General features: G+C 59.5%; 434 protein-coding genes, 8 tRNA genes and 6 pseudogenes (1 of these 448 running past the window's edge). 249 read left to right on the forward strand and 199 right to left on the reverse strand.

Going from position 1 to position 449348, the window contains the following annotated elements; genetic code table 11:
- The first annotated feature begins 217 nt into the window (after positions 1-217).
- The 8 genes and pseudogenes from Q1A34_RS22005 (at position 218) to Q1A34_RS00035 (ending at position 6010) form a co-directional block, all read left to right on the forward strand.
- Positions 218-469, forward strand: coding sequence for an MFS transporter (locus Q1A34_RS22005; RefSeq protein WP_366942792.1), 252 nt, complete (start codon positions 218-220; stop codon positions 467-469).
- The gene (locus Q1A34_RS22010; protein ID WP_366942793.1) at positions 466-669 is read left to right on the forward strand and encodes a hypothetical protein; all 204 of its coding nucleotides are present in this window, start codon (positions 466-468) and stop codon (positions 667-669) included. Before Q1A34_RS22005 ends, Q1A34_RS22010 begins: the two co-directional genes overlap by 4 nt.
- Before the next feature lie 72 nt (positions 670-741).
- Entirely contained in the window at positions 742-1119 is a 378-nt protein-coding gene (locus Q1A34_RS00010) for a hypothetical protein (protein ID WP_300029002.1), read from the forward strand.
- 30 nt (positions 1120-1149) lie between these two features.
- Positions 1150-2278 (forward strand): annotated as a pseudogene (locus tag Q1A34_RS00015) (IS3 family transposase).
- Positions 2279-2483: 205 nt separating this feature from the next.
- Positions 2484-3506: a tRNA dihydrouridine(20/20a) synthase DusA gene (dusA, locus tag Q1A34_RS00020; protein ID WP_300029005.1), complete on the forward strand. Its 1023-nt coding sequence runs from the start codon at positions 2484-2486 to the stop codon at positions 3504-3506.
- A gap of 22 nt (positions 3507-3528) precedes the next feature.
- Positions 3529-4353, forward strand: coding sequence for a sulfite exporter TauE/SafE family protein (locus Q1A34_RS00025; protein WP_300032285.1), 825 nt, complete (start codon positions 3529-3531; stop codon positions 4351-4353).
- Positions 4353-5138 carry a hypothetical protein gene (locus Q1A34_RS00030; protein WP_300032286.1) on the forward strand — a complete coding sequence of 262 codons (786 nt, stop codon included), beginning with the start codon at positions 4353-4355 and terminating at the stop codon, positions 5136-5138. Before Q1A34_RS00025 ends, Q1A34_RS00030 begins: the two co-directional genes overlap by 1 nt.
- An 86-nt stretch (positions 5139-5224) precedes the next feature.
- Complete coding sequence (locus Q1A34_RS00035; RefSeq protein WP_300029008.1) at positions 5225-6010, forward strand: inositol monophosphatase family protein; 786 nt, start codon at positions 5225-5227, stop codon at positions 6008-6010.
- A 6-nt stretch (positions 6011-6016) separates the two neighbouring features.
- On the opposite strand, the gene Q1A34_RS00040 is transcribed toward Q1A34_RS00035, so the two are convergent.
- The 3 genes from Q1A34_RS00040 to putA form a co-directional block, all read right to left on the reverse strand.
- The gene (locus Q1A34_RS00040; RefSeq protein ID WP_300029011.1) at positions 6017-6388 is read right to left on the reverse strand and encodes a GFA family protein; all 372 of its coding nucleotides are present in this window, start codon (positions 6386-6388) and stop codon (positions 6017-6019) included.
- Positions 6385-7128 (reverse strand): rhomboid family intramembrane serine protease, encoded by a 744-nt coding sequence (locus Q1A34_RS00045; RefSeq protein ID WP_300029014.1) that lies wholly within the window; start codon positions 7126-7128, stop codon positions 6385-6387. Before Q1A34_RS00045 ends, Q1A34_RS00040 begins: the two co-directional genes overlap by 4 nt.
- A 69-nt stretch (positions 7129-7197) precedes the next feature.
- On the reverse strand, positions 7198-10620 hold the full coding sequence (gene putA / locus Q1A34_RS00050; protein ID WP_300029017.1) for a bifunctional proline dehydrogenase/L-glutamate gamma-semialdehyde dehydrogenase PutA: 3423 nt from the start codon (positions 10618-10620) through the stop codon (positions 7198-7200).
- 88 nt (positions 10621-10708) lie between these two features.
- On the opposite strand from putA, the gene Q1A34_RS00055 reads away from it, so the two are divergent.
- From Q1A34_RS00055 to Q1A34_RS00070, 4 genes are all read left to right on the forward strand, one after another.
- Entirely contained in the window at positions 10709-11206 is a 498-nt protein-coding gene (locus Q1A34_RS00055; protein WP_300029020.1) for an Lrp/AsnC ligand binding domain-containing protein, read from the forward strand.
- Between the two features lie 32 nt (positions 11207-11238).
- Entirely contained in the window at positions 11239-11793 is a 555-nt protein-coding gene (locus tag Q1A34_RS00060) for a tetratricopeptide repeat protein (protein ID WP_300029023.1), read from the forward strand.
- 41 nt (positions 11794-11834) lie between these two features.
- Positions 11835-11920: transfer RNA gene (locus Q1A34_RS00065), tRNA-Leu, on the forward strand.
- 177 nt (positions 11921-12097) lie between these two features.
- The gene (locus Q1A34_RS00070) at positions 12098-14689 is read left to right on the forward strand and encodes a methyl-accepting chemotaxis protein (RefSeq protein ID WP_300029026.1); all 2592 of its coding nucleotides are present in this window, start codon (positions 12098-12100) and stop codon (positions 14687-14689) included.
- Positions 14690-14801: 112 nt separating this feature from the next.
- Here the strand turns inward: Q1A34_RS00070 and metG are convergent, their stop codons facing one another.
- The 4 genes from metG to Q1A34_RS00090 all read right to left on the reverse strand — a co-directional run bounded on the left by metG (position 14802) and on the right by Q1A34_RS00090 (position 19215).
- Positions 14802-16520, reverse strand: coding sequence for a methionine--tRNA ligase (metG, locus tag Q1A34_RS00075; RefSeq protein WP_300029029.1), 1719 nt, complete (start codon positions 16518-16520; stop codon positions 14802-14804).
- A 68-nt stretch (positions 16521-16588) separates the two neighbouring features.
- Positions 16589-17845, reverse strand: coding sequence for an MFS transporter (locus Q1A34_RS00080; protein WP_300029032.1), 1257 nt, complete (start codon positions 17843-17845; stop codon positions 16589-16591).
- Positions 17846-17910: 65 nt separating this feature from the next.
- The gene (locus Q1A34_RS00085; protein WP_300029034.1) at positions 17911-18504 is read right to left on the reverse strand and encodes a YceI family protein; all 594 of its coding nucleotides are present in this window, start codon (positions 18502-18504) and stop codon (positions 17911-17913) included.
- 60 nt (positions 18505-18564) lie between these two features.
- Positions 18565-19215, reverse strand: coding sequence for a hypothetical protein (locus Q1A34_RS00090; protein ID WP_366942794.1), 651 nt, complete (start codon positions 19213-19215; stop codon positions 18565-18567).
- A 122-nt stretch (positions 19216-19337) separates the two neighbouring features.
- On the opposite strand from Q1A34_RS00090, the gene Q1A34_RS00095 reads away from it, so the two are divergent.
- Positions 19338-20381, forward strand: a complete 1044-nt coding sequence (locus tag Q1A34_RS00095) for an aldo/keto reductase (protein ID WP_300029037.1) — start codon at positions 19338-19340, stop codon at positions 20379-20381.
- Positions 20382-20384: 3 nt separating this feature from the next.
- Here Q1A34_RS00095 and Q1A34_RS00100 read toward each other — a convergent pair whose 3' ends face one another.
- Positions 20385-21341: a helix-turn-helix domain-containing protein gene (locus Q1A34_RS00100; RefSeq protein WP_300029040.1), complete on the reverse strand. Its 957-nt coding sequence runs from the start codon at positions 21339-21341 to the stop codon at positions 20385-20387.
- Between the two features lie 77 nt (positions 21342-21418).
- Between Q1A34_RS00100 and Q1A34_RS00105 the strand changes: the two genes are divergently transcribed.
- The 5 genes from Q1A34_RS00105 to Q1A34_RS00125 are packed head-to-tail and all read left to right on the forward strand — an operon-like array spanning position 21419 to position 26092.
- Positions 21419-22333: a 3-keto-5-aminohexanoate cleavage protein gene (locus Q1A34_RS00105; RefSeq protein WP_300029043.1), complete on the forward strand. Its 915-nt coding sequence runs from the start codon at positions 21419-21421 to the stop codon at positions 22331-22333.
- Entirely contained in the window at positions 22330-22917 is a 588-nt protein-coding gene (locus Q1A34_RS00110; RefSeq protein ID WP_300029045.1) for a lipocalin family protein, read from the forward strand. The genes Q1A34_RS00105 and Q1A34_RS00110 overlap by 4 nt, the downstream gene beginning before the upstream one ends.
- Positions 22914-24389 (forward strand): carnitine 3-dehydrogenase, encoded by a 1476-nt coding sequence (locus Q1A34_RS00115; RefSeq protein ID WP_300029047.1) that lies wholly within the window; start codon positions 22914-22916, stop codon positions 24387-24389. The genes Q1A34_RS00110 and Q1A34_RS00115 overlap by 4 nt, the downstream gene beginning before the upstream one ends.
- On the forward strand, positions 24386-25132 hold the full coding sequence (locus Q1A34_RS00120) for an SDR family oxidoreductase (RefSeq protein WP_300029049.1): 747 nt from the start codon (positions 24386-24388) through the stop codon (positions 25130-25132). Before Q1A34_RS00115 ends, Q1A34_RS00120 begins: the two co-directional genes overlap by 4 nt.
- Before the next feature lie 42 nt (positions 25133-25174).
- Positions 25175-26092 carry a DMT family transporter gene (locus tag Q1A34_RS00125; protein WP_300029052.1) on the forward strand — a complete coding sequence of 306 codons (918 nt, stop codon included), beginning with the start codon at positions 25175-25177 and terminating at the stop codon, positions 26090-26092.
- Positions 26093-26096: 4 nt separating this feature from the next.
- Here the strand turns inward: Q1A34_RS00125 and Q1A34_RS00130 are convergent, their stop codons facing one another.
- Positions 26097-26804, reverse strand: coding sequence for an NUDIX hydrolase (locus Q1A34_RS00130; protein ID WP_300029055.1), 708 nt, complete (start codon positions 26802-26804; stop codon positions 26097-26099).
- 31 nt (positions 26805-26835) lie between these two features.
- Positions 26836-27177 carry a DUF983 domain-containing protein gene (locus tag Q1A34_RS00135; protein ID WP_300032289.1) on the reverse strand — a complete coding sequence of 114 codons (342 nt, stop codon included), beginning with the start codon at positions 27175-27177 and terminating at the stop codon, positions 26836-26838.
- Between the two features lie 285 nt (positions 27178-27462).
- Here Q1A34_RS00135 and Q1A34_RS00140 point away from each other — a divergent pair, with 285 nt between their 5' ends.
- The 4 genes from Q1A34_RS00140 to Q1A34_RS00155 all read left to right on the forward strand — a co-directional run bounded on the left by Q1A34_RS00140 (position 27463) and on the right by Q1A34_RS00155 (position 29431).
- A complete protein-coding gene (locus Q1A34_RS00140; RefSeq protein WP_300029058.1) occupies positions 27463-27921 on the forward strand; it encodes a calcium-binding protein in 459 nt (152 codons plus the stop codon).
- Positions 27922-27987: 66 nt separating this feature from the next.
- Positions 27988-28578 (forward strand): RNA polymerase sigma factor, encoded by a 591-nt coding sequence (locus Q1A34_RS00145; protein ID WP_300029061.1) that lies wholly within the window; start codon positions 27988-27990, stop codon positions 28576-28578.
- Positions 28565-28933 carry a hypothetical protein gene (locus Q1A34_RS00150; RefSeq protein ID WP_300029064.1) on the forward strand — a complete coding sequence of 123 codons (369 nt, stop codon included), beginning with the start codon at positions 28565-28567 and terminating at the stop codon, positions 28931-28933. Before Q1A34_RS00145 ends, Q1A34_RS00150 begins: the two co-directional genes overlap by 14 nt.
- A gap of 3 nt (positions 28934-28936) precedes the next feature.
- Positions 28937-29431, forward strand: coding sequence for a periplasmic heavy metal sensor (locus Q1A34_RS00155; RefSeq protein ID WP_300029066.1), 495 nt, complete (start codon positions 28937-28939; stop codon positions 29429-29431).
- Between the two features lie 4 nt (positions 29432-29435).
- Here Q1A34_RS00155 and Q1A34_RS00160 read toward each other — a convergent pair whose 3' ends face one another.
- Positions 29436-30839 (reverse strand): diguanylate cyclase, encoded by a 1404-nt coding sequence (locus tag Q1A34_RS00160; protein WP_300029069.1) that lies wholly within the window; start codon positions 30837-30839, stop codon positions 29436-29438.
- Positions 30840-30937: 98 nt separating this feature from the next.
- Between Q1A34_RS00160 and Q1A34_RS00165 the strand changes: the two genes are divergently transcribed.
- The 5 genes from Q1A34_RS00165 to Q1A34_RS00185 all read left to right on the forward strand — a co-directional run bounded on the left by Q1A34_RS00165 (position 30938) and on the right by Q1A34_RS00185 (position 35281).
- Positions 30938-31222: a DUF3572 domain-containing protein gene (locus Q1A34_RS00165; protein WP_300029071.1), complete on the forward strand. Its 285-nt coding sequence runs from the start codon at positions 30938-30940 to the stop codon at positions 31220-31222.
- Complete coding sequence (locus Q1A34_RS00170) at positions 31219-31914, forward strand: HAD family hydrolase (RefSeq protein ID WP_300029074.1); 696 nt, start codon at positions 31219-31221, stop codon at positions 31912-31914. The genes Q1A34_RS00165 and Q1A34_RS00170 overlap by 4 nt, the downstream gene beginning before the upstream one ends.
- A gap of 111 nt (positions 31915-32025) precedes the next feature.
- Positions 32026-33588: a trimethylamine methyltransferase family protein gene (locus Q1A34_RS00175; protein WP_300029077.1), complete on the forward strand. Its 1563-nt coding sequence runs from the start codon at positions 32026-32028 to the stop codon at positions 33586-33588.
- A 92-nt stretch (positions 33589-33680) separates the two neighbouring features.
- On the forward strand, positions 33681-34268 hold the full coding sequence (locus Q1A34_RS00180) for a heme NO-binding domain-containing protein (protein WP_300029080.1): 588 nt from the start codon (positions 33681-33683) through the stop codon (positions 34266-34268).
- On the forward strand, positions 34265-35281 hold the full coding sequence (locus Q1A34_RS00185) for a diguanylate cyclase (RefSeq protein ID WP_300029083.1): 1017 nt from the start codon (positions 34265-34267) through the stop codon (positions 35279-35281). The genes Q1A34_RS00180 and Q1A34_RS00185 overlap by 4 nt, the downstream gene beginning before the upstream one ends.
- A 997-nt stretch (positions 35282-36278) precedes the next feature.
- Here Q1A34_RS00185 and Q1A34_RS00190 read toward each other — a convergent pair.
- From Q1A34_RS00190 to Q1A34_RS00200, 3 genes are all read right to left on the reverse strand, one after another.
- Positions 36279-36878, reverse strand: coding sequence for a TetR/AcrR family transcriptional regulator (locus Q1A34_RS00190; protein WP_300029087.1), 600 nt, complete (start codon positions 36876-36878; stop codon positions 36279-36281).
- A gap of 4 nt (positions 36879-36882) precedes the next feature.
- On the reverse strand, positions 36883-37527 hold the full coding sequence (locus Q1A34_RS00195; RefSeq protein WP_300029090.1) for a DsbA family oxidoreductase: 645 nt from the start codon (positions 37525-37527) through the stop codon (positions 36883-36885).
- Between the two features lie 252 nt (positions 37528-37779).
- Positions 37780-38349: a carboxymuconolactone decarboxylase family protein gene (locus tag Q1A34_RS00200; protein WP_300029095.1), complete on the reverse strand. Its 570-nt coding sequence runs from the start codon at positions 38347-38349 to the stop codon at positions 37780-37782.
- Between the two features lie 588 nt (positions 38350-38937).
- Here Q1A34_RS00200 and Q1A34_RS00205 point away from each other — a divergent pair.
- Together Q1A34_RS00205 and Q1A34_RS00210 are read left to right on the forward strand one after the other, a co-directional pair.
- Positions 38938-40290 (forward strand): VPLPA-CTERM sorting domain-containing protein, encoded by a 1353-nt coding sequence (locus Q1A34_RS00205; protein ID WP_300029098.1) that lies wholly within the window; start codon positions 38938-38940, stop codon positions 40288-40290.
- Entirely contained in the window at positions 40287-40856 is a 570-nt protein-coding gene (locus Q1A34_RS00210; protein ID WP_300029101.1) for a peptidoglycan-binding domain-containing protein, read from the forward strand. Before Q1A34_RS00205 ends, Q1A34_RS00210 begins: the two co-directional genes overlap by 4 nt.
- 123 nt (positions 40857-40979) lie before the next feature.
- On the opposite strand, the gene Q1A34_RS00215 is transcribed toward Q1A34_RS00210, so the two are convergent.
- The 6 genes from Q1A34_RS00215 to Q1A34_RS00240 all read right to left on the reverse strand — a co-directional run bounded on the left by Q1A34_RS00215 (position 40980) and on the right by Q1A34_RS00240 (position 46611).
- Positions 40980-41450: a GNAT family N-acetyltransferase gene (locus Q1A34_RS00215; RefSeq protein WP_300029104.1), complete on the reverse strand. Its 471-nt coding sequence runs from the start codon at positions 41448-41450 to the stop codon at positions 40980-40982.
- 541 nt (positions 41451-41991) lie between these two features.
- Positions 41992-42066: transfer RNA gene (locus Q1A34_RS00220), tRNA-Glu, on the reverse strand.
- A gap of 93 nt (positions 42067-42159) precedes the next feature.
- Positions 42160-43899: a single-stranded-DNA-specific exonuclease RecJ gene (gene recJ / locus Q1A34_RS00225; protein WP_300029106.1), complete on the reverse strand. Its 1740-nt coding sequence runs from the start codon at positions 43897-43899 to the stop codon at positions 42160-42162.
- Between the two features lie 25 nt (positions 43900-43924).
- A complete protein-coding gene (gene glpX / locus Q1A34_RS00230; protein WP_300029109.1) occupies positions 43925-44884 on the reverse strand; it encodes a class II fructose-bisphosphatase in 960 nt (319 codons plus the stop codon).
- A 71-nt stretch (positions 44885-44955) separates the two neighbouring features.
- On the reverse strand, positions 44956-46242 hold the full coding sequence (locus Q1A34_RS00235; protein ID WP_300029112.1) for a homoserine dehydrogenase: 1287 nt from the start codon (positions 46240-46242) through the stop codon (positions 44956-44958).
- An 87-nt stretch (positions 46243-46329) separates the two neighbouring features.
- Positions 46330-46611 carry a hypothetical protein gene (locus tag Q1A34_RS00240; protein WP_300029114.1) on the reverse strand — a complete coding sequence of 94 codons (282 nt, stop codon included), beginning with the start codon at positions 46609-46611 and terminating at the stop codon, positions 46330-46332.
- 93 nt (positions 46612-46704) lie between these two features.
- On the opposite strand from Q1A34_RS00240, the gene Q1A34_RS00245 reads away from it, so the two are divergent.
- A complete protein-coding gene (locus Q1A34_RS00245; protein ID WP_300029117.1) occupies positions 46705-47298 on the forward strand; it encodes a TetR/AcrR family transcriptional regulator in 594 nt (197 codons plus the stop codon).
- On the opposite strand, the gene Q1A34_RS00250 is transcribed toward Q1A34_RS00245, so the two are convergent.
- Positions 47292-48203: a pirin family protein gene (locus Q1A34_RS00250; protein WP_300029120.1), complete on the reverse strand. Its 912-nt coding sequence runs from the start codon at positions 48201-48203 to the stop codon at positions 47292-47294. The genes Q1A34_RS00245 and Q1A34_RS00250 overlap by 7 nt on opposite strands.
- A 172-nt stretch (positions 48204-48375) precedes the next feature.
- On the opposite strand from Q1A34_RS00250, the gene Q1A34_RS00255 reads away from it, so the two are divergent.
- Positions 48376-49023: a hypothetical protein gene (locus tag Q1A34_RS00255; protein ID WP_300029123.1), complete on the forward strand. Its 648-nt coding sequence runs from the start codon at positions 48376-48378 to the stop codon at positions 49021-49023.
- Positions 49024-49126: 103 nt separating this feature from the next.
- On the opposite strand, the gene Q1A34_RS00260 is transcribed toward Q1A34_RS00255, so the two are convergent.
- Complete coding sequence (locus Q1A34_RS00260) at positions 49127-50296, reverse strand: reductive dehalogenase domain-containing protein (RefSeq protein ID WP_300029126.1); 1170 nt, start codon at positions 50294-50296, stop codon at positions 49127-49129.
- 111 nt (positions 50297-50407) lie between these two features.
- Here Q1A34_RS00260 and Q1A34_RS00265 point away from each other — a divergent pair, with 111 nt between their 5' ends.
- On the forward strand, positions 50408-51352 hold the full coding sequence (locus Q1A34_RS00265) for an NAD(P)-dependent oxidoreductase (protein WP_300029129.1): 945 nt from the start codon (positions 50408-50410) through the stop codon (positions 51350-51352).
- A 3-nt stretch (positions 51353-51355) separates the two neighbouring features.
- On the opposite strand, the gene serS is transcribed toward Q1A34_RS00265, so the two are convergent.
- Positions 51356-52648, reverse strand: coding sequence for a serine--tRNA ligase (gene serS / locus Q1A34_RS00270; RefSeq protein ID WP_300029132.1), 1293 nt, complete (start codon positions 52646-52648; stop codon positions 51356-51358).
- A gap of 80 nt (positions 52649-52728) precedes the next feature.
- On the reverse strand, positions 52729-53496 hold the full coding sequence (locus Q1A34_RS00275; protein ID WP_300029135.1) for a trypsin-like peptidase domain-containing protein: 768 nt from the start codon (positions 53494-53496) through the stop codon (positions 52729-52731).
- Between the two features lie 182 nt (positions 53497-53678).
- Here Q1A34_RS00275 and yajC point away from each other — a divergent pair, with 182 nt between their 5' ends.
- Genes yajC through Q1A34_RS00325 form a run of 10 tightly spaced genes read left to right on the forward strand, consistent with a single transcriptional unit; the run spans position 53679 to position 60565 of the window.
- Entirely contained in the window at positions 53679-53957 is a 279-nt protein-coding gene (gene yajC / locus Q1A34_RS00280; RefSeq protein ID WP_300029138.1) for a preprotein translocase subunit YajC, read from the forward strand.
- Between the two features lie 32 nt (positions 53958-53989).
- Positions 53990-55651: a protein translocase subunit SecD gene (gene secD, locus Q1A34_RS00285; protein ID WP_300029141.1), complete on the forward strand. Its 1662-nt coding sequence runs from the start codon at positions 53990-53992 to the stop codon at positions 55649-55651.
- Position 55652: 1 nt separating this feature from the next.
- A complete protein-coding gene (gene secF, locus Q1A34_RS00290) occupies positions 55653-56621 on the forward strand; it encodes a protein translocase subunit SecF (protein WP_300029144.1) in 969 nt (322 codons plus the stop codon).
- A complete protein-coding gene (locus Q1A34_RS00295; RefSeq protein WP_300029147.1) occupies positions 56614-57366 on the forward strand; it encodes a sulfite exporter TauE/SafE family protein in 753 nt (250 codons plus the stop codon). The genes secF and Q1A34_RS00295 overlap by 8 nt, the downstream gene beginning before the upstream one ends.
- A 13-nt stretch (positions 57367-57379) precedes the next feature.
- Entirely contained in the window at positions 57380-57733 is a 354-nt protein-coding gene (locus Q1A34_RS00300; RefSeq protein WP_300029150.1) for an Mth938-like domain-containing protein, read from the forward strand.
- A gap of 54 nt (positions 57734-57787) precedes the next feature.
- Positions 57788-58405 carry a heme ABC exporter ATP-binding protein CcmA gene (gene ccmA, locus Q1A34_RS00305; RefSeq protein ID WP_300029153.1) on the forward strand — a complete coding sequence of 206 codons (618 nt, stop codon included), beginning with the start codon at positions 57788-57790 and terminating at the stop codon, positions 58403-58405.
- Positions 58402-59058 carry a heme exporter protein CcmB gene (gene ccmB / locus Q1A34_RS00310; protein ID WP_300029156.1) on the forward strand — a complete coding sequence of 219 codons (657 nt, stop codon included), beginning with the start codon at positions 58402-58404 and terminating at the stop codon, positions 59056-59058. Before ccmA ends, ccmB begins: the two co-directional genes overlap by 4 nt.
- A 52-nt stretch (positions 59059-59110) precedes the next feature.
- Positions 59111-59878, forward strand: coding sequence for a heme ABC transporter permease (locus Q1A34_RS00315; protein WP_300029159.1), 768 nt, complete (start codon positions 59111-59113; stop codon positions 59876-59878).
- Positions 59875-60033 carry a heme exporter protein CcmD gene (gene ccmD / locus Q1A34_RS00320; RefSeq protein ID WP_300029162.1) on the forward strand — a complete coding sequence of 53 codons (159 nt, stop codon included), beginning with the start codon at positions 59875-59877 and terminating at the stop codon, positions 60031-60033. The genes Q1A34_RS00315 and ccmD overlap by 4 nt, the downstream gene beginning before the upstream one ends.
- Complete coding sequence (locus tag Q1A34_RS00325) at positions 60026-60565, forward strand: DsbE family thiol:disulfide interchange protein (protein WP_300029165.1); 540 nt, start codon at positions 60026-60028, stop codon at positions 60563-60565. Before ccmD ends, Q1A34_RS00325 begins: the two co-directional genes overlap by 8 nt.
- 48 nt (positions 60566-60613) lie before the next feature.
- Here Q1A34_RS00325 and Q1A34_RS00330 read toward each other — a convergent pair whose 3' ends face one another.
- Together Q1A34_RS00330 and acnA are read right to left on the reverse strand one after the other, a co-directional pair.
- Positions 60614-61297, reverse strand: a complete 684-nt coding sequence (locus Q1A34_RS00330) for a VPLPA-CTERM sorting domain-containing protein (RefSeq protein WP_300029168.1) — start codon at positions 61295-61297, stop codon at positions 60614-60616.
- Between the two features lie 247 nt (positions 61298-61544).
- A complete protein-coding gene (gene acnA, locus Q1A34_RS00335; RefSeq protein ID WP_300029171.1) occupies positions 61545-64232 on the reverse strand; it encodes an aconitate hydratase AcnA in 2688 nt (895 codons plus the stop codon).
- Positions 64233-64459: 227 nt separating this feature from the next.
- Here acnA and Q1A34_RS00340 point away from each other — a divergent pair, with 227 nt between their 5' ends.
- Positions 64460-65158 (forward strand): thioredoxin family protein, encoded by a 699-nt coding sequence (locus Q1A34_RS00340; RefSeq protein WP_300029174.1) that lies wholly within the window; start codon positions 64460-64462, stop codon positions 65156-65158.
- Here Q1A34_RS00340 and Q1A34_RS00345 read toward each other — a convergent pair whose 3' ends face one another.
- The 5 genes from Q1A34_RS00345 to purB all read right to left on the reverse strand — a co-directional run bounded on the left by Q1A34_RS00345 (position 65159) and on the right by purB (position 69572).
- Positions 65159-66043, reverse strand: a complete 885-nt coding sequence (locus tag Q1A34_RS00345) for a lysophospholipid acyltransferase family protein (RefSeq protein ID WP_300029178.1) — start codon at positions 66041-66043, stop codon at positions 65159-65161. It abuts the gene before it with no gap.
- A 205-nt stretch (positions 66044-66248) separates the two neighbouring features.
- Positions 66249-67310, reverse strand: a complete 1062-nt coding sequence (locus tag Q1A34_RS00350) for a FliG C-terminal domain-containing protein (protein ID WP_300032290.1) — start codon at positions 67308-67310, stop codon at positions 66249-66251.
- A 70-nt stretch (positions 67311-67380) separates the two neighbouring features.
- Complete coding sequence (locus tag Q1A34_RS00355; protein ID WP_300029181.1) at positions 67381-67902, reverse strand: hypothetical protein; 522 nt, start codon at positions 67900-67902, stop codon at positions 67381-67383.
- Between the two features lie 102 nt (positions 67903-68004).
- Positions 68005-68166, reverse strand: a complete 162-nt coding sequence (locus tag Q1A34_RS00360; protein ID WP_300029184.1) for a hypothetical protein — start codon at positions 68164-68166, stop codon at positions 68005-68007.
- A 101-nt stretch (positions 68167-68267) separates the two neighbouring features.
- Positions 68268-69572, reverse strand: a complete 1305-nt coding sequence (purB, locus tag Q1A34_RS00365) for an adenylosuccinate lyase (RefSeq protein ID WP_300029187.1) — start codon at positions 69570-69572, stop codon at positions 68268-68270.
- 86 nt (positions 69573-69658) lie between these two features.
- On the opposite strand from purB, the gene Q1A34_RS00370 reads away from it, so the two are divergent.
- The 3 genes from Q1A34_RS00370 to Q1A34_RS00380 all read left to right on the forward strand — a co-directional run bounded on the left by Q1A34_RS00370 (position 69659) and on the right by Q1A34_RS00380 (position 71071).
- Complete coding sequence (locus Q1A34_RS00370) at positions 69659-69994, forward strand: hypothetical protein (RefSeq protein WP_300029190.1); 336 nt, start codon at positions 69659-69661, stop codon at positions 69992-69994.
- Complete coding sequence (locus Q1A34_RS00375; RefSeq protein ID WP_300029193.1) at positions 69984-70391, forward strand: DUF6314 family protein; 408 nt, start codon at positions 69984-69986, stop codon at positions 70389-70391. The genes Q1A34_RS00370 and Q1A34_RS00375 overlap by 11 nt, the downstream gene beginning before the upstream one ends.
- A gap of 74 nt (positions 70392-70465) precedes the next feature.
- Positions 70466-71071, forward strand: coding sequence for a biotin transporter BioY (locus Q1A34_RS00380; RefSeq protein WP_300029196.1), 606 nt, complete (start codon positions 70466-70468; stop codon positions 71069-71071).
- A 98-nt stretch (positions 71072-71169) separates the two neighbouring features.
- Here the strand turns inward: Q1A34_RS00380 and Q1A34_RS00385 are convergent, their stop codons facing one another.
- Positions 71170-72384: a bifunctional alpha/beta hydrolase/OsmC family protein gene (locus Q1A34_RS00385; RefSeq protein ID WP_300029199.1), complete on the reverse strand. Its 1215-nt coding sequence runs from the start codon at positions 72382-72384 to the stop codon at positions 71170-71172.
- Positions 72385-72646: 262 nt separating this feature from the next.
- On the opposite strand from Q1A34_RS00385, the gene Q1A34_RS00390 reads away from it, so the two are divergent.
- Positions 72647-73552: an SGNH/GDSL hydrolase family protein gene (locus tag Q1A34_RS00390; RefSeq protein ID WP_300029202.1), complete on the forward strand. Its 906-nt coding sequence runs from the start codon at positions 72647-72649 to the stop codon at positions 73550-73552.
- A 7-nt stretch (positions 73553-73559) separates the two neighbouring features.
- Here the strand turns inward: Q1A34_RS00390 and Q1A34_RS00395 are convergent, their stop codons facing one another.
- Positions 73560-74450 carry a DMT family transporter gene (locus Q1A34_RS00395; protein WP_300029205.1) on the reverse strand — a complete coding sequence of 297 codons (891 nt, stop codon included), beginning with the start codon at positions 74448-74450 and terminating at the stop codon, positions 73560-73562.
- A gap of 475 nt (positions 74451-74925) precedes the next feature.
- Here Q1A34_RS00395 and Q1A34_RS00400 point away from each other — a divergent pair, with 475 nt between their 5' ends.
- Both Q1A34_RS00400 and Q1A34_RS00405 read left to right on the forward strand, forming a co-directional pair.
- Positions 74926-76146: a PQQ-dependent sugar dehydrogenase gene (locus Q1A34_RS00400; RefSeq protein WP_300032291.1), complete on the forward strand. Its 1221-nt coding sequence runs from the start codon at positions 74926-74928 to the stop codon at positions 76144-76146.
- Complete coding sequence (locus Q1A34_RS00405) at positions 76143-76727, forward strand: c-type cytochrome (protein WP_300029207.1); 585 nt, start codon at positions 76143-76145, stop codon at positions 76725-76727. Before Q1A34_RS00400 ends, Q1A34_RS00405 begins: the two co-directional genes overlap by 4 nt.
- Before the next feature lie 96 nt (positions 76728-76823).
- On the opposite strand, the gene Q1A34_RS00410 is transcribed toward Q1A34_RS00405, so the two are convergent.
- The 4 genes from Q1A34_RS00410 to dddP form a co-directional block, all read right to left on the reverse strand.
- Entirely contained in the window at positions 76824-78248 is a 1425-nt protein-coding gene (locus Q1A34_RS00410; protein ID WP_300029210.1) for a diguanylate cyclase, read from the reverse strand.
- Positions 78249-78875: 627 nt separating this feature from the next.
- Positions 78876-79805 carry a hypothetical protein gene (locus tag Q1A34_RS00415; RefSeq protein WP_300029213.1) on the reverse strand — a complete coding sequence of 310 codons (930 nt, stop codon included), beginning with the start codon at positions 79803-79805 and terminating at the stop codon, positions 78876-78878.
- 8 nt (positions 79806-79813) lie between these two features.
- The gene (locus Q1A34_RS00420; RefSeq protein WP_300029216.1) at positions 79814-80818 is read right to left on the reverse strand and encodes a DGQHR domain-containing protein; all 1005 of its coding nucleotides are present in this window, start codon (positions 80816-80818) and stop codon (positions 79814-79816) included.
- A gap of 271 nt (positions 80819-81089) precedes the next feature.
- Positions 81090-82430, reverse strand: coding sequence for a dimethylsulfonioproprionate lyase DddP (gene dddP / locus Q1A34_RS00425; RefSeq protein WP_300029218.1), 1341 nt, complete (start codon positions 82428-82430; stop codon positions 81090-81092).
- Between dddP and Q1A34_RS00430 the strand changes: the two genes are divergently transcribed.
- On the forward strand, positions 82429-83280 hold the full coding sequence (locus Q1A34_RS00430; RefSeq protein ID WP_366942795.1) for a DUF3445 domain-containing protein: 852 nt from the start codon (positions 82429-82431) through the stop codon (positions 83278-83280). The genes dddP and Q1A34_RS00430 overlap by 2 nt on opposite strands.
- A gap of 58 nt (positions 83281-83338) precedes the next feature.
- On the opposite strand, the gene Q1A34_RS00435 is transcribed toward Q1A34_RS00430, so the two are convergent.
- A complete protein-coding gene (locus Q1A34_RS00435) occupies positions 83339-83686 on the reverse strand; it encodes a YigZ family protein (protein ID WP_300029221.1) in 348 nt (115 codons plus the stop codon).
- Between the two features lie 296 nt (positions 83687-83982).
- Between Q1A34_RS00435 and Q1A34_RS00440 the strand changes: the two genes are divergently transcribed.
- Together Q1A34_RS00440 and Q1A34_RS00445 are read left to right on the forward strand one after the other, a co-directional pair.
- A complete protein-coding gene (locus Q1A34_RS00440; RefSeq protein ID WP_300029224.1) occupies positions 83983-84657 on the forward strand; it encodes a VPLPA-CTERM sorting domain-containing protein in 675 nt (224 codons plus the stop codon).
- A gap of 473 nt (positions 84658-85130) precedes the next feature.
- Entirely contained in the window at positions 85131-85805 is a 675-nt protein-coding gene (locus Q1A34_RS00445) for a VPLPA-CTERM sorting domain-containing protein (RefSeq protein WP_300029227.1), read from the forward strand.
- 78 nt (positions 85806-85883) lie between these two features.
- On the opposite strand, the gene Q1A34_RS00450 is transcribed toward Q1A34_RS00445, so the two are convergent.
- From Q1A34_RS00450 to Q1A34_RS00460, 3 genes are all read right to left on the reverse strand, one after another.
- A complete protein-coding gene (locus tag Q1A34_RS00450; RefSeq protein ID WP_300029230.1) occupies positions 85884-86801 on the reverse strand; it encodes an alpha/beta fold hydrolase in 918 nt (305 codons plus the stop codon).
- Between the two features lie 169 nt (positions 86802-86970).
- Entirely contained in the window at positions 86971-88374 is a 1404-nt protein-coding gene (gene glnA / locus Q1A34_RS00455; protein ID WP_300029232.1) for a type I glutamate--ammonia ligase, read from the reverse strand.
- A gap of 47 nt (positions 88375-88421) precedes the next feature.
- A complete protein-coding gene (locus Q1A34_RS00460; protein ID WP_300029235.1) occupies positions 88422-88760 on the reverse strand; it encodes a P-II family nitrogen regulator in 339 nt (112 codons plus the stop codon).
- 183 nt (positions 88761-88943) lie between these two features.
- Between Q1A34_RS00460 and Q1A34_RS00465 the strand changes: the two genes are divergently transcribed.
- On the forward strand, positions 88944-90608 hold the full coding sequence (locus Q1A34_RS00465; RefSeq protein ID WP_300029238.1) for an NAD(P)H-hydrate dehydratase: 1665 nt from the start codon (positions 88944-88946) through the stop codon (positions 90606-90608).
- Here the strand turns inward: Q1A34_RS00465 and Q1A34_RS00470 are convergent.
- The gene (locus tag Q1A34_RS00470) at positions 90605-91123 is read right to left on the reverse strand and encodes a Hint domain-containing protein (protein ID WP_300029240.1); all 519 of its coding nucleotides are present in this window, start codon (positions 91121-91123) and stop codon (positions 90605-90607) included. The two genes, Q1A34_RS00465 and Q1A34_RS00470, sit on opposite strands and share 4 nt — an antisense overlap.
- 138 nt (positions 91124-91261) lie before the next feature.
- On the opposite strand from Q1A34_RS00470, the gene Q1A34_RS00475 reads away from it, so the two are divergent.
- A tRNA-Leu gene (locus Q1A34_RS00475) sits at positions 91262-91345 on the forward strand.
- 541 nt (positions 91346-91886) lie between these two features.
- Here Q1A34_RS00475 and Q1A34_RS00480 read toward each other — a convergent pair.
- The 4 genes and pseudogenes from Q1A34_RS00480 to Q1A34_RS00495 all read right to left on the reverse strand — a co-directional run.
- Positions 91887-92879, reverse strand: a pseudogene (locus tag Q1A34_RS00480) (recombinase family protein); the annotation flags it as partial.
- The gene (locus Q1A34_RS00485) at positions 92855-93217 is read right to left on the reverse strand and encodes a hypothetical protein (protein ID WP_300029244.1); all 363 of its coding nucleotides are present in this window, start codon (positions 93215-93217) and stop codon (positions 92855-92857) included. The gene Q1A34_RS00485 and the pseudogene Q1A34_RS00480, both read right to left, overlap by 25 nt.
- Positions 93218-93294: 77 nt before the next feature.
- Positions 93295-93756, reverse strand: coding sequence for a hypothetical protein (locus Q1A34_RS00490; RefSeq protein WP_300029247.1), 462 nt, complete (start codon positions 93754-93756; stop codon positions 93295-93297).
- Positions 93757-93830: 74 nt separating this feature from the next.
- On the reverse strand, positions 93831-94349 hold the full coding sequence (locus tag Q1A34_RS00495; protein WP_300029250.1) for a hypothetical protein: 519 nt from the start codon (positions 94347-94349) through the stop codon (positions 93831-93833).
- Between Q1A34_RS00495 and Q1A34_RS00500 the strand changes: the two genes are divergently transcribed.
- Positions 94348-94638 carry a hypothetical protein gene (locus Q1A34_RS00500; RefSeq protein ID WP_300029253.1) on the forward strand — a complete coding sequence of 97 codons (291 nt, stop codon included), beginning with the start codon at positions 94348-94350 and terminating at the stop codon, positions 94636-94638. The two genes, Q1A34_RS00495 and Q1A34_RS00500, sit on opposite strands and share 2 nt — an antisense overlap.
- Before the next feature lie 44 nt (positions 94639-94682).
- Here the strand turns inward: Q1A34_RS00500 and Q1A34_RS00505 are convergent, their stop codons facing one another.
- The 5 genes from Q1A34_RS00505 to Q1A34_RS00525 all read right to left on the reverse strand — a co-directional run bounded on the left by Q1A34_RS00505 (position 94683) and on the right by Q1A34_RS00525 (position 98740).
- A complete protein-coding gene (locus Q1A34_RS00505; RefSeq protein ID WP_300029256.1) occupies positions 94683-96320 on the reverse strand; it encodes a type IV secretory system conjugative DNA transfer family protein in 1638 nt (545 codons plus the stop codon).
- A 4-nt stretch (positions 96321-96324) separates the two neighbouring features.
- Positions 96325-96621 (reverse strand): hypothetical protein, encoded by a 297-nt coding sequence (locus Q1A34_RS00510; RefSeq protein ID WP_300029259.1) that lies wholly within the window; start codon positions 96619-96621, stop codon positions 96325-96327.
- Complete coding sequence (locus tag Q1A34_RS00515; protein ID WP_300029262.1) at positions 96618-96992, reverse strand: hypothetical protein; 375 nt, start codon at positions 96990-96992, stop codon at positions 96618-96620. Before Q1A34_RS00515 ends, Q1A34_RS00510 begins: the two co-directional genes overlap by 4 nt.
- Entirely contained in the window at positions 96989-97531 is a 543-nt protein-coding gene (locus tag Q1A34_RS00520) for a hypothetical protein (RefSeq protein WP_300029265.1), read from the reverse strand. Before Q1A34_RS00520 ends, Q1A34_RS00515 begins: the two co-directional genes overlap by 4 nt.
- Before the next feature lie 108 nt (positions 97532-97639).
- The gene (locus Q1A34_RS00525; protein ID WP_300029267.1) at positions 97640-98740 is read right to left on the reverse strand and encodes a hypothetical protein; all 1101 of its coding nucleotides are present in this window, start codon (positions 98738-98740) and stop codon (positions 97640-97642) included.
- 166 nt (positions 98741-98906) lie between these two features.
- Between Q1A34_RS00525 and Q1A34_RS00530 the strand changes: the two genes are divergently transcribed.
- Positions 98907-99500, forward strand: coding sequence for a YgjV family protein (locus tag Q1A34_RS00530; protein ID WP_300029269.1), 594 nt, complete (start codon positions 98907-98909; stop codon positions 99498-99500).
- A 216-nt stretch (positions 99501-99716) separates the two neighbouring features.
- The gene (cutA, locus tag Q1A34_RS00535; protein ID WP_300029271.1) at positions 99717-100025 is read left to right on the forward strand and encodes a divalent-cation tolerance protein CutA; all 309 of its coding nucleotides are present in this window, start codon (positions 99717-99719) and stop codon (positions 100023-100025) included.
- Between the two features lie 80 nt (positions 100026-100105).
- On the opposite strand, the gene Q1A34_RS00540 is transcribed toward cutA, so the two are convergent.
- Together Q1A34_RS00540 and Q1A34_RS00545 are read right to left on the reverse strand one after the other, a co-directional pair.
- Positions 100106-100855 (reverse strand): hypothetical protein, encoded by a 750-nt coding sequence (locus Q1A34_RS00540; protein ID WP_300029274.1) that lies wholly within the window; start codon positions 100853-100855, stop codon positions 100106-100108.
- Positions 100852-101142: a hypothetical protein gene (locus Q1A34_RS00545; RefSeq protein WP_300029277.1), complete on the reverse strand. Its 291-nt coding sequence runs from the start codon at positions 101140-101142 to the stop codon at positions 100852-100854. Before Q1A34_RS00545 ends, Q1A34_RS00540 begins: the two co-directional genes overlap by 4 nt.
- A gap of 242 nt (positions 101143-101384) precedes the next feature.
- On the opposite strand from Q1A34_RS00545, the gene Q1A34_RS00550 reads away from it, so the two are divergent.
- Complete coding sequence (locus tag Q1A34_RS00550) at positions 101385-101939, forward strand: recombinase family protein (RefSeq protein WP_300029280.1); 555 nt, start codon at positions 101385-101387, stop codon at positions 101937-101939.
- 191 nt (positions 101940-102130) lie between these two features.
- Here Q1A34_RS00550 and Q1A34_RS00555 read toward each other — a convergent pair whose 3' ends face one another.
- A complete protein-coding gene (locus Q1A34_RS00555) occupies positions 102131-102694 on the reverse strand; it encodes a hypothetical protein (protein WP_300029283.1) in 564 nt (187 codons plus the stop codon).
- A gap of 232 nt (positions 102695-102926) precedes the next feature.
- Here Q1A34_RS00555 and Q1A34_RS00560 point away from each other — a divergent pair, with 232 nt between their 5' ends.
- The 5 genes from Q1A34_RS00560 to Q1A34_RS00580 all read left to right on the forward strand — a co-directional run bounded on the left by Q1A34_RS00560 (position 102927) and on the right by Q1A34_RS00580 (position 108034).
- Positions 102927-103349 (forward strand): hypothetical protein, encoded by a 423-nt coding sequence (locus Q1A34_RS00560; RefSeq protein ID WP_300029285.1) that lies wholly within the window; start codon positions 102927-102929, stop codon positions 103347-103349.
- A gap of 70 nt (positions 103350-103419) precedes the next feature.
- Complete coding sequence (locus Q1A34_RS00565) at positions 103420-106527, forward strand: ankyrin repeat domain-containing protein (protein ID WP_300029287.1); 3108 nt, start codon at positions 103420-103422, stop codon at positions 106525-106527.
- A gap of 144 nt (positions 106528-106671) precedes the next feature.
- Positions 106672-106890, forward strand: coding sequence for a transposase (locus tag Q1A34_RS00570; RefSeq protein ID WP_300029290.1), 219 nt, complete (start codon positions 106672-106674; stop codon positions 106888-106890).
- Positions 106857-107087: a transposase gene (locus Q1A34_RS00575; RefSeq protein WP_300029293.1), complete on the forward strand. Its 231-nt coding sequence runs from the start codon at positions 106857-106859 to the stop codon at positions 107085-107087. Before Q1A34_RS00570 ends, Q1A34_RS00575 begins: the two co-directional genes overlap by 34 nt.
- A 605-nt stretch (positions 107088-107692) precedes the next feature.
- The gene (locus Q1A34_RS00580) at positions 107693-108034 is read left to right on the forward strand and encodes an H-NS histone family protein (protein ID WP_300029295.1); all 342 of its coding nucleotides are present in this window, start codon (positions 107693-107695) and stop codon (positions 108032-108034) included.
- 172 nt (positions 108035-108206) lie between these two features.
- Here Q1A34_RS00580 and Q1A34_RS00585 read toward each other — a convergent pair.
- Positions 108207-108392, reverse strand: a pseudogene (locus Q1A34_RS00585) (hypothetical protein); the annotation flags it as partial.
- A gap of 222 nt (positions 108393-108614) precedes the next feature.
- Positions 108615-108866 (reverse strand): hypothetical protein, encoded by a 252-nt coding sequence (locus Q1A34_RS00590; protein WP_300029298.1) that lies wholly within the window; start codon positions 108864-108866, stop codon positions 108615-108617.
- A gap of 377 nt (positions 108867-109243) precedes the next feature.
- On the opposite strand from Q1A34_RS00590, the gene Q1A34_RS00595 reads away from it, so the two are divergent.
- The gene (locus Q1A34_RS00595; RefSeq protein WP_300029301.1) at positions 109244-110242 is read left to right on the forward strand and encodes a hypothetical protein; all 999 of its coding nucleotides are present in this window, start codon (positions 109244-109246) and stop codon (positions 110240-110242) included.
- On the opposite strand, the gene Q1A34_RS00600 is transcribed toward Q1A34_RS00595, so the two are convergent.
- Complete coding sequence (locus tag Q1A34_RS00600) at positions 110208-110462, reverse strand: hypothetical protein (protein WP_300029303.1); 255 nt, start codon at positions 110460-110462, stop codon at positions 110208-110210. The genes Q1A34_RS00595 and Q1A34_RS00600 overlap by 35 nt on opposite strands.
- A gap of 522 nt (positions 110463-110984) precedes the next feature.
- Complete coding sequence (locus Q1A34_RS00605) at positions 110985-112034, reverse strand: hypothetical protein (RefSeq protein ID WP_300029305.1); 1050 nt, start codon at positions 112032-112034, stop codon at positions 110985-110987.
- Positions 112035-112428: 394 nt separating this feature from the next.
- Between Q1A34_RS00605 and Q1A34_RS00610 the strand changes: the two genes are divergently transcribed.
- The 4 genes from Q1A34_RS00610 to Q1A34_RS00625 are packed head-to-tail and all read left to right on the forward strand — an operon-like array spanning position 112429 to position 117475.
- Positions 112429-113727 (forward strand): hypothetical protein, encoded by a 1299-nt coding sequence (locus tag Q1A34_RS00610; protein WP_300029308.1) that lies wholly within the window; start codon positions 112429-112431, stop codon positions 113725-113727.
- Positions 113720-115801: a sensor histidine kinase gene (locus Q1A34_RS00615; protein ID WP_300029310.1), complete on the forward strand. Its 2082-nt coding sequence runs from the start codon at positions 113720-113722 to the stop codon at positions 115799-115801. The genes Q1A34_RS00610 and Q1A34_RS00615 overlap by 8 nt, the downstream gene beginning before the upstream one ends.
- Entirely contained in the window at positions 115801-116484 is a 684-nt protein-coding gene (locus Q1A34_RS00620; RefSeq protein WP_300029313.1) for a hypothetical protein, read from the forward strand. The genes Q1A34_RS00615 and Q1A34_RS00620 overlap by 1 nt, the downstream gene beginning before the upstream one ends.
- Positions 116468-117475: an MBL fold metallo-hydrolase gene (locus Q1A34_RS00625; RefSeq protein WP_300029315.1), complete on the forward strand. Its 1008-nt coding sequence runs from the start codon at positions 116468-116470 to the stop codon at positions 117473-117475. Before Q1A34_RS00620 ends, Q1A34_RS00625 begins: the two co-directional genes overlap by 17 nt.
- A 542-nt stretch (positions 117476-118017) precedes the next feature.
- On the opposite strand, the gene Q1A34_RS00630 is transcribed toward Q1A34_RS00625, so the two are convergent.
- The 3 genes and pseudogenes from Q1A34_RS00630 to Q1A34_RS00640 form a co-directional block, all read right to left on the reverse strand.
- Positions 118018-118287: a hypothetical protein gene (locus tag Q1A34_RS00630; protein WP_300029318.1), complete on the reverse strand. Its 270-nt coding sequence runs from the start codon at positions 118285-118287 to the stop codon at positions 118018-118020.
- Positions 118284-118439: pseudogene (locus Q1A34_RS00635) on the reverse strand (transposase domain-containing protein); the annotation flags it as partial. The pseudogene Q1A34_RS00635 and the gene Q1A34_RS00630, both read right to left, overlap by 4 nt.
- Complete coding sequence (locus tag Q1A34_RS00640) at positions 118430-118804, reverse strand: transposase (RefSeq protein WP_300029321.1); 375 nt, start codon at positions 118802-118804, stop codon at positions 118430-118432. The pseudogene Q1A34_RS00635 and the gene Q1A34_RS00640, both read right to left, overlap by 10 nt.
- Positions 118805-119359: 555 nt before the next feature.
- Here Q1A34_RS00640 and Q1A34_RS00645 point away from each other — a divergent pair.
- From Q1A34_RS00645 to Q1A34_RS00665, 5 genes are all read left to right on the forward strand, one after another.
- On the forward strand, positions 119360-119863 hold the full coding sequence (locus Q1A34_RS00645) for an antirestriction protein ArdA (protein ID WP_300029324.1): 504 nt from the start codon (positions 119360-119362) through the stop codon (positions 119861-119863).
- Positions 119864-119951: 88 nt separating this feature from the next.
- Positions 119952-121643: a ParB/RepB/Spo0J family partition protein gene (locus Q1A34_RS00650; RefSeq protein WP_300029327.1), complete on the forward strand. Its 1692-nt coding sequence runs from the start codon at positions 119952-119954 to the stop codon at positions 121641-121643.
- A gap of 206 nt (positions 121644-121849) precedes the next feature.
- Complete coding sequence (locus Q1A34_RS00655) at positions 121850-123019, forward strand: hypothetical protein (RefSeq protein WP_300029330.1); 1170 nt, start codon at positions 121850-121852, stop codon at positions 123017-123019.
- A 782-nt stretch (positions 123020-123801) separates the two neighbouring features.
- Positions 123802-124251, forward strand: a complete 450-nt coding sequence (locus tag Q1A34_RS00660) for an ankyrin repeat domain-containing protein (protein ID WP_300029332.1) — start codon at positions 123802-123804, stop codon at positions 124249-124251.
- Between the two features lie 17 nt (positions 124252-124268).
- The gene (locus Q1A34_RS00665; protein WP_300029334.1) at positions 124269-130244 is read left to right on the forward strand and encodes a calcium-binding protein; all 5976 of its coding nucleotides are present in this window, start codon (positions 124269-124271) and stop codon (positions 130242-130244) included.
- Between the two features lie 329 nt (positions 130245-130573).
- On the opposite strand, the gene Q1A34_RS00670 is transcribed toward Q1A34_RS00665, so the two are convergent.
- Positions 130574-131830, reverse strand: coding sequence for a relaxase (locus Q1A34_RS00670; RefSeq protein WP_300029337.1), 1257 nt, complete (start codon positions 131828-131830; stop codon positions 130574-130576).
- Positions 131827-132267 (reverse strand): hypothetical protein, encoded by a 441-nt coding sequence (locus Q1A34_RS00675; RefSeq protein WP_300029340.1) that lies wholly within the window; start codon positions 132265-132267, stop codon positions 131827-131829. The genes Q1A34_RS00670 and Q1A34_RS00675 overlap by 4 nt, the downstream gene beginning before the upstream one ends.
- A 399-nt stretch (positions 132268-132666) precedes the next feature.
- On the opposite strand from Q1A34_RS00675, the gene Q1A34_RS00680 reads away from it, so the two are divergent.
- The 3 genes from Q1A34_RS00680 (at position 132667) to tig (ending at position 136816) form a co-directional block, all read left to right on the forward strand.
- Positions 132667-134445, forward strand: a complete 1779-nt coding sequence (locus Q1A34_RS00680) for a CHASE domain-containing protein (protein WP_300029343.1) — start codon at positions 132667-132669, stop codon at positions 134443-134445.
- A 10-nt stretch (positions 134446-134455) separates the two neighbouring features.
- Positions 134456-134872, forward strand: a complete 417-nt coding sequence (locus Q1A34_RS00685) for a response regulator (RefSeq protein ID WP_300029346.1) — start codon at positions 134456-134458, stop codon at positions 134870-134872.
- A 612-nt stretch (positions 134873-135484) separates the two neighbouring features.
- Positions 135485-136816: a trigger factor gene (gene tig / locus Q1A34_RS00690; RefSeq protein ID WP_300029349.1), complete on the forward strand. Its 1332-nt coding sequence runs from the start codon at positions 135485-135487 to the stop codon at positions 136814-136816.
- A 196-nt stretch (positions 136817-137012) separates the two neighbouring features.
- On the opposite strand, the gene Q1A34_RS00695 is transcribed toward tig, so the two are convergent.
- The 4 genes from Q1A34_RS00695 to rpsF form a co-directional block, all read right to left on the reverse strand.
- On the reverse strand, positions 137013-138338 hold the full coding sequence (locus Q1A34_RS00695) for a hypothetical protein (protein ID WP_300029352.1): 1326 nt from the start codon (positions 138336-138338) through the stop codon (positions 137013-137015).
- 176 nt (positions 138339-138514) lie between these two features.
- Positions 138515-139174: a 50S ribosomal protein L9 gene (rplI, locus tag Q1A34_RS00700; protein ID WP_300029355.1), complete on the reverse strand. Its 660-nt coding sequence runs from the start codon at positions 139172-139174 to the stop codon at positions 138515-138517.
- A 10-nt stretch (positions 139175-139184) separates the two neighbouring features.
- Complete coding sequence (rpsR, locus tag Q1A34_RS00705; protein ID WP_005982441.1) at positions 139185-139412, reverse strand: 30S ribosomal protein S18; 228 nt, start codon at positions 139410-139412, stop codon at positions 139185-139187.
- Between the two features lie 26 nt (positions 139413-139438).
- Positions 139439-139801 (reverse strand): 30S ribosomal protein S6, encoded by a 363-nt coding sequence (rpsF, locus tag Q1A34_RS00710; protein ID WP_300029358.1) that lies wholly within the window; start codon positions 139799-139801, stop codon positions 139439-139441.
- A gap of 267 nt (positions 139802-140068) precedes the next feature.
- On the opposite strand from rpsF, the gene Q1A34_RS00715 reads away from it, so the two are divergent.
- Positions 140069-140557 (forward strand): hypothetical protein, encoded by a 489-nt coding sequence (locus Q1A34_RS00715; RefSeq protein ID WP_300029361.1) that lies wholly within the window; start codon positions 140069-140071, stop codon positions 140555-140557.
- Positions 140558-140673: 116 nt separating this feature from the next.
- Entirely contained in the window at positions 140674-141243 is a 570-nt protein-coding gene (locus tag Q1A34_RS00720; RefSeq protein ID WP_300029364.1) for a YceI family protein, read from the forward strand.
- 102 nt (positions 141244-141345) lie between these two features.
- Here Q1A34_RS00720 and Q1A34_RS00725 read toward each other — a convergent pair whose 3' ends face one another.
- The gene (locus Q1A34_RS00725) at positions 141346-142545 is read right to left on the reverse strand and encodes a cytochrome b/b6 domain-containing protein (RefSeq protein WP_300029367.1); all 1200 of its coding nucleotides are present in this window, start codon (positions 142543-142545) and stop codon (positions 141346-141348) included.
- A gap of 176 nt (positions 142546-142721) precedes the next feature.
- Here Q1A34_RS00725 and fabD point away from each other — a divergent pair, with 176 nt between their 5' ends.
- The 26 genes from fabD (at position 142722) to Q1A34_RS00855 (ending at position 164532) form a co-directional block, all read left to right on the forward strand.
- Positions 142722-143654 (forward strand): ACP S-malonyltransferase, encoded by a 933-nt coding sequence (fabD, locus tag Q1A34_RS00730; RefSeq protein ID WP_300029369.1) that lies wholly within the window; start codon positions 142722-142724, stop codon positions 143652-143654.
- 14 nt (positions 143655-143668) lie between these two features.
- Positions 143669-144406 (forward strand): 3-oxoacyl-ACP reductase FabG, encoded by a 738-nt coding sequence (gene fabG / locus Q1A34_RS00735; protein WP_300029372.1) that lies wholly within the window; start codon positions 143669-143671, stop codon positions 144404-144406.
- 253 nt (positions 144407-144659) lie between these two features.
- A complete protein-coding gene (locus Q1A34_RS00740) occupies positions 144660-144893 on the forward strand; it encodes an acyl carrier protein (protein ID WP_066009325.1) in 234 nt (77 codons plus the stop codon).
- 170 nt (positions 144894-145063) lie between these two features.
- Positions 145064-145597 carry a GNAT family N-acetyltransferase gene (locus Q1A34_RS00745; RefSeq protein WP_300029374.1) on the forward strand — a complete coding sequence of 178 codons (534 nt, stop codon included), beginning with the start codon at positions 145064-145066 and terminating at the stop codon, positions 145595-145597.
- Between the two features lie 89 nt (positions 145598-145686).
- Complete coding sequence (fabF, locus tag Q1A34_RS00750; protein ID WP_300029377.1) at positions 145687-146946, forward strand: beta-ketoacyl-ACP synthase II; 1260 nt, start codon at positions 145687-145689, stop codon at positions 146944-146946.
- Complete coding sequence (gene mltG, locus Q1A34_RS00755) at positions 146946-148112, forward strand: endolytic transglycosylase MltG (RefSeq protein ID WP_300029380.1); 1167 nt, start codon at positions 146946-146948, stop codon at positions 148110-148112. Before fabF ends, mltG begins: the two co-directional genes overlap by 1 nt.
- 271 nt (positions 148113-148383) lie before the next feature.
- Positions 148384-148728: a hypothetical protein gene (locus Q1A34_RS00760; RefSeq protein WP_300029382.1), complete on the forward strand. Its 345-nt coding sequence runs from the start codon at positions 148384-148386 to the stop codon at positions 148726-148728.
- A gap of 52 nt (positions 148729-148780) precedes the next feature.
- On the forward strand, positions 148781-150007 hold the full coding sequence (locus Q1A34_RS00765; protein WP_300032296.1) for a terminase family protein: 1227 nt from the start codon (positions 148781-148783) through the stop codon (positions 150005-150007).
- 113 nt (positions 150008-150120) lie between these two features.
- A complete protein-coding gene (locus tag Q1A34_RS00770; RefSeq protein WP_300029385.1) occupies positions 150121-151299 on the forward strand; it encodes a phage portal protein in 1179 nt (392 codons plus the stop codon).
- Between the two features lie 6 nt (positions 151300-151305).
- Complete coding sequence (locus Q1A34_RS00775) at positions 151306-151512, forward strand: hypothetical protein (protein WP_300029387.1); 207 nt, start codon at positions 151306-151308, stop codon at positions 151510-151512.
- Between the two features lie 45 nt (positions 151513-151557).
- Entirely contained in the window at positions 151558-152115 is a 558-nt protein-coding gene (locus Q1A34_RS00780; protein ID WP_300029390.1) for an HK97 family phage prohead protease, read from the forward strand.
- Between the two features lie 65 nt (positions 152116-152180).
- On the forward strand, positions 152181-153359 hold the full coding sequence (locus Q1A34_RS00785) for a phage major capsid protein (protein WP_300029393.1): 1179 nt from the start codon (positions 152181-152183) through the stop codon (positions 153357-153359).
- Positions 153360-153522: 163 nt separating this feature from the next.
- Positions 153523-154122, forward strand: a complete 600-nt coding sequence (locus Q1A34_RS00790) for a head-tail connector protein (protein WP_300029395.1) — start codon at positions 153523-153525, stop codon at positions 154120-154122.
- Complete coding sequence (locus Q1A34_RS00795; protein ID WP_300029398.1) at positions 154119-154457, forward strand: head-tail adaptor protein; 339 nt, start codon at positions 154119-154121, stop codon at positions 154455-154457. The genes Q1A34_RS00790 and Q1A34_RS00795 overlap by 4 nt, the downstream gene beginning before the upstream one ends.
- On the forward strand, positions 154454-154864 hold the full coding sequence (locus tag Q1A34_RS00800; protein ID WP_300029401.1) for a DUF3168 domain-containing protein: 411 nt from the start codon (positions 154454-154456) through the stop codon (positions 154862-154864). Before Q1A34_RS00795 ends, Q1A34_RS00800 begins: the two co-directional genes overlap by 4 nt.
- Positions 154865-154892: 28 nt before the next feature.
- A complete protein-coding gene (locus Q1A34_RS00805) occupies positions 154893-155306 on the forward strand; it encodes a phage major tail protein, TP901-1 family (RefSeq protein ID WP_300029404.1) in 414 nt (137 codons plus the stop codon).
- A 2-nt stretch (positions 155307-155308) separates the two neighbouring features.
- Positions 155309-155626 carry a gene transfer agent family protein gene (locus Q1A34_RS00810; RefSeq protein ID WP_300029407.1) on the forward strand — a complete coding sequence of 106 codons (318 nt, stop codon included), beginning with the start codon at positions 155309-155311 and terminating at the stop codon, positions 155624-155626.
- Positions 155623-155835 carry a rcc01693 family protein gene (locus Q1A34_RS00815; protein WP_300029409.1) on the forward strand — a complete coding sequence of 71 codons (213 nt, stop codon included), beginning with the start codon at positions 155623-155625 and terminating at the stop codon, positions 155833-155835. Before Q1A34_RS00810 ends, Q1A34_RS00815 begins: the two co-directional genes overlap by 4 nt.
- Entirely contained in the window at positions 155825-156487 is a 663-nt protein-coding gene (locus Q1A34_RS00820; RefSeq protein WP_300029412.1) for a phage tail tape measure protein, read from the forward strand. The genes Q1A34_RS00815 and Q1A34_RS00820 overlap by 11 nt, the downstream gene beginning before the upstream one ends.
- A gap of 21 nt (positions 156488-156508) precedes the next feature.
- A complete protein-coding gene (locus Q1A34_RS00825) occupies positions 156509-157144 on the forward strand; it encodes a DUF2460 domain-containing protein (RefSeq protein ID WP_300029414.1) in 636 nt (211 codons plus the stop codon).
- A complete protein-coding gene (locus tag Q1A34_RS00830) occupies positions 157141-158028 on the forward strand; it encodes a DUF2163 domain-containing protein (RefSeq protein WP_300029416.1) in 888 nt (295 codons plus the stop codon). Before Q1A34_RS00825 ends, Q1A34_RS00830 begins: the two co-directional genes overlap by 4 nt.
- A complete protein-coding gene (locus tag Q1A34_RS00835; RefSeq protein ID WP_300029418.1) occupies positions 158025-158471 on the forward strand; it encodes a peptidase in 447 nt (148 codons plus the stop codon). Before Q1A34_RS00830 ends, Q1A34_RS00835 begins: the two co-directional genes overlap by 4 nt.
- Positions 158471-162418 carry a glycoside hydrolase TIM-barrel-like domain-containing protein gene (locus tag Q1A34_RS00840; RefSeq protein WP_300029421.1) on the forward strand — a complete coding sequence of 1316 codons (3948 nt, stop codon included), beginning with the start codon at positions 158471-158473 and terminating at the stop codon, positions 162416-162418. The genes Q1A34_RS00835 and Q1A34_RS00840 overlap by 1 nt, the downstream gene beginning before the upstream one ends.
- Positions 162418-162738 carry a hypothetical protein gene (locus tag Q1A34_RS00845; protein WP_300029424.1) on the forward strand — a complete coding sequence of 107 codons (321 nt, stop codon included), beginning with the start codon at positions 162418-162420 and terminating at the stop codon, positions 162736-162738. The genes Q1A34_RS00840 and Q1A34_RS00845 overlap by 1 nt, the downstream gene beginning before the upstream one ends.
- Before the next feature lie 75 nt (positions 162739-162813).
- Entirely contained in the window at positions 162814-163623 is an 810-nt protein-coding gene (gene cysE, locus Q1A34_RS00850; protein WP_300029428.1) for a serine O-acetyltransferase, read from the forward strand.
- 132 nt (positions 163624-163755) lie between these two features.
- Entirely contained in the window at positions 163756-164532 is a 777-nt protein-coding gene (locus Q1A34_RS00855) for a hypothetical protein (RefSeq protein WP_300029430.1), read from the forward strand.
- A gap of 62 nt (positions 164533-164594) precedes the next feature.
- On the opposite strand, the gene Q1A34_RS00860 is transcribed toward Q1A34_RS00855, so the two are convergent.
- The 5 genes from Q1A34_RS00860 to Q1A34_RS00880 form a co-directional block, all read right to left on the reverse strand.
- Positions 164595-165890, reverse strand: a complete 1296-nt coding sequence (locus tag Q1A34_RS00860) for a pyruvate dehydrogenase complex dihydrolipoamide acetyltransferase (RefSeq protein WP_300029433.1) — start codon at positions 165888-165890, stop codon at positions 164595-164597.
- A 12-nt stretch (positions 165891-165902) separates the two neighbouring features.
- Positions 165903-167285 (reverse strand): pyruvate dehydrogenase complex E1 component subunit beta, encoded by a 1383-nt coding sequence (locus Q1A34_RS00865; protein WP_300029436.1) that lies wholly within the window; start codon positions 167283-167285, stop codon positions 165903-165905.
- Between the two features lie 3 nt (positions 167286-167288).
- The gene (gene pdhA, locus Q1A34_RS00870; protein ID WP_300029439.1) at positions 167289-168299 is read right to left on the reverse strand and encodes a pyruvate dehydrogenase (acetyl-transferring) E1 component subunit alpha; all 1011 of its coding nucleotides are present in this window, start codon (positions 168297-168299) and stop codon (positions 167289-167291) included.
- Between the two features lie 141 nt (positions 168300-168440).
- Positions 168441-168740, reverse strand: a complete 300-nt coding sequence (locus tag Q1A34_RS00875) for a septum formation initiator family protein (RefSeq protein WP_300029442.1) — start codon at positions 168738-168740, stop codon at positions 168441-168443.
- Between the two features lie 120 nt (positions 168741-168860).
- Entirely contained in the window at positions 168861-170051 is a 1191-nt protein-coding gene (locus Q1A34_RS00880) for a phosphoglycerate kinase (protein WP_300029445.1), read from the reverse strand.
- 126 nt (positions 170052-170177) lie between these two features.
- Here Q1A34_RS00880 and Q1A34_RS00885 point away from each other — a divergent pair, with 126 nt between their 5' ends.
- From Q1A34_RS00885 to Q1A34_RS00895, 3 genes are all read left to right on the forward strand, one after another.
- Positions 170178-170684, forward strand: a complete 507-nt coding sequence (locus Q1A34_RS00885) for a peptidylprolyl isomerase (protein ID WP_300029448.1) — start codon at positions 170178-170180, stop codon at positions 170682-170684.
- Positions 170677-171225: a peptidylprolyl isomerase gene (locus tag Q1A34_RS00890; protein ID WP_300029450.1), complete on the forward strand. Its 549-nt coding sequence runs from the start codon at positions 170677-170679 to the stop codon at positions 171223-171225. Before Q1A34_RS00885 ends, Q1A34_RS00890 begins: the two co-directional genes overlap by 8 nt.
- Positions 171226-171339: 114 nt before the next feature.
- Positions 171340-172203 (forward strand): haloalkane dehalogenase, encoded by an 864-nt coding sequence (locus tag Q1A34_RS00895; RefSeq protein ID WP_300029452.1) that lies wholly within the window; start codon positions 171340-171342, stop codon positions 172201-172203.
- A 329-nt stretch (positions 172204-172532) separates the two neighbouring features.
- On the opposite strand, the gene Q1A34_RS00900 is transcribed toward Q1A34_RS00895, so the two are convergent.
- From Q1A34_RS00900 to Q1A34_RS00915, 4 genes are all read right to left on the reverse strand, one after another.
- Positions 172533-173030 carry a polymer-forming cytoskeletal protein gene (locus tag Q1A34_RS00900; RefSeq protein ID WP_300029454.1) on the reverse strand — a complete coding sequence of 166 codons (498 nt, stop codon included), beginning with the start codon at positions 173028-173030 and terminating at the stop codon, positions 172533-172535.
- Complete coding sequence (locus Q1A34_RS00905) at positions 173020-174351, reverse strand: M23 family metallopeptidase (RefSeq protein WP_300029456.1); 1332 nt, start codon at positions 174349-174351, stop codon at positions 173020-173022. Before Q1A34_RS00905 ends, Q1A34_RS00900 begins: the two co-directional genes overlap by 11 nt.
- A 180-nt stretch (positions 174352-174531) precedes the next feature.
- Positions 174532-175341 carry a ferritin-like domain-containing protein gene (locus tag Q1A34_RS00910; protein ID WP_300029458.1) on the reverse strand — a complete coding sequence of 270 codons (810 nt, stop codon included), beginning with the start codon at positions 175339-175341 and terminating at the stop codon, positions 174532-174534.
- Positions 175338-175799, reverse strand: a complete 462-nt coding sequence (locus tag Q1A34_RS00915; protein ID WP_300029460.1) for a peroxiredoxin — start codon at positions 175797-175799, stop codon at positions 175338-175340. The genes Q1A34_RS00910 and Q1A34_RS00915 overlap by 4 nt, the downstream gene beginning before the upstream one ends.
- A 94-nt stretch (positions 175800-175893) precedes the next feature.
- Here Q1A34_RS00915 and Q1A34_RS00920 point away from each other — a divergent pair, with 94 nt between their 5' ends.
- The 5 genes from Q1A34_RS00920 (at position 175894) to lpdA (ending at position 184128) form a co-directional block, all read left to right on the forward strand.
- Complete coding sequence (locus Q1A34_RS00920; protein ID WP_300029462.1) at positions 175894-179286, forward strand: DUF3971 domain-containing protein; 3393 nt, start codon at positions 175894-175896, stop codon at positions 179284-179286.
- Between the two features lie 221 nt (positions 179287-179507).
- Positions 179508-180563, forward strand: coding sequence for a tRNA preQ1(34) S-adenosylmethionine ribosyltransferase-isomerase QueA (queA, locus tag Q1A34_RS00925; RefSeq protein WP_300029464.1), 1056 nt, complete (start codon positions 179508-179510; stop codon positions 180561-180563).
- A gap of 103 nt (positions 180564-180666) precedes the next feature.
- Positions 180667-181932, forward strand: a complete 1266-nt coding sequence (locus Q1A34_RS00930; RefSeq protein ID WP_300029466.1) for an MFS transporter — start codon at positions 180667-180669, stop codon at positions 181930-181932.
- Between the two features lie 90 nt (positions 181933-182022).
- The gene (locus Q1A34_RS00935) at positions 182023-182610 is read left to right on the forward strand and encodes a DUF924 family protein (protein ID WP_300029468.1); all 588 of its coding nucleotides are present in this window, start codon (positions 182023-182025) and stop codon (positions 182608-182610) included.
- Between the two features lie 123 nt (positions 182611-182733).
- A complete protein-coding gene (lpdA, locus tag Q1A34_RS00940) occupies positions 182734-184128 on the forward strand; it encodes a dihydrolipoyl dehydrogenase (RefSeq protein ID WP_300029470.1) in 1395 nt (464 codons plus the stop codon).
- Positions 184129-184212: 84 nt separating this feature from the next.
- Here lpdA and Q1A34_RS00945 read toward each other — a convergent pair whose 3' ends face one another.
- On the reverse strand, positions 184213-184848 hold the full coding sequence (locus Q1A34_RS00945; protein WP_300029473.1) for a VPLPA-CTERM sorting domain-containing protein: 636 nt from the start codon (positions 184846-184848) through the stop codon (positions 184213-184215).
- A gap of 241 nt (positions 184849-185089) precedes the next feature.
- Here Q1A34_RS00945 and Q1A34_RS00950 point away from each other — a divergent pair, with 241 nt between their 5' ends.
- Together Q1A34_RS00950 and uvrA are read left to right on the forward strand one after the other, a co-directional pair.
- On the forward strand, positions 185090-186247 hold the full coding sequence (locus tag Q1A34_RS00950) for an MFS transporter (protein WP_300029475.1): 1158 nt from the start codon (positions 185090-185092) through the stop codon (positions 186245-186247).
- 81 nt (positions 186248-186328) lie between these two features.
- Positions 186329-189211 carry an excinuclease ABC subunit UvrA gene (gene uvrA, locus Q1A34_RS00955; RefSeq protein ID WP_300029477.1) on the forward strand — a complete coding sequence of 961 codons (2883 nt, stop codon included), beginning with the start codon at positions 186329-186331 and terminating at the stop codon, positions 189209-189211.
- 35 nt (positions 189212-189246) lie between these two features.
- On the opposite strand, the gene Q1A34_RS00960 is transcribed toward uvrA, so the two are convergent.
- From Q1A34_RS00960 to Q1A34_RS22020, 4 genes and pseudogenes are all read right to left on the reverse strand, one after another.
- Entirely contained in the window at positions 189247-189573 is a 327-nt protein-coding gene (locus Q1A34_RS00960; protein WP_300029479.1) for an excinuclease ABC subunit A, read from the reverse strand.
- Positions 189574-189634: 61 nt separating this feature from the next.
- Positions 189635-190975: an MmgE/PrpD family protein gene (locus Q1A34_RS00965; RefSeq protein ID WP_300029480.1), complete on the reverse strand. Its 1341-nt coding sequence runs from the start codon at positions 190973-190975 to the stop codon at positions 189635-189637.
- A gap of 57 nt (positions 190976-191032) precedes the next feature.
- The gene (mmsB, locus tag Q1A34_RS22015; RefSeq protein ID WP_366942813.1) at positions 191033-191917 is read right to left on the reverse strand and encodes a 3-hydroxyisobutyrate dehydrogenase; all 885 of its coding nucleotides are present in this window, start codon (positions 191915-191917) and stop codon (positions 191033-191035) included.
- A gap of 30 nt (positions 191918-191947) precedes the next feature.
- Positions 191948-192958 (reverse strand): annotated as a pseudogene (locus Q1A34_RS22020) (enoyl-CoA hydratase/isomerase family protein); the annotation flags it as partial.
- A 378-nt stretch (positions 192959-193336) separates the two neighbouring features.
- On the opposite strand from Q1A34_RS22020, the gene Q1A34_RS00975 reads away from it, so the two are divergent.
- Positions 193337-194134 carry a VPLPA-CTERM sorting domain-containing protein gene (locus Q1A34_RS00975; protein WP_300029484.1) on the forward strand — a complete coding sequence of 266 codons (798 nt, stop codon included), beginning with the start codon at positions 193337-193339 and terminating at the stop codon, positions 194132-194134.
- Between the two features lie 322 nt (positions 194135-194456).
- Positions 194457-195026 carry a VPLPA-CTERM sorting domain-containing protein gene (locus Q1A34_RS00980; RefSeq protein WP_300029487.1) on the forward strand — a complete coding sequence of 190 codons (570 nt, stop codon included), beginning with the start codon at positions 194457-194459 and terminating at the stop codon, positions 195024-195026.
- Positions 195027-195122: 96 nt separating this feature from the next.
- Here Q1A34_RS00980 and Q1A34_RS00985 read toward each other — a convergent pair whose 3' ends face one another.
- Positions 195123-196622, reverse strand: coding sequence for a CoA-acylating methylmalonate-semialdehyde dehydrogenase (locus Q1A34_RS00985; RefSeq protein ID WP_300029490.1), 1500 nt, complete (start codon positions 196620-196622; stop codon positions 195123-195125).
- Positions 196623-196754: 132 nt separating this feature from the next.
- Here Q1A34_RS00985 and Q1A34_RS00990 point away from each other — a divergent pair, with 132 nt between their 5' ends.
- The 3 genes from Q1A34_RS00990 (at position 196755) to coaD (ending at position 198748) form a co-directional block, all read left to right on the forward strand.
- Positions 196755-197651: a LysR family transcriptional regulator gene (locus Q1A34_RS00990; RefSeq protein WP_300029493.1), complete on the forward strand. Its 897-nt coding sequence runs from the start codon at positions 196755-196757 to the stop codon at positions 197649-197651.
- Positions 197652-197712: 61 nt separating this feature from the next.
- Positions 197713-198147, forward strand: a complete 435-nt coding sequence (locus Q1A34_RS00995) for a CBS domain-containing protein (RefSeq protein WP_300029496.1) — start codon at positions 197713-197715, stop codon at positions 198145-198147.
- A 103-nt stretch (positions 198148-198250) separates the two neighbouring features.
- Positions 198251-198748, forward strand: coding sequence for a pantetheine-phosphate adenylyltransferase (coaD, locus tag Q1A34_RS01000; protein WP_300029499.1), 498 nt, complete (start codon positions 198251-198253; stop codon positions 198746-198748).
- Between the two features lie 6 nt (positions 198749-198754).
- Here the strand turns inward: coaD and gap (Q1A34_RS01005) are convergent, their stop codons facing one another.
- From gap (Q1A34_RS01005) to gap (Q1A34_RS01015), 3 genes are all read right to left on the reverse strand, one after another.
- Entirely contained in the window at positions 198755-199756 is a 1002-nt protein-coding gene (gene gap, locus Q1A34_RS01005) for a type I glyceraldehyde-3-phosphate dehydrogenase (RefSeq protein WP_300029502.1), read from the reverse strand.
- Positions 199757-199798: 42 nt separating this feature from the next.
- Positions 199799-199942, reverse strand: coding sequence for a hypothetical protein (locus Q1A34_RS01010; RefSeq protein WP_300029505.1), 144 nt, complete (start codon positions 199940-199942; stop codon positions 199799-199801).
- An 85-nt stretch (positions 199943-200027) separates the two neighbouring features.
- A complete protein-coding gene (gap, locus tag Q1A34_RS01015) occupies positions 200028-201029 on the reverse strand; it encodes a type I glyceraldehyde-3-phosphate dehydrogenase (protein ID WP_300029508.1) in 1002 nt (333 codons plus the stop codon).
- A gap of 248 nt (positions 201030-201277) precedes the next feature.
- Here gap (Q1A34_RS01015) and Q1A34_RS01020 point away from each other — a divergent pair, with 248 nt between their 5' ends.
- Positions 201278-202249, forward strand: a complete 972-nt coding sequence (locus Q1A34_RS01020) for a DUF808 domain-containing protein (RefSeq protein ID WP_300029511.1) — start codon at positions 201278-201280, stop codon at positions 202247-202249.
- 47 nt (positions 202250-202296) lie between these two features.
- Here Q1A34_RS01020 and tkt read toward each other — a convergent pair whose 3' ends face one another.
- Positions 202297-204342, reverse strand: a complete 2046-nt coding sequence (tkt, locus tag Q1A34_RS01025) for a transketolase (RefSeq protein WP_300029514.1) — start codon at positions 204340-204342, stop codon at positions 202297-202299.
- A gap of 271 nt (positions 204343-204613) precedes the next feature.
- Here tkt and Q1A34_RS01030 point away from each other — a divergent pair, with 271 nt between their 5' ends.
- From Q1A34_RS01030 to Q1A34_RS01040, 3 genes are read left to right on the forward strand one after another with little or no spacing between them, the layout of a single operon-like run.
- Complete coding sequence (locus tag Q1A34_RS01030; RefSeq protein WP_300029517.1) at positions 204614-205096, forward strand: hypothetical protein; 483 nt, start codon at positions 204614-204616, stop codon at positions 205094-205096.
- Positions 205096-205488 carry a cell division protein ZapA gene (locus Q1A34_RS01035; protein WP_300029520.1) on the forward strand — a complete coding sequence of 131 codons (393 nt, stop codon included), beginning with the start codon at positions 205096-205098 and terminating at the stop codon, positions 205486-205488. The genes Q1A34_RS01030 and Q1A34_RS01035 overlap by 1 nt, the downstream gene beginning before the upstream one ends.
- Positions 205488-205799, forward strand: a complete 312-nt coding sequence (locus tag Q1A34_RS01040; RefSeq protein ID WP_300029522.1) for an MliC family protein — start codon at positions 205488-205490, stop codon at positions 205797-205799. Before Q1A34_RS01035 ends, Q1A34_RS01040 begins: the two co-directional genes overlap by 1 nt.
- An 18-nt stretch (positions 205800-205817) precedes the next feature.
- On the opposite strand, the gene grxD is transcribed toward Q1A34_RS01040, so the two are convergent.
- Genes grxD through Q1A34_RS01055 form a run of 3 tightly spaced genes read right to left on the reverse strand, consistent with a single transcriptional unit; the run spans position 205818 to position 206732 of the window.
- Entirely contained in the window at positions 205818-206180 is a 363-nt protein-coding gene (grxD, locus tag Q1A34_RS01045; protein ID WP_300032298.1) for a Grx4 family monothiol glutaredoxin, read from the reverse strand.
- A 2-nt stretch (positions 206181-206182) separates the two neighbouring features.
- Complete coding sequence (locus Q1A34_RS01050; RefSeq protein ID WP_300029525.1) at positions 206183-206509, reverse strand: hypothetical protein; 327 nt, start codon at positions 206507-206509, stop codon at positions 206183-206185.
- Positions 206496-206732 (reverse strand): BolA/IbaG family iron-sulfur metabolism protein, encoded by a 237-nt coding sequence (locus tag Q1A34_RS01055; RefSeq protein WP_300029528.1) that lies wholly within the window; start codon positions 206730-206732, stop codon positions 206496-206498. The genes Q1A34_RS01050 and Q1A34_RS01055 overlap by 14 nt, the downstream gene beginning before the upstream one ends.
- A 159-nt stretch (positions 206733-206891) precedes the next feature.
- On the opposite strand from Q1A34_RS01055, the gene Q1A34_RS01060 reads away from it, so the two are divergent.
- From Q1A34_RS01060 to Q1A34_RS01095, 8 genes are all read left to right on the forward strand, one after another.
- Entirely contained in the window at positions 206892-207860 is a 969-nt protein-coding gene (locus Q1A34_RS01060) for an XdhC family protein (protein WP_300029531.1), read from the forward strand.
- A complete protein-coding gene (locus tag Q1A34_RS01065; protein WP_300029534.1) occupies positions 207857-208861 on the forward strand; it encodes a molybdopterin-binding protein in 1005 nt (334 codons plus the stop codon). The genes Q1A34_RS01060 and Q1A34_RS01065 overlap by 4 nt, the downstream gene beginning before the upstream one ends.
- A 119-nt stretch (positions 208862-208980) precedes the next feature.
- Complete coding sequence (locus Q1A34_RS01070) at positions 208981-209466, forward strand: (2Fe-2S)-binding protein (RefSeq protein WP_300029537.1); 486 nt, start codon at positions 208981-208983, stop codon at positions 209464-209466.
- A gap of 92 nt (positions 209467-209558) precedes the next feature.
- Positions 209559-211922: a xanthine dehydrogenase family protein molybdopterin-binding subunit gene (locus Q1A34_RS01075; protein WP_300029540.1), complete on the forward strand. Its 2364-nt coding sequence runs from the start codon at positions 209559-209561 to the stop codon at positions 211920-211922.
- Positions 211923-212092: 170 nt separating this feature from the next.
- Positions 212093-212884, forward strand: coding sequence for a xanthine dehydrogenase family protein subunit M (locus Q1A34_RS01080; protein ID WP_300029543.1), 792 nt, complete (start codon positions 212093-212095; stop codon positions 212882-212884).
- A gap of 100 nt (positions 212885-212984) precedes the next feature.
- A complete protein-coding gene (locus tag Q1A34_RS01085; protein WP_300029546.1) occupies positions 212985-213548 on the forward strand; it encodes a pyridoxamine 5'-phosphate oxidase family protein in 564 nt (187 codons plus the stop codon).
- A 353-nt stretch (positions 213549-213901) separates the two neighbouring features.
- A complete protein-coding gene (locus Q1A34_RS01090; protein WP_300029548.1) occupies positions 213902-215302 on the forward strand; it encodes a selenium-binding protein SBP56-related protein in 1401 nt (466 codons plus the stop codon).
- Positions 215303-215974, forward strand: a complete 672-nt coding sequence (locus Q1A34_RS01095) for a hypothetical protein (RefSeq protein ID WP_300029551.1) — start codon at positions 215303-215305, stop codon at positions 215972-215974.
- A gap of 77 nt (positions 215975-216051) precedes the next feature.
- On the opposite strand, the gene infC is transcribed toward Q1A34_RS01095, so the two are convergent.
- Positions 216052-216597: a translation initiation factor IF-3 gene (gene infC, locus Q1A34_RS01100; RefSeq protein ID WP_366942814.1), complete on the reverse strand. Its 546-nt coding sequence runs from the start codon at positions 216595-216597 to the stop codon at positions 216052-216054.
- 204 nt (positions 216598-216801) lie between these two features.
- Between infC and Q1A34_RS01105 the strand changes: the two genes are divergently transcribed.
- A complete protein-coding gene (locus tag Q1A34_RS01105) occupies positions 216802-217626 on the forward strand; it encodes a translation initiation factor 3 (RefSeq protein WP_300029555.1) in 825 nt (274 codons plus the stop codon).
- Positions 217627-217699: 73 nt separating this feature from the next.
- Here the strand turns inward: Q1A34_RS01105 and Q1A34_RS01110 are convergent, their stop codons facing one another.
- The 6 genes from Q1A34_RS01110 to cysG form a co-directional block, all read right to left on the reverse strand.
- Complete coding sequence (locus Q1A34_RS01110; RefSeq protein WP_300029558.1) at positions 217700-218548, reverse strand: ferredoxin--NADP reductase; 849 nt, start codon at positions 218546-218548, stop codon at positions 217700-217702.
- A gap of 72 nt (positions 218549-218620) precedes the next feature.
- Positions 218621-219049, reverse strand: coding sequence for a DUF934 domain-containing protein (locus tag Q1A34_RS01115; protein WP_300029561.1), 429 nt, complete (start codon positions 219047-219049; stop codon positions 218621-218623).
- Positions 219046-219816: a phosphoadenylyl-sulfate reductase gene (locus Q1A34_RS01120; protein WP_300029564.1), complete on the reverse strand. Its 771-nt coding sequence runs from the start codon at positions 219814-219816 to the stop codon at positions 219046-219048. Before Q1A34_RS01120 ends, Q1A34_RS01115 begins: the two co-directional genes overlap by 4 nt.
- On the reverse strand, positions 219806-221470 hold the full coding sequence (locus Q1A34_RS01125) for a nitrite/sulfite reductase (RefSeq protein WP_300029566.1): 1665 nt from the start codon (positions 221468-221470) through the stop codon (positions 219806-219808). The genes Q1A34_RS01120 and Q1A34_RS01125 overlap by 11 nt, the downstream gene beginning before the upstream one ends.
- On the reverse strand, positions 221463-221768 hold the full coding sequence (locus Q1A34_RS01130; RefSeq protein ID WP_300029569.1) for a DUF2849 domain-containing protein: 306 nt from the start codon (positions 221766-221768) through the stop codon (positions 221463-221465). The genes Q1A34_RS01125 and Q1A34_RS01130 overlap by 8 nt, the downstream gene beginning before the upstream one ends.
- 1 nt (position 221769) lies before the next feature.
- Positions 221770-223191 carry a siroheme synthase CysG gene (cysG, locus tag Q1A34_RS01135; RefSeq protein WP_300029572.1) on the reverse strand — a complete coding sequence of 474 codons (1422 nt, stop codon included), beginning with the start codon at positions 223189-223191 and terminating at the stop codon, positions 221770-221772.
- 140 nt (positions 223192-223331) lie between these two features.
- Between cysG and Q1A34_RS01140 the strand changes: the two genes are divergently transcribed.
- Positions 223332-223799, forward strand: a complete 468-nt coding sequence (locus tag Q1A34_RS01140) for an Lrp/AsnC family transcriptional regulator (RefSeq protein WP_300029575.1) — start codon at positions 223332-223334, stop codon at positions 223797-223799.
- 67 nt (positions 223800-223866) lie between these two features.
- Here the strand turns inward: Q1A34_RS01140 and Q1A34_RS01145 are convergent, their stop codons facing one another.
- Complete coding sequence (locus Q1A34_RS01145) at positions 223867-225048, reverse strand: cytochrome P450 (RefSeq protein ID WP_300029578.1); 1182 nt, start codon at positions 225046-225048, stop codon at positions 223867-223869.
- 59 nt (positions 225049-225107) lie between these two features.
- On the opposite strand from Q1A34_RS01145, the gene Q1A34_RS01150 reads away from it, so the two are divergent.
- The 5 genes from Q1A34_RS01150 to Q1A34_RS01170 all read left to right on the forward strand — a co-directional run bounded on the left by Q1A34_RS01150 (position 225108) and on the right by Q1A34_RS01170 (position 231462).
- Positions 225108-226856 carry an ATP-binding protein gene (locus tag Q1A34_RS01150; RefSeq protein WP_300029581.1) on the forward strand — a complete coding sequence of 583 codons (1749 nt, stop codon included), beginning with the start codon at positions 225108-225110 and terminating at the stop codon, positions 226854-226856.
- Positions 226853-228082, forward strand: coding sequence for a sigma-54 dependent transcriptional regulator (locus tag Q1A34_RS01155; RefSeq protein WP_300029585.1), 1230 nt, complete (start codon positions 226853-226855; stop codon positions 228080-228082). Before Q1A34_RS01150 ends, Q1A34_RS01155 begins: the two co-directional genes overlap by 4 nt.
- Before the next feature lie 246 nt (positions 228083-228328).
- Entirely contained in the window at positions 228329-229330 is a 1002-nt protein-coding gene (locus Q1A34_RS01160) for a DctP family TRAP transporter solute-binding subunit (protein ID WP_300029588.1), read from the forward strand.
- A gap of 68 nt (positions 229331-229398) precedes the next feature.
- Positions 229399-230079 (forward strand): TRAP transporter small permease, encoded by a 681-nt coding sequence (locus Q1A34_RS01165; RefSeq protein ID WP_300029591.1) that lies wholly within the window; start codon positions 229399-229401, stop codon positions 230077-230079.
- A gap of 3 nt (positions 230080-230082) precedes the next feature.
- Complete coding sequence (locus tag Q1A34_RS01170) at positions 230083-231462, forward strand: TRAP transporter large permease (RefSeq protein WP_300029594.1); 1380 nt, start codon at positions 230083-230085, stop codon at positions 231460-231462.
- A 73-nt stretch (positions 231463-231535) separates the two neighbouring features.
- Here Q1A34_RS01170 and tpiA read toward each other — a convergent pair whose 3' ends face one another.
- Positions 231536-232282, reverse strand: a complete 747-nt coding sequence (tpiA, locus tag Q1A34_RS01175) for a triose-phosphate isomerase (RefSeq protein ID WP_300029597.1) — start codon at positions 232280-232282, stop codon at positions 231536-231538.
- A gap of 64 nt (positions 232283-232346) precedes the next feature.
- On the opposite strand from tpiA, the gene Q1A34_RS01180 reads away from it, so the two are divergent.
- A complete protein-coding gene (locus tag Q1A34_RS01180) occupies positions 232347-233309 on the forward strand; it encodes a 2-oxoglutarate and iron-dependent oxygenase domain-containing protein (RefSeq protein ID WP_300029600.1) in 963 nt (320 codons plus the stop codon).
- A gap of 23 nt (positions 233310-233332) precedes the next feature.
- Here the strand turns inward: Q1A34_RS01180 and Q1A34_RS01185 are convergent, their stop codons facing one another.
- Together Q1A34_RS01185 and Q1A34_RS01190 are read right to left on the reverse strand one after the other, a co-directional pair.
- A complete protein-coding gene (locus Q1A34_RS01185; RefSeq protein ID WP_300029604.1) occupies positions 233333-233677 on the reverse strand; it encodes an iron-sulfur cluster assembly accessory protein in 345 nt (114 codons plus the stop codon).
- 129 nt (positions 233678-233806) lie between these two features.
- Complete coding sequence (locus tag Q1A34_RS01190; protein ID WP_300029607.1) at positions 233807-234169, reverse strand: SUF system Fe-S cluster assembly protein; 363 nt, start codon at positions 234167-234169, stop codon at positions 233807-233809.
- 357 nt (positions 234170-234526) lie between these two features.
- On the opposite strand from Q1A34_RS01190, the gene Q1A34_RS01195 reads away from it, so the two are divergent.
- The 4 genes from Q1A34_RS01195 (at position 234527) to ppk2 (Q1A34_RS01210) (ending at position 237666) form a co-directional block, all read left to right on the forward strand.
- The gene (locus Q1A34_RS01195) at positions 234527-235525 is read left to right on the forward strand and encodes an HWE histidine kinase domain-containing protein (protein WP_300029610.1); all 999 of its coding nucleotides are present in this window, start codon (positions 234527-234529) and stop codon (positions 235523-235525) included.
- Between the two features lie 113 nt (positions 235526-235638).
- On the forward strand, positions 235639-235902 hold the full coding sequence (locus tag Q1A34_RS01200; protein ID WP_300029613.1) for a hypothetical protein: 264 nt from the start codon (positions 235639-235641) through the stop codon (positions 235900-235902).
- Positions 235903-236474: 572 nt separating this feature from the next.
- A complete protein-coding gene (locus tag Q1A34_RS01205) occupies positions 236475-236675 on the forward strand; it encodes a hypothetical protein (protein ID WP_300029616.1) in 201 nt (66 codons plus the stop codon).
- A 103-nt stretch (positions 236676-236778) separates the two neighbouring features.
- Complete coding sequence (ppk2, locus tag Q1A34_RS01210) at positions 236779-237666, forward strand: polyphosphate kinase 2 (protein ID WP_300029619.1); 888 nt, start codon at positions 236779-236781, stop codon at positions 237664-237666.
- Between the two features lie 15 nt (positions 237667-237681).
- Here ppk2 (Q1A34_RS01210) and rimK read toward each other — a convergent pair whose 3' ends face one another.
- The 3 genes from rimK to Q1A34_RS01225 all read right to left on the reverse strand — a co-directional run bounded on the left by rimK (position 237682) and on the right by Q1A34_RS01225 (position 240386).
- Positions 237682-239061: a 30S ribosomal protein S6--L-glutamate ligase gene (rimK, locus tag Q1A34_RS01215; RefSeq protein ID WP_300029622.1), complete on the reverse strand. Its 1380-nt coding sequence runs from the start codon at positions 239059-239061 to the stop codon at positions 237682-237684.
- 150 nt (positions 239062-239211) lie between these two features.
- Positions 239212-239493: a hypothetical protein gene (locus Q1A34_RS01220; RefSeq protein ID WP_300029624.1), complete on the reverse strand. Its 282-nt coding sequence runs from the start codon at positions 239491-239493 to the stop codon at positions 239212-239214.
- On the reverse strand, positions 239490-240386 hold the full coding sequence (locus Q1A34_RS01225) for an SPFH domain-containing protein (protein WP_300029628.1): 897 nt from the start codon (positions 240384-240386) through the stop codon (positions 239490-239492). The genes Q1A34_RS01220 and Q1A34_RS01225 overlap by 4 nt, the downstream gene beginning before the upstream one ends.
- A 160-nt stretch (positions 240387-240546) precedes the next feature.
- Here Q1A34_RS01225 and tgt point away from each other — a divergent pair, with 160 nt between their 5' ends.
- From tgt to Q1A34_RS01275, 10 genes are all read left to right on the forward strand, one after another.
- A complete protein-coding gene (gene tgt, locus Q1A34_RS01230; protein WP_300029632.1) occupies positions 240547-241674 on the forward strand; it encodes a tRNA guanosine(34) transglycosylase Tgt in 1128 nt (375 codons plus the stop codon).
- A 101-nt stretch (positions 241675-241775) separates the two neighbouring features.
- Positions 241776-242465 carry a methyl-accepting chemotaxis protein gene (locus tag Q1A34_RS01235; protein ID WP_300029635.1) on the forward strand — a complete coding sequence of 230 codons (690 nt, stop codon included), beginning with the start codon at positions 241776-241778 and terminating at the stop codon, positions 242463-242465.
- A gap of 196 nt (positions 242466-242661) precedes the next feature.
- On the forward strand, positions 242662-245070 hold the full coding sequence (lon, locus tag Q1A34_RS01240) for an endopeptidase La (RefSeq protein WP_300029637.1): 2409 nt from the start codon (positions 242662-242664) through the stop codon (positions 245068-245070).
- 175 nt (positions 245071-245245) lie between these two features.
- Positions 245246-245320, forward strand: a tRNA-Val gene (locus tag Q1A34_RS01245).
- A gap of 113 nt (positions 245321-245433) precedes the next feature.
- Positions 245434-246018: a histidine phosphatase family protein gene (locus tag Q1A34_RS01250; RefSeq protein WP_300029639.1), complete on the forward strand. Its 585-nt coding sequence runs from the start codon at positions 245434-245436 to the stop codon at positions 246016-246018.
- A gap of 34 nt (positions 246019-246052) precedes the next feature.
- Positions 246053-246128, forward strand: a tRNA-Val gene (locus Q1A34_RS01255).
- 136 nt (positions 246129-246264) lie between these two features.
- Positions 246265-246567 (forward strand): hypothetical protein, encoded by a 303-nt coding sequence (locus Q1A34_RS01260; protein WP_300029641.1) that lies wholly within the window; start codon positions 246265-246267, stop codon positions 246565-246567.
- A gap of 258 nt (positions 246568-246825) precedes the next feature.
- A complete protein-coding gene (locus Q1A34_RS01265; RefSeq protein WP_300029643.1) occupies positions 246826-247101 on the forward strand; it encodes a hypothetical protein in 276 nt (91 codons plus the stop codon).
- Positions 247102-247169: 68 nt separating this feature from the next.
- Entirely contained in the window at positions 247170-248105 is a 936-nt protein-coding gene (locus Q1A34_RS01270; RefSeq protein WP_300029645.1) for a pirin family protein, read from the forward strand.
- A 118-nt stretch (positions 248106-248223) separates the two neighbouring features.
- Positions 248224-248300 (forward strand) — tRNA-Asp (locus tag Q1A34_RS01275).
- Between the two features lie 314 nt (positions 248301-248614).
- On the opposite strand, the gene Q1A34_RS01280 is transcribed toward Q1A34_RS01275, so the two are convergent.
- Entirely contained in the window at positions 248615-249493 is an 879-nt protein-coding gene (locus Q1A34_RS01280) for an alpha/beta hydrolase (protein WP_300029647.1), read from the reverse strand.
- Between the two features lie 6 nt (positions 249494-249499).
- Positions 249500-250870 carry a M20/M25/M40 family metallo-hydrolase gene (locus Q1A34_RS01285; protein ID WP_300032300.1) on the reverse strand — a complete coding sequence of 457 codons (1371 nt, stop codon included), beginning with the start codon at positions 250868-250870 and terminating at the stop codon, positions 249500-249502.
- 193 nt (positions 250871-251063) lie between these two features.
- On the opposite strand from Q1A34_RS01285, the gene hemA reads away from it, so the two are divergent.
- From hemA to ispG, 3 genes are all read left to right on the forward strand, one after another.
- Complete coding sequence (gene hemA / locus Q1A34_RS01290; RefSeq protein ID WP_300029650.1) at positions 251064-252287, forward strand: 5-aminolevulinate synthase; 1224 nt, start codon at positions 251064-251066, stop codon at positions 252285-252287.
- A 129-nt stretch (positions 252288-252416) separates the two neighbouring features.
- A complete protein-coding gene (locus Q1A34_RS01295) occupies positions 252417-253649 on the forward strand; it encodes a helix-turn-helix domain-containing protein (RefSeq protein WP_300029652.1) in 1233 nt (410 codons plus the stop codon).
- An 86-nt stretch (positions 253650-253735) separates the two neighbouring features.
- On the forward strand, positions 253736-254863 hold the full coding sequence (gene ispG, locus Q1A34_RS01300) for a flavodoxin-dependent (E)-4-hydroxy-3-methylbut-2-enyl-diphosphate synthase (protein WP_300029654.1): 1128 nt from the start codon (positions 253736-253738) through the stop codon (positions 254861-254863).
- An 8-nt stretch (positions 254864-254871) separates the two neighbouring features.
- Here ispG and Q1A34_RS01305 read toward each other — a convergent pair whose 3' ends face one another.
- Entirely contained in the window at positions 254872-255621 is a 750-nt protein-coding gene (locus Q1A34_RS01305) for a DsbA family protein (RefSeq protein ID WP_300029656.1), read from the reverse strand.
- A gap of 4 nt (positions 255622-255625) precedes the next feature.
- Entirely contained in the window at positions 255626-256957 is a 1332-nt protein-coding gene (locus Q1A34_RS01310; protein WP_300029659.1) for a M48 family metalloprotease, read from the reverse strand.
- A 22-nt stretch (positions 256958-256979) separates the two neighbouring features.
- Here Q1A34_RS01310 and Q1A34_RS01315 point away from each other — a divergent pair, with 22 nt between their 5' ends.
- The 6 genes from Q1A34_RS01315 (at position 256980) to Q1A34_RS01340 (ending at position 265501) form a co-directional block, all read left to right on the forward strand.
- Positions 256980-258122, forward strand: a complete 1143-nt coding sequence (locus tag Q1A34_RS01315) for an aminotransferase class I/II-fold pyridoxal phosphate-dependent enzyme (protein ID WP_300029662.1) — start codon at positions 256980-256982, stop codon at positions 258120-258122.
- Positions 258123-258180: 58 nt separating this feature from the next.
- Positions 258181-259389: an N-acetylmuramoyl-L-alanine amidase gene (locus Q1A34_RS01320; protein ID WP_300029665.1), complete on the forward strand. Its 1209-nt coding sequence runs from the start codon at positions 258181-258183 to the stop codon at positions 259387-259389.
- 96 nt (positions 259390-259485) lie between these two features.
- Positions 259486-262044: a penicillin-binding protein 1A gene (locus Q1A34_RS01325; RefSeq protein WP_300029668.1), complete on the forward strand. Its 2559-nt coding sequence runs from the start codon at positions 259486-259488 to the stop codon at positions 262042-262044.
- 77 nt (positions 262045-262121) lie between these two features.
- On the forward strand, positions 262122-263246 hold the full coding sequence (prfB, locus tag Q1A34_RS01330; RefSeq protein ID WP_300029671.1) for a peptide chain release factor 2: 1125 nt from the start codon (positions 262122-262124) through the stop codon (positions 263244-263246).
- Positions 263247-263267: 21 nt separating this feature from the next.
- Positions 263268-264683 carry an amidase gene (locus Q1A34_RS01335; RefSeq protein ID WP_300029674.1) on the forward strand — a complete coding sequence of 472 codons (1416 nt, stop codon included), beginning with the start codon at positions 263268-263270 and terminating at the stop codon, positions 264681-264683.
- A gap of 32 nt (positions 264684-264715) precedes the next feature.
- The gene (locus tag Q1A34_RS01340) at positions 264716-265501 is read left to right on the forward strand and encodes a DUF2189 domain-containing protein (protein ID WP_300029677.1); all 786 of its coding nucleotides are present in this window, start codon (positions 264716-264718) and stop codon (positions 265499-265501) included.
- On the opposite strand, the gene Q1A34_RS01345 is transcribed toward Q1A34_RS01340, so the two are convergent.
- The 3 genes from Q1A34_RS01345 to Q1A34_RS01355 form a co-directional block, all read right to left on the reverse strand.
- A complete protein-coding gene (locus Q1A34_RS01345) occupies positions 265480-265716 on the reverse strand; it encodes a hypothetical protein (protein WP_300029680.1) in 237 nt (78 codons plus the stop codon). The two genes, Q1A34_RS01340 and Q1A34_RS01345, sit on opposite strands and share 22 nt — an antisense overlap.
- A complete protein-coding gene (locus Q1A34_RS01350) occupies positions 265713-266873 on the reverse strand; it encodes an aromatic ring-hydroxylating dioxygenase subunit alpha (RefSeq protein WP_300029682.1) in 1161 nt (386 codons plus the stop codon). Before Q1A34_RS01350 ends, Q1A34_RS01345 begins: the two co-directional genes overlap by 4 nt.
- Positions 266874-266974: 101 nt before the next feature.
- Entirely contained in the window at positions 266975-267733 is a 759-nt protein-coding gene (locus Q1A34_RS01355; protein WP_300029685.1) for a helix-turn-helix transcriptional regulator, read from the reverse strand.
- Between the two features lie 261 nt (positions 267734-267994).
- Here Q1A34_RS01355 and Q1A34_RS01360 point away from each other — a divergent pair, with 261 nt between their 5' ends.
- Positions 267995-268336 carry a hypothetical protein gene (locus Q1A34_RS01360; protein WP_300029688.1) on the forward strand — a complete coding sequence of 114 codons (342 nt, stop codon included), beginning with the start codon at positions 267995-267997 and terminating at the stop codon, positions 268334-268336.
- Between the two features lie 20 nt (positions 268337-268356).
- Here Q1A34_RS01360 and ilvN read toward each other — a convergent pair whose 3' ends face one another.
- The 5 genes from ilvN to Q1A34_RS01385 form a co-directional block, all read right to left on the reverse strand.
- On the reverse strand, positions 268357-268917 hold the full coding sequence (gene ilvN, locus Q1A34_RS01365) for an acetolactate synthase small subunit (protein ID WP_300029691.1): 561 nt from the start codon (positions 268915-268917) through the stop codon (positions 268357-268359).
- 68 nt (positions 268918-268985) lie between these two features.
- Positions 268986-270737 carry an acetolactate synthase 3 large subunit gene (locus tag Q1A34_RS01370; RefSeq protein WP_300029693.1) on the reverse strand — a complete coding sequence of 584 codons (1752 nt, stop codon included), beginning with the start codon at positions 270735-270737 and terminating at the stop codon, positions 268986-268988.
- A 323-nt stretch (positions 270738-271060) separates the two neighbouring features.
- Positions 271061-271777, reverse strand: coding sequence for a methyl-accepting chemotaxis protein (locus Q1A34_RS01375; RefSeq protein ID WP_300029695.1), 717 nt, complete (start codon positions 271775-271777; stop codon positions 271061-271063).
- Between the two features lie 64 nt (positions 271778-271841).
- Entirely contained in the window at positions 271842-272492 is a 651-nt protein-coding gene (locus Q1A34_RS01380) for a response regulator transcription factor (protein WP_300029697.1), read from the reverse strand.
- A complete protein-coding gene (locus Q1A34_RS01385; RefSeq protein ID WP_300029700.1) occupies positions 272489-273919 on the reverse strand; it encodes a cache domain-containing protein in 1431 nt (476 codons plus the stop codon). The genes Q1A34_RS01380 and Q1A34_RS01385 overlap by 4 nt, the downstream gene beginning before the upstream one ends.
- A 252-nt stretch (positions 273920-274171) precedes the next feature.
- Between Q1A34_RS01385 and Q1A34_RS01390 the strand changes: the two genes are divergently transcribed.
- From Q1A34_RS01390 to Q1A34_RS01410, 5 genes are all read left to right on the forward strand, one after another.
- Positions 274172-275260 (forward strand): TRAP transporter substrate-binding protein, encoded by a 1089-nt coding sequence (locus Q1A34_RS01390; protein WP_300029703.1) that lies wholly within the window; start codon positions 274172-274174, stop codon positions 275258-275260.
- Positions 275261-275380: 120 nt separating this feature from the next.
- Positions 275381-276313 (forward strand): C4-dicarboxylate ABC transporter permease, encoded by a 933-nt coding sequence (locus Q1A34_RS01395; RefSeq protein WP_300029705.1) that lies wholly within the window; start codon positions 275381-275383, stop codon positions 276311-276313.
- Between the two features lie 42 nt (positions 276314-276355).
- On the forward strand, positions 276356-278710 hold the full coding sequence (locus tag Q1A34_RS01400; protein ID WP_300029708.1) for a TRAP transporter large permease subunit: 2355 nt from the start codon (positions 276356-276358) through the stop codon (positions 278708-278710).
- 200 nt (positions 278711-278910) lie between these two features.
- Positions 278911-279759 carry a response regulator gene (locus tag Q1A34_RS01405; RefSeq protein ID WP_300029711.1) on the forward strand — a complete coding sequence of 283 codons (849 nt, stop codon included), beginning with the start codon at positions 278911-278913 and terminating at the stop codon, positions 279757-279759.
- 276 nt (positions 279760-280035) lie between these two features.
- Positions 280036-280539 carry a VPLPA-CTERM sorting domain-containing protein gene (locus Q1A34_RS01410; RefSeq protein ID WP_300029714.1) on the forward strand — a complete coding sequence of 168 codons (504 nt, stop codon included), beginning with the start codon at positions 280036-280038 and terminating at the stop codon, positions 280537-280539.
- Positions 280540-280633: 94 nt separating this feature from the next.
- On the opposite strand, the gene Q1A34_RS01415 is transcribed toward Q1A34_RS01410, so the two are convergent.
- From Q1A34_RS01415 to Q1A34_RS01425, 3 genes are all read right to left on the reverse strand, one after another.
- Positions 280634-281452: an arginyltransferase gene (locus Q1A34_RS01415; protein WP_300029716.1), complete on the reverse strand. Its 819-nt coding sequence runs from the start codon at positions 281450-281452 to the stop codon at positions 280634-280636.
- Positions 281453-281523: 71 nt separating this feature from the next.
- Positions 281524-281964, reverse strand: coding sequence for an RDD family protein (locus Q1A34_RS01420; RefSeq protein WP_300029718.1), 441 nt, complete (start codon positions 281962-281964; stop codon positions 281524-281526).
- A 58-nt stretch (positions 281965-282022) separates the two neighbouring features.
- Entirely contained in the window at positions 282023-282442 is a 420-nt protein-coding gene (locus Q1A34_RS01425) for a DUF2852 domain-containing protein (RefSeq protein ID WP_300029721.1), read from the reverse strand.
- Positions 282443-282686: 244 nt separating this feature from the next.
- Here Q1A34_RS01425 and Q1A34_RS01430 point away from each other — a divergent pair, with 244 nt between their 5' ends.
- From Q1A34_RS01430 to Q1A34_RS01445, 4 genes are all read left to right on the forward strand, one after another.
- Positions 282687-285473, forward strand: coding sequence for a glutamine-synthetase adenylyltransferase (locus Q1A34_RS01430; RefSeq protein ID WP_300029724.1), 2787 nt, complete (start codon positions 282687-282689; stop codon positions 285471-285473).
- Positions 285470-285742, forward strand: coding sequence for a hypothetical protein (locus Q1A34_RS01435; RefSeq protein WP_300029727.1), 273 nt, complete (start codon positions 285470-285472; stop codon positions 285740-285742). The genes Q1A34_RS01430 and Q1A34_RS01435 overlap by 4 nt, the downstream gene beginning before the upstream one ends.
- A gap of 292 nt (positions 285743-286034) precedes the next feature.
- Positions 286035-287258: an RSP_2647 family RNA methyltransferase gene (locus Q1A34_RS01440; protein WP_300029729.1), complete on the forward strand. Its 1224-nt coding sequence runs from the start codon at positions 286035-286037 to the stop codon at positions 287256-287258.
- Positions 287259-287261: 3 nt separating this feature from the next.
- On the forward strand, positions 287262-287801 hold the full coding sequence (locus Q1A34_RS01445) for an RSP_2648 family PIN domain-containing protein (protein ID WP_300029732.1): 540 nt from the start codon (positions 287262-287264) through the stop codon (positions 287799-287801).
- A 7-nt stretch (positions 287802-287808) separates the two neighbouring features.
- Here Q1A34_RS01445 and Q1A34_RS01450 read toward each other — a convergent pair whose 3' ends face one another.
- The 6 genes from Q1A34_RS01450 to Q1A34_RS01475 form a co-directional block, all read right to left on the reverse strand.
- On the reverse strand, positions 287809-288501 hold the full coding sequence (locus tag Q1A34_RS01450) for a M48 family metalloprotease (RefSeq protein WP_300029735.1): 693 nt from the start codon (positions 288499-288501) through the stop codon (positions 287809-287811).
- Positions 288502-288551: 50 nt separating this feature from the next.
- Positions 288552-289739, reverse strand: coding sequence for a VWA domain-containing protein (locus tag Q1A34_RS01455; protein ID WP_300029738.1), 1188 nt, complete (start codon positions 289737-289739; stop codon positions 288552-288554).
- Positions 289740-289748: 9 nt separating this feature from the next.
- Positions 289749-289916 carry an apolipoprotein acyltransferase gene (locus Q1A34_RS01460; protein WP_300029741.1) on the reverse strand — a complete coding sequence of 56 codons (168 nt, stop codon included), beginning with the start codon at positions 289914-289916 and terminating at the stop codon, positions 289749-289751.
- Positions 289917-289963: 47 nt separating this feature from the next.
- Positions 289964-291331 (reverse strand): DUF2927 domain-containing protein, encoded by a 1368-nt coding sequence (locus tag Q1A34_RS01465; protein ID WP_300029744.1) that lies wholly within the window; start codon positions 291329-291331, stop codon positions 289964-289966.
- On the reverse strand, positions 291328-291783 hold the full coding sequence (locus tag Q1A34_RS01470) for a GNAT family N-acetyltransferase (protein WP_300029747.1): 456 nt from the start codon (positions 291781-291783) through the stop codon (positions 291328-291330). The genes Q1A34_RS01465 and Q1A34_RS01470 overlap by 4 nt, the downstream gene beginning before the upstream one ends.
- A gap of 103 nt (positions 291784-291886) precedes the next feature.
- Positions 291887-292726: a MoxR family ATPase gene (locus tag Q1A34_RS01475; RefSeq protein ID WP_300029749.1), complete on the reverse strand. Its 840-nt coding sequence runs from the start codon at positions 292724-292726 to the stop codon at positions 291887-291889.
- Between the two features lie 166 nt (positions 292727-292892).
- Here Q1A34_RS01475 and dksA point away from each other — a divergent pair, with 166 nt between their 5' ends.
- Both dksA and Q1A34_RS01485 read left to right on the forward strand, forming a co-directional pair.
- Complete coding sequence (dksA, locus tag Q1A34_RS01480; protein WP_159976436.1) at positions 292893-293315, forward strand: RNA polymerase-binding protein DksA; 423 nt, start codon at positions 292893-292895, stop codon at positions 293313-293315.
- A 67-nt stretch (positions 293316-293382) separates the two neighbouring features.
- Positions 293383-294555: an FAD-dependent monooxygenase gene (locus Q1A34_RS01485; RefSeq protein WP_300029752.1), complete on the forward strand. Its 1173-nt coding sequence runs from the start codon at positions 293383-293385 to the stop codon at positions 294553-294555.
- 75 nt (positions 294556-294630) lie between these two features.
- On the opposite strand, the gene Q1A34_RS01490 is transcribed toward Q1A34_RS01485, so the two are convergent.
- Complete coding sequence (locus Q1A34_RS01490; protein WP_300029755.1) at positions 294631-295683, reverse strand: ornithine cyclodeaminase; 1053 nt, start codon at positions 295681-295683, stop codon at positions 294631-294633.
- Between the two features lie 14 nt (positions 295684-295697).
- Positions 295698-296618 (reverse strand): arginase, encoded by a 921-nt coding sequence (gene rocF, locus Q1A34_RS01495; protein WP_300029758.1) that lies wholly within the window; start codon positions 296616-296618, stop codon positions 295698-295700.
- 107 nt (positions 296619-296725) lie between these two features.
- On the opposite strand from rocF, the gene Q1A34_RS01500 reads away from it, so the two are divergent.
- Positions 296726-297151: an Lrp/AsnC family transcriptional regulator gene (locus tag Q1A34_RS01500; protein WP_300029761.1), complete on the forward strand. Its 426-nt coding sequence runs from the start codon at positions 296726-296728 to the stop codon at positions 297149-297151.
- On the opposite strand, the gene Q1A34_RS01505 is transcribed toward Q1A34_RS01500, so the two are convergent.
- Positions 297148-297606: a disulfide bond formation protein B gene (locus tag Q1A34_RS01505; RefSeq protein ID WP_300029764.1), complete on the reverse strand. Its 459-nt coding sequence runs from the start codon at positions 297604-297606 to the stop codon at positions 297148-297150. The two genes, Q1A34_RS01500 and Q1A34_RS01505, sit on opposite strands and share 4 nt — an antisense overlap.
- Positions 297603-298181, reverse strand: coding sequence for a YqaA family protein (locus Q1A34_RS01510; RefSeq protein WP_300029766.1), 579 nt, complete (start codon positions 298179-298181; stop codon positions 297603-297605). Before Q1A34_RS01510 ends, Q1A34_RS01505 begins: the two co-directional genes overlap by 4 nt.
- 125 nt (positions 298182-298306) lie before the next feature.
- Between Q1A34_RS01510 and Q1A34_RS01515 the strand changes: the two genes are divergently transcribed.
- Positions 298307-298390: transfer RNA gene (locus tag Q1A34_RS01515), tRNA-Leu, on the forward strand.
- Between the two features lie 195 nt (positions 298391-298585).
- On the opposite strand, the gene Q1A34_RS01520 is transcribed toward Q1A34_RS01515, so the two are convergent.
- The 3 genes from Q1A34_RS01520 to Q1A34_RS01530 all read right to left on the reverse strand — a co-directional run bounded on the left by Q1A34_RS01520 (position 298586) and on the right by Q1A34_RS01530 (position 302114).
- Positions 298586-299212 (reverse strand): nucleotidyltransferase family protein, encoded by a 627-nt coding sequence (locus tag Q1A34_RS01520; protein WP_300029768.1) that lies wholly within the window; start codon positions 299210-299212, stop codon positions 298586-298588.
- 55 nt (positions 299213-299267) lie between these two features.
- Positions 299268-301685 (reverse strand): FAD-dependent oxidoreductase, encoded by a 2418-nt coding sequence (locus Q1A34_RS01525; RefSeq protein WP_300029771.1) that lies wholly within the window; start codon positions 301683-301685, stop codon positions 299268-299270.
- 81 nt (positions 301686-301766) lie between these two features.
- Positions 301767-302114 (reverse strand): DUF1330 domain-containing protein, encoded by a 348-nt coding sequence (locus Q1A34_RS01530; protein WP_300029774.1) that lies wholly within the window; start codon positions 302112-302114, stop codon positions 301767-301769.
- A 200-nt stretch (positions 302115-302314) separates the two neighbouring features.
- Here Q1A34_RS01530 and Q1A34_RS01535 point away from each other — a divergent pair, with 200 nt between their 5' ends.
- Complete coding sequence (locus Q1A34_RS01535) at positions 302315-304735, forward strand: FAD-dependent oxidoreductase (RefSeq protein ID WP_300029776.1); 2421 nt, start codon at positions 302315-302317, stop codon at positions 304733-304735.
- Between the two features lie 67 nt (positions 304736-304802).
- Here Q1A34_RS01535 and Q1A34_RS01540 read toward each other — a convergent pair whose 3' ends face one another.
- From Q1A34_RS01540 to Q1A34_RS01550, 3 genes are all read right to left on the reverse strand, one after another.
- Entirely contained in the window at positions 304803-305459 is a 657-nt protein-coding gene (locus Q1A34_RS01540) for a VPLPA-CTERM sorting domain-containing protein (protein WP_300029779.1), read from the reverse strand.
- Between the two features lie 290 nt (positions 305460-305749).
- Positions 305750-306007, reverse strand: a complete 258-nt coding sequence (locus Q1A34_RS01545) for a hypothetical protein (protein ID WP_300029782.1) — start codon at positions 306005-306007, stop codon at positions 305750-305752.
- A 118-nt stretch (positions 306008-306125) separates the two neighbouring features.
- Positions 306126-307433, reverse strand: coding sequence for an HlyC/CorC family transporter (locus Q1A34_RS01550; protein WP_300029785.1), 1308 nt, complete (start codon positions 307431-307433; stop codon positions 306126-306128).
- Between the two features lie 76 nt (positions 307434-307509).
- Here Q1A34_RS01550 and Q1A34_RS01555 point away from each other — a divergent pair, with 76 nt between their 5' ends.
- Positions 307510-308325, forward strand: coding sequence for a metallophosphoesterase family protein (locus Q1A34_RS01555; protein ID WP_300029788.1), 816 nt, complete (start codon positions 307510-307512; stop codon positions 308323-308325).
- Here the strand turns inward: Q1A34_RS01555 and Q1A34_RS01560 are convergent.
- Genes Q1A34_RS01560 through Q1A34_RS01570 form a run of 3 tightly spaced genes read right to left on the reverse strand, consistent with a single transcriptional unit; the run spans position 308262 to position 310877 of the window.
- Positions 308262-309230: a site-specific tyrosine recombinase XerD gene (locus Q1A34_RS01560; RefSeq protein ID WP_300029791.1), complete on the reverse strand. Its 969-nt coding sequence runs from the start codon at positions 309228-309230 to the stop codon at positions 308262-308264. The genes Q1A34_RS01555 and Q1A34_RS01560 overlap by 64 nt on opposite strands.
- Positions 309227-310738, reverse strand: coding sequence for a hypothetical protein (locus Q1A34_RS01565; RefSeq protein ID WP_300029794.1), 1512 nt, complete (start codon positions 310736-310738; stop codon positions 309227-309229). The genes Q1A34_RS01560 and Q1A34_RS01565 overlap by 4 nt, the downstream gene beginning before the upstream one ends.
- A complete protein-coding gene (locus Q1A34_RS01570; protein WP_300029797.1) occupies positions 310728-310877 on the reverse strand; it encodes a hypothetical protein in 150 nt (49 codons plus the stop codon). The genes Q1A34_RS01565 and Q1A34_RS01570 overlap by 11 nt, the downstream gene beginning before the upstream one ends.
- Positions 310878-310962: 85 nt before the next feature.
- On the opposite strand from Q1A34_RS01570, the gene Q1A34_RS01575 reads away from it, so the two are divergent.
- Both Q1A34_RS01575 and aroB read left to right on the forward strand, forming a co-directional pair.
- Entirely contained in the window at positions 310963-311556 is a 594-nt protein-coding gene (locus tag Q1A34_RS01575; RefSeq protein WP_300029800.1) for a shikimate kinase, read from the forward strand.
- Positions 311549-312664: a 3-dehydroquinate synthase gene (gene aroB / locus Q1A34_RS01580; protein ID WP_300029802.1), complete on the forward strand. Its 1116-nt coding sequence runs from the start codon at positions 311549-311551 to the stop codon at positions 312662-312664. Before Q1A34_RS01575 ends, aroB begins: the two co-directional genes overlap by 8 nt.
- Positions 312665-312674: 10 nt before the next feature.
- Here the strand turns inward: aroB and Q1A34_RS01585 are convergent, their stop codons facing one another.
- The gene (locus Q1A34_RS01585; protein WP_300029805.1) at positions 312675-313112 is read right to left on the reverse strand and encodes an N-acetyltransferase; all 438 of its coding nucleotides are present in this window, start codon (positions 313110-313112) and stop codon (positions 312675-312677) included.
- Positions 313112-313615: a single-stranded DNA-binding protein gene (gene ssb, locus Q1A34_RS01590; protein WP_300029810.1), complete on the reverse strand. Its 504-nt coding sequence runs from the start codon at positions 313613-313615 to the stop codon at positions 313112-313114. The genes Q1A34_RS01585 and ssb overlap by 1 nt, the downstream gene beginning before the upstream one ends.
- 223 nt (positions 313616-313838) lie before the next feature.
- On the opposite strand from ssb, the gene Q1A34_RS01595 reads away from it, so the two are divergent.
- Together Q1A34_RS01595 and Q1A34_RS01600 are read left to right on the forward strand one after the other, a co-directional pair.
- The gene (locus tag Q1A34_RS01595; RefSeq protein ID WP_300029813.1) at positions 313839-314429 is read left to right on the forward strand and encodes a lytic transglycosylase domain-containing protein; all 591 of its coding nucleotides are present in this window, start codon (positions 313839-313841) and stop codon (positions 314427-314429) included.
- A gap of 111 nt (positions 314430-314540) precedes the next feature.
- A complete protein-coding gene (locus Q1A34_RS01600) occupies positions 314541-314954 on the forward strand; it encodes a hypothetical protein (protein ID WP_300029816.1) in 414 nt (137 codons plus the stop codon).
- Positions 314955-315024: 70 nt separating this feature from the next.
- On the opposite strand, the gene Q1A34_RS01605 is transcribed toward Q1A34_RS01600, so the two are convergent.
- From Q1A34_RS01605 to miaA, 5 genes are all read right to left on the reverse strand, one after another.
- Complete coding sequence (locus Q1A34_RS01605) at positions 315025-317115, reverse strand: ABC transporter ATP-binding protein (RefSeq protein ID WP_300029819.1); 2091 nt, start codon at positions 317113-317115, stop codon at positions 315025-315027.
- Positions 317116-317199: 84 nt separating this feature from the next.
- Positions 317200-318417 (reverse strand): ABC transporter permease, encoded by a 1218-nt coding sequence (locus tag Q1A34_RS01610; protein ID WP_300029821.1) that lies wholly within the window; start codon positions 318415-318417, stop codon positions 317200-317202.
- Positions 318418-318429: 12 nt separating this feature from the next.
- Complete coding sequence (locus tag Q1A34_RS01615) at positions 318430-319479, reverse strand: ABC transporter permease (RefSeq protein ID WP_300029824.1); 1050 nt, start codon at positions 319477-319479, stop codon at positions 318430-318432.
- Positions 319480-319687: 208 nt separating this feature from the next.
- Positions 319688-320494, reverse strand: a complete 807-nt coding sequence (locus Q1A34_RS01620) for an AraC family transcriptional regulator (protein WP_300029827.1) — start codon at positions 320492-320494, stop codon at positions 319688-319690.
- Between the two features lie 89 nt (positions 320495-320583).
- Positions 320584-321483, reverse strand: coding sequence for a tRNA (adenosine(37)-N6)-dimethylallyltransferase MiaA (miaA, locus tag Q1A34_RS01625; RefSeq protein WP_300029830.1), 900 nt, complete (start codon positions 321481-321483; stop codon positions 320584-320586).
- A gap of 90 nt (positions 321484-321573) precedes the next feature.
- Between miaA and pyrH the strand changes: the two genes are divergently transcribed.
- The 13 genes from pyrH to lpxB all read left to right on the forward strand — a co-directional run bounded on the left by pyrH (position 321574) and on the right by lpxB (position 333781).
- Positions 321574-322302, forward strand: coding sequence for a UMP kinase (gene pyrH, locus Q1A34_RS01630; protein WP_300029833.1), 729 nt, complete (start codon positions 321574-321576; stop codon positions 322300-322302).
- A 106-nt stretch (positions 322303-322408) separates the two neighbouring features.
- Complete coding sequence (gene frr, locus Q1A34_RS01635; protein WP_300029836.1) at positions 322409-322972, forward strand: ribosome recycling factor; 564 nt, start codon at positions 322409-322411, stop codon at positions 322970-322972.
- A 148-nt stretch (positions 322973-323120) separates the two neighbouring features.
- Positions 323121-323861, forward strand: a complete 741-nt coding sequence (gene uppS / locus Q1A34_RS01640; protein ID WP_300029839.1) for a polyprenyl diphosphate synthase — start codon at positions 323121-323123, stop codon at positions 323859-323861.
- A gap of 7 nt (positions 323862-323868) precedes the next feature.
- Positions 323869-324660, forward strand: a complete 792-nt coding sequence (locus tag Q1A34_RS01645) for a phosphatidate cytidylyltransferase (protein WP_300029841.1) — start codon at positions 323869-323871, stop codon at positions 324658-324660.
- A 4-nt stretch (positions 324661-324664) separates the two neighbouring features.
- On the forward strand, positions 324665-325837 hold the full coding sequence (dxr, locus tag Q1A34_RS01650; protein ID WP_300029843.1) for a 1-deoxy-D-xylulose-5-phosphate reductoisomerase: 1173 nt from the start codon (positions 324665-324667) through the stop codon (positions 325835-325837).
- A gap of 4 nt (positions 325838-325841) precedes the next feature.
- Positions 325842-327194, forward strand: a complete 1353-nt coding sequence (gene rseP, locus Q1A34_RS01655) for an RIP metalloprotease RseP (protein ID WP_300029846.1) — start codon at positions 325842-325844, stop codon at positions 327192-327194.
- A gap of 101 nt (positions 327195-327295) precedes the next feature.
- On the forward strand, positions 327296-327427 hold the full coding sequence (locus tag Q1A34_RS01660) for a hypothetical protein (RefSeq protein WP_300029848.1): 132 nt from the start codon (positions 327296-327298) through the stop codon (positions 327425-327427).
- A gap of 152 nt (positions 327428-327579) precedes the next feature.
- Entirely contained in the window at positions 327580-329937 is a 2358-nt protein-coding gene (bamA, locus tag Q1A34_RS01665) for an outer membrane protein assembly factor BamA (protein ID WP_300029851.1), read from the forward strand.
- A 4-nt stretch (positions 329938-329941) separates the two neighbouring features.
- Complete coding sequence (locus tag Q1A34_RS01670) at positions 329942-330508, forward strand: OmpH family outer membrane protein (protein WP_300029853.1); 567 nt, start codon at positions 329942-329944, stop codon at positions 330506-330508.
- An 82-nt stretch (positions 330509-330590) separates the two neighbouring features.
- Positions 330591-331046: a 3-hydroxyacyl-ACP dehydratase FabZ gene (gene fabZ, locus Q1A34_RS01675; protein ID WP_300029856.1), complete on the forward strand. Its 456-nt coding sequence runs from the start codon at positions 330591-330593 to the stop codon at positions 331044-331046.
- Positions 331047-331050: 4 nt separating this feature from the next.
- Positions 331051-331833, forward strand: a complete 783-nt coding sequence (lpxA, locus tag Q1A34_RS01680; protein ID WP_300029859.1) for an acyl-ACP--UDP-N-acetylglucosamine O-acyltransferase — start codon at positions 331051-331053, stop codon at positions 331831-331833.
- Complete coding sequence (gene lpxI / locus Q1A34_RS01685; protein WP_300029862.1) at positions 331833-332624, forward strand: UDP-2,3-diacylglucosamine diphosphatase LpxI; 792 nt, start codon at positions 331833-331835, stop codon at positions 332622-332624. Before lpxA ends, lpxI begins: the two co-directional genes overlap by 1 nt.
- Complete coding sequence (gene lpxB / locus Q1A34_RS01690; RefSeq protein ID WP_300029865.1) at positions 332624-333781, forward strand: lipid-A-disaccharide synthase; 1158 nt, start codon at positions 332624-332626, stop codon at positions 333779-333781. Before lpxI ends, lpxB begins: the two co-directional genes overlap by 1 nt.
- A gap of 56 nt (positions 333782-333837) precedes the next feature.
- On the opposite strand, the gene mnmA is transcribed toward lpxB, so the two are convergent.
- A complete protein-coding gene (gene mnmA / locus Q1A34_RS01695; protein ID WP_300029868.1) occupies positions 333838-334980 on the reverse strand; it encodes a tRNA 2-thiouridine(34) synthase MnmA in 1143 nt (380 codons plus the stop codon).
- 122 nt (positions 334981-335102) lie between these two features.
- Here mnmA and Q1A34_RS01700 point away from each other — a divergent pair, with 122 nt between their 5' ends.
- The 5 genes from Q1A34_RS01700 (at position 335103) to Q1A34_RS01720 (ending at position 340764) form a co-directional block, all read left to right on the forward strand.
- Entirely contained in the window at positions 335103-335381 is a 279-nt protein-coding gene (locus Q1A34_RS01700; RefSeq protein ID WP_300029870.1) for a DUF1153 domain-containing protein, read from the forward strand.
- Between the two features lie 99 nt (positions 335382-335480).
- Positions 335481-336200, forward strand: a complete 720-nt coding sequence (gene ctrA / locus Q1A34_RS01705; protein ID WP_300029872.1) for a response regulator transcription factor CtrA — start codon at positions 335481-335483, stop codon at positions 336198-336200.
- A 145-nt stretch (positions 336201-336345) separates the two neighbouring features.
- On the forward strand, positions 336346-338463 hold the full coding sequence (ligA, locus tag Q1A34_RS01710) for an NAD-dependent DNA ligase LigA (protein ID WP_300029875.1): 2118 nt from the start codon (positions 336346-336348) through the stop codon (positions 338461-338463).
- Positions 338460-340550, forward strand: a complete 2091-nt coding sequence (recG, locus tag Q1A34_RS01715) for an ATP-dependent DNA helicase RecG (RefSeq protein WP_300029878.1) — start codon at positions 338460-338462, stop codon at positions 340548-340550. The genes ligA and recG overlap by 4 nt, the downstream gene beginning before the upstream one ends.
- Positions 340551-340635: 85 nt before the next feature.
- The gene (locus Q1A34_RS01720) at positions 340636-340764 is read left to right on the forward strand and encodes a hypothetical protein (RefSeq protein WP_300029881.1); all 129 of its coding nucleotides are present in this window, start codon (positions 340636-340638) and stop codon (positions 340762-340764) included.
- Between the two features lie 162 nt (positions 340765-340926).
- Here the strand turns inward: Q1A34_RS01720 and Q1A34_RS01725 are convergent, their stop codons facing one another.
- Both Q1A34_RS01725 and Q1A34_RS01730 read right to left on the reverse strand, forming a co-directional pair.
- Entirely contained in the window at positions 340927-342321 is a 1395-nt protein-coding gene (locus Q1A34_RS01725; protein WP_300029884.1) for a methyl-accepting chemotaxis protein, read from the reverse strand.
- Between the two features lie 64 nt (positions 342322-342385).
- Positions 342386-342838, reverse strand: coding sequence for an iron-sulfur cluster assembly scaffold protein (locus Q1A34_RS01730; protein ID WP_300029887.1), 453 nt, complete (start codon positions 342836-342838; stop codon positions 342386-342388).
- A gap of 77 nt (positions 342839-342915) precedes the next feature.
- Between Q1A34_RS01730 and hisI the strand changes: the two genes are divergently transcribed.
- Positions 342916-343296, forward strand: a complete 381-nt coding sequence (hisI, locus tag Q1A34_RS01735) for a phosphoribosyl-AMP cyclohydrolase (RefSeq protein WP_300029889.1) — start codon at positions 342916-342918, stop codon at positions 343294-343296.
- Between the two features lie 6 nt (positions 343297-343302).
- On the opposite strand, the gene gluQRS is transcribed toward hisI, so the two are convergent.
- The 3 genes from gluQRS to trmFO are packed head-to-tail and all read right to left on the reverse strand — an operon-like array spanning position 343303 to position 346179.
- Complete coding sequence (gene gluQRS / locus Q1A34_RS01740; RefSeq protein WP_300029893.1) at positions 343303-344166, reverse strand: tRNA glutamyl-Q(34) synthetase GluQRS; 864 nt, start codon at positions 344164-344166, stop codon at positions 343303-343305.
- Positions 344163-344777, reverse strand: coding sequence for a methyltransferase domain-containing protein (locus Q1A34_RS01745; RefSeq protein ID WP_300029896.1), 615 nt, complete (start codon positions 344775-344777; stop codon positions 344163-344165). Before Q1A34_RS01745 ends, gluQRS begins: the two co-directional genes overlap by 4 nt.
- Positions 344778-344826: 49 nt before the next feature.
- A complete protein-coding gene (trmFO, locus tag Q1A34_RS01750; protein ID WP_300029898.1) occupies positions 344827-346179 on the reverse strand; it encodes a methylenetetrahydrofolate--tRNA-(uracil(54)-C(5))-methyltransferase (FADH(2)-oxidizing) TrmFO in 1353 nt (450 codons plus the stop codon).
- A gap of 340 nt (positions 346180-346519) precedes the next feature.
- Between trmFO and Q1A34_RS01755 the strand changes: the two genes are divergently transcribed.
- Positions 346520-346939 (forward strand): PaaI family thioesterase, encoded by a 420-nt coding sequence (locus Q1A34_RS01755; RefSeq protein WP_300029900.1) that lies wholly within the window; start codon positions 346520-346522, stop codon positions 346937-346939.
- Positions 346940-347015: 76 nt separating this feature from the next.
- Here the strand turns inward: Q1A34_RS01755 and Q1A34_RS01760 are convergent, their stop codons facing one another.
- Complete coding sequence (locus Q1A34_RS01760; protein ID WP_300029902.1) at positions 347016-347249, reverse strand: DUF1127 domain-containing protein; 234 nt, start codon at positions 347247-347249, stop codon at positions 347016-347018.
- Positions 347250-347342: 93 nt separating this feature from the next.
- Between Q1A34_RS01760 and Q1A34_RS01765 the strand changes: the two genes are divergently transcribed.
- The 6 genes from Q1A34_RS01765 to Q1A34_RS01790 all read left to right on the forward strand — a co-directional run bounded on the left by Q1A34_RS01765 (position 347343) and on the right by Q1A34_RS01790 (position 352773).
- Positions 347343-348758 (forward strand): PLP-dependent aminotransferase family protein, encoded by a 1416-nt coding sequence (locus tag Q1A34_RS01765; RefSeq protein WP_300029904.1) that lies wholly within the window; start codon positions 347343-347345, stop codon positions 348756-348758.
- 203 nt (positions 348759-348961) lie between these two features.
- Entirely contained in the window at positions 348962-349423 is a 462-nt protein-coding gene (gene rplM, locus Q1A34_RS01770; protein ID WP_300029906.1) for a 50S ribosomal protein L13, read from the forward strand.
- Between the two features lie 2 nt (positions 349424-349425).
- Positions 349426-349917 (forward strand): 30S ribosomal protein S9, encoded by a 492-nt coding sequence (gene rpsI / locus Q1A34_RS01775; protein WP_300029908.1) that lies wholly within the window; start codon positions 349426-349428, stop codon positions 349915-349917.
- Between the two features lie 133 nt (positions 349918-350050).
- Positions 350051-350416 (forward strand): group 1 truncated hemoglobin, encoded by a 366-nt coding sequence (locus Q1A34_RS01780; RefSeq protein WP_300029910.1) that lies wholly within the window; start codon positions 350051-350053, stop codon positions 350414-350416.
- A complete protein-coding gene (locus tag Q1A34_RS01785) occupies positions 350413-351468 on the forward strand; it encodes an adenylate/guanylate cyclase domain-containing protein (protein WP_300029913.1) in 1056 nt (351 codons plus the stop codon). Before Q1A34_RS01780 ends, Q1A34_RS01785 begins: the two co-directional genes overlap by 4 nt.
- Before the next feature lie 72 nt (positions 351469-351540).
- Positions 351541-352773: an MFS transporter gene (locus Q1A34_RS01790; RefSeq protein WP_300029916.1), complete on the forward strand. Its 1233-nt coding sequence runs from the start codon at positions 351541-351543 to the stop codon at positions 352771-352773.
- Between the two features lie 5 nt (positions 352774-352778).
- Here Q1A34_RS01790 and Q1A34_RS01795 read toward each other — a convergent pair whose 3' ends face one another.
- The 10 genes from Q1A34_RS01795 to Q1A34_RS01840 all read right to left on the reverse strand — a co-directional run bounded on the left by Q1A34_RS01795 (position 352779) and on the right by Q1A34_RS01840 (position 362891).
- Positions 352779-353396 carry a TetR/AcrR family transcriptional regulator gene (locus Q1A34_RS01795; protein ID WP_300029919.1) on the reverse strand — a complete coding sequence of 206 codons (618 nt, stop codon included), beginning with the start codon at positions 353394-353396 and terminating at the stop codon, positions 352779-352781.
- On the reverse strand, positions 353389-354258 hold the full coding sequence (gene ppk2, locus Q1A34_RS01800; RefSeq protein WP_300029922.1) for a polyphosphate kinase 2: 870 nt from the start codon (positions 354256-354258) through the stop codon (positions 353389-353391). The genes Q1A34_RS01795 and ppk2 (Q1A34_RS01800) overlap by 8 nt, the downstream gene beginning before the upstream one ends.
- Before the next feature lie 49 nt (positions 354259-354307).
- A complete protein-coding gene (locus tag Q1A34_RS01805) occupies positions 354308-355288 on the reverse strand; it encodes an alpha/beta hydrolase (protein ID WP_300029925.1) in 981 nt (326 codons plus the stop codon).
- Positions 355272-356189, reverse strand: coding sequence for a homoserine O-succinyltransferase (metA, locus tag Q1A34_RS01810; RefSeq protein WP_300029928.1), 918 nt, complete (start codon positions 356187-356189; stop codon positions 355272-355274). Before metA ends, Q1A34_RS01805 begins: the two co-directional genes overlap by 17 nt.
- A 91-nt stretch (positions 356190-356280) precedes the next feature.
- Entirely contained in the window at positions 356281-357129 is an 849-nt protein-coding gene (locus tag Q1A34_RS01815) for an ATPase (protein WP_300029931.1), read from the reverse strand.
- 61 nt (positions 357130-357190) lie between these two features.
- Positions 357191-358111, reverse strand: a complete 921-nt coding sequence (locus tag Q1A34_RS01820) for a DMT family transporter (protein ID WP_300029934.1) — start codon at positions 358109-358111, stop codon at positions 357191-357193.
- Between the two features lie 115 nt (positions 358112-358226).
- Entirely contained in the window at positions 358227-359345 is a 1119-nt protein-coding gene (locus tag Q1A34_RS01825) for an outer membrane protein transport protein (protein ID WP_300029937.1), read from the reverse strand.
- 137 nt (positions 359346-359482) lie between these two features.
- On the reverse strand, positions 359483-360346 hold the full coding sequence (locus Q1A34_RS01830; protein WP_300029940.1) for a DMT family transporter: 864 nt from the start codon (positions 360344-360346) through the stop codon (positions 359483-359485).
- A gap of 22 nt (positions 360347-360368) precedes the next feature.
- Complete coding sequence (gene guaA / locus Q1A34_RS01835) at positions 360369-361943, reverse strand: glutamine-hydrolyzing GMP synthase (protein WP_300029944.1); 1575 nt, start codon at positions 361941-361943, stop codon at positions 360369-360371.
- A 150-nt stretch (positions 361944-362093) separates the two neighbouring features.
- On the reverse strand, positions 362094-362891 hold the full coding sequence (locus Q1A34_RS01840; RefSeq protein ID WP_300029947.1) for an alpha/beta fold hydrolase: 798 nt from the start codon (positions 362889-362891) through the stop codon (positions 362094-362096).
- 222 nt (positions 362892-363113) lie between these two features.
- On the opposite strand from Q1A34_RS01840, the gene Q1A34_RS01845 reads away from it, so the two are divergent.
- The gene (locus tag Q1A34_RS01845; protein ID WP_300029949.1) at positions 363114-364655 is read left to right on the forward strand and encodes a trimethylamine methyltransferase family protein; all 1542 of its coding nucleotides are present in this window, start codon (positions 363114-363116) and stop codon (positions 364653-364655) included.
- Positions 364656-364657: 2 nt separating this feature from the next.
- Here Q1A34_RS01845 and Q1A34_RS01850 read toward each other — a convergent pair whose 3' ends face one another.
- Positions 364658-364948 carry a DUF6477 family protein gene (locus Q1A34_RS01850; RefSeq protein ID WP_300029951.1) on the reverse strand — a complete coding sequence of 97 codons (291 nt, stop codon included), beginning with the start codon at positions 364946-364948 and terminating at the stop codon, positions 364658-364660.
- A gap of 334 nt (positions 364949-365282) precedes the next feature.
- Between Q1A34_RS01850 and Q1A34_RS01855 the strand changes: the two genes are divergently transcribed.
- Positions 365283-366446 (forward strand): DUF6456 domain-containing protein, encoded by a 1164-nt coding sequence (locus tag Q1A34_RS01855; RefSeq protein WP_300029955.1) that lies wholly within the window; start codon positions 365283-365285, stop codon positions 366444-366446.
- Positions 366447-366557: 111 nt separating this feature from the next.
- Positions 366558-367517, forward strand: coding sequence for a lipoyl synthase (gene lipA, locus Q1A34_RS01860; protein WP_300029958.1), 960 nt, complete (start codon positions 366558-366560; stop codon positions 367515-367517).
- Positions 367518-367520: 3 nt separating this feature from the next.
- Here the strand turns inward: lipA and Q1A34_RS01865 are convergent, their stop codons facing one another.
- From Q1A34_RS01865 to hpt, 3 genes are all read right to left on the reverse strand, one after another.
- Positions 367521-368399: a cytochrome c gene (locus Q1A34_RS01865; RefSeq protein WP_366942796.1), complete on the reverse strand. Its 879-nt coding sequence runs from the start codon at positions 368397-368399 to the stop codon at positions 367521-367523.
- Between the two features lie 23 nt (positions 368400-368422).
- Positions 368423-368905, reverse strand: coding sequence for a cytochrome c (locus Q1A34_RS01870; protein ID WP_300029961.1), 483 nt, complete (start codon positions 368903-368905; stop codon positions 368423-368425).
- Positions 368906-369144: 239 nt separating this feature from the next.
- Positions 369145-369687 carry a hypoxanthine phosphoribosyltransferase gene (gene hpt / locus Q1A34_RS01875; RefSeq protein ID WP_300029964.1) on the reverse strand — a complete coding sequence of 181 codons (543 nt, stop codon included), beginning with the start codon at positions 369685-369687 and terminating at the stop codon, positions 369145-369147.
- Positions 369688-369756: 69 nt separating this feature from the next.
- On the opposite strand from hpt, the gene Q1A34_RS01880 reads away from it, so the two are divergent.
- Positions 369757-370206: a type II toxin-antitoxin system RatA family toxin gene (locus Q1A34_RS01880; RefSeq protein WP_300029967.1), complete on the forward strand. Its 450-nt coding sequence runs from the start codon at positions 369757-369759 to the stop codon at positions 370204-370206.
- A complete protein-coding gene (locus tag Q1A34_RS01885; protein ID WP_300029969.1) occupies positions 370203-371486 on the forward strand; it encodes an MmgE/PrpD family protein in 1284 nt (427 codons plus the stop codon). The genes Q1A34_RS01880 and Q1A34_RS01885 overlap by 4 nt, the downstream gene beginning before the upstream one ends.
- Here Q1A34_RS01885 and Q1A34_RS01890 read toward each other — a convergent pair.
- Genes Q1A34_RS01890 through ispD form a run of 4 tightly spaced genes read right to left on the reverse strand, consistent with a single transcriptional unit; the run spans position 371483 to position 373592 of the window.
- Positions 371483-371980, reverse strand: a complete 498-nt coding sequence (locus tag Q1A34_RS01890; RefSeq protein ID WP_300029972.1) for a CinA family protein — start codon at positions 371978-371980, stop codon at positions 371483-371485. The genes Q1A34_RS01885 and Q1A34_RS01890 overlap by 4 nt on opposite strands.
- Entirely contained in the window at positions 371967-372461 is a 495-nt protein-coding gene (locus Q1A34_RS01895; RefSeq protein WP_300029975.1) for a phosphatidylglycerophosphatase A, read from the reverse strand. The genes Q1A34_RS01890 and Q1A34_RS01895 overlap by 14 nt, the downstream gene beginning before the upstream one ends.
- Positions 372458-372937 (reverse strand): 2-C-methyl-D-erythritol 2,4-cyclodiphosphate synthase, encoded by a 480-nt coding sequence (ispF, locus tag Q1A34_RS01900; protein WP_300029978.1) that lies wholly within the window; start codon positions 372935-372937, stop codon positions 372458-372460. Before ispF ends, Q1A34_RS01895 begins: the two co-directional genes overlap by 4 nt.
- Positions 372918-373592, reverse strand: coding sequence for a 2-C-methyl-D-erythritol 4-phosphate cytidylyltransferase (gene ispD / locus Q1A34_RS01905; protein ID WP_300029981.1), 675 nt, complete (start codon positions 373590-373592; stop codon positions 372918-372920). Before ispD ends, ispF begins: the two co-directional genes overlap by 20 nt.
- Before the next feature lie 180 nt (positions 373593-373772).
- On the opposite strand from ispD, the gene dusB reads away from it, so the two are divergent.
- From dusB to Q1A34_RS01930, 5 genes are all read left to right on the forward strand, one after another.
- Positions 373773-374753, forward strand: coding sequence for a tRNA dihydrouridine synthase DusB (gene dusB / locus Q1A34_RS01910; protein WP_300029984.1), 981 nt, complete (start codon positions 373773-373775; stop codon positions 374751-374753).
- Positions 374750-375838, forward strand: coding sequence for an ATP-binding protein (locus Q1A34_RS01915; protein WP_300029987.1), 1089 nt, complete (start codon positions 374750-374752; stop codon positions 375836-375838). The genes dusB and Q1A34_RS01915 overlap by 4 nt, the downstream gene beginning before the upstream one ends.
- Positions 375839-375841: 3 nt before the next feature.
- On the forward strand, positions 375842-377206 hold the full coding sequence (locus Q1A34_RS01920; RefSeq protein ID WP_300029990.1) for a response regulator: 1365 nt from the start codon (positions 375842-375844) through the stop codon (positions 377204-377206).
- Positions 377207-377338: 132 nt separating this feature from the next.
- On the forward strand, positions 377339-379570 hold the full coding sequence (locus Q1A34_RS01925) for a PAS domain-containing sensor histidine kinase (protein WP_300032304.1): 2232 nt from the start codon (positions 377339-377341) through the stop codon (positions 379568-379570).
- On the forward strand, positions 379563-380975 hold the full coding sequence (locus Q1A34_RS01930; RefSeq protein ID WP_300029992.1) for a sigma-54 dependent transcriptional regulator: 1413 nt from the start codon (positions 379563-379565) through the stop codon (positions 380973-380975). Before Q1A34_RS01925 ends, Q1A34_RS01930 begins: the two co-directional genes overlap by 8 nt.
- Positions 380976-380980: 5 nt before the next feature.
- Here the strand turns inward: Q1A34_RS01930 and Q1A34_RS01935 are convergent, their stop codons facing one another.
- The gene (locus Q1A34_RS01935) at positions 380981-382009 is read right to left on the reverse strand and encodes an ester cyclase (protein ID WP_300029995.1); all 1029 of its coding nucleotides are present in this window, start codon (positions 382007-382009) and stop codon (positions 380981-380983) included.
- Between the two features lie 52 nt (positions 382010-382061).
- Positions 382062-382547: a hypothetical protein gene (locus Q1A34_RS01940; protein WP_300029998.1), complete on the reverse strand. Its 486-nt coding sequence runs from the start codon at positions 382545-382547 to the stop codon at positions 382062-382064.
- Positions 382548-382649: 102 nt separating this feature from the next.
- On the opposite strand from Q1A34_RS01940, the gene trkA reads away from it, so the two are divergent.
- The 4 genes from trkA to hflX all read left to right on the forward strand — a co-directional run bounded on the left by trkA (position 382650) and on the right by hflX (position 387249).
- Entirely contained in the window at positions 382650-384026 is a 1377-nt protein-coding gene (gene trkA / locus Q1A34_RS01945) for a Trk system potassium transporter TrkA (protein ID WP_300030001.1), read from the forward strand.
- Positions 384027-384029: 3 nt separating this feature from the next.
- On the forward strand, positions 384030-385583 hold the full coding sequence (locus tag Q1A34_RS01950; protein ID WP_300030003.1) for a potassium transporter TrkG: 1554 nt from the start codon (positions 384030-384032) through the stop codon (positions 385581-385583).
- A gap of 131 nt (positions 385584-385714) precedes the next feature.
- Positions 385715-385954, forward strand: a complete 240-nt coding sequence (gene hfq, locus Q1A34_RS01955; RefSeq protein ID WP_007119530.1) for an RNA chaperone Hfq — start codon at positions 385715-385717, stop codon at positions 385952-385954.
- Positions 385951-387249: a GTPase HflX gene (gene hflX, locus Q1A34_RS01960; RefSeq protein ID WP_300030006.1), complete on the forward strand. Its 1299-nt coding sequence runs from the start codon at positions 385951-385953 to the stop codon at positions 387247-387249. The genes hfq and hflX overlap by 4 nt, the downstream gene beginning before the upstream one ends.
- Here hflX and Q1A34_RS01965 read toward each other — a convergent pair.
- Together Q1A34_RS01965 and Q1A34_RS01970 are read right to left on the reverse strand one after the other, a co-directional pair.
- The gene (locus Q1A34_RS01965) at positions 387246-387809 is read right to left on the reverse strand and encodes a pseudouridine synthase (RefSeq protein ID WP_300030008.1); all 564 of its coding nucleotides are present in this window, start codon (positions 387807-387809) and stop codon (positions 387246-387248) included. The genes hflX and Q1A34_RS01965 overlap by 4 nt on opposite strands.
- The gene (locus Q1A34_RS01970) at positions 387810-390278 is read right to left on the reverse strand and encodes a penicillin acylase family protein (protein WP_300030010.1); all 2469 of its coding nucleotides are present in this window, start codon (positions 390276-390278) and stop codon (positions 387810-387812) included.
- Between the two features lie 80 nt (positions 390279-390358).
- On the opposite strand from Q1A34_RS01970, the pseudogene Q1A34_RS01975 reads away from it, so the two are divergent.
- Positions 390359-391249 (forward strand): annotated as a pseudogene (locus Q1A34_RS01975) (NAD(P)-dependent oxidoreductase); the annotation flags it as partial.
- Between the two features lie 126 nt (positions 391250-391375).
- Here Q1A34_RS01975 and Q1A34_RS01980 read toward each other — a convergent pair.
- Positions 391376-392092, reverse strand: a complete 717-nt coding sequence (locus Q1A34_RS01980; RefSeq protein WP_300030013.1) for a transporter substrate-binding domain-containing protein — start codon at positions 392090-392092, stop codon at positions 391376-391378.
- 224 nt (positions 392093-392316) lie between these two features.
- Here Q1A34_RS01980 and Q1A34_RS01985 point away from each other — a divergent pair, with 224 nt between their 5' ends.
- Complete coding sequence (locus Q1A34_RS01985) at positions 392317-394599, forward strand: bifunctional diguanylate cyclase/phosphodiesterase (RefSeq protein WP_300030016.1); 2283 nt, start codon at positions 392317-392319, stop codon at positions 394597-394599.
- Between the two features lie 205 nt (positions 394600-394804).
- Here Q1A34_RS01985 and Q1A34_RS01990 read toward each other — a convergent pair whose 3' ends face one another.
- Positions 394805-395371 (reverse strand): YSC84-related protein, encoded by a 567-nt coding sequence (locus Q1A34_RS01990; protein ID WP_300030019.1) that lies wholly within the window; start codon positions 395369-395371, stop codon positions 394805-394807.
- Positions 395372-395476: 105 nt separating this feature from the next.
- Positions 395477-396481, reverse strand: coding sequence for a porphobilinogen synthase (gene hemB, locus Q1A34_RS01995; RefSeq protein WP_300030022.1), 1005 nt, complete (start codon positions 396479-396481; stop codon positions 395477-395479).
- Positions 396482-396603: 122 nt separating this feature from the next.
- On the opposite strand from hemB, the gene Q1A34_RS02000 reads away from it, so the two are divergent.
- Positions 396604-397131: a component of SufBCD complex gene (locus Q1A34_RS02000; RefSeq protein ID WP_300030025.1), complete on the forward strand. Its 528-nt coding sequence runs from the start codon at positions 396604-396606 to the stop codon at positions 397129-397131.
- A gap of 33 nt (positions 397132-397164) precedes the next feature.
- Positions 397165-400665: a transcription-repair coupling factor gene (gene mfd, locus Q1A34_RS02005; RefSeq protein WP_300030028.1), complete on the forward strand. Its 3501-nt coding sequence runs from the start codon at positions 397165-397167 to the stop codon at positions 400663-400665.
- Positions 400666-400668: 3 nt separating this feature from the next.
- On the opposite strand, the gene Q1A34_RS02010 is transcribed toward mfd, so the two are convergent.
- From Q1A34_RS02010 to Q1A34_RS02020, 3 genes are all read right to left on the reverse strand, one after another.
- Positions 400669-401862, reverse strand: coding sequence for an MFS transporter (locus tag Q1A34_RS02010; RefSeq protein ID WP_300032306.1), 1194 nt, complete (start codon positions 401860-401862; stop codon positions 400669-400671).
- A gap of 150 nt (positions 401863-402012) precedes the next feature.
- The gene (locus tag Q1A34_RS02015; protein WP_300030032.1) at positions 402013-402654 is read right to left on the reverse strand and encodes a DsbA family oxidoreductase; all 642 of its coding nucleotides are present in this window, start codon (positions 402652-402654) and stop codon (positions 402013-402015) included.
- The gene (locus tag Q1A34_RS02020; protein ID WP_300030034.1) at positions 402651-404165 is read right to left on the reverse strand and encodes a class I adenylate-forming enzyme family protein; all 1515 of its coding nucleotides are present in this window, start codon (positions 404163-404165) and stop codon (positions 402651-402653) included. Before Q1A34_RS02020 ends, Q1A34_RS02015 begins: the two co-directional genes overlap by 4 nt.
- 66 nt (positions 404166-404231) lie before the next feature.
- Between Q1A34_RS02020 and Q1A34_RS02025 the strand changes: the two genes are divergently transcribed.
- Positions 404232-404855 (forward strand): XRE family transcriptional regulator, encoded by a 624-nt coding sequence (locus Q1A34_RS02025; protein ID WP_300030037.1) that lies wholly within the window; start codon positions 404232-404234, stop codon positions 404853-404855.
- Here the strand turns inward: Q1A34_RS02025 and Q1A34_RS02030 are convergent.
- Positions 404844-406565 carry an extracellular solute-binding protein gene (locus Q1A34_RS02030; protein WP_300032308.1) on the reverse strand — a complete coding sequence of 574 codons (1722 nt, stop codon included), beginning with the start codon at positions 406563-406565 and terminating at the stop codon, positions 404844-404846. The two genes, Q1A34_RS02025 and Q1A34_RS02030, sit on opposite strands and share 12 nt — an antisense overlap.
- 428 nt (positions 406566-406993) lie before the next feature.
- Here Q1A34_RS02030 and Q1A34_RS02035 point away from each other — a divergent pair, with 428 nt between their 5' ends.
- A complete protein-coding gene (locus tag Q1A34_RS02035; protein WP_300030040.1) occupies positions 406994-407779 on the forward strand; it encodes a 3-hydroxybutyrate dehydrogenase in 786 nt (261 codons plus the stop codon).
- 58 nt (positions 407780-407837) lie between these two features.
- Positions 407838-408875, forward strand: a complete 1038-nt coding sequence (locus Q1A34_RS02040; RefSeq protein ID WP_300030043.1) for a patatin-like phospholipase family protein — start codon at positions 407838-407840, stop codon at positions 408873-408875.
- On the opposite strand, the gene Q1A34_RS02045 is transcribed toward Q1A34_RS02040, so the two are convergent.
- From Q1A34_RS02045 to Q1A34_RS02060, 4 genes are all read right to left on the reverse strand, one after another.
- Positions 408876-409595, reverse strand: a complete 720-nt coding sequence (locus Q1A34_RS02045; protein ID WP_300030046.1) for a DUF502 domain-containing protein — start codon at positions 409593-409595, stop codon at positions 408876-408878.
- Positions 409596-409682: 87 nt separating this feature from the next.
- Entirely contained in the window at positions 409683-410606 is a 924-nt protein-coding gene (locus tag Q1A34_RS02050; RefSeq protein ID WP_300030049.1) for a pseudouridine-5'-phosphate glycosidase, read from the reverse strand.
- Positions 410603-411496: a PfkB family carbohydrate kinase gene (locus tag Q1A34_RS02055; RefSeq protein WP_300030052.1), complete on the reverse strand. Its 894-nt coding sequence runs from the start codon at positions 411494-411496 to the stop codon at positions 410603-410605. The genes Q1A34_RS02050 and Q1A34_RS02055 overlap by 4 nt, the downstream gene beginning before the upstream one ends.
- Before the next feature lie 49 nt (positions 411497-411545).
- Positions 411546-412355, reverse strand: a complete 810-nt coding sequence (locus tag Q1A34_RS02060; protein WP_300030055.1) for a DUF4198 domain-containing protein — start codon at positions 412353-412355, stop codon at positions 411546-411548.
- Here Q1A34_RS02060 and Q1A34_RS02065 point away from each other — a divergent pair.
- Positions 412354-413544: a HupE/UreJ family protein gene (locus Q1A34_RS02065; protein ID WP_300030058.1), complete on the forward strand. Its 1191-nt coding sequence runs from the start codon at positions 412354-412356 to the stop codon at positions 413542-413544. The genes Q1A34_RS02060 and Q1A34_RS02065 overlap by 2 nt on opposite strands.
- Positions 413545-413548: 4 nt before the next feature.
- On the opposite strand, the gene Q1A34_RS02070 is transcribed toward Q1A34_RS02065, so the two are convergent.
- Positions 413549-414172, reverse strand: a complete 624-nt coding sequence (locus Q1A34_RS02070; protein WP_300030061.1) for a thiamine phosphate synthase — start codon at positions 414170-414172, stop codon at positions 413549-413551.
- Between the two features lie 135 nt (positions 414173-414307).
- Here Q1A34_RS02070 and Q1A34_RS02075 point away from each other — a divergent pair, with 135 nt between their 5' ends.
- The 3 genes from Q1A34_RS02075 (at position 414308) to Q1A34_RS02085 (ending at position 417755) form a co-directional block, all read left to right on the forward strand.
- Positions 414308-415066, forward strand: a complete 759-nt coding sequence (locus tag Q1A34_RS02075) for an RNA methyltransferase (protein ID WP_300030064.1) — start codon at positions 414308-414310, stop codon at positions 415064-415066.
- A gap of 62 nt (positions 415067-415128) precedes the next feature.
- Positions 415129-416280 carry a heme A synthase gene (gene ctaA, locus Q1A34_RS02080; protein ID WP_300030067.1) on the forward strand — a complete coding sequence of 384 codons (1152 nt, stop codon included), beginning with the start codon at positions 415129-415131 and terminating at the stop codon, positions 416278-416280.
- A complete protein-coding gene (locus tag Q1A34_RS02085; RefSeq protein ID WP_300030070.1) occupies positions 416280-417755 on the forward strand; it encodes a carboxypeptidase M32 in 1476 nt (491 codons plus the stop codon). The genes ctaA and Q1A34_RS02085 overlap by 1 nt, the downstream gene beginning before the upstream one ends.
- 4 nt (positions 417756-417759) lie before the next feature.
- Here Q1A34_RS02085 and Q1A34_RS02090 read toward each other — a convergent pair whose 3' ends face one another.
- The 3 genes from Q1A34_RS02090 to gyrA form a co-directional block, all read right to left on the reverse strand.
- On the reverse strand, positions 417760-418110 hold the full coding sequence (locus Q1A34_RS02090; RefSeq protein ID WP_300030072.1) for a DUF6614 family protein: 351 nt from the start codon (positions 418108-418110) through the stop codon (positions 417760-417762).
- Between the two features lie 56 nt (positions 418111-418166).
- Positions 418167-418700: a hypothetical protein gene (locus Q1A34_RS02095; protein ID WP_300030075.1), complete on the reverse strand. Its 534-nt coding sequence runs from the start codon at positions 418698-418700 to the stop codon at positions 418167-418169.
- 87 nt (positions 418701-418787) lie between these two features.
- A complete protein-coding gene (gene gyrA / locus Q1A34_RS02100; protein WP_300030078.1) occupies positions 418788-421538 on the reverse strand; it encodes a DNA gyrase subunit A in 2751 nt (916 codons plus the stop codon).
- 192 nt (positions 421539-421730) lie between these two features.
- Here gyrA and Q1A34_RS02105 point away from each other — a divergent pair, with 192 nt between their 5' ends.
- Complete coding sequence (locus tag Q1A34_RS02105; protein ID WP_300030081.1) at positions 421731-422000, forward strand: usg protein; 270 nt, start codon at positions 421731-421733, stop codon at positions 421998-422000.
- 20 nt (positions 422001-422020) lie between these two features.
- On the opposite strand, the gene Q1A34_RS02110 is transcribed toward Q1A34_RS02105, so the two are convergent.
- The gene (locus Q1A34_RS02110) at positions 422021-422968 is read right to left on the reverse strand and encodes a radical SAM protein (protein WP_300030084.1); all 948 of its coding nucleotides are present in this window, start codon (positions 422966-422968) and stop codon (positions 422021-422023) included.
- 172 nt (positions 422969-423140) lie between these two features.
- Between Q1A34_RS02110 and zwf the strand changes: the two genes are divergently transcribed.
- Genes zwf through pgi form a run of 3 tightly spaced genes read left to right on the forward strand, consistent with a single transcriptional unit; the run spans position 423141 to position 426867 of the window.
- The gene (gene zwf / locus Q1A34_RS02115) at positions 423141-424610 is read left to right on the forward strand and encodes a glucose-6-phosphate dehydrogenase (RefSeq protein WP_300030087.1); all 1470 of its coding nucleotides are present in this window, start codon (positions 423141-423143) and stop codon (positions 424608-424610) included.
- Positions 424607-425278, forward strand: coding sequence for a 6-phosphogluconolactonase (gene pgl / locus Q1A34_RS02120; RefSeq protein ID WP_300030089.1), 672 nt, complete (start codon positions 424607-424609; stop codon positions 425276-425278). The genes zwf and pgl overlap by 4 nt, the downstream gene beginning before the upstream one ends.
- Positions 425275-426867: a glucose-6-phosphate isomerase gene (gene pgi, locus Q1A34_RS02125; RefSeq protein WP_300032310.1), complete on the forward strand. Its 1593-nt coding sequence runs from the start codon at positions 425275-425277 to the stop codon at positions 426865-426867. The genes pgl and pgi overlap by 4 nt, the downstream gene beginning before the upstream one ends.
- Positions 426868-426869: 2 nt before the next feature.
- Here pgi and Q1A34_RS02130 read toward each other — a convergent pair whose 3' ends face one another.
- Positions 426870-427352 (reverse strand): thioesterase family protein, encoded by a 483-nt coding sequence (locus tag Q1A34_RS02130; RefSeq protein ID WP_300030092.1) that lies wholly within the window; start codon positions 427350-427352, stop codon positions 426870-426872.
- A 96-nt stretch (positions 427353-427448) separates the two neighbouring features.
- Between Q1A34_RS02130 and Q1A34_RS02135 the strand changes: the two genes are divergently transcribed.
- The 3 genes from Q1A34_RS02135 (at position 427449) to Q1A34_RS02145 (ending at position 430613) form a co-directional block, all read left to right on the forward strand.
- Positions 427449-429068 carry a long-chain-fatty-acid--CoA ligase gene (locus Q1A34_RS02135; RefSeq protein WP_300030094.1) on the forward strand — a complete coding sequence of 540 codons (1620 nt, stop codon included), beginning with the start codon at positions 427449-427451 and terminating at the stop codon, positions 429066-429068.
- Positions 429069-429146: 78 nt separating this feature from the next.
- Positions 429147-429587, forward strand: a complete 441-nt coding sequence (locus Q1A34_RS02140) for a hypothetical protein (RefSeq protein ID WP_300030097.1) — start codon at positions 429147-429149, stop codon at positions 429585-429587.
- A 156-nt stretch (positions 429588-429743) separates the two neighbouring features.
- Positions 429744-430613: an alpha/beta hydrolase gene (locus tag Q1A34_RS02145; RefSeq protein ID WP_300030100.1), complete on the forward strand. Its 870-nt coding sequence runs from the start codon at positions 429744-429746 to the stop codon at positions 430611-430613.
- 71 nt (positions 430614-430684) lie between these two features.
- Here Q1A34_RS02145 and Q1A34_RS02150 read toward each other — a convergent pair whose 3' ends face one another.
- The 5 genes from Q1A34_RS02150 to speB all read right to left on the reverse strand — a co-directional run bounded on the left by Q1A34_RS02150 (position 430685) and on the right by speB (position 435379).
- Entirely contained in the window at positions 430685-431077 is a 393-nt protein-coding gene (locus Q1A34_RS02150; RefSeq protein ID WP_300030104.1) for a GFA family protein, read from the reverse strand.
- A gap of 167 nt (positions 431078-431244) precedes the next feature.
- Positions 431245-431318: transfer RNA gene (locus Q1A34_RS02155), tRNA-Gly, on the reverse strand.
- A 55-nt stretch (positions 431319-431373) separates the two neighbouring features.
- Positions 431374-432216 (reverse strand): class I SAM-dependent methyltransferase, encoded by an 843-nt coding sequence (locus Q1A34_RS02160; RefSeq protein ID WP_300030107.1) that lies wholly within the window; start codon positions 432214-432216, stop codon positions 431374-431376.
- Complete coding sequence (locus tag Q1A34_RS02165) at positions 432213-434255, reverse strand: ASKHA domain-containing protein (RefSeq protein WP_300030110.1); 2043 nt, start codon at positions 434253-434255, stop codon at positions 432213-432215. Before Q1A34_RS02165 ends, Q1A34_RS02160 begins: the two co-directional genes overlap by 4 nt.
- Positions 434256-434395: 140 nt before the next feature.
- Positions 434396-435379 carry an agmatinase gene (gene speB, locus Q1A34_RS02170; protein ID WP_300030113.1) on the reverse strand — a complete coding sequence of 328 codons (984 nt, stop codon included), beginning with the start codon at positions 435377-435379 and terminating at the stop codon, positions 434396-434398.
- Positions 435380-435539: 160 nt separating this feature from the next.
- Between speB and guaB the strand changes: the two genes are divergently transcribed.
- The 7 genes from guaB (at position 435540) to Q1A34_RS02205 (ending at position 445186) form a co-directional block, all read left to right on the forward strand.
- Positions 435540-436988 carry an IMP dehydrogenase gene (gene guaB / locus Q1A34_RS02175; protein WP_300030116.1) on the forward strand — a complete coding sequence of 483 codons (1449 nt, stop codon included), beginning with the start codon at positions 435540-435542 and terminating at the stop codon, positions 436986-436988.
- Positions 436989-437010: 22 nt separating this feature from the next.
- Positions 437011-438168, forward strand: a complete 1158-nt coding sequence (locus tag Q1A34_RS02180) for an RsmB/NOP family class I SAM-dependent RNA methyltransferase (RefSeq protein WP_300030119.1) — start codon at positions 437011-437013, stop codon at positions 438166-438168.
- A 200-nt stretch (positions 438169-438368) separates the two neighbouring features.
- Positions 438369-440576: an ATP-binding protein gene (locus Q1A34_RS02185; RefSeq protein ID WP_300032312.1), complete on the forward strand. Its 2208-nt coding sequence runs from the start codon at positions 438369-438371 to the stop codon at positions 440574-440576.
- Between the two features lie 174 nt (positions 440577-440750).
- On the forward strand, positions 440751-440882 hold the full coding sequence (locus tag Q1A34_RS02190) for a hypothetical protein (protein ID WP_300030122.1): 132 nt from the start codon (positions 440751-440753) through the stop codon (positions 440880-440882).
- 127 nt (positions 440883-441009) lie between these two features.
- Positions 441010-442089 (forward strand): recombinase RecA, encoded by a 1080-nt coding sequence (gene recA / locus Q1A34_RS02195; RefSeq protein WP_300030124.1) that lies wholly within the window; start codon positions 441010-441012, stop codon positions 442087-442089.
- Positions 442090-442232: 143 nt separating this feature from the next.
- Positions 442233-444899, forward strand: coding sequence for an alanine--tRNA ligase (alaS, locus tag Q1A34_RS02200; RefSeq protein ID WP_300030127.1), 2667 nt, complete (start codon positions 442233-442235; stop codon positions 444897-444899).
- On the forward strand, positions 444899-445186 hold the full coding sequence (locus Q1A34_RS02205; protein WP_298835918.1) for a DUF1330 domain-containing protein: 288 nt from the start codon (positions 444899-444901) through the stop codon (positions 445184-445186). Before alaS ends, Q1A34_RS02205 begins: the two co-directional genes overlap by 1 nt.
- Before the next feature lie 103 nt (positions 445187-445289).
- On the opposite strand, the gene typA is transcribed toward Q1A34_RS02205, so the two are convergent.
- Together typA and Q1A34_RS02215 are read right to left on the reverse strand one after the other, a co-directional pair.
- Positions 445290-447107, reverse strand: coding sequence for a translational GTPase TypA (gene typA / locus Q1A34_RS02210; RefSeq protein WP_300030130.1), 1818 nt, complete (start codon positions 447105-447107; stop codon positions 445290-445292).
- Positions 447108-447225: 118 nt separating this feature from the next.
- Positions 447226-447684, reverse strand: coding sequence for an Lrp/AsnC family transcriptional regulator (locus Q1A34_RS02215; RefSeq protein ID WP_300030132.1), 459 nt, complete (start codon positions 447682-447684; stop codon positions 447226-447228).
- Between the two features lie 111 nt (positions 447685-447795).
- On the opposite strand from Q1A34_RS02215, the gene Q1A34_RS02220 reads away from it, so the two are divergent.
- Entirely contained in the window at positions 447796-448002 is a 207-nt protein-coding gene (locus Q1A34_RS02220) for a DUF6356 family protein (protein WP_300030135.1), read from the forward strand.
- Positions 448003-448116: 114 nt separating this feature from the next.
- Positions 448117-448650, forward strand: coding sequence for a hypothetical protein (locus Q1A34_RS02225; protein WP_300030138.1), 534 nt, complete (start codon positions 448117-448119; stop codon positions 448648-448650).
- Between the two features lie 47 nt (positions 448651-448697).
- Here Q1A34_RS02225 and Q1A34_RS02230 read toward each other — a convergent pair whose 3' ends face one another.
- Positions 448698-449348, reverse strand: partial view of an NADP-dependent isocitrate dehydrogenase gene (locus Q1A34_RS02230; protein WP_300030141.1) — the 3' portion only. 564 nt of this gene lie beyond the right edge of the window; the window shows 651 of its 1215 coding nt (coding positions 565-1215); its start codon lies beyond the right edge, outside the window — the gene reads right to left on this strand; it ends in the stop codon at positions 448698-448700.

The following is a 449348-nucleotide window of genomic DNA, read 5'->3' on the forward strand; positions in this document are numbered from 1 at the left end:
ATGATCTGTTCGTCACTAAATCTACGTTTCATGGTCCATCCTTAGCTTGGGCGGATCAACAGCACCTAAGTGGCCTGGTTTGAGGGGATTGGATCACCTCCAAAGACTCATCTTTGAGAGAGCGTGTCATGAAACTTTGGAGGCTGTCGGCCAGCACCTAGAGAAAGCTACCTGTTTTGCTGGCCCTTATCTGGCAATCACAGCCGTTATCCAACTCATGATCGGTCCCATGTCAGACCGCATCGGACGGCGGCTTGTACTGCTGGTTGCTTTGCTCGTTTTCGCTATCGCATCTGTCGGCTGCACCTTTGCGCCGAACGTTCATGTTTTTCTGGTTTGCCGAATGCTCCAGGGCGGGATCAATGGCGGCTATGTGCTTTCGCTGGCAATCGTGCGCGACATCCGGACTGAGCGCGAAGCGGTGAGCCTGATTGGCATATCGGGATGGCGATGGCAATCGCCCCAATGATCGGTCCCATGCTGGGGGGCGTACTGGACGCCTTCTTTGGCTGTCGATCTGTCTTTGGTCTCTATGCCGTCGCGGGGTTCGGGTTGCTCCTCCTGTGTTGGTTCGACCTTGGAGAGACAAAACTGCGAAGGGCAACAGATGCTGCTACGCCGGTACCCTGCACAACGACGCCGATCCGTGAGCTGCTGTTCTGGGCTTAAGCGCTCTGCGGTACGCTGTCTGTAGGTGCATTCTACATCTTTTTGACAGGCGCGCCCCTTGTCGCTCAGTCCATGTTCAATGTCACAACCGCCGAACTCGGCTTCTACATCGGAACCATTACCGTTGGCTTCATGATCGGTGGCTTTCTAGCCGGTCGAGTTGAAAAGAACTTCGAACCCACGACCATGATGATCGTTGGAAGAGTTGTGGCCTGTGTAGGTCTTGCCAGTGGATTGGCGCACCTCACTTCAGGGATAACGTTAGCAGAGTTGTATATTGCAAATACGATTTTCGTAGGACTAGGAAATGGAATTACCATGCCTGGAAGCCATGCGGGTGCCATGTCGGTTCGGCCCGACCTCGCGGGTAGCGCTGCCGGACTGAGCGGCGCGCTTATCGTTGCAGGAGGTGCCGTTTGGACGTGTCGCGGTTTGATGCCGCTCTTTTGATAGCATTTATTGCACCAAAGGAGATGAACTATGGGACTGAAACGGACGGACGAATTTCGTGCTGACGCGGTGCGGATCGCGCTGACGAGTGGACTGACGAGGAAGCAAGTTGCGTCAGATTTGGGTGTCGGGTTGTCGACACTGAACAAGTGGGTGACTGCGCATCGCGACACCGAAGTGGTGTCTGACAAAGACCTCGATCTTGCCCGTGAGAACGAACGACTTCGACGAGAGAACCGTATTCTCAAGGAGGAGAGGGAAATCCTAAAAAAGGCAACGCAGTTCTTCGCGGGCCAAAAGCAATGAGGTTCCGGTTCATCGAAGAAACACTAATACATTCCGCGCCAAGCGGATGTGCAATGTACTGGATGTCAGCGAACGTGGCTTGCGTGCCTATCGCAGCCGACCTGCCAGCCAAAGGCAGCGAACCGACATGGTCGTTCTGGCACACATCAAGGAACAATCGCGTCTCAGCTTGGGCAGCTACGGCCGTCCGAGAATGACGGAAGAACTAAAAGAGCTGGGTTTGAACATTGGCCACCGCCGCGTCGGCAGGCTCATGCGTGAGAACGGCATCCGGGTTGAAAGATCAAAGAAATACAAGGTCACAACAGATAGCAATCACGCTTTCAATATCGCGCCGAACCTGCTGAACCGAGACTTCCATGCCAATCAACCGAACCAGAATTGGGCAGGTGATATCAGCTATGTCTGGACACAAGAAGGATGGCTCTACCTGGCTGTCATACTTGATCTACATTCTCGTCGGGTGATCGGCTGGGCCGTTAGCAATCGCATGAAGCGCGACCTGACGATCCGTGCGCTGAAGATGGCCGTGGCGCTGCGCCAGCCACCCAAAGGCTGCATTCATCACGCCGATCGCGGGTCGCAATACTGCTCACATGACTACCAGAAACTGCTGCGCCAGCATGGGTTCAAGGTATCCATGAGAGGCAAGGGCAATTGTTATGACAACTCCGCCGTCGAGACCTTCTTCAAAACGATCAAGGCAGAACTGATTTGGCGAAGGTCATGGCCAACACGCCGATAAGCCGAATTGGCAATCTTCCAATACGTCAATGGCTTCTACAATCCGCGAAGGCGGTACTCAGCATTGGGCTGGAAAAGCCCAGTCGCCTTCGATCGGAAAGTGGCCTAAACGAACACTTGGGGCGGCACTAATACGGGACAGGTCCAATCTGGGCAAGCCAAGCGGCAGAGCCATCTTTGCGCTTTCGCTTGATGATGGTACCCATGGGGTTACAACATTTGGCCAAAGTTACAACATTTGTTGTAAATCATGCCAAAAATAGGGGAGAATTACAACATATGAGGCAGTAACGAGGCGGATAGATGAGCGGTAAATGGCTGATAAAAAAATAAAATCTAACGTTCTCAATGCGTCGCGCTTATCCGTTGCGCCCATGATGGACTGGACCGACCGGCATTGCCGTTTTCTTCACCGGCAGCTCAGCCGCGAGGTTCTGCTGTATACCGAGATGGTGACATCGGCTGCGCTGGTACGCGGCGGGGCTGAGCACCTTTTGGAGTTTTCGCCAGAGGAACAGCCTGTGGCGCTGCAGCTTGGCGGATCTGATCCGGCCGAGCTTGCCGAAGCGGCGCGGATGGGAGAGGCGCGGGGATATACTGAGATTAACCTGAATGTCGGCTGCCCGTCGGACCGGGTGCAGTCGGGTTGTTTTGGCGCCGTGCTGATGGAGCGTCACGCACTGGTGGCCGGGTGTGTTTCGGCTATGCGCCGGGCTGTGGACGTGGATGTGACGGTTAAATGCCGTATCGGCGTTGATGATCAGGACCCCGAGGAGGTGCTGCCAGAATTCCTCGCACGGATCGTGGGGGCAGGGTGCGAGCGTGTGGCCATACACGCCCGCAAAGCCTGGTTGCAGGGGCTGAGCCCAAAGGAAAACCGCGATATTCCGCCGCTGAACTATGATCTGGTGCACCGGATGAAAGGGCTGTTCCCAAATCTGCATATTTCGGTGAATGGTGGCATTACCACGCTGGAGCAGGCTGAGATGTTCCTTGATGGCGGACTGGATGGCGTGATGATCGGGCGCGAGGCTTATCACAATCCCGTTGCCGTGCTGGGCGCGGCGGACCCTGTCATCTTTGGCCGGGGCACCGTGCGCACGGCAGAAGAAGCCGTTACGGCCATGCTGCCCTATATCGACGCGCATATTGAGGCAGGCGGGCGGCTCGGTCAGATCACCCGCCATATGCTTGGTCTGTTTAATGGCAGGCCTGGCGCACGGGCCTGGCGGCGGATGCTGTCGGAAGGGGCGCACAGGCCCGGTGCCGGACGCGCGCTGGTCGAGGAAGCTCTGTCCCTGATCGCCCCGGCCGATCCTGTCGCCCGCGCCGGCTGAAATTTCCATGACCCCGGAGCTGATGCCTGATCCCGTTCTGCTGATGCAGATGACCGCCCTGCTGGCCGTCATCGGTGCTTTTGCCGGCGTTCTGGCCGGATTGCTGGGTGTCGGGGGCGGGATTGTTCTGGTGCCAGCCTACTTCTACGCCTTTTCTGTGCTGGGATATGGCGGTGATCAGCTGATGCAGGTCAGCGTGGCCACCTCGCTGGCAACGATCATTGTGACCTCTCTGCGCTCTGTGCTGAGCCACAATAAAACGGGCGCTGTGATCTGGCCGGTTCTGCGGGGCTGGGCACCGGGTATCATGGTGGGGGCGGTGGCCGGTATGCTGGTGGTGGCACAGTTGCGCAGCACCACATTGCAGCTGCTGTTCGGAGTGCTGGCCGTGACCGTGGGGCTCTACATGGCGCTTGGGCGCAGTCACTGGCGATTGGGGTCAGAGATGCCGGCAGGCCCCGCGCGTCTGTCGATGTCGCCTGTCGTCGGGTTTCTGTCCGTTCTCATGGGCGTGGGGGGCGGCAGTTTTGGTGTGCCGCTGATGACGCTCTATGGGACGCCCGTGCACCGTGCAGTGGCAACCGCGGCGGGGTTTGGGCTGCTGATCGCCGCACCGGCCGTGCTCGGGTTTCTGCTCAGCCCGGTCGCGGCAGAGGCGAGGCCCCCTTGGACGGTCGGGTCGGTGAATGTGGCGGCGTTTCTTCTGACCATTGGCATGACGCTGATCACGACCCCGCTGGGGGTACGGCTGGCGCACAGTCTTGATGCGCTGCCGTTGCGCCGCGTGTTTGCTGTTTTTCTGCTGCTTGTGGCCGCGAATATGATCCGCAAGGCGCTGGCCGGGTGATGCCTTTTGAGCAGACCGGCTGGCGCGTTTTTGCACCGGAAACACCGACCCTGACCTGGACGGAGCACGCCGCGCGCGATGCAGAAAGAGCTCTGAAGGACCCTGCACTGGCGCATCTTTATCAATGCGAAGGGACCTGGTTTGTGGGCCTCGACGCGCTTGACAACGATGCATTGGGCCGCGTGGCCGGCTCAGAACCTCTCAGCGGGGCAGCCGTGGAGTTTCTGCGCGCGCGCGTGGGATGCTGGCCCGCGCTGCACCGTGCGCAGCTGTCGGTGACGTTTCCGGGCTATCCGCGGCCGCGTGCGGGAGAAAACGCGGCGGCTTTTCGTTACAGGCGGAACCGGGACGCGGCCCATGTGGACGGGCTGATCGGTATCGGGGCGCCAAAACGCCGGTTTGTCCGGGAATCGCACGCCTTTATTCTTGGTATTCCGCTGAACACCGCTGACCCGGCCGCAGCCCCGCTTGTTGTCTGGGAGGGTAGTCATCTTATTCTGCGCAGGGCTTTCGCAGAGGCTTTTCAGGGCCTGCCCGCAGACAGCCTGCCGGATCTTGATGTAACCGACGTCTACCAGCGCGCACGGCGGGAGGTGTTTGAAACCTGTCGCCGTGTACCTGTCACCGCGCCACGTGGCGGAGCGATCATCATCCACCGGCTGGCACTGCACGGAGTTGCCCCCTGGCAAGAGGGCGCGCGCGCCGGGGGCGACCGACGGATGATTGCCTATTTCCGGCCCGAAATGCCTGGCGGTGTCGCGGCCTGGGTTGCGCCGGATGCATGACCGCTTGCCGCGCAGGTTGCCCCCCCTTGGCAAGGGCGCATACCTCGCCTATACGCGCAGCCTGTAGTTCACATGAGGTCCCGGATATGGCTGGCAGCGCAAATCTCAACATTATGATCAAAGCCGCCCGCAAAGCGGGGCGGTCGCTGGTCAAGGACTTCCGCGAGGTTGAGAACCTGCAGGTGTCAATGAAGGGGGCGGGCGATTTTGTGTCCCGTGCCGATCTGAACGCCGAAAAGATCATCAAAGAGGACCTGATGGGCGCGCGCCCGACATATGGCTGGGTGGGCGAGGAATCTAACGAGGAAGAGGGCCAGGACCCGACCCGCCGCTGGATTGTTGACCCGCTGGATGGCACCACCAACTATCTGCACGGTCTGCCGCACTGGGCTGTATCCATTGCGCTGGAGCACAAGGGCCAGGTTGTGGCTGGTGTCGTCTTTGACCCGGCCAAGGATGAGATGTTCTGGGCAGAAAAAGGTGCGGGCGCATGGATGAACGAAAGCCGTCTGCGCGTATCAGGCCGCAGCCGAATGATCGAAAGCGTCTTCGCCACCGGTCTGCCCTTTGGCGGTCGCGGTGATCTGCCTGACACGCTGCGGGAACTGGGCCGCGTTCTGCCGGGTTGTGCCGGTGTGCGCCGCTGGGGTGCTGCGGCGCTCGATCTCGCCTATGTGGCTGCCGGTCGCTATGACGGCTACTGGGAACGCCGTCTGAATGCCTGGGACATCGCTGCAGGTTTGATTATCCTGCGTGAAGCGGGTGGACTGGCGGAACCCATCGATCCGGCAGGTGATATCATTGCGGATGGCACGATTATCTGCGCCAACGAGGCGCTTTTTGCACCACTGGCAAAACTTATCCGCGACTGATCCGTGTCAGGTGTCCGCAGGGTGGTTCACGCCATCGTGCCAGATCATCGGTTCGTAATCCGTCGGGTCCTGCCCGTCGATGCAGCCGATGTTCACACCGATTTCTGAAGGATCCGAGCGGCGCCGGTGATGCGTGTAAATCCCGCAGTCGCCACAGAAATAATGCTCGGCGGTTTTCGTCCCGAACTGATAGCAACGCAGCTGTTCCGCGCCGGACAGGATTTTCAGAGAACTGTATGCGCAGCTGACATTGCCGGCCTGACGGCGGCGGCAGAAGGAACAGGTGCATCTGGCAGGGGACATGCCACGCCCTTTCAGTTCCGCTGTAATCACCACCGAGCCGCAGTGGCAGCGTGCTGTAATCAGTGTCCCGGTCACCTGCGCCGCACTTTCGGAATGCGGCTTCGCGACACGACGTATTGCGCTTCGGGGTGCGGAGGATGGCCATGGGTGCGCTGCCAGAAAGCCGGGCCACCACGCGCCAGCCAGGCCGGCACAATGAGCACCAGCCCCGCCACAAACCCGCCTGCGTGCGCCCAGTAGGCAACACCACCGGCCTGCGGATCAGACCCGATACCGCCCAGAAACTGCATCGCGAACCAGACGGCCAGCATGATCCAGGCCGGTATGGGAAAAACGCGGAAAAAAACGATCAGAATAAGCAGGATATCGACCCTGGCGCGGGGAAAGAGCAGCAGGTAGCCCCCCATAACCCCGGCGATGGCCCCCGAAGCCCCGACCGTCGGAATGCCCGAGCCAGGATCAATCACGACCTGAGTAACCGCCGCAAGCACGCCGGAGGCGAGATAGAACCCCAGATAGGTTACATGGCCAAGAGCGTCCTCGATATTGTCGCCGAAAATCCACAGAAACAGCATGTTACCCAGCAGGTGCATGATGCCCCCGTGCAGAAACATCGAACTGAACAGGGTGTAGTATCCGCCGCCATCAGAGATGCGGGCCGGTATCATCGCCCAGTCGTACCACAGGGCATTCATCACCCGGACGTTCTGCATGTCGCCCCAGTAGCTGAGGAAAACCAGAACGTTTACTGTCATCAGGCCCCAGGTGACCCAGGGCGTGCGGCCGGACGGATTATGATCACGGATCGGAAACATGCCAGCACGCTCGGTGATTGCGCGCCGGGGGTCAAGGACCGCCGTGAACTGACCGGCGGCCCATTGGAATTATGTCGCAGCCCCGAGCAATGCAGCGTTGCCCCCCGAAGCTGTCGTGTCGACACAGACGTGCCGTTCAGCGCGGACCCGCGCATCATCGGGGCGACCGGGGATCAGCGGAATGATCGGGCCTGTGCGCTCTGACAGAGCACGTTCTGTTGCGCGGCCGGTCTCTTCATCGCCCCACCACAGAACACCGCCCCAGGCGGGGCCGTCGGTCAGCATTGCCGGGTCTGTTGCGCCTGTCGTTTCAACGGCGACGCCTCCCAGCGCGCGCACAGCGCGGGCCTGGGCTGCGGCGGCATCCGGTCCGGGGCCCATGCACAGGAGTGGCGCGCGGGGCAGGGTGCTGAGCCGGTTGGATTCGCCCGTCGGACCCGGCAGGCTTTGCGTGCTCAGGGCCAATGCAGGGGCCTCGGGGGCTTCTGGCAGACGGTCTGCTGTGCTGTTCCAGCTGTCTTGCGTGGTTTCTCTGTCCGGGGCACCGAAACGGGGCAGATAGTTCGGACCGCCTGCTTTTGGTCCCGTGCCTGACAGGCCCTCGCCGCCGAAAGGCTGACTGCCGACAATGGCACCGATCTGGTTACGGTTGATATAGACGTTTCCGGCTTCGATGCGTTCCGACACATGCTGGACCCGGTCGTCAATCCGGGTGTGCAGGCCAAAGGTCAGCCCATAGCCGGTGTTGTTGATGTCAGCGATGACCTGGTCCAGCTCGTGCGAGCGGAAGGTGGCCAGATGCAGCACCGGCCCGAAAATCTCCCGTTCCAGATCACCGATCCCTTTTACGCCGATCAGGGTCGGGGCGATAAAGGTCCCGCCTGGTGGTGTGTCCAGTTCTTTGATGACGCGTCCTTCCGCGCGCGCGGTGGCGATGTGATCGGCAATGCCCCTGCGCGCGGTTTCGTCGATGACAGGGCCGAGATCTGTCGACAGCGCCCAGGGGTCGCCCGCCTGCAGCGCGAGCATCGCGCCTGTCAGCATCCTGGTGAAGTCCTCTGCAATGTCTTTCTGGACATACAGACAGCGCAGCGCCGAGCACCGCTGACCTGCGGACTGAAAGGCGCTCTCGATGATGGACTGAACTGCCTGTTCGGGCAGGGCTGTGCTGTCAACAATCATAGCGTTCAGGCCACCGGTTTCCGCGATGAGCGGTGTACCCGGCATGCAGTGCTGCGCCATGTTTTTGCGGATGCGCTGTGCGGTGGCTGTCGATCCGGTAAAGGCCACGCCATTCACGCGCGCATCACCTGTGAGCAGGGCACCCACATCCCCCCCGCCTGGCAGCAGCTGCAGTGCGTCGCGCGGGACGCCAGCCTCATGCAGGAGGGAGACGGCCAGGTGCGCAATCAGCGGCGTCTGTTCGGCTGGTTTTGCCAGCACCGCATTGCCCGCGGCCAGTGCGGCCGAGATCTGACCGCAGAAAATGGCCAGGGGGAAGTTCCAGGGCGAAATGCAGGTAAAAATGCCCGCGGGCGGCGCATCGGTGGCCTGCGTCGCATAGTACCGCAGAAAATCAACGGCCTCCCTGAGCTCGGCGACACAGTCCGGCAGGGTTTTGCCAGCCTCGCGTGCCAGCAGCGCAAAGAGCTGGCCGTGGTTTTCCTCCAGCAGGTCACTGGCCCGGACCAGCACAGCCTGCCGCGTTGCCAGCGGGGCGCTCCAGGGGCGGGCGGCGTCAAAGGCTGTTGCAACATCCGCTGCAGTGGCGTTCTGAACGATGCCCGGGCTGTCATCGGGGTTGAACGGGTTTTGTACCGGGACGACGTCGGCCTCTGCGGCAGCGCCTGCCAGCAGGGGCGCTGCTGACCATGTGGCGTTCCGCCAGGGCGCTCGGGCGGCTTCAATCGCGTCCAGGGTTTGCGTGTGGGTCAGGTCAAACCCTCGGGCATTCCGGCGCACGGGCTGATAGAGGTCGGGGCCGGTCTGGATAATATGCGTATCCGGTGTTTCCAGTGCCGCAAACGGGTCTGCGGCCACAACCTCCGGCGGAACGTTCTCATCCACGATCTGGTTTACAAAGCTCGAGTTCGCACCGTTTTCCAGCAGGCGGCGCACGAGGTAGGCCAGCAGATCACGGTGCGCACCGACGGGCGCATAGATGCGGCAGCGTGTGCCGTTCTGTTTCATAACCAGACGGTGCAGGGTTTCGCCCATGCCGTGCAGACGCTGGAATTCATAGCTCTGCGGATCGTCCGCCATGTGCAGGATGGCTGCGACCGTATGGGCGTTATGCGTGGCGAATTGCGGGTAGATCCGGTCGGTTTTGCCCAGCAACCGGCGGGCATTGCTGATATAGGAGACATCGGTCGCGGCCTTGCGGGTAAAGACGGGAAAGCCGTCAATGCCCTCGACCTGCGCGCGTTTGATCTCTGTATCCCAGTAGGCGCCTTTCACCAGCCGTACCATGATGCGCCGGTCATGGCGCCCGGCCATGTCATAAAGCGCATCGATGACCGTACCGGCCCGGGGGCCGTAGGCCTGCACCACAATGCCGAACCCGTCCCAGCCCGACAGGGCGGGCTCACCCATGACGCGGTCAATCACCTCCAGTGACAGGGCCAGCCGGTCTGCTTCTTCGGCATCGACGTTCAGCCCCATACCGGCCGACTTTGCCAGCAGTGCCAGGGCCCGCAGACGCGGGACAAGATTGGTCATGACCGCCTCTGACTGTGCCACCTCATACCGTGGATGCAACGCTGACAGTTTGACCGAGATACCGGGGTTTTTGCGGATATCTTCATCGGTGCAGGCCGTCGCAATGGCAGAAATGGCGCGTGAGTAGCTCAGGTGATAGCGCTTTGCATCGGCTTCTGTGCGCGCGGCTTCCCCCAGCATGTCATAAGAGTAGGTAAATCCGCTTTTCTCCATGTTCGCAGCGCGTTCCATTGCGGCGTTAATGTCTTCGCCCAGAACAAACTGGCGCCCCATTTCTTTCATGGCGCGGCTGACGGCGGTGCGGATGACCGGCTCGCCCAGTCGTTTGATCGCAGCGCGCAGGTGGCGCACCGGTCCGGGCTGCTCGTCATCCAGGACCCGGCCTGTCAGCATCAGCGCCCAGGTAGAAGCGTTCACCAGGCTGGACGTGGAGTGCCCAAGATGACGCCCCCAGTCAGATGGGGCGATCTTATCCTCGATCAGGGCATCAATGGTGTCTGCGTCGGGCACGCGCAGCAGCGCCTCGGCCAGACACATCAGTGCGACGCCTTCATCCGTGGACAGGCCGTATTCGGCCAGAAAAACCTCCATCAGACCCGGGGCGGTGCTGCTGCGGATATCGCGCACCAGTGCCGCGGCATCTGTGCTGATCTGCTGCCGGTCCGCAGGGCTGAGGGCTGCGGTCTGTGTCAGGTCTTTCAGTACCGTCGCCTGGTCGGCCCACGTTCCGGCATCGATCAGGTGGCGCAGCGTGGCAGGTGTATCGCGGGGCATGGCAGGTCTCCAATCATGCATTTTCTCTAGTGTACCGCGTTCCACGAAGTCATAATGACTTAATATCGGGATTCCAAAGGGACAGAGTATGAAATTTATCGAGGATGGCGATAAAAGTGAAAAGATGACGCTCGATCGCTTTGACCGGTCGATTCTTTCCGTATTGGCCGAGGATGGACGGATCAGCATTACGGATCTGGCGAAACGCATCGGATTGTCCAAATCTCCCACACAGGCGAGACTGCGGCGGCTCGAGGAAGCCGGTGTCATCATCGGATACCGTGCGCTTCTGGACCCGATCCAGCTGGGGCTTGACCATGTGGCCTTTGTTGAAGTCCGCCTGACAGATACGCGTCAGGCCGCGCTCACCGCTTTTAACCAGGCCGTTGCGCGTGTTCCCGAGATTGAACAGGCCCATATGATTGCAGGCAATTTCGACTACCTGCTCAAGGTGCGCACCCGCGATATGACCGCCTATCGGCGGTTCCTGGGCGACACGATCTCAGGGTTGCCGCATGTCGCTAACACGTCGACCTATGTAGCGATGGAAGCGGTGAAAGAAACGATGCTGTCGGACACCACTTGACCGGTGGCAGAGATGTGCCACCATAATGGGCTATGAAAACACTCTGTGTGATACTTTTCCTGGCCGCCGGGGGCGCAGGTGCAACCTGTCCTGCGCCACAGGATACGTCAGAAGAAATTGGTGCGCTCTTTGAAGAGGCGCGTGCCGCAGAAAACGATCAGGCAGGCCAGCAGATCGCAGCAAAGATGTGGCAGGTCTGGCTGCGCGCGCCGAACGAGACGGCGCAGGAGGTTCTGGACCGGGGCATGCGGTACCGGTCGGGTTTTGACTTTGCATCTGCGCTGCGGGAGTTTGACCGCCTGGCAGAGTATTGCCCGCTCTATGCAGAAGGCTTCAATCAGCGGGCTTTTGTGCATTTTCTGCGCGAAGACTATGAAAGTGCACTGGTAGATCTGGACGCAGCCCTGGCTTTGTCACCGGATCATGTGGGCGCGCGATCAGGCAAAGCACTGACGCTGATGAATATGGGGCGCATCCCCGAAGCCCGGGCCGAGCTGATACTGGCGCTGGAAAACAACCCCTGGCTGTCCGAGCGATTTCTGCTGAATAACGGTGGTCCGCTGGCGCTGCCAGGAAAGGATATCTGACCCGTTTACACCCCGGCAATGCGCGCTATTGTGCACCGCAGGCCCGCGTGGTGGAATGGTAGACACAGGGGACTTAAAATCCCCAGGCAGGAATGCCGTGCCGGTTCGAGTCCGGCCGCGGGTACCACGACGGCCGAGCCGTTTTCCCAAATTCGACGCTTTTTTTATCGTGGTTTTCCGCGGTGGAACGGTAGCATTAAGCCGACCGTAAGAAGTTGTGAGTAACGCTCTGGCATATTCGTGTGCGCCGCCATTCAGCAGGATGGGAGGGTGCCGCCGACTTTGCCCGCAGAGGAACTGACAGATGTCGCCAACAACCCGATCTGAAAAAAAGCGCAACCCGCTGAACAGTCTTTTCGTCAAATGTACTGTGATGGTGCTGGTCTGCGTCGTAGCCGTTGTTGCGACGATTGTGATGATCGAAAACCGGTCCAAAGCGGAACTTACGGGCAACGCCCTGAGCGAGCGGGCGGCCGAGGTCACTTATCTTCTGTCGATCCAGCTTGGCGGCGCGATTAAATTTGGGAATGCACCGGTCATTGAACAGACCGTTGACAACGTTATGACGACGGCCAAGCCGGACGCCATCGGTGCGCTGGTGATGCGCTCTTCCGGCGAGGTAATTTTTCAGTCCGGCGATGAGGGTTTCAACACGGAAACAGCAACAGCCCTTGCGGCGCAGGCTCTGGAAACGGGCGAGCCTGCCTTTTCTGCCGATGGTCTTGCGGCCGCTTTCCCCGCGATCTTTGGTGATGGCGATATCTCCGGTGTGGTCGTATCGGTCTGGAGCGCTGAAAACCAGAAAGCGCTGTTGCAATCGATGCTGACGAAGGCCCTCTCGCTCGGTGCAGGGGTTATGATCGCCGCTCTTGCGGCCGCGGGGCTCTTCCTGCGCAATCAGATGTCCAGGCCGCTGATGCGCATAGAAGAAGCAATGGGCCGGATTTCAGAAGCTGAATATGATCTGGCTGTACCCTACACCAGCCGCGGTGACGAGCTTGGCCAGATGGCACGCCGCCTTGATGGATTCCGGGAGGAACTGAGTGCGGCACAGGTAACCGCGCGCGAGAGCGCCTTTAAGGGCGCTGCTTTCTCCGGGTCAACGGCGCCGATGATGATGGTGGATGACAAGCTGAAGGTCATTTTTGTGAACCCGACATGCCAGTCTCTGCTGCAAAACCTCTCGGGCGCACTTTCCGAATACTGGCCTGGGTTCAGCGCTGAAAAAATCATTGGCGAGGATCTGTCGCAGTTCAAACCGCTGAAATCTCATGCGCAGAAAATTCTTTCGGGCGCCGATGACGCATTTCCCTGCAAACTGACTGTGAAAGTCGGCGAGGCGCTGGTTGAACTCAGTCTCAACGGCGCGACCGACAATGAAGGCGCCGGCATCGGCGCAGTTGTCGAGTGGAATGATCGGACGGAGGATGCGCGTAACGCGGCGCTGCTCGGTGCAATTGACGAAAACCAGCTCAGGGTCGAGTTTTCGGCCGACGGCGTCCTTGTTGGCCTGAATGAAAACGCGGCCAGACTGCGTGGAAGCGACATCAGCAGCAATGGCGAGCCCTTTGCGCGGGTGTTTGCGGGGTCGGCAAATGGATCGAAAACAGCGGAAAGTATCTTTTCTTCGGTGCTCAGGGGCGAGCCGGTATCGGGCCGCTTTGACATGGTGTCGGGCGCGGCTTCCCAGCCGATCGTCGAGGGGAGTTTTGCGGTGGTGACTACACCGGAGGGCGTGACTGAGCGGATTATTTTCATCGGCTCTGACGTGACCGAGGCTGCAGAAACCATGAAAAAGTCGGAAGCAGAGGCCGCACGTATTGCTGAAGAGCAGGCAATGGTCGTCGAACAGCTTGGCGTCGGCCTGCAGACCCTTGCTTCGGGTGACCTCTCCTGCGACATAGAAACCAGCTTTCCCCCCGAGTACGAAAAGCTCCGCGCTGATTTCAATGCGGCTACCACGGCGCTGCGAGACGCTATTCAGGCCGTCATGAAGAATGCCATGTCAATCCGGAGCGAAGCCGGAGAAATCACATCTGCAGCGGATGATCTGTCTCGCAGGACGGAAAAACAGGCGGCCACGCTTGAAGAAACGGCCGCCGCGATGGATGAGCTGACGAGTTCGGTACGTTCGGCAGCAGAGGGTGCAGATGAGGCCTCGGCAATGTCGGCAGAAGCGCAGAACAATGCCGAGAGCGGTGGCGAGATCGCAAGAAATGCAGTTGGTGCGATGGACGCAATCAAAACGTCCTCTGAACAGATTTCCAAAATCACATCGGTCATCGATGATATTGCCTTTCAGACAAACCTGCTTGCCCTCAATGCCGGTGTTGAAGCTGCACGCGCGGGAGAGGCAGGCCGGGGCTTTGCCGTCGTCGCAACGGAAGTACGTGCTCTGGCGCAGCGGTCATCGGACGCGGCAAGCGAGATTAACGCGCTGATCTCCAGTTCGGGCGAGCAGGTCCGGCAGGGGGTTGATCTGGTTGATAAAACCGGTGAAGCGCTTGCCTCGATCGTCACCTCTGTGTCGGAAATATCGAAACGCGTGGCCACCATTGCGGCCTCCGCCCGCGAACAATCAAGCGGGCTAAATGAGATCAATACAGCCGTGAATGAACTGGATCATTTCACCCAGCAGAACGCCGCGATGTTCGAAGAAACGACAGCTGCAAGTCACGCGCTGACGTCCGAAGCCGATGCACTGGCATCCGCCGTTGCAAGGTTCCGGCTGGGCGAAGGTCAGGCAGAAATTCAGAGGCCGTCCCGCTCGAAAACGCCCTCTGCACCGACAGCGCAGGCTGCAACCGTCAGAAGCAGCCCCGGATCAGTGCAGGGGAACACAGCCCTGAAGTCCGAGCCGGAGGAAAGCTACGATGCAGGATGGGAAGAGTTCTGAACCGGACAACACGCGCTGCAGAGCCAGAAAAATGGCAACCCGGCCCGCCGACCGGCGACGACCACCCGCTGTTACAGCCAGATTAACCAGGTGGCCGCTGCAAACCCGCGTCTCAGACCCGGGTGCCGCCAAATCTGCTTTGCCACTCTTCAGACTGTTCGTCTGAGATCTTGGCAAAAAGCACGTCCGGGACATCGAAATCATGCCCTGGCCGCAGCGCGCTCAGGAACTCTGCCATACCATCAGGCCAGGCGTTATCCTCAGACCTGAGTGCGGTCAGGATTTTCTCGGACGCATCCGGCACAAAGGGCGCCGACAGGACGGCGAAGAGGCGCGCCAGGTTCAGGCCAAGTCTCGTCTGAGCCGCCGCCTGTTCGGGGTCTGTTTTGAATTCGGTCCAGGGTGCAACCGACTGAAGGTATTCGTTGCCGCGTGCCCAGATCGCACGAAGTTCCGCCGCCGATTTCCGCACTTCCATGCTTTCCATCGCCTGTTCATAGCGCTTCAGCATTTCGGACAGATCGCTGATCAGCGCTTCCTCGTCCGCGCCAAATGTGCCTCCGGCGGGAACTTCCTGTCCGAATTTCGACCGGCAGAATTTGGTAATCCGGCTGACAAAATTGCCGAGCACATCGGCGAGATCCTTGTTCACCGACTGCTGGAAGTTTTCCCAGGTGAACTCTGAATCGCTGTTTTCGGGCGCGTGGCTCAGCAACCACCAGCGCCAGTAGTCTGCCGGCAGGATTTCCAGAGCCTGATCCATAAAAATGCCGCGGCCCTGCGATGTCGAGAACTGACCGCCATCATAGTTCAGATAGTTGAAAGACTTCAGGTGATCGACCAGCTTCCAGGGCTCGCCGGAGCCCAGAACAGTCGCGGGAAAGCTGAGCGTATGAAAGGGCACATTGTCTTTACCCATGAATTGCGTGTACCGCACGTCGCCGGCGCCTTTGTCTGTACGCCACCAGCGTTCCCAGTCTGCATCGTCCAGGCCGTTTGCCGCGGCCCATTCACCGGCGCAGGCAATGTATTCGATCGGTGCGTCGAACCAGACATAGAACACTTTTCCTTCCATGCCGGGCCAGTCCGCATCCCCCCGGCGGACCGGGATGCCCCAGTTCAGATCGCGTGTGATGCCACGGTCCTGCAGGCCATCCCCGTCATGCAGCCACTTTTTTGCAATCGAGGTTGTCAGCACAGGCCAGTCAGATTTGCTGTCAATCCACGCGTCCAGCTCGTCTTTCATCTGTGACTGGCACAGGAAAAGGTGCCTGGTTTCGCGCACTTCAAGATCTGTGGAGCCGGATACAGCTGAGCGCGGTTCGATCAGGTCGGTTGGATCGAGCTGCTTAGTGCAGTTTTCGCACTGATCACCCCGCGCGCGGTCATATCCGCAGTTGGGACAGGTGCCTTCAATATAGCGGTCCGGCAGAAACCGCCCGTCTGCGTTGGAATAGACCTGTTTTTCGCTGACTTCGCGGATCAGCCCTGCATCGGCCAGGCGACCGGCAAAGTGCTGGGTCAGCGCGTGGTTCTGCGGGCTGGAGGACCGTCCGAAGTGATCGAAAGACAGACGGAAACCGTCTGCGATTTCGGCCTGGACTGCATGCATTTCGGCACAGTAGTCGGCGACCGGTTTGCCCGCCTTGGCTGCGGCCAGCTCCGCAGGTGTGCCATGTTCATCCGTCGCACAGAGAAAAAGAACCTCGTGTCCGCGCGCGCGCAGGTAGCGTGCGTAAAGATCAGCGGGCAGCTGGCTGCCCACCAGGTTGCCGAGGTGTTTGATCCCGTTGATGTAGGGAATGGCGGAGGTGATGAGATGTCTGGCCATGGCAATGCGCGCCCCGTACTTCTGGATGTTCCGCCACCCTCTACACCGGCTTGGGCCTGCGCGCCACGCTAATTCTGTGTCTTGTCCCCGGGCTTATCGGCCGTGCCGGCCGCCCGGCTGCGCAGGTTCAGGCGCCCGAGGGTGAAAGAGGTGCGCGGTGTCCAGGAAAAGCCTGTCCGCTCGGTTGGCGCGGGCCGCGCGCGCATCCGGGCGATGCCGAACAGTACCAGCAGAACGTGACCGGCGGCCACCATGACAAAAAGCGCCTGCGGTCCATACCGGTCGATAAACAATGACGCCGTCCAGGGGGCGGCAATGGCCCCGAGCGCAAACCAGAACATCAGCGCGGCAGACAGCTCCACCCGTTCATCGTCGGCGGCGAAATCATGGGCATGAGCGGCGGCAACCGAATAGATCGGGAAGGTGGTTAGACCAAAGAGACCTGCTGTCAGCATGATACCGGTTGTGCCCAGTCCTGCAGAGAACACTGTGATGGCCGAACTGGCGATTGCGGCCACGGACAGCCAGACCAGCACGGTGCGCCTGTCATATTTGTCAGCCAGCCAGCCCACCGGGTATTGCGCCAGCGCGCCCCCCAGCACGAATGCCGCAAGAAACCAGGCGATCTGGCTGGTGCTCAGCCCGACCTCGGTGCCGTAGAGCGGGCCGACCATGCGGAAAGAGGCGCTGGAGAGCGCGGCAACCAGCACCCCTGCGGCTGCGAGCGGCGAGCGCTGGTAGGCCAGACCGGGGCGCAGGCGCGGCGAGGCAGGGGTCTCGGGCTGGCTGACACGGGTCAGCGTGAGCGGCAGCAGTGCGGCACAGCACACAATCGCCAGCAGGTTATAGGAGACGTAGGATGCAGGCGCCAGAACGCTGATGATCATCTGTGCTGCCATCGACCCGGTCATATCGACCACACGGTAGACGGCCATTGTCCGGCCACGCGTCTCATTGGTCACTTTGGCCTGCAGCCAGGCTTCGATCACGGTGTAGCAGCCTGCCACGCACATCCCCGATGCGATCCGCATCACGGCCCAGGCCAGCGGGTCCACAACAAGCATATGGCTCATCAGCCCGATGGCGCCCGCCGCCGTAAAGGCCGCAAAAGCACGAGAATGCCCGACGGTGCCCATCAGCCGGGGGGCCCACCAGCACCCGATGAAAAACCCCAGAAAATGCGCCGATCCCAGAAGACCGATCTCCTGGCGCGAAAAGTTCAGGGCGATCCCGGAGAGGGCGTCAAGGGGTCCGACACCCCCTGACGAAAGCTGCAGAAGGATGGCAGAGAGAAACAGGGCGGCAAAGGAGATGAGCAGTCGCATGATACCGGCACCATCTGCCTCTTGCGCGGCGGTGCCTTGTGGTTATTCGACAAAGGGCGTCGTTTTCAGGCGCGGGCCCGGATTTCTGCGTGAATGTCGATCCGGACCTCATCGTCAACGAGATCCGGATAACCGTTCGCCCCCCAGTTGGTGCGTGCAAGGCTGCCTGTGAGATCGATATAGAGCTCTCTGAGATCATCCGGCGCGGATCCGGCAGGGCGGCTGAGTACCGCGTCCAGACGGATCGGGGCGGTGGTGCCGCGCAGGGTCAGATCACCGTCAATCCGGGCGCCCTCGGAGATGCGGCCGCGCGCGCCCAGGGTGATACCGGTTGAGGAGAAGAGGACCGTGGGATGGGTTTTGGCATCCAGCACGGACGGGCTCAGCAGGGCCTGCGTGACGGGCGCAAAACCGGTGCGCGCGCGGCGGACATCTGCTGTAACCCGTGCCGTAGAGCGGGCAAGGTTGCGCAGATCGACCCGGATGTCAGCCGTGCTGAGCGGTACACGGCCTGTCTGGGCGGTGCCGCTGATCAGAAAAGTAAAGGTCACGGACGAGCGGTCTGTCAGCAGGTCATAGGGTTGCGGTGCTGCAAATGCTGCGGTGGCCAGGCTGGCCAGCCCGCCTGCGGTGACTGCACGTCTGGTCAGTTTTATCATTTGCGGCCCTGCCTTTCGCGCTCACCATGACAGCAGAACAGGTGCAGCGTCGAGTGGGGGTCACGCCGTTTTGATACCGGGTCTGATGCGGGGCGCTTTGTTTTCACCGCCGCGGACGATCTGCCAGCTGCGGCGGGGGGCTGTCCGCGCGCGCAGCCGGTCCAGGCACCAGCCTTCGGGCCCGTCGGCATGGGACGGGGCAAGGTGCCATCGTGTTTCCACCCCTGCGGCCCCGCCCTGGCCCGGGGTCAGCAGCAGGCCTGTGGGGGCATGCATGCCTTCGCGCGCGCCGGTTTCAGCGGCCAGGTGCATCCGGCGCACCTGTGTCAGGCCCGGCAGTCCGGGCAGGTCGGCCACCGCCAGGGGCACCGCGCCGGCGCGCAGCACTTCCTCCATGGTCCACAGCACATCCTCTGCCCGGCGCGGGTGCACAAAAATCAGCCGCGCGGGGTCGATCCAGTCGCGCAGGCCATCGGCATTGAGCTGGTCCTGTGTCCAGGAGGGTGCGACCCAGATCAGCGGGCCGGTGGTCTGTGCGGCCAGCCAGACAGCCAGCGTCCGCCGGGCCGGGCCGCAGGCCTCGTGCACGCGGGCCTTTGCCAGGCAAAGATCGGGCGCATCGTCCAGCAGCGGCAGGGCAGCGGCCGGACGGGAGGGGCGGCGCGAAAGAAGAGGGTCGGACACAGGCATGTCAGCAGTATACTCGTTCACTTTTTGTTCTCAATATTTATTTATGGCCGGTGCGGGCAGGGCTGTGGGGCACGGGCAAAACAGGCTTGCCCGCAGAGCCCTGCGCAGTACAGTCGCCGGAAGCGAGAACAAGGAATACCTGGATGAAGATGAACGAGCTGGGCCGCACCGGAATATCGGTTTCCGAATTTTGCTTGGGATCCATGACCTGGGGCACTCAGAACGTTGCCGCGGAAGCACATGACCAGATCGACCACGCGCTCGATGCGGGCATCAACTTTATCGACACCGCGGAAATGTACCCGGTCAATCCGATCAGGGCGGAAACCATCGGGCGCACAGAGCGCATTATCGGGCTCTGGTTCGAAAAATCAGAGCGCCGCGAAGAGGTGATCCTGGCGACCAAACACTCCGGCGAGGGGATGGCGGCGGTGCGCGACGGGGCGCCGATATCCTCAAAAACCATTGCCGAGACGGTCGAGGGATCGCTGCGGCGTCTCAAGACAGATTACATTGATCTTTATCAGTTTCACTGGCCCAACAGGGGCAGCTACATGTTCCGCAAGAACTGGACATATGACCCGTCGGGACAGCAGTTGCTGGACACAGTGGCCCATATGGAAGACGCGATCGAGGCCCTGCAGAAAGAAGTGAAGCGCGGCACGATCCGCGCCTTTGGTCTGAGCAACGAAAGCGCCTGGGGCACCACCCGCTGGATCGATGTGGCCGAGCGTATGGGCGGGCCGCGGGTGGCTTCTGTGCAGAACGAATACTCGCTGCTCTGCCGGCTCTATGACACCGATATGGCCGAGATGAGCATTCAGGAAGACGTGTCACTGCTGGCCTTTTCGCCGCTTGCCACGGGGCTGCTGACCGGCAAGTACCAGGGCGGGGCCGTGCCGGACAAATCGCGCATGTCTCTGAACCCGGACCTTGGGGGGCGGAAAACAGAGCGCGCGTTTGAGGCCGTTGCTGCCTATCAGGAGATCGCAACACGCCACGGGCTGGACCTGACGCAGATGGCGCTGGCCTGGTGCCGGACGCGGCCGTTTATGGGCTCGATTATTTTCGGGGCGACCACAATGGATCAGCTGGAGACCTGCCTCGGGGCGGTCGATATGGTGCTGAGCGACGAGGTCATGAGTGAGATTGACGCGGCGCACCGGCAGCATCCGATGCCGTACTGATCCTTATCGGGCAGGCAGGGCCCCTTGCCGTAACTGCCGTGCACTGGTGCCGAACCGGACGGCAAAGGCACGCGCAAAGGCCGCCTGGGAGGCAAAACCTGTTGCCAGCGCAATGTCCTGCACGGGCATCTCCGTGTCCCGCACCAGGCGCTCTGCCTCGCCCAGTCGCAGCGACAGGTAATGCGCCTGCGGTGTGGTCTGCAGTTCCCGTCTGAAACGCATCTGCAGCGCCCGCAGGCTGAGCCCGGCGTGACGGGCGATCCGGGGCAGCGGCAGGGGTTCTTCGATCTGCGCTTCCATCAGAGCATGCACGCGCGCCGTTACCGCCGAAACACCTGCAGGCAGACCCGCACGCTGCTGTGGTCGGGCAGGGGCCGGACCCGCGTCATAGATAAAACTGCCCGCGACCCGGGCGGACAGGGCGGGGCTGTGATCGGTTGCGATCACATGCAGCATCATCTCGATCGCCGGGGCGGCGCCGCCGCTGGTCAGCCATTTGCCACTGGCCACAAAACGGGCATTGCCGGCCACCACCTCCGGAAACCGGCGCGCAAACTGTTCGAGGTCCTCCCAGTGGGTTGTGGCGCGGGCCCCGTTCAGCAGCCCGGCCTGGGCCAGGATCCAGGGGCCGCCGTCAATCCCGGCGACACGTTCTGCCCGCCCCGCAAGCCTGCGCAACTGCGCGCTGAGGAGAGGTGTGGCCTGGGCCTCCAGATCAAATCCGGCGACAACGATCAGAAAATCAACGGTTTTTTCCAGATCCAGAGGGCGTGCAGCAATGCTCAGCCCACTGGTCAGATGCACAGGTGCATCGCCCGGCGTCAGAAACCGCCAGTCATACAGGAGCCGCCCGGCCTGCCGGTTTGCAGCGCGCAGCGGATCCACGGCAGCGGCCAGTGACAGTGTGTTGGCCTCGTTCAGAACCAGGACACCGACACGGGTGATTTCTGCGGAATTCATCAAATCAGCTTCGTATTATGTAAAACAACCTCGCGTTTTTTGCGCCATCCTTTCCGTCAGCACAAGGGAGTATCCACATGCCGCTGACCATGAACAAAGACGTTTTCATCACCTGCGCCGTGACCGGTTCGGGCGGTACACAGGATCGCAGCCCCCATGTACCGCGTTCGCCCAAAGAAATTGCTGACAGTGCGATCGCTGCGGCAAAGGCGGGGGCGGCCATCGTGCACTGCCATGTGCGCGACCCCGACACCGGTGCGCCGAGCAGACGCCTTGACTATTACCGCGAGGTCACAGACCGGGTGCGCGACGCGGATATTGATGTGGTGCTCAACCTGACCGCGGGCATGGGCGGGGATATGGTGTTTGGTGATCCGGAAAACCCGCTGCCGCTGCGCGGGGACGGCACCGATATGATCGGGGCCACCGCCCGGGTGGCGCATGTGGCCGAATGCCTGCCGGAGATCTGCACGCTGGACTGTGGCACCATGAATTTTGCCGAGGCCGATTACGTGATGACCAATACGCCCGGCATGCTGACGGCCATGGGGCGCATGATGACCGACCTGGGGGTAAAGCCCGAGATCGAGGCCTTTGACACCGGGCATTTATGGTATGCAAAACAACTGGTTAAGGACGGTGTGCTGGAGGCGCCCGCGCTGGTGCAGCTGTGCATGGGCGTGCCCTGGGGCGCGCCGGATGACCTGAATACCTTTATGGCTATGGTCAATAATGTACCAGACGACTGGACCTTTTCCGCCTTTGCGCTGGGTCGCAACCAGATGGCCTATGTGGCCGCTGCGGTGCTGGCGGGCGGCAATGTGCGCGTCGGGCTGGAGGACAATCTCTGGCTCGAAAAAGGCGTTCTGGCTGAAAACTGGCAGCTGGTCGAGCGCGCCGGAACGATCATCGAAAACACGGGTGCGCGGGTCATCGGTGCGGCCGAAGTGCGCGCAAAACTGGGGCTGGTCAAACGGGCCCCGTCCTCATGAAAAACAGCGTCGGTGGGGCTGTCGGTATCACGTCGGTAAAACGTCGGTATTACGTCGGTGCGCGGCGCGCGGTGGGTTTGGGGGCTCTTTACCTCTGTGCCGCGCTGCTGGCGGGTTGTGCGACAGCACCCGCGCCCGGATTTCGCGACGCAGGCGTGCCCATCACGGCGACCACGCGTTTTACTCCGGTGGCGTTTTCGGGCCGCTGGCATGTGATCGAAGCCTATCCCAGCGCGCTCTTTCCCGGCTGTGCCGGTCAGACCTGGGAAGCGGCCACGGCGGAGGCCCCCGCACGGCTGACGGTGCGCTGTGGTGCGGCTGTGGCGCTGGACGTGCCGCTGGCGGTCAATCCGCGCGGGGTGCTGCAGGCGGGCAGCTCTGATCTGAACAGGGCAGACCGGGCGCTGTGGGTCATGTGGATGGATGAGGATGCGCGCACGGCGGTGATCGGCACGCCGGGCGGCGAGATGGGCTGGATCGTGAACCGCACGCCGGACCTGCGCGGCGACAGGCTGGCCGCGGCGCGCGAGATCATGGATTTCAACGGATACAATCTGGCGGCACTGCCACGGGGGGCACAATGACCAAAACGGCGGCAATCATCGGCGGGGGCGTGATCGGCGGCGGCTGGGCCGCGCGCTTCCTGCTCAATGGCTGGGACGTGCGGGTCTGTGACCCTGACCCGGAGGCAGAGCGCAAAATCAGCGAAGTCCTGGGCAATGCGCGACGGTCGCTGCCGGGGCTTTGCGATGCAGCACTGCCACCCGAGGGGCGTCTGAGCTTTGTGCCGCACATCGGGGAAGCTGTGGAGGGCGCCGACTGGGTGCAGGAGAGCGTACCCGAACGGCTGCAGATCAAGCTGGACGTCTATGCGCGCATCCAGGCGGTAACGGGCGGTGAGGTGATCATCGGCTCGTCGACATCCGGGTTCAGGCCGTCGCAGCTGGCCGAAGGGGCAGCACACCCCGGTGCTATCATGGTCTGCCATCCGTTCAACCCGGTGTATCTGCTGCCCCTGGTCGAGTTGGTGCCGACCCCGGCGTCCAGCGACGCACAAGTCGCCACCGCGCGCGAAACCATCACGGGTCTGGGCATGTATCCGCTGCATCTGCGCAAGGAAATCGACGCCCATGTGGCCGACCGTTTTCTGGAAGCGGTCTGGCGCGAGGCGCTGTGGCTGGTCAAGGACGGGATCGCCACCACCGAGGAGATCGACAACGCGATCCGCTATGGGTTTGGCATCCGCTGGGCGCAGATGGGCCTTTTCGAGACCTACCGCGTGGCGGGGGGCGAGGCGGGGATGAAGCATTTCATGGCCCAGTTCGGGCCTGCGCTGAAATGGCCCTGGACGCGGCTGATGGATGTGCCGGAATTCACCGACGAACTGGTGGATCTGATTGCCGGGCAGTCGGATGCACAGTCGGGCGCGCACAGCATCCGCGACCTGGAACGTATCCGCGACAACAACCTGGTGGCCATGATGCGCGCGCTCAAGGCGCAGGACCAGGGGGCCGGTGCGCTGATCAACGCGCATGAGGCGCGGCTGCGCACTGGCACGGTGCTGGCCGCCCGGTCTGCCGAGATCGACGACCCGTCGCAGCCGGTGATGACCATTCACCGCGCCGTGCCGATCGACTGGACCGATTACAACGGGCATATGAACGAGGCGCGGTATCTGGATGCCTTTGGCATGGCCACGGACCGGTTTATGGAGCTGATCGGCTGTGATGCCGGCTATATCGCGGCGGGTGGCAGCTATTTCACCGCCGAGACGCATATCCGCCATATCGATGAGGTGCATGCCGGTGCCCGGATCACCGTGCAGACACGTGTGCTGGCGGGGGGCGGTAAAAAGATGCACCTGTGGCACGAGATGTATGAGGGTGACCGGCTGCTGGCTACCGGAGAACATTTTCTGCTGCATGTGGATCTCGCGACGCGCCGCTCGGCCCCGGCGGGTGCGGCGGTCGATGCAGCCCTGCGCCGCTTTGCCGAGGCCCAGGCCGGTCTGCCACGCCCCGAAGGGGCCGGTGCGGCCATCGGGGGCGGGCGGTGAGGCATGTGCTGATCACCGCCGGGGCCTCGGGCATCGGGCGGGCCATGGGCGAGGCCTTTGCCGCGGCAGGCTATGCTGTGGCTGTCACCGATGTGGACAAGGCCGCCCTGCGCGCCTGCCCGGACAGCTGGGCCTGTTACCAGGCGGATGCCACGGATGAGGCCGCGATGCGCGGGATCATCGGGGGCATGGGCGCGCTTGATGTGCTTTGCGCCAATGCAGGGATTGCGGGGCCAACGGCACTGGTTGAGGATATCGATGTAACTGACTGGCAAAGATGTATTTCTGTCAATCTGGAGGGCGCGTTTCTGGCCGCGAAACATGCCATTCCCGCGATGAAGCACGCAGGCCGGGGCGCGATTGTGCTGACCTCGTCCACGGCGGGGCTGTACGGCTATCCCAACCGCGCGCCCTATGCGGCGGCGAAATGGGCGGTGATCGGTCTGATGAAAACCCTGGCGATGGAGCTGGGCCCCTTTGGCATCCGCGCCAATGCCATCTGTCCCGGCGCGGTCGAGGGGCCGCGCATGGAGGGCGTGCTGGCGCGCGAGGCTGCCGCCAAAGGCATGACGCGCGATGCGGTCTATGCGGGCTATGCGGCGGGCACATCGATGAAACGTTTTGTCACCCGCGAGGAGATCGCCGGGATGGCGGTGTTTCTGGGCTCGGAGGCGGCGCGCAGCGTGTCGGGCCAGGTGATTGCAGTGGACGGCCATACGGAAAACCCTGACCCCAAACCGTGATGCGCTCTGGCGCAGGGCGGGAAATTGCGCCATGACGCGCCCATGCAGGCGTTTTTTTCAGATCTCTGGGTGATCGCGGCGATTGCGGCGGCGGGGTTTCAGACCCTGCGGTTCATGCTGCAGAAAGTGCTGTCCACGGCGCTCCTGAGCCCCACGGGGGCGACATTCGCGCGGTTTTTCTACTCCGCACCGCTGATCGCGCTGGGGATCGCCTGTTATCTGGTGGCGACGGGCCAGCCGCTGCCGGCGCAGAACGCCACCTTCTGGGCCTTTGTGCTGGCGGGCGGTGTGGCGCAGATCACGGCCACCGTTTTTGTAGTCACCCTGTTCAAATCGCGCAGTTTTGCCGTTGGTGTCACGCTGATGAAGACCGAGGTGATCCTGTCGGTGATCATCGGGCTGGTGCTGCTGGGCGAGGGGGTCAGCCTGCCGGCCTTTGGCGCGATTGCGCTGGGGCTGGTGGGGGTGCTGCTGCTGTCGACCCCGCCGCAGGTGCGCGGGCTGGGTCTGGCGGAAATGCTCAACAGGGGCGTGGCACTTGGGCTGGGCTCGGGCGTGCTTTTTGCGGTGTCCGCGGTCTCTTATCGGGGGGCCTCGCTGGAGCTGGATGCTGCCGATCCGGTGGTGCGCGCAGGCGTGACGCTGGCGGCCGTGACGGGATCGCAGATGCTGGGCATGGCGCTCTGGCTCTGGGTGCGCGACCGGCCCCAGATCGGGGCGGTCTGGCGCGCGCGGCGGGTCGCGGCCTGGATCGGCATCATGTCGATGGGCGGCTCTTTCGGGTGGTTTCTGGCCTTTACCCTGCAGACGGCCGCCTATGTCAAAGCAGTGGGTCAGGTGGAGCTGATTTTCAGCCTGCTGGCCTCTGTGCTGTTTTTCGGCGAGCGCAGCACCGCGCGCGAACTGGCGGGTATGGCGGTGCTGGTGGTGTCGATCCTGACGCTGGTGCTGGTGATCTGACGGTTCAGTCCGGCATTGGTCTGCCGTGCAGACGCAGAAACAGGCTTTCTTCATCGTTATTGCGGAAATAGGGCACAGAAGCGGGCGGGGTCCGGTCGGTCACCCGTGCTTCGGTCTCTGCCAGGACCACCTCTGTGATAAAGGGCATGTCAAAGCCGCGCGCCGCGTCCAGCGGGATCCACTGCAGATGCGTCAGCTCGTCCGAGGCGGCGGAGAAATCATCGGGATCATTGGCAATCGCCCCGGCATCCACCAGGAAAAACCGCGCGTCAAAACGGCGTGGGCGCCCCGGCGGGGTCAGGGCGCGGAAAACAAACTGCAGGGATGACGCATCCGGCAGATGCCCGGTGGCGGCAAACCCCGACCAGTCGTCCGGCGCGTGCCCGGGCCAGGCACCGGGGGTGCCCAGCACCAGCCCGGTTTCTTCCCAGAGCTCGCGTATGGCGGCCACGGTCAGGGCATGGCTGATGTCTGCTGCACTGTGATCCGTCAGCCGCTCTGCACAGGGTGCGGGCAGGGGGGCGGCCAGCGGAATTGCGGCATCTGCGGCGTCCACGGCCCCGCCCGGAAAGACGAATTTGTTGGGCATAAAGGCCGCTTTGGCCCCGCGCTGTCCCATCAGGATGCGCGGACGCGTGTCGCGGTCGCGCAGCACGATCACCGTTGCCGCGTTGCGTACAGCCGTTTTGTCAGGTGGTGCTGCTGTGGTCATCTGCCCTGCCTTTTGCGCCGGGCCGCGCGGTTCAGGCAGGCGCGCCGAAACCGCCCATGCCCCGTGCCCACTGATAGCCGACAATCGCGCCTTTCAGTCTGGGCAGAAGATAGAGCGACAGGGCAACACAGCCAATGGCAAAAATCGTGAACAGCACCAGCGGCTCGGGCCGCCACCACACAAAGGCGAGATGCAGCAGGGGGGCCATCAGATGGCCGACAAAAAGGATGGTCAGATAGGCCGGTCCGTCATCTGCGCGGTGATGATGCAGCTCTTCGCGGCACACCGGGCAGCTGTCATTGACCTTGAGGTAGGATTTCAGCAGCGGTCCGTTGCCACAGTGCGGGCATTTGCGCCGCCAGCCCCGCAGCATGGACTGTCTGGTGCTGCGCTGTTGCGTCGTTCCGGCACTGGTGTGCGGTGCGCGTGTCAGGTCGTCGTGGGGTGTGGCTGAGTCGGACATCGGATGTTTCCTGCAAGATTGCGCCCTGTCTGCGCCATTCCGTCCGGCGTGAAAAGGTGGCGACCGGTCGCTGCGGCGGGATGTCGCGAAGAAAAACCTCAACTTTCTGCGACGGAAAGTGCCCGACCCAGCGTTTTACCTCATGTCCGGCCCGAAAAAGGGGCCGGTCAAAACAGATTAATGAGGAGACGACCCATGAAATATACAGCCTTTATCGCGATCATCCTGGCCGGAGCCGTATCCGTTACCACAGGCGTTGCCATGGCACGTGACGGCGGCGACCGCGAAGCTGCAGATTTTGAAACGCTGGACACCGATGGCGATGGCCAGATCACCCGGGCAGAAGCGGATGCCCTGCGGATCGCGCATATGTCTGAGGCAGATACAGACGGTGACGGGTTCCTGTCGCAGGCCGAGATCGAGGCGCGTGGTGCTGAGCGGATGCGTGACCGGTCTGCCCGGATGATCGAGCGTCTGGATGCGGATAAGGACGGGAAACTGTCGATGGAGGAACTGACCTCGTCCGAACGTGCGGACCGCCGGTTTGAGCGTGCTGACAAAAACGGTGACGGTGTTGTTTCCAAAGAGGAATTTGAGGAAGCCCGCGCGAATTTCCGCGGCAGGCACAAGGGCAAGGGCCGCAACGGCAACTGACGCCGGCTGATGTCGGGGCGTGGCGCGGCTTGAATGCCGCGCCGGGTCCTTTTAACCCTGACGGGAATGAGTATGCCGCGGGACGCCCTTACGACAGTGTCGGACGATGCTTTGCTGCTGCTGTATGCGCGGGGCGACGGTGCGGCGGCGCGCGAGCTGACCGGGCGGCTGCTGCCGCGGGTCTGGAACCAGGCGCGGCGCATGCTGGGCGATCAGACAGAGGCAGAGGATGTGGCACAGGAAGCGATGATGCGATTGTGGCGGATGGCGCCGGACTGGGAACAGGGGCGCGCGCAGGTCAGCACCTGGATTTTCCGGGTGACGGCAAATCTGTGTACGGACCGTCTGCGCAAACGGCGTGTATCGGCACTGGACGAGGTCGACGAGCCGCGCGATCCCGCACCGGGCGCCGAGGCGCGGCTGCAGATGCAGGCGCGTTCTGATGCGTTGCAGGCCGCCCTGGACAGTCTGCCCGAACGCCAGCGCCAGGCCGTGGTGCTGCGCCACATAGAGGGGCTGGCCAATCCTGAGATTGCTGAGATCATGGAGATCAGCACCGAGGCGGTCGAGAGCCTGACCGCGCGGGGCAAACGAACGCTGGCCGCGGCACTGGCCGACAGGCGTGCGGCACTGGGGGTTATGAATGATGACGGATGACGACAAAGCCATGGCTGTGCTGGATGATCTGTTGCGCGATGCTGCCGAAAAACCACCTGCACCGCCCGCCGGGCTGACGGCGCGCGTTCTGGCGGATGCCGACCGGGTTCAGCCGCAAGCCGCCCGGCCCGAACGCCGTTTGGGCGCGCGGGGCGGGTCTGCCCGCTGGCTGCCGGGGGGCTGGCAGGGGCTGGGCGGTCTGGTGGCCGCGACCTGTGCGGGGTTCTGGATCGGGATCAGCCCGCCGGAAGTGCTGCCGGACACAGGGGCTGTGCTTTTTGGATATGAGACAGTGGACAGCAGCGGTTTTGCCACCGGTGCTGATGGATTTGGCTGGGATGCGGAAGAGGGTTAGGCGATGACTGAGGAACGCGACACTGCAGCTGCAAAGCGCCCGGGCCGGTGGCTGAAACCTGCGCTTTTTGTGTCTGTGGGCATCAACCTGGCCTTTGCGGGCATGATGGCGGGGGCGTTTATGCGTCACGGTCCGGACCGGCGTGCGGGCCCGGGGCCCGACAGTTATGCCCGGCCCTATATGAGCGCGTTGCCCCAGGAGGCGCGGCGCGAGATGTTCCGCAGCCTGCGTGATGCGCGCGGCAAGGGGTTTCCCGACCGCCAGGCCCGGCGCGCGCTGTATGGCGATGTGCTGGAGGCCCTGCGGGCAGAGCCCTTTGACGCGGCAGCCCTGGAGCAGGCCGCGCAAAGGCAGGCCGGCAGCGGTGTAAAGGTGCTGGAAACAACCCAGGCTGCCTGGATCGGGATCGTCTCAGGCATGTCGGCGGCAGAACGCGTCGCTTATGCCGCCCGCATTGAGGAGGCGCTGAAACGCCGCCCGGGTAAGAAAAAGCAGTAACCGCTCAGGCGGCGGGGCGGGCCAGATTGATCTGGTTGCGGCCCTGGATCTTGGCCTCGTAGAGCGCTTTGTCTGCGGTATCGAGCAGATAGTTTGCATCGCGGTCCATGGCCGGAAGCTGTTTGCCCTGCAGACCGCCCATGGTCACACCGATGGAGACCGTGACGCTGATTGGTTCGGAAGCGCCGGGGATTACAAAACTGGTCCCCCCGATTTTCCGGCAGAGCCGCCGTGCTGTGGCACGGGCCTCGGGCAGCGGGGTGGCGGGCATGACGATCAGGAATTCCTCGCCACCGATACGGGCCACCAGATCGACGCCGCGCAGGTTTTCGCGCAGACGCCGGGCGGCCTCGACCAGCACGGCATCGCCCGAGGCGTGGCCATAGAGGTCATTGATCCGCTTGAAATGGTCCAGATCGGCGACCATGACTGCAAAGCTGCGGCCCGTGGCGGCAGAATGCTCGGCCACACGCGCCAGATGCGGCATCGCATAGCGGCGGTTGTGCAGCCCGGTGAGCGGGTCGGAGACCGCCGCCTTGAGGCCTGTGCGCACGGTGGCGCGCAGCTGATCGGCAATGCGCTTGCGGCGCATCATTGCTTTGACCCGCAGGGACATTTCCTTTTTGTCGAAACCGTCCGTCATCAGATCGTCGGCCCCCAGATCGAGCGCATAGGCCCCCAGACCTGGATCAGGCCGCGGCTGCATCACCAGAATACCGGCATGGCGGGTAATGGCGGTGGCACGGATGGCGGCCAGCAGGCGCAGAACCTCGCCGCTGTGACTGTCGTCCTCCTCGAGGATCAGAATAAAGACATCGGGCACTTTGCCGGGGGTCAGATCCCGCAGGGCCGTTTCGGGCGCAGACCAGCTCAGGCTGGTGCGCAGTGCCGGGCGCAGCTGGTCCATGATGTGGCCGATGGGCGCGCTTTCGGCACCGACGATGACCGCCTGTCCGGGCGGGCCGAAATCTGCCGGATCCTCGGCAAACCCCAGCGCGCGCGAGGTGTCGTCGCGCATGCGCCATTCGGCGGCGGTGTTGTGCGCACGGATGAGGCTGCGCACACGCGCCAGCAGCAGCGTGTCGTCAATGGGTTTGAGCATGACATCCTGCACGCCCGCCTCGAGCGCCTGCAGCCGCGTGTCCGCGTGAGGGCGACAGCCGATGACCATCATCGGAATCGCCCGTGTCTGCGGGTTCTGCTGCAGCTTGCGGCACAGATGGGCTGCGTCGCAGTCCGGAAGGGCCATGGCTGAGATCACAAGGTCAGGGTCATGGCGGAGCGCCGCCACACAGGCTTCATCTGCTGTAGAGGCCTGTATTACCTCGTAAAATGCCGAGGCGAGTTTGACTTTAAGGACGATGCGGTTTGTTGAGATTGCATCAACGATGAGGATTTTGCCCTGCACGCGCTCTGGTATCCTTGTACTGGTAACTTTCGTTGTTCGACAATGCCGCGATATTGGTTAACAATTGGTTTCCAGTTTTCTTAAAACGGTTCGTACTGATGGTCTATACGCAGGATTCTGCCGAGACGCTGGCGCTTCAGGTTCTGGGCTGGCTAGCCGGCAATGATGAGCTCCTGCCGGTCTTTCTGGGATCAAGCGGGGCCTCGCGCGAGGATCTGCGCGCGGGCGCAGGTGATCCGGCCTTTCTGGGTTCGGTTCTCGACTTTGTGATGATGGATGATGCCTGGGTGATTGCCGCCTGTGACGCGCTGACGCTGCGCTATGACAGTCTGATGCAGGCGCGGATGGCACTGCCGGGCGGGGAACAGGTGAACTGGACATGAGTACCGTCAGAGGGGTTATTTTCGACAAGGACGGCACGCTGTTTGATTTTGCCCGCACCTGGGAGGCCTGGGCGCAGGCGCTGCTGCAGCGTCTTGCCGGACCGGAGGGCGATGCAGCCGCACTGGGTGCCTGCATCGGGTTTGACACTGCAACGGCGCGGTTTGCGCCCGACAGTCTGGTGATTGCGGGCACCCCGGACGAAATCGCCGAAGCGCTGGCGGCGGCTCTGCCTCACATGAACAGGGTGCAGATCGTGGCGCTGCTGAATGAGGAGGCAGCACAGGCCCCCCAGGCCGAGGCCGTTCCGCTGGTGCCCTTTCTGTCCGGTCTGCGGGCAGGGGGGCTGATGCTGGGGGTCGCCACGAATGATGCGGAAACGCCCGCACGGGCGCACCTGCAGACTGCCGGTGCGCTTGATCTGTTTGACTTTGTCGTCGGGTCGGACAGCGGGCACGGGGCCAAACCCGGACCGGGTCAGCTGCTGGCGTTTTGTCAGACGACAGGGCTGGAGCCCGGCGAGGTGCTGATGGTCGGCGACAGCACCCACGACCTGCTGGCAGGGCGTGCTGCGGGCATGCGCGGTATCGGTGTGCTGACCGGTATGGCCACGGCGGACACGCTGGCACCACATGCGGTGGCTGTGTTTGACAACATCGGTCATCTGCCCGCCTGGATCGCCGCACAGGGCTGATTTCGCGGCGGCAACTGCCGAAAACGACCCGTTGCGTCGCGTTTGAGACGGCTGGCGCGCGTGGGACGGTGCCTTCTGAACCCCCGGACCGGCAACAGAAGGCGCAGAGTTATGGCAGACGCACCCGCAAAACGGCGTGGCAGAACAGGTGGACGGGCCGGGGCTGCAACCCGGCGCGGGACGGCCGTGATCGAACAGATGCCCTGGAACCCGCCGGTGAACACTGACAAGCCGGTTGAGCCGCTCAGCCCCGAGGGCGTGGCGGCGGTGCACGACGGGGCCATGCGCATCCTCGAGGAAATCGGTGTCGAGTTCCTGAACCCCGAAGCGGTTGAAATACTGCGCAAAGCAGGTGCGGATGTGAACGGCGAGAACGTGCGCATGGGGCGCGATTTCGTCATGGAATGGGTGGGCAGGGCACCTGCGGCGTTTACGCTGACCCCGCGCAACCCTGACCGCACGATCACCGTGGGGGGGAACAATCTGCTCTTTGGCAATGTGTCCTCGCCGCCGAACTACTGGGATATGGCGCTGGGAACCAAGGTGCCGGGCACGCGCGAAATGTGCGCGAACCTGCTGAAGCTTACACAGTATTTCAACTGTATCCACTTTGCCGGGGGCTATCCGGTAGAGCCGGTGGACATCCATGCCAGCGTGCGCCACCTCGATGTGGTCTATGACAAGCTGACGCTGACGGACAAGGTGATGCACGCCTACAGCCTGGGCAAGGAGCGGGTCGAGGATGTGATGGAAATGGTCCGTATCGCGGGCGGTCTGTCACATGAGGAGTTTGACGCAAGCCCCCGGATGTACACGAATATCAACTCAACCTCGCCGCTGAAACATGACTATCCGATGCTCGATGGCTGGATGCGTCTGGCGCGGCGCGGCCAGGGCCTCGTGGTCACACCCTTTACGCTGGCGGGGGCGATGGCACCGGTGACGATGGCCGGTGCGGTGGCCCAGTCGCTGGCCGAAGGGCTTTGTGCAATTGTGCTGGCGCAGATCATCCGCCCGGGCTGCCCCTGTGCGATTGGCACCTTTACCTCCAACGTCGATATGAAATCCGGGGCCCCCGCTTTTGGTACGCCGGAATACATGCGCGCGACACAGATGACAGGACAGCTGGCGCGGTTTTACGGTCTGCCGATGCGGTCATCGGGCGTCTGTGCGGCGAATGTGCCGGACGGTCAGGCGATGTGGGAGACTTCAAACAGTCTGTGGGCGGCGGTGCAGTCGGGCACCAATATGGTCTATCACGCGGCCGGATGGCTGGAGGGGGGGCTGATCGCCAGCCCGGAGAAATTCATCATGGATTGCGAGATTCTGCAGCAGATACAACGCTATATGGACCCGGCGATCACCGCCACAGGCCCCGATGAGATTGCGCTGGATGCAATTAAATCGGTGGGGAACGCCGGGCACTTCTTTGGCATTCAGCACACCCAGGACCGCTACACCACGGCGTTTTACCAGCCATTCCTCAGCGATTGGAAAAACTACGAAGGATGGGAGGCCGCGGGCGGCGTCTGGACGCCGGAACGGGCGCATGTGATGTTCCAGGAGATCATCGGCAGCTTTGAGGCACCGCCCATGGATGTCGCAATCCGTGACGAGCTGCGCGACTTTGTGGCGCGCCGCAAATCGGAAGGGGGCGCCCCCACCGATTTCTGACCCCGGGGCCATTTGATTAGAATTGCCGGTGTTTGGTGAATGTTAAGAGCTTTCGCCCATGGTATGCGCTGTAAAAAGGGTATGAGGGTGTCATGCACGGACTCGTGAACCGCGCGATCCAGCGCTTTGTGACGGACTGTTACGGTGAAGCTCAGTGGCGTGCTGCCATCAAACGCGCGGATGTGGGCGTTACCGAGTTTGAGGCCATGCTCACCTATGAAGAAGAGCTGACGACGCAGGTGCTGACTGCGGTCAGTGATGTTCTCGACCGCCCCTATGAGGAACTGATGGAGGACATCGGAACCTACCTGGTGTCGCATCCGAATGTCGAGGCGCTGCGCCGCCTGTTGCGGTTTTCCGGCGTAGATTTCACCGATTTTCTGCATTCTCTGGACGATCTGCCGGACCGGGCACGCCTGGCGGTATCCGATCTGGAACTGCCCCGCATCACGCTGAAAGAGCAGGGGACGGGCTATTACCGTCTGAGCGTGCAGAGCCGTATTCCCGGGGCAGGTCATCTGTTTACCGGTGTGCTGCGCGCGATGGCGGATGACTATGGCGCGCTGGTTTTCCTGGAACATCAGGGGTCGGAGAACGGCGCGGAAATCGTCGGTGTCTCGCTGCTGGAAACCGAATTTTCCGAAGGCCGTGGTTTCCACCTGGGGGCACGCGCCGGATGACGCAAAGCCCTGTTTTCCAACAGATGCTGGACGTGCTCTGTCCGATGCATCTGGTCCTCGACTGCGAGGGGCAGATCGTTGGGGCCGGCCCGACGATGCGCAAGCTCTTTGACGAAGCTATGCTGTCAGGTGCTGCGTTCTTTGACATCTTCACCATCCGGCGCCCTCGCGAAATCACGGATATGCAGGGGCTTTGCGCAACTGCAGGCACCCGGATTTACGTCATGTACCGCACCGATCCGCCCCGTGAGCTAAAGGGCATTCTGGTGCCGGGCCCGGAAAAGGGGCAGGTGACGCTGAACCTGTCGTTTGGTATTTCCGTGGTCGAGGCCGTTCAGGAATACGAACTCACGGCGCGCGACTTTGCCGTCACCGATCTGACAGTTGAGATGCTCTATCTGGTCGAGGCCAAATCGGCGGCCATGGAAGCATCCCGTCAGCTGAACGAACGCCTGCAGGATGCGCGCGAAGAGGCCGAGGAGCAGGCCGTTACCGATGTGCTGACCGGTCTGAAAAACCGCCGGGCGATGGATATTGATCTGGAACGTGCATTGTCCTCTCTGGAGGACGTGGCGCTGATGCATATTGATCTCGACTACTTCAAGGATGTGAATGACACCTTCGGCCACGCTGCCGGTGATTTTGTGCTGCAGGAAGTTGCCCGTGTGATGAAAGAGGAAACCCGCAGCACAGACACAGTGGCGCGGGTTGGCGGCGATGAATTCGTCGTTCTGATGCGCAATGTCCGTGAAAACACTGTGCCGGTCCGGGTGGCAGAGCGCATCATCAAAAGGCTGGATGCGCCCATCACATTCGAGGGGCATCCCTGCCAGATTTCTGCCAGCATCGGCACGGTTCTGAGCGCGGATTATACCGCGCCGGATGCAGACCACATGCTGCGCGATGCGGATGAGGCGCTGTACCATTCCAAGCACGAAGGGCGCGGCCGTCAGACCATGCACGCTGATCTGCTGGCGCAGCAGGCCGCAACCGATGCCGGTGGTGCTGCCTGACCTCGCCGTTCTGGCCGCGGGTACGCACCAGGATCTGACTGTTTGAAAGGCGCTGTCACAGGCCGCGCGGTTGCCGGGCGCGTGGTTCGTGATGACTTGGCACGCCAGAACGCCCGGCACTGCTCAGGCCTGCCGGCAGAAGGCGGGAAAAACGCCCGGAGGCTGCCGTGTCCGTCGCTACTGTTTGTTGGAGTGCAATGTTTCATGTGTTGCTGCAGCGGCTTACCGGGTGCAATTGGCGGCGATTGAACAGGACTATGCCGCTGCCCGGCCTGTCCTGAAAGGCCCGGGGAGCAGGGAAGCCTCATAGTCCAATTTTCAATTCCTGATCATTCTTCGATGATGGTAACCGTTTTTCAGTTCATGCCGGGATGTGCACAGGCTTCGCCAGGCTGGGAAACTGATTTCCGAGTGCGGTTCACAGGAAGACTATCGGCAAAGGTTTCCAGCGCGAGGGAGGGTCCGATAAATGATGGATGGCTCATTGTGCGGCAGAGCCAAGGCCAGCCAATACACCTGAACTCTTCAGATAACGCAGCGGATCACGTTGGCACGCGGATCGATGGTGGCTGCTTTCGTCCTCAAAACGACCGGTTTTTCAGATGCTGATCGTCACAGGCCACGCCTGACCGCCCGCGCGGGACGCAGGCTCACGAGGGTTCGTCAGGATTGAGCCAGCAAATGGCCTTCGCGCCGGGTCCGGCCGATGGCACCAGTTGGCACCTGATTTTGCAATCTTGCGCGAACGCAGCGCGATTCGGATGATTTGATGAGGGTGTTCGGACGCAGACTGTGTGTTTTCCTGGCGGGTCACGCTCAACAGAACGGACCTGTCAGGTACAACGGATGTGCCAAAAAGAGTTACCGCCTGAAACCTGTTTGACCATGCCGGCCCGAGGGAGGGTTTCCAAAGGTATCTCAGACGCTGAAATCACATGCCCGGCCCTCTGGAACGGATTGTGCCAGGCATGGTGTTCGCACCGGACAGGCAGGTATCTTAACGCGGCACGCCGGTTTCCAGCGTTTCGCGCGCCATATCCGCCGCCAGCCTGTTGATCACGTCGCGCGGCGTGCCGCGCTGCAGCTCGACGCGCAGCGCTGATATATTGGCCTGGAAACGCCGCGCCAGATGGTGCGGGTCGGCCTCCTGCGGCAGCTCGCCTGCGGCGCGGGCGGCTTCAAACCCGCGGGCGAACTCTGCGCACATCAGGTTCAGATAATCCTGTGAGGCATGGGCAATTTTCGGATCGGTGGATGCCGTATCCACAAAGGTTTTCATCAGCATGCAGGCCCTGCGTGCGGGATCGTCCCGCGCCAGGTCAGCATAGTTCTGAAACTGTGCCGCCAGACCCGCCATGGGCGTTTCCGCCTCTTCCATCGCGGCGCGGAAGTTTTTGCGGGACGCCTGAAAATAGCGTTCTATCGCCAGCAGATAGAGGTTTTCCTTGCTTTCAAAAGCCGCATAGATGCTGCCCGGCTTCATATCCAGCGCAGATTCCAGATCCTTGAGAGAGGTCGCGTGATAGCCTTTGCGCCAGAAGACGGCCATGGCCGCGTCCAGCGCGGCATCCCGGTCGTAATTTGCGGCACGGGCCATGTCTTCAGCCTTTCATAGCAGCCAGCTGGGCAAGGATGTTGGTATAGTTCTCCACGCCCTGAGCCCCGGTGACAAGGTGTTTGCGGTCAAACACCACCGCAGGCACCCCGGTAATGCCCTGTTGTTGCCAGAACATTTCCTCCTCGCGCACATCCTTTGCATAGCGCTGGTCGGCCAGCACCTGCAAAGCCTCGTCACGGTCCAGCCCGGTTTCAGCGGCGATATCGGCCAGCACGGCATGATCGGACAGGTTGCGCTGATCGGTGAAATGAGCGGCAAAAAGCGCTTGTTTGAGATCGTGTTTGCGCCCGGTTGTTCCCGCCCAGTGCAGCAGCTGATGGGTGTCAAATGTGTTGTGCATCCAGGAATCTTCCGACCAGGCGAATTCAAATCCCAGATCCCGGCCCAGTGCCGCCATCTGCCGGCGCGACTGTTCGGACTGCTCGGGCGTGCTGCCGTATTTCTCCTGGATGTGCTCGCGGGTGTTCTGGCCCTCCGCTGGCATCTGCGGGTTCAGCTCGAACGGATGCCAGGTGATCTCACAGGCGGTACCGGTGGCTTCAAGCGCCTGGGAAAGCTGGCGGTAACCGATGACGCACCAGGGGCACATCACGTCGGACACAATGTCAATCTGCAGGGGTTCGGTCATTTCAGGGCCCTCCGTTCGTGGCGTAATACAGGATCGTCGCCGGGTTGCCAAAAACACAGTACTGTGAGCCGGACCGCCGGTGGACAGGGTTATTCGGGCGCGCGGCGCTGTGCAGCCCCGGTGTGGGTATTTCAGGCCCCGCCCGTGAAAGCGGCGCCTGAATGGAGTTGTATTGCGGCGGGCAGCAGGGCCATGACCGCCAGCGGAGCGAGCGGTGCGTGTGCCAAAGAAGGCATCCGCGCCAGCGCTGCGTTATTCCGCGGCGGTGGCCGGTTTTCTTTCCCAGGCGAATTTCTGGAAAATCTGGTCCACCGGGGTTTTTGCAAAGTGGTTTGTGTAGTTCGACATCAGTTTTTGTGCCGCGCCCAGAATGATCTCCAGAATGTTGGTCTCGGAATAACCCGCATCCAGAAAGGCCTGAGTTTCCGCATCAGACACAAACCCGCGGTCCCGGATCAGCGCCAGTGTAAATCTGCGCAGCGCTTCGAGCTTTGCTGTCGGCAGCGGTGTTTCATTGCGCAGCGCGTCTGTGACTGCGTCGTCAACCTTCATCATCTTTGCGATGCCGGTGTGGGCGGGCACACAGTAATGACAGTCGCTCTCGACGTTGATGGTTTGCCAGACCACGGTTTTTTCCTCGTCCGTGAAAGAGGTGGCGAGGAATTGCTGGTGTGCAAAGTTGTAGGCGGCGAGCAGCGGCGGCGCGTCTGCCATTGTGCCGTGCAGGCCTGGAATGCGGCCGTTGTTTTTCAGGGATGTTTCCAGAAGCGGCCTGGCGGCTTCGGGTGCGGTTTCGATGGCGTGAATAGGGAAGGTGGCCATGATCTGTCCTTTTCTGAGAGGGGTAGGTCTTGTCTGTGGGCATGAGATAGGGAGATTTGAGTGAATGCTCAAGAATATTATTGAACGATCACTCAAATGTGAGATCGCCCGCACAGGCTGCCGGTATGACCCGAAGGGCAGCAGGACCGCGTTGGGACTTCCGGGCGGGCGCATCACTGTTTTGGCGGGGGAGCGTATCAGAGCCGGGGCGCGCGGGTTTGGGAGCTGATGCCCATCGAAAGCCGAGAGGAACGGGACGTGTCACCAGTGGAAGAAAGGGCCTGTCAGCCGCCGGCAGAAGCCCGAAGTCTTTGACAGACTGTCCTGCAGAGCCTGGTCCAAGCCATTAAAAACACTGTTTCCACGATCCCGAAACAATGACACCAAACCGCCACAATTCCTTTTTTACAGGCCTTTGGAAAACCTGGTTTCCCGTTCCGGGCGAACTTCGTAAGTGGTTAACAAACAGCAAAAAATTTAATCGTTGTCTGCAGGTTTTTGGGCCGGTACACGGGTGGGCACAAAAAGATTGAACCAGGGATACATGAAGTGAACAGAAAGATTTTTGCGAGCGGCCTGACCGCATTATTGAGTACAACAGTTATCGGAACGCAGCTGCAGGCTGAAACGGTGTCATCACCGGATATTTTCCAGATCGGGGTCTCCGGCCTTGCGATCCAGCAGGATATCCTCGTAACCGGCGTTGGTGCGCCCTGGTATCAGGATCCGGAAACCGGCGATTTCATCTTTTTTGACGAATACAGCCGCATCCTTAACGAGGAAGCCAACGTCTTTGACCCCGACCAGATTCCGACCAGCCCGATTGGCGCGGATTCGGTTGTTTCCAGCACGGCCTCGCTGACCGGGGCGTGGACTTTTGATGCCAGTGTTCTGGCGCAGGACCTCACGGTGTTCACCGATCAGGACGGCACAGAGCTGGGCACATCCGACCAGGTATCGACGTTCCGCGTGACACGTGACGGCGAAACGGTGGGCGGTGGCACCACGGGTTCAACGTCTGTGTTTGTGGCAAACAACGTAGTTGTGGGCACGCGCGGCGAAACACTCGACCTGATCGCAATCGTCGCCGGGCGCTCGCCCGGGTTTGATTTCGATTCCGGCATGCCCGGCTCCAGCGGTGTGCAGCTTGTCCTGAGCGGTGGCCCGGACTGGTTCGAGGATGCAGCCGGGGCGATTCCCGATTTCAGTGAAGTCATCATCGGTGCCGCGGACTATGAGGAATATGTCTTTGGCGAATTCACTGATGACGAAGGGGTGCGTCAGTCGGTTCCGCTCTACGAAGAACGTATCGTTGGCGCCATTACGTCGGGTGATCAGATCTTTATCAATCAGTTCGGCGCCGCAGACGGATCGTCCGAAACATCGCCGCTGCTGCCCACGGGTTCGGCAACGGTCACGGATGGTGATGATGGTGAGCCGCTGAGCAACCCGGTTTTCGGCTTTGACGTGGCAGGGGCAACAGCTGTGGATGTGGATGGGGTGGACATTGTGTTTGTCGACCCGCTGATTGCTGTCGGCTATACCTATGAGCTGACAGGTGCCGGCGAAATCCTTGGCATTCTGGCACCGACACTGGCTGCTGTGGGTGATGCGGACGGCTATCTCGTAACGGCAAACGGTGTTACTTTTCGCATCGAGCCCGGCGAATACTATGCCTTTGCAGACAATGGCGTTTTGGGCGCAGTCACATCGCTGCTGCTGTCGGACATTGATCCGTCTCTGATGATTGATCCGGCAGATGCCACGACATTTGTCGCGGGTTTTGCTTTTGCGGGTGAGGATTCGACAACCGGCTTTACGCAACAGGCGACTGTGGTGGACACGGATGTGGCACCGGTGCCGCTGCCTGCCGGCATGTCGCTGATGCTGGGTGCGATGGCGCTGCTGGGCGGTGCAAAGCTGCGTCGCCGCCAGGCATGATCCGCAGTATACTCTGTGCAACACTGCTGAGCGCGGGCGTTTTTTCGCCCGCGTTTGCCGCCGGGACGGACGGATCCTATGCTGTTGAAGGCCCGGGCAGTCTGACCTGTGACCGGGTGACGGCCCTGACGGCTGGCAGCAGCGACCAGCGCGATCTGGCGCTGTGGCTGTCGGGTTACATCACCGCACACAACCGTCTTTTGCCCGAGACTTTTGACCTGACACCCTGGCAGACGCCGTCGACGCTGCTGGCGCTGATGATCCAGTATTGTACCGCCAATCCCGGGGCCACCGCCGAGGTCGCCTCGCAGGAACTGATTGCTTACCTGATGCCGGACCGCCTGGCAGAGACATCACAGACGGTCATGCAGCGGACGGATGAAAAAGTCACCGTGCTTTATGAGCAGGTCCTGGAACGGGCCATTGCTGCCCTCACGGCAGCGGGGACGCCTGTGGACCCGCAGACCGGCGATTTCGCAGCCGCGGTGCGGCGTTTTCAGAAACAGTCCGGCCTGCCAGAGACGGGTGCCTTTGACCAGGCCACGCTGGCGCTGTTGCTGCAATAAGCGAGACCTCTGTCCGGTTGAAATCGGGCGGTTACGGGCATGTTGTGTGGTTCTCGAGCGGGCAGGGGCCTTGCTGGGGTCACCCCAAACGGTGAGCGGATCACAGCCCTGCCGACCAGGCGCTCAGACCGTTTCCAGCCGGTACTTGAGGAAAGCCGCACCGTCATAGGTCACCTCTCCCACAAACACCGCGCCCAGCCTGCCAAGCGCGCTTAGGTTCCGGCGCGAAGGCGGCAGCAGAAAGGTCACAAAAGGAATACGCGCATCCGCAATGGCAAAGTCGATCGCCTTTTTCGAAATGCGCGCGCCAAGTCCAAAAGCGTCCGGTCGGAGAACGAGGCCGTAGTCCCACTCATCTGCTTCCTTCTGAAAACCGCCCCAACCGATGTATTTTGTGTCTGACAGGATGGCCCAGTGGCCGAGACCGTCACGGTCCCAGCAGGCCTCCTTGGTGTTCACGAAGTCCCGTGCTTTTGCAGTATCCCATTCAAAGTCCAACAAAGGCATATGCGCAGCTACACGCGGGTCGGACATATGCGCGACGATGTCCGCCGGATCTGTCTGGGTCAGCCTGGTAAAGCGGATCTGGGGCATTGGTCAGCTGTTCCTGTGTGTTTGTCGTCCGCTTAGATACATCTGTGCTTCCTTCCGGACAATGGCGGATGGGGTGGGAGCGTTTCGCCAATCATCCACGCAGTCATTCGGCTGGTATATACTGCTGAATTTCGGCACCAGTCGCAGCGCTATCGCCTCATAACTTCCCCAGCAACCCATACTGATCAGGACCGCAGGGACTTTGTGGACGCCTGCGCAGTTACCGGAGCCCTTCCCCGGCGGGAAAACGGCAAGATATCTTTGATCAAAACCTTTTTTGAATGACAGCCAGAAAAGATCTCCCCCTTTGTACGACAGGGACGTGCCATAATACCCGTCATCAAAGAACTTCAGCAATTCCTATATATCGGGGAGCTGGCCGCAAGACCTTGGTATCAACGCCCATCAGCACACCCTCCCGACACCGGAACGACCCGATTCCGCGCCCAAAAGTGTGGACACAACGGATGCTAACCCATTGCGCCGTATACCGACCCATGGGCGCGTGTGGACATAAAAGGTGTAGTGAAAACAATAGTTTTGGCAGCCCGTAGGGGAATCGAACCCCTCTTTCCAGGTTGAAAACCTGGCGTCCTAACCGATAGACGAACGGGCCACTGGTGCTGTGAGCGGTTGATTAGGCAATCCGGCGCGGGGGCGCAAGCGGAAATTTCATCACCGTGCAAGAAACTTTAACACATCTGCGGTGTCAGGCGGGGGCGGCATCGTCCAGGCGCAGCTGAACGCTCTGACGCCCGCGCCAGGTGTTCACATCCAGCTTTCCTGCGAGGTGAAAACGCGCGCCGCCGTGCTCTAGCAGAGCCGGGCCGAGCGGGCCGTCAAATGCGCCAAAGGCGATGGCATCCATGGTCGGCCCGGTGCTGTCGCCAAAGCTGATCTTGAGATGTGTGTCGCCCACCCGGCGGGCAAACCGGATGGCCATATCCGCAAATGCAAAGCGTGGCGCGGGGGCACCGGCGCCATAAGGTCCCGCGGCCTCCAGCTGCTCGGTCAGCTCGACCGTCGCGGCAGCGGGCATCAAAAGCCCGTCGAGCCGCAGATCAGCCGGGCCCGCAAGGTGCGCGCCCTGCTTTTCCAAAAGCTCGCACAGACGTTCCATCGCGGCTTCGATCCTGTCTTCTGCCACGGTCAGACCGGCAGCCATCCTGTGCCCGCCGCCTTTGACGAGCAGTCCCTCGGCCGCAAGACGCTGGATCGGCTGGCCCAGATCAACGCCCGAGACCGACCGGCCCGATCCTTTGCCGATACCGTCCTCCAGCCCGATCACGATGCTGGGCCGGTTGGAGAATTCCTTGAGCCGTGCGGCGACAATGCCCACCACGCCGGGGTGCCAGCCCGGACCAGCAGCCCATACCAGGCCACGATCCAGCCCGCGCGCCTCGGCCTGCTCCAGCGCTGCGGCGCGCACCGAGACCTCGATGTCGCGCCGTTCGGTGTTCAGCCCGTCGAGCCGTTCGGCCAGGGCTGCGGCTTCGTGCGGATCATCAGTTGCCAGCAGACGCGCGCCCAGATCCGCAGCACCAATACGGCCGCCGGCATTCACACGCGGCCCCATCAGATAACCCAGATGATAGGCCGCGGGACGGGTATCCATGCGGGCCACATCCGCCAGTGCGGCGAGGCCCACGCGCCCGCGACCGGCCATGACACGCAGCCCCTGCCGGACAAAGGCGCGGTTCACACCGATAAGGGGGGCCACATCTGCAACCGTTGCCAGGGCCACCAGATCCAGCATATCCATCAGATCAGGGCCCCGGGCGCCGCGCGCGCGCAGCTGACGCCCCAGTTCCACCAGCATCAGGAAAACGACTGCGGCGGCACAGAGATGAGCGAGATCGCTGCTTTCATCCTGTCGGTTCGGGTTCACGACAGCCAGAGCCTCGGGCAGGGTCTCTCCGCCCAGGTGGTGGTCGAGAATGATCACATCCGCCCCGCGCGCGGCGGCAACCGGACCGTGCGAGAGAGTGCCGCAGTCCACGCAGACGATCAGATCATGCTGTGCCGCGAGCTCGGCCATGGCGGTGTCGTTGGGCCCGTAGCCTTCGTCGATCCGGTCAGGGACATAGAGCGTGGCCGTCAGGCCCATGGCCCGCAGCCAGACGATCAGCAGTGCCGCAGAGCTGCCACCGTCCACGTCATAGTCCGCAAAAACGGCGATCCTTTCGCGGCGGTCCACAGCTGCAAGAAACCGCGTGGCGGCCTTTTCCATGTCGCGCAGGCTGCGCGGGTCGGGCAGCAGATCACGCAGGGCAGGGGCGAGAAAGGCCGTGGTCTCCTCTGCTGCGACACCCCGGCGGGCCAGGACATGGCACAAAGGGCCGGGCAGGCCGGTCTGCTGGGTCAGTGCTTCGGCCGCACGGGCGTGCTCGGGCGCGGGGCCCACCCAGCGCCGTCCGGTCAGCGAGGTCCCGACGTTCAGAAAGCTCACTGATGCCCCCGCGCGGTCACCCGGTTCAGACGGGCGTGCGGTAATTGATGCGCCGTACCGACCCGGTCTTGGAGCGCATGATCAGCGTTTCTGTAGTGAACCAGCCGGGTTCGCGTTTCACACCGGGCAGGATGTTGCCACCGGTCACGCCGGTCGCAGCAAAAATCACGTCCTCGGTCACCATCTCGTCGCGGGTGTAGATGCGGTCGAGATCGGTCACGCCGGCTTTGGCCGCGCGGCCCTTTTCGTCGTCATTGCGAAAGAGCAGGCGCGCATACATCTGACCGCCCATGCATTTCAGCGCCGCTGCCGCCAGAACGCCCTCGGGCGCGCCACCGGCCCCCATGTACATATCGATCCCTGTCGAGGCATCGGCACAGTGCATGACACCGGCCACGTCACCATCGGTGATCAGACGGATAGAGGCACCCGTTGCACGGACCTCGGCGATCATGTCTTCGTGGCGGGGACGTTCGAGAATGCAGACCGTAATGTCCGATGCGTCGCAGCCCCGTGCCGCAGCCAGTGCCTTGACCCGTTCGCCCGGCGTCATGTCGAGGGTGACCACATCGGTCTCATAGCCCGGGCCGATGGCCAGTTTGTCCATATAGACGTCAGGCGCGTGCAGCATCGAGCCGCGCGGCCCCATGGCAATCACGGTCAGCGCGTTTGGCATGTCCTTGGCTGTCAGGGTCGTGCCCTCGAGCGGATCGAGCGCGATGTCCACGCCCGGGCCGTTGCCGGTGCCGACCTCTTCGCCGATATAGAGCATAGGGGCTTCGTCCCGCTCCCCTTCACCGATCACCACCACGCCTGCGATATCGAGCATATTCAGCTGTTCGCGCATGGCGTTGACGGCGGCCTGATCGGCGGCTTTCTCATCGCCCTGGCCGACCAGACGGGCAGAGGCGAGGGCGGCGGCCTCTGAGACGCGGGCAAGACCCAGTGAGAGCATCCGGTCCTGAAATTCGGCGTGGGCGGGCATGGGATCTTCCTTTGTTTTATGGTCGGCGTGGTATCTGTTTAGCTGTCAGCACGCGGGGGTACAACCGCGGCTCAGACCTCTTCGATGCGCAAAGCGACGGGCTCAGAGGCCAGAACACCGGTGCCGGACATGGCATCCAGCGCCTGGTGGAGCGCGTTGGCACCTGTTTTATGCGTCACGATCAGCACCGGGGCAGAGGTCTCTTCATGTCCGTACTGGCGCATGCGGTCGATGGAGACACCGGCCTCTCCCAGAACGGCGGCAATCCGGGCCAGAGCGCCGGGTTTGTCCTGCAGCGACATGCGCAGATAATAGGGCGCGGGCAGATCAGAGCTGGCCGGTACAGAGCGGGACAGGGTTGTGGCCGGCACACCGAACACAGGGCCGGTCAGTCCGCGCGCAATGTCACAGACATCCGCCATCACCGCACTGGCGGTGGGGCCTTCTCCGGCGCCGGGGCCGCGCAGAACAATCTGCCCCACGGCGTCGCCTTCGAGCACCACCATATTGGTGCCGCCGTCCAGCTGACCCAGCGGCGAGGTGTCGGGCACAAGGCAGGGCTGCATGCGCTGCTCCAGGCCCCTGCCTGTTTTCTGCGCCACGCCCAGCAGTTTGATTTTATAGCCCATATCGGCGGCGGCATGGATGTCATCGATGCTGACGCGTTCGATCCCTTCGAGCGCGATCCCGTCAAAATTGACCTGGGTGCCAAAGGCCAGAGAGGACAGGATGGCCAACTTGTGGGCCGCGTCTATGCCGCCCACGTCCAGTTGCGGATCAGCCTCCAGATACCCCAGGCCGTCGGCCTCGGCAAAGACCTCTTCATAGCTGAGACCGGCGGACTCCATGCGGGTCAGGATGTAGTTGCACGAGCCGTTCATCACGCCCATCACCCGCGTTACATCATTGCCTGCGAGCCCTTCGGTGAGCGACTTGATCACCGGGATACCCCCGGCGACGGCGGCCTCGTACCGCAGGGCGCGCCCGGCGGCTTCGGCGCGTTCCGCAAGGGCCTGACCGTGAATGGCCAGCAGCGCTTTGTTGGCGGTGACCACGTCCTTGCCCGCATCAAGAGCTGCCTCAACCGCTTCTTTGGCTTTGCCTTCGTGTCCGCCGATCAGTTCAACAAAGACGTCCACATCGTCGCGCACGGCCAGGGCTGCCGCATCGGTCTCCCAGGCATAGTCGCTCAGGGAGACGCCCCGGTCTTTGCTGCTGTCGCGTGCGCAAACGGCGCTGATCGTGACCTCGCGCCCTGTACGCGCCGCCAGAAGAGCGCCATGTCTGCGGATGATCCGCACCACACCGATGCCCACAGTTCCCAGACCGGCGATTCCAAGACGAAGGGGCTGAGACATGCGAAAATCCTCTGGTGATGTCCGTGCAAGGGGTTCTGTCGCGATGTAGCGGGTTCGGTGCGCGCGCGCAACGGGCTGATCGCCTGCCTATTGCGTCTGTGCCAGACGTGCCCGTTCTGCGTCTGTCATCACGGGGGCCCGCAGCCCGGCAGCCCGCGCCCGCAGACCAGCGGCGCGTGCCTCCAGCTGTTCAGAGGTTTCATCCTCGGCCGCGGCTTTGGCGGCTGTCTCCTGGGCCAGCGGTGTCAGCGGCCCTGGTACCGGGTAGTCGGCCGCGAGGGCCCAGGGCTCGGCGGTTTCCGGCACGTCCGGCAGGTCCGTACAGGCAGCCACAAGGCCAAAGGCAGTTATCATTGCCAGAACGCGCATAAACATCTCCGGTTTCACATCCTGTTTTGCCTGACTGCCGCGCAGGGCGCAAGAAAGCTTTCTAATGAACAGGTGTTCAGTTATCTGGTATCTATGCCCCGTACCGCAGGATCACATTCAGACATCACAGGGCCGCGCATTCAGGCGGCGGCTTTGAAGCTGTTCGCCCGCGAGGGCTATGCCGCTGTCTCGATGCGGCGCATTGCGGCAGAGGTCGGCGTGCAGGCGGGCGCTCTGTACAATTACACGCCGGACAAACAAAGCCTGCTGTTTACGCTGATGCATGATCATATGCAGGCGCTGCTGGCAGCTGTGCCCGGTGATCCAAAGGCTGATCCGCTGGCGCGGCTGGAGACCTTTGTCGCTTTTCACATCCGCTATCACCATGACCGCCCCGATGAGGTGTTCATCTCTTACATGGAGCTGCGCAATCTGACGCCCGAGAACTTTGCGGTCATCGAGGATTTGCGGCGGCGGTATGAGGATGTGCTGGAAAGTATTCTGCGCGATGGGATGGCCGCCGGACGTCTGCACACGCCCGACACCAAGATTGCCACCCTGGCCGTGATTGCGATGCTGACCGGGGTCAGCACCTGGTTTCGTGAAGGCGGGCGGCTGTCACTGGAGGACATCACCGCCCGCTACTGGGATATGGTGCGCGGGGCTGTCGGCGTCCGCGCTCAGTGAGCCGGTCTGATGAAGGTGCCGTTGTTCAGATCGCGCATGGCCTGCATCAGTTCGGCCTGCGTGTTCATCACAATCGGACCATGCCAGGCCACGGGCTCATCAATCGGCGCACCGGAGATCAGCAAAAAACGCACCCCCTCCGGCCCGGCCTGCAATGTCACCTCATCGCCGGTGCCAAACCGGATCAGGGTGCGGTCTCCGGAGAGATCGCGGATGTTCACCTCTTCGCCGGCGACTTCTTTCTCCAGCAGAACGCCCGCCGGTGTGCTGGCGTCGGCAAAGGCGGCTGACCCCTCGAACACATAGGCGAATGCGCGCCTGTATGTGTCTATTTTAAAGGTCTTTTTCACGCCTGCCGGTACCGTGATGTCGAGATACTGCGGGTCTGCCGCGATCCCGTCCACCGGACCGGTCTGGCCCCAGAAGGACCCGGTGATCACCTTGACCCGCGTGCCGTCATCGTCCGTCACAACAGGAATGTCCGCAGCCGTCACGTCCTGATAGCGCGGAGCCGTCATTTTCTGATCCGATGGCAGATTGCCCCAGAGCTGAAAGCCGTGCATCTGGCCGCGCGCGTTTCCTGCGGGCATCTCCTGGTGCAGAATGCCGGATCCGGCCGTCATCCACTGTACATCGCCAGCACCCAGCGTGCCGGTGTTGCCCAGGGAATCCCCATGATCCACCGTGCCCTCAAGCACATAGGTGATGGTTTCGATGCCACGGTGCGGGTGCCAGGGAAACCCTTTCTCAAAGTCCTGGGGCCTGTCATTGCGGAAATCGTCAAAGAGCAGGAAAGGATCAAGCTCTGTAGGGTCCTGAAAGCCAAAGGCCCGGTGCAGTTTTACCCCGGCGCCTTCCATTGTCGGCACCGCTTTGCGGGTCTCAAGTGTTGGTCTGAGAGACATTGTCATTCTCCTCATATCTGGTTGCGGCGAATGTAATTGCTTTGCCGGGCGGTGCCATCACACGTGCGGGCAGGGGTGTTGTGCGGCAATGCACATAATCACGGCGGCATTGTGCGAATGATCTGGTTCGTGCCAGGGTTGAACAATTCAATTCAATGCAAGGAAAGATAAGATGATCCGATTTCTACCCATGGCCATTGCGGCGGCTCTGGTCTCCGGCTGCGTTCCGCTCGAAACCCGGACTGTCGAACTGACGCCTGATTTTTACGATATTCATGTGACCAACGCCTTTCTCGGGACAGGGCCCGCCGCTCCGATCCTGAGCCGCAGCCCGCTGTTGCCGGATGTGGAGCGCGTCTTTTGGGAGGACAGCGGCGGGCTGGAGGACAGGGGCGCTCTGGTCGGGTTTGCGACCGACCTGAACAAAGGCGCGGACCCTTTCCCGCGGGACATCTGGCGGTGGTCGGTTTACCAGGCCAAAATCCTTTTTGATTTTGGAGACCTGCCGGACAATGCGATTGTGCGTGAGGCAATGCTGGATTTTGAGGATGTGTTTCGGCCAAACATACCCATCGACGAATACCCGCAGCGCGAAGGTGTGACAAACGGCTGTGATTTGCGGGTGAGCGAAGCGACCGAGGCGCTGGTGCTGGACCGAACCTCTGGCCTCGGCACCGACGGTTTGCTGCCGTCGCGGGCGGCGCGTCCGGATGCGTTTTACGGGCGGGGAGAGAGGAATCCGCTGGATATCACCGGCACCGTGTTTCAGTGGGTTGAGGGCAACCGCGACAATAACGGGCTGCTGGTCACCCCGGTCTAGGACTTTCTGTTTCAGCAGGACCTGAGCCGTACCTGTGCTTTCTGGATGCAGGCGCCGGTGCTGCGCATCACCTATTCGGTGCCTGAAATGCCGTAAACATCTGTCAGGGTGCGTTTTTCTGCCACCATCCGGCCGGTTTGACGCGCCCGCCACGGTTCCGGTCGAGCCAGAGCGCAAAACGGCGCAACGGGGACAACGCCAGTTTCAGCCAGAGCCGGTGGGGCCATTTTCTGAAGTCCCGGTTAAAGGGGCAGACCCGCATACAGATTGCACAGTCAGACGAAAGCTTTGCCCAGAAGCCAAAACATTTCTCGGCGTCCGATGTCCATTTGCGCACGCCTTGCAGGGCAGAAATGTTCGCACCACCGGTGTCAGGCGGGCCAAATGGCAAGGCTTTGACGGGGCAGGCATCGGCGCATTTTGTGCAGATATCGCAGAAATCGCGCACCCCTGACGGGCGCGGACTGTCATGGGCGAGCGGGAGCGAGGTGAAGATCTTGGAAAACCGCAGACGCGGGCCGAACTCCGGCGTGATGACCATCTGGTTGCGCGCATATTCACCCAGCCCGGCCTGCAGCGCATAGGGAATAACCAGGGCCGTGTCGTTCATCGAGGGCACCGCCTCATAGCCCAGATTGCGGATATAGGCCGCGACCTGCATGACAATCGCGGCCTCGTGGCTGTATTCGCGCCCTGTCGCAGCGCCGCCCAGAGCCGACGGGTAGGTGTCCACCAGGTCCCGGTCCATCTGGTGGCCCAGCACGATCACAGAGGTCAGCCCCGCGGGCAGCTTATTTGGCGCGTCCGACAGATCGCGGGTATCGACACGGGTGGCATAGTGCCAGCGTGGATCGAGCGCCGTTATGCCGCAGAGGTCCGCTTTAAAAAACTGCGCCACCTTTTTGATCTCGCGGGACATTTCCGCTGTATCATCAACCCTGACCTGATCTGGCGCGATGGGTGTATCCGCACTGATCGGCGCCTGAAACCCTTCGCGCCGCCCCTGATCGGCAAAGCGGTCGGTCATGATGTCCGAGATCAGCCACGAGGCATTGCGCAGCGCAAAATCGCGCTGGCTGAAGCCGTCCCCGCGCCGCGGGATCGCCTCCATCCGGTAAGAGGCAAAGAATGCATCCGTCTGCTTTGTGCGGACGGACGGGTCCCAGAAGGCACGGGTGAATATGTCATTGCGCTGGTGAAAGGGCGCAAAGGCATCGGTGATATGGATTCCAGCGCGGTCATCGTCAGAGTGCCGGGATTTTTCAGAGCTCATTCGTGGAGCCTGGCCGCGCCGGTGCCGCCGGTCAATCACAAAGGTCGCAAACGGGCGCGACGCGGCCCTGCAGGCCAGGGAGTGTCGGTCAAAACGCGAGGGAGAGCGACAATGAAAGTTGGGTTTATCGGTCTGGGCAATGTGGGGGGCAAACTGTCGGGATCACTGCTGCGCAACGGCACGGATCTGATGGTGCATGATCTGGACGAGGCGCTTGTTGCGGCAAAGGTCGCAGCAGGTGCACAGGACGGGGGATCGCCTGCCGCGATGATGCAGGCCTGCGATGCTGTGATTACCTGTCTGCCCAGCCCGGCGGCTTCTGCGGCAGTCGTTGAAGACATGCTGCCACACATGGGTCCGGGCAAAATCTGGATGGAGATGTCGACGACCGACGCAGATGAAGTGCGCCGCCTGGGAGAAGCCGCCATTGATGCGGGCGCGGCGGCGGTGGACTGCCCTGTTTCGGGCGGGTGTCACCGGGCGGATTCCGGCAACATCTCGATCTATGCGGGCTGCGACAGGGCGACGTTTGACCGCATCCTGCCACTGCTGACCCTGATGGGGCGGCGGGTGCTGCATACGGGTGATCTGGGCACGGCCAGTGTGCTGAAGGTGATGACCAACTATCTGGCCACGGTCAATCTGCTCTCAGTCTGCGAAGCGCTGACGGTGATGAAAGGCGCGGGCATGGACCTGGCGACGACCTTTGAGGCGATCAGCATTTCGTCGGGCACCTCCTTTGTGCACGAGACCGAAAGCCAGCTGATCCTGTCCGGGTCGCGGGATGTGAATTTCACGATGGATCTGGTGCTCAAGGACATTGGCCTCTTTCAGAAGCTCGCAGAAGATAATGATATTCCACTGGAAATCTCTCCGATGATCATCGCCATGATGCAGGACGGGCAGGCAAGGTACGGCAACCGCGCCCAGTCTGACCGCATGATCGAACGTCTCGAAGAAGCGACAGGTCTGGACATCCGCGCGCCCGGATTTCCCGATGAGCTGGTGGATGATGAGCCCGAAGAGCGCGGGTATGAGGTCACACCCGCGCGCTGAGGGTCAGGCCAGGGCACCCTCTGCCGTCAGCGTCGTCCTGCCGCCGAGATAGGGGGCCAGAGCAGCAGGCAGGGTGACCGAGCCGTCCGCCTGCTGGCCGTTCTCCAGCACCGCAATCAGACAGCGCCCGACCGCGAGCCCTGAACCATTGAGCGTGTGCACAAACTGCGGTTTGCCACCATCGGCGGGCCGGAAGCGTGCGTTCATGCGGCGCGCCTGAAAATCACCCGTGGTCGAGACGGAGGAAATCTCGCGGTACGCGTCCTGACCCGGCAGCCAGGCTTCGATGTCATATGTCCGGCGCGCGCCGAAACCCATATCGCCGGTGCACAGAATGACTGTGCGGTAGGGGATGCCCAGACGTTCCAGGATATCCTCGGCACAGCGCAGCATGCGTTTTTGCTCTGCGTCCGACTGATCGGGCAGCGTGACCGAAACCATTTCGACCTTTTCGAACTGATGCTGGCGCAACATGCCCGCGGTGTCCCGCCCGGCGCTGCCGGCCTCTGACCGGAAGCACAGCGTATGGGCGGTCATCCGGCGGGGCAGGTCGGTTTCGTCCAGTATGTCACCGCCAACCGTGTACGTCAGCGGGATCTCTGATGTGGACACCAGCCACCAGCCGTTCGTGGTCTGATAGCTGTCTTCGGCAAACTTGGGCAGTTTGTCCGTGCCATACATCGCCTCATCGCGCACCAGAACGGGGCTGTTGATCTCGGTCAGGCCGTTTTCATCCACATGGGTGTCGATCATGAACTGCGCCAGCGCCCGGTGGATACGCGCCACCGCACCTTTGAGCATGACAAACCGCGCGCCGGATGTTTTGGCCGCGGTTTCAAAATCCATCGACGCGGCCACGCCGCCGATCTGATAGTGTTCTTTGGGCGCAAAGCTGAAAGCGGGCAGATCGCCCCAGCGGTTAACTTCGACGTTGTCCTCCTCGTCCGCGCCATCGGGCACATCCCCGGCGGGGATATTGGCGATCCAGGAGAGTTTTTCGGTGAGCTCGGTATCCAGCTCACGCGCTTCTGCCTGCATCGCGGCAACTTCGGCCTTTTTCTCAGAGACCAGCGCGCGCAGACGTTCGAATTCCGCCTCATCGCCTTTTGCTTTCGCCGCACCGACGAGTTTGGACGCCTTGTTCTGTTCGGCCTGAGCGGTCTCTGCGGCACCGATTTTGGCACGGCGCTCTTCGTCCAGGGCCAGGATTTCTGACGACAGCGGCGCATCTCCACGACGGGCAAGGGCTGCGTCAAAAGCCTCCGGGGCCTGACGGATTGCGCGGATATCATGCATGGAATCGTCCTCTGGTCTGTTTTGGTCTGCGCACAGCTTATGACCTATCTTTTACCAGATCGTAACCATGGTTTTGCGGGTCAGTCCGCGGCTCCGCCCTGTGCCCTGTCCGATGCGCGCTGCCGGGCCGCCGCCAGCTCGCTGCGCACCCAGTCATTGACGGGCACTGCCAGCGCCGTGCCGTCCGCGCCGGCGCGGGCCACCAGAACAGCGCCCAGTTTCCACTCTCCTGCGTCCTGCACCAGAAGCGCGCCACCGGAGTTGCCGCTGACCACTGTGCAGTCCGTCGCGATCATGGTGCCACGGCGCGCGGGCCGGGCGGTGCAGTCAAAGCGGCCATGAAGCTGCCGCTGTGCCATCCTGTGATAGGCCATCAGTGCCACCGGGTTGGTATTCAGCGCCGTATCCGGGGCCAGCGGTACCGGAGTGGCCACATGCGCCGGGATCGGGGCGTCAAGCTGCAGCACGCCGATATCAAAGGGAAACGCCGCAACGCCACTGGCAGCCACGTATGGGGGGTATACCCGCAACCGGGATGCGGTCTGAAAAGTGACATGCGTCAGACCATTCCAGCCGATCACAAAGGCCCGCGCGCTTTGCCCCGCTTTGCGGCCACCGGCGCAATGGGCGGCTGTCAGCACCAGATCAGGCGCAATGAGTGTGCCGGAGCAGCTGGGAATGCCGGCGGGCCCCTCGAAATTTACAACACCGACAGCCTGCCAGCGCACCCGGTCAGAAGGCTCCAGCGGGGGCAGGGGTCCGGATGCCTGACCCGCAGCGGTGGCCGGGATCAGGGCACTGGCCAGAAAAACGCACAGGCCGCACAGGAGTGTTCGAAGTTCACGCATGACGGGTGCACCATGCCCGCATCGCGGCCCCTGGCCAAGGGGCAGATGCCGCAGGCGCAATATCATTCGCTCAGCGGCCACGCGCCGCCTTGCAAAGCGGCGTCGCAGACCATAGGTTCCGCCAGAATTTCGCGCCTGCCCGACGGGCTGCCAGCGACCCTGTTTTAAAGGAACCGATCACCATGGAAGCATTTGCCCAGTTTGTGCCCCTCATCCTGATCTTTGCGATCATGTACTTTCTGCTCATCCGTCCGCAGCAGAAGAAAGTCAAAGAACATCAGGCGATGGTGGCTGCCCTGCGCCGCGGTGACCAGGTGGTGACCCAGGGCGGGCTGGTCGGCAAGGTTGCCAAGGTCAAGGACGACGGTGAGCTTGAGGTCGAGATCGCCGAGGGCGTCAAGGTCCGCGTCATCCAGCACACCATTGCGTCTGTCGTTTCAAAAACCGAACCGGCGAAGTAACCGCGCCCCCTCTCCGCTGAAAAGGCGCCTTCATGCTTCAGATTGATCTCTGGAAACGGATCCTCATCCTGCTGACCTGTGTTGCGGGTCTCTGGTTGGCGGTGCCGAATCTGTTCTACACCTCGGTTGAGCGGCACAACGATGCCGCACAGGCCATCGAACTGGGCGCTGACACGCCGGAAAACCAGGCGGAACTGGCGCTATGGCCGGAGTGGATGCCGTCCGGTCTGGTCAATCTGGGCCTCGACCTGCGGGGCGGTGCGCATCTGCTTGCAGAAGTAAAGGTCCGGGACGTTTATGAAGCGCGGATGCAGGCCTACTGGCCCGAAATACGCGATGCGCTGCGTCCGGAACGTGCAACAATCGGAACGGTGCGCCTGCAGCCATCGCCCGCCGATGAGGTACATATCCGCATCTCTCAGCCCGAGGGCATGAGCCGGGCGCTGGAAGTCGTGCGGGGCCTTGCCACACCGATCCCGACCCTGACCGGTGTCGGCGCCAACGACATAGAAGTCCGTGCCGAAGGTGACGTGATCATCGTGACCCTGTCGGATGCGGAAAAGCTCGCCTCGGACGAGCGGACGGTTCAGCAGAGCCTTGAGATTATCCGCCGCCGTATCGACGAGGTCGGCACCCGCGAGCCCACGATCCAGCGCCAGGGTGCGGACCGTATTCTGATTCAGGTGCCGGGCATTGGTTCGGCTGCTGAGCTCAAAGAGATCATCGGAACCACGGCGCAGCTGACTTTTAATCCGGTTGTCAGTCGCGGCTCTGACGGTGATGCAGTGCCGGGTATCGGCAACATCATTCTGCCGTCAATTGACGAGCCTGGTGCCTTCTACACGCTGGAGGCCGCGCCGGTTGTCACGGGCGAGGAGCTGGTCGACGCGCAACCCGCTTTTGACCAGAACGGACGTCCGGCGGTAAACTTCCGGTTCAATACAACCGGTGCGCGGAAATTCGGCGACTACACGGCGGAAAACATCGGCTCACCCTTTGCGATTGTCCTCGACAGCGAAGTGATCAGCGCCCCAACAATCCAGAGCCATATCCCCGGCGGGTCGGGCATTATTACCGGCCAGTTCACGGTCGAGGAATCCACGAACCTCGCCGTTTTGCTGAGGGCAGGGGCACTGCCCGCCGGTCTGGAGTTTCTCGAAGAACGCACCATTGGCCCGGAACTGGGGCAGGACAGCATTGACGCAGGTAAGGTCGCCACCATCGTGGCCTTTGCCGCTGTGCTGGTCTTTATGTTCCTCAGCTATGGCCTTTTCGGCATTTTTGCCAATGTCGCGCTGATCATCAATATCGGCCTGATCTTTGGCCTGCTGAGCATGATCGGCGGCACGCTGACGCTACCGGGTATAGCAGGGATCGTCCTGACGGTTGGTATGGCGGTGGACGCCAACGTGCTGATTTTTGAGCGCATCCGTGAAGAGCTGAAAACCTCCAAAGGACCCGCGCGCGCGATTGAGCTGGGCTATGAAAAGGCGCTGTCGGCCATTCTGGACGCCAACATCACCACCTTTATTACGGCGGTGATCCTCTTTGCCATGGGGTCCGGCCCGGTGCGGGGCTTTGCGATCACACTGGGTCTGGGCATTCTGACCTCGGTCTTTACTGCAATTTTCGTGACCCGCCTGCTGGTGGTGATCTGGTTCGAGCGTAAGCGCCCGAAAACAATCGAGGTCTGATATGCGTCTGCGTCTGGTCAAACAGAATACGAACTTCGATTTCTTCAGCCGCTGGAAGCTCTGGCTCGGCATCTCGGGTCTGATGATGGTGATCGCATTCGCCTCTTTCATGATCCAGGGTCTCAACTTCGGGATTGATTTCCGGGGCGGCACGACCATCCGGACCGAAAGCGCGCAGCCGGTGGACATCGGCGTGTATCGCCAGGCTATCGATACCCTTGGCCTTGGCGACATTTCGATCACCGAGGTGTTCGATCCGACATTCGGCCCGGACCAGAACGTGGCCATGATCCGTATCCAGGCGCAGGACGGGCAGGAGGCGGTGACGCCCGAAGTGATCCGCAACGTCGAGGCCGCACTGAAAACGGTGCGCGAGGATATCAGATTTGTATCGGTCGAATCGGTGGGGCCCAAGGTGTCCGGTGAACTGATCCAGACGGCGGTGATTGCCGTGGTGCTCGCCATTGGCGCGGTGCTTGTCTACATCTGGCTGCGTTTTGAATGGCAGTTTGCCGTGGGTGCGGTGCTGGCCCTGGTGCACGACGTGATCCTGACCATCGGCGTCTTCTCGGAATTGCAGATCAGGTTTGATCTGGCGATCATCGCGGCACTGCTGACGATTGTCGGGTACTCGCTCAATGACACCGTGGTCGTGTTTGACCGGGTGCGCGAGAACCTGCGAAAATACAAGAAAAAGCCGCTGAACGAGGTGCTCAATATCTCGATCAACGAAACCCTCAGCCGGACATTCATGACCTCTGTCACCACCCTTCTGGCGCTGATCGCACTCTTTGTCCTGGGCGGTGATGTGATCCGCGGGTTTGTTTTTGCCATGATCTGGGGTGTAATCGTGGGTACCTACTCCTCGATCTTTGTCGCCTCTGCGGTGCTGCTCTATCTGGGTGTGAAACGGGACTGGTCCAAGCCGGATGCAAATGCCGGCAACCAATATGCCAACATAGATGCCTGAACTGCTGGGGGGCCTTCTGGAAACCGAAGGTCTCTCCTGGCTGATTGCAGGGGTTATCGCGGCGGGCCTGGTACGCGGTTTCGCAGGATTTGGCAGCGGTATGATCATCATGGCCACCGCGTCGTCGGTTTTGCCTCCGGTTTCCGCCGTGATTTTTATGATGATGGCCGAGTTGATCGGACCGCTGCCTAACCTGCGCGCGGCATGGCGTGAAGGCGCGCCGCGCGACGTGGGCCGGCTGATGATCGGAGCGACGATTATGGTGCCTGTGGGCATCTGGTGTCTGGCAAATATGTCGGCCGAATTCTTTGGCTGGATTGTCTCGTTTCTGGTTCTGCTGCTGCTTGCGATGCTGATGACAGGCTGGCGCTACAAGGGTGAGCTGACACCACGCCTGACGGTCGGAACGGGCGCGCTGGGTGGGTTTATGTCTGGTTTCGCAGGCATCCCCGGCCCACCGGTGATCATGCTTTACATGTCCAGCCGCCTGCCGATCGCCGTGATCCGGGCCAATTTCCTGCTGTATCTGCTGGCCATCGACGTGGTGATGATCGCCGTTTTCTGGGGCAGCGGGCTGTTTGTGTGGGAAATCGCCGTCCTGGGGTTGCTGGCCGGACTGCCCAATCTGGTGGCCAATATGATTGGTGCGCGGCTTTTTGACCCGGAGGCCGAGCGTATTTTTCGTATCGTGGCCTATATCGTGATCGCCGCTTCGGCTATTCTGGGTCTGCCTTTGTGGAACTGAGCGGAGCGCGCGGATGCGGCTGAACGAGATCACATTTACCGATGCCAGACCCGTCGAGGGCTATGGCCCCGGGTTCTTTCGTATCGGGGGCGAGGTGATTAACGGCGCGGTTCTGACAGGCCCTGCGGGCACGGGGGGCTGGGGCGGATACGCCGATGCGGACAGCCTGCTGGCGCTGGCGGGTCAAATCGACGTGCTCTTTGTTGGCACGGGCGCAGACATCGCGCATCTGCCGGAGGCGCTGCAGAACGCGCTGGAAGAAGCGGGGATCGGGGTCGAGGTGATGGCCTCTCCTGCGGCGGCGCGGACCTATAATATCCTGCTGAGCGAGGGCCGCCGCATCGCGCTGGCCATGCTGCCGGTCTGAGCCTGTCCAAAATCACACTTTTTTGCCCGGCGGCAATAGGTTAACGCTTGTGGAATGACACTCGTAATCCGTGATCTTTGTGTGGCCCGGGGCGGGCTGCCGGTACTGATGGGCCTGAATTTTCAGGTGGCGCCAGGCCGGGCGCTGGTTTTGCGCGGGCCGAACGGGTCCGGTAAAACGACCCTGCTGCGCACACTTGCCGGGTTGCAGCCGCCACTCTCCGGAGAGATCGGCGGGGCAGAGGACCGGATCGCCTATGCCGCGCATTCCGACGGGCTCAAGGCGATGCTGAGTGTCGCAGAAAACCTGCGCTTCTGGGCCTCTGTTTTCGGGCAGCGGGACATCGGGCCCGCTCTGCGTTCCTATGCGCTGGAAGACCTGCATGACCGGTTGGCGGGCACCCTGTCTGCCGGGCAAAAACGACGCCTGGGCCTTGCAAGGATGCTGGTGACGGCCCGCCCGGTCTGGGTGCTGGATGAGCCGACGGTCTCGCTTGATGCCGATGCGGTGTTGCTTTTTGCCAGGGCCGTACGCACGCACCTTGAGGCAGGTGGTTCCGCGATTATCGCAACACATATTGATCTGGGGCTCGAGGCCGAGGTACTGGATGTGACCCCCTTCCGAGCAACAGCAGAGACACGTGCGGGCGCCAGTGACGAGGCCTTTCTGTGACCGCGCTGCTTTACCGCGACCTGATGCTGGCTCTGCGCGCTGGCGGTGGCTTTGGCCTTGGTCTCGCGTTTTTCCTGATCGTGACGGTGCTGGTCCCGTTTGGCGTCGGCCCGCAATCTGAGCTGCTGGCCCGGATCGCGCCCGGCATTCTGTGGCTGGGCGCACTGCTGGCCTGTCTGCTGTCGCTGGACCGGCTGCTGGCGCTGGACTGGGAGGACGGCACGCTGGATCTGCTGGCGACCTCGCCGCTGCCGCTGGAAGCAGCGCTCAGCATCAAGGCGCTGGCGCACTGGATCACCACCGGGTTGCCGCTGGTGGTCGCGGCACCGCTCTTTGGTGTGCTGCTGAACCTGCCGGGTCCGGGGTATCTCTGGCTGGTGGTCTCGCTCGCGCTTGGCACACCGGCGCTGTCGGTGATCGGAACATTTGGTGCGGCGCTCACCGTGGGGATCAAACGCGGGGGGCTGCTGATGTCGCTGCTGGTGCTGCCGCTTTATGTACCCACGCTGATTTTCGGGGCAGAGGTTGCCCGCCGCGGTGCCGCCGGTCTGGAGACGACAACACCGCTCCTGATGCTCGCGGGTATTACTGCTGGTGTCATAGCAGTCATGCCCTTTGCCTCAGCCGCCGCCCTGCGGATCAACCTGCGGTGAGCGTGGCGTTTTGCCCATTGAGCGACCGGACCGGGGAGCATAGATAGAAGCCATGTCAGTGACAGACGATAAGCCAGCGATCAAACGTCCTTCGGGCTTCTGGAGCTATGCCAATCCGGTAAAGTTTCTGGGGTTCAGCGAACGTATCCTGCCCGCGCTATGGGTGCTTTCTGCTGCCTGTCTGGCCCTGGGGCTGGTCTGGGGTTTTTTCTTTACCCCCGATGACTTCCGCCAGGGCTCTACGGTCAAGATTATCTACCTGCATGTGCCCTCGGCACTCATGGCGATCAATGCCTGGTTTATGATGCTTGTGGCCTCGCTGATCTGGATTGTCCGGCGGCACCACGTCAGCGCTCTGGCGGCCAGGGCCGCGGCCCCTGTGGGTGTCGTGATGACATTGATTGCGCTGGTGACTGGGGCCATCTGGGGCCAGCCCATGTGGGGCACCTGGTGGGCCTGGGACCCGCGTCTGACCTCCTTTCTGATCCTGTTCCTGTTTTATCTGGGATATATCGCGCTCTGGGAAGCGATCGAAGATCCCGATACAGCGGCCGATCTCACGGCAGTTCTCTGCCTTGTTGGGACGGTCTTTGCCGTGCTGTCCCGATATGCGGTGAACTTCTGGAACCAGGGGCTGCACCAGGGCGCGTCGCTCAGCCTCGACAAAGAAGAGAACGTGGCGGACGTCTTTTACTTTCCGCTGCTGGTTTGCATCGCTGGGTTTGTCCTGCTGTTTTTCGCGCTGGTGCTCTACCGCACGGGCACAGAAATCCGGCTGCGGCGCACCCGCGCGCTGCTGGCCCGTCAGGGGAGGCAATGATGCCTGATCTTGGGAAATATGCAGATGCGGTTTTGTCGGCCTACGGGGCCTCGCTGGTGCTGCTTGCACTGCTGGTGCTGCTGACACTGCGGCGCGGACGGCGGGCGCGTGCGGCCCTGGAGGCTGTGGAAAGCAGGGAGAAAAAGGATGGCTAAGGTCTCTCCCCTGATGATCGCCCCACCGCTGATATTTGCCGGTTTTCTGGCTCTGGCGGGGGTCGGTATGTTTACCACCGATTCAACAGAACTCCGCTCGACACTGATCGGCAAACCGGCTCCTGCCATTACGGAAACGCCCTTGGGTGATTTTCCGCCGGTAACGCCCGGGGCCATGGCGACGGGCGCTGTGACGCTTGTGAACTTCTGGGCCAGCTGGTGTCCGCCCTGTCATGCCGAACATCCGCGACTGCTGGAAATGGCGGGGCAGGGTATGCCCATCATCGGGGTGAATTTCAAGGACGCAGAAGGTCCGGCCTCAGGATATCTCAAAGAAGATGGCAACCCCTTTGGTGCGGTGGCCTTTGACCCGCAGGGCCGTACCGCTATTGACTGGGGGGTCACGGCACCGCCGGAAACCTTCATTCTGGATGCCGAAGGAACGGTTTTGTTTCGCTTTGCCGGTCCACTGATCGGCAGCGATTATGAACAGCGGTTTCTGCCCGAACTGAACAAGGCCCTGGGCCAATAAAAAAAGCGCCCCGGAAACCGGAGCGCTTTAAAATCGTCTGGGTCTGGATCAGGCCTTTTTGCGGCGCTTCATCCAGGCAAAGGCACCCATGCCACCCAGCAGAAGCGGGAGACCGGCAGGAACCGGCACTGCGGAAATCTCGATCTGGCCGATCGCGCCAGAGTCTTCGAAATCCACGACCAGGGTGTCACCAGTGGCGCCACCGAAATCGAGCAGTGTGAATTTGTTGTTTGTGGCGCTTTGACCGGTGTCGGAATCGTTGTCGTCCGTGAGCGTGAAGCTGGCAACGATGTTGCCGTCAGCGAGCAGAGTGGCCACTGTACCTGCGGCAGAGTCGAGCAGGAACAGCTCGTCCAGGAAGATGTCGCTCAGGAACGAGAACGTCAGCACACCGCCGGAAGCCAGATCGTCCGGTCCGCCTGTTGCATTCTCCTGAACGATCAGCGCGTTGCCAAAGTCACGTACGTCGCCTGCGTCTTCGATGTTGGTGAAGTCCGATGTCAGGTCAGGGTCGTTGCCTGTGCTTGTGGTGCCGGATGCTGTGTCGAAAACAACCGCCTGTGCAACGCCGCCAACAGCGGAGATATCGGCGACAACGCCGCCGCCGAGCACGGTGCCTGCGCCCAGGACATCGCCTTCGTTGAATTCAGAAAAATCTACTGTTGCTGCGTGGCTCATGCCTGCCGCTGTAATGGCGGCTGCTGCGACTGCTGCAATTCTCAAAGTCTTCATTACTGTGTACTCCCGTGACACTGTTAAGAACATTTATGGACCGGGGCATAACTTTAATGAAACGTTAAGCCAATGCAAAAAACGGTGTACTAAACTGATGGTTGCGCTGTTCCGCAGCGTCACCTGCTCACTACATGTCTGGATTGAGTATCTGCACAGTTTTTGAGCACATTTCAGACACAATTGGCCAGAAAAAACCCCCGGCGCTTTGAGGCACCGGGGGCTGGTTCATCCGCTAAGCTACTGATCAGGCAGCCTGGGCAAGGTTCCGCAGCACGTAATGCAGCACGCCACCGTGTTCGATGTATTCGATCTCAATTGCGGTATCGATGCGGCATTTCAAAGTGATTTCCTTTGTGCTGCCGTCAGCCATTGTGATCGTGCAGGGCACTTCCTGCAGTGGCTGGATCGTATCCAGACCGCTGATCGAGACGCTCTCCTCGCCGGTCAGTCCAAGCGATTTGCGCGTGTCGCCACCAGTGAACTCAAACGGGATCACGCCCATGCCCACGAGGTTCGAGCGGTGGATGCGCTCAAAGCTTTCGGCGATGACTGCCTTGACGCCCAGGAGCGCTGTGCCCTTGGCGGCCCAGTCACGGCTGGAGCCGGCGCCATACTGCTCACCACCAAAGATCACCAGTGGCGTGCCAGCGTCCTGATAGGCCATGGCCGCGTCATAGATGGACGACTGGTTGCCATCGGGCCCTTTGGTATAGCCGCCCTCAACACCATCCAGCATCTCGTTCTTGATACGGATGTTGGCAAAGGTGCCGCGCATCATCACCTCGTGGTTGCCCCGGCGCGAACCGTAAGAGTTGAACTCACGCTGCGGCACCTGGCGTTCGATCAGGTACTGACCCGCCGGCGTGGTGTCCTTGAAGGAACCCGCGGGGCTGATGTGGTCGGTGGTGATCATGTCGCCCAGGATCGCCAGCACCCGTGCGTTGTCGATGTTGGAAATGGTGCCCGGCTCTTTGCCCATGCCCTGGAAATAGGGCGGGTTCTGAACATAGGTGGAGCTGACCGGCCAGTCATAGACTTTGCTGTCGGTGGTGCTGACGCCCTGCCATTTGTCGTCGCCTTTGAAGACGTCGGCATATTTGGTCAGGAAGGCTTCGCGTGTCACGGTCTCTTCGACCAGTTCTGCGACTTCCTGGCTGGAGGGCCAGATGTCTTTCAGGAAGACGTCATTGCCGTCCCTGTCCTGGCCCAGCGGCTCGGTTGTCAGGTCGATGTCGAGCGTTCCGGCCAGCGCATAGGCCACGACCAGCGGCGGAGAGGCCAGATAGTTGGCGCGCACGTCCGGGCTGATCCGGCCCTCAAAGTTCCGGTTGCCGGACAGGACGGATGTCGCGACCAGATCGCCCTCGGCAATTGCCTCGGAAAGTTCTTTCTGGATCGGGCCAGAGTTGCCGATGCAGGTGGTGCAGCCGTAGCCTACAAGGTTAAAGCCGATGGCATCCAGATCGTCCTGCAGACCCGCAGCTTCCAGATAGGCGGAGACCACCTGGCTGCCCGGGGCCAGCGACGTTTTCACCCATGGCTTGCGGTTGAGGCCCAGGGCGGCTGCTTTGCGCGCCACGAGGCCGGCACCGATCATCACATAAGGGTTCGACGTGTTTGTGCAGGATGTGATCGATGCGATCACGACCTTGCCCGATTCCATCGTGTAGTCCTCGCCCGCGACGGCAACCTCTTTGCCCATCGGGCGCTTGAAGCTCTCTGCCATTTCGCGCGTAAAGGCGGCTTTGGCATTGTCGAGGGCAACGTAATCCTGCGGGCGCTTTGGTCCGGAAATGGCCGGCACAATGGTGTTCATGTTGAGGTGCAGCGTGTCTGTGTAGACCGGTGCATAGCCCGCATCACGCCAGAAGCCGTTTTCCCTGGCATAGGCTTCAACCAGGGCGACGCGGTCTTCGTCACGGCCGGTGTTGCGCAGGTAGCGCAGCGTTTCGGCATCGATTGGGAAGAAGCCGCAGGTCGCGCCATATTCCGGTGCCATATTGGCGATGGTGGCACGGTCGGCCAGCGGCAGACGGTCGAGGCCCTCGCCGTAGAATTCGACGAATTTGCCAACCACGCCCTTGGCGCGCAGCATTTCGACGACCTTGAGCACCAGATCTGTGCCGGTCGTGCCTTCCATCATGGTGCCTGTCAGCTCAAAGCCGATGACCTCAGGGATCAGCATGGAGATCGGCTGGCCCAGCATCGCAGCTTCGGCCTCGATCCCGCCCACGCCCCAGCCCAGAACGGCGGCGCCGTTGACCATGGTGGTGTGGCTGTCGGTGCCGACCAGCGTATCGGGATATGCGACCTCTTTGCCGTTCTGGTCGGTATCGGTCCAGACGGTTTGTGAGAGGTATTCCAGGTTCACCTGGTGGCAGATGCCTGTGCCGGGGGGCACAACGCGGAAGTTGTTGAACGCTTTCTGGCCCCACTTGAGGAAAGTGTAGCGCTCCATGTTGCGCTCGTATTCGCGGTCCACGTTCATCTGAAAAGCGCGCGGGTTGCCAAACTCGTCGATCATCACCGAGTGGTCAATGACCAGGTCAACCGGGTTCAGCGGGTTGATCTTTTCCGCGTCACCGCCAAGGCTGATGATCGCATCGCGCATCGCCGCCAGGTCCACAACGGCCGGAACGCCGGTGAAATCCTGCAGCAGCACGCGGGCAGGGCGGTAGGCGATCTCGCGCGGGTTCTTACCCCCGTTGGCACCCCATTCCGCAAAGGCTTTGATGTCATCGGTTGTGACGGTCTTGCCGTCCTCAAACCGCAGCATGTTTTCCAGCACCACTTTCAGTGCTGCAGGCAGGTTCGAGAAATCACCCAGCCCGGCCGCGCTGGCCGCGGGTATGGAGTAATAGTCAACGCTCTGCGCGCCGACCGTCAGGGTTTTACGTGTCGATGAACTGTCGTGGCCGACTGTAATGGGCATGAAATGCTTCCTCTGGCTTGAATTGGATCATCACTGGATTGGCTGCTGAATGCCCCAAGGACCGGGTCAGATCAACTGAATTCAGCGTGCCCGCGTCAAAATGTATACCGTTGTGTACCAAAAATCGAAAGGATTCCTTCACCAGTCTCAAGAAACCTTGATTGGCGTTTCACCGATGCTGCCCATATGTCTTGGTCAGAGGCGGGGACAGTGCATCGGGGAATCACATGAAACGACTTTTTCAGGCTGTTGTCACATCATTGCTTCTGGCCGGACCGGTCTGGGCGCAGAACAGCCCGGTGGTGGTTGAACTTTATACGTCACAGGGCTGTTCTTCCTGCCCGCCTGCGGACGAGCTGTTTCATCAGATCGCGGATCGCGATGACGTGATCGCCCTGGCGCTGCACGTTGACTACTGGGATTACATTGGCTGGAAGGACGAGTTTGCAGATCCGCGCAACGCAGATCGCCAGCGCGCCTATGCCACGGTGGGGGGCCGGCGGTCCATCTATACACCCGAGATGATTGTGAACGGCACCACGGATATTGTCGGTGCCAAGGCGATGCAGCTGTCCGACGCCATCAACATGCACGGCGCGACGCCGTCACCTGTGCAGGTCACTCTGATCCGAGACGGCGACAGTGTGCGGATCAGTGCCAGCCCGCGTGCGGGCAGCTCTGTCGGCCGGTCGGTGGTGCACTTTCTGCGCTACATGCCGCGCAGAGAGGCGCGGATCACCCGTGGAGAGAACGCAGGGCGTACAATCGATTACGCCAATGTGACGCAGGACTGGAAAGTACTGGGCGAATGGGACGGTCGCGCGCCGATCACCCTGAGCGCGGACGCGGCGGGTGATCTGCCCGTGGTGGTTCTGGTGCAGGCGGGCGATATGGGCCCGATCCTGGGCGCTGCGCAGCTGCGTTGATCAGTCGGCGCGCCAGCGGCGGTGCACCCAGAACCACTGGCCCGGATCCGCCTCGACGCGGCGCGCCAGACTGTCGTTCAGATGCCGCGTCATTGTCAGCGGGTCTGTATGTGCTACGGGCGCTTCGAGGACCGTTTCAAAGCTAAGGCCGTCAGGTTTCCGGATACCGTAAAACGGGATCAGCAATGCGTCATAGCGCAGGCTGAGCTCTGCGGCGGAAAGTGCTGTCTGGGCGGGCTGACCCAGGAAATCGACGGCCGGTGCGTCGAAAACATGCTGATCAAAGAGCAGCACCAGTTGCCCGCCGTCGCGCAGATGCCGCACAAACCCCGCCGTGCCGCGCCGCCCCTGGGGGAAAACGGGGCCACCGAAAGCCTCCATCGTGCGGACGTAATGCGCGTTGAAATAGGGGTTTGCCATGTTGCGGTAGAGGCCGCCGATATTGTAGCCGCGCGCCACGAGAGCCGCGCGAACCGCCTCGTAGTTGCCATAGTGGCCGGTGACCAGAATGACGGGCCTGCCAGCGGCGCGGGCGTCTTCCAGCGCTGCGGCCCCCGGACCTTCGAGGGTATTGTCTGCAAGTCTTGTGGGGAAATCGCGGCTTGAATAGTTCTCGATAAAGGTGCGGCCCACGTTGTTGAGGCAGCGCGCGGCGATCCGGCGGTGCTCGTCCTGCCGGCGGTCGGGCCAGATGAGCGCGAGATTGTCCAGCGCCCTTGTCCGGTACCCGGCGACCGGCCCGACCACATGCTGCATGATCCATCCCACAAACCGGACCCGCACCGTATAGGGCAGCGCTAGGGCCACGCGTATCAGACCAACAATCGCGAGATTGCTGAGGTAGTGCCCTGCGCGTCTGGTGAATGGTGACTCTTGTGTGGACATGCCGGTGTCCGGACCCTCTCCCGTCTCCCGCTGACGTGCCTGGCGAAAAGGATCTGTCAACAGGGTCAGACATAAGGGGGGGCGCGGACAATCACAAGCCGGGCATGCGGTTTCGGGCCCCGTGCTCCCGGGGCAAGGGCCGAACCGCGTTCCCGTTTGTCAGGTATCAGCTGTCAGCAGTGCCGGAAAAGCGGGCGAGGGCGGTTCAGTCCCCGTCGTCCTCATCCACGATCATCAGCAGCTCACCCGCTGTCTCCATCTCACGGATGGCCTGGACGATCGCGGTCGTGGCCTCCTCCATTTCAGAGGCTTTGACCTTTTCACGCTCTTCGACGGATTCGCGCAGCTGATCCGCCATGCGCCCGGACATGTTTTCCAGAATAAAGGTCGCCGCGTCCTGGAAACCGGCCGCTTCGGCACCGGCCAGGGCGGTGACCAGAACATCCTGGTCGATCCCGCGAACAACCCGGGGGATATCGCGTGCAGCGATACGCTGGGGGATATTGCCAAAGGTAAAGATCGCCTTGCGCACCAGGTCGGCAAAACCGGCGTCGGATTCGTCCAGCCCCTCCAGCACGTCATCGCGGGTAACGGATGTGGTCGAGTTGAGGATGGCGCCCACACGCTCTACCGGGCCGCTGTCGAAGGCCTTGAGCGGTTCAGCATCGAGTTGTGAGGCCAGCGACAGGCCGATACGGTCCACGGCATCCGGCGTCACGGCGCTGGTCAGCGAAACGGCATAGGTAATGCGGCGCGCTTCAGGGCCGGGCAGGCGGCCCAGCAGATCGGCGGCATGTTTCACGTCAATCTTGGAGAGCATGACTGCGGCCACTTCGGTGCTCTCATTCTGCAGCACGGGCAGCAGTTTATCGGGCCCGAGCTGGCGCAGACGCTCCCAGGGGTCGCCATATTCGCGCACGCCTGCCTCTTTGCGCAGCCGCGCGGCGGTCTGCTTGGAGATCTTTCCCTCCAGCGCGTTCAGCGCACCGGCGATCCCGCCGCTGAAGGACAACCCCACGCTTTCAAGCTCATCAGAGAATTCGGCGACAACGCTGGACAGTGTGTCCCGGTCCACCAGGCGCATCGCGCCCATCTGCTGGGTCAGTTCTGCCTGCAGATCTTCTGGCAGATCCTCGAGCGGGATATCCGCGCCCTCGTTGATCAGCAACCGCACGACGATTGCTGCTTTTGCCTTGCGGCTTAACCGTGCCGGTGTTGCGCTGCCTGTTCCGCCCGGAAGGGTCGGGAACTGCGCCATGGGAACCATCTGAGTCATCTTTGCCCGCCTCTGTCTGTCTCGGAGACTATGGCGGGCAAAGGTAAATATATGACTGAAATCAGTAGCTGTATGTGGTCCCGGTCGCGATGGCGTTGCGCAGCGAGGTTTCGGACCACGTTCCGGCACCGCCATGGGCACGGATCGCTTTGAGCTGGGCAACCGCTTCCTGCACACGGCCTTCGGCGACAAATCCCTGACCCATATAGGAGCGCGCGAGAATATTGGCCGGGTCGGCGGCGATGGCCTGTTCATAGAACATGTTGGCCAGGGTCAGATTGCCCATCTTACGATGCGTGAAACCCATATAAGTCAGGCGTCCGGGGTCTGCCGGGTCCATCGTGTCCAGGACCTGCTGTGCGTCGTGGTAACGGCCCGCATAGGCCAGCTGGCGCACGGTCTGATAGCGTTCATCACGCTCCAGGCTGCTTTCCTGTGGCTGCACACATTTTTTCTTGTCCTCGTCATAGACCTTGGACCCGGTGCAGAAAACGGTGGTGGGCTTGGGGGGCTCGTCGCTGCCGCCACCGGCAGCAAAGGCGATGGTCGGGACGGACAGGGCCGCGGCTAACAGTAATCTCATTAAAATTCTCCTCATTAACAGTAACGGTGATCTTAGGGCACATGGTTAATGAGTAAAGGCGCACCGCAGCGGCGCGCCTTCACAATTTCGCGTGGCAGCTGATCAGCTGTTGATGCTGGTGGCCACACAGGTGCCGGAAGCTGCGTCATACACCGTACCATCCGCACAGGACATGGCCTGCGTGTCATAGTTGCACCCTTCTGCAAAGGCGAGTGCGGGTGTCAGGGCAAGAGCCAGCGCGGCGGCCAGGGTTCTGATCGTCATTGCGGGTCTCCTTTTACGAACATGAATAAACTTATGGTAGCATTGATCCACCACCGGTCAACAAAAACAGACCCAAGGGCCGGCGACAGCACGGGTCGTGCTCAGTCTTTGAACACCCGCGCAAAGATCGTGTCGACATGTTTGGTGTGATAGCCAAGGTCGAATTTCTCTTCGATCTCCGCAGGGCTGAGGGCTGCTGTCACATCCGCATCCGCGAGCAGCTCTTCTTTGAAATCCGTGCGGTGTTCCCAGACTTTGAGCGCGTTGCGCTGCACATAAGTATAGGCGTCCTCGCGGCTCACCCCTGCCTGTGTCAGGGCCAGAAGCACGCGCTGGCTCATCACCAGACCGGGGAATTTGTTCATGTTGTCGAGCATATTTTCAGGGAAGATCAGCATCTTGTCGACGACCGAGGTCAGACGCGCCAGGGCAAAGTCCAGCGTGATCGTGGCATCCGGCCCGATCATGCGCTCAACAGAAGAATGCGAGATGTCACGCTCGTGCCAGAGGGCGACGTTCTCCATCGCGGGGATCACGGCAGAGCGCACCATGCGCGCCAGACCGGTAAGGTTTTCGGTCAGAACCGGGTTTTTCTTGTGCGGCATCGCCGAGGAGCCTTTCTGGCCCATTGAGAAGAACTCCGCCCCCTCCAGCACCTCGGTGCGCTGCATATGACGGATCTCGGTGGCGATGTTTTCGATGCTGCTGGCGACAACGCCCAGTATGGCAAAAAACGCGGCATGACGGTCGCGTGGAATCACCTGGGTGCTGATCGGCTCGGGCGAGAGGCCCAGTTTCGCACAGACATGGTCCTCGACCGCCGGGTCGATATTAGCAAAGGTGCCAACGGCACCAGAGATAGCCCCGGTGGCAATCTCCTCGCGTGCGGTCTGCAGCCGTGTGAGATTGCGGTCCATTTCCGCGTAAAACCGCGCAAAGGTCAGGCCCATGGTGGTGGGCTCGGCATGAATGCCGTGGCTGCGCCCGATGCGGACCGTGTCCTTGTGCTCCAGCGCGCGGCGCTTCAGCGCGGCGAGCAGACCCTTCATGTCCTCAATCAGAATGTCCGCAGCGCGCGTCAGCTGGACGTTGAAACAGGTATCCAGCACATCAGACGACGTCATGCCCTGGTGCACAAAGCGCGCCTCGTCGCTGCCCACATGCTCGGCCAGGTGCGTCAGAAAGGCGATCACATCGTGTTTGGTCACGGCCTCGATCTCGTCAATGCGCGCGACGTCAAACTCCACGTCTCTGGCCTTCCAGACCGCTTCGGCGTTTTCCCGCGGGATCACCCCCAGATCGGCCATTGCGTCACAGGCATGTGCCTCGATCTCGTACCAGATGCGGAATTTTGTCTGAGGGCTCCAGAGGGCGACCATATCGGGGCGGGAATAGCGGGGGATCATGGGGAGAGTCCTTCATTTGCGATTGCGTCCGGGTTGAGGCGGCTCATAAACTGGCGCGGGATGCATCACAAGGCTGGAGCGGTGAAATGCATAAGGTATGGGCGGCACTGCTGTGCTTTGCCGCAGGGGGTGCCGCACTGGCAGAGGGCTGGACCCCGATGAGCGGGGAGGATATCGGCGTGGCCCTGACGGACCGCAAACTGCAATACACCAGCGCCTGGCAGGAATTCCGCGCTTCGGGCCGCACACTTTATAATGCAGGCGCGGACAGCTGGGGGTACTGGCGGGTCCAGGGCGATCAGTACCGCAGCCAGTGGCCGCCCTCTGATCTCTGGGCCTGCTACGACATGCAGCGCAGCGGTGACCGGTTGCGATTTGTGGGCCAGGGCGATGACATTACCGAGGCCGTCTATGCCGACTGAGGCGCGGGTTCTGGCGGATTTTCTGGGCCGCTGGTCGCTGAAAAAGACGATCCGTCAGGGCGACGGGCAAATGGCGGCCTTTGAGGGCACCGCCGTCTGGGTGCCGGAAGCAGACGGGGCGCTTTACACCGAGCACGGGACGCTGACGCTGGCGGGAACAGCGCCGCTGAGCGCGGAACGGCGATACCGCTGGAGCGCTGATCTGGACATATACTTTGACGACGGGCGGTTTTTCCACAGCGTGCCGCCGCAGGGCGGGCAGGCGGCGCACTGGTGCGACCCGGATCAGTATGACGTTGCCTGGGACTTTGCCGACTGGCCCGCTTTTTCTGCCCGCTGGACAGTCAAAGGGCCCCGTAAAGACTATGAAATGCACTGTTTTTACCGGCCCGGCTGACACAAGAGCCCTTGCACTGCCTGGGCTGGTGCGGCATTCAGACAGAAAGATTGTGCAACAGGAGACTGACATCCATGCAACTCACCGCCTCTCATTCCGTTCTGGCAGAGCTTTTCGGGCCCCGCGCGGGCGCTGCGCGCCTCGCTAAACAGGCCGTTCTGGTCGTCCTGGGGATCACGCTTCTGGCGGTTGCCGCCAAGATCAAAGTGCCGATGTGGCCGTCGCCTGTGCCAATCACCATGGGCACCTTTGCGGTGCTGACCATCGGTGCGGCCTATGGCGCGCGTCTGGGTCTGGCGACGATCATCGGCTATATGCTGATCGGCGCACTGGGTTATGACGTCTTTGCGGGCTCCTCGGCGGAGGCTGCAGGCCTGACCTATATGATGGGAGGCACGGGTGGCTATCTGCTGGGCTATGTGCTGGCCACGGTGACGCTGGGCGTTCTGGCCGCACGGGGCTGGGACCGCTCGGTGATGCTGATGGCGCTGGCCATGCTGATCGGCAGCGCGATGATCTATGTGCCGGGTCTGCTGTGGCTGGGTCAGCTTTACGGCTGGGACAAGCCGATCCTGGCATGGGGTCTGACACCCTTCCTGATCGGTGACGCGCTCAAGCTGGTGCTGGCTGCGCTGATCCTGCCCGCTGTCTGGAAACTGGTGGGCGACGCGCGCCGCTGAGCCGGCGCACAAACTGTTAAATTGCGAGGCGCGCCCCTGACGGGACGCGCCTCATTTCTTTTCCGGGCGGCGGCTGGGATGTGAGCCCCGGCGGCCCGTCAGTCTGCCAGTTCGGTGATCACGGTCGAGCTGCGTTCAAGCGTGCGGTGCACGGGGCATTTGTCCGCGATCTCCAGCAGCCGCGCACGCTGTTCGGGGCTCAGCGGTCCGGTCAAGGTGATGCGGCGCCGCCAGGTGTCGATCTTGTCGCCGACGGCGGTGCGCGCGTCCTGCGCGTGCACCTTGTCATGGGTCACATCCACCGAGATCCGCTCCACCGGCCAGCCTTTCTGGCGGGCGTACATGCGCAGGGTCATGGTGGTGCAGGCCCCGAGACCCGAGGACACCAGACCATAAGGCGAGAGCCCTTTGTTGCTGCCGCCATAGGCCAGCGGTTCGTCTGCCAGCAGGTGGTGGCCATCGCCGGAGGTGATGTCGGCCAGAAACCCGTCCGGGTCCGCTTCGGTCACGCGCAGCACGCCCTCGGGCGCGCCGGGGGGCGGGGCGGGGCGGCGCAGGTCCAGATAGCGCCCGGCCCAGGTGGCGATCAGATCGGCGGCGTATTCCGCGTCCTCGGCCCGGCTGACCAGGTGGTCGGCGGTATCGAGGGTGACAAAGCTCTTGGGGTGTTTTGCCTCAAGAAAAATGCGGCTGGCGTTGTCGATCCCGACAATGCTGTCGCCCGGCGCGTGCAGCACCAGCAGCGCGGCGTTCAGCCGGGGCAGAACCTGGGACAGCTCGGCGCTGGCCACATCCTCCAGAAACCCTTTTCCGATGCGGAAGGGCCGTCCGCCCAGCGAAACCTCGGCTGATCCTTTTACCTCGATCTCTGGCAGGGCGGTTTCGAAGTTATGCGTGACATGGCCTGGATCGGCAGGGGCGCCGATGGTGGCCACCGCGCGGATGGTGTCGAGCGCTGCTGCCGCCTTGAGCACCGCAGCACCGCCCAGCGAATGGCCGATGATCAGCGACGGCGTCATGCCGCGCCCGGTCAGAAAGGTGCTGGCCGCGATCAGATCCTGGACGTTGGAGGTAAAGGAGGTATTGGCAAACTCCCCCTCTGAGTGCCCCAGACCGGTGAAATCGAACCGCAGCACCGCAATGCCGATGGCTGCGAGCCGCGCGGCAATCCGGCGGGCTGCGGGGATGTCCTTGCCACAGGTAAAACAGTGGGCAAAAAGGGCGGTCGCAACGTGGGGTCCGTCCGGCAGGTCAAGCCGTGCGGCGAGGGCCGATCCATCGTGGCCGGTAAAGGTAATGCGTTCGGTGGGCATCTGGAAGCTCCTGTCTGTCCGTCCAGAGTGGGCTTCCCGCTGGCCGGTGACAAGGCCTGTGACAGCATTCTCACGCGGTCGTGCGCCAGGGCAGCGGTGCGGGCTGCAAACCTGTGTCCCGGCGGGGACAGTCATATTGCTAAAACCTCAAAGCGGATCACAGGCGCGTGTGGGGGCTTGTGCCCGCCGCCGCTGTGAACAGAATGCAGATAAGCGGATGTTTGCCGCCCGGAAAATGGCACGATACGGCGAAGGGGCCCCGATGAAGACAGAGCGCATGACACGACCGCGCAGATGGGCAGGCCCCTTGCTGGCGGCGGCACTGGCAGCGGGCGGCGTACCGGCCACGGCGGAACAATTCAGATCGCCCGATGTGCTGATCCTGGGCGACAGCCAGATTTCCTTTGGTGCGGGCTTTGCTTTTCTGGAGTTTTTCTCGGACATCATGGCCAGCTGCGCGCCGGACCGCCGCGAAAAGAAGGCGCTGAAAAAACTCGGGGATATGCGCGTGGGCGTGATCGGCGTGCGCTCGACATCGATCCATTCCTGGGTGGCGCGCAGCGGGGCGGCCAAAGGGGCCATCTGTGACGTGGACAAGAAATGGAAGGTGAACGCTGGCAGCTACGGCGTTCTGAACACAACGAAAAACCAGTTTGTGCAGATGGGGCAGGGGCGGAACTACCAGGTCTGCGAGCCGGGGCAGTCCGCCTTTGAGACGATGTTCGCGCCGGGGTACTATGATCCCAGCCTGCTGATCCTGACCTTTCTGGGCAATTCGGCCAAACGCTGGGCGGAAAACCCGGACCTGGCGCTGGCGGATGTGCGCGCGCTGGAACAGCATCTGCCGCGGGATCTGCCCTGTGTCTTTATGACAACCGCACCCGCACATACCCGCAAGGTGGAAAAGCAGCGCCTGGCGGCCCAGGCCAATATCAAACGCGCCTTTGTGCAGACCGGGAGCCGCTGTACCTTTGTCGAAGGGTCGACACCGGCGACGCTCAGGGCCAATCAGAGCACGAAGAGCTTTTTCCGCCAGCACAAGGACGGGCGGGTCAAAGACCCTTATCACCCCAACAAAAAGGGCGCGCGCAATACGCTGAAGCTGGAAATGGATAATATCTGCGAGGCGATTTTCACGGCCCTGGAGCCCAGACGCCCGCCGTCCTGAACCAGGCTCAGGCGGCGCGCTGCCCGCCGCGCCACATGATAAAGAGGCCCGCCAGCACAATGAGCGCCGAGCCCGTCAGCATATCGGGGCTGAGGCTTTCGCCAAAGACCGCCACGCCGAGCACAATGCCAAAGAGCAGGCGGGTGTAGCGGAACGGGGTGACGGCGGAAACCTCGCCCGTGCGCATTGCCTTCATTAGCGCGGTGTAGGCCAGCACACCACAAAGCACCGCAGCGCCCAGCAACAGACCGGTTGTGACATCAACGGGCACGGGTGCACGCATTTCCCACAGCGCATAGAGCAGGCCCGCGACGACGATCGCGAGGAACCCGTAGACGCCCAGAATATCAGTGCTCAGCGTCGCGGGGGCGGCCCGGCTGGCCAGATCGCGCCCGGCAAACCCGATCATGCCCAGCACCGCCAGCAGCGACAGGGGCGTGAAGCTTTCCGCCCCCGGCCGGATGATCACCAGCACCCCCGCGAGGCCCAGAAAAATGGCGCTCCAGCGCCGCCAGCCGACGGTCTCGCCAAAGAACAGCGCGGCACCGGCCACAACGACAAGCGGTGTGGCCTGCAGGATCACCGTGGCCGACGACAGCGGCGTAAGCACAATCGCCAGCACGTAAAAGAGCCGCCCGAACACTTCAAAAAAGGCACGGACACGCATGGGCGGGCCGAGCACATCCGGATGCCACAGCGCGATACCGCGCAGGCGCGCGAGACCCGCAAAAACCAGCGCGCCCCCGGCGCCGAAAAGCACCAGCACCTGGGCCAGCGGCAGGGTGGCAGCGGCCCCTTTCAGCAGCGCGTCCTCGGCGGCAAAGGCGGCCATGGCCCCCACCATCCAGAGGCTGCCGGTCAGGTTGGCGCGGCGCAGGGAAACAGAAGACTGGGACAAGGGGCATAATCCGGACAGCAGGCGCACATGGGCTCTGGCACCGGTCCTAAAGGTTCCGGCAGGGGCGCGCCACCGGCAACCGCCCGGGCATGAAAGAGGCGCAGATACCGACGTTGGGCAGGGTTGGCGCTCAGCGTCATGAAACGCCATAAAAACAAGGGAAAAGGGCTGTCGGTATCACGTCGGTAAAACGTCGGTATTACGTCGGTGCGCGGCGCGCGCCGGTCCAGGGGTCCGGTAAGGAAAAACCGGGGCGTGACAGCGCCGGGACCGGCGCGGAAAAGCGGGTGGCAGGGGGCCGCACCGGCGGGCCGGCAGTCCTGTCCGGGACTACGACCCAAGGATTATTGACACCTCTGGTTGCAACACGCGAAGCTGGACCCCTGTGGAGGGAGGCCCAGGTCTTTTTTCGCTGAGGTAATGGGAGGACTATATGACTGCTAAAAGAACTCTGGCCGGGCTGCTGCTCGGGACAATGATTGCCGGGCCCGTGATGGCTCAGGACAATATGGACAAACTGTCCAACATGCAGAAAACGGATGCGACCTTTACATTCGTGGATCAGGGCGGGGACCGCGCGGCGTCTCTTTCCGCAATCGTGGATCACATCAAGGTGCCCGACGGGTTTGAGGTGAGCCTCTATGCGGTGGTGCCGGATGCCCGGTCGATGGCCATGGCGCCGCAGGGCACTGTGCTTTTCGCGGGAACGCGCAAGGACAAGATGTGGTCTATCGTGGACCGCGACCGCGACCGCGTGGCCGATGAGGTCAAGGATTTTGCGCCTTCGATCACCTTTGATATTCCGAACGGTCCGTGCTTCTCGCCGGACGGGTTCCTCTATATCGCCGAGCGCAACCGGGTGCTTGTCTTCCCGGCGGCCGAGTTCTTCTTTGAAGGGCCCGACCCGGCGGTGGGCGTTGTCGTGCCGAAAGGCGGGCTGGTGCCGGTTGAGGAAGAGAGCTTTAACCACACCGCGCGGGTCTGCGACATCGGGCCGGACGGCAAGCTCTATATCTCACTGGGACAGCCGCACAACGTGCAGCCGCTCGACAAGCTGGCGATGTATGACGAGATCGGCATCGGCGGGATTGTCCGCATGAACACCGACGGCAGCGACCGCGAGGTCTATACGCGCGGCGTGCGCAATTCGGTCGGGCAGGATTTCAACCCTGCCACGGGCGAGCTGTGGTGGACGGACAACCAGGTCGACGGCATGGGGGACGATATCCCGCCGGGCGAGCTGAACCGTCAGACAGCGAAGGGCCAGCACTTTGGCTTTCCCTGGACCAACAGCCGCGTCGAAATCCCCGCTTACAAGGATGTGCCCCGGCCTGAGGGTGTTTCCTTTGTCGAGCCACAGCTGGAGCTGACAGCCCATGCCGCCGATCTGGGCATGCGGTTCTATCACGACGACAGCTTTCCGGCGGAATACCACGGTGGCATCTTCTGGGCCCAGCACGGTTCCTGGAACCGGACGACGCCTGTGGGCGCGCGTGTGATGTTCACCGCGCTGGATGAGGACGGCAATGCCGCCGGTGCGCAGGTCTTTGCGGATGGCTGGCTGAACGAGGACACCGGTGAGTACCGGGGCCGTCCGATGGACATCGAATTCCTGCCGGATGGCTCGATGCTGGTGTCGGACGACTTTGCAGGGGCGATCTGGCGTATTGCCTACAACCCTGCGGCCTCTGAATGAGGCGTGTCTTTGCACTTGTTCTCGGCGGGCTCATGCTCGCCGGGGGCAGCGCGCAGACCGAAACCGCCGGTGATCCGGCGGCGGGGCGCAAGGTTGCCGGGATGTGCGGCACCTGTCACGGGCGCGACGGCTATGCGACGATCCCGATTGCCCCGCATATCGGCGGAGAGCCAGAGGCCTATCTGGCCGCACAGCTGACCGCGTTCAAAAACGGCACGCGGGAACATGAGATGATGACGGTGGTGGCAGCCGGCCTGTCTGCGCAGCAGATTGCGGATGTGTCGGCCTGGTATGCCGCCCACAGTGCCACAGCGACCCTGCCCGAGGGCGTGAGTGCCGATGCAGCACCTGATGCCTGTGTGGCCTGTCACGGCGCGGATGGCATTTCGCTGGTGCCGGACGCGCCGAACCTGGCCGGCGAGGTGAATATCTACATCGACACCCAGCTCAAAGCCTTTCGCATCGGCAAGCGTCAACACGAGATCATGTCAGAGGTGGCCGCTGATCTGACAGACCAGCAGATCCGCGCGATTGCGGACTGGTATTCGGCGATCGGGCTCGAGATCACGATGAAAGAATAAGCGCCTTGTGCCCTGCGGGTTGGTATTCAGCGGTTGCGTGCCGCCCGGTGTTTCGCGCCCGGGCCAGGCCGTGCGATGCGGCACGTTGATGATCTGTCACGTGACGCCATCGGCCGGGCGTGTGGCGCTGCCCTGCGGCTCGGTGTCAGAGGCGCGCCGCCGCATGTTCACATCCATCGGTTTGGTAAAGAGCACCGGATAATCCGCATTCTGCTGTTTTGCCCGGTACATGGCCGCGTCTGCCTGTGCCAGAACCGCTTCGAGGGTTGCTCCGGGCCGGGACACTGCGAGGCCCACGGAGGGGGCGACCGTTATGGTGGTGCCTTTAAAGGGCACCGGTTCGCGGGCGAGCGTCAGCACGCGTTCAGCGATCCGGCGCGCGGCATCCTCCGGGGCCGGGCCGGTCGTAACACAGACGAATTCATCGCCCCCCAGCCGGGCCACGATATCCGATGGTGCAGCTGCCGACTGCAGCCGCTGCGCCGTGATCCGCAGGGCAAGATCACCGGCGTCGTGGCCCAGCGTGTCGTTGAGGGCCTTGAGCCCGTTGAGATCCAGATAGATTGCTGCCAGCTGTCCCTGTTTCAGGCTGCGCTGCAGGCTGTTGCTGTTGATCTCTTCCACAAGGCCTGCGCGGTTCAGGGCACCGGTCAGCTGGTCCGTTGCGGCGATGCGCCTGGCCTCTCCCAGCGCGATGTACTGCAGGTGAAAATACCGGGCCGCGATGCCGCAGATGCCGATCAGGCTGGCGGCGATCAGCAGAAAACCGGGCAGGAGCCGCTCTCTGAGGCGCAGTCCCAGTGATCTGATCTCCCATGAAATGAGGGCGACGGGCGCACCGTCCTGGCCGTTCACCATCAGACTGTCGCGGTTGACCGGCGCCTCGCGCTGGCCCGGGTAGGGGGCGAAGGTCATCGATGTAATACCGGCGCTTTCGATCAGCGCGTCAAAGTCCGCAACACCCAGGTGCACAACACCGTAGAGCACTGCGGGTTCGAGATCGGGCATCTCTTCGATGGCGTCCGGTGTGATCCAGGCGGCGGTCACGGCTGACAGCTTCCCGTTCAGGTTCACAAAGGCCGAAACAGAGAGGTAGTCCGCCGGATCGGTCTGGTTCAGGGCGGCCTGTACCGGCGCCAGCGCACCCTGGTCATAGAGCCTGTGGCCCGCCGCGCCGAGGGTTTCGTCAAAGGCGTAGGCCAGGGTGCCGTCGGGGGCCAGAATGAAGAGCTGGTCAAAGAGCGGGCTGTCAAAAGCACCGGAGCCCATATGCTCGGAGACGGCGGCATCGTCGCGGTCGCGGACGATCTGGTGGGCCAGTGTCCAGTAGGCGTAATCCTCGACCGCGAGGGTCAGCGCATCCGAGGCCTCGGTGAGTTTCAGCCGGATCAGCGCACGGGTCTTATCGTGCTCTGTCTGCTCGAGCTGCGCTGTCATCCAGAACAGCAGTCCCAGAATGACACAGGCCGAAAAGAGCCCCATGAAAAACAGGAGGATAAAGATCTGTCGCCGCGAAGCCATAAAAAATATGCCGTTTCAAAATCTGCACCCAGTGTCCGGGCGCAAAGCTTAATAATCGGTTAACCGCGGTGCCTGCAAGGCGGATCATGTTGAAAAAATTAAGAAAAACTACCTGTGGTTGAAGTATTGGCGGTATTCCGCAGGCCGTCCGGCTGCGTATGGTTTCCGGCTGGCGGGCGCGGTGGCCTCTGGTCAGCGGGCTGGCCGGTCCGGGGCCGCGCGGGGCAGGGCACGACGGTCTGACGGGGCGGGAGCCCTGTGTGTGACGCGCGCCAGCGTGCGATCCCGGGCGGGGCGGGTGCGGTCTGTGGGGGCCGCCGGGGTGCAGTGCCCTGAGGGGCTGCGCGCGGGATTGCCCGGGGGCGGCGGCGCGTGCGCGGGGCCCCGTGGCGGCCCGTGACGGGCAGAGAACCAGTGTGGGGAAAGGGGAAACACCGACGTTGCGGGGGATGTCGGCTGAGGGCGGTTGCGGGCCATAAAAACAAGGGAAACAGGCGGTCGGTATCACGTCGGTAAAACGTCGGTATTACGTCGGTGCGTATCGCGCGGTGGTGCAGGGGGTTGGTAAGGGGTTGTTCAGGACCTGGTGTGGGGGTGATGTGCGCAGAAAGCAGACTTCGCAAATTTTCAAGCAGCAAGGAGGAGTTTTAGTCTGCTCCAACGCCTTGCGACAGGCGAATTACCACCATGAGAATTAACGTAGTATTCTACTATTTCGGAACACAGGCTTGAAAAACAGCGCGACACCAGCAAAAAACGCTCCAAATCCCCGGTCACACTGTCCAGTTTGCCCAAAGCTTCCGACGACTCGTATATTGGTTCAAACGACAGATCTCTGCATTTTGATGCGCGAGTATTTGGGAGCCAACAATCGTAAAGGTGCTGATAGTTTATTTCGTTTCTCGTGTTTGATAACCAAACACCTCGACGAGACGTATCTCGAACCATAGTCTGAATCTTATCAACTTCGCCCAAAATTTCTCCCGGATTTGGCCCTCCGTGGTCCACGTAGGCATCAAGAAGATCAGAAAGGTGGTTACATAAGCGCCTCCAAAACCCATCATGTACACCCTGTCCACCTGCCCCTTGTAAAATCAGCAAGCCAGTTTTTGGACCCGCATCGACCACCTTGTAAGTAAAGCTTCCGGAAACAATTTTTGGAACTGGAACCTTAGTCAACGCCGCGAAATCCACCATATTTTGAACCAGTGCGGCATTTAGGTATAGCTCTCCTAATCCAACGGAGTTCAGAATTGCATGAGCACCAAAAAACCCTGAGTAATAACTTTTGAGTAGAGGCCAAGAGGTAGCAGGTGAAGATGCGCGCTCCATCCGCGAAAGCTCCATGCTTTCATAGCTCGAACATGCAAACCGTTGGAAATCATAGGAAATAGCAGAGACCAACTCATCAAAGCTGTAGGCTTCCAAAAACAAGCCTCCGTCCATTTCAGAAATGGTGTTATATCTGTTTTCCGAAATCCATTCTCTTACAGAGGTGTAACTCTGTCTTGCGTTTCCGATGTTCGGGAGCGCGTGAAACTGGATTAAACGTTTCACTTGCGCCCCTAAAGTGTCAGCTTTGCGCCAAGGCGATCGACGAGATAGTCGCGAAGTGCAGCCGAACTTGTTCCTGGGCGTTCCAATCTTGCTATTCTCATGTTTTGAAAAACTGGGGAGACAACAGAAGTGAAATTTTCTGTACTGTATTCGCTGCCATGTCGATCTACCAGTCTTTGTGCGACCGACCGAAAGAAGCCCATGAACGCACGAAAGACTACAGGCTTGGACAACAAAAACTCATCTGTTTTCGTTTCCAACTCAGCGGCCAATGCCCAAAGAAAAGCATTCAATATCTCATACACTTCCTCTGTCTCACGTTCCGAGAACAGAGGCAAAATAGGTTTTACGGCTTGATTAAACGTTACTCTATTGAGCTTGTTTCGAGATGCCTCGGACGGAGAAGTGCGGTTCTTTAATACGCTATCCCGTCGGTTGTGAAACAGATCAAAAACGTCGCGGAGAAACTGTTCTGTGTCCGTTTCGATGTCTGCAAGATTCTTAATATCCAGTAGTAGCTGGCTAGGCACCGGCTTCTGTTTCGTATTGATATCTATGAAAAGTCTCGTTTCATCTCTTCGCGAAAGACCATTGTAAATCACCACTGGCACGCGAAGGCTGGTCTGAGCTTTCGAAAATCCAAAGACCCGGTGCTGCCCGTCAAGAATTAGAAAAGCACCCGGTGTATCGTTAAACTCAAGCGTCTTGCCTCGGCCAACCACTTTCAATTCAGCATCTTCTTGGGCCGAAAGAACCACCGAACTGGGGATCGTTCCTTGCTCGTTGTCGATGTAGTTGGCAATATCTTTTGCGCGCTTCTCGTCCAGTTCCCTCTGAAAACCTGCTGCGGGGTCTTCATTGCGGGTTGAGACTTTGCACGTACGAGCCAGCACTTCGCTGGGCATAGTAAGTGTGTAGAATTGGGACTTACCTTGTTTTACAAGGCTCACACTGAATCGGATGCGCTTAGGGTCATCGACTTCAGCCGCCGCAGCTTCTACTTCCTGTGTCATTTGAGTTTCCTTCCACTTCGCCATTACTAAACAATAGCGCTGCGAGAACCACAACGCTCAAACTGGGTTTGATGTCTCTCTCGGGGTTGGAAGCAACTTTGAAATGACAGACATCGGCGACGTCAATTTGAAGGTCAGCTTCAATCCATTCGCAGTATAATGTCGTACTTGCTGCGAACTCTGTTTTCTACCGAAGGTGCTAGACCATCATGTCCGCTTCGGGCTGACTGCAGTCATAAACGCTGCTGCGGCGCGTTCCGACCCCGCGCCCCTACCGCCCCATCAGCGCGTCATCAAAGGGATAGGTGGTCAGGCGCTCATAGCCGGTTTCGGTGATGATCACCTGATCCTCCAGTTTGATGGAGAAATCGCCGCCCTCTTCGCCCACGAGCGCCTCGACGCACAGGCACATGCCGGGCTCGAGCGGGTAGTCATAGGCGCCCTGGACCGCGTGGTCGGGATAGGCCACGAGCGGCCATTCATCGCAGAGCCCCACACCGTGCATCAGGCAGCCGTATTTGAGTTTCTGATACTGCGGGTCGAGCACGTGGGTATTGGCCGAAAGCTCGGGGATCATCACGCCGGGTTTCAGCATTTCCATATTGGTCATGATGTGTTCGACACTGTGCTGCATGGCATAGATCATATCGGGGCGCGGGGTGCCGGGGCCGATCCACCAGCTGCGCGAGATGTCGGTGCAGATGCCGTAGGCGCCCACCAGGTCGGTGTCGAAGGAGATGATCTCGTTGGGCTGGCAGATGCGCGGCCCGCATTCCTGAAACCAGGGGTTGGTGCGCGGGCCCGAGGCGAGCAGGCGGGTTTCGATCCATTCGCCGCCGCGCCGGATGTTTTCGGCGTGCATGACCGCCCAGATGTCGTCCTCGCAGGTGACGCCGTCGCCGACATGCGTCCGTGCAAAGTCCTCCATCAGGCGCACGGCGGTCTCGCAGGCGTGGCTGGAGCAGCGCATGGCGCGGATCTCGTCGCGGCCTTTGACGGAGCGGGATTTTTCGGTGACCTCCTCGCCGTCCATGATCTCGAACCCCTGGGCCTCGAGGGCGCGCAGCCCGTGCAGCATGATCTTGTCACAGGCGAGACGTTTCAGGCCGGGCGCATGGTCGGCCAGCAGCACGCGGATTTCATTGGAGAGCACATCGGCGGCCACATCCACCTTGTCGCCCCGGTCAAAGTAGAACAGATCCGCGCCCGAGCGCTGTTCGCGCACCAGCGGGTTGAATTCGCTGAGGAAAGGCGAGTTTTTATAGTCCCACATCACCATATAGCCGTCGGCACAGAGCAGCACGGCGCGAAAGGGGTTATGGGTGTTCCACAGCTGCATATTGGTGCTGTCGGTGGCGTAGCGGATGTTGAGCGGGTCGGTCATCAGCAGCCCGGCATAGCCGCGCGCAACGATGTGATCGGTCAGCCGGCGGTGGCGGAAGGCACGCATCCGCTCGAGGTTCGGCAGCGCGAGCCCCGCCGTTTCCCATTCGCGGAACGCCAGCTGTGTGGGCCCGATCTCGACCCGGTCCATGTCGTTGGGGCTGCCATCGCCGAGGGTGGCGCCCCGGTTGGGATCAATTTTGCGGCGGTCGCGGTAGTGGGTGTTCATGGCGGGCTCCTCCGGCTTCAGTCTGAAAGAAATCAAAGCCGCCCGTTTTTCCGTTTCCGACGCCCTGGCGTGTCGTTTTCTGCAGACATCTGCGGGCGTGCGGGGCAGGGTGGCGGCCATGAAACCGGTTCTGAACAGATCACTGCCGCCTGAGTGCGCCCCGGACCGTGCCCTGCCCGGGGTGGCCCCGCTGGCGGCGGATGACTGGCTGCGGGTGGATGAGGCCTATGCCGGGCAGATGGCCGAAAAGCGCGCGCGCCTGGCCGGGCAGCGCGCTGATGCGCTCTTTGAGGGGGCAGGATCACAGGCGGCGGCGGATGAGCTGCTGACAGAGGTGCTGGCGCTGCTGCCGGGCCTGGGGTTTGAGGTGCGCGGCACGCAGGTCACGGGCCCGGACGGGCATGTGACGGACACCGCCGCGGACACACCGCTGGCCGTTCTGGGACAGCTGGTGCAGGAGGATCTGTGCATTCTGCAAAAACAGGGCGCGGAACATGTGCTGACAGCGGCGGTGCTGTGTTTTCCGGCCGGGTGGACGCTGGCGGAAAAGGCCGGGCGGCCGCTGGGGGCGATCCATACACCGGTCAACAGCTATGACGCCGGGATGGCCCGGCGGGTGCAGCGGCTTTTTGACGGGGTGCGCGCGGGCAGGCCGCTCTGGCGCAACAACTGGCTGGCCTATGACGTGCCGGATCTGTGGCAGCCGCATTCCGAGACCGACCCGCCCCGCGCCCCGGTGGATGCCGCCAGCGCCCCCTGGCTGCGGGTGGAGCGGCAGTGTATCCTGCGTCTGCCGGTCAGCAGCGCGGTGGTCTTTACCATCCATACCTATGTGGTGGCGGCCGGCTGATCGTCTGCAGCGGGTCCTGTGGCCCCGGGGTGGTCCGTGAGAGGGGCCGCCTGCGCTCTCAGAGCTGGTCGAGATAAATCCGCACCGCGTCCTGTACGTGGCGGAACCGGTCGCCGCCCAGATGTTTACCGCCATACCAGCGGGTGACCACGATCAGATGATTGTGCAGATCCTCGCGCTCCAGCATGCGCAGAATGACCATGCCTGCGCCTGCCTCGCCGTTGTCGTTTTTCAGCGGGCCGTCATCAGTCAGCAGCGCCCAGGTGTGATGGGTCGCTTTGGCGAATTTCTTTTTACGGCAAAGCTCCCGGATCAGCGCGCGGGCAGAGGCCTCGTCCCGGCAGGGCGCGCCCGAGACCGCATATCTGGAGCCGCGGTCGCTGATGATATTGGTCAGAGTGATCATAGGGGCCTGATACGCGGCCCGGGCATGCCGGGGCAAGAACCGGCTGCGGGGACTGGTGCGGTTTCGGGCAGTGGGGTGCGCGCGCGCGGGTCCGGCCCGGCGATGGGGGCAGCGCGCCGCGCAGGCGCACCTGTGGGTCTTTGGGCCAGATGCAGAACACCCGCTAAACCGTTAACCAGGTTAGCAGAAATTTCACAAAACCTGCGGTAGAAACCGGCGCATAAGCTATTGTGCCGCCCAAGGCCGTGATCGGTTGCGGCCCTGTGATCTGTCACCAAAGTACGGGGAATGCCTGCGTGTTTACGAGGAAGCTTTTTTCTGTCATCGCCGTCAGCCTTGCGCTGGCCGCACCTGCCTCTGCGGCAACATTCAACGCAGAATTCTGGGATGTGGATGTCGGGCGGGGCAATCCTGAAAAGAATGTCATCGACAGCCTGGCCGATGTTCTGTCCATCGTGGAGGGGGATCATCAGCGCGTAGCGGATGCCACGTTTTTCTCGACCGGCATCGATTATCCGAACGGTGCGAAAGGCCCGGGCCGGACGCGCCAGACGCTGGCCTCCTGGCTGGGCCGGGATGCCGCCACGTTGACCGGGCTGGGCAGCACCAGGATGCTGGGTTCGATCTTTCGCTTTACCGGGGCCATTTTTGTCGATGCAGGCATCAACAATTTCACCGTGGGCGCGGATGACGGGTTCCGTCTGACCATTGATGGCAGTGAGGTTGCCTCCTTTGCCGGGACCAAAGCCTTTACCAACCATGACGCCACATACGACAACGTGGCGGCGGCGGGACTCAAGAGCTTTGAGTTGATTTTCTATGAGGACAACCGCGTGCAGGTTGGTGTCGATTTCCGGGTTGATGGCGCGGTCGTTCAGCCCGCTCAGGTGCCTTTGCCAGCGCCTGCGCTGATGCTGCTGGCGGCGGTCGGTGGCTTTGGTATTCTGGCGCGCCGCCGCAAGACCGCCTGAACCCGCAAGGCCCTGGACGTCTGGGCATGGCCGCCTCCTTTCGGGGGGCGGTTTTTTCGTGCGTGGCCGGGCGATTTGCTGACCGTTTGATCGTGGCGTTTGTCAGGCGTCCGGAGCCGTCTGAGGCCGGCACAGAGGGGGCCGGCGCGGGCCATGTGACGGATTTTCCGGGGCAGGCAGCAGCGTTCCTTGCCGGGGACGGTGGGGTAGCGACACGGGCCGGTCAGGGCCCCGCAGTTTGGCGGCGTTCCGGGGCGGGCACCGCCAGCGTGGGGTTGCGTCACGCCATGTCAGAAAAAGTTAACGTGGCCGCGGGGTTTTTCTAGCAGGGCGAGTATCGACAGCCCTTTTCCTGCACAATTGTTAACAAAAGAGGGTAAATCCCGCGTTTTTGGCCACAATCGTTTCGGAAAACAGCCGGTTGTGTTAACCTTTGTGCACGCAATTTATGCGGACACAAAGAGGATACACACGTGTTTACAAAAAAACTGATTTCAGTCATCGCAGTCAGCCTCGCGCTGGCGGCACCTGCTTCGGCAGCGACATTCCAGGGGGAATTCTGGGATGTGGATACCGGCGCAGTGGGAGATCCCTCCAACAATGTCATCGACAACCTGGCCGATGCGCTTTCCATCGTGGAAGGGGCCGACCAGCGCGCAGCCGACGCGACATTCCAGTCGTCGGGCATCGACTATCCCACCGGCCCCCTGGGCCCGGGATCCACAGGTCAGACGCTGGCGTCCTGGCTGGGTGCGGATGCAGCATCGCTGAGCGGTCTGGGCGGTACATCCATGCTGGGCTCGATCTTCCGCTTTACCGGGTCGATCTATGTCGGCGCGGGCACAAACAACTTTACCGTGGGTGCGGATGACGGGTTCCGTCTGACCATCGACGGCAATGAGGTTGCCTCCTTTGGTGGCACAGCGCCCTTCACCAGCTATGACGCCTCCTATGACAACGTGGGCGCTGCGGGCATCAAGAGCTTTGAACTGATCTTCTATGAAGACAACCGGGTTGCTGTTGGCGTTGATTTCCGCGTGGACGGCGAAGTGGTCAACCCGGTGCCGCTGCCGGCCTCTGCCTTTATGCTGCTTGCAGCTCTGGGCGGTGTTGGCGCAGTTGCACGGCGTCGCCGCAAAGCTGCCTGATCCGGTCACCTGAGCCTGATCCGGCCCGAGGCCGCTCCCGTACCCGGGGGCGGCCTTTCTGATGCCGCCGGGCCCGCGTTACCCTTTGAGGGTGAAGTCGGATCCCGGCCCGGGCGTGCGGGTGCTGATGCTGCCGGTGGCCGTGCCTGCAAAGCTTTTCGCCAGATCGCGGTAAAAGGTGCCGTTGTCGAACCACCAGCGGTGCGAGCGGGCCTTGCTGCGGCTGCCGGGGCGCACATCTTTGAGGTACTGATCGGTGCTGTTCACATCCACATGGCGTTTTTCGATGAGCCGGGGCAGGCCGTCGCGTCCCGCGCGCTTTCTGAACCCGTCCTGCAGCACCGAGATCGGCAGCACCCCGTCCTTTTCGCTGTAGTAATTGGTAAAGCGTTTGCTGCGGTGCGCCAGCAGCAGAGCCGCCCAGGCCCCTTTGCTGAGCCAGCTGCGATCCACATCCGCCGAGGCAAAGGCGATCTCGTTGACCTTCCAGGCGCCGGGGCCTGCCGCGTCGCCAAAGACCGAAAAGCCCCGCAGCACCGCATAGGCCCCCATGGAATGGGCGATCAGGTTGATTTTCAGTCCCGGCGACCGGCGCAGGAGCGGCAGAATGCCATCGCTGACCAGAAAATGCGCGGTTTCCTTGACCCGGTTGCGGTCATGATCATAGGAGAACACCCCGCCGTCACTGGGCCAGTCAAAAGCCACAACCGCCCCGCGATAGCCATTGGCGCGCAGCCCCTTTCTGATTTTGGCAAGACGTTTGAGGACCTCGGACTGGTCGTTGTTAAAGCCATGCACAAAGATCGTGACCTCATTGGTACGGGCCTCGCGCTGTACCGCGCGCAGCCAGTCGTCCTGGCTGATGATGCCGCCGCTCCAGCGCCCCCGGCTGTCCGGGCCGCTGGTGATCTGCACAAACCGTGTGAGGGCGGCGGTGTTGTTGGTGAATTTCGACGTGGAGGCGTTATAGGTGCGGCGGGTGAAAAAGAGCGTCATATGCGGGCCCCTGAAATAAGATGTTCAAATGCCGCGATGATGCACCCTGGCTGTGGGGTCTGGCAACCCTGGGGCAGCCCATGCAAAAAGGGCGCCCCCCAGGGGAGCGCCCTTTCTTCTGAACCGGGAAGGCGGGCAGGGCCGCCTGTTTCCCGACTGCTGAGGGGACTCAGCAGCTGTAGTACATGGCGAACTCAACCGGGTGCGGCGTGTGTTCGTACTGTTCGATCTCTTCCATTTTCAGGCCGATGTAGCCTTCGATCTGGTCTTTGGTGAAGACGTCACCGGCCAGCAGGAAGTCCATGTCTTTTTCCAGCTCTTCCATGGCTTCACGCAGGCTGCCACAGACGGTCGGGATACCTGCAAGCTCTTCTGCGGGCAGATCATAGAGGTTCTTGTCCATCGCCTCGCCCGGGTCGATCTTGTTCTTGATGCCGTCAAGACCGGCCATCAGGAGTGCCGCAAAACACAGGTAGGGGTTTGCGGACGGATCGGGGAAGCGGGCCTCGACGCGCTTGGCCTTGGGGCTTTCTGTCCATGGGATCCGGACACAGCCCGACCGGTTACGCGCAGAATAGGCGCGCAGCACGGGGGCCTCAAAGCCCGGGATCAGGCGTTTGTAGCTGTTGGTGCCCGGGTTGGTGAAGGCGTTCAGCGCTTTGGCGTGCTTGAGGATACCACCGATGTAGTAGAGCGCTTCCTGGCTCAGATCGGCGTATTTGTCGCCTGCAAATACGGGCTTGCCGTCTTTCCAGATCGACATGTTCACGTGCATGCCGGTGCCGTTGTCGCCTGCAATGGGTTTCGGCATGAAGGTCGCCGATTTGCCATAGGCGTGGGCCACGTTGTGGATCACGTATTTGTACTTCTGCAGCTCGTCGGCCTGTTTGGTCAGGCTGTCAAAGATCAGACCCAGTTCGTGCTGACAGGAGGCCACCTCGTGGTGGTGCTTGTCCACTTTCATGCCCAGACGCTTCATGGTCGAGAGCATCTCGGAGCGCAGGTCCTGGCTCTCGTCGATGGGGTTGACCGGGAAGTAGCCGCCCTTGACGCCCGGACGGTGCCCCATGTTGCCCATTTCATATTCGGCGTCTGTGTTCCAGGAGGCGTCAACCGCGTCTACCTCATAGGAGACTTTGTTGATGCTGTTGGAATAGCGCACGTTGTCAAAGAGGAAGAATTCCGCCTCGGGGCCCATAAAGGCCACATCACCGATGCCGGTGGATTTCAGATATTCTTCAGCCTTCTGGGCGGTCCCGCGCGGGTCACGCTCATAGGCTTCGCCCGTGTCGGGCTCGACCACGGAGCAGTGCAGGCAGACGGTTTTCTCCGCGTAGAAAGGATCGATATAGGCGCTGGCCGTGTCGGGCATCAGCTTCATGTCAGAGGCTTCGATGGACTTCCAGCCTTCGATGGAGGAGCCGTCGAACATAAAGCCTTCCTCGAGGAAGTCCTCATCGACCTGATCGGACATGACAGTCACGTGCTGCAGTTTGCCGCGCGGGTCGGTAAAGCGGATGTCGACATATTCGATGTCTTCATCAGCGATCATCTTGAGTAGTTCTTTGCTCATTCTCGGATATCCCTCTTGGTTGGAATGATAGTGGTCGCAGCGCAGGCTCAGAGCGCGTCGGAGCCTGTTTCGCCGGTGCGGATACGGATTGTCTGCTCAACGGCTGTGACAAAGATTTTGCCGTCCCCGATTTTTTCGGTCTTGGCGGCAGAGACAATGGCGTCGATTGCGGCATCGACCAGATCGTCATCCAGTACGATCTCGATCTTGACCTTGGGCAGGAAGTCGACGACGTATTCCGCACCGCGATAGAGCTCGGTATGGCCTTTCTGGCGGCCAAATCCCTTGACCTCAATCACGGAGAGCCCCTGGATACCGACCTCCTGCAGGGCCTCTTTTACTTCGTCGAGTTTGAATGGTTTGATCACCGCTTCGATTTTTTTCATCGTCGCCTCCCTTGCCGCATTTCACGACGGAGAGATCATTTAGCACTGGCAGGGTCCATTCACTGGCGTATCATAGCGCCACGCGGGCTGGCATTTGCCGCAAGTGAGCGCGTTTTTTGTGCGTGTTGCCTGTTTTTTAATCACAAATGAATCACCGGGGTGGGAATGACGGAAATGCAGGGCATGGATCAGCTGCCGGAACTGCTCACCGCAGGTGAGATGCGGCGTCTGGAGCAGAGGGCTGTGTCTGCGGGGCATGTCACCGGGTCTGATCTGATGGCGCGCGCAGGCGCGGGGGTGGTGGACGCCATCACAGAGGCCTGGCCCCTCTGGCAGGCGGGTTCGGGGGCCAGCCCCCACCGTCCTGCGGACGGCCCCCCGGGATATTTGACGCCAGAAGAAGTACCGGGCCGTGTGCTGGTGTTGTGTGGGCCTGGCAATAATGGCGGGGACGGGTTTGTGATTGCGCGGCTGCTGGCGGCGCGGGGTTGGGCGGTTGATCTGCGTCTTTTCGGGGCGCGGGACCGCTTGCCTGCTGATGCGGCCGCGCATGCCGCCCTTTGGGAAAAGGTGGGGGAGACCCGGGCCTGGGATGCTGGTGCGATAAAGGCCGGTGCGCGCCCGGATGTGATTGTGGATGCGGTTTTTGGCATCGGGCTGACGCGGGGGGTGCCTGCTGCAGTGGCAGAAGTGTTTGCAGTGTGCCGGGCGGGCTGGCCGGACGGCGGCAGGCCGCGCGTTGTGGCGGTGGACTGTCCTTCGGGGCTGGATCTCGATACCGGGCGGGTGCCGGGGGCCCCGGAGCCGGTCTGCGCCGCTGATCTGACGGTGACGTTTCACAGCCCCAGGCCCGGTCACTTTCTGGCGCGGGGGCCGGAGGTCTGCGGGCATCTGCGGGTGGTGGATATCGGGCTGTCGGATACGGATACAGCGGGCCGGATGCGGCTGCTGGACCCGGGTTTTGGGGGCACTGCACAGGCTGTGCCACGCTGGCCCCTGACGGTGATCGGCAAGGCGCGGCGGGGCGGGCACAAATATGAGCACGGGCATGTTGTGGTTTTTGCCGGGGGTGTCGGGCGCGGCGGGGCCGGGCGTCTGGCGGCGCGGGCGGCGTTGCGGGTTGGTGCGGGGCTGGTCACGCTGGTCTGTCCGCCCGCCGAACTGCAGGAAAATGCGGCGCGGCTGGATGCGGTGATGGTGCGGTCGCTGCGGAAGGATCAGCGCGTTGGTGATATTGCCGATGACAGGGTCAGTGCCTTTTGTCTGGGCCCGGGGCTGGGGGTCGGCGCGCGCACCCGGGCGCTGGTGCTGGAGGTGCTGGGGCGCCGGGGGGCTGAGCCGGGGCAGAACGCGCCCGCCGTGGTGCTGGATGCGGATGCGCTGAGCAGTTTTTCCAATGACCCGGAGGTGTTGTTTGCTGCGCTGCACGACCGGGCCGTTCTGACGCCGCATGGGGGCGAGTTTGCCCGGCTCTTTCCCGATCTGGCGCGCCGGTGGCAGGATGGCGGATCCAAGGCGGATGCGGCGCAGGCAGCAGCGCGGCGGGCGGGCTGTACGGTGCTGCTCAAAGGGGCGGACACGGTGATTGCGTCGCCGGACGGTGCCATTTGCCTGCATGCAGCGGCGTTTGAGCGGGCGGTGCCCTGGCTGGCCACCGCAGGGGCGGGTGATGTTCTGGCGGGGATGATTGCGGGGATTGCGGCGCCGTCAGATGCCGGTGATCCGGTCGGGGCGGCGCAGGCGGCGGCCTGGCTGCATGTGGAATGCGCGCGTGTCTTTGGGCCCGGACTTATTGCAGAGGATCTGGCCGATATGGTGCCCCGCGTTCTGGCAGGGCTGGCGCGCTAACGTGCACCGGCGGAGACGGGCAGGGCGGCGACCTCGGCGCTGCCAAGTTCCATGCCGTCGGCGCAGATCACCCGCGGGCCATCGCAGATCACACGGTAGAGCGTCATGGGGGCAAGGCCGATATCGCGGACAAATTCGCCGTCGACCAGATCAATGGCGGGCAACCATGCGAGCCGGCGCCCGGTCAGGGCCGCTGCGCGCCAGTCCCGGATCAGCACGGGCTGACCCGCGGCCAGCAGTGTGTCGGTGCTGCGGCGGGTGTGCCCCAGAGAGCCTGCGATGACATAGATGCCACGTGTGATCACGCTGGAGACTTCGATCCTGTTCACCTCGGCCATCACAGCGCCCGGGCTGACCAGCCTGTCGCCGGGGACCAGCGCCTGTACCGGCATTTCGCCGCGCAGCGTCAGCACGCGGGCGCCATGCACGAGCCCGGGGGAGAGATTTTCCGGTGGCAGGGATACCTGCCGTGTGGCGCAGGCGGCGGCCTGCCCGGGGGACCCTTGTGCTGTCATCTCTGCTCCTCGCCGTTAACCACGTCCACTGTGTAGCGGGACTGGATAACAACTGTTTAACAACGGCAGATTTTTTTGCTCTCGCCTCCGGCCATCCGGTTTGCTAGGAACCGGGCAGGGCAGCGCGCTGCCCTGCGTGCGGGTGTGGCGGAATTGGTAGACGCACCAGATTTAGGTTCTGGCGCCTATGGCGTGGGGGTTCGAGTCCCTTCACCCGCACCATATTTGATTTCCCGACACGATTATCCGTTAAAGCATTGAATGGAAAAGATATTTCCGGTGTTCGAGGCCCCTCATTTCGGTGGTAGTGAAGGGGCGCTGTCAGGACCAGTTTGAGGATGGCGCGACGGAGGTCGAAGGACCCCTTTTCCCAAGCTTTCCAAGGGTTTGCGAGGAATTTTAGGGTGTGTTCGAGCGCCTCCTCGAATGGTAGCCGTGGTTGCCCCTGATTTTGCAGTTTTTCCTCCAGCGCGGCCTTGTTCAGTTCCAGTTCGTTGAATCGCTTTTCAAGGCTGGCGGCGAGACGTTCATTGGTAGTGGCAACAATCTTGTCAAGAATCTCCTCTGACTTGTAGGCTGTGGCCTTAATCTGCTTTTGCAATTCTTTGCGGCTTCGCTCAGCACCTGCGACCTGCTGGTCCCAGGCCTTGCGGAACATCTTGCGTACAAGCGCAAAGACGGGCTTCCCCGGTGTGATATTCTGCAGCAATTCTTCAAACTCACCTTCCAGCTTATCGCGGGCAATCGACTTGCCATAGCTGTCGCAGGTTTTGGTCTGGCAAACGTAGTAAGCGTACTTCTTGCGCTTGCCCTGCGACCAGGCCGAGCGATAGGGCACACCGCAATCGCCGCAGCAGACAGCGCCGCGCAGAACGAAGTCTCGGTTGATGTCCGCGCGCATGGGCACTTTTGCCACCGCTGTCCGGCGCTCCTGAATGCGCTGGAAGGTAGACGCACTGATCAGACCCTCATGATGCCCCTGCCGCAGCGTAATGCCCCAGGGCGCATGTTCAATCATACCGGCATAGATTGGGCGGGAGAGCAGATTGGTCACGCGCTGTGGATGCACTGCGCCGTTGCGGCCTTTCGGAAAGACCGGCTGATCTTGCAAAAAGCGTTGGACTTCGGCTTGAGTGCCGAAGCGCCCTCCCGCGTAGCCATTGAGCGCTTCTTCAATAACACTCGCCAATGGCTCGTCACGGACCAGCAGTTTGCCGTGTGAGCCGTCCTTTTCATATTTGTAGCCCATCGGGGCCGGGAATACCCAATAACCGCGTTTCACGCGTTCCTTCATCTTTTGCAGCGTCTGGCGCCCGTTCTGTTCACGTTCCAGCTCGCCTTGCGCGGCGATAATGGTCTCGATGAACTTGCCCTCGGGCGTGTCCTCGAAACGAAAGTTCAGACATTCGACTTTTGCGCCGCGCATGGCAAAGGCTTTGCGGAGCTTAATGTGGAATTCGGTGTCGCGTGCGAAGCGCTTGAGATCATCGAAGATCACAACATAGGACTTGCCCTTTTGCGCATCGAGATAGCTGAGCAGCGCCATCATACCGGGCCGCTTCATAAAGTCGCCGCCACCGGAGACATCATCGGGGAACACCGCCTCGACAACGTAGCCCGTCTGCGCGGCATAGTCACGGCAGCGGGATTCCTGACTTTCAAGCCCATGGCCCTGGGTGGCTTGTTTGGTGCCGGAGACCCGGCAATAGATCAGAGCGGCCTGTTCCGGCTCTATTTGTCTCTTGGGGTTCTGCATGGGTGCGCCTCATCGTTATTGGTGGAACGGGGTGCAACTGTTTCATGCGCTGTATCTTCTTCGGTAAGATAGGATAGCACATCAACGCGCAGCGCGCGAAGATTTTCTGGCGCGTTATCAACAGCCTCGGCGCTTGTCGGTGCGACCCGGAAACCGAGTTCAGCGAAGATGGTCACGATGGTCCAGAAGGTCATGAGGAACGCGCTCGCCTCCTCTTTATCCAAATCACTGCAACTCGGATCGTTCCCAAATTCTTCCAGAAGCTCGTCTTCCAATGTCTTTTGCGCGGGCGTCTCAGACGGGCCGTCCGCATCGTTTGTTTTGTCCGTATCTGTCATGGATAGGTCCTTTCGTAAAAAAGGCGCCGCCTCAGAAGAAGAGCGCGGCGCCTGTTCAGGGTTACTGCGGGCACACTTCAGCGTTCCATGCGCGGCTCAGAGCGGTTCTGAAACCGATCTGGCGTACCGCCACCGCGACGATCAGAGTTGCGTTCCTGGCTTTGCTGCTGCTTGCGCTCGAGGCTATGTTCCCGCTTCAAATGCAGGGCATGCGTACGGGCTTCCTTGCCAAGTTCTGTGACGCGCAACACTTCGGTATCGGAGAATGAGCTGGTTTCCTGAAGCTTGCCGTTTCGATCCTCATAGACCTTGGCGAGGTTCACCGTGTAATAGGTGTCGCCTTCACGATTTTCGTTTTGCCACAGGGTAGCTTTGAGTTTGCCATCCCTGTATGTGGCGAGGGGTTTGTTGGGCGTAGGTGTAGTGTCCATGGAAAGTCCTTTCTGTTCCTTGGTTGGGGTTAAGTGGTTTGGAAATGTTTCGCTCAGTTGCTCCAGCGGCGGTTGCACGCGGCACGCAAAAGAACGAACAGTGAACATATCACACTTGCACCTCCTATTTCAACTAATAATTGATTGAAATCATGAGATTGGGTGAATTTCGGGCGGTTTCTCTATCGTACCCGCCTGAACGCGGCGCTGATATCCGGGGCCTGATCTCGACTCTTGTGCTTGTCGAGGTCAATGATTGGTTTTTCAGTCGACCGGTCTTGCGATTTCAAAACATCCGTAACAGCTTTATCCATCGCCGCGAGGTGTTGATCTGCGATATCAGCGCGCCTGTTATGAAGAACGATGGCTTCCTCCGAAGTCGTGAATTGCCGCTTGAGCTGGTTGACACGATCTTCATAGCTTGCCGGAGTGCCGCCCAGATCAAGCGTCAACGTATGATCTGGTTTGAGGCGTTCATCGACATAGCCACTTTCTGCGAGGAAATACTCCTGATCGATTTTTCTGAGATCACCCCGTGCCGCAATCAAAGCCAGTTCTAGCTCCCTTCGGACGTCTTCATCGCGGATCAGCGAAATACGGAAATCCAGCTTGTCCCGGTCTGAAATTTGCGTCGCGGAATCGAATTTTGGTACGATTGATCTGGGATCATCCCCACCACCACTAGAAGAAAAGGAACTCATGCTAACACTCCCTGAGAAAACAAAACTGATCACCGCATTTGCAGATGAATTCGAAGCACTCGTGAACAAAATACTGGATGCGGGCACTGAGCATCACGTGCTGAACTACATGCTTGTTCGTCTAACTAACGAAACGGCGATGAAGGGCGGACCTCAGGCCTATTTCGATCATTGTCTCTGGACGCAAGCCGAAGGAAAAAGGCTGCTGAGCGAATTTGAAGCCCGCTATGGCGACAAGCTCGAAATGAATGAACTTGCCAAGGGCATTCTTGTTGCCAAGAGCGGATAATACGCTCTCAGCGATTTCATTTACTTGCAATACTGATGCACGCATCACGCATATCCTTCTATGAACGAATACAGACGGTTACGATATTGCGGGTAATCGGCAAATTCCTTGGGCACATTCCGGGCGACGACCTTGCGGGGGCGCTGTCCCCATCGGGTCTGCACACGCACATGTGACACAGGGGGATGGTAGGGATTAGGATGGTAACGCCCTGCCATGAACCGCTGCAGCCAGTATGGTTGACGCTCGGCATAGATAGGCCCCGAGAGCCCATCCATAAAGACATACATGCGATCCTGAGGTGTGGTCAGAACCTCGTCTGGATTGCGCAAGTATCGGCGCTGCAGGCTTAGATGGCGGGCCTCATAGCTCTTCTGACGAATGTTCTGGATCATCTGAAACGGATCGCCGCCTGCCAGCAGAGATTTTATCAACTGATGAGTCTCCAAGGCGGCCCGACCTTGCTGGACCGGATCATCATAATCCATCGTGGCAGTGCCCAGCATCTTTGAGAGCATTTCGGCTGAGAGCAAATCCCGCACCGAAAAATACATTTGCAATCCGGCACTCGACAGGATGATATCCCGGGCCTTTTTCCCGAGATTTTCCATTTGAGATGCCGTCTGGAAAACAGCCAGCGGACGGCACCCTATACCAGCGCCATAGCTGAACAGGCGCGGTACCAGATCATAGTTGGTCAGCTGGCCGCACTCATCCAGGATAAGGTTGATGGTGGGGGCCTCCGGTTGGCGTGATTTTTGAATCATGACGCCTGTGAAAATGGCCTTGATGACAGCGGCCCATGCTTCAACGGTTTCCACGCCGCACATTACGTAGAGGTGCATAAACTTTTCTTTGCTACACAGATCGCTCAGGGCTAAGTTGTAAGGCGGGGAGACGGACTCCATCAGTACTGGATCGCTCAGACAAGATATCGACTTGAAAAGCTCGCCCAGTATTCCTTTTGAGCCACCACTGGTGTCACTGCGTGAGGCATGAATTTCTTCCTCAACACGCAGACAAAACGCGATCTCAGAAAAACGCATGTCGCGTGCAAATTCTTTCCACGCCGTATTGTTGAGTGGGATCAAATTGATGGTGTCATAGAGATCCGGCAAGGTCAGAACGCCCTTTGACTTCACAAGTGTGAGACAAATCGCTTCGAGATACTCGCGCCCCCGCAACTCGAAATACTCGCTGTTAGCGCTTCCGGATTTTGGGATCAGGTTTTCGGCAAACACTTTGACGTCCGCAAAAAGCGTTGGGTTGGACCACGTGAGATAATCAACCGGATTGAGCCGATCCTGAGGCATGCCATTCAGTCCATTTGGGTTCCAGTAGCGGCAGTGTTTCTTATCAGCGGTTTGGTTTTGGCTGACAGATGACAACTCGCCCTTTAGATCCAGAATGACTGCTGAAGCTTTACTGGCAATACCCGCGCACAGGTTCTGGGCAAGAATGGTCGTCAGCTTGCCCGACCTGGCCCCACCGATCAAAACCGCCCCGCCATTACCATTATAAAACAGAGGCTTACCGTCAAGAAGACCGCAATAGATGCCGGTTTCTGTTTGATGAAATACACCCTTCTTTCTCAGTTCATCTGATTTGACAAAATTCGCGCCGCCAAACATGGTCGTGCGACGGTCATCAGAATTCTTCTTCAGCCCAAATGGGAAGCTCATGGAATTAGTCCTTTTTGAAGAGGGAAAGAATGCGCAGGGAAATTGAGAGCCCAACGACAGAAAAGATCAGCCCCAGCGCGCTGCGCACGACGGCAAAGATCAGGAAAGCAAGTAGCCCTTGCCAAAGCGGCAGTACCCAATTCAGGTACTCAGCGCCAAAGCCGTCGACGATGTGAGGGATGACCCATGGTTTGCTCGCCGCATTGGCAGCCGGAAACCAGACAAAGGCAGCAATGAGCGCGGCGACTGTACTCAAAAGTTCAATCGCACGCGCAAAGCCAGATGAGACCCCGCCGCTCATTTGGGTGTTTCCGGCTCTTGGGTTTGCATCGCCCACGAAATCTCGCGCCGCACCTTATTGAGGTGCCCGTAGGTACCCCAGATCATGCCAGACAGCTCAGATCCACGCAGGTCGCGGCTGAGAAGCTGTATTTGCCCAGTCAACAGGCCGATCAGCGGTGCGATCAGAACAAAGCACGATATAGCCGCAATCTCTTCAGGATGGAGAAGATCGACAAACGACCAGCCAAATCCCAACCCACCGACTGAAAAGAGCATGCTGCCCGCCAAAAACGGGCGGCGCACTGACACAACGCTAAGTTGAGACAGCATGTAGCTGTCCCGATGCGTTTGTACCGCGCGGCCCGTGATTTTCACTTTCCCGAAGATCATTGGACCGCCTCCGCAAGACTTGCGCAATGCGGTTTGACGAGCATCTGACGTAGCTCTGCATCAATCCCTGTTACGCTGGCAAGGGACACCTGACGGGCGGTGCCCGCATAAAGACCAAGCTGCCACCAGTTGTCTTGCAAATATGTGCTGGAGGCGCAGTCACAGCGCGATTCTGCATGTCTGGCGATTTTGGCGCGCCGCTGTTCTGCCAGCACTTTTTTCCTATCGTAGGCCTCCTTTTCCAGTTTAGCGGTCTGTCCATTCAGATCGGGATTGCCAAAGATGTGGCAAAGCTCTTTCGCCTCGACCCCAAGAATACTCACCGTATCATCGCAGTGCATGGTGGGGGTCTTGCGCTCAAACTTATCCGGCACCGGGGCCTCGGCCTTGAGGATCGCGGGGCAGAGCTGTGGCCAATCGGCCTTTTCAATCATGCGCGCGCCCATGATCTGCCCGGCTACGATGCTGGCGAGGGCGAACGCGCCAATCGCCAGAAGGGCATTACCGCTGATCGGCATGCTGTTTGTGTCAATTGCCATGAGGGTTCTCCTGATTGCATGGTTTCGGTTCCCGAAACCTGCACGCAAAAAAGCGCCCGCATGGGAGGATTGCGGGCGCTTTAGCTGGCTTGGAATATGAAGGTTGGACTAGTCGTCGACGCGTTTCACACGCTGGCGGTAGGCGAACAGAGTGTAAAAAAATAATACACTCGGGAACACCAATTCCACGACCAGTATTATCAGCGCCAAGGGAAGGAAGTGAAAGATATACCCGAATGTGTCAGATACGCCTGCCTTTGCCGGAAAGCTCGGTGGGGTACCAGCTTGCGTCTCAGCTGAGTTTATCACCGCTGAGAGTGTCCGAGCATGCCCACGCATAATGTCCGTCATTTTTTGAGAGGCTTCCTCATTGCGTGGGACAAGCGCCCCCTCACGCAGGTCTTCTGCATAGGCCGAAATCAAAGCTGTGGGCACCGCCTGTTGCAAACGGCTGATTGTTTGTCCGATCTCGTTTGTGATTTCCTGCAACTGGCGGCGACGCTCCGCCGGGCCAAGATCCTCTTTGCCGATGATGCCATTGAATTCGGACTGCAGACCCGCAAGACGCCCCTCAGCCGCATTTCGGGTCTGCTTCAGTTCCAAAACGGCCTGTGCCACAGAAGCAACCTGCTGCTGTTTGCTGCCAATCGTTCTGGATGTTGGACCTTCACCGCTAACGCCTGCGTTGCTGATGCAGCCCGCCTTGATCTCGCATGCGTATTTTGCGGATAAGTCCGATTGGATCGCTCCTAAAATGGGCGCTACCTGAGCTGAGGTTTGCGCGGCTCTGACGCTGTCATCGGCATAAACGCGCAATTCTTCTCCATACTGCTCATACTGGAGAGTATCGGTTTCATCTTTGACCAGGCCGCCAAAGGTGGCTGCGAAGAGGCCGATCCCGACAACCGCGATTGAGCCAATGCTGACAGCGCCTGCCAAAGGGGTTCCAATTGCTGTTTGCAATGCGCCGCGTTCAATCGCGAGGCGGTTGATACCATAGGCAATGCCTGCGGCGGAAAGTGCGATCATGCTGGATTTGAGATGCCCCAAAAATCCCTCGGCCCCGATCAGGTCAGGGATCGCCAGTCCCGCCAGAATACCTGAAATTGCGGGTCCAGCCACGAGCAAGACATCCGTGTAGGGTGGTTTGTCCTTTTTACGAATAGCGATCAGATCGCCGTCATCGTTGTTCGAAGTTTTACGTGCCATTGTGTTTGCTCCTTTGAAGTGGAACTTCAAAGTGGACGTTGCGCCACTGGTTAACGGGCGTTCTCCGGGCGCTTTGGCGAAAGAAGATGGCCGCATTCTCAGCAGCTTCCATCGACAGGCCTGTAACGACGGCGGTTACTTCTTCCTTTTCATGAAATGACGTTTGATGTTGGAAGATGCCGCGCCACCCAAGGTAAATTCTGTGGATTTCTCAACTAGCGCCCTGGCATTTAACACCTTTGAGGACTTCGGTCGGTTGTTGCTCTCACAGCTATTCTCGCTGTGTGCATTTGCGCTTGGCATATGGGCAATCAACACTCTCCCGAGAAACATTATGCTGCGCCGATGGTCCTACTCAGCCATGGCGAATGCCGTTCATCTATTGCTGTTGTCAGAACCAGTTGGCGCGGGCGCTGCATTGATTACGTCGATGCGGTTTTTTGCGGCATCTCTTCTCTCTGAAAAGTCTTTTTGGAGCGTCCTGGGACCCTCATTCTTTATCGGGATCGGCATTTCCTCTGCTTGGTTGACACAAACGTTGGACAGTTCGCTGTTGTCGAAGCTTGCCTTTCTGACAGGAACCATTGGGAACTTTTTCCAAGATGTCCTCATGGTCCGCTGCTTTATGGTGGTCACAACCGCGCTTTGGTTGACCTACAATGTACTGATTGTTAGCCCGGCGGGGATGATGTCTGAGGCCTGTTTCCTGATTTATCATCTTTTCAAGATTAGGCAGATTATCTCCGGCAACACATCATAAAAATCCTGGCAGGCCCCAAGCGTTTAACCGCAGAACATTCAAGCTAACTTACTCTGATTCCAGCCGCTGCTGATTTCCCAGCAAATTTCAACACTCGCTTTGTGGCGGCGGGCGAATTGCGGTCAGTTTAGGTCTTCCCAATTCTGAGAAACTCAACCATCTTGCAGAAGCTCTTTTGTGTAAATCCCGAGCACGTCCGGCGCAGGAGATTTTGCAGTGATTATACTCCATACCAACTGCCCCGATTTGGAGACAGCGCGCACAATTGCGGCAGCGCTCGTCGAGGCAAGATTGATCGCCGCAGCGAATATCTATCCGGAGATTGAGAGCCAATATATCTGGAAAAATGAGCGCGTCCAACGAACTGAAATTCCGCTCATTCTAAAATCACGCGCTGCACTCATACCTGCAATTGAAGCCAAGCTGGCAGAGTTGCACCCCTATGAAACGCCGGCAGTTCTTGTTCAAAAGATGGATTATGTCAGCGCCGACTATGCGGCTTGGGTGGAAGAACACACGACATGAGTTTTGATGTGCATTCCCTTACAATTGATGAACGGAAATCTGGCGAGCGCGTCGTCAACCATTCCGATTGATCATCGGGCTTACTTACCCTGTGTCATGCCTGTGAGATCAAATCCTGTCGGATCAAATGAGTTTGACATGTTCTGACCGCCGATGTCTGGGTTCGCACGATAGGCCGGATCGGACGCTGGCAGACGGGACCGCACGGCATCCGGCACATTGCTTGTCATCAGATCATCAAGCTCGGCAAAGTCATCATCGCTGAGCCCTCCCTGATCAATCAATGTCTGCGCCTGATCAAGTTTGGTTTGGTACTCAATGAGATCGTCGCGCTCTTTGTTCAAAGCCTGTTTTTCTTCCCATGTGGCTTCCCAGACCTCCAGACTTGGCCGATAATCCTCAATCGAATTGGGGTCTAGTTCGCTGGCGGGAACAATCGCGCCGAATTCATCTTCAACGCGGACACCATCTTCTGATTTGAAGACGCGGCGGCCATCCGGCAAGACGTAAGCATCTGACAGCAAGCGGTCGATGCGAAGCTGAACTGCATCCAGCCGCTCCTGATTTTCCAGCAAAGCTTCAATTGTCAAGCTGTGGTGGAGGCTGACCCGATCATTCAGCTCCTTGAGCCGAACGGCGTATTTGGTGTCTCCACCAGCCAAAATGGCAGTAAGCAGTTTTGATGTCTCTGCCAGCTCTTCTTTGGTTTCATCCTCGCGCTTGTCGATCCGTTCATTCTGACGGCGAAATCCCTCTTCTCGCAACTTGTCCGCTGCATCCGATTGCGAATGCCGTGCAAGTTCCAGTGCTGTTTCAAAATCTGCCATCATGCATCGCACCTCCTGCGGATCAGCGCATCCACAATCGCTCCCGGCGCGCGATCCTGAAATTTCGCGAACGCTGCAAGGATGTTGTCGTAGGATTTCTCTTCTTCGTAGAACCAATGGTAGATGCAGCCTGTTGTTTGTGTTTCGCTGCCATCAATGCGCGCCCGTGTTTGCGCAATGCCTTCGACAATGCCGGAGATAAACGGAAAGCGGGCATCCGGCTCCATTTCAAGTGCCACGTATCCGGCGGTCAGATCGGCGGCGTGCGCAGGTGTTGTTGCGCCGACCATCAAGCCAAGCAGCACTCCTGCTGACCCGCGCTTCAAACAATCTTTCGAAAACCACATAAACGACGGTTTTTGTTGAGAAATTTGTACTACGCTATTAATTAAGGTATGATGAAGTTACAGCCGGAAAACTTGAAGAATTCGCTGCAAGGGGCAGAGCGAAAATCGGATTCCGGCGGGACACTTAAGGGGTCCCTATGGTTGCGTTCACATGCACCTGCATGCGATGCGCAAAAGCTCAAACGATGAAAACGCTCGGCTATCTTCGCATCAGCACTCAGGACCAAACCGTGGATCGTCAATATGATGCGCTAGCTGATCTGTGCGATGAAGTTTTTGTTGAATGCGCATCCGCAGCGACGTTGAAGCGTCCGGTTTTCGAGCGGGTGTTGAGCGAACTTACAAAAAGCGACACGCTTGTGGTCCTTGATTTGGATCGCGCGTTTCGGTCGGTCATTGATGCGTTGCAGACAGTCGAGGATTTGCACAAACGTGGTGTTGCACTCAAGATCGTAAATTTACAAATGGATACCACAACCCCAGCTGGTATGCTGTTGTTTACAGTTCTCTCCAGCTTTGCCGCGTTCGAAAGGCAGATAAATTCTCAGCGCACCCGTGAGGGCATGGCTGCAGCTAGGAAACGCGGCAAGCCTATCGGCAGACCGCCTAAATTGACTCCAAAAGATCTAGCAGATGCGCAACATCGAATTCAGTCCGGCAGGACCATCAAACAAGTCGCTGCCAAATACAATATGGCCCCATGGTCGCTTACGCGGGCGATCCGACGCCTGAACTCCTGACAATGCACCAGTGCTTGGCAAACAAACGACTCCCAGCTCATAGCCTTGCTCTCTATCTATTGTGTGCGATTACTGCCTCGACACTGAACTTCCGGGTCTGCAGCTGCTAAATACGCAGGAAAAAGATCTAACCTAAAGACTACCATTCGACGAAAGGGTCCCCTCAGCAAGCGAGCTGAGGGGGCGCTTATTTAATCTCCGTCGCGCTCTGGTATTTGCCTTCGCGCCCCGACATGAATTTCGACTGCGAAGTCAATAAACATAATCCTTGGCACGACATGCTGATCAAGACGCCGCGCTGGGGCCTCGTCAGCGCAAAGCAAGAACTTGTTCATTGTACCCTTAACGTCTTCGCCAAAAAGATCGCGCATCTCGAAACTGATCTCCCCCCAATCATAGGACGGAAAATTCTTTTGACGCCACGTATTGAGCGAAACTGACGTTGAGAGGAATCTAAAGCCCCAAAACTGATACGGACGAAGTGCATCAGGGTTCAGCCATTCGTCCTTCACGTTGAACAGGTCACCACTGTGGTTTTGGTAGATTTGCTCTACGATCCAATCGTAAGCGGCTTCCCCCGTTAGTCCTTGAGCACGCAGGTACCATGCGAGTGCTTGTCTGTGCTCCCGTAGATGAAGACAGCGATCCGACTTGGCAAAGAGGTTGCCTGTGTAGCTCAGGATCTCTTCGGTTTCGTTGGAAATTGCGTTGATTTGTTGCATTGCCAGTTCGGTAATGATTTTTGCGATTGTCATTTCAGATTCCCTAGAAATCCAAAACGACGGGCCCGTCGCCAGCACTTCAGACTGGAGGCGAACCCTCAAATCCCAGTGCTGGAATTCATTGAACAGGTCTGGGTGGGGGAAGTCTTCCGCTCAGTTCAGCGGAACACAGGCGGAAGGCGGCGGAATCGGTGGAATTTGCGTAACTATATGTAAAGTATAATAAAAAAGTTGTAATTGTGAGGCAGCTTTGATACATTGAACTGTGAGCAACGAGGAAGTTAGAAATAGATCAGACGTATCGGCGGAACAGGTTTTTGTCACAAAGACCTATGTGCGAACCAATGGATTCATATACAAAGAGACAACCCTGAACGGCTCGTTGCATGCCGGGCCGCTGGATGAGCCGTCAATGGCAACTTTTGATCCAGAAGGTAACCCAATACGGCATATGTGGCATGCGTTCGGAGAGGAACATCGGAGCGATGGCCCATCTTGCGTTGTTTTCTTTTCTGGGTCCGAAAACCGGCGAATTGAAGAGTTCAAAATCAACGGCGAGCCAAGACCTGAGGCGGATGGACCCTTCCGCATAAGGTACTCGCCCGATGGTGAGGTCATGAAGAACGAATATTCAGAAAAAAGCAATGACCCTTTCACACCAGACATTGGACTTGACCTTGAGCAATAGAACTTGAACTTTGTAAGCGATGGATAGTCACTTCATGGTCACATAGGTATAAATTCCAATGCCATTTCGGGTGAATTTTGAGCTGGATGAGTTTGCAAAAATAGTTTCCCTTCTGTTGGACGACAAAACTGACGAAGAAGCTTATCAGAGAGAAGCTGGCCGAGTCGCCAAGAAAGCACGAGATAAGTTCTTCAAAGGCATAAGACCCGCAAAAAAGAGAGCAGAGCTTTTCCCGGGCTGGCTGGATGATGTCAGCCGACTTGAGTTCTTAGGAAGTTATTCTCGGGACCTGTATGAACGTGCCCGGGACAAATTCAATCATAATATGATTGGCACTCTTTCAGACAATAAAGCCAACGCATTGCATTGCGCATTACTGTTGCATTTCCGTCTGCATTTGTTTGTTTCGCCAGAAGATCGAGAATTTGCCGATGACTTAGATCGTCAGGTGTTTGGTGGTCAAACTTTCGAGGACTTCGTTGGCAAGCCGGTCTTTAAGTTTAACCCTGACACATACTTTGAGCCTCCCGCAATGGCGGCACCTATGTCCCATCCGCCATACATAAGCGCGAAAGAAGTGGAATATCTTCTGAACAAAGATATCAACCATGGTGTTTGGCTGAATCCGCACAATCACTTCAGCATCCCGCTTGAAGGACGCGACAATGAGCAAAAGCGCTTAACACAGTTCATGCTCCATGATGCTGCGTTCCGGGTTCAGCCGGTTATCGCTCCTTCAGGAGCCGGAAAAACAAGACTTATTTCCGAATGGATGAAGCCGTATTCACCGAGATTCAATCATCAGACCAGTTGGGAGGCCGGATTTCTTGTCTCTGATGGCAATGACTTGGCACGTAGCCCAGAGCCATGGAAGAAGTGGGATATCAGCAAAAATACACTTATTGTTATCGATTACACCCATGCTTTCGACGAGGTTGTGAAAGCAATTGCGAGGCGCGCGATCCGGCGAACGGACGGAACCGATCATAAAATCCGCCTGATCGTTGTCGATCACGTCATGCCAGTACTGTTGGCAGATGATTTCTTTTGGCGGCAGTTTTCTGGCGGACATCGTGCAACGATGGACAGTTTTGAAGCGCGCTATCTCGAACAAACATTAGTGCTACAAAGTGAAAAAGATCAATCAGACCTATTGCGCAATATCATCGCCGCAAGTGCAAGCATTGGCAATGAAATAGTTTCCAGAAATGATCCGGTTGTGTCCGATGCGCTGCACCATCTCGACCGAATTGGGCATGAGCAAGGCAACCGGGACGCTGTTCGACACCCACTCTTTGCCGCACTTATGGGGCGGGCCATCCGAAAGGCCAGTGGTGCGCCGGATTATTCAACTTGGTCGAGACGGGATCTGGTAGATCAGTATTTTGAAAGCAAAGACCGGTTACCTTGGAGTAGAGAAATGTCTTCCGACGTGCCTAGCGTATCTAGCCGCAATAGCACAGGTCTTTATGCAGGGGCGGTGGTGTCGGCGGCCACATTGCGGCGCGGGATCAGCCGTCTGACGATAAAAAAGTACTTACCGGTCAACGATGAAGCAATAATTCAAATCGCCCAGCGGGTAATTTCGTCAGACAAGATCCATGAAATTGGCCCGTTTCTTCCTGATATCCTTGGTGAAACTTTTCTGTTGAAGTTTCTTGCTGCAACAGAGGAGCGGCCCGAAGTTTTTGCAGTTTTTCTGTCTTTGCTAGCGAACTCATCGGTCAACGCGCAGGAAATAAGTCGAAACTTCAGAGAAACAATTGATCGACTAGCCCGCAATTTGGCAGCCGACGACCCTGACAACCCCGATGTTCTTGAGAGTTGGCAGCAGCTTTTGAAACTGCTCGATCCCAATATCTTCGAGGCGGACAAACCCCTCCGCACTTATGTGTCCTACGTGATAGCGGACGTGATCACGCACTTGGACGGAGTCGTGAAACGCATGCCAAACAGAGAAAAAAACGGCGTCGTATTGTACGCTGAGTACTTAGCCCTGAAATCACAATTAGTACAGCTGGTAGATTCGGAAGAGCTGTGTTCCAAACCTTCGCAGGATAACTTGCTAAATTGGGTTAGGACGGTTTTCAAATTTTTTGAGTGTATCGAGTTTGAGGATTCCGAAAAATATGTTCAACAGATCGCGGTCGTCGCGCGGGTCTTTGCACAGCGAAATTCTAAAAACTGGACTGCAAGCATACTTGCAGCGTCTGAAGGACATCTTCGAATCTTGAAATTTCTACTTTCGCACACTGGTGAGGATGTTAATCACGTTGATACTTCTGGAGTCAGCGCCGTGGTGGTTGCATGTGCTAACGGCCATTTTGAAGTTCTGCGCCATCTGCATATGGAAGCAGGAGCAGATGTCCATTTAGCTACAAACTTTCGCTCTACAGCGGCAATGCGGGCTGCTCAGAATGGTCATCTGGAGGTCTTACGGTATTTGCATGTTGAAGCCGGCGCCGACCTTGATATGCGAAGTCTTTTGGGACATACAGCAATGGTTCTGGCTGTTCGAAACGCAAACTTGCAAGTCTTGCGCTATCTTCATAACGAAGGCGAAATCAATATATATGCAGTCGATTGTTACGGCTACAATGCAGCGATGATTGCGAGCCTTAGAGGGCATTTAAACATTTTGCAATACTTGCATATCGAAGCGAATTTTGATCTTGAGGCGGTAAATTATTCTGGCACAACAGCAGCAATGATGGCGGCAGGAGATGGCCATTTGGAAGTCTTACGTTATCTTCACGAAGAAGCGAAGGTCAATCTAAGCGCTGTGGACAATATCGGTAGAACGGTTGCAATGCGTGCTTGTATGACAGGTCATTTTGATGTTGTGCGCTATCTTCATAAAGAAGCAAATGTCGATTTTTGCGCCAAAGATTACTCTGGCCGTACAACGGTGATGGAGGCATGCGTCTTTGGTCATTTAGAAATATTGAAATATTTGAGTAAGGAAGTTGAAGTTGACTTCGATGCGGCAGATGATGACGGGATGACGGCGGGGTTGATTGCAATTCGATATGGCCATGTAAAAGTATTGCGAAAATTCTTTAATAACAAGATAAGCCTTGACGTGGAGACACATCAGGGTGAGACCGCCATGAGCATAGCAAAAGAAAATGGGCATCGCCATGTTGTAGAATTTCTTATTGAGCAGGGTATTAATTGAGCAGGCGATTTAATATCACTTTCTGGAGCAAACCCTCTGACTTCCAGCGGCCTCGCTTTGGCGTGGATCAAAGCGCATATTTCCTTACCGTCAGAAAAATGAACCATAGCCGGGTCGAACGCTCATTTTCCCGAGGCCAAGGACATGCAATACGACACCTGCAGCCGCTGTGTTTTTAATTACCGTTATCACATCGTCTGGTCGACCAAGTTTCGCTTCGAGGTGCTTCACGGAGACGTCCGACCGCGAGTCCGCCACATCTGCCGCAAGGACTGCCGTGAACAGGGCGTCGACATCATCCGCGAGTGCTCTCTGCTGACCATATCCACATGTTCATGCCCGTGCCGCGCAAACTGGCGGTGAGTTACTTCGTGCGGCTGATGAAAGGCCGGTCCTGCCACAAAGTGCAGTGCGAATTTCCCCTGCTCCGCAAGCGCCGCTGGGGAAGACGCTTTTGGGGCCGGGCATACTTCTCAACGACCAACGGCGCCATTACCGAAGATATCGTACTTGAGTACGTGAAGCAGTATATCGACGACCTTACCGCCGCCAGCTACTAGTGGTTTTCAGTTGATTGTCTAAACCAAGGGGTGTGATCTGCTCCTCCAAACCTAGGTCCTTTTCAAGCGCTTCCTAGGCTACTCTATCCTTCTATTGACCCGTTGGCCGGAAGGTGATGCTGACAGACATCACCGAAAGGGGCTTTTTTGATCTCGTTCCTCTGCCAACAGACCACGGTTGACCTTGTCGGCTGTACTTAGGCGTAGCCACAGAGGTAGCAATGGAGCGGCTACGTTGCAAATTGCCTCGTTTATGAATGATCAGCACAGGCTGCAAGGTGTGTACGGGTAGTACCCGCACCCCTTGGCAAGGGAGCCCGCTGCGCGCTCCCGTTGCATCCCTCCGGCTAGAATTCACATAGAGTTTTAGGCTTGCTTGTGCTGAAAGTGTCGATACGAATAGTTCCGAATAAATATGGCAGCCACAATTTCAGTCATTTCGGTGCTTACATCAATTGCTCACTATGCAATCAGCGGTGCTATCGACAAAACGGAAACTACGTTGCCATTGAAAGACTATGGAGAAAAGTAGGTTTCGATGTTGGGGAGTTTCTTCCCGCCGTAGTCTGTGATTTAACAAGATCGAAAACATGAGGACAGCAACGATGAAATTCGATCTCAAAAACTTGACGCGAAAGCAACTCGAGAAACTCCGTTCCGATATTGACATCGCTCTTGAAAAATTAGCGGAAAGAGACCGTAAGGCCGCACTTATTGCCGTCGAAAAAGCAGCGAAGGCTCATGGTTTCACTCTTGCCGAGATTGCAGCGGATACAAAGCCTTCCAAAACCAAGCGCAAGGTTTCATCGAAAGCCAAGCCGGTGTCGACCCCGAAGTATGCCAACCCTGAAAACAAATCTCAGACTTGGAGCGGGAAAGGGCGCCAGCCGGAATGGTTCAAGACAGCGCTCGCATCGGGGACAAAAGCCAATCAACTGTTGATCTGAGGATCACGTCCCTCACCAGGCATTCGCTTGACTATCCTGGTGCTGCGGACCGTCAAAGCCGCCCATCGCTGCAACTGCGAAACAAAATGTGATGCAATCTGGTTGTGGTCTGTGGGCAACGCGGACATTGTAAACACGTAGCAAGACTTCGTTTGTACATGCGCGCGCTACTGCACAGCTCTGCATTGCTTTCTTCGCCACGCATTCCATCCAGTACGATCCGAATCTTCTCTTCGCTGGAAAACTGCTTGCACATGGAGCGCCAGAAGTCTTTTTCCACCTTCCCGCCGGGGCTCTTCGTTATTTTTCTCGTCGTCCACTCCGTGATCGTGATGATGAGCAACAAACTCTCGACCATTGAGTCGTCCTATTTTGTTCCAGAGGTACCGACATCAGCCAAATATGGATTCACGAGAGCCCTGTGCGCTAAGGAATGCAAAAAAAAGAGCCGCATCACTGAGGACACGGCTCTAATTCGAAACTTCGTATTTTTTAGGTCTCTGTGCACCGCTCATACCAGATCAGGTTCCGCTTTTTGTTGTCGTTTTTGGGTTTGCGGAACTTGTCTTTCTCCACGTCTTCAAGTTGGCGGGCTAACACTTCGAGTTCTCTCGGCTCCTCTCGCTTGCGGGGAAGTCCCAGCAGGCAAGCTCCGATAAATGGGGATTGAATTGGCATCGTTCTTCTCCTTCAATGATTCTTTCAATTGCGCTTTGAAATCCTCCGACGAACCGTCTTCGTTATTGGACAGAGGCTTCTTTGGCAGCAGAAACGACCACAGCGTTTCCGTTGCATCTCGGAGGTTCTGGTTCTCCACAGTAGTTTTTGCCATTGGGTCTCCTTTCCTTAGTGTTGAACCCGACCTAAACATACCGCGAATCATCCACACTTCCGAAACTTGACTTTGGAAAATTGCTTTGAATCAGTCAGTTAAACGATCAGATTTCTTGCATGATCTGTGGATAAAATGTGGAGAACTTAACTCTGCTCTCTCGGTCAAAACTCCACTAACAGGATTTCTGGTCACGCCTGGGTGATTGCTCCCACAACTGCGCATGTAGCTAGGAAATCATGATGTGGGAGCTAACGACGCTCACGTTGTTTTAGAAAACTCCAGCGATTTTTCGGAAAAGACGGAGTTTTCCGAAATTTCCTTGAAAGACCGCGGGTTTTCGGCCAACCTTCCGAAGAGGAAGGATTATGTTACGAGTGACTGAGGGAAAAGACAGCACAATCGCAGTCAGCACGATTGCTGACGCACTGGGGTTGACTCAAGAAGTCACCGTGGACAAAATGCTTGCCTTCAATGCATCTAAGCAACTCGAAATTCTTCCAGAAAAGCCACTGAACGAAAAGACGATCAGGAACGCACAGCGCGATGGCGTAAAACTTAGGCAGGAAGGCACGCGAGAATGGTTGCGCGCGTTTATGAGCTGGGTGATCGGTCAAACCACACATGGTAACAAGGATATCCGCGCAATTAGGGAAATACTTGCCGGACTGGAGGCGCTCAAAAAACCTGTAAAGGCCAAGGCGAAGAAGTTGAAACGTACAACAACAACTGAGTTGGATGCTTTCGCACGAGACATCGTCGATCACCAGAAGAAGTTCCCAGGACTTCAGGAAGATCGTTTTCGCCTTGCTGGGTACTACCGTCTCATTCGGAAGACTTCACAAAATGGACTGGTACACTACTACGAAGAACCCTTGTTTGTGGGCACGGAAGATCAGCGTTCTTGGCTGGCCTCTGCACGGCAAGGTGCGGCGTGGGGCTTTACCACCGTAACTTCTGGTATCTTGGTGTTGGTACTAAACCACAAAGACGCACGCACTAACTTTGGTTTCCGTGTGATAAAAATGGATTTTGCTAGAGGTAACCCTAACAGCGGCTACCCAGCGATCATGCTCCGAATTTCAGACAACTCTTCCGTACCTGCGGTCTCTAGGGTCGTGCTGACGAGAGTTGATGACGCAGATCCAGATATTGAGCGTTGGAACTCAACGATAACCGATGACGACAGAGCTTTCGACAATCACGAAATCGGGAGTATGGTTGATCGTATCGACGGAGATCATCCCATGCACTCGGCTTATGAACAGCTTGCCATCGGAGAGCACCTGACAATTGCGGAACCTGTCGAATGGGAAACTGCAGAAGCAGTCCTCAAGTCCATCAATGGGGAAAGAGCGTCTCGTCAAGATCGTTAAACGGGAACTCCAGTTCATCTCCCTGTGGGTCGCGTATAACGAAGCTGTAACCCTTTCTGGCCATAGCCATGAATGACGCTTGAAGCATTATAGCTTCGTTCAACGCATCGTTCGCAGAGTTGTGCCCTCTGCGCAGTGTGACCTGCAGCAACGCATTTGCCGCCGATTCATCAAAACTGGCCTCGATATCAAGAGTTTCCTCGTCTTGGGTGCTGCTCATGCTTAATCACCTAGTTTTTCTTTTGAGCGTAACATCTGCTAGTAGTTGCGTCTATATATAGTTGCATAGTCCGTGGGGTTATCGACATATTGCGTCGTACTCTATGGGTTTCCTCGTTTTTCTTCGTCTGGTTTCTTCGGAAATTTATCCGGACGTTTCAGAATTTGGCCTGCCTAATCACTACCGCACTAGGCTGACTCAGCAAAACTGGGTTTTGTCTGATGTGCGAATGCCAATTAATCTCAAGATTCGCATCGGACAACAGGCGGGTCGAAGTCGAAGGAATAACGTCGTTAAACGCCTTTGCGACGGCCAACACGTGGCCGTCCGAGAAACCTGCATCGTTACGGTAATCAGATCAAGCGCAGCATAGGGACGTGTCCGTTAGCGATGCTGCTTCAAGAACGGCCCAAACCGGACCTTGCCCTGAATTCAGCAACTGTAGTGTAGCTTCCTCAAAGCGGTCATTCATTGCGATCACCGACGCGGCAGCCCATGCTCAAAGAAGACAAACGAAAAAGGCTACTTGATATCGTAATCCTCCGACGCAATCCAAGAAATGCGCTCTTCAACGTAGTTCACAACTGAGCGGTAGCCCAAACCATAGCTTGATGAACCCCAATCCAAATCACTCTTCGCTTCGTTGGAGTGACAGAAGGCTTCCAGAGCAGCTACCAGCTCGTCGGGAGAAGGAGTTCGAGAATATGTTAGCAGCAATAGCCGCATTGCATACGCAATTGCCAAAAGAGCTCGCGCCAAAACTGGACGACCTTCGAAGTCAAACCCGTGAAAAAGGTTCGCAGCCTCCGCGAGGTCCTTTTGGAAGCCTTCATTCTCCCGATACAAAGCCTCGAACTCACCGTAGTTCATTGGGCGTTGAGCGTCTCGTTCATCAACAATGAGAGCATCGATCAACCGATCCAAATGCCCAATTACCAATCCTTGCCGGCAATACATGCCCGGATTCTGCTGAACTTTTTCTTTCCAATCTGGTACGTTTGGCGAGTAAGTAAGGTTGGGTTCGAGCGCCGCAAAAACGAAGTCATCTGTCAATGCATAGTAGGAAATTTTCAGCAGAAAGTACCGTGTCCGGATGTTCTCATCCAACTCGATATCAACAAACGTAGCAGATCTCTGTAGTAAGCGAAAAATGGCGATTGGCAGAAAAAGTCGGTAAATTGTTGATCGCAGGTAGTAACCGTCTCTAGCGAGCCAACTTCCTCCTTCCGGACCGAGGTGACCTTGTCGATGAGTGCGCACCAAGCTGCCTACGCGATAGTAACTCCCTTCAGCGGCCTCAAATAATTGAAATATCAGTGGTTCAACTTCACTATATAGGCGTTTTTTCGCCTCAAACTCATATGATCGCCGCGCGTCATCAATTGCGGCTTCCTTCGCAAGGTCGGCCTTAATGTGTTCGACGTCGGCAGTCAGTTCTGCCTTGAGCTTTTCCAACCGAGCTGAAGCGAAGGGATTCACAAATGCCACTAGTATAGCGATAAGTGCGCTGACCACCGCTGAAATTATTGTCACTTGGGCTGCAGGCGGCAGTACAAGAAACCATTTGATCATGCTGTCCATGTTTAAACTTAACATAACCTGTGCCTTTGCACAGATGCATGAATAATGAAACTGAACCTGCCCAACGGCCCTTTGCGGTCATTGCCAACGATGTCGCACGCGGCAGCGCGGCTTCCCTGAAGCGGACATTGAAAGCATACGCAGTATTTTGAGGGCATAGCCTGTGCCAACAACAAAAGTGCTGCTCAACACGCATTTAGAAGTTCCAATGAAGCTCTTCGACGGTGTCTTGGTCGTCCGGTTCTAGCAGGTGATTTGGCAATGGCTTCTTGGTTCCATATTTGCCAATTTTCGAGAGCCGGACGGCACAATCCTGAAACATGTGGTGTTGAAGCCCTTGCGCTGCTAGAAACTGGGCTAAAGTGAGTCAATCGGGCGCCGCAAGTTGTTGATCGAAAACAAAAATAAGAATAACGGAGAGAAGGCCCAGATATCCCTCAGGCAGTCTTCAACCTTCGGCGTTCCCACTGCCACCGGCGTAGACCTTTCAAATGTTTTGAACGGTGCACCATATGAACAGTTCAGAAAAGAAGTAGCTCTCGATATTCGACGCTCGCGCGGGACCTTTTTCACCGCACCCTTGTTGGCCGAACGCACTGCGCGGGAATTGATATCAAGAACAGGTATAACTTCGAAGGTAGTCGACCCGTGTGTTGGCATGGGCGACCTGTTGCTCGCCTATGCCCGGCACTTGCCCATCAGATCAAAAATTGAGGACACCTTAGCCGATTGGGGAGAAGTTCTGCACGGGATGGACGTTTGTGCAGACCTCGCGCTCACCGCTAGACTGCGACTGAAGGCTCTCGCTTTGTATCGGCATGGTCTGAGGCACAACAAGCTTAGGATCTTGGGAGAATTCCCCAACATCAAGGTTGGAGACTTCTTCGATAACGTTGAAACGCTAGCTGAATACCCAGCCATATTCATTAACCCACCGTTCCAGCAAGCACGAACCAAAGAACGATTGAGTTGGTCATCTGGGCAAGTGAGTATGGCCGCTGTGTTTCTAAGCAAACTGTTGGAGCACGTAAGTTCTTCGACTTCAGTTATGGCAATTCTACCTGAGGTTTTAAGGTGTGGGTCAAGGTACACCAAGTTTAGAGAGCACATTGCTTCGCTGGGGTTCGGTGGAAACTACACATCTCACGGTAGGTTTGATCAGCATGCAGACGTTGATGTTTTTTCAACTCTGCTGTCTCGCGATGAGTTTAGTGGAGTCTGGGCACCGGCAACTAGAAACCATGAACAACGCGTCATCTCTGACAAATTTGAAGTTCGTATCGGTACAGTCGTTCCGCACAGAGCCAAGAATAAAGGTGCATGGAGAAAGTACATTTGTGCAAAATCGGTCCCATTAGCAGCGGAAAGCTTTGAACCTCAAAGCTCCATACGGTTTACAGGAACCGTTTTTGACGCGCCTTTCATAGTACTTAGAAGAACCTCAGGGCCTTCTGACAAGCGGAGGTCAAAGCCCACAACAATTTTTTCTGACGGACCAGTAGCTGTCGAAAATCATTTGGTAGTACTACTGCCAAAAGATCGAGAAAACGGGCTATCGAATTGTCATGCTGCGTGTAGGGTATTGAGAAACGATAGAACTCAGAATTATTTGAATGCTCAAATGAGATGCCGACACCTAACCAAAGCGGTTGTTGAGAACATCCCTTGGAGCCACAATGACTGATCATCTTCGTTTCTCCCCTGATATACTTCAAAGACTAGGTGAAGAGCTAGTTCCTGACGTCGATCAAGGTATCATTGAGCTGGTTAAGAACGCCTACGACGCTGACGCGACCGAATGTGTCGTCTCTATTCTGTCTGAATCGGACATGCATAGTGAAGTTATTGTCACTGATAACGGTCACGGCATGACAAAAGAGAACATCCGCGAAGGGTGGTTGGTAATCGGCAAGTCATCTAAGTCCGAAACTGAGGTTACGACAAAGTTTCGCCGCGTGCCAGTGGGAGACAAAGGGCTGGGTCGCCTTGCTGCATTGCGCCTGGGACGAAGAGTGGAACTGACAACTGAAACTGGAGATCAAGCAAGCAAGCGATTCAAACTTCTCATGGATTGGGATGAATTCAGCTCCGCTGATGTCGTGGAGGAAGTCGACCTTGATATCCAAGAAGTCAGATCGACCGGTAGCGCCGGTACGGAAATCAGAATTTCAAGAATACCTAAAAAGCTTGCAAGAGGAGTGGTGACTAAACTCGCACGTAACTTGTTGCTACTGTCAGACCCATTTCGTTCAATCGGTGAGGAAACGTCGAGTGCAGACGCTCAAAACGGATTGCGAGACCCAGGTTTCAAAGCGTCGTTGGCCACTGACGAGTTCAAAGATCTCGAGCAAAAGGTCTCTCAGGCTTACTTTTCTGAGGCCGAGTACAGAATTCAGTGTCAACACAATGAAGATGGTACAGTATTTTTCCGCTTGCTTGACTGGAAGGGGTCAACTCTTAGTGAGAAACAGTCCGAGACCCGATACTCTGCGTTTCCTTTTTTGTTTGATCTTTGGGTCTTTGTGCTCGACCGGCGATCGTTCTCGAACCGAACAGCTTCATTTGGTGAGGTTCGTGAGTGGTTGAGCCATGTCGGCGGGGTGCATATCTATGAGGACGGAATTCGGGTGCCACCCTATGGATCTCCGGGCGATGACTGGCTGGAGTTAAACCTCAAGCGAGCACGCAGCCCAGAGCAGAGACCTTCAACAAATACCGCCATTGGGCGAGTTCACTTTAGCAATGTCGAACGGAGGATGACACAGAAGACTGACAGAGTAGGCTACATTGAAAATGAAGCTTTTCTCGAAATGAAGCGGTGTTGCAGCGATGCACTGGATTGGGCCGCAACTTATCTGGTTCGACAGCGCGACGAACGAAAGCAGGCCGAGCAAGCCGAACTTGAATTAAAAACAGAAAAAGCTGACACCAAGCTGAACAAAGTCCTAGCTGAATCTGTAAGTGTTGTTGATCGCGGTAAGGTCGAGAAGGCGATTGATCTTGTACTGAAAGAGCGCGGCGCAGAAGCTAAAGCGATAAGAGAGGACCTGCAGTTGTACCGATCTCTGGCTACGGCGGGCATGACTGCAACGGTTGTTGCGCATGAAATCGGACGCCCTCTAAATCTGATCGATCGTACATTGAAGGCTTTGATGCGACTTATTCCTGCAGAAAAGCACAAGGACGCCGAAAAAAGAGTTAACAGAATCGGAACAGCGACGCATCGGGTACAGAGTTTTGTGAAAATACCGATGTCCCTCCTGTCAAAAAGAAAACGCCGTACAGAGCGAGTTTCGGTAAATGATACCATTGACGGTTTTGCAAGGCTGTTGCTTCCAGTGTTAGAAGACTACAAGATCAAGCCGATCGTAGAGACGAAAGCGAGCTACTCTGACATTCGCGGAAGCGCATCACTAGTGGAAGGAGTGCTTCTCAATCTAACTCTAAACTCTATCAGCGCTTTCAATCGCGGCATTGAAGACGTGGATCAGCGACGCATATCAATTTCTACAAGTTACTCTGGCGAGAGCATTGAAGTTGTTTTTCAAGACAATGCCGGCGGTATCCAAGGAATAGATTTGCCGGATATTTGGCTTCCTGGCACTACGACAGATCCAAACGGCACTGGTTTTGGTCTGACCATCGTCAGAGATAGTATCAAGGATCTAGGTGGTACGGTGGCTGCTATCGAACGTACCGATTTCGGTGGCGCGAAATTCATAGCGACGCTGCCACCTCTTAGGGAGCTAGACACGTAATGCTCGATCTTTCTGCATTAACAACCGTGACCGTAGTTGACGACGATGCAGAGGATCGCAACGCATTGGTCGAAGACCTGGCGGACTTTGGCTTTGAAACAAGGGTTATTGAAGGAAAGTACGCTTCCAACATGGATCGGCTAGTAGCTGACATACACCAACTCCAGAGTGATTTTGTGATTTGTGATCATAAGCTGCAACCTCATCAGCTTGCATCATTCACAGGAGCAGAGCTGGTGGCTCGTTTATTTCAAGATAGGGTGCCATCAATGCTTTTGACGATGTTCAAATCACCTGCACGGGTCGACATACTCAAACACCGCGAGAGAATACCCGTAGTCGTCGGTCGAGATGAGTTTGATCAAGCGCATCTTCAAAAGTACTTGAATCTGTGTCGGTCCGAGTTTGATGGAAACCCGGTCCCAACCCGTAAACCACATCGGGTAATTGTTAGGGTTGAAGAGAAAAGACCGTTCGGAAAGTCCGACTTTGTTTGCGATGTGGTTATACCCTCATGGCGTCCCGGACATGCAATCACTGTACCTAAGGAGTGCTTCGCGAAGTACTTCTGGGGCTCGATCGCTCAGGGCGATAGGTTTCTTGGCAATGTGAATATTGAAGCTCCGGACGAAGACGAATTGTTCATTTCAGAACTGGAAGAACGCATTGACATCAACGACTGAGGCCGCATCGGTATATATCCTAGATGTTGGACACGGAAATAGCTCTATTGTCCGCAGCTCTGGAGAATGTGCTGTGGTCGATTCACCGCTTGGATCCTCTCTGAAGGACAGCCTAGACGAGCTTCAGATAACAAGACTAAAGGCGCTGATCGTCTCTCATTCCGATCGCGATCACATTGCCGGAATCTTGGCTGTACTGACGGATCCAAATATCTGTGTCGAACGGATTTACATAAATCCTGACAGCCCAAAACGTACCAAGATTTGGGGTGACTTGCTCGCTGCTCTGCGCGTTGCCGAACGTGAGGATAAGACCGAGATTGTGAACAGTCTGTCGGTTTCTACGCCGGGTAACATCTCCGTCGGAGACGTCAATTTGAAGGTCGTGGGCCCTGTTGCAAGTCTGGCCGTTGCTGGTGTTGGAGGACGAGACGAAAAGAACCGGCGCATAACATCAAATTCTTTGTCGTCAGTAATCAGGGTGGAAGGACCAAATGGTGCCACCGTATTGCTGGCTGGAGACGTTGATGCGACTGGCTTAGAGCCAATCCTTCATAATCCTAGCGCCTTATCCGCCGATGTCCTCGTTTATCCTCATCATGGCGGTTTTGCCGGGCCGGCCACAGCAGAGGATGCTTTCGTCAGCACTCTATTGAATGCATCCAAACCCAAGAGAGTAGTTTTCTCCAACGGTTTTGGAGTGCATGACAATCCGCGGCCACATGTGGTTGCCTCCGTAGTAAATTTTGGCTGTGCCGTTGCTTGCACACAGCTGTCAAATAGATGCTTCAATAAACCCCAAGGTCTGCCGGATGATCATTTGCTGACATCACTCTCTAAGGGGAGCTCTCGGGGAGTCAGTTGTGCTGGTACTATGTTGTTTGAGGTTGGGTCGGCGGTGACTGCGACGCAAGGCAACTCAGAGGGTCATGACGCATTTGTTTCTGATTTAGTACCAACCCCAATGTGCCGCATCGCAACAAACGGCTAGTATTTCACCTGATCGCTCACGGGTCGGAGCTGCTTTGCTCAACCACACTTCCTTGGGGCACCTAAGTCTGTCCTTTTAAACGTCTGCTCTGACCTGCTTATGTGACCGGAGTTTGCCCTTGCGGCGAAGGTCGGATCCCGCCCACCCCACTGAAAAACAATGCGTTTCTGGCGCAATTTGCTGGGGTGGAATGTGGGCTTGGTACATGGTCACGCCTTAGTCGGTTGGATCACGGCTTAGGCCAAATTGATTTTGACGGAGGTGCTAGAGCGCTTCGCCCCTTGGACCGTTGTACTGACTGTCCTCAGCGTTCCATTAAAAGTCAGCCCCTGCCATGTGCTTCTGGTGCGACCCGCTTTGCCGATGACTGGGATGTAGGAAGCGATCTACGGGCTGCATCAGCCCATCCGACATCGGACCCGAACCGCAGGCAATTGACGACAATTCTTTTGCGAGGAACGCGGATTATGCTCTGGTTGTTCATGGCTTTGTGTCTGTAAGTATTTGTTTAAGGTAAGCGTCCGGCGAACCTGTGTTTCGGTTCAGTTTTTGAAGTCGTCGTGCCACAGCCACCGCCATGCCGCCCAAACGGCGGCTGATAAGCAGGCAGCAAGCATCGTGTATTTTGCAACGAAGTGCGCCCAGTATGTTGCAGGTGTAACTGGTATCCAGTTCGTTCGATCTTCACGAAGCAGAAGGTAGTTTTGACCTGCTTCATTTTTAGTCTCGACGACAACTCCGCCGATCCAGAGATGCAAGACGATAGATGCGCCAAACAGAAGCCAATATCCGATTGCCAGGTTTCGGCTCATATCTTTTGCCTGTCGCTAGCTTTGGCATGCCAGATCCAAAGCATCAGTTCATCAATGCGGTTGATCTTATGGTCTGGCAGACGCTCCAGAACCCAGGTGAGCCAGGCTTCGGGATCAACGTCGTGCATCTTAGCCGTTTCGATCAGGGTGTAACAACCGCCATCAGTGACGTGGAGCCTTCAATCAGAATGCGACGCCCGTCCGAAAGTGTAATGTCCACCCGCGTGGCAGAAAGTTCGCAATTGGGAATTGCCGTGCAGGTGGTGGGCGCAGCAGGGAAATTAGGCGCAGTCACAGAAACTTCGAAAAATTCCGGAACCTCAATGTCATCCTCGGGCTCCGTCTCAGAGGACGCAAACCGTGGATCACGCAGCCATTTGTGGATCAGATTGGCATTCATCGAATACCGGCGGGCAACCTGCGCAACCGAAACACCGGGAGCCCGCGCCTGATTGCAAATCGAACGCTTCTCATTATCCGACCAGAACCGCTTCTTCTGGCCCTTCTTGCCCGCCACGGAGTGCCCCAAGATGTCCACTATCAATGGTGGACACTATCAGCGGATTCTCTGAAGCGTCAGAGCGGGCAAACCGGACGGATACTGTTTAAGTTATTCTTTTTGAGGTAGACTTCGAGGACGCCCCCTGTCGGGTCGGGCCCTTGTGAACCGAACCCGCGACAGAGCGCGGTTTCGGCCATGCGGCGACGGTCCCTGGCGCGAAGATCAGGTGCAGCGGCGCTGCCGCTGTTTCTTTTGGCAGCGCGTGCGGGGCGCACGCTTGGAACCTGACTTTCAGCTTACATCAAATACGGCGACGTCTCCGACTGTGGCGCAACAATTTTTACCCGTAAGATGTTTGTCCCAAAACGCTGGCGGTTTTGGAAACATCTAAACGGTCCCCCACAAAAATTTTTGCCCCATCCCCGCATGTTGATCGAGCCGTCCTGAGACGGACGCGCCCTTGGCGCGGCTCTTATCGTTGGTTTTTCAGGACGCTCGCCGCTGGGCAGAGGTTCAGGCGCGCCGTTTTGAAGACGGGGCGGAGAACCCGAAACAGAAAGCGACACCGACATGCCAAAATTATTTGCCCAACCTTATGATCTCTCAGCCACAGGCTTTTACTTTGACAGCACAGACAGCTTTGACGCGAGAGCCAACGCCCTGCGCAATGATCACGGTCAGCGCGTCGAAGAGTTTGAGATTCAGTTCATCGACGGCGATGAATTGGATTGCGCCCTCGCGGCGGCAATCGGTCTCAACCAAGCCAACTTTCCCCGCTATTTCGAATGTTGTGCAGCTTGGGAAGACTGGCAAAAAACCCATGTCATCATTTCTGTCGGGGAATGCGGCTATGCCTTCGATCCCGAGCGCGATCCAAGCGATTATGACATTGATATCTACCACGTGGACAGCCTGCGCGCCTTGGCCGAGCAGATGGTCGATGAGGGCATTCTCGGAGATATCCCAGACAACATACGCCCGTATTTCGACTATGACGCCTTCGCCCGTGATCTGAGCGTTGAATATTCCGAAATCACCATCGCGGGTGACCGCATGGTGTACCGCGCCTCCTGAGCAGGAGCGCGCCCCCAAATCGCTGTCATGGCGGCGGTTTAGGAGTGCGCTTTTGCACTGAACCACTTTCAACCACAGGAGACCTCCCATGGAATTACAACATATCAAACTGTCCGATCTGACCCCCGCATCCCTGAATGTGCGCAAACGCGGCGGCAAGAACATTGCTGACCTTTTGCCCAGCTTGCGTGCCCACGGGCTTTTGCAACCGCTTCTGGTGCGCTCGAAAGACGAAGGCTTTGAAATCGTCGCAGGGCAGCGCCGTTATCACGCGCTCTGCGCTCTGGCGGAAGAGCAGGACAACGCCGAAGACGTGCCCTGTCTGGTGATGGCACAGGGAGATGATGCAAAAGCCATTGAAGCCTCTCTTGCGGAGAATGTTGCCCGTCTGCCGATGGATGAGATCGACCAGTACAGAGCCTTTGCTGCACTGGTCAGACAGGGGCAGATGCCTGCCGAAATTGCCAGCCAGTTCGGTGTCACCGAACGGCTGGTGACCCAGCGGCTGGCTATCGCCAATATTCTCAGCCCCATCCTGACTGCCTATCGTGAGGACAAAATACACCCTGAAACCCTGCGCATTCTGACGATGGCAACCAAAAAACAGCAACGCGCATGGTTGAAACTTCTCAAGAGCAAAGACGACCATGCGCCCGAAGGACACCGCCTGAAAGCATGGCTGTTTGGCGGAGCAGGCATCGCCACGACCAACGCCCTGTTTGATCTGGCAGACTACAAAGGCGCGATTGTCTCTGACCTCTTTGGCGAGGACAGCTACTTTGGAGACAGTGAGGCTTTCTGGGCGATGCAGAACACAGCGATTGCGGCGGCGAAAGAGGCCTGCCTTGCCGATGGCTGGTCGGATGTCATTGTGCTGGAGGTAGGCGAATACTTCCCCTCATGGGACTATGTCGATGCTGCCAAAGAGGATGGCGGCAAGGTCTATGTGGAGATCGCGCAATGCGGCGAAGTAACGTTCCACGAAGGGCACCTGTCACGCAAGGAGATCAACGCGCGTGACAGCAAGAGCGGAGATGTGCCCAAAATCGCCAAACCCGAGGTGACACAGGCGATGCAGACCTATCTCGGGCTGCACAAACACGCCGCTGTGCGCCAGAGTCTGACCGCGCATCAGGGCATTGCCCTGCGTCTTGCCACTGCCCAGATCATCGCAGGCTCAGCCCTCTGGCAGTGCCATGCCGATCCGCAAAAGGCGGCAAGGGAAGGCATTGCCGAAAGCCTGTCACAAAACCCCGCGCAAGTCAGTTTCGCCGAGCAACGGGCGGAGATTGCGGCGCTGCTTGGCCTCTCACTGGCCGCAGATCAGACGCTTGTGCCGCGCAAACACGATTACGGGGCACGTCGCGATCTTGAGGGTCTGATGAAAACCCTGCGCGACCTGTCAGACGAGGACGTAATGCGCATCCTGACATTTGTCGTGGCAGAAACCTTGCCCGCGCAGTCCGTGATGGTTGAAACCCTTGGCGCGGAAATGGAGACCGATATGACCTCCGTCTGGTCACCTGACCCAACCTTCTTTGATCTGATGCGTGACAAAACCGCCCTCAATGCCATGGTCGCTGAAGTGGCAGGTGAAGAGGTTGCCGCCGCCCACATCACTTCGACCGCCAGGGTGCAGAAATCTGTCATTCAGGCCTGCCTTGATGGCACCCGCCAGGCAAAGGTCAAAGACTGGTCACCGCGCTATATGCAGTTTCCGATGCAAAGCTATAAACGCAATGACGTCGAAGAAACCAAAACTCGCATGGCCGCAGAATGACATCAACAGATCATGCGCCCGTTATGCCGGGCGCATGATACTCCGCAGCGTCAGAAAAATCGCGCGCGGGCACCCCAGCCGGGGATGCCCGCGCGCTCTTATGCGTGGAAGTTGTTGCAGGGACTTTCGCGGCGAACACAAAACCGTATGGGCATAAAGATCAACTCCGCGTTGCCCGACAGCACCGATCCGTCTACTAAAACACAATGACAAAAACAGCTTTTTTTGTGACTGAACTTGGTGGTGGCCTCGGCCATTTTTCTCGCCTGAACGCGATGGCGTCGATTGCTCGGGAAATGGGTTTTCGAACAGTGCTGGTGTATTGCTCAAGGGATTTACCTGACCATCTTGTGTCAGGCTGGAGTTTTGACAGTGTGTTGCGGGGACCCGATTTTCCACGTCTTGTTAAATCACCGGATATGCTGAACGTGGGTGGCCTTGCGGGCAATCTGGCCCGTGTGGGTTTGGTTGATAGCGAAACAATCACATCGGTGGTGTCTGGTTGGCACACACTGTTCAGAGAGGAAAATCCTTCTGTCGTTGTAGGTGATTTTTCACCTTACGCTCGGATATCCTCTTTGGGACGATTGCCTTTTGTTATGGTCGGCAGTGGGTACACGTTGCCCACATCCAATGGCCTGCTTCCATTCGAATTGCAGCCCAAAAAACGAGACCCGAAACAGGTCGTAGAACGAATAGTCAGTCAAGTGAACGACGCTCTTCGGAATATGGGTTCTGGGGATATCGAAAACGCTGGTCAGTGTCTTCGTGGCGATCAAAATCTTGTTGCCTGTCTGCCCTTTCTTGATCCAGCAGCGAACCGAGATGTGTCGGAATATGTTGGGCCTATGGAAGCGCTTCCTAAAGGGACCGGTACTTCGACGGATGGGTTAAATATCTATGGCTATTTTCACAATTTGACGCCGCTTGACCAGGCGGTTCTTCGAAACCTTTTGAGCCTGGGTTGTAAAGTCGACCTTTTTTGCGATGCGGACAGAACATCGGGGGCGGAAGGAGTAACGGTTCTGGATAGTCCACAAACGCCAACAGAGATCATTCAGAATTATCAAATGGTGACTCATCAGGCTGGGCTTGGTCTTTCCACAATGGCGCTCTTAGCTGGCATTCCACAGCTTTTATCACCTAAGCATACCGAGGGTCATATGACGGCATTGCGCCTGCAGGAAAAAGGAGTTGGTTATGTCGTCAGTGACGAAGTGACCGCCAGTCGGCCAGGCATTGGTGCTCACATCAAAGCGCTGAATACGCCTAAGACGATAAAAAACATAAGGGAAACGGCTATCTCCGCACGGGGTTGGGTGGCTGCCATAGACTGCAGAGGCAGGGTTTTCAGCGCACTGAATGAGTTGAGTTGAGCCGATTCGCGTCGTCGTCGGTTTTTAATATGTACAAAATGTCAGCCGCAACGTCGGGAAAGCTGTAAAAGCGTATTTCGGATCGGTGCTCTCCGACGCTGCAAGAAATCATATTGGCGTGGATCGCACAACTTCCGGCTGCAATGTAACTACATGCAAAACGCTTGGTTCGGGCATTAAACCCGTTGAAACCTCCAAGATATAGAAAGGCGTTGAGTTCTGTGTCGGGTATCCGTATTTGGTATTCAGGACGGCACCGCAGCAACAAGTGGTACCATGTGCCATATTTGAGGTAGCGGTCTCAAAAGCGCCAGCATCTGCCCTGATTGAACGCCGCGTCGAAAACTTTGCCTCTACCAGCGAACTTTCTTTGACAAAGAAGCAACAAGCGCGAGAGGAACGTTAACCAAATTTGCACAAACGGCTGTTCCCTTGGTCGAATAGTGTCTAACCAGAGAGTATGCCTAAAGGTTTATTAAAATGTGCAAGTTTGCCTTCCGAAAGACTTTTTCGTGTTGACGTTGGCTTGGATAGTTATAACCTCCGGTAGAAATCGGCAAACATTTGGGGCCAATTCGCTCCAACACAGGCGAGTACAATCACCTTATTGGCGTACATGACGTTAATTGAACTTGGTGTCCACGACGATGTCTGGTTAAGGCCTTTGCGCCATGATCGCTATTCTTGCGGCTCTGGCTGGCTTCGTGGTTTGGTAAGGTTTTTTGCCAAAATTGACCCAAGGCAATCCTTCCTTCCGACAATTTAACAAGGAGATGTTTTGAATGACGCTGCGGTTAACTCTGATACTTATGGCCCTTGCTACTAGTTCTTGTCGTGCCGATGGCCTTCATTTAGCAGAGGCATTTGCAACGAAATCGAGTTTAGAATTGAGCCAGTTCCTAAAAGACTATTCTCGATCTGAAATTTCTAGGTATAGATATGGAAACAATCAAAACGTTGTGCATGCTGCTACTGTAAATCGTGAAAATACGGATGCTGTTAAACAGGCGGTGCTATATGGTGCCGACGTAAACCATCAGGACGAAGAAGGTCGCACTCCATTGCATTACGCGATTGATCTGGATGATCTCGCAAAGGCGAAATCTCTGATGGAGCTTGGAGCAGCGACGACTATTGAAAACGCATCGGGTTTTTCAGCAATTTCATTTTGTGCGGTAGTACTGCGAGATCAACCTCGTCACAAAACCTGCAGTTTCGTAGTTGTGAATTAAACAGGAGTATTTGAGACATGGCTGCCTTCAACCTAAATAATTTGCCTTCCGAAAAAATTGTTGAACTCTCAGCGTTGGCTAGAGCTTCATATGGAAACGAGTTGCCGCCTCCTGGTTGGACAACCCTTACGGGTAGCGCGTTAGGGTTCGTTGAGGGTTCCAATACTGGAACATATGCGGGGGATACCTTTCAGGGAAGCTCGAATTGGGCTGGTGCGCCTGCCGCTCGAGTCTACAAGAAGGGCACTGAAATCACAATTTCATTCCGTGGTACAGACAGTATAGCTGACTATTCACAGTATCCCGATATTCTGAGCAACAACTACATCAACGCTTTCACTTCGTTTTTGGATTCCGTGGCAGAGTATATGGCGAATGAAGTAAATGGCATAAGTAAAGTGAATGTGGTTGGGCATAGTTTGGGCGCAGCTGCTGCGAACATCTTGAGAAACTTATCCGCAACCCAGAATGATGGGGCGTTTGATAATGCAACTTATCTGACTATCGCAACGCCGAAGGTCTCGACCAATCCTGATATTCTAAATATTGGTTTTGAAAACGACTGGGTATTCAAAGCAATCCCAAGAAATTCACCCTTTTCTCCAGATATTTTTTCGTCAACTACTGACAACATCATTTATTACGATGATGAATATGCCGCTTCAAATTGGCCTGGTAGTTTGTTTGATTTTACTGACGTTTCGGCACACGGTCGAGGCCTTTATGTTGAATCGATAGGGCGAATTACTAGTTCCGTATTTTACGAGGAAATGGATCGAGATAGTACAATTATTGTCGTTGCTACGGATGCTCAAGTTTCGAACAAAGATACGTCAACTTCCGATCATTTTGGAAGCGATGCATTCTTTGTGGGGCGCGACGCGGACGACGATATCTTGGGTGGCAATGGCATAGACAAAATCGACGCTGCTGGTGGAAATGACATACTGCGCGGTGCAGCTGGAGACGACATACTTCGCGGCGGAAACGGCGACGACGAATTGTACGATGAGGCAGGGTTCGATCTGCTGTTCGGCGGTGATGACGATGATGTTGTTTACACTCTGAGAGACCTTGGTCCCGACAGTCAGAGTTACGATTACGACAGCGAGCCCCCCGAAACCGGATTCCTGACGGATGTCTATGATGGTGGAAAGGGTGAGGACACTCTTGAGATTGTTGAGTTCAATGAGGTTCGCGCAGGACTTGTTGATGGGGAACTGGCATTCGCACTCGGAAGCGCTGAGATTGGTGCGGTAGATCTTGCATTTAATTTCGAAGTTCTGAACAACGCTGAGATTATTGACTTTACGGCATTGGATGGTGGCTTCACTTACGACGGGGTCCAGTCAACGGTCTCCGCGGCAGGAAGTACGGTTAAGCTGAATAACCACGGCAGTATCACTGGCAGCGAAGACACAGATATCTTCAATTTGGGAAGTAACCCGGTCACGATTAACGGAGGCGGTGGTGACGACACCTTCATAGGCGGCGACGGTTCAGTTCTGCGGGGTGGAAACGGTGCCGACACCTTTTTCGGTGGTTTGGGCGCTGTAATAGACGGTGGTTCCGGCAACGACGTAATCACAAGCGGAGGCGGTGGGTCAACGCTCTCCGGGGGAACAGGAGCTGACACGATTTCAGCTCTGTCCGGAGATGCCCTGTCTGGCGACGCAGAAGACACGCTGACCTTGGAAGGTATTCAGATTTCCGGTGATGATGTGATGTTCGGAATGGACGGGTCCTATCGACTGAATTCTGGCGGCGACAACTCACCAGATGTCGATGCTCTGCTCAGCAAATCCTTTGCCATTATGGTGCGCCCGGCGGCATTCCAGTTTGGTTTTGACGGAACCCAGGCGAGTATCATCTGGGAAGGGTTTGTAATTCTGAATCCTGATCTGAATGTGCACTTCAGCCAAGGTGGATATTTCCAAGAAAACACTGCAGACGCGACCATTGTCTTTAAGATGGGAGACTTCGGGATAAACGGCGGCGGGCTCGTGAGCGACCGCAACCTTGACACGTTCCAGTTTACCTCTGGTGACCAGACCGTCGTTTCAGGCAGTTTGCCGGTGGGCACGATAACCGGTACTGTTTTTGACGACACCGAGGAAGAGTTTAACGGAACTTTTGAACAATATGCCGGCTTCGAAAGCAGCGAACTTGCAAGTTACTACGAACAAAGAAGTCAGATTTCAGCACCATCTCAAGGTAACCTGGATCTTTCTTCAGCTTCCGGCGCGACAACCATAAGCAACTTTGATTTTGAAACCACATCAGTTTCACTCGACGGCACACCTCTCGACATCAACAACCTTCCGACTCCGGTTTCCGCATCTCAGCAGGGTGCAGACGTCCAGATTGCCTTCGGTTCTGGCAGTTTTGCCACTTTTGTAAATACTGATCTGGCCGCCTGGCAATCGGCTGCAACCGACGATGTTTTCGGAACAGACGGGTCGGACGTTCTATCAGCAGGAGACGGTGACAACCTGATCAGTTCTGGCTCTGGTAACGACACGGTTGATGCCGGTGCCGGGAATGACAGCATCATCTACACAGCAGGGAATGACAGCCTCTCCAGTGGTAACACCGGAAACGACATTCTTGATCTGACGCAGTTTCAGGATGATGATGTCAGTTTTCGGGTCTCCGGGAGCGACGTGATTATTGCCACGCCTGCCGGAGAAATCACACTGGTCGATCAGGTGGCTGACCCGTTGGGTTCGGTAAATTCAAACATTGAGACGGTCTTTTTCAGCAACGCGTCGCTGGATGAAGCGGCGATCAGGCAGCGATCTCTGCGTGATCAGACCACTGCCGGAGATGACGTTGTGGACGGCACGGCCTATGACGATCAGATCGTGGGAACTGGCGGGAACGATACGATTTTTGCCGGGGACGGCAATGATCTCATTTCTTACCTGTCCGGCGACGATGTGATCAGCGAGATGAACGCAGGATCGGATACACTGGACCTTAGCCAGTTTGTAGCTGAGCAGGTTATCTTCCGCGAGGTCGGTGACGACGTGCTGATTGAAACGCCGGTTGGAACGATAAGACTTGAAAACCAGTTACTGCATGCCGTTGGCAGCCCTCTTTCGAACATTGAAACGGTGTTGTTTGATGGATCAACGTTGGACGAGACAGGCATCAGAGACAAAATTGCAACTGACCTGCTTCTGGAAACAGATCTCGTTCTTAATGGTGACGAGAATGACAACTTACTGTCGGGGGCTGCCGGGGATGATGTTCTGAACGGTGGCGCCGGTAATGACGAGCTGAATGGCGGAAATGGTGATGACATACTGAACGGTGGTTCAGGTGCAGACACCATAGACGGTGGCTCCGGTTCTGACACGGCAAGCTATGAAGGTGCGACCAGCGCCATAACCGTGAGCCTTGCGACCGGATCGGGCACGTTGGGAGATGCGCTCGGAGACACACTGACCGGCGTCGAAAACCTCATCGGCAGCGCGTTTGCAGACAATCTGAGCGGTAATTCTGGTGCCAATTCTCTTGCGGGAGCTGGGGGCGACGACACTCTGAACGGGGGCGATGGCGCTGATACGCTTGAAGGCGGGCTTGGAAACGACGCACTGAACGGGGGCGAAGACAGCGACACCTATGTCTACAGATCTGGCGACGGTAGTGACACGATCTTTGACAGGGCCAACAGCAATCAATCCGCAGTGGATGTGTTTCGTTTCGCTGATCTCAACGCGGATCAGGTGAGCTTCTCTCACGTTCGGGATGACATGCGAAACCTGATAATGACCACGGATGCCGGTGATGCGATTACCTGGGAATACCACTTCCTCGATCACCAGAAGAACGCGGTTGAGCAGATCATTTTCGCGGACGGAACAACACTGAATCAGCAGCAAATCCGGGACAAAAGTGTTCAGGATATGAAAGTGGCGACAGCCTATGCAGTCGGCACGGATCTGGCCGAGAACTATGTGCATACGGCAGGTGACGGCAGCTATCGGATCTACGACCGTGACGACTACTTCGCTACGGCAACGGACACGTTCACGTTCGCTGATCTCAACATTGATCAGGTCACATTTGCGCACAACAGAAATGACAAAGAAAAGCTGGTAATGACCACGGATGCCGGCGAAGTCATCACATGGGAGTGGCATTTCCTCGATCACCAGAAGAATGCGGCTGAGCAGATTGTTTTCGCAGACGGCACAACACTGAATCAGCAGCAAATCCGGGACAAAAGTGTTCAGGATATGAAAGTGGGGACAGCCTATGCAGTCGGCACGGATCTGGCCGAGAACTATGTGCACACAACGGGCGATGGCAGCTATCGGGTCTACGACCGTGACGACTACTTCGCTACGGCAACGGACACGTTCACGTTCGCTGATCTCAACATTGATCAGGTCACATTTGCGCACAACAGAAATGACAAAGAAAAGCTGGTAATGACCACGGATGCCGGCGAAGTCATCACATGGGAGTGGCATTTCCTCGATCACCAGAAGAATGCGGCTGAGCAGATTGTTTTCGCAGACGGCACAACACTGAATCAGCAGCAAATCCGGGACAAAAGTGTTCAGGATATGAAAGTGGCGGCGGCCTATGCAGTCGGCACGGACCTGGCCGAGAACTATGTGCATACGGCAGGTGACGGCAGCTATCGGATCTACGACCGTGACGACTACTTCGCGTCATCCACAGATACCTTTAACTTTGCGGACCTCAACTCGGATCAGGTCTGGTTTTCGAATGCAGGCGGCGACGACAATAACCTCGTAATGAAAACCTCTTCAGGCGAAACGATCACCTGGCAGTACCACTTCTTGGATCATGAGAAGAACGCGGTCGAGCAAATCATGTTTGCAGACGGAGTTTCGCTGAACCTGAATACGATTAAGGCCAAGGCTCTCATAGGCAGCAATACCTCAGATCGCCTTATCGGTTTTGACACCAACGACACGATGTCCGGAAATGATGGCGACGACTATGTCTTCGGCAGCAGCGGAAACGACGTTATTTTGGGTGGCGCTGGCAACGATGAATTACGCGGTGGTACAGGAGATGACATTCATCACGGTGGCGAAGGTGATGATGAGATCATCGCATGGACAGGCAATGACGTATTAAACGGGGACGCCGGAGACGATTATCTGGACGGTGGCGAAGGCAACGACGACAGTTATGGCGGGGCCGGAAACGACTACATTCTCGGAACCGCTGGCGACGACTACTTTGATGGCGGCTCCGGCACAGATACGTTGGATTTCACTTATACAGGGACAGGAGTCACTTACGATCTTTCTTTGGGAACCATTACATTCGCGCATGGTTTCGTTGAGTACTTCACCGGCTTTGAAAACATACTGACAGGTTCAGGAAACTCTACGGTTTATGGAGATGCCGCCAACAATGAATTCACCGGTGGCGCCGGGAATGACATACTCCATGGTGGTGACGGCAACGACATTCTCAATGGTCTTGGCGGCAATGACATGCAGTATGGTGGGGCCGGCGACGACTTGTTGATCGCTAACTTCGGAGCGGATTTCTTCGATGGTGGTACCGGCTTTGATACACTTGATTTCCGGTTCTACCAATTCAGCGCAACTTTCGATCTCGCGAACGAAGTAGTGAATCTCGAAAGTGGGAACACTGAAACTGTCGCCAGCATTGAAAATGTCATTGCCAGCATTGGCAATGACACGCTTCTCGGTACAGATGTCTCTAATATCCTGACCGGTGGGCAGGGTAATGACATCCTGACTGGTGGCGCTGACGCTGACACCTTCGTGTTCATGACCGGTGACGGCAACGACACGATCACGGACTTTGTAACCGGCGTGGACTTAATACATTTCGAAGGCACGGGTCTTGGCTTCGCTGAACTCACCATTACTGAAAACCAGGGAGACGCTGTGGTTGACTATGGTGGAGATCAAATTGTCCTGACTGGCATCACGGGCTCTTCTCTGACTTCTGATAGTTTCACTTTCGTCTAAACTGCCAGCGCACGCCCTTACCGGGCGTGCCTGTCTCTTTTTTGACCGGGCTGCAGGAATGGCAGATGTGACCTAAACCAAACACTCCTCCCGGAAGCACAATATCATTTGGTGCCCCACGTGGATGACGAGCGTTCAAATTGACCTGTTAACTTGCGTGCTGCGCGTCCGCGATACGTGTGACCTTTCTTCCTGATCTCATCCCAATGATCCGCTCGTGACTTAATCTGCGTTTTACAGCCCATCTTTTTTCGTTGCGTGGATTACTGACACCTCAATGACGTGGTTTCAGAGGCTGGACTTTAACCCAAACTTCGAAATTCGCGTAGTTAACGCGCAAGGCTCGGTTCGCCTTGCGAGTAATTTCTTCGACCCAAGCGCAGTTCATCAAATCTGTCGCGGTCTTTCGCCAGTTCACTTCGCTGACCTTCAAGCAATGATCGTTCGATGTCATGTTGACGTTTCACCCTGCGGCGATCTTCGAGATGTCGAAAGACCAGATCATCCATTTGCGACTGATCCCGCAGATGCGCTTGCCAGGCTTCGCGCTCATTCTCCTGCCGGATACGATTGTGCGCCCCCCGCAATCGATCCCAAAGTCCGTTGAGGCCGCGCCGAAACCGAGCGTGGCGCTCTTTGGCATCGGCTTTGCGACGTTGTTCCTGTTGCTCCCGGACTTGCTTGCGGTCCGCCTGCTGCTGTGCTTTGAGACGCGCCTTCTTCTGAGCCTGTTGTCTGGCCAAGTCCTGATGTTGTTTGGCCAGTTCGACCTCCCAAGTGGAGAGGGCAGGCTGCATCTGCTCAGCGATCCACACTTGCGTATCCTGTACGGAGCGGTACGTTTTCGGACTGCCCAGTTTTTCACGGACGTCTTTGGTTTTAACCCCCGCCCATTTCGGCACCGCATAGACCTCCCCCTCGGCATCAAGGGCGACATAACCGCGCCGATCCCCGCGCGCCAGAAAGTAGCCTTTGTCTTCCAGCGCATGGGCAAATGCGCTGGCATTGTCCGAGACCTGCCACGCTTCCTGAAACATCCTCTTGATGGCCCGCGCATCCTTTCCCGCCCGTTTGGCTTGCTGCCATTCTGAGAGGCTGAAGTTGGTCGGGTTGCGGTTCTTGCGGTCCCGCAGGCCTTCCGGCAAGCGCCAGCCATGCTGCAGGAACAAATCCTTTGATAATTCCGTCAACCGGTTGTGGTAGAAGGGCAGATTGATCGCCTTCATGTCCTGCACATCAATCCGCGACCAGACCGCATGGGCGTGACGCCGCCCGTTCTTCTCGTGAAACACGATGGCGCGGGGCTGATCGCTCAGGCCGAGGCGCTTCTCAATATCTGCAACTGCGGCCTCAAACACTCCGACGGGAACCTGTTCGGTTTCTGGCGGGCTGAGGCTAAGAGAAAACAGGAACTGTTTGCACTGTGTGCCTTTGGCAATGGCATCGGCCTCCTGCAGCGCGCCGCGCAGAGTTTCGGATGAAAACCCGCGCAATTCGTGCAGGGTAACATGATCATTCTCCACCATGTTTGTCAGATGCGCTGCCAGTTTGAGACCACCGCCCCGTTGATTGCCATTCAGGATCATGGCGCCTCGACATCGTCATATCCCAACGCGCTCATCACCTCTGCCTTTACGGCCAGAACAGCAGCGCAGGCATTCAACAGCTCCTCTTCGGTCTCAGGCGTCACGGGCAGGGAACCTGATTTGGCAGCCTCTGCCAGATCCCGGAAACTGCCCGCTACCTGCATGGCTCCGAGCATCCCGAGAACCTGTGCCAGGGCGACATGGTCCCGCACAGGCAGCGCCCGGGCGGAGGGCTTTGGCTTGCCCTTTGCGTCAAATATCCGGCCCTTGATATAACGGCTCAGCGACATGCCGTCCGCTGCCTGTTCTAAAGCCGCCCGCTCCGCTGCATTCAGCCGAAGTGACAGCGGCGCGGGGCGTTTGTTTTTGCGGGCCTCTGTCTTCGTGGCGGCGTTGAATTCACCAGAGGCTTTGCGCTGTTTGGACACAGTACTCATGCGCCCGGTTCCGGCGTTCTCGGCGTTGCCCTTGATTGGTCAACGTCCGGTTTCGTACGGGCGTCCGGCGCACGGTTTATGTCAATTTCAAAACCTTTGAGTTGCTCTTCCCAATCTGATAAAGTCTCAATAATGGTGTTCGAGTTTTCTCCCCATAGGGGCACCAACAGCACAGAGCGCAGGATCAGTTTTCAGAACAGTGCAGCAAAGCCTGTGCGGCGTAAGGTGCGGGTTCCACGGGCATTTCATGGTGCGGCCGTTTCTGATGGCTCTGTTGTCGGGCATAAGCTGGCGGACGGGCTTGTGTTTACCACAAATGGCTTCTGCGGCAGGGGGCTGTTCACACCTCCTTATTGTTTATGCCCGATGATGTGGTCACAGGATAAACAGTGGGAAACGATGCGCGCGATTTCATTTGCTATTGGCCGGATATCTACGCTGCACATCGTCGTCGTTGTGCTGTCGCTGATCATGACCTTCAGCGCCTGGCAGTTTTCCAAAGCACAGTCGGAAAAACGCATCGAGCAGCGGTTCAATGCCGCAAGCGAACAGATTGTCGGGCTGATTGAGGCGCGTCTGCAAAAATACGAGGACGCGCTCTGGGGCGGGGTCTCCACGATCGAATCGCACGGGGGCGATGTGACGCTCTCCCAATGGCGCGCCTTTGCCAGAAACCTGCGGATTGATGAAAAGTATCCCGGGATCAACGGGATTGGTGTCATCCATTTTCTGACCGACGCAACGATGGACGGCTATATGCAGGCGCGCCGGGCCGAACGGCCCGGGTATGCCGTTTTTCCGGAGCACAGCGAGCCGGTCTATATGCCGATCTCATTTATCGAGCCGGAGGCGGCGAATGCCGCAGCCGTGGGGCTGGATGTGGCGCATGAGCTGAACCGGCGCACCGCGGCGCTGGCCAGCCGCGATACAGGCCAGGCGCAGATCACCGGGCCGATTGTTCTGGTGCAGGACGCGGCCTCGACCCCGGGGTTTTTGTTCTATGTACCGTTTTACCGGAACGGGCCGGAGGCAGATGCGACTACGCGTCAGACAGAGTTCCGGGGTCTGGTGTATGCCCCCTTTGTGGTGCGCAATCTGATGGACGGGCTTTTGTCCAAGGACCTGCGCCAGGTCAGCGTCAGTATTTCGGATGCGGGCCAGACGATCTATGATGAACATACCAGTGCCGAGGTCCTGCATGACCCGGATCCCATGTTCACGGAAACCGTTACGATGGATATCTACGGGCGTACCTGGTCGCTGGATGTAAGGTCCAACCTGGCGTTTCGCGCGCAAAACACCTATGCGCAGCCGACCATGATCCTGATCGGCGGGCTGCTGATCGAAGGGCTGATCGTGCTGCTGCTGGTTCTGATGGCGCGGGCCAACAAACACGCGGTTGCCTACGCCGACCAGGTGACAGAGGACCTGCGGCTGGAAAAGCAGAAACTGATGCGCACCAACGAGGAACTGGAGCAGTTTGCCTATGCCGCCTCGCATGACCTCAAGACCCCGATCCGGGGCATCGGCGGCCTGACCGAGATGATGAAAGAGGATCTGGAGGAATATCTGTCCTCGCCGGGGGCCAATCCGGAGGTATCTCTCAGCCTCGATCTGATCCTCGACCGGGTGGAACGTATGAACGAGCTGACGACGGCGATCATCGAATTCTCACGCACAGGGCGACCGCTGGCGGACAGCGAACCGCTGAGGCTCGGCGCGCTGGCGGATGCGCTGACCTCTGATTTCGAGCTGCAGCCCGGGCAGGTCCTTCTGGACAGCGCGGTGGAAGTCATTGGCGTGGATCCGGTCGGGCTGCGGCGTGTGCTGGAGAACCTTGTCGGCAACGCGGTCAAATATCACGAAAAGACCGGGGATCTTCGGGTGGTGATTTCCTGTGCAGAGGACGGGGACAATTTTGAATTTTCGGTATCGGACAACGGTCCGGGGATTGATCCGAAATTCCACACCCGCGTTTTCGAGATGTTCCAGACGCTGCGCGAAGGGGATGCGCCGGAAAGCAGTGGTATCGGCCTCGCGATCGTCAAGAAAGCAGTCGGAATTCATGGCGGAGAGGTCAGGCTCGACTCTGCCTGTGGCCAGGGAACGACATTCCATTTCCCCTGGCCGAAAACCCCGGGGTCAGTCACGCCTGCCCGTTCTGAGGCAGCAGCATGAGGAGATGCAGATGAACATTCTGCTTGTTGAGGACAACGACGTTGACGCAATGATGTTTGACCGCGCACTGAGAGATGCGCGCAGTGACAACACAGTGGTGCGGGCGCGCGACGGTGTTGAAGCGCTTGAAGTCCTGAACCAGCAGGATCCTCCCTTTGCTGCCGGTGCTCCCTTTGTGGTGCTGCTGGACATCAATATGCCGCGCATGAACGGGCATGAATTTCTGCAGGAGCTGCGGGCCGACGACAGGATATCACTGGTGACCGTGGTCGTTGTGACCACATCCAGCGACCAGGGTGACATAGAACGCGCCTATGAGCGCCATGCCAGCGGATACCTTGTCAAACCGTCGCGAAAATCAGAGATGACCAGAGTAATCGACTGTCTGACCGACTACTGGGACCGGTGCGAGCGCCCCCTTCACTGAGGTGGCATACACAGCCTCGGTTGGTTTTGTCGGGCTGCGGAACGGCAGGGGTGTCCTTGCCTGCGCGTTGTGGGACATCCGCGTGACGGCGATGACATGGTTCAGCCTCTGGCAGGCATACTGCCCGGGCCCGGGTTGACTGGAAACTCCTTTTGCCTTGCCGGTAACACCGGTCTGGCCGGTGACGGGCTGCATGCCGCCGGACTGCATTGTCGTGAAACGCCTGGTCGCCCCGCGGCGAGCTCCAGGGCCCTTGCCGCATGCTGTCGGGGAAATTCTGCTGACTGTTCGCAGCTCCTTTTCATGGCCGGTGCAGGGTGCACAGCTCCCAGCATCGCACGCCCGAAGCGAATGCCGGGGCACAGTGGTCGCAGTTCCGCCTGGGGGCGCGATCCGGTTGTGGTCTGCCGGGGTCCGGAAACCCGGCCGTGATCCGTGTGACAGTCGCGGGTTGCATTTCTCGGGGCCCTCTGACCGGGCCTGCGCGGTATGCGGCAGAGCGCATATTGCACCGGGGTGAAAAGGGCCTCTTGCACCTTGAGCCCGACCCAAATAGAAGGGCGGAAATCTATGCACGCGCCGCCCGGCGCGCCTTATTCATATGGAGCAAACATGCAGGTCACTGAGACGCTGAACGAAGGTCTGAAACGCGGCTATGCCATCAAGGTCACGGCCGCCGAGCTTGAGGCCAGGGTCAACGAGAAACTGGCCGAGGCGCAGCCCGAGGTCGAAATGAAGGGCTTTCGCAAGGGCAAAGTCCCGATGGCGCTTTTGAAAAAGCAGTTTGGCCAGCGTGTGATGGGCGAAGCGATGCAGGAGAGCATCGACGGCGCGATGAACGAACACTTTGATAAATCAGGCGACCGCCCCGCGATGCAGCCCGAGGTCAAGATGACCAATGAGGACTGGAAAGAGGGCGACGACGTCGAGGTAGAGATGTCCTATGAGGCGCTGCCGGCCATTCCGGAAGTTGATTTCTCCGCGATCAAACTGGAGAAAATGGTTGTGAAGGCCGAAGATGAGGCCGTGAACGAAGCGCTGGCGAACCTTGCCGAGACGGCTCAGGATTTCAAGGCACGCAAAAAGGGCTCCAAGGCGAAAGACGGCGACCAGGTGGTCATGGATTTCGTGGGCAAGGTCGATGGTGAGGCCTTTGACGGTGGCTCCGCCGAGGATTACCCGCTGACGCTGGGCTCCAACTCCTTTATTCCGGGCTTTGAAGAGCAGCTGGTTGGTGTGAAAGCGGGCGAGGAAAAGGTTGTGACCGTATCCTTCCCCGAAGACTATCAGGCGGAGAACCTGGCTGGCAAAGAAGCCCAGTTCGACTGCACCATCAAAGAGGTCAAAGGCCCGGTCGCCGCGGAGATCAACGACGAGCTGGCCACAAAGTTCGGTGCAGAGGATCTGGAAGGTCTGAAGGCCCAGATCTCTGAGCGTCTGGAAGCAGAATACGCTGGGGCGGCCCGCGCGGTAATGAAACGCGGCCTGCTGGATGCACTGGACGATATGGTGGATTTCGATCTGCCGCCGGCGCTGGTCGATGCGGAAGCCGGTCAGATTGCACACCAGCTCTGGCACGAGGATAACCCGGATGTGGAAGGCCACGACCACCCCGATATCGAAGCCACAGACGAGCACAAAAAGCTGGCATCGCGCCGCGTGCGTCTGGGCCTGCTGCTGGCCGAGATCGGCCAGAAGGCCGAGGTTCAGGTCTCTGATGCAGAGATGACCCAGGCGATCATGGCGCAGGCGCGTCAGTACCCGGGCCAGGAGCGTCAGTTCTTTGAGTTCGTGCAGCAGAACCAGCAGATGCAGCAGCAGCTGCGCGCGCCTCTGTTCGAGGACAAGGTCGTCGATCACATCTTTGAGGGCGCTGAAGTGTCCGAAAAGGAAGTATCCAAGGACGATCTGCAAAAGGCCGTCGAGGCGCTCGACGACGCCTGATCTGATCAGACCTGTTTTTCGGAAGGCCGGTGTTCAGATGGACGCCGGCCTTTTTTGTTGCGGTTTGCAGGGTACAGCGAATGCATTCTGCGGGACGGGCGCCGCGGGTGACTGTCAGCTGTGGCTTTGCAACAGGGGCAGGGTGGCAGGCGTTCAGCACCCGCCAGGCCCGCTGGTGGTCGCCTCAGGTGAAACGTCAGGAAACCCGCCTGCGCGCGGGGCCCGCCCGGACGGGGGAACTGCCCGGCAGGGCCGCTGTGCGACTTGCCGTGACGCTCGCCTCATCAGGCAGTACCGGACCAAAGTGCTGCGCCTCGGGCGGGCAATGCGCCTCCAGCATGCCTTCAAAGGCGGCAAAGAGCTTTTGCATATGGGCTTCTTTGTAGGGAAAGGTGGTTTTGCAATCCATGTCATGCACGATCAGCGCGTTGTCCACTTCGAAAACCACCAGATTGCCCTCTGCATCTTCGGTACAGTCCAGGCCGAAATAGTCGAGCCCCAGCCTCTCTGCCATGGCGTCAAAGGCGGCCGCATGACGCGCGCCGAACGCCTCGGGGAAACTCTGCATGAACTGCGCTTCTTCACGGCGCTTGTCTTCGGAAGCGCTCATGTCCGAGTTCAGATACCAGACGTCCCACTGATCGGCGATGGCCATGTGGCAGGCAAAGGCCTGCCCGCCGATAACAACGACGCGGAATTTGCGGAACCGTCCGTCCGACCGGGTGGCGTAGTCGATGAATTCCGACACGTAGAATTCGGCCTCATCGCGCCGGTTCAGGTAGGCCTGGAAATCTGCGGGTGTGTCGATCTTCTCCAGCCCCAGACCCGCGTGCGAGCCCACGGGGCGGCAGACAAAGGGATAGGTGCCGATGGCCGCGTCCAGAAGCCCGGAGCCGGTGCCATCCCGGAGCATAGCGCACAGGGTGTCCCGCCCCAGGCGCAGTGTTCTGGGCACATGCACGCCGGGCACATCCTGCAACAGATCGGGCAGGGTGTCCCGCTCGGGTTTGATCAGCGTTTCCGGCAGATTAAGGACCTGCACGCCGCTGTTCCTGCTCATAAAACGCACGGTTTCCCAGGCCGCTTCGGCGTTTTCGGCATCCGCAGGCATGGCGCAGAAGGCCACGTCATGCGGCGGCAGGCGATATGCGTCGCGGGCCGGTGTTTCCGAGCCCAGATAATAGGTCACAATGTCAAAAGTATCGCCGGGCAGCAGAAATTCGATCGGAGTATTGCCGCCCATATGAATCGGGGCGGCATAGACCAGTACCCTGCGCCGGGCGGGGCCTGTCCGGTGCGTGCGGTAGACCCGGCAGGCGTCAAGGGCCAGAGACTGCCAGTACAGGCCCTGTTCTGCGTGTCCCAACAGCTGTGTGATGACCGAAAGATCCATGAGAGTGCTGGCGGAGGCTGTTCCACCGGCGTATTGCGCTGCCAGTTCGCTTTCCAGCAGGTGCAGATCTGCGCCGCTGTAAGCAAGGCGCGTCAGGGCCGCGAGGCCAAGTCTGGGCTGAGGTTCCATTCTGGTTCCCGTATGTTTGCTGCCGGGACCCTGACACAGGCGTCTTAAGTTTCTGTATATTTGCGCAGGACAGGGTTTCACGTTCTGGTGAAACCCGGCGCTGCTGCTTTGACCCGGCGCGCATAAAAAAAGCCGGGCGCAGGGCCCGGCTTTCATTCTGTTTTCTGCGTGGAAGATCAGGCCTTGCCGGCTGTGTCTTCCTGATCGCCGGATGCGGCTTCGTCGCTTGCGGTGTCGTCGGAGGCAACACCGGCAGCTTCGGCCAGGTCTTCGTCGTCGGATGCGGCTGCACCGATATCGTCAAAGAGTTCCTGGATTTCGAATTCCGCTGCGGCTTCTTCTTCGGCGGCAAGCTCCTGAATGGATTTGCCGGATGCCTGAAGCTCGGCCTCTTCGGGGGAACGGGCGACGTTCAGCTCGATGGTGGCTTCAACTTCGGGGTGCAGCACGATCTGTACCGCGTGCAGACCCAGCTCTTTGATCGGGCTGAGCGCAACCTGCTTGCGGTCGACAGAGAAACCGGCCTCGGTTGCGGCATCGGCGGCGTCACGGGTGGTGACAGAGCCATACAGCGCGCCGGAATCGGAAGCGGAGCGAATCACGATGAACTGCTGACCGTTCAGCTTTTCAGCCAGGGATTCAGCTTCTTTCTTCGTTTCAAGGTTGCGGGCCTCAAGCTGTGCCTTCTGCTGCTCAAAGGCTTCGATGTTGGCTTTGGAAGCCGACAGCGCCTTGCCCTGAGGCAGCAGGAAGTTACGGGCATAGCCCGGCTTGACGTCCACCACTTCGCCCATCTGGCCAAGTTTGGCAACGCGTTCGAGAAGGATAACCTGCATGATGTTCTCCTTACTTCACAGCGTAGGGCAGCAGGGCCAGGAAACGGGCGCGTTTGATGGCACGGGCCAGCTCGCGCTGCTTCTTGGCAGAGACTGCGGTGATACGGGACGGCACGATTTTGCCACGCTCAGAGATGTAGCGCTGCAGCAGACGTGTGTCTTTGTAGTCAATTTTCGGCGCGTTGTCGCCCGAGAAGGGGCAGACCTTGCGGCGGCGGAAAAATGGTTTTGCGGCCATGGTTTATGTCCTTTTCCTAAGGCTGATCAACGGCGTTCGCGGCGGTCGCCACGGTCACCACGCTCATCGCGTTTCTGCATCTGAACGGATGGCAGCTCCGCGTGCTCATCGACCTTGATGGTCAGAACGCGCATGACGTCATCATGCAGACGCATCAGGCGCTCCATCTCCTGAACGGCCGGTGCCGGGGCATCCGAGCGCAGGAAGGCATAGTGGCCCTTGCGGTTTTTGTTGATCTTGTAGGCCATCGTTTTGACGCCCCAGTACTCGTGATCCACGAGCGACCCACCGTTGTCGGACAGGACAGCACCAAAATGTTCGATCAGCCCTTCGGCCTGCGTGTTGGAAAGATCCTGACGCGCGATCATGACATGCTCATAGAGTGGCATGCGTACTCCTCATTTATATCAGGGCGCATTTCAAAGGCAGGGCCATTCACCTTTTGCGGCCCGGCCACGAGAGACTGCGCGGTTCAGAAAGTCTGCAAAAGGAAGTGCTGCGTATACACGGTCTGCGGCACAGTGCAAGCCCTGCCGCAGGGCCGGTCCGGGGCAGGCACATCTGCCGGGAAATTGCCCCGGGCCAGCCCGCTTGCGGTCTTATTTCCGTCTCTTTTGCTGCGTTAACTCTTTGTTAACCAGGAGAGGATGTTGACCATGACCAGTGCCGCAGACCCCACCGCTTTTAAAGCGATTGCCCCGCAGCCTGCCCGCACGCTTGATGGTGGCCGCATGCTGCTGCGCGGTGCGCTTGGCGTGATCGGTGCGGCCCTTGTGCTGACGGCCGTTGGCCTCTGGGTGGCACCGGGGGCAGACCGGAGCCAGGACCTGATGCTGATCAAGCTGCTGGTTTCAGTGATTGGCGGCATGGCGGGCATCGCCTTTCTGCAAAGTGCCGTACGTCCCCGGGCGCCGCGTGTCGAAATTGATACGATCCGTCACGAGGTCCGCCTGGTGCGGGTCACCGGTCGCGACCGCTGGGTTCTGGAGCGCTGCAGCTTTGCGGACCTGACACGGGTCGAGAACTGTGGCGCGCATGTGCAGCTGTGGGGGGCCAATGACACCCTGCTGGCGGAAGTGGCCGCGTCAGACCGTGTGGCGCACCGTGCGCTGGTCACAGCGCTGCGGGTTGCCGGCAAACTATGACGGCCCCGCGCACCGGCTGTTCACCAGCGCGCACCTTCTGTTGATTTCTGACTGATTGTCTTTGTGCCTGCGGGAACCATGTTACTGGCATGATTCACCCAACATGGAGACACAACATGAAATCCCTGATCCTCGCCGCCGCGCTGGCTGCCACCGCCTCTGTTGCAACCGCTGCCGAGAAATACGTCCTCGACGCGAGCCACAGCCAGGTGGTCTTCAGCTATAACCACCTTGGTTTTTCAACAACCTATGGCATGTTCTCGGGCTTTGAGGGGGAGATCATGTTTGATCAGGAAAACCCCGCAGCATCTTCTGTGACTGTGGCCATGCCGGTGATGAGCATGTTCACCGGCTGGGAAAAGCGCGAAGGTCATTTCATGTCGGGTGACTTTTTCGGCGCTGAAGAAGGTGACATGATCACCTTTTCCTCGACCGCCATTGAAGTGACAGGCGACAACACCGCCACGATCACCGGTGATCTGACGATGAACGATGTCACGAAGTCTGTTGTTCTGGACGCAAAGCTGAACCAGACAGGTGACCATCCGCAGGCGGGCAAACCCTGGGCAGGATTTGATGCGACGGCCACCGTGCTGCGGTCGGATTTTGGTCTGGGTGCCTTTGCGCCTTATGTCAGCGATGAAGTGGAGATTGTGATTTCGATCGAGGCCATGAAGGCCGGCTGATCTGTCACAGGTCTGAATTGACAAAGCCGCGCCCCGGACCCGGAGCGCGGCTATTTTCCTTTTGTGGGATCTGAGTATTTTAAGAAGGGTGAAGGAGCGGTGTTACGATGCCTCTGACGCGGTCAGAGTGATGCTCACGGTGACGGAAAACCCGAGACTTGCTTCGTCTTTCTGAGCATCTCCGATGGCAAAATCCCGCCGGTCGAGGGTGGTTTCCGCCTGCATGGCGGCAGTGCCCTCTGCGATGTCCAGAGTGAAGGGGAAGCTGACGGGCACGGACATGTCTTTGATGGTCATCGTCCCAACGGCTGAGTATCCGTCGTCTGTGCGGATCAGATCGGCGGTATAGGTCGCCGTGGGGAAGTTTTCAGCATTGAAGAAGTCCGGGCCGAGGGCCTGTGAGGTGACGGACCCCAGCGTAAGCGATCCGATGGAAATGGTCACCCCGACCGATCCTGCGGGTCCTTCGGTGATGCTTTCATCAAAACTGATGGCGGCGGTCCAGTCCGAAAAGCTGCCTGTGACGTCAGAGCCGAGCTGTTTCACGCTGATGGACAGGGTGCCGTCCTGAACGACCCAGTCGGACTGCACATCCTCCAGGGCTGCGGCCTGAACTGTCTCCCCGTGATGGGCATAGACGCCCAGGGCCGAACCGATCCCCAGCGCGCCCGCCCAGATCACAAGAGCTGCGACAACCGGCAGAGCGACACGGTGGTGCGCCTGCACGTCCGGCACCGCAGGGCGCCCGGGCAGCATGCGGCGCAGGGTGCTGTCGCGGTCGATGACGTGGTGTTTCAGCGCGCCTGCGACATGCAGCAGGATGCAGGCTGCCAGCACACGCTCGAAGACGATATGCAGCCCGACGGTGGTCGCGGCCAGGCTTTCGGATTTCGGCACCATTGGCAGGTTCTGACCCAGGGGCCACCAGATCGGCGCGAAGCCTTCGGTGGAGGCATGGTGAACCCAGCCCGACAGTGGCACGAGCAGCAGCGAGCCGTAGAGCAGCCAGTGCACGGTTTCAGCGGCAAAGCTTTCCAGTTTGCGGTCCGCATGCAGCAATCCGGGCTTTGGCTGGCTCAGCGCCCAGAGGATGCGGGCCAGCGCCACAAAGAAGACGGTGATGCCGAGGGTTTTGTGCAGCGAGAAAAACCAGGCCTTTTGTGCCAGGGCCCCGGAAGTGTCATAGGGCAGACCGTTGGCATAGATGCCCAGTGGGATCAGCGTGATGATCAGCAGGGCGGTCAGCCAGTGAAAGGCCTTGGTCACGCCACCGTAGTGGGTCGTGGAGTTTGTCATGGGCATGGCGGCGCTCCTCTCGGGTATTGGTTGGACAATAGGGTAAGCCATCCGGATGTCACCACAATCCGTTCCAGCGCACAGGTCATGCGCGTTATGGTGGGATTTCACAGGCGGGTGCCGTTGCCCTTGACGCGCGGGCAGGCTAATCCATGCACAGAAGGTATAAAGGGGCGGTACAGATGAGCATTGCATTCGTTTTTCCCGGACAGGGCGCGCAGACAATCGGCATGGGCCGGGCGCTGGCAGAGGCCTGGCCTGCGGCACGCGCCGTTTTCGACGAGGTGGACGCGGCACTGGGGGAAAACCTCAGCGATCTGATCTGGGAGGGCGATATTGAAACGCTGACCCTGACAGAGAATGCGCAGCCGGCGCTGATGGCGACCTCTGTGGCGGCGCTGCGGGCGCTGGAGGCCGAGGGGCTGGGCATGGACCGTGTGAGCCATGTGGCGGGTCATTCGCTGGGCGAATATTCGGCGCTGGCAGCGGCGGGCACCTTTTCTGTGGCGGATGCTGCCCGGCTGCTGCGCACGCGGGGTCTGGCGATGCAGCAGGCTGTGCCGGTGGGCGAGGGTGCCATGGCGGCCGTGCTGGGGCTGGATTTCGATACGGTCACAAAAGTTGCCGCCGATGCCGCCGAAGGTCAGGTCTGTCAGGTGGCAAACCAGAATGATCCCGCGCAGAATGTCGTTTCAGGCAATAAAGCCGCTGTGGAACGCGCCTGTGCGCTGGCCAAAGAGGCCGGTGCGAAACGCGCGCTGATGCTGCCGGTTTCCGCACCGTTTCATTGTGAACTGATGGCCCCGGCTGCCGAAAAGATGGCTGAGGCGCTCCAAACCGTTGAGATGAATGCGCCCTCTGTGCCGCTGGTGGCCAACGTGACGGCGGAGGCGGTGACGGACCCGGCGGACATCAGAAAACTGCTGATCGCGCAGGTCACAGGCCAGGTGCGCTGGAGTTCGTCGGTGGAATGGATGGCGGCGAACGGTGTCACGGAGTTCTGGGAAATCGGTGCGGGCAAAGCGCTGAGCGGCATGATCCGCCGCATCGCAAAAGAAGCCGGGACCCGGAGCATCGGGACGCCGGACGATATCAAAGCGGCCCTCGGGGCCTGAGCAGGAGAGACGATATGTTTGATCTGACAGGGAAAAACGCACTGGTCACCGGTGCATCAGGGGGCATCGGCGCGGGGATTGCGCGCAGCCTGCATGCGGCGGGGGCCACGGTGGGTCTGTCGGGCACACGCACCGGCCCGCTGGAGGCGCTGGCGGCTGAGCTGGGCGGGCGGGCGCATGTGCTGCCCTGTAACCTCAGCGATATGGAGGCTGTGGACGCGCTGCCGAAAGAGGCAGGGGCCGCAATGGGATCGGTGGATATTCTGATCAACAACGCCGGGATCACCCGCGACAACCTCTTTATGCGCATGTCAGACGATGAATGGCAGTCGGTCCTGGATGTGAACCTGACGGCGACCTTCCGCCTGTGCAAGGGTGTGATGCGCGGTATGATGAAAGCGCGCTGGGGGCGGATTGTGAACATCACCTCGGTTGTGGGATCAACCGGCAATCCGGGCCAGGCCAATTATGCCGCCTCCAAGGCTGGAGTGCTGGGCATGACAAAGAGCCTGGCCTATGAGGTGGCCAGCCGCGGGATTACCGTAAATGCCGTGGCGCCGGGCTTTATCGAGACGGCAATGACCGACAAACTGAACGATGATCAGAAAGCCGCCATTCTGGGGCAGGTCCCGGCCGGGCGCATGGGAACACCGGCGGAAATCGCCTCCTCTGTTCTCTATCTTGCGAGCCCGGAGGCAGGGTATGTTACTGGAACGACCTTGCATGTAAACGGCGGTATGGCCATGTTGTAAGCGGTGGAGGTTCCCGTAAAACGGGTCTTCACAATCTGTTTGCCATCCCTTCAGCTTATGCTAGAGGGGGCGCAGAACGGAATCGGCGGCTGAGAAATCAGACACGCCACCGCCCCGGAGTTGTGACAGGTTTCGCAGCAGACCGGGCAAGAGCCGCCCCTTTTGGGGCAAACGCGGCCTCACCCCCGGCAAGCCGGGGCAGCCGCAACCAAAGGGGGCCCTGAATATGGCCCGAAAAGAATGAGGGATTACTATGAGCGACATCGCAGATCGCGTTAAGAAAATCGTTGTTGAGCACCTTGGTGTTGAAGAAGACAAAGTAACCGAGAATGCGTCGTTCATCGACGATCTGGGTGCTGACAGTCTCGACACGGTTGAGCTGGTGATGGCATTCGAGGAAGAATTCGGCATCGAAATCCCCGATGACGCAGCCGAAACCATTCAGACATTCGGCGATGCGGTGAAGTTTATCACAGAAGCATCCTGAGCCCGGGCCGGGTCGGCCCGGTCTGTGAGCAAGAAACGGCGTCTTTCCATGCGGAGAGACGCCTTTTTTGTGCGCTGCGGGTGCCAGGGGCTTGAACTGCCCCCGCGTCCTGCGCATCATTGATCCCAACAGAGGGCGCAAAGCCCCGCATTTGGTTTGAGGCCGGACACATGTCGCGCACGATCCCGACAATCAATACGCAGCGACTGACCCTGCGCGGCATGCGCGCCGAGGATTTCAGCCGCTTTGCCGAAATCTGGTCGATGCCCGGGGTCGTTGAGTATATCGACGGCGCGCCGTGGCCCCGCAGCAAAGCCTGGGCGGCGTTTCTGCGCAATGCGGGCCACTGGCAGATCACCGGCTTTGGCCAGTGGGCCATTCACCGCCACCGTGCGCCCGAGATGTCCGGACAGGCGGGATTTTTCTATGCCAAACGGGATCTGGGCGATGATTTTGACAGTTTTCCCGAGGCCGGCTGGGTGCTGGCACCGGATGCGCACGGGCAGGGGTTTGGCATTGAGGCTGTGCGCGCGGCGCATGACTGGTTTGACCGGGTCATTACCGGGCAGCTGGTGTGCATGATCGCACCCGAAAACACACCGTCGTTTCGGATTGCGGAGGCCATGGGCTACCAGCATTTGCGCGACACAGAGCTTGAGGGCGATCCGGTCACGCTGATGGTTCGCAAAGGGCCGCCGCAATAGCGGTGTCGCTGCGCGGCAGCGTGCGCAGGCCCTTGCACAGATGAGGCACCTCGCTATATGGGGATCACCGAAATGAAGGGGGCAGCAAAATGCGCAGAGTAGTCATCACCGGTCTTGGCCTGGTCACACCTTTGGCTGACGGCGTCGAGGAAAGCTGGTCACGCATTCTGGACGGACAGTCCGGCGCGGGCCCCATCACAGGATTTGACCCGAGCAAACTGGTCACGCAGTACGCCTGCGAAGTACCCCTGGGCGATGGCAGCGACGGCACCTTTGATGCCGGCAAATACATGGAGCCCAAAGAGCAGCGCAAGGTGGATACCTTTATTCTCTTTGGTCTGGCGGCCGCCCAGCAGGCCGTTGAGGACGCGGGCTGGACCCCTGAGGATAAAGAAAGCCTGGAGCGTACAGGCGTGCTGATCGGCTCGGGGATCGGTGGGCTGAACTCTATCGCGAACACAGCCGTGATGATGGCCGAAAAGGGCCCGCGCCGCGTGTCGCCCTTCTTTGTGCCGGGCGCGCTGATCAACCTGATCTCGGGTCAGGTGTCGATCCGCTATGGCTTCAAAGGGCCGAACCACTCGGTTGTGACGGCCTGTTCGACCGGGGCCCATGCCATTGGCGATGCTTCGCGTCTGATCCAGCACGGCGATGCGGATGTGATGGTTGCAGGTGGGGCCGAAGCGGCGATCTGCGAGATCGGCATTGCCGGGTTCAACGCCTGTAAGGCTCTGAGCACAAAACGCGGGGATGACCCGCAGAAAGCCAGCCGCCCCTATGATGCGGACCGCGACGGATTCGTGATGGGCGAGGGCGCAGGCATTGTGGTGCTGGAAGAATACGAGCACGCCAAAGCGCGCGGCGCGAAAATCTATGCCGAAGTGCTGGGTTATGGCCTGTCCGGCGATGCCTATCACATCACAGCGCCGTCCGAGGATGGTGAGGGCGGCGAGCGTTCCATGCGCAATGCGCTGCGCAATGCCGGTGTTGAGCCCTCTGAAGTGGATTACATCAACGCACACGGCACCTCGACCATGGCCGACACCATCGAGCTGGGCGCTGTGGAGCGTCTGATGGGTGAGCACGCGGGCAAGGTAACGATGTCCTCGACCAAATCCGCCACCGGCCACCTGCTGGGTGCTGCGGGTGCGATTGAGGCGATCTTCTCGATCCTCGCGATCCGCGACCAGGTAGCACCGCCCACGATCAACCTGGACAACCCGGCGGTTGAGACACCGATTGATCTGGCGCCCAACGCCAAACGCGAACGCGAGATCAATGTGGCGCTGTCCAATTCCTTTGGCTTTGGCGGCACCAATGCGAGCGTTGTCTTTGGGAAAGTCAGCTGATGTGGCGACATATCGCTTCCAATGCGGTGACAGCGCTGATTGTGCTGCTTTTTCTCATGGGGGGCGTGATCCTCTGGGGGCAGCGGCAGTACCAGGGGCCGGGACCTCTGGCAGAGGCGGCCTGTGTTCAGGTGGACCGGGGCAGCACCATGCGCCGTGTCAGCGAACAGCTTGAGGCACAGGGGGCTGTCAGTTCGGCCCCGCTCTTTCGCATCGGTGCCGACTATGCGGACAAATCCGGCGATCTGAAAGCGGGCAGTTATCTTGTGGGGCCCGGGGCCTCCATGGCCGAGATCGTCGATGCGGTGACCCGGGGCGGTGCCAGCACCTGCGGGACTGAAGTGGTGTACCGTGTCGGTGTGAACCGCGTGAACGTGCAGCTGCGCGAGCTTGACCCGGTGTCGGGCCGGTTTGAGGAGAAAGCCGCCTTTAACCCGGCGGAAGATGACGCGCCGGAGATCTATCTGGACCGTAAGGAAAGTGCCGGAACGCGGTTCCGTGTGGCCCTGGCAGAAGGCGTCACGAGTTGGCAGGTGGTGGAAAGCCTGAAAGCGATGGATGTGCTGGAGGGCGAGGTAGCTGAGCTGCCGCCTGAGGGGGCGCTGGCACCGGACAGCTATGAAGTCCGGCCCGGCGATACCCGCGCTGAGGTCATTGAGCGCATGACCGAACAGCAGCTTGAGCGGGTCGCCGAGGTCTGGGCAGCGCGGGACGAAAACCTGCCCGTTGAGACGCCGGAAGAACTGCTGGTGCTGGCCTCGATCATCGAGAAGGAAACCGGCGTGGCCGAAGAGCGCGGCCAGGTGGCCAGTGTTTTTGTTAACCGCCTGAACCGTGGCATGCGCCTGCAGACAGACCCCACAGTGATCTATGGTGTGACCGAAGGGCGGGGCGTACTGGGCCGCGGGCTGCGCCAGAGCGAACTGCGCGCAGCGACCCCCTGGAACACCTATGTGATCGAGGGGCTGCCACCGACGCCGATTGCCAACCCGGGGCTCGCCAGCCTGGAGGCTGCGGCGCGGCCCGAAGAGACGCCCTATATCTTCTTTGTGGCGGACGGCACGGGTGGTCACGCCTTTGCGGAAACGCTGGACGAGCACAACCGCAACGTGGCCGAATGGCGCAAAATCGAGGCGGAACGCCAGCAGCAGTCCACTGGTAACTGACCTTTGGTCAACCTGAACCGCACGCAGCCCGGAAGGCCTTTAAACACAGGGGATTGCTGCTTTCCGGGGTCTTTGCTTTAGCAATTCGTTAATGGCACCGTACGGTCAAGCATTTGACCTTGCATGGTTTTTTCTTGACTCTGCGTACGGTCTTGCGTATAACTTGTGACATGCTGGAAGAAATGGGCAAACGACCCCGGGAGTGATCCCGACGGGTCGTTTTTTCGTTTTTCTCGTGCGGAGACCTACGCGCATGAGAGGTAGAACCTGAATGACTACTATGACCCCGGAGCACGTAGCGTCGCAATCTGAAGATCTTCTGAACTCCGTTATCGGATCCATCAGAGATCTGCGCAAAGAACTTGAAGACCTCAAAGAGAAGGTCCGCGCAGGTGAGGAATTTCAGACGACGCAGGGCAGCAAATCAGTGGCATCGGCGACGTCGCTGCTGAGAACCTGCCAGGAAGTGGAGAACCGCCTTGTCGAATGCCGAAGCAAAACCGCCGGTATTGCCCGCGGGGGCTATGCCCTCGACCTTGAAAAAGCACGGGCTGATATCGGGTGCAAGCTGGATCGGCTCCGCTGCACACGACGTGCAGCAGACCTTCCTGAATGAACTTGATGAGGGAGAGCTTCTGGCTCTCCCTTACCTTTTTGAGTTCTGGGCCATGCCGCACCAGCTGCCGCCCGAAGGGGACTGGCGATCCTGGGTGATCATGGGCGGACGGGGTGCGGGTAAAACGCGCGCCGGTGCTGAATGGGTCCGGTCACAGGTGGAGGGCTCAAAACCTCTCGATGAGGGGCGTGCGCGGCGCGTGGCCCTGGTGGGGGAGACCATTGATCAGGTACGCGAAGTGATGATTTTCGGCGACAGTGGCATTCTGGCCTGTTCGCCGCCCGACAGAACACCCGTCTGGGAGGCTGGCCGCAAACGGCTGGTCTGGCCGAACGGTGCCATTGCCACCGTCCATTCCGCGTTCGATCCCGAAGGATTGCGCGGACCACAGTTTGATGCGGCCTGGGTGGATGAGCTGGCCAAGTGGAAAAAGGCCGAGGACACCTGGGATATGCTGCAGTTTTCGCTGCGTCTGGGAGATCGTCCGCAGGTCTGTGTGACAACAACCCCGCGCAACGTGGGGGTTCTGAAAGAGCTGCTCAAGTCGCCCTCGACGGTTGTGACCCATGCCGCAACAGAGGCGAACGCCGCAAATCTCGCGGCCTCTTTTCTGGATGAGGTGCGGGCACGTTACGCAGGCACACGGCTGGGCCGTCAGGAACTGGACGGCGTGCTGCTGGAGGATGCCGAAGGCGCGCTCTGGACCACCGCAGGGATCGAGGCCGCCCGTGTCCGGGAGGCCCATGCGTTGGACAGGATTGTGGTGGCGCTGGATCCGTCCGTGACCGGGGGAAAAGCTTCGGACGAATGCGGGATCATTGTAGCAGGTGTTACGATGCAGGGGCCGCCGCAGAACTGGCGCGCGGTGGTTCTGGCCGATTGCACGGTGGCAGGTGCGAGCCCGGTGGGCTGGGCCAATGCCGCAATCGAGGCGATGGAGCAATACGGCGCAGACCGTCTGGTGGCCGAGGTTAACCAGGGCGGCCAGATGGTGGAGGAAGTGCTGCGCCAGGTGGATCCGCTGGTGCCTTACACGGCCGTGCATGCCAGCCGGGGCAAATCCGCCCGGGCCGAACCCATCGCGGCGCTGTATGAACAGGGGCGTGTGCGGCACATGCCCGGGCTCGGAGAGCTTGAGGATCAGATGTGCCGGATGACGGTCAAGGGATACGAGGGGCGCGGATCGCCTGACCGGGTGGATGCCCTGGTCTGGGCGCTGCACGCGCTGATGATTGAGCCGGTGGCCAAATGGCGGGCACCAAGGGTGCGTTCTCTGTAAAACCGGCGACACGAGATTTTCTGAACATCGATGCAGTGGCGGCCCGTGTGAGCGGGCTGTGAAGTCGTGCGCGCTGTCCGCGCTGCACGGGAACACTTTTGAGGAGCGACACAATGGTTTTTGACTTTCTGAAGCGAACCGGACAGGCGGAGGTGCCCGAGCAGAAGGCCAGCGCCACGGGTCCGGTTGTGGCCTGGCAGAGTTCGGGCCGCGTTGCCTGGAGCCCGCGCGATGCGGTGTCGCTGACACGGACCGGCTTTTCCGGCAACCCGGTGGGGTTCCGATCGGTCAAGCTGATTGCGGAGGCAGCGGCTGCCCTGCCGCTGGTGCTGCAGGACGCGGATCAGCGCTATGAGACACACCCGCTGATGACGCTGGTATCCCAGCCCAACCCCATGCAGGGCCGTGCCGAACTGCTTGAGGCGCTCTATGCCCAGTTGCTGCTGACCGGGAACGGTTATGTAGAGGCGGTGGCCGGCGATGCGGGCGCGCCGGTGGAGCTGCATATTCTGCGCTCTGACCGGATGAGCGTGGTGCCGGGTGCCGATGGCTGGCCTGTGGCCTATGAATATGCCGTGGGCGGGCGCAAACACCGGTTTGATGCCTCGGGAGATGTGCAGCCCGTCTGTCATATCCGCAGCTTTCATCCGCAGGATGATCACTATGGGTTCAGCCCGATGCAGGCGGCGGCCATGGCGGTGGACGTGCACAATTCTGCCAGCCGCTGGTCTAAGGCGCTGCTCGACAATGCTGCGCGCCCGTCGGGTGCGATTGTTTACAAGGGCGCCGAGGGGCAGGGCGCGATGGGAAATGACCAGTATGAACGGCTGGTCTCGGAGATGGAGAGCCATCATCAGGGCGCGCGCAATGCGGGCCGCCCGATGCTGCTGGAAGGCGGGCTCGACTGGAAACCGATGGGGTTCTCGCCCTCGGACATGGAATTCCAGAAGACAAAGGAATCCGCAGCACGCGAAATCGCGCTGGCCTTTGGAGTGCCGCCGATGCTGCTGGGGATACAGGGGGATGCCACCTATGCCAATTACCAGGAAGCGCACCGTGCATTCTATCGCCTGACGGTTCTGCCGCTGGCGACCCGGGTGACGGCCACGCTGGCACACTGGATCGCGGGCTATACCGGCGAGCCGCTGATCCTCAAACCCGATCTGGACCAGGTGCCTGCGCTGGCCGCTGAGCGGGATGCTCAGTGGAGCCGTGTCGCGGGGGCAGATTTTCTGACCCAGGCCGAAAAACGCGCATTGCTGGGTCTGCCTGCCATCAGCGCAGAGGAGTGATCCGTTATGGACAAATTTGAGTGCGCACCCGGGCTGCGCCTGCAGGCGCATGAGCGCGTGTCGGAGATCCAGCACGCGAACCTGGCCCGCCGCCTGGACCGGATCGAAGAAATGATGGAGCGGCTGGAAAAGCGGCTCTGGCTGACCGTTTACGGGATTGTGGCGATGATTCTGGGGCAGGGACTGCAATCGCTGCTGGCCGCTGCACCCTGATGGTGCCTGCGGTGAAATCTCATCTGACATTCAAGGAGACAGGTCATGGAATATGACACAGGGCTCGAACACAAGTTTGCGCGGTTCGGCGATGCCGTCGCGGTGCAGGACGGCCATATTATCAGCGGTTATGCCAGCCTTTTCGGCGCAGTGGATCAGGGCAATGACGTGGTCGCACCCGGGGCCTACAAGGCGTCGCTGGCCACGCTGTCCGCAGGGGGGCGCACGGTCAAAATGCTCTGGCAGCATGATCCCGCGCAGCCCATTGGTATCTGGGACGAGGTCCGCGAGGACGCAAAGGGCCTTTGGGTCAGCGGACGGCTGCTGGACAGCGTCGAGAAGGGGCGCGAGGCCCGCGCGCTGATCGAAGCAGGCGCCATCGATGGTCTGTCCATCGGGTACCGCACCCGCAAAGCCACAAAGAATTCCGGAGGCCAGCGCCTCCTGACCGAACTGGAGCTGTGGGAGGTGTCGCTTGTGACCTTCCCGATGCTGCCCAGTGCGCGCGTTGCCGCCAAATCGGATGAGACCGGTCTGGACGCATCGTTGCGTGACATGGCCGCCGCCTTTGAAGGTGCGCGCGCTGATCTGGCGCGCCGCTGACGCGCACCTGTTGTAAGGGCCACGCCCCGTGCGTGGCCGCAAACACCACATTGAGGAAACTGCGAATGAGCAAGACCGAAGCAAAGGCGGCGGGTGGGACGGGTTTGTCCCCCGCTGAGGACGTCAGACAGGCCGTAACCGGCTTTGTGACTGATTTCAAGACCTTCCAAGACGAAATTGAATCCAAACTTCAACAAACAGAAGAGCGATTGATCATGCTGGACCGTAAAACACACACTCCCCAACGCACACCTCTCGGAGGTGCTGTTGATGCCGGCGCGCCGCATCAGAAGGCCTTTAACGACTACCTGCGCTCAGGTGATGACGATGGGCTGCGGGGCCTGGAGATGGATGTGAAATCCATGTCTACAGCCCTCAATTCGGATGGCGGTTTCCTGGTGGATCCGCAGACCTCCGAGACGGTGAAATCGGTGCTGAAATCCAACGCATCCATCCGTTCCGTGGCCTCGGTCGTCAATGTCGAGGCGACCTCTTATGACGTGCTGGTCGATCATACCGACCTTGGCGCGGGCTGGGCGACAGAGACCGCGGACACCACGGAAACTGGTACGCCGCAGTTTGATCGCGTGGTCATTCCGCTGCATGAGCTGAGCGCGCTGCCCAAAGCGTCCCAGCGCCTGCTGGATGACGTTGCCTTCGACATCGAAAGCTGGCTGGCCGAGCGCATTGCGGATAAGTTCGCCCGCGCTGAGGCAGCGGCTTTTGTAAATGGTGACGGTGTCGACAAGCCGCGTGGCTTTCTGAACCACACCAGTGTGGACAACGATATCTGGACCTGGGGCAACATCGGTTATGTGCCAACGGGCGCAGATGCCAGTGTCACCGCCGATGCGATCATTGATCTGGTCTATGCGCTGGGCGCCCGGTACCGGGCCAATGCGACCTTTGTGATGAACTCCAAGACGGCAGGTCTGATCCGCAAACTCAAGGACAATGATGGTCGTTTCCTCTGGGCGGACGGGCTGTCTGCCAGTGAGCCTGCACGCCTGCTGGGCTATCCCGTTCTGATCGCCGAGGACATGCCGGATGCTGCAACGGGTGCGGATGCCATCGCCTTTGGTGACTTTTCCGCCGGATACACCATCGCCGAACGTCCTGATCTGCGGGTTCTGCGCGATCCCTTCAGTGCAAAACCCAATGTTCTCTTTTACGCCACGAAACGCGTGGGCGGCGATGTGAGCGACTTTGCCGCGATCAAGCTGCTGAAATTCGCCACCTCCTGAACAGTTGAGTGACGATACCGGCGCGCGGACTTTGGTCCGGGCACCGGGCCGGGTGCGTACCGGCAGGTCCCGTGTTGTCTAGCTGCTCCCCTCCGACCGAGCAACACGGATTGGTATGCACCCGGTTTCTGAGGCGGGGGAGCAGGAAATTTGGAGAATTTCGATGATGTTGATCGAAGAGACGACAGTGCCTGATGGCACACTGCCGGTCGAAGACTTCAAGGCGCATCTGCGACTGGGTACGGGCTTCGGTCAGGACACCGCGCAGGACGAGGTGCTGGCCGGTTTCCTGCGGGCTGCAATCGGAGCGGTTGAGGCACGGACCGGCAAGGTTCTTATCACCCGCAGTTTTGGCTGGAGCCTGTCTTCGTGGCGGAACCATGATGCGCAGGGCCTGCCACTGGCACCGGTAATGGCCATTAACGGCGTGACAATTGTAGCCAGAGACGGGAGCGAGACAATTGCACCGTCCGAGACCTATTGGCTTGAGCGCGACAGCCAGCGCCCCCGGTTGCGGGCCACAGGCAGCTCGCTGCCTGCGATCCCGGAGAACGGCTCGGTGACGATCCGGTTTGAAGCGGGTTTCGGCCCGGTCTGGGAGGTCGTGCCGCCGGATCTGCGTCAGGCCGTCATGCTGCTGGCGGCGCACTACTATGAATACCGCAACGAAACATCGCTCAGCGACGGTTGCATGCCCTTTGGTGTGACAAGTCTGATTGAGCGTTACCGCATCATGCGGATCGGTGCCGGAGGTCTGCGATGAGCACGCCGCGACTGAACCGACGCCTTGAGCTTGATGAGCCTCTGCGCGTGCCCGACGGGGCGGGCGGCTATGTAACCCAGTGGCAGGTGCTGGGCACACTCTGGGCTCAGGTCACCGCCCGCACGGGGCGGGAAACGGCCCAGTCCGGCGCGCCGATTTCGGCCATGAGTTACCGGATCATTGTGCGCGGTGCGCCGTTCGGGACGCCGGAACGTCCACGCCCGGAACAGCGGTTTCGGGATGGCCAGCGCCTTTTCGTCATCCAGGCGGTGGCCGAGGAAGACCCGGATGGCCGTTACATCACCTGCTTTGCAACCGAGGAGACAGCGGTATGAGCTACGCCATGTCGGGCGCGCTGCAGGCCGCCATTTACGACGCGCTCACAACTGACGCGGCTCTTGCCGCGCTGGTGGGTTCGGACATTTATGATGCGGTGCCTGCAGGCAACGTGCCGGAAACCTGGGTCAGCCTGGGGCGCGAGCGTGTTCGCGACGCATCCGACCAGACCGGAGCCGGCGCGCTGCATACGGTCGAGATTTCCATCATAACAACGCAGCCGGGATTTGCCGGCGCAAAAGCTGTCGCCGGTGCTGTGTCAGATGTGCTGCATGACGCGGATCTGACCCTGTCACGCGGCCATCTTGTTTTCCTGCGGTTTGAGCGCGCGCAGGCGCGGAAAATCGACAACAACGCCGGGCGCGAGATTTTGCTGCGGTTCCGCGCACGCGTCGCGGACGCATAACCTTTCAAAACATACGAGGAGAGAACCCATGGGGGCTCAGAACGGAAAAGACCTGCTTATCAAGGTCGACATGGACAATGCAGGTCTGTTTACCACGCTGGCGGGACTGCGCGCGACACGCGTGAGTTTCAATGCGGAAACCATTGACGTCACAAGCCTGGAAAGTCAGGGCGGCTGGCGGGAGCTTTTGTCGGGCGCAGGTGTGCGGTCGGTCTCCATCAGCGGCTCCGGTGTCTTTCGCGACGCTGCGACAGACGAACGTGCACGCCAGTTGTTTTTTGATGGTGAAGCCCCCGCGTTTCAGGTGGTTATTCCGGATTTTGGCATCGTTGAGGGGCCGTTTCAGGTTACGTCGATCGAATACGGCGGCAGCCACAACGGTGAAGCGACATATGAGTTGTCGCTGGCCAGTGCCGGCACACTCTCCTTTACGACAATCTGATCATGGCAAATCCCTGGAGGGGTGATGTGGCCCTGATGATCAACGGCCAGCCACAGACCATGCGGTTGACCCTGGGTGCGCTCGCGGAGCTGGAAGACAACCTTGAAGCGGGTTCGCTTGTTGAGCTCGTACAGCGGTTTGAGAGCAGTCAGTTCACCAGTCGGGATGTTCTGGCTTTGCTGGCCGCCGGGCTGGCAGGTGGCCGGTGTGATCTGCCTGCGGATGAATTGGAGCACGCGCAGATCGAAGGCGGACCGATGGCCGCTGCGCGCGCGGCAGCAGAGTTGCTGGCGCGGGCTTTTGTGGTGCCCGGCGCATGAGCCAAGGGCTCGACTGGCCCGCACTGTTGCGTGCAGGCGTGCGCGGGCTTGGCCTGAGACCAGAGGAATTCTGGCAGCTGACACCGGCAGAGCTGCAACTGCTGCTGGGCGATCCCGGATCTTCCGGCCCGTTGCTGAGCAGTGGGCTTGAGGCACTGATGGATGCCTGGCCGGACGAACAGAAAAAGGACGTGAACGATGACGGATGAACGTGGCTTTGATGATCTGGAAGCCCGCGCGGACGGATTGAACGAAACGCTGGGTCAGACCAGTTCGCTGATGTACGGCTTTGATGCAGAGCTGCAGCGCATGAAAGCTTCGCTGCAGGCAACGGGACGGGATGTTGCCATCCTCGAACGCAGCCTGAGCCGGGGTCTGAAAAGTGCCTTTGATGGTGTGATTTTCGACGGCATGAACCTGTCGGATGCGCTGAACACGGTTGCAAACAGCATGATCAATGCGACCTACAACGCGGCGATCAAGCCGGTCACAAATCAACTGGGAGGCCTGCTGGCCAGCGGCGTTGGCGGCCTGGTGGACAATATTCTGCCTTTCGCTGACGGTGCGCCGTTCAGTCAGGGACGTGTCATGCCCTTTGCCACAGGGGGTATCGTCAGTGGCGCAACACCCTTTGGGATGCGTGGTGGCATGGGGGTGATGGGCGAGGCCGGCCCGGAGGCCATCATGCCGCTTGCGCGGGGGCCTGACGGCAAGCTGGGTGTGCGGGGCGCTGCCGGGGGCGGTGGCAACACCATCGTTATGAACATCAGCACACCGGATGTGCAGGGTTTTCAGCGCAGCCAGGGGCAGATCGCTGCCCAGATGACCCGCGCGCTCAGCCGTGGGCAACGCAACCGATAATTCAAAGAGGGGAGCAGACCCATGCAGTTTCATGAAGTCAGATTTCCGGTCACGCTTAGCTTTGGTTCCGTCGGTGGTCCGGAGCGGCGTACCGACGTGGTCACCATCAGCAACGGGTTCGAGGAGCGCAACGCGCCCTGGGCACATTCGCGCAGGCGCTACGATGCGGGTGTGGGAATGCGGTCGCTTGATGATGTCGAGACCATGATTGCCTTTTTCGAGGCGCGTTTCGGACAGCTCTACGGGTTTCGCTGGAAAGACTGGTCCGATTACCGGTCCCGCAAACCGTCTGAGACTATCACGGCGATGGATCAGGAGATTGGCACGGGCGATGGTGCGGCAACTGATTTTGCTCTCGCAAAAACATACCGTTCCGGCGCGCACAGCTACACGCGGCCCATCGTGAAACCGGTTGCCGGAACAGTCAGAGTGGCGGTCGCGGGCGTCGGGCTCACCGAAGGAACAGATTTTACGGTTGATGCAACAACAGGAACGGTCACCTGCACCACGGCACCGGCGGTTGGAGATACGGTGACTGCAGGGTTTGAATTTGATGTGCCTGTCCGTTTTGACACGGACAGCATTCTGACAAGTGTGGCGAGTTTTCAGGCCGGAGAAGTGCCCAACGTACCCATTGTGGAGGTACGGATCCGATGAGCGCTGTGGATGCAGGACTTCTGACCCATCTGAAAACCGGGCTGACGACCATTGCTCATGCCTGGGCGATTACACGCACAGACGGCGTGGTGATGGGCTTTACAGATCATGACCGCGCGTTGTCTTTTGACGGAATTACGTTTCGGGCCGACACCGGCATGAGCGCGATGACGCTTGCTCAGTCCACGGGCCTGTCTGTGGACAACACGGAGGCATTGGGCGCGCTGAGCGATCTGTCCATTCGTGAAGATGAGATCGAACAGGGACGGTTCGATGATGCATCCGTGCAGGCGTGGATTGTGAACTGGCAGGACGTCAGTCAGCGCTGGATGCAGTTTCGCGGAACGATCGGCGAGTTCCGGCGCGCAGACGGTGGGTTTCAGGCCGAGTTGCGCGGGCTGACAGAAACGCTCAACCGTCCTTTTGGGCGGGTCTACCAGAAACCCTGTTCGGCGGTGCTGGGCGATCCCGCCTGCGGCTTTGATCTGAGCAGTCCCGGTTTCTCGCTCGACATTCCGCTGGACGTCGTCAGTGGTTCCCGGGTGTTCCGCTGGCAGGATCTGGATGCTTTTTCAGATGGCTGGTTTGCCCGAGGGCGTTTTGAGGTGCTGGAGGGGCCTGCGGCTGGTCTGAAAGGTCAGATCAAACAGGACCGGACAGAGGACGGCACGCGCACTGTAGAATTGTGGGAACCCGTGCGGGCCACGCTGACGCCCGGCACAATGGTCCGGCTGACGGCCGGTTGCGACAAGCGCAGCGAGACCTGCCGTCTGAAGTTCCTCAACCTTGCGAATTTCCAGGGGTTTCCCGATGTGCCGGGCGAGGACTGGGTTCTCGCTGTGCCAAAATCCACAGGTGCCAATACAGGAGGGAGCCTGCGATGAGCGGATTCCGAGATCAGATACTCTCTGAGGCACGCAGCTGGATTGGAACGCCCTATGTGCATCAGTCATCGGTGAAGGGTGCAGGTACAGATTGTCTGGGGCTGCTGCGCGGTGTCTGGCGGGCGCATTACGGTGAAGAGCCGGAAAAGGTTCCCCCCTATACGCTGGACTGGTCGGAAGTGCGTCAGGATGAGCAGCTCTGGTCTGCGGCTCAGCGTCACCTGGTCGCCAAACCGCTCAGATCAGAGGCCCCGGGCGATGTCCTGCTGTTCCGGATGCGTGCCGGCGCTGTCGCAAAACATCTTGGCATCGTAGGGCGTACGGGAAGTGACGCGAGTTTTATACATGCCTATTCCCGCTTCGGGGTGATGGAAAGTGCCCTGAGCCGTCCCTGGCGCAGGCGTGTCGTCGCCCGGTTTGAATTTCCTGAGGAGGCTCGCTGATGGCGACGATTGTACTTTCTGCAGCAGGCTCTGCGCTGGGCGCGTCTCTCGGGGGAACGGTCGCCGGGCTGTCGACGGCGGTGATCGGGCGGGCCGTTGGTGCCACGCTCGGCAGGGTTATTGACCAGAAACTGATCGGGCAGGGCTCTGATGCCATCGAAACAGGGCGCGTGGACCGTTTCCGCCTGTTCAGCGCCAGTGAGGGCGAGCCCCTGAGCCAGGTTTATGGCCGAATGCGGCTGGGTGGCCAGGTTATCTGGGCGTCAGACTTTACAGAGATTGTCAGCGTTTCAGGTGGTGGAGGAGGTGGCAAGGGTGTGGGTGGAACGCCGCCGCAGCCGAAAACCCGCAGCTACAGCTATACGGTCAACCTGGCGGTTGCCATCTGCGAGGGGGAGATCACCCGCGTCGGTCGCATCTGGGCCGACGGTGAAGAAATAGCACCTGATGACCTGAACCTGCGGGTCTATAAGGGCGGCGCAGATCAGTTGCCGGACCCGGTAATGGAAGCCATTGAGGGAACCGGAATGGTGCCGGCCTATCGCGGCACAGCCTATGTTGTGTTTGAGAACCTCAGCCTTGAGCGGTTTGGAAACAGGGTCCCGCAGTTTTCTTTTGAAGTGTCCCGCCCGGAACAGACACAAGAAGCCGATGCTGCCTTTGCGCTGACCCACGGAATACGGTCGGTGGCGCTGATGCCTGGTACAGGCGAGTACGCTCTGGCGACATCTCCGGTCTACATTTCCAATGGTCCGGGCAGCCGGTGGACAGCAAACGTGAATACGCCGGCGGAAAAAGCGGATTTCTGCGTTTCACTGGAGACGCTGACCGAAGAGCTGCCAAACTGTGAGGCGGCTTCACTGATCGTTTCGTGGTTTGGCAATGATCTGCGGTGCGGTGCGTGTTCCATCCGCCCAAAGGTTGAGAAAAAACAGTATGACGGGCAGAATATGCCCTGGAGTGTTGCAGGTCTGAACCGCAGTTCAGCGCAGTCGATGGTTCTGGATGAGGATGGGCGCCCGATTTACGGCGGCACGCCTGCGGACGCCTCTGTGATACAGGCTATTCAGGCGATGCATGCTGCCGGAAAACAGGTGATGTTTTACCCGTTTATCCTGATGGATCAGATCGCCACCAACACACTGTCTGATCCCTACAACCCCGGCGGTTTTCAGCCGCGCCTGCCCTGGCGGGGGCGCATAACGCTTTCAGTGGCGCCGGGCGTTGACGGCTCGCCGGACGGAACGGGTGCGGCTGCAGATGAGGTCAATGCCTTTTTCGGTACAGTACAGGCATCTGATTTTACAGTGTCGGGCGGCAAGGTCACTTATACCGGGCCAGACGAATGGTCGCTGTCGCGCTTTGTGCTGCACTATGCTGCCCTGTGCAAAGCTGCGGGTGGTGTAGAGGCTTTCTGCGTCGGATCAGAGTTGCGGGGTCTGACATGGATCCGCGGGGCCGGAAACGCTTTTGTGGCCGTCGAACGTCTTCGGCAACTGGCAGGACAGGTGCGCGCGATTGTCGGACCGGACACAAAGCTGAGCTATGCCGCAGACTGGTCTGAGTATTTCGGATATCAGCCTCAGGATGGCAGCAACGACCGCTATTTCCATCTCGATCCGCTCTGGGCAGACCCGGAGATCGATTTCATCGGGATCGACAATTACATGCCTCTGTCGGATTGGCGGGAGGGCGAGGACCACCTCGATGCGGGGGCTGGCACAGTCTATGATCTGGACTATCTGCGCGGCAATATCGCAGGTGGCGAGGGCTATGACTGGTTTTATGCCTCCGATGCTGACCGCAGGGACCAGATACGCACTCCCATCGAGGACGGAGCACATGGTGAGCCGTGGATATACCGGTACAAGGATCTGCGTAACTGGTGGGAAAACCAGCACTATGAACGGGTCGGGGGCGTGCGCTCGGCAGTGCCGACGACATGGGCTCCGGGCTCCAAACCGTTCTGGTTTACCGAATACGGCTGCGCTGCCGTAGACAAGGGTACAAACCAGCCCAACAAATTTCTTGATCCGAAATCCTCGGAAAGCAGTCTGCCGCACTATTCAAACGGCGGGCGCGATGACCTGATGCAGATGCAGTATCTGCGCGCGATGATATCGTTCTGGGATGATCCGCTGAACAACCCTTCCGCTGCGGCCTACGCCGGTCGGATGGTCAATATGGACCGGGCATTCGTCTGGGCCTGGGATGCACGGCCCTATCCCTACTTTCCAAATAACCCTGATCAGTGGAGCGATGCGGCCAACTATGCCCGCGGGCACTGGGTCAGCGGGCGGACGTCGGCGCGCGCGCTGGCCTCTGTTGTGGAAGAGGTCTGCACGCGTTCTGGTCTGACAGATTTTGACACAAGCGACCTGCACGGTGCCGTGCGCGGGTACATGGTGAACGAAGTGGGGGATGCCCGGAAGACATTGCAGCCTCTGATGCTGAGATACGGTTTTGATGCCGTGGAGCGTGATGGCCAGTTGGTGTTCCGCATGCGCAATGGCCGGAACGCTGTGCCACTGGACCGTTCCGACGTCGCGGTGAGCACGGAACTGGACGGTGCGGTGGAGCAGACGCGCTCGCCCGAGGCGGAAATGGCGGGTCGTGTGCGTCTGCGTTTTGTTCAGGCAGATGCGGCATTCGAGGTTTTGTCAGAGGAAGCCGTGCTGGAAGATGAAAAGACACACACGGTGTCCACGTCAGAAATCCCCATCGCTCTGACACGCACCGAAGGGCGACAGACTGCCGAGCGCTGGCTGACGGAAGCGCGGGTCGCCAGAGAAGCCATTCGATTTGCTCTGCCACCCTCCTGCCTTGGCCTTGGTGCGGGGGATGTTGTTTCGCTGAGCGGGGTTCAGAACGCGGGTGATGCGCTGTACCGTATTGACCGGGTGGAGCAGGGCGCGCTGCAGATCGCTGAAGCCGTCCGCATAGAACCAGACGTATATCAACCGGCGGAAATGACCGATGAAACAGTGCGCCCGCGATCTTTTGTGCCGCCGGTACCTGTTCTGCCGCTCTTTATGGATCTGCCGTTGATGACAGGCGATGAAGTTCCGCACGCGCCGCACCTGGCCGTTACCGCACAGCCCTGGCCCGGTACAGTTTCTGTGTACCGGTCACCGGGAGACGCGGACTTCCGGCTGGTGGATGTCGTTTCGGCCCGCTCGGTCATCGGCCAGACGGAATCGCCCATGGCCGCCGCAGGATCAGGGCGGTTTGATGATGGCCCGCCGCTGCGCGTGAAACTGACGACCGGTGCGCTGAGCTCGGTACAGGAGGCCGCTTTGCTGAGCGGTGCGAACCTGGCTGCCATTGGTGACGGGACGCCTGGCAACTGGGAGGTTTTTCAGTTCGGCACAGCGCAGCTCTTAGACCAGGATACCTGGGAGCTGGGTCACCGGCTGCGGGGACAGCTGGGTACCGATGGTATTATGCCCGCAGTCTGGCCGGAGCAGTCCTGGTTTGTTCTGCTGAATGGCTTTCCCGCACAGATGGATCTGAGCAGGAACCTGCGGCGCGTGTCGCAGACCTGGCGGATTGGCGCTGCGCGACGCCCGGTGGATGACCCGTCGTATGCAGAGCAGTCGGTGGCCTTTGACGGGATCGGGCTTCGGCCCTATGCGCCCGTGCATCTCACGAAGTCTGCCACTGGCGATGGCGGCATCACTTTCAACTGGATCAGGCGAACACGTCTGGACGGTGACAGCTGGGACAGCCCCGAAGTGCCATTAGCGGAAGAGGCAGAGACCTATCTGGTGCGGGTAATCAAAGATGGAAACCCGGTACGCGAGCAGACGACAACGGCTGCGTCCTGGACCTATGATGCAGCCGCACAGATTTCGGACGGGATCAGTCCTCCCTTCGTTGTCGGGGTGGCACAGGTTTCTGCCGTGTTCGGTCCGGGACCGGCCACCACAACGGCGGTAAACTCCTGATGCGTGATCTTATGCTCTCAGACCTTGTTTCAGCGGCCAGAGTGTTGCGTGCAGCACCCGGACGGGACCGCAATGCCTTGTGCCAGCGGCTTATCACGCAGGCACATTATGCGGATGTCTTTTACAAAAAGCTTGGATATCCGCATCCGCGCTGGGGCAACGGGGCTCTCGGGGCGGCGGCGCGCGGCCATGCAACGCCGCGCGGTCACGATCTGTCCGACCCGGAGTTCTGCGACTGTCTGAGCGTTGTCCTCGCCGGGATCAGCGCCTTCCGCAAAGGGGACTGGTCAGCACAGCAGCGGGACATATCTCGGGTCTGAATGGGTCACATCACGGCTTTGCGTTTGGTTTTCTGCGTCCAGGTGTTTAAATGGATGCACGAAAGGATGAATACCATGGCTGAACTCAAAGCAAAAATTGCCGCAGTCGATCCCGTCTGGGATCAGATCTGCGAAGAAGCGCGGCAGGCCGCGCTGGATGAACCTTTGATGGGCGGGTTTCTGCACGCCTGTATTCTCCATCACAAGAGCATCGAAAAAGCGCTCTCGTACCGCATCGCGGCCAAACTGGCGTCCAACGAGATGTCGATGGTTGTCGTGCGGGAAATGGTCGAGGAGGCATATGCCTCTGACCCCGAGCTTGTGCGGGCGGCGCGGGCTGACCTGGTTGCGATCTACGAGCGCGACCCGGCCTGCCACCGGCTTTTGCAGCCGATACTGTACTTCAAGGGCTATCAGGCGATGCAGGCCTACCGTGTCGGCCACCACCTCTGGAGGCAGGGTAAGCGGGACCTCGCCTATTTTGTACAGATGCGCGTATCCGAGATTTTCGGCGTCGACATCCACCCGGCTGCCCGTATCGGGCGTGGCATTATGATCGACCATGCACATTCCATCGTGATCGGTGAAACAGCTGTCGTTGGGGACAACGTGTCGATGCTGCATTCGGTCACGCTGGGCGGGACGGGCAAAGAAGAAGAGGACCGTCACCCCAAGATCGGTGATGGTGTTCTGATCGGTGCCGGTGCCAAGGTGCTGGGCAATATCAGTGTTGGCAACTGCAGCCGGATTGCAGCGGGTTCTGTTGTACTGGAAGAAGTTCCGCCCTGCAAAACAGTGGCCGGTATCCCCGCACGGATCGTAGGCGAGGCGGGCTGTGACCAGCCGTCGGTGTCCATGAACCACATGCTGGGGCCTGACGCCTGACGCAGACCCCTTTGCAAAAACGTAATTGACGGCCCCGGTTTCCGGGGCCTTTTTTTTGTTTGCGACAAATGCCTCACGACCCGGAACATCCATGTTAAGCTGGGACATCAACGCAGTGGGGGAGAAATCGACATGACATCATCCTGTCGTCTGGCAGCGGCTCTGTCCGGCATGTTTTTGCTGGCCGGGTGCGATCTGATCACAGAGACGCTGAGAAACCTGGAGCCAGAGCGGTTCAGTCTGCAACCCGTGATCGTGGGGATGCAGGTGACACAGCACCGTACCCGATCAGGCACCTGTACGGGTATTGATGAGCAGGGCGGGCTGTCCAGCTCGGAGCGCCTGTGGCGCGATGGCGGTGGCCTTGAGGTGCTGGGCGCTCTGGTGGGATACGAATCCGTGCTGATCAGGGGCCAGGATCCGTTTCCCTGCGATACCTGGATATACAGCGCGTTTCAGGCCAAAGTGTTCTTTGACCTGAGCGGGTTGCCGGAGGGGACGGTGATCGACGATGCGGTCCTGCGGTATACGCGTCGCAACGAGGGCGGTATTGAGGGCGTGTCCCAGACATCGCCCTGCGTTTATGTCACGACGGAAACTTCAGGGCTGTCGACGACGCAGATCGCGCGTGCCAGTGGGCCGGATGCTTTTATCACGGGGCGCACCACGCGGCCCCAGACGCAGATCGGCAGTGGCGTTACCTTTGGGCTGGAGCGCACCGGCCACGCCGTCAGCAGCAGCTTGTCGCGGACGCTGCGCAGTGGCGCGGAAAACACCTGGTTTGTCTTCTCCCCTCAGCCGGGCAGGGCCTTTACCGAACATGACGAGGCGGGCGGTGCCGCCTATTGCACCATTGGTCTGCGCGATATTGTTCTGGAGATTGACGCGCTGGTGCCTGTGAGCGGCTGAGCCCAACGGAAAACGGCCCGGGAAAACCGGGCCGCTTCAGAACTGTGATCGGATGACGGGTGTTACGCCAGCATGGTCATTGGATTTTCCAGATTGTCCTTGATCGCTGTGAGCAGTTGCGCACCAAGCGCACCGTCAATCACACGGTGATCGACCGAGAGCGTGACAGACATGACCGTGGCCACGGCCAGTTCGCCGTCTTTGCCAACGACCGGTTTTTTCACACCGGCGCCCACGGCGAGGATCGCGCCGTGCGGCGGGTTGATCACCGCATCAAAGTTGTCGATGCCGAACATGCCAAGGTTAGAGATGGCAAAACTGCCGCCCTGGTATTCGTGCGGGGCCAGTTTACGGTCGCGGGCGCGGCCTGCGAGGTCTTTCATCTCTGCTGACAGCGCCGACAGGGATTTCATCTCGGCATCTTTCAGCACAGGCGTAAAGAGACCGCCCTCGATCGCCACGGCCACAGCGACATCCGAAGGCGTCAGTTTCAGCATCCGGTCACCGGCCCAGACGGCATTGGCATCCGGCACCGACTGCAGCGCGAGGGCGCAGGCCTTGATGATGAAGTCGTTGACCGAGAGCTTCACGCCTCGCGCTTCGAGCTGTTTGTTCAGATCGCCGCGGAACTTCAGAAGGGCGTCCAGCTCAATGTCCCGGCGCAGGTAGAAATGCGGGATCGACTGTTTGGCCTCTGTCAGGCGGGCTGCAATGGTTTTGCGCATCCCGTTGAGGCTGATTTCCTCGTATTCGCGTCCCTGGTACATGGCCATCACGGCGTCGGCAGCAGGGCCAGCCGCTGGCGCAGCAGCCGGTTCAGGGGTCGCAGCGGGTGCTGCAGCTGCCTGAGGTGCTGCGGAGGCGCTGAGGCCTTCCACGTCCGCCTTGACGATCCGCCCGTGCGGGCCGGAGCCTTTGACAGATGCAAGATCGACGCCCTTGTCTGCGGCGATGCGACGGGCCAGCGGTGAGGCAAAGATACGGTTGCCGTCAGCGCCCTTTGGGGCCGCGGGGGCAGGGGCGGCCTTCTCGGGGCTTCCTGCCGGAGCCGCCTCGGCGGCCGCGTCAGCTGCTGGCGCAGGTGCAGAGGTATCGCCGATATCATCCGCGCTCTCACCCTCTTCGAGCAGGATAGCAATGGCCGTGTTCACTTTCACACCTTCGGTGCCTTCGGCGATCAGGATCTTGCCGATGGTGCCTTCGTCCACGGCTTCGAACTCCATCGTGGCCTTGTCGGTTTCGATCTCGGCCATGATGTCGCCGGAGGAGACGGTATCGCCTTCCTTGACGTGCCATTTGGCGAGCGTGCCTTCTTCCATGGTCGGGCTCAGGGCGGGCATGAGAATTTCTGTAGGCATGATGCGCGCTCCTTACTTGTAGGTGACTTGTTTAACGGCGGCGATAACCTCATCAGTTGTCACCAGCGCGTGTTTTTCAAGGTTTGCGGCATAGGGCATTGGCACATCCTTACCGGTGCAGTTGATCACCGGCGCGTCGAGATAATCGAACGCCTCCTGCATGATCACCGAGCTGATGTAGTTGCCGACGGAGCCCTGTGGCCAGCCTTCTTCGACCGTGACGCAGCGGTTGGTCTTCATCACTGATCTGATGATGCTGGCCGTATCCATCGGGCGCAGCGTGCGCAGGTCGATCACCTCGGCGCTGATGCCGTCCTCTGCCAGCTTTTCTGCAGCTTCCAGAGCATACTGCATGCCGATGCCAAAACTGACGATGGTGACATCGTCGCCTTCACGCCAGATGCGGGCCTTGCCGAAGGGGACGGTATAGTCGTCCATCTCGGGCACATCAAAGCTGCGTCCGTAGAGGATTTCGTTTTCAAGAAAGATCACCGGGTTCGGATCGCGGATCGCGGTTTTCATCAGCCCTTTGTAGTCCGAGGCCGAGTAGGGCATCACGACGCGCAGGCCGGGCACCTGCATATACCACGCGGCATAGTCCTGGCTGTGCTGCGCACCAACGCGGGCAGCGGCACCATTGGGGCCGCGGAAGACCATGGGTGCGCCCATCTGACCACCTGACATATAGAGCGTCTTGGCCGCGGAGTTGATGATGTGGTCAATGGCCTGCATGGCAAAGTTGAAAGTCATGAATTCGACGATAGGACGCAGACCACCAAAGGCGGCACCGGTGGCGATACCGGCAAAGCCATGTTCGGTGATCGGCGTGTCAATCACCCGTTTGGCACCGAATTCGTCGAGCATGCCCTGGCTGATTTTGTAGGCGCCCTGATATTCGGCGACTTCCTCGCCCATCAGGAACACGCTGTCGTCACGACGCATCTCTTCGGACATGCCGTCGCGCAGTGCTTCGCGCACGGTCTGTTGTTTCAGGGTCGTGCCTTCGGGCCAGTCGGGTGTGCTGTCGGTTTGTGGTGCGGCAGGTGCGGTCGCCTCGGCGGCCGCTGGTGCGGACACCTCGTTGCCCGCGTCGGCAGCCGGGGCTGCCTCCGGCGCAGGGGCCGCCACGCTGTCTGCGGCAGAGGCGTCTTCGCCTTCTTCCAGCAGGACGGCAATCGCGGTGTTCACTTTGACGCCTTCGGTACCTTCGGCGATCAGGATCTTGCCGATTACGCCTTCGTCCACGGCTTCGAATTCCATCGTGGCCTTGTCGGTTTCAATCTCGGCCATGATGTCGCCGGAGGAGACAGTGTCACCCTCTTTGACGAGCCATTTGGCCAGTGTGCCCTCTTCCATTGTGGGGCTGAGCGCGGGCATAAGAATTTCTGTTGCCATGGTTCAGGCCTCCTGCGGTACTTCTGTGGCGTAGATATCGGTCCAGAGCTCTTCGAGCGCTGGCTCCGGCGAGGTTTTGGCAAACTCGGCACTGTCGTTCACGACGGCCTTGATCTCCTTGTCGATCGCTTTGAGATCGTCCTCGGTCGCGTGTTTGCCGGTCAGCAGCATCGTGCGCACAGCCTCGATCGGGTCGCGCTCGTCGCGCATCTTCTGTACTTCCTCGCGGGTCCGGTATTTGGCCGGGTCGGACATGGAGTGGCCGCGATACCGGTATGTCTTGATCTCCAGGATGTAGGGGCCATCGCCCGAGCGGCAGTGCGCCACGGCTTTCTCGCCCGCAGCTTTCACCGCCAGCACATCCATGCCGTCCACGGCCTCGCCCGGAATGCCAAAGGACTTGCCACGTTCGTAGATCTCTGCCGAGGATGTCGACCGTTGCTGGGAGGTGCCCATCGCATACTGGTTGTTCTCGATCACAAAGATGCAGGGCAGTTTCCAGAGTGCCGCCATGTTGAAGGCCTCGTACACCTGGCCCTGGTTGGCAGCGCCATCACCAAAATAGGTAAAGGTCACGCGCCCGTTTTCCTGATACTTGTCAGCAAAGGCCAGACCGGCGCCCAGCGGCACCTGGGCTGCGACGATGCCGTGGCCGCCGTAGAAATGCTTCTCCTTGGAGAACATGTGCATGGAGCCGCCTTTGCCTTTGGAATAGCCGCCCTCGCGGCCGGTCAGCTCGGCCATCACGCCGTTGGGGTCCATGCCACAGGCCAGCATGTGGCCGTGATCGCGGTAGGATGTGATCCGCTTGTCGCCTTCTTCCGCTGCGGCCTCAAGCCCGACAACAACCGCTTCCTGCCCGATGTAGAGGTGGCAGAACCCGCCGATAAGACCCATGCCATAAAGCTGGCCTGCTTTTTCCTCGAACCGCCTGATCAGCAGCATATCCTTGTAGTAGGCTTTCAGCTCTTCGGCTGAAACATTGGGCTTTTTGGCAGCTTTGCGGGTTGCCATAGGGCGGTCCTCCGTCATCGCGTCCGGCTTCTCCGGACAGATAGTTTAGCGTTAAACTATCTTTTATCGGATTCGGAGGGGATTTGCGAGTGTCATTCTGACGCGGCGTCAGAGCCCGGGCGAACCGGCCGGATTTACCCTTCAGCGGATGACGATTTCGTCGGCGCGGATGCGTCCCAGAACACGGCGTGCCTGCTCGTCCAGCAGGTCCAGATCAAGGTAATCATCCGACAGGCGCAGGGTCAGGTTTTCCATGCGTGACACCTCGGCCTCCAGGCTGTCCAGCTGCGCGCGCAGCACCTGCGCGTCGGCATTGATCTCGGCCCGGCGGAACAGACCAAAATCACCCTGTACAGCGGCGAAGGTAAAGTAGGTCGCCAGACCCAGTGCGAGTGTGAAGAACACAAAGGGTCCGAAGGCGGGGCGGTTCTGCCGGTTCATCTGCGCGTTGCCTGTATCACTGCCTCTTGTCGGGCATAACAGGTTTATGACACAAAACCGGACTCCTGTGAATCCCCTCAGGTTGGAAATATGCAGAAAAACCGGGGTTTTGCCGCCTTATTATTGATTTTCCAGCGCCGCGACGCCTGGAAGTGTTTTCCCTTCCATCCATTCCAGGAAAGCGCCCCCGGCGGTGGAGATATAGGTGAAGTCACCGGCGGCACCGGCCTGGTTCAGTGCCGCGACGGTATCGCCACCACCGGCAACCGAGATCAGCGTACCGGCTTTGGTCTGGCGCGCTGCATCCGCGGCTGCGGCATTCGTGGCCGTGTCAAAAGGCGGGATTTCAAAGGCACCCATCGGGCCGTTCCAGATCAGTGTTTTCAGATCGTTGAAAGCATCAGAAACGGCTTTGACGCTGTCAGGGCCTGCATCAAGGACCATCTGATCGGCCTCCAGAACCGTGTCCGGCCCCAGGGCCACGACCTTGTGTTCAGCACCGGCTTTGAATTCGCGTGCGACCAGACCGTCCACGGGCAGCAAGATCCGGCAGCCGCTTTTGTCTGCCTGCGCCATGATGGCTTTGGCGGTGCCGATGAAATCCGGCTCCTGCAGCGAGGCGCCGAGCTGTGCCCCCTGGGCGGCGAGAAATGTGTTGGCCATGCCACCGCCGATCACCAGAAGATCGAGGCGGTTTACGAGATTTTCAAGCAGGGCAATTTTGGTGGAGACCTTGGCACCACCGACCACGGCCCCCACAGGGCGTTCCGGTTTCGACAGCGCCGCCTCGAGCGCGGAGAGTTCGGCCTGCATCAGCCGTCCGGCACAGGAGGGCAAAAGATGCGCGACCCCGGTGGTGGAGGCATGGGCGCGGTGTGCCGCTGAAAAAGCATCATTGCAGAACACATCACCAAGCGTGGCGAGAAATTGCGCCATGCCGGGATCGTTGGCTTCTTCACCAGCGGCAAACCGGGTGTTTTCCACCAGCACAACCGATCCGGCGGGCAGGGCCGCCAGTACGGCGGCGTCGGGCCGCTCGACAAAGGTGACCTCCTGGCCCAGAGCGGCCTCCAGCGCGGGCAGGGTCACACGCAGCGACATTTCGGGGACGTATTTTCCTTTGGGCCTGCCAAAGTGTGCCAGCATCACCGGCAAACCACCCGCGGCCAGAATGTCCCGGAGGGTCGGTACAATCCGGTCGATGCGCGTGGTGTCGGTGACTGTGCCATCTTCAACAGGGACGTTGATGTCCACACGCACCAGGACGCGCTTGCCGCTCAGATCCATATCGTCCAGCGTTTTCCAGCCCATCATCGTCTCCTTTATTGCGGTTTGGCTCCTGTTTTGCGCTTATCGGGGCAGAGGTCAATGCACGCGCTTGGCAATCGGAGCGCCACAGCTTAGGTACGTGGCAACAAATTAAACGAGGAGCGCCTTATGGCCGAGATTAAAGACCCCGAAAACACGATCCTAATGGAACTCAAAGGCGGCACAGTCACCATCGAGTTGCTGCCCGATGTCGCCCCGCAGCATGTGGCGCGGATGAAGGAACTGGCCCGGTCCGGTCAGTATGACAACGTGGCTTTTCACCGGGTGATCGAGGGTTTCATGGCCCAGACCGGCGACGTGCAGCACGGCGATATGGAAGACGGGTTCAACCTGCGCATGGCAGGCACCGGCGGGTCCGATCTGCCAAATGTGCCCGCGGAGTTTTCCAAGATCCCGCATGCGCGCGGCTCTATCGGTGCGGCGCGGTCGGCCAATCCTGACAGTGCCAACAGCCAGTTCTTTATCAACTTCAAGGACAATGATTTCCTGAACGGTCAGTACACCGTGTATGGTCAGGTCACTTCCGGCATGGAGCACGTCGACGCCATTACACGCGGCGAGCCGCCTGCGGAGCCGGACCGGATGATCTCTGTTAAGGTGGCAGCAGATGCATAGGCTGCTCACCGCCGCTGTGCTGCTGGCCGCAGGACCTGCGCTGGCAGACGGCATCCAGATCACAGTTGCGGGCGAGGCAAACGGCACGATCACCATCGATCTGCTCGAGGACGTTGCGCCGCAACACGTCGAGCGGATTACGACACTGGCCGCGAGCGGTGCCTATGACGGGGTTGTCTTTCACCGGGTGATCGACGGCTTTATGGCGCAGACGGGCGATGTCGAGCACGGCAAAACCGGGGGCGACATGCGCCGCGCGGGCACAGGCGGATCCGATATGCCGGATCTGCCGGCCGAGTTTTCCGATGTGCCCTATGACCGGGGTGTCGTTGGCATGGCGCGGGCACAGAACCCTGACAGCGCCAACAGCCAGTTTTTTATTATGTTCAACGAAGGCTATTTCCTGAACGGACAATACACTGTTGTCGGTCAGATGGTTGACGGGTTTGAGGTGCTGGACGCAATCAAACGCGGTGACGGCCCCAACGGCGCGGTCATTGGTCAGCCTGATGTGATGCAGACGGTGACAGTCACCGAATAACAACCAGAGCTCTATTGCTTTGCTGCGGCAGGTTCTCCGGGACCTGCCGTTTTTCGTTGCGGGAACGGTCTGACACGGTGTTCAATGATGTCCAGATTGCAGGGGGTGCGCAAAATGGACAAGCAGACCGTATCCGTTATGGGGCATGACATGGCCTGGACCGAGACCGGCAAAGGCAGGCCCATCGTTTTCCTGCACGGCAATCCCACGTCATCCTATCTGTGGCGCGATGTGATCCCCCAGGTCGCGCATCTGGGGCGGTGCATTGCGCCTGATCTCATTGGCATGGGGGACAGTGGCAAAGTGTCAGGAGCAAACGCGGGGACCTATACCTTTGATCTGCACAGCCGGTATCTGGCGGGGTTCATGCAGTCGCTTGTGCTTGACAGCGATGTGGTTCTTGTCGTGCACGACTGGGGATCGGCTCTGGGCTTTGACTGGGCCAACAATAACCGGTCTGCGGTGAGTGGTATCGCCTATATGGAGGGGATCGTTCAGCCGCTGCCCTCCTGGGACGACTTTTCCGAGGCGGCCACACCAGTTTTTCAGGCGCTGCGGTCCCAAGCAGGCGAAGAGATGATCCTGGACAAAAACATTTTTATCGAACGCATCCTGCCCGGCTCTGTGCTGTGCGATCTGACGCCGGGCGAAATGGATGAATACCGCAGGCCGTTTCAGCGACATCTCGACCGCTATCCAATGCTGACCTGGCCGCGTCAGATCCCTATCGCGGGGGAGCCAGCGGAGGTTGTCGCGCGTGTGCAGTCCTATGCAGACTGGCTGAGCGAAAGCGATCTGCCAAAGCTCTTTGTGGATGCCGATCCCGGCGCGATTCTGATCGGCAGGCAACGCGAATTCTGCCGGTCCTGGCCCAACCAGCGCGAGGTTCAGGTGGCGGGGAGCCACTTTATTCAGGAAGACAGCGGGGCAGAGATAGGCAAGGCGATCGCGGCATGGATCAGCGAGACGGGTTTGTGACCGGTTCTGTGTGACGCGCGGGCGGTGAAACTGATATGGAGGCGGGCCGTCTTGCACTTCCGGATTTTTCTGTAAGCGCCGCGACGCGTGTCAGGACCTGCGCCATATGGTGGTCAGGACACCCGCCTTCTGGCATGAAACAGCTGACTTCGGTCGGAGAGTGTCCCGGATGTCGCAGTTGCGGGGCAGAAGCTGGTGATTCCGGCAGGGCGGGGGCAGGCATTCAGCACCAGGACCGGAAGGTACCCGGATACCCGGAGGTCAGAACCCGGAAACGAAAAAGGCGCCGCGGAAACCGCAGCGCCCTGAATGCCGGTGTCGCGTCCTGATCAGGAGGCGGGGTTCGGTTTGGCCGCAGGCGCTGTTTTCGCGCCGGGGTTCAGCGGATCGTCCTGACGCTGCACGGAGCCTTCGAAATGCGCACCGCTTTCAATCGCGATTGTCTTGTGAATGATGTCACCCTCGACGCGGGCGGTCGAAGTCAGGCGCACTTTCAGGCCGCGTACACGGCCCACGATGCGGCCGTTGATCACGACATCATCGGCGACAACTTCGCCCTTGATCGTAGCACTTTCGCCGATGGTCAGCAGATGCGCGCGGATGTCGCCTTCGACGGTGCCCTCAACCTGAATGTCTCCGGTGGTTTTCATATTGCCGGTGACATGCAGATCAGACGACAGAACCGACGCGGGCGGCTTTGGCTTGGGCGCCGCTGCTTTGAAATCGCTGGATTTCGGTGTCGCAGGCGCCGAGGACGCGGCAGGTGCCGGTGCATCTGCTTCACCCTGTTTGGGGCCTGGTTCGTTGATTTTGCTCTTAGAAAACATCTTTTGCAGCCTTGATATAGATCATTGGGTTGATTGCTTCACCGTCGACGCGGACTTCGTAGTGAAGGTGCACGCCGGTCACCCGTCCGGATGCTCCCATATCACCAATATGGTCGCCACGCGAGACCTTTTGCCCAACTTTGACGCGAATTTTCGACAGATGTGCGTATCGCGTCTCGATCCCAAAGCTGTGGCGGATTTTGATCAGACGCCCATAGCCCGAAGCCCATCCGGCTTCGGTCACAACACCGTCTGCTGTGGCAAAGAGATCGGTGCCTGCAGGGGCCGCGAAATCGACGCCTTTGTGCATACGCCTGCCGCCCGTTTTCGGGTCGCGGCGAAAGCCGTAGTTGCTGGTAAACCGGAACGCCCGCTTGACCGGCATGGCAAAAGGCACCTTCTCGGCGGCGATGCGGTACATGTTAAGCCGGTCCATCTGGTTCAGCAGTCGGTTGGCGCGGATCATATCCGCAGTGGGCTCGGACCCGCTGCTGGTAAAGGCCAGCGGCATCAGGGGGCCGCCCTGACCGGAATAGCCGCGCCGCACCTGGTTCATGATCCGCTCGGTCGGCAGGCCCGCCCGGCTGAACATTTTGTCCAGCGGCTCGACGGAAATCGTCATGGCCTCTTCGAGCTGGCGGAAGATCTGATCGTTGTTTTCTTTCATCAGCGCGATTTCATGCACCAGGTCATCGGCATGGCGCAGCGCCTCCTGGGCATCCGCAACCACCTGGTCACGTTCCTGGGCGGTCCGCGCAAGAGCATCCGCAAGAAAGTCCACAGGTGCGCCATCAACGGCGGAAGCCACTGCGGTTTCTCCGCCACCTTCCTGCAGATCGTCCGTCAGGGCGGCGAGGGCCGTGCGCGCGTCCTCACGCTCGCGCATGGTTTCACGCAGGGCGGTCTGAATAACTTCGATGCCGGTTTCCAGCTCGTGGCGGCGCGTCTCGGACGCCAGCAGTTCGGATTGCATCACGGATATCTGCCGCAGCGCTGCATTAAAGCGTTCCTGCGCGGCCAGTGCCTCGGCGGCCCGGCTGTCGCGCTGACCGGACAGATCATTGAGACGCGCGAGATAAGTCGTCTGGTCCCGCTTTGCCTGGTCGCGGAAATTACCCGAACCGATGCTGTCCATGAGAATAATTGCTGTCGCCGTGATCGCCCAGGCCACCAGCAGGGCGCCGCCGGCAAAGGCCATCAGCTGCGTGCCCGGACGCAGGCGCACAAAACGGGTGTCGGCATCGGATTTCAGAAATACCCTGCGTTCCGGAAAAATCCGCTCGAGCAGTGCATGTGTTCTGATTGCCAGCCTTGTGCGCACAAGCCGTTCCTTATTCTGTTTCTGCTCAGGACAAGCCTTCTGCGGGCTGGACCTGTATCCCCGCAAAGTGATTAACCAGCAGGGAAGGCGCGGGCAAGCAGCATTAACAGTTGTGCATCAACCTGACGTTGAATGTTGCAAAATTGGCAAAAACCCGCCGAAAACGGCGGATTTTCAGGGTCATACATCCTCGGTCAGCGGCCAGTAGAAATCGGGCGGGATACCGGCCTCGGCGCGTTTTTCCTCGTTAAAGGGCGGTTTGAGGGGCCCGTGGAAATATTGCCTGACCAGGGTGTGAAACCGTTCCTTGGGGTCATGTTCGTGCCGGCCGCACAAAAAATGAAACCATTTCGATCCATAGGCCACATGGGCAACTTCCTCGGCGTAGATCGTCTCCAGCGCGGCGACAGCGCTGCCTGCTTTCGCCTTTTTGAAGACCTCGATCATGCCGGGGGTGACATCCAGACCGCGCGCTTCCAGCACCATGGGCACGACCGCAAGCCGTCCCATGAAATCCTCTGCCGTATCCTCTGCTGCGCGCCACATCCCAGCATGGGCGGGCAGCGCCCCATAAAAGCTGCCCATCTCCTCCAGACAGTCACACATCAGGTTGAAATGTTTGGATTCCTCGTCCGCCGCTTTGACCCAGTCGTCATAAAACCCCATCGGCATTCGCACGTGACCGAAGCGCGCAATGACGTCCCAGTGCAGATCCACTGCGTTGAGTTCGATATGCGCCACGGCATGCAACAGCGCGATCCGCCCTTCCGGTGTGCCGGGGCGGCGGCGCGGTACGTCGCGCGGGCTCAGCAGCTGTGGTTTTTCAGGCCGCGCGGGATGCATCGGCGGCTCTGCGCTGCCGGTCTCCGGTGTCTCGCCCCGCGCGCGCGCGGCCTGCCATTCGGCGGCATACTGTCTTGAAAGGGCGGTCTTTTCGCGGCCGTCCGCCGTGCGCAGAACAGCTTCTGCCATCTGCGCCAGCGCCATCACAGCGCGCGTACCGCGTCCAGAACGGCTTCTGCGTGACCAGGCACTTTCACCTTGTTCCAGATCTGCGCAATCGTCCCGTCCGCTGCGATCAGATAGGTTGTGCGCTCGATGCCCATGTACTTTTTGCCGTACATGTTCTTTTCCTTCCAGACGCCATAGTCCTCGCAGACAGTGCCGTTTCCGTCGGACAGCAGCGGGACGGAAAGATCGCGCTTGGTGGCGAATTTCTCATGGCTGGCCAGGCTGTCTTTGGAAACCCCGAAGACGGCGGCACCGGCTGCCTCAAAGGCTTCGCGGCTTTCGGAAAAGGCGATGCTCTCCTTGGTGCAGCCCGGCGTGTCATCGCGCGGATAAAAAAACAGCACAACCGGCTGTCCTTTGAGCGCAGAGAGGGTCACCTCGGTGCCCCCCGTTGCGGGCAGGGTAAAGTCTGGTGCGGTCTGTGAAATCTCGGGCATAACAGTCTCTTGGCTTTTCAGGATTGTTGTCAGATGACATAGTAGGTCAGGGCCGGCAAGCGCCAAGCCCTGACCCGCCAGAAACCCGTTTTTCATGTCACGCAAGGCACAGGCCAGCCCAGATTTGACCAGCGCGCCGAGCCCATCCACCGAACGCCCGAAACGCCGCCGGGGCAGGCGCGCGCTGATCTGGTGCGTTCTGTGCCTTGCTGTGGTGGCCGGTGCCGCCGCCTGGGGGGGCTGGTGGATCAAGGGCCGCGACCTGACAGCACCGGACTGGCTGCGCGCGCAGATCGAGACGCGGTTGCAGGATGCGGTGCCCGAAGCCGACATCAGTTTTGGCGATGTGATGCTGCTGGTTGATGACAGCTGGCGGCCGCGCGCGCTGGTGCGGGACGTGCGGGTGACGACGCCGGACGGCACCGCAGTCGCCGGTTTTTCGGAGCTGCGGGCCGGGGCGTCGCTCGAAGCGCTGATGCGGGGACACCTGGAGCCGACATCACTTGATGTCAGCGGCGTCTTTCTGACACTGCGACGGTCGGAAACGGGCAGTATTTCCCTGTCGGGTGCTCAGGGCGCCGCCCCGGTCAGCCGTCAGGCCCCCAATCTCGCGGAACTGGTCGCAGAAATGGATGACTTTCTGCTCCGGCCAGGGTTTTCCGGGTTGAACCGGGTCAGCCTGCAGACGCTGACCCTGCGCTACGAAGATGAGCGCGCCAACAGGGCCTGGACAATCGACGGTGGGCGCGCGCTGCTCACCCGGCAGGGCGACGCGCTGCAGATCACCGTGGATCTTGCCGTTCTGGGCGGCGGCGCGCAGGTGGCGACACTTGCTGCCAGTTACAGCGGGCGGATCGGGGTGCGCGCCTCGGAATTCGGCGTGACGCTCAAGGACCTGCCCGCAGTTGATATTGCAAGCCAGGGGCCCGCATTCGCCTGGCTCGGCGCGCTTCAGGCGCCGATTTCGGGCGCCCTGCGCGGCGGGCTTGGCGAAGATGGCACGATCAGACCGTTGAGTGCGACACTGCAGATCGGTGCAGGCGTCATTCAGCCCACGCCGGAATCGCGCGCGATCCCCATCGACGGCGCCCAAAGCTATTTCACCTATGAGCCAGGCAACCGAACGCTGCGGTTTGACCAGTTGTCGGTCAACAGCCAGTGGGGCCGCGGGCAGCTGGAAGGTCAGGCCGAGATCGGCGTGCCGGTGGACGGTCGGATCGGCGATATGGTGGGACAGTTCCGTCTGAGCAATCTCAGCGTGAACCCCGCCGGGTTTTATCCCGAGCCGGTGTCCGTTGCCGTTGCAGAGATGGATTTTCAGCTGAGTGTGAACCCGTTCCGGCTGACCATCGGGCGTCTTCAGGTGCAGGATGACGGATACGTTGCGACCGGCAACGGCACAATCCGCGCGGATGACCAGGGCTGGGAAATCGCCCTGGACGGGCAGATGGATGGGCTGCGTCCTGCGCGGCTGCTCGAACTCTGGCCGGAAGCCGTCAAACCAAAATCGCGGCGCTGGATAGCCGAGAACATCCGGGCCGGCAGGCTGAGCGATATTTCCGGCGCGATCCGTCTGAAAGATGGCGGCGTGCCGGAAACTTTTGTCAGCTTTGATTTCAGCGACGCCGAGGTGCGGTTTCTGAAAACCATGCCGCATCTGCAAAAGGCGCGCGGCCATGCAACGCTGATCCGGGACCGGTTTGTGGTCGTCGCGGACGAAGGTGTCGTCGATGCCCCGCAGGGTGGTCTGGTGGATGTAACGGGCACGGCGTTCATTATTCCGGATGTAAAGATTAAGGATTTCACGCCCGGTGTCGTCCGACTGCAGGCGCAGGGCGGGGTTCAGGCCGCATTGTCACTGCTCGACCGCGAGCCGCTGGCAGTGATGCGCAAGGCGGGCCGCACGCCGGATATTGCCACAGGACAGGCGCAGGTGGCCGGAACGATTTCGATGCCACTGGAAAAGGGCATTCCGGTCGAGATGGTGGATTTTGATCTGACAGGTGTGATCACCGATGTGCGTTCTGACCAGCTGGTGCCGGACAGGGTGCTCAGTGCGCCGGAACTGGCGCTTGTGGCTTCTGACGAAGGTGTCAGCCTGCAGGGCCAGGGTGACCTGGATGGTGTGCCTTTTGATGCCACCTGGCAACAGGCGCTGGGGGAAGGCCCGCAGCCGCCCGGGCAGGTGACCGGTACTGTGACGCTGAACGCAAACACGCTGGAGACCTTTCGCGTCGCTCTGCCACCGGGCACCGTGGGCGGTGAGGGTGTCGCCAGGGTCAGTATTACGCTTGAAAAGGATACGCCGCCGGTACTGGATCTGTCCTCTGATCTGCGCGGGCTGACCCTGTCGCTGCCGCCACTTGGCTGGGGCAAGGGCGCGGGCACTGCGGGGGCGCTGGATCTGGCGGTGCGCCTGGGGGCCGTACCGGTTGTGGACAGCATCCGGCTGGAAGCGCCGGGGCTGCTGGCCGAAGGCGATGTGGCTCTGAAAGAAGACGGGGCGTTTGACCGTCTGCGCCTGGCGCGCCTGCGTGTCGGTGGCTGGCTCGACGTACCGGCAGAGCTGACAGGGCGCGGCGAGGGGGCCGCTCCGGCGATCAGCATCAATGGCGGACGGATTGATCTGCGTCGCGCGGATTTCGGATCATCGGGTGGCTCAGGTCAGGCAGGCGGGCCGCTGACTGTGGCGTTGGATACACTGCAGGTCAGCGATTCAATTGCCGTTCGGAACCTGCGGGGGGAATTCACAACCGGCGGCGGCGGTCTGCTGGGGAATTTTACCGGGCTGGTCAACGGTCAGGCCCGGGTCACGGGCCAGGTCATTCCCGAAGAAGGCCGCAGCGCAATACGCATTGCTGCCGATGACGCGGGCAGCGTGGTCGCGGCGGCGGGCGTTCTGAAACAGGGGCGTGGCGGGCAGCTGGAGCTGGCGCTGAGGCCGGTTGGCACCGCGGGCGCTTTTGACGGCAAGCTCAGAGTGGCCGACATCAGTGTGGTGGATGCCCCGGCAATAGCAGCACTGCTGAATTCGATCAGCATCGTCGGGCTCGTCAATCAGCTGGGCGGTGACGGCATATACTTTTCAGAAGTGCTGGCTGATTTCCGGCTGACACCTGACCGTATCACGCTGCGCGAGGCCAGTGCTGTGGGGTCTTCGATGGGCTTGTCGATGGACGGTATCTTTGTGCCCGGTACAGGGCAGATTCAGATGCAGGGCGTCATATCACCGGTCTATCTGCTCAATGCGGTCGGGGCCGTGATTTCGCGCCGGGGAGAGGGGCTCTTTGGGTTCAACTATTCCATCCGGGGCACGACCGAAGACCCGGAAGTTTTTGTTAATCCGCTGACCGCGCTTGTCCCCGGTGGGATACGTGATCTTTTCCGCGCGCCCCGGCCCGAGGTCCCGCTGGCAGAAGGCGAAGAACCGCCGCCGCCGGCTCCGGCCCCTGTGCGGCGCAAAAACGTCAGCGGCAGCGACAGATAGCCAGAGCGGACCGGCGCTTGATGCAGCCCACAAGGGGGCAACAGGCCCGCCTGTTTGCCCCCGTCCGCGACCATCGCACCGGTACGGAAACCGCGACACCCGCCAGCGTTTTCATGGCCCCCGGTAATGTGGGTGTTGATGTTTTCTGCGCTTTTGGGCATGTGCGGGTGTCCTGAACCCCAGGCCGTCGACAGAAACTTTCTCCGGGACTGAGCGCATCCGTGAAACTGACAGATTTTGACTTTGACCTGCCCGAAGAGCTGATTGCCACGCGCCCGGCGGTACCGCGTACATCTGCGCGCCTGCTGGTGGCCGAGGGCGCTCGGATCACTGACAGTGTCGTCTCGTCGCTGCCGGACTGGCTGCGGCCCGGTGACAGGCTGGTTCTGAACGACACACGCGTCATTCCTGCGCGGCTCAGCGGTCTGCGGCACCGGACCAGCGCGCAGGGCGACACAACGGCAAAAATCAGCGTGACGCTGCTGGAGCCGCAGGCAGATGGCACCTGGAGCGCACTCATCAAGCCGCTGAAGAAATTGAAACCCGGTGAAGAAGTCGTCTTCAGTGACGCGCTGCGCGCTGTCCTGGAGGGCACATCAGACGGGCAGGGGCTGCTGCGCTTTAATCTTTCGGGCGACGATTTCGACACTGCGCTGAATGCTGCAGGTGCAATGCCGCTGCCGCCCTACATTGAGGCCAAACGCCCCGCCGACGCGCGTGACAATGATGACTATCAGACCGTTTTTGCCCGTAACCGGGGGGCTGTGGCGGCACCGACCGCTTCGTTGCATTTTGACGCAGCATTGCTGGACGAGATTGCGGCACGCGGCGTGAGCTTCAGCCATGTAACCCTGCACGTGGGGGCCGGAACCTTTCTGCCGGTCAAAGTGGACGATGTAACCACCCACAAGATGCATGCAGAATGGGGGCGTGTCAGCGCAGAGGCGGCGCGCGAAATTGCCGAGACGCGAAAAGCCGGAGGGCGGGTGATCCCGGTGGGCACGACGGCCCTGCGCCTGATCGAAACGGCTGCCCGCGATGGCACGATTGCACCCTGGGAAGGCGACACGGATATCTTTATCTACCCGGGGTTTCAGTTTCGGGTCACCGACGCGCTGATGACAAATTTCCATCTGCCGAAATCCACTCTGATGATGCTGGTATCCGCGCTGATGGGCCAGGACAGGGTGCGCGATATTTACGCGCACGCAATCAATCACAAGTATCGTTTTTTCTCCTACGGCGATTCCTCGCTGCTGGTTCCGGAAAAACCCTGAAAGCCCAATGCGACCCATTGCGTCGCGCACGGGCCTGAAATAGGGCAGCGACAACGGCACAATTGAGTGAGTCGTACGCCGCGACAGGCCATGGAGACCGCGCATGTTACAGGTTTTATCGAGCGCCTGGGCCCTTTTGCTTGGCATGTGCCTGCTGATGGTCGGGAACGGGATGCAGGGCACGCTTCTCGGTATCCGCGGTGAGATCGAGGGCTTTTCCACACTGGAAATGTCCATCGTCATGTCTGCGTATTTCGTGGGTTTTCTGGGAGGCTCACGGCTTGCCCCCGGTATGATCCGGCGGGTCGGGCATGTGCGGGTTTTTGCGGCGCTGGCCTCACTGATCTCTGCCGTGATGATCATCTACCCCACACTGACCGAAGTCTGGGTCTGGACGCTGGGGCGCGTGCTGATCGGGTTCTGCTTTTCGGCGGTCTATGTCACGGCTGAAAGCTGGCTGAACAATGCGGCAACGAATGCCAACCGTGGCCAGGCGCTGTCTTTGTATATGATCGTGCAGACAGCGGGCATTGTGGTCAGTCAGGCCCTTCTGCTCGCGGCAGATCCCTCCGGATACGTGCTCTTTGTGATCCCGTCTGTTCTGGTTTCCATCGCCATTACGCCCATTCTTTTGTCGATCAGCCCGACGCCGGCATTTGACACCACCAAACCGATGAGCCTGCGCGAGCTTTATGGATTTTCGCCGCTGGGCTGTGTGGGCATGTTTCTGCTGGGCGGGGTCTTTTCGGCACAGTTCGGCATGGCTTCGGTCTATGGTGCCAAGGCGGGGCTGACGGTTGCCCAGATTTCAACCTTTGTGGCGATGTTTTTTGTCGGCTCGGTCCTGCTGCAATATCCCATTGGCTGGATATCAGACAGGATGGACCGGCGGTATCTGGTGCTGATCGTTGCGGCGATCGGTGTCGGCGGGTCGCTGCTGGGGATGGCGCTGGGGCACTACTTCACACTTTTGCTGGTGTCGGCCTTTGTTGTGGGCGGCATGTCCAACCCGCTTTATTCCCTGCTGATCGCGCATACCAACGATTTCCTGGAACACGAGGATATGGCAGCGGCATCGGGCGGATTGATTTTCATCAACGGACTGGGAGCAATCGCCGGGCCTCTGATCACCGGCTATATGATGGATGTCGCTGGCCCGGGCGGGTTTTATCTCTTTACTGCGGTGCTCTTTGCGATGCTGGTTGCCTATGCCGGATACCGCTCCACCGTGGCACGTGCCGTACCGGTCGACGAGACGGGGACGTATGTTCCTGTAACGCCTTCTTCGACATCACTTGCGGTTGAATATGCACAGGAATACGCCATCGAGACGGAACTTGAGGGTGAAAAGGACGAAGATGCCCCCTGAATATGTCGCAATGACGCAATTTGTGACTAGGTCGGCAGGACATAAAAACGTTAGGATAACCACGGGGATGTGGTGAACGATGGAGTTATTATGATGGATCCTCAGGAGATACTCAGCTTCTGGCTTGACGAGGTGGGACCGGAGGGTTGGTACAATGCGACCGACAGTCTGGACAACGAAATACGCAACCGGTTTGAAAAGACCTGGGAGGGCGCCTGTGAAGGGCGGTTCTCCCTGTGGCTGACGTACCCTTCGGGTGCGCTGGCCTATATCATTCTGACAGACCAGTTTCCGCGCAATATGTTCCGCGGGACAGGGCAGGCCTTTTCGACGGACCGGGTGGCACTTGCCGCCGCCAAATCAGCGATCAACAAAGACTGGGACATGCGCATTGATGAACCTGCGCGTCAGTTCTTTTATCTGCCGCTGATGCATTCGGAAAACCTCTGTGACCAGGACCGCTGTGTGCGTCTGATCTGTGAGCGGATGCCGGTTCACGGGCCGCAGAACCTGCTGCACGCCCGCGCACACCGCGCGGTGATCCGCCAGTTCGGCCGGTTCCCGACACGCAACACAATGCTGAAACGCCCGGATACAGCATCCGAGGCCGATTATGTGGCACAGGGCGGTTACGGCAGCACAGTTCGTGCTTTGCAGGACCAGACCGAAGCCGCCTGAAAAGCGCGGGCGCCCGCCCTGAAAACAGTGCGCTTATGTCGCGGTACGCCGCATGTTGAAGCATGCTGGGATATAGTTTAATGGTAAACTATATTTTGGACACTCAATGTGCGAGGACATCTCATGGCGGCGAAATCCTTTGATCTGATCGTGATTGGTGCGGGGCCGGGGGGCTATGTCGCGGCAATACGCGGCGCGCAGCTGGGCATGTCGGTCGCCATCGTCGAGCGCGAGCACCTGGGCGGTATCTGCCTGAACTGGGGCTGTATTCCGACCAAGGCGATGCTGCGCTCCTCTGAGGTTTTTCACCTGATGCACCGCGCCAGTGAATTTGGCCTCAAAGCAGACAACATCGGCTATGACCTGGACGCGGTGGTCAAACGTTCGCGCAAAGTAGCGGGACAGCTTTCCGGTGGTATCGGCCACCTGATGAAAAAGAACAAAGTCACAGTCTTTATGGGCGAAGCCTCGATACCTGCAAAAGGCAAGGTTTCGGTGAAAGGCGACAAGGGCACTGACGAGCTGACCGCGAAAAACATCGTTGTTGCGACCGGGGCGCGCGCCAGAACCCTGCCGGGTCTCGAAGCCGATGGTGATCTGATCTGGACATACAAACACGCACTGCAGCCCAAACACATGCCCAAAAAGCTGCTGGTCATCGGATCGGGCGCAATCGGCATCGAATTCGCGAGCTTTTACAACACGCTGGGGGCCGATACGACCGTGGTCGAGGTGATGGACCGCGTGCTGCCGGTTGAAGACGCCGAAATCTCTGCCTTTGCAAAGAAAGCGTTTGAAAAGCAGGGCATGAAGATCATGCAAAAGGCTATGGTCAAGCAGCTTGACCGGGCCAAAGGCAAGGTGACAGCCCATATCGAGGTGGGCGGCAAGGTCGAGAAACACGAGTTTGACACGGTGATCTCTGCTGTCGGTATCGTCGGCAACACCGAAGGTCTGGGGCTCGAGGCACTGGGCGTCAAGATTGACCGCACCCACGTTGTCACAGACGAATTCTGCCGGACGGGTGTCGATGGTCTTTATGCCATCGGTGACATCGCCGGCGCGCCCTGGCTGGCACACAAAGCCTCGCACGAAGGCGTCATGGTTGCGGACCTGATCGCGGGCAAACACACGCATCCGGTCAAACCAGAGACCATTGCGGGCTGTACGTATTGTCATCCTCAGGTCGCGAGCGTCGGTTACACCGAGGCAAAGGCAAAGGAACTGGGGTACGACATCAAAGTCGGACGGTTCCCCTTTATTGGCAACGGCAAGGCCATCGCCCTTGGCGAGCCCGAGGGCATGATCAAGACGATCTTTGATGCAAAGACCGGCGAATTGCTGGGTGCGCATATGGTTGGTGCCGAGGTTACAGAGCTGATCCAGGGCTATGTCGTCGGCCGCCAGCTGGAGACTACGGAAGAAGACCTGATGAATACTGTCTTCCCGCATCCGACACTGTCAGAAATGATGCACGAAAGTGTTCTGGACGCATATGACCGTGTGATCCACATGTAATGCTCCCGGAAACGGGGAGACGAACAAAAAAAGCGGAGCCTCAGGCTCCGCTTTTGCTTTTTTCAGACTGTTCCGGTGACCGGATCAGGACTTACGACGTCCGCGCATTGCGCCCAGACCAGCGACACCACCGAGCAGCAGCAATGCCGACGCCGGCAGCGGTACCGCCGCGACCGACGTCACAACAACTGCATCGATGTCAAAGCCGTCAGACGAACGTGTGTCCGAGAAAACGGATTTGGAGATGTCGAGGAAGCCGAGGAACGCATAAGATCCAGCGAAAGAGATCGTGGAGGACGTACCGCGTGTGCCATCATCGATGCCACCCTGGTTGTCCGCGACGCCCAGAATGTCAAAGTTGATGCCATCATTGGATCCAAAGATGCGAACAGCTTCTTTGTGGTTGGACGATGCGCCGCCGTTGGTGATTTCGATCACTGTCGCCGCGCCTGCGATGACAGGGTCAAATTCGACCACAAGTGTGCCGCCAAGACCAAGCGAGAAGAAGTCGTCGTCACCGGAGCCGACACCGTTTTCGAAGAATTCGATGTTACCGGTGTTGTCACGCTCGCCGCCGCCACAGGATACTGTGCCTGCACCGGTCAGCGCTGTGCCAGTTCCGCCGCAATCCGAATCGATCCCGACGACTGCTGCGCCTGCGGTGCCGCCCATCAGCATGGCCGCTGTCAGTGCGCCGTAAAACAATTTGTTAATAGTCATGTTACTCCCATTCTCCGATCCGGGAACAATGCTCCGCGGATACCGGAAACCGATTACCAAAAGATGTCTCGAACTATCAGGTCAGAATGGTGAACAAAAGAACCATTAAACTCTTAGGTAAATTTTTGCGTTCGAATTGAAATTCACACGCGGATCACGTGTGTTTTCCGCACGATAACACTGCTGGCGCGATTGCCAGTCGCCTGGCTATCTGACATCAGGTCTGCAGGGAGGCAGCCGGATGCAGAAAACGCCCTGGGGGCTCGTGCTTGCACTGTGGGGTGCAGGGCTGGGTGCTGCCGCACAATACGGCAAGTTCAGTGCGACCTTTGATCTGTTGCCCGGTATCTATCCGGAAGCGGGCAGGGCGCTGGGGCTGATCGTATCCGGTGTTGGTCTGCTGGGGATCTTTTTTGGCGTGATTGCGGGTCTGCTGGTGGCGCGGGTGCGGTATCGACGCGCTTTGCTCTGGGGGCTCTGGACGGGCGCTGCGATCTCGTTGTTTCAGGCTTTGCTGCCCCCACTGCCCTGGATGCTGGCAAGCCGCGCCCTTGAGGGGTTGTCTCATCTGGCGCTGGTGGTTGCAGCTCCCACACTCATTGCACAGCTTTGCGCGCCGCAGGATCGCGGCCTGGCGCTGACCCTCTGGGGCACATTCTTTGGCGTGGCCTTTACAATTCTCGCCTGGGCCGGGTTGCCGCTGGTGGCGGTTGGAGGCATTCCCGCGCTGCTGACGGCACACGCTCTCTATCTGGCGGTGTTTGCTGTTTATCTGGGGCTGCGCCTGCGTGCGCTCGAAAACGACGCGCCAGCTGTTGCCTTGTCGCCAGGCCGTCTGCTGCGCGAGCATCTTGTGATCTACGCCTCGCCAGCAATATCCGCACCTGCTCTCGGCTGGTTGTTCTATACTTTCTGTTTCGTCTCCATTCTCACGGTGCTTCCTCCCTATATTCCGGCGGATATGCGGGCATTTGTCATGGGGGCGATGCCGCTGACCAGCATCGGGGCGTCGATGACCCTGGGGGTGTTTTTATTGCGTGTCATCCCAGCGGTCGGCGTGGTGCTTACAGGGTTTGCAGGCAGCGCGCTCTGCATGCTCTGGCTCTGGGCTGATCCGGGCGGCACACTGCCCTGTCTGGCGCTTGCTGCATCGATGGGTCTGATCCAGGGCGCCAGTTTTGCGGCGGTGCCACAGCTGAATCATCTGCCGGCCACCCAGGCCCAGGCCAATGGTGCGATGGCCCAGATGGGCAATGTCGGCAACACCCTGGGCACGCCGGTCATGGCGATCACGGCGGGGGCGGTCGGATACGCGGGGCTGCCCTTGCTGGCGGGCGGTGCCTTTGTGCTGGGGGGATGCGTCCATTTGTATCTGGCAGCGCGGCGAAAACGCGCCTGATGTTCCGTCTTCGTTCTCATTTTTTCATTGGCTAACCGGGGCAATGCGCCTATGTCAGACAGGTACACCAGGGGGTGCCGGATGGCTGAACTGAAAAACATTGAGGTGCGCGGCGCGCGCGAGCATAATCTCAAAAGCATCGACGTGGATATTCCGCGCGACCAGCTTGTTGTGATTACAGGGCTTTCCGGTTCTGGCAAGTCCAGCCTGGCCTTTGATACGATCTATGCCGAAGGCCAGCGCCGGTACGTAGAATCACTGTCGGCCTATGCGCGCCAGTTCCTCGATATGATGCAGAAACCGGACGTAGACCATATTTCCGGTCTGAGCCCCGCGATTTCGATTGAGCAGAAAACCACCTCCAAAAACCCGCGCTCGACCGTCGGCACGGTGACGGAAATCTACGACTACATGCGGCTGCTTTTTGCGCGTGTGGGCACGCCCTACTCGCCCGCGACGGGCAAGCCGATTGAGGCCCAGCAGGTCCAGGATATGGTTGACCGGATCATGGCGATGGAGGAGGGCACCCGGGCCTATCTGCTCGCGCCGATCATCCGCGACCGCAAGGGCGAATACCGCAAGGAATTTCTGGAATTGCGTAAGCAGGGGTTCCAGCGGGTGAAGGTGGATGGTCAGTTCTACGAACTGGACGAACCGCCCACGCTCGACAAAAAGTTCCGCCATGACATTGATGTCGTTGTGGACCGCATCGTGATCCGCGAGGGGTTGGAAACCCGCCTGGCCGACAGCCTGCGCACAGCGCTCGACCTGGCGGACGGCATCTCCATTCTGGAGACAGCACCATCTGAGGGCGAGCCGGAACGTACAACATTCTCAGAGAAATTCGCCTGCCCGGTGAGTGGTTTCACCATTCCCGAGATTGAGCCACGGCTTTTTTCTTTCAACGCGCCTTTCGGGGCCTGCCCGGACTGTGACGGCCTGGGGGTCGAGCTCTTTTTTGATGAACGGCTTGTGGTGCCGGATCAGAACCTGAAAATCGCGGATGGCGCGCTGGCCCCATGGCGCAAAGGCAAATCCCCCTATTTTCTCCAGACCATCGAGGCGATAGCGAAGCATTATAAATTCAAGCAGTCGACCAAATGGAAAGACCTGCCCGAAAAGGTAAAGCAGGTGTTTCTCTACGGCTCAGGCAAAGAAGAAATTGCCTTTCGTTATGACGAGGGCGGCCGCGTCTATCAGGTGACCCGTGTGTTCGAAGGGGTGATCCCGAACATGGAGCGGCGTTACCGGGAAACAGACAGCAACTGGATCCGCGAAGAGTTCGAGCGCTATCAGAACAACCGCTCCTGCGGCACCTGTGGCGGTTTCCGCCTGCGCGAAGAAGCGCTTGCGGTGAAAATCGGCCCCTCGGACGATGCGGAAAACCTGTTGCACGTGGGCCAGGTCGTCCAGATGTCGATCCGCGAGGCCTTTGACTGGTGCGAACGCGTGCCGGAGCATCTGACGTCGCAGAAAAACGAGATTGCACGCGCAATTCTCAAGGAAATCCGCGAGCGGCTGGGCTTTCTCAATAACGTGGGCCTTGAATACCTGACGCTGAGCCGGAACGCCGGAACTCTGTCCGGGGGCGAAAGCCAGCGGATCAGACTGGCCAGCCAGATCGGCTCGGGTCTTACCGGGGTTCTCTATGTGCTGGATGAGCCCTCTATCGGGTTGCACCAACGCGATAATGACCGGCTGCTGCAGACGCTGAAAAACCTGCGGGATCAGGGCAATACCGTCATTGTGGTAGAGCATGACGAAGAAGCGATCCGCGAGGCGGATTACGTTTTTGATATCGGCCCTGGCGCCGGTGTGCATGGCGGCCAGGTGGTCAGTCACGGCCCGCCTGCGACCATCGCAGCCGACAAAACCTCGATCACGGGCCAGTACCTGACCGGCACGCGGGAAATCGCCGTTCCGGCGGAGCGGCGCAAGGGCAGCAAAAAGAAGCTGCAGGTGGTCAAAGCCACCGGAAACAACCTGCAGAATGTCACGGTTGACTATCCGCTGGGCCAGTTCGTCTGCGTCACGGGCGTCTCGGGCGGCGGTAAGTCCACGCTGACGATCGAGACCCTGTTCAAAACCGCATCCATGCGTCTGAATGGCGCACGTCAGACGCCAGCGCCCTGTGAGACGATCAAAGGGCTTGAGCATCTGGACAAGGTGATCGACATCGACCAGCGCCCCATCGGGCGGACGCCACGCTCAAACCCCGCCACGTATACCGGGGCCTTTACGCCAATCCGCGACTGGTTTGCCGGGCTGCCCGAATCCAAGGCGCGCGGCTACAAGCCGGGCCGCTTCAGCTTTAACGTCAAGGGCGGGCGCTGCGAGGCCTGTCAGGGCGATGGTGTGATCAAGATCGAGATGCACTTTCTGCCGGACGTTTATGTGGAGTGCGAGACCTGCAAGGGGCAGCGGTACAACCGTGAAACCCTTGAGATCAAATTCAAAGGCAAGAGCATTGCCGATGTGCTTGATATGACGGTTGAGGACGCACAGGCGTTTTTCCAGGCAGTGCCCTCTATTCGTGAAAAGATGGACGCGCTGATGCGGGTGGGGCTGGGCTATATCAAAGTCGGCCAGCAGGCGACGACACTCTCAGGTGGTGAGGCGCAGCGGGTCAAGCTGTCCAAAGAGCTCAGCAAGCGTTCCACGGGCCGCACGCTCTATATCCTTGATGAGCCGACAACGGGTCTGCACTTTGAAGATGTGCGCAAGCTGCTCGAAGTGCTGCATGAACTGGTGGATCAGGGCAATTCGGTGATCGTGATCGAACACAATCTGGATGTGGTCAAGACAGCCGATCATATCATTGATATCGGCCCTGAGGGCGGTGATGGCGGGGGCACGATTGTGGCGACCGGAACGCCCGAGCAAGTGGCGCAGGTGCCCGAAAGTTACACGGGTAAATACCTTGCACCCATGCTGCAACCCAGAGGACAGGTCGCGGCAGAGTAAAGCGGGGCGGCACTCCCAGCCGCTCCCGGGTTCAGTCAGTCAAGCAGCGCCGCTGCTGCGCCGAGGAAGTCCAGCACCTCGCGGGTTTGCTGATCCACGCGGAAGATATATCCACCGCTGTTGTAATATGTGCCCGAACGGTCCAGCCCATAGCGGCCGGGATCGCGTACGACCACGTAGTCGCCGCTGATCACATCTCCGCGGCTCCAGCGCGGGTTGCCCGCTTTCTTTGCCTGACCGGGTGGCACACAGGCCTGTGATTTTTTGGCCAGGCCGGGCGGACAGTGTTTGGGTGCAGCCTCTGCCGACAGGGGCAGGGCGAGCGCAAAGGCGGTCAGCAGGATTGGGATGGATGTTCGCATGGTCGTTCTCCTTCTCTCCCGGACCTAACGCCTGACAGACCCTGCGGTTCCTGACAATGGTTCAGTGCGGCGGTGCTGTCAGGCAAAGTGTGCGCAGCCGGCTGAAATCTGCCGGTGACAGACTGTCAAACTCAGCGCAGAGCGCTTCAATCTCACACGCGCGTCCGGGGCCCAGAACCGGGTCTGCGAACAGGTGAAACTTGTCTGATATCTCAACATCTGACAGGGGCAGATCGGTGTCCCCCCGGGGTGTACAGGGCTCTGCAGTGACCTTGTCACCGTTGGTCAGCATAAGCGAGACCTGCGCCCATCGTTTGCCCTGGCTGATACGGGTAAAGTGTTCGTCGTCAATAAGTTGTGTTGCATTGCTGATGCGCAGGATATCCGGATCGCGCAGTGTGCTCTCTGCCAGTTCTTCAACGCCGATCTGCCTGCGCACGATCATGGTGGCAACCGGAAACGCAATGGAATAGGCGAACTCATCCGGTGTTGCCGGCTGGTGACCTGCCAGCCGCGTGGCATTGTGAAAAGTGCGTATCTCGACCCCGGCCACGGCACTGTGGTGCAACCCATGTGCTGACATCAGCCCGGCTGCGGCATCAATGGCCGGGTGGGCCCAGCGGCAACAGGGGTAGGGTTTGTAATGCGTATCCGTGACCAGCCGCCAGGCACTGCCCAGATCGCCCCAGAGGTCGGGCGCGTCCTCGCAGGTCAGGGCGGGCGCTCCGGTAAATCCGGCAAGGGCAAGCCAGGCCGCGGTCACACCGGAGGGTGCGCCCCATCCGACCCCGTCGCGCAGCATGGTCGGATGATCGATACAGCGCATCATCTGACTGCGAGGGCCGTGGTATTCACCAATACCAGCGGCGTGCCTGATCTGATCCGGATCGGCACCTAGGCCCCGCGCGCAGGCCGCCGCAACGCCCACAGCGGTCCAGGCGCCGGAGGTATGATAGTCTGCGCACTGGGCGTGCTGGGCCAGACCGGTGCGGTAGCTGACCTCATAAGCAATTGCCAGAAGCTCAGCAAAATCAGACCCCTGCAAGCCAGTCTTTACGTCTGCCAGCGCGAGCAGTGCAGGAAAAACAGCAGATCCCGCATGGCCTTTGCAGGGCGAGGTTCCGTCATGTGCGTCGACGCTGTCGATGGTGAAAGCGCCGGACATCGCTGCACCCGCCGGGCTCAGCAGATCACCGCGCATCAGGGCCCGCGCGCCGCCCGCTGAGCCGGCGCCGAAAAGCGCCGTTGCAGCATGGTGAGCGGTGGCGGACATGCGCGTTGTTGACCCGATGGCTGCGACGCCCATCGTATCCAGAAAAGAACGCCGCAGGACTTTCAGCGCAGCGTCCGGAATGTCCTTGACCGACAGGTCCGCCGCAAACGCGTGAAAGGGCAGGGTCATGCCGGTATTCCGGGCGATGCGGGGCCGTGCAGCGCGGTTCGCTGGAGCTCTGCCGCGTTAACTGTCACGGCCACGCGCCGAGAACCGGGGAAGCATCGCCGAGAAATCCTTGCCGCGTCCGTCCTCGAGCTCGACAAAACGCCGGTAGAGTTCAAGAGCCGCAGCGCCCATCGGCGTGTCCGCATCAACCGCCTCTGCGGCCTGTTGCGACAGGCCCAGGTCCTTGAGCATCAGTTCTGCTGCAAACCCGGGCTTGTAGTCATTGTCAGCGGGGCTTTGCGGCCCGACACCGGGGGCGGGGCAATAGGCGTTCATCGACCAACTGTATCCGGAGGACGTGCTGGCCACATCGAACATTTTCTGCCGGTCGAGCCCCAGTTTGTCTGCCAGCGCAAAGGCTTCGCAGGTCGCGATCATCGTTGCACCCAGGATCATGTTGTTGCAGATCTTGGCCGCCTGTCCGGCACCGGCCTCGCCACAGTGCACAGCTTTCTGGCCCATGATGTCGAAAAGCGCCTGCGCCTGTGCAAAGGCCTCCGCGCTGCCGCCGGACATGAATGTCAGGGTCCCCGCGGTCGCACCGCCGATGCCGCCCGAGACAGGCGCATCGACGAACAGGACCGCTGCCCCTGCGGTCTGTTCCGCAACGGCACGGGCGCTGTCTACATCTACGGTTGAACAGTCGACAAAGAGCGTTCCGGGCCGCAGTGAGGGCAGAATCTGTTCTGCGACTGCGCGCAGGATTTTGCCGTCTGGCAGCATGGTAATGACGATATCCGCATCCTGCACAGCCTCCTGTGCGGTGGCTGCGTTTGTGACACCGGCGGCAGTGGTTCCGGCGGTGTCAAACCCGGTCACCCGGTATCCTGCTGCGGCCAGGTTGGCCGCCATTGGCGCGCCCATGTTGCCCAGTCCGATAAAGCCTACAGCCTTTTGTGTCACAGGCGTCTCCTCCAGTTTCAGTGCGTCCGGTCCCAGCGGTCTCAGCATTTTGCTGACGGATGATATGGGCACAGACTGATCCTTATACTGCCACTGCGGATTGCGGTCTTTGTCAATGATGGCCGCACGGATCCCTTCAAGAAGTTCACCATGCTCCATCGCACGGGCGGTAAACCTGTATTCCAGATCGAGCGCCTTGCCGATGCTGATCGAGGGGCCCCGCAGACGGTGCAGCAGTTCGATTGTCACCGCCATCGACAGCGGGCTGTTCCGCTCCATTGCCTTCAGCGCGCTGCGGGCAAAATCGCTGTCTTCGCCACGCAGGCTGTTGAAGATGTCCGACAGCGCCTCGCCGCCGAAATGGCGGTTCACGTCATCTGCAAGCGCTGCAAGGCCGGAGGCAGGCGGTTCCGTCGCCGCCTGTTCCACAACGCCCGGATCACCGGTTTCCTGCAGTCTATGGATCAGCCCGGGCCATTCAGCCTCGGCTATGTAAAGATCGGCAAATCCCGCGTATATCGCATCTGCGGCGGTCATCCGGGTGCCGGTGACGCCCAGGTACTCACCCATCCGTCCGTCTGCCAGTGCAAGCATCAGCGTGGCACCAACGTCAGGGATCAGCCCGATGCCACACTCTGGCATGGCGACCCTTGAGCTTTCACCGACAATCCGGTGGGTGCCGTGACACCCGATGCCGACACCGCCGCCCATCACGAAACCCTGCAAAAAGGAAATGATGGGTTTCGGCCAGGCAAAGATCGCCGCATTCAGCCGGTACTCGTCCGCCCAGAACCGTCGCCCGTAGTCGAAATCACCGTCGCGGCCGGTACGATAGAGCTCGGCAATATCGCCCCCTGCGCAGAATGCCCGTTCGCCCGCGGCATCTATGACCACCACACTGATCTGAGGATCATCGCGCCATGCCTCCAGCGCGTCCCGGATTTCCAGGCACATCTGCCAGGTCATGGCATTCAGCGCGTCGGGGCGGTTGAGAGTGATGCGGCCAGCCTTGCCCGCGCGGCGGATATGGATATCAGTCATAAAGGTTTTCTAGGCCACGAAGAGGGGATCAGCAACCGAATCAGGCGCCTGGTTCCGGCACAAATGGGCGGGTCTCTGCCCCATTGTTTCCCAGACAGAAAACCAGGGGCACGGGACCCGGAAAACGTTAACTACCTTTGGGTGAAAATCTGGCGCATTTTTGCCACGATTTGTCTGATTTACGGGGAAATCTCTGGGAACGACATCACAGTTAACGTGGTAACATACTGAAAATAAACAAAACAGCCCTTTTCTGGCACATGAACGTGATCTGAATTAAATTGCGGCGGAATTATGCTCATGTTAGGTAATGCCCCGTAACCAGTGCGTATGAACCTGAGACGGGCCATACGCGGATTTAACGAGAAGGACATCAATATGATCTTCAGACAAATTGCAGTTGGGGCGACTGCGCTGACACTCCTTGGCAGTGCGGCAACCGGCGCAACCTTCGAAGGTTCGACGTCCGGCCTCTTCCTCGGATATAACTTCTTCGACAGCGACCCGACGGATGCGGACAATGACGCCGCGCCGACCGGCGCAGGCTGTACCCCCGGCGTTGGCTGTACCAGCGTATCCTGGGGACGCATCGCTGACGATGTTCCACAGACCGGCACACGCCCGCGCCCCGCGCCGACCAGCGCAGACAGCGAGCGCAGTGTTCTTTCTTTCCGCCAGACAGACTTCTCTGAAGAGCTGGACAGTGCGAAAGAGACCGTCGATGTTGCATACATCGACTGGTACAACGCCGAGTGGACCAATTTTGACGACCGTTTCGAATTCAACGCCGAGTTTTCTTTCGGCCTTGATGGACCGATTGCACGGAACACTTTCGACCTTTTCTCCTTCGTTATCCAGACGACCGGGAACGACAGCCCGACCAATGATGACCAGGCCGTCATCCGCGGTTTTGAGGATTTCCGCCTGGGCACGCCGCTGGCGCTGACACGCGGGTATCAGCTGACCGGGTTTACGCTGTCCGTGCTGGAAGATGCGGGCGGGTCTGCCTTTGGCTCCGTTGACGGTGATACCTGGAGCACCAACGAAGGGCGTTCAAGCACGCTCGTGATCAGTGCGCAGATTGAAGCGGTTCCGCTGCCTGCAGCGGGCTGGCTGCTGATTGCCGGTGTCGGCGGGCTCGCAGCCATGAAACGGCGCAGCAAAAAAGCGGCCTGATAACACTCCTATTTGCAGCGGAAAGCGGCTCCTTCGGGAGCCGTTTTTTTGTGGAATCATCATCTGACAAACATGGGAATGCAGCCACCTGCAACGGGGGAGATGTCGGGAAAAGCCTGCTGGTGTGCGATTGTCGGGCAAAATCTTCGGGATCATACTACCTCAAATAGAACATTTGCCTGAAATGCCTGTTTCTTCTTGTGACACCCGGGTCATCCCCTCATATTAACTATTATTAACAACGTATGGTGCCCTCCCGGGGACTGATTTAGTCACAGCAATTTCAGGTTCGTTTATGAGGGCTGGGTTTTAGGGGATAAAGATGAGGATTACAGAAGTATTCAAAGCCGTCGTCTTGGGGGCGGCCCTGGTCGCCGGTAGTGCGGTAACGTCAGACGCGGCTTCGATTCAGGCGCTGAGCAAGTCGACACCGGCGACGGCGTCAAATGAGCTGGCACAGGTCATCGCTGAGTTGGACAACGTCGGTGTCGATACGACCGGGTTTAAAGCGCTGGGTCGCGTCGACGGCGACGATATTCGGTTGGGCGGTCTGACGACGTATTCGTCCGAGGCCGGTATTGGTGAAGAACTGGATTTTCAGGTGACTTTCGGAACTGCCGGCGCAAGTGAGCTGCTTTCGGTTGGTGGAGGCATCCTTGATACCGGCTTCAGTCTGGAAGCGGTTCTGATCGTTGACGGTACTCATTCGGCAATCTGGTACGATGGCATGTTCTCAGACATGTTCGTTTTAGACGCTGGCGGCAAACGTAAAGGGATCAGCCATGTTTCGTACTTTGGTACAATGACAGCTGTTCCGCTCCCCGCAGGGGCGGTCCTGTTGCTCAGCGGTCTGGGCGGTCTGACAGTGCTGCGGCGACGCAAACGCGCCTGATCCGTAACGACACCCGAAAACAGAAAAACGCGGCCCCCTCGGAGCCGCGTTTTTTATCAGTCTAAGAGGGCGCTGGCTGGTGAGCGCCCGTCAGAATTACTCCATCACCGGGATGGAGAATTCGCCGCCCTCTTTGATACCGGACGGCCAGCGCGCGGTAACCGTTTTGGTGCGCGTATAGAATTTAAAGGCATCCGGGCCGTGCTGGTTCAGATCACCAAAGACCGATTTTTTCCAGCCGCCAAAAGTATGATAGGCCAGCGGCACCGGGATCGGCACATTGACGCCGACCATGCCCACATTGACCCGGTTGGCAAAATCACGGGCGGCATCACCGTCACGGGTAAAGATTGCGGTACCGTTGCCGTATTCGTGATCCATGGCGAGACCGAGCGCTTCCTCGTAGGACTGGGCGCGGACCGTGGTCAGAACAGGGCCAAAGATCTCCTGGCGGTAAATGTCCATGTCTTTGGTTGCGTGGTCAAAAAGGTGCGGTCCCACAAAGAAGCCGTCCTCATATCCCTGCAGGCTGAAATTACGGCCATCCACAACCAGCCTGGCGCCCTGATCAATACCTGTCTGGACCAGACGTTCAATGTTGGCCTTGGCTGCAGCCGTCACGACGGGGCCATAGTCGACATCGTTTCCGGCAGTGTAGGGGCCGACTTTGAGTTTTTCGATGCGTGGAACCAGCTTTTCAATCAGCCGGTCCGCAGTGTCGTCGCCCACCGGCACGGCGACAGAGATTGCCATGCACCGCTCACCGGCAGCGCCGTAGCCCGCACCGACAAGTGCATCGGCGGCCTGATCCATATCGGCGTCGGGCATGATGATCATATGGTTCTTGGCACCACCAAAGCACTGAACGCGCTTTCCGTTCGCACAGCCGGTGCCATAGATGTATTCGGCGATCGGCGTGGAGCCCACAAAGCCGATCGACTGGATGACGTCATGGTGCAGAATGGCGTCCACGGCCTCTTTGTCGCCGTTCACGACCTGCAGAATACCTTTGGGCAGGCCTGCTTCTTCCATCAGTTCCGCCAGCATCAGCGGGACAGACGGGTCACGCTCGGATGGTTTCAGGATAAAGGCGTTGCCGCAGGCAATCGCGGGCGCAAACATCCACATCGGGATCATGGCAGGGAAGTTGAACGGTGTGATACCCGCGGTCACTCCCAGCGCCTGACGCATGGAATACATATCAATGCCCGGGCCCGCGCTGTCGGTGTATTCGCCTTTGAGCAGATGCGGCGCGCCGATGCAGTATTCCACAACCTCCAGCCCGCGCTGAACGTCGCCCGCAGCGTCTGGCAGTGTTTTGCCGTGTTCCCGGCTGAGTGCCTCGGCCAGCTTGTCCATATCGCGGTTCAGCAGGTCGACAAACTTCATCAGAACGCGCGCCCGGCGCTGTGGGTTGACCGCGGCCCAGGCAGGCTGTGCGGCAGCGGCGTATTCAACGGCCTGTGCGACCTCGGCCGTGGAGGCAAGCGGTACGGTGGACTGAACCTCGCCTGTGGCCGGGTTCATGACGTCAGCAAAACGCCCTGATGTCCCTTTGACATGTGCACCGTTCAGGTAGTGTGTCAGTTCCTGCATGCGTATCTCCCAGAAAATGTCTGTTGCCCCGGTATACACCCGGGGTATTGCCGCGCACCATAGTCTTGCAAAAATCACGGATAAAGAGGAAAGATGTCATGATCATTTTGCAATTTTGCAAAGGATGCGCGGATGCAGACAAACTGGGATGACCTGCGGCTGTTTCTTGCCGTGGCGCGGGAACGCAGCCTGTCGGGCGCGGGCAAAGTGCTGCGGCTGGATCCGGCCACACTGGGGCGGCGCATGCAAAGGCTGGAGCGCGCGCTGCAGGCCACGCTTTTTGTCAAAAGCCAGACCGGATACGCGCTGACCGAAGCGGGCAGCGCTCTGCTGACCCGTGCAGAGACCGCAGAACAGGCAATGCGCGTTGCCGCTGCAGGTCTGCCGGTAGAAGGGGAGCGCCTGCGCGGCCAGATCCGCATCGGGGCGCCGGATGGTTGCGCAAACTATCTTTTGCCCCAGGTCTGCGCGGCCATCTCTGACGACAACCCGGATCTGGACATTCAGATTGTTGCACTACCGCGTGTGTTCAACCTGTCGCGCCGCGAGGCTGACATGGCCATCGCGGTCAGCGCGCCGGAGGCCGGGCGCCTGATGGTGAAAAAGGTGACGGACTACCATCTGCATCTGGCCGCCAGCGAAGCATACCTGGCGCGACATGACCCGATTGAAACACCCGGTGATCTGCAGGGGCATCGCCTTGTCGGTTATATTCAGGACATGATTTTTGACCGTGAACTCGACTATCTTGACAGCATAGGCATGACACGTGTGCCGCTGGCATCAAATTCGGTCTCGGTCCAGGTCAACTGGCTGCGGGCCGGCGGCGGCATCGGCTTTGCGCATGACTTTTCGCTGCCGGCCACACCCGGACTGAAAAGAGTACTGACCGGCGACATCAGCCTGAAACGCAGTTTCTATCTGATCCGCCACGCGGATGACCGTCACAACGCGCGGTTGAGCCGGTTTGCAGGGGCTCTGAGTGCGGGATTGCGTGCAGAAGTGGCCCGGCTGGAAGCGCGTGCTTGACAGAATGCACCTTTGCGGTGACGCTGAGGGGGATCACAGATACGTTACAGCGAGGTGCCTCATGCTTGTCTCCCAGATCCTTAAAACCAAAGCGTTACAGGACGTTGTGACCGTGCCGCCCGACATGCTGGTGTCCGAGGCAGCCAGAATTCTGTCCGAGAAACGGATCGGGACGGTGCTTGTATCGCGCAACGGTACCAATGCGGATGGTATCCTGTCAGAGCGTGATATCGTGCGGGAAATCGGTGCACGGGGAGCGGGATGTCTGGCCCATACGGTTGATACGCTGATGACATCCAAGCTGGTGACTTGCCACGGCGACGACCAGGCCGATGCGGTGCTCAAACAGATGACCGAAGGGCGGTTCCGTCACATGCCGGTCGTTGAGGGAAACGAGCTGCGCGGTCTTATTTCGCTGGGGGATGTGGTCAAAGCACGTCTGATGGAGCTGGCCATGGAAAAAGACGCGCTCGAAGGCATGATCATGGGCCACTGACGGCTCTGATCCGGTAACAGTTTCACAGACTGGAACAGCGGCGCTTGCCTTTCTGCGTCTTTAGTGGTGCTTTACAGCCAGAATACGAAGACAGGAGAGCCTGATGCGTGTTGGCCTATATCCCGGCACATTTGACCCGATAACGCTGGGCCACCTGGACATTATACGCCGGGCTTCTGTGCTTCTTGACCGGCTTGTGATCGGCGTCGCCATCAATCGTGACAAGGGACCGCTTTTCAGCCTTGAGGAACGGGTTGCCATGGTCGAGGCGGAATGCGCCAAGCTTTCCGAGCAGACCGGGATGGAGATTGTCGCGCACCCGTTTGAAAACCTGCTGATCACCTGTGCGCGCGACGTCGGGGCCCAGGTCATTGTTCGCGGCCTGCGTGCTGTGGCCGATTTCGAATATGAGTATCAGATGGTTGGCATGAACCGGCAGCTGGACGATGGGATCGAGACCGTCTTTCTGATGGCCGAGGCGCAGCACCAGGCCATCGCGAGCAAGCTGGTCAAAGAGATCGCGCGTCTTGACGGTGACGTCAGCAAGTTCGTGACACCCCCGGTCCGCGAAAAGCTGCTGAGCAAACTGGGCCGCAGCTGAACCCGATCACCCCTGGGCGGCGACCACCCGGATCATGTCCCGCAGGCGGCAGGAAAATCCCCATTCGTTGTCATACCACGCCAGCACCCGGAGCAGTGATCCGCTCTGCACCCGTGTCTGATCGGTCGCGAACACGGCGCTGTGCGGATCGCGCGCAAAGTCCCGCGATACCAGCTGCCGGTCCGTTATGCCGATGATCCCTTTCATTGGTCCATCTGCCGCTGCGCGCATGGTGTCATTTACTTCCTGCACAGTAACATCGCATGCCAGATCAACCGTGAGATCAATACAGGACACATTGGGGGCAGGGACCCTGATCGCCTGACCTGTGATCAGCCCTTTGAGCTCGGGAATGACCAGCCCCATCGTCTCGGCTGCCCCGGTGGAGGTTGGTATCATGGACAACCCCGCGGCACGCCCGCGGTACAGATCCGCGTGGGGCGCATCATGCACGGGCTGAGAGGTCGTATAGCAGTGCACCGTGGTCATCATGCCGCGTTTGATGCCGAAAGCATCGTGCAATACCCGCGCCACCGGGGCGAGGCAGTTGGTGGTGCAGGACCCGTTGGAGATAAGCCGGTGAGAGCGGGTTATCCTGTCGTGATTGACGCCGAAAACGACGGTCGGTCCTTCGCCCTTTGCCGGGGCAGAGAGCAGCACCCGCCCCGACCCGTTTGAAAAGTGACGCTCCGCATCCGCAATGCGGGTAAAGTGGCCGCTGCACTCAAGTGCGATATCCACGTCGTCCCACGGCAGTTTCGCCGGATCCTGCAGATCGCTCAGGCGCACCGGGCCGCGCCCGAAATCAATACTGCCCTTGTCAAGGATTACAGGGTTCGGGAAGCGCCCGTGTACGGAATCGAATTCCAGCAGGTGCGCGAGCGCTTCCGCCGGTGCAGGATCATTGATCGCGACGACCTCGATATCCTCTGACGGTGATGTGGCCAGAACCCGCAACAGCGTGCGTCCGATGCGGCCGAAACCGTTGATGCCTATTCTGATGCTCACAGCAATTCCCCTGCGCCTTGCCAGACTGTCAGATGCGCGCGATCAGCGCCAGAAGGCAAGCCATTCAATAAGGTCAGACAACCGGCGTCCCAGAAAAAGCAGACCTGCGCCGGACAAAACAAAGAGGTCCAGCAAAGCGAGTGCAACGATGATCACACCGAGCAAAATCGCGATGCGGTTTGTCATGCCCTGTCTGCCCCCGGATCGGGCGGCCCCGGATGGGTCGCCACAGGGCGGGGTATGCCAGCCGGCGCGCCGGCGGGCAAGTGGATCAGCCAAGGCGTCCCATGGTTGCGGCAACATCCGCCATCCGCGCAGAGAAGGCCCATTCGTTGTCATACCAGGCCAGCACCCGAACCGTGCGTCCGCCGACAACCTTTGTCTGTTCGGGCGCCACGATGCAGCTGTGTTCCGTGTGATTGAAATCAACAGATACCTTGGCCTCGGGATCATAGGCCAGAACGCGCGACATATGGCCGTTGGCGGCTTTTTCGAGTGCTGCGTTCACCTCTTCCACGGTCACATCCCGGGGCGCTTCAAAGGTGAGATCCACCGCGGAGACATTTGGTGTGGGAACGCGCATGGCCGTGCCGTCCAGCTTGCCTGCAAGGTTTGGCAGGACTTCGCCCAGGGCTTTGGCGGCACCGGTTGAGGTAGGGATAATCGCCATAGCGGCCGCGCGGGCGCGGTAGAGATCACTGTGGCGGCGGTCCAGCGTCGGCTGGTCGCCGGTATAGGAATGGATTGTCGTCATGATGCCGCGTTCAATCCCGATCGCCTCATCCATGACCTTGGCCAGCGGGGCCAGGCAGTTGGTGGTGCAGGACCCGTTTGAAACGACCGCATCAGATGCAATCAGGTCCCGGTGGTTCACGCCAAAGACAACGGTCCGGTCCACGTTTTTGGCGGGCGCAGAGATCAGCACACGCCCGGCGCCGCGCTCGATGTGTGTCCGCGCTTTGGTGCCGTCGTTGAACTGACCGGTGCATTCAAGAACAACATCGACGCCTTCCCAGTCCAGCTCGTTCAGATCATAGCTGGACATCATCCGGATCGGACCACGCCCCAGATCCATGGTGTTGGCGCCGGTGACAATCTCACCGGGATAGCGGCCATGAACAGAGTCGTATTTCAGCAGGTGCGCGGCAGTTTCCAGCGGGCCCGTTGCGTTTACGGCCACCACGCTGATGTCGTTGCGGCCCGAACTGACGATCTGCGACAGGGTGCAGCGACCGATGCGCCCAAATCCGTTGATACCCACTCTGATGGTCATGATGAACTCTCCACTCTCGTATACCTTCGCATTCCCTGCTGTGCATATAGCCAGCGCGCTGCCGTCGGGGAATGCTTAAAACGCTCTGTTTTCCGTATGTTAGCGTTAAACTTCATGTTAGCGTTAAACCCTGCAGGCCCGATGAACCGCTCTCGTGAACAAAAACGCCATTTGCAGCGTTTGTTTACCTGTGCACATTAATGAACAATAAGCCCCGGACGGCGGCTACAGTTGAAGGAACAGGTATAATGAGTGGTCTTCTGGCGCTTCTTGATGACGTTGCAGCGATTGCCAAGGTGGCGGCAGCCTCAGTGGATGATGTGGTAGGGCAGGCGGCAAAAGCCGGCTCAAAAGTTGCGGGCGTGGTGATCGATGATGCAGCGGTTACCCCGAAATACGTGACCGGGTTCGAGCCGAAGCGCGAGCTTCCCATCATCTGGAAAATCACCCGCGGGTCGCTGTTCAACAAAATGGTCATCCTGCTGCCTGCACTTTTGCTGCTGAACGCTTTTGCCCCCTGGATCATCACACCGCTGCTGATGCTGGGGGGGATGTATCTGTGCTTTGAAGGCGCAGAAAAAGTTTATCACTGGCTCTATCCCCACGGTGACCCTCATGTTGAAAAAGACATGTCCGTGGGCGATCCGCTGCACCTTGAGGAGACGCGGGTCAAAGGCGCGATCAAGACCGATTTCATCCTGTCCGCCGAGATTATGACGATTATCCTGGCCAACATCGAGGCGAACAGCTTCTGGTTCGAGGCCGCCACGCTGGCCTTTGCCGGTATCGCTGTGACGGTTTTTGTCTACGGCACCGTGGCGCTGATCGTAAAGATGGACGACATCGGCGTATGGCTGGCAGCCAACGGTCTGACACGACTGGGCCGGTCACTGGGCGCCGGTCTGGTGCGCGGGATGCCTGTGTTGCTCAAGGTGCTTACGATTGTGGGGACCGCCGCCATGCTCTGGGTGGGCGGCTCCATCATTATCCATGGAATGCAGGTGATGGGGGCCCCATGGCTCTATGACGAAATCCACCACATTGCGCTGGCAGTGGCCGACAGCATCAGCCAGGGATCCGGGTTCGTGGAATGGACCGTGACGGCCCTGCTCGACGGTGTCTTTGGCATCGTTCTGGGGATGCTGCTCATTCCGGTGGTGACGCGGGTCATCGGACCAGTGGTCGAAAAATTAACCGGCGCAGAAAGCGCCGGTCACTGATATTTTGCAATGTTTCAGGGCAGGGGCTGCATAGCCCCGCCTGGCCATCAGGTGCGCGGATCAGGCTGCCACTTGCCGTCCAGCAGATCGCGGACTTTCTCGGCTGCCGCCTCGGCCGTGATGCCAAACTCTTTGTAGAGGGTACCTGCCGGGGCAGATGCGCCGAAGCCGTGCATGCCCACAAAACCTGATTTCTCGCGTTTGCCACGCTCGCCAAAGAGCCAGCGGTCCCAGCCAAAGCGGATACCGGCCTCGATGCCGACACGCACGGGCCCGCCTGGCAGCACACGCCTGCGATAGGCTTCGTCCTGCTCTTCGAAGAGTTCCCAGCAGGGCATGGAAACGACACGCGTGCCGATGCCCTCTGCCTGCAGGATATCCCGCGCGGCCATGGCGATCTCTACTTCGGAGCCCGTCGCCATAAGGATCGCACGGCGTTTGCCCTCGGCGTCGGCCAGAACATAGGCACCCTGTGCTGTCATGTTCTTGTTTTTGTGCTCTGTACGCACGGTCGGCAGGCCCTGACGGGTCAGCGACAGAACCGACGGTGTCTCTTTCTGCGTCAGCGCCAGTTCCCAGCTTTCGGCCGTCTCAATCGTGTCGGCAGGGCGGAACACATAGGTGTTCGGTGTTGCCCGGCTGATCGCCAGATGCTCGACCGGCTGGTGGGTGGGGCCGTCTTCGCCCAGCCCGATGCTGTCGTGCGTCATCACAAAAACCGTGGGGATTCTCATAAGGGCGGCCAGACGCATCGATGGACGGGCATAGTCCGTGAAACACATGAACGTCCCGCCGTAAGGGCGCACGCCCCCATGCAGCGCCATGCCGTTCATAGCCGCGGCCATACCATGCTCGCGGATACCCCAGTAGACATAGCGGCCATCACGACTGCCCACGTCAAAAACGCCCAGATCGCTCGTCTTGGTATTGTTGGAGCCGGTCAGGTCAGCCGAGCCACCAACGGTTTCCGGCATCACCGGGTTAATGACTTCGAGCACTTTTTCCGAGCTGGCGCGCGTGGCAAGCTTGGGAGCCGCCTCGGACATCTGCTTTTTGAACGCTTTGACGGTCGCGCTCAGTTTTTTCGGCGCATCCAGCGCATAAGCCCGGTTAAAGGTTTCGCGTTTGCCACGGGGCATTTTGTCAAAACGCTCTTCCCAGGCGCGCCGCGCGTCTGCACCACGGGAGCCAATTGCCTCCCAGCCAGATTTCACATCTGCGGGCACTTCGAACGGACCGGTTGTCCAGCCCCACGCCGCCTTGGCCTCCGCGTTCTGGTCTGCGTTTGTCAGCGCGCCGTGGCCTTTGGAAGTATCCTGTGCCGCGTGACCCAGAGCAATATGCGTTTTGCACGCAATCATCGTGGGCTGTGCACTTTTCTTTGCTGCCGTCAGGGCCGCATCAATTTCATCCGGGTTGTGTCCGTCGATTTCGATGACTTCCCAGCCTGCGGACCGGAAGCGGCCAACCTGGTCGGTGCGGTCTGACAGGGTAACGGGGCCGTCGATGGTGATGTTGTTGTTGTCCCACAGCACAACCAGTTTGCTCAGCTGGTGGCGACCGGCCAGGGTGATGGCCTCCTGGCTGACACCTTCCATCAGGCAGCCGTCGCCGGCGATGACATAGGTATGGTGATCCACGACCTTTTTGCCATAGGTGGCGCGCTGGATTTCCTCTGCCATGGCAAAGCCGACCGAATTCGCGATGCCCTGACCCAGCGGGCCGGTTGTGGTCTCGATCCCGCCTGCATGGCCGTATTCAGGATGGCCTGCCGTGATCGCGCCCCACTGGCGGAAGTTTTTGACCTGCTCAAGCGTCATGTCCTTGTACCCGGTCAGATGCAGCAGCGCATAGAGCAGCATCGAGCCGTGGCCTGCCGACAGGATGAACCGGTCACGGTCGGGCCATTCCGGGTTGGCGGCGTCAAACTTCAGGTGTTTTTCAAACAGAACGGTTGCCACATCTGCCATGCCGATCGGCATGCCGGAGTGACCGGAATTTGCGGCTGCTACCGCGTCGAGGGCCAGAGCACGGATTGCGGTGGCTTTGGACCAGTGGTCCGGATGCGCGGTGGCGAGAGCTTTAAGATCCACGGGATCAGTCTTCCTTTATCGGCTGTGCAGCCCTGCGGAGGCTGCTTTATGGGTCTGCTTCCCGCGCTGAATATCAGTCAGCCCGCAAAGATCAAGTAGGCCGCACCCGTCGCATCGGCCCCTGACTTGAAGAACTCCGCGCAAGTTGCTGATACTGTTCAAAGGCGTATTTGTTGTGTGGCCCGGATAGGGGTACGGTTAACCATGATTGTGGCGATTCGGGGCCGGTTTTCACGGTATCCGGGCGCTTTGGGAAGGGGCAGAGACAGGCATGAGCGAGATTGACGAGCTGCAGCGACGGATTTTGTCCGCGATGGACAGGGTGGCACAGGGGCTGGACGGGCTGAATGCCGCCGATCCCGCTGAGGCGGATGCTCTGCGGCAGGAACTGGCGGACGAGAAGTCGATCAATGCGGAGCTGAAAGAGCGCATTGATACGCTGAGCGCGCAGCACGAGAAAATCCTGGTGGATGCCGAAAAAAAGGTCGCTGGCAAGATGACCGACCTCGATACCCAGCTGCAGAAACTGCGCCGTATCAACGCCCAGCTGGTCGAGGCCTGCGACGCGCTGCGCAAGGCAAACGCCGAGGGCGTGGGCGATCCGGATCTGATCAATGCGACAATGACGTCCGAACTGGAGGCAATCCGCACGATGCGCGATGCCGAGATGGCGGAGGCAGGAGAGATTATTGCGGCGCTGACGCCTTTGCTGGATGAAGCTGCTGCGGCGGCCGGAAACGGGAGTGCACAATAATGCCCGAGGTGACAATCACAATCGGTGGACGGAGTTTTGAGGTCGCCTGTCAGGAAGGCGAAGAGCACTATCTGCACACGGCCTCAAAGCTGCTGGATGACGAAGCGCAGATCCTTGCGGATCAGGTCGGGCGGATGCCCGAGGCGCGCATGCTGCTGATGGCGGGTCTGATGCTGGCCGACAAAACCGCCAGCGTCGAGGAGCGCGTGTCAGAAGTGCAGGCAAAGCTGAACCAGTGCGAAGCTGAACTGGCGGCTCTGAAAGAAAACCCTGTTGAGCCAGAGCGCATCGAAGTACCTGTTGTGCCCACGGCGGTGATGGAAACGCTTGCGGAACTGGCAGCGCGCGCCGAAGCGATTGCCGAGGCGGTGGAAGAAAAACAGCGCGCGTGATGGTCCGGACCTGCCTCTGGGCTGTGGTCTCTGCGGGCAGTGTCTGGGCGGACACGCCAACCGGATATGCATGCAGTATGGGGCAGTCAGTGACCGTCACACCGGCGGATCAGAACGCGCTGCATCTGGAAATCGGTGACGTCCGTCTCGAAATGTCGCCGGTCCCGGCGGCCTCCGGGGCGAAATATGCCGCAAATGCCGGTGCCCTGACGATTGTCTGGTGGTCCAGGGGAACGGGCGGCGTTCTTTACGCTGAAAACAGTGAAGGCCGGCAGGTTGCCGGCCTTGCAGAAGAGTGTGAAGCCCGCTGATCGCAGGCCGCCGCCGGTTCAGCCGTTGGCTTCGCGGATCTTGTTTGCAGCCTCTTTGTCGAACCCGACGCCATTTTCCTCTAGCAACGTGTCCAACTCGCCCGAAAGCGTCATCTCAGTGATGATATCACAGCCGCCGACAAATTCGCCTTTGACGTAGAGCTGCGGGATGGTCGGCCAGTCGGAAAAATCCTTGATCCCCTGGCGCACCGTTTCGTCGGCCAGAACGTTCACGTCCGAATACTGGACGCCCATATAGTTCAAAACACCTGCGACACGGCTTGAAAACCCGCATTGCGGCATTTCCTTTGTGCCCTTCATGAACAGCACCACGTCGCTGGCGGAAATGGTTTCCTGGATCTGCGTATTCGCATCGGTCATAGTCATTTGCCCTTTTTCTGATTGTAAGCGCGGTGATACCACGCTGCATAAGTCTGATCATCGGCGGGACGTGCCACGGCGGTGTCCGCGTTTTGCGCGAAACTCCCAAAAAGGCCGCTGCGTGTCCCGAAAAATGTGCTGACCCGTTCCAGCGAGGCATTCCGCCGGTTCGCGGCCTGAACGGTTTTCATGTCAATCGCCTCCAGCCCCAGGGGCACGGCAGCATCCTCCGCCCGGCGCGGCTGTCGGTAAGACAGCGGTTTGCGCGGTTCGCGCCGGAAAGGTGCGCTTATGAGAGACCAGATGCGCAATGTCTCAGTCCGGGGCACGCGTTGTCAGGGCAAGCGCGTGCAGCTCTCCCTGAGAGCCGTCCATCTTGCCCTTGAGGGCGGCATAAACTGCGCGCTGCTGCTGGACACGGTTTTTGCCGCGAAAGCTTTCATCGACGACCATTGCAGACATATGCACGCCGTCGTCGCCTTCTACTCGGATTTCTGCTTCCGGAAAGCTCTGGCGCAGCAGGTCTTCAATTTCGCTGGCTTGCATTGGCATGTGCATTCTCCCGTCCCGGCTCTGATCCAGATGTAATTGGCCGGACCGCCGGGGACAAGTGTCAGAATGGCAGTAATAGCCGCCGGGTATGGTGGTGTCCGACGATTTCGTGCAGACATGCCTGCGCAGCTGATCCATACTTTCCGTGGGAGGTTCCGAATGCTTGTATCTGACACCGCGCCAGAGCTGGCGCTGGCATGGCATAAGGCGGGAAAAGGCGCCGTTCTGGCCACAGTGGTGGAAACCTGGGGCTCCGCGCCGCGCCGCACAGGCGCACAGCTGGTCATTGATCGCGAGGGCAATATGGAAGGCTCTGTTTCCGGTGGCTGTGTCGAGGGCGCCGTCGTGCTCGAGGCTATTGATGCCCTGGAAAAGGGAGAGGAACGCCTGCTGGAATACGGGGTCAGCGATGGGGATGCCTTTGCCGTGGGGCTTGCCTGTGGCGGAACCATCCGCATTCTGGTGGAGCCTGTGGGGGCGGTGATGCCGCCGGAACTGCTGCGCGAACTGGTGGCGGCGCGGGCGGCCCATGAGCCGGTGGCCTATGAGGTGACGCCCGGCGATGGCACCCGCAGGCTGGTGACAGAGGGCTACCCCGAACGCTTTGCCATGGACCGCTCTGGTTTTGAGCCGGACGGGCGTGTTTTCGTGGCAATCCATAATCCGCCACTCCGGCTGGTTGTGGTCGGGGCGGTCCATATCGCCCAGGCCCTTGTGCCTATGGCGCGCATCGCCGGATATGACCCGGTTGTGGTCGACCCCCGCGGCGCTTTCGGATCAGAGGCCCGTTTCCCGGACACGAAACTGATCGCAGAATGGCCCGACGAGGCTCTTGAGGAAATCGGGCTGCATGCACGGACAGCTGTTGTGCTGCTCACGCATGACCCCAAGCTGGACGATCCCGCACTGCACCTGGCGCTGCGGTCTGAGTGTTTTTACATCGGGGCTCTGGGCTCGAAACGAACGCATGCATCGCGGGTTGCCAGGCTGGAACAAGCCGGATTTGACGCGGCGGACATCGCCCGTATTCACGGACCCGTGGGGCTGGATATCGGTGCGTCGGGGCCACCGGAAATCGCTGTTTCGGTAATGGCGGAAATGACGCGCGTTCTGAGGCGCGGCGCATGAAGTTCGGCCCGGTGCCCGTGCCGGACGCCGGGGGGGCCATTCTTGCGCATTCGGTTGGTGTGGGCGCGCGCGACCGGCTGCGCAAGGGCCGTGTTCTGGACGTCGATGATATTGCAAAGCTGACGGCAGCAGGCATCGCGGAGGTGATCGTCGCGTGCCCCGAGCCGGGCGACGTGACCGAGGACTCAGCCGCCGCGCGCCTGGCAGCGGCATTGGTGCCGGATACGGACGTTGCAAACCTGCAGCTCACCCGGCCGTTTACGGGGCGTGTCAATCTGCTGGCCGACGGGCCGGGTGTGGCGCTTCTGGATGTGACGGCAATCGAGGCTGCGAACCGTGTGCATCCGATGATCACAGTTGCGACCGTGCCGCCGTTCCGGCAGATGCGGGACAGGGGCATGGTGGCCACGATCAAGATCATTTCCTATGCAGTGCCCGGTGACGCGCTGGAGGAGGCCTGCGCGCTGGCCCACCGGGCCATTCGTCTGGCGCCGCCGGTGCTGAATAAGGTTGCCCTGATTGTCACGGATATCGCGGGTGCGGCCGGCCTCAGGGGGGTAGAGGCCATCGCGGACCGGGTGGCCGCATTCGGTCGTGATCTGCACGAACCTGTTGTGGTGCCGCACACTGTTGATGCTCTCTCGGATGCGCTGCGGGCATCACAGGCAGAGCTCATTCTTATTCTGACGGCATCTGCCACATCGGATCCGGCGGATGTCGCCCCGGCGGCTTTGCGGGCAGCGGGGGGCAGTGTCGCCCGGTTTGGCATGCCGGTCGATCCCGGCAACCTGCTTTTTCTGGGCGAACTGGGGCAGGCGGCTGTGATCGGGCTGCCCGGTTGTGCCCGCGCACCTGCGCTCAACGGGGCAGACTGGGTGCTGTCGCGGGTCATCTGCGGTGTGCCGGTGACGGCTGCGGATATCGCGGGCATGGGGGTCGGCGGGCTGCTCAAGGAAATTCCATCCAGACCACAGCCGAGGTCCGGCAAAAAGCCTGGCTGAGCAGGCCGGACCAGGCTGTATCGTGCATCATACGGAAATTGATTAAAATTTCTGTTCTCAACTTACGCTTGCCGTGCTTAACTCCGCTCAGAAACAAAAAAGCTTTCAGGGAGGAAATCATGGCACAGGTCTCAATGACCGTGAATGGCAAGGCCGCGTCCGGCGAAGTAGAAGGGCGCACGCTGTTGTCTGCGTTCCTGCGGGACACGCTGCAGCTCACGGGGACACATATCGGCTGCGATACAAGTCAGTGCGGCGCCTGCGTGGTGCATGTCAACGGCGAGGCTGTCAAAGCCTGCACGATGCTCGCGGCTGAGGCCGACGGTGCCGAGGTGGCCACCATCGAAGGGCAGGCCAATGCAGACGGCTCTCTCAACGTCATCCAGCAGGCATTCCAGGATCACCACGGTCTGCAGTGCGGTTTCTGCACGCCTGGTATGGTGATGTCTGCGGCAGCGCTGCTGAAAGAGAACCCGACCCCGACAGAAGACGAGGTGCGCGCCTATCTGGAAGGAAACATCTGCCGCTGCACGGGTTATCACAATATCGTCAAGGCGATCATGGCCGCCTCGGGGCAGGACGTAAGCTCAATCGCTGCTGAATAAGTCGAAACACAGGGGCCGGGCCGCGGCTGGAACGCGGCAGACAGGCCCTCTGAGGCGGACAGCGTTCCGTCGAAATTCCAGGGAGGAATGACATGCCTAAAGACAGTGGCATTGGCGCCAGCTCAAAGCGCCGCGAAGACGTCCGGTTTCTGACAGGAGCCGGTAATTACACCGATGACATCAACATTCATGGCCAGGCGCATGTGTTCTTTCTGCGCTCTGATATTGCGCATGGGACGATCAGCAGTGTGGATACATCCGCCGCTGAAGCGATGCCCGGTGTTGTTAAAATCTTTACCGGTGCGGACTTTGAGGCCGTGGGCGGCATGCCCTGCGGCTGGCAGGTAACGGATAAGCACGGCCAGCCGATGCAGGAGCCCAAACACCCGGTGCTGGCGCATGGCAAAGTGCGCCACGTGGGCGAGCCGATTGCAGCCGTTGTGGCTGACACGCTGGAACAGGCACGCGACGCTGCAGAAGCGATTGACGTTGATATCGCCGAACTGCCCGCCGTGGTGGACATGAAGGCGGCTGTCGCAAACAGCGACAACAAAGTACATGATGATCTCACCTCAAACCTTTGTTATGACTGGGGTTTCGTCGAGGAAAACAAGGCCGCGACAGATGAGGCCTTTTCCAACGCGGCGCATGTGACCACGCTGGAGCTGGTGAATAACCGTCTGGTGGCCAACCCGATGGAGCCGCGTGTCGCAGTGGGTGACTATGCCCGCGGAACAGGCGATCATACGCTGTACACGACCTCGCAGAACCCCCATGTGATCCGCCTGCTGATGGGCGCGTTTGTGCTGGGCATTCCCGAGCACAAGCTGCGCGTCGTGGCACCGGATGTTGGCGGCGGTTTCGGCACCAAGATCTTCCATTATCAGGAAGAAGCCTTTTGCACCTTTGCCGCCAAAGCCTGCGGGCGCCCGGTAAAGTGGACATCGAGCCGGTCGGAGGCGTTCATGTCTGACGCCCATGGCCGTGACCACGTCACAAAGATCGAGCTGGCGCTGGACGGTGACAACAACTTTACCGCGCTGCGCACCGAGACCTTTGCGAATATGGGGGCCTATCTCAGCACTTTTGCACCCTCGGTTCCGACCTGGCTGCACGGCACGCTGATGGCGGGCAACTATAAAACGCCGCTGATCTACGTGAATGTCAAAGCGGTGTTTACCAATACGGTGCCGGTCGATGCCTATCGTGGTGCCGGGCGCCCGGAGGCCACGTTCCAGCTGGAGCGTGTCATCGACAAGGCCGCGCGTGAGCTGGGCGTAGACCCGATTGCCCTGCGTCGTCAGAACTTTGTGACCGAGTTCCCTTATGCCACGCCGGTGGCCGTTGAATATGACACCGGGGATTATGTCGCAACGATGGACAAGCTGGAGGCCATGGCGGATCTCAGCGGGTTTGAGGCACGGCGCAAGGCATCCGAGGCCAAAGGCAAACTGCGCGGGCTCGGTGTGAACTGCTATATTGAGGCCTGCGGCATTGCGCCGTCGAACCTGGTGGGTCAGCTTGGTGCACGCGCCGGGCTCTATGAAAGTGCCACAGTGCGGGTAAACGCTACGGGTGGTCTGGTGGTCATGACCGGCAGCCACAGTCACGGGCAGGGGCATGAGACGGCCTTTCCGCAGGTGATCGCGGATATGATCGGCATTGACGAGAGCATGATCGAGGTCGTGCACGGTGATACCGCCAACACACCGATGGGCATGGGCACCTATGGATCGCGCAGTCTTGCGGTGGGCGGTTCGGCCATGGTGCGGGCGACCGAGAAAATCATCGCCAAGGCCAAAAAGATCGCCGGCCACATCCTTGAGGCGTCTGATGCGGATATCGAGCTGAAAGACGGGACGTTCTCTGTCGCCGGTACCGATAAATCGCTGGCCTGGGGGGATGTGACCCTGGCGGCCTATGTCCCGCACAACTATCCGCTCGAGGATCTGGAGCCGGGTCTGGAGGAAACGGCCTTTTATGATCCGTCGAACTTCACCTATCCCGCCGGTGCCTATGCCTGTGAGGTAGAGGTTGATCCGGACACCGGCAAGGTGACAATCGAGGCTTTCACGGCTGTGGATGACTTTGGCAACGTGGTGAACCCGATGATTGTCACCGGGCAGGTGCATGGCGGTCTGGCCCAGGGTATCGGCCAGGCGCTGCTGGAAAACTGTGCCTATGACGAGAACGGTCAGCTGCTGAGTGCGTCCTATATGGATTATGCGATGCCGCGCGCAGATGATGTGCCCTTTTACCAGGTAGATCATTCCTGTCAGACGCCCTGTACGCATAACCCGCTGGGGGTAAAGGGTTGTGGCGAGGCTGGTGCAATCGGCTCGCCACCTTCGGTGGTCAATGCGGTAGTGGATGCGCTGCAGTCCGCGGGCAAGAATGTAACGCATATCGACATGCCGCTGTCACCGGCGCGTGTCTGGGCTGCGATGCAGGGATGAAGCTGAATGGGGGTGCGTGGTCTGAGAGGAATGAACGGGGCGCTGCCCCGCTCGGCCCTCAGACTGTCTTAAGGACAGTCTGCCGCTGACGCGGACCGGACCTCGCCCCCCGGGATATTTCCGGCCAGAAGAAGCCGCGTGCTTGTCTGAGCCCGAAGAAAGGAAAGAAGATGTATAATTTTGATGTGGAACGCCCCGGATCTGTTGCAGATGCGGCAGCTGCCATGGGGCGTGAGGATGCACAGGCGCTTGGAGGGGGGCAGACCCTGATCCCGACGCTGAAACAACGCCTGGCCAGCCCTTCGGTTCTGGTCTCGCTTACGGGTGTGTCAGAGATGCAGGGCGTTTGCAGCACGGATGACGGCCGGGTGGCGATCGGTGGGGCGACGACACATGCCACCGTGGCGCGGGAGGCCGCGTCGCTGTACCCTGGCCTGGCCGCACTGGCGGGCCATATCGGTGATCCGGCGGTGCGTAACCGGGGGACAATCGGAGGATCGCTGGCCAACAATGACCCTTCAGCCTGTTATCCGGCGGCGGCTCTGGGCTCTGGTGCCACGATCATCACAAACAGCCGTGAGATTGCGGCGGATGACTATTTTCAGGGCATGTTCACCACGGCGCTGGAGGAAGGTGAGATCATCACAGAGGTCCGTTTCCCTGTGCCTGAAGTGTCGAACTATCAGAAGTTTGTACAGCCGGCGTCCCGCTTTGCGCTCGTGGGGGTCTTTGTTGCAAAGTTCGCAGATGATGTCCGGGTTGCTGTGACAGGTGCTTCGAATGAAGGTGTGTTCCGGTGGAGTGAAGCAGAGGCGGCACTGTCGTCTGATTTCTCCGCAGGGGCGCTTGGCGGGCTGTCTGTGTCCGGTGACAACATGATCAGCGACCTGCATGGTACGGGTGAGTATCGTGCGCATCTGGTGGGTGTGATGACGGAACGGGCTGTGGCCGCTGCGTCCTGAGCGATGAGAAGACAGTGAAAAGGCCCCGCATGGCGGGGCTTTTTTGTTTTTGCGTCGGCTGACGCCGCGCGTGCAACCGGACGGCACAGGAGGAAGCGCAATGGCCAAACAGTTTGATTGCCTCAGTCAGAGCCATATTGAGTTTATCGGCCGCCAGAAGATTTTCTTTACGGCATCTGCGGCGGCGGGAACCCGGGTCAACATGTCCCCGCGTGAGGGCGGCGCACTGCGGGTCGCCGGCGCGAACGAGGTTGTTTATCTGGACCGGACCGGAAGCGGCAATGAGACGGCAGCACATATGCTGGCCGATGGACGTCTGACGATCATGTTCTGCGCCTTTGAGGGGCCGCCGCTGATCCTGAGGCTTTACGGCCAGGGCACATCACTGGGCTGGGAGAGTGCCGGGTTCAGCCGGATTGTCGAGACACTCTATGACGGCAAATGTCCGTCCGGCGCGCGCCAGATCATGAGATTGACGATCGACCTGGTGCAAACGTCCTGCGGGTACGGGGTGCCGCTTTTCGACTATCAGGGGGAGCGGGCGGCGATTGACAACTGGCATGATAACAAGGGCCCTGACGGGATCCGTGCTTATTGGAAAGACAACAACCAGAGCAGCATGGACGGGCTGCCGACCGGGCTGAAACTGCCAGACGATATCTGACATCAGGCACTGACCTGCGCGGATGCGGTACGTACCCGTTTACCGGGGCACCCGCGTCGACCGCCTGTGATGCCGACCGTTGCGGGAGATTGTTCGCATGGGTGCAGGCTTGTCGGGAAACCGTCGAGTTTTTTCTTGCTTTGTGGTGCAATTATTCCAAAGGTTGAACGCACCCACAGTGATTGAACGTGGGGTTTAACTGTCCGGGGCGATCCGTCGACATTGCCCCCGATCGGGCTGTTCCTGCCTGCAGGGGCGGATTGCCAGGGGAGACCAGCCAGCAAGACCACAAGAGGCCGCAGAGGCCCGGCGACCCGCCCGGAAAGGGCGATTGAATTCAAGGGAGGAAAAACATGAACCTGAGACCAGATCCGACATTTCACGCATCGCCCAAACTGGCGATGCAGGCGCCGGTTGAGAACTATGCCTTTACCGTCATGCTGAGCCCGGATGGCGCGCAGTCTGACGGTATCGCCGTGGTTGACCTGAAACCCGGCTCGGACACCTACGGGCAGATCGTGCACCAGGTGATCGTGCCGAACAAAGGCGACGAGTTTCACCACTTTGGCTGGAACGCCTGTTCATCGTCGCTGTCACCGCTTTCGGGTCACGCCTTCCTCGAGCGCCGTTACCTGATCGTGCCGGGCATCCGGTCGTCGCGCATTTACGTGATCGACGTCAAAGAGCCACTCAAGGCGCATATTCACAAGACAATCGAGCCCGAAGAGCTCTTTGCAAAGACCGGCTATTCGCGTCCGCACACAATCCACTGCGGGCCAGAGGGTATTTATGTCTCCTGCCTCGGCGGGGGTGGTGCAGACGGCACGGACGGCCCGCCCGGTATCTTTATCATGGACTGCGAGACATTCGAGATTATCGGCCAGTACGAAATGGACCGTGGCCCCCAGGACAAACACTATGACTTCTGGTGGAACCTGCCGCAGGACTACATGGTCAGCTCGGAATGGGGGCTGCCGCCGCAGTTCGAGGACGGCATCGTGGCCGAGGATCTGCTCTCGAACAAATACGGCCATTCCATCCACTTCTGGGACCTGCGCGCGCGCAAGAACATCCAGACCATTGATCTGGGTGAAAACCATCAGATGGCGCTGGAGATCCGACCTGCACACGACCCGAAGAAATCCTATGGGTTCTGCGGTGTTGTGGTCGACACCACCAATCTGCAAGGGTCTATTTTCACTTGGTGGCGCGATGACGACGGCAAATGGCAGGCGAAAAAGACCATCACGATCGATCCGCGCCCGGAAAAGGCAGAAAACCTGCCACCGCTGTTGCAGGGTTTTGAAGCGGTGCCACCGCTGGTGACGGACATCGATCTCAGCCTGGATGACAAGTATCTCTATGTCGCCTGCTGGGGACTGGGAGAGATGCACCAGTATGATGTTTCTGATCCGATGAACCCTGTTCTGGCCGGTAAGGTCGAGGTTGGCGGTATTGCCCGCGGCACGGCGCACCCGAACGGCAAGCCGTTTGCCTATGGCCCGCAAATGGTCGAGATCAGCCGTGACGGCAAACGCGTCTACTGGACAAACTCGCTTTATTCGACCTGGGATGACCAGTTCTATCCGGATGACGAGGGTGGACAGATGGTCATGGCGGACGTCGGCGAAAACGGTGGGCTGACACTGAACCCGGATTTCTACATCGATTTCCCGAAAGGCATGCGGTCTCACCAGATCCGGCTTGAAGGCGGCGACTGTTCCACGGACAGCTTTTGCTACCCATCGGTCTGAATGTTCGCTGACATGACATCAATGGCGGCCCTCTGGGGGGCCGTCATTTTTTCGGGCGTGTATCATGGCGTCAATCCGGGCATGGGCTGGCCGCTGGCCGTGTCTGCGGCACTGATGGAACAGAATGCCCGCGCCCTGCCAAAGGCACTGGCGTTGCTGGCCGCCGGTCACTTTCTGGCAATGATCGCGATCCTGCTGCCGTTTTCGGTGATGTTTTTTCTGGTGGAATGGGAAACGCAGATCCGGATCGGGGCAGGGATCCTGGTGATTGGCATGGGGGTCTATCTGCTGATCAATCGCCGGCATCCGAAATTTCTGGCGCGCGTTCATCCCGCCCGGCTGGCGCTGTGGTCTTTTCTGGCGGCGATGGCACATGGCGCGGGTCTGATGCTTGTGCCGATCTATCTGGGGATCTGCGCAATCGGGACGGACGAAACCGGTCATCTGGCGGCTCAGACACTTATGAGCGGCAACATCGGGACCGCCTTTACCGTTGCAGCCGTTCATACCCTTTCGATGACCGTGGCAGGCGGCATCATCGCTGCCGTTATTTATGTCTGGCTGGGGCTCAGGTTTCTGTCAAAAACCTGGCTCAACCTTGATGTGGTCTGGGCGCTCAGCCTGGTGCTGGTGGGGGCCTTTGGTATCTGGTCGGCGGTTCACGGGCACTGAGGGTTTGGATTGTCCACAAAAAAACGCCCCGTCCGGTCCGGTCAGGGCGCTTGTATGTCGAATGAAGGGCTGTCGGTTTACTTGGGCAACGGTCCGATCAGCATCACCATCTGTCGGCCTTCCATCTTGGGAAAGTTCTCGACGCGGCCTGCGTCTTTGGTGTCCTCTGCGACACGCTCCAGAAGTTCCCGGCCCAGGTTCTGGTGGGCCATCTCACGACCGCGGAACCGCAGTGTGATCTTCACCTTGTCGCCGTTTTCAAGAAACTTGAACACGTTGCGCATTTTCACATCGTAGTCATTGGTATCCGTGTTCGGACGGAATTTGACTTCTTTGATCTCGATGATCTTCTGCTTTTTGCGGGCTTCGCTCTCGCGCTTTTGCTGTTCATACTTGAACTTGCCGAAATCCATGATCTTGCAAACCGGCGGATTGGCGTTTGGCGAAATTTCGACCAGGTCGAGCCCTGCTTCGTCAGCCATTTCCATGGCGCGGGCAGGTGAGACAACACCGACATTTTCGCCTTCAGCGCCAATCAGGCGGATTTCGGGAGAACGGATCTTGTCATTGACGCGCGGGCCGGTTTCTCGTTGTGGCGGCGCGTTGTGGGGTCTGCGAGCGATGGTGGTAGTCCTTTGATTGTTCACGTTTGTGCGACGCCAAACTAAACGCGCGGCCCGCGCACTTCAAGCGGCAAAGTGGGCTGTTATGCGCCGAAAGACGCCGTTTTCCCCCTTGTTGCTGGCCCGTCCATCGCTCACCTGTCAGTTCAGGAACAATTGATGCCCGACCGCGTTGGTCCGGCACAGAGACGAGGGAGCAACGATATGAGAAATCTCATCTGGATTATTGTCGCCGCAGCCATCGCTGCCGGCGGATGGTATCTGTACAGCGGTCAGACACCTCAGGACGTCGCTGACACGGCCCAGGACGCCGTGGGCGAGGCCGCAGAAGAAGCGGCACCAGTGGCGGAAGAAGCAACCGATGCGGTAACAGAGGCCGCAGAAACCGCAACAGATGCAGTGGAAAATGCTGCTGAAAGTGTTGCTGACACAGCCTCCGATGCTGTGGATGCCGCCACTGAAGCCGCCACTGAAGCTGCCGGTGACGCGGTCGATGCCGCGACAGATGCTGCGAGCGATGCGGCCGAGGCCGCCACCGAAGCAGCAGGCGATGCGGTTGACGCTGCAACGGAGGCGGCCACAGATGCAGTTGAGGCCGCAGACAGTGCGATAGACAGCGCAGTCGACGCTGCAACAGACGCAGCTGCGGACGCAACAGAGGGTGCAGCAGCGCTGACCGAGCAGGCCGGTGATGCCGCGTCGGATGCGGCAGATGCTGCTGCGGACGCTGTGACCGACGCCACGACGTCCACAACCGAAGAAGCCGTAGCCGACACACAGGACGCTGTTGATAGCCTTGCTGACGACGCGACCGGTGGCACTGAGACAGCTGCGGATGCTGCAAGTGCTGAAAGCAGCCTGCTGACACCGGAGGGGTTCAACCTGGATAAAGTTCAGGAGATGATCGACAATTCTGATCTGGCAACAACGCAGAAAGCACTGCTGGGCAATGCGATCACTCAGGCGCAGGACAATCCTGAGCTGTTGAAGACTGCGCTGGAACAGCTGCGTACCGCACTGGGCATGTAAGCCCGGGCAGGTAAAATAAAAGGGCGCGCTGCGGAGGATCCCGGCGCGCCTTTTTCGTTACACAGTATGGGTTTCAACCAACGAAGGCTTTTTCCACGACATAGTGTTTCGGGTCCGAGTTGGCGCCTTCTTCAAGGCCAAACCCTTCGAGGATTTCCTTGATGTCGTTGTTCAGACCCAGCGAGCCGCAGACCATCGCGCGGTCTGTATCCGACGAAATCCCATCAATACCAAGGTCGGCGAAAACCGTCCCGTCTTTGAGCAGATCGGTGATCCGCCCCATTTTCGGGCTCTCTTCACGTGTCGTGGTCGGATAGTAGGTCAGCTTGGCAAGGTTCTCTTCACCCAGCAGTTCCAGCATCATCTCGTCCTGTCGCAGGTTTTCGATCAGCTGACGGCCATATTCCAGTTCCGCAACATCGCGGCAGGTATGGGTCACGATCACCTGGTCGTAGTCTTCATAGGTCTGCGGGTCGCGCAGCAGCGAGGCAAATGGCGCAAAGCCGGTGCCGGTCGCAAAGAACCACAACCGTTTGCCGGGCAGCAGCGCGTCGTGCACCAGCGTGCCCACGGGTTTGGGGCGCAGGATGATCTCGTCACCGGGCTGGATGTGCTGCAGTTTCGAGGTCAGCGGGCCGTCCTGCACCTTGATGGAATAGAACTCCAGTTCCTCGTCCCACGACGGGGAGGCGATGGAATAGGCGCGCAGCAGTGGTTTCTGCCTGCCCGTTTCGGGATGCGGATCGCCCATCAGGCCGATCATCACAAACTCGCCCGAGCGGAACCGCAATGATGCGGGCCGTGTCACACGGAAAGAAAACAGGCGGTCTGTCCAGTGTTTCACCGATGTTACGGTCTGCGCATCGGGAAGGGTCGGGACTTTTACAGCGGCGGCTTGGGTCACAGGTGTCTGCTCGGTCATGAATGTGTCAACGCAGGCTTACACCTGCGCGCTCCTTTTAGAAAGTTTTTTAAAGTGAGGGAAAGGCGGCATTCAGCCGCGCGGGGCAGGAGCCGATCCTGTGCCGCGCAAACGCGCCTGATAATTGTGCTCCTGCCAGTTGGCGCGGAAAAGCCACTGGTCCTGTGGCTGACGGGCGGCCAATTCGTCAGAAATCTCCACTTCGTCAAAGCCTGACCGGCGGGCCATCGCGTACTGATCCGCCAGCACATGGCCCTTTGCCCGCAGGCGGCCCTGATAGCCGCGCAACCGCAGCGCACGGGCAATGGTAAAGCCGCGCCCATCCGCCGAGGACGGGAAATCCACGCGGATCATCTGCAGGCCGCTGCACAGCGGGATGTCCGCCGGATCAGCGTCCGAGGGCACATCAAGCGCATCCGCGTCATTGGCAGCACCCAGTGCCACAAATCCTTCGTTCCAGTCATCCGCGGTAAACCCGCTGTCCTGAACCAGTGTTGTCATGTTTTCTCTCCTTGGCGCACCGCTTTGCCATTCACAAAGTGGATGCCGCATTCGTCTTTGTCTGAGTTGCGCCAGCGACCGGCGCGCGGGTCCTCGCCCTGTGCCACCGGCGTCGTGCAGGGCGCACAGCCGATGGACGGATAGTTCTGCGCGACCAGCGGATGCTGTGGCAGACGGTTTTCGGTGATGTAGCGCGTGACGTCCTCGCGCGACCAGCGGGCCAGCGGGTTGACCTTGATCCGGTCCGTGCCCGGCTCGACCTCAAAGAAATCCAGCTCGGCGCGCTGCCCGTTCTGAAAGCGCTTGCGGCCCGTGATCCAGCCGTTGCTGCCAGCCAGCGCGTTCTGCAGGGGTTCTGTTTTGCGCAGCGAACAACAGGCATCCGGGTCGCGCTGGTGCAGCTTGCCATCAGGATCACGGTCAGCCGCATCCGCGCTGCGCAGAATGCGCAGGTTGCGCAGACCAAGCGTCGTCGCGATCTCCTGCTGGTAGGCCAGCGTCTCGTCAAACAGCATCTCTGTGTCGATAAAGATCACCGGAATGTCCCGATCTGCCTCTGCCGTCAGATGCAGCAGCGCCACGGATTCCGCGCCAAAGCTGGACACCAGCCGCAGGGGTGTGATCTGGGTCAGTGCCGTTCTGATCACCTCCCGTGCGTCGCGGCCTTCCAGCCGCGCGTTCAGGTCGCGCACCAGACCGGCCAGACCGTCAGAGATCTGTTCGGATGCCTGTGCGTCGCCCGAGGGTGCGTGAAGATCAAGCGGCATTGGCCTGTGTCTCCGGGTAAAGTGCTGCCTTGAACGGTGCCAGTCCCAGTCGGCGGTACGTCTCGAGGAATGTTTCCGCTGGCTCTGATCTCAGATCGAGATATGCAAGCACCAGGCGTTCGATGGCCGGGATGATCTCTTCTGCGGAAAAACCAGGCCCGGCACGTTCGCCAATGCTCGCATCTTCCGAACCGTCGCCGCCCAGGGTGATCTGGTAATTCTCCACACCCGCGCGGTCGAGACCGAGAATACCGATGTGGCCCACATGGTGGTGACCGCAAGCGTTGATGCAGCCCGAGATCTTGATTTTGAGCGGACCAACATCGTGCTCCAGCTTCAGCTCATCAAAACGGGTGGCAATTTCCTGTGCAATCGGGATCGAGCGGGCCGTGGCCAGCGCACAGTAATCCATGCCGGGGCAGGCAATGATGTCCGAGATCAGGCCAATGTTCGCCGTGCCCAGACCAGCCGCTTTCAGCCTTGCATGGATCGCAGGCAGATCAGATTTATGCACATGCGGCAGGATCACGTTCTGCTCGTGGCTGATGCGCAGTTCGTCATGGCCGTATGCGCGGGCCAGTTCGGCCATTTCGCGCATCTGTTCAGAGGTCGCGTCACCGGGTGTGGCGCCATGGGCTTTGAGGCTGATCGACACGATGGCATAGCCGGGCGCGCGGTGATCGCTCACGTTTGTGTCCGCCCAGGAGCGGAACACCGGATCGTTGGTATAGGCGCTCTCGAAAGTGGCGAGTGACTTTTCGCGGAATTTGGGAGCGGCAAAATCACTCTCGATGGCGGCCAGCATCTGCTGATCAACGCCTGTGAACAGGGGCCGGACCAGCGCAAAGCGCTCTTCGACCCGCGCGCGGATGTCCTCCAGGCCGTTTTCGTGCACGGTGATCTTGATGCGCGCCTTGTACTTATTATCACGGCGGCCCAGCACGTTGTACACGCTGACAATGGATTCCAGGTAGGGCAGCAGGTCTTCGCGGGGCAGGAATTCCCGCAGCACCTTGCCGATCATGGGTGTACGGCCCAGACCGCCACCGACGATGACCTCGAACCCGGCCTCGCCGTCGCGTTCGACCATGCGCAGCCCGATGTCGTGGGCTTTGGTCACCGCGCGGTCCGTGGAGGACCCTGTCACCGCCACTTTGAACTTGCGCGGCAGGAACTGGAATTCCGGGTGGTCGGTGGACCACTGGCGAATGAGCTCGGCCACAGGGCGCGGATCAGCGATTCCGTCGGCGGATGCCCCGGCGAAATGGTCCGCCGTTACGTTGCGGATGGTGTTGCCGGATGTCTGGATGGCGTGCATCTGCACCTCTGCCAGCGCGTCCAGCATGTCAGGCACGTCGCGCAGTTCCGGCCAGTTGTACTGGATGTTCTGGCGCGTGGTGAAGTGGCCATAGCCCTTGTCCCAGCGGTCCGCGATATCCGCCAGTTTATGCATCTGGCGGCTGTTCAGCGTGCCATAGGGGATCGCGACCCGCAGCATATAGGCGTGCAGCTGCAGATAGAGCCCGTTCATAAGGCGCAGCGGCTTGAATTCATCCTCGGTCAGCGAGCCGTCGATGCGGCGCTCGACCTGCGAGCGGAACTGGGCGTTGCGTTCCTGGATAAAGGCGGCGTCAAAATCTGTGTAATTATACATGGGCCTGAGCCTCCTGTTTGCCGTGCGCATAGTTCGACGGGCCCGTTGCCCGGAAGTCTTCGCGAAAATGGGTGGGTTTGGGCGTGCCGCCAGAAGCATCAACATCCGCCAGATAGACGCCGACAACGCGGTCGGTCTGCTGGCTGGCATCAATCATACGCAGATCGGCATCAGCTTCGTCTGTCAGCACTTCGGCAAGGGCCAGATTCCGGGTCCAGCCGTCGGCGGTCTGATAGATCACATCGCCTTTAAGCAGATCATTGGCGGTGACAACTTTTGGGGTGAATGCGCGGGCCATGTTACAGCGCCTCCTGCGTTCTGACGGGTTGTTGAAAGGGGGTGTCGACGAGACGGCGGCGTGCCGCAGCGGCCTCGCGCGGGGCGAGACCATAGAAGGTCAGGGCCGGGCCGTCCATTTCCGCAGCTTCAAGAGCGGCGGGCAGGGCATCCAGCGTTGTCCCCAGCACGCGTTGTTCGGGACGCGAGGCGTTTTCGATGATGGTCACCGGCGTGTGCCGGTCGGCACCATGCATGATCAGCCGTCCCTGGATGAAGCGTGCGGATTTTTTGCCCATATAGATCGCTGCAACCTCGCCGGGGCGGGCCAGCGTATTCCAGTCGTGATCGGCAAAACCCCTGGTGTCGTGGCCGGTCAGGAACCGCACGGAGGAATTGCGCCCGCGTCTGGTCAGGCTCTGACCGATCTCGGCCACTGCGGCAGAGGCAGAGGTGATCCCGGGCACGATGTCCCAGCCGATCTGATGCGCATCAACCGCATCAATCTCTTCGTCCAGACGGCCAAAAACAGTGGCATCACCGGATTTCAGGCGTACGACCTGTGCACCGGTTTTGGCATGCTCGACAATCAGGTCGTTGATGTCGTCCTGCTTCATCGAAGGGCCAAAGCCTTCTTTGCCAGCGTCGATCATCACGGCTTCGCGGCGGGCAAGCTCCAGCACCGGCTGGCTGATCAGGCGGTCATAGATCACCACGTCAGCCTCATCCAGCACGCGGCGGGCTTTCATGGTCAGCAGATCCGGATCACCGGGACCCGCGCCGACGAAATGCACATGGCCAGGGCGCGCTTTGCGGTCCAGGTGATCCGCAAGCAGGCTGTCCAGGCGTTTGCGGACCTCGATTTCGCCACCGCTGATCGCGGCGGGGCCCGCGTTGAAATAGTAATCGCGCCAGAAATCGCGGCGTGCGCGGCCAAAGGGCAGGGCGTCGGCCATTTTGCGGAAACCCTTGCCGATACGCGCGAGCGGTCCCAGAGCGGCAGGCAGGCGCTCTTCGAGGTCCGCTTTGATCGCACGTGCCAGCACGGGGGCCGCGCCCTCGGTGCCGATGGCGATGGTGACCGGGTCCCGGTCGACGATGGCGGGGGTGATGAATTCGCTGTCCTGCAGATTGTCTACAACATTGATCAGCGCGCCATCTGCGCGGGCGATCCCGACGGTGCGTGCATCTGCGACTGCGTCCTCGTCAGCGGCGTAAAACAGCGCGGCACAGAGCGTGTCACCCGGTGCCATGGCGCGCGTCACAAGCCGCAGCCTGCCCTCACCGGCCCATTTCACGATCTCGGGTGCAGGATCGGGGCTGAAAACAGTGATATGACCTGTGGACTTCATCAGCAGGCGCAGTTTGGCCAGGGCTGCATCACCGCCACCGGACAGCACAATGCGCCGGCCTTGGACGCGCAGAAAGATGGGGAAATGATCCATGTGGTCGTCTTTCTCTGATTTCTTGCGCTCAATATAGGAAATATTCCCGGTATTGCGCCATAGTTGCCTGTTGAAAAGGACGTTTGTTCTGTTTTAGGTTCATGAGAGAACAAACACCCCAATTCAGTGGAGATGATGGAATGGCAGTTCGGATGGATGAGACAGACCGGAAAATCCTTGCAGAGCTGCAGCGGGATGCCGGCCAGTCACTGGACGAAATCGCGGCCAAAACAGGCTCCTCCAAGACGCCGGTGTGGAACCGGATTCGGAAAATGCGGGACGCGGGGATCATTGGTCAACAGACCTTTGTGCTGGATGCCGAAGCGCTCGGGTATGAGGCCTGCTTTTTTGTTCTGATCCGGACCTCAGAGCATGAGGCCGACTGGCAGGCGCGGTTTCTGAAAGCGCTGCGCGACCGCCCGGAAGTACAGGAAGCGCACCGTCTGGCAGGGGATATCGACTATATTCTGAAAGTAAGAGTGAAGAATGCGCGCGCCTATGATGCGTTCTATCAGGCGCTGATCTCGGAGGTGCGGGTACATAATGTCACAGCGTTGCTGTCGATGGAGGAAATTAAATCCACCACGATGCTGCCATTGGAGGTCTGATCCAAAGGCGCGGCTGCGCCGCACACCATACTGCCGGGACACGCCGGGGCGTGTCTGGGGGTGGCGGCTATGGTGTGACCAGAAGACGTGTCAGGCCGTGGAAGTGGTACATGTCAGCGTAGCAGGGTTGTTCCGCGCGTTTCAGATCAGGGCAGCGTTCAATAAGGTGCCGCAACCCCATCTGAAGTTCGAGCCGCGCAAGCGGCGCGCCCACGCAGAAATGCAGGCCACCCCCGAAGGCCGTATGGGGCTGCACCTGTCGGAATGGATCAAACCGGTCCGGGTCGGGCCACCGGGCCGGATCGCGGCCGGCACTGCCCAGCATCAGCGCAACTTCCTGCCCGGCCCGGAGGATGTGGCCACCCACGTTGATATCCTCATAGGCAAACCGGGTGAACATATGCAGTGGCGGATCAAACCGCAGCACTTCCTCGACCGTTCCGGCGATGTGCGCGGGGCTCAGCGCGCTGGCGTCAGGTTTGATCTCCAGCAGGCATTTCACAGCATTCCCCATGGTGTGAACCGTCGCCTCATGCCCGGCATTTAACAACAGAATGCAGGTGCCGATCATTTCGTCACGGCTGAGCCTGTCGCCGTCTTCCTCGGCGGCGATCAGATGGGTGATCAGATCATCGCGTGGTTCACTGCGCCGCTCATCGATATATCCGGACAGAAAGGCCGAGAATTCGGCGGCGGCGGCATTGGCGGCAACCTCTGTCTGATGCGTACGTCCGGCCTGGTACATGGCGACCATGGTGTTGGACCATCGCAGAAGATCGTCAGACATGCTCTCGGGCACACCAAGCAGGCGCGCGATAATGCGCACGGGCAGGGCGGTGCAGTATGCGGGTATCAGATCAAAGGTGTCTGGCGGAAAGCCGTCGAGCAGATCGGCGCATATCGCGGTAATGTCCGGTGCCAGCGCCCTGATCCGCCGCGAAGTGAACGCGCGCAGGACCAGACCGCGCAGGCGGGTGTGCCGGGGAGGTTCCAGATCCAGCATCGAATGCTGTTCCACGCTGGCAAAGGCCGTCAGGTGATCCGGCACCGTCGTCTCCTGCCCGGCGGGGCGGGCACGGCCCAGGCGGCGGTCCCGCAACAACGCGCTGACCGTTGCCGCATCGAACACAGCCATCATGCCATAGTCTTCCCAGTACCGGACCGGGTCGCCCTGCAGCACACGGGCATAAAGCGCATAGGGATCCTGAACGAATGCGGGATCGAGCGGAGACTGTCTGAGTACTTTCATGTCGCCGATAAAGACCCCGCGCTCTGGTCAAGGCAAGGGGGGCTTTGTAGTCTGCGCGCATGAAACGTCACGTTGTGCAACGCTTTGCCATGATCAGCGTCTTTCTGCTCGCTGTGGCCGCCCTCTCAGCGGGGGTGTGGCGCTACGGGTATCTGCAGGCGCTGGACCAGCTGGCGCGCCAGGGGCGGGGAGATCTTGCCCTGGCCAGCGACCGTCTGGTCGGACAACTGCAGCGCTACAGAGAGCTGGCAGTGCTGCTGGCGGATCATCCGGTGATGGCGCTGCTGGAACAGGGCGACGGCACCGGTGAGGCTTCGGCATTGTTCCTCAGTGTTGCGGACAAAACCGCAGCGCTGGATGTGATGTACGTCGATCAGCAGGGGCGCGTGCTGGCCGCGGCCCACAGCGCTCCGGGCGCAGACCTGAGTGCTGCGCCCTATATCAGACGCGCGCAGCAGGGCGCGCTGGGATGGGGGCATGGCATTGGCACCCCGCTCCCGGCCCGGGCATACTATTACGCGGCGCCGGCTTTTGGTGCCGACGGGCGGGTCACGGGCAGTGTCGTGGTTGCGGTCAGTATCTCGTCGATCGAAGACGCCTGGCGCGGCGGTTTCCGGTCTGTGTTTTTCACGGATGCCGCGGGGGCTGTCTTTGTGAGCAACCGGACGGATCTTGTGGGCTGGACCCGCGCGCCTGATGGACCGGGCCTGCAACCTGATGATGGCAGTGCGCTGCCTTTTGACAGCTATGAAACCGGCGGGCACGAGGTCTGGCAGGTCGGCTGGGGCCCGTATCTGCCCGAAAACGCTCTGCATCTGACAAAAGAGCTGCCGGTGATCGGCCTGACCGGAGAGGTGCTTTTGGATGTATCTCCGGCCCGGCGGCTGGCGGCGCTTCAGGCGGCGGCCCTGGCGGCGCTGTGCCTTGCCTTTGGGGCCTTTCTCTTTCTGGCGACCGAGCGGCGCCGCACTCTGTCGCTTGCCAATACCGCCCTTGAGGAACGGGTGGCACGTCGTACGGCCGCCCTGTCTGATATCAACGCAGCCCTGCGGGCCGAGGCAGCCGAACGGGAAGAAGCGCAGGCCGCTCTGGCGCGCGCGCAGGACGATCTGGCGCGTGCCAGCCGCCTCAGCGCTCTGGGTCAGATGAGCGCCGGGATCAGTCACGAACTGAACCAGCCGCTTATGGCGATCCGGTCTTTTGCGGAAAACGCGGTGCTCTTTATGGAGCGGGGCCAGGCAGAACGCGCGTCAGAAAACCTGACACGTATTTCAGATATGGCGCGCCGGATGGGGCGTATCATCAAAAACCTGCGTGCCTTTTCAAAGCAGCAGACCGAACCGGTCACCCGGGTGGACGTGGTTGCGGCGCTTGAGACGGCGCTGGAAATGACCGGGCCCAGGTTGCGCGATATGCAGGTTGAGGTTGTCTTTGACAGGCCACCCGGGCCGGTCTGGGCCCAGGGTGGCGAGGTACGGCTGGTCCAGGTCTTTGTAAATCTTGTCTCCAACGCCCTGGATGCGATGAAAGAGATACCGGACCGCAGGCTGGAGATTGGCATTACCCCGGGCACAACACTGTGCATCGCTTTGCGTGATTTCGGACCAGGGATTGCCGAACCTGAGAAGGTTTTTGATCCGTTTTACTCGACAAAAGAAGTGGGTGCCTCGGAAGGTATGGGGCTTGGCCTGTCCATTTCTTACGGCATCATCCAGAGTTTTGGCGGTGATATCCGGGTGAGCAACAGCGCGCCGGGTGCCCTTTTTGTGGTCGAGATCAATCCCTGGCAGGAGCAGGAGGCCGCATGAGGCAGGTTCTTGTGGTCGACGATGACGCCCCGGTGCGCGATGCTCTGGCGCAGACGCTGGAGCTGGCGGATCTGCAGCCTGTCACGGCAGGATCCTTTGTGGCTGCACGGGATCACATCACCCGCGATTTCGAAGGGGTCATTCTGTCTGATCTGCGGATGCCCGGGCGCGACGGTTTCCATCTGTTGTCCTATGCGCATGAGCAGGATCCGGAACTGCCTGTGATCCTGCTGACCGGCGAGGGGGACATTCCGACGGCGATGAAGGCTGTCGGGCAGGGCGCGTTCGACTTTCTGGAAAAACCCTGCGCTCCCGCGGATCTGCTGGCTGTACTGGAGCGGGCTCTCAGGACGCGGCAGCTGGTTCTCGACAACCGCCATCTGCGCGCACTTGTGGCCACCGGCGATCCGGCAGCGCGCATGCTCTTTGGCACGTCGCAACTGGCCGAAGGTCTGCGTGCACGTGTGCGCCGGGTGGCTCTGACGGAAACCGAAGTGCTGGTCACAGGCGCACCGGGCGCCGGTATCTCAAAAGTGGCCGAGGTCATTCACCTGTGCTCAGCCCGTTCCAAGGCACCGTTCGTGAAACGCGCGGGCGCCTCGCTGCAGGTAAAGGACCTGCTTGATGCGCTTGAGGCCGCACGCACCGGCAGTCTCTTTGTGGACGAGATCACGCTGATGCCCGCGCAGACACAGCTTGCGCTGATGGAGGCAATGGACACCGGTACGCCGACGCGCGTGATTGCCGGGTCGCACCGGGATCTCGCCGCCAGTGTGGCCGAGGGGCAGTTGCACTCTGATCTCTACTACCGGCTCGACGTGACACCGGTGCGCATTCCCTCGCTGTCCGAGCGTCCGGAAGACATTCCGGTTCTGTTCCGGCACTATGTGGCGCAGGCCTGTGAGCAGGCGGGTCTTGATGCGCCGGATATCACTCCGCAGGTGGTCGCGGGGCTGATGGCGCGGGACTGGCCGGGTAACGCGAGGGCGTTGATGTCCGAGGCGATGCGTTTTGCGCTGGGTCTGGGGGAGGACGATAAACCAGATGCCGCACTCGGGCTTGCCGAGCAGATGGCCCAGGTGGAACAGAGCCTGCTGGAACAGGCCCTGCGGCGTACCGGCGGACAGGCCAGCCGCGCGGCACAGGCGCTGAAACTCCCGCGCAAGACCTTTTACGACAAACTGGCCCGCTACGGGATTCGCCCCGAAGACTACCGACCCGAATAGTGTGTGGAAAAACGCACACATATGGGTGATGCTGTGCGAAACACCGCACAACACTTCGGTGGATGGCCGAAAAAACCCCAGATATATATGTTTTAAACATTTGAAATAAAATAACAAATATCTGAAATTCCCACCCGGCAACGTGGCTCTTGCGGTCCTGCTGTCAAAGCTGTTTGATACTCTCAGCGCACCCTGAACCGGTGCCTTATCAAGTCTGAAACAGACAGATTTCCTGGGAGGAAACCAATGAAAATTTTCACAGCGGCGCTCACCGCGCTGACCCTTTCTGTAAGTGCATCTGCCGTTGCCGCGGCCTGCGATGACGGCGAGGTTGTCATCAAATTCAGCCACGTGACAAACACGGACCGTCACCCCAAAGGCATCGCGGCAACGCTGCTGCAGGACCGGGTAAACGAAGAGATGAACGGTAAAGCCTGTATGGAGGTTTTCCCGAACTCGACACTCTATAACGATGACCAGGTGCTCGAGGCCCTGCTGCAGGGTGATGTTCAGATGGCGGCGCCGTCACTGTCCAAGTTCGAGCAGTTCACCAAGGTGTTCCGCATCTTCGATCTGCCGTTCATGTTCAAGAACATCGATGCAGTTGACGCGTTCCAGAACTCGGAAACCGGTCAGGCGATGAAAGAATCCATGACCCGTCGCGGCCTGATTGGTCTGGCGTTCTGGCACAACGGAATGAAGCAGATGTCTGCCAATGTGCCGCTCAACAGCCCGTCCGACGCGGATGGTCTCAAGTTCCGCGTGCAGAACTCTGACGTGCTCAAGGCACAGATGGCGGCTCTGGGTGGCTCACCCCAGCCGATGGCCTTCTCGGAAGTATACGGCGCGCTTCAAACCGGCGTTGTCGACGGTCAGGAGAACACATGGTCCAATATTTACGGCCAGAAGTTCTTTGAGGTGCAGGACGGCATCACCGAAACCAACCACGGTATCATCGACTATATGCTCGTAACCTCCACCGACTGGTTCGACAGCCTGGATGCAGATGTGCGCGACCAGCTGTCAACGATTGTTGCCGAAGTGACCGCGTCACGGAACGCCGAATCCACAGCTGTGAACAACGAAGCCAAGGCCGCGATCATAGAAGCGGGCGGCGTTGTGCGCCAGCTGGATGATGCGCAGCGGGCAGAGTGGGTCGCGACCATGAAGCCGGTCTGGGAGCAGTTCAAGGACGACGTCGGTCAGGAAAACATCGACGCAGCCCAGGCGATCAACGCAGGCTTCTGAAGCTTTTAAGACAAGACAGTCCGGTCCCGCGTGCTGCGGGGCCGGACATTTTACAGCGGGAGGGGCATATGGCGCATTCCTGGGAGGCGGAAACGCTTTTGGGACGCATGGTCAATGAGATTGAGGAGACCGCCATTGCGCTGATCCTCGGGCTGATGACCATTCTGACATTCATCAATGTGGTGCTGCGGTACGGGTTTAACACCGGGATCATCTGGGGGCTTGAGGCGGTTACATTTCTCTTCGCCTGGCTGGTGCTTTTTGGTGTGAGCTACTGTGTAAAGGTCACAGCGCACCTGGGTGTCGATGCGGTTATCAACCTCTTTTCGCCGCCCATCCGGCGGACTTTGGCCCTCGCTGCTGCTGCCGTTTGCCTTGCCTATGCGGCCCTGGTGTTCAAGGGCGCCTGGGACTACTGGGCCCCCTTTGCCGGCTTTGACGCGACATCCGGGCGCTGGTTCCCGACAGGTTTTGAGAACAGCAGGGATCAGGCCTGGTATGAAGTCATCGATATGCCCATGCCCGAATGGCTGCGGTGGATCGAGCCCATTTTCAACATGGGCGAAGAATACGAAAAAATTCCGCGCTTTATTCCGTATGCGATGCTGCCTTTTGGTATGGGGCTGCTGTTGTTTCGCTTCATTCAGGCGACGGTACGTGTCTGGAACGGCACGCAGACCAGCCTGATCGTCAGCCACGAGGCCGAAGACGAAGTTGAAGCCGTCAAACACATGAACGCAGGGAAGTAAGCCATGGAAGTTGCAATTCTTTTCGCCATGGTCGTTGGTCTGATGCTGATCGGCGTCCCCATCGCTGTCAGCCTTGGCATGTCCTCTATCGTCTTCCTGCTGGTGCTGTCTGACACTTCGCTGGCCTCAATTGCGCAGACGCTTTTCCAGGCGATGGCGGGTCACTATACGCTTTTGGCAATTCCGTTCTTCATTCTGGCGTCCAGCTTTATGTCCACGGGCGGTGTGGCCCGGCGGATCATCCGGTTCTCCATTGCGCTGGTGGGCCATTTGCCAGGCGGCCTCGCGATTGCGGGCGTCTTTGCCTGTATGCTTTTTGCGGCCCTTTCCGGCTCGTCCCCTGCGACGGTTGTGGCAATTGGTTCCATTGTGATCGCAGGTATGCGCCAGGTCGGCTATACCAAGGACTTTGCCGCAGGTGTTATCGCCAACGCAGGCACCCTGGGCATTCTGATCCCACCGTCGATCGTGATGGTTGTCTATGCATCCGCGACAGACGTATCGGTGGGCCGGATGTTCCTGGCGGGCGTCATTCCTGGTCTTATGGCAGGCACGATGCTGATGGTGACCATCTACATCATTGCGAAACTGCGCGACCTGCCCAAAGGAGAATGGCGTGGCTGGGGCGAGGTGTTTGAAAGCGGTCGCGAGGCAGGCTGGGGCCTCTTCCTGATCGTGATCATTCTGGGCGGCATCTATGGCGGTATCTTTACCCCGACAGAGGCGGCAGCTGTTGCTGCTGTTTATGCCTTTTTCATTGCTTCTTTCGTGTACCGCGACATGGGGCCTTTGCACACCGAGGGCGATGAAAATCGGAATCTGTCGCTGATGCAGAAGCCTGTCGCCCTGGTGACCGCCTTCTTTCACCGCGACACAAAAAATACCCTCTTTGAGGCGGGCAAACTGACCGTCACGCTGATGTTTATCATCGCCAACGCGCTGATCCTGAAACATGTGCTGACGGACGAGCAGATCCCGCAGCACATTGCGGCTGCCATGCTGGATGCAGGGTTCGGGCCGGTTGTGTTCCTGATCATTGTGAACGTGATCCTGCTGATCGGGGGGCAGTTTATGGAGCCTTCGGGCCTGCTGGTGATTGTCGCACCCCTGGTGTTCCCGATTGCGATTGAGCTGGGGATTGATCCCATTCACCTCGGCATCATCATGGTTGTGAATATGGAAATCGGTATGATTACGCCGCCCGTCGGTCTCAACCTCTTTGTGACCTCCGGCGTGGCAAACATGCCGATGTGGGCGGTTGTCAAAGCGGCGCTGCCCTTTACGGCGGTGCTCTTTGTCTTCCTGATTATGGTAACCTATATTCCGATCATCAGCACCTGGTTGCCAACCACGGTCATGGGTCCGGAGATTATCATTAAATAGGCTGATGTTGGCGGGGGCTCTGCCCCCGTGCGTGCCGCGCTCCCCCGGGATATTTTCAGCCAGAAGAAAGAGTTCAGCTGGCCGTCAGCGCTGCAATGATGGGGGAGAAATCATCTGCTGTCAGGCTGGCGCCGCCGACGAGCGCACCATCGACATCTTTGGTGCCAAAGATGTCGGCGGCGTTGCCCGGTTTGACAGAGCCGCCATAGAGCAGGCGGATTTTATCCCCTTCCGGACCGAAACGCGCGACGAGGTCGGCCCGCAGGGCGGTGTGAACCTCTGCGATCTGGTCCAGTGTCGGGATTTTGCCGGTGCCGATGGCCCAGATCGGTTCATAGGCGACGACGAGCGTGGCGCCGGTGCTGCCCTCAGGCACGGAGTTTTCGAGTTGTGCCCGGATCACAGGCAGGGCCTCGCCGGCCTCGCGCTGTTCCAGGCTTTCGCCTATGCAGACGATGGGTACCAGTCCGCAGCCCTGCGCTGCGGCTGATTTGTCACGCACAGCAGCATCTGTCTCGCCATAGGTTTCGCGGCGTTCCGAATGTCCGGTGATCACGTAAGCCGCGCCGGTTTCGGCGATCATAGGGGCTGCGATGTCGCCTGTGTGGGCCCCTTTGTCTGATGCGTGGCAGTCCTGGGCACCAACAGCCACGGGACCGGTGCCCGCACGCTTAGCCGCAGACATAAGCAGATGGGCAGGCGGGCAGATAACAATATCGCATCCACTGTCGCTGTGCGCGCTGGCCAGCGCACTGATCATATCGAGACCTGCGACCGAGCCGTTCATTTTCCAGTTTCCCGCTGCCATTTTCCGCCGCATGATGCTCTCCCTTTGATTGCTGACTGCGTTGGTACCAGGAAACACGGGCCTCGGCAAACAGGGTATGGGTTGCACCGGCCTGAGCCCTGTGGCAGGGGCAGAGCAGGTGATTTTCGAGGGTGTCATGGTTCCTGCAATCGATCTGAACAAGCTGAGCGCCGGTGACGGTGATGCGCTGGCCGCGATGCATAAAGCGGCGACGGAAATCGGGTTTGCCATCGTACACAATACGGCCCTGAGCGCGTCACGGGTGGAGGAAGTGATTGCCGTCTACCGCGCATTCTTTCACCTACCGGCTGCGGAAAAAGCTAAGATCGACATGGCCCGGACCGGTGCCAACCGGGGGTGGGGCGCGCCGGGGTCCGAGCAGGTCGATCCGGAGGCGAACCCGGATTACAAGCAGTTCTTTGACAGCGGTTTCAACCTGCCAGCCGGCGATCCACGTGCGGATCTGGCCGTGTATGCACCAAACCACTGGCCGGATACGCCGGCGGAATTTCAGGATGTCATCAGTCGCTACTACAGTGATGCCTGCGATGTGGCCATGCAGGTTTTGCGCGGGTTGGCCGCGTCAATCGGTGCGCCGGGGGACTATTTCGATGGCGCGTTTGATGCGCCTATGGCGCTGCAGCGGGGGAATTTCTATCCGTCGCGCCCCGCATGGGCAACGGAGCGTGATTTTGGGATTGCGACCCACACTGACTATGGCTGTCTGACGTTGCTGGCGACAGATGGCTCTCCGGGGCTCGAGGTGCGCAAACGTGGCGGCGGCTGGATTCCCGTGAGTGCGCCACCGGGCGCTTTTATCATCAACTTTGGCGAGATGATGGAGCTTTGGACACAAGGGAAGGTTCTGGCAACGCCCCACCGCGTCGTTGGCGGCGATAACGAGCGGATATCTGTCCCGCTGTTCTTTAACCCGTCCTCAGATACCGATGTTGCACCGCCAGGTGCTGCTCAGCGTATTCTGGCCGGCGATCACTTGCAGGCGCGCTTCAGCGAAACCTACGTTCATCTCAAAAACTAGCAGATCACAAACTGGCAGGGTGTTCAGCCGAATTTGATCGATTCACCGCAGCCGCAGGCTTCGGTCACATTCGGATTGCGGAACTTGAAACCGGATTCCAGCAGCGTGGTTTCATAGTCGATTTCCGTGCCGAACAGGAACATCTGTGCCATCGGAGCAATCATCACCCGTGCGCCGTCCTGCTCGACAACTTCGTCGTTCGGATCCGTCGCTTCAACGTATTCCATGGTATATTCCATGCCCGCGCAGCCGCCTTTTTTGACGCCGATGCGCAACCCGGCATGGCCTGCCGATTGCATCAGCTTCGATACCTGTGCTGCGGCTTTGGGGGTCAGTGTGACCGCTTGTTTGCCGGGAATACCAAACATGACCTTCTCCTTCATCCTCAATTTAAGAGGTTGTGGTTCCCGCGACAAGCTGTGGCGCCGAAATTCGCGTTATTGTGCGACCGACTTTGCCGCTAGACACTGTTCTTCGGCAGGCAGGCTGACGGTTTTTCACATAAAGCCCAGTTCAAGCCTTGCTTCGTCAGACATCATGTCCATCCCCCAGGGCGGCTCCCAGACGAGTTCGACGTCGACATGCCGGACACCGGGGATCGGCTCCACTGCGTCGGCGATCCAGCCCGGCATCTCACCTGCGACAGGGCAGCCGGGAGCGGTCAGGGACATTTTGATCTGAACGTCGTTTTCGCCACTGATATCAATGGTGTAAATCAACCCCAGTTCATAGATGTTCACTGGAATTTCAGGATCATAGACCGTACGACAGGCGTCTACGATCTGCTCATACAGCGGATGATCCGTACTGGAGGGCGCAATCAGCGGCGCGCCTTCGAGCGGTTCGGGTGCATTCGTCATGGAGGCCTCACTTTGATCCTTAGCGTTTATATAAGGATTGTGAAGCGAGCGGTAAAGAGGTGAAGCAGCCCGGTGACCGCCAGGATCCTCTGTTACGGGTCTGTACCGACGCCCAGCCGGGACAAACGATGTCGCGGGCTGTGGCAGCGATGTGTGGTCAGGTCGGTTCGGTGGCCAGGTCCAGGCGTCAACAAACTGTATTGCGCAGTCGAAAAATGTGGTAGACCGTTGCAGCTCCCGACACTCCATATCCGTCAGCATTTTTGATCCAAAGATTGTGTTTTGAGCAACCGTGTCCGCTTTGATGAACAGGCGCGTGGGCGCGGCAAAAACGGGCTCTGAAAACTGATCGGTGGAATGACTATGACTCTTGACTATCTGGAAATCGAAGACGACCAGCACCGCCGGAATACGGCCGCGCTTGAAGCCGCACAGATAGGTGTTTTTGAATTTGAGCCAAAGTCCTCGCGGGCGTTCTGGGACGACAGAGTCCGTGATCTCTGGGGCGCAGGGCCCGACGAAGAAATCGACTATGCCTACGTGATCTCCCGTGTTCATGAAGAAGACCGCGACTACCACAACCGGGAAACTCAGAAAGCTCTGGATCCCGGTGGCAACGGAAAAATGGACATCGAATACAGGCTGACGGAACGGGAAAACCAGTCAGAACGATGGATCAGGGCGAAAGCACGCACACTTTTTGTGAACGGTGAAGCTGTGCGGCTCGTAGGGACAGTCGAGGACATCACGACCAGAAAGCTGGCGCAGTTACGAAACAAGCTGTTGCTGCGGGAATTGCAGCACCGGCTGAAAAACACTCTGTCAGTTGTCAACGCGGTCGTGCAGACCTCGCATCAACAGCATCAGTCGGCGAGCGATTTCGCAGAATCCCTTAAAGGCCGTATATTCGCGATGTCATACGCGCAGGAACTGCTGCAAAAAAATGACTGGCAGGATGTCTGGCTGTCCGAGATCTGCGAAACAGTCATGTCGCGACTGCTGGGCAGTACCGACCGCATCGATATGCATTGGGAAAACGACCTGCTCATTCCGGAGCAATACGTTCTGACTTCGTCAATTGCGATTCACGAACTGACTACCAACTCGATGAAGTATGGAGCGCTGAGCGATACGGCGGGTTCCGTTACGCTGAGCGGATCCAGAAGCGGTGCCTCAGAGCGTTTTGAGTGGCGGGAGTGCGGCGGCCCGGAGGTGGTTTCCGGACCTTTCCCGGCGAACGGTTTTGGAAGTGTGCTTCTGTGCGAAATCTGGCCGGAAGAACTCAACGGCACGTCGACCTACTTCGGGAATGCGCAGGGCGCCGTTTTTCAGTTGTCACTGGAAGGCGTGCTGTAGTGGGGGGAGGACGCGAAGGTATTCTGATCGTCGAAGATCAGTGGTTACTGGCCAGAGAACTTTCGGCGTCTGTAAATGATGAGGGCCTTCAGACGCTGGGCCCCTGCAAAGATGTGGAATCAGCGCTGAATGTGCTGAAGAGCACGCGGCCACAGGCAGCAATCCTGGACATCAATCTCGGGTCAGGAGGAACCAGCGAACCCATCGCAGAAGAGCTCTCACTGCTCGGTGTCCCCTTTGCATTTCTGACCGCCTACAACGATGACAATCCTGTCGTGCGCAAGTTTCCGCAGGCCCGTTATGCGAGTAAACCCATGAGCCTGTATCAGCTCAGGCAACTCCTGAGCGATTTGACCCGAAAGGACGCGCAGCACTGACCGAAATCAGTTTTGTTCCGTAATCCGTTGTTTTCGCAGGCGACAGCCGCGAAGAGTTTCTGGTTCAGGCACAGTCCGCTGCGGTGAATAATTCCTGGGTGAATGGTCCGCATACCCGGGGCCCATTCAAAGAAGATATCGGAAACACCCAGGAACTGACATAACTGTTCACAGCTGGCGAACTGGTTGGTATTTGCGGGCTCAGAGGATTTACTCCCTGTTTTGAGGGATTTCTGTGCCTCTCTGAGAGAATAGACGCACATGACATCGAGCGTGCATTGCCGTCCCGAAGCCATGCTGGCAACTGAATTCGAAGGACACCGGCGCGCGCGCCGTTCCGGGGTTTTTCTCTGGCCTGAAATCTCTTTGACACGGCGCCCTTTGCGGTCTTCCGGTCAGCGCAACTCTCAGCGTCCTTCGGAAAAAGACAAACGGGCTGAGGCATGGCGTACAGCGGGTGGAAAAATACATGCAGGTATGAATTTCCGTCAATTCGCACGATTCTGTTAAGGTGCTGTTAACCTTAGTGAACGCAAAAAGGTGGCCTGACCAAGACCGAATACGAGACCTGTGTGAATACCGATCCTGATCCTGAGAACATCCAGTGGGTCATCGAAGTTATCGACGAACTCCGCGAATTTGCCCAGGCCAATAACCTGCCAGAATTTGATCGCAAGCTGATACGGCTTGCACAGACGGCGCGACTGGAAAGTAACGGGCAGCTGCCTGTTCCGGGAGCAGCGCGCCAGGGTGTCAGCAAACTGGCCGGATAACGCTTCCTCCTGTAAATTTGTGAAATTGTCGGCATTGACCAGGATCAAAGACGGTATCGGCTGTCCGGTGCATGATCTGTCGTGCGATGACAGGAGCGACAGGATGGATCAGAAGCTGAAAACACAGGCCCTGCCGGAGGACGCAGAGGCCCGGAGCACGGCCCGGGGTAGCGATCAGTCAGCCGCCCGGGCAGGGCGGTTGGGCCGCCGTGAGTATGAGGCTGCCAAGGCTGAGCTGCAGGTTGAGCTTTTGAAAGTGCAGCACTGGGTGCAGGACACCGGCCAGAAATATGTGATGTTGTTTGAGGGGCGCGATGCGGCCGGCAAGGGCGGGACAATCAAGCGTTTCACCGAGCACCTTAATCCGCGCGCAGCCCGGGTTGTCGCGTTGAACAAACCGACGGACGAAGAACGCGGGCAGTGGTTTTTCCAGCGCTATATCAAGCATTTGCCCACCAGAGGGGAAATCGTTCTTTATGACCGGTCCTGGTACAACAGAGCAGGTGTGGAGCGGGTGATGGATTTTTGCAAACCAGAGGAGTATCTGGAATTTATGCGCCAGACACCCGAATTTGAAAGGATGCTGGCGCGCTCTGGCATCCGGCTTTTCAAATACTGGTTTTCAGTGACGCGGGATGAGCAGCGCGCGCGGTTTAAATCGCGTGAAACCGATCCGCTGAAGATGTGGAAACTGTCGCCCATTGATCGGGCCAGCCTCGACAAGTGGGACGATTACACCGAAGCAAAAGAAGCCATGTTTTTCTATACTGACACGGCGGACGCGCCCTGGACTGTGATCCGCTCAGACGACAAAAAGCGGGCACGGATCAATTGTATGCGTCATTTCCTGTCCGGCCTCGATTACCCTGACAAGAACCCGGCGGTGGCGGTGCCGCCCGATCCCGAAATCGTGCACAGCGCCGAAAATGTGGTGCATGCGGCCGATCATATCCTGGCCAGCTCGCTGCATCCCAAAACCCGCAGATCCTGAGCCGGTGACCGCTTGTCAGCTTTTGCGTTTGCGGGCCGGGCGGGGTTTTACCTGAAGCTCGATCTCGTCGTAAAGCTTGCCGACGATATCCTTGCCAGTGGCCTTTTCGATGCCTTCAAAGCCTGGGGAAGAGTTCACTTCCAGCACTTTTGGCCCCGCAGAGGAGCGCAGCAGATCGACACCGGCCTTGCCCAGACCAAAGGCCCGCGCGGCCCGGACGGCTGTTTCACGCTCCTCTTTGGTGATCCGCACTACTTTGGCAGAGCCGCCCCGGTGCAGGTTCGAGCGGAAATCACCCTCGGCACCTGTGCGTTTCATCGCAGCGACCACTTTGCCCGCGACCACCAGACAGCGGATGTCCTCGCCGGCGGCTTCTTTGACAAAATCCTGCACCAGGAAATTCGCCTTGAGGCCCCGGAAGGCGTCGATTACGGATTCGGCCGCTTTTTTTGTTTCGGCCAGAACAACGCCTTTGCCCTGGGTAGATTCCAGAAGCTTCACGATCAGAGGTGCCGTGCCCACAAGTCCCATCAGATTTGACGTATCTTTGGGCGAGGCGGCAAAAGCGGTGGAGGGCATGCCGATTTTCTTGGTGGCCAGCACCTGATGGGCATGCAGTTTGTCCCGGCTGGCTGTGATGCCCGCGCTGCCATTTACACAGTAAGTGCCGATCGCCTCGAACTGGCGGATCACAGCGGTGCCATAGGGCGTAATAGATGCGCCGATCCGCGGAATGACCGCATCATACCGGGGCAGGCGCTTGCCGTCATAATGCACCTCGGGTGCCATAGTATTTATGGCCATATAACAGCGGGTTGTGTCAATTACTTCAACCGTATGGCCGCGCGCCTCGCCGACCTCCACAAGGCGGCGGGTGGAGTAGTTGTCCTCCCGGCTCAGTACTGCAATGCGCAGCGCCCGTTTGGGTGCGCGCTGTTTGAGAGCGGCTGTATGATAGTCATCGTAGCTCAGCTCGGGTTGCAGATGCTTTTCCGTCGGGGAAATCGAAATGTGATCGGCCAGTGCCTGACGCCCCAGGAGCATCCGCGAGGACATCTGCTGGCGGTTGGTCAGGGTAATCTCAATCGGCCATGATTGCCCGCCAACGGTCAGGGATGAGGAAATGACGAACCGCTGCTCTGTCTCGCCGTTGGAGGAGGTAACTTCACGCCGATCAACCAGTGGTGCGGAACAGGTGATGGCCACATCATTTCGGCCCGCGATGGGGTGCACGTTAAAGCGTACTTTGGGCGTTTTTGCAGGCCCGAACACCTCGATGTCATGCGCATGCAGCGCAGAGGTGCGCGCGCCGGTATCAATCTTTGCCTTGATCGCCGGGAGCCCCAGTTCCGGCAGTGATACCCATTCTTCCCAGCCGAATGTCAGCTTTTCCATCTGTTTACCCCTGTCGTTTTGTTTGCACCATGGGGTAACAGCCACGGCTCCAGACCTCAACCGGATGCCGCCGGGACAGATTGTCCGCCCCAGTCGGGCCCGACGTCACATCGCACAGGTTTCGGTAATTATGACTGTATTTACAGTGATTTATAAGTCATCGTTGATGTCGCGGGTGATGACCTTTGCGCCACTGGACTGGCCCCGGAACGCGATGCGCAGACCGATCCACGCCAGCAGGGACACACCGGCAAAGACCGCCAGCAGTGCTGATGCAGATGGGATGTATCCGAAACCAACCAGCCCCGCCGTGATCAGCGCGCCGATGGCAAAGCCCAGAAAGATAAATCCGGGTGCGAATACTTCGATGATCGCGAGGATGATCGCGACGGCCACCCACAGCCACCAGATACCGAGAAACGCGTCGATCATGCGCCTTTCCCCTTGAGCAGACGGAAGGCATCACCAAAAGCTTCGAGAGCCTGGGCGGGAACGATAATGGTCTGTTTGCCGTCACCTGCGCCCAGAGCGTTCAGGGATTCCACCTGTTTCAGGGCGATCTGATACTGAGCGGCCTCGATCCCGTTTTCGTTGATCGCGGTTGCCACCACCTGGGTGGCATAGGCCTCTGCATCTGCAAGGATCCTGCGTGCTTTAGCTGTCTGTTCGGACGCGTAAAGCTCCGCATCAGCGGCCAGCTCAACCGCGCGTTTTGATCCTTCGGCCTCGGTGACCTGAGCCCGGCGGGCGCGTTCGGCATTAAGCTGCTGGAGCATCGCATCGCGCGTCGCCTGGTCGAGATTAACATCCAGTATTTCGGCCCGGGTCACTTCGATCCCCCAGTCATCCACAGCGTCCTCGACCGACCCTTTGATGGTTGAAATCAGCTCGGCGCGGTTGGCCTGGACGTCGTCCAGATCCATTTTACCGATCTCGGCCCGGACGATCCCGGCAACTGTGGTCGCAATAGCTGCGTCCACGTCACGAATTCGGTACACCGTGCGCTCGGGCTCTGTAATGCGGTAGAACACCGAGGTTTCGACCTGCACCAGGACGTTGTCTTTGGTGATGGCATCCTGGCTTGCGTTGGGCAGTTGCCGTTCCAGGATCGAAATCTCATGCGCAACCCGGTCGATGAAGGGTACAATCAGGTTAATCCCGGGCCCAAGGACGGACCGCAGCCGCCCGAAACGCTCGATGACGTATTTTTCGGATTGAGGGACGATTTTGACGCCCTTGACCACAAGTGCCACGAGCAGACCCGCGAGCAGCAGAAACACGACATTTCCTGACAAAAGCTCGATGATTACTGTTTCGATGTCCATAACGGCGTCCTTTTTACCATCCAGCTGAGGATGTGGCCTCTGTCTGATCCGAATGCAAGCACAAGACCGTGCCGCAGGTACCCGGCAGATCAGCAAAGATTGCACTTTTGATGTGGTTTGGATACCGGGCGGGGACAGCCAACACAAATAAGGGGTCCGCATGGCCGGTTTCAGTTTCAGCACATCCGCCGTGGACGGAAAAGCGCGCACAGGAACGATAAGCACCCCCCGGGGTGATATCCGGACACCTGCGTTTATGCCCGTGGGCACAGCGGCGACCGTCAAGGCGATGTTGCCGGGGTCGGTGCGTGACACCGGCGCTGATATCCTGCTGGGCAATACCTACCACCTGATGCTGCGTCCCACGGCGGAACGGATCGACAGGCTGGGCGGTCTGCACGAATTCATGAACTGGGATCGGCCCATTCTCACGGATTCCGGGGGCTTTCAGGTGATGAGCCTCGCGTCACTGCGGAAGCTGACGGAAAAAGGTGTAACTTTCAAAAGCCACATCGACGGCTCGAAACACGAGATCACGCCCGAACGATCGATGGAAATCCAGCGGCTGCTGGGCTCGGACATTGTGATGTGTTTTGACGAGTGCCCCGCCTTGCCGGCGGACCGGCAGCGGATCGCAGAAAGCATGGAGCTGTCCATGCGGTGGGCCGCAAGATCGAAGGAGGCCTTTGGCGAACGCCCCGGGCATGCGCTTTTCGGCATTCAGCAGGGTGGGCTTGAAGAAGATCTGCGGGCACAGAGCGCTGATGCATTGCGCGACATTGGTTTTGACGGCTACGCGGTGGGCGGTCTGGCCGTGGGAGAGGGGCAGGAGGCGATGTTTGACTGCCTTGATTATGCGCCGGAGCAGCTGCCGCAGGACAAACCCCGCTATCTGATGGGCGTGGGCAAACCGGATGACATTGTTGGCGCGGTTGCCCGGGGCATCGATATGATGGACTGTGTTCTGCCCAGCAGATCCGGGCGCACAGGCCAGGTGTTCACGCGGTATGGCGTGCTCAACATTAAGAACGCCCGCCACCAGGACGATCCGCGCCCTCTTGACGAAAACTGCGGTTGCCCGGCCTGCCGCAGCTACAGCCGCGCCTATCTGCACCATGTGTTCCGCAGCCAGGAGATTATTTCCTCGATGCTGCTGACCTGGCATAATCTGCATTATTATCAGGATCTTATGGCAGGAATGCGCGAGGCGATCAGCGGGCAGCGTTTTGACGCCTGGCAAAAGGCCTTTCATGACGGTCGCGCGCGGGGAGATCTCGATCCGCTCTGATTGTCGGTTTTACGGTTAAAACCTGCGACCCTAGGCCACATGTTAACGCCCGTTTAACCCGCATTGGCGTAGAGCTGTGGCGACCACAGCGGAGGTATGGGATGAGCGATATTCAGACAGAAAACACGCACCAGTCGGGGCTCTCTGCCGATCAGACGCTTCACGCCATCCTGAGTGATCTCGCCCCTGCGCGATCTGCCGCAATGCAGGTTCTGGTTTTTCATATGGAACAGGCGGACTCGTCCGAGGACAATGTCACAGCGGACACTCTGATGGAGGCGCGGAATGCTCTGCGCGCCGCCTGCAAGTCCATTCAGACATCGGTACCGCAGCGTCTGAAAGCGCTGAAAGTCGAACTTCCGGAGGCGCTGGAGGAGAAACTTCAAAATCTGACTAAAGCTCTCAGCGATCTGCTGCGGGCAGTGGATGCCTGCAGTATGGGGTCTGACAAGGAAATCAAAGGATTTCGGCCTTCTGGCAATATGTACAACCTGTGTGCAGAACGAGTGGCGCAGGGTTGTGCGGAATTTTCCAACGGGCTGAGCGCGTTCTTTCTGGAGCGGACGGAGCGTGACAAGGCAGAGGCCCTGAAACGCACCAGCACAATAGCGCAGGAAATTGGCAAAATCGGACGTGTGATCAACATGGTCGCCACCAATGCTACTATCGAGGCCGCGCGCGCAGGTGAGGCGGGCAAAGGGTTCACCGTCATCGCCGATGAAGTCAAAGTGCTCTCATCGCGGGTGTCGTCTCTGTCTGTTTCTCTGACGGACCAGCTGAATGTGAACTGACCGGTGCAAAAGCTCCTGGAGGCCCGATTGTCGGCTTGTACTCTGACCCTTCTCTGGACATTCTTGCGATGACCAGATCAAAACAAGGTTGATATCAGTGGGGTGCTGCCCCACCTGTTATCTGTAAATCCGGAGATGGCCGGGCGTTGCTGCATATGCGGGACCAGTGTCATCTTGCCAAAAACAAGGAAAGAGCATGCAAGAGCCTCTTAACGCTTCGTACCCGGTACTGCCGCTGCGCGATATCGTCGTATTCCCGCACATGATTGTGCCGCTTTTCGTCGGGCGCGAAAAATCCGTCCGTGCCCTCGAAGAGGTCATGGCAGATGACAAGCAGATCCTTTTGTCCAGTCAGATTGACCCGGGCGTCGATGATCCTGACAGCGACGGTATCTACAAGGCAGGCGTCCTTGCGAACGTGTTACAGCTGTTGAAGCTGCCTGATGGCACGGTCAAGGTTCTGGTCGAAGGCCAGGCGCGGGTGCGGATCACCGAATATCTGGACAACGACAGTTTTTTTGAAGCACGGGCAGAATATCTGACCGAAATGCCGGGCGATGTTGCCACAACAGAGGCGCTGTTGCGCACAGTGGCGGACGAATTTGAGCGCTATGCCAAGGTAAAGAAAAACGTACCCGAAGAGGCGCTGGCGGCTGTCGGCGAATCCAGCGAGCCTGCAAAGCTTGCCGATCTGGTCGCCGGGCATCTGGGCATAGAGGTAGATCAGAAGCAGGACCTGCTGGAAACCCTGAGCGTGTCCGAGCGTCTGGAGAAGGTTTACGGCCTGATGCAGGGCGAAATGTCTGTCCTGCAGGTCGAGAAAAAGATCAAAACCCGCGTCAAGACCCAGATGGAGCGTACGCAGCGCGAATACTATCTGAATGAGCAGATGAAGGCGATCCAGCAGGAGCTGGGAGACGGCGAGGACGGCAAGAACGAAGTCGCCGAGCTGGAAGCCCGTATTGCCGACACCAAACTGAGCAAGGAAGCCCGCGAAAAGGCGGATGCCGAGATCAAGAAACTGCGCAACATGAGCCCGATGTCGGCCGAGGCGACAGTGGTGCGCAACTATCTGGACTGGATGCTGTCGATCCCCTGGGGCACGAAATCGCGTGTCAAAAAAGATCTGGGCCGCGCACAGAAGGTTCTGGACGACGATCACTATGGGCTTGAGAAGGTCAAAGAGCGCATTGTCGAGTATCTCGCGGTGCAACAGCGATCCGCAAAACTCAAAGGCCCGATCATGTGCCTTGTGGGTCCTCCGGGCGTTGGCAAGACCTCGCTGGGCAAATCGGTTGCGCGTGCGACGGGGCGCGAGTTTATCCGCATCAGCCTCGGCGGCGTGCGTGACGAATCCGAGATCCGCGGTCACCGCCGGACCTACATCGGCTCCATGCCGGGCAAGATCATTCAGGCGCTGAAGAAAGCAAAGACAACGAACCCGCTGATTTTGCTGGATGAAATCGATAAGATGGGCCAGGATTTTCGCGGTGATCCCGCGTCTGCAATGCTGGAAGTTCTCGATCCGGAACAAAACTCGACATTCGTCGACCACTATCTTGAAGTGGAATACGATCTGTCGAACGTAATGTTCCTGACAACATCCAACAGTTACAACATGCCTGGTCCGCTGCTGGACAGGATGGAGATCATCCCGCTCGCCGGCTATACCGAGGACGAAAAACGCGAGATTGCGCTGCAACACCTTGTGCCCAAACAGGTCAAAAACCATGGCCTTCGGAAAAAGGAATTCAGCATTGACGATTCCGCACTCACCGAGATGATCCGGACCTACACGCGCGAAGCTGGCGTGCGGAACCTCGAGCGGGAAATCGCCAAGGTTGCGCGCAAGTCTCTGACAAAAATCATCCGCAAAGAAGCGGAAAGCGTCGCAGTCACTGCAGACAATATCGATGATTTCCTCGGTGTGAAAAAATATCGTTACGGTCTTGCAGAGAAAGAAGACCAGATTGGTGTTGTGACCGGCTTGGCATATACGTCGGTGGGGGGCGAGCTGCTGAGCATCGAGGCGCTGCGCCTGCCCGGTAAAGGCAGGATGAAGACAACCGGTAAACTTGGTGATGTGATGAAGGAGTCGATTGACGCGGCGTCTTCATATGTCAGGTCGATCAGTCCGCAGATCGGTGTCAAACCGCCGCGGTTCGACAAAATCGACATCCACGTGCACGTCCCTGATGGTGCCACGCCCAAGGACGGCCCGAGTGCAGGCCTTGCAATGGTAACCTCCATCGTATCCGTGCTGACCCAGATACCGGTGCGTAAGGACATTGCAATGACGGGCGAAGTCAGCCTGCGCGGGAACGCGATGCCGATCGGCGGGCTCAAGGAAAAACTGCTGGCGGCGCTGCGCGGAGGGATTACCAAAGTGCTGATCCCGCAGGAAAATGCCAAAGACCTGCCTGAGATACCGGACAACGTAAAAGACGGGCTGGAAATTATCCCCGTCAGCCACGTGTCTGAGGTGTTGGAGCACGCGCTGGTCAGCAAGCCGGAAGCGATCGAATGGGATCAGGAAGCCGAAGAAGCAGCAGCAGCGGCCATTGCAGGCTCTTCCGATACCGGGGATGCGGCCACGGCACACTAACGTCGTTCCCGATTATTTGAGGCGCGGATCTGATGTGGATCTGCGCCTTATTCACGTTCTGTGACGGACCTTCAGGCATCCTCTTTAATGCCAGTTGGTGCAAATCCTTCGGCACGGCAGTCCACTCCGAAAAACTCTTGCAGCCTGCGGTTCCATTGAGTATCCCCCGGCGTGCGGGTAATTAGCTCAGTGGTAGAGCGCTTCGTTCACATCGAAGATGTCAGGAGTTCAAATCTCTTATCACCCACCATTTCATATCGCGTCTTATGTTCGAACGGCACGGGCAACGGCGCTTTGCGGGGCTTGAAGCGAGAGAGCGTCGGGCGTATTCGGCCATTGAATGAAAGCATCCGGAACAAAGCTATGGTCGATTTCCCACCGCTCTACATCCTGCGCCATGGGCAAACGCAGTGGAATGCAGAGCATCGGGTCCAGGGCCGCCTTGATTCTCCGCTGACGGATCTGGGCCGGAGCCAGGCGCTTGAGCAGAACCGTATCCTGCGGAGCCTTGATCTGACGGGTTTCCGGTTTCTGTCCAGCCCACAGGGGCGCGCTTTCCAGACGGCCGCGATTGCACTGGAAGGCCTCGCAATGCGGATCGATACCGACCCGCGCCTAGCAGAAATAACCGTCGGTGAGTATGAGGGGCGGCGGCGCTCTGAACTGCCGGGTGGAGCGGCAGCGGCAGAAAGCGAAGAAAGCGCGCTGCATCTCTATAACGCGGCACCCGGTGGGGAGGGCTTTGAGGGCCTGTACCATCGCTGTGACAGCTTTCTGAGCTCTCTGGATGGACCTTCTGTTCTGGTCACCCACGGCATGACATCGCGGATGCTGCGCCTGATCCTGCTGGGTCAGAGCGTCGACAGTATCGGCAGTCTGCCAGGCGGGCAGGGGGTCGTCTATCACCTTGCGGATGGCATTCAGCATCGCCTGACATTAGGGGCTTGAAGACCCGCTGCAGTTTGGCTAAACCCGCGCCATCGGGTCGTTAGCTCAGTTGGTAGAGCGCTTCGTTTACACCGAAGATGTCGGGAGTTCGAGCCTCTCACGACCCACCATATCCTCTGTTCCGACTCGAATATTCTGCTTATGCTGACCGGAGTCTGGTCCGGGTGGGGCCTGGCTCTTTACGCAGACGGTATGCTGGACACTGTGACAGCTGCAGTCTGCTGGTCAGTGTGAAAGGGGCGCGCGTTGTTTTGCGACAAGACTGGGAATGAAAATCCCGACCGGCAGCAGATCGCTGAATTTGATCTTGAGCTGGAAAGAATTCTGAATGATCTCAACGGCCTGCCTGAGCAGGAGCGGGGTGAGCGCGCCGTGATCATGGCGGCGCGTCTGATGGAATACGCAGCGTTCGAACTGGCGGGTCACGTCGATTGCGAACTGGTGGGCGAGATGGTTAACCTGTCTGCACGAATGAGCGGCCGCCGCCGGAAAGAGAGCACAACCCCTGTTTCAGGATCGGTTGTTCCGCTGTTTCCGCAAGCCAGATGATCTGAGTCTCTATCCCCCTCAGGTAGTGTCGTGTGCCGATTGTCGCGCTATGGTTGACAATTGTTACAATCCAGGCAAGTTTTGAGCATATAAATGCTCGGTTTCGCGATATTTTTGAGACCTCTGAAAAACGTGGAGAGAACACCCGCTCAGATCTGTTTGTGACAACCGGATATTTCGTGGTGCAAGGTAACAGGCTTCCGGAAACGGGCAAAGACCCGGGCAACGGACGCCGTGCAGTGTAAAGGCTGACACGATATGACCGAGCCGAAGGCAGAAATCTCCCCAAAGGTTGCGGACCTTCAGGCGTCTCTCAGTGCACTTGACGAAATGCCCGTTCATGAGCGGGTTCAGGTCGCAATGTTACTGGCCTCCTGTTATCTGGAATACGCGGCGTTTGAAATGGCGCTTGATCAGGGCGCCGAGGATGTATCCGAAATCATTCACATGGCCGCGCGTCTTGATATGGCCTCGCGGCGCGTGTCAGATCGCGCCGCTTTCGCCAAGGCCGCACAGAACCTGCGCAAAATGTGACAGAACCAGTCATTGATCACTGTCCCTGACGGTTTATTGTTCATCAGGCAATCAATTCGGAGGCGATGATGAGCTGGAACCCTGCACTCGACCCCGACTGCCCTGTCGGAGACGCTGTGGACTCGATTGAAACGGTGATCGTTCCGCGTGCGCGCGATCTTGGTGGATTTGAGGTGCGCCGTGCCCTGCCAGCCCCAAAGCGCCAGATGGTTGGTCCGTTCATATTCTTTGATCAGATGGGTCCGGCAGAATTTCTGACGGGCAAGGGGATCGACGTTCGGCCACATCCGCACATCGGTCTTGCGACTGTGACGTACCTCTACAAGGGCAAGATTCACCATCGGGACAGCCTCGGGACGGATCAGTGGATCGAACCGGGGGCGGTAAACTGGATGGTGGCCGGGCACGGCATTACCCATTCGGAGCGCACAGACGGAGAGATCCGTAAAAACCCGCACAGTCTTTTCGGCATCCAGACATGGGTGGCGCTGCCTGAGGAGGCAGAGGACAATGCCGCCGCCTTTGAGCATGCGCCAAAAGATACGCTGCCGTTTCTGCAAGGTGAGGGCAAAGAGGTACGTCTGATTCTGGGCACAGCATGGGGTGAGACTGCGCCTGTCAGCACATTCTCGGAGATTTTCTATGCAGACGCTGTACTGGAAGCGGGGGCGAAAATTCCACTTCCCGATAATCACGAAGACCGCGGTGTCTATGTGGTGGGCGGCAGTATCAGCGTGGGGGGCGAGACCTATGATGCCGGACAGATGATGGTCTTTCGCCCCGGGGACAACCTGTCCCTCACAGCAGGTGCGCAGGGTGCGCGGCTGATGATGCTTGGCGGTGCGACGCTGAACGGGCCACGGCACATCTGGTGGAACTTTGTCGCCTCCTCCCGGGATCGTATTGATGCGGCCAAGGAAGCATGGCGTGCCGGGGACTGGGCGCATGGTCGTTTTCAGTTACCGCCGGGGGATGACGACGAGTTTATCCCGCTGCCTGACTGACCGCGCAGGAAAAAACGGGCCATCGGGAGTAAAATTCAAATTTCTTGTGAAAGCCCGCTTGACGAGACCGGGAGGGCGCAATATCAGGACGGAACGCTTCGCAAGGGGCGTGCAGTGGGCGGTTGTAGCTCAGTTGGTTAGAGTACCGGCCTGTCACGCCGGGGGTCGCGGGTTCGAGCCCCGTCAACCGCGCCACCGCTGCATAAAAGGCCTCCGGAGACGGGGGCCTTTTGCGTTTTCATCCGCCGGTTTCGGTTGATCTGGCTGCAGGTCTGGCAAATGCGCGATTACCTTTGGTTTGCGTGCGCTGCTCTGGCAGAAAGTAAGCGTTCTGGACGCTGACGAGTATTTCTTAGCCGCTTCTTTGAGCTGCGTCCCGAAGGCTCAAGCGCCTGGACAAACATCCGAGATATCAAACTGATTTTCCCGCGTCGGATCGAAGAAGGTTCCCGCAAAGACGTGGTATCAACACACATTGAAACGCTTCCTGCACTGCGCATCCTGCGTCGTCAGCAAACGTCCTGCCGCTCCAGAAAACCGAGCAGCTCCTGTGTGGTCTGCTCCGGGTACTGGTCGACAAAAAAGTGTCCACCGGGGACAGCTCGATGGGACATATCGCTCAGTCTGTCCTGCCACGTCGAGGGGATGTCATAGGCTTTTGCCATTGCGCCGTCTGCGCCATAGAGAACGAGCGCAGGGCAATCGACCCGCCGCTCCAGATCTGCGGCATCAAGGTCGAAATCAACCTGCAGAGCCGCGCGGTAGTCGGCACACATGCCGCGAATGGCCTCCGGGTCGCGCCACGCGGCTCTGTATGCTGTCAGGGCTTCCGGATCAAAGTCAGACAAATGCGCTGCCCCCCATCCCAGCAGACAACTTTCAAAATAGGCGTCGGGGTCATGTGCGATCATTGTCTCGGGGAAAGGCGCGGGTTGTGCCAGGAAAAACCAGTGGTAGTAAGCGGCTGCAACCTGCCGCGTTAGCTCATCCAGCAACAGATGCGTGGGCACGATATCCATAACGGTCAGCGTGCGCACAAGCTCCGGCGCGTCCAGCGCCAGACGGTGTGCGACACGTCCACCCCGGTCGTGCCCGACCACATGAACCTCTGTCTCGCCGAAATGCCGCATCAGCGCGCGCTGATCTGCAGCCATATGCCGGAATGAATAGGGGGCTGTTCCGGGCGGTTTGCCGCTCGCGCCATATCCCCGCAGGTCAGGCGCATAAACTGTATGGTTTTTCGCCAGAAAAGGCGCCACCGCATGCCACATGGCATGTGTCTGCGGAAAACCGTGCAGCAACAGCACAGGAGGACCTGCGCCACCGTGCGTTACACGCACCTGCAGCCCGTCGCAGTCGACCATTTCTGTCGTGAAGCCCTCAAACATGGTCACTCACGTCAGGGCGGCGAGGATGCGCGCCCAGCTTCGTGTGCCCTTGTGAAAGCTTTCCAGATCGTATTTTTCATTCGGTGAATGCAACGCATCGTCGTCCTTGCCAAACCCGATCAGCATCGGGGTCGTGCCGAGGATTTCCTGGAAATGCCCTGCGATTGGGATTGAGCCGCCGCAGCCCACATAGGCCGCCGGCACCTGCCACTCATCTGTCAGAGCCTGGCGTGCGGCCTCAAAGGCCGGATCGCTGGTTTCAGTCTGCGACGCGCCGCTGGCACCATGCCCGCCAAAGCTGACCTTGCAGTCGGGGGGCAGCATGTCGCGCACCATAGCGCGGAAGTTTTCGCGGATGGCCAGCGGATCCTGGGTACCAACAAGGCGGAAACTTATCTTGGCATGCGCCTGGGACGGCAGCACGGTTTTAAAACCGTCGCCCGTGTAGCCCCCCCAGATACCGTTGACCTCGCAGGTCGGGCGCGACCAGATCATTTCAAGCGGGGTGCGGTCCTGTTCACCGGCAGGCTCTGACAGGCCGACATCACCCAGAAACGCGGCATGATCAAAGGCCAGGCCCTGCCACTGCGCTTCCAGCTCGTCCGAAAGCTCTGGCACCCCGTCATAGAAACCAGGCACCGTGATCCGCCCGGTATCGTCATGCAGAGCCGCAATGATTTTCGACAAAACCCGGACGGGGTTCATAGCCACGCCCCCATACATGCCAGAGTGCAGATCGAGGTCCGGTCCCGTAATTGTGATCTCCTCTCCCAGAAGACCACGCAGCATTGTCACGATGGCAGGCGTGCGGCTTTCAAACAGACCGGTATCGCAGATCATGGCAAGATCAGATTTCAGCTCGTCCGCGTTTTCCTGCATGAAAGGGACAAGAGACGGCGACCCGCTTTCCTCTTCGCCTTCGAGGAAAAACGTTATGCGGCAGGGCAGGGAGCCTTCTTCTGCGATCCAGGCACGGCAGGCCTCGATAAAGGTCATCAGCTGGCCTTTGTCATCAGAGGAGCCACGTCCCCGGATCACAGTGCCCTTTGGCGTCTCCTCAAGCTGCGGATCAAAAGGGTCATTGTGCCAAAGCTCAATCGGATCAACGGGTTGTACGTCATAATGACCATAAAAAAGCAGATGAGGGCCGGGCCCGTCCACATGCCCTACAACCATCGGATGGCCGGGGGTCGCACGCTTTTCGGTCTTGATGCCTAGGCTGTTCAGCTCGGAAACCAGCCAGTCTGCGGCTTTGTCACAATGTCCGGCATAGGCCGGATCGGTGGAAATCGACGGGATCCTGAGCAGTGCGCGCAGCCGCTCCACCGCCTCTGGCATGTCAGTATCAATACGGGCAAGAACGGTTTCCAGCGACATCATGGGACTCCTGTTTCCGGGTTGCTCAAAGGTATCAGCGTCCGCGTCCGTGTCCAGCACCGCAACCCGGAAACCATCCCCGGACTGCGACATGGTGTGCGCCCGCAGGATATTGATCCCGCGCGCCGCAATCTGTAACTGTTCAGGGAAAGATGCGGGTGAAACACGCCCGAAGGCCAAGGAGACCGCCCTGGTGGACTATAACGACCAACTGGATCAGGCAATTGCCCGTCTGCATGATGAAGGCCGGTACCGGACTTTTATCGATATTGAACGCAGCAACGGACAATTCCCGCATGCGGTCCGTACCCGCCCGGACGGAACACAGCAGAACATCACCGTCTGGTGCGGCAACGACTATCTGGGCATGGGCCAGCATCCTGTTGTTCTGGAAGCCATGCACGAAGCGCTGGACGCCACCGGCGCCGGGTCCGGTGGGACGCGCAATATCTCGGGCACAACGGTTTATCACAAACGTCTTGAGGCCGAACTGGCGGATCTGCACGGCAAAGAAGCGGCATTGCTGTTTACTTCTGCCTACATCGCAAATGACGCGACGCTGTCTACGCTGCCCAGACTTTTTCCGGGGCTGATCATCTATTCTGATGCGCTCAACCACGCGTCGATGATCGAAGGTGTGCGGCGTAACGGCGGTGCCAAGCGGATTTTCAGGCACAATGACGTGGAACATCTGCGCGAACTGATGGCTGCAGATGATCCGGCGGCGCCCAAGGTGATCGCCTTTGAATCCATTTATTCCATGGACGGCGATTTCGGCCCGATTGAAGCGCTCTGTGATCTTGCTGATGAGTTTGGTGCCCTGACCTATATTGATGAAGTGCATGCGGTGGGCATGTATGGTCCGCGCGGCGCGGGCGTGGCGGAACGGGACCGTCTGATGCATCGTCTGGACATCATCAATGGCACGCTTGCCAAGGCCTATGGTGTGATGGGCGGATATATCGCTGCGTCGGAAAAAATGTGCGATGCAATAAGGTCTTACGCGCCGGGCTTCATCTTTACGACCTCCTTGCCGCCAGCGGTTGCCGCGGGTGCTGCGGCGTCTGTTGCCTTTCTGAAACGGTCGCCCGAGCTGCGCGAGGCGCACCAGACACAGGCACGAATTCTCAAGATGCGTCTCAAGGGGCTTGGCCTGCCGATTATCGACAACGGAAGCCACATCGTTCCGGTGATGGTTGGCGATCCCGTGCACACCAAAATGCTCAGCGATATGCTGCTCGACGAGCATGGAATTTACGTACAGCCGATCAATTTCCCCACCGTTCCGCGTGGGACGGAGCGGTTGCGTTTTACGCCGTCTCCTGTACACGGAGCCCCGGAAATGGACGCGCTTGTGCGGGCGATGGACGGACTTTGGTCACATTGTGCGCTAAATCGTGCCGAAGATGCCGGGTAGGCTGGAGCCTGATGTAATTGAATTTGGCTTGTGTTAACTTGGTTTAAATAACAAACCGGATACGAATCATGGGGCGATTCTTAATTCGGCGCAGGCGTCAGGCAGTAACGGGGAAGACGGGGCAGTCTTATGATTGGGCGTAAGCACTCAAAGAGTGTTGAGGAAGTGGTCGAGCGCAAGGCGTTCGATGACTTTGAGTTGCGCCTTGGCGACATCATGCGCGGCGAGCGCGCCACCATGGGCAAATCCCTGCTGGACGTTCAGCGCGAGCTCAGAATCAAAGCATCTTACATCGCTGCAATCGAAGATTGCGATCCGGAGGCGTTTGACACGCCCGGATTTATCGCGGGATATGTGCGCAGTTATGCCCGCTACCTGGGTATGAATGCCGACGAAGTATTTGATACCTTTTGCGAGGAAAGCGGGTTTTCCGTTGCGCATGGCATGTCGGCTGCGGCCTCTGTCGTTCGCAAAGAAACGCGCCAGAACAAAGCGGCACGGGTCTATGACGGCGACATCTTCAGCAAACCGGGGACGCCATTTGTACCGGCTGGAGAAAGCTTTTTGTCCCGGATCGAACCGGGAGCAATCGGCTCCTCTCTGGTTCTTCTGGCACTGATTGGTGGGATTGGCTTTGGTGGCTGGTCGGTATTGCAGGAAGTGCAGCGCGTACAGGTTGCCCCGGTAGATCAAACGCCGGTCGTCCTCTCTGATCTTGATCCGCTTGACGGTGTGCTTACGGCGGGCGCGGAAGGTGCTGGCGAAACGGCTCTGCCAGCGGGAATGGATCAGCCGCGTGCTGATGCGCTTGAGCGTCTTTACCGGCCCCAGACACTGGATGTACCTGTACTGGTGGCACGCGACGCACCGATTTCAACAATTGATCCCCGGTCCATCGGCAACTTCGCTGAACCCGCGCGACCCGAGCAGGTTGAGGATCGCGTTTTTGCCTCCATTGATACGGCAATCACGGACAGCATTGCAGAATTCCCGGTGCCGCAGGTCTCGAAAGATCCTGGCCCCGCGCTGCGCATGATCGCGGTACGGCCCTCCTGGGTCCGGGTCCGGGCCGCTGATGGCAGCGTTATTTTCGAGACGATCATGGAGCCGGGAGATACCTGGGACGCGCCGAAAAGTGAGAACCCGCCGGTGTTGCGCACGGGTGAGAGCGGCGCAATCTATTTTGCCCTGAACGGTGAATATTACGGCCCCGTCGGCGAAACAGGCGTGGTTACGTCCAATCTGGCGCTTGATGTGGACACACTCAAAGCAGCCTACAGCATTGCCGATCTTTCAGCGGATGAGGCTCTGGCGACCACCGTTGTTGAACTTCAGACGCCTGTTGAAGCCGTCGGCGAATAATCCTTTCAGGAAATCAAGACGACCCATTGCGGCCCGGACCCGGCCTGTCTATTTTGTCTGACAGATGCAATTCCCGGGGGCCCCGCATGTCGATCAACCACGTTCGTCCATGGCGTAATATCTATCGCCGCACGTCGCGACAGATCATGGTGGGGAATGTGCCGGTCGGGGGCGACGCACCGATCACCGTTCAGACCATGACCAACACTCTCACAACGGATGTTGCCGCGACGATTGCGCAGATCAATGCCGCAACCGAGGCAGGTGCCGACATTGTCAGGGTGTCAGTCCCGGATGAAGCTTCGTCCAAAGCGCTGCGGGAAATTGTACCCGAAGTTGAGGTGCCGATCGTTGCCGACATCCATTTCCACTACAAACGCGGCATAGAGGCGGCAGAAGCGGGCGCTGCCTGTCTGCGCATCAATCCCGGCAACATCGGCGATGAAAAGCGGGTCAGGGAAGTCATCAAAGCCGCGCGGGATCACAACTGTTCGATCCGCATCGGTGTAAATGCTGGCAGCCTGGAAAAACATCTGCTGGATAAATACGGCGAACCCTGTCCGGACGCGATGGTGGAAAGCGGCCTCGACCATATTAAAATTCTGCAGGATAACGACTTTCACGAGTTCAAAATCAGCTGCAAAGCGTCGGACGTTTTCATGGCGGCGGCGGCGTATCAGCAACTGGCCGAAGCAACGGATGCACCGATCCACCTTGGGATTACGGAGGCAGGTGGCCTGGTGTCTGGCACCATCAAATCCGCCATTGGTCTGAGCAACCTGCTTTGGATGGGCATCGGTGATACAATCCGCGTCAGTCTTTCCGCTGATCCGGTCGAAGAAGTCAAAGTCGGCTATGAGATTCTGAAGTCACTGGGCCTTCGGCATCGCGGTGTGAATATCATCAGCTGCCCCAGTTGCGCCCGTCAGGGATTTGACGTGATCAAAACCGTGGAAACACTGGAAAAGCGCCTGGAACATATCAAGACGCCGATGAGCCTGAGCATCATTGGATGTGTGGTCAACGGACCGGGCGAGGCTCTGATGACGGACGTTGGTTTCACGGGGGGCGGCGCAGGATCAGGCATGGTGTATCTGGCGGGCCAGCAAAGCCACAAGCTGAGCAATGACCAGATGGTGGAGCACATTGTCGAACAGGTCGAGAAAAAGGCGGCCGAGTTGGATGCGGCCGCCCTGGCAGATGCTGCGGAGTAATCCGGCAATCAGCTGCGTTTGTCTTCGATGATATCCTGAAGCTGATCAAACGGCACATAACCGCGTAGCAGTTCGTCCTGCAGAACAAAGGTTGGTGTGCCGGTAATCTGCAGTTGCTGGGCCAGAGCGCGTGTGGCGCGGATCCGGTCGGTGACTTCCTCGTCGTTCATCCGCGCTTCAATCGTGTCAGAATCCAGATCAAAGGTGCCCGCCAGACGGCGCAGACTTGCGAGCGTGATATCGCCGTTGAACGACATCAGTGCATCATGAACTGATTTATAGGCCTCATCACCGCTGACCAGCTGGGTCGCAATCGCGAAACGTGACGCCAGAACGGACTGCTCGCCAAGGATCGGGAACTCCTTGACAACAAAGCGGATATTGTCATCCGCCTGCAGCAGTTTCTCGACTTCGCCGAATGCACGTTTACAATAGCCGCACCGGTAATCCATGAATTCGACCAGGACGATATCCCCTTCGGGATTGCCGCCGACGAACGAAAATCCGTCGTCAAACAAGGCCGCGGCATTGTCCGCTACAAGCGTCAGGTCGGCCTGGGCCTGAGCGTCCGCCTGGCGCGCTTCCAGTGCCCGCACCGCCTCCATGATCACCTCGGGGTTTTCCATCAGAAAGGCGCGGACCTGATCGCCGAATGCCGCGCGTTCGGTGTCGCTCATCTCGTTGAGATCCAGAGCATGCGCAGAGGTGGCCATCAGTGAACCGGCAAACAGGGCCGGAAGAATAAAGGTTTTCAACATCAAACTATCTCCGTTTAGCAGCGCGTTCCGCCGCATTCAGTACATCTTCTGCGCGTTGTCGGGGGCCGGAGCCCGCGGGCAATAACCCGACCGCACGTTTGGCGTGAATTTCGGCATCTTTCAACCGGCCACTCAGAGCATATCGTTCTGCCGTCACCAGAGCTGCCATACCCTGCTGGCCATTGCGGGCATAGGCCACAGACAGATCGCGCAGCATGGAGCCGTCGCGGAAGTCAATTGTCCGGGCTTTCTCCAGTATCCGGCGCGCGCCGCTGATGTCATCCTGTACCAGCAGCGCCCGCCCGTAACCCGACAGGATCAGTGCGTCGTTGGGCGCAAGATTGACGGCTCGGGCATAGGCGGCTGTTGCCGCTTTGAAGTTGCGGGTTTCAAACAGGATCTGCCCGCGCTGTTCGTGCAGAAAGGGGTCGCCGGGGCGTTGTGCAATGGCGCTGTCGATGGCTTTCAGCGCCTGTTTGGTGCGCGATTGTCTGTGCTCGGCCACAGCTTCGCGTAAAAGCCGGACATCCGGATAGGGCGTGTCTTTCAGGCGGCGCAACGTCCATTTGGGCGCGCGTGTATAAGCGCTCAGCTTGCCTTTGACCCGTTCAAACCAATAGGCGGCAGTCGGGTCGTCCTGTTCCCCGGTGCTGTAGGCTGCCACAAATCCTTCAACAGCGCGTAACCTGTCGCGGGACAGCGGGTGGCTGCGCAGATAGGGGTCCTGGCGGCTTTCGGACAGAATTTCCTGACCACTGAAAATCTCCAGCACTTCGGACATGCCCGACGGGCGAATACCTGCTGATCTGAGAAAACGGATGCCTGACTGGTCGGCAGAGGCTTCTTCGGCCCGGGTGTGTTTGAAAAACCGGGCCTGGGCCGAGGCCTGGGTGCCAATCGCAATGCCCCCTGCAGCAGCCCCCCCGCCAGAGGCTGCGGCGACAGCGGCCAGTGCAAGGCCCAGCCCGGTGGCAGTGCGGGCGCTGGCCAGGTTGCCCATGCGGCGGACAAGATGCCCGTTGGCGATATGCGCGGCTTCATGCGCCAGCACAGCCTGCAACATGGGCGCGTTGTTCATGCGGTTGATCAGGCCGTAATGCACAAAGATCGCATCGTTTCCGATCACGAATGCGTTCAGCGAACTGCTGTTTACGACCAGGATTTTCACCCGGTTGGGGTTCAGACCTGCAGCGCTCAGCACCGGTGCGGCCAGCTGTTTCAACCCGTATTCGATATCGGAATCGCGCAACAGACCCTGTGCCACAGCAGGCGCTGCCGACAGCCACAGGGCCATCAGCGGGATTGACGCCAGCCGGAATACGCGTTGAAAGATCATGCACACAGTAAGGAGTGATTACATGCGGGTTTCAAGGCGTTCTTCCGTTAATCCTTTTATTGTGATGGATGTGATGGAGGCTGCCCGCCGGGCAGAAGAAGCAGGTCGGCGGATAATCCACATGGAAGTCGGCCAGCCTGGCACCGGCGCACCGGCTGCGGCCACAGCCGCACTTGGCAAAGCCATGCAGGAAGGCCCTTTGGGCTATACCGTGGCACTCGGCCTGCCTGCGCTGCGCAGCCGGATCGCCCGGATGTATGGAGAGTGGTACGATGTAGATCTCGATCCCGGACGTGTTGTCATAACGCCAGGGTCGTCAGGCGGGTTTTTGCTGGCCTTTACCGCGCTTTTTGACACAGGGGACCGTGTGGGCATCGGCGCGCCGGGATATCCCAGTTATCGCCAGATCCTGCGCGCACTGGATCTGCAACCGGTTGATCTGGAAACAGACCCGGCAAATCGCCTGCAGCCGGTGCCGGGGGATTTTGCGCAGCTCGATCTGGCGGGGCTGATGGTGGCGTCACCGGCAAACCCGACGGGCACGATGCTGGACCGCGCAGCCATGCAGGCTCTGATTTCCGCAACTTCAGAGCAGGGTGCGTCGTTTATTTCGGACGAAATTTATCACGGCACTGAATATGAGGCCAAAGCCGTCACTGCGCTTGAGATCACAGACGAGGCCTATGTGATCAATTCCTTCTCCAAGTATTTCTCTATGACAGGATGGCGTGTTGGCTGGATGGTCGTGCCCGAAGATCATGTCCGCGTCATTGAGCGGATCGCTCAGAACATGTTTATCTGCGCGCCCCATGCCAGCCAGATTGCAGCGCTCGCAGCGATGGACGCAGGTGAAGAACTGGAAGCCAATATGACGGTCTACAGAGCCAACCGTGCGCTGATGCTCGAAGGGCTGCCTGCGGCAGGTTTCACACGGATTGCGCCGCCTGACGGTGCATTCTACGTTTATGCCGACGTATCTGAGCTGACCCGGGACAGCCGGGCATTCGCTGCGGAAATCCTCGATCAGGCCGGGGTCGCCGTTACGCCGGGCCTCGATTTTGATCCGGTGCGCGGCGCACAGACCCTGCGGTTTTCCTATGCCCGCGCCACGGTAGATATCGCCGAAGGGCTGGAGCGACTGAAAACATTTATGCAGAACCGGTGAGGGGATTCCCTCTCCGCTGGCTCTGGGGTAGACTGCGCTTAAAACAGGCAGAGCACAGATGATCCGAGACCTTTTGGCCGCAGCGGCGCTGATCACAGCGCTGTCATTGCCCGCCGGTGCTGAACAACCGGCGATGCTTGTCCAGGCGGACAGTTATGTGCGCGATGGCTCGGGCGGGCGCACGTCGCTGTCGCTGGTCCTCAGCCGCGGGGTCCCTTTTCGTATTTTCACGCTCGATGATCCCGCGCGCCTCGCGATTGATTTTCGCGGACTAAATGCCGAGGGGCAGGTCTTCGCTGAGCTGGCCGGGCAAACAGAGGCATTCAGCGCAGTCCGTTACGGGGCATTTCGCCCGGGCTGGTCCCGAATGGTCGCCGATCTTACCGGACCTCTTCGGCCGGGTGAGACATCCATGAATATCGATGAAAATACCGGGCGCGCCACGCTTTCGATGCAGCTGGCGCCGGTTTCAGCCGAAGCTTTTGCAGCCAAAGCGGGGGCACCTGACAGCGCCCTCTGGCCAAAGCCACGGCAAAGCGCCGCAAACACGCCGATGTCGGATGACCGCTTTGTCGTGATGATTGATCCCGGGCACGGCGGGATCGACCCTGGGGCCGAGCGGGACGGGTTCTCGGAAAAGCAACTGATGCTGGAACTGGCCCGCGAACTGAGTGCTGCACTGCGCGCCAGCGGTATGGCGGAACCGGTTCTGACGCGTGATGCGGACATTTTTGTATCTTTGCAGCGCCGGGTGGCACTGGCCCATCAGGTCGGTGCGGATGTTATGCTGTCGCTGCATGCGGATGCGCTGAGCGAAGGAGGCGCGCGGGGCGCGACGGTCTATACTTTGTCCGAGACAGCGAGTGATAAAGCAACGGCGCTGCTGGCGACCCGCCACAACCGGTCGGATGCTCTTGCCGGTGCCGATCTGACAGGAGCGGATGACACGGTTACGGGTGTTCTGCTCGATCTTGCACGCCGTGAAACAGATCCGCGCAGCGACACACTGGCAGATGCGCTGATACAAGGGATGCGGAGAGCAGGCAGCCCGATGAACAGCCGCCCGCTGCGCGAGGCAGGATTTTCGGTGCTGAAATCAGCTGATGTTCCATCTGTTCTGATCGAGGTTGGATTTCTGTCCAGCCAGCGCGATCTGGACAACCTGCAGCGTCCGGAATGGCGTGCGCAGATTGTCGGCGGTATCGTTGACGGGCTTTTGTCCTGGCGTATCGCAGACGAGGCACGCCGCGACCTTTTGCGTCAGTAACACCTGCGCGTTTCTGCGCCCAGGGGCTTTTGACCATTGCGCGGGCTCCCTTTATAAAGACGCAGGCGCATCAGCCATCAAAAGTGAGTCTTCTCAGTGATCCGGTTTGTTCTGTCTTTTTTTGGCGGTATCTTCACCACAGTGACCATGGCCTTTGGCATGGTCGTGCTGACCGTCGGCGCGATCTTCTGGGTCTATGGCCGGGACCTGCCCAGCCATGAGAGCCTGGCACAGTATTCGCCGCCCACGATCAGCCGTATCTATTCCGGACAGGGGCAGATTATTGATGAGTTCGCAACCGAGCGGCGTTTGTTTGCGCCCGCCGAAACGATCCCGGATCTGGTAAAGCAGGCGTTCATCTCTGCCGAAGACAAGAATTTCTACGAGCACGACGGGTACGACCTGCGCGGCATTGCGGCGGCAGCGGTTGAGGCCGTGCGCTCACGCGGACAGGACGTGCGGGGCGCTTCCACGATCACGCAGCAGGTGATGAAAAACTTCCTGTTGTCCGGGGACCGCCGGGCGGAACGCAAGATCAAGGAAATTATTCTCGCGTCACGTTTAGAGGAAACGCTTTCCAAGGAAAAAATTCTCGAATTGTATCTCAACGAGATTTTCCTGGGTCAGAACTCCTATGGTGTCGCTGCCGCGTCCCAGACGTATTTCAACAAGCCGCTTTCCGATCTTGAGCCGCATGAAGCCGCCTTCCTCGCGTCCCTGCCCAAAGCGCCGAGTGACTATCACCCCGTTCGGCAGAAAGAACGCCTGCTTGCGCGGCGTAACTTTGTGCTGCGGGAAATGATGGAAAACGGGTATATCAGCGTCGCTGTGTACGATCAGGAACGCACGGCCCCGCTGCGGTCTGTTCAGAATGGTGATTTTGAAAGTTTCCGCTCGGTCCTGCCGCCGCGCGACTATTTTACCGACGAAATCCGCCGCCAGCTGAGCGAAGACTTTGGCGAGGGGGAATTTTTCACCGGTGGTCTGACCGTGCGCGCGACTATTGATCAGGAACTGCAGCCCGTCGCCGCAGAATCGCTGCGCCGCCAACTCGAGGAGTATGACCGCAAGCAGGGCATCTGGCGAGAGGCCACTGTCAAAATCGACGCCGGTCTTCTGACATCGGAAGCCGACTGGCGCGAAGCGCTCGGCGCGGCAGAGATTGCGCGGGATATCGAGCTGGACGGGCCCTGGTACCCGGCGGTTGTATTGTCGCTGGAGGGTGGCAATGCGCGGATCGGCATCGAAGGGGTTGAGGAAGATCCAGAAGGTCACTTTATTGCGGCCCGCGACGTCATATGGGCCCGCAAACGCAGCATTTCAGGAGAAACCGGCCCCAAGGCAGACGCAGCAAGCGACCTGGTGGCTGTGGGGGATGTGGTTCATGTCCGGGCGATCGTTTCGGACGAAGATGGCACATTTGTGCGGTGGTCTCTGCGCCAGGTCCCGCTGGTGCAGGGTGCTTTTGTTGCGATGGACGTAAACACCGGGCGCGTAATTTCGATGCAGGGCGGTTTTTCCTACCAGCAAAGCGTGTTCAACCGTGCCACGCAGGCCAAACGGCAGCCCGGCTCCAGCTTTAAACCCTTTGTCTATGCCTCCGCCCTGGACAGTGGGTATTCGCCGGCGACCATCGTGGTCGACGCACCGATTGAAATCGACACCCCCCAGGGTCTCTGGCGTCCGCGCAATGCCTCCAATGAATTCTACGGTCCAACGCCACTGCGCACGGGCATTGAGCGTTCGCGGAACCTGATGACCATTCGTCTGGCCCAGGAGGTCGGTATGAATGTGGTGGCGGATTACGCAGAGCGGTTCGGCGTTTATGACAACATGGGTCAGTTTCTCGCCAATGCGCTGGGATCGGAAGAAACCACGCTGTACCGGATGGTTGCGGCCTATGCGATGTTTGCCAACGGCGGCGAGCGTGTGCGGCCCACCCTGGTTGACCGTGTCCAGGACAGATACGGCAAAACCATTTATCGTCATGACGACCGTTACTGCTTTGACTGCGAGACACCGCAGCTGCAACCGGGCGTAGCACCCAAAGTGATTTCCAACCGCGAACGCGTGATGGACCCTGTGACCGCTTATCAGCTGACATCCATGATGCGCGGCGTGGTCGAACGGGGCACGGCGTCGCGCACCGTCAACCTGTCCGTGCCGACCGCGGGCAAGACGGGCACCACAAATGATGCCAAGGATGTATGGTTTGTTGGCTTTACCAGCAACATCGTGGCGGGGTGCTATATCGGATATGATCAGCCCAGCAGTCTGGGGCGCGGCGCATCCGGTGGCGGCATGTGCGGCCCTGTGTTCCAGCGCTTTATGGAGCAGGCGACACAAAAATATGGGGGTGGTGATTTTGAGATCCCGCCCGGCGGACGTTTCATCAAGATTGACCGTTTCACGGGAGCACGGCTGAACGATGACGCCCAGGGCGAAGCCGTGGTTGCGGAATATTTCCGCGCCGGTGAGGAGCCTGTTTTTGGCATCATGTTTGACGGTGGCTTTGCCATGGGGGCCGATCTGCCACTCTTTGATGAAGTGGGCCAGCGGCAGCAGGCCCAGCAGGTCACCACCTCGACAGGTGAGACAGTCACGGTGGGGCCAAACGCAGGTTTCGGCACACTCAGTTCAGGCGGGCTGTACTGAACCCGTGCAGGCACCGCTTGCCGCCGCCTGGGCGCTGGTCTATCAACAGTCAGAGTTTTCGCTGAGGCAGGATGACCATGCGCGCAGACGCACAGAACACCGTTGAAAAAATTAAGAAATCACTGGACCTTCTGGCCCAGCGGCTCGACGTGGAAACGGCCCCGCACCGGCTGGAGGAATTCAACGCGCGTGTTGAGGATCCGAACCTGTGGGACGACCCGGAAGCGGCACAAAAGCTGATGCGCGACCGCCAGATGCTGGTGGATGCGATGGAAACCTACGAGAGCATTCGACAGGACCTTGACGACAACGTCGAGCTGATTGAGCTGGGCGAAATGGAAGACGACGAGGAAGTTGTCTCTGATGCGGAAAATGCTCTTCAGTCTCTTGCAGAGAAAGCCGCCCAAAAAGAGCTGGAAGCGCTTCTGGATGGTGAAGCGGATGGCAATGATACCTTTCTGGAGATCAACGCGGGCGCCGGCGGCACGGAAAGCTGCGACTGGGCAAATATGCTGGCGCGGATGTATGTCCGCTGGGCCGAAAAGAAGGGCTACAAGGTCGAGCTGCAATCCGAGAGTGCCGGAGAAGAGGCGGGCATTAAATCGGCCACCTACAAAATCAGCGGCGTGAACGCCTATGGCTGGCTGAAATCTGAGAGTGGCGTGCACCGTCTGGTCAGAATTTCACCCTACGATTCCGCCGCGAAACGGCACACGTCTTTCAGTTCGGTCTGGGTCTATCCGGTGGTCGATGACAATATCGATATCGAAGTGAACCCGGCAGATATCCGCATCGACACCTACCGGTCCTCCGGTGCGGGTGGTCAGCACGTGAACACCACGGATTCCGCCGTGCGGATCACCCACCACCCCACAGGGATCGTGGTGACCAGCTCGGAAAAGTCGCAACACCAGAACCGCGATATTGCCATGAAGGCCCTGAAATCCCGGCTCTATCAGCTGGAGCTGGACCGCCGGAATGCCGCGATCAACGAGGCGCATGAGAACAAGGGCGATGCGGGCTGGGGCAACCAGATCCGGTCTTATGTTCTGCAGCCCTATCAGATGGTCAAAGATCTGCGGACCAGTTTCGAGACATCTGACACCAAAGGTGTGCTGGATGGAGACCTGGATGGCCTGATGGCTGCGACGCTGGCGCTGGATGTTTCCGGTAAATCCCGGGCAGAAGCCCAGGGCGGCTGACAGGGCAGGGAGGGCCTGCGCGTGACAAAGGACGTAATTTTCACGTCAGCGCTGGACCTGAGCGCGCAGCTGGCCACGGGCAGGCTCTCCGCGACCGATCTGATGCGGGCAACGCTTGACCGGATTGACCAGGTCAACGGCCAGGTCAATGCGATCGTGTCGTTGCGCGAGCGCGACGCGCTTATGTCTGACGCGCAACTGGCGGATCAGTCCCCGCGCCGGGGCTGGTTGCACGGCATTCCAATTGCCATCAAGGAGCTGGCGCACGCGCGGGGGTTGTCAGCGACCCGGTGTTCGCCGCTGTACAAAAATGAAATCGCTGTCGGGGATGATCTGTTTGTCGCCCGTATCCGGGCGGCCGGGGCGATCATTATCGGCAAAACCAATGCACCGGCATTCGGGCTGGGCAGTCACACCAGCAATCCGGTTTTTGGCGCGACCAGAAACCCCTATAACACCAACCGCTCGTCTGGCGGATCCTCTGGTGGGGCCGCGGCAGCGCTTGCCACGGGGATGCTCAGCGTCGCGGACGGATCTGACATGATGGGATCGCTGCGCAATCCGGCCGGGTGGAACAACGTTTACGGCATGCGGCCCACCTGGGGGCGCGTCCCGGACCCTGCGGATGCTGATGTGTTTTTCAACACATTTGCAACTGATGGCCCGATGGCCCGCACCCCCGGGGATCTGGCCGCTCTGCTGGACACGATGTCCGGGTCTGACCCGCGGGTGCCCGGGGCACGGATAGCAGATCCAACCCTGCCTGGCATCGACTGCCTGGGTGGAAACCCGCGTGTTGGCTGGCTGGGCAACTGGGACGGAGCGCTGCCGATGGCGCCTGGTGTGCTGGAGACATGCGAGGCGGCGCTTGGCGAGATGCAACAGATGGGCTGGACGGTCGAAAACCTCAGCGCGCCCTTTTCTGCCGACAGGATCTGGGACAGCTGGACGCGACTGCGCGCCTGGACTGTCGCAATGCGGTATCAGAACGACTATGAGGATGCCGCGCGTCGGCAACAGCTCAATCCGCAGATGCTGTTTGAAATCGAATCCGGCCTGGGGCAGACGGGCAGGGACATTCACGCAGCAAGTCTCGCCCGGTCTGACTGGTTTCGCTCTGCGATACAGCTTTTTGACCATTTTGACGTTCTGGCCCTGCCAACGGCACAAGTCTGGCCCTTTGATGTGGACCTCGACTGGCCACGCGCCATTGGCGGCACGCAGATGGATACGTATCATCGCTGGATGCAGGTGGTCGTCCCGGCCAGTCTGATTGGTCTGCCCGCTATCAGCGTTCCGGCAGGTTTCGGGGCGGACGGGTTGCCCATGGGGCTACAACTGATTGGCCGACCTGACAGTGATGCGCATCTGTTGCAAATCGCCCAGAGCTGGCATCTGGAAACAGACTGGCCCGGACGCAGACCGGCTATGGTATAACAGAGCACCCGGACAAAACGGAGAAGCGAGAGATGACCGTTTCCGCAGCACAGGAAATGAAAATGGGCGCTCCTGCGCTCAGAACCGCAACCTTTGGTGATATCCGTGCCGCGTTGTCAGCAGGTCTGCGGGATTTTGGCCGGCACCCATTTTATGGGCTCATCTTCGGCGGCTTTTACGTGCTGGCAGGCTGGGCAATGACGCTGATCACCCTGCAAACCGGCCACACATTCTGGCTGGTTCTTGCCGCCATCGGGTTTCCGTTACTGGGCCCTTTTGCTGCCGTCGGGCTTTATGAGATTTCGCGGCGGCTGGAAAAGGAGCTGCCAGTAACACCCGGGTCGGTCTTTGGTGTCATATGGCAGCAGCGCCTGCGGCAGCTTCCCTCGCTCTGCACCATGATGGTTGTGATATTTCTGTTTTGGTTCTTTCTGGGCCACATGATCTTTGCGCTCTTTCTGGGGCTTGCAACGATGACAAACATATCAAGCTCTTACGAGGTGTTTCTTACCCTGAACGGTCTGCTGATGCTGCTGGTGGGCACCGGGGTGGGAGCCGTTTTTGCGATGCTGATTTTTTCGATTGCTGTGATCGGACTGCCCATGCTGCTGGACCGTGAAGTTGATTTCATCACGGCGATGATCAACAGCTTCCAAACCGTCAGCCGCGCGCCCATTGTTATGATCGCCTGGGCCATTGTGATCGCGGGGCTGACGTTCGCGGCTCTGGTCCCGTGGTTTCTGGGGCTGCTCGTCGTGCTGCCCGTGCTGGGGCACGCATCCTGGCATCTCTACCGTCAGCTCTCGTCAGAGGCGTGACGAGGGGTCTCCCGCCCCATTTCCACCAGCCGTCGGCGCAGATCGTCCGCATCCGGGTGACCGGCCTCCAGCGCAAACACATAGGCATGTGTCAGGAAAAATGCGGCAGCATCTGCCGTTTCGGCACTATCCGCCGCTGTTGTGTAGAGTGCAACGAGAGCCTTTTTGTCACCCCGCTCGTGCGCTGCGATCAACCGCGCGTCCAGAGATTTCATTCCGCAGCGTTTGTATGCGCGCGGGATGCCTGCAGCCTGCCAGCGACCCAATCGTGAAACAGGTGGGTCGGGCTGTCCATCACCGGTGAAAACCGCCCGCCGTCAAACGACACAGCGTGACGGCCGCGCTGCATGCCCTCTACGACAAAAACGTCCTCTGCAAAAACGGTTTTCCACAGCTCTGCATTGCTCTGCCGCAGCTTTTCGGAAGTGTCTGCGGTGGCATAATAGAGATGCACATGCTCGAGGGTGCGCTCCGGTCCGTCGGGTTGCAGAATGATCGCAAAGGTGTGGTCCCGGTGGACGCCCAGCAAGACGTTGGGAAAGGCCGTGATGTATTCCGCCGCCGTATCCCATTTACTGCTCAGGCCGTCAAAATCGGGGAAAACCTCTCCGTTCTCACCTTTCAGCTGCCGGTACACCAGAGTGCCCTGACCCGAATATTGCTCTTTTTCTTCAATGTGATAATGATCTTCGAGGCGCGAATAGCTGTTCAGGCCGGGATGTACCCAGGGCAGATGATAGCTTTCGCAATAGTTTTCCACCGCCAGTTTCCAGTTGCAGTTCACCTCGAGGGTGAAACGGCTTTGCGACCCCCCGTGGTGCAGTGGCACATCGAATTCCTGCCAGCGTTCCAGCAGCGCTGCGTTGGCGGTTTCAAAGTCGGGAGCGGTGCCGGACACATTGATCCAGACCACGTCCATCCAGATATGACTGCGGACCTCGATCAAGCCAAGCAGGTCCCGGTCAATACCTTCGTGTGCGTTCTGCCCGGGCCCGCCCACATGCGGTGTACTGATCAGCCTGCCGTCGGTGGCGTAACACCAGCTGTGATAGGGACAGCGGATCGCCCCTTCGATTTTGCGGGGCTCTTCGACGAGGATCATACCGCGGTGACGGCAGATGTTCTGAAAGACACGGACCATTCCCTTGCGGTCCCGGACCAGCAGCAGCGGCATGCCCAGAAACGTGATTGGCACCGCATCGCCTGCGACGGGCACATCGGCGGCCACCGCAAGACCAGACCAGGTGTCAAACAGAAGCGCTTGTTTTTCCTCGGTAAACACGCTGGCATCAGTGTAATGGGCGTTCGGCAGACCATTTGCTTCAGAGATGGGCAGGCGAACGGCCGACAGGTCGGTAACGGTGTGGTCCATGGCAAAAATCCTCAGCGTGATGCGCCGAGGTTAGTGAAGCGTCGCTTTCGCGCCAGCGCCATTGCGACCTGAGTTTTCCGCTGGCGACATTGCGCGAAGGCCTATCGAAAGGGATCTTCCGGCTGGAGCAACCGTTGATGAAACGGAGGCAGGCTCTCAAAGCTGCAAAAACCGGCCGTTCTGGCAACGAGCATCACCTCCGGCCAGTCCACGCCGATATGCTCGTACACCAGGCGGGTCATCCGGTTGCTGGCAGAGTTCTCCCGCACAGTCCGGGCAACATAGCCTACCCAGAAATTATTCTGAAAAGAGGTCACCCGCGTCAGATAGTTAAAAGAGCCGGTCATCCCGTTGCGCCGCGTCACGATAGATCCGACACCATCTTCGAGACGCAGAACAAAGCCGCGGAATTCGCGCGCGCGCGCACTGGCCGGAATGCCCTGCATTGCGAGCGCCATTTTCGGCTCATACCCCCGCAGATAGGTATCGTTTCCAATGCGTTGCACAAAAGTCAGACCGCTGACAAACTCATCAGTCTTTACAAAACTCCGCCGGGAAAAGCGGTAAAATCCGTCGGGAAAGTTATCATCCGGTACGTGCCGGACAGCTTCACCCATGAATTCCTGCAGCCAGTGGCCCGCCGCCGTTGCGCCACTGGCAGAAATTTCTCCGACAGGTTCCAGCAACACGCGTGCGTCAACTCCGAAAAAATCACAAATGCGGGAAAGTACATCCGGGCGCGGAAAGCTCTCGCCGCTGAGGTACCTGTTGAATTGCGTCCGGTTGATACCCAGTTCCCGCGACAGCGCTGATATTGAAGGATACTCTGCCGCAAGTACGCGCAGATTTGCTCCAAACATGTTTCGAAGCTGAGCCGGACTTCTGGGTGTTGCAGACATAGTCGTCCTTCGGGTCGTTTCACTATGCGAAACATACGGTCGGAAAATTCGAACCATTTAACATGTTGACGCTGTTTCGCGTCAATATCTGTTCGTAACTGTGTCAACAGTAATCCAGCACGACACAAATTCCAAGCGTACGGTGCTGTTTTAATGATGGGCCAGAGCGTTAACTTATTGCTACCATAAGTTGGATAAAAAAATCATAGTAGGCGTCTTGATATGCTTGGGGTAGTACTTTGGAGCGATGCAGCGGACGGAAAAGCCGTCATCTGGTGTGAAGATCAGGGTGATCTGGCCTTCCTGAATTCGAAGGATCAGGTCTTGCAGGCGGAGCCGTTTTTCGACGCCGGGGACCTGGTACAGTTTGACATGGAAGTCCGGTCGTCTTTGCGCCGTGCGCACAATCCGCGTCTGGTCGTCGAAAACGCAGGTGCCAGCTTGCCGAACGCTTTGCTCAATTCCTCATCCGCCAGGCGGACGCGGAGCACGGGGCGCGTCATTCCCTTTGTCAATCGCGAGGACGAGACCGCGCGCAGCACGGCCGCTTGCCGGGCGGGCTGACCAGAGCTGCGCTTTTTAGTTTACTCGCCGCGTGACAGGGCCGCGACCCCGGTCCGGGCGACATCCGTCAGGCCCAGCGGACGCATCAGATCAGCAAAGGCGTCGATTTTTTCAGGCGCGCCTGTAATCTCGAAAACGAAACTTTCCAGCGTGCTGTCCACGACATTGGCGCGGAAAATATCCGCCAGGCGCAGGGCTTCGACGCGTTTGTCACCTGTACCGGCCACTTTGAACATGGCCAGTTCGCGCTCGACGCTTGCGCCTTCGACCGTCAGGTCGTGCACGTCATGTACTGTGACGATCCGGCCCAGCTGCGCTTTAATCTGCTCGATCACCTGAGGCGTGCCGGAGGTCACAATCGTGATCCGCGACAAATGCCCGGTGTGGTCCACCTCGGCGACTGTCAGACTGTCGATGTTGTAGCCACGGCCCGAGAAGAGGCCGATGACGCGGGCCAGAACGCCCGGTTCGTTTTCTACCAGCACGGCCAGAGTGTGCCGTTCAACCACATCCGAAAACGTGGGCCGCAGGTTGTAAGCGGAATGGCTGGTAGCGCCTTTTTTGATTTTCAGTGCTGACATTTCTCTGGCCTTTCAATTGGGTAGGATGTGCGCCGGCACAGAAACAGGCCGGCGCGCTGATCCGGCGCTTACACCATCACCGCGCCATCGGCTTTGATCACGCCCTGAGTTTCCGCTTCACCCAGCAGCATCTCGTTGTGTGCTTTACCCGACGGGATCATCGGGAAACAGTTCTCGTGTTTCTCCACCAGGCAGTCAAAAATCACCGGGCCGTCGTGGTTGATCATCTCCATTATGGCATCATCAAGATCATCGGGATCGGAACAGATGATCCCCTTGGCACCAAAAGCTTCAGCCAGTTTCACAAAATCGGGCAGGGCCTCGGACCAGCTTTGTGAGTAACGCTCGCCATGCAGCAGTTCCTGCCACTGGCGCACCATGCCCAGCCGCTCGTTGTTCAGAATAAACTGTTTGACGGGCAGGCGGTATTGTACGGCGGTGCCCATCTCCTGCATATTCATCAGCCATGAGGCCTCGCCCGCGACGTTGATCACCAGCGCATCTTGGTGCGCCATCTGCACGCCGATCGATGCAGGGAACCCGTAGCCCATTGTGCCCAGACCGCCGGACGTCATCCAGCGGTTGGGATCCTCGAACCCCAGATACTGCGCCGCCCACATCTGGTGCTGACCCACTTCGGTACAGATATAGCGGTCGTGATCTTTGGTCAGGGCTTCAAGCCGGGACAGCGCATACTGCGGCTTGATCACTTTCCCCTTCTGAGTGAATTTGAGGCAGTCGACCTTTTTCCACTCCTCGATCTGTTTCCACCATTTCCCGACGGCTTCGGCATTGGTTTTACGGCCGCGCGACTTCCAGACCTTGAGGATGTCCTCAAGCACATGGCCCACGTCGCCGACAATGGGGATGTCCGTTTTGATCACTTTGTTGATGGACGATGGGTCGATATCCACATGCGCCTTGATCGATTTCGGGCTGAACGCATCCAGGCGCCCGGTGATCCGGTCGTCAAAACGCGCACCAATGTTGATCAGCAGGTCACAGTCGTGCATGGCCATATTGGCCTCGTAAAGTCCGTGCATGCCCAGCATGCCGACCCATTTCTCACCAGAGGCCGGGTAAGCACCAAGACCCATCAGGGTCGAAGTGATCGGAAACCCTGTTGCTTTGACCAGTTCACGCAGAAGCTGACTGGCTGCAGGGCCCGAATTGATCACACCGCCGCCGGTGTAGAAAATCGGTTTTTTGGCTTTTTCGATGGCCGCCACCAGTTCGGTGATCTCTTCCATGTCGCCTTTCAGGCGCGGCTGGTAATGAGAAACGGATGGTTTTGGTGGCTGGTACGTGCCCGTGGCAAACTGCACATCCTTTGGAATGTCTACCAGAACAGGACCGGGCCGGCCGCTGGTGCAGACATGAAACGCCTCGTGGATGACACCGGACAGGGCATCGGTCTCTTTCACCAGCCAGTTATGTTTGGTGCAGGGGCGGGTGATGCCCACGGTGTCCGCCTCCTGAAAGGCATCCGAGCCGATCATAAAGGTCGGCACCTGGCCGGTCAGAACGATGATCGGAATGGAATCCATCAGCGCATCGGTCAGGCCGGTCACGGCATTGGTGGCCCCGGGACCGGAGGTGACCAGTACAACGCCGGGTTTGCCCGTTGCGCGTGCATATCCTTCGGCTGCGTGAACCGCGCCTTGTTCGTGGCGGACCAGAATGTGACGGATCGCGTTCTGCTGAAAGACCTCGTCATAAATCGGTAGCACAGCACCTCCGGGATAACCAAAGACCGTGTCCACGCCCTGATCGATGAGGGCCTGCACAATCATTTTCGCTCCGGACATCTGCCGTGTCATATCTCTTCACTCCGTATCGGCCCGCCGGGGGCCTGTTGGCTGTTGCGCATAAAAAAGCCCCCGATCCTGGCGGGGGCGCATGGGTCAGACTATGGTCTGCCGTTACCGGCCCATGCGCTTGTTTCCTACAATGACGACTAGTGCGTTCATGCCAGACGGCTCCTTCATGCTGCGGGGACATTATGGTCGTGCGCAGGGGGCGTCAACACCCAAAGACAAAGAAAATATGTCTCCAGGAGGGAATTTTTGGTTATTTCCTTGCGTCAGGGCGGCCATCAGCGCAATGAACGTAAAATATCATGGCTCTGACAGGCGCTTTGGCCTTACTCCACACCGATTTCTTTGATATCGGTCCGGGCTGTGACGATCAGCTGCTGCACTTCCTCGGCAAGGGTTTTGAATTCATGCGCAATGATTGTCAGACCCTTGCCCGCCTCGCCGGCGCGGGACGCTTCGACAGAAGCATTGATCGACATCGAGCGTACATAGCGTCCAATCCGGTCAAGCCGGTCCAGACTGGCTTCGAGGTTGCGCGCGGAGGTTGCCGCGATGGCGAGCTGACTGGCGCGCCCTTCTTCAATACCCTGCCAGAGTCCGTTTATGATGGCGGTGACGGCCTCAAAAAATTCGCCCTTGCCGTTCTGGATGTATCTGTTGAGCGCCTCTGCAGACACAGGTTCACCCGAGCAGGCCTGCTCGCATAGGGCCTGGGTTTTTTCTGCCATGGTGCTGATTGTCCGCCGCTCTGAACGACTCTGCGCGGACTGGGCCGCGATCCACCCGCTGAGTTCATTCGGCAGATCGGTGAAAACGTCCTGCCCTTCTACCACCCGGGCGGTCTGCTGGATGGTTTCAGAGAGCCTGATCAGCTCCGCTTTCAGACCTTCGTCTTTCGTGCCGTATGTATTCAGCAGAGAAACGTCCAGCGACACGCGGATCACCTGGGCGCGCAGGGTTGCCACGCGGTCAATCGCATCCCGGTAAGGCAGGGTATCGAGAGTTGCGGCGTCGGGGACAGAGGTCATGCTGAGATCTTTCATGCCGGCACATTGCGACGCTTTTCTTAAAAAGCCCTGAACCTAAATAAGGTGACGCAAAAAAAACTCAGATACTGACGCCCGTCCCCTGCAGGACGCCGTGTTCCAGCGCGTAGCGGGTCAGCCCGGCGGTGCTGGAAATGCCAAGTTTTCGTTTGATGTTTTTGCGGTGCGTCTCGACTGTCCGCACAGAGATTTCCAGCGCGTTGGCGACTTCCTTGTTGGACTTTCCCTGTGCCAGCTGCAGCAGAATTGTCTGTTCACGGCCTGTCAGAGCCTCGCGCGTGTCTCCTTCTTTGGGCTGCAGCGATCCGCTCGCCCCGGTGCACAGATAGCGCTCCCCGGCCATGACCGCATCGATTGCCTGTTTGATCTCGTCGGTGGGTACGTCCTTGAGAATATATCCCATGGCGCCGTGGCTCAGAGCCGAAGCGATGTATTCGGGGCTGTCGTGCATGGACAGGACAAGCACCCGCGTTCCCGGGCGTTGCTCCAGCAGAATTTCTGTGGCCGTCAGCCCGCCCATGTCCGGCATGTTCAGATCCATCAGGATCACGTCCGGGCTGGTCTCGTTGACAGTGTCGATGGCGGTACGCGCCGAATTGCAGGTGCCCGCCACATGAATATCGTCATAGCTTTCAAGGATGGACTGGATCCCTTCGGCGACCATCGGGTGATCGTCAACGATCAGGACGCGGATCGGAGCAGGGGAGGTCATGCTGTTACCTTTGTCGGAGTTGTGGTTTCGGAGGTTGGCGGAAGCAGGTGCGTGAGCGGTACGCTGACCTCAATCACTGTGCCAGGCCCGTTTCGCGGCGCATAGATCCGAAAGGTGCCTTCGAGCTGCTCGACCCGTTCCTGCATGTTTCGCAGTCCCAGTCCGCCGCTGACGGGGGTGCCCTTGTGCAGTGTCATGCCGCGTCCGTTATCTTCTATACGCAGCGTCGCGCCGTTCTTGTGTCCGCGCAGGTCAACGCGGACGAAACCGGCGCTGGCATGGCGTTCTACATTTGTCAGTGCTTCCTGGGCAATACGGTAAAGGGCGATTTTAGCCTCCGGATCGAGGCGGTTTCGGAACACGACAGTTTCGAACCCGGTTTTGATTCCCGTGCGTGCGCTGAACTCTTCTGTCAGTGTCTTGATCGCGGGGCCGAGGCCCAGATCATCCAGCACGCCGGGGCGCAGGTCGCGGCTGATGCGGCGCACTTCTGAAATGGCCTCGCCAAGGGTTTCAATGCCCTTGCCCAGCGGTTCAGCGGCCGTGGGATCGCCCCGGTCCAGTTTGCGCCGCGCGGTGTCGAGGGCATAGCGCACCCCGACCAGGATCTGGCTGATCCCGTCATGCAGCTCGCGCGCCACCCGGCCGCGTTCTTCTTCCTGAGCATCCAGGACACGCTGCGTCAGCTTTTTCAGCTTTGCATCGGCAAGGCGGCGTTCGCGTATGTTGAGCACCATGCCTGTGAAGAACACCAGCAGCAGGGCTGCAAGTGCAATGGCCATGATATAGAGAAACGTCTGTTGTACGCGCGCCTCGACCTCCGCCCGGGCGGTGGCCACGGTTGCGAGGACGTCGTCAATGAAAACGCCGGTGCCCACCGCCCACCGCCAGCTGGGGAAGCTGGTGACATAAGTGATCATGCGGGCCTCTTCGCCGGTTGATGGTTTGGGCCACAGGTGGGTCAGATACCCATCGCCCTGGCGCGCAATGTCCAGCAGGCTGGCAACAACGGGCGTTCCCTCACTGTCTGTCTCATCCAGCCAGTTCTGGTTGATGCGATCGGTCTGGCGCGGGCTCACGACGTTGTAGCCATCGTAATCATAGACAAAGAAGAACCCTTCCTCGCCGTAGATCATCGCCGACAGGATCTGCGCCACCTGATCACGCGCCTCCTGGTCGTCGGGTGCTGCATTGCCATAAATGAAATAGAACCCGTTGCGGGCCTGGGTCACGTAATTGCGCAGCTCGACCTTTTTCGCCTCGATCAGCTGTGCTTCCAGCGTTCTGATTTCGCGTTCCGCCAGGGCGCGGGACTGATAAGTTACCAGCACTGCAATCGCCGCCACAGCCGCGATCAGCGGCACCGTCGCGACGAGCGACAGTTTTTGCGCATAGCTGGGGCGCAGAAAGGCGGGCAGGCGGCTCATGATCATTCGTTACGGCGAATTGCGGGCGAATCAAAGACCCGGCGACCCGGACGCGGCCGGATGTTTGCGCAAACGGTGACCGGCATCGGGCGGATCTGGTCAAAAAACATGGCCAATTGCGAAAAAACCCGGTCTCTCTACGCAGTAGTAGGTATTTAAATCGTTAACGATCTCTTTAGTGTGACGCACACTCGAAACGACCCGGGCGCGCTGTTTGCGCCACGGGCGTCATATCTGGGAGGAGTATCTCATATGGATCGTCGTTCATTTCTGAAGACATCTGCACTCGGCGGCTCGGCTGCCGCAGCCACCACACTGGCGGCACCCGCGATTGCCCAGGGCAACCGTACACTGACAATGGTCACATCCTGGCCCCGCGGCTTCGCGGTTCTGGACGATGCGGCAACGTATTTTGAGGAAATGGTCGGCGCGATGTCCGATGGCACGCTGACCATCGACAAAAAAGCACCGGGCGAACTGGTCGGCGCGTTCGAGGTTTTCGACGCTGTTTCTTCCGGCCAGGCGGACCTCTATCACTCCGCTGACTACTACTTCATCGGTCAGCACCCGGGCTATGCCTACTTCACAGCCGTGCCCTTCGGCGGCACTGCGCAGGAAGTGACAAACTGGTACCACCACGGCGGCGGCCACGAGCTGCACACCGAGCTGGGCGAAATCTTCAACCTGAAGTCATTCCTGGCGGGTAACTCCGGATCGCAGTCCGGTGGCTGGTTCCGCAAGGAAATCAACTCTGCCGAAGACTTCAACGGTCTGAAGTTCCGTATGCCTGGCCTCGGCGGCAAGGTGCTGGGCGAGCTGGGCGCATCTGTGCAGAACATCCCGGGCGGTGAACTGTATCAGGCGCTGTCCTCTGGTGCTCTGGATGGTCTGGAATGGGTTGGCCCGTTTGCAGACGAGCGCGCCGGTTTCCAGGAAGTGGCAAAAGTCTACTACACAGCCGGTTTCCACGAGCCGGGCTCCGCTCTGGCCTGCGGTATGAACCTGGATGTCTATAACGATCTCAGCCCGGCGCACCAGGCGATCATCGCCAACGCTGCCATGGCGACAACGCACTACCAGCTGGCCGAAACACTGGCCAACAACGGTGCGGCTCTTGCGCGTCTGCAGGCACAGGGCGTCAAAGCGCTGCAGTTCCCGGATGATGTCTGGGATGCCTTCGGTGCCGCGTCCAAGACCGTCATGGACGAGAACATGAACGACGAACTCTTTGCCAAAATCCGCGCTTCCTTCGAGGACTCGCTGGCACAGAGCTCTGACTGGCTGCTCAAGTCAGACGGTTTCTACGTCGCCCAGCGGAACCGCGTTCTGGCCAACGGCTGATATCGCGTTACAAACAGCAGGGGGCTGCCTGACAGCGGCCCCCTGTTTCGCCGGTCTGCGCCGGCTTTCGACCACTGGCATTCCGGGACCTGCCTGCGCAGCTGACCGGGAGGGGGATTTATGGAAAATGATGCAGCCGCCGGCGGCGGTGTTTTCAGTATAGTCGTGGACTTTCTGATATGGCTCGTCTCGAACATCGGGATGGCCTTTTACAACTTCATTTATGCCTTGTCGCACCCGTCGCTCTGGCTGGACTGGTCTGACAAGCAGGCCATAATGCGCTTTGTCTACTATGGTGGATCGGTCGAATTTTTCTTTGTGGTTTTCACGACGTTCCTCGTGATGTTCGCCATCGGCATCTGGCGTGGATCGATCATGTGGGCCTATGTCCGTGTGCTGGAGGGTTTTGCCAACACAACCGGCCGGTTTTTCGCCTGGGCTGGCCTGCTGATGGTGCTGCAACAGATCATCATCGTATTCATGCAGCGGATTTTCACGCGCCCGGATATCTCTGTCGGTTTCGGCATCCCGCTGCAGTTCGACATCAGCTGGTTCGCTGAGGAACTCAAGCTCTACAACGCGCTCGTGGTCTGTCTGTGTATGGCATACACCTTTGTGCAGGGCGGTCACGTCCGGGTGGACCTGGTCTATTCGGCGGTCCGGTTCCGCACGAAAAAATGCATCGATATGTTCGGTGCACTTTTCTTTATGATGCCGGTGGCTGTGATGATCTGGCTTTATGGCTGGTTCTTCCTGTGGCGTCACCTGATCGTGCCAAATCCATCGGCCTCTGACACGCTGGACCGCCTGATCAACAAATCACGCGCCCTGCGCTGGAACGTCGAGACGATCGGCTTCAGCCCCAACGGCTTTAACGGCTACTTCCTGTTCAAGATCCTGCTGGTTGCCTTTACCGCAATGGTCTTCCTGCAGGCGATGGCGATGTTCTTCCGCTCGTTCCAGGAATGGCGCGAAGGCGAGGAGAGCGAGAACAAATACCTGGACCGCGACACGCTGGGCGAGGGTGAGGAAGCGTACGAGGGTACGCACTGAGAATTCCGCGCGCATCTGCGCTGCGCTGAGAGGACGTAAACCATGTTTTTTGGTCTGGACGGGGTCGAAGTCGGCCTGATTATCGTAGCAATCTGCCTTTTCGGCGGCATTCTGTCGGGTTTCCCGGTGGCCTTTGCCATTGCTGGCGCAGGGGTGATCTCCTTTGGGATCATCGCGGCGCTCGACAGTGCGGGCCTGCTGATACACCAGGCAATTGACACCGGCAGTGCGGTCTACCGCGACCTTGTAAATTCGGGGGTCAAGGCGGATTCGATATCCATTTTCCGATACCCTGACTTACCGCGCATCGAAGAACCGGTGTTCCCCAAGGGCTGGGAAGTCGCCCTCGACCGGAACGTCTCCTTTGTTGTGAACCGCATGAACGAGCGTGTTCTGGCCGGGCAGTCTATCGAGACGCTGCTGGCAGTTCTGATGTTTGTTCTGATGGGTATTACGCTGGAACGCTCGAAAATTGCCAACGACCTGCTGACCACAATGGCGCGCGTCTTTGGCCCGCTGCCCGGCGGTCTGGCGGTTTCCATTGTTGTTGTGGGCGCGTTTCTGGCGGCCTCCACGGGGATTGTTGGTGCGACGGTTGTGACGATGGGTCTGCTGGCTCTGCCGACCATGCTGCGCAACGGCTATTCCCCTGAGCTTTCCACCGGGGTTATCGCGGCCTCGGGCACGCTGGGGCAGATCATTCCGCCCTCCATTGTGATCGTTCTGCTGGGCACACTGGCAGGTGACCTTTATTCCGCCGCACAGGAAAAGCGGGCTGTGGCAGAGGGCTGTACGGACGCGCTGACCTACCTTGGCGAACCTGCGGTGCTGTCTGTGGGCACGCTGTTCCAGGCGGCACTGCTGCCCGGTATCCTGCTGGCGCTGCTTTATGCGCTCTATGCCTTTGGCTACGCGCTGCTCAACCCGGACAAGGCACCTGCGGTGCCGATGGGTTCAACAAATGCCGAACCCGTCACACGCGGTGAGGCTTTCACCTGGTTTCTTGGCGCACCGGTTCTGCTGGTTGTGGGGACGATCCTGCTGGGCAACCTTGGCGTCATCGGCAGCCAGTCCACAGATGTCTCGCGCTATTCCGACATCGGCGAGGGTGCATCGCTGCGCACAAACGTCTCGCCCGAGTGTCAGGCATCGATGATCGAGCTGCATGGTCAGGAAGCCTGGGACGCTGCAGTGTCGCAGCAGACCGCTATTAACGAAGCGGGCGGCGTTCAGGCTTCTGAACGGCTGACCGAAGACGAACTGGCGACCGCACAGGCCGACAAGATCGCCAACGCGGCCCCCATCGGCACAGGCATTGCCGTGCTTCTGGTTCTGACATCACTGTTTCTGACAACCGCGCGCGGTGTGTCGCCCTCTGGTAATCCGCAACCGCTGATCATTGGCGCCGTCGGCACCGTGCTGGTGGTTCTGGTGGATATTCTGCTGGTCAGCGCCAATACCTCTCCCGGTACAATGGTCGTCCTGATGGCGCTGCCCTTTGCCGCTGTCATGTACGGGGTGGTGCACGCCACAAAGATTTGCGCGACCAATGAGCTGATCCGTGTTGTTTTCCCGCCACTCGTGCTGATCGTGGCTGTGCTGGGGTCGATCCTGGGCGGGATCACCAATCCGACGCCTGCAGCGGCACTGGGTGCCGGTGGTGCCATTATGCTGGCCGCCTACCGGAAGCTGCGCGATCAGGACCGCACCCCCAAGGTGATTATCTGGTCCACGCTGGCGATCATCGTGTGCATCCTTGTGGGGATCAACTTTGACCTGCGCATCAACACTGACGATGTGGGTTTTGAAAGCTGGGCGGCCTTCTTTGTGGCTTATGCGGCCTATCTGTATGCACTCTTCGGGCTGCTCTTCTCCTGCTGGATCCTGTTTACCTCCGGCGTGCTGAGCCCGGTGGTGCGCGAGACGGCCAAGGTGACGTCGATGGTCTTTACCATTCTCATCGGCTCGCAGCTGCTGAACCTTGTGGTGATCTCCTTTGGCGGTGAGCATTACATCCAGCAGTTCCTGAAAAGCTTCGACAACGAGTTCACGGTCTTCCTCATTGTGATGCTGGTGCTGTTTGTGCTGGGCTTTGTGCTGGATTTCCTCGAGATCATTTACATCGTGATCCCCATTGTCGGGCCGGTCATCTATGGGGGAACTTTCGATCCGAAGTGGGTGACCATCATGATCGCGGTCAACCTGCAGACGTCCTTTTTGACGCCGCCTTTTGGTTTCGCGCTTTTCTATCTGCGCGGCGTGGCACCCAAAGAGGTGACAACGGGCCATATTTACCGTGGGATCATTCCCTTTGTGCTGATCCAGGTGGCGGGGCTTGCGATCCTGTGGACCTTCCCGGGGATTGTCACAATCGTTCCGGATCTGATCCCGAACTGATCGGTCAGCATCTGTTAAAAGGAGAGGGGGCCGCTGGCCCCCTCATTCGTCTGTGGCCGCCGACACCACCGGGGGTATTGTTCGTGATACGTCGCGATTGCCTAAAAGCTGATGTAACTCGCGCCGGCGGGTTAAGAGATCGTTTACGCCGACCCGCATAACGTCCGTTCCATTGGGGGACAGTTCCGGGGAGGAGTGTTATGCGACAGTCGAACGCCGTACGAAAAGCACCTCACAACGTCATCAGTGCGTTGATTGTGGATGACAATGCCTTTGACCGCAGACGAATTGCCCGGCTTGCCCAGAGCACCGGTCTTGATTTCGTATTGCATGACGTGAGCACGGTAGAGGAATTCCACCACGCGCTGGACCGTGACCGGTTTGACATCATCTTTGTGGATCTGAACCTCGCGGGTGCCAATGGCATGTCGCTGCTGCCCGCGGTCCGGCTGCACAGGTTCAACCGTCACGCTGCCATGATCATGATCTCGGGCAACGACAAGGCCGAAGTGGCGCTTGAAGCCTTGCGCACGGGGTTTGCCGATTACATCGACAAGGACAATCTGAACAGCAATGCGCTGGAGCGCGCGACCCTGAATGCGCTGGAAAAGACGCGGCTGAATTCTGCTGTGAGCCTGGCCAATTCGGAAACACGGTCTGTGGAAACGGTTCTGACTTCTTTTGCCCGTGCCTGCAGCGAAGAAGTCCGCCCGATGCTGCTCCGCATGACCCGGCAGCTGAGCCAGCTGAGAACCGCAACAGACGAGACAACAACCGAAGACAGGCTGGCGGAAATTGAAGAGTCCTGCAGCCGTATGGAAGAGTTCTTCACCGATCTGGAATCTCTGGCACAGGACAGGCAACTCAGCACTGTGGCAATGCAGAGCGAAGGAGTGCGCGACGTACTGGATCGGCCGGTCCCGGTCGTGGCAGAGCTCAGCGCGGCGCTTTCGCCTGTCTGGGCTGACCGGCCCGCGGAAAAGTCTGTCGTTCTGAAGCAGCAACCGGTGAAACCGCCAAAGGCCAGGCTGTTTTCGAAAAAGCCTTAGCATCACGCGAAACGGCGCAGGTCAGGGCCGCACAGGGTGATTCTACCCTTCTGCGCAGACGGCCGTTATTCGGTGACCTGCGGTTGAAAAGGCGGATCCATTATCCACACTCTGGCGACAGGTTTTCAGCAAGTGGAGGATTGTTTCCAACCGGAAGATGAAAATTTTTCTGTTAACCATAAAGCGCTGATTTTTAATCAATAACGCAAGGTTTCAGTAGACAGAAAGGCGCAGGAATTGTTTGTGTCCAAGTGAGTGCAAACCAAGGGTGAGATAATGAATTCTTTTATTAAAGCGACGATGCTTGTGGCCGGTCTGACGGTCGGAGCTGCGGCACAGGCAGCTACAATTGATCCGGCCGCGCCGGACTCCGGAAGTTTTTCATGGGGAGGGTCCACTGAGGTTTTCTTCAATGGTGACGCGACGCTGGATGTTACCGTAGCCGAAAACTCCTTCATCACGTTTACGGCCACAGACGGTTTTATCGTTGGCGATGAATTTTCCCTCGTTGTTGATGGCGAGGACGTGGCCTGGGATACAACAGGCCTGTCTGGCGACCACTTTACCGGCTCGGCGGTTATCGCGCTGATGGCGGGTGTGACCACCAGCATCGACCTCAAGGTATCGGCTTTTGCGCCCGGCTTTACAAGCGGTGGTGCTTTCTGGTCGACTTCGGCTGCAACGCCGGCAGCCACGGTTGTGCCGCTTCCCGCAGGCATGCCGCTGCTGATTGCCGGTCTTGGCGCTCTGGGCGTTATGGGACGCCGCAAGAATACCTGACAGGTTTTCACCACAGAAAAAGAAAACCCGCTCCGAAAGGCGCGGGTTTTTTCGTTTGTACTGTGGGGGCAGACCGTGCCGCAGATCTGTTATTTCAGCGGACGGGTCGGGTATCCGGCAGGTGAATATTTGCCACCTGTTCGGCGATCGGGTCCGTCGACAGCGGATGCATATCCGCATTGAACTTTTCGGGATCGCGCATTTTCTGCCACTGACCGCCCGCATAGACCTCAAGACCGGAAAACCGGGATTTGTAGCCCATTTTCTGGCTGCCGGGCACCCAGTAGCCAAGGTAGACATAGGGCAATCCAGCTTCACGGGCGATGTCGATGTGATCCAGGATCATCCATGTGCCAAGTGACCGGCGCGCCATGTCCGGCGCGTAGAAAGAATATACCATGCTCAGCCCGTCGGTCAGGACATCTGTCAGGCTGACGCCGATCAGGCTTTTCTCATCCGTGTTACTGTATTCAACGACACGGCTGCGGATGGGCGTCTCTTCGATCATGGCGGCAAATTCGAATACATCCATATCGGCCATGCCACCGTCCGCATGGCGGCTGTCCAGATAAGACCTGAAAAGCTCATACTGTTCTTCGGACGCCCAGGGCGATGTTGCGCGGCGTGCAATGTCTGAATTCCGGGCGGCCGTACGGCGCTGACTGCGGGACGGTTTGAAGTCTTCCACGCTGATACGCGCGGACAGACAGGCCGAACATTCAGCACAGGACGGACGATAAAGCACGTTCTGTGACCGCCTGAATCCCTGCTGGGACAGGCTGTCGTTCAGCTTGTCGGCACTTTCGCCCTGCAGTGCTGTAAACAGCTTCCGCTCCATGCGCCCTTCCAGATAGGGGCAGGGCTGCGGGGCCGTCACGTAGAACTGGGGCGCAATAGGCAGCGTGTGGCGCATGGGATTCCGGTATTCTGGTTGCAGCCACGATACCAAGACGCGCGGCTGCCGCCAAGCGCAACTTTAGAGGTTTATGCCCGCAGCGCCCGGCGGTTCAGCATAACGGTTCCCAGCACGTGATCACTCAGGCCCTGACCGCGCTCGGTGCTGGCCATCATTACAACAGAAATCAGCTGAAATACCGGGATAAACCAGCTCAGCGTGTACCCCAGAGTATGGGCAAACGCGCCGCCGGCATCGAGCTGCGTGCCGTCAGGACGTCGCAGCTCGATGGCGAAAAGACGCATACCCCAGGTGGCAGAACCGCCGGCAATTGTGGCCGTGCGGTAGCCAAAGCCCACCAGCAAAAACAACAAGGGAAAGAAAAAGAGGCCCGTGAACGCGGTGAAAGGCAAAATGACGATACAACCGATGAGCGTTACAAGTGCGTCGACCACCCAGGCCATCAGGCGCTTGAGCGGTACATCCGTGTAAAATTCAGGCTGTGTTTGCGGGTCGGGCAGGGCGTTCATATCGGTTCTTTCCGGTGCAGTTGCGGGCGCCCCCGTGACAGGGGCACCCCTAGATGGATCAGGCTTCGGCGCCTTTGTTTCCGGCAGGTTCAGCGCGGTCATTCATGAACTGGTCGAACTCGGCCTTGTCCTTGGCATCGCGCAGACGTTCCAAGAAGGCTTCGAATTTTTCCTGCTCGTCTTCAAGGCGGCGCAGGGTATCTGCCTTGTAGGCGTCAAAGGCAGAGTTGCCGGAGGGGCGCATCGCGCGCATGGAATTGCTCATGTAACGGGCGGGGGTACGGCAGGATTTTGAGAACATGCGTTTGCTCCAGATCATGTATAAGAGAAGGGCGAGGCCAACCGGCCAGAAGAAAATAAAGCCAAGGACCATCGCGGCGATCCATGCGCCTTTGCCCTTGTCATCGAGCCAGTGCTCGGCGCGTGCAAACCAGCCGGGCTGGGACGATACATTTGAGGTTTCGGATAAAGTCGTCATTTCTGTGCCTTTCAGTGCGGGTTGCGGTGTCTCCGGGGTTCCGGATGTGAATGCCTTTCACATTGATAAGATTGTGTCAGTTTGCCGGTTGCGCAAGAGGAAATGTGAATGTTTTTTACATTTTCCGCAATAACCGTTTTTTATCATGTGCTTGAAGGGGTATTTTTTGAACGCTTGCTGCCTGAATAGGGCATAAAACAGCATCCCCATTGACCTCAGTCTTCGTGCAGGCGACATCTGAGGTATGAAACTCACTTCTCAGCTGACGCGCTGCCCGCGCCCCTTTGACCCTGACCGCGGGCGGGAAGCGCTGGTGCATTTTGCCGGTCTGGATAGCCAGGCGGCGGACCTGATCGCCGGTGCGGCGGGGTGCAGCCCGTATATCGCGGGCCTGATTGGTAAAGAGGCGCCCTGGCTGGAAGCGGCGCTGGACGACCCGTCGCTGGCCGTTGCGGATGTGCTGCGCGATGCGGCCGACTGGGAGGCCGGAGACCTCGCGGTCAGGCTCCGCCAGGCCAAACGGCGTATTGCACTGCTGACCGGGCTTGCGGATCTGGGTGGGGCCTGGGCGCTGGACACCGTTACAGGCACGCTGACGGAATTTGCCACAGTCGCATGTGAGGCTGCATTGCGCTCTGGAATTGCCATTCAGATCCGCCGTGGCAAACTGCCGGGAATGACCGCTGATGATGTGCATGACGCTGCAGGCATGTGTGTGCTGGCCATGGGCAAGATGGGGGCGGGGGAGCTCAACTATTCTTCTGACATCGATCTGATCTGCCTGTTTGATGAAACCCGCGTTGATCCGGATGATTTTCATGACGCCCGCGCGGCCTTTGTCCGGGCGACACGGGCGATGTCTGCCACGCTCAGCGAGCTGACAGGCGAGGGCTATGTTTTCCGGACCGACCTGCGTCTGCGGCCTGATCCGGCTGTCACGCCCGTGTGCATGTCGATGGAGGCCGCTGAACGCTATTATGAAAGCCTGGGCCGCACCTGGGAGCGGGCCGCTTATATCAAGGCACATGCGGTGGCAGGCGACAGGGATGCGGGTGCGCGGTTCCTGAAATCCCTGACGCCCTTTGTCTGGCGGCGCCACCTCGATTTTGCAGCCATCCAGGACGCCCACGACATGCGGCTGGCGATCCGCGCGCACAAAGGGCTTGGCGGGCCGATCACGCTGCCGGGCCATAATATGAAACTGGGGCGCGGGGGCATCCGCGAAATCGAATTTTTCACACAGACCCGCCAGTTGATTGCCGGCGGTCGTGACCCGGATCTGCGTGTGCGTGGTACCCGCCCGGGTCTGGCCGTTCTGGCTGAAAAGGGCTGGGTTGATCCGGATACTGCCGATACGCTTGCCGATCACTATGTGGCGCACCGGACGGTAGAGCACCGTCTGCAGATGATAAATGATGCCCAGACCCATGCGTTGCCCGCCACGGACGAAGGATTTGCCCGGCTGGCGGCCATGATGGACCTCGACCCACAGGAGATGCTGTCGGACATACACAACCGGCTGGCGGAAGTGCATGAGCTGACCGAAGGGTTTTTCGCGCCTGCGCGTGAGGACACCGCTGCCTGTGCGCCGGATCTGATCGGGTCAGAAACTGTGACGCGCTGGCTGAGCTATCCTGCGCTGCGAAGCGAACGCAGCCGCGAGATATTTAACCGGCTGCAACCTGATCTCCTGGCAAGGCTCTCAGGCACCGCCCGGCCAGAGGACGCCCTGAATGCGTTTGACGGGTTTCTCGCCGGACTGCCCGCCGGGGTGCAGCTGTTTTCACTGCTGGAAGCCAATCCGCAACTGCTGGATCTGTTGATTGATATAATCGGGACATCCCCGGCGCTGGCACAGTATCTGTCGCGGAATGCCGGTGTTTTTGACGCTGTGATCGGGGGGGGCTTTTTTGCAGACTGGCCCGGTCCCGGCGGGCTTGAAACGTCGCTGAACCAGGTTCTGCAAAACGAGGCCGACTATGAGACAGCGCTGGATGCCACGCGTCGCTGGACGCGGGAATGGCATTTTCGGATCGGGGTGCATCTGCTGCGCGGGCTGATCACAGTCGCAGAGGCCGGGCGCCAGTATGCGGATCTGGCCGGATCCGTGGTCCGGGTAATCTGGCCGCGTGTCGTGGCGCAGTTTTCAAAGCGTCATGGCACACCGCCGGGACGAGGTGCTGTTGTTCTGGGGATGGGGTCTCTTGGGGCGGGGCGGCTGAATGCGGGCTCTGACCTTGATCTGATCGTTATCTATGACCCGCTGGACAGTGAATACTCTGAAGGCACAAAGCCGCTGGCAACACGGCCTTATTATGCCCGTCTGACGCAGGCGCTGATCACGGCACTGACCGCGCCGATGTCGCAGGGGCGGCTTTACGAAGTGGATATGCGCCTGCGGCCCTCCGGCAACCAGGGGCCGGTCGCCACAAGCTGGCAGTCTTTTCGCAGCTACCAGCAGGAAGAGGCCTGGGTCTGGGAGCATCTCGCCCTGACACGCGCGGCTGTCATTGCCGGTCCCGGAGATCTTGCCAGGGATGCGGAGGACTTTCGGCGTTCGCTGCTCGGCCGTGGCCGCGATATTGCAGAAGTCGGACGTGAAGTTGCGGCCATGTGTGACCGCATCAGGGCTGCAAAGCCACCCGCGTCCGTCTGGGATGTCAAAACCGGCCCTGGCCGTCTGCAGGAGATTGAACTCATCATCCAGGCCGGCGCGCTGATCTGCGGAGAGGCGGACAGTTCCGATGGTCTCAGCCATGCGGTGGCGGCCGGGTTGCTGGACGATTCCGGGGCGCAGGTGCTGACCGAAGCGATAACGCTCTACCACGCGCTGACGCTGGCAATGCGGCTTTTGTCGGAAACGGTCACTGATCCGGCGGAACTGGGGCCGTCAGCGCAGGCTTTCCTGCTCAGAACGACACAGGAGGACAGCCTGAAAGGGCTCGAAGAGCGATTGCAGAGCACCATTCGCCAGAGCGAGGCCGTGATGGACACAGCGCTGTCGCGCTGGCGTGCGGAGGACAGGACATGATCAAAGGCGACGAGCACGATCCCAAAGGCCTGATCTTTGAGGCATACCGGATCGAGGATATTTCCAAAGCCGAATGCAGGTCTATTTTCCTCGACTGGGCGCTGAGCCTTCCAATGGAGCGGGATACGGGTGCAACCCTGCGCGTGCTGATCGACCAGTATGGTGGCACGTACCCTGATCACCCTATGACCGAAGTGATGACCGAAGGGCTGACAGGTATGGCGGCCCCCCGCAGGCGGGGCGGATGGCGTTCGCGCCCCCGTAACTGACCACACTGTATCCGGCACAAATGGCTGAAAGCCCGCGATAACTCCGTCTGCTGTCCTGCCTGTCCGGGGAGATGAAACAGAACCAGTGTTCAGCAGGCATGGCACGACACTGTGAAACATCTCAAAACTGGTCTGCTTTTGCGCTGGCCGTTTTCAGACCGGCCGTTGCTGTTGCCAGCGCTGGCACCTGCAGGGTGCGACTGGGTAAAGCGGCACGCTGAAAACTCGCGCAACTGGCCTGCTCTAGGCTTTGAGCTTTTATCATCATCCGGATGCAGGTAGAGGGGGCGCTATGACAACGCCCCTTTCTGATGAACACACATCCCCGAATGATCAGCCCGTTGTACGGCTGCGCCCAAAGGCCAATGCCCGCGCAATCCGTCACGGGTTTCCCTGGGTCTATGCCAACGAACTGGTGACCGACCGGCGGACGAAAAAGCTCGCACCCGGAACTCTGGCGCGGCTGGAGGATGACGCCCGTCGACCACTGGGGCTGGTGGCGGTGAACTCATTGTCGCGGATCATTTGCCGGATGCTTGACCGGGATCCGGAAGCAAAGCTTGACGAGGCCTGGTTTGCAGCCCGCCTGGAGCGGGCTCTGAAGCTGCGCGAACAATGCTTTGATGAGCCATTCTACCGTCTGGTGCATGCAGAGGCGGACGGACTGCCCGGCGTGATCGTTGACCGGTTTGGCGACACCTGCGTCCTGCAGCCCAATGCCGCCTGGGCGGAAAATCTGCTGTCGTCCCTGGTTGCCGCACTGGTGTCTGTAACCGGCTGCAAGACGGTTATCAAAAATGCCGGAGGCCGGACACGATCCCTGGAAGGGCTTGATGATGTTTCTGATGTTCTGACTGGAACGGCACCTGCGGAGCCGATTGCGGTCCATATGAACGGCGCTGTTTACATGGCCGATTTGCTGGGCGGGCAGAAAACAGGTCTCTTTTTTGATCAGCGGCCCAACCATGCTTTTGCGGCCGGTCTGGCAAAGAATGCGCGCGTTCTGGATGTTTTCAGCCATGTGGGCGGGTTCTCTCTGGCAGCGCTCGCAGCCGGGGCAAAAACGGCTCTGGCGGTAGACGCGTCGACACCGGCTCTTGCGCTGGCATCGCAGGGCGCGGAAAAGATGCACATGGCCGGGCGCTTCGAGACGCGGCAGGGTGATGCATTTGAAGTGCTCGCTGCACTCGGTGAAGAGGGCGCACGTTTTGATATGGTCATCTGTGACCCGCCGGCCTTTGCGCCGGCGAAACCGGCGCTCGAGGCCGGTCTGCGCGCTTATGAGCGCATCGCGCGGCTGGCCGCACCGCTTGTCGCTGAAAACGGCATCCTTGGGCTCTGCTCCTGCTCTCATGCGGCAGATCTGCCATCTTTTCGCGCCGCCAGTGTCCGCGGGATTGGCCGGGCAGGGCGCAGGCCCTCCATAATCCACACCGGCTTTGCCGGACCCGACCACCCACAGCTGCCGCAGCTTGCCGAAAGCGGTTACCTAAAGTCGCTCTTTTTTGCACTCTGAGGCATGAAAATTCTGATCGATACCTGCGTGCTTTACCCGACGGTGATGCGGGAGATCGTTCTGAGTGTTGCGCGCAGGGGCGCGTTTGAGCCGGTCTGGTCGCCCCGTATCCTGGAAGAATGGGCACGGGCTGCGGTAAAGCTGGGCCCTGAAGGCGAAGCTCAGGCGCGCAGCGAGATCGCGCTGTTGCGCGCCGCCTGGCCGGGATGCGAAGTGACACCCCCTGAGGCCCTGTTACACCGGCTGTGGTTGCCGGATGCGGATGACATACATGTTTTTGCCGCCGCTGTATCCGCATCAGCAGACGCTATTATGACATTGAATAAAAAAGATTTTCCAAAAGGAACGCTGGCCGAGGAGGGTCTGGACCGTGTGGACCCTGACGGTTTTCTGATGACGGTATGGCTGAGCGATCCGGAGGCCGTGTCTGCGGGCGCAAACGGCGTTTTGCAGACAGCACGCCGCCTGTCCGGTCAGGATTGGGAATTGCGCCCCCTGCTGAAAAAGGCGCGCCTGCCACGGCTGGCGAAAGCCCTGGGCTGAGCGGTCACTATGGCGCTTTGACGGCCCACTTTGCTTCCAGCGCTTCGAGAGCAGCTATTCTGTCAGCGGTTTTGGGGTGGCTCATCATCCAGGCGGGCGCTGCTCCGCCACGCTGTCGGGTCAGGTCCTCAAGCTTGCGAAACAGCGATTTCTGCGCCTCGACACCGATGCCGGATTTGCTCAGAAGAGCCGCTGCATAGGCATCCGCTTCATATTCATCGCTGCGGGACAGACGTGCGGCCAGCAACGACGTCAGTGCTCCCGCGACCATCACGCCGACGCCCGGCAGAAACCGCCCCAGAACCATTGCCAGTGCTGTGCGCAGAGCATTCTGACCGGAAAAATCGATCATGCGCCGCCGGGAATGACCCAGGGCAACGTGACCCAGCTCATGCGCGATGACGCTGGCCATTTCGTCAGCAGACACTTCACCCTGCCGGAATTTGTTGTAGAATCCGCGTGTTATAAAGATACGCCCATCCGGTGCGGCCAGTCCGTTCACCGGTTCAATCTCATAGATGTGAACCTTGATCCGCTCGATCTCCAGCGCGGCCGCCATCCGGTCCATCAACGTGCGCAACATAGGATCTGCCAGCTCGGTCGAGCGCGCGTCGAGCTCCCGCGCCGTGCGCCAGGCAGAGAAGCGGTACATCGCCAGGCCATAGAGTATAGCGAGCAGGATCGGGGTAAACTTGAGCATAGCTGGAATATGGGGGCCAGAGACACCCGCGGCAAGGGTGCGGGCAGCAATCAGCGCGTCAGTGCGCGCATCCCCCGCGACAACCCTTCAAGCGTCATCGGCACCATGGCGTCCGGGCCCATCACTTCCTGTATCATCGCGATGGACTGTGTATAGGCCCAGTACTTTTCCGGCACCGGATTGATCCACAGGACCGACGGCCACTGATCGCGCGCGCGTGCCAGCCAGGTGGCGCCGCTTTCTTCGTTCCAGTGCTCTGAAGCGCCTCCGGGATATGCGACCTCATAGGGAGACATCGAGGCGTCGCCGACGAAAATACATTTGTAATCAGATCCGTAGGTGCGCAGCACTTCGTGTGTTGGGATCTGTTCGTTCCAGCGACGCCGGTTATCGCGCCAGACCCCTTCGTAGAGACAGTTGTGGAAATAGAAGTATTCCATGTGCTTGAACTCGGCCCGCGCGGCGGAAAAAAGCTCTTCCAGCACGCGGATGTGCGGGTCCATTGACCCTCCGACATCCAGAAACAGCAAAACCTTAACGGCATTGCGCCGCTCGGGGCGCGTTTTGACATCGAGATACCCGTGCTCGGCGGTGGCGCGGATGGTGCCATTGAGGTCCAACTCGTCGTTCGCGCCATCACGCGCCCAGCGGCGCAAACGTTTCAGCGCGACCTTGATGTTGCGCGTGCCAAGTTCGACCGTGTCATCGAGATTGCGGAACTCGCGCTTGTCCCAGACCTTGACCGCACTCTGATGCCGGGATGTGTCCTGGCCAATGCGGACCCCTTCGGGGTTGTAGCCATATGCGCCAAAGGGAGAGGCGCCGGCAGTACCAACCCATTTGTTGCCACCCTGGTGGCGGCCCTGTTGCTCTTCGAGACGTTTCCTGAGGGTTTCCATGAGCTTATCAAAGCCCCCAAGGGCTTCAATTTCGGCTTTTTCAGCGTCCGACAGATGCTTTTCGGCCATTTTCTCGAGCCATTCGCGCGGAATATCCACAGCTTCCAGAACCTGATCGGCGGTGATGTTCTCAAGACCGGAAAAAGCAGCGGCAAACGCCCGGTCAAACTTGTCTATGTTGCGTTCGTCTTTGACCAGTATTGCGCGGGCCAGATAGTAAAATCCTTCCATCTCGTAGGTGACCAGACCAGCTTTCATCGCCTCAAGAAAAGCGAGGAATTCCCTGAGAGAGACAGGAACCGTCTGGCGGCGCAGCGCCTCGAAAAACGGAAGAAACACGGTCAGGCCTTAAAAAAGGAACCGGTCCAGAAGAACGGTCAGGATCATCGCGACAATGGAAAAGGCAATTGCATAGCCGGTGGCGTATTGTGCGATATCCATCCGATTACCCTTGCGTCTGGCGGCTGTCATTCCGCCGATCACTGCGCCCAGCAGTGCTCCGATAATCACGATCATGGCCCGTCTCCAGCGGTTTCACCTGATGCCCGCCAAGCCGGCGGTGCTCAGGCTGGTTCGTTGTCGCCCGTCAGGGATGCGATCTCGCGCAGTTTCGCGCGCACCACCCAGTCGGCGCCGAACCCGTATCGCGCCCACCCCAGACTGTCCAGCCTGACTGCCCGCGCCTCTGTGACGCGCCCCTCCTGCAAGAGCGCTTCGGCCCGGAGCAGTTCCAGCGTGGCCAGAAGGGAGGCATTCTGGGACGCGCGGGCGGCGTCCAGATGCGGTGTCACCAGGTCTATCGCCTGTGAAGGGTTGCCTTCTGACAGTGCATAGGCGGCCAGCTGCGTTGCCACATAGGCGCGGTGCAGCCGGGTGCGCGGGGACATGGCGTAAAAACGGTCAGCCTCGGCATATTGCTGCTTGGCCGCGGCCCCGTCGGTGGCCTGCAAGAGACGGGCTCTGGCATAGTGCGAAAAGGCGCGGCGGTTGTCTGTCCAGCCTGCGCGAATGGCAATGCGCAATGCCTGATCCGCGGCACCCTGCCGTTCACGCAGGCCAGCGCCCGGGCCAAGCGCGGTCTGAACCGCATCCCGCCATTCCTGCGGTGTCGGACTGGCCGGGCCTGTGCCGGGGCGGTTTCCGCCTCGGTTCAGACGCCGGAACACAGCGGGCAGGCGGTCTGCAACCTCCTGACGGCTCATACCGTTTTTCAGTTCGGGAGCGTATGTGGCCCGCAACATCAGCATGTCAAAACCAGTCAGAACCGTATGGACATTGTCATCGTTGAAGACGGAGTCCGGCAGCCGGTAAAGATCATTGAGGGGACCCAGGGCCTGGGCCAGCTCCTCATGCAGGCAGTCGCGCACCTCCTGAGGGCTGGAATCGTTTGGAATGAAGATTGCAATTTTTTCGCGTTTGCGCAGCTGCGACCAGTTGGTTTTGGGCGCGCGTCTGGCCGAACGGTATTCGCGGATAGAGGAAACATTGGGGGCGACAAAGCACGCAGCCTGCGGCAGCACCTGCCGGATGGCGCGGCGCGAGACGGCCTGCACCGTGATGTTGGCTTCAACTTCCGTCGTCAGGCTGATGGGGATGTCCGCCTCATTCCGCAGGCGGGCGATCAGGTCGCGCAGATCTGCGCGCAGTGTGGGGGGCGGATCGCCGGTCACGCGCACCGTAACGGGCCCGTCAAAGCGCGTAAAAGTGCTCAGGATACGGCCGCTTTCCATCTGGAAAGTCAGCTGCATGAAATCGCGTACCAGATCCGTGTTGGCGTGCGGTGCCGTTGCGGGCCGGGGCTGCAGCCCAAAGGTTTTCATCGGGGGCAGGGCGGGTTCCTGAACCGCCGCGCGGGAAGGTTGCTGGATATCACCGGCCGGGACACAGGCCGACAGCAGCATGATCAGCGGGAGGACAGCGCGCCGGTTCACGCGCGGCTGTACTTTATGAAAGGTGTTTTGACACCGATCCGGTCATAGAGCCTGCGGGCCTCGGCGTTGAAATCCTGGGTCAGCCAGTAGGCGGATGGAGCCCCCGCGTCGTCGGCAGCCCTGTACACGCCTTCGATCAGCGCGCGTCCGACCCCGAGCCCGCGGACCTGTGGGTCTGCATAGAGATCCTGCAGATAGCAGGTGTTTTCTGCCGACCAGCCGTGCCGGTGAAAAAGGTAGTGGGTCAGGCCCACAAGGCGGCCATCAGCCTCGGCGACCAGCCCGTTGAAATCCTGCGGATCATTCCCCAGCAGACGCTCAAAATAAAGATCGTGGATCTCCTGTGGTCGCGAGGTTTCGTAAAACGCAAGGTATCCGGTCCAGAGAGCGGACCATTGCGCCTTGTCGGTCGCATGCAGTGCACGCACCACGACTGCTGGTTTCTGTGTCATATTCTGCCCATGTGCCTCTGCCCGCGATCTTACGCCACGGGTCAAAAATGCGGCGCTCTGTGTCGCCGTTGAGCAGAGTGTAGCCGTGCAGCAGGCGTTTTGTCTAGCGGCCGCTGCGTGCGAGGAAGGCCAGCCGTTCAAACAGATGCACATCCTGCTCGTTTTTGAGCAGCGCACCGTGCAGTTTCGGCAGCGAATTCGCTCCCCCCGCCTTCAGGTCTTCGGCTGTCATATCTTCTGCGAGAAGCAGTTTCAGCCAGTCCAGAACCTCGGAGGTCGAGGGCTTTTTTCTGAGCCCCTGCTGGTCGCGGATCTCAAAGAACTGTGTCAGCGCAGTGGTCAGCAGCGCGTCCTTGATGCCGGGGTGATGTACTTCGACAATGCGGCGCAGGGTTTCGATATCGGGAAACCGGATATAATGGAAAAAGCACCGCCTGAGAAAGGCATCCGGCAGCTCTTTCTCGTTGTTGGAGGTAATGATCACAATCGGCCGGTGTTTTGCCCGGACCGTCTCGCCGGTCTCGTAGACAAAGAACTCCATCTTATCGAGCTCCTGCAGCAGATCGTTCGGGAATTCGATATCTGCCTTGTCGATCTCATCAATCAGCAGAACAACCTTTTCGTCCGCGTCAAACGCCTGCCAGAGCTTTCCTTTGCGGATGTAATTGGCCACATCATGCACCCGCTCATCCCCCAGCTGGCTGTCACGCAGGCGGCTGACGGCGTCATATTCGTACAGGCCCTGCTGGGCCCGGGTGGTCGATTTGATGTTCCATTCGATCATGGGGGTGCCAAGCGCACCGGCCACCTGGCGGGCCAGTTCCGTCTTGCCTGTGCCGGGTTCGCCTTTAACGAGCAAGGGCCGTTCCAGTGTCACAGCCGCGTTAACCGCGATTGTCAGGTCATCCGTTGCAATATACTCTGCCGTTCCCTGGAATTTCATGCTGTTGTCAACCCTTTAGTAAGCACTTTTCATGACGCTTTTAACCGTGTTTGTACCGGATTGTGTAGTGACAATCCTGCATCGCTGCGCTATCTGCATCCGCAGGGGCACCTGACCCAGGGGACATGTGCAGATGGATAACGTTAGCCACGTTGAGGGGAAGCAGATGAAGCAGGAACTTTTCCTGCCGGATGACTACCGTCCGGCCGAAGATGAACCATTTATGAATGAGCGCCAGGTCGAGTATTTCCGGCGCAAACTTCTGAACTGGCGGGCAGAGTTACTTGCAGGCAGCCGGGACACAATCGAAGGTCTGCAGGACGGCACCCGGAACATTCCCGACGTCGCGGATCGCGCCTCAGAGGAAACCGACCGCGCGCTTGAATTGCGTACCCGCGACCGCCAGCGCAAGCTGGTCAGCAAGATCGACGGTGCGCTGCGCCGGATCGAAGAAGGCGAATTCGGCTATTGCAGCGTGACGGGCGAGCCTATTTCGCTCAAACGCCTGGACGCGCGCCCGATTGCAACGATGAGCCTGGAGGCGCAGGAGCGTCATGAGCGCCGTGAAAAGGTTCACCGCGACGACTGATTCTGGCGGCAAAAGAAACTTCAGGGAAAGCGCCGGCATCTGATGTCCGGCGCTTTTGTTTTGGAAAATGGCACAGAGACTGGCAAAAAATGCTGTTGTAATCGGCGCTGGCATCGGCGGGCTGGCGTGCGCTGCAGCCCTGGCACTGCGCGGTGTTGCCGTCACGCTGGTGGAGCAGGCAGCAGAAATATCCGAAGTGGGAGCAGGTCTGCAGATCAGCCCTAACGGTCTTGTGGTTCTCAAAGCGCTGGGGCTGGGCGATCCGTTGCGGCGGCTCGGGGCTGTTCCCGCCCGGGCTGTTGTCATGGAAGATTTCCGCGAGGGTCGTCAGGTCGCCAGACTTGATCTGGCCCGGCAGAAGAACGGCGAGTATCTGTTTGTACATCGCGCTGATCTGATCCGGCTTCTGGCACGTGCGGCGCGTCATCAAAACGTTTCTGTCGAAATGAACCGCCGGGCCGTGCGCATCACACCCGGCGCGTTGCCAGAGGTAAGTTTTGCAGATGGGTCGGTCATGAGGTCCGAGCTCATTGTCTGCGCAGACGGCATTCATTCAGCAGGACGCCCGGCTGTGTGGAACGCGCCCGAGGCTGCATTTACGGGGCAGGTGGCCTGGCGGGCCCTGGTACCGGCACCCGGTGCGGCAGAAGCTGTGGCACGTGTCACCATGGGCCCGGGAAAACATGTCGTGAGCTACCCGATCCGTGGTGGCGGGATGATGAACCTGGTGGCGGTGCAGGAACGCGCGGCCTGGGCAGATGAAGGCTGGCACCACCCGGACGATCCTGAAAACCTGCGTGCTGCTTTTGCGGAATTCGGCGGCGCAGCGGGTGAACTTTTGTCACAGGTGCAGAACACCAGCCTCTGGGGGCTGTTCCGACATCCTGTCGCGGAAACCTGGGTGCGGGATGGCGTTGCCCTGCTGGGGGATGCTGCGCACCCGACACTTCCATTTCTGGCGCAGGGCGCGAATATGGCACTGGAAGACGCCTGGGTACTGGCGGCCTGCGCTGTGGGAGAGAGCGGCCTTGCCGCATATCAGCCTGCAAGACGTGCCCGCGTTGTGCGTGCGATCAACGAAGCGAATGCCAATGCCCGCCGCTATCATATGGTACCGGGGCCTGCCCGCGCGGCGGCGCATCTCGCCCTGTCGCTGGGCAGCCGTGCCGCACCCGGCCTGATGATGCGCCGGTTTGCCTGGCTCTATGGACATGATGTCACGCAAACCCATCCGCTGTGATCCGGCGGCGCGCGCACCCCTGCGGGCTGCGCGCATACGACGTCCTGGTTCCGGGCAGGCCCGGAACGGCCAGGCTCAGGGCTCTGCGCGCTGGAGCATGCCGAAGAGATCGCGCGGATCATCCGGGTCGGCGAGCATGTCCAGCATGTGGCACAGACCTGCCGTACGGATCTGGTCGCGCACGTACCGAAGAGCGCTGAAGTCTTCGATGGCGAAGCCTACGGAGTCAAAAAGCGTGATCTGACGGTCCGAAACCCGGCCCGGAACCTGGCCTGTGAGAACCTGCCAGATTTCGCTCACCGGGTGGTCATCTGCAAGTTGCTGAATTTCCCCCTCGATGCGGGTCTGTTCCGGGAACTCCACAAAGATATCAGAGCGGTGCAGGATTTCGGGGGCCAGTTCTGTTTTGCCCGGGCAGTCGCCACCGATGGCGTTGATGTGTACGCCTGCACCGATCATATTGTCTGTCAGGATCTTTGCATTCTGTTTGTCGGCCGTGCAGGTAGTGATGATCTGTGCGCCCAGAATGGCGTCTTCGGGCGACTGGCAGATGGTCACCGTCAGACCCTGGCCCTGCAGGTTCGCGGCGCATTTCCGGGTCGCAGCCGGATCCGTATCAAAAAGGCGTACTTCGCTGATCCCGCAGATTGCTTTCATCGCAAGGCTCTGGAATTCGGACTGGGCGCCGTTGCCGATCATTGCCATGGTTGATGCACCCGCAGGGGCCAGCAGCCTTGCCACCAGCGCGGAGGTTGCGGCCGTGCGCAACGCAGTCAGCATGGTCATTTCAGACAGCAGCACCGGGTAGCCGGAGGCCACATCAGCCAGCAGTCCAAAAGCGGTGACAGTCTGCAGCCCCTCGGCGGTGTTTTTCGGGTGACCGTTGACGTATTTGAACCCGTACACCTCGCCGTCGGATGTCGGCATCAGTTCGATGACACCCTCAGCCGAGTGACTGGCCACGCGGGGCGTCTTGTCGAACAGTTGCCAGCGTCGGAAATCGGCCTCGATGTATTCGGCGATGCCGCGCATCATGTCTTCCAACCCGATGTGGTGGATGAGCTGCATCATGTGATCGACAGAAACAAAGGGGACCAGAGCTTTGTCTGAGGGGGCGGGGATTGTCATAGTCTGTCTCCTGATCAGTATGCGCGGGTCGGCCGGTCAAAGACGCGGCGACCCAGAGCCGAGGCGGCCAGATCGACCATGACCTGAGCGGTGCGCCCGCGCTCGTCAAGAAAAGGGTTAAGCTCGACCAGATCGAGCGATGTCATCAGCCCGCTGTCGTGCAGCATTTCCATGACCAGATGTGCTTCCCGGACGGTGGCACCTCCGGGCACGGTTGTGCCGACCGCCGGGGCGACAGAAGGATCAAGGAAGTCCACGTCCAGCGAAACATGCAGCATACCACCGGCGGCGGCCACCCGGTCCAGAAAGCGGCCCAGAGGGCGGGCGATGCCATTTTCGTCAATTTCGCGCATGTCGACACGTTGAATGCGCGTTTCCTGCAGGGCATCGCGCTCCTGGGGATCAACCGACCGCAGACCGATGATGGCGACATTTTCGTGGGGCAGGGCGTTTTCGATAACCGGGAAGCCTTCAAACCCTGGCCGCCCCGTCACATAGCCCAGCGGTGTACCGTGCAGATTGCCGCTGTCTGTGCTGTCGGGCGTGTGAAAATCGCTGTGCGCATCCAGCCACAGGACGAACAGCGGGCGGCCAGATGTCGCGGCGTGCTGCATCGCTCCGGCCACAGTGCCCAGCGACAGCGCATGATCGCCGCCCAGAAAAATCGGCAGACCATCGGGCAGTGCCGCTGCCGCGGCTTCGGCCAGGGCCTCTGTCCAGGCAATGGTCTCTGCGGGCGCATGCAGTTTTGGATGGGATGGCGCGGTGAACGGATTTGGAGACAGGTTCCCACGGTCTTCGACACTGTGGCCGAGGTCTTCCAGAGCTGCGACAAGGCCCGCCGTCCGGTAGGCATCGGGGCCCATCAGGCACCCGGTCCGGCGCTTTCCGCAATCCACAGGCGCGCCAATCAGAATACAGTTTTGAGTGGTCATATCAGTCTCCGGTTTGGGTCTGGCACAGAATAGTGATCGGATTGGATCATCGACAATCCGTCATTTTGAACATAATGATACATCATTGATCAGTATGGGCGACAGATATGGACGAAATGGATAGCAGACTGATTGCTGTGCTCAGATATGATGCGCGTGCGCCGCTGTCAGAACTGGCTTCACGGCTGGGCGTCTCCCGGGCCACGGTACGCAGCAGGCTGGCCCGTCTGCAGGCGGAGGGAGACGTACTGGGTTTCACGGTTGTCCTGAAAAGCGATCAGGTACAGGACCCTGTGCGCGGTCTGATGATGATCGCGATTGAAGGGCGCGGCACGGAGCGGATTATCCGGCAGCTGAAAAGCCGCCCGGAGGTGCGCCATGTCTGGTCCACCAACGGAAGGTGGGATGTCATTACCGAGATCGGGACGGCCACGCTGGAGGATTTTGACCGTCAGCTGACGGCCATCCGGCAGTTGGAAGGCGTCACGGCGAGCGAAACCAGTCTGTTGCTGTCAACGCGGAAAGCGACCTAGGCCCGACGCCAGGCAAGGATCCACAAAAGACCCAGTCCAAGTGATACTACACCATTCCAGCCGGCCATACTGAGGCCGAGAAGCTCCCAGGGGATTTCATCACAGCGCACAATCGGGGCGGCCATGATCTGGTCAAACAACTCATCCGCGGACAGCCCGTCAATTGGGGAGGAGGTGCAGGAGGTGGGACCTTCCCAGAACCCCTGTTCCACACCGGCGTGAAAAAGGCCGATGGCAGAGGTGGTCAGCGCCGCAACGGCCCCGATAAGGCACAGAAAGCGCTGGGATGTGGCCAGCGCAAGTGCGCCGATGGCCACCGCCGCCACATGCGGATAACGTTGCCAGTAGCACATTTTGCAAGGTGGCAATCCGCCCAGATACTGAAAAGCGAGAGCCCCCGCCATGAGGGTGGCAGAGCCAAGGGTTGCGAGCACAAGAGCCTGTTTACCGGTCACAGGAACCTCAGAACGTAAAAGCCACCTGCAAGAAGCAGCACAAACAGGGTGAACATAAGCCCGAGGCGTCTTTCAATGAAGTCCCGGATCGGTGCGCCGTATTTCCACAGCAGCAGAGCAACGAGGAAAAACCGGATGCCACGGGCCAGAATGGACGTGGCGATGAATGTGGCCAGCGGCATACCGGTCCAGCCCGACATGATTGTAATGACCTTGTAGGGAAAGGGGGTCACGCCAGCGGCGAGGACGGCCCAAAAGCCCAGATCATTAAACCGGGTATTGAACTCGGCCATACTGTCAGCTTTGCCCAGACTTTCCAGAATGGGCTGGCCGATGGTCTCAAAGGCGAATGCGCCGATGGCATATCCCGCAATGCCCCCCAGCACAGATGCAACCAGTGCGACACCGGCAATCAGCCAGGCGCGGGAGGGTCGAGCGAGGATCATCGGGATCATCAGAACATCCGGCGGGATCGGAAAGACAGAGCTTTCTATGAAACTCACGAAGGCCAGCACCCAGAGGGCGTGGCGGTGTTCGACCATGCTGAGGGTCCAGTCGTAAAGCCTGCGTAGCATCTGTGTTCCGTCAGATTGTATGCGCTACCGCAGACCAGATGCACGACAGGGGGTCAAGACGCAGGATACAATTTTCGGGGAATATACTTGCCCGGCAGGCAGGGGCGGTGTAATCGGCAGGGGCTGCCCAAGTGGCGGAATGGTAGACGCAGGGGATTCAAAATCCCCCGCCTTCGGGCGTGCCGGTTCGAGTCCGGCCTTGGGTACCACTCTACTGATCGTGCCATTGTATTCATTGGCCTTTTCCTAATTGTGTCCCCCGCCGATATGTACCGGGGGACACATTTGCATTTAAAAGCGCACATGCTTGATGGATTCGAATGCTGATTTCGCGAGGCGTGAACGCGCTGCGGATCCGGTGTTAACCTTGCTGGTGCTGGCTTTGTTGTGCGCCAGAACTGCCATTATCTGGTGCGCGCGGCTTCCCAGTCGGCCCAGTCCTCGGGCGTGTCCAGATCGAGCCTTGCCCGGTTACCCGCCAGTCGAATGTACCGCACGGCGTTTTTTGCCTCTTCACGCCTGCGCAGTTCCCTGGCACCGCCATCGCCGGACAGTGCCAGAAAATCGTCGAAGAGTTCAGATCTGATCACAACAGGGTGTCCGGGCCGGCCGTCGCTCGTCGCCGCACACCACATCGAGATTGTGTCATCCGTTCCGACAGGGGCCAGCACAGAGCGAATATCGGCAGATGTAATATCCGGCAGATCGGGCAGCAGAATCATCGCAGCGCGGGTTCCCGGCGGCAGGGCCTGCATGCCCCGTTTCAGGCTGGCGCTCATCCCGACACGGGCATCCGGCACCGGCACGCCAAGGGCGGCGGACTGCTCAAGGCAGGTATAGCGGCCGTGCGGTTCGGGTGGCAGCATGACGATAACAGCCCCCCGCGTTGCCGCCAGGGCCCGTCCGATCTGGCGCTTCAGTAATGGAACACCGTCCACCTCGCGCAAAAGCTTGTCGTCGCCGCGCATGCGCGACGAAAACCCTGCAGCGGGGATCAGAACAGGAACCTCTGAAAGATGCTCGGTGGTCATGCTCCAGTCTTAACGCAGCCCCTCTGCCTGCGACAGAGCAGAGTGATCCGGGCAATTAGCCCCGGAGCCTTTGCCCATCAGGATCGAACAGCGGCTCCGTGATGACACGGGCCGGGCGCATCTGGCCCAGGATCTCGATCTCGACGTCCGGCGCGTCGGCAACCCTGTCGGCGGGCAGGAACCCCATGGCAATGGATTTGCCTGCGTGGTGTGACCATCCACCGGAGGTGCAGAAACCGACCACCGCGCCTTCCAGCCAGATCGGCTCATAGCCCTGCACATCTGCATCGTCAGCGTCCACATCAAAGACGACCAACCGGCGGGCCGGTCCTGTTTCACGCTCTGCTTCCGCCGCGGTACGACCAATAAAGTTGGTATTTTTTGACCAGTTGATGAACCTGTCGAGACCGGTCTCTGCCGCTGTGTAGTCGGGCGAAAACTCCGACATCCAGCTTCCGAAAAACCGGTCAAGTCGCAGCGACATCATCGCCCGCATGCCAAAGGGTGTTATGTCGTAGGGCTGACCGGCTTCCCACAGGGTATGCCACAGCGCACGCTGGCTCATGGCGTCACAGTAGATCTCGAACCCCAGATCGCCGGTATAGCTGACCCGCTGGACGATGCAGTCTGCCATGCCAATGGTCATACGCCGCACATCCAGAAACCTCATGTCAGCGACATCTGTCAGCGTTGTGGCTGCCAGAACATCGCGCGCATGCGGGCCTGCAATCTGAAAACCGGTCACGGTGTCAGATATATTCTCGACCCGGACATTCGGTGATGGGTATTGTTCGAACCAGCGCATGTGAAATGCCTGTGCACCATAAGAGGCGGTCAGCCGGAAGTCCGCCTCGGACAGGCAGGAAATGGTGAAATCTCCGATCAGCCGCCCGCGTTCAGAGAGCATCGGCGTCAGGCTGAGGCGGCCCGGTGCCGGAACCCGTCCGGCCATGATACGGTCAAGCCAGGCGCGTGCACCAGACCCGGTGATGCGGTATTTGCCAAAGTTCTGAACCTCATTGATTCCAACAGCTTGCCGGACGGCACTGACCTCCCGACCTGTCGCGCCAAACGCATCGGAGCGGCGGAATGACGGGGTTTCAAACCCGGGCTCGTCCCCGCGTGCAAAGTAATTCGGCACCTCAAGCCCGTATTGCTGGCCCCAGACCGCCCCGAGATCGCTGAAAATGTCGTACATCGGCGTGGTGCGGAACGGGCGTGCGGCGGGCAGTTCCTCGTTCGGGTAAGCCACCGAAAAACGTTTCTGATAGTTCTCGATGACTTTTGGCAGCGTATATCCCGGCGTGATCCAGGACCCGAATCGGGCCACATCCATGGCCATCACGTCGCGTTCCGGCTCGCCCTCGATCATCCACTGCGCCAGCGTCAGGCCAACGCCACCGCCCTGACTGAAGCCTGCCATAACTCCACAGGCCGACCAGTAGTTGCGCATGCCCGGCACAGGGCCGACCAGCGGGTTGCCATCGGGCGCAAAGGTGAAGGGCCCGTGGATGACGTTTTTCACCCCGGCACGTTCCAGATCCGGGAAACGTCGGTAGGCAAAGGCGATACTGTCCTCGATCTTGTCGAAATCATCGGGCAGAAGATCCTGACCGAATTCCCACGAGGTTCCGCCAACAGCCCAGGGACGGCAGGTCTGTTCGTAAAACCCGATGCACAACCCGCGCCCTTCCTGTCGCAGATAGCTTTCGCCCGCCGGGTCCATCACATGCGGGTGCTCGATCCCGTCGGCCATCATTTCGGTGATCAGCGGCACATCGTCGGTCACCAGGTACTGGTGTTCCATCGGGTGGAGCGGAAAATAGACGCCTGCCATAGCGCCAACTTCCCGCGCCCAGAGACCGCCCGCATTGACCACATGTTCAGCGTGAATGGTGCCCTTGTCGGTCACGACATCCCAGGTGCCGTCGGAGCGCTGGTTGGTTTCGCGCACCATACAGTGGGTTTCGATCGTGGCACCCCCCATGCGCGCGGCCTTTGCATAGGCATGTGTGGTGCCCGATGGATCAAGGTGCCCGTCCAGCGGATCATAAAGCGCACCAATAATGCCATCTGTATTGGTAACCGGTGCGATCCTGCGGATCTCTTCCGGCCCGACGATTTCCGTGTCGAGACCCATAAACCGGTGCTTTGCACGTTCCGCCAGCAGCATGTCAAACCGGTCCTGGTTGTCGGCCAGTGTGACCCCGCCCACGTGGTGCAGCCCACAGGACATGCCTGTGATCTCTTCCAGTTCTTTATAAAGACGGATGGTATAGCCCTGAAGTGCGGCCATGTTCGTGTCGCCGTTCAGCGTGTGAAACCCGCCTGCTGCATGCCATGTCGAACCGGAAGTCAGCTCAGAACGCTCCAGCAACATCACGTCTGACCAGCCCAGTTTGGTCAGGTGATACAGAACAGAGGCTCCGACAACGCCTCCGCCGATGATGGCAACACGGGTAGTGGTCTGCATGTGGTCTCCGATCCGCTCCTGACGCCAGGATGGATGCAGGGTGGATAAGCCGCAGGTTTGAAAGCGACAGTTTTTGCCGCTTCAGTGCGAGTCGTCGTTTTGCTGGCGGGCCGATGCGCTGACCTCGACTGGTGCATCATTCTGCAGAACTGTGATCTGGTAAAAGGGAAAGGCCCGGTCCCGGTTTTCTTTGACGGCGGCGTATTCCGGGCTTTGAAAGACTGAATCCACCGCTCTCTGATCCGGGTAGTCCACGATAACCACCGACCGTGCCGGCTGGTTGCCCACAACGACACTGTTCACCCGGAACCGCTGTCGGATGACCGCGCCTGCACGTTTGAGCAGCGGGCTGGTGGCGCGCATGTAGATCGCAAGGTCTTCCTGCGCATCCTCGTCGACGCTCAGCAACGCCATCAATGTAACTGTCATCTGAAGCACTCCCTGCGCGCGAATTTACTCTCATCGCGCCAAAAGCCAAGAAAAATGCACAAAAATTGCGCGTATTTGTTCGAATATGCGCCCTTTGGGTAAGACCTTGTACGCCTGCGACGGAATGTGTCGCTTCCTCGCAATCTGCAGATCGCGGGCCCGGTCAGTATCGGGTGCAGGACAAAACACAGGAACAAACCATGCGAACTCATGCTCAGGCCGTTGTGATAGGCGGTGGCGTTATCGGCTGCTCAATTCTGTACCACCTGACTAAAATGGGCTGGACGGATGTTGTTCTGCTGGAGCGCGATGAGCTCACGTCAGGCTCTACCTGGCATGCGGCGGCGAATATCCACGGGCTGCATGACAGCACCAACATCAGCCGCATTCAGCACTATACCATGAACCTCTATAACAGTCTCGAGGCCGAGACGGGACAGAGCTGTGGTGTGTTTCAACCCGGATCGCTCTACCTGGCGCAGACCGAAGCCCGGGAACATCAATTGCGATTGCAGGCCGCCAAAGCCAAGCTCTATGGCATGAATTTTCACGAAGTCAGCAGGGATGAGGCCGAACGCCTGCACCCACTTGTGAATTTTGATGGTATCCGTTGCATCATGTGGGAACCCGACGGTGGCAACGTGGATCCGTCGGGGGTGACAAATGCCTATGCCAGCGGCGCGCGTCAGAATGGTGCTGAAATCATCCGGTTTTGCCCGGTTACCGCCACCGAACAGCAGCCCGATGGAACCTGGATTGTGCGCACGCCGAAAGGGGATATCGCGACCGGATGGGTCGTGAATGCCGCCGGTCTCTGGGGCAGGGAAGTTGCTGCTCTTGCGGGGCTCGAGCTGCCACTTCAGCCCACAGAGCACCAGTATTTCGTGACTGAGACAATAGCAGAGATAGACGCGCTGGACCGGCGTCTGCCATCGGTCGCGGACAGGGACGGTGAGTACTATCTCAGGCAGGAGGGCAAAGGCCTGCTTGTCGGTGCCTATGAAAAGGATCTGCGCTTCTGGGCAGAAGAGGGCACGCCGCAGGGATTTGGTCACGAACTTTTTGCCGACGACCTGGAGCGTATCGAGGACAACATGATGCGCGCGATCGAGCGTGTCCCTGCCGTGGGTGAGGCGGGTATCAAGCGTGTGATCAACGGCCCGATGATCTGGTCACCCGACAGTAATGTGCTGTTCGGCCCGGTGCCGGAACTGTCGAATTACTTCTGCTGCAACGGCATTATTCCGGGCTTTTCGCAATCGGGCGGTATGGGTCTGCTGGCGGCTGACTGGATCGTGACGGGGGAGACCCGGTATGACATGTTCGCCTGGGACATGGCACGTTTTGGCGACTGGGCCGACAGGAAATTCACAAAGGCACGGGTGGGTGATCAGTATGCCAACAGGTTCAAAATCCACTTTCCGAACGAGGAACGCAGTGCCGGTCGCCCTGTCCGCAAACGCTCCGCCTATGAGATCCAGAAGGATCTGGGCGCCGTCTTTGGCCTGAACTATGGGTGGGAGCATCCGCTGTGGTATGCGGATACGCCGGGCGCTGTCGATACAGATGGCTTCACACGCCAGAACTGGTGGGAACCTGTAGGTCGTGAATGCCGTATGCTGCGGGATAACGCCGGCATTATCGATATCTCGAACTTTGCCAAATACCGCTGCACAGGACCGGGGGCAGAGGATTGGCTGAACAGCGTTTTTGCCAACGATATTCCCCGTTTGGTGGGCCGGTCCTGTCTGACACCGCTGATCGGCAAACGCGGCGGCATTGCCGGGGATTTCACCGTCACGCGCCTTGCTGAAAACGAATTCTGGATCATTGGTTCGGGCATGGCCGAACGCTATCATCAGCGGTTCTTTAAAGAAGTCCCGTTACCCGAAGGCACAGAATTCAAAAGCATGACCGAGGCCTGGTGCGGGTTTAACGTGGCGGGGCCGAAGTCCAGAGAGATGCTGCAGCGGCTGACCAATACCTCGCTGGCGACGGCAGACTTTCCGTTCATGCGGTCCCGGTGGATCGATCTGAGCGGTATTCACGTGCTGGCGTTGCGGGTGAGCTTTACCGGTGATCTGGGGTGGGAGCTGCATTGCCCGGCGGCTGATCAGGCGCGGCTCCTGGAAATTCTGCTGGCTGCAGGGCGAGAGGTCGGCGCCGGACCGGTTGGCAGCCGCGCGCTGATGTCATTGCGGGTGGAAAAGGGCTATGGCTCCTGGTCGCGTGAGTACAGCCCGGAATACTGGCCGCAGGAAGTGGGGCTGGACCGTCTGTGCAAGATGGACAAGACTTTCCTGAACAAAGATGCTGTCGTTGAGACACTGGCGAAACCGCCGCGCGAGCAACTGGTGCTGCTGGAACTGGATGCTGACGCCACCGACGCGTCCAACGCGGATGCCACCGGCGGTGAGCCGATTTTCCGGGACGGGCAGGGGATCGGTCGGGTTACGTCGGGCGCTTATGGATACAGCGTCGGGATGAGCCTTGCACTCGGTTATGTTCAGGGCGCTCAGCCCGGGGATCGTGTCGATGTGATGGTTCTGGGCCGTCCGCACGGCGCGACGATCCTGAATGAGCCGCCTTTTGATCCGGATGGATCGCGTCTGCGGGCATGATGCATCGCTAAACAAAAAAAAGGCCACGCAATCAAGCGTGGCCTTTGTCGTCAGATACCTGAAAAAATCAGGAAGCTTTTTTACGGCTGCGCATGACGCCCAGACCGCCCAGACCGGCAAGCAGCATCAGGCCTGCTGCAGGAACCGGAACAGCTGTTACGAGCTCGATGTTGTCGATGCCCCAGCCGATGTTACGCGCTCCATCCGGTGTTGTACCGACGATGGAGATTTCGTCGAACAGACCGGCAAAGGAGATGCTCGCGATTGTGCCGTCGCCAGCCACATCAAGAGCGGAAACAGTCACAGTATCAACAACCAGGCCGCCTTTCAGCGCTGTGAAGACGAATTCTTCATCATCACCTGTGGACGTACCCACTTCGTCACCGTCGATGTCAGCGATCTCAAAGGAGATCTCTTCGATCAGGTAACCGCCGAATGTCAGCGTCATGTCGGTGTCGCCGTCGAAATCACCCGTCAGGAAGATGTCGCCGAAGTCGCCGCCGATGGGCATGTCGTCAGGAACGAACCCGCTTGTTGGTGCGCCGACGCCGACCAGTTGCATGTTCTCAGTCGAAGAAAAATCGATGATGCCATTGGAATATGATGTGCCGACGTCAGTCGGATCAGATCCGAGCGGCGCCTCGTTTTCAAAATCGACCGTGGCCGCAAAGCCTGTGGTCGCAGTCAGTGCAAATGCACCTGTCAGTATACTCAGCTTGTTCATAAAAGCCTCCTGCTGGAAAGAGGCACCTAAAATAGGCACCGTTTACTTCGATAACAAAGTATTAACACAATTTTGCCATGTCTACATTTATTAACCGGTTTCTGCGGTGCGGAATTTCCTGCTCAACGGCTTGATTTCAAGAGATTCTACTGGTGGTTGAAGTTCTGAAATTCGGCGTCCAGTGCTAACCCCCTGTATTTTAATGGTTTGAGCGGAAATCCGCCGGAATTGCCCCTTTGTAATGCCGTTGAACTGCTTCGGACCACCCGTGCATAAAAAATTTTGACCGATCAGAAACTGATAAAAAAAGTGGCATTAATTGGAAACAATGCCGCGCATAATCTGATCATTCTGGCCGGAATGTTGATAAAATGGGCATATTGCTGCGTTTTCATCATTCGGAACCTCAGCTGCGAATCAATGAATCGAGCGAAAATATGGCGAATAATGCGGCGCAATATGCTGTTGTGGGTGCCTGAAATGCCAGGCGCAGGCTTGCCGCCGCGGCGTGTTTCAGCAGCAGATCGCGGGCAGAAATCCGCTGACATCCGTGATCTCTGACGGTATTCCAGCGGGTTTCGCAAGCAAATGGAGGCCAGCGCTGTTCGTCTGCTGCACTGCCGCATCCGAGCCCCCAAGACCCCTGCGGCAGAAGTTAACAAGCGGTTAAAGAGGGCGGATTTTGAGCTCTGTAATCCGGTTTCCATCGCGCGCGCAAACCTCGAACCGGAACCCGTGAAAGGAGAAGACCTGACCGGCGGTGGGGATCATCTGGGCTTCATGGATGACCAGACCGGCGACGGTATTGGCCTCTTCATCCGGCAGGTTCCAGTCGGTCGCGCGGTTCAGATCACGGATGGTCATCGCGCCATCCACAACGTACTGGCCATCCTCGGATGTCTGCACCGGGTGGTCGGCCTGGGGATCGAACTCATCGGTAATTTCACCAACGATCTCTTCCAGAATATCCTCCAGGGTGATCAGCCCCTGCAGGGAGCCGTATTCATCAACGACCAGTGCAAAATGCGTCCGGCGGCGCAGGAACTGGCGCATCTGCTCATCAAGCGTGGAGGTTTCGGGCACGAAATAGGGCTTCATCGCAACGTCAGTGATTTGGAACCCACGCAGTTTGGTGGCGTCACCATCGGGTCCGCCGATGATCTTGTACATTGCCCGCAGCAGGTCTTTGGCATGGATCACGCCGATAATGTTTTCCTGATCGTCCTGGAACACCGGCAGACGGGTGTAGTTTGACTGCAGACACTGGTCCAGAATGTCCTCGGGCGCGTCGTTCGCATTGATCATCTCGATGCCCGAACGATGCAGCATGATCTCTTCTACCGCGCGTTCGTTCAGATCAAGCGCGCCGAGAATACGGTCCCGGTGCTCTTTTTCCACGACACCTTCAGAATGCCCGAGCGTCAGTGCCCCTTCAATCTCCGCATGCACGTCCAGGATGTTGCTGTCCGGGTCAATCCGGACACCAAAGAGCCACAAAACCCCTCGGACCAGAAAACGAACAGCCGCCACGACCGGCGAAAAGACAGTCACAACCACCGAGATGGGCCGGGAGACCAGAGCTGCTGCTTTTTCGGAATTGGTGATTGCATAGGTCTTGGGCAGAACTTCTGCAAAGATCAGCACCAGAAGGGTCATCACCAGCGTTGCCAGCGCCACGCCGCTTTCACCGAATGCCCGCGTAAAGATTGATGTGGCCAGCGAGGCGGCTAGGATGTTGACCAGGTTGTTGCCCAGCAGGACCGAGCCGATCAGGCGTTCATTGTCCTCTGTGATCCGCAAAGCGCGTTCTGCGCCTTTGGAGCCCTTGTCTGCCTGGTTGCGGAGTTTGCCGCGTGAGGCTGCGGTCAGCGCCGTTTCGGAACCGGAGAAGAATCCCGATATCACGAGCAGAAAGAGAATAACGCCACTTGTGATCCAGAAAGCTGCATCAAGCGTTGCGGGGACAGGGTCCATTTGGGATGATACCTTTGAAATCTATGCCCTTTGGTTATGGGGGCGCGATCCGCTGCAATCAAGAGAGGAGCCAGCCATGCTGCAGGATTTGGGGGTGATTGATGACCCCGTCATGCTGTTCGGCGGCCCCTGTTCCAACGCAGACGCCACACGGGCGCTTTTTGATGAGGCCAGCGCGCGCGGCATAAAGCCTGCTCATATGATCTGTACGGGGGATGTTGTCGCCTATTGCGGGGCACCTGACGAAACACTGGCGCTGATCCGCGGGGCAGGCATCCCGGTTGTTGCGGGCAACTGCGAAAAGCAGCTCGCCTCAGGTGCGGGAGACTGTGGCTGTGGATTTGAGGAAGGCTCGGTTTGCGATCTGCTGAGTGCGGGCTGGTACAGCTATGCCAATGCCCGGGTCAGTGCGCAGGACCGCGCCTGGATGGCGCAGTGCCCGGACGCCATTGTGTTCACCCATCAGGGCGCGCGCTACGCTGTGATCCATGGCGGCGTCACCGATATTGCGCGGTTTGTATGGCCAGACAGTCCGGACGCAGTTTTCGAACAGGAATGGCGCGCATTGGAAGCTGTGGCCGGGGCGGTCGATCATGTAATCGCCGGTCACTGCGGCATCCCTTTTATTCGTGAGACTGACCGGGGGCGCTGGATCAATGCGGGCATCATCGGGGTGCCGCCACATGACGGACGCCAGCAAACACGCTGCGCCATTCTGGATGGAGGGGACGTTTTGTTCCACCATCTCAGCTATGATGCGTCCCGTGCAGCGGAGCGGATGATAAAAGCGGGCCTGGTGCAGGGGTATGAGCGTGCGCTGCTCAGCGGTTACTGGCCTTCGGAGGATGTCTTGCCCGTATCTTTACGCGTGCCGTCCCTGGCCAGCGGGTGACGGGTCAGCACCAGTTCCTGAAGCCGTGCTTCCAGAACATGTGTGTAAATCTCTGTTGTTGCCACGTCCGCATGGCCCAGAAGCGTCTGGATTGACCGCAGATCGGCACCGTTGGCCAGCAGATGCGTCGCAAAGGCGTGCCGCAATGTGTGTGGCGTGACCTTGCCCGGGCTGACGCCCCCGGCGACGGCTAGTTCCTTGATCAGCGCGTAGAAGCGATGCCGGGTCAGGTGTCCGGATTTCCCACGGGATGCAAAAAGAAAACGGGACGCCTGCTCACCTTTCTGGCGGCGTTCCGCTTCGGTTGCATCGCGCACTTCCAGCCAGGCGCTCAGAGCTGTGCGGGCCGGTGGTGACAGCGGGACCATCCGTTCCTTGCCGCCCTTGCCGGATATCAGCAGCATGCGCGGGTCGCCGCGCGTGGCGCTGACCGGCAGGCTGACCAGTTCCGTGACCCGCATGCCTGTCGCATACAACAGCTCCATCAGGCAGGTGTTGCGCAGGCGGTCCGGACCGGCGCGTCCGGCCGTGCGCGCGGCCTGCAGCAACCGGTCGACTTCCTCCTCGCTCAGGGTTTTGGGCAGCCGTTTGTCCCGCCCGGGCCCACTGACCTGGATGGCCGGGTTGTCGCTGCGCCAGCCTTCCTCAAAAGCGAACCGGTAAAGCTGTTTGATGGCCGAAAGACGTCTGGCCCTTGTCGCGCGGGACAGCCCTTCACCGTCACACCGGATCAGATAGGCCTCGACATCGTCCCGGGTCACCTGGGTAAAGTCTTTGCTGTCAGCCTGCAGCCAGGTGTCAAAGGCCTGAAGATCGCGGCCATAGGCCAGCAGGGTGTTTCGCGCGGCCCCCAATTCGGCGGACTGCGCCTCCAGAAAAGCCGATATCCAGTGGTCATTGCTCACAGGTTGTACCGTTCAAGCAACAGGACCTGCAGGGCAGCCCGGCGCGCTGTGTCCTCCAGCCCCAGACCGCGTAAAACGCTCAGTGCTTTTCCCAGTGCGACCGGATCACCCGAGGCACCGCTTTCCAGTTCGGCCAGTGCCATCAGAATACGCTCTCCCATCTGCGTGGCGGGTATTCCGGTAACCTGCGGCATTCCGGAAAACGCTCCGGCGATCTCTGCGTTGCGCGCAGTCCCCGCGACAAGGGGCAGCGGAACGCCCGTGGCAATCGCGGTCGCCAGATCCTGGGGATCTGCCGGAACGTCGCCGAATGCGGGAGACAGCAAAATCATTTCGCGGGCAATCCTGCCAGCTTCACCGTCCAGCCCCAGAGCCGTAAGTTGTTCGGCGAATATACCGGCAAAGGCGACCTCCAGCCGGGCGGCCTTCATGGTCTTCCAGGCAGATGGGAGAACCTCTGCCACATCCGAGGCCGAACGCCGGCTCAGAGCCTGATCCAGCTTTCTGACACCGGCAGCACGGTCCCAGACGCCGCCGGACGCCGCTGGTTTTCGCGCCGTATAAAGGCCCAGCAACTGATTGTCCGGCAGACTTCCGGCGCGTGCCAGACGCTCAGCCGCTTCCAGCTGAGCTTTCCAGCCTGTTACATCACGCAGGTCTGCCACCGCATAGGCACGGGGCAGAAAACGCGTTGGCAGGGGTTCGCCAATAGCCTCGTGTAACCGAAAAAGCAGCGGCGTGATGCTGGCAGGCGGTGCCAGGGCAGGATCACCCTCAAAAAGTTCCGGATCAAGAAACCGTTCCAGCAGGTTCAGCTGTGGGGTCGGAATTGTCCCCAGCACACGGCCTGCATCGTAAAGAACCGCAGCCGTGGCCCAGTCACCGCTCCGCATCCGGCAGAATACGCTGTGCCCGGCTGTTGGCGCAAGCTCAGGGCGGGCATTCTGCAGATCGCAGGCGGGATCCTCATTACCGGTCAGCAGAGCCAGGTCCATATAGGCCGCAAAATGATTGCGGTCGCGCTTCGGACCGGCTTGCTCGATCAGCGCGAGCGCAGGCTCCAGCGCGCCGTAATCCCGCAGCAACCGGGCCCGGTCCAGCGTGAAGCCGTCTGCGTTCTCTGCATCATCGCCAGGGCCTGCCGCTTCGCTGAGCAGCAGACGGTAGAGCAGGGACTGTGCGGCAGGCAGACGCAGATCAGGCAGGTCGGCCATAAGCGCACCGAGCCGCTTTGGATCGCTGTCGCTCCAAAGGTCGGGGGGCAGGCCGCTCACAGCCGGAGGCACCAGCCCGATGCGCCGTTGTGTTTGTTCTGTCAGGGGGGAGACTGCCACATCCGGGGGCAGACGCTCGGTTCCGGTCCCGGGCAGTGGCGTGGCCACAACCGGTGACTGAACTTCGGGCTGCCGGTCAATCCAGTCAATGGCGGACAGCGGTTTGTCCCCGGCACCTGCAGGCAGCGCCCAGAAGAGTGTCGCTGCGCAGTATGAAGCGGGTTTACTCAGCATCCAGGGTGACGGGCACGCGCATTTCGCCCTGCGGCGCGCTGAAATCTGCTCCGAAATACGGACCGACATAGGCATAGCCTGTCAGCCCGATAAATCCGACGACAAGAAGGAAGATCAGAAGTTTGAATAAGCGTCCCATGGTGCTGCCCCGTTTTTTGCCTGCCTGCCGTTTTTACGCAACTTATATATGGCCTTTTCATCAATATCACGTCATTCAAGCGATTATGAGCGATTTTCAGCAATCCCTGACCGATAACGCCGGAACACGCAGATATGTGTTGAAAAAGACGATTGTAATGGTCGGAATGATGGGTGCCGGGAAAACGGCTGTTGGTCGCGGGCTGGCGGGTTTGCTGGGGGTGTCATTCCTCGATTCGGATCACGAGATTGAGCTGGCCGCAGCGATGAGTGTGCCGGAAATATTTGCCCGTGACGGTGAGCCGTTTTTCCGGGCGCGCGAAACCGAGGTGATAGAGCGTCTGTTGCAGGGTGAGCCTTGTGTTTTGTCCACTGGTGGCGGTGCGTTCCTGTCCGAGGTGAACCGGGCCAAAATCGCACAGCACGGCGTCGCGGTCTGGCTGGACGCAGATATCGATCTGCTCTGGAACCGCGTGAAACACCGCGACACCCGCCCGCTGCTGCGCACTGACAACCCGCGCGCAACGCTCGAAGCCCTTTTTGAAGCGCGGGTTCCCGACTACAGCAAAGCCGATCTTCGGGTGCCCTGCGCGCCGCCGGTGTCTATCGAGGCGATGGCGCTGCGGGTTGCGGATGTCCTGCAGACCCGGCCGGACGTACTGGAGCGCCGGAATGCCTGAAACCGTTCGTGTTAATCTGCCGGGCCGTGAATACGACGTGCGCATCGGCCCGGGGCTGATTGCCGCTGCCGGAGACCATATCGCGCCCTTTCTGAAACGTTCGCGTGTAGCTGTGATCAGCGACGAAACCGTTGCCGCACTGCATCTAGACAGCCTGCGTGACGGGCTGGCGGAGCAGGGCATCGCAATGCAGTCGCTCACGTTGCCCGCAGGCGAGGCGACCAAGTCCTGGGGCCCGCTGGAGCAGTCTGTCGAATGGCTGCTGGATCAGAAGGTCGAGCGCGGTGACATGGTCGTGGCTTTTGGGGGCGGTGTGATCGGCGATCTGGCAGGCTTTGCAGCTGCCGTACTGCGCCGGGGCGTGCGCTTTGTTCAGATCCCCACCTCTTTGCTGGCTCAGGTGGACAGTTCGGTGGGGGGCAAGACGGGCATCAATGCACCCCAGGGCAAGAACCTGATCGGCGCCTTCCATCAGCCCGCACTGGTGCTGGCGGATACCTCTGTTCTGGGCACTCTGACGCCACGCGATTTTCTCGCAGGGTATGGCGAGGTTGTGAAATACGGTCTGCTCGGTGATTCAGATTTTTTCGAATGGCTGGAAGAGAACGGCCCGGCGCTGGCTGCGGGCGACATGGACGCGCGGGTCGAGGCCGTGCGCTGGTCGGTGCAGATGAAAGCGGATATCGTCGAGCGGGACGAGACGGAGCAGGGCGACAGGGCGCTGCTGAACCTGGGTCACACCTTTGGTCACGCCCTGGAAGCGGCAACCGGCTACTCGGACCGTCTGCTGCACGGTGAGGGTGTGGCGATCGGCTGCGCGATGGCCTATGAGCTATCGGCCAGACTGGGCCTGTGCAGTCAGGAAAGCCCGAGCCGCGTGCGCGCGCATCTGCGTACCATGGGCATGAAAACGGATCTCAAAGACATCGAGGGCGATCTGCCCGGGGCCACCGACCTTCTGGACCTGATGGGCCAGGACAAAAAGGTGGTGCAGGGCCAGTTGCGTTTCATTCTGGCACGCGGGATCGGAGAGGCCTTTGTGACAGCAGATGTCCCGTCAGAGGCGGTGCTTGGTGTGCTGCAGGATGCGCTGCGCGACAAAGGCTAGGGTCAGGGCCTTACGGACGGCGCGCGACCATGGCGTGTTTGTCTTCGGCTGAAAATCCGACGCTTTCGTAAAATCCACGCGCGCCACGTTTCTGACCGGTCAGCAGCATGACCTTGTAGGCATCTGCATCCCATGCGGCTTCAAGCGCCGCCTGCATGACACGGCGCCCGAAACCGCGCCGCTGCTGGTCGCCACGCGTGACAACGTTTTCGATCAGCGCATAGGGACGGGCAGACCAGGTGACATTGGGCAGCAAATGCAGCGTCAGCATCGCGACCAGCCCTGTATCGGTAAATGCGCCCAGAACGGCTGTGCCGGGATGATCCAGCACGGACAAAAAGGCCGCCGGATCAGATACCGGCGGCCCAAAGGTCAGCTCATTGTAGAGCGCGAGTGCTGCATCACTGTCCGCTGCTGCCAGCGGCCTGACGCGGCAGTCCTCAGACATCAGAACGGGATTTCATCATCCAGATCGCGTGAGGGGGCCGGGCTGGAACTGCCACCGCCACCACCGCCGCCATAGCTGTCGCCGCCACGATCATCATAGCCCATCTGGCCGCCGCCACCGCCGCCGCCAAAGTTACCGCCGCCGCCACCGTCCCGGCCGTCCAGCATTGTCAGTTCGGATTTATAGGGGCGCAGAACCACCTCGGTAGAATACCTGTCCTGTCCGCTCTGGTCCTGCCATTTGCGCGTTTCCAGCTGGCCTTCGATATAGACCTTTGAGCCTTTGCGCAGATACTGTTCGGCTACGCGCGCCAGAGGCTCCGAGAAGATCGCGACCGAATGCCATTCAGTGCGTTCTTTGCGTTCACCGCTGTTGCGGTCTTTCCAGGTCTCAGACGTCGCAATCCGCAGGTTGCAGACTTTGCCGCCGTTCTGGAATGTGCGCACTTCCGGATCGCGCCCGAGATTGCCGATGAGAATTACTTTGTTTACTGAGCCGGCCATCACGCCCCCCCCTCTGTCATCAGTGTCCTGCCAGAGCCGGTGGTCCGCAGGAGGGCCGAATCCGCACAGGCAGCATTTGTGTAAAACTATACTGACCGGCACAGGTTTGAAACCGGATAACCGGATCGGCAACAGCCTTTTCCACCATAGCGGGCAAGGCTGGTGTCGCAGCCATAACTGGCTATAGTGCCGGCAGGAACCCGGTCTCAGGGAGGTGTCCGACATGAATACTCGTATTGGCATCGCCGGTGCCCTGATGCTGTCATTGCTGGCCACTGCCGCTGCGTCCGAGACGCTGTCCACCAAGAACCGGACCAAGCTTTTCAAATCCCAGACCAGCGTTCTCGATAACCGTGCCTCCAGCCAGTACAACAATTCGGTCCGGCTCAAACCGCCGACCGTTTACACCCCCAGTATCTGGGGGGACGGCAGTTATTCGGGAAAATATGACGGCCCGTTTCTGGCAGTCGCACGTCGCGCGGCGCGCAAACATCGTGTGCCCGAGGATCTTTTTCTGCGACTTGTACAACAGGAATCCGGCTGGAACCCGCGTGCAAAGTCCCACAAAGGGGCTCTGGGTCTGGCGCAGCTGATGCCCGCAACGGCAAGAGCGCTCGGGGTTGATCCGCTTGATCCTGAGGAAAACCTTGAAGGCGGTGCGCGGTACCTGGCAAAGCAGTACCGCGAATTCCGATCCTGGCCGCTGGCGCTGGCGGCCTACAATGCGGGGCCGGGTGCCGTTAAGAAATACGGCGGTATCCCGCCTTACCGTGAAACGCGCAATTACGTGCGCATTATCACCGGCCGGAACTGAACGGCCCGTCACAGCAAAAGCCTGAACCTTTCACAACAGGTCCCGATCCGGGCCACAGTGCTGCCTGAATTCTACGTCAGATAGAACCTGTACTGACGAGGGAGCCGCATTATGGCAAATGACATCTTTTACGCGCGGCTTGAGCGCATCCGACAATCCCAGCAACTGGCCACGCCGACACGGGCTGTGCCGATCCGCGAACTGAGCTCAACAATGCCCGGTGCGACTCCTGCAGGCATGGCAAATCAGCAGCGGCATCCGGCCTTTGCCCATCTCAGGGCGCTGTTTTTTGGCACAGTTCTGGGCATTGTGGCCGCAGTGGCGCTGATTGGTCTGTCGTGGGAGGGCTCTCCCTGGACTGCCGGCACCGAGTATTACAACTATGTTTTCTGGCCCGCTATGGGGGGCCTGGCCATGGGCGGCATTCTGATCCTTGCGTCCATGATGGTCGCCGCGCGAAAACCCGGATTTGCGTTGTTTTCGCTGGGGTATCTGAGTGGTCTGATCGTCTGCCTGATGGTCTGAAAATAGCACAAACCACAGCAAAAAAGGCCCGCGTCTGTTCCCGCGGGCCTTTTTGATTTCCGGTCCCGGCTTATTCTGCGGCGACACCCACCTCAATCACCGGCTCCATCCTGGCCAGGATGTCATCGCTCAGGTGACATTTGACCTGATGGTCGCCTTCCAGGCGTCGGACGGGCGGTACTTCCTTTTCGCACAGGCCGCCCGGCACTTCTGATTTCCAGCGGCAGCGCGTCTGGAACGGGCATCCGGTCGGCGGGTTCATTGCCGATGGAATGTCGCCTTCGAGGACAATGTGCTTTTTCTTCACGCTGGTGTCCGCAATCGGCACAGCCGAAAGCAGCGCCTCGGTATAAGGATGATAAGGCGGGGAGAAGACCTGGTCCGTCGTGCCCAGTTCCACAACATGCCCCAGATACATCACCATCACCCGGTCACTGAGATAGCGCACAATACTCAGGTCGTGGCTGATAAAGAGCAGGGTGGTTTTCTGCTCGCGCTGAATTTCCATCAGCAGATCCGTCACCGCCGCCTGCACCGAAACATCAAGCGCCGAGACCGGCTCGTCTGCCACCACAATCCGCGCGTCACCCGCAAAGGCACGCGCGATGCCCACGCGCTGCTTCTGTCCGCCAGACAGCTGGCGCGGCATGCGTCCTGCAAATTCGCGCGGCAGTTTCACCAGATCCAGCAGCTTGAGCATGCGCTGTGTGCGGTCTTTTTCATTCTCGCCGATCCCGAAGATCTCCAGAGCCCGGATGATCTGGCGTCCGACGGTCATGGACGGGTTCAGCGTGTCAAAGGGGTTCTGAAACACCATCTGCACCTCAGAGACGGTTTTGGTATCCCGCGCCTCAATGGGTGTGTTTCCGATTGAGCGGTTGTCGAGCAGGATCTCGCCCTCGGTTGCTGTCTCCAGCCCCATCAGCACCTTGGCAAATGTGGATTTTCCGCAACCGGATTCGCCCACAATCGCCAGTGTCTCGGATTCGCGGGCCTCAAAACTCAGCGTTTCATTGGCTTTGACAACTTTCTTGTCGCCCCCACCAAAGATCGCGTTGGCCGTCACCTCGTAGTACTTCTTGAGGTTATCCATTTTCAGGACGACATCCCCGATTTCGCCTTTGGTTTTCACCTCGGCAAGCTCCAGCGGCGCGTCCCAGTCGATTTCCTCAAACCGCAGACAGCGCGTCCCGTGCCGGTCATTGCCGGCGACATCCGCCATGGCGATGACACCCTGATCACAGCGACCCGGCTCAAAATAGTCGCACCTGGGCCCAAAGTTACACCCGTTCGGGCGCTCGTGGGGCAGGGGGAAATTGCCGGGGATCGCCACCAGCGGGCGGGCGTTCTTGTCGGCACCCGGCAACGGGATCGACCGGAAAAGCGCCTGCGTGTAGGGGTGTTGCATCTTGTCAAACACATCCTCGATAGAGCCGCGTTCGACCGCTTCACCGGAATACATCACACAGATCCGGTCACAGGTCTCCAGCACCAGGCCAAGGTTGTGCGAAATGAACAGCATCGAAGTGCCGTATTTGCGGCCCAGATCCTTTACCAGTTCCACAATTGCGGCCTCGACGGTCACATCCAGCGCCGTCGTTGGCTCATCCAGGATCAGCAGTGAAGGCTCTGACATCAGCGCCATGGCAATCACGATCCGCTGCTGCTGACCACCCGAGAGCTGGTGTGGGTAGGCGTTCAGGATACGTTTGGGGTCGGGCAACTTGACGTCCGTTACCACCTGCAACGCGCGGTCATAGGCCTCTTTTTCCGACGCCCCGGCATGGATCATCGGCACTTCCATCAGCTGTCTGCCAATCTTCATCGCCGGGTTCAGCGAGGCCATGGGCTCCTGATAGATCATTGCGATTTCAGAGCCGCGGATATCCCGCAGTTCCTCATCACTCATCGCACCGAGGTCGCGCCCTTTGAATTTGATCGAGCCGCCGACGACGCGCCCGTTCTTGCCCAGATCCTGCATCACCCCCAGCGCCACAGTAGACTTACCGCAGCCGGATTCGCCGACAAGACCCACCGCCTCGCCGGGTTGCACATGCACCGAAAAATCCATGACAGCAGGTATTTCCCGCAGCCGGGTGAAAAACGAAATCGACAGCTTGTCGATCTCCAGAATGGGACCATCGTAATCGGTCTTCGCCATGTTGTTCTCCTTTTGGAGCGGGCCTTCTTCTGGCCCGAAATATCCCGGGGGGGTCAGGGGGGCAGCGCCCCCCTCAACGTCTCATCAGTCGCGCAGGCTTTCCTCTCGCAGGCCATCGGCCAGCAGGTTCAGACCCAGCACCAGCGTCAGCAAAGCCAGGGCCGGTGCGATCGCTGCATGCGGATAAAGTGCCAGCAGACGCCGTCCTGCGTTGATCGTGCTGCCCCAGTCCGGGCTTTCCGATTCCAGCCCCAGGCCAAAGAAGCCCAGCGTGCCCAGCAGGATCGTGGTGTATCCGATCCGCAGGCAGAAATCGACGATCAGTGGCCCGCGCGCATTCGGCAGGATCTCCCAGAGCATGATGTACCAGGGTCCTTCACCGCGGGTCTGGGCCGCGGCCACATAGTCGCGGGTTTTGATGTCCATCGCCAAGCCCCGTACGATCCGGAATACCGTGGGCGAGTTCACAAAAACCACCGAGACAAAGACCACCAGAATCCCTGGATCAATGTCAAACAGATCGAGGAAGGGCGGCAGACCCGGAATGGCGTAGGTTGGTGTGGCAACCACACTGCCATCGGTCGAGACCAGCGACAGATAGAGCCACCCGAGCCCCCCCAGAACACCAATCAGCAGCGGCGTTCGGATTTTTGGCTGTGTATAATACCGCGAGTTCAGCAGGATACACATAAAGATCAGCGGGAAGACAAAGAGGAAGAGCGCCATATAGTTCGGGATACCCGTCAGCACGATCTCGGGTGTCACCAGCAGATAAAAGAGCAGGATCACCGGGAAGGCGAGGATCAGGTTCGCCAGAAAGGACAGGATCGTATCCAACCGGCCGCCGTAATATCCGGCAGGCAGCCCCAGCGTGATCCCGACCATAAAGGCAAAGAGCGTTGCAATCGGCGCAATCTGCACCACGACCCAGGCGCCCTTGATCAGGCGGCTGAAAACGTCGCGCGCCAGATTGTCACCCCCCAGCAGGAACCAGGCGTATTCGCCTTCATCCGGGCTGCGCATCGGCGTGCCCGGGGGTTTGTTTTTCATGCCCGAGACCTGGCTCAGCGGATCATGGGTGACCAGCATATCGAGCGGGCCGCCATAGACGCCGACAAAGACCCAGAACATCACCAGTCCAAAGCCGATCATGCCGATGGTGCTGTCGTAAAGTTTGCCATAAAGCCCCAGACGGCGCTTGTAGGTCATCGACAGGGTGAACAGGACAATCAGCGAGATCCAGACAGGTCCAAGCTGAAGGAACATACGGGCTGCGATACTGCCCCAGGAAAGTTCTTCCATGACAGATCTCCCTTATGCGATGCGGATGCGCGGGTTGAGATAGACATAGCCGATATCCGATATCAGCTGTGTCACCAGAACCACGGCGACCGAGACAACCGAAACCGCCAGCAGCAGTTCGATGTCATTGTTTCCTGCCGCCTGCACCAGCAGCCAGCCAAAGCCCTTGTAGTTAAAGAGCGTCTCGACAATCACCACCCCGTTCAGCAGCCAGGGGAACTGGAGCATGATCACGGTGAAAGGGGCGATGAGCGCATTCCGGAGCGCATGTTTCAGAACGATGTCCGAGAACTTTACCCCCTTAAGGCGCGCCGTTCGGATGTATTGCGCTGTCATAACCTCGGTCATTGAGGCCCGAGTCATCCGCGCGATATAGCCCATGCCATAAAGCGAAATGGTAATGACGGGCAGCGTGAAATTCTCGAAAGTGGCGTTCTCCATGGCCGAGGTCGCCGAACCCTTGAACCATTTCAGCCCAAAAGCAGAGGAGGCGAAAACCGCGATAAAAATAACACCGGACACATATTCCGGTGTGGCGGTAGAGGCGATTGAGAAAGTTGAGAGCGAGCGGTCTGTCACCGAGCCCTCCCGCATTCCTGCCAGCACCCCGATGATCAGCGCCATGGGCACCATGACCAGCATCACAGCGAACATCAGCTTGCCGGTCAGACCAAGCCTGGTGGCGACAATGCCCCCCACATCTTCTTTGAAAACCGTCGAAAACCCCCAGTCTCCCTGGATGACGCCGCAGAAACTGCTGCGCTCGCCTTCCGGTGTCGCCGAGGAGAAACAGCGCCCGGTAACCTCGCCGCTTTCGGCATCTTCGTGCACCCAGCCGGGCAGAACGCCCAGCCACTGACCGAACTTCACCGGCATCGGCTGCAGATAGCCGTTTTTGTCCAGAAAACTGGTTACCGCCTCGTCGGACATACGGAAGTTGCCCTGTGTTTTCGCCAGTTTTTCGAGATTCGGGTAGAGATTGGTGAGCCAGAACACGATGAACGTCAGGCAGAGTGCCGTCAGTAACATCACGCCCAGACGTCTGAGTATGAATAGTCCCATGGGTGCCCCTGTTGTCAGGCTGTGGCGTGCTGCGCACGTCCGTTATCGCAGGCGCGAAGGCCTCCGGATTTATATGTGACCCTATCAGGCATGATCCATGAGGGCGCGTCAACGCAGACCAGCGCCATCTGGTGGATTATTTGCGACATCTGCAGGTCGCTTTTTAGCGATGTCGGGGCGCGTTGACGGCACCCGGACCGTCCGGGCGTCAGGCCAGTTCCGGAATGCCCGCGCCGGCCCGCCGCAGAGCGGTGGGGGTTGAATGGGTATGATGCTGGATGAACCGGGTGAAATAGGCCGCACTGCCAAAGCCGAGATGGCGTGCAATGTCCTGCGCAGGAGCGCGCGTCCCGGTCAGAAGGCTGCGGGCTTCGTACAACACGCGTTCTGTCAGCAGGTCGGCCGCTGTCCGGCCTGTGGCGGCCTTGCACGCACGGGTCAGATGCGTGGGTGTCACGCCAAGCGCGGCGGCGTGATCTGCCATGGTCATGGTCTCGCGGAAATGGGCCGTCACACGTGCACAATAGGCCGCACAGAGCCGCGCGGCGGCATTGCGCTTGCCCGGCATATGTTCTTCCAGCGCCATCTGCCGTTGCAGCCAGACCGAGATCAGCGCGCCGTGCGCCTCCATCGCCTGTCCGGTGAGGGGTCTGGCTGCGGCCTGTTCGCGTGTTGCCGCCTCCATCAGCACGGTCAGTTCAGACATTGCGCTGACTTCGCGGATGCGCAGCAGGCGTGGCATCTGCGGAAAAAGCACCTGACAGCCTTCGGGGATGATAACAGCCTGGCCGACGCCCTGGCGGCCCATGTCCAGTGAAAACAGGTGATCTGCCGGAATGACGATCGCATTGTGCGTGCCCACACCACGTCGTTGCCCGTTGAGCAAAACCCGCCCCTGACCTCTGGTGATCCAGATCAGCAGCTGTTCGCGACGGTCATGCGCCAGTGTCAGACGCCAGTCACTGCTCCCTGCCAGTTGCGACAGAGGCACGATTCGGAGGTCTGTTTCGGTCATTCAACCAGTCCGCGAATAATCACTAATCATCATGCCAATGGCGTGTTTACGGGCCGGTTTTCAAGTTTTACGTGAATTTTGTGAAAGTTTCAGCGGTTCTCCGCCGGTTGGAAATGCAACCATGACCGCATCTTTGACCGGAACCAGGTGCGTTGTCGTTTGGCAAACTGACGCGTTGCAATCACCGCGGCCTCGCGTGCCTCGTCCAGCGTCATGCGGTTCTGCAGATATGCAATCAGTTCCGGCCCGCCGATGGCCCGGTGTGCGGGCAGGTCGGGGTTCCAGTCGGGCAGGATGGCGCGGGCTTCATCAAGGGCACCCGCTTCCAGCATCAGATCAAACCTCCGGGCAATGCGCGGGGTGAGCCAGTCTTTGGGCGCATCAAATACAATGCACCGCGCCTGCGCCGCGTCCAGCGCCGGAGGGCCGGTGTCGTCCTGCCACGCCGCCAGCCCGCGACCGGTGGCCTGCTGAACCTCCCAGGCCCGCTGCACACGCATCGGGTTTGACGGGTCGATCCGCGTGGCGGTAGCGTCGTCTATCTGTGCGAGCATGTCTTCCACGGGCAGGGCGTCGGCGGCGGCGCGGATCTCTGCGGGAATGGCAGGTATATCGGCCAGTCCAAGGGTCAGCGCGCTGAAGTAAAGCCCGGTACCGCCGACAATGACCGGTCTGTCCGGCCCCTCAAGCAGCGGGCGCATCTCGCGCAGCCAGTGGCCTGCCGAATAGGCCTGATCCGCGCCGATATGCCCGTAAAGACGGTGTGGCGCCTGAGCTACTTCTTGCGGAGAGGGCCGGGCCGTAACAACCCGCCAGCAGTCGTAGACCTGGCTCGCGTCTGCGTTCACGATCACCCCGCCCTGACGCGCAACAATTTCCAGCGCCAGCGCCGATTTGCCGGACGCGGTGGGGCCTGCAATCAGAACCGGGGTCTGCGGGGACAGCCCGGCCAGGACCTCATCTGTAGAATGGATCGGGGCATTCGCCATTTTTTGCCTCAGCCCGTCCGGGGCGCATTGAAGTTGTCCGCGTTTTCGGACATTTTGCGCCGCAGATAAACCCCTGTCAGGAGTACCGACATGAGCCAGCCCGAACCACAGACCAAGTTCAGCCGGGTGATGCTCAAAATCTCGGGCGAGGCCCTCATGGGGGATCAGGGGTTCGGACTGAACCCGCCCACGGTGGAACGGATCGCGAGGGAAGTGCGGTCTGTGCACGAGCTGGGCGTCGAAATCTGCATGGTCATCGGCGGCGGCAATATCTTCCGTGGGCTTCAGGGTTCGGCCCAGGGGATGGAGCGGACCACAGCGGATTACATGGGCATGCTGGCCACGGTGATGAACGCACTGGCGATGCAGTCCGCACTCGAGGGGTTGGGCATTCATACGCGGGTCATCTCGGCCATTACCATGAACGAGGTAGCTGAGCCCTATATCCGCCGCCGCGCTGTGCGGCACCTGGAAAAAAAGCGGGTCTGCATTTTTGCAGCCGGCACCGGAAACCCGTATTTCACGACGGATACGGCGGCCACGCTGCGCGCCAACGAGATGTCCTGCGAGGCGATTTTCAAGGGAACCAAAGTGGACGGTGTCTACGACAAGGACCCGGCAAAACATGATGATGCCGTGCGCTATGACACGGTCAGCTATGACGATGTTCTGGCCAAACGTCTCGGGGTCATGGACGCCTCGGCCATTGCGCTTGCCCGCGACAACAACCTGCCGATCATTGTCTTTTCACTGGACGAGCCGGGCGGATTTCGCGGCATTCTCGCGGGCGAGGGCACCTACACACGGGTACAGGGCTGAGCCCGGGCAATACGAGCCACTGGCTTTTCCGTGCCATCCTGATCTATACATCCTCAACGATCACCGCGCCGCCGGGCGCTGATAAAACTGCCTCAGGAAGAATACCATGTCAGACGATTTTATGCTGGATACCGATGATCTTGAGCGCCGGATGGACGGTGCCATGTCCGCGCTGAAAACCGAATTTGCCTCTCTTCGGACCGGGCGGGCCTCGGCGTCGATGCTGGAGCCGGTGATGGTCGATGCCTACGGACAGCGTACACCGATCAACCAGGTCGGCACCGTCAATGTGCCTGAGCCGCGCATGGTAACGATCAACGTCTGGGACAAAGGCCTCGTTGGTAAAGTTGAAAAGGCGATCCGTGAAAGCGGTCTGGGGATCAATCCGCAGCTCAACGGCACCATAATCATGCTGCCCATTCCCGAGCTGAACGAAGAACGCCGCCGCGATCTGACCAAGGTTGCGGGCCAGTATGCAGAGAATGCGCGTGTCTCTGTTCGCAACATCCGCCGTGACGGGATGGACCAGATCAAAAAGGCAAAAGCCGATGGCCTGTCCGAGGACGACCAGAAGCTCTGGGAAGGCGAAGTGCAGGAAATCACAGACCGTTTTATTAAATCCGTCGACAGTCTGCTGGAATCGAAACAGGGCGAGATCATGCAGGTATAACTGCAGATGGCGGCGCCTGAACCCCTGTCCGTTAAGGGCTGGACGATCCGCCGTCTGTTTGTAATTCCTTGCGAACGCTGCCCGTTTGGCCCAAAAGAAAGCTATTGTATCCCGCGCCTGTGCGCCGGACAGGCAAGGAGCACATAATATGGCGTTGCAACGCCAGCCCCAACCGGCCCGGGTTCCGGGATGTCCCAATCATGTGGCGATCATCATGGACGGCAATGGCCGCTGGGCCACCCAGAGGGGGCGGCCACGGCTGTTCGGACACCACGCAGGGGCCCGGCGCGTGCGCGAAATTGTCGAGGCCTGTCCGCATATCGGCGTCGAATACCTGACCATCTTTGCCTTTTCGACGGAGAACTGGAAACGCACGCAGGTCGAAGTGGCCGGTCTCATGAGCCTTTTCCGACGGTATATCATCAAAGAAACCAAGGCATTGCGCGCCAACGGTGTGCGCGTGCGGTTCATCGGGGACAGGGACCGCCTGGACGACAAGCTGATCGTTCTGATGAATGAACTGGAAGAGGCCACAGCGCACAACAGTCTTGTGAACCTGACAATTGCCATCAACTACGGCGGCCGCGATGAAGTAACGCGGGCAACACGCCGTTTGGCGCAGGATGTGGCAGATGGCCGTCTGAAGCCCGGAAATGTCGACGAGGAAACGCTGCCCAGGTATCTGGATACCTGCGTGCTGCCCGACCCGGATCTGGTGATCCGGACCAGCGGCGAAGCGCGCATTTCGAATTTTCTGCTCTGGCAGTCCGCGTATTCAGAATATGAATTCATCGACACGCTCTGGCCCGACTTTACGCGGGATGAATTCGAAGGGCTCTGTCAGTCATACGGCGGACGGGACCGCCGCTATGGTGGCGTAAAGGCCTGATGATCACGTGAGCGGCGCATCCGACAAATGGTCTGACCTCGCACAGCGCATTGGCTCGGGTGCGGCTATGGTTGTTGGCGGGATGCTGGGGGTCTGGGCGGGTGGCCACGTTTTCCATGTGATGGTTGCTCTGATCTGCGGGCTTATGATCTGGGAGCTTGTACGGATGCTCAATCCGTCCGAGCCCGGCGTTGCCGTACAACTGGGTGCTCTGTCGGGTGCTGCAACGCTGCTGGCCATCTATCTGCCTTTGGGATTTGCCCTGCCGGTTCTGCTGGCGCCTGCGCTTGTCGGGTTTGGTCAGCTCAGCGCGTTCCGGACGATCTTTATGATCTTTACGGTCATGGTGATGCTGGCCGGTTTTGGTATGATGTCCGTGCGCGATGACATGGGCATTGTCTGGATGCTTTGGCTGGTACTTGTTGTCGTGGCGACGGATGTTGTCGGCTATTTTGCCGGGCGTTTCATCGGCGGTCCAAAGTTCTGGCCGAAAGTAAGCCCCAAAAAAACCTGGGCTGGCACCGGTTTCGGCTGGATCGGCGCAGCCCTGGTCGGGGCGGTCTTTATGACGCAGACCGGCGCTGGCCCTCAGCTGATCGGTGTGTCGGTTGCGATTTCGATGGCCAGTCAGATGGGTGACATCGCCGAAAGCGCGATCAAAAGGCGGGTAGGGGTCAAAGACAGTTCCTCGCTGATCCCGGGGCATGGCGGTCTGCTGGACCGGTTTGACGGCATGCTGGGCGCTGCGGTTTTCCTGCTGATTATCGGATCCTTCGTCGGTCCGGCGCCGCTGGGCTGAGGGTATGCGGCGGATCAGCATTCTGGGTGCGACCGGGTCCATTGGTCAGAATACAATCGATCTGATTGCGCGTGCGCCGGGCGACTACGAGGTCGTGGCGCTCACAGGTGCGGGCAATATTTCACAACTGGCTGCAGATGCGCGGCGTCTGAATGCGCAGATTGCTGTCACGGCGCATGAACATCTGCTGGATGATCTGCGCGCAGCCCTTACGGGCAGCGAAACCGAGGCCGCCGCTGGTACAGCCGCCATCACAGAGGCCGCCGCGCGACCTGCGGACTGGGTCATGTCGGCGATTGTCGGGGCCGCAGGGCTGGAACCCGGGCTGGCGGCATTGCAGCAGGGCAGTACCCTTGCCCTCGCAAACAAGGAATCGCTGGTCTGTGCAGGTCAGCTGATGCTCGCCACGGCAAGAGCCCATAACGCGCGTATTCTGCCCGTGGACAGTGAACACTCTGCCGTGTTCCAGGCCCTCGTCGGCGAGGACATCAGCGCGGTGGAGCGGGTGATTATCACAGCATCCGGTGGCGCATTCCGGGACTGGCCGGTCGAAAAGCTCGCCACGGCGACGCTGGCGCAGGCTTCTTCCCATCCGAACTGGGACATGGGGCAGCGCATCACAATCGATTCGGCCTCTATGTTTAATAAAGCGATGGAGCTGATTGAAACTAAAGAATTCTTTGGCGTTCGACCGGATCAGATAGAGGCCGTGGTTCACCCGGAATCGATGATACATGCGCTGGTAGGCTTCCGGGACGGCGCGCTGATGGCCCACGTGGGGCCGCCGGACATGCGCCACGCGATCGGCTATGCGCTGCACTGGCCCGAACGCCGCAGCCTGCCTGTGGAACGGCTGGATCTGGCCGCAATCGGCCAGCTGAGTTTCCGCGCGCCCTGCGAAACCCGCTGGCCTGCGCTGAGGCTTGCGCGCGAAGTGATGGAGGCGGGCGGTCTTTCCGGTGCCGTGTTCAACGCGGCCAAGGAAACGGCACTGGATGGTTTTATTGCGGGAGATATCGGTTTCACGCAGATGTCGGATGTGGTTGAAGAGGTCCTGAGCAGGGTTCCGGCGGCGGCTGGCCAAAATGATGCCGCTTTTACCCTTGATAACGTCGCAGAAACGGACCATCTCGCACGGCAGGAGGCCAGATCGGTCATCAACAGAAAAGCAGGTTAACCTTTTGGATATACTGGCACTGATCCCGCAGTTCGGCGGGCTGATCTGGACGATTGCTGCCTTTGTGCTGGCCCTCTCGGTCATCGTGGCAATCCACGAATACGGCCACTACATCGTGGGCCGCTGGTCCGGTATTCATGCGGATGTGTTTTCTCTCGGGTTTGGTCCTGTGCTCTGGTCGCGTGTCGACCGGCGGGGCACCCGCTGGCAGATCGCTGCACTTCCCTTCGGCGGTTTCGTCAAATTTGCCGGGGATGCGAATGCCGCATCCGGCAAGGATGAGGCTGCGATGGCAGAGGCCGGAGATGATCCGGCCAAACTCCGCGCCACGATGCATGGCGCACCTTTGTGGGCGCGTGCCGCGACGGTTGCTGCCGGTCCGGTCTTTAATTTCGCTTTGTCAATTGCAGTATTCGCAGCCGTTTTGCTGACCAGTGGTGTGACGCGTGATCCTCTGACGGTCGGCACACTGCATCCGCTGCCGGTCGAGACGCGCGGCCTGGAACAGGGCGATGTGATCACTGCGATCAACGGCATCACCATGCCAAGCCGCGAGGATACTGATGCCTACAGTGGTTTTCTTGATGGTCTCGATCCGTCACCGACGCTGGAGTACTCCGTTCTGCGCGACGGCGATGCGCTGGACGTGACAGGCACCTGGCTGATGCCGCCGCTGGTTTCCGGTCTGGCACCACAGTCGGCCGCCATGGGCGCGGGCCTTGAAGTGGGCGATGTCATTTCGGGAATAGACGGAGAACCGGTCTTTGCCTTTGATCAGCTCAAACAGGCTGTTGAGGGTGGCGAAGGCGCACCGCTCGCGCTCACCGTGTGGCGGAATGGCGAGACGCTGGATGTCGTGATGACGCCCAAACGGGTGGACGAGCCTCAGCAGGATGGCGGCTTTGCAACCAACTGGCGTATCGGTATCTCGGGCGGGCTGGCGTTTGATCCTGCAACACAGACCCCTGGCATGGGCGAGGCCGTCATGGGCGGCGTGCGCCAGACCCTGCGGATTATCGAAGGATCGCTGTCTGGTCTTGGGCATATGATCACCGGCGCGATCAGCACCTGCAACCTGAGTGGTCCGATTGGCATTGCGCAAACGTCCGGCGCTATGGCGAGCCAGGGGGCGGAATCTTTTATCTGGTTTATCGCGGTTCTCAGCACGGCTGTGGGGTTGCTTAATCTGTTTCCCGTGCCCGCACTCGACGGTGGGCACCTGGTGTTCTACGCCTACGAGGCCGTTGCCGGGAAACCTCCAAGTGATCGCGCGCTGCGCATTCTGATGACGGCAGGGCTGGCAATGGTGCTTACTCTGATGCTCTTTGCGCTGGGGAATGATATTTTCTGCCCGTGATTCAACGCGTGGTTGGTAAATGCCCCGGTTTCGCCCTTTTCTGTCAAAATAGCGCCCCAATTCACCGGTATTCCTGCACCATCTTTACGGGAGAATGACCGATGCAAGCAGTACAGAACGGATATCGTGGCTTCAGCCTGCTGATGGACCTGAACTGGGACCGTCTGCTCTATGTTGGCACAATCACGATGGCGCTCGGCGCAGGCGCATGGATCGGCGCTGTCGCAGGCTGATTACCTGAGCGCAACCTTCCGGGTTGCGCGCTACGATACTCCCGAAGCAGCGCGCATATAGTTGTCGCTGCTTTTCCGACCACATGGTTTTGACAAATCATACCGTTGCCGGTACTCAGTTAAGCATAAATAACTGAAGATCGGGGCAGCAGATGATTCAGGGCAAGCAGCGGAAATTCTCCGCCATTTCCGCTCATGCGGGAACAATCAGATCGGCAGCAACGGCTGCTGTTTTTTCTCTCATAATTTCAGCGGCATGGGTTGCGGCCCCGCATCCGGCGCTGGCCCAGCAGATCACACTGAACTCAATCGAGATCGAAGGAAATGCGCGTGTCGGCGATGCGGCGATCCTGACCCGGGCAGGAATCGCCCCTGGTCAGACTGTCTCGGCCGGACAGCTGAACACAGCATATCAGAACCTGATCGACTCCGGACTTTTCGAAACCGTGACATTTTCGCCAGGTGGTGCCTCCCTGCGCATCAGCGTGGTCGAATATCCCACGATCAACAGAATCAACTTTGAAGGTAACCGCAGGATCGGTGACGAGCTGCTGGCGGCCGCAATCAACTCAAATGAACGCCGCGTGTTCAATCCTGCCCAGGTCGAGCGCGATGCGGCCCTGATTGCGGATGCCTATGCCACCGAAGGGCGGCTGTCTGCCCGCGTGACACCCAAGATCATCCGCCGGTCGGACAACCGTGTGGATCTGATTTTTGAGGTGCTCGAGGGCGACGTGATCGAAATCGAACGCCTGAGCTTTGTCGGGAACCGGGTCTTCTCGGACCGTCGTCTGCGGCGCGTTCTGGAAACGAAACAGGCCGGTCTGTTCCGGGCTTTCGTGCGCAGCGATACGCTGATTGCCGACCGGATCGAATTCGACAAACAGGTGCTGCGGGATTTCTATCTGTCACGTGGCTATGTGGATTTCCGTACGAATTCCACCAATGCTGAGCTGACCGAAGAGCGCGATGGCTACTTCCTCGTATTCGATGTGCAGGAAGGTCAGCAGTTCCGCATTGGCGAGATCTCGGTCAGCAGCGACATGCCGAATGTTGACCCGGATGTGTACCGGTCCATCGTCAGCATCGACGGCGGTGACGTCTATTCCCCGATATCGATTGAAAATGACATCGCCCGGATGGAACGTCAGGCGCTTCGCGATGGTGTGGATTTCCTGCGAGTCGAACCGCGTGTCAGCCGGGATGACCGCAACCTGGAGCTGGACATTGAATATGTGCTCAGCCGTGGCCCGCGCGTTTTTGTTGAACGTATTGATGTCGAGGGCAACACAACAACGCTGGATCAGGTGATCCGCCGTCAGTTTGACAGTGTCGAGGGCGACCCGTTTAACCCGCGTGAGATCAGAGAAGCCGCCGAGCGCATCCGTGCACTGGACTTTTTCGAGACCGCCGAGGTCAATGCCCGCGAAGGTTCCAGCCCGGATCGTGTAATCGTTGACGTGGATGTTGTTGAAAAACCCACCGGATCGCTGAACTTTGGTGCGTCATTTTCGAACAACGACGGTCTCGGTTTCGCCATCCGTTTTTCTGAGGACAATCTTTTCGGTCGCGGGCAACGGTTCGGCGTGACCATCTCTACGGCTGCGGAATCGCGCCGCTATGGGCTGAATTTTGTTGAACCGGCTTTTCTCGGGCGTGACGTGGCCTTTGGGTTGCGGCTGGACGTGGCAGAAACCGACAGTTCGTTCACCACCTATGAAACCGACAGGTTCCTGTTTCAGCCGTCGCTTACCTTTCCTGTGGGCGAAAACTCCCGCCTGCAACTGCGTTACACGTTCGAAGATTCTGAAATGCTGCCACGCGAGACACCTATCAACGGTCCGGTTATTGGCAATGACATTGCCCAGGGGCGTCTGAGCAGCAGCGCACTTGGATATCAGTTTACCTATGACACGCGGACCAGCGGTATTGATACGACATCCGGCTACCTGCTGCAGTTCGAACAGGATTTCGCGGGTCTTGGAGGCGACAACAAATTCATCAAGACAACCGGGCGGGCCGTTGGCGAAACCCGTCTCTTCAACGAGGAAATCAAACTGCGCGCCTCGCTCGAAGGGGGGCTTCTGAGCTTCCAGAGCGGCACAAACCGCGCCGTGGACCGGTTCCTGCTGAATACCAACATCATCCGTGGATTTGAGCCAGGCGGCATCGGGCCGCGCGATCTGTCTGTCACCGGAGAGGACCCTCTGGGTGGTAACCTTTATGTGGCCGCACGGTTCGAGGCAGAGTTCCCCCTGGGCATTCCCGAGGAGTACGGCATTCAGGGCGGTGTTTTCTATGATGTGGGCAACCTGTGGGATCTGTCGGACGTGAATGTGGCCGGTGGCAATATCGTCGGTGAAGGCGGCTCGTTCCGCCATGTGATCGGCTTTTCTGTATTGTGGGATACGCCCATTGGTCCGCTGCGTTTCAACTTCAGCGAAGCGATCAAGAAAGAAGAGTTTGACCGGGATCAGGCGTTCGAGCTGACCCTCAGTACCACTTTCTGATCCAGTGCCCGGGGTTCTGCGCAGATCGCTAATTCTGGGGGCTCTGGCCTGTGTGGCAGTGGCATCGTCCGGCAGTGCTCAGGAGCGCAGCCGCCTGGCTGTGCAGAGCCCGATCCTGACGATCGATTCCGAACGCCTGTTTGAAGAAAGCAACTTTGGCCAGGCAACGGCGCGGGAAGTCGAAGCACTGGGGGCCGAACTGAGTGCAGAGAACAGACGCATCGAAGAAGAACTCAGCCGCGAAGAGAAAGAGATCACCGAGCGGCGCGCAGAGCTGACACCGCAGGAATTTCGCGATATCGCCGATGCCTTCGACGAAAAGGTCCAGACGATCCGGCGCGAGCGGGACGCGAGAACCCGGCAGCTGAATACGGATCTGGAGGAGCGGCGCCTTGTGTTTCTGAACACGGCGGCGCCCGTGCTCGAACAGCTGATGCGCGAGGCGGGCGCGGGCCTGATATTGGAAAAACGCACGGTTTTCATCAGCAGTAATGCCATCGACATTACCGATACAGCAATCTCCCGCCTCAACGAGGTGCTGCCTCAACCCGGTACTGCGCCCCGGGAGTGAGTGCTGCGCGGCCTGTGTGCTTGCCCAGAGAGGATTGAGTTGTTAGGCATGATCAAGCCCCTGGCGATAAAAGGACCCTCATATGACAAGCCAGCTCGCTCAGGCTGATATCCAGCTTATTCAGCGTATTCTGCCCCATCGCTATCCGTTTTTGCTGGTGGACAAGGTCGTAGATATCGACGGCACCCAGACCGCTCTGGGGATCAAAAACGTCACGATGAACGAACCGCATTTTCAGGGCCATTTTCCAGGCCTGCCGATTATGCCCGGTGTGACGATCATCGAGGCTATGGCGCAGACGGCTGCAGTGATGGTGGGGGTCACCCTGGAGATGGCTGACAAGGAAATGAAGGTGTACTTCATGGCCATCGAAAAAGCCAAGTTCAGGCGCAAGGTCGTACCGGGAGATGTGCTGGAAATGCAGATCGAGACCCTGCGCGGCAAACCCGGCGGCAAAGTATGGCGTTTTGGCGGGCGCGCATCGGTTGGCGGTGAAATGGCAGCCGAGTGCGAATTTACCGCGATGATGGATCTCTGAGCGGATGGGCAGCATTCATCCCAGCGCGGTGATCGAGGACGGTGCCGCGATTGACCCTGCGGCTACGGTCGGGCCGTTCTGCATTGTCGGCCCGGATGTAAAGCTTGGGCCCGGGGTTGAGCTGAAAAGCCATGTGGTTTTGACCGGGCGCACGACGGTGGGCGAGGACACAGTCATCTTCCCCTTTGCAGTGATCGGCGAGATACCTCAGGATCTCAAGTTCAAAGGAGAGGCCACCGAACTGGTTATCGGCAAGCGGAACCGGATCCGCGAGCATGTGACAATGAACTGCGGCACCGAAGGTGGTGGCGGCGTCACACGGGTTGGCGATGACGGTCTGTTTATGGCCGGATGTCATATCGCCCATGACGCCATAATCGGAGACCGTTGCATCATCGTGAATTCGGTTGCGATTGCCGGGCACTGCATCCTCGAAGACGACGTGATCGTTGGTGGGCTGTCCGGGGTGCACCAGTTTGTCCGCATCGGGCGTGGTGCGATCATCGGCGCGGTGACCATGGTAACAAATGATGTCATTCCTTATGGCCTTGTGCAGGCCCCGCGCGGGGAACTGGACGGGCTGAACCTGGTCGGACTGAAACGCCGGGGCGTTGCGCGCTCCGATATCACGGCATTGCGCGCCGCCTTTCAGATGCTGGCGCAGGGCGAGGGCACCTTCCATGACCGTGCCCGCCGGCTGCATGACGAAACCACCAGTGATTTTGTCCGCGAGATCGTCGATTTCGTGCTCGCAGACAGCGATCGCCATTTCCTGACCCCGCGCTGATGCTGGCGCTGATTGCAGGAAGTGGCAGATTGCCGGCCACTGTGGCCGCCGCACAGGCCACGCCACCTGTTGTCTGTGCGCTGACGGGGTTTGCCCCTGACGGGCTGGCAGTGGATCATCCGTTCCGGCTGGAGCAGCTGGGCACGCTGATAGCAGAGCTGCAGAGACAGGGCGCGACAGAGGTGTGTTTCTGCGGCGCGATACGCAGGCCTGTCGTCGATCCTTCGGCCATTGATGCCGCGACGATGCCGCTGGTGCCGGTGCTGATGCAGGCCATTGGTGCGGGCGATGACAGCGCGCTGCGCGCGGTTCTCGGTATCTTTGAGGACAAAGGCTTCACCGTGCGGGCCGCCCATGAGCTGGCACCGGAAATCCTCGCGCCCGAAGGCGTCCTGACACTCACCTGGCCGGATGATGCCCTGTGTGCGGACGAAAAACGCGGGCGCAGCGTTCTGGAGGCGCTGGCACCTCTGGATGTCGGGCAGGGGTGCGTTGTCGGTGCCGGGCAGATCTGGGCCATCGAAACCAGTGGCGGTACGGACCATATGCTGCAGACGCTGCCCGAAGGCGCGCGAAAGACCCGCGCGCTGTTGATTAAAGTGCCGAAAACCGGGCAGGACCTGCGTGTGGATATGCCGACCGTTGGCCCTGACACGATCAGCGCCGTTGTTGATGCAGGCCTTGCTGGTCTGGTGATCGTCGCCGGGCAGACCATCCTGCTGGAGCGGGACGAGACCATCCGGCGTGCGGATGATGCGGGCCTTGTCGTGTGGTCACGCGGACCGGTCTGATGCGGGTTTTCATCATTGCCGGTGAGCCGTCGGGGGACCGTCTGGGAGCCGCCCTGATGGCCGGGCTGAAAGAGCTGCAGCCCGACATTACTTTCGACGGGATCGGCGGTGAGGGGATGCAGGCCCAGGGCCTGATCAGCCGGTTTCCTATGAAAGAGCTGAGCGTCATGGGCATTGCGGAGATTCTGCCAAAATACCGCGCGCTCAAGGCGAGGATTCGCGAAACTGCGGAACAGGTCGTCTCAACAGCACCTGATGTGATGATCACGATCGACAGCCCTGATTTTTCCCTGCGGGTCGCACGTCTGGTCAAAGAGGCAAGCCAGATACGCACCGTGCATTATGTGGCGCCGACGGTCTGGGCGTGGCGTCCGGGTCGTGCTGCCAAAATGGCCAGATACATTGATCACGTGCTGGCGCTTTTCCCGTTTGAGCCGCCGCTGATGACACGCGAAGGTATGGAGTGTGATTTTGTCGGGCATCCGGTTGTCGCTGAGCCACAGGCGACCAGTGATGCCGCCGAAGCATTCCGCAACGCGCATGGGCTGGAGAACGCGCCGCTGGCCCTGGTGCTGCCTGGTTCGCGGTCAGGGGAGGTCGCACGGCTCGGCGATGTGTTTGGTCAGGCGCTGGCGCAGTTGCGTGCTTCGCATACCGGTCTGAGAATTGTTGTCCCCGCTGCCGCCGCCGTGGCCGCTCAGGTCTGCGAGGCGACCAGGTCCTGGCCGGAAGGTACCATTGTGCTGGATCCGCGCGGGCGGTCTGTCGAAGAAGCAGCCGCAGAGAAACGCGCCGCTTTCAGGGCGGCAGATGTGGCTTTGGCGGCTTCGGGCACTGTGTCTCTGGAGCTGGCGGCAGCGCGCACACCGATGGTCATCGCATACCGTATGCACTGGCTGAGCTTTCGTCTGATCAAATGGATGGCGCTGGTGGATACCGTCACGCTGGTCAATCTGGTGTCTGAAACCCGTGTGGTACCTGACTTTCTGGGCCCGGACTGTACCGCTGAAAAAATTGCAGGTGGGATGCGTGCTGTGCTGGCCGATCCGGGTGCTCAGATAAAGGCGATGGAGCTTACCATGCAGCGCCTTGGCGAAGGCGGAGAGCCACCGGGACTGCGCGCAGCGCGCGCCGTTCTGGCCCGGTTGCAGGCGTGATCCAAAGGACAGGCTGCGCCTGACACTTGTGCTCTGGCCTTTGCAGGCCAGGCCGCTCAGCCCTTGTGTATCCACCCGCCGCCAAAGATCCGGCTGCTGTCCCGGTCATAGAACACGCAGGCCTGACCGGGAGAGACCCCTTCTTCCGGCGTGATGAGTTCAACGGTGGCTTCTGTCGGGCTCAGAGGGCGGATCACCGCGTCTGTGGGCGGTCGGGTTGAGCGCACTTTGACCGCGACATGCCAGGCATCCTGCGAGGCGAAGGGGGTATCGCCCAGCCAGTTGATGTCCCGCACAGGCACCGTCCGGGTAGACAGCATGGATTTTGGCCCGACAACAACTTCTTTGGTGCCGGCGTTCAGTTTCACCACATAGAGCGGGTCGGCCAGACCGCCGATGCCCAGGCCACGGCGCTGTCCGATTGTATAGTGAATCACGCCGTTATGCTGGCCCAGAACGCGTCCGTCCGCATGCACGATGTTGCCGGGATCGGCAGCTTCGGGGCGCAGCTTGCGGATAACGGACGCATAGTCGCCGTCTGGCACAAAGCAGATGTCCTGGCTGTCCGGCTTGTCCGCCACGCTGAGACCGTACTTTTCCGCCAGTGCGCGGGTGTCATCCTTGGAAGGCAGGTGCCCCAGAGGGAAACGCAGAAATGCGAGCTGCTCCGGGGTGGTCGAAAAGAGAAAATAGCTCTGATCGCGGTTGGCGTCGGCAGCGCTGTGCAGCTCTGGCCCGGCAGAGCCGTCGAACCGCTGGATGTAATGTCCGGTGGCCATGCAATCCGCATCAAGGTCTTTTGCCATCTCGAGCAGGTCCCTGAATTTGACCCGCTCGTTACACCGGATACAGGGCACAGGTGTTGCACCGGCCAGATAGCTGTCCGCGAACTCGTCAATCACCGCATCTTTAAAAATGTTCTCATAATCCAGCACGTAATGCGGGAAGCCCATTTTCTCGGCAACACGGCGTGCGTCATGGATATCGAGGCCGGCACAGCAGGCCCCTTTTTTGGCAAGGGCCGCACCGTGATCATAGAGCTGAAGCGTCACACCGACCACATCATAGCCTTCTTCGGCCAGTTTTGCCGCCACAACAGAGCTGTCAACGCCGCCGGACATTGCCACAACCACGCGCGTCTCGGCGGGCGATTTTGCAAAGCCCAGCGAGTTCAGAGGCTGTTTCAGATCAAGCGGCATGGGTCACTCCGGAAGTTATGAGCGAATATAGGAAAATCCTAATTACTCTCAAGAGGCGGCTTCATGGGTCTTTAAGGCCCGGGCGTCAAGGTGCGGGTGAGCAGTAATCACGAGTAACCGGTATGTACCTCAAGAAAGTAGATGGACCCCGTTCCGTTACCCTTGCAGACGGAAGTGTCATGACACAGGCGGATCTTCCGCCCCCGACCACGCGCCGCTGGGTCGCCTCGCGCAAGGCCGCCGTGGTCCGCGGTGTGGCGTATGGGCTGATTTCCCAAAGCGACGCGCTCAAACGGTATTCTATCAGTGATGATGAATTCCACGAATGGGTGCGTGCTGTGTCGGAACATGGCGAGGATGCCCTGAAAGCCACAAGCGTACAAAAATATAGACAACCTTAAGTTGTTAAGATATGTTTTTCGCAGACGGTAACGTGTGGTTAACCTTTTTTCGTCAGGGTTAACGGCAGGAACCAAAGATCATCCTATGCGGAGAAAATGATGCGCGTACTGCTTGTGGAAGACGACCCGACGACCTCAAAAAGCATTGAACTGATGCTGACCCATGCAAATCTGAACGTTTATGCGACAGATCTGGGAGAGGAGGGTATCGATCTTGCCAAGCTTTACGACTATGATCTGATCCTTCTGGACCTCGATCTGCCGGACATGAACGGCCATGAGGTGCTGCGGCAACTGCGTCTTTCACGGATCGAGACACCGATCCTGATCCTGTCCGGCGCCGACGATACAGAAAACAAAATCAAAGGCTTCGGTTTTGGCGCGGATGACTATCTGACCAAACCCTTCCACCGCGAAGAGCTGGTGGCGCGCATCCATGCGATCATCCGCCGCTCCAAAGGGCATTCGCAGTCGGTTATCGACACCGGACGGATTTCTGTCAACCTGGACGCCAAGACGGTCAGCGTGGAAAACAAAGCCGTGCACCTGACAGGCAAAGAATACCAAATGCTCGAGCTGCTGTCGCTGCGCAAGGGCACGACACTGACCAAGGAGATGTTCCTCAATCATCTCTATGGCGGCATGGATGAACCGGAACTCAAAATCATTGACGTCTTCATCTGCAAGCTTCGCAAGAAACTTTCCTCGGCGACGGGTGGTGACAACTATATCGAGACTGTATGGGGCCGCGGGTACGTGCTGCGGGACCCTGACCCAAGCGTCGCGGACGATCCGCAACCGATCGCCATCGGCGCCTGACACCTGCCATCCGATTATGCTTCAAACCCGGTGCCCGCGAGGCGCCGGGTTTTTTTTGTGCGGCTGGCGAAAGTCGATTCAACTGGACCCGATCACGCCGCGTGCTTATCACATCACTGTTTGCGACTGACTGGGGCCCTGACGCATGTCTGAACCGGAAATCACAGATCTGACCGAGGCCGAGGCCCGCGCGGAACTTAAACGCCTCGCAAATGTGCTTGCCCGGGCGAACGAGGATTATCACGGCAAAGACGCGCCTCAGATTTCCGATGCCGAATACGATGCGCTGAAACGCAGGAATGCAAAAATAGAATCCCGCTTCCCGGCGCTCAAGCGTTCTGACAGCCCCAGCGATCAGGTCGGTGCAAAACCCTCCGAGACGTTTTCCAAGATCACACATGCAGTTGCGATGCTGTCTCTGGGCAACGCCTTTTCTGACGAAGACGTAGAAGACTTTCTGCAACGCAACCGAAAATACCTCGGACTTTCCGACCAGGACCCAATACCTGTCACTGCGGAACCCAAAATTGACGGGCTGTCTTTGTCATTGCGATACGTCGGCGGGCAGCTGGAACACGCGGCAACGCGGGGAGACGGCACAACCGGTGAAAATGTCACGGCCAATGCACGGACCATTGACGATATTCCGCAGTCACTGACAAACGCGCCGGAACTGCTGGAAGTGCGCGGCGAAGTCTACATGTCGCATGCAGATTTCGCTGCACTGAACGAGCGCCAGGCCGCGTCGGCAGGCAAGCTGTTCGCCAATCCGCGCAACGCGGCCGCCGGATCTCTCCGACAACTGGATGCCGGGATAACACGCAGCAGGCCATTGCGCTTTTTCGCTTATGCCTGGGGTGCCCTGTCCGAACCGCTGGCCGATACGCAATCAGGTGCCATTGCGCGTTTGTCTGCCCTGGGATTTCAGACCAACCCACTGACTAAACTGTGCGAAGACGCCGCGCAACTGATCGCGCACTATCGCGACATCGAAGCGCGACGTGCAACGCTCGGGTATGACATCGACGGGGTTGTCTACAAAGTGGACAGCCTGGCGTTGCAGGAGCGGCTGGGCTTTCGTTCGACGACGCCCAGATGGGCAATTGCGCATAAATTTCCGGCCGAACTCGCCTGGACCCGGCTGGAGGCGATTGACATTCAGGTGGGCCGGACCGGGGCATTGTCGCCGGTGGCCCGGTTGACGCCTGTGACCGTAGGCGGCGTCGTCGTCTCCAACGCAACACTGCACAACGAAGACTATATCGCGGGGCAGGACAGCAAAGGACAGACGATCCGCGAAGGCAAAGATATCCGGCCCGGCGACTGGGTGCAGGTCTACCGCGCGGGCGATGTCATTCCCAAAATCTCAGATGTCGATCTCGCGCGCAGACCGTCAGGCACATCGCCCTACAGCTTTCCGCACCGGTGCCCGCAATGTGACAGCGAGGCTCTGCGCGAAGAAGGTGACGCTGTCAGGCGTTGTACCGGTGGGCTGATCTGCCCCGCTCAGGCCGTTGAGAAACTGAAGCATTTCGTATCGCGGGGGGCCTTTGATATCGAAGGGCTTGGCGCGAAGCAGGTCGAGCAGTTCTACACAGACGAATGGATCAGAGAGCCGGCTGATATTTTCCGCCTGCGCGAAAACTATGAAAGTGGTATCAGACAGCTGCGAAACCGCGAAGGATGGGGCGACAAATCTGCCGCCAATCTGTTTGACGCGATTGACGACAAGCGAACAATTCCACTGGCGCGTCTGCTGTTTTCGCTGGGCATCCGCCATGTGGGCGAAGCCGCGTCAAACCTGATCGCCTTTCACTATGGCACATGGGACGCGCTGATTGCCGCCGTAACAGCGGCAAAAGATCTGTCCGGCCCGGAATGGGATGATCTGAATGCGGTCGACGGCATCGGATCGGTCATGGCCGGATCGCTGGTGACGGCTTTTTCCCAACCTGCCGAGCGGGCCTCTGTCGACCGCCTGGTCGAACAGCTGACGGTGCTGCCTGCAGAGCGCCCCGCCGCTGACGACAGCCCGGTTGCAGGATTGACCGTGGTTTTCACCGGCACGCTGGAACGTATGACACGGGCCGAAGCCAAGGCCCGCGCTGAAAAACTTGGCGCCAAGGTAGCCGGGTCCGTTTCCGCGAAAACGGATATCCTGATTGCAGGTCCGGGCGCCGGATCAAAAGCCAAAAAGGCGGCGGATCTCGGGGTGCGGACCGTTGACGAGCAGGAATGGCTGGATCTGATCGGGTCTGCATGAGCCGCCGACCAGAAATACTCTTTCCTTTGTTTGCGGGCACCGAAACGCTGGCGGGGATCGGCCCGCGCACAGCACAGAACCTGCAGGGCCTGGGCGTCGCGACGCCGAGGGACCTTTTGTTCACTCTGCCACACACAGGAATCGATCGCCGGCGCCGGGACACTGTTCAGGGTGCGGATTTTCCAATGACGCTGACTGTTACGGTGACCGTTGGCGCCCATCACCCTGCACGTACCAGGGGCGGCGCCTACAGGATCATGGTGAGTGACGCGCAAACGGCGTTTCAACTGGTCTTTTTCCATGCGCGCGGAGACTATCTGAGCCGCGTGCTGCCAGAGGGCAGTACGCGCATTGTTTCCGGCAAAATCGAACTCTTCGATGGCATGCCGCAGATGGTGCATCCCGACCATATTGTTGAGACCGGGGATGGCGATGACATCCCACGTTATGAGCCGGTATATCCGCTGACGGCCGGTGTGACGCAAAAGCAGATGTTCCGGGCGACGCGCGGCGCGCTGGAACTGGTGCCCGGGATGTCGGAATGGATCGACAAATCCCAGATGGCCGCCACGGGATGGACGGCCTTTGCCCGGGCGCTTTCAGATGCCCATGCGCCACAGAGCGATGCGGATGTGCAGATATCTGCGCCCGCGCGTGAAAGGCTCGCCTATGATGAGCTTTTTGCCCACCAGATCACGCTGGCGCTGGCGCGCGCGCGCGACCGCCGCAGAAAAGGCCGTGTCACCACAGGCGATGGCGCGCTGCAAAAACGCGCCCTTGACATGTTGCCCTACAGCCCGACCGGGGCGCAGACGCGTGCCACTGGCGAGATCAATGCAGATCTTGCCGCGCCCCTGCGGATGAACCGTCTGCTGCAGGGCGATGTGGGCGCGGGCAAAACGATTGTCGCTTTTCTGGCTTTGCTGCGGGCCGCAGAGGCTGGCGGGCAGGGTGTTCTGATGGCACCCACGGAAATCCTCGCCCGGCAGCATCTGGAAAGCCTTGGCGATATGGCCGACGGCGTTGGCGTCCGCGTTGAAATTCTGACCGGGCGGGACAAAGGTGCGGAAAGGCAGCGAAAACTCGCGGCGCTTTCATCCGGCGATACGGATATTCTGATCGGGACCCATGCGGTTTTTCAGGCCGATGTGGAGTTTGCCGATCTGCGGCTTGCGGTGATCGACGAACAGCACCGGTTCGGTGTGCGTCAGCGTCTGGAGCTTGGCAACAAAGGGGCGGCAGTGGATGTTCTGGTTATGACGGCCACGCCGATCCCGCGCTCGCTTGCTCTGGCGCAATACGGCGACATGGATGTCTCTGTTCTGGATGAAAAACCGCCCGGACGTAAACCTGTGACCACGGCCCTGATCAGCAACACCCGCATTGATGAGGTCACCGCGCGCCTGCGTGCGGCGATTGCGGCGGGTCGGCAATGTTACTGGGTCTGCCCGCTGGTAGAGGAAAGCGAAGTTGTCGATCTGACAGCGGCAGAGGCGCGGTTTCGGATGTTGCGGGCTGCGTTGGGCGAAGAAAACATTGATCTGGTGCATGGCCAGATGCCTGTGGCGGAGAAAGACGCGGCTATGGCGCGCTTTCAGTCCGGGCAGTCACGCGTGCTCGTTGCCACGACTGTTATCGAAGTAGGTGTGAATGTTCCGGCGGCCACGATCATGGTGATTGAACGGGCCGAAACCTTCGGGCTCGCGCAACTGCATCAGCTGCGCGGTCGTGTCGGACGGGGCGAGGAGCAATCCACCTGTCTGCTGATGTACCAGTCGCCATTGTCGGACAGTGGGCGCCGGAGGCTGGAAGTTCTGCGCGAGACGGAGGACGGTTTTGTCATTGCAGAAACCGATCTGAAAATGCGCGGGGCGGGCGATGTCATTGGTACGGCCCAATCCGGTGTCCCGCGTTTTCGCATCGCGGACCCTGAACGTCATGCGGGCCTCATGGCCGTGGCTCAGACCGACGCCCGCAGGCTTTTACAGGACGATCCAAAGCTCGAAACAGAGCGCGGGCGGGCTGCCCGGCTGCTTTTGTGGCTGATGCGACAGGAAGAAGCGATCCGGCTGATTGCCGTCGGATAGCAATTTGTTCACAAAAGTTCTCATTTAGTTCTTTACAGTGCGTTAAGAATATGAGAACAAAGAGGCAACAAACAGGAGGCACATCATGGTAACTTTATCTCTGATCCGGTCCGTCGCGCAACGTTCGCACAGCACGCTGATCCAGGATGCTGCCGGTGCTGCTGCTTTGGTTGTAATGCTTGTTGTCGGGCTGCATCTGCCCGCGTTTATCTGATTTCTGCCTGCGACTTCATGCCGGTCAGGGTATGCGCATCTGCCCCAACCAGGTGCCCGGGGTGACGACTGCCTTGTTCCACATCCCGCCCGTCCTGCCGGACCCCACATGACAGACGCTTTGACTGTGCCGCCATCCCGTCCCGGATGTGCGGCACTTTTTTTAAAAGGTATACGCCAGGCGCAACCCGCCCCAGTGGCGGCCCTTTACAGTAATGGGGGCGGACAGGTCCTTCATCATTTTGAACTCACCGCCGCCCATGTCGCGGCGATAGACCTGTAACAGGAATGGCTCTTTGTTGCGGCCGGCTTTCAGCCCCACACGGTCGTCAAAGATCCGGCGGTTTCTGCAATGGGCCGTGTTCCAGACAGGATCATTGCCCGGCGGATGTGAGAACTTTTTGTTATGCGTCGGCAGATAGCCGTTCACGTCGACCGCCGCACAGAAAACGATTTTACTGTCAAAGCTCAGTACAGGTTCCTGAACAGGCATCAGGATCTGATCCAGCACATTGACTGCTGCGGTCGTGTACTGTTCAGGGTCCGTACCGGGAATGGGGCGATAATTGCGGTCAAAGAGCTGCTCGAGCGTCACCCGGCCAGTTTCCACGGCGCCTTCAAGCTGCTGGGAAATGGTGCGGGACAGGGCCTGTACCTTGCCGATGAAAGGGCCATCCGACGAGGCAGGGTTCATCAGCGCCGTGGCCTGCACAATTGTTTCCGACGTATCTATCAGGCGCAGCACGCGCTCATGTGTCTGTTCAATACCTGTAGCACTGCTTTCAACCGCCTCGGCAATGCCTGACAGCGCTGGTCTGAAATCGTTCATGGCCTGCTCGACCCGACCGGCCTGACCTGCAATCCGCTGTGCCTGTTCATCTGCGGCTGTGATGGATTCTTCTATGCGGGACAGAGCAGAATCGGTGCCACCGGAACTTTCCAGCACATCCGAAGCCTGTTTCGCCACGCCGCCCGCTTCGCCCCGCAGATCCGCGATCCACCCGGTCAGCACTTCGATGTTGCCTGAAATCTCAACGGCAGCGTCACGTGTTTGTTGCGAGAGCGTATTGATTGCCTCTGCCACCACGGCAAACCCGCGTCCGGCATCCCCGGCCCGGGCTGCTTCGATTTTGGCGTTGATGGCAAGCGTGTTTACCTGCGTAGCAATGCTGGCAATCTGCTGGTTGTTAGTGCGCGCGGCGGTCAGGGTTTCGCTGACGTCCTCGGTACGTGCCGCAAGGGCGTGCACCCATTCCGCGACGCTGCGCGTTTTTTCGCTGGATGTCCGCACCAGCTCTGCAGAGGCCTGAACCTCGCGCGCTGTTTCGCTGGTTTTTCCGGCCATATTCTGTACCGCGTCCCGGACATCCGTGTTGGCCTGCGTCATATCGGTGGCACGTTTGTTCAGAATTTTCAGGCAACTGCGTTGTGAATTTGCGTGTTCTTCGACAAGATCGAGAAAGCCCGCAATATCCACGATTTCGTATCCGATTGCGGCCGCAGCCTCCGACAGGCGCTTGCTTTGCTCTGGTGTGGCGATCGGCTGATGTGCTGTCATGGGTCCCCGCGCGTCGTGCAGGGCCTTGATGACACAATTTTACTTAAAAAATGCTAATATGACTTCAGGCGCAGTCAGACTGGAGCGCCTGGGCCATTGCCTCGGCCGTGGCCTCAATGCTCAGGAGGATAGAAGCGTGCCGGTTTTTGTAGTCCCGCGCAGGTTCCAGCACCTGAAAGCCGTCGAAAGGTGCTGCCGGCACCGGGCCGTTATCTTTCAGCATTGCGCGCAGAGCGTCCCGGGCGTTTTCTATTTCCTCAAGGTTGCGTCCGAGCACGGCGCCACCGGTAACGGCGGCCGCAGCCTGTCCCAGTGCGCAGGCTTTGACATCCTGACCAAAGGCACTGATCCGTCCGTCCTCTACCGACAGATCAACCGTCACCGATGATCCGCAAAGAGGCGAGCGTTTGCGCACAGTTGCCATCGGTGTGTCCAGACGGGTCAGATGCGGAATATCAGAGGCAAGTGCCAGGATCTGGCCGGAATAAAGTTTGATCAGATCGGTATCAGTCGACATCGCGGGCCTTTGTGGTTTTCCTCGGGCGTGTGACACCATACATAGGGTCCGGCAAGCGGATGCAAAAGGACTTTCTGATGCAGCATTCTCAGAGTGAACAATCGCCTTTTGATACAGGGACGCTGAAATACAACGACGCGGGTCTGATCCCGGCCATTGCCCAGGACGCGCAGACCGGCGAGGTGCTGATGATGGCCTGGATGAACGCCGAGAGCATCAGCCGGACGCTGGAGAGCCGTCGTGTGACCTATTGGAGCCGCTCACGGCAGGCCTTCTGGGTCAAGGGAGAGACCAGTGGCCACATTCAGGAGCTTGTCGGGTTTCGCGTTGACTGTGATCGCGATTGTCTGCTGGTGCTGGTCAACCAGACCGGTCCGGCCTGTCACACCGGGCGGCGCAGCTGTTTTTTCACAGATGTGAAGGACGGTTTTGAGACGGTCATTGCTGACCCTCTCTGACAGCCCCTAAAGCCCGACCATGGCGCGAATGTCCTGCGGCGACGCACCATTGTCCCGCCAGGTGGCGATGGCGCGGGCATCATCGCGTTTGGCCAGGCGTTTGCCCGCCTCATCACGGATCAGCCGGTGATGATGGTATCGAGGTGTCGGCAGGCCCAGCAGTTTCTGAAGCACAACATGGATCACCGTCGCCGGAGCCAGGTCTTTTCCCCGCACCACATCCGTGATGGATTGGGCGGCATCATCCAGCACGACAGACAGATGATATGACGTGCCCATGTCCCGCCGGCAGAGCACGACATCGCCCGTCAGACGGGACACGGCCGACGTCTGTTCGCAGATCTCGCCGGGTTGCCCGGTGTCTGAGGCAGTTTCCGTGTAGCAGATCATGTCGGGCAGCTCCCGCGCGGCGGCCCGCAGATCGAGCCGCAGAGCAGTGTGTGCGGGCAGGGGTTCATCCGGCGTGCGGGGCAGGTCGCGGCAGGTGCCCGGATAGATAATGCCATCCGGACCGGTCATCGGCGCGCCTTCCTGTGGTGCCGAGGCAGCCTCCAGAATATCGCGCCGGTTGCAGTGACACGGGTACAAAAGCCCCCGTGCCCAGAGATCACCCAGAGCGGCCTGGTAAGAGGGAAGATTGTCAGACTGGCGCAGAACGGGTTTTTCCCACGCAATACCAAGCCAGGACAGATCGTCATAAATCTGCTGTTCCCATTCCGGACGTGCGCGTGACTGGTCGATGTCTTCTATTCTGACCAGAAAACGGCCACCAGCTGCCTGCGCCATGTCTGCGGCCAGCAGGGCAGAAAAAGCATGTCCAAGGTGCAGAGGGCCGGTCGGAGAAGGTGCGAACCGTGTTGTGAATTTCACGCCTTCTCAACAACATATACGTTGGACTTCAACCCGATCCCGGGCAGGTGCGGGCCGTGTTCGCGAAAGAGCAGCCTGGCCGAGCCGCAGTCGACCCATTCACAGAGGGCGGCCTCATACGAGGGGTCTTCCAGGGCGTGGTCATTGTAGGAGAACACCATTCTGTCGCCGGATCCCAGGCCATTCATCAGCACGTGAAACAGGGAAACAGGGGCAGCACCGGCACCGATGACGCCGATCGCGGCAATGGCGGCATAGGTTCCTGGACTGTGCGCCAGCGTTCCCCCGGCATCAATGCACCGCAGCTCGCGGTAGATCTTTTTGCCAGCGGCCTGGTCCAGCATCTCCCGGGACAGATCCAGACCATCAATCGTCTGAAAACCGGCCTTGCTCAGCGCTTCACCGGAAAGACCGGTGCCACAGCCGAAATCCAGAACCGGTTTTGCAAAGTCTTTGGTAAAGGATGCCAGTGCTTCGGCGCAGCGTGCAGGCGTTGCATAGCCCTGTCCTGTCACCTCATCATCGTAACTGTCGGACCAGTCATCATAGAGCTTGCGGGTGGATGAGACGTCGCGTGCTGCGTAAACCTTGTCGAGATATGTCTGTTTCATGGCTCTATATTATAAAGCCACCCCAGACAGAGTGTCCAGACAACAGCCTTTATGCTGGTGTGAGCGCGCCCTGCAGCCAGCCTTTCCAGTCCGTTTTGGCCCGGTCTGTGTAGGCTTTGTAGCGGTCTTTGCGTCCGCGTCTGCCACCTTTGAGGCCCTCGACAGGCGGGAAGAGGCCGAAGTTTACGTTCATTGGCTGAAAGGTCTTTGCCTCTGCGCCGCCTGAGATATGCGTGATCAGTGCGCCTGTCGCGGTGGTTGCGGGGGGCGTTTCCAGAGACCTTCCCTGTATTTCCGCCGCCGCCAGACGGCCGGCCAGCAGACCCATGGCCGCAGATTCCACATAGCCCTCGACCCCGGTGATCTGACCGGCAAAGCGGATGTTGGGCCGCGAGCGCAGACGCATCTGACCGTCGAGCAGGGTGGGCGAATTCAGAAAAGTGTTGCGGTGAATGCCGCCCAGACGGGCAAAACTGGCGTTCTCCAGGCCGGGAATGCGTTTGAATACATCTGTTTGCGCGCCGTACTTCATCTTGGTCTGGAAGCCAACGATGTTGTAAAGCGTGCCCAGTTTGTTATCGCGGCGCAACTGCACGACGGCCCATGGTTTTTCGTCGGGCGCATGCGGGTTGGTCAGGCCCACGGGTTTCATCGGGCCAAAACGCAGCGTTTCGCGTCCGCGTTCGGCCATCACCTCGATCGGCAGGCAGCCATCAAAATAGCCAGCCGTTTCGCCTTCTTTGAACTCTGTCTTATCCGCTTCGAGCAGCGCGTCGATAAACGCTTCATACTGGTCTTTGGACATCGGGCAGTTGAGGTAGGCAGTGCGCTCTTCCTCTGTTTCGCCCTTGTCATAACGCGACTGCATCCAGGCGCGGCTCATATCAATGCTGTCGTGATAGACAATCGGGGCAATGGCGTCGAAAAAGGCCAGCGCCTCGGCGCCTGTTTCTGATGCGATGGCCTCGCCCAGTGCCGAAGACGTCAGCGGACCCGTCGCAATGATCCAGGTGCCATCTTCGGGCAGGGATGTGATTTCACCGTACTCAATCTGCACATTGGGATGGGCCGACAAGGCATCGGTAACGGATTGCGCAAAGGGGTCCCGGTCAACCGCAAGCGCGCCGCCCGCAGGCAGCCGGTGTTTGTCGGCGGTGCTGATGATCAGCCCGTCGGCGGCCCGCATTTCCCAGTGCAGCAGTCCCACAGCATTTTGTTCGCTGTCATCAGAGCGGAACGAATTGGAGCAGACCATCTCGCCCAGCAGTCCGGTCTGATGCGCGAAAGTACCGACCGTGGGGCGCATCTCGTGGATAACGACCTCGACGCCGAGGTTCGCTGCCTGCCAGGCAGCTTCTGATCCGGCCATACCGCCGCCGATGATGTGGAGTTTCTGTGCCATGCCCGCCATGTAGGGCAGGGACCGCAAATGCGCAACACGCCTGTTCGCCTGCGTCTGCGATGTCGTAAGAGGAAGATCCGTTTTTGGGGTCGCCGCTGCGGGCATGTCGGTCAGTGAGAGGCTGACCTGGAGGGACGTTCCGCAAGACGGCGACCCAAAATCGGCATCAGGCATCGTTGCCTGTGCCCTATATGTGTCACATTCATGCCCAAATTATAAGGGGGTTATCCGGAAACGCTGCCGGCCTGATTTGGAAACAATTACGCATGGTTAACAGTGCTGTCGCTTGCTCTGGCGGCAATTCCAGGCAAAGTTCCCGGGAAAGTCGAATGGAGCGCCTATGTCCCTGAAGTTCACAGCCCCCGAACTTATTGCCTTTATTGAGGATGTGTTCCCACAGGTCCGTGGCGATTTTGCGTTGGACAGGCTGGAAGAGGACAGTCTGGTTGTTCGTCTGATCACCGCCGAAAAGCATCTGCGTCCCGGAAACACCGTGTCGGGGCCGTCGATGTTCGCGCTTGCGGATGTGGCGGCCTATATGATGACGGTTGCCCATATCGGGCGTGAAGCACTGGCCGTCACGACAAACTGTTCGATTGATTTTATGCGTAAACCCGCCGCCGGATGCGATCTGGTTGCGCACACAAAACTGCTCAAACTGGGGCGCGCGCTTTCGGTCTGTGATGTCCTGTTGTTCTCCGAAGGTACAGAAAAACCCGTGGCGCGCGCCGGACTGACTTATTCTATTCCGCCGCGCTGAGGCGGAGATGCGCACAAAAAAGCGGCCAGGACTTGCCCGGCCGCAGGAAGAGGTCTGTAAACGCGTACCGGGGAGGTTACGCGCGCCAGAACACCTTTGACGCCTCTTTGTCAGCCATCTCCGGTGTCAGTCCAACGTCTGCGAGCTGCCAGGTGCTGAGTTGTTTCAGCGTTTGTCTGGTGCGTCGCCGTGTGGCCCATTTCGACAGGCAGACCGCAAATTCGACCGCGATGAGCGACAGGACCGGCACCGAACGGGTCCGGTTCAGATAGTCAAGCGTGCGGGGCGACAGAGTCATATCCTGTGTCATGGGAATCTCCTTTATTGTATTGACACAATATAGCAGGTTTGCTACACCGTATTGATACAAAATGCGTTACAAACAATCGAGAGAAATATTGTAATGGGTACAATTTGGCAGCCGGAACTCAAAACCTACGACGGACCCAAATACAAGGCCGTTGCCGGACTGATCCGGGAGGGGATAGAGGAAGGGTTGCTGAAGGAAGGGGGCAAACTGCCGCCGGTGCGGGATCTGGCCTGGACACTCAGGATCACCCCGGGAACAGTTGCCCGCGCATATACCATACTGACCGAAAGCGGCGTGCTGACCGCCGAGGTGGGGCGCGGCACATTTGTTGCGTCAGGCACTCAGGGGCCCGTAGCAGAAGCGCCCATCGAAGTTGATGTTGTAGCCCACAGGTCCCAGCCGGATGGTGACGTTTACAAAGTGAGCATGTTCTCGCCGCACCTGCCCGCCGTCGGGCAGGACAAGCTGATCCGGAACCTTTTGGGGCAGGTGGCGCAGGACCCGCCCTCAGGCATGATGCACTATCCGAGCCGCACCGGGGCAAAGCCCGCACGGGAGGGTGTGGTCCGCTGGCTGGCAGGCACTCCGCTGGGCGCTTTTGGCGAGCAGGATATTGTGCTGTCGCATGGCGGACAGAACGGGCTTTCCCTGATATTTCAGAGTATTTTGCAGGGCCGCCGTCCGACGGTGCTGATCGAGGAGTTGTCGTACCCCGGGTTCCGCCGGGCCGCTGAGTTGCTGCGCGCTGATGTGGTCCCGGTTGCGATGGATGCAGAGGGGGTCATTCCCGAAGCCCTGGAAGAAGCAGCGCGGGCCCATGACGCGCAGATCTTCTGTACCTCGCCCGAGGTGCACAATCCGACGGGTCTGTTCACGCCGCTCAGCCGGCGGCAGGCGCTGGCGGATGTGGCCCGTCGCTGTGATCTGCAGATTGTCGAGGATGACTGCTACCGTATGCGCGTTGACCGCGCGCCGACCTACCGGATGCTGGCCCCCGAGCGGGGCTGGTATGTGTCGTCACTGGCCAAAACGCTCACACCCGCGTTGAGGATCGGATTTGCCATTGCGCCGCTGGGGCGGACAGCGGACCTGCGCCGGGTTGCGGAATACAACTGTTTCGGGCTGGCGACCCCACTGATTGACCTGTGTGCCAAGCTTTTGTCGCATCCACAGATCGATGCACTGGCCGAAGAAACACGCCGCGCCTTCGAGCTCTACGTCCAGAGTGCCGTTAACATTCTGGGCAGCTACGACGTGGTCTGGCGCGCAAATGTTCCGTTTCTCTGGCTGCGGCTGCCGCTGGGCTGGCGGGCGAGCGCGTTTTGCCAGGCCGCCGAGGCTGAAGGCGTGCAGATCAGAACGGCCGAGGAGTTTGTCTGCCGGGATGCCAGAGCGCCCCATGCTGTGCGACTGGCGGTAAATGCCGGTGTGTCGCTGCAGAGTTTCGAGGCCGCTGTTCTGCGCCTGCGGCAGCTGCTTGACGGCCCGCCTGAGCAGTTGAGTGTCTGATCTGCCAAAGTCCGTGAAATACCGGGCGTAACAGCATGGGAAATGTGGGGTAATATGGTACCTATATTTCAATACGTTGTTTCTATTATGTTTTATTACCATTGTGGCGCTTGACGCGAAACTGTGCTCGTTTATAACGCCCCAATCGAATTGAGGCCGTACCGCATCTGATATGGCCTGCCACCTCAAACGGGGAACCGTCCATGAAAACATTCTCTGCAACACCCGCAGACATCGACAAGAAATGGATCCTGATCGACGCCGAGGGCGTTGTTCTGGGCCGTCTTGCATCGATCGTCGCACAGCGTCTGCGCGGCAAGCACAAGCCGTCCTTCACGCCGCACATGGATATGGGCGACAACGTGATTGTCATCAACGCTGACAAAGTCCAGCTGACCGGCAAAAAGCGTCAGGAACACCACTACTGGCACACCGGCCACCCGGGCGGCATCAAGTCCCGCACCAAAGAGCAGATCCTTGAGGGCGCGCATCCCGAGCGCATTGTGACCCTGGCGGTCAAGCGCATGCTGCCCGGCAACCGCCTGAGCCGTCAGGTGATGACAAACCTGCGCGTTTACGCCGGTGGCGAGCACCCCCACGAGGCACAAAGCCCCGAAGTTCTGGATGTGAAATCCATGAACAGCAAAAACACCCGGAGCGCATAAAGATGGCTGAAGAAATCAACACACTCGAAGAGCTGGGCCAGGTGGCCGGCGTTGAGGCCGCAGCCCCCGAGGCAGAGGTCATCACCCGCGAGCCCGTCCGTGACGACCTCGGCCGGTCCTATGCAACCGGCAAGCGTAAAGATGCGGTCGCCCGCGTCTGGATCAAACCCGGTTCCGGCAAGGTCACCGTGAACGGCAAGCCGCAGAATGAATATTTTGCACGCCCTGTTCTGCAGATGATCCTGGCACAGCCGTTCACCATCACCGGTACAACCGACCAGTTTGACGTCGTGGCGACGGTCAAGGGCGGTGGTCTTTCCGGTCAGGCCGGTGCGGTCAAGCATGGTGTTTCCAAGGCACTGCAGCTGTATGATCCGTCCCTGCGTGGCGCTCTGAAAGCCGCAGGTTTCCTCACACGCGACAGCCGCGTTGTTGAGCGTAAGAAATACGGTAAGGCCAAAGCGCGTAAGAGCTTCCAGTTCTCCAAACGCTGAAAACGAATTTTATCCTTGCTCAAAGGCCGCTTTTTCAGGCGGCCTTTTTGCCGTCTGCGGCCATGTGCCGGCAGTCTTCTTGCGTGGTTGCGGACTTCACCGTACAAAGGTGTCGGGAACCGGGTACGCAACTATGTCCAGCACTTTCCAGAAATACGGTGGTTTCGGCGCTGTCAGCCGGGTGGTTTTGTCGTTTTACGAAAAAGTTTTGGACAGCGACATTGTCGGGCATCATTTTGACGGCGTAGACATGCCGCCCCTGATGGACCATCAGACCAAATTTGTGTCCGCGCTGATGGGCGGGCCACACGCGATGACAGATGACCGGCTGGCCCACGTACACCATGCCCTGGAAATTACTGTTGCCGAGTTTGAGGAAATTGTGGGCCTTCTCAGCGAAGCAATGCGCGAACACGGTATGGCAGAAGCCGACATCCGCCAGGTTGCGCGCGATTTCGAGGCGCGGCGCGGGTTTATTCTGCGCCCCGGCGTACAATGACAGCCAACACGCTGACCACCATCAACGAACAATTGCTGAAATCGATTGGCGTTGGAATTGCCATACTGCGCTGGTCAGACCTGACGGTCTACTATCATAACGCGGCGTTCAGGGACTGGTTCGGCGATCCCACCGAAAAAGGGGCCCTGTCTGAAGCCATTGAAGCGATACGCGGTGCCGCGACGGACGCGCTGCGCGACACCGGTCGTTTTACGGGGGAGGTTTCTGTCAAACCTCGCCGCCGCACGCTTGTGATATCTGTCAGCCTGCACCTGGCCGAGGTTGAGGGCGAAAAGATGATCGTCGCCGAATGTCAGAACATCACCCGTATGCGCGAACTGGAGCAGGTGATCGACAGCTATTCCAAAATGGTCGAGCGCAATACACGCCAGCTGGAACGCGAAAAAGAGCGGGTAGAGAAACTGTTGCTCAATCTGATGCCCCGCACGGTTTATGAAGAATACAAAACCTTTGGCGTGGTGACCCCTCAGCTGTACCGCAATGTTTCGGTTCTGATGCTTGATTTTGTCGGGTTTACGGATTTCACCGAGCAGAATGATCCAACAGTAACGCTGGGTGAACTGAATGATATTTTCACCGCCTTTGACCGCATCAGTGAGCAGTTTGGCGTCGAACGGATCAAGACAATCGGGGATGCTTACATGGCCGTGGCCGGCATGCCCGAAGAAACGCCCGATCATGCAACTGCGGTCGCGAACTGCGCGGTTCGGTTTCTGCGTTTTCTGGAAAGACGCAACCAAAGCCACCGGTTCAGATGGGAGGCCCGTATTGGTCTGGGCAGCGGTGCGGCTGTTGGCTCCGTCGTGGGCGTTCAGAAATACGTATACGATGTGTTTGGTCCGGCCGTAAACATGGCTTCACGCCTCGAAGTCTTTGCGCACCCGATGAAAATCGTTGCCCCGATCGGTATGAAATATGACCTGATTGATGGGTTTCAGATTGACGAGATCGGCTCCTATGACATCAAAGGGCTGGGGTCGATGGAGCTGATCAACGTCGAGGGCAATCTCTCGCTGGCGCGCAGTTTCTGATCCGTCCATCCGGGCTCTTCCCACGCTGATTGCATTTGACTCTGCATCCCTGCACCAGTCTTCTTCCGGCTGATGGCACTTCTTGCAAAAAACCGTTCGTTTCGTCTGCTCTTTTCCGCGACGGCTGTATCAAACCTTGGCGATGGTGTTTCGGCGCTGGCCTTTCCCTGGCTGGCGACGCTGATCACGCGCGACCCGGCGCTGGTGGCTCTGGTGGCCTTTGCCACAACGCTGCCCTGGCTTTTGTTCTCCATTCCCGTGGGCGTTCTGGTTGACCGGTACGACCGGCGTTTGCTGATGGTGCGCGCAGACACTTTCCGGCTGTTGCTGACCTGCGGTGTGATCTCGCTGATTTTCTCGATCCCGGCGTTTCCCCCGGGAGGAGATCCGCTGGGGTATATTCTGGCGCTGGCCGCCCTGGGCATGATGCTGGGCACCGCAGAAGTCGTCAGAGACAATGCCGCCCAGACGGTTCTGCCCTCGATTGTCCCAAAACCGGATCTTGAGAGCGCCAACGGACAGCTCTGGAGCGTTGAGCAGATCATGGGGTCGTTCGTGGGGCCGCCACTGGCGGGTCTGCTGATCGCGCTGGCGGTTCCGGCGCCCTTTGCTCTGGATGCGGTCACCTTTGGCGTCGCGGCCCTGCTGGTCTGGTGCATCGCCATACCGCAACGCGCCAATCCCCCGCGTCGCCGCATCCGGACGGAAATGTACGAAGGGTGGCAATGGATGCGCGGCAATCCGACCATCTTCCGGCTGGCTGTGATGCTGGGATTCATCAACGGCATCTCTGTCATGGCGATGACGATCCTGATCCTGTTCTCGCAGGAAGTGCTGGGACTGTCGGCGGCAGGACATGGTGTGCTGATGGCCGTGGGGGCTGCGGGGGGCGTATTGGGCGGCGTGCTGGGGCCGAGAATCATTTCCCGGATTGGCCCACAGCGTGGTGTGATCCTGGCCCTGTTCCTGATCCCGCTGCCCTTTGCGATCCTCGCGCTGACCGGCAACCCGGGTGTGGCAGGGGTGGCACTGTTTATCGAGGTATTCTCCGCCCTGATGTGGAACATCGTGACGGTTTCTTACCGTCAGCGCCGTATCCCGGATGAGCTGCTGGGCCGGGTCAACGCGCTTTATCGCTTTTTTGGCTGGGGCATGATGCCTGTCGGTGCTCTCTTGGGCGGCTGGATTGTGTCGCTGGGAGAGGAGCCCCTGGGGCGCGAAGCGGCGCTGCGGCTGCCCTTTATGATCGCGGCAGCCGGAGCCTGGGTGTTGCTGGTGTATGGGGCGCGGAAACTGCGCCTCTGACAGCGTTATCCGTCGGGTGTGATCAGACCCAGGCCGCGCAGATAAATCCCGATCCCGGTTTCCAGCAGGTCCTCGGGCGGGAAGGGCGAGGCGCGTCCGGGCGAGTTCCGGGCAAAGAGCTCGACGACCCCGTGGCTCATCGCCCAGATATGCGCCGAGAACATCGAGGCAGGCGGGCGTTTGTCTTCCGGAATGTGCACACTCAGATCGGTCGCCGCCCTTTCCAGAACCGCATTGGCACGCGTTGAAACAGCCGCCAGTTCTGGCGTCCGGTTGACGCTGATCCCGCTTTCAAACATCGCGATATAGTGGCCGGGGTATTTGCGGGCAAAGGCCAGATAGGCCCGGCCCGTCGCGGAAAAAGCTGCCAGCGCAGAGGGCTGGCCCTTTTCATAGGCGTATTCCATCAGATCGGCGAAAATCTCATACCCCTGGCGCGCAGCCTCTGCGATCAGGTCATCCCGGCCTTCGAAATGGCGGTAAACGGCGGCAGGCGTCACACCTGCCTGCTTTGCGGCCTCCGACAGGGTAAACCCCGTGGGGCCGCGCAGCTCAATAAGCTCCAGCGCTGCATCAACCAGTGCCTGCCTGAGATTGCCGTGGTGATAGCCCCGTTTAGGCATTCCAGATGTCCGGGCCGCCGCAAATCTTTGTATCGATCGCGCCTAGGGCGCCGGTGTCTTTGCGGTCATAGTCCAGACCATGCAGGACAGAGCGGATGGCATTCAGCCGGGCACGGCGTTTGTCGTCAGACCGCACAACGGTCCAGGGTGCAGCCGCCGTATGGCTGCGTTTGAGCGTATCCGCGATAGCGTGGGTGTAGGCATCCCACTTGCCCAGGCCTTTGACATCGATGCCGCTGAGCTTCCACTGTTTGAGCGGATCACGCTCGCGGGCCAGCATCCGGCGCAGCTGTTCTGCGCGTCCGACATTCAGCCAGAACTTGACCAGATGAGTGCCGTCATCGGCCAGCATCTCCTCAAAGGGCTTTACCTGTGCAAAGAAATGTTCGCGCTGTTCATCTGTGCAGAAACCGAAAACCGGTTCAATCACGCCGCGGTTATACCAGCTGCGGTCAAAAAACACGATCTCACCGGCTGCGGGCAGGTGATTGATATAACGCTGGAAATACCATTGGGTGCGCTCTGTTTCGGTCGGTTTGGACAGTGCGATAATCCGCGCGCCGCGCGGGTTCAGATTGGTGCGAAAACGGCTGATGGTGCCACCTTTGCCTGCGCCATCCCGCCCTTCGAACACGATAGCGACCCGCGCGCCGGTCTCCTTGACCCAGGCCTGCAGCTTGACCAGCTCGATCTGCAGAGCGGCGAGATCTTTTTCGTAGGGTTTGCGGGCAAGACGTTCTGAGTGTGGGTATGATCCTGACAGAATCGGCCCGCCATCCTGGCGGCGGATTGCATCCCGCACCTGCTTTGGCGCGTCGTTTTCGAAAAAGGCGCTGATCGCACCGTCAAAGGGCAGGTCCATCGCGGCCTCCGCTGGTATATTGCCTGACCTATATGGGATGTTAATCCGATTAACGCAAACCCGCGCGGGCCACGGCACGGTCAATGGCAGCCAGAACCGCTTCGGAAGCAACATGCTGTGGCATGTGGCCCACACCTTCCAGCCTCGTCAGCACAGCCCCGGGGATCTGGCCGGACAGGGGTTCGGAATGGATGTGCAGCGGTACAATCGTATCCGCCGTGCCGTGCACGATTTCCACAGGCATTTCCAGTGTGTTGTACCGCGCGGACATCTCCACGATATGGGGGCGCAACCCGTTCACCTGCTGTGCATTGGCCCGCATCGTATTGCGCCGCAGGGTCATTTCCGGGCCAAAATGCTTCAGATAGCCTTCTGGTGCCTCCTGTGGGTCAAAGATCGTGCTGACGGTGTCTTCCACCAGGCCGCGCGGGGTCAGCGCGGTGATCAGCGGTATCACAAAGACACTGCCCGCCAGAGAAGCGTTGATCTGATAAAGCGCGCCGAGACTGCCCGGCCAGGGGTTTGAGGCCGCCGCCAGCAGCACAAGGCCGGCGGTCTGATCGGGTCGTTCCAGCGCCCAGGCCAGGGCGACAGCCCCGCCATAAGAGTGGCCCACGACCACAGGGTTCGTTACGCCCAGCGTGTCGGTGGCGCGCTGCAGCAGACGCGCCTGCAGTGCGGGCGGTTCGGCGGCAGTATTCCAGACGCCGCCATAGCCCGGCGGGCGCTCCGACCAGCCCATACCCGGGCGGTCAACTGCGATCACCCGGTGGTTTTTCTCCAACTGGCCGACAAGGCGGAATGTGGCATCGCGCAGACTGCCGCTGGCGCCGTGAATGACAATGATATCAGGGCCCTGGCCGGAGACTGTCAGATGAATTCGGGTGCCGTCGACCTCTGCGAAGCTGCCCGATGGCGGATAGGCATCCATTGCCGCTGCCTCATGTGATGCGGCGCGCCACTGTACAAAGGCAAAAAACGCCAGCCCGCAAAGCACCAGCAGGACCATGGCTTTACGTCCCGATCGCATCGATATCGTAGGGTGTGTCCTGATACACCTCGGTCAGCCAGTTCCCATAAAGCAGATGCGCGTGACTGCGCCACCGGTTCAGCGGCGTGCGCGACGGATCATCCTCCGGATAGTAGTTCATCGGCACATTAATCGGCGTTCCCGCAGCAACATCCCGGTCGTATTCCTGCTTGAGCGTATCACTGTCGTATTCAAAGTGGTTGAAGATATAGAGCGCCCGGTGGCCGGGATCTTCCACCAGGCAGGGCCCGGCTTCTTCACTGCCCAGCAGGGTTGTCAGACCGGTTGCCGCGTCGATCTCGGACTGTCGCATCTCTGTCCAGCGCGACACCGGAATGACGCAGTCGTCCGAAAAGCCGCGCAGATAGGGGGAGGCCGGCGCCAGATTGCGATGGCGGAAACAGCCAAAGGCCTTGGCATCCAGCATGTGTTTTTTCACACCGTGGAAATGATTGATCATCGCCATGCCGCCCCAGCAGACGCCAAAGGTGGAATGCACATTAGTCTGTGTCCAGTCCATCACCTCCCGCAGCTCGTCCCAGTAGGTCACATCCGGGAAAGCAAGATGTTCAATCGGTGCGCCGGTGATGATCAGACCGTCGAACTTCTCCTGTTTCACTTCCTGAAACGGGCGATAGAAGCTCTCCATATGTTTGGCTGCCGTGTTGCGGGTCTGATGCTCGGACATGCGTATCAGCGTAAGATCAATCTGCAGCGGCGTGGCACCGATCAGACGGGCGAACTGATTTTCTGTCTGTATTTTCTTTGGCATCAGGTTCAGCAGCCCGATGCGCAGGGGGCGGATGTCCTGACGCGCGGCCTGATCAGGATCCATGACCATCACACCTTCGCGCTTGAGCACGTCATAGGCGGGCAGGTCGGCGGGTATCTTGATCGGCATGTGTGTGTTCCGGTTTCACAGTGAGAGTGGTCAGATAGCCCTTTGACAGGTCTGTCTCAAGAGCGGCAGTGTCACGAGACCGTGCGCGCCATCACAGGCAGGCGGCAACAAGATCATCAAAGTCCTCAGGAGTCCTTAATGCTGCAACCTGATCAGCGGTAACGGTAATGCCCCAATGTGACATGGCCTCGTACCGGGGCTGGCGGTGCGCCAGAGCGCGGGCATAGGTGAAACGGATAAAATCATCTGGATCAACATCGCGCTCTGAGCAATTGTTTTCACGCAGATATTCCTGCCAGACCTGTGCCAGGAATGCAGGTTGGTAAGCCATAGGTTTTGGCGCGCGATCAAACCGCCGGATCAGCTCCTGCGTATGTGCTTCGTCGCCGCGAATCCAGATCATCAGGCAGTCAGAGGAAAGCTCTTTGAGCAAGGCGTCCTGATCATCATGAGCTTCCACCCATTCGCAGATCGAGCCACCGGTATCACAGATGAAATTCGGATAGCCATAGAGCGCTTCGGCGCGTGCGGCAAAGCGCGATGTATCCCGCAGGGCGGAAATTTCAGCCTGGCGAAACTGTTCCTGGCGGCGCGCGTATTCTGCCATCGGCAATCCGCCTTTGTCCGGGTCGCCGGGTTTGCCCAGATAGGTCGCGACGGGGCTCAGATTGTCAAAGGTAATGTTCGAGCCGATGTAAATGCTGTCGCTCATCAGAAGGTCGCGCAGAAACGGGACCTTCATCGCCTCCGCTTTGGCATTGTCTGCAATGAATTCGCCCATGTAGCGGGTGCCAATGCGGTAATCGATAGAGTAGTGAAACCACGAACCACTGGCGCGCAACAGGTTCGACATATGGGTCTTGCCCAGTCCCGACATACCGTAGACGAGAACGGATTTCCGCCGTGCGGCGCGCCATTCGCTGGCATTGGAATAAAGCATAGCACTGGCGCCCGTTGTCCTGAAAACCTGTGCTTTGTCCTAGCCCTGCGCGGGCAGGGCGTCAATCGGTGCGGACCGGGCGGGCAAACACACGCAGCAGACGCCCGTCGATTATGGCCAGTCCGGCCGCCAGCAGTACAAACCCGGCATAGGCATTGGGATTGAGGCTTTCCCCGAGCATCAGCGTTCCCATGACGATGGCAACAGGCGGGATCAGAAGCGTCACCAGCAACAGATTGCCGCTGCCAGCGAGCGCCAGCACCTGATAATAGAGCAGGTAGGCGCCCGCTGTGGCGATCAGGGCGTAGTATCCGATGGCCAGCACCGTGCGCGGTTCCAGAGAAAAGCTGAGCGGGCCCTCAACAGCAATGGCCAGCGGCAGCGTAATGAGGGTGGACCCTGTCAGCATCCCCGCCGCCGCGACCTGAGGTTTCAGACCGCCCAAGGTCTTGCGCGCCCAGACGCCGGCCAGCGCATAGGATAACGTACCGCCGATCACCGCAAGTTGTGCAAGCGAACGCAGGTCAAAGTTGCGCAGGTTCTCAAGGCCGATTGCGGTGGTCACACCACCAAAGCCGACCAGCACGCCGGTAAATTTGCGAAGGCTCAGACGTTCGTCCGAGAAGAACAACGCAGCAGCCAGAACACCAAAAATTGCCGTGGCGGCGTTCAGGATCGAGGTCAGCCCGCTTTCGATCCAGAGCTGTCCCCAGGCCATCAGTCCAAAGGGGATGACGTTGTTCAGCAGCCCCATCACCAGAAAGGCGCTCCAGATCCGGAACCCGCGCGGAAAAGGCAGCCGCATCATCAGCACGACAAGCCAGAGCGCAGCCATGGCCCATCCGGTGCGGTGGGCGACAGAGGTCAGTGGGCCAATTTCGTCCAGTGCCACACGGATGGAGACAAAGGACGCGCCCCAGATGACGCCCAGCAGCAGTAAAAGCCCCCAGGCCCGCGTTGATATGGATTTCTGTGCTGTCATACACGGACACTAGGCGGGTTTCCGGGCCCCTGCCACCCGGATCATGCGCAAAGAAAAACGCCCGCGATCAGGCGGGCGTTTTCAGTTCAATAACCAGTAAGATCAGGCGCGCCGATCAGAAACGGAAGCCGATTTTTACGCCGATTGCGATGGCGTCGTTGTCGTTAAAGTTTGCCGCAGGCGTTCCGCTGACACCTGTCGTTGTGTCACCAATGCGGATGTAGCGGATGCCTGTTGTGATCTCGTAGTTTCCTTCGGAATAGATCGCCGCCAGAGACAGGCTTTCCTGACCATCGGCAGGGCCGAGGTTTGTGAACAGATTACCGGTGTTTTCCTCATAGCCCAAAGATGCAGCGACCGACCAGTTGTCGTTCAGACGACGGCCGACACCCAGAGTGTAGGTAACAACATCTTCTTCATAGCTGAGCAGGTTGGAGCCCCCTGTAACAGTCTGGTAAAGCGAGGGGTCGAGTGCAAAATCTGACCAGTCTACCCAGCGGATACCACCGAAGAGCAAAGTGTCAGCAGCGACGCCCGTCTGGAATTCCAGATTGACGGACTGCGGTGTTTCGAACTCGGTCGAGGTTGACAGCGACCCGAACCCCAGAACGGTCTCGTTGGTGTCTACGCTGTGTGAAATCTCGGAGCTGTAGGTCAGTGAGACGCGCAATGCGATTTCAGGCTTTTCATAAGCCAGGCCGGCGACATAACCGACACCATAGTGAACATCCGCATTCGCAGAGTAAAACAAGGGCGGACCGACCGGACGCACAAAGTTGACGTCAGCATTGGCCTCTACAGACTGAATGCGCAGGCCACCGTACACAGAAAAGCCAGAGTTAAGCTTGTAGCGCAGCAGGCCCGTCAGTGCCCGGCTGTCGAATTCGGCGTTCGAGGTTGATGCGAAATAGCCCGTTCCACCGGGATACTCGACGTCTGCGCCAAAGGGCTCGTCCAGAATAATTGCGTAGGACAGCTTGTCGTTGATGTCCGCTTTGTAGGCCGCACCCCAGCGGAAATAACTGGGGGCAACATCGCCGGATCCTGAGCCGCTGGCAAATGGCGCACGCGCATCACCGGTCAGCTCCGGTGTTACGCTGACGGCGTTCAGTTCCAGATAACGCCCTTCCTCGAACAATACGCCGATGGACTGACCAGACCGGTCAATACCGCCTGCGGATGCACCGCCTGCTGCCAGACATAATGCTGTTACACTTGTGATCGATACTCTCATGAAATCTCCTCCCCAGAAGACTGCCTGTTGTTATTGGCGCTGTGCGATATTGCAAAAAGGTTGCGGCAATTAATCACGATTGCGGCACCGGTCAATTCGTGACGCAGGGGCACAATACAAAGTGACCCGACGTCAGATTAACTTTTTTTTCGGGTTTCCGACCAGAGGTTAAGGTAGTTCCCGGCAAAGATGATCGCAGCCCCGACAAAAACCTGGATCTCCAGCGGCTCCTGATAGAGCAGCATTCCGACCACCGCGATCGTTGGCAGCCGGATGAAATCCACGGGAACGATAACCGTGGCCGGTGCCAGCGAAAGTGCGCTGGTCATGCAGAAATGGGCCATAAGCCCCGCAGCACCGATCAGCAGAACAAGGGGCAGGGCGCCGCTGTCCGGAACAGCGATATCCCCGTCATAGCCGGCGGCAATCACGCCAAACACCAATTGCATTGCGGTCAGCCAGAACAGGATGCAGATAATGCTCTGTGTGCGGGTCAGCTTTTTGGTGAACATGATGGTCAGCGCAAAAAATATCGCCGAGGAGGCCGCCGTGATGACGCCGGCGTTTATGCCGGCCATATCGGGGCGGGCGACAATCAGGATGCCGATAAAGCCCAAAATGGCTGCCGCACCGCGCATCAGCGTAAGCTTTTCGCCGAGCACCAGCGGCGACAGAATGATCACCCAGAGCGGCGAAGTGAATTCCAGCGCAAAGACCTGGGCCAGCGGAATCACTGTGACGGCGTAAAACCACAGGTTCTGCCCGGTGAAATGCGCGAGGTTGCGCACCGTCTGCAGGCGAAAATCCCGGGTGTTTACCTGGCCGAGAGTACCCACGGCCAGTGCAACGCCGGTCACAATCACCAGACCGAACATGCTGCGGTACATCATGATCTCGAACGTATCGAGCGAGGTCGACAGCTCCCGCCCGGCCACGGCCATCGAAGAGAAGGATGCAATAGCACCAATCATCCAGAGACAGGCTTTGAGTGTCGCGCTCACGGTGTTTTGCCGCAGCGGGGTGTTATTCCCATTCGATGGTGCCCGGCGGTTTTGACGTAATGTCATAGGTGACGCGGTTGATGCCCGGTACCTCGTTGATGATCCGTGTGGCCGTCTCGCCCAGAAATTCATGGCTGAAAGGATAGTAATCCGCCGTCATACCATCCACCGAGGTCACCGCCCGAAGCGCACAGGCAAAATCATAGGTCCGCCCGTCGCCCATGACACCCACCGTCCGGACCGGCAGAATGGCGCAGAACGCCTGCCAGATATCATCATAGAGCCCGTGTTTGCGGATCTGGTCGATATAGACCGCATCAGCCTCGCGCAGGATGTCGAGCTTTTCGCGGGTGATCTCGCCCGGACAGCGGATCGCGAGGCCCGGCCCGGGGAACGGATGACGACCGATAAAGCTCGCCGGAAGGCCAAGTTCGCGGCCCAGCGCGCGCACTTCGTCCTTGAACAGTTCGCGCAGCGGCTCAACCAGTTTCAGACCCATCTTTTCGGGCAGGCCGCCCACATTGTGGTGCGATTTGATCGTGACAGACGGGCCGCCCGAAAAACTGACACTTTCGATCACGTCCGGATAGAGTGTGCCCTGTGCCAGAAATTCCGCGCCCTCGATCCCGTCTGCGTATTTCTGGAACACATCAATAAAGAGACGCCCGATGATTTTGCGTTTGGTCTCCGGGTCAGACTGGCCCTCGAGTTCGCCCAGAAACAGATCGGTTTCATCGGCGTGGATGACCTGCAGGTTCATGTTGTCGCGGAACATCGTCACGACTTCCTGCGCCTCGTCCTTGCGCAGCAGACCGTGGTCGACAAACACACAGGTCAGCTGATCGCCAACCGCCTCGTGGATCAGCGCCGCGGCAACCGAGCTGTCTACGCCGCCGGAAAGACCGCAGATCACCTTTTTGTCGCCGACCTGCTCGCGGATCGTCCGGATAGCCTGTTCGCGGTACCCGGCCATGGTCCAGTCGCCGGTAAAACCTGCAAGACGCACAAAGTTCTCATAGAGTTTCGCGCCGCGCGGAGTGTGGTGCACTTCGGGATGGAACTGGACCGCATAGAAATGCCGCGCGGGATCGGCCGTGATCGCATAGGGCGCGTTTGGCGAAGTGCCAAAGACCTCGAACCCGGGGGCCAGTTCGGCCACATGATCACCGTGGCTCATCCAGACCTGTTCCGGGCCGCCATCGAACCAGCCCTCCAGCAGATCCAGCGATCCGGCTGGCGTCACGAATGCGCGGCCAAATTCAGCCGTTCCGCCGCCGCCGGAAATTTTGCCACCCTCAACCCGGCCACCCAGTTGCTGCATCATGACCTGCTGGCCATAACAGATACCCAGGATCGGGACGCCGTATTCAAAAATGCCTTCGGGCGGGCGCGGGGAGCCGTCACGGACCACGCTGTCCGGGCCCCCTGAGAAGATGATTGCTTTCGGGCCCATGTCGCGGACCATCTCCATTGAGACATTCTGATAGGGATGGATTTCGCAGTAGACATTCAGCTCGCGCAGGCGACGCGCGATCAGCTGCGTGACCTGGCTGCCGAAATCGATGATGAGGAGGCGGTCGTGATCAATCATGCTCATGTGCGCTGATTAGGGGCAGGGGGTGCCGGTGGCAAGCCCCCGGCGCGCGCTTGCAGGGAATAATGAGCGAGGGCCCGGGATCTGTGCAGACCAGGGCCGCGAATGCAGCATCTGCTGGTGGCGCAGCACAGATGTATTCCGGTCAGAGGGTCAGTAGCGTTGCAGATGTTCCTTCAGCCATTCGTGGATGTCGTCACTGGTATCCTCAGGCTTTACCAGGCTCTGGTGGTCGTGATCGGTAAGAATCTCAAAATCATCACATGTGCGCCGGGCGCTGAACGGTTGCACCACCATGAGACGGCCAATGCTGTCGCCAACCACGTCCCTTTCTTCTCCTGCACAATGAACCGGTATGCCCATTTGTCGCTGTGCATTCACCCATTGCTGCGTGAATGACCCGAGATAATTTCCATCACTGCTGCGTTGCAGTTCGTTCACTATGCCACCCCGAAAGCCCATGCGCGACGCCAGCGTCGCGAAGCGGGAACCTGCCATGGGCGTGCCAAGAGTGATGAGAGCAAGCGTTCGGCCAGCGATGTCAGGATCTTCGAGCAGAGCCTTTCGGGCTATGATGCCGCCAAGGCTGTGACCGACAAAGATGATTCTCTCTCCCGTGGGGCGGTTCTGCAGAAAAAGCCGGAGTTCACGCGTTACGTCGGCGGCTACATCGTCAATGCCCAGACGGGGATCATTGAGCGATGTGGAATAGTCAACGACAGCGCTGTTGAAAGAAAAAAGGGTAAAGTCTGTCCGGAAGAAATCCGGCCAATACTTGCCGGACACAGGGTGTTGCCACGCGGTTCTGGCGTCGCTGACAAAGCCATGCAGAAAAATGACGGTTGTGTTTCCACCGTTTTCGGCGCGCGCGCTTGCAAAAGTAATAGCGTGAGACGCTGTTGCCCAGAACAGAAAAGCCAAAACAAATGCGGAAAGAGATTTGAGATTCATAGCGATTTCCAAAACAATCCGGCAAAACAAGGCCACGGTAACCCCGTGTATCGCGCCTGGTCAAAGCGCATTGACGGACCAGGCCATGTTTTTTTGGCAAATCAGCGGCCCCCTATCGCAGGGTAATGTCGCTTTTTTCCCTGCTTCGCCGCTACCGGCGCGGGGGGCTGTTCATGGCCAGGGTAACACCGGGGCCAGTTGTCCAGCACAAAGGGTGGGATCATGGCAGGAGCAGAGCGCAGACGGGCACGTGGTGGTGGTGGTGCAGCACGACGGGCGGAACGCAGTGCGGTGTCTTTTGAAACTGCGAAGTTCATCGAGCGCAATATCCCCAATTTCGAGGTTCTGACCGAGGAAGCGCTGGAGATCATCGAATACAACGCGGAAACCGTGCTTGAGGAGGTCGGTGTTAATTTCGTCGAGAACCCGGCCGCATTGAAACGCTGGAAAGACGCCGGTGCGGACATCGACGGCGAGCGTGTGCGCATTCCACGGGGTCTGGCGCGCCGTTTGTGCAAAACAGCGCCCTCGTCCTACACGCAGCATGCGCGCAATCCTGATCGTAATGTCGTTGTAGGTGGCAACAGTCTGGTGCTTGCGCCGGTTTATGGGCCGCCCTTTGTGCGCGATATGGCTGGCGGACGCCGCTATGCCACTATGGAAGACTTCAACAAATTTGTGAAACTGGGCTACATGTCCAAATGGCTGCACCACTCGGGTGGTACCGTCTGCGAGCCGACCGACCTGCCGGTGAACAAGCGCCACCTTGATATGCTGCACGCGCATATGACCCTGAGTGACAAGCCGTTTATGGGGTCAGTGACCGAACCCAGCCGCGCCCAGGACAGTGTTGAGATGTGCGAAATTCTGTTTGGCAAGGATTTCGTGCAGGAAAACGCTGTGATGACCTCGCTCATCAACATCAACTCGCCGATGACCTTTGACGATGTGATGATGGGTGCGCTGGAGGTCTATGCGACCAACAACCAGGCCTGCATCATTTCGCCCTTTATTGTCGGTGGCGCCATGGCGCCCGTTTCTGTGGCGGGCACACTGACCCAGGTTCTGGCAGAGGTTCTGGCCGGTATTGCCTACAGCCAGCTTATCCGCCCCGGTGCGCCGGTGATCATGGGGGCCTTTGTCACATCGATCGATATGAACTCAGGCGCCCCCACCTTTGGCACGCCCGAAGCGTCGCACATTACCTATGGTGCGGGGCAACTGGCCCGGCGTCTGGGTCTGCCTTACCGCTCGGCAGGTTCTTTCTGTGGATCAAAACTTCCGGACGCGCAGGCAGCTTATGAAACAGCGAACAGTCTCAACATGGGCCTGCTTTCGGGCGTGAACTTTATGCTACACTCCTGCGGCTGGCTCGAAGGCGGTCTGGTGTCGTCGTTCGAGAAATTTGTCATGGATGCAGATCAGCTTGGCACGCTGCACCATCTGGCACAGGGTGTCCGTGTTGACGAGAATGCCCAGGCAATGGATGCGATCCGCGAGGTCGGTCCGGGCGGGCATTATCTGGGCTGCGCCCACACCCAGGACAATTTCAAATCGGCGTTCTGGAAGTCCGATCTGCTGGATTACAAACCCTATGAGACCTGGGAAGATGAAGGTGCGCGCGATACGCAGATGCTGGCCGCTCAGCGGGTCGAAAAACTGCTGGGTGACTACCAGCAGCCGGCACTTGACCCGGCGATCAATGAGGCCTTGTCTGATTTCATCACACGTAAAAAAGCCGAAGTGCCCGACAGCTTTATGTAATCTCAGACAGTCTGGGATGCTTTGAGCACCCGGGCCTCGCCCAGCATCGCGATCAGAATATCCACGTGACGCACGAGGCTGTAGCCTGTGTCGCTGGCCAGCCGCTGGCTGTTCAGGTTCGCCTCCAGTTCCATCAGCCGCAGCAGGGCCGCGCTGTGGCGGGGCAGATGGCCATATCCCAGCAGGCGGGGCAGATGTGTGGCGCGCCGGTAGTCGTCTGCACCTATTCTTGCCGCGCGCATCAGCAGAGGGGGTCGGCGCAGAGCGTGGAGCATTGAGAGTACGTCTTGCATGTGTGTCGTCCTTTTCTGGCGGCCACTTACCTGATCTGCAGGTCGGGCCGGCATACTATGACACAGCGTTGCCGGGTGTTGCGCCGGGCAGGGCGGGACGTACCGGCATGCCAGGGTTCTGTTAAGAGTGATGAAGAAAGTCTGATCAGCAACAATGTGGCGGGACTGTTGCGTATTCGTGCAAGATACCGGTCGGTGGTTTAAATACTGTTTATCCAATAGATACAATACTATCGGGAATGCCGGATATTAACCAACAGGTAACTTAATGCACTTTTAGGTTGCATCAGAATTCTGAATGCAACCTTCAATGCACTGGTTACGGTAGGATAAGATGACACACGAGGATTTCCCACAGGTCCGGCACAGGACAGCAGACGAAACGACGATACCCGACTGGGTTCCCGCTTCTGCACAGATGTATCTGGCCCATACAGAGGCCGGTCTGCCGATACGGGCTCTGGCCCGGGCAGCGGGATGTCACGCTTCTACTGTTCTGCGCCAGATCCGGCGGATTGAAACGCGCCGCGACGACCCTCTGGTTGACGCGGCACTGCGCACGCTGGGTGAAGTGCACTTTCACAGCCCGCGTTCCGACTTTGAGTATGAAAAGGATCCGTTACGCATGAGTTTTCAGGAAAAGATCACCTCTGAAGAGAGCACTTCCGACGACGCACTGCTGATGGCCGAAGCGCGCCGTGTGCTGCGCCGGTTGTGTGAAAAGGGCGCTGTTCTTGCAGTTGCCACTGATATGGAAAAAGCCGTGATCGTGCGCGATGGCGCAGCAGGTCAGGCAACGCGCACAGGCGTTGTCGAGCGTTCGGTGGCCGAAGCCCTGGCGCTGAAAGACTGGATTACGCCGGCAAAGTCGGGACGCATCACGCGGTATTCGATCACCGCGGCGGGACGCACGGCGCTGGAAACAATGCTCGAGCAGGGGGATGATCAGCCTGTCCGCGGGTTCGCCGATGCCCAGGCCCCATTTGCAGATCAGCATCGCCAGTGGGGGGAAAAGACTCTGCCGGACGCAGATACAGGCCGCCCGCGCCGGATGCGCTATAATCTGGCGGAAAGCCCGCTCACCGCACTGGCCCGACGCCGCGACAAGAACGGCGAGAACTTTCTCGGCGATGATCTTGTCACGGTCGGCGAACGTCTGCGCGAAGACTTTGAGCTGGCGCAGATGGGGCCGCGCGTGACCCAGAACTGGGACCGGTTTCTGACGGCGGGCGGACACGGCAGCTATGTGCCGGACAGCGGCGTGGGGGACGGCCCGGCCAATGCGCGCAAACGTGTCGCAGATGCGCTGACAGATCTCGGGCCAGGGCTGTCGGATGTCGTGTTGCGCTGCTGCTGCCATCTTGAAGGGCTTGAAACAGCAGAGAAAAAGCTTGGCTGGTCGGCCCGCTCGGGCAAGATTGTCCTGCGCATCGCCCTGATGCGCCTGAAGCGTCACTATGATGAGACCGTCGGGCCTGGCGGGCCGCTTATCGGCTGAGCTCTGCTGTGTGTCTGGTGCAGGACGGCTATGCGCCCTGCGACAGACCCGCAGGTTGAACCGCGCCAGCGAAACGGGGTAGACAGGTGGAAATCCGAATGGAGGACCGTCATGGCCACCCGCGACCTGAAAATCCCCGAGCAGCGCCACCCTGAAAAGGCGCGCCGGCCCGACAATCCGCAACCCAAAAAGCCGGACTGGATCCGCGTCAAGGCGCCGGGCGGTAAGGGCTATGCGGATACCGCAAAAATCATGCGCGACAACAACCTGGTGACAGTCTGCGAAGAGGCGGGCTGCCCGAACGTCGGGGAATGCTGGAGCCAGGGTCACGCCACCATGATGATCATGGGCGAGGTCTGCACCCGCGCCTGTACGTTCTGCAATATCGCAACGGGCAAACCCCCCGAGGACCTCGATGCCTTTGAGCCTGGCCGTGTCGCACATGCGGTCGAAAAGCTCGGTCTGAACCATGTGGTCATTACCTCTGTGGACCGGGACGATATCGAGGACGGTGGCGCAGATCACTTTGCCCAGACCATCCGTGCGATCCGCCACCGCAGCCCGGCAACAACAATCGAGATTCTGACACCCGACTTTATCCGCTGTGACCCTGCGGTCCTGGAGGTGGTGGTCGAGGCGCGGCCGGATGTGTTCAACCACAACCTGGAAACCGTGCCAGGGCTTTATCCGGAGGTGCGTCCGGGCGCGCGCTATTTCCATTCGCTGCGTCTGCTGCAGAGGGTCAAGGAACTTGACCCGTCGATGTTCACCAAATCCGGCATCATGGTGGGACTGGGCGAAGACAGACAGGCCGTGGTTCAGGTGATGGAGGACATGCGTGCAGCAGATATCGATTTCCTGACCGTCGGGCAGTATCTGCAACCGACGCCGAAACACCACCGCGTCGACCGTTTTGTGACGCCTGATGAGTTCAGGGCCTATGAAAAAGCGGCCTATGGCAAGGGGTTCCTGATGGTTTCGGCCACGCCGCTGACCCGGTCCTCCTATCACGCCGGTGATGATTTCGCGCGCCTGCGCGCGGCACGAAACCGCAAGCTGGGCCTCGGCTGAGGGTCAGTTCACTGTTTCGATCCGCAACAGATATGCCGCCAGCGCCGCGCGGTCGGTCTCTGGCAGCTTTGCGAGGTTTTCGATGACTGTGACCATATCGCCCCCGGCGCTGTCATAGTCCGGGGTCAGACCACTGGTGAAATAGGCCACCAGATCCGCCTCTGACCAGCCAAGGACGCCTGGCGTAATATTGGGAATACGACCTTTGCCTGTGGGCGATGGCGCGCCCGCAAGCCAGCGGTCACGGTCAAGCCCGCCCAGGCTGTCGCGCGCCGTATGGCATTCCGTGCAGTGACCCAGTGCTTCAGCCAGGTAGCGCCCGCGCTCTTCCTCAGCGCTCAGATCACCCTGCAGGTGGAAATCTCCGCTCTGGTTCATCAGCTTCCACAACCCCAGACCCCGGCGGATACTGAACGGCAGACCCACGTCATGGGCTTTGCCTGGGACCTGTGACGCGGGCAGTGTCTGCATATAGGCCCACAGATCGCCGATGTCGTCGCGGGTCATGAAAGCATAGGCGGTGTAGGGAAAGGCGGGATAGTAATGCTGGCCGTCCGGCGACACACCGGATTGCACTGCGCGTGTGAACTGGGCGGCGGTCCATCTACCGATGCCGGATGCCGGGTCCGGTGAAATGTTTGGCGCGTAAAACGTACCAAAGTCCGTGGCAAACGCCCTGCCGCCGGAAAGTACGGCAGGTTCTGCGTCATCAGCACCCGGTGCGACGTGGCACGAAGCACAGCCCGCAGCCGCAAACACCAGCGCACCGGCCTCTGCATCTGCTGACGGCAGCGTCTGGTCATCGGGCAGCGGATCTGGCCGCGTCAGCCACCAGAAAACCGCCGCGCCGAACAGCCCGGCTGTCAGGACAAGTCGAAACACAGCCCGCAGCATCTGCGGCCCGTTCAGTTTTTAGGGCCGCGATAGGCCTTGTGACACACGCCGCAGCTTTCGCCTGCCGCCTTCATGGCGGCCTGAAGGGCAGCAAGGTCCTGCCCTGCGACTGCAACCAGGCCATCTGCAGCAGTTTCAAGCCCCGTTGCGGCTTTTTCAAAGCCGGCAGCATCGCTCCAGATCTCCGCTTTGGCCCGCGTATCGGGTACATCACCCTGGATTGACCCTTCAACCCACAGAAGACTGCGGTCAAGACGGGCAACACTGGCCAGACTTTCGGCTGCTGCCGATGCCCTGGCGGTGTCAAATTCTATCTGGCCCTTGGCCATGCCACCGAGGATGCCCATGTTGTGGGAAATCAGCGTCATCTGTGCCTTTCGTGCTTTGATTGCGGCGGCCATGTCTTTGTCTGCGTGACCGTCGCCAAGCGCACTGCCCACGGCAGCCGTCAGCACAAGTGCACTGATGAGCGGGATAATTGTCAGTTTTTTCATGAATTTATCTCCTGGAACCCTGTAGATTTCAGCGCACTGATCCGAAGCGTAGCACAGTCTGCACGACAGTATAGGGTGGAATGTTACGGTCGAGTGATTGTGATCTGCGCATCACGGCCAATCCCGACGCGCTTCCGTTTACATACAGACACCAAAGGAATCACCCGCGCACGGAGGATTTATAGGGTGATTGACTGTACTGACCCGGTCACAAAGCGCTGGAAACCGCCGGCACAGGGTTATGTATCCGTAAACCGCACAGAGCCGATAAAGGGCAGATTGCGGTTACGCTGGGCGAAATCAATCCCATAGCCAACCACAAACTCATCGGGGATCTCAAAACCGGTCCAGTCGGCTTTGAAGTCCACCTCGCGCCGCGTGGGTTTGTCCAGCAGGGCAATGGATTTAAGGCGGGCGGGCTGGCGGCTTTTCAGCAGGTTGGTCACATGGTTCAGCGTGTGTCCGGTATCGACGATATCCTCGACCACCAGCACATCGCGGCCCTCGATCGCCCCCCGCAGGTCCTTGAGAATACGCACCTCGCGGCTGCTTTCCATCCCGTCGCCATAGCTGGACGCCTCAAGAAAATCGACCTCGATGGGCAGATCCAGCTCCCGCACCAGATCAGCAATAAAGACGAAGCTGCCCCGCAAAAGGCCAACAACGATCAGCTTGTCCGTATCGCCGAATTCCGAATGGATTTCCCGGCACAGGCTTTCGATCCGTGCCGCGATGGACTTGGCTGAAATCATCTCATCTATGACATATGGACGCGCAGACATCTGAAAGACCTTGATCTTGGGGTTGGGACATAGGACACGGATGGCTAACCTCTGAGACACGACAAAGCAATGCCGACACATTCTGAAACCCGCAAACTGCCCTACAGCGCGCAACAGATGTATGACCTGGTTGCCGATGTGGCCCGCTATCCGGAATTTCTGCCCTGGTGTTCCGCCGCCCGTATCCGGTCTGTAACGCCGCAGGGTGATCAGGAGATCATGGAAGCCGACCTGGTGATCAGTTTCCGGGTGTTCCGCGAGCGTTTTACCAGCCGTGTAGAGCTGACACCGGGTGCTCATAAGATCGATACCGAATACCTGGACGGTCCGTTCAGGTATATGAAATCCAACTGGATTTTCCGGGATTGCGAGGGCGGCTGCGAGGTCGATTTTTTTGTCGATTTTGCATTTCGCAACATGATCCTGCAGCGTCTTATCGGCGTGGTGTTCAACGAAGCCATGCAGCGTATTGTAAGGGCGTTTGAGGCGCGTGCGCGTGATCTTTATGGCCCGTCATGAGTATCACTGACAGTCTCATCGATCTGGCGCAGGGCCCTTGCGACGCTGACGCGCTGCGGATGATGGAACTGTCGCTTTTTGACTGGGCGGTCTGCGGTATCGCGGGTGCGCGTGATCCTGCTTTTGCCGGGTTTCGGGAAGCCGCACGTGCCGCCTCGTCCCTGGGGCGTTCGACCCTGTTCGGTGGCGGGACGGCATCCGCAGCGACGGCAGCGCTGATCAACGGAACACTCAGCCATGCGCTGGATTATGACGACACGCATTTTGCGCATATCGGACACCCGTCTGTTGCCGTGGTGCCCGCCGTCCTGGCGCTGGCCCACGAACGGGGTGCTGGTTTTGACGACATGGTTCAGGCGGCGCTGACCGGGGTCGAAGCTTCCGTTCTGGTCGGCACGTGGCTGGGGCGGGGGCACTATCAGACAGGCTTTCATCAGACGGCCACTGCCGGTGCCTTTGGCGCGACCCTCGGAGCCGCCCGCCTTTGCAGTGCGTCGCCAGAGCAGACACGCATGGCGCTGGGGCTCTGCGCCTCCATGGCCTCCGGGCTGAAATCACAGTTTGGCACTATGGCCAAACCACTGAACGCCGGTCTGGCGGCGCGCACCGGTGTGGAAGCAGTATTGTGGGCTCAGGTTGGCATGACAGCTGCCGCAGACGGGCTGGCCGGGCCGCTTGGGTTTGGCGAAACGCATCACGGCGCCGCCGAAGATGCCGTGGTGCCTGAACCGGGTCAGCCGTCTTGCGCCATTCTGGACATCAGCCACAAGTTTCACGCCTGCTGCCATGGGCTGCACGCCATGCTGGAAGCCATATCGCAGATCAATTGCGACCTGCAGGGCATTGAAAGTGTGGATATTTTCACTCATCCCCGCTGGATGACGGTCTGCAATCAGACGGCACCTGACACGGGACTTGGTGTCAAGTTTTCCTATGCGCATACGGCGGCCATGGCCCTGAGCGGCATTTCAACCGCCGCTGTTGAGAATTTCTCGGATCGGGTGGCAAGGTCGCCGGAGCTGATCGCACTCCGCCGGAAAGTGCGGGTTCATGCAGATGAGACGCTGACGGAAATGCAGGCGCGGGTGGAAATAAGATGTTCCGGTGGCAGCCTGCAGAGTGCTGCGCATGACCTGGCAGCCCCCATGCCGCTGGCAGACCGACAGGCGCGCCTGCAGCAAAAGGCCGGTGATCTTGTCGGCGCACCCTGTGCGTCGGATCTGTGGCAGGCGGTGCAAACCCGCGATCTGGAGTTGTTTACAAAGTCGTTGTGCCGTTAGCGTGGCTGCTCTGTATTCAGCGTTTTCAGGATCAGTTTCAGCGCGTGGTCCCGGGCCGCCGCGCGGACCTTGCCCCGACCCAGAGCGCCGAATTCAACGGTTTCGGTTTGCAGGTTGTCTGGCGTCGAGATCCCAAAGCACACGCGCCCCTCTGGCTTGAACTCTGAACCGCCCGGGCCGGCAATGCCGGTCACAGAGACTGCCAGTCCGGCATGGGACGCGGCGCGCGCACCACGCGCCATCTCTGCGGCGACGTCCTCGGAAACGGCGCCAAACCGCTCCAGTGTTTTTTCTGATACGCCGATCATCTCGGTTTTGGCGGCGTTTGTATAGGTGACGAACCCACGCTCCACGACTGCGGAGGCACCGGGAATGTCAGTCAGGGCGGCAGCAATCATACCACCCGTACAGCTTTCGGCCGTCACGATCATCACGTCCTGCTGGCGGGCGTGTTCAATCACCTGATGCGCAAGGCCGGGTTCATCCGACGCCATGATAAAGCCCCGCAAGAACAAGAACACCAACGGCTGCAAAAATACCGGCAATAACATCATCCAGCATAACACCCAGCGCATCGCCGCGCCTGTCGGCCCAGCCGATGGGGCCGGGTTTCCAGATGTCGAAAAGGCGGAACAGCGCAAAGGCTGCGATCCAGCCGGGCCACATGACAAGGATGTTCAGCCCCATGCTCCATGCGGCCCATGACAACGGCAGGAGTGCGATCCACTGGCCCACAAGTTCATCGATTACGATTTCGGAGGGATCGTGATCTGCACTGTCCCGGGTCATAACCGTTGTGGCCCACCAGCCTTTGGAAAACGCGGCGACAATCCCGAGCAGCAGCAGCGGAAAGCCCCCCAGAACATGCACCAGCCAGCCCCAGGGCAGGGCAACCAGAGACCCCCACGTGCCCGGCGCAGGCCGGATATACCCAACACCAAGCACCGTGCCGGTCAGTTGCGCCAGCCGCTTCATGGTTTCACCAGGGCCGCTGTAGCCAGACAGGCAATGCCTTCGCCGCGCCCGGTAAAACCAAGGCGTTCCGACGTTGTCGCCTTGACCGATACCCGGTCTGCGTCAAGATCCAGCAGACGGGCCAGTTCGGCCCGCATCCCCGCGGCATGGGGGCCGATCTTCGGAAACTCGCACACCAGCGTGCAGTCAATATTGCTGATGTCATATCCCATGGAGCGCGCCAGACGGGCCGCGTGCAACAGGAAAATCTCGCTCGCGGCACCTTTCCATTGCGGATCGCTGGGCGGGAAATGCTGGCCTATATCACCCCGGGCGAGAGCGCCATAGATGGCATCGGTCACGGTATGCATACCGACGTCCGCATCAGAATGACCGACCAGCCCCTGTGAATGCGGGATCCGGACACCACACAGGACAACATGATCGCCCGGTCCAAAGGCGTGTACGTCAAATCCGTTACCCAGTCTGATGTCCATCGCGTGCCCTCAGTATCCGTTCAGCCCGGGCAAAATCCGCAGGCATTGTTATTTTGAGATTATCCTCATCTCCGGGTGTTATCGATACCCGGTGGCCGTTCAGTCTGGCCAGTGCCACGTCATCGTCCGCACCCTGGGGGTGATCACGATGTGCCGCCAGGATTTTGGTCAGATCGAAGCCCTGTGGCGTCTGCGCCCGGAACAGCCCCGTCCGGTCGGCCGTGCCTGTGACAAGGCCATCCGCGCCGGTCCAGAGCGCATCCACCACCGGAACGGCAGGTGCCGCAGCCTGCGCTGTCTCCAGTGCTGCCAGAACGCCGTCAATCACCTCTGAAGACACACAGGGCCGCGCTGCGTCATGTATCAGAACCCGCTGAACGCGGTCTTCGAGAGCTGCAAGACCGGCCAGAACAGATGCGCTGCGCGTGTCGCCGCCGGAAACGACGAGAAGACCCGGCATGTCAGGCCAGGGAGCTGCCGGGCTGTCGTCCGGGTGCACCACAAGGACAAGCTGATCAATCCCCGGATGACGCTGGAAAGCCCGCAGGCTGTGGGCGGCAACAGTCTCCCCCAGCAGCGGTCGCCACTGCTTGGGCACACCGCCGCCTGCACGCGACCCGCGCCCGGCTGCGACGATGACGGCTGCTGTCTTCATGTGGCCCCCGGATGTTCCCGCCACCTGTCTATGGCTTTGGTCCGGCTGTGGCAATCGTCCCGGGTGACTGCTTAAAAAACAGGCACTGTTGCCTCAGAGGTACAGCTTTTGCCCGGCTATTATTGAGAAAACGCTTTAAAATTGATAGGTCAGGTGCACTTGCACAAGGATTAAGCACGCATGGCAATCGCGCCACCCTTTGAGATGACGCCACCGGTTCTGCTCGCGCCGATGGCCGGAATCACCGATCTGCCGTTCCGCGAACTGGTGTCCGGCTTTGGTGCGGGACTTGTCGTGTCAGAAATGGTGGCGAGCCACGATATGCTCAATGCCCGGCCCGGCAGCCGTGAAAAGGCAGAGCTGGGGCTGGGACGCACAGGCACAGCAGTCCAGCTGGCGGGGCGCGAGGCGGCACCGATGGCCGAGGCTGCGCGTATGGTCGAAGGGCAGGGAGCCAGTGTGATTGACATCAACATGGGCTGCCCGGCCAAAAAGGTCACACAGGGCTATTCAGGCTCTGCACTGATGCGGACGCCGGATCATGCGCTGACGCTGATCGAAGCCGTTGTGCGTGCCGTCCAGATTCCGGTGACGCTTAAAACCCGCCTCGGCTGGGACGATAACATGCTGAACGCGCCCGATATCGCCAGGCGTGCTGAGGCCGCAGGCATCACCATGATTACGATCCATGGCCGGACACGCTGCCAGTTCTACAAGGGCTCTGCCGACTGGGCGGCGATACGCGGTGTCAAAGAGGCGGTAACCATCCCGGTCATTGCCAACGGTGACATCGTGGACGCCGGTTCTGCGCGCAAAGCCCTCGCGGCTTCGGGCGCTGATGGCGTTATGATCGGTCGCGGTGCGCGGGGGAAACCCTGGCTGCTGGCCGAGGTGGCGCACCGGCTCTGGGGCACAGCTGCGCCGAAGGTCCCGGCGGGACGCGATTTCTCTGACATGGTCGCGGGTCATTACGAGGCCATGATCCGGTTTTATGGCGAAACACTGGGCCTGCGGGTCTCTCGCAAACATCTGGGCTGGTATATGGACACCTGCGCGACACCGGATGACCTGCGGCGCGCAGTCCTGACCGCCGCGACGCCTGCCAAAACAACGGCTCTGATTGCTGAGGCCTGCCAGATCCCCGAAGGGATGGCCGCATGAAATCGGACAGTAACATCTGGGCGAGCCTGCCTGTGCCGACGCTGATCATTGGCCCGGACGACACCATCATGGACATCAATTCGGCGGCTGAGGGGTTTCTCAACGTCTCGGCGCGCTCGGTGCAGGGGGTGCCGGTCTGGGACCAGATCGCGGTGAACGATCCGCTGGAGACAGCGTTCGAACGGGCCCGCGAAACCGGTACCCCACTCTTTGTAAACGACGTGGATGTGGGCAGCGGTGAGCGCGCGCCGATGCAGTCTGATCTGCAGGTTGCCCCGCTGGCAGGCAATAAGGGTCATATGATCCTGATGATCTCACCGCGCGAGCTTGCCGGTCGTATGACGCAGAACCATTCGGTGAAATCGGCTGCACGGTCGGCCATTGGCATGGCGGAAATGCTTGCGCATGAGATCAAAAATCCGCTGGCCGGCATCACCGGTGCAGCCCAGCTTCTGAGCATGAACCTCGGGGCAGAGGACCTGGAACTGACCGACCTGATCGTCGAGGAAAGCCGCCGGATCGTAAAGCTGCTGGGTCAGGTCGAGCAGTTTGGCAACCTTTCCTCTCCGGGCTTTCAGCCGGTGAACATCCACGATGTTCTCGACCGCGCACGCCGTTCAGCTTTGCTGGGTTTTGGCGCGCATATGAAGATCATCGAAGACTATGACCCATCGCTGCCAATGGCCTGGGGCGATCCGGATCAGCTGTTACAGGTGGTGCTGAACCTCATCCGCAATGCGTCCGAGGCGACGGGTGGAAAACCGGGCACGATCCGGTTGCACAGCTATTTCGAGCATTCGTTCCGGCTGCGCCGCTCGGACGGGTCGGGGCAGTCTCTGCCCCTGCAGATCGAAATTATCGACGACGGCCCGGGATTGCCTGACGCGATAAAGGGCGATGTATTCGAGCCTTTTGTCTCCGGACGCGAGAACGGCACCGGGCTGGGTCTTGCTCTGGTCAGCAAGATCATTTCCGACCACGGCGGCTGGATTTCAGTCACATCAGTGCCCGGTCGCACCGTTTTCCGCATTTCACTGGCGCGTGCCCCGCACGACGCCGTTCAACAGCCACGCAAAGAGGAATAACAGATGGATGGTACAGTTCTGGTTGCCGATGATGACCGCACAATCCGCACGGTTCTCACACAGGCGCTGACGCGCGCGGGCTGCAAGGTACACGCAACATCCAGCCTGACGACGCTGATGCGCTGGGTCAGCGAGGGCAAGGGCGACGTTGTGATATCCGATGTGATGATGCCGGACGGAAACGGCCTCGAGATGCTGCCGAAAATCAGTGAGGACCGCCCCGGTTTGCCGGTCATTGTGATCTCTGCCCAGAACACCATTATGACGGCCATTCAGGCAGCCGAGGCCGAAGCCTATGACTATCTGCCCAAACCCTTTGATCTGCCCGACCTGATGAAACGCACCGCACGCGCGCTGGAAACCCGCCAGCAGTCGCGCCGTGCACCGGCGCCCGGCAACGAACGCCCGGACGATCTGCCCCTGGTGGGCCGCACGGCGGTGATGCAGGCCCTGTACCGGATCGTGGCACGCGTTATGAACACTGACCTGCCGGTGCTGGTGTGGGGTGAATCCGGTACGGGCAAATCGCTCATTGCGCGCGCAATCCACGACTTTTCTGACCGGCGCAGCCTGCCGTTCGTCACTGCAACCGGCGCTGATCTGCAGGAACTTGAGGGTCCGGCCCGCCTGCTTGCCCGCGTCAAAGGCGGCACACTGCTGATCGACGAGATCGGTGATCTGAGCGAAGAGCTTCAGGCCCGCGTGGTCAGGATGATGGATACGCCGGGGGACTACGCGCCGCGTTTTCTGGCCACCAGCCAGAGCGATCTGAACACCGCGATGGAAAAAGGGGAGATGCGCAAGGATCTCTACTACCGGCTGAGTGGTGCGACGCTGATGGTACCGGCGCTGCGTGAACGGGTGGACGATATTCCGTTGCTGGCCGAACATTTCCTGGCCCGTGCAGAGGCGGCGGGTGCAGCACCGCGCAGTCTCTCGACCGAGGCGGCGGAGATTTTTCGCAATTACTCATGGCCCGGCAACGTGCGCCAGCTTGAAAACGCGATCCGGCGTCTGGGGCTGACGAGCCGTGCGGCGGAAATCACTGCATCCGAAGTTGAACAGGTTCTGGGGGCTCAGCCGGATCTGGAACCGATGCGCGCTGCCGGAAACACCGAAAAGCTGGGCGCCTCTGTCGAACGCCATCTGCGCCGCTATTTTGATTTGCACGGGAACATGCTCCCGCCAGCAGGACTTTATGCCCGCATCCTGCGCGAGGTTGAGGCCCCGATGATCGGCATTGCACTGGAAGCGACCGGCGGAAACCAGGCAAAATGCGCCGATCTTCTGGGAATTAACCGCAATACGCTGCGCAAAAAGATCACCGACCTCGATATAGAGGTGACACGCCGTCGCAAATTGATGTAAAACCGCAACACAAACCGTGGCGCATGGGGGACACCTCTCGTGAAGACCACAAAATAGAGCGGTCTGGTGCGCAATGCACCACATCATAGGTGAGGATTCCGGGTGGTATCCCGTGTGGAAAAGTCACTGCGACTGCGGCTGGGCAATCTGCGCCGGCGCAGACGCGTGCGCAACGCAGCGACCCTGGGTCTGGTTGTTCTGGGCCCCTTACTGGCGTTGTCGACATACCTGATCCTTGGTCCTCTCGGCGAAGCCAGCACAACGCTCAGCCTGCGGCTGATCCTTCTGGCGGATCTCGTCTACATTCTGGTGGTTGCGGCTCTGGTGCTGGCCCAGGTCGGGCGGCTGATCGCGGCGCGCCGGGCCAAATCCGCCGGGTCGCGCCTGCACCTTCGGCTCACCGGGGTGTTTGCACTGCTGGCGCTTATTCCAACGGTGACGGTTGCGATCTTTGCCGGGCTGACCGTGAATGTGGGACTTGAGGGCTGGTTTTCCGACCGTGTGCGTGAAGTGGTCGGAAACTCCCTGGCCGCAGCTCAGGCTTACGAGGCAGAGCAGCGCAGCGATCTGGCCGAAGACGCCCGCGCACTGGCCGAATCCATGGATGAGGCCCGGGAGGCGGGCATCTTGATTTCCGGCAGTGATCTGCTGAGCGAAGGCCAGCGCCAGATCCAGCGGGGTCTGCGTGAAGCCTATCTGATCGACGGCACGCGTGCGCTGCGGGCGCGTGGGGACCGGTCCTATCTGTTCAATTACGAGCAGCCCGGCGCGGACGACATCCGCGAAGCCCAGACCGGCGAAGTGATCATCATAGAGGACTGGCCTAACAACGAGTTCCGCGCGCTGGTGATGCTGAATTCTTTCACGGACAGATATCTGTACGTCAGCCGCGACGTCGACGGCGAAATCCTGTCACTGCTGGACGAGACGCAGGAGACGGTGCGCCTGTACCAGCAACTTGAGAACGAGCGGGGACGGCTGCTCTTTGAATTTGGCCTGCTCTATCTGGCCTTTGCGCTGATCCTGATCCTTGCCGCCATCTGGCTGGGTCTGTGGTTTGCCGAACGATTGTCCGGGCCTGTCGGCAGGCTGACGGGGGCGGCCCAGCAGGTCGGGGCCGGAGATCTCGACGTGCAGGTGCGCGAGGAATCCGGAGACGACGAGATTGCCATGCTCAGCCGGTATTTCAACCAGATGACCAAGCAACTCAAGGCGCAGCGCGACACACTGATAGACAACACAGAACAGATTGAACGCCGCCGCAGGCTCTTTGATTCTGTGCTGAGTTCTGTGACGTCAGGTGTGGTCGGGCTCGACCCGGACGGACGGATCACCTTTGTGAACCGCAGCGCAGAGCGGCTGCTGGGCTGGCAGGGCGACCGGCAGAGTGTGGCGCTGGCCGTGGCAGTGCCGGAGTTCGGCCCGCTGTTTGCTGCCATGCAAAGCTCCCCCGGAGAGGTGGCCCAGGCGGAAGTGAAAGTCAGCCGTCAGGGCCGGCTGGAAAACCTGCTGGTGCGTATGGCCACGCGGCGCAACGAGGATGGACGGCTCGAGGGCTACGTGGTTGCCTTTGAGGATGTCACCGACCTGGTCAGCGCACAGCGTATGGCAGCCTGGGGGGATGTGGCCCGCCGCATCGCCCATGAAATCAAGAACCCTCTGACGCCGATTCAGCTCTCTGCGGAACGGATCCGGCGCAAGTTCTCCTCAAAGGTCGGCGAAGACAGTGACGCCCTGGAGCAGATGACAGGTGTGATTGTCCGCCAGACCGGAGATCTGCGCCGCATCGTGGATGAGTTTTCAAAGTTTGCGCGTATGCCCGAACCCGAACGAAAACCGCTCGATCTGCAGCAACTGGTGCGGGATGCGGTGCTGCTGCAGCAGACCGGTCAGCCCGATGTTTCGATTTCGGCTGACCTGCCGGAGACGGCGGTTCTGGCCGAACTGGACAGCACCATGATCAGCCAGGCGCTGACAAACCTGATCAAGAACGCCGGAGAAGCCATTGAAACTCTGATCAGAAAAGGTGCTCCTGACGGGTTTGCGCCGCAGATACAGGTTGCGATGACCGTCGACGGCGACCGCGCAAGGATCAGTATTGCCGACAATGGCATCGGCCTGCCGGAAGACCGCGCGCGGCTCTTTGAACCCTACGTGACGACCCGCAGCGAAGGGACGGGCCTTGGCCTGCCGATCGTTAAGAAAATTATCGAGGAGCACGGCGGCAGCCTTGTGCTCGAAGACGCGCCCGTATTCGACGGGCAGAACCATTCCGGTGCTATGGCGGTCATCAGACTGCCCTGTCTCACCAGCGACGCACCGCAAAACCAACAGATCGAAGAAGGAAGCGAGACCGATGAGTGACATTCTGATCGTTGACGATGAACGCGACATCCGGGAACTGATCTCTGATATTCTTCAGGACGAGGGATATACGACCCGGCTGGCCGGAAACTCTGATGATGCGATGGCCGAGATAAACGGCGAGCCTCCGGCACTGATCATTCTGGACATCTGGCTCAAAGACAGCCGGATGGACGGGATCGATATTCTTAAAACCGTCCGCAGGGACAATCCGGACGTGCCGGTGGTGATCATCTCAGGCCACGGCAATATCGAAATCGCTGTCGCCGCGATCAAACAGGGGGCTTATGACTTTATTGAAAAGCCTTTCAACATCGATCAGCTGCTTGTCGTCATCCGCCGCGCGATGGAAACCTCGCGGCTGCGGCGCGAAAACCAGAGCCTGCGCCGCAGGGATGACACCAGAGCAGAAATGATCGGCAGCTCTGCGTCTTTCCGCACGCTCGTCAGCAATCTGGACAAGGTGACAAAGTCCAATGGCCGGGTGATGCTCACCGGTCCTGCTGGCAGCGGCAAGGAAGTGGCCGCGCGCTACATTCACGCCAATTCCAATCGCGCGGGCGGACCGTTTGTGACGGTGAACTGTGCCGGTGTGGCCGCTGAGCGTATGGAAGAAGTGCTGTTCGGACGCGAGACCCCGGAGCGGGGCATCGAGGCAGGCCTTCTGGAAGAGGCGCATGGTGGGATCATCTATTTTGATGAGGTCGCGGATATGCCGATCGGAACCCAGTCAAAAATCCTGCGGGTGCTTGTGGATCAGCAGTTTCAGCGGGTGGGTGGCAACGACAAGGTGCGGGTGGATCTGCGGGTGATCTCCTCGACCAACCGCGATCTCGAAGAGGCCATTGCCGCCGGCACATTCAGAGAGGAGCTTTATCACCGGCTGAATGTTGTGCCGATCATGGTACCGCCGCTGGAAGACCGGCGCGAGGATATCCCGGAACTGGCGCGCCACTTTATTGCGGAAATGAACACCACGCAGGGTCTGCCGCTGCGCGAAATCAGCGATGACGCTGTGGCGCTGATGCAGACAATGGTCTGGCCCGGCAACGTCAGACAGCTGAAAAACCTGATCGAACGGGTTCTGATCCTGGGCGACGGCAATGGGCCGATCGAGGCGCGTGAACTGCCTGGTACGGATGAGGCGGCGGGCGACGAGAACCGTGTGGTCCTGTCCGGTGCGCTGGCCACGCTGGCACTGCGCGAGGCCCGCGAAGCGTTTGAGCGTGAATACCTGCTCACTCAGATCAACCGCTTTGGCGGCAACATTTCGCGGACGGCGAACTTTGTGGGGATGGAGCGTTCGGCGCTGCATCGCAAACTGAAATCGCTGGGTGTGGTCACATCAGCCAAATCAGGTGCGAGAGTGGCGCATATGGATGAGGAGCCGGAAACCGCAGACTGACGTGCTCAGCGGCTGATTTCGGCCAGAATATCGTGCCCCTGCATGTTCAGGAAATGCAGGATATCGATGAATATCCAGTTTTCGGCGAGCCTGTCCCCCTCCCGCCGGTATATGTCCACAACCCGCATGTCGGCACGCACGTCCGAAGCCGGGAAACCCATGAAACTGCCGCCATTGGTCAGCGTCAGATTGGGCCACCCGAAAAAACCGCCGTACATGCCTTCGGCCATACGGCACAGATGCCCGTTAAAGGCGCGGTCTTTGATATGCGTCCGGAACGGTCCCTGGTGCTGCTCAATATAGCGGTCGATGGTGTAGGTGGCCCCGATGCCAGCTGGCCCCCACCACAGCATATCCCTGTTCCAGTCCTCCGCCAGCTCGTCGCGTGGATGCGGGGGCTTATCGGCGGCATTTGCATGATCAATTGAGCCGATCATGTTGTTGATCCGCGCCAGCGTGATCTGCGACGCCCGCGCGTCCCCTGGCGTCAGCTGCAGCCCGTCATGGGTCAGCGGTCCGGGTTGTACGAGATGTGCGCCTGTTTGCTCTGCACGCAGCGGGTTGAGGCCTGCCTGCAACATCAGATGGATCAGATCTACAAAGAGTGCTGATTCAACGATTTTCCCGTCGCGCACATGGTGGAACTCTGCATAGCGGACCATGGCAATTTTCCGGGTTGGCGCAATGCCGAGAAAGGCATGGTCAAAAAGGCCCATCAGGTGACCCATCGAACAGGTCCACTGGCCCTGAAACCCGTCAATTTCGTTCAGACCGGCGAAAAAGATGTCTTCGCGCCGCTGCACACTGGAGAATGCGGTCAGGAATGGCACCCAGAATGACCGGGCGATGGCCGCGGGGCCTGTCTGTTCGTGGAACGGGTGCATCCCGTACCAATGGCAGTCAGCCGTCATGTAGCGGGACAGAATGCCTGCGACCGTATCGGGAGTAGCTGTCGCCATTTCAGAATAAAGCGCGCGCACCAGCGTCTTGGCAGGTTGCAGATCTGCAGTGATCGGGGGAATCGAGATGCTCATGCGGTATGAGTAGAAAGTGCCATGTCCACACGCCAGCGCAAAAGCGACAATTTCAGCCTGAGCTGTTCATAATCTGCCAGGTCTTGTCCTGGTTGCGTATGATGCAGCTTTGCGGCGTCAGCTCCGGCAACACCAGCGTGACAGCGGGGATGGCATTGCGCGCCTTCTCTCCGGTGCAGCGCGGGATGCTGACCTGTGCATAGCCTCTGTCGGCCATACATTGTTCTGTCACGCGCCCGCGCAGCCCTGCATTAACATCCACAGTGTAAACGTCGCCCGGTTCATACCAGCCGCCGGTTGTATAACAGGAACCGTCACTGCGGCAGATGCGACGGCCCGGATAGAACTGCGGGGGCTCGCGTCTGGTCTGGTTGGACACCGGCACGTCCTGGGCGGCCGCAACCTGGCAGCCCAGCAGATCCGCATCGAGGCGCGATACCTCGGTGCCTGCGTTGTAATACATCTCGACCGGTGCGCAGGCCGTCAGCAACAGCGGCAAGGTACAGGGCAGGGTCGTCCAAAGGCGCAGTCTATTCATGGGGTCATATTGCACGGCCATTCAGCGCCCGACAATTGAATTGACCGTTACAGGGCCATCTGCCATTCAGAAGGTCCGGAAATGCTATGAAGGACGCACAGCATGAAGGTTATTATCTGCGGCGCGGGTCAGGTCGGCTGGCAGATCGCGCGGCACCTGTCCGGTGAACGCAACGACGTTACCGTGGTCGATAACAACCCCGATCTTGTGCGCCGGGCAACGGATTCACTGGATGTGCAGGGGATTGCCGGCTTTGCCAGCTATCCCGACGTGCTGGACCAGGCTGGCGCACGCGATGCCGAAATGATCATCGCCGCGACCCATTCCGACGAAGTCAACATGGTGACCTGCCAGGTGGCGCATTCGGTCTTTGGCATCAACCGCAAGATCGCACGACTGCGCAGCCAGTCCTATCTGGATGCGATTTATTCTGATCTTTACCGCCGTGATCACATGCCCATCGACGTGGTGATCAGCCCCGAAAAAGAAGTTGCGGCAGCTGCCCTTCAGCGTCTGTCTGCCCCGGCGGCCTTTGACACCGAAGTCTTTATGGAGGGCAAGGCCCATCTGCTGGGGATCAGCCTGGACGATACCTGTCCCGTCCTGAACACACCGCTGCGTCAGCTGACTGATTTGTTTTCCACCCTGCGCGCTGTGGTGGTTGGTGTGCGGCGCGAGGGTACGCTCTTTGCACCAGAGGCCAAGGATCAGCTCTTTGCCGGTGACGATTGCTATATTTTCACCCATGTCGACGACATCACGCGCACGATGGAGATCTTTGGCAAAAAGCAATCCAAACAGGAGCGTCTGGTCCTTGTCGGTGGCGGAAATGTCGGGCTGACAGTGGCGCAGACCCTGGAAAAACGCGCCGTAAGGGTTCGTGCCAAGGTGATCGAAAAAAACCGCCTTTGTGCTGAACGCGCCGCTGAGGCGCTGGAGCGGACCATCGTGCTGAACGGTGACGGGCTGGATTCAGGTCTGCTGTCCGAGGCAGGCATTGCCCGCGCCGATGCAATGCTGGCTGTGACCGATGATGACAAGACAAACATGCTGGCCTGTGTACGCGCCAAGGCCGAAGGCTGCGCCTATGTAATCGCGCTGATCAACGATCCGACGCTTGTGCCGCTGATGGGGCCTCTGGGCATTAACGCCTATATCAACCCGCGCGCCACGACAGTGTCTTCTATTCTGCGCCATATCCGTCACGGGCGGGTGCGGGCCGTCTATTCCATCGGTGATGCCGAGGCCGAGGTGATCGAAGCAGAGGTTTTGTCCACCTCGCCGCTGGCGGGCAGAAAAATCTCCGAGATCGACTTTCCGGAGGGTGTCCTGGTCGGCGCTTTGCGCAAGGGTGACGAAGTGATCCGCCCCATTGGCAGCACGCGCATCAGCGAAGGGGACGTGATTGCGATCTTTGCCCTGACCGAAGACGTGCCGGAAGTGGAACGCCTGATGCAGGTTTCCATCGATTTCTTCTGAGCGATGGCGCAGGCGCATCATATCAGGGGCCGGCGTTCCGCCCTGGAGCAGCTGCTGGAGATGCCGCTGTTTCTGCTGATTTTCGGTGTGGCCTCAGTCTCCATGATTATTCCGGCCCTGCATGGCGGCGTCGCCCGCGAACTGGAAACAGCACGTGCCTTTTTCTACTGCGCGCTGCTGGGCATTATTGTGTTTGGCATGGTTGTGACGGCCCATGCCGGGCGCCGCCCGCGTCACGGGGCGCTGGGTACGCTGATGTCGCTGTTTGCAACATTCGTTTTCCTGCCGTTCTTTCTGGCTATTCCGTTTTTTGAGGGGCTGGGCACCACGACCTTTATGAATGCTTATGTGGAAATGGTCAGTGCGGTGACCACGACGGGTGCCACCATCTTTGACCGGCCTGCGCGCCTGAATGACACCCTGCATCTGTGGCGCGCTCAGGTCGGCTGGATGGGGGGTATCACCATGTGGATTGCGGCGTCAGCCATCCTCGCCCCCCTCAACCTTGGTGGTTTTGAGGTGACCGCCCAGGCAGAACCGGGACAGCGCGAAAGCCAGAGTACGATTTATGGCCGGACCGACCCGCGGGCGCGGTTGCTGCGTGTGGTGGTGGCGCTGGTGCCGATTTACATCGGACTCACAATTGTTCTGTGGGTACTGCTCTACGTCAGCGGGGACAGGCCGCTCGTGGCTCTGACACATGCCATGTCGGTTATGGCGACCTCGGGCATTTCTGCGACGGGCGGTCTGCAGGATGCAGGCTCCGGTTTTACCGGCGAGATGCTGATGCTGCTCTTTATGCTGTTTGCGCTCTCGCGTCTGACCTTTTCGCAGGACACGGTAACGGCGACCCAGGGCGGTCTGAAAACTGATCCGGAATTCCGGCTGGGGCTGGCCATTGTGATCGCCGTGCCGCTTATCCTGTTCGCGCGCCACTGGCTGGGTGCGCTGGATTTCGAAGCGGGGGAGGATGTCGGCGAGGCGCTGCGGGCTTTGTGGGGCGCGCTCTTTACGGTGATGTCGTTTCTGACCACGACCGGTTTTGCGAGCGCGGGCTGGTCCGAGGCGCAGACCTGGTCCGGGCTGGAAACGCCAGGGCTGATCCTGATGGGGCTGGCGCTGATCGGGGGGGGCGTGGCCACGACTGCAGGCGGTGTAAAGCTATTGCGCGTTTTTGCGCTTTATCTCAACGGGCGGCGCGAACTGGAGCGCCTGGTGCATCCGTCCTCGGTCAGCGGTGCCGGACGGGAAGGGCGCCGCATTCAGCGCAACGGCGCTTTTATCGCCTGGATTTTCTTTATGCTTTTTGCCCTGTCTCTGGCGGCGGTGACGATGCTGCTGGCGTTACTCGGAGTTGCTTTTGATGATGCTGTTGTTCTTGCCGTTGCGGGTCTTTCCACGACCGGACCACTGATCTCTTTTGCGGCAGAAGAACCCATTGCACTGGCCCAGCTGAGCGGTGGTGCCAAGACGGTTTTCTGCGCGGCGATGGTCCTGGGCCGGCTGGAAACCCTTGCCATTATTGCGCTTTTGTCGCCTGATCTGTGGCGCGGATAGGCGGATTGTGCCAATAGGTCCGTAACGGACTGTTTTTTGGGCTGGAATCTCTGGCCCGTCCCCTTCATACTCTGCGGTGAGGGAGAGGGACCGGTACGCGGCCCCCGGCAAGAAAAAAGGCGATTACCAGAATGGCGTCGGACAGACAGAATCTTCAGGATGCGTTCCTGAATCATGTGCGCAAAACAAAAGTCCCCGTGACTATTTTCCTGATCAACGGTGTTAAACTGCAGGGTGTGATCACCTGGTTTGACAACTTCTGTGTGCTGTTGCGGCGCGACGGACAGTCTCAGCTTGTGTACAAGCATGCGATTTCCACGATCATGCCGAGCCAGCCGATCAGCCTGTATGAGGGCGAAGACGCTTCTTGAGCCGTCCCACATTTCAGATCGACAATACCGCAGGTCCAAAAGTGACCCGCGCCTGGGTTTTGCATCCGGATATCCGTTCCAATCCTGAACGCAGGCTGGCCGAGCACGCGCTGGCAGAGGCTGTTTCGCTGGCCCATGCGCTGCCAGAGCTGGAGGTTGTCGGTGCGGATATCGTGCCGCTCAAAACCGTGCGGGCTGGTATGCTCTTTGGCTCGGGCAAAATCGACGAATTCAAAGCCATATTTGAGGCACAGGAGATCGAGCTGGTTCTGGTGGACGGGCCCGTCAGCCCCGTACAGCAGCGCAACCTGGAGAAAGCCTGGGGCGTGAAACTGCTGGACCGTACCGGCCTCATCCTGGAAATTTTCAGTGACCGGGCGGCCACGCGCGAGGGTGTGCTGCAGGTCGAGATGGCCGCGCTGAGTTATCAGCGCACCCGGCTTGTCCGGGCCTGGACCCACCTTGAGCGTCAGCGGGGTGGACTGGGCTTTGTCGGGGGGCCTGGCGAAACCCAGATCGAGGCGGACAGACGCGCGATTGATGAGCAACTGGTCAGGCTGCGCAGGCAGCTGGACAAGGTGGTCAAAACCCGCGCGCTTCACCGTGCCGCCCGCGCTAAAGTGCCATATCCGATCGTGGCACTGGTGGGGTATACGAACGCGGGCAAGTCAACCCTGTTCAACCGGCTGACCGGTGCAGAGGTTATGGCAAAGGATATGCTGTTTGCCACGCTCGATCCGACCATGCGCCGTTTGCAGCTGCCGGACGGGCCGGAGGTCATCCTGTCGGACACCGTGGGCTTTATCTCGGATCTGCCGACCGAACTGGTTGCCGCCTTCCGCGCCACGCTGGAAGAGGTCCTGGCGGCCGATGTTATCTGCCATGTGCGCGATATCTCTCACTCTGAGACCGAAGAGCAGGCAACTGATGTCCGTACCATTATGGCGTCCCTCGGGGTCGATGAGGACAGGCCGTCCTTTGAGGTCTGGAACAAACTTGATCTGCTGCCCGCAAGCGAAGCAGACGCGGTGAATGCCCGCGCTGCGCGTGACGACAACGTTTTTGCTATTTCTGCACTGACAGGGGCAGGCATGGAGCCGCTGCTGGAGGCCATAACCGCCGAGCTGGAAGGGGCCAGACGCACAGAGATTCTGTCACTGGGATTTGCCGATGGCCGCAAACGCGCCTGGTTGTTTGAGCAGGAACTGGTGGAGAGCGAGACGCAGAGCGATACCGGCTTCGACATCACCGTTCGGTGGACCACGGCGCAGCAGGCCCGCTTTGAGCAACTCTAGGAGCCGCTTTCATCGGCAAATCGCCATGCACCGGGGGCCAGGCGGTTCAGATGCCACTGCCCGACGCTGACCCGGATCAGACGCAGACAGGGCAGTCCGACATGTGCGGTCATGCGGCGGACCTGACGGTTACGCCCCTCTGATATCGTTATCCGCAGCCAGTGATCGGGTACAGATTTTCGAAACCGGACAGGCGGGTCACGTGGCCATAGCGGGTCGGGTACGTCGATCTGATCTGCATTAGCCGGACGCGTCAGACCGTCTTTCAGCGTGACGCCCTGGCGCAGAGCTTGCAGGGCGGTTTCATCAGGCGTGCCCTCGACCTGAACCAGGTAAGTCTTTGGCATTTTGTGTTTCGGGTTAGCAATCCGTGCCTGGAGTTTGCCATTGTCGGTGAGCACCATCAGCCCTTCGCTGTCCCGGTCAAGCCGTCCGGCGGGGTAAAATCCTGGCTGATCAATAAACCCTGACAGCGTCGGGCGCGGTGATCCTTCGGTTCCTTTGTCGGTAAACTGCGACAGGACCCCAAAGGGTTTGTGAAACAGAATAACCCGCGCCATTTACTGAAGAGGCCGGAGCACCGTCACACCAACAGAGGCTGCACGGGCAAGGTTTTCGTCCAGTGACATGGGGATGTATTCGCCGCGCCGCCAGAGCTGTGCCATGTCATCATAGTGGCGGGACAGGAAATGCCCGGACTGCCCCGTGGACGTGATGAAAACGGAACTGTCCGGATCCGCAAAATCGTAAACCCCGCGGTAGGCCGCGCCATGAACATTCTGAAAGGCATCCGGGCCACCGCCACCGCGGGTCAACCCGCGCTGCAGTGTATTGTCACCACCATTTGTTGACTGGCGGATGTTCACAAAATACCGCAGCACCGGCACCTCGCCCAGCACTGCGTGGTCATGCGTGGCCTGATGCGCATCGCCCCAGCGCAGCGTTTCAAGCGCTGCGCCGGATGTTTCACTGATCCAGATCAGCGCGTCATCCAGCGCCAGACGGGCCATATCCGCACATGTTTCCACCGGGGCGGACTGGATCACATCGCACCAGACGGCGGCACCGTTCACATTACGAAAGGCCCGCTCGATAAACAGCGGCTCCACATGTGTCAGTTCCGCGGCCAGCGGTCCCAGTTCATCCTGCACCATACGGGCCTGCAGACTGCGCAGCCAGGCCATGTAGATCAGCGGCTCGGGCATGTGTTCATTCATCTCGCCGGACCATCCAGCAAGGAGGGCGAGCGCACGCTGTCGCTGGCGCAGCGGGGTCCCATCGGCTGCGGCCTCTCCGGTGAACCAAAGCTCTGCACCAATCAGCGGCAGCAATGAGCGTGCGGTAAAGCTGACCATGTCGAGCTGCGCTTCGATAAAGCTGTCGCGCGTATGGACCTGGCGGGCCTGCATCAGTCGCTGCCACCGCTGGACCCTTTGTGTATCGCCCCAGGTATAGGAAACATGGTTCGGAAACGGCCGGTCTACTGTTTTGTTGTTGGTATTGCCCAGGATGCCACCGTTGGGTGCTGTAAACTCGGGGTTTGAGGCATAGGGCAGGCGGCCCTGCCAGCGGTTGGCGGCGATCCAGCCCGGGCTGGGCATGCGGCCCTGGCTCTGATGGCGCGCGTCACGACGGGGCATGACGCCGATCATCTTCATGCCAATCTCTGAGCGGTCCGCCAGCACCAGGTTCTGTGCGGGGGCGATAAAACCCTCGGCAGCGGCGATGCCCTCGCGCACAGACCCCGCACCCATCAGGCGCATCGCAGCCCCCATCGAGGTGTCGTTGGGGCTGAGCACGGTCCAGGACAGCGAGGCGACATGACCGGGTGGCGTAACTGCCGCGAGATTGTAGTGCGTTCCGGGCAGAACCGGGCCGTTATCCGTCCAGCGCAGGGTGATCGTGATGGGTGTTTCGTCTTTAATGTTGATGATCGATGAACGCGTCTCGAAGGCTTTGAAACCGTCAGGGGTGCGGTACTCTTCGGGTTTGTCGGGGTTCAGCGCCTCGATATGCAGGTCCTGGTCGTCCATACCGGCAGAGGTCAGCCCCCAGCCCAGTTTTGCGCTGCGGCCGGTCAGAACAAGCGGCATGCCAGGTATTGTTCCACCGATCACCCCGCCGCTTTCCAGTTCCAGCCGCGCCAGATACCAGATGGCAGGTGCCGTGAAACCCAGATGCGGATCATTGGCGAGCAGCGCACCGCCTGCCGCAGAACGGCTGGGGTCGGCGGCCCAGGCGTTTGACGCACCCGCCATGAATTGACGTTTGAAGGGCGACAGCGGGTGGGCGTCGTGCGGAACGCTTTGCGCAAAGCGCAGCACACCTGGCACGATCTGCGCGTATTCGGGCAGGGCGACAACGCCGGTACCGGGTGCATCAGGCAGAATGTCAGCAAGGCGATCCGCATCCGGCACCGCCAGAGACATGCGGGCCCGCAGCACCTCTGCATCCAGGTGTCCGGAAAGCTGCAGACCCATCAGTTTGATCACTGCCAGCGAATCCGCAGGGCGCCATGGCGCGACAGGTGCGTTAAAAAGAAACATCTCGGGGGCACCGCGCCCCAGCGCCTCGGCGTTGATCTGATCGAGGCGCACGTTGACGCCGGTCGCATAGGCCCGAAGCATGCGCATGGTGCGCTCGTCCTGTGTGTCGACCGAGGCGGTTGCGAGCGTGTACAGATCAAGGCGCCGCAGAAGTTTGTCGATATTCACGGTCGCTGCGCCAAAGACTTCGGACAGCCGTCCCTGTGCTGTGCGCCGCATCATTGTCATCTGCCACAGACGGTCCTGTGCGTGCGCGAACCCCAGTGCGTAGAACACGTCTTCGTCTGTTTCACCAAAAATATGCGGCACGTTGGCGTTGTCGCGGACGATCTCGACCGGCGCGCTGAGATAGGGCACGTCGATCACGGCGTCATAGTCGGGCAGGGATCGCGAAGCGAGATACCAGACCAGACAGATGCCCAGCACCACAAGTGCAATCAGCGCGCCCGCAAGACGCATCAGCCATTTAAAGATCAGCCCCATCGGCAGCCGTTAATATCCTGTGGTTCAGTTGACCCGACGCCCTTGACTGTTAGGTAGGACAGAAGCGTAAAGCAACACCCAAAGGGAAGGATACACAAATGGCACAGCTGGCATTTCTGGGACTGGGCGTCATGGGCGGCCCGATGGCAGGGCATCTGCAAAAAGCGGGCCACGATGTGACGGTGTATAACCGGACAGCCTCCAAAGCGACGGCCTGGGTGGACGCGTATGCCGGAGCAATGGCAGAAACGCCGCGCGGTGCTGCCGAAGGTGCGGATTTTGTGATGGCCTGTGTCGGCAATGACGATGATCTGCGCGGCGTTTGTCTGGGCGACGAAGGGGCCTTTGCCGGAATGAAAAGCGGGGCGGTTTTCGTGGATCACACAACGGTTTCCGCCGCAGTGACACGGGAGCTTTATGCCGCGGCGGGCGACGGCGGTGTAAGTTTTGTTGACGCACCCATATCGGGCGGGCAGGCCGGGGCAGAGAACGCTGTGTTGTCCATCATGTGTGGCGGAGATCAGGCGGCTTATGATGCCGCACTGCCGGTCATGGAAGTTTATTCAAAAATCTGCCGTCGCATCGGTGAAAGCGGTGCGGGCCAGATGACAAAGATGTGCAACCAGATTGCAATCGCGGGACTGGTGCAGGGTCTGAGCGAAGCGCTGCATTTTGCTGACAAGGCAGGTCTTGACGGTCGCGCTGTGGTCGAGGTGATCAGCCAGGGTGCCGCAGGCAGCTGGCAGATGGCAAACCGGTACGAAACCATGCTGGACGATCACTTTGAACATGGCTTTGCTACTGACTGGATGCGCAAGGATCTGGGCATCTGTCTGAGTACCGCCGATGAGACGGGTGCGAGCCTGCCGGTGACAGCACTGGTGGATCAGTTTTACAAGGACGTTCAGAAAATGGGTGGCGGGCGCTGGGATACATCCAGCCTGTTCAAGCGGCTTCAGGCTCTGGGCTGAAAACGAGCAGACGACAAAAAAACGGGCGGCCAGAGGTTTCTGGTCGCCCTGTTTTGTACGCGCGTTCTGGTCGTCTGCAGGTAACCGTCGCTTCAAAAGCCTTAAGAGCAGGTCGTACAGCGGCGTCTACTGCATGGGCAGACGGTCCACCGCGCTCTGAAGGTCTGCTGCTATCTGCTCGCTTTGCGGGGCAGCCCGGGACACAAGCAGATATCCTTCATGCGTATTCAGGGGCTTTTTCAGCGTTGTGAACCTGGCCTGGTCCTCTTCTGAAAACAGATTTCTGATCATGTACCAGCCCACTTCCTCACTGATTGGGAAAAGATCGATACGTCCTGACAAAAGTTTGCGCAGATTGGACTCGTTCTCCGGGGTTTCTGACAACGTGAGGACCCCGCTTTCCCCCAGCGACCAGAACTCCGGCGTGTAGGTATAGGAAAGCGTTGCACCGATGCGGTACCCAGAGAGATCTTCGAGCCGTTCCCATTCCGGAATTCCCGCGTCTTCCAGGACGAAAAAGACTTCAGCTTCCTGACTTACCGGTCCTACATGAATGAAATCCGCGTTGCGCTCTTCGCTGTAGTACCAATACGACGTTGCTTGGAAATTCGCATTCCGGGACGTCTCAAGCGCGCGTGCCCAGGGCAGATATCTGATATCCGCAACAAAACCCGCCTCTTCCGCAACCCGGCGCACATAACTGTTCACAATACCGTCCTCAGGCAGCGCGTCGCCTGCAAAAGGAGGGTGTTGTCCTGACGAGATCATCAGGGAACGCACGTCCGCTCCTGCGGTCGTGACGCCGAAAAGAAAGACAATCGCTGTTGTCAGAATAAATTTCATCAGGCGGCCTCCTTTGACGGTCTGCGCGCGTGTGGCGGCAGACATGTTCTGATCAGTATGCGCGCCTGCCGGTGAAAACTTCTTTAATGGAAAAATCACCCATTCGGGGGCAACTATTTGCGCGAGCCGTCAAAGGTTTGACCCAGGCAGAGAATGGAGGCTGAGGGCGGCAAAAGTACCGGCAGTTTTATTAAAACGTCAGAATATAACTGAAAATTATTGGTGTGCGCATAAAGTTTGTGGCGGGTGAGGCCCAGGGGACGTTCGTATCATTGTTCAGAATGCGCAGACCAGATCACGCCGATACGGCTGTTGAACAGCCGGATGGAGGGCGGAGGAAAGATCACTCCGCCGCCGGAACCGATCCGCCTGCCGGTCGCCGGATGCTGAGCCGGGTTTTGCTGAAAATGACACTGCTGCTGGCGCTCGTTATTGGCGTGCTGGTGGCGCTTGTGCAGATGTCACTCGACCTCAACCAGCAGAAAAACGCTGTCGAGGCAGCGGCAGAAGCGTTTCTGGACAACATCACTCCGACCGTCGCCACAGCGGCCTATAATTACCAGGACGCAGCTGCAGAAGATGCGATAGACGGGCTTTTTACCCAGCGGGCAATCCGCCAGGTGCGGATCATTAACGACGGGCAGGTACTGGCGGAACGGGACCGGGAGCTTTCGCCAACCCTTCCGTCCGTGGGCATGATTGCAGATGCCGAAGAGGTTACTCTGCGGCGGGCGCTGCTCAATCCGGAAAGCCGGGAACGCGAAGTTATCGGTGAAATATCAGTGGTGGTCGACCGCTCTGTGGTATCGCCTGCAGTTGTGCGGCGACTGTTGTCCTATTTCCTGCTGTCTGCCGTCAAAAACCTGCTGTTCGGGCTGGCACTGGTTGCGCTGGTTTACACAGCACTGACCCGCCACATTGTCCAGATCGCCCAGGTCGCGGCTGAATGGAAACCGGGCGATGGTGCCATAACGCCGCCGCGGCCGCCGAAATTTCTGGTGGGCACGGAAATTGAGGTTCTGGGCGACAGGATTGGTGAAATGTCCAGGGCGGCGGAAGTGACAATCAGCACACTTGAAACCTCCAGCCGCCGGGTGCAGCGCGACAACAGCAAGCTCAGCCGCAGATCCAGCAGGTTGTCAGATGCAGTCCGCGACAGAACCAGAGAATTGGATGAGGCCAATCTCGCGCTGCGCAGGCAGGCGGACCGCGATGCACTGACAGGCACCTTTAACCGCGGCGCTTTTGATCGTCGCGCCTCTGCCATTGTCGAGACCGCAATGGCAGAAGATGAGGCCGTCGTCCTTCTGATGATCGATATTGATTACTTCAAACCCTTCAATGATCACTATGGGCACCAGACCGGAGATGGCTGCCTGAAAGAGGTGGCCGGCGCGCTCGAAAGCCTTATGGGTTCTGACGACCGGCTGCTGGCGCGCTATGGCGGTGAGGAGTTTATCTGTCTGCTTACAAATGCCGGTCAGGCAGAGGGCGAGGCGCTGGCCGCCGACATACACAAGGCGATCGCGGATCTTGGGATTCTGCACGAGCGCTCCGGGGTCAGCGATTTCGTCACCGCGAGCATTGGCCTGACGCGCGAGACCGGTGGGGCCATTTCCTCGCTCGACGCCCTGGTGAGTGCGGCGGACGAAGCGCTGTATGAGGCAAAGCACAAGGGCCGTAACCGGACGGTTGTTTCCAGCGATCAGATCCGCAGCAGGGTGCGCAAACGCCGCGAAAGCATCAGCCACCTGCTGACAGCACTGGATCAGCGTGAGTTTGAACCTTTCTTCCAGGCTCAGGTGGATGCGACCACAGGTACTGTGGTGGGCATGGAGGCACTGGCGCGGTGGCGCAGGACAGACGGGCAGATCATTGGCCCCGGAGAGTTCATGCCAGCCGCAGAGGAAAACGATCTCGTTCGCCTGGTCGACGCCATCATTTTCGAAAAATGCGCGGATTTCCTGCGGCAGGCAGAGGCCCTTGGCGTTACCATTCCCAGACTGTCCATCAATCTGTCCGAAGAGCATCTGCGGGATGAGGCGATTATGGACCGCCTGAAAGCGCTGCGCGAAACCGGTCGGACGCGTATCGCAATGGAGTTGCTGGAAACAACGGCGCTGGATAACCCGTCTGAGCAGATCAACTGGACTATCGACAAAATCCGGGATCTGGGCTTTGACATTGAAATCGATGACTTCGGCACCGGGCGCACCTCAATCATCAGTCTGACAACGCTGCGACCATCCCGGTTGAAAATCGCGCGCGAACTGGTCATGCCTGTTGAGAACGAAGAAAGCCGCGAACTGCTGTCCTGTGTACTTGAAATTGCGCGCACGCTGAACATTCGTGTGGTCGCTGAAGGTGTCGAAACCGTGGCGCAGCGCGACGCCCTGCTCGAGATGGGATGCACTATCCATCAGGGTTTTCTGTATTCACGCCCCGAAAACGCCACCGAGTTCCTGGAACGGTTGCGCAATCAGGGTGGCGTTCTCAAAGCTTCATAAAGTCTCATGACACGACGCGTGCAATTCCTTCATACGGGGATCGCGACCATTTCCTGAGGCAACAGAAATCCAGCAAACCCCAGACGCGAAAAAAGCGTCCCGGGAAAGTTGTGAACGGGCCCATCCCGGGGCACAAAGGCCTGATCTGATTAACCCGGACAAATCCGGCCGGGCACGCCCGACCGGTGAAAAGCCCAAACTCCGATCAGGGAATGATGCGGGTGTATTTTGTGCCCTGCAGCGTGGCGCCAATGCGCAGGCCCGCGCGCCCGAAGACCGCCGCGATAACCGGTGCAAGCGCGGTTGTGGTATTGGCACTGACCCCGTCGCCCTGGTCAGAGACAACATATTCGATATCCCCACCTGCGGCCCAGCCCGAAGAGCGGCGGAACCCGGCAAGTGCGTCTTCTGTCATGAAAAACAGCACATGCGCGTACTGCTGCGCGCCGATCTGGAGGCCGCCGGTGATTTTGGTGGTAGAATAATAATCGACGGTCACACCGTTTACCCGCAGTGCGCCCTGACCATAGGCGCCACCGAACCCAAGGCCCGCCTCTGTCACAACGGGCATCACAAGGATGCCGTTTGCCTTGTCGGCCAGATTGCGGGTGTTAGGATAGCTGGCGTACATCTGCTGCAGGGTCGCATCGACCCGTGCATCAATCTGCGCGCCGCCGGTAGAGCCGATGCCGTTGCCGCAGGCGGCTGTGATGACTACACCGCTGAGTGCGCCAAATGCGAACAGCCGCCGGGAAATTCCTGAACGTTTCATAATTTTGCCTGTATATTGTTGCCTTAACGCCGGTTTGCCCGGCTTGTGCGCGAATATACGCCGATTATATGGCCCTGTCACCACAAAGCACCGTGACTGGGCGGCTTATCGCTGTTTGTTGAGCAGCCTGGCGGCCGCTGGGGCGAAATAGGTCAGAATGCCGTCGCATCCGGCTCGTTTAAAGGCCATCAGGCTCTCCATCATGACCTTTTCACCATCGATCCAGCCGTGTTCAGCCGCGGCCTGGATCATGCTGTATTCGCCGGAGACCTGGTAGGCATAGGTAGGCGCGCTAAAGGTTTCTTTGACGCGCCGGCAGATGTCCAGATAGGGCAGCCCGGGTTTCACCATGACCATATCGGCGCCTTCGCTGAGATCCCGCTCGATGAGCCGCAGGGCTTCATCCGAGTTGCCGGGATCCATCTGATAGGTTTTCTTGTCACCCGTCAGCGCGCCGGAGGCGCCGACAGCATCGCGGAAAGGGCCATAGAAAGCAGAAGCGTATTTGGCCGAGTAGCTCAGTATCATGACCCGCTGATGTCCTTCTGATTCCAGTGCTGCACGCATCGCACCAATTCGTCCGTCCATCATGTCCGAGGGCCCGATGATATCCGCGCCGGCCTCTGCCTGGGACAGGGTCATTTTCACCAGGGCCTCGACCGTCCGGTCGTTCACAATCTCGCCGTTTTCGACAAAACCGTCATGACCGTTGATGTTGTAGGTGTCGAGCGCCACGTCCGTCATCACCGCAATCTCTGGAACCGCTGCTTTGATCGCACGGATCGCGCGGTTGGCGTGGTTGTCCGGATCCCAGGCACCGGCACAGTCTTCGGTGCGTTCCTCAAGCCCCGTGTAGGGAAAGATACAGATCGCCGGAATGCCGAGGTCTGCAGCCTCGCGCGCGGCGTCGACAATTTTATCCACCGACCTGCGGAATACGCCAGGCATGGAGGGCACAGGTTCCTCAATGCCTTCACCTGAGCGTACAAAAACAGGCCAGATAAAATCATCTGCACTGAGACTGTTTTCCCGTGTCAGAGCGCGCAGAGCAGGAGACTGGCGGGTCCGGCGCAGACGCGTCGCCGGAAAGGGAGCCTGGGTGGGTCGCATGGGGAAACTGTCCATATTCTGTTACACACGAGACTTGCACGTATTTTTACCTAAGCCAAGGCTAGGATTCGACACAAAGCACCGCTAAGACACTCAAAACCGGCAATCAAAGCGCAGGCCCCTTGGACTTTTATTCTTCCGTTTTTGAACTGATCGACATGCGGTCTTTCTCGAACCTCTGGTTCTGGATCGCACTGGCGGTGATGTGGTCTACGGCCAGCCACTGGGTGCTGGGTGTTCCTTTTGACATGGTCCTGCGGGCGCGGCGCCATGGCGGGCAGTCAGAGCAGGATCTGGAAGACCTCGTCCGGATCAATACGAACCGTCTGCTGTTTATTGCGCGCGTGTCCGGTCTGTGGCTGCTGACACTGGGGTGTTTTGTGCTGACGATGCTGGCCGGTCTGGGCTTTTTCTACGACGTCGAATTCGCCCAGGCGCTGTTTCTGCTGGGGCTGCCGATGTCTGTGGTCATGCTGTTGTCACTGTCGACAGCCCGGCTGATCCAGGAAGAGGACGCTGTCGGCGAGCACCTGCGCAGCCGCCTGACACGCCACCGGCTCTATGTGCAGATGACCGGTGTGGTCTCTATCTTCTGCACGGCCCTGTGGGGCATGTATCAAAACATGTCCGCCGGCGTCCTGGGCGGTTGACACCGACGCGCGAAGCGCCAATTGAAGCAGCCCATGGCTGACACGCAACATATTACAGTTTCCGGCGTCCCGGAGGGCTTTGACGCACAGTTCCTTATCCGTGAACTGGAGCGGGGCGCTGGCCCATTGATGCACGTGGCGCGTGATGACAAACGCATGGCTGCGATGCAGGAGGCCCTGCGTTTTTTTGCACCGGGTCTGCCCGTCGTCGTATTCCCGGGGTGGGATTGTCTGCCGTATGACCGCGTGTCGCCCAATGCGGATATCTCTGCACGCCGGATGGCCACGCTGGCAGGTCTTGTCCATGGAATGCCTGAAAAGTTCATCCTGCTGACAACGCTGAATGCCGCCACCCAGCGGGTACCGGCACAGGACATTCTGCGCGATGCTGCCTTTTCGGCGCGTGTGGGCGACAGGATTGATGAAAAAGCGCTGCGCCAGTTTCTGGTACGCATGGGCTTTGTACAGAGCCCGACCGTGACCGAACCCGGTGATTATGCGGTGCGGGGCGGTATCATCGACATTTATCCGCCGGGTGATCTGGGTCCGGTCAGACTGGATCTGTTCGGTGACGTGCTGGACGGCGCACGCCGCTTTGACGCGGCAAGCCAGCGCACCACAGAAAAACTGGACGTGGTCGAGCTGGCGCCGGTGTCCGAAGTGATCCTGGACGAAGCCGCGACTACAAGGTTCCGGCAAAATTACCGGATCGAGTTCGGTGCGGCCGGCACCGACGACCCGCTTTACGAAGCGATCAGCGCGGGGCGCAAGCATCAGGGCGCGGAACACTGGCTGTCGTTTTTTCACGAACGGCTGGAAACGCTGTTTGACTTTCTGCCCGGGGCGACTGTGTCGCTTGATGATCAGGTAACACCCAGCCGCCTGGCGCGCTGGGAAAGCATCGCGGATCAGTTTGAAACACGGCGTCTTGCAATGGCCAACCGTTCCAAAATGGACACGGTCTATAAACCGGCCCCGCCCGAAGGTCTGTATCTGGATGACGCGGCCTGGGAGAGCGCCGTGGCGCAGCGCCGCGTGTTGCAGCTGGCGGCTCTGCCGCAGGCGACCGGGCCTGGTGTCACGGACGCTGGTGCGCGCACCGGCAGGAATTTCTCACCAGAACGCCAGCAGGAATCACTGAGCCTTTTCGGTGCTCTGGCAGCCCATGTTAAGGCAAAGATGGAAGATGGCCCGGTTCTGATCGCCAGTTACTCGGAAGGGGCCCGCGAACGTCTGACCGGCCTGATCGAGGATGAAGGCCTTGCCGAGGCGATCCCGGTCACAGATGCCACCCGGATCGGCAAGCGCGGTCTGCACCTGGCCGTCTGGGCGCTGGAGCATGGTTTTGAGGCCCCGTGGTCCACAGGCAGCAAAGACAAGGCCGGGCAGCGGATCACGGTCATCTCAGAGCAGGATGTTCTGGGCGACCGTCTGATCCGCACCACCCGCAGGAAACGGCGGGCAGAGAATTTCCTGACAGAGACGCAGTCGCTCAGCCCCGGCGATCTTATTGTGCATGTCGATCACGGTATCGGGCGCTACAAGGGTTTGGAGGTCGTCACGGCCGCAGGCGCCGCGCACGAGTGTATTCTGCTGGAATATGCCGAGCAGGCCAAGCTCTACCTTCCTGTCGAGAACATCGAACTATTGTCCAAATATGGCCACGAAGAAGGTTTGCTCGACCGGCTGGGCGGTGGGGCATGGCAGGCGAAAAAAGCACGTCTCAAAGAGCGCATCCGCGAGATGGCAGACAAACTGATCCGCGTGGCCGCTGAACGCGCGCTGCGCAAGGCACCCGTGCTGGAACCTCCGCCCGGCATGTGGGACGCTTTCAGTGCGCGCTTCCCCTATCAGGAAACCGATGATCAGCTGCGCGCCATCGGTGATGTGGTGGATGACCTGACGTCGGGCAATCCGATGGACCGTCTGGTGTGCGGTGATGTGGGGTTTGGCAAGACCGAGGTGGCCATGCGCGCGGCCTTTGTCGCCGCGATGTCGGGCGTTCAGGTGGCCGTCATCGCGCCCACAACATTGCTGGCGCGCCAGCACTACAAAAGCTTTGCCGAGCGGTTCCGGGGGTTTCCGATCAATGTGCGCCAGCTCAGCCGTTTTGTCAGCACCAAGGACGCCAATGCCACCCGCGATGGCATGTCGCGCGGCACGGTCGATATCGTCATCGGCACCCATGCGCTGCTGGCCAAAGGAATCCGGTTCCAGAACCTTGGGTTGCTGGTGATCGACGAGGAACAGCATTTCGGCGTGACCCATAAGGAACGCCTCAAACAACTGCGCACGGACATCCATGTACTGACGCTGACCGCCACGCCCATTCCGCGTACGCTGCAGCTGAGCCTGACAGGGGTGCGTGATCTGTCGATCATCGGCACGCCGCCCGTCGACCGGCTGGCGATCCGCACCTATGTGAGTGAATTTGACGGTGTGACCCTGCGCGAGGCGCTGCTGCGCGAACATTATCGCGGCGGTCAGTCATTCTATGTTGTTCCGCGCATTTCGGACCTGCCGGAAATCGAGGATTTCCTGAAAGAGCAGCTGCCGGAGCTGACCTATGTTGTGGCCCATGGTCAGATGGCTGCTGGCGAGCTCGATGACCGGATGAACGCCTTTTACGACGGTAAATTCGATGTGCTGCTGGCTACAACAATCGTCGAGTCCGGGCTGGATATCCCGACGGCAAACACGATGATTGTGCACCGGGCGGATATGTTCGGTCTGGCGCAACTCTATCAGATCCGGGGCCGGGTGGGGCGGTCGAAAACACGCGCCTACGCCTATCTGACGACGAAACCACGCGCAAAAATGACCGCCTCAGCCGAGAAACGTCTGCGCGTGCTGTCCAGCCTGGACACACTGGGGGCAGGTTTCACGCTGGCCAGTCAGGATCTGGACATCCGGGGGGCGGGCAACCTGCTGGGCGAGGAACAGTCCGGCCAGATGCGCGACGTGGGTTTTGAACTTTACCAGTCCATGCTGGAAGAGGCGATTGCCAAAATCCGCGCGGGCGAAATGGAGGGCCTGAGCGAGGCGGATGATCAGTGGGCGCCACAGATCAACCTGGGCGTGCCGGTGCTGATCCCCGAAGAGTACGTGCCCGATCTGGACGTGCGTCTGGGACTATACCGCAGGCTCAGCAGCCTCAGCACCAAGGTAGAGCTTGAAGGTTTTGCCGCAGAACTGATCGACCGTTTTGGCAAGCTCCCGCGCGAGGTGAATACGCTGATGCTGGTTGTGCGGATTAAGGCGATGTGCAAACGGGCGGGCATCGCGAGGCTGGATGGTGGCCCGCGTGGTGCTACGATCCAGTTTCACAATGACAAATTCGCATCACCCGAAGGCCTGGTATCCTTTATTCAGGATCAGCGCGGCCTCGCAAAAGTCAAAGACAACAAGATCGTCGTGCGCCGCGACTGGAAAGCAGATGCGGACAAGATCAAAGGCGCGTTTGCCATCGCGCGCGATCTGGCGGAAAAAGTCGTGGCCGAGAAAAAGAAGCGCAAAAAGGCCAGTGCCGGTTAGGGTCTATTCAGCAGGCAAACGGTTTTCGACCCGCGCCATATAGACCATGAGCACACAGGCGACGGTCGACATGATCAGAACCGCCCCCACAAGGGGCCGGATGGTACCGTCAAAGAGCAGACCGATCGGCGAGGCAATCGCCGCCGCCAGAACGGTCGAGACCGCCCCGATCACACTGGCCGCCATTCCGGCGATATGCCCCATCGGTTCCATGGCGATGGCGTTGAGGTTTCCAACCGTCAGACCCGCCTGAAAAAACACATAGGCCTGCCAGACTGCGAACCAAAAGAACCCGCCGGGGCCAATCTGCTGGCCGAAAAGGATTATCGACCCCGACAGCATGATCTGGATGACCAGTGCGATGGTCACGAGGCGGCGCATGCCCAGGCGCACGACCAGAACGGCGTTGAGAAGGCTTGCCAGTGCAGAGACCAGAGCAATTCCGCCAAACCAGTAGGGAAAGCTCTCGAGTTTATCAAAGACAACCTCGTAAATCGGCTGGATCAGCATCAGCAGGGAAAACAATACAGCCATCACAAGCGTCTGTACCATGATGGACAGGCGGACAACCGGGTGGGCAAACATTTCGCGCACTGAATTCGTCATCAGCGCGGGCCGGATCGGCCGGCGGTTCGGCAGCGGCAGTGTTTCAGGCAGCCTGAACCCCAGCCAGAGCGCCGAGATCAGCGAGAAAATGATGAAGGACATGAAAATCCCACGCCATCCGAATTCAGAGATGATCACCACGCCCATTGCGGGGGCAAAGGCCGGAACCAGGGTGAATATCATCATGGCGATAGACAGAATGCGGGCCATTTCCCGACCGGAAAAGAGATCCCGGATGATCGCGACGGAAACGACGCGTGGGCCGGCAGCCCCGATGCCCTGTGCCACACGGGCCGCCAGGATAACCTCGAAGGAGGATGAAGCCCAGGCGCAGGCCGCAGAAGCGATATAAAGCCCGGCTCCGCAGAACATGATCGTACGCCTGCCAAAGGCATCAGAAAGAGGCCCGGCAAAGAACGTCCCGAGGCCCATCCCAAGCACAAAAGATGTCAGGATCAGCGGCGCGCGTGTCGGATCATCAGGGGTAAGCTCCATGGCGATGTCCGGCAGCGCGGGCAGCATGGCGTCGATGGAAAAAGCGATAGTGGCGAACATCATCGCCATCAGGGCTATGAATTCGCCCCGACCCATCGGTATTGGATTTTGTGCACCACTCACCCGCCGGCATCCCACAATCTGGCGCAGGCTGACCTGGCGCGCAATAGCGTCAGAAATAACCGGAAGTTGCAGAGCGCACAATCACAGAATAACACACATGGGTCTGAAATGACGCACAGGTGATCAACTGTCAGCCGTCAGTTCCCCGATCACTTTTTTCCAAAGCTCCGGCGGCTGGGCACCGGGAACAGCGTGTTTGCCGGCAACGATGAAGGTCGGCACAGAAGAAATTCCCATCTGGCGGCTGTGCGCATCACGGTTTCGGATATCCTCCTGGTCGGCATCCGATTTGAGCAGTTTGGTTACGACGGCTGCATCCATGCCGATACTGTCGGCAATATCGGCCAGAACTTCGTGGTCTCCGATGTCGCGCGCATCCACGAAATAGGCCTGAAACAGCGCATCAACGGCTTCGGTCTGGCGGTTTTCAATACCTGCCCAGTGGATCAGACGATGGGCATCAAGGGTATTCGGCGTACGTTGCATGCCTTCAAAATCAATGCTGAGACCCGCGGCCTCGGCATGTTCCACGACCGGCGCATAGGCGCGCATGGCACCCTCTTTGCCGCCGAATTTCCCTTCCAGGTATTCACGACGCCCCATGCCGCCCGCAGGCATGTCCGGGTTCAGCTGGAACGGATGCCATTCGATGGCGAAAGGATGATCCGGGTGGTCTGCCAGCGCCCGGTCCAGATGCGTTTTGCCGATGTAGCACCACGGGCAGATGGGGTCGGACATAATATCCAGCTTGATGGTCTCGGTCATTTGGGGGCCTTGAATTGGTCGCGCAGGGCGCGGCGCAGGATTTTGCCGTTTGCGCCTTGGGGCAGCGCCGGTACATGAATGTAAAGGCGCGGCTGTTTATAGCGCGCCAGTCTTGGTTCGACATAGGACTGCAAAGCGGTTTCGTCCAGAGGGGCGGGGCCGGTATAAAAGGCCGCAATCACACGGGCACCTGAGGCAACGATCACGTCCGTCACGGCCGAAGCACCGATGCCGGGGCAGGCATTCAGGACATTTTCCACCTCGATGGGCGAGACGCGAAATCCGCCCGCATTCATCATATCGTCGCTGCGGCCCAGATAGGTAATCTGGCCGGCGTCATCCATTACCGCCTGATCGCCCGTCAGAAACCAGTCTCCCTGCATCCGCTCTGCTGTCGCGTCCGGTGCATCCAGATATTCCAGCATCAGCCCCGGATCGCTGCGGTGAACGGCAATTGTGCCTTCGCTGTTGCGCGCAACCGGGCCGTTTTTGTTCATCAATGCGATGCGGCGGCCCGGCTGGGCCTGTCCCAGCGCACCGTCCGCTGCAGGCCTGCCCGGCGCGCCCGAGATAAAGGTAGAGCACTCTGACATGCCATAGGCCTCATAGACGGGCGTGCCGGTTGCGGCCTGCCAGGCCCCCGCGAGGCCGCTGGCCATCTTTTCGCCCGCGCTCAGCCCGTGGCGCAGATGGGGAAGATCACAGGGGCCGGGGGCGCGCAGCATCTGCCGGTACACACCCGGGGCCGCCGCAAAAATCGTAGCCTGCGCCTTTTTCAGCAGCGCGGGCAACCCGGCAGAAGGCGTGCCCGGGGCTGGGATCAGTGCCGTCGCACCACAGGTCCAGGGATCCATCAGCCCGGTGCCCAGCGTATATGTCCAGTTGAACGCACCGGCATGCATCAGACGGTCGTCCTGGCCCAGGCCATACCATCCGTCGAACATCATGGCGCGACCCAGAATGGCGCGATGTGCATGGACAACGGAGCGGGGGGTGCCTGAGGTGCCTGATGTGAAAATAATGTACCCCGGGCGCTCCGGATCACCCATGTGAAACGAGCAGGGCGGCAGATCGCGCCAGGATCTGAGCACCTCCGGCGACAGGGTTTCTGCATCCTCGGGGCAGGGCACATCCGGTGCCCGCAGAATGGCCGCCGGGCGGATGATCCCGATGATTTTCGCAACCTCCGGAACAGTGAGGGCCGAGGCGGTTGGCACGGGCACCAGTCCTGCGGCCAGAGCACCCAGATAGGCAATTGGAAAATCTACGGTGTTCCCGAGCCGCATGAGAACCCGGTCTCCCGGAACCAGTCCGCAGGACAAAAGCCCGGTTCCGGTGCCGCGCACAGCCGATGCCAGCCGCGCATACGACCAGGTATCCACCGGTCCGGAGCCGTGTACTTCGAGCGCTGTCTTGTCGCCCAGCTCCTCTGCCCGGCCCAGCACCCGGGCCGCCATGTTGAAAGTGGCGGGGATGTCAGGGGGCTGACCGCTGTGAGAAACCGAGAGCATAGAGCGTCTGCTAGACCGCCGGGGCGGACGTTGCAAGCACGTGGCGATCCTCCTATAGACAAAAGAATGACAGATCGTGATCCCCAGAACCTGATCCGTATCGCGCGTGAAAACGGGCAGGACGCCCATGCAGTACCGCTGGATCTGGGCGTTCGGGTACGCGAGTTGCGCAAAGCCCGCGACTGGACCCTGGAGCAGGCCGCGCGCCAGGCGGGTCTGGCCCGGTCGACGCTGAGCAAGATCGAAAACGGCCAGATGTCTCCAACTTACGACGCGCTGAAAAAACTGGCCACGGGCCTCGAAATCTCCGTCCCGCAGCTTTTTACGCCGCCGCGCCCCGGTCAGGTGAACGGGCGTATGGCGGTGACACGCACAGGGCAGGGCACGCCGCAGGCAACCGTGACCTACGAGCATGAACTGCTGGCCGACACGCTCACCAAAAAGCAGATGTTACCCTACCGCGCGCGGGTTCGGGCGCGCGATATGTCAGAATTTGACGGCTGGGTACGCCACGACGGCGAGGAATTCCTCTATGTGCTGACCGGTGTGATCCGCCTTTATACCGAATTCTATGAACCGGTAGAGATGCGGCGCGGAGACAGCGCGTATTACGACGCCTCCATGGGCCACAACGTTGTTTCGGTCAGCCAGGAGGATGCCAATATCCTCTGGGTGACCTCACTGATCTGACGCCTCATACCACCAGACTTCGGGCATGAAATTCGGACCATCGCCATAAAGCGGCAGGGTGTCCGGGTGATGCATCTGCCGGATGTGCGCAATGCGCCCGGTAGTGTACTGCCAGAAGGGGATCACATAACGGCCCGCGGTCAGAACCCGGTCGAGCGCCCGCACGGCAGATGTGAACTCTTCGGAGGACCGCGCCGAAAGCATTGTGTCGATCATGGCATCCGCCGCTGGTGATGCGACCCCCATCAGATTGCGCGATCCTTCCTGTGTGGCGGACTCAGAACCCCAGTAAAACCGCTGCTCGTTGCCGGGCGACAGAGACAGCGCGCGGCGATAGGTTGTCATGTCGAAATCAAAGGCATTGGTACGTTCTGTGAACTGAGCATCATCCGTGGCCTCGATTGTCATTTCCACACCCAGCCGGTCCAGAGCAGATTTGTAGATATCGGCAATGGCGCGGTTTTCACTGCTGTTCTGCGCAATGAGCAGCGTAAAGGCCAGCGTGTCGCCCGCACTGTTGCGCATGATGCCATCCTGCGGTGTCCAGCCGGCTTCCTCCAGCAACGCCATGGCGCGTCGGATACCCTGCCGGTTGCGCAGCGAGCCATCGGTGACGGGCATCTCATATCCTTCCAGCGTGCCGGGCAGCAGGTCACTGGCAAAAGGGGCCAGCAGATCAGCCACGGGTTGCGGCGCCGCGCCGGGCCGCATGGCCAGGACAGAGTTGGAAAAATAAGAGGTGATCCGCGGCTGCGCACCACCCGTCAGTGTATCGTTGACATATTCAAAGTTGAAAGCCTGCAGCATCGCTTCGCGCACGCGCCAGTCGTCAAAGGGCGCGCGCCGGCTGTTCATGACAAATCCCGTCATGCCCGAGGGTTTGAGATGAGGGATCTCAGTCTTGACCACATCGCCGCGCGTCACGGCCGGAAAATCATACTGGCGGGCCCATTTCTCGGCGTTGAATTCCCGTACGGCCGAGATATCCCCCGCCTTGAACCCTTCAAACAGGACCGAGGCATCGCCATAAAAGTCCAGCTTAATCTCATCAAAGTTATGCGTGCCCTGCCGGAAAGGCACATCCGCGCCCCAGTAGTCCGGGTTGCGTGTCAGCTGAACAAAACGACCGGCCTCATAGTCACTGACGACATAAGGGCCGGACCCGAGCGGAATATCATCAATCGGCGCATTGGCGAAATCGCGGCCTTCCCACTGCGCGCGGCTCAGAACGGGGCGCATACCGGCGAGCAGCGCCAGTTCGCGGTTGTCTGTGTTGAATGAGATTTTCAGGCTGCGCGGGCCGGTCTGCTCAATCCGGTCGATCTGCCCGGCAAGACCCAGGTAGCGTGGATGCCCCTGGGTGCCCAGAAGTTCATAGGAAAAGATCACATCTTCGACAGTGACCGGTGTGCCGTCGGAAAACCGTGCCTCCGCGCGCAGCGTGAACGCGACCCAGGAGCGGTCGTCGGGCACCTCAACCGATTCGGCCAACATCCCGTATAACGAGAATGGTTCATCCCAGCTGCGGCCCATCAGGGATTCATGCGTGAAAAACCGCAACTGCCAGGGCACTGTTCCTTTGCGGACATATGGGTTCAGACTGTCGAACCCGCCTGTGTTTCCCAGCGTAATACTGCCACCTTTGGGGGCGTCGGCCCGGACATAGGGCAGGGACACAAAATCCGGTGGCAGAGCGGGCGCGCCGTACATAGATAGACCATGCTGCGGTTCAGCGACCGCGTGGGTTGTGTACAGAATCGCCGCAAACCCGAGGATAAGATGCCGTACCCTGTGGAAAAAAACCGTGCTCATTTTGGAGACAATCCCTTACTGCCCTTATTTTCATTGCGCATAACCTATCGGTGAATTTATGCGTTATCAAACTTTTAGCTTGGACTGCGGCGTTGGATTGCTTATAAAGGAGTCACTGCTCGATAGGTTTCTTGCCTGTATGAAACCTGCCTCAATAACTTAACGCCTGCCTTGTGCAGGCGTTTTTTTTGGGCCGTATTTTCGCGCATTGTTTTCCGCCAGTCTGGTCGCTCACGCCCGCGCGACCACTTTCGCATTCCCTTTGCACCTGCAGCACGGCATGATGCCTGCAACGCAGCATAATTGCAAAAGAGGGAAAGCAGCAGATGGCTTTTAAAATCTCACTCAGCGGCAAAACGGCCGTTATCACAGGATCCAACTCCGGCATCGGTCTGGGCATTGCCTGGGAACTGGCGCGGGCGGGCGCTGATATTGTGCTCAATTCCTTCACTGACAATGATGAAGACCATGCGCTGGCCGAAGAGATCGGCGCACAAACCGGTGTCACAGCGCGCTATATCCAGGCGGACATGTCCAAAGGGGATCAGTGCCGCGACCTGATCACCAAAGCAGGTGTCTGCGATATTCTGGTCAACAATGCAGGTATTCAGCATGTCGCGGGTATTCCGGATTTCCCGGTGGAAAAATGGGATGCGATCATCGCGATCAATATGTCGTCGGCGTTTCACACCACGGCTGTGGCGCTGCCAATGATGCGCGACGCTGGCTGGGGCCGGGTGATCAACATCGCCTCGGCGCACGGGCTGACGGCCTCGCCCTACAAGTCGGCCTATATTGCGGCCAAGCACGGGGTTGTGGGGCTGACGAAAACAACCGCACTGGAGACGGCCAAAGAGCCGATTACCGCCAATGCAATCTGCCCGGGCTATGTGCTGACACCGATCGTGGAAAAACAGATCCCCGATACGATGAAAGAGTATGACATGAGCCGTGAAGAGGTGATCGAGAATGTCATGCTGACACGTCAGCCATCCAAAGAATTCGCTACCGTTGAGCAGATGGGCGGCACGGCGACATTTCTGTGCTCTGACGCAGCAGCGCAGATCACCGGCACAACCATCAGTGTCGATGGCGGCTGGACGGCGCTTTAGCAGTTTTTTTGCCTCCGGCGGGGATATTTTCGCCAGAAGAAACCTGAAAGGACAGCGCATGGCGGTCAAACGTATCAATCTGGCTTTGCAGGGTGGCGGTGCCCACGGGGCGTTTACCTGGGGCGTGCTGGACCGGCTTTTGTCAGAAGAAGATATCCACATTTCGGCCATTTCCGGCACCAGCGCGGGGGCGCTCAACGGGGCCGCGTTCAAGGCGGGGATGATCGCGGGCGGGCGGGCAGGAGCCCGGGAAAGGCTAGACTGGCTGTGGGAAGAGGTTGGCGCGCGGCCTGATATGCATATTCCACAGTGGATGACACCGTTTTCGCTGGGGGATTTCTCTGCGGCTCTGGAGTATTCCTGGCCGGTGATGGCGTCAGAGGCCTGGTCGCGAATGTTCTCACCCTATTCTTATGGGCCATTTTACCGCAATCCGCTGGAGCCGATTGTGAGCCAGCTGAACTTTGACTACGTCTGCGCGGAAAACGGGGAGGGGCCCTGTCTTTTTGTCTGCGCGACGAGAGTGCGCAACGGCAAGGTGCGCGTTTTCAAGGACAGCGAGATCAGCACGGGCGCCATTCTGGCCTCTGCCTGTTTACCGACCGTTTTTCAGGCGGTGGAGCTGGAGGATGCGGAGACCGGGATGACGGAGGCTTTCTGGGACGGAGGCTATACCGGAAACCCTGCGCTCTTTCCTCTGTTTAACAAGCACTTGCCAGACGATATTGTTGTCGTGAACATTAATCCGCTGGAGCGCACGGAGATCCCCAGAACCGCCCAGGCCATTCAGAACAGGATCAATGAGATCAGTTTCAATTCATCGCTGCTGCGCGAACTGCGTGCCATTGATTTTGTGCAGCGGTTGCTGGAACAGGGCACGCTCAGCACAGAGCAGAAAAACCGGGTTCTGGTTCATATGATTGCCGATGACGCGCTGATGAACGAGCTGTCTGTAGCCACAAAACTGGTGCCCACACCCTATACGCTGGCGCGGCTGAAAGAGGCAGGGCAAAGAGCGGCAGATGCCTTTATCGACCAGCATAAGGACGATCTGAACCTGCGCAGCACGGTCGATCTGCCGGCGATGTTCGGCTGATCAGATCTGACCGCCGGGAGGATTTTCCGGATCCTTGCCGTTGGGATAGACCAGGCCTGCGGAGATCACCAGTTTTGCGGCATCCTCGACACTCATTTCCAACTCAATGACATCCTCTTCGGGCACAAACAGCAAAAACCCTGATGTCGGATTAGGTGTCGTGGGCAGGAAAATGCTGAGCATCGGGCTGCCGTCATTGGCACGCGCGGCGATCTCGCCTTTGGTGTTGGTCGAGATAAACCCGATGGCCCAGATGCCCCTGCGCGGGTATTCGATCACACAGGCGCGCTCGAATGAGCGTTCCGACTGGGCAAAGACGGTCTCGGATATCTGCTTGATCCCGGAATAGATCGTGCGCACGACAGGCGTGCGCTCCACCAGGCTCTCTGCAAAGCGGATCATGGACCGGCCGATGATGCCTTTGGCCATCCAGCCGACAACCACGGTAAACACCAGGAAAATGACAACGCCGATGCCGCGGATGTTGATCTGAATAGACGGATCCAGCCCCAGAAGATCCTGGATGAAACGGTCCGGCTGATAAGACCCCGGCACCAGCGGCAAAACGAATCCGTCGATCCACCCGACAACCGACCAGATCAGCCAGATTGTCAGCCCCACCGGGGCGATCACGACAAGACCCGTCAGAAATGACGCGCGCAGCCGTGCAAACAGACTGCGTCGGGGCATCGGCGGTTCGGGGTCAAAGGGCGTGTTCATTCAGGGTCCGTCTGTACTGCTCTGGATAGTTAGGCGCTTTGTTGCCTGGCTACAATGGCAAGCGGGCCGTCCGGTACACTCTGTGGGTCAGCTTTGTCTGATTGTGCTCAGCGCCTGTGCGATCCGGGCGGCGAGACGCGCATTGTTCCGTACCAGTGCGATGTTCGCCACCAGCGACCGGCCCTCCGTCAGCTCGAAAATCCGCTGAAGCAGATAAGGGGTGACCGCTTTGCCCCGGATACCATGCGCATCCGCATCTGCCTGCGCGCGGGCGATGACGGGCGCGAGGTCCGCCGCAGGGATTTCATCGGCCGCCGGCACCGGATTGGCAACCAGCTGTCCGCCTGGCAGGCCGAGCTCTGCGCGCATGTGGTGGGCGCGGGCGATATCCAGGGCTGTGTCCATCCGCAGGGGGGCTTTCAGTTGCGATTCAGCGCTCCAGAATGCGGGGAAGCTGTCCTGCCCAACGGCGATGACCGGCACGCCCTGGGTTTCCAGAACCTCCAGGGTTTTATCCACATCCAGGATCGCCTTGGCGCCGGCGGCAACAACTGTGACCGGTGTCTGGGCGAGCTCCATCAGATCGGCAGAGATGTCGAAACTGTTCTCCGCCCCGCGGTGCACCCCGCCGATGCCGCCTGTGGCAAAAACCGCGATCCCGGCCAGATGGGCCGCGATCATTGTGGCGGCAACTGTCGTCGCTCCGGTACCGCCCGTGGCCATACAGGCTGCCAGATCAGCGCGGGACAGTTTGGCCACACCGCGCGCCTGCGCCAGCGTTTCCAGTTGTTCAGCTTCCAGTCCAATGCACAGTTTGCCCTCCAGCACCGCCATGGTGGCGGGTGTGACACCAGCGGCCCGGATGTCATCCTCGACCTGACGAGCGACTTCCAGGTTTTGCGGGTACGGCATGCCGTGCGTGATAATTGTGCTTTCCAGTGCGACAACAGGTTTGCCGGCGGCCTGGGCTGCGGCCACTTCGGCACTTCGGATCATGGGCAGGCTGGTCATGGGGCGGGTTCTCCGGAGACATAGGTTGCAGCGGCATCAAGGGCGCGGGACAGCGCAGCATGTCGGTCAGCGCCAGACGCCTCCGCTGCAATATGGGCGGCCATAAAGGTATCCCCTGCGCCGGTGACGCGTGTCACCAGCACCTGCGGCGGGGTGAGGGTGATCAGACCGTCTGCCCCGCCTTCGGTTGCGTCATTTCCGCCGTCGGTGACGAGGACGCGGGACGCACCGCGCGCCAGCAGCGCCGTGGCCGCGCTGGCAGAACTGTCAAAGCCGCGCTGGCAAAGCAACCCGGCTTCTTCAAGATTGACATAAAGGGTCCCGCGACCGGTCTGAACAAAAGGCAAAAGGCGTTCGGCTTTGCCGGGCGAGGCAGGTGCCACCCGCAGATCCGCCTGGGCCAGCAGCGGGCTTTGCGCAATATCTGTCAGCAACTCAAGTGTCAGATTGCCATCGAGCGCCACCGGGCCGCAGTAGGGGGCCTCTGCACTGGCCAGACGTCCGTCCGACAGGGGCGTCAGGATTTTCGCACCGGCGGCTTCCAGCGAATGCGCATCGGCAATCGCGGCGATCAGGCCATTTGCACCCTCGACGGCCATATAGACGTCCGTCGGCAGATCATCAGAGCGGTACACAAATTCCGTTACCATGCCCCGGGCGCGGCAGGCGGCGATCAGTTCCTCGCCTTCTGCGTCACGGCCCACAGCACTCAGCAGGCCCGGGGTCAGTCCGAACCGCGTCAGGGTCATGGCGATGTTCATGGCAACACCGCCCGGCAGCCGGGTGATCCGCCCCGGAACGTCCGACCCCTGGCGCATCACACTTGCCGAACGCCCGATCACGTCCCAGAGCACCGATCCGATGCACAGAATGTCTGACTGTCTGCTCATGCCTGTCTTGTGACGGTGAAAGGCGCGGGGTTCAAGCCTGTGAATACTGTTACCGGGGCACGTGAAACGTCAGGGCAGCCCAAAGGGTGCGCCAGACCGGCGCATCGGGGTCTGAGCCAGCACCCTCTGCCACCCGCAGCACAACCGCATCAAGCAGATAATCATACCCCGGGCTGACGGGGATTTCGGCCACGCCCTGATCATCTGTGCGCGTCAGCGTCACGGTGACGGTACCTGCGGGATCGCGCGCAAAAACTTCCACCTGTGCGTCTGCACGCGCCGCCCCCTTATAAAGCACCTGAACCTGCATCGGTCCGGCAAAATCCGGGTCATAGGGGTTTTCCAGCGCCACGATTTCAGTGGTCAGACCAAAAGGGCGGTCCTGTCCGGCGCCGTCACCCACAGCGACCAGTGCCTTGACATGGCGGGTATACGTCTCACGGAACCGCTCCTGCGACCAGCCGCGCGCGGCATGTTCTGCTGCGGCATCGGGAAAATCCTTGTGGGCTGCAAACTTCAGGAACTTTTCCCACTCCCGGTACGTCAGTCGCGCCGGGGTGGTTTCGTGCAGAACAACCAGCAACCCCTCTCCGGGGGCGGTGAGTGTCATTGCCGGGTAATCACCGGCACGGCCCTCGACGGGTAAAATACCCTCCGCCGTGGCAATTTCGAACCGGGTGAAGTTGCTGTCAAACCAGCCCAGAGAGGACCCCTTGAAATTTTCACCGTTTTTGAGATCGGCGACCAGTGTCCCGCCGCTTTCGACTTGATATTCCTGCGGTTCAATCCAAAACTCATGGGCAAGAGCGGGCAAGGGCGCGCAGAAAATCACCAGACCGAAAAGATACTTAGAAAACATGGCTCACACCTTTATCCGTTACATCGCAAAGCTGATGCTTTTCGTTTTTTTGTCAACACACGTCGTTGTGGGCATGGTGCGCACCGCGGCCGCTCATGAGCTTGTCCCGAGCATTGTCGACATGACCGTCGAGGGACAGCAGGTCGTTCTGGACATGCGTGTCAACATCGAGGCTTTTTTATCCGGTATCGATCTGGACTCAGTGGCGGATACGGATGAAGCCGAAGGATCAGCCGACTATGACACGCTGCGTGCTCTCGATGCACAGGCCGTTCAGGCCCGTCTGCCCGAACTGATCAATGCCTGGAATGCCCTGCCGCTTGCGCGCGCAGGGGCGCCACTGGAATTCAGCATGACGGCGGTAGAGACTGAAGAAGACGTGGATTTTGTACTGCCGCGCATTTCGCTGCTCACGCTCACAGCCGCACTGCCGGACGGCGCACAGGACATCACGGTCAACTGGCCTGCGGGCAGCGGAGCGATGGTGCTGCGCCAGCAGGGCGTCACTGACCCCTACACTGGCTATCTTGCCGGTGGTGAAAGCAGCCCACCCGTCAGCATCGCAGGCGGCGGCGCTCAGGAGCCGGGTCAGGCTTTTCTCGCGTATATCCCGGTCGGTTTTGATCATATCCTGCCCAAAGGCCTTGATCATATCCTCTTTGTTCTGGGTCTGTTTTTCCTCAGCACACGCTGGCGGCCCCTGTTGTGGCAGGTCACTGCTTTCACACTGGCGCATACGGTCACGCTGGCGCTTGGCGCACTGGGATGGGTCAATGTGCCCGGCAGCATCGTTGAGCCGCTGATTGCCGCCTCTATCGTCTATGTCGCCATCGAAAACGTATTTCATCAGGGGCTGAGCCGCTGGCGCCCGGCCATCATCTTTGGCTTTGGCCTGCTGCACGGGCTTGGTTTTGCGTCTGTGCTGGGAGAGTTCGGTCTGCCCGAAGACCAGTTCATTCCGGCGCTGGTCGGCTTTAACGTGGGGGTCGAACTGGGCCAGCTGACCGTCATCGCTCTGGCCGCATTTCTGCTGATGCTGTCGGCGCGCCTGGCGCGGCGCATGACGCTGGAGCCTGCTGAACAGGCCGCAACGACCTATCCGGTGGTGTTCCGGTCGGTGTCAATTCCGGCATCACTGGTGATTGCGCTGGTCGGCATATACTGGAGTATTGAACGGGTGTTCTTCTGAGCGCTTACCTCATCGCGGCCATCAGCTCGCCGAGTGCACGGACAGGATCTTCTGTCCGCCAGATTTCGTCGCCGATGCCGAAAAAATCTGTAAACCCGGCCAGCGAGGCGATGTTTTCAGGCGTCAGCCCGCCCTCGGCCACGACCGGCACTTCGATCACTTCGGACCACCACTCAAACAGGTCGCGCTCTGCATAACTGCCGTCTCCCAGGGCAGACGCCTCAACAGGACCGAAACTGACGTAATCCGCGCCTGCTTCACCGGCGGCCATGCCATCATGGCGTGAGCCGGCGCAGAACGCACCAACGATCGCATCCTCGCCCAAAGCCTTGCGCGTATCGCGCACGGACCGGGCCGCATCGTTCAGGTGAACGCCATCAAGACCCAGCCGGTCTGCCAGCATGGTGTGCTCGCTCAGCACCAGTGCGATGTCGCGGGCATGTGTCACTTCGCGCAGCGCGTCAGCGGCACGCGCAATCCGGTCCTCGTCCCGGCTTGCCGGTGCCAGCCGCACACAGGCGACCTCATGAGCATCAAGAACCCGTGCCAGCAGGTCAGGAAAAGTACTCAGCTCAAATTCCGGCGGAGTGATCAGGTAAATCTGGGGCTGTTCGGGGGTATCTTCCATGTCTCTGGTCCTTGAGGTCTTGCGGCACTGATCAGTACCGCCCGGCTGGCAAAAAGGAAAACGATTATCCCCGTAAGAGGTCGAATTGATCTGCGGGGCGTTGCAGGTACGGCGCAGAGCGCTTATCAGGCCGCCATGCCTGATCCCGTTGAACATCCCCGCACCCCGGCCTTTGTACTTGTCCGCCCGCAGATGGGGGAAAACATCGGAGCCGCAGCCCGCGCCATGCTGAATTTTGGCCTCGGGCATATGCGTATTGTCGCCCCGCGCGACGGCTGGCCAAATCAGGCAGCTGTTGCCATGGCCAGCGGTGCAGGTCGCGTTCTGGACGGCGCACAGCTCAGCGACGATCTGGCAGCGGGCATCGCAGACTGCGCTTATGTTTTTGCAACCACAGCCCGGTCGCGCGATCTGACCAAACCAGTAATGAGCCCAGAAGCGGCCATGCAGCTCGCAGCGCAGAAAATTGCGGCAGGACAGCGCGTTGCCGTTCTTTTTGGCCCGGAACGCGCGGGCCTCGAGAATGAAGACATCGCCAAAGCCAACGCCATCATTTCAGTGCCCGTGAACCCAGACTTTGCCTCACTCAATCTGGCGCAATGCGTGCTGCTGACCGGCTACGAATGGATGCGCGCCACCTCAGATGTGACACCTGTGGAGAGCGGAATGGCCGGTACCGACTGGGCCGAAGCGATCGAGGTTGAACACCTGGCAAAACACTGGGAAGACCGCCTGACAGAGGCTGGCTTTTTCTTTCCTGAACACAAAGCGCAGTCCATGCGCACGAACCTGCGCAATATGTGGAGCAGAATGCCCCTGACACGGGCTGACGTCCAGATGCTGCATGGCATGCTGCGACAGATCCTCCGGGGCAGAGACCGCGACAATCAGTGACGCTGGACCTCTCCCCCGCGCGGGCATAGGTATAGCCACAACACCTGAGAAAAGGCACCGGGATGAGCAAAAAGCGCAACATCTTCGAGGACGTCAGCGCCACTACCGAAACCCGCCCGACGGCACAGCCAGGGCTGATTGACAAAGGGCGGACAGGCGCGCGTGGCGCGATACGTGTCTGGCTGATGATCCTATTTGCCCTGGTCGTCGTAATGATCGTCGTTGGCGGGCTCACACGTCTGACAGACAGCGGGCTCAGCATCACAGAATGGCGTCCCATCACGGGGGCACTGCCGCCGATGTCCGAGGCAGAATGGCAGTCAGAGTTCGAAAAATACCAGCAAATCGATGAGTTCCGCATCCAGAACCAGTGGATGCAGATGGCGGATTTCAAAGTGATATACTGGTGGGAATGGGGGCACCGGCAACTGGGGCGCGTAATCGGTCTTGTCTGGGCCGCTGGTTTTGTCTGGTTCGGTATCCGGAGCAAAATCCCGCCGGGCTGGACGCCAAAGCTGCTTCTGCTGGGGTGCCTCGGGGGCGCACAGGGGGCCATCGGCTGGTGGATGGTTGCCTCCGGTGTGACGCAGGGCGAGGGTATGGTCGATGTGGCAAGCTACCGCCTCGCGACACATCTTGGCCTCGCGTTCATCATCCTCGGGTTTATCTCCTGGTACATCATGGAACTGGGCCGCACTGCCCAGGATCTGATGCAGGCGCGCCGGGCACGCGAAAGCAAACAATGGGGTCTGTCGACCGGACTGCTGCACTTCACCCTTCTTCAAATACTCATTGGTGCTCTGGTGGCCGGCATAGATGCGGGCCGCAGTTACACAGACTGGCCCACCATGGGCGGGCAGTTCTTCCCGGACAGCGCACTCGTACTTGAACCCCTCTGGCGCAACTTTTTTGAAAGCCCCGGGCTTGTCCAGTTCATGCACCGCGTCACAGGCTATCTGCTGCTTGTGTTTGCCATTATCGTCTGGCTGCGCGGCCGCCGGTCGGCACATCCGCGCACCCGTTTTGCCTTCAATGCCGTCATATGTGGCCTGCTGTTGCAGGTCGTGCTCGGAATCGTCACTGTGATCTATGGCGCGCCTGTTCATATTGCCATTTTCCACCAGGCCCTCGCCATTCTGGTCTGGGTGCTGATCCTGCGGGCCCGGTTCCTGAGCGGCTATCCGATCGCCACATCCCTGAGAGGAGCTTCCTGATGAGTGCTTATGATGCGCTGATGGCCTTTACCCGCGAAACAACCGCATTGTCGTCCGTTGCGGGACGTCTGGGATGGGACCAGGAAACCATGATGCCCCGGGGGGCTGCAGATCAACGGGGCGAGGAGATTGCAGCGCTGGAATCGGTTCTGCACGCGCGGCGCACAGACCCGCGCATGGGCGACTGGCTGGCAGCCGCTGAACAGGAGCAACAGGACGACGTCGCGCGCGCCCAGCTGCGCCATATCCGCCGGTCGTATGAGCGCGCGTCCAAAGTACCGGCTGCTCTTGCTGCCGAGATTGCGCGCGTCACATCCGTCTCCCAGGGGGTCTGGGCCGACGCCCGCGCGCAGAATGATTTTGCCGCTTTTGCGCCGACACTGGAGAATGTCATCCGGCTGCGCAGAGAAGAAGGTGCAGCACTGGCGCAGGGCGGCGATGTTTATGATGCGTTGTTGTCTGATTATGAACCGGGCACGACCGGTGCGGAGCTGGAGGCGATGTTCGGCGCACTCAGACCGGAACTCAGCAGTCTGCGGGCGGCGGTTCTGGATGCCGCACCACCCGCGCGGCTGACCGGCAGTTTTGATGAATCCGCGCAGATGCAGCTGACGCACAAGCTGGCGCTGACCTTTGGCTATGACATGAACCGCGGGCGGGTGGACAAGGCGGTGCATCCTTTCAGCTCTGGCTCAGGCCATGATGTGCGGATCACAACGCGTACCAGTGAAACGGACCCTTTCAACTGTTTTTATTCCACCATCCACGAAGTGGGTCACGCCTGTTACGAGCAGAACATCAACCCTGACTATCTGCTGACGCCTCTGGGGCAGGGCGTATCCATGGGCGTGCACGAAAGCCAGAGCCGAATTTACGAAAACCAGCTGGGGCGCAGCCGCGCTTTCACCGGCTGGCTTTATGCCCAGATGCGCGATGCTTTTGGGGATTTCGGCATTCCGGACGAGGACAGCTTTTACGCGACGGTGAACCGCGTGAATGACGGCTACATCCGGACCGAAGCGGACGAACTGCAGTATAATCTGCATGTTCTGCTCCGCTTTGATCTGGAACGCGCGCTGATTTCTGGGGATCTGACGGTGGGGGATCTGGAAGCGGCCTGGAACGACCGTTTCGCGGCGGACTTTGGCTTTGCCGTGGATAAACCGTCAAACGGGGTGTTGCAGGATGTGCACTGGTCGGTCGGGCTCTTCGGGTATTTCCCGACCTACAGCCTGGGCAATGTCTATGCGGGCTGCCTGCACGAGGCTCTGCGGGCATCTGTGCCGGATCTGGATGATCAGCTGGCGCAGGGAGATACCACAGCTGCAACCGGCTGGCTGGCCGCCAGTGTTCAGACGCATGGCGGGCTTTTTGAGCCACGCGACGTGATCACCCGCGCCTGCGGTTCAGCCCCGTCCGAAGCTCCGCTGCTGGCCTACCTCAAGGAGAAGTTCTCGGGCATCTACGGCCTGTGACGGATCAGAGAAGCGCCATGCGTTCGGCGCGCTCCTTATCCGGATAAGGGCGGTAGAGTGCGAATTCGGCTGTTGCAATCAGGTCGTTCACGGCGCGGTGCATCTGCGCCACGTCGTCGTCATGCTGACCGGTCAGACGGAATGCGTCGTCCAGTTGTGCCAGGCCCTCCACTTCGATTTCCAGCATGAAATCGCGGTAGCAGTCTGCTGCCAGATTGAGCTTGCGCCGCATCAGCCGCCACGGGCCGATCACCCCCTTGCTCTGCAGATGTCCCATCCAGTCTTCGAGCGCTTTGGCAAAGAGCAGCGCCTTGGCATCGTCTTTCAGCGTGATCATGCAGCAATAAACGTTCATGAGAGTACCTCTTGCGTCACTCCGTTGGAGTGTGCGGCCAAATGCTTGCCGTTGCGTTAAGGCGTGGGCAAATTGTGCGGATCGAAGCTGCACCATTCAGCGGCCTGCGTGAGTGTTTCGCGGAATCCGGAGGCGGAAAACAGTCCATACACCCAGGTTTCGCCGAGCCGGGTGCGGTCCAGCGCGACCGAGACGCTGTCAGTCGCACCAAGCAGGCTGAGCACCATGTCGGGGACAAAGCCGGCCGTCAATTCTACGACATATCGGCCTTCGCGGTAGTCCTTGAACATCTCCTCCCCGAGCCAGATTTCGGCGCCATCCACTTCCAGCAGAACCGCATCATCCTCATCCCAGGGGGCCTCGGTCTCGCCGGGCCAGGCCGTGTATTGATAGTGGAAGGCGGCGTTGAAGCCTTCGGGATCAAAGCTGAATATCAGCGTACCCGAGGTGTGCGACGCGGCGCGCTGCGTGTAGACAAAACACTGATTGCCCATTCTGACAGCGGCCCAGTCACCGGTCTGCGACTGGGTGGCCTTGGCCGACGTGGCACACAGGAAAAATGCCGCGAACGCCAGATATCTGAGTAGCATGCGGAGGGCTCCCGAAACGATAGACACCGCCTGAGTCTACGCCGCTGCGTTTAACAATCCCTGAAAGACGCGAGGCGCCGACGCGCGTTACTCCTCTGCGCTGTCACCGGTCTCTTCGCCCTGATCCGCAATCCAGGCGACACTGACAACTTCTTCGCCTTTGCCTGTGTCAAAAACCTTGACGCCTCCGGCCGAGCGCGACCGGAAGGAGATGCCTTCCACCGGGACGCGGATGGATTGCCCGCGCGATGTAGCCAGCATGATCTGGTCATCCATCTCGACAGGGAAGGAGGCGACCAGCGCGCCGCCGCGCATGGCTTTGTCCATCGCCTGAACCCCCATGCCGCCGCGCCCGCGCACGGGATAGTCGTGGCTGGAACTGAGCTTGCCCGCGCCCCCTGCCGTCAGTGTCAGGATCAGGTTTTCTGCCGCAGACATCTCGGCATAGCGTTCGGGGCTGATGGTCGCATTCGCGTCCGTTTCCTCGTCATCAGACACACTGTCTGCATCATCGGCCAGCCCTGCCATGGCCCGGCGCATTTTCAGATAGGCGGCGCGCTCGTCCGACGTGGCATCAAAGTGACGGATCACAGACATAGAAACCACCTTGTCATTGCCGGTCAGCTTCACACCGCGCACGCCGACCGAACTGCGCGAGTTGAAGACCCGCACATCTGTCGACGGAAAGCGTATTGCGCGGCCCGAGGCCGTGACCAGCATCACATCGTCATCCGGTGATGCAATGCGCGCGTTAATGAGCGTGGTATCTGCGTGATCGTCCTCAAACTTCATGGCGATCTTGCCATTGGATTTCACGTTGGTGAAATCTGACAGCGCGTTGCGGCGCACGGTTCCGGCGGAGGTTGCAAAGACGATCTGCAGCTCGGACCAGTCCTCTTCGTCGCGGTCAATGGGCAGAATTGCGGCCACGGATACGCCGGTCGGAATGGGCAGAATATTCACAATGGCCTTGCCCTTGGACGTGCGGCCACCCTGGGGCAGGCGCCAGGTTTTGAGCTTGTAGGCCATGCCGTCTGTCGTGAAAAACAGCAGCTGCGTATGTGTGTTGGCGACGAAAAGGGTGGTGACCACGTCCTCTTCCTTGGTCTGCATACCCGCCAGACCTTTGCCGCCCCGGCGCTGACTGCGGAAATCGGCCAGAGGCGTGCGTTTGATATAGCCGCCGGAGGTGACGGTCACGACCATATCCTCGCGCGCGATCAGGTCCTCGTCTTCCATGTCGCCGGACCAGTCGACGATTTCCGTGCGGCGCGGTACAGCAAACAGTTCGCGCACTTCGCGCAGTTCATCCGCGATAATGCCCATGATCCGCTCGCGCGAGCCGAGGATTTCCAGATATTCCTTGATCTTACCGGCCAGCTCTTCCAGCTCGTCAGTCACTTCTTTGACACCGATCTGCGTAAGCCGCTGCAGGCGCAGGTCCAGAATGGCCCGGGCCTGCGTTTCGGACAGGTTGTAAGTCCCGTCGTCATTGGCCGTATGGGTCGGATCATCAATCAGCGCGATATAGGGCAGGATATCCTGCGCCGGCCAGCGACGCGTCATCAGCTTGCTGCGCGCCTCTGCGGCATCGGCAGAGGACCGGATGGTTGCGACCACCTCGTCAATGTTCGTGACCGCAACAGCCAGACCGCAAAGGACATGGCTGCGCTCACGCGCCTTGCGCAGGAGATACGCTGTGCGCCGGGCTACCACGTCTTCGCGGAAATCGATAAAGTAGGTCAGGAACTTGCGCAACGTCAGCTGTTCCGGACGCCCGCCATTCAGCGCCAGCATGTTGCAGCCAAAATAGGTCTGCATCGGCGTAAAGCGGTAAAGCTGGTTCATCACGACTTCGGCTGTCGCATCACGCTTGAGTTCAACAACCACACGCACGCCGTTTCGGTCAGATTCGTCCTGAACGTGGGAAATGCCCTCGATCTTTTTCTCGCGTACCTGTTCGGCGATCTTTTCGATCATTGAGGCCTTGTTGACCTGATAGGGGATCTCGTCGATCACAATCGCCCAGCGGTCTTTGCGGATTTCCTCTACACGCGTTTTCGCACGTACAATGACCGACCCGCGCCCTTCAAGGTAGGCTTTGCGCGCGCCCGTGCGGCCCAGCATAATGCCGCCCGTGGGAAAATCGGGGCCCGGCACGTATTCGATCAGCTGCTCCGAGGTAAGGTCCGGCTCGTCAATCAGTGCCAGCGTGGCGTCGACGACTTCGCCCAGATTGTGCGGGGGAATATTTGTGGCCATGCCCACCGCGATGCCGCCCGCGCCATTGACCAGCATGTTCGGAAAGCGGGCAGGGAGCACAGTCGGCTCCTGCTGTTTGCCATCGTAGTTGTCCTGGAAATTGACCGTATCCTTGTCGATATCGGCCAGCAGATAGGCTGCGGGCTTGTCCATGCGCACTTCGGTGTAGCGCATGGCGGCGGGGTTATCGCCGTCCATCGATCCAAAGTTGCCCTGTCCATCCAGCAGCGGCAGCGACATGGAGAAATCCTGCGCCATCCTGACGAGGGCGTCGTAGATCGCGCTGTCGCCGTGCGGGTGGTACTGACCCATGACATCGCCGACCGGGCGCGCGGATTTGCGGTATGCCTTGTCGTGGCTGTTGCCTGTCTCGTGCATCGCAAACAGAATGCGCCGGTGCACCGGTTTCAGACCGTCGCGCAGGTCGGGGATGGCCCGGCTGACGATGACGGACATCGCATAGTCCAGATAGGACGTGCGCATCTCGTGCTCGATCGTGACAGAAGGGCCATCGTATACGGGGCGCTCCGGCACGTTTTCATCATCGTTTTCAGGGGTTTCTGGTGTATCGCTCACGTGAACTGCCCGTTCTTTATGCAGGGTCTATATTTTGTGTATGAATACTAGCAGAGGGGACATATAAGGTGCAATGCCTCAGTGCGGCACGCCCTGGCAGCCAACGGCAAAGAGTGATAACATACTGTTTTTATTGAAAAGTAATTTCTTCATGGCATTCTGCAGGAGAGGAAGCAGAAAAAGGCGCGAAAAATGCCGATGACAGAAACAGAAATGATGCTGAAGGGGTACGGGCTGACCACGGCAGAATTCTTTTACCACATGCCCGATTTTACCCATGTCCTGAATACTTTTGTCTGGCAGGATTACGACCTTGCCCCGGACCACCCCAGGCTCTTTCAGTTTGTTGAGTACTGGCAGTCAGAAATCGATGGGCCGCTGCACTCCGTGCGTTTTACCCACCGTAAAATGATCAGCGCCGGGGAATGGCGCAATGTATCCGGCGAATTCACCCTGCACTGACGTGCCCGGTCGGCCGCCCGTCAGGCCGAACAGCTTGCGCCGCCCAGAACGCAGAATTTCGCACAGTGCGGATGGTTGAGCGCAACGCTCCCCTCTGCATCCTCCAGACGAGATCCCAGTTCGAATTCCGCCTCATAGGGCAGGAGCGTACAGGCCAGAACCGCCGGGCGCGCGGCGCCCTTGCGTTTCACCACCATGCGAGAGGACGCACACATCAGCGCGTCGGGCGATTTGTTCAGAATGCCCCAGCAGGCTGTTGTGATTTCGGGCACTTCGACAGAAGTATCCATCTCGGGGAAAAGCACCGTCATGCCAGGATCCTGCGCATCGATGTCAAACCCGTGTTCGGCATAGAATGCGGCATATCCGGCACGACTTTCCGCATCGCTGTCGGCCATGACGGACCGGCCTGCGACGGCCATGCGGATGCCATTGTCGCGCAGCCACTGCATCCCGCGCAGCGTCTTTTCGAAAGCGCCGGCGCCCCGTTCGGCGTCGTGCAGGTCCATATCATAGTGATCCACAGAAATACGCAGGGTCAGCTTGCCCGGCCAGTCCGCATTCAGGCGCAACAGACCCTCCTGCATCCCGCGCCGCATCATCGGCCGCATCGCGTTGGTCAGGATCAGCACGTCAAACCCCCGCTCCAGCGCTGCCTCTGTCATCGCGATCATTTCAGGGTTCATAAAGGGCTCGCCACCGGTAAAGGCAATCTCGCTGACACCCCACGCGCGATCTTCGAGCTGGTCCAGATAGTCACGCACTTCTGCCGCTGTGATATACACCAGCGCATCATTCGACGGGCTGCTTTCGATATAGCAGTTCACACATTCGATGTTGCAAAGTGTTCCGGTGTTGAACCAGAGCGTTTTTGGCTGGGTCAGAGAAACACGGGCCCTTGTTTCTCCTTTTGCGGTTACGTCAGGATCCTGAAACTTGCCTGCGTTGGCCTCTGCGAGATCTTTCATACCCTGGGCATGTCCTTTGTCAGTATTTGAGCGGGAAAATGGGGCAGGGCGTGTATAAAGGCAAGAAAACATCCGCTCCCGGGTGTGCACGCTCTTGTGATCAGAATCATTTTGCGTATGTTTGCGCTAACAAATCCCGGCCCCGACGGGCTTCGAACTCAGGAAAAGTAATATGGTTTCGCGCGTAATTCCGGTCGAGCCGTTCGACCTTGTGATTTTTGGCGGCACGGGTGATCTGGCCCGTCGCAAAATCCTGCCGGGCCTCTTCCGGCGGTACTGTGCGGGGCAGATGCCGCCCTCTGCGCGTATCATCGGAGCCGCGCGCAGCGAAATGGACCGCGCCGCCTATCAGGAGATGGTTGCCGGCGCGATCCGCGAGTTCGGCGGTGGCCGCGCCTGTGAGGACGGCACACTGGATCAGTTCCTTGACTGTCTGGACTATGTGGCGATTGATGCCAGAGGAACCGGCGGCTGGGAAACGCTGCGTGACAAGATGTCGGGCAGCGACCGCATTGAGGCCTATTATTTTTCCGTCGCGCCATCTCTCTTTGGTGATCTTGCCGAACGGCTGCAAAGTTACGGCATGGCAGACGACAAGGCACGCATTGTTGTCGAGAAGCCATTCGGGCGCGATCTCGATACCGCAAAAGAGCTCAACGCGACGCTCGCAAAGTACTTCGACGAGCACCAGATTTACCGGATCGACCACTATCTGGGCAAGGAAACTGTTCAGAACCTCATGGCGATCCGCTTTGGCAATATGCTGTTCGAGCCTCTGTGGAACAGCCAGTTCATTGACCACATCCAGATCACAGTCGCCGAAACCGTCGGCGTTGGTGGTCGCGGTGAATACTATGACAAATCGGGGGCCATGCGCGACATGGTGCAGAACCACCTGATGCAGCTGTTGTGCCTGATCGCGATGGAGCCACCCTCGCGTTTTGATCCTGACGCAGTGCGGGACGAAAAGCTCAAGGTGATCCGCGCGCTGGAACCGGTGGAACCGCACCATATTGTCCGCGGCCAGTACGATGCAGCACCCGATGATCCGGAAAACCTGCCCGATTACCGGACTGCTGTGGGCGACCCGCGTTCCAGAACCGAGAGTTTTCTGGCAATGAAAATCCATGTGGCCAACTGGCGGTGGGCGGGAACACCGATCTATCTGCGCACAGGTAAACGCATGGCAGCGCGCTCAAGCGAAATCTCGGTCATGTTCAAGGACACGCCGCATTCGATTTTCGGAGATGAGGCAGGCCGGCACCGGAATGTTCTGTCTATCCGTCTGCAGCCCAACGAAGGCATCACACTGGGGGTCACCATCAAAGAACCGGGTCCGGGCGGCATGCGCCTGATCGATGTGCCGCTGGATATGACCTTTGCCGACGCGCTTGGTGCGGATGATATTGAAAACGTAGATGCCTATGAGCGGCTGATCATGGATGTTATACGTGGGAACCAAACATTGTTTATGCGCGGTGACGAGGTCGAGGCCGCATGGGCCTGGACGGATCCGATCATCAATGGCTGGACGGCCCGTCATGACGTGCCTAAACCCTATGACCATGCCAGCGCGGGGCCCGATGCGTCCGACCAGCTGATGGCCCGGGAAGGTCGTGCCTGGAGAGAGGTGACACCATGATTTTCAACGAAAACGCAGACCGTGACATGGCAGTAATGAACGTTGCCCATGCGATCACGAGTGACCTGCGGAAATGTCTGCTGCAGCATGAAGTTGCCAGTTTTGCCGTGCCAGGCGGCACAACGCCTGGCCCGGTGTTCGACGCGATGAGTACCGTGGATATCGATTGGAGCCGTGTGCACGTCATGCTGACGGACGAGCGCTGGGTCCCCGAGGATCATCCGCGCTCGAACACGGCGCTGGTCAAAGAACGGCTGCTGACGGGCCGTGCTGCGGCGGCACATTTTTTCCCGTTCTACCGCGAGGGAATGACTGCAGAAGAAGCAGCCCCGGTTCTGTCGGCTGAAATCGCGTCGCTTGTTCCTGTGTCTGTATTGCTTCTGGGCATGGGGACCGACATGCATACCGCGTCGCTTTTTCCCGACGCGCCGGGGCTCGACGCGGCACTGGATCGAAATGCGCCGCATCTGGTGGCCATGCAGCCAGACAGCCAGCCGGAAGCCAGGATTTCACTGAGTGGTCCGCTGCTGGAGGGTGCGATGGACAAACATCTGATCATCTTCGGTGAGGACAAGAAAGAGGCGCTGCAGCAGGCCATGAAACTGCCGGCCAACAAGGCCCCGGTCAGCGTCGCAATCAAGGGAGGTCAGGTCCATTGGGCAGCCTGAACGCAGAATGGGACGCACTGCGGCGTCTGGGGAACGAACACCGCGACCGGAAAATCCTGTCGCTTTTTGGCGATCCGGAACGCGCGCGGAAATTCACCGCACAGACCGGTGACATGCTTTTTGATTATTCCAAAACCAACATCGATGCGGGCGTGCGTGACGCACTGATTGCGCTGGCCGTAGCGGCAGGTGTTGCTGAAAAGCGCGACGCCATGTTCAGCGGTGAGGCCATTAACGACACCGAAGGACGCGCAGTGCTCCACACAGCCCTGCGCAATCTGGACGGCGGTCCGGTCATGGTGGACGGCAAAGACGTGATGCCCGGTGTTCTGGGAACGCTGGAGCGCATGCGTGCCTATGCGCGCCAGGTACGCGACAGCGACATCACCGACGTGGTCAATATCGGCATCGGCGGGTCTGATCTGGGTCCGGCCATGGCGTATCAGGCGCTCAGCCCCTGGGCTGACGGTCCGCGCTGCCATTTTGTGTCCAATGTAGACGGGGCGCACATCGCGGACACACTGCGGGGCCTGGATGCGCGGCGCACGCTGGTGATCGTTGCGTCCAAGACCTTTACCACCATCGAAACCATGACCAACGCGCGCACGGCCCGTGCCTGGATGGAAGATCACGGCGGTAATCCCGGAGCACAGTTTGCGGCGCTGAGCACTGCCGATCAGCTGACGGCGGATTTCGGCATTCCGGCAGAACGCGTCTTTGGTTTTGAGGACTGGGTAGGCGGCCGTTATTCGATGTGGGGGCCGATAGGTCTGTCGCTGATGATTGCGGTGGGCCCGGAGGCCTTTGATGCGTTTCTGCGCGGCGGCCAGGCAATGGACAGACATTTTCAGGCAGCTGAATTTCATGAAAGCCTGCCGGTGCTGCTGGCGCTGACAGGTGTCTGGCATGCCCAGGTCTGCGGTCATGCCAGCCGTGCGGTGCTGCCCTATGACCAGCGCCTTGCCCGCCTGCCGGATTACTTTCAGCAGCTGGAAATGGAATCAAACGGCAAACGTGTCCGGATGGACGGCACAGAGGTCGTGGTCGACAGTGGCCCGGTGGTCTGGGGCGCTGCGGGCACCAACGGTCAGCATGCATTCTATCAGCTGATCCATCAGGGCACGCGGGTTATTCCCTGTGAGTTTATGATCGCGGCTCAGGGTCATGAAGACGACCTGAGCCATCACCATCAGCTGCTGGTGGCGAACTGCCTTGCACAATCAGAGGCCCTGATGCGCGGACGCAGTATTGATGAAGCACGCGCGAAAATGGCGCAAAAGGGATTGAGCGGCGATGAGCTGGAACGCCAGGCCCAGCACCGGGTGTTTGAAGGAAACAGGCCGTCGGTCACGCTGGCCTACCCGCAGCTTGATCCCTTCACACTGGGCCGGATCGTAGCGCTTTATGAGCACAGGGTCTTTGTCGAGGGGGTCATTCTCGGCATCAACTCTTTTGATCAGTGGGGCGTCGAACTGGGCAAAGAGCTGGCCACGTCCCTGCAGCCTGTCGTCGAGGGAACCGCGAGCGCAGAGGGCAAAGACGGTTCAACCGCCGCGCTCGTGGGCTTCATTCAGCGCAACCGGGACTGAGATCAGCTGTCGGGTTCCGCGCCGTCTATGGTGCGGAACCGTTCCAGCATCGCATCCGGGATCGGATAGCGCCCGTCGCCGTCCTGGTTCAGCAAAACAAGTACGCATTCAAACGTCGCGCGCAGGGTGCCGCCTGCCCAGATCTGCTGGGCAAGGGTAAAGGACGTACGCCGGAACCCGGTACACTGACAGGTCACCACATAGTCCTCATCCATCAGCATTTCCTGACGGTAATGGATGGACCCCGACCGGATAACAATGCGCGGTCCGTCTCCTGTCAGCGCATAGCGTGTCAGGCCCCATTCCTGGGTGTAGCGGATACGCAGACGTTCAAACCAGGCCATGTAGACCGCGTTATTGACGTGTTTCAGCGGATCGAGTTCGGAAAAGCGAACGCGGTCGGCCATGGCAAGAACGGCCGGCGGATCAATCCCCAGACCTGTCTGTGTGTCCGCGCTCAGCGGGGTGTGATAGATCAGTGACATGTCACCCGCTTAGCCGGACAACCTGCCTTTGCCAAGACTTGCCAGACGGACAACGTGCGGGCACGGTATGACAAGAGAAGAAAAGGGAGAGAGCCGATGCTGGGACAGATGATGCAGGCACCGCTGCTGATATCCTCGCTGATCGCACATGCCGGACGCTATCACGCCGAGGCAGAGATCCTGTCGGTCAACACCGGCGGTGGGACGGAGCAGACCACATGGGGGGGTGTTGAGCAGAACGCGCGGCGGCTCGCCTCGGCGCTGAGTGGTCTGGGTCTGGGCCCCCAGGCCCGCTGCGCGACGATTGCCTGGAACAACCGGCGTCATCTGGAGATTTACTTTGGGGTCTCGGGGGGCGGTTTTGTCTGCCACACGATCAACCCGAGGCTTTTTCCCGAACAGCTCGTCTACATCATCAACCACGCCGAGGACGAAGTTCTGTTTATCGACAGCAGCTTTGTGCCTCTCGTGGCCGCGATCCGCGATAAACTGACAACTCTGAAACATGTGGTACTTTTAGAAGCCAGTGTGGGCGAGGCTGCCAAAACATTGCCCGGTATCATCGCCTATGATGACCTGATCGGCGATGGCGAACCCGGCTATGCCTGGCCGGATATGGACGAGGAAACGGCCTCAAGCCTCTGTTATACATCGGGAACCACCGGAAATCCAAAAGGGGTTCTGTTTTCCCACCGTTCCACTGTATTGCACAGTTTTGCGGCCAATCTGCCGGACAGCATTGGTTTTTCGGCGATGGATGTTGTGTTGCCCGTCGTGCCGATGTTCCACGTAAACGCCTGGGGTACGCCCTATGCCTGTGCGATGGTTGGCGCACGGATGGTTCTGCCGGGTCCTGGTCTTGACGGTGCGTCGCTGGTGGCGCTGATCGACACGCACCGGGTCAGCATCGCGCTGGGTGTTCCGACAATCTGGCTGGGGCTGCTGGGCCATGCAGAGGCGGCAGGCAGCAATCTCGAGACGCTGAAACGCACCGTGGTGGGCGGATCTGCCTGCCCGCCCTCGATGATCGAAACCTTCCGTGAACGGTATGGTGTGGACACGGTGCATGCCTGGGGCATGACCGAAATGTCGCCCCTCGGCACAATAAACACCCCGCTTGCCAAACACCTGGAACTGCCCGCGGAGGCGCTTCACAGCCTGCGTGAAAACCAGGGGCGTCCACCCTGGGGCGTCGAGCTGTCGATTGTGGATGCAGATGGGGTGCCGCTGCCGCATGACGGTGAGACGCAGGGAGAACTTCTTGTGCGGGGGCCCTATATCCTGGAGGCGTATTTTCACAGCACACCCGGGGAAACTCTGCAGGACGGCTGGTTTAATACCGGCGATGTGGCGACGATTGACCCTGATGGCTATCTGACAATCCGGGACCGCTCCAAAGACATTATCAAATCCGGCGGAGAGTGGATCAGTTCGGTGGAGCTCGAGGGCATTGCCATCGCGCATCCCGCTCTGGCCGATGCCGCTGTAATCGGCGCGCAACATGCGAAATGGGACGAACGCCCGGTGCTGATCGCTGTTCTTGCAGAAGGTCAGACAGCGAGTGAGGAAGATATTCTGTCGGTTTATGAGGGCAAAATCGCACGCTGGCAGGTGCCCGACCGGGTGGTCTTTACCGATGCGCTGCCCAGAAATGCCACGGGTAAGGTGCTTAAACGCAACTTACGCGATAAATTCGGGGATGTGTTGCTGGCATAAGTCGCATTTTAATCCCTTTCCACGACCATGGGGTTCAACCCTGCCCGCGCGAACCGCGCTTCCGTGAAAGGACCCATTATGAGACTTCCCGCATTACTCCTTGCCCTTTTGCTGCCTGTTTCGGCCCTGGCGGGTCCGGACCGGATATCCGTGCTTCTGGGGTCGGAGCATTTCAATGCCACCAAAGAGTTTCAGGAGTTTAACCCGGGGGTCTTTCTGACGTGGGAGGGGCGCTATGACGTGAGTGCGGGTATCTACTATAACAGCTACGAGGAAGTCGGCGGTCTGGTGGCTCTGGGGCGTGATTTCTGGGAGGGCGAGGACTATGCCGTGGGTCTGTTCGGTGCGCTGGCGCTTTATCCCGGTGATGGCGACCGCTTTGACGTATCCATCGGCGATGTCGTGCCGCTGATCGGCTTGCAGGCGCGATATCGCAATGTTTTTGCTCAGCTTATTCCTGGCAACGGCGAAACGACAGACGCCGTTCTGGCCGTGGGTCTGACCTGGGAGCTGCCCTGAACCCTGCGCGGCTGGTGACGCATCGCGCCCTCGCAACCCGGTGCGGCTTCTGCGTTTACGAGTGTTCTGCCACTTGCAGACGCCTGATCCGTTTGCCTGCCTTGCCTTTCGCTCTGAATATGAAAGACTGAGGGGCAAATCTGTGATCGGTCTTTCATGTACATAACTGTCAATGGCGCAAAGCTCTTTTTTGATGTTGATGGTGAGCAATTGTCGCCTGACGGACCGGCCATGCGCGAAAAGCCCACCGTGGTAATGGTGCACGGCGGGCCGGGCGGCGATCACAGCGTGGCCAAACCGTTCTTTTCCCAACTCACTGACATGGCCCAGGTGGTTTATTATGATCACCGCGGCAACGGCCGGAGCGATCTGTGCGACGAGAGCACCTGGAACCTTGATCAGTGGAGTGATGACCTGAAGGCGTTTTGCGATGCGCTGGGGATCATAAAGCCCATCGTCATCGGCACCTCTTTTGGCGGTTTTGTGACCATCGCCTATGCCACGAGGTATCCCGACCATGCCAGTGGCATCGCCCTGATCAGCACCGCTGCAAAGGTAGATTTCCCTGCCGTATACAATGCCTTTGAAAAACTTGGCGGGCCGGCGTTGCGCGACATCGCATCAGCTTATTGGGAAAACCCGACGGATGAAGGCCGCGCGCTTTACCGTGACAGATGTGTGCCGCTCTACAGCTACAAAAAGGACGCCTCAACAGACTGGCTGTCTCGCGTGATGTGGCGGAACGAGACGGCCCTCTGGTTCAATGGTCCGAAAAACGAGCACGGCCGATTTGACTACCGTAAGGATCTTGAAAACATCCGCCGCCCGGTGCTGGTAATGGTGGGCGAGGAGGACCCGATTACACCAGCCGAATTCAGTGAGGCAATCGTTGCCGGGCTCGGATCGGACAAAGTGACTTATCACAGGTTTGAACACTGCGGACACGGCGTCACCGGCGACAGGCCGGACGAAGCCCTTGATGCGCTGCGCACCTTTGTCGCCGACTGTGCCGCGCCGGGAAAGTGACCGCGACTGACTTTTGCGCTGACAACAAGGATTGTTACCTGGTCTGTCCGGGCCCTCAAAACCCCCGGCGGTCACGTTTCTTCGATGACAGATGCGACATCCCAGGGCTGCGCTTCATGTCCGTAGATTGATTTTTCGGGAACGTACAACCGCGGCTCATCCAGAGACGATGCGTGGACATAGATCCGGTCGCTCATCCGGTCGCTGCGCCGGGTCATCTGCGCCCCGCAGACAGGGCAAAACCCGCTGTATGTGGGACGACCCGAACCACCGGTCATCTGATAGGTCCGGACATCTTCGCTGATGACAAATGTGCTCAGCTCCAGCGGCACCATTTCGGAATGCCCCGTACCTGTCAGTTGCTGACAATCGCGGCAATGGCAGCGAAACATTGGAGCATCAAGGCGCGCACCCTTGTAACGCACCAGGCCACACTTGCATCCACCGTTTACTTCTTTTGTCATTGCACGATCCCCGTTCAGGAAAGTTTAGATCGAAAAACGCACTGTGTCAGCCTTGTCCGCTCAGCAACCGGCCTGCCGAAAAAGCAGCGCAAATGCGTCGATGCCAGGTTTTCAGTGTGCAGTGGCGTGCCCTGCTGAAACGGTTTCTGGACGTGAAAGGTTGCATCTGGAGCGGGTAACGGGAATTGAACCCGTAACTTAAGCTTGGGAAGCTCGCGTGATACCTTTTCACCATACCCGCGCTCTGCTGCGTGATTAGGCTGGCCCCCGTGAGGCGTCAAGCATGTTCCTGTCTGTCAGGCCCTGGCGGTCACAACATGAACAGCAGCAGGGATGCGCAGCCCGTCCGGTGTTTCAAATTCCCGCATGGCCTCACACAATGCGTTCTCCAGCGTCTCAGTGGTTGCCGCGTCAGCCCCGGCAAATCGCAAAGCAACGTCAGCAGGACCGATCTGGCACATGGTCCGGGACAGAGCTGCCGGGTCGCTGCCGCCATCGAGCAAAACATCCAGCGTTTCAATCTGAGTATCGCGAAACCCGGCGCCACTCAGAATGCCGGAAACCCGGCCTGCCTCCCGGAAAGCAAAGGGCCCCGGCGCGTCAGGATCAGGGCGGGGCGGTGCACCGACAACAGACTTTGCGATCCGGGCGGGCGTGGTAAAGAACGGGTTGTCCGGAATGTCAGCCCAGGCGGCAAAGGTGATCTGCGCACCGGGCACCATCGCCGCGCGAATGTTGGCAAAGGCCGCGACTGAATCTGCAAAAAACATCACACCAAACCGCGACACGACCGCATCAAAGCTCTGTGTCTGAAAAGCGTGGTTCGCGACATCGGCCAGGATCAGCGAAACACCCGGCCTGCCGTGCGTGCGTGTCCTGGCCAGTGCAGTCATGCTGTCAGAAATATCGGCGCCCGTGACATGCCCGTCGGGGGCGACCTGGTCTGCTGCCTGCAGCGTGCTGGTACCGGTGCCCGAGCCCACGTCAAGAACCCGCTGACCCTGTGCCAGTCCGGCGCGGTCCCAGACAACATCCAGAACCGGTTGCATCAGCTGGTCCATCTGCGCCTGCAACCGGACCCATTTGGGTCCCGCCGCGTCGGACCAGAAGTCGCGCTGTTCGCTGTTATCGCTGCTCATGCGCGCCGCCGCCTGCGACGTCCGCCGGAACCGCCGTCGCCGCCCCCTGTATTGAAATTTGTGACGGGCAAAGACACGAGGCTGTTGAGGATCGGAAAAGGTTCAACCGCATTCGGAATGGCGGAGGCATTGACGAAATGCTCCTGAAATCTGGGTTCAATCGCGGTCTCGACTTTGTGGATCGCGCGGACTGTGGCCTCGATCCCCGCCCGGGCTCCGGTGTTCAGAAGGGCAATCCGTGCGCCTGTGCCGGCAGCGTTCCCGGCAGAGGTGACTTTGTCCAGCGGCGCGTCGGGGATCATGCCCAGAACCATCGCATGTTTGCTGGAGATATGCGCCCCGAAAGCACCGGCAAGCACCACGCGGTCCACCTGATCGACACCGAATTTGTCCATCAGCAGACGCGCACCGGAGTAAAGCGCCGCCTTGGCCATCTGTATCTCGCGGATGTCCCGGTTGGTGACCGTGATGCGCGGGCCGCCATCCACAGTGCCATCGTGCACCAGATAGGAAAAGGTGCGACCGTCAGCAAAACACCGATCCGAGCCGGTCTGCTCAGGCGATCCGATAAGGCCTGCGGCGTCCACGATGCCATGAATACGCATCTCGGCGACCATTTCGATAATGCCCGAGCCACAGATGCCGGTGATGCCGGTCGCACCGATTTCGATCACAAAGCGCGGATCATCCGACCACAGATCGCTGCCAATCACCTTGAAACGCGGGGCTTTCGTTTCGGGATCAATCTCCACCCGTTCAATGGCTCCGGGGGCGGCGCGCTGGCCCGAACTGATCTGTGCGCCCTCAAAGGCCGGACCGGTCGGGGAAGAGCAGGCCAGAACACGTTCCTTGTTGCCCAGCAGAATTTCGGCATTGGTGCCCACATCCACCACCAGCACCAGATCATCCGATTTGTCGGGTGCTTCGGACAATGCAACGGCTGCGGCATCCGCGCCGACGTGACCGGCGATACAGGGCAGAAAGTAGACGCGCGCAGAGGGGTGAATGTTGAGCTCCAGATCATCGCCGCGCAGACGCAGCGCATTGTTGGTGGTCAGCGCAAAGGGCGCCTGGCCCAGCTCAAACGGATCGATCCCCAGAAAGAGGTGGTGCATGACCGGATTGCAGACGAAAACCGCATCGACGATCAGCCTGCGATCCACACCGGCCTCATCCGCGATCTGCTCAAAGAGGTCCCGCATGCCCTGACGCACGGCGCGCGTCATCTCTGCAGAACCGCCTTCGTTCATCATCGAATAGCTGACACGGCTCATCAGATCCTCGCCAAAGCGGATCTGCGGGTTCATCAGCCCTGAAGATGCCAGCACCTCGCCCGTTTGCAGATCACACAGGTGTGCTGCGATGGTGGTCGAGCCCAGATCAACGGCCAGACCGTAAACGGTGCCGTCGTAATAGCCCGGCCAGATATTCATAATGCGCGGGTTGTTTTCGTGATCGCCCAGATGCACGGCGACGGTGACTTTCCAGCCGCCTTTGCGCAGTACCGGCTGCATTTCCTGCAGAATATGCAGGTCAGCCGTAATGTTCTTCAGCTCCCACTGATCGCGCAGCGCGTCACGCAGGCGCTCCAGATCACCGGACGGGTCGTGCATATCCGGCTCGGCGACTTCTACATAGAACAGCCGTGTTGATGGATCGAGCGTGATGTCACGCACTTCGGCGCGTTTGCGCACCACCTGTTTGTGCACCTGGCTTTCGGGCGGCACGTCAATGACCACATTGCCCTGAACCGTTGCCTGGCAGCCCAGCCGTCGCCCGTCGATCAGGCCGCGCTTTTCCTTATAGCGCTCCTCGACCTTGTTCCATTCCGACAGGGCGTCCGCTCCGACCGTGACCCCGTGTTTGGAAAACTCGCCATAGCCCGGCGTAATCTGGCACCGTGAACAGATACCGCGCCCCCCACAGACCGAATCGAGGTCAACGCCCAGCTGTCGCGCTGCGGTGAGGATCGGCGTGCCCACAGGGAAGTTGCCCCGTTTGCCGGAAGGAGTAAAAACGACGAGCGGATCACTGGACATGGCAGTTGGTCACCTGTTTTTCTTCATTGCGCCCACTTTAGCGTTTTGCGTGCCGTTAAAGCGCTGATCTGCGTCACATAATGCACCCGGCGCGGCATTGCGCGTCCGAAATCATCATGAAGGTTATGAGGTGCGATTGATCAGCCCAACGCCGGGTTGTGTGCACGGGCATGAAATATGAACCCAAGCAGGTTCAGCAGCACCTGGGCGGCCAGAATGGATGTGGAACCGGTCGGGTCATAATCCGGTGCAACCTCGACCAGATCGATCCCCGCAACCCGGTGCGCATTTGCGACGCCCTGGAGCAGTTCGAGCACCTCGTAATAGAGAAAGCCGCCGTGGCTCGGCGTGCCTGTTCCGGGAGCGATGGACGGACAAAAGGCATCGATGTCGATGGTGATGTAGATATCTGCATCCGCCGGCAGGGTTTTCAGGAGCGCTGCTGTTCCCATCTCCCGGGCCTGTCGTACCGAAACGATTGTGGATCCCATGGCCCGCGCATCCGCATATCCTTCTTTCGCGGTAGAGCTGACATTGCGGATGCCGACCTGGGTCAGTCCACTGACATAGGTTTGCTCGGCCGCCCGACGCATGGGGTTTCCATGCCCGTGCCGAACCCCGTGACGTTCATCCACAAAGTCCAGATGCGCATCGATCTGAAGAATGTGCAGCGGCCGCCCGGAATATTCAGGGCCGGAAAATGCCCGGATGCAGGGGATATTGACCGAATGATCGCCGCCGATGACCACCGGCAAAGCACCGGCGGCAAGCGCTGCGCGCACTCCCGCTTCGATATTGGCATGGCTCTTTTCGGTGTCCGTGTGCACAATATCCGCGTCCCCCATATCCACAACGCGCACGCCTGCTGGCAGATAGGTGGCGTCATCCTCGTGATCATAAGCACCCGCATGCCCGAAACTGAACAGCGTCGATGCCTCGCGCACCCCGCGCGGACCGAACCGCGCACCTGCACGCCATTGGGTGCCTGCGTCAAAAGGAGCGCCAAGGATGGCGGCGTCGGCCTCAAGCGCCGACCAGTCAGACTGGTAGGGCCGTTTGCCAAAGGTTGAAATGCCTACAAAGGGCAGATCCAGTCTGCCGCCCTCATACCCGTGTCCTGCCATCGCACCTGTTTCCTATATTAGATCACCAGGCCAGTTTCCTCCTGGATGAGGCCGCTGGCAATGGGTTCAGGGCCAGATTTGGTGGTTTTTACCCTTTCCATTTTGGCCGCTCCGTGAAATAGGAAACTGCCAAATGAACACTCCACCTGCGAGGTAGACAATGGAGATTCGCGAGGCCCTTACCTTTGATGATGTGCTGCTGGTGCCCGGGGCATCCTCTGTACTGCCGTCAACAGCGGATACGCGCACCCGCGTGACCCGGTCTATTTCGATGAACATACCTTTGCTGAGCTCGGCCATGGATACGGTGACCGAAGGGCGCATGGCCATTGCGATGGCCCAGGCCGGGGGTATCGGTGTGGTGCACCGGAATCTGAGCATCGAAGAACAGGCCAGGGAAATCCGGCGCGTCAAACGGTTTGAAAGCGGGATCGTCTATAACCCCATCACGCTGAGGGCCAACCAGACCCTGGCGGATGCAAAGGCATTGCAGGAGCGTTACCGCGTCACCGGCTTTCCGGTCGTTGATGAGCAGGGCAGGGTGCTGGGCATCGTGACCAACCGCGATATGCGGTTCGCCAGCGACGATGCCACTCCCGTATCTGTCATGATGACCAACGAAAACCTGGCCATTCTGCACGAACCGGCAGACCGCGACGAAGCGATCAGCCTGATGAAGGCGCGCCGTATTGAGAAATTGCTGGTGACCGACAAAGACGGCAAACTGACCGGGCTGCTGACCCTCAAGGACACAGAACAGGCCGTGCTGAACCCCACAGCCTGCAAGGACGATCTGGGCCGTCTTCGTGTGGCGGCCGCAACCACCGTTGGCGATGCGGGCTTTGAACGCTCCGAGGCGCTGGTTGATGCCGGTGCAGATATGATTGTGATCGACACCGCGCACGGGCACTCCGAAGGGGTCGCGGCTGCGGTGCGCCGGGCAAAGGCCCTGAGCAATGAGGTGCAGATTGTCGCGGGTAATGTCGCCACGGGCGAGGCCACACGTGCCCTGATCGATGCGGGCGCGGATGCCGTCAAGGTAGGCATTGGGCCGGGCTCGATCTGTACCACCCGTATGGTCGCGGGTGTGGGTGTGCCGCAGCTGACCGCGATCATGGATTGCGCGCGTGTAGCGGGAGACACCCCGGTGATTGCGGACGGTGGCATCAAATTCTCGGGCGACTTCGCCAAGGCGATTGCGGCGGGCGCGTCCTGTGCCATGGTCGGGTCCATGATCGCGGGCACGGATGAGAGCCCGGGAGAAGTGATCCTGTATCAGGGCCGTTCGTTCAAAAGCTATCGCGGGATGGGCAGCCTCGGGGCCATGGCCAGCGGGTCAGCGGACCGGTATTTTCAAAAAGATGCAGCCAGTGACAAACTGGTTCCCGAAGGCATCGAGGGGCAGGTCGCCTACAAAGGATCCGCCGGTGCTGTCCTGCACCAGCTGGTCGGCGGTCTGCGCGCCGCTATGGGCTACACGGGATGCGCAACGGTTGATGAGATGCGCACAAACTGCAACTTTGTCAAAATCACCGGTGCGGGTCTCAAGGAAAGTCACGTGCATGACGTGCAGATCACGCGCGAAAGCCCGAACTACCGGGTCGGCTGATGGCTGACCGGGCAGGGCGGACATGACGCCGGGCGCACGTGTTGCCGCGGCGATCGGCATTCTGGATCAGATGGACGCCGGTATGGCCGCCGAACAGGCACTGACACGCTGGGCCAGGGCCAGCCGCTTTGCCGGATCAGGTGACCGCGCGGCTGTGCGCGATTATGTTTTCAGTGTTCTGCGGTGCAAACGAATGGCTGCGGCTCTGGGGGGCGGCACGAGCGGGCGCGCGCTGATGATCGGTCTGTTGCGCCTGTCGGGCTCTGATCCGGACGGTTTTTTTACAGGGGAAGGACATGCGCCAGACCCCCTGTCGACGGAAGAAAGCGATGCGCCGGAACCACCGGAAGATCAGGGCGTACAGTGGAACATGCCCGACTGGCTGATCCCCGAATTCTCCCGCAGTCTGGGCGCTTCTGCCGATGAGGCCGCCCGGGTCATGACGTCCCGGGCTCCGGTCACTCTGCGGGTCAACAGCCGTCTCAGCGACCCCGGCGAGGTGACAGCCGCACTGACATCCGAAGGCGTGCAGGTCGAACCAGTGCCGGGTTTTCTGAAGGCTCTGCGCGTCACGCGCGGCGAGCGCCGTCTGCGCAATACCAAAGCCTGGGAAACCGGATTGTTTGAGCTGCAGGACGCAGCCTCGCAGGCCGTTGTCTCCGAACTGCCCGTTGGTGAACGGTGTCTGGATTTTTGTGCGGGCGGTGGCGGCAAAGCGCTTGCAATGGCCGCCGACCCGGCACGACGTGTCTTTGCGCATGACGCAAATCCGCAGCGCATGCGCGATCTGCCCGCCAGGGCCGCCCGCGCCCAGGCCGACATCACCCAGCTGAACCGGGAGCAGCTGACAGCCAAAGCCCCCTATGATCTTGTGCTCTGTGACGCACCCTGTTCTGGCAGCGGCGCCTGGCGGCGCGCACCCGAAGGCAAATGGTCTCTGACGCCACGGCGGCTGCAAGAGCTTCAGAGCCTGCAGCTATCCATTCTTAACGAAGCCGCAGGGCTGGTGGCAGAAGATGGCTGGCTGGTGTACGCGACCTGTTCCGTTCTGACCGCGGAGAATGAAGACACGGTCGCCCGTTTTCTGAACGAAAACCCGGCGTGGACCTGCAGTGTTGCCAAAAGGTTCAATCTGTCACAGGAAAATGACGGCTTCTTTGCTGCACACTTGACGCGTTAATCGAATGCCCCATACTCAACTTGCGCGGGTGTTGTGGGTATCTTGGTTAAGCGGTGATTAACCCCTCCTGCGCTTAATACGGATGTGATTCCATCTCCAGGAGCCCCGAATTGCCGCGCAGCGCTTTATTCCCTTCCAAACTGACCCGTTTTTCCCTGCGCGCACAGCGCCGGCTGGGCACGCTTATTCTGATCGCTCTCATGATGGGCGTGCTGGGCCTGGCGGCGCCCGACGTGCTCGCCCGGCAGGCGCTCTATGCATCTGCCTCGGCTCTTGTCGTGCTCTGCGCCCTTCTGGTTCTGCTGGCCGTCCGGCACAATCGCCGTAACGCGGATGCGCTGCGTGTTCTGAAAGATTTCACGCTGCGTGACGCCAGCCCGGTGCTTGTAACAGACGCCGATGGGGATGTTCAGTTTTCCAATCTGGCGGCACAGCGACGCTTTGACCAAGACCTGGATCAGACCCTTACAGGAACGCTGGAGACAACGCTGGCCAATCCCGGCGGCATCGTGTTCCGGCTCAAGACCCGGGCGGACCTTGAAGGATCGGCGCGCGAATCCATGGTGACGCGCAAGGGGCATGTGACCCTGTCGGTTCATCAGGCCGGTAACAATCTCTACATCTGGAGGCTTGAGGATGTACCCGGCGGCGCGCAGGCGCACGAGGGGCCGGTTCTGCCAATGATCCTGGTCGGGCGCTCCAACGCGGTTCTGTTTATGAACGAGCAGGCCCGGGATCTCGCGGGCGGGCGGATTAAAACACTGGACCGGCTTTTCAAAACACTTCCCGTCGTGCCGGGCTCGGTCTGTGACATCAAGGGACCCGCGGGGACCGACCGTGTTCTGGTGGCTGAGGCCGATGCAGGCGCAGGACGCCGTGCGCTCTTTTTGCTACCCCCCGGCACCGAGAACATGGCCACGGACGGGTGGGCCGTTTTTCAGGACCTGCCTGTGCCTTTGCTGAAAGTCAGCCCCGAGGGGGACATCGAAGCCTTTAACCGCATGGCCGCTGTGCTGATCGGCCACACGCTGGAGCACGAAATCAGCCTGAGCGATGTGATGGAAGGGCTCGGGCGGTCAATTACGGACTGGCTGCGGGAAACACTCGCGGGCAGGGCCGCGCAGCAGTCAGAATTTCTGCGTCTGAAACGGGCGGACAAAGAGGTTTTTGTTCAGGTCACTCTGAACCGTGTCACAGAAAACGGCAAACCGGCACTGATTGCAGTACTGAACGACGCCACAGAACTGAAATCGCTGGAGGCGCAGTTTGTGCAAAGTCAGAAGATGCAGGCCATCGGGCAACTGGCCGGGGGCGTGGCGCATGATTTCAACAATCTGCTGACGGCAATTTCCGGCCATTGTGATCTGCTGTTGCTGCGGCACGATCAGGGTGATCCGGATTTCAGCGATCTGGTACAGATCAACCAGAATGCCAACCGCGCGGCCGCCCTGGTCGGGCAGCTCCTGGCCTTTTCCCGCAAGCAGACACTGCGCCCCGAAACCCTGGACATGCGCGACACGCTGTCGGACCTGACCCATTTGCTGAACCGGCTGGTGGGCGAGAAAGTGACCCTTACCCTGAACCATGATCCGGTTCTTCATCCCATCCGCGCGGACAAACGACAGCTGGAACAGGTCCTGATGAACCTGGTGGTAAATGCCCGGGACGCGATGCCTCAGGGCGGTGAGATCCGGGTCACCACCGAATGCACTGACCTGAATGAACCGCTTGAGCGTGACCGCGTCAGCGTTCCGCCGGGTAAATATGTGACCGTGCGGGTGTCCGATGATGGTACAGGTATTCCGCCGGACAAGCTGCAAAAGGTGTTCGAGCCGTTTTTCACCACGAAACGCACGGGCGAGGGCACCGGGCTGGGCCTGTCTACAGCCTACGGTATCATCAAACAGACCGGCGGTTACATTTTTGTGGACAGCACGGTTGGTAACGGGACCACCTTCACGCTCTATTTTCCGGTTATGGAAGAAACGAGCATCAAAGCGGTTGCACCGCGGGAGGTTATCAAAAAACCCGTCGCAAAGCATGGCGACGGTGTGATCCTGCTGGTCGAGGACGAAGCACCGGTGCGCGCCTTTGCGAGCCGAGCCCTGCGTCTGCGGGGTTATACCGTTCTGGAAGCAGACTCAGCAGAATCGGCGCTCAAAACCCTTGAGGATCAGAGCCTGAACATCGATGTCTTCGTGACAGATGTGGTCATGCCCGGACTGGATGGCCCCAGCTGGGTGCGTGAAGCGCTCAAGGATCGCCCTGACGTCCGGGTAGTCTTTGTTTCAGGGTATGCCGAAGACAGCTTCAGTGAAACACAGATGAAAATCCCCAACTCTGTCTTCCTGCCAAAACCCTTCTCTCTCAGCGATCTGACCGACACGGTGCACCGCCAGCTGAACTGATCCGGTGTGCCGAATCGTGCCGCAGCGCGGCCGACAGGGTAAACACCGTTTCAGATAAACTGCCCGGGTGACAGGCCGTTGCGCTGCACTGACCGCCCGGAATTCTCCACAGGCAGAATCACTCCCTGGCGAGGCGCCGGGATATTCCGACGCTTTGCCCGAAAGCGGGTTTTCATGGCCGGAAACAACGCTATCAAAAACGTCCTCTTAGCTATTGTAAACGATCATAAAAACCAAAATATGCTCACGCGTCCGGCACAAAAAAGCCTGGCTAAACCTTCCTTTAATACATTTGGAAAAGAATGATTTTCGGAAATATTGATTGAAATGTTCTCCTTTTGATCTCATAAGGAACAGAGGCAGAACATTAACCTTACACGCGCTGACGGCAATTGCCGGTGGCAGGTATCTGTGACAATAAGAGGAAACCATAATGGCAACAGCAGATCTTTTGAGCATGAACAATAAGAAGTCCGCCGACAAACAGAAGGCGCTCGACTCCGCCCTCGCACAGATCGAACGCCAGTTTGGCAAAGGGTCCATCATGAAACTGGGCGCCGAGGGCGCTGTTCAGGATATTACGTCCAGTTCCACCGGTTCGCTGGGCCTTGATATCGCCCTTGGGATAGGTGGCCTGCCAATGGGCCGTATCGTTGAGATTTACGGACCTGAAAGCTCCGGTAAAACGACGCTGACGCTGCACTGCGTTGCAGAACAGCAAAAAGCGGGTGGTGTCTGTGCCTTTGTTGATGCCGAACACGCACTTGATCCGACATATGCCAAAAAACTGGGTGTCGATCTGGACGAGCTGCTGATCAGCCAGCCGGACACCGGCGAACAGGCGCTTGAGATCACGGATACCCTGGTACGTTCGGGTGCGGTGAATATGGTCATCGTGGATTCCGTTGCGGCCCTGACCCCCAAATCCGAGCTTGAAGGCGACATGGGCGACAGCTCGGTCGGTGTACAGGCCCGCCTGATGAGCCAGGCCATGCGCAAACTCACAGGCTCGATCAGCCGTTCGAACTGCATGGTCATCTTCATCAACCAGATCAGAATGAAGATTGGCGTTATGTTCGGCTCGCCCGAAACAACGACGGGTGGCAACGCGCTTAAATTCTATTCTTCGGTGCGTCTCGATATCCGCCGCATTGGCGCACTCAAGGACCGCGATGAGGTCGTGGGCAACCACACCCGCGTCAAGGTTGTGAAAAACAAGGTCGCCGCTCCGTTCAAGCAGGTCGAATTCGACATCATGTATGGCGAAGGCATCTCAAAAATGGGCGAATTGCTGGATCTGGGTGTCGCTGCCGGTGTCGTCGACAAATCAGGATCCTGGTTCAGCTATGGCGACGAGCGGATCGGGCAGGGGCGTGAAAACGCCAAGAGCTTCCTGCGCGAGAACACGCAGATGGCGCTGGAGATCGAGGACAAAATCCGCGCCGCGCACGGTCTGGACTTCGATATGCCACCGGGCGAGCGCAAAGAGGATGACGACATTCTCGAGGCCTGAAGCCGTATCATACTGAATTTCAACGGGGTGCATCGCAGGGTGCGCCCCGTTTTTCGTTGAGACGGTCTGCCTTATGTGGACAGCCGGGCGGCAGAGGGTTATCTGATGCCGGACAGAATTCTCAGAGGCAAAGGCCGCAGCCCATGCAGACGCTCAATGATATCCGCTCCACCTTCCTGTCGTATTTCGACAAACAGGGGCATGAGGTTGTGCATTCCAGCCCGCTGGTGCCCCGCAATGACCCGACGCTGATGTTCACCAATTCGGGCATGGTGCAGTTCAAGAACCTCTTTACCGGGATCGAAACACGCGACTATACCCGCGCAACGACCAGCCAGAAATGCGTCCGCGCCGGTGGCAAACACAACGATCTCGACAACGTTGGCATGACCGCGCGACATCTCACCTTTTTCGAGATGCTCGGCAACTTCAGCTTCGGGGACTATTTCAAGGAAGCCGCAATTCCCTTTGCCTGGGAAGTACTGACCAAAGAGCTTGATATCCCAAAGGAAAAACTGCTCGTGACCGTGTATCACACGGATGATGAAGCGGCGGACCTGTGGAAAAAGGTGGCCGGTTTTTCAGATGACCGGATCATCCGCATCGCCACTGATGATAATTTCTGGCGGATGGGTCCCACGGGCCCCTGCGGTCCGTGCACCGAGATATTCTACGATCATGGCGATCACATCTGGGGCGGACCGCCCGGCTCTCCTGAAGAGGACGGTGACCGGTTTATCGAGATCTGGAATAACGTCTTCATGCAGGACGAGCAGTTTGCAGACGGCTCCACCACCCCGCTACCGATGCAGTCGATCGATACAGGCATGGGGCTCGAGCGGATTTCCTCGCTGTTGCAGGGCACGAACAATGTGTTCGAGACCGATCTGATGAAAGCGCTGGTAGAAGCCTCTGCACATGCCAGCTCCACCGATACCCGTGACGAGATCATCACCCACCACCGGGTTATCGCAGATCATCTGCGCTCGACATCCTTTCTTATTGCCGAGGGCGTGCTGCCGTCCAACGAGGGGCGCGGATATGTTCTGCGCCGCATCATGCGCCGCGCGATGCGCCACGCGCACCTGCTGGGGGCACAGGACCCGATGATGCACCGGCTTGTACCGGCTCTGGTGCACCAGATGGGTGCGGCCTATCCCGAACTGGGCCAGGCGCAGAATATGATCGAACAGACGCTGTTACAGGAAGAAACACGCTTCCGTCAGACGCTGGACCGTGGCCTGAAACTGCTGGAAGAAGAAGTCGCGGGCCTGCCTGGGGACGCGGCATTGCCAGGAGAGGCGGCGTTCAAACTTTACGACACATATGGCTTTCCGCTGGACCTGACACAGGACGCTCTGCGCGATCAGGGACGGGCGGTAGACACAGACGGATTTGACGCCGCTATGGCGGAACAAAAGGCCAAGGCGCGGGCGGCCTGGTCCGGATCCGGTGACGCGGCGGATGCCACGATCTGGTTTGACGTGGCCGACAAACACGGCACCACGGATTTCCTCGGCTATGACACAGAAACCGCGGAGGGTCAGATCGCAGCCATCGTGCGCGACGGGTCCCAGGCCGACAGCGCCACCAAAGGCGACAGCGTTCAGATCGCCCTGAACCAGACGCCTTTTTACGCTGAAAGCGGCGGTCAGGTGGGAGACATCGGCCGCCTCGCGACATCTGGCGGTACGGTCGATGTCACAGACACCCGCAAAGCGGCCGGTGTGTTCATTCATATTGGCACCGTCGTGTCCGGCACCGTCAGTCCGGGCGAGGCCGCTGTGCTCGAAGTCGACAAAATCCGCCGCAGCGCCATCCGCGCCAATCATTCCGCAACGCACCTGTTGCACGAGGCCCTGCGCGAAGCCCTGGGCGAGCACGTGGCACAGCGCGGATCGCTCAATGCCGAAGATCGTCTGCGGTTCGATTTCAGCCATACGCAGGCGCTGAGCCCGGAGGAACTGGCCCGGGTGGAGGCGGACGTGAATGCTTACATCCGCCAGAATGCACCGGTTGAAACGCGGATCATGACGCCCGATGACGCCCGCGCCATTGGTGCGCAGGCACTCTTTGGCGAGAAATACGGTGACGAGGTGCGCGTTGTCTCCATAGGCCGTCAGGACGGTTCGGGCAAGGGTACGGACGGGGACACCTATTCGCTGGAACTTTGCGGCGGCACCCATGTCCGCCAGACCGGGGATATCGGCGCCTTCGTCACGCTGGGGGACAGTGCCAGCAGCGCCGGCGTGCGCCGGATCGAAGCGCTCACAGGGGCCGCTGCGCTGAGCTATCTGCGGGCCCAGGACCACCGCCTCGCTGAGGTCGCACTGGAACTCAAGGCACAGCCAGCAGATGTGCCGGAGCGCGTGCGCAATCTGCTTGATGAACGCCGCAGCCTTGCAAATGAAGTCGCCCAGCTGCGCCGCGAACTGGCTATGTCGGGGGGCACAGGCACTGCAGCGCCAGAGGCGCGTGATGCGGGTGGCACTGCGTTTATGGCGCAGGTGCTTTCGGGCGTGACCGGGCGCGATCTGCCGGCGCTGGTGGACCAGTTCAAGGAAAAGCTGGGCAGCGGCGCGGTTCTGCTGATCGCTGATGCGGAGGGCAAAGCCGCCGTTGCAGCGGGCGTGACGGCGGATCTGACGGGCACCCTTTCTGCTGTGGATATCGTCCGCGCTGCGGTGGCGGAACTGGGCGGCAAGGGCGGCGGCGGCCGGCCGGATATGGCCCAGGGCGGCGCAAAAGACATCTCAGGCGCGGATGCTGCAATTGCTGCAGCCGAAGCCGTTATAAAAGGACATAAATAATGGGCGCACTCTGGATTGCACATGTGACCGTAACCGACGACGAGGCCTACGCAAAATATGCAGCCCTCGCCACAGAGGCGATTGCCGCACATGGCGGCCATTTCATCGCGCGCGGCGGTCGCTTTGTCCAGCTCGAAGGCCAGGCGAGACCGCGCAATGTTGTGGCCCGGTTCCCAGATGTGGAAACCGCCGAAAAATGTTATAATTCAGATGTGTATCAGCGCGCGCTCAACCATGCACGGGATGCATCGGAACGCGAACTTATGATCATCGAAACCAGCGAATAACCAGCCCGCTTCTTCTGGCCAAAAATATCCATCCACCGGTTCAGACAGCACCATGCCCGGACATCCGGGCTCAGCGCCTGAAACAGGCAAAGATCCTGCCTCGTCAGCCCGCGCGTGCCATCCGCTTGCGCTCATGCGGGTCCAGATACCGCTTGCGCAGACGGATCGCGTTCGGCGTCACCTCGACCAGCTCATCATCGTCAATATAGGCGATGGCTTCCTCCAGGCTCAGCGTGATCGGCGTGGTCAGGCGCACAGCCTCATCCGTACCCGATGCCCGCACGTTGGTCAGCTTTTTACCTTTGAGCGGGTTCACCTCCAGATCGTTTTCCCGGCTGTGCTCGCCGATGATCATACCGGTATAGACGTCTGCCTGAGCCCCGATCATCATTCTGCCGCGCTCTTCCAGGTTCCACAGCGCATAGGCCACGGAGGTCCCGTTCTCCATCGAGATCAGAACACCGGCGCGGCGCCCGGGGATCGCCCCCTTGTGCGGCGCCCAGCCGTGAAACACCCGGTTCAGCACGCCGGTACCACGGGTGTCCGTCAGGAACTCACCGTGGTATCCGATCAGACCGCGCGACGGCACATGCGCGACAATGCGGGTTTTCCCGGCACCGGCGGGCTTCATTTCTGCCAGCTCACCGCGGCGCACGCCTGTGATCTTTTCGATCACGGCACCGGAGTATTCGTCATCCACGTCAATAGTGGCCTCTTCGATGGGTTCATGCCGCACACCATCGATGTCCCGGAACAGAACCTGCGGGCGCGAAATGCTCAGCTCAAAACCTTCGCGACGCATGTTCTCGATCAGAACACCCATCTGCAGTTCGCCACGGCCTGCAACTTCAAAAGCCTCGCCACCGGGTGTGTCGCTGATCTTGATGGCAACGTTGGATTCCGCCTCTTTCATCAGCCGTTCACGGATCACACGGGACTGCACCTTTTTGCCGTCACGGCCTGCCAGCGGGCTGTCGTTGATCCCGAAGGTCACGGTGATGGTCGGCGGGTCAATGGGCTGGGCGGGCAGGGCCTCTGTGACCTGCGGGGCTACAATGCTGTCGGCCACTGTTGCTTTCGACATGCCTGCGAGGCTGACAATATCACCGGCTTCGGCCAGATCGATCGGTTGCTGGTTGAGACCCCGGAAGGCCAGAACCTTGGTCACCCGAAAGGATTCCACCTGCTCACCGTCACGACTCAGCGCTTTGACCGTCTCACCGGCTTTCACGGTCCCCGATTCCACACGGCCTGTCAGAATACGCCCGATAAACGGGTCCGCGCCCAGCGTGGTCGCCAGCATCCGGAAAGGGGCGTCGCGCTGCGACTGCTGCGCCGGTGCCGGCACGTGCTCGACAATCAGATCAAACAGGGCGGACAGATCCGCACGCGGTCCGTCCAGCTCCACATCTGCCCAGCCCGAGCGTCCGGACGCGTACATCGCCGGAAAATCCAGCTGGTCATCATCAGCACCCAGGTTGGCAAAAAGATCAAAGCATTCATCCAGCGCGCGATCGGGCTCGGCATCCGGTTTGTCGACCTTGTTCAAAACCACAATCGGACGCAGCCCCAGCGCCAGTGCCTTGGACGTCACGAACTTGGTCTGTGGCATCGGCCCTTCGGCAGCGTCCACAAGCAGCACCACACCGTCGACCATGCTCAGGATGCGCTCCACCTCGCCGCCGAAATCCGCGTGGCCGGGGGTATCCACGATATTGATGCGGATACCTTTCCATTCGACCGACGTCGCCTTGGCCAGAATGGTGATACCGCGTTCGCGTTCCAGATCGTTGCTGTCCATCGCGCGTTCGGTGGTCGCCTGATTTTCGCGATAGGTGCCCGATTGCTTGAGCAGCTCGTCTACCAGCGTGGTTTTGCCGTGGTCAACGTGAGCGATGATTGCGATGTTTCGCAGGTCCATGAGAAATGCCTTTGGTCGGGAGGGGGCGCAGCTTCGGCGCGTTTGACGCGCGCATACCGCGACACCGGACGGATTGCCAGAGAAAACCGACCTCTGCGACCCGGCGTTCGTGTGATGATCAGAGCGGTATCTGATGGGTGTCCTTGATCTGCTCCATCACAAAGCTCGCGGAGACGTCGGCGAGCGGCACCTGACGGATCAGACGCTGATACAGCGCATCATATCCGGCCATGTCGCTGACCTGTGCCCGGATCAGATAGTCCAGATCGCCACTCATCCGGTACACGCCCAGGATCTCGGGCATGGCACGGGTCGCCCGGCGGAATTTTTCCAGCCAGTCGGCCTCATGCCGGCTGGTACGGATCTGAATGAACACCATCAGCGACTGCCCCAGCAGATCCGGGTTCAGCAGTGTCACGCGCCCGGTGATCACACCGGCGTCTTCCAGCGCGCGCACCCGGCGCCAGCATGCGTTCCGGCTCAGCGCAACTTTAGTTCCCAGCGCGTCCAGCGACAGTGAGGCGTCGCGTTGCAATTCGTTCAGGATCCGGCGGTCGGTATCATCAATTGTCACCATAAAGCGGAGTATTGTGTGACAACCTCCACAAAATCAACCGGGATCGCGGAAATAAAGGGACGATTTCTCAACCTTTGTGCCGGATACTGCTGAAAACGTCAGGAGATACCCATGATACAGCGCATTTTTCTCGATCATCCGGCCAAAGTGGATGAAACCTTCTTTGAGCACATGCTTTTCGCAGGACGCTTTGCGGGCAAGCTCTTTCTGGCAGCGGGGGCGGCACTGATACATGCGATCATCCCATGCCTGTTTGAAAAAACGGCCAGCCGGATCATTGCGGAACTTTATCACAAGACCCACAACAGAGGCACATAATAACAGCAGGTTAACAGGCGTAGTTCACGTTTAATCTGCGTTAATTTAAAGCTTTGTAAACCATGACAGGGAATGCTCCGGGCGTTGATGAATCGCTAGACCGGAGACCTGCCCTTGAAACTGATTGCTGTTGTTGCGTTTTGCTTTCTGACCGCTGTGCCCGCCGGGGCCGCGCCGCAGCATCCGGCCCCACCCGCGGGCGCCTCCGGGCAGGTTGTCTTGCCAGAGCGGCTGGACCAGGACCTGGGTGCGCCGGGTCTGTTGCTGGCCCATGTTACGGCACAGCCTGCTTTCAGCGTCTGGCGCGTACTGCCGGGCAAAGCTGACAGCGCCGCGCCACTGCTGAATGGTTCGGACCCTAGGGTGCTGGCCGCGCGGGACGCGGCTCCGCCTCTCGCCACCGGCGGATGGCAGCCTGCAGGGTTTGATCTGGAGCGCATGCGCGCCCTGGCGTCGACGCTGCGCAGTGTGCCTGATGACACCGCGATCCATGAGGTGCCGGTGCCAGCGTCAGCGCAGATGCTGGCGGCCGGGCTTTTGCTGATGGGGTCCTGGCGTCTGAGCAACAGGGGGCAAGCGGGCCGTGTCAGACGGGCGTCCGCAGCGCGCCGCCGCGGCACGAACACCCGCCGAAGCCCCATGAAATAAGGGCCGCTCCCTGCGGAACGGCCCCTTGAACTGTGGTCGCTGATGGCTCAGCGGGTCAGCGCCTTGTTCAGGTTCTCGTCCACCTTTTCCAAGAAACCCATCGTCGTCAGCCAGCGCTGATCCGGTCCGACCAGCAGGGCAAGATCCTTGGTCATATGGCCGCTTTCCACCGTGTCCACGATCACTTTTTCCAGAGTTTCCGCAAAGTTGAGCAGGGCGGCGTTACCGTCCAGCTTGGCGCGGTGCTTGAGCCCGCCGGTCCAGGCATAGATCGACGCGATGGAGTTGGTGGAGGTCGCTTCGCCCTTCTGGTGCTGGCGGTAATGGCGCGTGACGGTGCCGTGCGCGGCCTCGGATTCGACCACCTTGCCATCCGGCGTCATCAGCACAGAGGCCATCAGACCCAGCGAGCCGAACCCCTGGGCCACAGTGTCTGACTGCACGTCCCCGTCATAGTTCTTGCAGGCCCAGACGTATCCGCCCGACCACTTCATCGCAGAGGCGACCATGTCATCGATCAGACGGTGCTCGTACCAGATGCCTGCCTCTTTGAACTGATCGGCGAACTCTTCTTCGTAGATCTGCTGGAACAGCTCCAGGAATCGGCCATCATATTGTTTCAGAATGGTATTCTTGGTCGACAGATAGACCGGCCAGCCCAGCGTCAGACCATAGTTAAACGAGGCACGGGCGAAATC

The organism is uncultured Roseobacter sp., from assembly GCF_947491795.1.
Taxonomy (GTDB): Bacteria; Pseudomonadota; Alphaproteobacteria; order Rhodobacterales; family Rhodobacteraceae; genus Roseobacter.

Bases quoted from the DNA above. Each gene is read 5' to 3' on its own strand.
- Q1A34_RS22005 (WP_366942792.1), top strand. From the start codon at position 218: ATGATCGGTCCCATGTCAGACCGCATCGGACGGCGGCTTGTACTGCTG.
- Q1A34_RS22010 (WP_366942793.1), top strand. From the start codon at position 466: ATGATCGGTCCCATGCTGGGGGGCGTACTGGACGCCTTCTTTGGCTGT.
- Q1A34_RS00010 (WP_300029002.1), top strand. From the start codon at position 742: ATGTTCAATGTCACAACCGCCGAACTCGGCTTCTACATCGGAACCATT.
- dusA (WP_300029005.1), top strand. From the start codon at position 2,484: ATGGCTGATAAAAAAATAAAATCTAACGTTCTCAATGCGTCGCGCTTA.
- Q1A34_RS00025 (WP_300032285.1), top strand. From the start codon at position 3,529: ATGCCTGATCCCGTTCTGCTGATGCAGATGACCGCCCTGCTGGCCGTC.
- Q1A34_RS00030 (WP_300032286.1), top strand. From the start codon at position 4,353: ATGCCTTTTGAGCAGACCGGCTGGCGCGTTTTTGCACCGGAAACACCG.
- Q1A34_RS00035 (WP_300029008.1), top strand. From the start codon at position 5,225: ATGGCTGGCAGCGCAAATCTCAACATTATGATCAAAGCCGCCCGCAAA.
- Q1A34_RS00045 (WP_300029014.1), bottom strand. From the start codon at position 7,128: ATGTTTCCGATCCGTGATCATAATCCGTCCGGCCGCACGCCCTGGGTC.
- putA (WP_300029017.1), bottom strand. From the start codon at position 10,620: ATGCCCCGCGATACACCTGCCACGCTGCGCCACCTGATCGATGCCGGA.
- Q1A34_RS00055 (WP_300029020.1), top strand. From the start codon at position 10,709: ATGAAATTTATCGAGGATGGCGATAAAAGTGAAAAGATGACGCTCGAT.
- Q1A34_RS00060 (WP_300029023.1), top strand. From the start codon at position 11,239: ATGAAAACACTCTGTGTGATACTTTTCCTGGCCGCCGGGGGCGCAGGT.
- Q1A34_RS00070 (WP_300029026.1), top strand. From the start codon at position 12,098: ATGTCGCCAACAACCCGATCTGAAAAAAAGCGCAACCCGCTGAACAGT.
- metG (WP_300029029.1), bottom strand. From the start codon at position 16,520: ATGGCCAGACATCTCATCACCTCCGCCATTCCCTACATCAACGGGATC.
- Q1A34_RS00080 (WP_300029032.1), bottom strand. From the start codon at position 17,845: ATGCGACTGCTCATCTCCTTTGCCGCCCTGTTTCTCTCTGCCATCCTT.
- Q1A34_RS00085 (WP_300029034.1), bottom strand. From the start codon at position 18,504: ATGATAAAACTGACCAGACGTGCAGTCACCGCAGGCGGGCTGGCCAGC.
- Q1A34_RS00095 (WP_300029037.1), top strand. From the start codon at position 19,338: ATGAAGATGAACGAGCTGGGCCGCACCGGAATATCGGTTTCCGAATTT.
- Q1A34_RS00100 (WP_300029040.1), bottom strand. From the start codon at position 21,341: ATGAATTCCGCAGAAATCACCCGTGTCGGTGTCCTGGTTCTGAACGAG.
- Q1A34_RS00105 (WP_300029043.1), top strand. From the start codon at position 21,419: ATGCCGCTGACCATGAACAAAGACGTTTTCATCACCTGCGCCGTGACC.
- Q1A34_RS00110 (WP_300029045.1), top strand. From the start codon at position 22,330: ATGAAAAACAGCGTCGGTGGGGCTGTCGGTATCACGTCGGTAAAACGT.
- Q1A34_RS00115 (WP_300029047.1), top strand. From the start codon at position 22,914: ATGACCAAAACGGCGGCAATCATCGGCGGGGGCGTGATCGGCGGCGGC.
- Q1A34_RS00125 (WP_300029052.1), top strand. From the start codon at position 25,175: ATGCAGGCGTTTTTTTCAGATCTCTGGGTGATCGCGGCGATTGCGGCG.
- Q1A34_RS00130 (WP_300029055.1), bottom strand. From the start codon at position 26,804: ATGACCACAGCAGCACCACCTGACAAAACGGCTGTACGCAACGCGGCA.
- Q1A34_RS00135 (WP_300032289.1), bottom strand. From the start codon at position 27,177: ATGCTGCGGGGCTGGCGGCGCAAATGCCCGCACTGTGGCAACGGACCG.
- Q1A34_RS00140 (WP_300029058.1), top strand. From the start codon at position 27,463: ATGAAATATACAGCCTTTATCGCGATCATCCTGGCCGGAGCCGTATCC.
- Q1A34_RS00145 (WP_300029061.1), top strand. From the start codon at position 27,988: ATGAGTATGCCGCGGGACGCCCTTACGACAGTGTCGGACGATGCTTTG.
- Q1A34_RS00150 (WP_300029064.1), top strand. From the start codon at position 28,565: ATGATGACGGATGACGACAAAGCCATGGCTGTGCTGGATGATCTGTTG.
- Q1A34_RS00155 (WP_300029066.1), top strand. From the start codon at position 28,937: ATGACTGAGGAACGCGACACTGCAGCTGCAAAGCGCCCGGGCCGGTGG.
- Q1A34_RS00165 (WP_300029071.1), top strand. From the start codon at position 30,938: ATGGTCTATACGCAGGATTCTGCCGAGACGCTGGCGCTTCAGGTTCTG.
- Q1A34_RS00170 (WP_300029074.1), top strand. From the start codon at position 31,219: ATGAGTACCGTCAGAGGGGTTATTTTCGACAAGGACGGCACGCTGTTT.
- Q1A34_RS00175 (WP_300029077.1), top strand. From the start codon at position 32,026: ATGGCAGACGCACCCGCAAAACGGCGTGGCAGAACAGGTGGACGGGCC.
- Q1A34_RS00180 (WP_300029080.1), top strand. From the start codon at position 33,681: ATGCACGGACTCGTGAACCGCGCGATCCAGCGCTTTGTGACGGACTGT.
- Q1A34_RS00185 (WP_300029083.1), top strand. From the start codon at position 34,265: ATGACGCAAAGCCCTGTTTTCCAACAGATGCTGGACGTGCTCTGTCCG.
- Q1A34_RS00190 (WP_300029087.1), bottom strand. From the start codon at position 36,878: ATGGCCCGTGCCGCAAATTACGACCGGGATGCCGCGCTGGACGCGGCC.
- Q1A34_RS00195 (WP_300029090.1), bottom strand. From the start codon at position 37,527: ATGACCGAACCCCTGCAGATTGACATTGTGTCCGACGTGATGTGCCCC.
- Q1A34_RS00200 (WP_300029095.1), bottom strand. From the start codon at position 38,349: ATGGCCACCTTCCCTATTCACGCCATCGAAACCGCACCCGAAGCCGCC.
- Q1A34_RS00210 (WP_300029101.1), top strand. From the start codon at position 40,287: ATGATCCGCAGTATACTCTGTGCAACACTGCTGAGCGCGGGCGTTTTT.
- Q1A34_RS00215 (WP_300029104.1), bottom strand. From the start codon at position 41,450: ATGCCCCAGATCCGCTTTACCAGGCTGACCCAGACAGATCCGGCGGAC.
- glpX (WP_300029109.1), bottom strand. From the start codon at position 44,884: ATGCCCGCCCACGCCGAATTTCAGGACCGGATGCTCTCACTGGGTCTT.
- Q1A34_RS00235 (WP_300029112.1), bottom strand. From the start codon at position 46,242: ATGTCTCAGCCCCTTCGTCTTGGAATCGCCGGTCTGGGAACTGTGGGC.
- Q1A34_RS00240 (WP_300029114.1), bottom strand. From the start codon at position 46,611: ATGCGCGTTCTGGCAATGATAACTGCCTTTGGCCTTGTGGCTGCCTGT.
- Q1A34_RS00245 (WP_300029117.1), top strand. From the start codon at position 46,705: ATGCCCCGTACCGCAGGATCACATTCAGACATCACAGGGCCGCGCATT.
- Q1A34_RS00250 (WP_300029120.1), bottom strand. From the start codon at position 48,203: ATGTCTCTCAGACCAACACTTGAGACCCGCAAAGCGGTGCCGACAATG.
- Q1A34_RS00255 (WP_300029123.1), top strand. From the start codon at position 48,376: ATGATCCGATTTCTACCCATGGCCATTGCGGCGGCTCTGGTCTCCGGC.
- Q1A34_RS00260 (WP_300029126.1), bottom strand. From the start codon at position 50,296: ATGAGCTCTGAAAAATCCCGGCACTCTGACGATGACCGCGCTGGAATC.
- Q1A34_RS00265 (WP_300029129.1), top strand. From the start codon at position 50,408: ATGAAAGTTGGGTTTATCGGTCTGGGCAATGTGGGGGGCAAACTGTCG.
- serS (WP_300029132.1), bottom strand. From the start codon at position 52,648: ATGCATGATATCCGCGCAATCCGTCAGGCCCCGGAGGCTTTTGACGCA.
- Q1A34_RS00275 (WP_300029135.1), bottom strand. From the start codon at position 53,496: ATGCGTGAACTTCGAACACTCCTGTGCGGCCTGTGCGTTTTTCTGGCC.
- yajC (WP_300029138.1), top strand. From the start codon at position 53,679: ATGGAAGCATTTGCCCAGTTTGTGCCCCTCATCCTGATCTTTGCGATC.
- secD (WP_300029141.1), top strand. From the start codon at position 53,990: ATGCTTCAGATTGATCTCTGGAAACGGATCCTCATCCTGCTGACCTGT.
- secF (WP_300029144.1), top strand. From the start codon at position 55,653: ATGCGTCTGCGTCTGGTCAAACAGAATACGAACTTCGATTTCTTCAGC.
- Q1A34_RS00295 (WP_300029147.1), top strand. From the start codon at position 56,614: ATGCCTGAACTGCTGGGGGGCCTTCTGGAAACCGAAGGTCTCTCCTGG.
- Q1A34_RS00300 (WP_300029150.1), top strand. From the start codon at position 57,380: ATGCGGCTGAACGAGATCACATTTACCGATGCCAGACCCGTCGAGGGC.
- ccmA (WP_300029153.1), top strand. From the start codon at position 57,788: ATGACACTCGTAATCCGTGATCTTTGTGTGGCCCGGGGCGGGCTGCCG.
- Q1A34_RS00315 (WP_300029159.1), top strand. From the start codon at position 59,111: ATGTCAGTGACAGACGATAAGCCAGCGATCAAACGTCCTTCGGGCTTC.
- ccmD (WP_300029162.1), top strand. From the start codon at position 59,875: ATGATGCCTGATCTTGGGAAATATGCAGATGCGGTTTTGTCGGCCTAC.
- Q1A34_RS00325 (WP_300029165.1), top strand. From the start codon at position 60,026: ATGGCTAAGGTCTCTCCCCTGATGATCGCCCCACCGCTGATATTTGCC.
- Q1A34_RS00330 (WP_300029168.1), bottom strand. From the start codon at position 61,297: ATGAAGACTTTGAGAATTGCAGCAGTCGCAGCAGCCGCCATTACAGCG.
- acnA (WP_300029171.1), bottom strand. From the start codon at position 64,232: ATGCCCATTACAGTCGGCCACGACAGTTCATCGACACGTAAAACCCTG.
- Q1A34_RS00340 (WP_300029174.1), top strand. From the start codon at position 64,460: ATGAAACGACTTTTTCAGGCTGTTGTCACATCATTGCTTCTGGCCGGA.
- Q1A34_RS00345 (WP_300029178.1), bottom strand. From the start codon at position 66,043: ATGTCCACACAAGAGTCACCATTCACCAGACGCGCAGGGCACTACCTC.
- Q1A34_RS00350 (WP_300032290.1), bottom strand. From the start codon at position 67,310: ATGGTTCCCATGGCGCAGTTCCCGACCCTTCCGGGCGGAACAGGCAGC.
- Q1A34_RS00355 (WP_300029181.1), bottom strand. From the start codon at position 67,902: ATGAGATTACTGTTAGCCGCGGCCCTGTCCGTCCCGACCATCGCCTTT.
- Q1A34_RS00360 (WP_300029184.1), bottom strand. From the start codon at position 68,166: ATGACGATCAGAACCCTGGCCGCCGCGCTGGCTCTTGCCCTGACACCC.
- purB (WP_300029187.1), bottom strand. From the start codon at position 69,572: ATGATCCCCCGCTATTCCCGCCCCGATATGGTCGCCCTCTGGAGCCCT.
- Q1A34_RS00370 (WP_300029190.1), top strand. From the start codon at position 69,659: ATGCATAAGGTATGGGCGGCACTGCTGTGCTTTGCCGCAGGGGGTGCC.
- Q1A34_RS00375 (WP_300029193.1), top strand. From the start codon at position 69,984: ATGCCGACTGAGGCGCGGGTTCTGGCGGATTTTCTGGGCCGCTGGTCG.
- Q1A34_RS00380 (WP_300029196.1), top strand. From the start codon at position 70,466: ATGCAACTCACCGCCTCTCATTCCGTTCTGGCAGAGCTTTTCGGGCCC.
- Q1A34_RS00385 (WP_300029199.1), bottom strand. From the start codon at position 72,384: ATGCCCACCGAACGCATTACCTTTACCGGCCACGATGGATCGGCCCTC.
- Q1A34_RS00390 (WP_300029202.1), top strand. From the start codon at position 72,647: ATGAAGACAGAGCGCATGACACGACCGCGCAGATGGGCAGGCCCCTTG.
- Q1A34_RS00400 (WP_300032291.1), top strand. From the start codon at position 74,926: ATGATTGCCGGGCCCGTGATGGCTCAGGACAATATGGACAAACTGTCC.
- Q1A34_RS00405 (WP_300029207.1), top strand. From the start codon at position 76,143: ATGAGGCGTGTCTTTGCACTTGTTCTCGGCGGGCTCATGCTCGCCGGG.
- Q1A34_RS00410 (WP_300029210.1), bottom strand. From the start codon at position 78,248: ATGGCTTCGCGGCGACAGATCTTTATCCTCCTGTTTTTCATGGGGCTC.
- Q1A34_RS00420 (WP_300029216.1), bottom strand. From the start codon at position 80,818: ATGACACAGGAAGTAGAAGCTGCGGCGGCTGAAGTCGATGACCCTAAG.
- Q1A34_RS00430 (WP_366942795.1), top strand. From the start codon at position 82,429: ATGGCGGGCTCCTCCGGCTTCAGTCTGAAAGAAATCAAAGCCGCCCGT.
- dddP (WP_300029218.1), bottom strand. From the start codon at position 82,430: ATGAACACCCACTACCGCGACCGCCGCAAAATTGATCCCAACCGGGGC.
- Q1A34_RS00435 (WP_300029221.1), bottom strand. From the start codon at position 83,686: ATGATCACTCTGACCAATATCATCAGCGACCGCGGCTCCAGATATGCG.
- Q1A34_RS00450 (WP_300029230.1), bottom strand. From the start codon at position 86,801: ATGACGCTCTTTTTCACCCGCCGCACCTATAACGCCTCCACGTCGAAA.
- glnA (WP_300029232.1), bottom strand. From the start codon at position 88,374: ATGAGCAAAGAACTACTCAAGATGATCGCTGATGAAGACATCGAATAT.
- Q1A34_RS00460 (WP_300029235.1), bottom strand. From the start codon at position 88,760: ATGAAAAAAATCGAAGCGGTGATCAAACCATTCAAACTCGACGAAGTA.
- Q1A34_RS00465 (WP_300029238.1), top strand. From the start codon at position 88,944: ATGGATCAGCTGCCGGAACTGCTCACCGCAGGTGAGATGCGGCGTCTG.
- Q1A34_RS00470 (WP_300029240.1), bottom strand. From the start codon at position 91,123: ATGACAGCACAAGGGTCCCCCGGGCAGGCCGCCGCCTGCGCCACACGG.
- Q1A34_RS00485 (WP_300029244.1), bottom strand. From the start codon at position 93,217: ATGACAGATACGGACAAAACAAACGATGCGGACGGCCCGTCTGAGACG.
- Q1A34_RS00490 (WP_300029247.1), bottom strand. From the start codon at position 93,756: ATGTTCACTGTTCGTTCTTTTGCGTGCCGCGTGCAACCGCCGCTGGAG.
- Q1A34_RS00500 (WP_300029253.1), top strand. From the start codon at position 94,348: ATGCTAACACTCCCTGAGAAAACAAAACTGATCACCGCATTTGCAGAT.
- Q1A34_RS00495 (WP_300029250.1), bottom strand. From the start codon at position 94,349: ATGAGTTCCTTTTCTTCTAGTGGTGGTGGGGATGATCCCAGATCAATC.
- Q1A34_RS00505 (WP_300029256.1), bottom strand. From the start codon at position 96,320: ATGAGCTTCCCATTTGGGCTGAAGAAGAATTCTGATGACCGTCGCACG.
- Q1A34_RS00510 (WP_300029259.1), bottom strand. From the start codon at position 96,621: ATGAGCGGCGGGGTCTCATCTGGCTTTGCGCGTGCGATTGAACTTTTG.
- Q1A34_RS00515 (WP_300029262.1), bottom strand. From the start codon at position 96,992: ATGATCTTCGGGAAAGTGAAAATCACGGGCCGCGCGGTACAAACGCAT.
- Q1A34_RS00520 (WP_300029265.1), bottom strand. From the start codon at position 97,531: ATGGCAATTGACACAAACAGCATGCCGATCAGCGGTAATGCCCTTCTG.
- Q1A34_RS00525 (WP_300029267.1), bottom strand. From the start codon at position 98,740: ATGGCACGTAAAACTTCGAACAACGATGACGGCGATCTGATCGCTATT.
- Q1A34_RS00530 (WP_300029269.1), top strand. From the start codon at position 98,907: ATGTTGGAAGATGCCGCGCCACCCAAGGTAAATTCTGTGGATTTCTCA.
- Q1A34_RS00540 (WP_300029274.1), bottom strand. From the start codon at position 100,855: ATGATGGCAGATTTTGAAACAGCACTGGAACTTGCACGGCATTCGCAA.
- Q1A34_RS00545 (WP_300029277.1), bottom strand. From the start codon at position 101,142: ATGGTCGGCGCAACAACACCTGCGCACGCCGCCGATCTGACCGCCGGA.
- Q1A34_RS00550 (WP_300029280.1), top strand. From the start codon at position 101,385: ATGAAAACGCTCGGCTATCTTCGCATCAGCACTCAGGACCAAACCGTG.
- Q1A34_RS00555 (WP_300029283.1), bottom strand. From the start codon at position 102,694: ATGACAATCGCAAAAATCATTACCGAACTGGCAATGCAACAAATCAAC.
- Q1A34_RS00570 (WP_300029290.1), top strand. From the start codon at position 106,672: ATGCAATACGACACCTGCAGCCGCTGTGTTTTTAATTACCGTTATCAC.
- Q1A34_RS00575 (WP_300029293.1), top strand. From the start codon at position 106,857: ATGTTCATGCCCGTGCCGCGCAAACTGGCGGTGAGTTACTTCGTGCGG.
- Q1A34_RS00580 (WP_300029295.1), top strand. From the start codon at position 107,693: ATGAAATTCGATCTCAAAAACTTGACGCGAAAGCAACTCGAGAAACTC.
- Q1A34_RS00590 (WP_300029298.1), bottom strand. From the start codon at position 108,866: ATGGCAAAAACTACTGTGGAGAACCAGAACCTCCGAGATGCAACGGAA.
- Q1A34_RS00600 (WP_300029303.1), bottom strand. From the start codon at position 110,462: ATGAGCAGCACCCAAGACGAGGAAACTCTTGATATCGAGGCCAGTTTT.
- Q1A34_RS00605 (WP_300029305.1), bottom strand. From the start codon at position 112,034: ATGATCAAATGGTTTCTTGTACTGCCGCCTGCAGCCCAAGTGACAATA.
- Q1A34_RS00615 (WP_300029310.1), top strand. From the start codon at position 113,720: ATGACTGATCATCTTCGTTTCTCCCCTGATATACTTCAAAGACTAGGT.
- Q1A34_RS00620 (WP_300029313.1), top strand. From the start codon at position 115,801: ATGCTCGATCTTTCTGCATTAACAACCGTGACCGTAGTTGACGACGAT.
- Q1A34_RS00630 (WP_300029318.1), bottom strand. From the start codon at position 118,287: ATGAGCCGAAACCTGGCAATCGGATATTGGCTTCTGTTTGGCGCATCT.
- Q1A34_RS00645 (WP_300029324.1), top strand. From the start codon at position 119,360: ATGCCAAAATTATTTGCCCAACCTTATGATCTCTCAGCCACAGGCTTT.
- Q1A34_RS00650 (WP_300029327.1), top strand. From the start codon at position 119,952: ATGGAATTACAACATATCAAACTGTCCGATCTGACCCCCGCATCCCTG.
- Q1A34_RS00655 (WP_300029330.1), top strand. From the start codon at position 121,850: ATGACAAAAACAGCTTTTTTTGTGACTGAACTTGGTGGTGGCCTCGGC.
- Q1A34_RS00660 (WP_300029332.1), top strand. From the start codon at position 123,802: ATGACGCTGCGGTTAACTCTGATACTTATGGCCCTTGCTACTAGTTCT.
- Q1A34_RS00665 (WP_300029334.1), top strand. From the start codon at position 124,269: ATGGCTGCCTTCAACCTAAATAATTTGCCTTCCGAAAAAATTGTTGAA.
- Q1A34_RS00670 (WP_300029337.1), bottom strand. From the start codon at position 131,830: ATGATCCTGAATGGCAATCAACGGGGCGGTGGTCTCAAACTGGCAGCG.
- Q1A34_RS00675 (WP_300029340.1), bottom strand. From the start codon at position 132,267: ATGAGTACTGTGTCCAAACAGCGCAAAGCCTCTGGTGAATTCAACGCC.
- Q1A34_RS00680 (WP_300029343.1), top strand. From the start codon at position 132,667: ATGCGCGCGATTTCATTTGCTATTGGCCGGATATCTACGCTGCACATC.
- Q1A34_RS00685 (WP_300029346.1), top strand. From the start codon at position 134,456: ATGAACATTCTGCTTGTTGAGGACAACGACGTTGACGCAATGATGTTT.
- tig (WP_300029349.1), top strand. From the start codon at position 135,485: ATGCAGGTCACTGAGACGCTGAACGAAGGTCTGAAACGCGGCTATGCC.
- Q1A34_RS00695 (WP_300029352.1), bottom strand. From the start codon at position 138,338: ATGGAACCTCAGCCCAGACTTGGCCTCGCGGCCCTGACGCGCCTTGCT.
- rplI (WP_300029355.1), bottom strand. From the start codon at position 139,174: ATGCAGGTTATCCTTCTCGAACGCGTTGCCAAACTTGGCCAGATGGGC.
- rpsR (WP_005982441.1), bottom strand. From the start codon at position 139,412: ATGGCCGCAAAACCATTTTTCCGCCGCCGCAAGGTCTGCCCCTTCTCG.
- rpsF (WP_300029358.1), bottom strand. From the start codon at position 139,801: ATGCCACTCTATGAGCATGTCATGATCGCGCGTCAGGATCTTTCCAAC.
- Q1A34_RS00715 (WP_300029361.1), top strand. From the start codon at position 140,069: ATGACCAGTGCCGCAGACCCCACCGCTTTTAAAGCGATTGCCCCGCAG.
- Q1A34_RS00720 (WP_300029364.1), top strand. From the start codon at position 140,674: ATGAAATCCCTGATCCTCGCCGCCGCGCTGGCTGCCACCGCCTCTGTT.
- Q1A34_RS00725 (WP_300029367.1), bottom strand. From the start codon at position 142,545: ATGCCCATGACAAACTCCACGACCCACTACGGTGGCGTGACCAAGGCC.
- fabD (WP_300029369.1), top strand. From the start codon at position 142,722: ATGAGCATTGCATTCGTTTTTCCCGGACAGGGCGCGCAGACAATCGGC.
- fabG (WP_300029372.1), top strand. From the start codon at position 143,669: ATGTTTGATCTGACAGGGAAAAACGCACTGGTCACCGGTGCATCAGGG.
- Q1A34_RS00740 (WP_066009325.1), top strand. From the start codon at position 144,660: ATGAGCGACATCGCAGATCGCGTTAAGAAAATCGTTGTTGAGCACCTT.
- Q1A34_RS00745 (WP_300029374.1), top strand. From the start codon at position 145,064: ATGTCGCGCACGATCCCGACAATCAATACGCAGCGACTGACCCTGCGC.
- fabF (WP_300029377.1), top strand. From the start codon at position 145,687: ATGCGCAGAGTAGTCATCACCGGTCTTGGCCTGGTCACACCTTTGGCT.
- mltG (WP_300029380.1), top strand. From the start codon at position 146,946: ATGTGGCGACATATCGCTTCCAATGCGGTGACAGCGCTGATTGTGCTG.
- Q1A34_RS00760 (WP_300029382.1), top strand. From the start codon at position 148,384: ATGACTACTATGACCCCGGAGCACGTAGCGTCGCAATCTGAAGATCTT.
- Q1A34_RS00765 (WP_300032296.1), top strand. From the start codon at position 148,781: ATGCCGCACCAGCTGCCGCCCGAAGGGGACTGGCGATCCTGGGTGATC.
- Q1A34_RS00770 (WP_300029385.1), top strand. From the start codon at position 150,121: ATGGTTTTTGACTTTCTGAAGCGAACCGGACAGGCGGAGGTGCCCGAG.
- Q1A34_RS00775 (WP_300029387.1), top strand. From the start codon at position 151,306: ATGGACAAATTTGAGTGCGCACCCGGGCTGCGCCTGCAGGCGCATGAG.
- Q1A34_RS00780 (WP_300029390.1), top strand. From the start codon at position 151,558: ATGGAATATGACACAGGGCTCGAACACAAGTTTGCGCGGTTCGGCGAT.
- Q1A34_RS00785 (WP_300029393.1), top strand. From the start codon at position 152,181: ATGAGCAAGACCGAAGCAAAGGCGGCGGGTGGGACGGGTTTGTCCCCC.
- Q1A34_RS00790 (WP_300029395.1), top strand. From the start codon at position 153,523: ATGATGTTGATCGAAGAGACGACAGTGCCTGATGGCACACTGCCGGTC.
- Q1A34_RS00795 (WP_300029398.1), top strand. From the start codon at position 154,119: ATGAGCACGCCGCGACTGAACCGACGCCTTGAGCTTGATGAGCCTCTG.
- Q1A34_RS00800 (WP_300029401.1), top strand. From the start codon at position 154,454: ATGAGCTACGCCATGTCGGGCGCGCTGCAGGCCGCCATTTACGACGCG.
- Q1A34_RS00805 (WP_300029404.1), top strand. From the start codon at position 154,893: ATGGGGGCTCAGAACGGAAAAGACCTGCTTATCAAGGTCGACATGGAC.
- Q1A34_RS00810 (WP_300029407.1), top strand. From the start codon at position 155,309: ATGGCAAATCCCTGGAGGGGTGATGTGGCCCTGATGATCAACGGCCAG.
- Q1A34_RS00815 (WP_300029409.1), top strand. From the start codon at position 155,623: ATGAGCCAAGGGCTCGACTGGCCCGCACTGTTGCGTGCAGGCGTGCGC.
- Q1A34_RS00820 (WP_300029412.1), top strand. From the start codon at position 155,825: ATGACGGATGAACGTGGCTTTGATGATCTGGAAGCCCGCGCGGACGGA.
- Q1A34_RS00825 (WP_300029414.1), top strand. From the start codon at position 156,509: ATGCAGTTTCATGAAGTCAGATTTCCGGTCACGCTTAGCTTTGGTTCC.
- Q1A34_RS00830 (WP_300029416.1), top strand. From the start codon at position 157,141: ATGAGCGCTGTGGATGCAGGACTTCTGACCCATCTGAAAACCGGGCTG.
- Q1A34_RS00835 (WP_300029418.1), top strand. From the start codon at position 158,025: ATGAGCGGATTCCGAGATCAGATACTCTCTGAGGCACGCAGCTGGATT.
- Q1A34_RS00840 (WP_300029421.1), top strand. From the start codon at position 158,471: ATGGCGACGATTGTACTTTCTGCAGCAGGCTCTGCGCTGGGCGCGTCT.
- Q1A34_RS00845 (WP_300029424.1), top strand. From the start codon at position 162,418: ATGCGTGATCTTATGCTCTCAGACCTTGTTTCAGCGGCCAGAGTGTTG.
- cysE (WP_300029428.1), top strand. From the start codon at position 162,814: ATGGCTGAACTCAAAGCAAAAATTGCCGCAGTCGATCCCGTCTGGGAT.
- Q1A34_RS00855 (WP_300029430.1), top strand. From the start codon at position 163,756: ATGACATCATCCTGTCGTCTGGCAGCGGCTCTGTCCGGCATGTTTTTG.
- Q1A34_RS00860 (WP_300029433.1), bottom strand. From the start codon at position 165,890: ATGCCTACAGAAATTCTCATGCCCGCCCTGAGCCCGACCATGGAAGAA.
- Q1A34_RS00865 (WP_300029436.1), bottom strand. From the start codon at position 167,285: ATGGCAACAGAAATTCTTATGCCCGCGCTCAGCCCCACAATGGAAGAG.
- pdhA (WP_300029439.1), bottom strand. From the start codon at position 168,299: ATGGCAACCCGCAAAGCTGCCAAAAAGCCCAATGTTTCAGCCGAAGAG.
- Q1A34_RS00875 (WP_300029442.1), bottom strand. From the start codon at position 168,740: ATGAACCGGCAGAACCGCCCCGCCTTCGGACCCTTTGTGTTCTTCACA.
- Q1A34_RS00880 (WP_300029445.1), bottom strand. From the start codon at position 170,051: ATGGGCTGGAAAACGCTGGACGATATGGATCTGAGCGGCAAGCGCGTC.
- Q1A34_RS00885 (WP_300029448.1), top strand. From the start codon at position 170,178: ATGGCCGAGATTAAAGACCCCGAAAACACGATCCTAATGGAACTCAAA.
- Q1A34_RS00890 (WP_300029450.1), top strand. From the start codon at position 170,677: ATGCATAGGCTGCTCACCGCCGCTGTGCTGCTGGCCGCAGGACCTGCG.
- Q1A34_RS00895 (WP_300029452.1), top strand. From the start codon at position 171,340: ATGGACAAGCAGACCGTATCCGTTATGGGGCATGACATGGCCTGGACC.
- Q1A34_RS00900 (WP_300029454.1), bottom strand. From the start codon at position 173,030: ATGTTTTCTAAGAGCAAAATCAACGAACCAGGCCCCAAACAGGGTGAA.
- Q1A34_RS00915 (WP_300029460.1), bottom strand. From the start codon at position 175,799: ATGCCCGAGATTTCACAGACCGCACCAGACTTTACCCTGCCCGCAACG.
- Q1A34_RS00920 (WP_300029462.1), top strand. From the start codon at position 175,894: ATGTCACGCAAGGCACAGGCCAGCCCAGATTTGACCAGCGCGCCGAGC.
- Q1A34_RS00930 (WP_300029466.1), top strand. From the start codon at position 180,667: ATGTTACAGGTTTTATCGAGCGCCTGGGCCCTTTTGCTTGGCATGTGC.
- Q1A34_RS00935 (WP_300029468.1), top strand. From the start codon at position 182,023: ATGATGGATCCTCAGGAGATACTCAGCTTCTGGCTTGACGAGGTGGGA.
- lpdA (WP_300029470.1), top strand. From the start codon at position 182,734: ATGGCGGCGAAATCCTTTGATCTGATCGTGATTGGTGCGGGGCCGGGG.
- Q1A34_RS00945 (WP_300029473.1), bottom strand. From the start codon at position 184,848: ATGACTATTAACAAATTGTTTTACGGCGCACTGACAGCGGCCATGCTG.
- Q1A34_RS00950 (WP_300029475.1), top strand. From the start codon at position 185,090: ATGCAGAAAACGCCCTGGGGGCTCGTGCTTGCACTGTGGGGTGCAGGG.
- uvrA (WP_300029477.1), top strand. From the start codon at position 186,329: ATGGCTGAACTGAAAAACATTGAGGTGCGCGGCGCGCGCGAGCATAAT.
- Q1A34_RS00960 (WP_300029479.1), bottom strand. From the start codon at position 189,573: ATGCGAACATCCATCCCAATCCTGCTGACCGCCTTTGCGCTCGCCCTG.
- Q1A34_RS00965 (WP_300029480.1), bottom strand. From the start codon at position 190,975: ATGACCCTGCCCTTTCACGCGTTTGCGGCGGACCTGTCGGTCAAGGAC.
- Q1A34_RS00975 (WP_300029484.1), top strand. From the start codon at position 193,337: ATGATCTTCAGACAAATTGCAGTTGGGGCGACTGCGCTGACACTCCTT.
- Q1A34_RS00980 (WP_300029487.1), top strand. From the start codon at position 194,457: ATGAGGATTACAGAAGTATTCAAAGCCGTCGTCTTGGGGGCGGCCCTG.
- Q1A34_RS00985 (WP_300029490.1), bottom strand. From the start codon at position 196,622: ATGCAGGAACTGACACACTACCTGAACGGTGCACATGTCAAAGGGACA.
- Q1A34_RS00990 (WP_300029493.1), top strand. From the start codon at position 196,755: ATGCAGACAAACTGGGATGACCTGCGGCTGTTTCTTGCCGTGGCGCGG.
- Q1A34_RS00995 (WP_300029496.1), top strand. From the start codon at position 197,713: ATGCTTGTCTCCCAGATCCTTAAAACCAAAGCGTTACAGGACGTTGTG.
- coaD (WP_300029499.1), top strand. From the start codon at position 198,251: ATGCGTGTTGGCCTATATCCCGGCACATTTGACCCGATAACGCTGGGC.
- Q1A34_RS01010 (WP_300029505.1), bottom strand. From the start codon at position 199,942: ATGACAAACCGCATCGCGATTTTGCTCGGTGTGATCATCGTTGCACTC.
- gap (WP_300029508.1), bottom strand. From the start codon at position 201,029: ATGACCATCAGAGTGGGTATCAACGGATTTGGGCGCATCGGTCGCTGC.
- Q1A34_RS01020 (WP_300029511.1), top strand. From the start codon at position 201,278: ATGAGTGGTCTTCTGGCGCTTCTTGATGACGTTGCAGCGATTGCCAAG.
- Q1A34_RS01030 (WP_300029517.1), top strand. From the start codon at position 204,614: ATGAGCGAGATTGACGAGCTGCAGCGACGGATTTTGTCCGCGATGGAC.
- Q1A34_RS01035 (WP_300029520.1), top strand. From the start codon at position 205,096: ATGCCCGAGGTGACAATCACAATCGGTGGACGGAGTTTTGAGGTCGCC.
- Q1A34_RS01040 (WP_300029522.1), top strand. From the start codon at position 205,488: ATGGTCCGGACCTGCCTCTGGGCTGTGGTCTCTGCGGGCAGTGTCTGG.
- grxD (WP_300032298.1), bottom strand. From the start codon at position 206,180: ATGACCGATGCGAATACGCAGATCCAGGAAACCATTTCCGCCAGCGAC.
- Q1A34_RS01055 (WP_300029528.1), bottom strand. From the start codon at position 206,732: ATGCCAATGCAAGCCAGCGAAATTGAAGACCTGCTGCGCCAGAGCTTT.
- Q1A34_RS01060 (WP_300029531.1), top strand. From the start codon at position 206,892: ATGCTTGTATCTGACACCGCGCCAGAGCTGGCGCTGGCATGGCATAAG.
- Q1A34_RS01065 (WP_300029534.1), top strand. From the start codon at position 207,857: ATGAAGTTCGGCCCGGTGCCCGTGCCGGACGCCGGGGGGGCCATTCTT.
- Q1A34_RS01070 (WP_300029537.1), top strand. From the start codon at position 208,981: ATGGCACAGGTCTCAATGACCGTGAATGGCAAGGCCGCGTCCGGCGAA.
- Q1A34_RS01075 (WP_300029540.1), top strand. From the start codon at position 209,559: ATGCCTAAAGACAGTGGCATTGGCGCCAGCTCAAAGCGCCGCGAAGAC.
- Q1A34_RS01080 (WP_300029543.1), top strand. From the start codon at position 212,093: ATGTATAATTTTGATGTGGAACGCCCCGGATCTGTTGCAGATGCGGCA.
- Q1A34_RS01085 (WP_300029546.1), top strand. From the start codon at position 212,985: ATGGCCAAACAGTTTGATTGCCTCAGTCAGAGCCATATTGAGTTTATC.
- Q1A34_RS01090 (WP_300029548.1), top strand. From the start codon at position 213,902: ATGAACCTGAGACCAGATCCGACATTTCACGCATCGCCCAAACTGGCG.
- Q1A34_RS01095 (WP_300029551.1), top strand. From the start codon at position 215,303: ATGTTCGCTGACATGACATCAATGGCGGCCCTCTGGGGGGCCGTCATT.
- Q1A34_RS01105 (WP_300029555.1), top strand. From the start codon at position 216,802: ATGAGAAATCTCATCTGGATTATTGTCGCCGCAGCCATCGCTGCCGGC.
- Q1A34_RS01110 (WP_300029558.1), bottom strand. From the start codon at position 218,548: ATGACCGAGCAGACACCTGTGACCCAAGCCGCCGCTGTAAAAGTCCCG.
- Q1A34_RS01115 (WP_300029561.1), bottom strand. From the start codon at position 219,049: ATGACAACACTGGTTCAGGACAGCGGGTTTACCGCGGATGACTGGAAC.
- Q1A34_RS01120 (WP_300029564.1), bottom strand. From the start codon at position 219,816: ATGCCGCTTGATCTTCACGCACCCTCGGGCGACGCACAGGCATCCGAA.
- Q1A34_RS01125 (WP_300029566.1), bottom strand. From the start codon at position 221,470: ATGTATAATTACACAGATTTTGACGCCGCCTTTATCCAGGAACGCAAC.
- Q1A34_RS01130 (WP_300029569.1), bottom strand. From the start codon at position 221,768: ATGGCCCGCGCATTCACCCCAAAAGTTGTCACCGCCAATGATCTGCTT.
- cysG (WP_300029572.1), bottom strand. From the start codon at position 223,191: ATGGATCATTTCCCCATCTTTCTGCGCGTCCAAGGCCGGCGCATTGTG.
- Q1A34_RS01140 (WP_300029575.1), top strand. From the start codon at position 223,332: ATGGCAGTTCGGATGGATGAGACAGACCGGAAAATCCTTGCAGAGCTG.
- Q1A34_RS01145 (WP_300029578.1), bottom strand. From the start codon at position 225,048: ATGAAAGTACTCAGACAGTCTCCGCTCGATCCCGCATTCGTTCAGGAT.
- Q1A34_RS01150 (WP_300029581.1), top strand. From the start codon at position 225,108: ATGAAACGTCACGTTGTGCAACGCTTTGCCATGATCAGCGTCTTTCTG.
- Q1A34_RS01155 (WP_300029585.1), top strand. From the start codon at position 226,853: ATGAGGCAGGTTCTTGTGGTCGACGATGACGCCCCGGTGCGCGATGCT.
- Q1A34_RS01160 (WP_300029588.1), top strand. From the start codon at position 228,329: ATGAAAATTTTCACAGCGGCGCTCACCGCGCTGACCCTTTCTGTAAGT.
- Q1A34_RS01165 (WP_300029591.1), top strand. From the start codon at position 229,399: ATGGCGCATTCCTGGGAGGCGGAAACGCTTTTGGGACGCATGGTCAAT.
- Q1A34_RS01170 (WP_300029594.1), top strand. From the start codon at position 230,083: ATGGAAGTTGCAATTCTTTTCGCCATGGTCGTTGGTCTGATGCTGATC.
- tpiA (WP_300029597.1), bottom strand. From the start codon at position 232,282: ATGCGGCGGAAAATGGCAGCGGGAAACTGGAAAATGAACGGCTCGGTC.
- Q1A34_RS01180 (WP_300029600.1), top strand. From the start codon at position 232,347: ATGGGTTGCACCGGCCTGAGCCCTGTGGCAGGGGCAGAGCAGGTGATT.
- Q1A34_RS01185 (WP_300029604.1), bottom strand. From the start codon at position 233,677: ATGTTTGGTATTCCCGGCAAACAAGCGGTCACACTGACCCCCAAAGCC.
- Q1A34_RS01190 (WP_300029607.1), bottom strand. From the start codon at position 234,169: ATGACGAATGCACCCGAACCGCTCGAAGGCGCGCCGCTGATTGCGCCC.
- Q1A34_RS01195 (WP_300029610.1), top strand. From the start codon at position 234,527: ATGACTATGACTCTTGACTATCTGGAAATCGAAGACGACCAGCACCGC.
- ppk2 (WP_300029619.1), top strand. From the start codon at position 236,779: ATGGATCAGAAGCTGAAAACACAGGCCCTGCCGGAGGACGCAGAGGCC.
- rimK (WP_300029622.1), bottom strand. From the start codon at position 239,061: ATGGAAAAGCTGACATTCGGCTGGGAAGAATGGGTATCACTGCCGGAA.
- Q1A34_RS01220 (WP_300029624.1), bottom strand. From the start codon at position 239,493: ATGATCGACGCGTTTCTCGGTATCTGGTGGCTGTGGGTGGCCGTCGCG.
- Q1A34_RS01225 (WP_300029628.1), bottom strand. From the start codon at position 240,386: ATGGACATCGAAACAGTAATCATCGAGCTTTTGTCAGGAAATGTCGTG.
- tgt (WP_300029632.1), top strand. From the start codon at position 240,547: ATGGCCGGTTTCAGTTTCAGCACATCCGCCGTGGACGGAAAAGCGCGC.
- Q1A34_RS01235 (WP_300029635.1), top strand. From the start codon at position 241,776: ATGAGCGATATTCAGACAGAAAACACGCACCAGTCGGGGCTCTCTGCC.
- lon (WP_300029637.1), top strand. From the start codon at position 242,662: ATGCAAGAGCCTCTTAACGCTTCGTACCCGGTACTGCCGCTGCGCGAT.
- Q1A34_RS01250 (WP_300029639.1), top strand. From the start codon at position 245,434: ATGGTCGATTTCCCACCGCTCTACATCCTGCGCCATGGGCAAACGCAG.
- Q1A34_RS01265 (WP_300029643.1), top strand. From the start codon at position 246,826: ATGACCGAGCCGAAGGCAGAAATCTCCCCAAAGGTTGCGGACCTTCAG.
- Q1A34_RS01270 (WP_300029645.1), top strand. From the start codon at position 247,170: ATGAGCTGGAACCCTGCACTCGACCCCGACTGCCCTGTCGGAGACGCT.
- Q1A34_RS01280 (WP_300029647.1), bottom strand. From the start codon at position 249,493: ATGTTTGAGGGCTTCACGACAGAAATGGTCGACTGCGACGGGCTGCAG.
- Q1A34_RS01285 (WP_300032300.1), bottom strand. From the start codon at position 250,870: ATGTCGCTGGAAACCGTTCTTGCCCGTATTGATACTGACATGCCAGAG.
- Q1A34_RS01295 (WP_300029652.1), top strand. From the start codon at position 252,417: ATGATTGGGCGTAAGCACTCAAAGAGTGTTGAGGAAGTGGTCGAGCGC.
- ispG (WP_300029654.1), top strand. From the start codon at position 253,736: ATGTCGATCAACCACGTTCGTCCATGGCGTAATATCTATCGCCGCACG.
- Q1A34_RS01305 (WP_300029656.1), bottom strand. From the start codon at position 255,621: ATGTTGAAAACCTTTATTCTTCCGGCCCTGTTTGCCGGTTCACTGATG.
- Q1A34_RS01310 (WP_300029659.1), bottom strand. From the start codon at position 256,957: ATGATCTTTCAACGCGTATTCCGGCTGGCGTCAATCCCGCTGATGGCC.
- Q1A34_RS01315 (WP_300029662.1), top strand. From the start codon at position 256,980: ATGCGGGTTTCAAGGCGTTCTTCCGTTAATCCTTTTATTGTGATGGAT.
- Q1A34_RS01320 (WP_300029665.1), top strand. From the start codon at position 258,181: ATGATCCGAGACCTTTTGGCCGCAGCGGCGCTGATCACAGCGCTGTCA.
- prfB (WP_300029671.1), top strand. From the start codon at position 262,122: ATGCGCGCAGACGCACAGAACACCGTTGAAAAAATTAAGAAATCACTG.
- Q1A34_RS01340 (WP_300029677.1), top strand. From the start codon at position 264,716: ATGACCGTTTCCGCAGCACAGGAAATGAAAATGGGCGCTCCTGCGCTC.
- Q1A34_RS01345 (WP_300029680.1), bottom strand. From the start codon at position 265,716: ATGAAATCTCTGGACGCGCGGTTGATCGCAGCGCACGAGCGGGGTGAC.
- Q1A34_RS01350 (WP_300029682.1), bottom strand. From the start codon at position 266,873: ATGGACCACACCGTTACCGACCTGTCGGCCGTTCGCCTGCCCATCTCT.
- Q1A34_RS01355 (WP_300029685.1), bottom strand. From the start codon at position 267,733: ATGTTTGGAGCAAATCTGCGCGTACTTGCGGCAGAGTATCCTTCAATA.
- Q1A34_RS01360 (WP_300029688.1), top strand. From the start codon at position 267,995: ATGCTTGGGGTAGTACTTTGGAGCGATGCAGCGGACGGAAAAGCCGTC.
- ilvN (WP_300029691.1), bottom strand. From the start codon at position 268,917: ATGTCAGCACTGAAAATCAAAAAAGGCGCTACCAGCCATTCCGCTTAC.
- Q1A34_RS01370 (WP_300029693.1), bottom strand. From the start codon at position 270,737: ATGACACGGCAGATGTCCGGAGCGAAAATGATTGTGCAGGCCCTCATC.
- Q1A34_RS01375 (WP_300029695.1), bottom strand. From the start codon at position 271,777: ATGAAAGATCTCAGCATGACCTCTGTCCCCGACGCCGCAACTCTCGAT.
- Q1A34_RS01380 (WP_300029697.1), bottom strand. From the start codon at position 272,492: ATGACCTCCCCTGCTCCGATCCGCGTCCTGATCGTTGACGATCACCCG.
- Q1A34_RS01385 (WP_300029700.1), bottom strand. From the start codon at position 273,919: ATGAGCCGCCTGCCCGCCTTTCTGCGCCCCAGCTATGCGCAAAAACTG.
- Q1A34_RS01390 (WP_300029703.1), top strand. From the start codon at position 274,172: ATGGATCGTCGTTCATTTCTGAAGACATCTGCACTCGGCGGCTCGGCT.
- Q1A34_RS01395 (WP_300029705.1), top strand. From the start codon at position 275,381: ATGGAAAATGATGCAGCCGCCGGCGGCGGTGTTTTCAGTATAGTCGTG.
- Q1A34_RS01400 (WP_300029708.1), top strand. From the start codon at position 276,356: ATGTTTTTTGGTCTGGACGGGGTCGAAGTCGGCCTGATTATCGTAGCA.
- Q1A34_RS01405 (WP_300029711.1), top strand. From the start codon at position 278,911: ATGCGACAGTCGAACGCCGTACGAAAAGCACCTCACAACGTCATCAGT.
- Q1A34_RS01410 (WP_300029714.1), top strand. From the start codon at position 280,036: ATGAATTCTTTTATTAAAGCGACGATGCTTGTGGCCGGTCTGACGGTC.
- Q1A34_RS01415 (WP_300029716.1), bottom strand. From the start codon at position 281,452: ATGCGCCACACGCTGCCTATTGCGCCCCAGTTCTACGTGACGGCCCCG.
- Q1A34_RS01420 (WP_300029718.1), bottom strand. From the start codon at position 281,964: ATGAACGCCCTGCCCGACCCGCAAACACAGCCTGAATTTTACACGGAT.
- Q1A34_RS01425 (WP_300029721.1), bottom strand. From the start codon at position 282,442: ATGACGACTTTATCCGAAACCTCAAATGTATCGTCCCAGCCCGGCTGG.
- Q1A34_RS01430 (WP_300029724.1), top strand. From the start codon at position 282,687: ATGAAACTCACTTCTCAGCTGACGCGCTGCCCGCGCCCCTTTGACCCT.
- Q1A34_RS01435 (WP_300029727.1), top strand. From the start codon at position 285,470: ATGATCAAAGGCGACGAGCACGATCCCAAAGGCCTGATCTTTGAGGCA.
- Q1A34_RS01440 (WP_300029729.1), top strand. From the start codon at position 286,035: ATGACAACGCCCCTTTCTGATGAACACACATCCCCGAATGATCAGCCC.
- Q1A34_RS01445 (WP_300029732.1), top strand. From the start codon at position 287,262: ATGAAAATTCTGATCGATACCTGCGTGCTTTACCCGACGGTGATGCGG.
- Q1A34_RS01450 (WP_300029735.1), bottom strand. From the start codon at position 288,501: ATGCTCAAGTTTACCCCGATCCTGCTCGCTATACTCTATGGCCTGGCG.
- Q1A34_RS01460 (WP_300029741.1), bottom strand. From the start codon at position 289,916: ATGATCGTGATTATCGGAGCACTGCTGGGCGCAGTGATCGGCGGAATG.
- Q1A34_RS01470 (WP_300029747.1), bottom strand. From the start codon at position 291,783: ATGACACAGAAACCAGCAGTCGTGGTGCGTGCACTGCATGCGACCGAC.
- Q1A34_RS01475 (WP_300029749.1), bottom strand. From the start codon at position 292,726: ATGAAATTCCAGGGAACGGCAGAGTATATTGCAACGGATGACCTGACA.
- dksA (WP_159976436.1), top strand. From the start codon at position 292,893: ATGAAGCAGGAACTTTTCCTGCCGGATGACTACCGTCCGGCCGAAGAT.
- Q1A34_RS01485 (WP_300029752.1), top strand. From the start codon at position 293,383: ATGGCACAGAGACTGGCAAAAAATGCTGTTGTAATCGGCGCTGGCATC.
- Q1A34_RS01490 (WP_300029755.1), bottom strand. From the start codon at position 295,683: ATGACAATCCCCGCCCCCTCAGACAAAGCTCTGGTCCCCTTTGTTTCT.
- rocF (WP_300029758.1), bottom strand. From the start codon at position 296,618: ATGACCACTCAAAACTGTATTCTGATTGGCGCGCCTGTGGATTGCGGA.
- Q1A34_RS01500 (WP_300029761.1), top strand. From the start codon at position 296,726: ATGGACGAAATGGATAGCAGACTGATTGCTGTGCTCAGATATGATGCG.
- Q1A34_RS01510 (WP_300029766.1), bottom strand. From the start codon at position 298,181: ATGCTACGCAGGCTTTACGACTGGACCCTCAGCATGGTCGAACACCGC.
- Q1A34_RS01520 (WP_300029768.1), bottom strand. From the start codon at position 299,212: ATGACCACCGAGCATCTTTCAGAGGTTCCTGTTCTGATCCCCGCTGCA.
- Q1A34_RS01525 (WP_300029771.1), bottom strand. From the start codon at position 301,685: ATGCAGACCACTACCCGTGTTGCCATCATCGGCGGAGGCGTTGTCGGA.
- Q1A34_RS01530 (WP_300029774.1), bottom strand. From the start codon at position 302,114: ATGACAGTTACATTGATGGCGTTGCTGAGCGTCGACGAGGATGCGCAG.
- Q1A34_RS01535 (WP_300029776.1), top strand. From the start codon at position 302,315: ATGCGAACTCATGCTCAGGCCGTTGTGATAGGCGGTGGCGTTATCGGC.
- Q1A34_RS01540 (WP_300029779.1), bottom strand. From the start codon at position 305,459: ATGAACAAGCTGAGTATACTGACAGGTGCATTTGCACTGACTGCGACC.
- Q1A34_RS01545 (WP_300029782.1), bottom strand. From the start codon at position 306,007: ATGTCAGCGGATTTCTGCCCGCGATCTGCTGCTGAAACACGCCGCGGC.
- Q1A34_RS01550 (WP_300029785.1), bottom strand. From the start codon at position 307,433: ATGGACCCTGTCCCCGCAACGCTTGATGCAGCTTTCTGGATCACAAGT.
- Q1A34_RS01555 (WP_300029788.1), top strand. From the start codon at position 307,510: ATGCTGCAGGATTTGGGGGTGATTGATGACCCCGTCATGCTGTTCGGC.
- Q1A34_RS01565 (WP_300029794.1), bottom strand. From the start codon at position 310,738: ATGCTGAGTAAACCCGCTTCATACTGCGCAGCGACACTCTTCTGGGCG.
- Q1A34_RS01570 (WP_300029797.1), bottom strand. From the start codon at position 310,877: ATGGGACGCTTATTCAAACTTCTGATCTTCCTTCTTGTCGTCGGATTT.
- Q1A34_RS01575 (WP_300029800.1), top strand. From the start codon at position 310,963: ATGAGCGATTTTCAGCAATCCCTGACCGATAACGCCGGAACACGCAGA.
- aroB (WP_300029802.1), top strand. From the start codon at position 311,549: ATGCCTGAAACCGTTCGTGTTAATCTGCCGGGCCGTGAATACGACGTG.
- Q1A34_RS01585 (WP_300029805.1), bottom strand. From the start codon at position 313,112: ATGTCTGAGGACTGCCGCGTCAGGCCGCTGGCAGCAGCGGACAGTGAT.
- ssb (WP_300029810.1), bottom strand. From the start codon at position 313,615: ATGGCCGGCTCAGTAAACAAAGTAATTCTCATCGGCAATCTCGGGCGC.
- Q1A34_RS01595 (WP_300029813.1), top strand. From the start codon at position 313,839: ATGAATACTCGTATTGGCATCGCCGGTGCCCTGATGCTGTCATTGCTG.
- Q1A34_RS01600 (WP_300029816.1), top strand. From the start codon at position 314,541: ATGGCAAATGACATCTTTTACGCGCGGCTTGAGCGCATCCGACAATCC.
- Q1A34_RS01605 (WP_300029819.1), bottom strand. From the start codon at position 317,115: ATGGCGAAGACCGATTACGATGGTCCCATTCTGGAGATCGACAAGCTG.
- Q1A34_RS01610 (WP_300029821.1), bottom strand. From the start codon at position 318,417: ATGGAAGAACTTTCCTGGGGCAGTATCGCAGCCCGTATGTTCCTTCAG.
- Q1A34_RS01615 (WP_300029824.1), bottom strand. From the start codon at position 319,479: ATGGGACTATTCATACTCAGACGTCTGGGCGTGATGTTACTGACGGCA.
- Q1A34_RS01620 (WP_300029827.1), bottom strand. From the start codon at position 320,494: ATGACCGAAACAGACCTCCGAATCGTGCCTCTGTCGCAACTGGCAGGG.
- miaA (WP_300029830.1), bottom strand. From the start codon at position 321,483: ATGGCGAATGCCCCGATCCATTCTACAGATGAGGTCCTGGCCGGGCTG.
- pyrH (WP_300029833.1), top strand. From the start codon at position 321,574: ATGAGCCAGCCCGAACCACAGACCAAGTTCAGCCGGGTGATGCTCAAA.
- frr (WP_300029836.1), top strand. From the start codon at position 322,409: ATGTCAGACGATTTTATGCTGGATACCGATGATCTTGAGCGCCGGATG.
- uppS (WP_300029839.1), top strand. From the start codon at position 323,121: ATGGCGTTGCAACGCCAGCCCCAACCGGCCCGGGTTCCGGGATGTCCC.
- dxr (WP_300029843.1), top strand. From the start codon at position 324,665: ATGCGGCGGATCAGCATTCTGGGTGCGACCGGGTCCATTGGTCAGAAT.
- Q1A34_RS01660 (WP_300029848.1), top strand. From the start codon at position 327,296: ATGCAAGCAGTACAGAACGGATATCGTGGCTTCAGCCTGCTGATGGAC.
- bamA (WP_300029851.1), top strand. From the start codon at position 327,580: ATGATTCAGGGCAAGCAGCGGAAATTCTCCGCCATTTCCGCTCATGCG.
- fabZ (WP_300029856.1), top strand. From the start codon at position 330,591: ATGACAAGCCAGCTCGCTCAGGCTGATATCCAGCTTATTCAGCGTATT.
- lpxA (WP_300029859.1), top strand. From the start codon at position 331,051: ATGGGCAGCATTCATCCCAGCGCGGTGATCGAGGACGGTGCCGCGATT.
- lpxI (WP_300029862.1), top strand. From the start codon at position 331,833: ATGCTGGCGCTGATTGCAGGAAGTGGCAGATTGCCGGCCACTGTGGCC.
- lpxB (WP_300029865.1), top strand. From the start codon at position 332,624: ATGCGGGTTTTCATCATTGCCGGTGAGCCGTCGGGGGACCGTCTGGGA.
- mnmA (WP_300029868.1), bottom strand. From the start codon at position 334,980: ATGCCGCTTGATCTGAAACAGCCTCTGAACTCGCTGGGCTTTGCAAAA.
- Q1A34_RS01700 (WP_300029870.1), top strand. From the start codon at position 335,103: ATGTACCTCAAGAAAGTAGATGGACCCCGTTCCGTTACCCTTGCAGAC.
- ctrA (WP_300029872.1), top strand. From the start codon at position 335,481: ATGCGCGTACTGCTTGTGGAAGACGACCCGACGACCTCAAAAAGCATT.
- ligA (WP_300029875.1), top strand. From the start codon at position 336,346: ATGTCTGAACCGGAAATCACAGATCTGACCGAGGCCGAGGCCCGCGCG.
- recG (WP_300029878.1), top strand. From the start codon at position 338,460: ATGAGCCGCCGACCAGAAATACTCTTTCCTTTGTTTGCGGGCACCGAA.
- Q1A34_RS01720 (WP_300029881.1), top strand. From the start codon at position 340,636: ATGGTAACTTTATCTCTGATCCGGTCCGTCGCGCAACGTTCGCACAGC.
- Q1A34_RS01725 (WP_300029884.1), bottom strand. From the start codon at position 342,321: ATGACAGCACATCAGCCGATCGCCACACCAGAGCAAAGCAAGCGCCTG.
- Q1A34_RS01730 (WP_300029887.1), bottom strand. From the start codon at position 342,838: ATGTCGACTGATACCGATCTGATCAAACTTTATTCCGGCCAGATCCTG.
- hisI (WP_300029889.1), top strand. From the start codon at position 342,916: ATGCAGCATTCTCAGAGTGAACAATCGCCTTTTGATACAGGGACGCTG.
- Q1A34_RS01745 (WP_300029896.1), bottom strand. From the start codon at position 344,777: ATGAAACAGACATATCTCGACAAGGTTTACGCAGCACGCGACGTCTCA.
- trmFO (WP_300029898.1), bottom strand. From the start codon at position 346,179: ATGGCACAGAAACTCCACATCATCGGCGGCGGTATGGCCGGATCAGAA.
- Q1A34_RS01755 (WP_300029900.1), top strand. From the start codon at position 346,520: ATGTCCCTGAAGTTCACAGCCCCCGAACTTATTGCCTTTATTGAGGAT.
- Q1A34_RS01760 (WP_300029902.1), bottom strand. From the start codon at position 347,249: ATGACACAGGATATGACTCTGTCGCCCCGCACGCTTGACTATCTGAAC.
- Q1A34_RS01765 (WP_300029904.1), top strand. From the start codon at position 347,343: ATGGGTACAATTTGGCAGCCGGAACTCAAAACCTACGACGGACCCAAA.
- rplM (WP_300029906.1), top strand. From the start codon at position 348,962: ATGAAAACATTCTCTGCAACACCCGCAGACATCGACAAGAAATGGATC.
- rpsI (WP_300029908.1), top strand. From the start codon at position 349,426: ATGGCTGAAGAAATCAACACACTCGAAGAGCTGGGCCAGGTGGCCGGC.
- Q1A34_RS01780 (WP_300029910.1), top strand. From the start codon at position 350,051: ATGTCCAGCACTTTCCAGAAATACGGTGGTTTCGGCGCTGTCAGCCGG.
- Q1A34_RS01785 (WP_300029913.1), top strand. From the start codon at position 350,413: ATGACAGCCAACACGCTGACCACCATCAACGAACAATTGCTGAAATCG.
- Q1A34_RS01790 (WP_300029916.1), top strand. From the start codon at position 351,541: ATGGCACTTCTTGCAAAAAACCGTTCGTTTCGTCTGCTCTTTTCCGCG.
- Q1A34_RS01795 (WP_300029919.1), bottom strand. From the start codon at position 353,396: ATGCCTAAACGGGGCTATCACCACGGCAATCTCAGGCAGGCACTGGTT.
- ppk2 (WP_300029922.1), bottom strand. From the start codon at position 354,258: ATGGACCTGCCCTTTGACGGTGCGATCAGCGCCTTTTTCGAAAACGAC.
- Q1A34_RS01805 (WP_300029925.1), bottom strand. From the start codon at position 355,288: ATGCGATCGGGACGTAAAGCCATGGTCCTGCTGGTGCTTTGCGGGCTG.
- metA (WP_300029928.1), bottom strand. From the start codon at position 356,189: ATGCCGATCAAGATACCCGCCGACCTGCCCGCCTATGACGTGCTCAAG.
- Q1A34_RS01815 (WP_300029931.1), bottom strand. From the start codon at position 357,129: ATGCTTTATTCCAATGCCAGCGAATGGCGCGCCGCACGGCGGAAATCC.
- Q1A34_RS01820 (WP_300029934.1), bottom strand. From the start codon at position 358,111: ATGACAGCACAGAAATCCATATCAACGCGGGCCTGGGGGCTTTTACTG.
- Q1A34_RS01825 (WP_300029937.1), bottom strand. From the start codon at position 359,345: ATGAGAGTATCGATCACAAGTGTAACAGCATTATGTCTGGCAGCAGGC.
- guaA (WP_300029944.1), bottom strand. From the start codon at position 361,943: ATGAGCATGATTGATCACGACCGCCTCCTCATCATCGATTTCGGCAGC.
- Q1A34_RS01840 (WP_300029947.1), bottom strand. From the start codon at position 362,891: ATGAATCTCAAATCTCTTTCCGCATTTGTTTTGGCTTTTCTGTTCTGG.
- Q1A34_RS01845 (WP_300029949.1), top strand. From the start codon at position 363,114: ATGGCAGGAGCAGAGCGCAGACGGGCACGTGGTGGTGGTGGTGCAGCA.
- Q1A34_RS01850 (WP_300029951.1), bottom strand. From the start codon at position 364,948: ATGCAAGACGTACTCTCAATGCTCCACGCTCTGCGCCGACCCCCTCTG.
- Q1A34_RS01855 (WP_300029955.1), top strand. From the start codon at position 365,283: ATGACACACGAGGATTTCCCACAGGTCCGGCACAGGACAGCAGACGAA.
- lipA (WP_300029958.1), top strand. From the start codon at position 366,558: ATGGCCACCCGCGACCTGAAAATCCCCGAGCAGCGCCACCCTGAAAAG.
- Q1A34_RS01870 (WP_300029961.1), bottom strand. From the start codon at position 368,905: ATGAAAAAACTGACAATTATCCCGCTCATCAGTGCACTTGTGCTGACG.
- hpt (WP_300029964.1), bottom strand. From the start codon at position 369,687: ATGTCTGCGCGTCCATATGTCATAGATGAGATGATTTCAGCCAAGTCC.
- Q1A34_RS01880 (WP_300029967.1), top strand. From the start codon at position 369,757: ATGCCGACACATTCTGAAACCCGCAAACTGCCCTACAGCGCGCAACAG.
- Q1A34_RS01885 (WP_300029969.1), top strand. From the start codon at position 370,203: ATGAGTATCACTGACAGTCTCATCGATCTGGCGCAGGGCCCTTGCGAC.
- Q1A34_RS01890 (WP_300029972.1), bottom strand. From the start codon at position 371,980: ATGGCGTCGGATGAACCCGGCCTTGCGCATCAGGTGATTGAACACGCC.
- Q1A34_RS01895 (WP_300029975.1), bottom strand. From the start codon at position 372,461: ATGAAGCGGCTGGCGCAACTGACCGGCACGGTGCTTGGTGTTGGGTAT.
- ispF (WP_300029978.1), bottom strand. From the start codon at position 372,937: ATGGACATCAGACTGGGTAACGGATTTGACGTACACGCCTTTGGACCG.
- ispD (WP_300029981.1), bottom strand. From the start codon at position 373,592: ATGAAGACAGCAGCCGTCATCGTCGCAGCCGGGCGCGGGTCGCGTGCA.
- dusB (WP_300029984.1), top strand. From the start codon at position 373,773: ATGGCAATCGCGCCACCCTTTGAGATGACGCCACCGGTTCTGCTCGCG.
- Q1A34_RS01915 (WP_300029987.1), top strand. From the start codon at position 374,750: ATGAAATCGGACAGTAACATCTGGGCGAGCCTGCCTGTGCCGACGCTG.
- Q1A34_RS01920 (WP_300029990.1), top strand. From the start codon at position 375,842: ATGGATGGTACAGTTCTGGTTGCCGATGATGACCGCACAATCCGCACG.
- Q1A34_RS01930 (WP_300029992.1), top strand. From the start codon at position 379,563: ATGAGTGACATTCTGATCGTTGACGATGAACGCGACATCCGGGAACTG.
- Q1A34_RS01935 (WP_300029995.1), bottom strand. From the start codon at position 382,009: ATGAGCATCTCGATTCCCCCGATCACTGCAGATCTGCAACCTGCCAAG.
- Q1A34_RS01940 (WP_300029998.1), bottom strand. From the start codon at position 382,547: ATGAATAGACTGCGCCTTTGGACGACCCTGCCCTGTACCTTGCCGCTG.
- trkA (WP_300030001.1), top strand. From the start codon at position 382,650: ATGAAGGTTATTATCTGCGGCGCGGGTCAGGTCGGCTGGCAGATCGCG.
- Q1A34_RS01950 (WP_300030003.1), top strand. From the start codon at position 384,030: ATGGCGCAGGCGCATCATATCAGGGGCCGGCGTTCCGCCCTGGAGCAG.
- hfq (WP_007119530.1), top strand. From the start codon at position 385,715: ATGGCGTCGGACAGACAGAATCTTCAGGATGCGTTCCTGAATCATGTG.
- Q1A34_RS01965 (WP_300030008.1), bottom strand. From the start codon at position 387,809: ATGGCGCGGGTTATTCTGTTTCACAAACCCTTTGGGGTCCTGTCGCAG.
- Q1A34_RS01970 (WP_300030010.1), bottom strand. From the start codon at position 390,278: ATGGGGCTGATCTTTAAATGGCTGATGCGTCTTGCGGGCGCGCTGATT.
- Q1A34_RS01980 (WP_300030013.1), bottom strand. From the start codon at position 392,092: ATGAAATTTATTCTGACAACAGCGATTGTCTTTCTTTTCGGCGTCACG.
- Q1A34_RS01990 (WP_300030019.1), bottom strand. From the start codon at position 395,371: ATGAAACGTTCAGGAATTTCCCGGCGGCTGTTCGCATTTGGCGCACTC.
- hemB (WP_300030022.1), bottom strand. From the start codon at position 396,481: ATGCGACCCACCCAGGCTCCCTTTCCGGCGACGCGTCTGCGCCGGACC.
- mfd (WP_300030028.1), top strand. From the start codon at position 397,165: ATGGCTGACACGCAACATATTACAGTTTCCGGCGTCCCGGAGGGCTTT.
- Q1A34_RS02010 (WP_300032306.1), bottom strand. From the start codon at position 401,862: ATGGGTCGGGGCGAATTCATAGCCCTGATGGCGATGATGTTCGCCACT.
- Q1A34_RS02015 (WP_300030032.1), bottom strand. From the start codon at position 402,654: ATGACCGAGACCATCAAGCTGGATATTATGTCCGACCCCATCTGCCCG.
- Q1A34_RS02020 (WP_300030034.1), bottom strand. From the start codon at position 404,165: ATGCTCTCGGTTTCTCACAGCGGTCAGCCCCCTGACATCCCCGCCACT.
- Q1A34_RS02025 (WP_300030037.1), top strand. From the start codon at position 404,232: ATGACAGATCGTGATCCCCAGAACCTGATCCGTATCGCGCGTGAAAAC.
- Q1A34_RS02030 (WP_300032308.1), bottom strand. From the start codon at position 406,565: ATGTACGGCGCGCCCGCTCTGCCACCGGATTTTGTGTCCCTGCCCTAT.
- Q1A34_RS02035 (WP_300030040.1), top strand. From the start codon at position 406,994: ATGGCTTTTAAAATCTCACTCAGCGGCAAAACGGCCGTTATCACAGGA.
- Q1A34_RS02040 (WP_300030043.1), top strand. From the start codon at position 407,838: ATGGCGGTCAAACGTATCAATCTGGCTTTGCAGGGTGGCGGTGCCCAC.
- Q1A34_RS02045 (WP_300030046.1), bottom strand. From the start codon at position 409,595: ATGAACACGCCCTTTGACCCCGAACCGCCGATGCCCCGACGCAGTCTG.
- Q1A34_RS02050 (WP_300030049.1), bottom strand. From the start codon at position 410,606: ATGACCAGCCTGCCCATGATCCGAAGTGCCGAAGTGGCCGCAGCCCAG.
- Q1A34_RS02055 (WP_300030052.1), bottom strand. From the start codon at position 411,496: ATGAGCAGACAGTCAGACATTCTGTGCATCGGATCGGTGCTCTGGGAC.
- Q1A34_RS02065 (WP_300030058.1), top strand. From the start codon at position 412,354: ATGGCTCACACCTTTATCCGTTACATCGCAAAGCTGATGCTTTTCGTT.
- Q1A34_RS02060 (WP_300030055.1), bottom strand. From the start codon at position 412,355: ATGTTTTCTAAGTATCTTTTCGGTCTGGTGATTTTCTGCGCGCCCTTG.
- Q1A34_RS02070 (WP_300030061.1), bottom strand. From the start codon at position 414,172: ATGGAAGATACCCCCGAACAGCCCCAGATTTACCTGATCACTCCGCCG.
- Q1A34_RS02075 (WP_300030064.1), top strand. From the start codon at position 414,308: ATGCCTGATCCCGTTGAACATCCCCGCACCCCGGCCTTTGTACTTGTC.
- ctaA (WP_300030067.1), top strand. From the start codon at position 415,129: ATGAGCAAAAAGCGCAACATCTTCGAGGACGTCAGCGCCACTACCGAA.
- Q1A34_RS02085 (WP_300030070.1), top strand. From the start codon at position 416,280: ATGAGTGCTTATGATGCGCTGATGGCCTTTACCCGCGAAACAACCGCA.
- Q1A34_RS02090 (WP_300030072.1), bottom strand. From the start codon at position 418,110: ATGAACGTTTATTGCTGCATGATCACGCTGAAAGACGATGCCAAGGCG.
- Q1A34_RS02095 (WP_300030075.1), bottom strand. From the start codon at position 418,700: ATGCTACTCAGATATCTGGCGTTCGCGGCATTTTTCCTGTGTGCCACG.
- Q1A34_RS02105 (WP_300030081.1), top strand. From the start codon at position 421,731: ATGCCGATGACAGAAACAGAAATGATGCTGAAGGGGTACGGGCTGACC.
- Q1A34_RS02110 (WP_300030084.1), bottom strand. From the start codon at position 422,968: ATGAAAGATCTCGCAGAGGCCAACGCAGGCAAGTTTCAGGATCCTGAC.
- zwf (WP_300030087.1), top strand. From the start codon at position 423,141: ATGGTTTCGCGCGTAATTCCGGTCGAGCCGTTCGACCTTGTGATTTTT.
- pgl (WP_300030089.1), top strand. From the start codon at position 424,607: ATGATTTTCAACGAAAACGCAGACCGTGACATGGCAGTAATGAACGTT.
- Q1A34_RS02130 (WP_300030092.1), bottom strand. From the start codon at position 427,352: ATGTCACTGATCTATCACACCCCGCTGAGCGCGGACACACAGACAGGT.
- Q1A34_RS02135 (WP_300030094.1), top strand. From the start codon at position 427,449: ATGCTGGGACAGATGATGCAGGCACCGCTGCTGATATCCTCGCTGATC.
- Q1A34_RS02140 (WP_300030097.1), top strand. From the start codon at position 429,147: ATGAGACTTCCCGCATTACTCCTTGCCCTTTTGCTGCCTGTTTCGGCC.
- Q1A34_RS02145 (WP_300030100.1), top strand. From the start codon at position 429,744: ATGTACATAACTGTCAATGGCGCAAAGCTCTTTTTTGATGTTGATGGT.
- Q1A34_RS02150 (WP_300030104.1), bottom strand. From the start codon at position 431,077: ATGACAAAAGAAGTAAACGGTGGATGCAAGTGTGGCCTGGTGCGTTAC.
- Q1A34_RS02160 (WP_300030107.1), bottom strand. From the start codon at position 432,216: ATGAGCAGCGATAACAGCGAACAGCGCGACTTCTGGTCCGACGCGGCG.
- Q1A34_RS02165 (WP_300030110.1), bottom strand. From the start codon at position 434,255: ATGTCCAGTGATCCGCTCGTCGTTTTTACTCCTTCCGGCAAACGGGGC.
- speB (WP_300030113.1), bottom strand. From the start codon at position 435,379: ATGGCAGGACACGGGTATGAGGGCGGCAGACTGGATCTGCCCTTTGTA.
- guaB (WP_300030116.1), top strand. From the start codon at position 435,540: ATGGAGATTCGCGAGGCCCTTACCTTTGATGATGTGCTGCTGGTGCCC.
- Q1A34_RS02180 (WP_300030119.1), top strand. From the start codon at position 437,011: ATGACGCCGGGCGCACGTGTTGCCGCGGCGATCGGCATTCTGGATCAG.
- Q1A34_RS02185 (WP_300032312.1), top strand. From the start codon at position 438,369: ATGATGGGCGTGCTGGGCCTGGCGGCGCCCGACGTGCTCGCCCGGCAG.
- Q1A34_RS02190 (WP_300030122.1), top strand. From the start codon at position 440,751: ATGGCCGGAAACAACGCTATCAAAAACGTCCTCTTAGCTATTGTAAAC.
- recA (WP_300030124.1), top strand. From the start codon at position 441,010: ATGGCAACAGCAGATCTTTTGAGCATGAACAATAAGAAGTCCGCCGAC.
- alaS (WP_300030127.1), top strand. From the start codon at position 442,233: ATGCAGACGCTCAATGATATCCGCTCCACCTTCCTGTCGTATTTCGAC.
- Q1A34_RS02205 (WP_298835918.1), top strand. From the start codon at position 444,899: ATGGGCGCACTCTGGATTGCACATGTGACCGTAACCGACGACGAGGCC.
- typA (WP_300030130.1), bottom strand. From the start codon at position 447,107: ATGGACCTGCGAAACATCGCAATCATCGCTCACGTTGACCACGGCAAA.
- Q1A34_RS02215 (WP_300030132.1), bottom strand. From the start codon at position 447,684: ATGGTGACAATTGATGATACCGACCGCCGGATCCTGAACGAATTGCAA.
- Q1A34_RS02220 (WP_300030135.1), top strand. From the start codon at position 447,796: ATGATACAGCGCATTTTTCTCGATCATCCGGCCAAAGTGGATGAAACC.